At 42.0% G+C, this 353981-nt stretch carries 330 protein-coding genes, 10 tRNA genes, 5 pseudogenes and 1 riboswitch; of the genes and pseudogenes, 119 read left to right on the forward strand and 226 right to left on the reverse strand.

Annotated features, from left to right (window positions below; genetic code table 11):
* Positions 1-259 precede the first annotated feature (259 nt).
* From E0H94_RS04660 to E0H94_RS04670, 3 genes are read right to left on the reverse strand one after another with little or no spacing between them, the layout of a single operon-like run.
* Positions 260-1333 (reverse strand): DUF6670 family protein, encoded by a 1074-nt coding sequence (locus E0H94_RS04660; RefSeq protein WP_131325367.1) that lies wholly within the window; start codon positions 1331-1333, stop codon positions 260-262.
* 31 nt (positions 1334-1364) lie between these two features.
* Positions 1365-2189 (reverse strand): CDP-diacylglycerol--serine O-phosphatidyltransferase, encoded by an 825-nt coding sequence (gene pssA / locus E0H94_RS04665; RefSeq protein ID WP_116761867.1) that lies wholly within the window; start codon positions 2187-2189, stop codon positions 1365-1367.
* Positions 2190-2235: 46 nt separating this feature from the next.
* Positions 2236-3093 carry a 23S rRNA (adenine(2030)-N(6))-methyltransferase RlmJ gene (locus E0H94_RS04670; RefSeq protein ID WP_131325368.1) on the reverse strand — a complete coding sequence of 286 codons (858 nt, stop codon included), beginning with the start codon at positions 3091-3093 and terminating at the stop codon, positions 2236-2238.
* Between the two features lie 115 nt (positions 3094-3208).
* On the opposite strand from E0H94_RS04670, the gene E0H94_RS04675 reads away from it, so the two are divergent.
* Positions 3209-3811, forward strand: coding sequence for a 2OG-Fe(II) oxygenase (locus E0H94_RS04675; RefSeq protein WP_131325369.1), 603 nt, complete (start codon positions 3209-3211; stop codon positions 3809-3811).
* A 59-nt stretch (positions 3812-3870) separates the two neighbouring features.
* Positions 3871-4398 (forward strand): hypothetical protein, encoded by a 528-nt coding sequence (locus E0H94_RS04680; protein WP_131325370.1) that lies wholly within the window; start codon positions 3871-3873, stop codon positions 4396-4398.
* An 87-nt stretch (positions 4399-4485) separates the two neighbouring features.
* On the opposite strand, the gene E0H94_RS04685 is transcribed toward E0H94_RS04680, so the two are convergent.
* From E0H94_RS04685 to E0H94_RS04705, 5 genes are all read right to left on the reverse strand, one after another.
* Complete coding sequence (locus E0H94_RS04685; protein ID WP_131325371.1) at positions 4486-4737, reverse strand: DUF2789 family protein; 252 nt, start codon at positions 4735-4737, stop codon at positions 4486-4488.
* 145 nt (positions 4738-4882) lie between these two features.
* On the reverse strand, positions 4883-5140 hold the full coding sequence (locus E0H94_RS04690; RefSeq protein ID WP_131325372.1) for a DUF2789 family protein: 258 nt from the start codon (positions 5138-5140) through the stop codon (positions 4883-4885).
* A gap of 162 nt (positions 5141-5302) precedes the next feature.
* Entirely contained in the window at positions 5303-6289 is a 987-nt protein-coding gene (locus E0H94_RS04695) for a malate dehydrogenase (protein WP_131325373.1), read from the reverse strand.
* A gap of 170 nt (positions 6290-6459) precedes the next feature.
* Positions 6460-7125, reverse strand: a complete 666-nt coding sequence (locus tag E0H94_RS04700) for a ribonuclease I (RefSeq protein WP_205679286.1) — start codon at positions 7123-7125, stop codon at positions 6460-6462.
* Between the two features lie 37 nt (positions 7126-7162).
* Entirely contained in the window at positions 7163-9121 is a 1959-nt protein-coding gene (locus E0H94_RS04705) for a lytic transglycosylase domain-containing protein (protein WP_131325374.1), read from the reverse strand.
* 353 nt (positions 9122-9474) lie between these two features.
* Here E0H94_RS04705 and miaB point away from each other — a divergent pair, with 353 nt between their 5' ends.
* From miaB to E0H94_RS04725, 4 genes are all read left to right on the forward strand, one after another.
* Positions 9475-10932: a tRNA (N6-isopentenyl adenosine(37)-C2)-methylthiotransferase MiaB gene (miaB, locus tag E0H94_RS04710; RefSeq protein ID WP_131325375.1), complete on the forward strand. Its 1458-nt coding sequence runs from the start codon at positions 9475-9477 to the stop codon at positions 10930-10932.
* A 39-nt stretch (positions 10933-10971) separates the two neighbouring features.
* Positions 10972-12048 (forward strand): PhoH family protein, encoded by a 1077-nt coding sequence (locus tag E0H94_RS04715; protein WP_131325376.1) that lies wholly within the window; start codon positions 10972-10974, stop codon positions 12046-12048.
* 18 nt (positions 12049-12066) lie between these two features.
* On the forward strand, positions 12067-12549 hold the full coding sequence (gene ybeY / locus E0H94_RS04720) for an rRNA maturation RNase YbeY (RefSeq protein WP_131325377.1): 483 nt from the start codon (positions 12067-12069) through the stop codon (positions 12547-12549).
* Positions 12550-12627: 78 nt separating this feature from the next.
* The gene (locus E0H94_RS04725; protein WP_131325378.1) at positions 12628-12933 is read left to right on the forward strand and encodes an antibiotic biosynthesis monooxygenase family protein; all 306 of its coding nucleotides are present in this window, start codon (positions 12628-12630) and stop codon (positions 12931-12933) included.
* Here E0H94_RS04725 and E0H94_RS04730 read toward each other — a convergent pair.
* On the reverse strand, positions 12930-13811 hold the full coding sequence (locus E0H94_RS04730) for an energy transducer TonB (RefSeq protein WP_131325379.1): 882 nt from the start codon (positions 13809-13811) through the stop codon (positions 12930-12932). The two genes, E0H94_RS04725 and E0H94_RS04730, sit on opposite strands and share 4 nt — an antisense overlap.
* A gap of 230 nt (positions 13812-14041) precedes the next feature.
* On the opposite strand from E0H94_RS04730, the gene E0H94_RS04735 reads away from it, so the two are divergent.
* Positions 14042-14725, forward strand: coding sequence for a hypothetical protein (locus tag E0H94_RS04735; RefSeq protein ID WP_131325380.1), 684 nt, complete (start codon positions 14042-14044; stop codon positions 14723-14725).
* Between the two features lie 123 nt (positions 14726-14848).
* On the opposite strand, the gene E0H94_RS18880 is transcribed toward E0H94_RS04735, so the two are convergent.
* Positions 14849-14983 (reverse strand): hypothetical protein, encoded by a 135-nt coding sequence (locus E0H94_RS18880; RefSeq protein WP_264757546.1) that lies wholly within the window; start codon positions 14981-14983, stop codon positions 14849-14851.
* Here E0H94_RS18880 and E0H94_RS04740 point away from each other — a divergent pair.
* From E0H94_RS04740 to E0H94_RS04760, 4 genes and pseudogenes are all read left to right on the forward strand, one after another.
* A complete protein-coding gene (locus E0H94_RS04740) occupies positions 14922-15605 on the forward strand; it encodes a DUF3108 domain-containing protein (RefSeq protein ID WP_227548558.1) in 684 nt (227 codons plus the stop codon). The genes E0H94_RS18880 and E0H94_RS04740 overlap by 62 nt on opposite strands.
* An 89-nt stretch (positions 15606-15694) precedes the next feature.
* Positions 15695-16270 (forward strand): xanthine phosphoribosyltransferase, encoded by a 576-nt coding sequence (locus E0H94_RS04745; protein WP_131325382.1) that lies wholly within the window; start codon positions 15695-15697, stop codon positions 16268-16270.
* Positions 16271-16476: 206 nt separating this feature from the next.
* Positions 16477-16748, forward strand: a pseudogene (locus E0H94_RS19000) (GGDEF domain-containing protein); the annotation flags it as partial.
* A gap of 313 nt (positions 16749-17061) precedes the next feature.
* A complete protein-coding gene (locus E0H94_RS04760; protein ID WP_131325384.1) occupies positions 17062-17430 on the forward strand; it encodes a hypothetical protein in 369 nt (122 codons plus the stop codon).
* Between the two features lie 62 nt (positions 17431-17492).
* Here E0H94_RS04760 and wrbA read toward each other — a convergent pair whose 3' ends face one another.
* Entirely contained in the window at positions 17493-18095 is a 603-nt protein-coding gene (gene wrbA, locus E0H94_RS04765) for an NAD(P)H:quinone oxidoreductase (protein ID WP_131325385.1), read from the reverse strand.
* Between the two features lie 111 nt (positions 18096-18206).
* Here wrbA and E0H94_RS04770 point away from each other — a divergent pair, with 111 nt between their 5' ends.
* The 4 genes from E0H94_RS04770 to E0H94_RS04785 all read left to right on the forward strand — a co-directional run bounded on the left by E0H94_RS04770 (position 18207) and on the right by E0H94_RS04785 (position 22503).
* Positions 18207-19457, forward strand: coding sequence for a YihY family inner membrane protein (locus E0H94_RS04770; protein ID WP_131325386.1), 1251 nt, complete (start codon positions 18207-18209; stop codon positions 19455-19457).
* 272 nt (positions 19458-19729) lie between these two features.
* Positions 19730-20893, forward strand: a complete 1164-nt coding sequence (locus E0H94_RS04775; protein ID WP_131325387.1) for a TIGR00341 family protein — start codon at positions 19730-19732, stop codon at positions 20891-20893.
* Positions 20890-21939: a linear amide C-N hydrolase gene (locus tag E0H94_RS04780; protein ID WP_131325388.1), complete on the forward strand. Its 1050-nt coding sequence runs from the start codon at positions 20890-20892 to the stop codon at positions 21937-21939. Before E0H94_RS04775 ends, E0H94_RS04780 begins: the two co-directional genes overlap by 4 nt.
* Positions 21940-22017: 78 nt before the next feature.
* Positions 22018-22503 carry a hypothetical protein gene (locus E0H94_RS04785; protein WP_131325389.1) on the forward strand — a complete coding sequence of 162 codons (486 nt, stop codon included), beginning with the start codon at positions 22018-22020 and terminating at the stop codon, positions 22501-22503.
* Positions 22504-22566: 63 nt separating this feature from the next.
* Here the strand turns inward: E0H94_RS04785 and E0H94_RS04790 are convergent, their stop codons facing one another.
* A complete protein-coding gene (locus tag E0H94_RS04790) occupies positions 22567-23502 on the reverse strand; it encodes a DMT family transporter (RefSeq protein ID WP_131325390.1) in 936 nt (311 codons plus the stop codon).
* 117 nt (positions 23503-23619) lie between these two features.
* Between E0H94_RS04790 and E0H94_RS04795 the strand changes: the two genes are divergently transcribed.
* Positions 23620-24426: an AraC family transcriptional regulator gene (locus E0H94_RS04795; RefSeq protein WP_131325391.1), complete on the forward strand. Its 807-nt coding sequence runs from the start codon at positions 23620-23622 to the stop codon at positions 24424-24426.
* Between the two features lie 40 nt (positions 24427-24466).
* Here the strand turns inward: E0H94_RS04795 and E0H94_RS04800 are convergent, their stop codons facing one another.
* The 6 genes from E0H94_RS04800 to E0H94_RS04825 form a co-directional block, all read right to left on the reverse strand.
* Positions 24467-25111, reverse strand: coding sequence for a fumarylacetoacetate hydrolase family protein (locus E0H94_RS04800; RefSeq protein ID WP_131325392.1), 645 nt, complete (start codon positions 25109-25111; stop codon positions 24467-24469).
* Between the two features lie 34 nt (positions 25112-25145).
* Positions 25146-25649: a YcxB family protein gene (locus E0H94_RS04805; RefSeq protein WP_131325393.1), complete on the reverse strand. Its 504-nt coding sequence runs from the start codon at positions 25647-25649 to the stop codon at positions 25146-25148.
* Positions 25650-25858: 209 nt separating this feature from the next.
* A tRNA-Arg gene (locus E0H94_RS04810) sits at positions 25859-25935 on the reverse strand.
* Positions 25936-26453: 518 nt separating this feature from the next.
* Positions 26454-26530, reverse strand: a tRNA-Arg gene (locus tag E0H94_RS04815).
* Positions 26531-26578: 48 nt separating this feature from the next.
* A tRNA-Arg gene (locus tag E0H94_RS04820) sits at positions 26579-26655 on the reverse strand.
* A gap of 14 nt (positions 26656-26669) precedes the next feature.
* A tRNA-Ser gene (locus tag E0H94_RS04825) sits at positions 26670-26759 on the reverse strand.
* Between the two features lie 265 nt (positions 26760-27024).
* On the opposite strand from E0H94_RS04825, the gene rnr reads away from it, so the two are divergent.
* From rnr to E0H94_RS04850, 5 genes are all read left to right on the forward strand, one after another.
* A complete protein-coding gene (gene rnr, locus E0H94_RS04830) occupies positions 27025-29463 on the forward strand; it encodes a ribonuclease R (protein ID WP_171462043.1) in 2439 nt (812 codons plus the stop codon).
* Positions 29464-29516: 53 nt separating this feature from the next.
* Entirely contained in the window at positions 29517-30383 is an 867-nt protein-coding gene (locus E0H94_RS04835; RefSeq protein ID WP_131325394.1) for a VanW family protein, read from the forward strand.
* 79 nt (positions 30384-30462) lie between these two features.
* The gene (locus E0H94_RS04840) at positions 30463-32502 is read left to right on the forward strand and encodes a M3 family metallopeptidase (protein WP_131325395.1); all 2040 of its coding nucleotides are present in this window, start codon (positions 30463-30465) and stop codon (positions 32500-32502) included.
* Between the two features lie 38 nt (positions 32503-32540).
* Complete coding sequence (locus E0H94_RS04845; RefSeq protein ID WP_131325396.1) at positions 32541-32747, forward strand: YheV family putative metal-binding protein; 207 nt, start codon at positions 32541-32543, stop codon at positions 32745-32747.
* A gap of 16 nt (positions 32748-32763) precedes the next feature.
* Positions 32764-33207 (forward strand): hypothetical protein, encoded by a 444-nt coding sequence (locus tag E0H94_RS04850; RefSeq protein ID WP_131325397.1) that lies wholly within the window; start codon positions 32764-32766, stop codon positions 33205-33207.
* A gap of 470 nt (positions 33208-33677) precedes the next feature.
* Here the strand turns inward: E0H94_RS04850 and E0H94_RS04855 are convergent, their stop codons facing one another.
* From E0H94_RS04855 to E0H94_RS04875, 5 genes are all read right to left on the reverse strand, one after another.
* Positions 33678-35873 (reverse strand): TRAP transporter large permease subunit, encoded by a 2196-nt coding sequence (locus E0H94_RS04855; protein WP_131325398.1) that lies wholly within the window; start codon positions 35871-35873, stop codon positions 33678-33680.
* Positions 35874-36037: 164 nt separating this feature from the next.
* Positions 36038-36619: a rhombosortase gene (gene rrtA / locus E0H94_RS04860; protein ID WP_131325399.1), complete on the reverse strand. Its 582-nt coding sequence runs from the start codon at positions 36617-36619 to the stop codon at positions 36038-36040.
* 56 nt (positions 36620-36675) lie between these two features.
* Complete coding sequence (locus E0H94_RS04865) at positions 36676-37740, reverse strand: hypothetical protein (protein ID WP_131325400.1); 1065 nt, start codon at positions 37738-37740, stop codon at positions 36676-36678.
* Between the two features lie 517 nt (positions 37741-38257).
* A complete protein-coding gene (locus E0H94_RS04870; protein WP_131325401.1) occupies positions 38258-38641 on the reverse strand; it encodes a hypothetical protein in 384 nt (127 codons plus the stop codon).
* Entirely contained in the window at positions 38634-38891 is a 258-nt protein-coding gene (locus tag E0H94_RS04875) for a succinate dehydrogenase assembly factor 2 (protein WP_131325402.1), read from the reverse strand. Before E0H94_RS04875 ends, E0H94_RS04870 begins: the two co-directional genes overlap by 8 nt.
* Positions 38892-39077: 186 nt before the next feature.
* Here E0H94_RS04875 and E0H94_RS04880 point away from each other — a divergent pair, with 186 nt between their 5' ends.
* A complete protein-coding gene (locus E0H94_RS04880) occupies positions 39078-40250 on the forward strand; it encodes an acyl-CoA dehydrogenase family protein (RefSeq protein WP_131325629.1) in 1173 nt (390 codons plus the stop codon).
* 55 nt (positions 40251-40305) lie between these two features.
* On the opposite strand, the gene E0H94_RS04885 is transcribed toward E0H94_RS04880, so the two are convergent.
* The 30 genes and pseudogenes from E0H94_RS04885 to E0H94_RS05030 form a co-directional block, all read right to left on the reverse strand.
* Positions 40306-41799 (reverse strand): flavin-containing monooxygenase, encoded by a 1494-nt coding sequence (locus E0H94_RS04885; RefSeq protein ID WP_131325403.1) that lies wholly within the window; start codon positions 41797-41799, stop codon positions 40306-40308.
* Positions 41800-41993: 194 nt separating this feature from the next.
* The gene (gene rplQ, locus E0H94_RS04890) at positions 41994-42359 is read right to left on the reverse strand and encodes a 50S ribosomal protein L17 (RefSeq protein WP_116761942.1); all 366 of its coding nucleotides are present in this window, start codon (positions 42357-42359) and stop codon (positions 41994-41996) included.
* Between the two features lie 18 nt (positions 42360-42377).
* Complete coding sequence (locus tag E0H94_RS04895; RefSeq protein WP_116761944.1) at positions 42378-43385, reverse strand: DNA-directed RNA polymerase subunit alpha; 1008 nt, start codon at positions 43383-43385, stop codon at positions 42378-42380.
* A 17-nt stretch (positions 43386-43402) separates the two neighbouring features.
* Positions 43403-44026, reverse strand: a complete 624-nt coding sequence (gene rpsD, locus E0H94_RS04900; protein WP_016168587.1) for a 30S ribosomal protein S4 — start codon at positions 44024-44026, stop codon at positions 43403-43405.
* 12 nt (positions 44027-44038) lie between these two features.
* The gene (gene rpsK, locus E0H94_RS04905) at positions 44039-44425 is read right to left on the reverse strand and encodes a 30S ribosomal protein S11 (RefSeq protein WP_004281491.1); all 387 of its coding nucleotides are present in this window, start codon (positions 44423-44425) and stop codon (positions 44039-44041) included.
* Positions 44426-44444: 19 nt separating this feature from the next.
* Positions 44445-44801, reverse strand: a complete 357-nt coding sequence (gene rpsM, locus E0H94_RS04910) for a 30S ribosomal protein S13 (protein WP_016168588.1) — start codon at positions 44799-44801, stop codon at positions 44445-44447.
* Between the two features lie 107 nt (positions 44802-44908).
* Positions 44909-45025: a 50S ribosomal protein L36 gene (rpmJ, locus tag E0H94_RS04915; protein ID WP_000867907.1), complete on the reverse strand. Its 117-nt coding sequence runs from the start codon at positions 45023-45025 to the stop codon at positions 44909-44911.
* Between the two features lie 20 nt (positions 45026-45045).
* Positions 45046-46365 carry a preprotein translocase subunit SecY gene (secY, locus tag E0H94_RS04920; protein WP_171458285.1) on the reverse strand — a complete coding sequence of 440 codons (1320 nt, stop codon included), beginning with the start codon at positions 46363-46365 and terminating at the stop codon, positions 45046-45048.
* A gap of 45 nt (positions 46366-46410) precedes the next feature.
* Positions 46411-46851 (reverse strand): 50S ribosomal protein L15, encoded by a 441-nt coding sequence (rplO, locus tag E0H94_RS04925; protein WP_016168590.1) that lies wholly within the window; start codon positions 46849-46851, stop codon positions 46411-46413.
* Between the two features lie 3 nt (positions 46852-46854).
* On the reverse strand, positions 46855-47031 hold the full coding sequence (gene rpmD / locus E0H94_RS04930; RefSeq protein ID WP_000849088.1) for a 50S ribosomal protein L30: 177 nt from the start codon (positions 47029-47031) through the stop codon (positions 46855-46857).
* Positions 47032-47037: 6 nt separating this feature from the next.
* Entirely contained in the window at positions 47038-47535 is a 498-nt protein-coding gene (gene rpsE, locus E0H94_RS04935; protein WP_004657688.1) for a 30S ribosomal protein S5, read from the reverse strand.
* A 2-nt stretch (positions 47536-47537) separates the two neighbouring features.
* Positions 47538-47888: a 50S ribosomal protein L18 gene (gene rplR, locus E0H94_RS04940; protein ID WP_131325404.1), complete on the reverse strand. Its 351-nt coding sequence runs from the start codon at positions 47886-47888 to the stop codon at positions 47538-47540.
* 14 nt (positions 47889-47902) lie between these two features.
* A complete protein-coding gene (rplF, locus tag E0H94_RS04945; protein WP_131264509.1) occupies positions 47903-48436 on the reverse strand; it encodes a 50S ribosomal protein L6 in 534 nt (177 codons plus the stop codon).
* Positions 48437-48449: 13 nt separating this feature from the next.
* Positions 48450-48845 carry a 30S ribosomal protein S8 gene (gene rpsH / locus E0H94_RS04950; protein WP_116761950.1) on the reverse strand — a complete coding sequence of 132 codons (396 nt, stop codon included), beginning with the start codon at positions 48843-48845 and terminating at the stop codon, positions 48450-48452.
* Positions 48846-48858: 13 nt separating this feature from the next.
* The gene (gene rpsN / locus E0H94_RS04955; RefSeq protein WP_004754234.1) at positions 48859-49164 is read right to left on the reverse strand and encodes a 30S ribosomal protein S14; all 306 of its coding nucleotides are present in this window, start codon (positions 49162-49164) and stop codon (positions 48859-48861) included.
* Between the two features lie 9 nt (positions 49165-49173).
* A complete protein-coding gene (rplE, locus tag E0H94_RS04960; protein WP_116761952.1) occupies positions 49174-49710 on the reverse strand; it encodes a 50S ribosomal protein L5 in 537 nt (178 codons plus the stop codon).
* 15 nt (positions 49711-49725) lie between these two features.
* A complete protein-coding gene (rplX, locus tag E0H94_RS04965) occupies positions 49726-50043 on the reverse strand; it encodes a 50S ribosomal protein L24 (RefSeq protein ID WP_116761954.1) in 318 nt (105 codons plus the stop codon).
* Positions 50044-50052: 9 nt separating this feature from the next.
* Complete coding sequence (gene rplN / locus E0H94_RS04970; RefSeq protein ID WP_001982634.1) at positions 50053-50421, reverse strand: 50S ribosomal protein L14; 369 nt, start codon at positions 50419-50421, stop codon at positions 50053-50055.
* An 89-nt stretch (positions 50422-50510) separates the two neighbouring features.
* Entirely contained in the window at positions 50511-50768 is a 258-nt protein-coding gene (gene rpsQ, locus E0H94_RS04975; protein WP_016168596.1) for a 30S ribosomal protein S17, read from the reverse strand.
* Complete coding sequence (gene rpmC / locus E0H94_RS04980; protein WP_004650482.1) at positions 50765-50962, reverse strand: 50S ribosomal protein L29; 198 nt, start codon at positions 50960-50962, stop codon at positions 50765-50767. Before rpmC ends, rpsQ begins: the two co-directional genes overlap by 4 nt.
* Positions 50962-51375 carry a 50S ribosomal protein L16 gene (gene rplP / locus E0H94_RS04985; RefSeq protein ID WP_016168597.1) on the reverse strand — a complete coding sequence of 138 codons (414 nt, stop codon included), beginning with the start codon at positions 51373-51375 and terminating at the stop codon, positions 50962-50964. Before rplP ends, rpmC begins: the two co-directional genes overlap by 1 nt.
* Positions 51315-52134: pseudogene (rpsC, locus tag E0H94_RS04990) on the reverse strand (30S ribosomal protein S3). Before rpsC ends, rplP begins: the two are co-directional and overlap by 61 nt.
* Position 52135: 1 nt before the next feature.
* Entirely contained in the window at positions 52136-52465 is a 330-nt protein-coding gene (gene rplV / locus E0H94_RS04995) for a 50S ribosomal protein L22 (RefSeq protein ID WP_004691320.1), read from the reverse strand.
* A 9-nt stretch (positions 52466-52474) separates the two neighbouring features.
* Positions 52475-52750, reverse strand: a complete 276-nt coding sequence (gene rpsS, locus E0H94_RS05000) for a 30S ribosomal protein S19 (protein ID WP_004281508.1) — start codon at positions 52748-52750, stop codon at positions 52475-52477.
* A 13-nt stretch (positions 52751-52763) separates the two neighbouring features.
* Positions 52764-53588: a 50S ribosomal protein L2 gene (gene rplB / locus E0H94_RS05005; protein WP_116761960.1), complete on the reverse strand. Its 825-nt coding sequence runs from the start codon at positions 53586-53588 to the stop codon at positions 52764-52766.
* Between the two features lie 11 nt (positions 53589-53599).
* Positions 53600-53920 carry a 50S ribosomal protein L23 gene (gene rplW, locus E0H94_RS05010; RefSeq protein ID WP_131325405.1) on the reverse strand — a complete coding sequence of 107 codons (321 nt, stop codon included), beginning with the start codon at positions 53918-53920 and terminating at the stop codon, positions 53600-53602.
* Entirely contained in the window at positions 53917-54519 is a 603-nt protein-coding gene (gene rplD / locus E0H94_RS05015) for a 50S ribosomal protein L4 (RefSeq protein WP_016168601.1), read from the reverse strand. The genes rplW and rplD overlap by 4 nt, the downstream gene beginning before the upstream one ends.
* An 11-nt stretch (positions 54520-54530) precedes the next feature.
* Positions 54531-55169 carry a 50S ribosomal protein L3 gene (gene rplC, locus E0H94_RS05020; RefSeq protein ID WP_116761964.1) on the reverse strand — a complete coding sequence of 213 codons (639 nt, stop codon included), beginning with the start codon at positions 55167-55169 and terminating at the stop codon, positions 54531-54533.
* Between the two features lie 60 nt (positions 55170-55229).
* Positions 55230-55541, reverse strand: coding sequence for a 30S ribosomal protein S10 (rpsJ, locus tag E0H94_RS05025; RefSeq protein ID WP_000070912.1), 312 nt, complete (start codon positions 55539-55541; stop codon positions 55230-55232).
* 262 nt (positions 55542-55803) lie between these two features.
* Positions 55804-56538 (reverse strand): type 1 glutamine amidotransferase, encoded by a 735-nt coding sequence (locus E0H94_RS05030; protein ID WP_131325406.1) that lies wholly within the window; start codon positions 56536-56538, stop codon positions 55804-55806.
* Between the two features lie 158 nt (positions 56539-56696).
* On the opposite strand from E0H94_RS05030, the gene E0H94_RS05035 reads away from it, so the two are divergent.
* From E0H94_RS05035 to E0H94_RS05065, 7 genes are all read left to right on the forward strand, one after another.
* Positions 56697-57884 (forward strand): PLP-dependent transferase, encoded by a 1188-nt coding sequence (locus E0H94_RS05035; protein WP_227548549.1) that lies wholly within the window; start codon positions 56697-56699, stop codon positions 57882-57884.
* A gap of 19 nt (positions 57885-57903) precedes the next feature.
* The gene (locus E0H94_RS05040; protein WP_131325408.1) at positions 57904-59487 is read left to right on the forward strand and encodes a helicase HerA-like domain-containing protein; all 1584 of its coding nucleotides are present in this window, start codon (positions 57904-57906) and stop codon (positions 59485-59487) included.
* Positions 59488-59701: 214 nt separating this feature from the next.
* Positions 59702-60910, forward strand: coding sequence for an NO-inducible flavohemoprotein (gene hmpA, locus E0H94_RS05045; protein WP_131325409.1), 1209 nt, complete (start codon positions 59702-59704; stop codon positions 60908-60910).
* Positions 60911-60994: 84 nt separating this feature from the next.
* Positions 60995-61441, forward strand: a complete 447-nt coding sequence (locus E0H94_RS05050) for an RrF2 family transcriptional regulator (protein WP_131325410.1) — start codon at positions 60995-60997, stop codon at positions 61439-61441.
* Positions 61442-61528: 87 nt separating this feature from the next.
* The gene (yihA, locus tag E0H94_RS05055) at positions 61529-62392 is read left to right on the forward strand and encodes a ribosome biogenesis GTP-binding protein YihA/YsxC (RefSeq protein ID WP_131325411.1); all 864 of its coding nucleotides are present in this window, start codon (positions 61529-61531) and stop codon (positions 62390-62392) included.
* Positions 62393-62514: 122 nt separating this feature from the next.
* Positions 62515-63459 (forward strand): metal-dependent hydrolase, encoded by a 945-nt coding sequence (locus E0H94_RS05060; protein ID WP_131325412.1) that lies wholly within the window; start codon positions 62515-62517, stop codon positions 63457-63459.
* Positions 63460-63554: 95 nt separating this feature from the next.
* Positions 63555-63974 carry a VOC family protein gene (locus E0H94_RS05065; RefSeq protein ID WP_131325413.1) on the forward strand — a complete coding sequence of 140 codons (420 nt, stop codon included), beginning with the start codon at positions 63555-63557 and terminating at the stop codon, positions 63972-63974.
* Here the strand turns inward: E0H94_RS05065 and E0H94_RS05070 are convergent.
* Both E0H94_RS05070 and E0H94_RS05075 read right to left on the reverse strand, forming a co-directional pair.
* The gene (locus tag E0H94_RS05070; protein ID WP_131325414.1) at positions 63971-65215 is read right to left on the reverse strand and encodes a dicarboxylate/amino acid:cation symporter; all 1245 of its coding nucleotides are present in this window, start codon (positions 65213-65215) and stop codon (positions 63971-63973) included. The genes E0H94_RS05065 and E0H94_RS05070 overlap by 4 nt on opposite strands.
* Before the next feature lie 168 nt (positions 65216-65383).
* Positions 65384-66256, reverse strand: coding sequence for an acyl-CoA thioesterase (locus E0H94_RS05075; protein WP_131325415.1), 873 nt, complete (start codon positions 66254-66256; stop codon positions 65384-65386).
* A gap of 290 nt (positions 66257-66546) precedes the next feature.
* Between E0H94_RS05075 and plsB the strand changes: the two genes are divergently transcribed.
* Both plsB and E0H94_RS05085 read left to right on the forward strand, forming a co-directional pair.
* Complete coding sequence (gene plsB, locus E0H94_RS05080) at positions 66547-69129, forward strand: glycerol-3-phosphate 1-O-acyltransferase PlsB (protein WP_131325416.1); 2583 nt, start codon at positions 66547-66549, stop codon at positions 69127-69129.
* A gap of 227 nt (positions 69130-69356) precedes the next feature.
* Positions 69357-70076, forward strand: a complete 720-nt coding sequence (locus E0H94_RS05085) for a hypothetical protein (protein WP_131325417.1) — start codon at positions 69357-69359, stop codon at positions 70074-70076.
* A 188-nt stretch (positions 70077-70264) separates the two neighbouring features.
* Here E0H94_RS05085 and E0H94_RS05090 read toward each other — a convergent pair whose 3' ends face one another.
* Positions 70265-71074 (reverse strand): NAD(P)H-binding protein, encoded by an 810-nt coding sequence (locus tag E0H94_RS05090; protein WP_131325418.1) that lies wholly within the window; start codon positions 71072-71074, stop codon positions 70265-70267.
* Positions 71075-71107: 33 nt separating this feature from the next.
* Here E0H94_RS05090 and recG point away from each other — a divergent pair, with 33 nt between their 5' ends.
* Both recG and E0H94_RS05100 read left to right on the forward strand, forming a co-directional pair.
* The gene (gene recG, locus E0H94_RS05095) at positions 71108-73153 is read left to right on the forward strand and encodes an ATP-dependent DNA helicase RecG (protein ID WP_131325419.1); all 2046 of its coding nucleotides are present in this window, start codon (positions 71108-71110) and stop codon (positions 73151-73153) included.
* Entirely contained in the window at positions 73140-73778 is a 639-nt protein-coding gene (locus E0H94_RS05100; protein WP_131325420.1) for a ComF family protein, read from the forward strand. Before recG ends, E0H94_RS05100 begins: the two co-directional genes overlap by 14 nt.
* Before the next feature lie 37 nt (positions 73779-73815).
* Here the strand turns inward: E0H94_RS05100 and E0H94_RS05105 are convergent, their stop codons facing one another.
* Positions 73816-74217 carry an NUDIX hydrolase gene (locus E0H94_RS05105; protein ID WP_131325421.1) on the reverse strand — a complete coding sequence of 134 codons (402 nt, stop codon included), beginning with the start codon at positions 74215-74217 and terminating at the stop codon, positions 73816-73818.
* A complete protein-coding gene (locus E0H94_RS05110; RefSeq protein ID WP_131325422.1) occupies positions 74217-74816 on the reverse strand; it encodes a TIGR00730 family Rossman fold protein in 600 nt (199 codons plus the stop codon). Before E0H94_RS05110 ends, E0H94_RS05105 begins: the two co-directional genes overlap by 1 nt.
* A 154-nt stretch (positions 74817-74970) precedes the next feature.
* On the opposite strand from E0H94_RS05110, the gene E0H94_RS05115 reads away from it, so the two are divergent.
* Positions 74971-75984: a magnesium and cobalt transport protein CorA gene (locus E0H94_RS05115; RefSeq protein ID WP_131325423.1), complete on the forward strand. Its 1014-nt coding sequence runs from the start codon at positions 74971-74973 to the stop codon at positions 75982-75984.
* 102 nt (positions 75985-76086) lie between these two features.
* Here the strand turns inward: E0H94_RS05115 and E0H94_RS05120 are convergent, their stop codons facing one another.
* The 8 genes from E0H94_RS05120 to dxs all read right to left on the reverse strand — a co-directional run bounded on the left by E0H94_RS05120 (position 76087) and on the right by dxs (position 84908).
* Positions 76087-76371, reverse strand: a complete 285-nt coding sequence (locus E0H94_RS05120) for a lipid asymmetry maintenance protein MlaB (RefSeq protein ID WP_131325424.1) — start codon at positions 76369-76371, stop codon at positions 76087-76089.
* A gap of 12 nt (positions 76372-76383) precedes the next feature.
* A complete protein-coding gene (locus E0H94_RS05125; RefSeq protein WP_131325425.1) occupies positions 76384-77016 on the reverse strand; it encodes a phospholipid-binding protein MlaC in 633 nt (210 codons plus the stop codon).
* Positions 77017-77035: 19 nt separating this feature from the next.
* Positions 77036-77704, reverse strand: coding sequence for an outer membrane lipid asymmetry maintenance protein MlaD (locus E0H94_RS05130; protein WP_131325426.1), 669 nt, complete (start codon positions 77702-77704; stop codon positions 77036-77038).
* Positions 77704-78483, reverse strand: coding sequence for a lipid asymmetry maintenance ABC transporter permease subunit MlaE (gene mlaE, locus E0H94_RS05135; protein WP_131325427.1), 780 nt, complete (start codon positions 78481-78483; stop codon positions 77704-77706). The genes E0H94_RS05130 and mlaE overlap by 1 nt, the downstream gene beginning before the upstream one ends.
* On the reverse strand, positions 78480-79298 hold the full coding sequence (locus E0H94_RS05140; protein ID WP_131264531.1) for an ABC transporter ATP-binding protein: 819 nt from the start codon (positions 79296-79298) through the stop codon (positions 78480-78482). The genes mlaE and E0H94_RS05140 overlap by 4 nt, the downstream gene beginning before the upstream one ends.
* A gap of 404 nt (positions 79299-79702) precedes the next feature.
* Positions 79703-81616 (reverse strand): DEAD/DEAH box helicase, encoded by a 1914-nt coding sequence (locus E0H94_RS05145; RefSeq protein ID WP_131325428.1) that lies wholly within the window; start codon positions 81614-81616, stop codon positions 79703-79705.
* 437 nt (positions 81617-82053) lie between these two features.
* The gene (locus E0H94_RS05150) at positions 82054-82884 is read right to left on the reverse strand and encodes an inositol monophosphatase family protein (RefSeq protein WP_116761081.1); all 831 of its coding nucleotides are present in this window, start codon (positions 82882-82884) and stop codon (positions 82054-82056) included.
* Between the two features lie 116 nt (positions 82885-83000).
* Complete coding sequence (gene dxs, locus E0H94_RS05155) at positions 83001-84908, reverse strand: 1-deoxy-D-xylulose-5-phosphate synthase (protein ID WP_131325429.1); 1908 nt, start codon at positions 84906-84908, stop codon at positions 83001-83003.
* A 302-nt stretch (positions 84909-85210) separates the two neighbouring features.
* Here dxs and ribA point away from each other — a divergent pair, with 302 nt between their 5' ends.
* On the forward strand, positions 85211-85813 hold the full coding sequence (gene ribA, locus E0H94_RS05160; RefSeq protein WP_131325430.1) for a GTP cyclohydrolase II: 603 nt from the start codon (positions 85211-85213) through the stop codon (positions 85811-85813).
* Between the two features lie 54 nt (positions 85814-85867).
* Here the strand turns inward: ribA and hemN are convergent, their stop codons facing one another.
* The gene (gene hemN / locus E0H94_RS05165) at positions 85868-87238 is read right to left on the reverse strand and encodes an oxygen-independent coproporphyrinogen III oxidase (protein ID WP_131325431.1); all 1371 of its coding nucleotides are present in this window, start codon (positions 87236-87238) and stop codon (positions 85868-85870) included.
* A gap of 233 nt (positions 87239-87471) precedes the next feature.
* Between hemN and hemF the strand changes: the two genes are divergently transcribed.
* The 3 genes from hemF to aroE all read left to right on the forward strand — a co-directional run bounded on the left by hemF (position 87472) and on the right by aroE (position 89792).
* The gene (hemF, locus tag E0H94_RS05170) at positions 87472-88413 is read left to right on the forward strand and encodes an oxygen-dependent coproporphyrinogen oxidase (RefSeq protein WP_131325432.1); all 942 of its coding nucleotides are present in this window, start codon (positions 87472-87474) and stop codon (positions 88411-88413) included.
* Between the two features lie 284 nt (positions 88414-88697).
* Positions 88698-88904, forward strand: coding sequence for a hypothetical protein (locus E0H94_RS05175; protein WP_016168637.1), 207 nt, complete (start codon positions 88698-88700; stop codon positions 88902-88904).
* Between the two features lie 96 nt (positions 88905-89000).
* Positions 89001-89792 (forward strand): shikimate dehydrogenase, encoded by a 792-nt coding sequence (gene aroE, locus E0H94_RS05180; RefSeq protein WP_131325433.1) that lies wholly within the window; start codon positions 89001-89003, stop codon positions 89790-89792.
* Between the two features lie 68 nt (positions 89793-89860).
* Here aroE and E0H94_RS05185 read toward each other — a convergent pair whose 3' ends face one another.
* Positions 89861-92245, reverse strand: a complete 2385-nt coding sequence (locus E0H94_RS05185; RefSeq protein WP_131325434.1) for a hypothetical protein — start codon at positions 92243-92245, stop codon at positions 89861-89863.
* Between the two features lie 241 nt (positions 92246-92486).
* Between E0H94_RS05185 and E0H94_RS05190 the strand changes: the two genes are divergently transcribed.
* Positions 92487-94310, forward strand: coding sequence for an acyl-CoA dehydrogenase C-terminal domain-containing protein (locus E0H94_RS05190; RefSeq protein ID WP_131325435.1), 1824 nt, complete (start codon positions 92487-92489; stop codon positions 94308-94310).
* 41 nt (positions 94311-94351) lie between these two features.
* Here the strand turns inward: E0H94_RS05190 and E0H94_RS05195 are convergent, their stop codons facing one another.
* Together E0H94_RS05195 and hemW are read right to left on the reverse strand one after the other, a co-directional pair.
* Positions 94352-95287 carry an acyltransferase family protein gene (locus E0H94_RS05195; protein ID WP_131325436.1) on the reverse strand — a complete coding sequence of 312 codons (936 nt, stop codon included), beginning with the start codon at positions 95285-95287 and terminating at the stop codon, positions 94352-94354.
* A gap of 38 nt (positions 95288-95325) precedes the next feature.
* On the reverse strand, positions 95326-96480 hold the full coding sequence (gene hemW / locus E0H94_RS05200; protein WP_131325437.1) for a radical SAM family heme chaperone HemW: 1155 nt from the start codon (positions 96478-96480) through the stop codon (positions 95326-95328).
* A 124-nt stretch (positions 96481-96604) separates the two neighbouring features.
* Here hemW and E0H94_RS05205 point away from each other — a divergent pair, with 124 nt between their 5' ends.
* The 4 genes from E0H94_RS05205 (at position 96605) to E0H94_RS05220 (ending at position 100426) form a co-directional block, all read left to right on the forward strand.
* Positions 96605-97066: a DMT family transporter gene (locus tag E0H94_RS05205; protein ID WP_131325438.1), complete on the forward strand. Its 462-nt coding sequence runs from the start codon at positions 96605-96607 to the stop codon at positions 97064-97066.
* A 92-nt stretch (positions 97067-97158) separates the two neighbouring features.
* Entirely contained in the window at positions 97159-98457 is a 1299-nt protein-coding gene (locus E0H94_RS05210; protein ID WP_165495588.1) for an MATE family efflux transporter, read from the forward strand.
* A gap of 312 nt (positions 98458-98769) precedes the next feature.
* Entirely contained in the window at positions 98770-100074 is a 1305-nt protein-coding gene (locus tag E0H94_RS05215; protein WP_131325440.1) for an ABC1 kinase family protein, read from the forward strand.
* Between the two features lie 97 nt (positions 100075-100171).
* Positions 100172-100426, forward strand: a complete 255-nt coding sequence (locus E0H94_RS05220; RefSeq protein ID WP_131325441.1) for a type B 50S ribosomal protein L31 — start codon at positions 100172-100174, stop codon at positions 100424-100426.
* A 91-nt stretch (positions 100427-100517) separates the two neighbouring features.
* On the opposite strand, the gene crcB is transcribed toward E0H94_RS05220, so the two are convergent.
* Positions 100518-100901, reverse strand: a complete 384-nt coding sequence (gene crcB / locus E0H94_RS05225) for a fluoride efflux transporter CrcB (protein WP_131325442.1) — start codon at positions 100899-100901, stop codon at positions 100518-100520.
* Between the two features lie 162 nt (positions 100902-101063).
* Here crcB and E0H94_RS05230 point away from each other — a divergent pair, with 162 nt between their 5' ends.
* Positions 101064-101396 (forward strand): HopJ type III effector protein, encoded by a 333-nt coding sequence (locus tag E0H94_RS05230; RefSeq protein ID WP_131325443.1) that lies wholly within the window; start codon positions 101064-101066, stop codon positions 101394-101396.
* Positions 101397-101483: 87 nt separating this feature from the next.
* Here the strand turns inward: E0H94_RS05230 and E0H94_RS05235 are convergent, their stop codons facing one another.
* Positions 101484-102005: a hypothetical protein gene (locus E0H94_RS05235; RefSeq protein ID WP_227548559.1), complete on the reverse strand. Its 522-nt coding sequence runs from the start codon at positions 102003-102005 to the stop codon at positions 101484-101486.
* A 190-nt stretch (positions 102006-102195) separates the two neighbouring features.
* On the opposite strand from E0H94_RS05235, the gene E0H94_RS05240 reads away from it, so the two are divergent.
* Complete coding sequence (locus tag E0H94_RS05240) at positions 102196-102828, forward strand: class I SAM-dependent methyltransferase (protein WP_131325630.1); 633 nt, start codon at positions 102196-102198, stop codon at positions 102826-102828.
* A gap of 33 nt (positions 102829-102861) precedes the next feature.
* Here the strand turns inward: E0H94_RS05240 and E0H94_RS05245 are convergent, their stop codons facing one another.
* A complete protein-coding gene (locus E0H94_RS05245; RefSeq protein WP_131325445.1) occupies positions 102862-103332 on the reverse strand; it encodes a Holliday junction resolvase-like protein in 471 nt (156 codons plus the stop codon).
* 111 nt (positions 103333-103443) lie between these two features.
* On the opposite strand from E0H94_RS05245, the gene E0H94_RS05250 reads away from it, so the two are divergent.
* The 5 genes from E0H94_RS05250 to E0H94_RS05270 all read left to right on the forward strand — a co-directional run bounded on the left by E0H94_RS05250 (position 103444) and on the right by E0H94_RS05270 (position 108874).
* Entirely contained in the window at positions 103444-104088 is a 645-nt protein-coding gene (locus E0H94_RS05250; RefSeq protein ID WP_131325446.1) for a ParA family protein, read from the forward strand.
* A gap of 117 nt (positions 104089-104205) precedes the next feature.
* Positions 104206-105336 carry an AI-2E family transporter gene (locus E0H94_RS05255; RefSeq protein ID WP_131325447.1) on the forward strand — a complete coding sequence of 377 codons (1131 nt, stop codon included), beginning with the start codon at positions 104206-104208 and terminating at the stop codon, positions 105334-105336.
* 145 nt (positions 105337-105481) lie between these two features.
* Positions 105482-106027, forward strand: coding sequence for a superoxide dismutase family protein (gene sodC, locus E0H94_RS05260; protein WP_131325448.1), 546 nt, complete (start codon positions 105482-105484; stop codon positions 106025-106027).
* A 251-nt stretch (positions 106028-106278) separates the two neighbouring features.
* A complete protein-coding gene (yccS, locus tag E0H94_RS05265; RefSeq protein WP_131325449.1) occupies positions 106279-108429 on the forward strand; it encodes a YccS family putative transporter in 2151 nt (716 codons plus the stop codon).
* A 160-nt stretch (positions 108430-108589) separates the two neighbouring features.
* Positions 108590-108874, forward strand: a complete 285-nt coding sequence (locus E0H94_RS05270; RefSeq protein ID WP_131324020.1) for a DUF3817 domain-containing protein — start codon at positions 108590-108592, stop codon at positions 108872-108874.
* Between the two features lie 77 nt (positions 108875-108951).
* Here the strand turns inward: E0H94_RS05270 and E0H94_RS05275 are convergent, their stop codons facing one another.
* Both E0H94_RS05275 and E0H94_RS05280 read right to left on the reverse strand, forming a co-directional pair.
* Positions 108952-110181: an MFS transporter gene (locus E0H94_RS05275; RefSeq protein ID WP_131325450.1), complete on the reverse strand. Its 1230-nt coding sequence runs from the start codon at positions 110179-110181 to the stop codon at positions 108952-108954.
* 278 nt (positions 110182-110459) lie between these two features.
* Positions 110460-111797 carry an MFS transporter gene (locus E0H94_RS05280; protein ID WP_131325451.1) on the reverse strand — a complete coding sequence of 446 codons (1338 nt, stop codon included), beginning with the start codon at positions 111795-111797 and terminating at the stop codon, positions 110460-110462.
* A gap of 431 nt (positions 111798-112228) precedes the next feature.
* On the opposite strand from E0H94_RS05280, the gene E0H94_RS05285 reads away from it, so the two are divergent.
* Entirely contained in the window at positions 112229-112801 is a 573-nt protein-coding gene (locus tag E0H94_RS05285) for a LuxR C-terminal-related transcriptional regulator (RefSeq protein WP_264757543.1), read from the forward strand.
* A 91-nt stretch (positions 112802-112892) separates the two neighbouring features.
* Here the strand turns inward: E0H94_RS05285 and E0H94_RS05290 are convergent, their stop codons facing one another.
* Together E0H94_RS05290 and E0H94_RS05295 are read right to left on the reverse strand one after the other, a co-directional pair.
* Positions 112893-113264: a hypothetical protein gene (locus tag E0H94_RS05290; RefSeq protein WP_131325452.1), complete on the reverse strand. Its 372-nt coding sequence runs from the start codon at positions 113262-113264 to the stop codon at positions 112893-112895.
* A gap of 178 nt (positions 113265-113442) precedes the next feature.
* Positions 113443-114852, reverse strand: a complete 1410-nt coding sequence (locus E0H94_RS05295) for an FAD-binding oxidoreductase (RefSeq protein WP_131325453.1) — start codon at positions 114850-114852, stop codon at positions 113443-113445.
* Between the two features lie 355 nt (positions 114853-115207).
* Here E0H94_RS05295 and serA point away from each other — a divergent pair, with 355 nt between their 5' ends.
* From serA to E0H94_RS18630, 6 genes are all read left to right on the forward strand, one after another.
* The gene (gene serA / locus E0H94_RS05300; protein WP_131325454.1) at positions 115208-116440 is read left to right on the forward strand and encodes a phosphoglycerate dehydrogenase; all 1233 of its coding nucleotides are present in this window, start codon (positions 115208-115210) and stop codon (positions 116438-116440) included.
* Positions 116441-116720: 280 nt separating this feature from the next.
* Positions 116721-117626 carry an EamA family transporter gene (locus tag E0H94_RS05305; protein ID WP_131325455.1) on the forward strand — a complete coding sequence of 302 codons (906 nt, stop codon included), beginning with the start codon at positions 116721-116723 and terminating at the stop codon, positions 117624-117626.
* A gap of 83 nt (positions 117627-117709) precedes the next feature.
* On the forward strand, positions 117710-118597 hold the full coding sequence (locus tag E0H94_RS05310; protein WP_131325632.1) for an EamA family transporter: 888 nt from the start codon (positions 117710-117712) through the stop codon (positions 118595-118597).
* Between the two features lie 181 nt (positions 118598-118778).
* Positions 118779-118910 carry a hypothetical protein gene (locus E0H94_RS18885; RefSeq protein ID WP_264757544.1) on the forward strand — a complete coding sequence of 44 codons (132 nt, stop codon included), beginning with the start codon at positions 118779-118781 and terminating at the stop codon, positions 118908-118910.
* A 43-nt stretch (positions 118911-118953) separates the two neighbouring features.
* Positions 118954-119499, forward strand: a complete 546-nt coding sequence (locus E0H94_RS18625; protein WP_227548550.1) for a hypothetical protein — start codon at positions 118954-118956, stop codon at positions 119497-119499.
* 54 nt (positions 119500-119553) lie between these two features.
* A complete protein-coding gene (locus E0H94_RS18630) occupies positions 119554-119877 on the forward strand; it encodes a hypothetical protein (RefSeq protein ID WP_227548551.1) in 324 nt (107 codons plus the stop codon).
* A gap of 79 nt (positions 119878-119956) precedes the next feature.
* Here E0H94_RS18630 and E0H94_RS05320 read toward each other — a convergent pair whose 3' ends face one another.
* Both E0H94_RS05320 and truB read right to left on the reverse strand, forming a co-directional pair.
* Positions 119957-120727: a sulfite exporter TauE/SafE family protein gene (locus E0H94_RS05320; protein WP_131325456.1), complete on the reverse strand. Its 771-nt coding sequence runs from the start codon at positions 120725-120727 to the stop codon at positions 119957-119959.
* A 13-nt stretch (positions 120728-120740) separates the two neighbouring features.
* Complete coding sequence (truB, locus tag E0H94_RS05325; RefSeq protein WP_131325457.1) at positions 120741-121646, reverse strand: tRNA pseudouridine(55) synthase TruB; 906 nt, start codon at positions 121644-121646, stop codon at positions 120741-120743.
* 153 nt (positions 121647-121799) lie between these two features.
* Between truB and E0H94_RS05330 the strand changes: the two genes are divergently transcribed.
* Together E0H94_RS05330 and E0H94_RS05335 are read left to right on the forward strand one after the other, a co-directional pair.
* Positions 121800-122834 (forward strand): lipase secretion chaperone, encoded by a 1035-nt coding sequence (locus tag E0H94_RS05330; RefSeq protein ID WP_131325458.1) that lies wholly within the window; start codon positions 121800-121802, stop codon positions 122832-122834.
* A gap of 35 nt (positions 122835-122869) precedes the next feature.
* Entirely contained in the window at positions 122870-123853 is a 984-nt protein-coding gene (locus E0H94_RS05335; RefSeq protein ID WP_171462046.1) for an esterase/lipase family protein, read from the forward strand.
* Positions 123854-123913: 60 nt separating this feature from the next.
* Here E0H94_RS05335 and rplS read toward each other — a convergent pair whose 3' ends face one another.
* The 12 genes from rplS to ispH form a co-directional block, all read right to left on the reverse strand.
* Entirely contained in the window at positions 123914-124288 is a 375-nt protein-coding gene (gene rplS / locus E0H94_RS05340; protein ID WP_131264583.1) for a 50S ribosomal protein L19, read from the reverse strand.
* Between the two features lie 188 nt (positions 124289-124476).
* Positions 124477-125211, reverse strand: coding sequence for a tRNA (guanosine(37)-N1)-methyltransferase TrmD (trmD, locus tag E0H94_RS05345; protein ID WP_131325459.1), 735 nt, complete (start codon positions 125209-125211; stop codon positions 124477-124479).
* A 43-nt stretch (positions 125212-125254) separates the two neighbouring features.
* Positions 125255-125803 carry a ribosome maturation factor RimM gene (gene rimM / locus E0H94_RS05350; RefSeq protein WP_116761012.1) on the reverse strand — a complete coding sequence of 183 codons (549 nt, stop codon included), beginning with the start codon at positions 125801-125803 and terminating at the stop codon, positions 125255-125257.
* Positions 125804-125821: 18 nt separating this feature from the next.
* The gene (gene rpsP, locus E0H94_RS05355; protein WP_005013161.1) at positions 125822-126079 is read right to left on the reverse strand and encodes a 30S ribosomal protein S16; all 258 of its coding nucleotides are present in this window, start codon (positions 126077-126079) and stop codon (positions 125822-125824) included.
* A gap of 146 nt (positions 126080-126225) precedes the next feature.
* Positions 126226-126696 carry a type IV pilin protein gene (locus tag E0H94_RS05360; RefSeq protein WP_131325460.1) on the reverse strand — a complete coding sequence of 157 codons (471 nt, stop codon included), beginning with the start codon at positions 126694-126696 and terminating at the stop codon, positions 126226-126228.
* A complete protein-coding gene (locus tag E0H94_RS05365; RefSeq protein ID WP_131325461.1) occupies positions 126690-127127 on the reverse strand; it encodes a type IV pilin protein in 438 nt (145 codons plus the stop codon). Before E0H94_RS05365 ends, E0H94_RS05360 begins: the two co-directional genes overlap by 7 nt.
* A 10-nt stretch (positions 127128-127137) precedes the next feature.
* Complete coding sequence (locus E0H94_RS05370) at positions 127138-130614, reverse strand: hypothetical protein (RefSeq protein ID WP_131325462.1); 3477 nt, start codon at positions 130612-130614, stop codon at positions 127138-127140.
* A gap of 17 nt (positions 130615-130631) precedes the next feature.
* On the reverse strand, positions 130632-131408 hold the full coding sequence (locus E0H94_RS05375; protein ID WP_131325463.1) for a PilX N-terminal domain-containing pilus assembly protein: 777 nt from the start codon (positions 131406-131408) through the stop codon (positions 130632-130634).
* On the reverse strand, positions 131408-132382 hold the full coding sequence (locus tag E0H94_RS05380) for a PilW family protein (RefSeq protein ID WP_131325464.1): 975 nt from the start codon (positions 132380-132382) through the stop codon (positions 131408-131410). The genes E0H94_RS05375 and E0H94_RS05380 overlap by 1 nt, the downstream gene beginning before the upstream one ends.
* Before the next feature lies 1 nt (position 132383).
* Positions 132384-132890 carry a type IV pilus modification protein PilV gene (gene pilV / locus E0H94_RS05385; RefSeq protein ID WP_131325465.1) on the reverse strand — a complete coding sequence of 169 codons (507 nt, stop codon included), beginning with the start codon at positions 132888-132890 and terminating at the stop codon, positions 132384-132386.
* Positions 132887-133327 carry a GspH/FimT family pseudopilin gene (locus E0H94_RS05390; RefSeq protein WP_131325466.1) on the reverse strand — a complete coding sequence of 147 codons (441 nt, stop codon included), beginning with the start codon at positions 133325-133327 and terminating at the stop codon, positions 132887-132889. The genes pilV and E0H94_RS05390 overlap by 4 nt, the downstream gene beginning before the upstream one ends.
* A gap of 165 nt (positions 133328-133492) precedes the next feature.
* Positions 133493-134443 carry a 4-hydroxy-3-methylbut-2-enyl diphosphate reductase gene (gene ispH, locus E0H94_RS05395; RefSeq protein WP_131325467.1) on the reverse strand — a complete coding sequence of 317 codons (951 nt, stop codon included), beginning with the start codon at positions 134441-134443 and terminating at the stop codon, positions 133493-133495.
* Positions 134444-134578: 135 nt separating this feature from the next.
* Between ispH and gmk the strand changes: the two genes are divergently transcribed.
* From gmk to bfr, 6 genes are all read left to right on the forward strand, one after another.
* Complete coding sequence (gene gmk, locus E0H94_RS05400) at positions 134579-135202, forward strand: guanylate kinase (protein WP_131325468.1); 624 nt, start codon at positions 134579-134581, stop codon at positions 135200-135202.
* A 77-nt stretch (positions 135203-135279) separates the two neighbouring features.
* Entirely contained in the window at positions 135280-135561 is a 282-nt protein-coding gene (rpoZ, locus tag E0H94_RS05405; protein WP_004978050.1) for a DNA-directed RNA polymerase subunit omega, read from the forward strand.
* 223 nt (positions 135562-135784) lie between these two features.
* Entirely contained in the window at positions 135785-137890 is a 2106-nt protein-coding gene (locus tag E0H94_RS05410; RefSeq protein ID WP_131325469.1) for a RelA/SpoT family protein, read from the forward strand.
* A 74-nt stretch (positions 137891-137964) separates the two neighbouring features.
* Complete coding sequence (locus E0H94_RS05415; protein ID WP_044739681.1) at positions 137965-138348, forward strand: RidA family protein; 384 nt, start codon at positions 137965-137967, stop codon at positions 138346-138348.
* Positions 138349-138567: 219 nt separating this feature from the next.
* On the forward strand, positions 138568-138762 hold the full coding sequence (locus tag E0H94_RS05420) for a bacterioferritin-associated ferredoxin (RefSeq protein WP_016168690.1): 195 nt from the start codon (positions 138568-138570) through the stop codon (positions 138760-138762).
* A gap of 239 nt (positions 138763-139001) precedes the next feature.
* A complete protein-coding gene (gene bfr, locus E0H94_RS05425; protein WP_131325470.1) occupies positions 139002-139466 on the forward strand; it encodes a heteropolymeric bacterioferritin subunit Bfr in 465 nt (154 codons plus the stop codon).
* 42 nt (positions 139467-139508) lie between these two features.
* On the opposite strand, the gene E0H94_RS05430 is transcribed toward bfr, so the two are convergent.
* A complete protein-coding gene (locus tag E0H94_RS05430) occupies positions 139509-141137 on the reverse strand; it encodes a PglL family O-oligosaccharyltransferase (protein WP_131325471.1) in 1629 nt (542 codons plus the stop codon).
* 346 nt (positions 141138-141483) lie between these two features.
* On the opposite strand from E0H94_RS05430, the gene E0H94_RS05435 reads away from it, so the two are divergent.
* Positions 141484-142614, forward strand: coding sequence for a glycosyltransferase family 4 protein (locus E0H94_RS05435; RefSeq protein ID WP_131325472.1), 1131 nt, complete (start codon positions 141484-141486; stop codon positions 142612-142614).
* On the opposite strand, the gene E0H94_RS05440 is transcribed toward E0H94_RS05435, so the two are convergent.
* The 23 genes and pseudogenes from E0H94_RS05440 to E0H94_RS05550 form a co-directional block, all read right to left on the reverse strand.
* Positions 142604-143671, reverse strand: coding sequence for a glycosyltransferase family 4 protein (locus E0H94_RS05440; protein ID WP_227548552.1), 1068 nt, complete (start codon positions 143669-143671; stop codon positions 142604-142606). The genes E0H94_RS05435 and E0H94_RS05440 overlap by 11 nt on opposite strands.
* Before the next feature lie 33 nt (positions 143672-143704).
* Positions 143705-144796, reverse strand: coding sequence for a UDP-galactopyranose mutase (gene glf / locus E0H94_RS05445; RefSeq protein WP_131325474.1), 1092 nt, complete (start codon positions 144794-144796; stop codon positions 143705-143707).
* Between the two features lie 12 nt (positions 144797-144808).
* Positions 144809-145714, reverse strand: coding sequence for a glycosyltransferase (locus tag E0H94_RS05450; protein ID WP_131325475.1), 906 nt, complete (start codon positions 145712-145714; stop codon positions 144809-144811).
* Positions 145715-145722: 8 nt separating this feature from the next.
* Positions 145723-146697: a glycosyltransferase family 2 protein gene (locus E0H94_RS05455; protein WP_131325476.1), complete on the reverse strand. Its 975-nt coding sequence runs from the start codon at positions 146695-146697 to the stop codon at positions 145723-145725.
* Positions 146698-146700: 3 nt separating this feature from the next.
* Complete coding sequence (locus tag E0H94_RS05460; RefSeq protein ID WP_131325477.1) at positions 146701-147816, reverse strand: glycosyltransferase; 1116 nt, start codon at positions 147814-147816, stop codon at positions 146701-146703.
* Between the two features lie 13 nt (positions 147817-147829).
* A complete protein-coding gene (locus tag E0H94_RS05465; protein ID WP_131325478.1) occupies positions 147830-149536 on the reverse strand; it encodes an ABC transporter ATP-binding protein in 1707 nt (568 codons plus the stop codon).
* 5 nt (positions 149537-149541) lie between these two features.
* Positions 149542-150393 (reverse strand): glycosyltransferase family 2 protein, encoded by an 852-nt coding sequence (locus tag E0H94_RS05470; protein WP_131325479.1) that lies wholly within the window; start codon positions 150391-150393, stop codon positions 149542-149544.
* A gap of 13 nt (positions 150394-150406) precedes the next feature.
* A complete protein-coding gene (locus E0H94_RS05475; RefSeq protein WP_131325480.1) occupies positions 150407-152335 on the reverse strand; it encodes a hypothetical protein in 1929 nt (642 codons plus the stop codon).
* Positions 152336-152452: 117 nt separating this feature from the next.
* The gene (locus E0H94_RS05480) at positions 152453-152893 is read right to left on the reverse strand and encodes a pilin (protein ID WP_131325481.1); all 441 of its coding nucleotides are present in this window, start codon (positions 152891-152893) and stop codon (positions 152453-152455) included.
* Between the two features lie 263 nt (positions 152894-153156).
* Positions 153157-153717 carry a TPM domain-containing protein gene (locus tag E0H94_RS05485; RefSeq protein ID WP_131325482.1) on the reverse strand — a complete coding sequence of 187 codons (561 nt, stop codon included), beginning with the start codon at positions 153715-153717 and terminating at the stop codon, positions 153157-153159.
* Positions 153711-154763 (reverse strand): TPM domain-containing protein, encoded by a 1053-nt coding sequence (locus E0H94_RS05490; RefSeq protein ID WP_131325483.1) that lies wholly within the window; start codon positions 154761-154763, stop codon positions 153711-153713. Before E0H94_RS05490 ends, E0H94_RS05485 begins: the two co-directional genes overlap by 7 nt.
* A 26-nt stretch (positions 154764-154789) precedes the next feature.
* Positions 154790-155380, reverse strand: a complete 591-nt coding sequence (locus tag E0H94_RS05495; protein ID WP_044739688.1) for a LemA family protein — start codon at positions 155378-155380, stop codon at positions 154790-154792.
* Between the two features lie 143 nt (positions 155381-155523).
* Positions 155524-156345, reverse strand: a pseudogene (locus E0H94_RS05500) (metal-dependent hydrolase).
* A 247-nt stretch (positions 156346-156592) separates the two neighbouring features.
* Positions 156593-158014, reverse strand: coding sequence for an FAD-dependent oxidoreductase (locus E0H94_RS05505; protein ID WP_131325484.1), 1422 nt, complete (start codon positions 158012-158014; stop codon positions 156593-156595).
* Between the two features lie 69 nt (positions 158015-158083).
* Positions 158084-162559, reverse strand: coding sequence for a glutamate synthase large subunit (gene gltB, locus E0H94_RS05510; RefSeq protein ID WP_171462047.1), 4476 nt, complete (start codon positions 162557-162559; stop codon positions 158084-158086).
* Positions 162560-163005: 446 nt separating this feature from the next.
* Positions 163006-163866, reverse strand: a complete 861-nt coding sequence (locus E0H94_RS05515; RefSeq protein ID WP_131325486.1) for a hypothetical protein — start codon at positions 163864-163866, stop codon at positions 163006-163008.
* Positions 163867-163876: 10 nt separating this feature from the next.
* Positions 163877-164959, reverse strand: coding sequence for a 3-dehydroquinate synthase (gene aroB, locus E0H94_RS05520; protein ID WP_131325487.1), 1083 nt, complete (start codon positions 164957-164959; stop codon positions 163877-163879).
* 20 nt (positions 164960-164979) lie between these two features.
* Positions 164980-165522: a shikimate kinase AroK gene (gene aroK / locus E0H94_RS05525; RefSeq protein WP_131325488.1), complete on the reverse strand. Its 543-nt coding sequence runs from the start codon at positions 165520-165522 to the stop codon at positions 164980-164982.
* Between the two features lie 37 nt (positions 165523-165559).
* Positions 165560-167680, reverse strand: a complete 2121-nt coding sequence (pilQ, locus tag E0H94_RS05530; RefSeq protein ID WP_165495589.1) for a type IV pilus secretin PilQ family protein — start codon at positions 167678-167680, stop codon at positions 165560-165562.
* Positions 167681-167739: 59 nt separating this feature from the next.
* Complete coding sequence (locus E0H94_RS05535; RefSeq protein ID WP_131325490.1) at positions 167740-168267, reverse strand: pilus assembly protein PilP; 528 nt, start codon at positions 168265-168267, stop codon at positions 167740-167742.
* Positions 168264-169010, reverse strand: coding sequence for a type 4a pilus biogenesis protein PilO (locus E0H94_RS05540; RefSeq protein ID WP_131325491.1), 747 nt, complete (start codon positions 169008-169010; stop codon positions 168264-168266). Before E0H94_RS05540 ends, E0H94_RS05535 begins: the two co-directional genes overlap by 4 nt.
* Entirely contained in the window at positions 169007-169684 is a 678-nt protein-coding gene (locus E0H94_RS05545; protein ID WP_131325492.1) for a PilN domain-containing protein, read from the reverse strand. Before E0H94_RS05545 ends, E0H94_RS05540 begins: the two co-directional genes overlap by 4 nt.
* Positions 169684-170742, reverse strand: coding sequence for a pilus assembly protein PilM (locus E0H94_RS05550; protein ID WP_131325493.1), 1059 nt, complete (start codon positions 170740-170742; stop codon positions 169684-169686). The genes E0H94_RS05545 and E0H94_RS05550 overlap by 1 nt, the downstream gene beginning before the upstream one ends.
* Positions 170743-170907: 165 nt before the next feature.
* Here E0H94_RS05550 and ponA point away from each other — a divergent pair, with 165 nt between their 5' ends.
* Positions 170908-173433 (forward strand): penicillin-binding protein PBP1a, encoded by a 2526-nt coding sequence (gene ponA, locus E0H94_RS05555; protein WP_131325494.1) that lies wholly within the window; start codon positions 170908-170910, stop codon positions 173431-173433.
* A gap of 56 nt (positions 173434-173489) precedes the next feature.
* Here the strand turns inward: ponA and E0H94_RS05560 are convergent, their stop codons facing one another.
* The 8 genes from E0H94_RS05560 to E0H94_RS05595 form a co-directional block, all read right to left on the reverse strand.
* Complete coding sequence (locus E0H94_RS05560; RefSeq protein WP_131325495.1) at positions 173490-174293, reverse strand: putative RNA methyltransferase; 804 nt, start codon at positions 174291-174293, stop codon at positions 173490-173492.
* 71 nt (positions 174294-174364) lie between these two features.
* Entirely contained in the window at positions 174365-175483 is a 1119-nt protein-coding gene (gene mraY, locus E0H94_RS05565) for a phospho-N-acetylmuramoyl-pentapeptide-transferase (RefSeq protein WP_131325496.1), read from the reverse strand.
* A 1-nt stretch (position 175484) separates the two neighbouring features.
* Complete coding sequence (locus E0H94_RS05570; protein ID WP_131325497.1) at positions 175485-176894, reverse strand: UDP-N-acetylmuramoyl-tripeptide--D-alanyl-D-alanine ligase; 1410 nt, start codon at positions 176892-176894, stop codon at positions 175485-175487.
* A 9-nt stretch (positions 176895-176903) separates the two neighbouring features.
* Positions 176904-178400: a UDP-N-acetylmuramoyl-L-alanyl-D-glutamate--2,6-diaminopimelate ligase gene (locus tag E0H94_RS05575; RefSeq protein ID WP_131325498.1), complete on the reverse strand. Its 1497-nt coding sequence runs from the start codon at positions 178398-178400 to the stop codon at positions 176904-176906.
* Between the two features lie 10 nt (positions 178401-178410).
* Positions 178411-180234 (reverse strand): penicillin-binding protein PBP3, encoded by a 1824-nt coding sequence (gene ftsI, locus E0H94_RS05580; RefSeq protein WP_131325499.1) that lies wholly within the window; start codon positions 180232-180234, stop codon positions 178411-178413.
* Positions 180235-180246: 12 nt separating this feature from the next.
* Positions 180247-180510, reverse strand: a complete 264-nt coding sequence (locus tag E0H94_RS05585; RefSeq protein ID WP_413773005.1) for a cell division protein FtsL — start codon at positions 180508-180510, stop codon at positions 180247-180249.
* 79 nt (positions 180511-180589) lie between these two features.
* Complete coding sequence (rsmH, locus tag E0H94_RS05590) at positions 180590-181501, reverse strand: 16S rRNA (cytosine(1402)-N(4))-methyltransferase RsmH (RefSeq protein WP_131325501.1); 912 nt, start codon at positions 181499-181501, stop codon at positions 180590-180592.
* A gap of 174 nt (positions 181502-181675) precedes the next feature.
* Positions 181676-182677, reverse strand: a complete 1002-nt coding sequence (locus tag E0H94_RS05595; RefSeq protein WP_131325502.1) for a sulfate ABC transporter substrate-binding protein — start codon at positions 182675-182677, stop codon at positions 181676-181678.
* Between the two features lie 401 nt (positions 182678-183078).
* Here E0H94_RS05595 and E0H94_RS05600 point away from each other — a divergent pair, with 401 nt between their 5' ends.
* The 5 genes from E0H94_RS05600 (at position 183079) to E0H94_RS05620 (ending at position 185719) form a co-directional block, all read left to right on the forward strand.
* Entirely contained in the window at positions 183079-183375 is a 297-nt protein-coding gene (locus E0H94_RS05600; protein ID WP_131325503.1) for a hypothetical protein, read from the forward strand.
* 126 nt (positions 183376-183501) lie between these two features.
* Positions 183502-185010: a glutamate--tRNA ligase gene (gltX, locus tag E0H94_RS05605; RefSeq protein WP_131325504.1), complete on the forward strand. Its 1509-nt coding sequence runs from the start codon at positions 183502-183504 to the stop codon at positions 185008-185010.
* Between the two features lie 57 nt (positions 185011-185067).
* Positions 185068-185143, forward strand: a tRNA-Ala gene (locus E0H94_RS05610).
* A 30-nt stretch (positions 185144-185173) separates the two neighbouring features.
* Positions 185174-185249: transfer RNA gene (locus tag E0H94_RS05615), tRNA-Glu, on the forward strand.
* Between the two features lie 128 nt (positions 185250-185377).
* Positions 185378-185719, forward strand: a complete 342-nt coding sequence (locus E0H94_RS05620) for a hypothetical protein (RefSeq protein ID WP_131325505.1) — start codon at positions 185378-185380, stop codon at positions 185717-185719.
* Positions 185720-185741: 22 nt separating this feature from the next.
* Here E0H94_RS05620 and E0H94_RS05625 read toward each other — a convergent pair whose 3' ends face one another.
* Positions 185742-186719 carry a cation diffusion facilitator family transporter gene (locus tag E0H94_RS05625; RefSeq protein ID WP_131325506.1) on the reverse strand — a complete coding sequence of 326 codons (978 nt, stop codon included), beginning with the start codon at positions 186717-186719 and terminating at the stop codon, positions 185742-185744.
* 166 nt (positions 186720-186885) lie between these two features.
* On the opposite strand from E0H94_RS05625, the gene E0H94_RS05630 reads away from it, so the two are divergent.
* The gene (locus tag E0H94_RS05630; protein ID WP_131325507.1) at positions 186886-187689 is read left to right on the forward strand and encodes a DUF4198 domain-containing protein; all 804 of its coding nucleotides are present in this window, start codon (positions 186886-186888) and stop codon (positions 187687-187689) included.
* Between the two features lie 45 nt (positions 187690-187734).
* Here the strand turns inward: E0H94_RS05630 and E0H94_RS05635 are convergent, their stop codons facing one another.
* Genes E0H94_RS05635 through E0H94_RS05650 form a run of 4 tightly spaced genes read right to left on the reverse strand, consistent with a single transcriptional unit; the run spans position 187735 to position 194009 of the window.
* Positions 187735-190917, reverse strand: coding sequence for an efflux RND transporter permease subunit (locus E0H94_RS05635; RefSeq protein WP_131325508.1), 3183 nt, complete (start codon positions 190915-190917; stop codon positions 187735-187737).
* Positions 190907-192154 carry an efflux RND transporter periplasmic adaptor subunit gene (locus E0H94_RS05640; RefSeq protein ID WP_131325509.1) on the reverse strand — a complete coding sequence of 416 codons (1248 nt, stop codon included), beginning with the start codon at positions 192152-192154 and terminating at the stop codon, positions 190907-190909. Before E0H94_RS05640 ends, E0H94_RS05635 begins: the two co-directional genes overlap by 11 nt.
* Position 192155: 1 nt before the next feature.
* On the reverse strand, positions 192156-193526 hold the full coding sequence (locus tag E0H94_RS05645; protein WP_131325510.1) for a TolC family protein: 1371 nt from the start codon (positions 193524-193526) through the stop codon (positions 192156-192158).
* Between the two features lie 54 nt (positions 193527-193580).
* A complete protein-coding gene (locus E0H94_RS05650; protein ID WP_413773004.1) occupies positions 193581-194009 on the reverse strand; it encodes a cation efflux protein, CzcI-like in 429 nt (142 codons plus the stop codon).
* A gap of 179 nt (positions 194010-194188) precedes the next feature.
* Here E0H94_RS05650 and E0H94_RS05655 point away from each other — a divergent pair, with 179 nt between their 5' ends.
* Entirely contained in the window at positions 194189-194617 is a 429-nt protein-coding gene (locus E0H94_RS05655) for a tetratricopeptide repeat protein (RefSeq protein ID WP_227548554.1), read from the forward strand.
* A gap of 52 nt (positions 194618-194669) precedes the next feature.
* Here E0H94_RS05655 and ettA read toward each other — a convergent pair whose 3' ends face one another.
* The gene (ettA, locus tag E0H94_RS05660) at positions 194670-196331 is read right to left on the reverse strand and encodes an energy-dependent translational throttle protein EttA (RefSeq protein ID WP_086209193.1); all 1662 of its coding nucleotides are present in this window, start codon (positions 196329-196331) and stop codon (positions 194670-194672) included.
* Between the two features lie 293 nt (positions 196332-196624).
* On the opposite strand from ettA, the gene E0H94_RS05665 reads away from it, so the two are divergent.
* The gene (locus E0H94_RS05665; protein WP_131325512.1) at positions 196625-197902 is read left to right on the forward strand and encodes an O-acetylhomoserine aminocarboxypropyltransferase/cysteine synthase family protein; all 1278 of its coding nucleotides are present in this window, start codon (positions 196625-196627) and stop codon (positions 197900-197902) included.
* A 284-nt stretch (positions 197903-198186) separates the two neighbouring features.
* Positions 198187-199074 (forward strand): SDR family NAD(P)-dependent oxidoreductase, encoded by an 888-nt coding sequence (locus tag E0H94_RS05670; protein WP_116759037.1) that lies wholly within the window; start codon positions 198187-198189, stop codon positions 199072-199074.
* A 118-nt stretch (positions 199075-199192) separates the two neighbouring features.
* On the opposite strand, the gene E0H94_RS05675 is transcribed toward E0H94_RS05670, so the two are convergent.
* Together E0H94_RS05675 and E0H94_RS05680 are read right to left on the reverse strand one after the other, a co-directional pair.
* Positions 199193-201382: a SulP family inorganic anion transporter gene (locus E0H94_RS05675; RefSeq protein WP_131325513.1), complete on the reverse strand. Its 2190-nt coding sequence runs from the start codon at positions 201380-201382 to the stop codon at positions 199193-199195.
* A 280-nt stretch (positions 201383-201662) separates the two neighbouring features.
* Positions 201663-204029: a Tex family protein gene (locus E0H94_RS05680; RefSeq protein ID WP_131325514.1), complete on the reverse strand. Its 2367-nt coding sequence runs from the start codon at positions 204027-204029 to the stop codon at positions 201663-201665.
* A 336-nt stretch (positions 204030-204365) separates the two neighbouring features.
* Between E0H94_RS05680 and ompR the strand changes: the two genes are divergently transcribed.
* From ompR to E0H94_RS05695, 3 genes are all read left to right on the forward strand, one after another.
* Entirely contained in the window at positions 204366-205130 is a 765-nt protein-coding gene (gene ompR / locus E0H94_RS05685; RefSeq protein ID WP_116759040.1) for a two-component system response regulator OmpR, read from the forward strand.
* A 298-nt stretch (positions 205131-205428) separates the two neighbouring features.
* A complete protein-coding gene (locus tag E0H94_RS05690) occupies positions 205429-206889 on the forward strand; it encodes an ATP-binding protein (protein WP_131325515.1) in 1461 nt (486 codons plus the stop codon).
* A 432-nt stretch (positions 206890-207321) separates the two neighbouring features.
* The gene (locus E0H94_RS05695) at positions 207322-208839 is read left to right on the forward strand and encodes an acetyl-CoA hydrolase/transferase family protein (protein WP_131325516.1); all 1518 of its coding nucleotides are present in this window, start codon (positions 207322-207324) and stop codon (positions 208837-208839) included.
* Positions 208840-208912: 73 nt separating this feature from the next.
* Here E0H94_RS05695 and E0H94_RS05700 read toward each other — a convergent pair whose 3' ends face one another.
* The 5 genes from E0H94_RS05700 to E0H94_RS05720 form a co-directional block, all read right to left on the reverse strand.
* Complete coding sequence (locus E0H94_RS05700; protein ID WP_131325517.1) at positions 208913-209428, reverse strand: hypothetical protein; 516 nt, start codon at positions 209426-209428, stop codon at positions 208913-208915.
* 85 nt (positions 209429-209513) lie between these two features.
* Positions 209514-210266, reverse strand: coding sequence for a class I SAM-dependent methyltransferase (locus E0H94_RS05705; protein WP_131325518.1), 753 nt, complete (start codon positions 210264-210266; stop codon positions 209514-209516).
* A gap of 112 nt (positions 210267-210378) precedes the next feature.
* Positions 210379-210454: transfer RNA gene (locus E0H94_RS05710), tRNA-Phe, on the reverse strand.
* A 138-nt stretch (positions 210455-210592) separates the two neighbouring features.
* Positions 210593-210668 (reverse strand) — tRNA-Phe (locus tag E0H94_RS05715).
* Between the two features lie 219 nt (positions 210669-210887).
* Positions 210888-211271 carry a GNAT family N-acetyltransferase gene (locus E0H94_RS05720; protein ID WP_116759045.1) on the reverse strand — a complete coding sequence of 128 codons (384 nt, stop codon included), beginning with the start codon at positions 211269-211271 and terminating at the stop codon, positions 210888-210890.
* 96 nt (positions 211272-211367) lie between these two features.
* On the opposite strand from E0H94_RS05720, the gene hisB reads away from it, so the two are divergent.
* From hisB to hisA, 5 genes are all read left to right on the forward strand, one after another.
* Positions 211368-211961, forward strand: coding sequence for an imidazoleglycerol-phosphate dehydratase HisB (gene hisB / locus E0H94_RS05725; RefSeq protein ID WP_131325519.1), 594 nt, complete (start codon positions 211368-211370; stop codon positions 211959-211961).
* A complete protein-coding gene (gene hisH / locus E0H94_RS05730; protein WP_131325520.1) occupies positions 211961-212578 on the forward strand; it encodes an imidazole glycerol phosphate synthase subunit HisH in 618 nt (205 codons plus the stop codon). The genes hisB and hisH overlap by 1 nt, the downstream gene beginning before the upstream one ends.
* Positions 212579-212735: 157 nt before the next feature.
* Positions 212736-213254, forward strand: coding sequence for a DUF805 domain-containing protein (locus E0H94_RS05735; protein ID WP_131325521.1), 519 nt, complete (start codon positions 212736-212738; stop codon positions 213252-213254).
* 105 nt (positions 213255-213359) lie between these two features.
* A complete protein-coding gene (locus E0H94_RS05740) occupies positions 213360-213995 on the forward strand; it encodes a 3'-5' exonuclease (RefSeq protein WP_131325522.1) in 636 nt (211 codons plus the stop codon).
* Positions 213996-214080: 85 nt separating this feature from the next.
* A complete protein-coding gene (hisA, locus tag E0H94_RS05745) occupies positions 214081-214812 on the forward strand; it encodes a 1-(5-phosphoribosyl)-5-[(5-phosphoribosylamino)methylideneamino]imidazole-4-carboxamide isomerase (RefSeq protein ID WP_131325523.1) in 732 nt (243 codons plus the stop codon).
* Positions 214813-214888: 76 nt separating this feature from the next.
* On the opposite strand, the gene E0H94_RS05750 is transcribed toward hisA, so the two are convergent.
* Positions 214889-215437 carry a helix-turn-helix domain-containing protein gene (locus E0H94_RS05750; RefSeq protein WP_131325524.1) on the reverse strand — a complete coding sequence of 183 codons (549 nt, stop codon included), beginning with the start codon at positions 215435-215437 and terminating at the stop codon, positions 214889-214891.
* Between the two features lie 97 nt (positions 215438-215534).
* Between E0H94_RS05750 and E0H94_RS05755 the strand changes: the two genes are divergently transcribed.
* Positions 215535-216434, forward strand: coding sequence for a DMT family transporter (locus E0H94_RS05755; protein ID WP_131325635.1), 900 nt, complete (start codon positions 215535-215537; stop codon positions 216432-216434).
* A gap of 60 nt (positions 216435-216494) precedes the next feature.
* Here the strand turns inward: E0H94_RS05755 and E0H94_RS05760 are convergent, their stop codons facing one another.
* Both E0H94_RS05760 and E0H94_RS05765 read right to left on the reverse strand, forming a co-directional pair.
* Positions 216495-217907 (reverse strand): NAD(P)/FAD-dependent oxidoreductase, encoded by a 1413-nt coding sequence (locus E0H94_RS05760; RefSeq protein WP_131325525.1) that lies wholly within the window; start codon positions 217905-217907, stop codon positions 216495-216497.
* A 39-nt stretch (positions 217908-217946) separates the two neighbouring features.
* Positions 217947-219278, reverse strand: coding sequence for an APC family permease (locus E0H94_RS05765; protein WP_131325526.1), 1332 nt, complete (start codon positions 219276-219278; stop codon positions 217947-217949).
* A gap of 97 nt (positions 219279-219375) precedes the next feature.
* Between E0H94_RS05765 and E0H94_RS05770 the strand changes: the two genes are divergently transcribed.
* Complete coding sequence (locus E0H94_RS05770) at positions 219376-219735, forward strand: helix-turn-helix domain-containing protein (RefSeq protein ID WP_131325527.1); 360 nt, start codon at positions 219376-219378, stop codon at positions 219733-219735.
* A 415-nt stretch (positions 219736-220150) separates the two neighbouring features.
* Here the strand turns inward: E0H94_RS05770 and E0H94_RS05775 are convergent, their stop codons facing one another.
* Genes E0H94_RS05775 through E0H94_RS05785 form a run of 3 tightly spaced genes read right to left on the reverse strand, consistent with a single transcriptional unit; the run spans position 220151 to position 222149 of the window.
* A complete protein-coding gene (locus E0H94_RS05775; protein WP_131325528.1) occupies positions 220151-220537 on the reverse strand; it encodes a DUF4870 family protein in 387 nt (128 codons plus the stop codon).
* Between the two features lie 32 nt (positions 220538-220569).
* Positions 220570-221184, reverse strand: coding sequence for a DUF1294 domain-containing protein (locus E0H94_RS05780; RefSeq protein ID WP_131325529.1), 615 nt, complete (start codon positions 221182-221184; stop codon positions 220570-220572).
* Positions 221185-221198: 14 nt separating this feature from the next.
* Positions 221199-222149 carry a homoserine kinase gene (locus E0H94_RS05785; protein WP_131325530.1) on the reverse strand — a complete coding sequence of 317 codons (951 nt, stop codon included), beginning with the start codon at positions 222147-222149 and terminating at the stop codon, positions 221199-221201.
* A gap of 113 nt (positions 222150-222262) precedes the next feature.
* On the opposite strand from E0H94_RS05785, the gene hisF reads away from it, so the two are divergent.
* Complete coding sequence (gene hisF / locus E0H94_RS05790; RefSeq protein WP_131325531.1) at positions 222263-223021, forward strand: imidazole glycerol phosphate synthase subunit HisF; 759 nt, start codon at positions 222263-222265, stop codon at positions 223019-223021.
* Positions 223022-223246: 225 nt separating this feature from the next.
* Here hisF and E0H94_RS05795 read toward each other — a convergent pair whose 3' ends face one another.
* Positions 223247-223915: a sterol desaturase family protein gene (locus E0H94_RS05795; RefSeq protein ID WP_131325532.1), complete on the reverse strand. Its 669-nt coding sequence runs from the start codon at positions 223913-223915 to the stop codon at positions 223247-223249.
* Positions 223916-224018: 103 nt separating this feature from the next.
* Between E0H94_RS05795 and E0H94_RS05800 the strand changes: the two genes are divergently transcribed.
* Complete coding sequence (locus E0H94_RS05800) at positions 224019-225026, forward strand: AraC family transcriptional regulator (protein WP_131325636.1); 1008 nt, start codon at positions 224019-224021, stop codon at positions 225024-225026.
* 166 nt (positions 225027-225192) lie between these two features.
* Positions 225193-225731: pseudogene (locus tag E0H94_RS05805) on the forward strand (aquaporin).
* Between the two features lie 52 nt (positions 225732-225783).
* Here E0H94_RS05805 and E0H94_RS05810 read toward each other — a convergent pair.
* The gene (locus tag E0H94_RS05810; protein ID WP_131325533.1) at positions 225784-226029 is read right to left on the reverse strand and encodes a hypothetical protein; all 246 of its coding nucleotides are present in this window, start codon (positions 226027-226029) and stop codon (positions 225784-225786) included.
* A 41-nt stretch (positions 226030-226070) separates the two neighbouring features.
* Positions 226071-227147 carry a DNA/RNA non-specific endonuclease gene (locus tag E0H94_RS05815; protein WP_131325534.1) on the reverse strand — a complete coding sequence of 359 codons (1077 nt, stop codon included), beginning with the start codon at positions 227145-227147 and terminating at the stop codon, positions 226071-226073.
* Positions 227148-227358: 211 nt separating this feature from the next.
* Here E0H94_RS05815 and E0H94_RS05820 point away from each other — a divergent pair, with 211 nt between their 5' ends.
* Positions 227359-227862, forward strand: coding sequence for a hypothetical protein (locus E0H94_RS05820; RefSeq protein WP_131325535.1), 504 nt, complete (start codon positions 227359-227361; stop codon positions 227860-227862).
* 101 nt (positions 227863-227963) lie between these two features.
* Here E0H94_RS05820 and E0H94_RS05825 read toward each other — a convergent pair whose 3' ends face one another.
* On the reverse strand, positions 227964-229841 hold the full coding sequence (locus E0H94_RS05825) for a potassium transporter Kup (RefSeq protein WP_131325536.1): 1878 nt from the start codon (positions 229839-229841) through the stop codon (positions 227964-227966).
* 121 nt (positions 229842-229962) lie between these two features.
* Between E0H94_RS05825 and E0H94_RS05830 the strand changes: the two genes are divergently transcribed.
* Together E0H94_RS05830 and E0H94_RS05835 are read left to right on the forward strand one after the other, a co-directional pair.
* Positions 229963-230053: transfer RNA gene (locus E0H94_RS05830), tRNA-Ser, on the forward strand.
* Positions 230054-230233: 180 nt separating this feature from the next.
* On the forward strand, positions 230234-231430 hold the full coding sequence (locus E0H94_RS05835) for a tyrosine-type recombinase/integrase (protein WP_120368112.1): 1197 nt from the start codon (positions 230234-230236) through the stop codon (positions 231428-231430).
* Positions 231431-231457: 27 nt separating this feature from the next.
* Here the strand turns inward: E0H94_RS05835 and E0H94_RS05840 are convergent.
* From E0H94_RS05840 to E0H94_RS05945, 22 genes and pseudogenes are all read right to left on the reverse strand, one after another.
* Positions 231458-231782 (reverse strand): annotated as a pseudogene (locus E0H94_RS05840) (Fic family protein); the annotation flags it as partial.
* A gap of 82 nt (positions 231783-231864) precedes the next feature.
* A complete protein-coding gene (locus E0H94_RS05845; RefSeq protein WP_131325537.1) occupies positions 231865-232371 on the reverse strand; it encodes a DUF4411 family protein in 507 nt (168 codons plus the stop codon).
* Positions 232364-233470 (reverse strand): ImmA/IrrE family metallo-endopeptidase, encoded by a 1107-nt coding sequence (locus E0H94_RS05850; protein WP_131325538.1) that lies wholly within the window; start codon positions 233468-233470, stop codon positions 232364-232366. The genes E0H94_RS05845 and E0H94_RS05850 overlap by 8 nt, the downstream gene beginning before the upstream one ends.
* A 125-nt stretch (positions 233471-233595) precedes the next feature.
* On the reverse strand, positions 233596-236643 hold the full coding sequence (locus E0H94_RS05855) for a type I restriction endonuclease subunit R (protein ID WP_131325539.1): 3048 nt from the start codon (positions 236641-236643) through the stop codon (positions 233596-233598).
* Positions 236644-236678: 35 nt separating this feature from the next.
* Entirely contained in the window at positions 236679-238007 is a 1329-nt protein-coding gene (locus tag E0H94_RS05860) for a restriction endonuclease subunit S (protein ID WP_131325540.1), read from the reverse strand.
* Positions 238004-240241, reverse strand: a complete 2238-nt coding sequence (locus E0H94_RS05865; RefSeq protein WP_131325541.1) for a type I restriction-modification system subunit M — start codon at positions 240239-240241, stop codon at positions 238004-238006. The genes E0H94_RS05860 and E0H94_RS05865 overlap by 4 nt, the downstream gene beginning before the upstream one ends.
* A gap of 28 nt (positions 240242-240269) precedes the next feature.
* Entirely contained in the window at positions 240270-240863 is a 594-nt protein-coding gene (locus E0H94_RS05870; RefSeq protein ID WP_131325542.1) for a restriction endonuclease subunit S, read from the reverse strand.
* A gap of 237 nt (positions 240864-241100) precedes the next feature.
* Entirely contained in the window at positions 241101-243044 is a 1944-nt protein-coding gene (locus E0H94_RS05875; RefSeq protein ID WP_131325543.1) for a DUF262 domain-containing protein, read from the reverse strand.
* Positions 243045-243175: 131 nt separating this feature from the next.
* Entirely contained in the window at positions 243176-244093 is a 918-nt protein-coding gene (locus E0H94_RS05880; protein ID WP_131325544.1) for a GIY-YIG nuclease family protein, read from the reverse strand.
* A gap of 102 nt (positions 244094-244195) precedes the next feature.
* Positions 244196-245215, reverse strand: coding sequence for an HNH endonuclease (locus E0H94_RS05885; protein WP_131325545.1), 1020 nt, complete (start codon positions 245213-245215; stop codon positions 244196-244198).
* Positions 245216-245218: 3 nt separating this feature from the next.
* A complete protein-coding gene (locus E0H94_RS05890) occupies positions 245219-245809 on the reverse strand; it encodes a class I SAM-dependent methyltransferase (RefSeq protein ID WP_131325546.1) in 591 nt (196 codons plus the stop codon).
* Between the two features lie 377 nt (positions 245810-246186).
* On the reverse strand, positions 246187-246417 hold the full coding sequence (locus tag E0H94_RS05895) for a helix-turn-helix transcriptional regulator (protein WP_120368166.1): 231 nt from the start codon (positions 246415-246417) through the stop codon (positions 246187-246189).
* A 96-nt stretch (positions 246418-246513) separates the two neighbouring features.
* Positions 246514-247446 (reverse strand): hydrolase or metal-binding protein, encoded by a 933-nt coding sequence (locus E0H94_RS05900; protein WP_131325547.1) that lies wholly within the window; start codon positions 247444-247446, stop codon positions 246514-246516.
* A gap of 141 nt (positions 247447-247587) precedes the next feature.
* On the reverse strand, positions 247588-248631 hold the full coding sequence (locus tag E0H94_RS05905; protein ID WP_131325548.1) for a YqaJ viral recombinase family protein: 1044 nt from the start codon (positions 248629-248631) through the stop codon (positions 247588-247590).
* A gap of 143 nt (positions 248632-248774) precedes the next feature.
* Positions 248775-249821 carry a DUF932 domain-containing protein gene (locus E0H94_RS05910; protein ID WP_131325549.1) on the reverse strand — a complete coding sequence of 349 codons (1047 nt, stop codon included), beginning with the start codon at positions 249819-249821 and terminating at the stop codon, positions 248775-248777.
* 119 nt (positions 249822-249940) lie between these two features.
* Positions 249941-250240 (reverse strand): hypothetical protein, encoded by a 300-nt coding sequence (locus tag E0H94_RS05915; protein ID WP_131325550.1) that lies wholly within the window; start codon positions 250238-250240, stop codon positions 249941-249943.
* Between the two features lie 119 nt (positions 250241-250359).
* Positions 250360-250740: a hypothetical protein gene (locus E0H94_RS05920; protein WP_131325551.1), complete on the reverse strand. Its 381-nt coding sequence runs from the start codon at positions 250738-250740 to the stop codon at positions 250360-250362.
* Positions 250741-250751: 11 nt separating this feature from the next.
* Entirely contained in the window at positions 250752-251330 is a 579-nt protein-coding gene (locus E0H94_RS05925; protein WP_131325552.1) for a hypothetical protein, read from the reverse strand.
* An 18-nt stretch (positions 251331-251348) separates the two neighbouring features.
* Positions 251349-251609 carry a hypothetical protein gene (locus E0H94_RS05930; RefSeq protein ID WP_131325553.1) on the reverse strand — a complete coding sequence of 87 codons (261 nt, stop codon included), beginning with the start codon at positions 251607-251609 and terminating at the stop codon, positions 251349-251351.
* 597 nt (positions 251610-252206) lie between these two features.
* On the reverse strand, positions 252207-253178 hold the full coding sequence (locus E0H94_RS05935) for a hypothetical protein (protein WP_131325554.1): 972 nt from the start codon (positions 253176-253178) through the stop codon (positions 252207-252209).
* Positions 253179-253220: 42 nt separating this feature from the next.
* Positions 253221-254222: an inovirus-type Gp2 protein gene (locus E0H94_RS05940; protein ID WP_131325555.1), complete on the reverse strand. Its 1002-nt coding sequence runs from the start codon at positions 254220-254222 to the stop codon at positions 253221-253223.
* A 462-nt stretch (positions 254223-254684) separates the two neighbouring features.
* Entirely contained in the window at positions 254685-256487 is a 1803-nt protein-coding gene (locus E0H94_RS05945; RefSeq protein WP_131325556.1) for a hypothetical protein, read from the reverse strand.
* A 177-nt stretch (positions 256488-256664) separates the two neighbouring features.
* On the opposite strand from E0H94_RS05945, the gene E0H94_RS05950 reads away from it, so the two are divergent.
* Entirely contained in the window at positions 256665-257633 is a 969-nt protein-coding gene (locus E0H94_RS05950) for a hypothetical protein (RefSeq protein ID WP_131325557.1), read from the forward strand.
* Between the two features lie 382 nt (positions 257634-258015).
* On the opposite strand, the gene E0H94_RS05955 is transcribed toward E0H94_RS05950, so the two are convergent.
* The 6 genes from E0H94_RS05955 to E0H94_RS05980 all read right to left on the reverse strand — a co-directional run bounded on the left by E0H94_RS05955 (position 258016) and on the right by E0H94_RS05980 (position 265396).
* Positions 258016-259080 (reverse strand): enoyl-CoA hydratase/isomerase family protein, encoded by a 1065-nt coding sequence (locus tag E0H94_RS05955; protein ID WP_165495590.1) that lies wholly within the window; start codon positions 259078-259080, stop codon positions 258016-258018.
* Between the two features lie 7 nt (positions 259081-259087).
* On the reverse strand, positions 259088-259891 hold the full coding sequence (locus E0H94_RS05960) for an enoyl-CoA hydratase (protein ID WP_131325559.1): 804 nt from the start codon (positions 259889-259891) through the stop codon (positions 259088-259090).
* Between the two features lie 93 nt (positions 259892-259984).
* The gene (locus tag E0H94_RS05965; RefSeq protein WP_131325637.1) at positions 259985-261109 is read right to left on the reverse strand and encodes an acyl-CoA dehydrogenase family protein; all 1125 of its coding nucleotides are present in this window, start codon (positions 261107-261109) and stop codon (positions 259985-259987) included.
* Positions 261110-261229: 120 nt separating this feature from the next.
* Complete coding sequence (locus E0H94_RS05970) at positions 261230-262891, reverse strand: AMP-binding protein (RefSeq protein ID WP_131325560.1); 1662 nt, start codon at positions 262889-262891, stop codon at positions 261230-261232.
* Positions 262892-262976: 85 nt separating this feature from the next.
* Entirely contained in the window at positions 262977-263867 is an 891-nt protein-coding gene (gene mmsB, locus E0H94_RS05975; protein ID WP_131325561.1) for a 3-hydroxyisobutyrate dehydrogenase, read from the reverse strand.
* 11 nt (positions 263868-263878) lie between these two features.
* Entirely contained in the window at positions 263879-265396 is a 1518-nt protein-coding gene (locus tag E0H94_RS05980; RefSeq protein WP_131325562.1) for a CoA-acylating methylmalonate-semialdehyde dehydrogenase, read from the reverse strand.
* Between the two features lie 169 nt (positions 265397-265565).
* On the opposite strand from E0H94_RS05980, the gene E0H94_RS05985 reads away from it, so the two are divergent.
* Positions 265566-266447 carry a LysR family transcriptional regulator gene (locus E0H94_RS05985; protein ID WP_131325563.1) on the forward strand — a complete coding sequence of 294 codons (882 nt, stop codon included), beginning with the start codon at positions 265566-265568 and terminating at the stop codon, positions 266445-266447.
* 23 nt (positions 266448-266470) lie between these two features.
* On the opposite strand, the gene E0H94_RS05990 is transcribed toward E0H94_RS05985, so the two are convergent.
* A complete protein-coding gene (locus tag E0H94_RS05990; RefSeq protein ID WP_131325564.1) occupies positions 266471-266935 on the reverse strand; it encodes a surface-adhesin E family protein in 465 nt (154 codons plus the stop codon).
* A gap of 157 nt (positions 266936-267092) precedes the next feature.
* Positions 267093-268013 (reverse strand): LysR family transcriptional regulator, encoded by a 921-nt coding sequence (locus E0H94_RS05995; protein WP_131325638.1) that lies wholly within the window; start codon positions 268011-268013, stop codon positions 267093-267095.
* 121 nt (positions 268014-268134) lie between these two features.
* Between E0H94_RS05995 and E0H94_RS06000 the strand changes: the two genes are divergently transcribed.
* The 3 genes from E0H94_RS06000 (at position 268135) to E0H94_RS06010 (ending at position 269941) form a co-directional block, all read left to right on the forward strand.
* Positions 268135-269379 (forward strand): MFS transporter, encoded by a 1245-nt coding sequence (locus tag E0H94_RS06000; RefSeq protein ID WP_131325565.1) that lies wholly within the window; start codon positions 268135-268137, stop codon positions 269377-269379.
* A 33-nt stretch (positions 269380-269412) separates the two neighbouring features.
* Positions 269413-269739 (forward strand): gamma-glutamylcyclotransferase, encoded by a 327-nt coding sequence (locus tag E0H94_RS06005; RefSeq protein ID WP_131325566.1) that lies wholly within the window; start codon positions 269413-269415, stop codon positions 269737-269739.
* Between the two features lie 126 nt (positions 269740-269865).
* Positions 269866-269941 (forward strand) — tRNA-Thr (locus E0H94_RS06010).
* 56 nt (positions 269942-269997) lie between these two features.
* On the opposite strand, the gene E0H94_RS06015 is transcribed toward E0H94_RS06010, so the two are convergent.
* The 3 genes from E0H94_RS06015 to E0H94_RS06025 all read right to left on the reverse strand — a co-directional run bounded on the left by E0H94_RS06015 (position 269998) and on the right by E0H94_RS06025 (position 273466).
* Complete coding sequence (locus E0H94_RS06015) at positions 269998-270837, reverse strand: SAM-dependent methyltransferase (protein ID WP_131325567.1); 840 nt, start codon at positions 270835-270837, stop codon at positions 269998-270000.
* A gap of 4 nt (positions 270838-270841) precedes the next feature.
* Positions 270842-272140, reverse strand: coding sequence for an FAD-dependent oxidoreductase (locus E0H94_RS06020; RefSeq protein ID WP_131325568.1), 1299 nt, complete (start codon positions 272138-272140; stop codon positions 270842-270844).
* 438 nt (positions 272141-272578) lie between these two features.
* Positions 272579-273466, reverse strand: a complete 888-nt coding sequence (locus E0H94_RS06025; RefSeq protein ID WP_131325569.1) for a pirin family protein — start codon at positions 273464-273466, stop codon at positions 272579-272581.
* Positions 273467-273773: 307 nt separating this feature from the next.
* On the opposite strand from E0H94_RS06025, the gene ycaC reads away from it, so the two are divergent.
* Positions 273774-274400 carry an isochorismate family cysteine hydrolase YcaC gene (gene ycaC, locus E0H94_RS06030; RefSeq protein WP_131325570.1) on the forward strand — a complete coding sequence of 209 codons (627 nt, stop codon included), beginning with the start codon at positions 273774-273776 and terminating at the stop codon, positions 274398-274400.
* Positions 274401-274483: 83 nt separating this feature from the next.
* On the forward strand, positions 274484-275440 hold the full coding sequence (locus E0H94_RS06035; RefSeq protein WP_131325571.1) for a LysR substrate-binding domain-containing protein: 957 nt from the start codon (positions 274484-274486) through the stop codon (positions 275438-275440).
* Between the two features lie 92 nt (positions 275441-275532).
* On the opposite strand, the gene ahpC is transcribed toward E0H94_RS06035, so the two are convergent.
* From ahpC to gabT, 3 genes are all read right to left on the reverse strand, one after another.
* Positions 275533-276096 carry an alkyl hydroperoxide reductase subunit C gene (gene ahpC / locus E0H94_RS06040; protein WP_131325572.1) on the reverse strand — a complete coding sequence of 188 codons (564 nt, stop codon included), beginning with the start codon at positions 276094-276096 and terminating at the stop codon, positions 275533-275535.
* A gap of 218 nt (positions 276097-276314) precedes the next feature.
* On the reverse strand, positions 276315-277772 hold the full coding sequence (locus E0H94_RS06045; RefSeq protein WP_131325573.1) for an NAD-dependent succinate-semialdehyde dehydrogenase: 1458 nt from the start codon (positions 277770-277772) through the stop codon (positions 276315-276317).
* Positions 277769-279067, reverse strand: coding sequence for a 4-aminobutyrate--2-oxoglutarate transaminase (gene gabT, locus E0H94_RS06050; RefSeq protein WP_131325574.1), 1299 nt, complete (start codon positions 279065-279067; stop codon positions 277769-277771). The genes E0H94_RS06045 and gabT overlap by 4 nt, the downstream gene beginning before the upstream one ends.
* A gap of 156 nt (positions 279068-279223) precedes the next feature.
* Between gabT and E0H94_RS06055 the strand changes: the two genes are divergently transcribed.
* On the forward strand, positions 279224-280723 hold the full coding sequence (locus tag E0H94_RS06055) for a PLP-dependent aminotransferase family protein (protein ID WP_205679289.1): 1500 nt from the start codon (positions 279224-279226) through the stop codon (positions 280721-280723).
* Between the two features lie 66 nt (positions 280724-280789).
* Here E0H94_RS06055 and E0H94_RS06060 read toward each other — a convergent pair whose 3' ends face one another.
* From E0H94_RS06060 to E0H94_RS06090, 7 genes are all read right to left on the reverse strand, one after another.
* Positions 280790-282229 (reverse strand): amino acid permease, encoded by a 1440-nt coding sequence (locus E0H94_RS06060; RefSeq protein WP_131325576.1) that lies wholly within the window; start codon positions 282227-282229, stop codon positions 280790-280792.
* A gap of 659 nt (positions 282230-282888) precedes the next feature.
* On the reverse strand, positions 282889-284082 hold the full coding sequence (locus tag E0H94_RS06065; RefSeq protein WP_131325577.1) for an ABC transporter permease: 1194 nt from the start codon (positions 284080-284082) through the stop codon (positions 282889-282891).
* A 38-nt stretch (positions 284083-284120) separates the two neighbouring features.
* Positions 284121-285074 carry an efflux RND transporter periplasmic adaptor subunit gene (locus E0H94_RS06070; protein ID WP_131325578.1) on the reverse strand — a complete coding sequence of 318 codons (954 nt, stop codon included), beginning with the start codon at positions 285072-285074 and terminating at the stop codon, positions 284121-284123.
* The gene (locus tag E0H94_RS06075) at positions 285071-285886 is read right to left on the reverse strand and encodes an ABC transporter ATP-binding protein (protein ID WP_264757545.1); all 816 of its coding nucleotides are present in this window, start codon (positions 285884-285886) and stop codon (positions 285071-285073) included. The genes E0H94_RS06070 and E0H94_RS06075 overlap by 4 nt, the downstream gene beginning before the upstream one ends.
* A gap of 666 nt (positions 285887-286552) precedes the next feature.
* Positions 286553-287134, reverse strand: coding sequence for a single-stranded DNA-binding protein (ssb, locus tag E0H94_RS06080; RefSeq protein WP_131325579.1), 582 nt, complete (start codon positions 287132-287134; stop codon positions 286553-286555).
* A gap of 51 nt (positions 287135-287185) precedes the next feature.
* On the reverse strand, positions 287186-288550 hold the full coding sequence (locus E0H94_RS06085) for an MFS transporter (protein ID WP_131325580.1): 1365 nt from the start codon (positions 288548-288550) through the stop codon (positions 287186-287188).
* Positions 288551-288706: 156 nt separating this feature from the next.
* On the reverse strand, positions 288707-289786 hold the full coding sequence (locus E0H94_RS06090) for a DUF475 domain-containing protein (protein WP_131325581.1): 1080 nt from the start codon (positions 289784-289786) through the stop codon (positions 288707-288709).
* 210 nt (positions 289787-289996) lie between these two features.
* Between E0H94_RS06090 and tenA the strand changes: the two genes are divergently transcribed.
* The 3 genes from tenA (at position 289997) to E0H94_RS06105 (ending at position 292011) form a co-directional block, all read left to right on the forward strand.
* Positions 289997-290671, forward strand: a complete 675-nt coding sequence (gene tenA / locus E0H94_RS06095; RefSeq protein ID WP_131325582.1) for a thiaminase II — start codon at positions 289997-289999, stop codon at positions 290669-290671.
* A gap of 68 nt (positions 290672-290739) precedes the next feature.
* The gene (locus tag E0H94_RS06100; RefSeq protein ID WP_131325640.1) at positions 290740-291111 is read left to right on the forward strand and encodes a MerR family transcriptional regulator; all 372 of its coding nucleotides are present in this window, start codon (positions 290740-290742) and stop codon (positions 291109-291111) included.
* Positions 291112-291204: 93 nt separating this feature from the next.
* Complete coding sequence (locus tag E0H94_RS06105; RefSeq protein ID WP_131325583.1) at positions 291205-292011, forward strand: SDR family NAD(P)-dependent oxidoreductase; 807 nt, start codon at positions 291205-291207, stop codon at positions 292009-292011.
* Positions 292012-292054: 43 nt separating this feature from the next.
* Here the strand turns inward: E0H94_RS06105 and E0H94_RS06110 are convergent, their stop codons facing one another.
* Positions 292055-292396, reverse strand: a complete 342-nt coding sequence (locus tag E0H94_RS06110) for a GlpM family protein (RefSeq protein ID WP_131325584.1) — start codon at positions 292394-292396, stop codon at positions 292055-292057.
* 265 nt (positions 292397-292661) lie between these two features.
* On the opposite strand from E0H94_RS06110, the gene E0H94_RS06115 reads away from it, so the two are divergent.
* A complete protein-coding gene (locus E0H94_RS06115; protein ID WP_131325585.1) occupies positions 292662-293036 on the forward strand; it encodes a hypothetical protein in 375 nt (124 codons plus the stop codon).
* Between the two features lie 55 nt (positions 293037-293091).
* Here E0H94_RS06115 and E0H94_RS06120 read toward each other — a convergent pair whose 3' ends face one another.
* The 3 genes from E0H94_RS06120 to E0H94_RS06130 form a co-directional block, all read right to left on the reverse strand.
* Positions 293092-293445, reverse strand: a complete 354-nt coding sequence (locus E0H94_RS06120; RefSeq protein ID WP_131325586.1) for a DUF1304 domain-containing protein — start codon at positions 293443-293445, stop codon at positions 293092-293094.
* A 69-nt stretch (positions 293446-293514) separates the two neighbouring features.
* Positions 293515-294492: a zinc-binding dehydrogenase gene (locus tag E0H94_RS06125; protein ID WP_131325587.1), complete on the reverse strand. Its 978-nt coding sequence runs from the start codon at positions 294490-294492 to the stop codon at positions 293515-293517.
* A 3-nt stretch (positions 294493-294495) separates the two neighbouring features.
* Positions 294496-295098 carry a TetR/AcrR family transcriptional regulator gene (locus E0H94_RS06130; RefSeq protein ID WP_131325588.1) on the reverse strand — a complete coding sequence of 201 codons (603 nt, stop codon included), beginning with the start codon at positions 295096-295098 and terminating at the stop codon, positions 294496-294498.
* A gap of 245 nt (positions 295099-295343) precedes the next feature.
* Here E0H94_RS06130 and uvrA point away from each other — a divergent pair, with 245 nt between their 5' ends.
* The gene (gene uvrA / locus E0H94_RS06135; RefSeq protein ID WP_131325589.1) at positions 295344-298175 is read left to right on the forward strand and encodes an excinuclease ABC subunit UvrA; all 2832 of its coding nucleotides are present in this window, start codon (positions 295344-295346) and stop codon (positions 298173-298175) included.
* 342 nt (positions 298176-298517) lie between these two features.
* Here uvrA and E0H94_RS06140 read toward each other — a convergent pair whose 3' ends face one another.
* Complete coding sequence (locus E0H94_RS06140) at positions 298518-299078, reverse strand: macro domain-containing protein (RefSeq protein ID WP_131325590.1); 561 nt, start codon at positions 299076-299078, stop codon at positions 298518-298520.
* A gap of 45 nt (positions 299079-299123) precedes the next feature.
* On the opposite strand from E0H94_RS06140, the gene E0H94_RS06145 reads away from it, so the two are divergent.
* Both E0H94_RS06145 and E0H94_RS06150 read left to right on the forward strand, forming a co-directional pair.
* Complete coding sequence (locus E0H94_RS06145; RefSeq protein WP_227548555.1) at positions 299124-299450, forward strand: hypothetical protein; 327 nt, start codon at positions 299124-299126, stop codon at positions 299448-299450.
* A 321-nt stretch (positions 299451-299771) separates the two neighbouring features.
* On the forward strand, positions 299772-300587 hold the full coding sequence (locus tag E0H94_RS06150) for a toxin-antitoxin system YwqK family antitoxin (RefSeq protein ID WP_131325591.1): 816 nt from the start codon (positions 299772-299774) through the stop codon (positions 300585-300587).
* A gap of 34 nt (positions 300588-300621) precedes the next feature.
* Here E0H94_RS06150 and E0H94_RS06155 read toward each other — a convergent pair whose 3' ends face one another.
* Both E0H94_RS06155 and blaOXA read right to left on the reverse strand, forming a co-directional pair.
* Positions 300622-302325, reverse strand: a complete 1704-nt coding sequence (locus tag E0H94_RS06155) for a GGDEF domain-containing protein (protein ID WP_131325592.1) — start codon at positions 302323-302325, stop codon at positions 300622-300624.
* 201 nt (positions 302326-302526) lie between these two features.
* Entirely contained in the window at positions 302527-303360 is an 834-nt protein-coding gene (blaOXA, locus tag E0H94_RS06160) for an OXA-1036 family carbapenem-hydrolyzing class D beta-lactamase (RefSeq protein ID WP_131325641.1), read from the reverse strand.
* Between the two features lie 1073 nt (positions 303361-304433).
* On the opposite strand from blaOXA, the gene omp33-36 reads away from it, so the two are divergent.
* Positions 304434-305318, forward strand: a complete 885-nt coding sequence (omp33-36, locus tag E0H94_RS06165) for a porin Omp33-36 (protein WP_131325593.1) — start codon at positions 304434-304436, stop codon at positions 305316-305318.
* A 51-nt stretch (positions 305319-305369) separates the two neighbouring features.
* Here omp33-36 and E0H94_RS06170 read toward each other — a convergent pair whose 3' ends face one another.
* The 4 genes from E0H94_RS06170 to E0H94_RS06185 form a co-directional block, all read right to left on the reverse strand.
* On the reverse strand, positions 305370-307343 hold the full coding sequence (locus E0H94_RS06170) for a BCCT family transporter (RefSeq protein WP_131325594.1): 1974 nt from the start codon (positions 307341-307343) through the stop codon (positions 305370-305372).
* 168 nt (positions 307344-307511) lie between these two features.
* Positions 307512-308195 carry an ion channel gene (locus E0H94_RS06175; protein WP_131325595.1) on the reverse strand — a complete coding sequence of 228 codons (684 nt, stop codon included), beginning with the start codon at positions 308193-308195 and terminating at the stop codon, positions 307512-307514.
* A gap of 199 nt (positions 308196-308394) precedes the next feature.
* Positions 308395-310110 (reverse strand): cation acetate symporter, encoded by a 1716-nt coding sequence (locus E0H94_RS06180; protein ID WP_131325596.1) that lies wholly within the window; start codon positions 310108-310110, stop codon positions 308395-308397.
* Positions 310110-310442, reverse strand: a complete 333-nt coding sequence (locus E0H94_RS06185) for a DUF485 domain-containing protein (protein WP_116759102.1) — start codon at positions 310440-310442, stop codon at positions 310110-310112. Before E0H94_RS06185 ends, E0H94_RS06180 begins: the two co-directional genes overlap by 1 nt.
* A 184-nt stretch (positions 310443-310626) precedes the next feature.
* Here E0H94_RS06185 and E0H94_RS06190 point away from each other — a divergent pair, with 184 nt between their 5' ends.
* Both E0H94_RS06190 and E0H94_RS06195 read left to right on the forward strand, forming a co-directional pair.
* Entirely contained in the window at positions 310627-314118 is a 3492-nt protein-coding gene (locus E0H94_RS06190; protein ID WP_131325597.1) for a PAS domain-containing hybrid sensor histidine kinase/response regulator, read from the forward strand.
* 435 nt (positions 314119-314553) lie between these two features.
* Positions 314554-315321, forward strand: coding sequence for a hypothetical protein (locus E0H94_RS06195; protein ID WP_131325598.1), 768 nt, complete (start codon positions 314554-314556; stop codon positions 315319-315321).
* A gap of 66 nt (positions 315322-315387) precedes the next feature.
* On the opposite strand, the gene E0H94_RS06200 is transcribed toward E0H94_RS06195, so the two are convergent.
* Entirely contained in the window at positions 315388-316038 is a 651-nt protein-coding gene (locus E0H94_RS06200; RefSeq protein WP_131325599.1) for a response regulator, read from the reverse strand.
* Between the two features lie 369 nt (positions 316039-316407).
* Here E0H94_RS06200 and msuE point away from each other — a divergent pair, with 369 nt between their 5' ends.
* Both msuE and sfnG read left to right on the forward strand, forming a co-directional pair.
* Positions 316408-317142, forward strand: a complete 735-nt coding sequence (gene msuE, locus E0H94_RS06205) for an FMN reductase (protein ID WP_131325600.1) — start codon at positions 316408-316410, stop codon at positions 317140-317142.
* A 26-nt stretch (positions 317143-317168) separates the two neighbouring features.
* On the forward strand, positions 317169-318266 hold the full coding sequence (sfnG, locus tag E0H94_RS06210; RefSeq protein ID WP_131325601.1) for a dimethylsulfone monooxygenase SfnG: 1098 nt from the start codon (positions 317169-317171) through the stop codon (positions 318264-318266).
* Between the two features lie 162 nt (positions 318267-318428).
* Here the strand turns inward: sfnG and E0H94_RS06215 are convergent, their stop codons facing one another.
* Together E0H94_RS06215 and acs are read right to left on the reverse strand one after the other, a co-directional pair.
* A complete protein-coding gene (locus tag E0H94_RS06215) occupies positions 318429-318764 on the reverse strand; it encodes a hypothetical protein (RefSeq protein ID WP_131325602.1) in 336 nt (111 codons plus the stop codon).
* Between the two features lie 212 nt (positions 318765-318976).
* Entirely contained in the window at positions 318977-320926 is a 1950-nt protein-coding gene (gene acs / locus E0H94_RS06220; RefSeq protein ID WP_131325603.1) for an acetate--CoA ligase, read from the reverse strand.
* Positions 320927-321216: 290 nt separating this feature from the next.
* Here acs and E0H94_RS06225 point away from each other — a divergent pair, with 290 nt between their 5' ends.
* Both E0H94_RS06225 and E0H94_RS06230 read left to right on the forward strand, forming a co-directional pair.
* A complete protein-coding gene (locus E0H94_RS06225; protein ID WP_131325604.1) occupies positions 321217-321798 on the forward strand; it encodes a DUF805 domain-containing protein in 582 nt (193 codons plus the stop codon).
* Between the two features lie 156 nt (positions 321799-321954).
* Positions 321955-322890, forward strand: a complete 936-nt coding sequence (locus E0H94_RS06230; RefSeq protein ID WP_413773006.1) for a mechanosensitive ion channel family protein — start codon at positions 321955-321957, stop codon at positions 322888-322890.
* Here E0H94_RS06230 and E0H94_RS06235 read toward each other — a convergent pair.
* The 5 genes from E0H94_RS06235 to prfB all read right to left on the reverse strand — a co-directional run bounded on the left by E0H94_RS06235 (position 322870) and on the right by prfB (position 327822).
* On the reverse strand, positions 322870-323577 hold the full coding sequence (locus E0H94_RS06235; protein WP_131325606.1) for a 16S rRNA (uracil(1498)-N(3))-methyltransferase: 708 nt from the start codon (positions 323575-323577) through the stop codon (positions 322870-322872). The genes E0H94_RS06230 and E0H94_RS06235 overlap by 21 nt on opposite strands.
* 222 nt (positions 323578-323799) lie before the next feature.
* The gene (locus E0H94_RS06240; protein ID WP_131325607.1) at positions 323800-325080 is read right to left on the reverse strand and encodes a 3-deoxy-D-manno-octulosonic acid transferase; all 1281 of its coding nucleotides are present in this window, start codon (positions 325078-325080) and stop codon (positions 323800-323802) included.
* Positions 325081-325179: 99 nt separating this feature from the next.
* Positions 325180-326259 (reverse strand): alkene reductase, encoded by a 1080-nt coding sequence (locus E0H94_RS06245; protein WP_131325608.1) that lies wholly within the window; start codon positions 326257-326259, stop codon positions 325180-325182.
* A 26-nt stretch (positions 326260-326285) separates the two neighbouring features.
* Positions 326286-326585 (reverse strand): ArsR/SmtB family transcription factor, encoded by a 300-nt coding sequence (locus E0H94_RS06250; RefSeq protein ID WP_016168823.1) that lies wholly within the window; start codon positions 326583-326585, stop codon positions 326286-326288.
* A gap of 141 nt (positions 326586-326726) precedes the next feature.
* A protein-coding gene (gene prfB / locus E0H94_RS06255) for a peptide chain release factor 2 (RefSeq protein WP_131325609.1) occupies positions 326727-327822 on the reverse strand; the annotation gives its coding sequence in 2 pieces (ribosomal slippage) (positions 326727-327749 and positions 327751-327822; 1095 coding nt in all).
* A gap of 182 nt (positions 327823-328004) precedes the next feature.
* Between prfB and E0H94_RS18635 the strand changes: the two genes are divergently transcribed.
* The 3 genes from E0H94_RS18635 (at position 328005) to E0H94_RS06265 (ending at position 329918) form a co-directional block, all read left to right on the forward strand.
* Positions 328005-328196: a hypothetical protein gene (locus E0H94_RS18635; protein WP_227548556.1), complete on the forward strand. Its 192-nt coding sequence runs from the start codon at positions 328005-328007 to the stop codon at positions 328194-328196.
* Positions 328197-328205: 9 nt separating this feature from the next.
* Positions 328206-328520, forward strand: coding sequence for a hypothetical protein (locus E0H94_RS18640; RefSeq protein WP_227548557.1), 315 nt, complete (start codon positions 328206-328208; stop codon positions 328518-328520).
* A gap of 621 nt (positions 328521-329141) precedes the next feature.
* Complete coding sequence (locus E0H94_RS06265; RefSeq protein ID WP_131325610.1) at positions 329142-329918, forward strand: putative porin; 777 nt, start codon at positions 329142-329144, stop codon at positions 329916-329918.
* A 56-nt stretch (positions 329919-329974) separates the two neighbouring features.
* Here the strand turns inward: E0H94_RS06265 and recJ are convergent, their stop codons facing one another.
* From recJ to E0H94_RS06315, 10 genes are all read right to left on the reverse strand, one after another.
* On the reverse strand, positions 329975-331675 hold the full coding sequence (recJ, locus tag E0H94_RS06270; protein ID WP_131325611.1) for a single-stranded-DNA-specific exonuclease RecJ: 1701 nt from the start codon (positions 331673-331675) through the stop codon (positions 329975-329977).
* Positions 331676-332332, reverse strand: coding sequence for a pyridoxamine 5'-phosphate oxidase (pdxH, locus tag E0H94_RS06275; RefSeq protein WP_131325612.1), 657 nt, complete (start codon positions 332330-332332; stop codon positions 331676-331678).
* An 11-nt stretch (positions 332333-332343) separates the two neighbouring features.
* Complete coding sequence (glmM, locus tag E0H94_RS06280; protein ID WP_131325613.1) at positions 332344-333675, reverse strand: phosphoglucosamine mutase; 1332 nt, start codon at positions 333673-333675, stop codon at positions 332344-332346.
* A 123-nt stretch (positions 333676-333798) separates the two neighbouring features.
* Entirely contained in the window at positions 333799-335265 is a 1467-nt protein-coding gene (guaB, locus tag E0H94_RS06285; RefSeq protein WP_131325614.1) for an IMP dehydrogenase, read from the reverse strand.
* Positions 335266-335447: 182 nt separating this feature from the next.
* Complete coding sequence (locus tag E0H94_RS06290; RefSeq protein ID WP_131325615.1) at positions 335448-336245, reverse strand: MBL fold metallo-hydrolase; 798 nt, start codon at positions 336243-336245, stop codon at positions 335448-335450.
* A 179-nt stretch (positions 336246-336424) separates the two neighbouring features.
* The gene (locus E0H94_RS06295; RefSeq protein WP_131264201.1) at positions 336425-337000 is read right to left on the reverse strand and encodes a TMEM165/GDT1 family protein; all 576 of its coding nucleotides are present in this window, start codon (positions 336998-337000) and stop codon (positions 336425-336427) included.
* Positions 337001-337085: 85 nt separating this feature from the next.
* Positions 337086-337227, reverse strand: a riboswitch (yybP-ykoY riboswitch).
* A gap of 78 nt (positions 337228-337305) precedes the next feature.
* Positions 337306-337599, reverse strand: coding sequence for a hypothetical protein (locus tag E0H94_RS06300; protein WP_131325642.1), 294 nt, complete (start codon positions 337597-337599; stop codon positions 337306-337308).
* 159 nt (positions 337600-337758) lie between these two features.
* Positions 337759-339726: a 2-oxo acid dehydrogenase subunit E2 gene (locus tag E0H94_RS06305; RefSeq protein WP_131325616.1), complete on the reverse strand. Its 1968-nt coding sequence runs from the start codon at positions 339724-339726 to the stop codon at positions 337759-337761.
* Between the two features lie 2 nt (positions 339727-339728).
* Entirely contained in the window at positions 339729-342443 is a 2715-nt protein-coding gene (gene aceE, locus E0H94_RS06310; protein ID WP_131325617.1) for a pyruvate dehydrogenase (acetyl-transferring), homodimeric type, read from the reverse strand.
* Positions 342444-342772: 329 nt separating this feature from the next.
* The gene (locus tag E0H94_RS06315; RefSeq protein ID WP_131325618.1) at positions 342773-343462 is read right to left on the reverse strand and encodes a M23 family metallopeptidase; all 690 of its coding nucleotides are present in this window, start codon (positions 343460-343462) and stop codon (positions 342773-342775) included.
* Positions 343463-343570: 108 nt separating this feature from the next.
* Here E0H94_RS06315 and E0H94_RS06320 point away from each other — a divergent pair, with 108 nt between their 5' ends.
* Positions 343571-344011: a DUF721 domain-containing protein gene (locus E0H94_RS06320; protein ID WP_116759130.1), complete on the forward strand. Its 441-nt coding sequence runs from the start codon at positions 343571-343573 to the stop codon at positions 344009-344011.
* A gap of 96 nt (positions 344012-344107) precedes the next feature.
* On the opposite strand, the gene lpxC is transcribed toward E0H94_RS06320, so the two are convergent.
* The 8 genes from lpxC to gshB all read right to left on the reverse strand — a co-directional run bounded on the left by lpxC (position 344108) and on the right by gshB (position 353459).
* Positions 344108-345010, reverse strand: a complete 903-nt coding sequence (gene lpxC / locus E0H94_RS06325; protein ID WP_131324187.1) for a UDP-3-O-acyl-N-acetylglucosamine deacetylase — start codon at positions 345008-345010, stop codon at positions 344108-344110.
* Positions 345011-345134: 124 nt separating this feature from the next.
* Complete coding sequence (gene ftsZ, locus E0H94_RS06330) at positions 345135-346319, reverse strand: cell division protein FtsZ (protein ID WP_131325619.1); 1185 nt, start codon at positions 346317-346319, stop codon at positions 345135-345137.
* A gap of 161 nt (positions 346320-346480) precedes the next feature.
* Positions 346481-347743 carry a cell division protein FtsA gene (gene ftsA / locus E0H94_RS06335; protein ID WP_131325620.1) on the reverse strand — a complete coding sequence of 421 codons (1263 nt, stop codon included), beginning with the start codon at positions 347741-347743 and terminating at the stop codon, positions 346481-346483.
* Between the two features lie 64 nt (positions 347744-347807).
* A complete protein-coding gene (locus tag E0H94_RS06340; protein ID WP_131325621.1) occupies positions 347808-348662 on the reverse strand; it encodes a cell division protein FtsQ/DivIB in 855 nt (284 codons plus the stop codon).
* Between the two features lie 3 nt (positions 348663-348665).
* The gene (locus E0H94_RS06345) at positions 348666-349595 is read right to left on the reverse strand and encodes a D-alanine--D-alanine ligase (RefSeq protein WP_131264209.1); all 930 of its coding nucleotides are present in this window, start codon (positions 349593-349595) and stop codon (positions 348666-348668) included.
* Positions 349596-349646: 51 nt separating this feature from the next.
* Positions 349647-351095, reverse strand: coding sequence for a UDP-N-acetylmuramate--L-alanine ligase (gene murC, locus E0H94_RS06350; protein ID WP_131325622.1), 1449 nt, complete (start codon positions 351093-351095; stop codon positions 349647-349649).
* Between the two features lie 12 nt (positions 351096-351107).
* On the reverse strand, positions 351108-352205 hold the full coding sequence (murG, locus tag E0H94_RS06355; protein WP_131325623.1) for an undecaprenyldiphospho-muramoylpentapeptide beta-N-acetylglucosaminyltransferase: 1098 nt from the start codon (positions 352203-352205) through the stop codon (positions 351108-351110).
* 306 nt (positions 352206-352511) lie between these two features.
* Positions 352512-353459 carry a glutathione synthase gene (gene gshB, locus E0H94_RS06360; RefSeq protein WP_131325624.1) on the reverse strand — a complete coding sequence of 316 codons (948 nt, stop codon included), beginning with the start codon at positions 353457-353459 and terminating at the stop codon, positions 352512-352514.
* A gap of 122 nt (positions 353460-353581) precedes the next feature.
* Here gshB and E0H94_RS06365 point away from each other — a divergent pair, with 122 nt between their 5' ends.
* Entirely contained in the window at positions 353582-353794 is a 213-nt protein-coding gene (locus E0H94_RS06365) for a DUF3565 domain-containing protein (RefSeq protein ID WP_131325625.1), read from the forward strand.
* The last annotated feature ends 187 nt before the right edge of the window (positions 353795-353981 follow it).

Here is a 353981-nt window from a genome sequence, read left to right on the forward strand (position 1 = left end):
TCATCATCAAGCTAGGTCGGCTATGTTACTCTAATTTCAATCAAAGTCAACAGGTTTTGTTAATTATTTTTAAACCCCTTCAAGACTTCCAGATTCTACCGCTTGGGCTAAATCCTTGTTTCTCAACAAGTTTTAATCAACATCACCGCCGATGGATGTGCATTCTACAGCATTCCCAAACCGTTGCAATACCCTTTTTAATTTTTATGCGAAAATAGCGTTCGTACGGTTAATTAATATTCAAAATCTACTTTTTTCATCATTTTTTGAGCATAAAAGGTACAGTATTGATTAAATCATCCAGTATTTTTTCATCTTGATTTTTTTCTTGCCACTTTAATGCTCGACAATCCACATATTCACAATAGCCTGCTTCGCCATATTCTTCTCGGGCATTGATTTTAATTTGATATTTAAAACTCCCTACATAACCCGCAGCCAATCCAAATTTAAAATCTCCTCGGCTTTGCGCTTGTATTTGAATGACATCGCCAGTTTTATTTTGATAGTTCCATTCAAACTCTCTTGGTAAATACATCGCCTGTCCATTTGGAGTTACTACTTTGGGATAAACTCGATGTACTTTGAACTGTACTTGTTCATCAAAAAGTTCTGTGCGTTCAACATTGGCATATTTAAGATAAATACGAGATTGTACAATTCGATTAAAGTGATCTCGTGTTTGCGCCATCAACACTTGATCACCATTATTGAGTTGAATAATTTGATAAGTAAAAAATGCTAAAGGTAGGTAAGGAAACTGAACTGCACGCGCAAACTCAAATACGCCATGCTGTGCAATCGGAAAAATTTGTTCTTTATAAGCAATACGCCCCTTAAAAAAACACCGTGTAGACCAATGCTCTCCGAGTCCCAGACGCATTTTATTAAAGTAGCTGACTTGTGTCGTGGTCTGAACAGAAAGCTGACAACTTAATTCATCATCATCACGTTGGATTTGAAAGTTAGGGAAATTTCCTAAAATTTGCTCATGATTTGAAAACTGCCACAAGCTTTTGGAAAAATGACAATCTCGTTGCATGGTATAGCTGTGCAATTGCCCCACCATGTGTGGACTGCTACTACACAAAATAGTTGCCGTATCTATTGCAGTGCTATGAATTGCGCTCTCATTGCGTAACATCGGCGCATGTGCAGCTCCCATTAATCCAATAAAATTAAAGTAATGCAGGGGTGCTGGAAGATTTGGCAGAATAATGCCGAAATAGACAAATTTATATTGACGTGTAGGGGTATGAAAATTTAAGTGTGACTTTTTCGGAGCCAGATTCAATTGTTTGGAACGATCTAAAAAATCTTGAAACAATTGCATAACCTAGCTCCTCATCACAACTATCCCATGTTTAGCTCACCGTCTGTTTGCGAGCAAGAAAGGTAGTGACAAAACCAGAAAGCGCATAAATGATTGAAATCACCAATATGCCTACAGGAATATTGTAAGTCATCGCAGCGAGGATAAAGACAGCAATAGGTAACACTGCGAATGGAACGCGCTTACGGTCTACCGTTTTAAATGAATAATACTTGATATTAGAAATCATCAGTAGCCCAACTGCCACAATAATAGCGGCATTGACAATCTGAATACCTAACTCATTTAAATCAAAGATGTTTGGAAAATCACGACCGACCCACACCATTGAAATAATCATGATGGCAGCTAATGGACTGGCTACCCCAATGAAGTAACGTTTATCAACTACTCCAATTTGCACATTAAAACGCGCAAGACGAAATGCAGCACATGCTGTGTAAATAAAACAACAAGCTAAACCAATACGCCCCAAGTCATGCAGACTCCAGCTATACATAAGGATGGCAGGCGCAACACCGAAAGCCAACAAGTCGGAAAGTGAGTCAAATTGCTCTCCGAAAGCACTTTGTGCACCAATGGCACGTGCAACACGACCATCTAAGCCATCAAACAAAGCTGCGATAAAAATGGCATAAATAGCTTGAGTAAACTCACCATTCATACTGGCAATAATGGAGTAAAAACCTGACAGTAATGCTGCTGTGGTAATTAAATTCGGCCACAGATAGATACCACGACGTTTGATCTTTTGCCCTTCTTGAGTATGCTCCTCTTCAACAACTTCGAAGGTAATTCCATCGTAGTCATGGTCTGGAGCATGTAACTCACCTTCAGGTTTAGAGCTATTTGTCATTATTTTATATCCTAATCTGCAACCTAATTTATTCTATATATGGCAATTATTCGCCAACTAACCAACGTACTGCGGCATGACCACCATTTTCTTGCATGCGCAAATGTGGGAATAGCCATTGTAATGCTTCATCGGCATCTTCAGAGAACTTCCAAGGTGGATTAATCACCAATAAACCACAACCATTTAAGCCCACTGGGGTATCATCTGGCCAAACGCAGACTTCACAAACCAATTGACGACGAATACCCGTTTTAAACATTTTTTTCTCAAAACGTTCAATCATGGCGCGATCTTTAATTGGGTACCAGACCGCAAATACTCCTGTCGGCCATTTTTTATAAGCAGCGACGAGAAGTTCAACCAATTGCGGAAAATCTTTACGTTCCAGTTCATAAGGTGGATCGATCATGACCAAGCCACGCTTTTCTTTCGGTGGAATTACACCCAGTAGACCTTCATAAGCATCACGCTCATGCAAGCCTGCACGTTTGTCATGAATGTTATGACGTAATTGCTGAAAGACATCACGCTGCATTTCAAAAATGGTCGCTTTATCGATATCACGCATACCTTCTAGCGCAAACCACGGCGAACCAGGATATGCCCCTTTACCAAAATTACTACGCATTTTTTCAACAATTTTTAAATATTGCTGAACCCCTTCAGGCGCAGTACGTTTTACTGAATCATCCAGTTTAACTAAACGATGAATACCATTTAAAAATTCGCCTGATTTTTGTGCTTCTGAGGTCGATAAGTCATATTTACCCGCACCACCATGCGTATCAACATAGCGATATGGTTTATCTTTTGCATTGAGTCGCGTCAAAAGCTGTAGCAATAAAACATGCTTCATGACATCGGCAAAGTTGCCTGCATGGAAATGGTGGCGGTAATTCATTTCTATTTAATTCCTAAAATCAATGGTTATTTTAGCATGAAAAATAGTTTCATTCCGACGGATATGTTGTTCTAGAATAAAGCAGTTCTGTTTTCTTGTTTTGAGTTGTGCTTCTATGCTTGTTTCCAAGCTTCCTGCATCGTGGAATATCGATCAAGTTCTCAATGATCTTGACCAACATGGTTTTGCACTGATTGATCACGCCTATCCTGCTGAATATGTCACTGATTTAGTCAATGAATGTGCCTCACATTTAAATCAATTTCGTGAAGCAGCCATTCAAAATGGTGTGGTTAGTCAAATTCGTAGTGATCATATTTTATGGATTCATCCAGAACTACCAGTCGCACAACAACATGTCGAAACCCTATCGCTCTTGTCCGAACAACTGAATCAGGCGTTTTATTTAGGGATTCGTGAAGTTGAAGCTCATTTTGCTTGTTACTCTGCGGGTGAATTTTATGCGCTACATCGTGATAATCCGCAACAGAAAAATGATCGCGTTATTTCAACGGTTTATTATTTGCATGAGCAATGGCAAGACGATTGGGGCGGTCAGCTTCGGCTTCAGGATAAAAATGGTGAGTGGCATATTATTCAGCCTCAACCGAATCGGATTGCCCTGTTTCGGAGTGATCTGCTACATGAAGTGATTGAGGCCAAACAACAACGCCTTTCAATTACCGCTTGGTTAAGAAGTGGCAATAGCATCTGGTAAACCTTTAAATCTTTCCGAATGACCTTATATAGTAGGCTTAACTAGAGAGGACTGCACGAATGCTAAAAGATGCAAAGCAAATTATTGCGAGAATTGGTGAAACTGACCAAATGTATTTGGAAGGTAATAGACCCGATTTAGCACTTGAACGTGCAGACTTACGTTTGGCATTGGTGACGTTGAGTCGTGTGCGTCAGGAGCAGCTCCACTTTTTACAGGAAGCCATTGTGCTGCTTGAACAAGGTCGCATCGAATTTGAAGAAATACCGCTACGTACCTATTTAGACTTGTCCTTACTTTTGGCCAAGGCCTACATGCTGTATTTTGAAATTACCAAAGAACAGCGTTTTGCTTTAATTACCCAGCAGATTCTAAAACCCTTAACTGTGCATGAGCATGGCGATGTCTATTTCTTCCTCGCCTACGCCAGCGCATGTAAAAATGATACTGCACTGAGTCGCCATTGGTTAAAGAAATATAGTCAAACCTCTGAATTTGATGCTTTCTTATTACAGCAGCACTCTGCTTTTGCCCCTTATCGTGAAACGCTATGGTTTATACAACTCACACAGCCAAAACCACACTAAACATCGAAAATTTGCATTAAAAAAAGCGTCCTGAGAGACGCTTTTTTTAAGATATAAATTGGGCCAACACAGCAACAGCTCAGGATGTTAAGCCGTTTGTAATTTATAAGCATCCATATGTAGTTGCTGGTTGAGTTCATCAATCCAGATTGCCCAATCATCATCTTGTACCAAATGACTAATCAGAAAATCACGTTGTGAACGATTCCAAAATGGCGCCTCATGCAATGATAAATATGCAGGCAGCTGATGTGTACGCACATACAGCTCTATAGCGGCCAGACTGTTTGCCAGACCTAATTGTGAAAACAGTAGCTCTAAGGATGGATTATTTTTCATCGTTTCCCGCCCCTTATCAGTTTATCTATAATTTATTATTTAATTAACTTATAAGAATTATTCAGGCAAAAAAAGGGGCTATCGCAATTTTGTTGTAGCTTTTTGTGAACTACAGAAAAAGTGCGACAGCCCGTATGTAATTTTATTAATCCGAGATATTCATGGCTCCAGCATCTTCATGCAATTGCTCATTTAAAGTATCAATCACGATTGCCCATTCATCATCTTTGTCCCAGTGGCTATGCAGAAATTCACGCTGCGCATCTGTCCAAAAGCTTGCTTGATGCAGTTCGACATCTGCCGCCAGTTGATGCTGACGTATAAATTGATCCATTGCACTTTCACTGGAATCTAAACCCAACTGGTCGAAAAGCAGTATTAGGGTTGGCTGTACATCAAACATATTACACCCCTATCTCGTTGTTCTCTTTTTAAGGTAACCGAATAGTACGATAAAATCATTCTGTATATTTTTTCAGCATGTTATTTTTTGTTGATTCTATTCAGCCATAAAAAAAGCACCCTCTAAGAGGATGCTTTTTTAACTTAATCAGTAAAGATTAAATTAGTTCACCATGTCAGCAATTGCTGCACGTTCTTCTTCTAGCTCATTAAGCGTGAAGTTGATACGCTCACGGCTGAATTCATCGATTTCAAGACCTTGAACGATTTTGTATTCGCCATTTTCAGTCGTTACAGGGAAACCGAACATAACGCCTTCTGGGATACCATAAGAACCATCAGAAGGAATACCCATCGTTACCCATTTGCCGTTTGTGCCAAGAGCCCAATCGCGCATATGGTCGATTGCAGCGTTTGCAGCAGAAGCAGCAGAAGACAAACCACGCGCTTCGATGATCGCAGCACCACGTTTACCAACAGTTGGAAGGAACACATCTTTGTTCCAAGCAGCATCGTTGATTTTGTCTTTTAAGCTTTCGCCATTTACTGTAGCAAAACGGTAGTCGGCATACATTGTTGGAGAGTGGTTACCCCAAACAGTCATGTCTTCGATGTCAGAAACTGCAACACCCGCTTTTTGAGCAAGTTGAGTTAACGCACGGTTGTGGTCAAGACGTAACATTGCTGTGAAGTTTTTCGCTGGAAGATCTGGAGCAGATTTCATTGCGATGTAAGCATTCGTGTTCGCAGGGTTCCCTACAACAAGTACTTTCACGTCACGGCTAGCAACTTCGTTTAATGCTTGACCTTGACCAATGAAAATTTCGCCGTTCACTTTTAACAAGTCAGCACGTTCCATACCAGGACCACGTGGACGTGAACCAACCAATAACGCGTAGTCAGCATCTTTGAATGCAACTTTCGGATCATCAGTACCGATCATGCCAGCCAATAATGGGAAAGCACAGTCATCTAATTCCATCATTACGCCTTTAAGCGCAGCTTGAGCTTTCTCAAATGGAACTTCTAACAATTGCAAAATAACAGGTTGGTCTTTACCAAGCATTTCACCGCTAGCAATACGGAATAATAAGCTGTAACCGATTTGACCAGCTGCACCAGTAACGGCAACGCGAACAGGTTGCTTCATGTAATTATCTCCAATTGAGGATCGTTAATATGATTAAACGGGGCTGTCCGTTTTCATCGAATTATCATAAACGGCAAAGATTGTACTCCAATCCTCAAGGATATGCATAAAAAAGAGCGTGAATTCAACAAAAGTCTGATAGGAAATATAAATCAACCGTCACAAAAAACTTAGTATGACCCTTTAATCGTGATCTGATTTGGGCAATTTCCAACCACGGCGCTAGAGCACTGTTTATACTGCCCATTGGTTTTATAACAGACATTCACTTTGGTCAAAAAGTTTTCACCGCGATAACTCTGACACCCCAACTGAATTCCAGTAGTGGGCAAGGTCGGGTTCAAACGCAAAAAATGTAATTTGATTTGACTTTGTGGCAAAGTTCGCGTTTCTGGGCTTGATAATTCTGCAGGGATTTTCAAACGTTCTGCATAATTAATAATGGTGCGAAAATACTGACTCGCCCCCATCGGCACACAGCCACCAATCGATTGCCAAAGTTGAACACGTGCATTTTCGTCTGGCATGACTCTAGCCACAACTTTGGCTTGCAGAGGGGACAATATTGCAGAAGATGAGATCTCGCAGTCTCGCTGTGTTGTTTCAGGTAATAATCCAACAATATTCAGCGAATATCCTTCCAAACATTTGCGTCGTTTACTGCGTTGGCTATCCATCATACACGTCGCAGGTGTCATTTGGATTTCCATGACATAACCATGTAACGCAACAGAAGAAGCGGCGTGGGTAAGCTGAGTACAAACAGCCAGACCTAAGCCACCAATTGCTAGGTAAGTCGCTTTAATCTGTTTATTTTCAACTACATCAAACCACATGAATGCTCGACCTTCTCATGCTGCTTATACAATAAATTTATGGCGTACCACGATAAGGAATAACCTGCATACGATTCCCAATAGACTGCGCCCCCTGTCCCAACAAGACCCCATAATGCGTGGCATTGGTCATGACTTGTTTGACATAGTCTCGGGTTTCATTCAACGGGATGGTTTCCGTATATTGATCTGCGGCAAGGGGGCGATCATCTGGTTGCCAACGACGTGCCCGATTTGGCCCAGCATTATAGCCCGCAGTCGCCAACACAGGATTACTGCTTAATTGGCTATTAATCATCGACAGATAAAATGTTCCATAACGAATATTGGTATTCATATCCGATAACGCGGCAGGATTATAAGTTTCACCCATTTGCTTGGCAACTAATCGTGCTGTATCTGGCATGATCTGCATTAAACCACCAGCACCAACATGTGAACGAGCATTCGAAACAAAACGACTTTCCTGACGCATTAAGCCATATGCCCATGCAGGGTCAATTCCAGCATTCTGGCTATGACTGACCACATAGCTTTGATGTGGCATCGCATAACGATACGCATAGTTATTTTTATTTTCTGTACGGTCTGCTGCATAAATGGCGCGGTCATACCACCCCATATCGGTTGCACGTTTAGCAGCCGCCAGCAACAAACCATCATCATGTTTTAAATAGGCTTGTCGTACTGCCCAGTTCCATTCACGATTCACATAATTGTCTGGCGCATTGACATTGCGTAGTGCAAAAGCACGGTTAAAATGAATATCTTGACTCAAACGCTGCAAGTCACTGTTGGTCGGCTGAACATTACTTGGAATCGTACTGTATCGCTGCCCTACATGGTCTTTGGCTAATAAATTATGATACTGGTCGCCTTGAGCCAATTTACGGAAAATTTCCTGTGCGCTGCGTTTTGCACTGGCATCATTGCGTTGCTCATAAGCACGGGCCAACCAATATTGCCAACGATCTTCTTGTTTTTGATTGACACTCATGGCATCAATGGCACGAATTAAACTTTCCCAAGCACTAAAACGAATGGCTTGGCGTGCATAGATTTCGGCTTCTTCGGGGCTAAATGGTAAGCCATAACTGGCATCCAAATTATTAAACACTTCGCGCTTGAAGTTATTCTTCATAACCGTTGTAGCACCCACATACCCCACTGCACGGTATAAGGCTTTTTGTACCGCTTCCGGTGTTCCTTGAGCAGCACGTTGCACAGAGGACATCGCGACATCCAGATCGCTATCTGCCATACGTCCCATCGCAAAGATTAAATAAGCTTGCTCTTCTGCGCTCGCTTTAGGTGCAGACCAAACATAGTTTAATGGATCGGCTTGAATCTGATTTAATTGAGCTAGGCTTAAATTCAATCCCAACGACTGTGCTGTTGCTACAGCCTGCCCCGATTGACCCGCACGCAACAATCCCCATAAACGTTGTTGCCTATCTTGCTGGGTCATTAAAGGACTCGACAGCATTTGTCGTGCTAAACCTGTACAAGACTCTGGTTGTGAGTTGGTCGTCAACCAAACATCTTTATATTCTGCAAAAACTAAACTATCCCCTGTTTTTGCACGCACTTGGGCAACTGCACAACTTTCGGCCTGATCGGGATTGGTCACATAAGCTAAAACAGGCTGCGCACTATTAAAATCAGCTTGCTTGACCTTTTCTTCGACATAATCTGCCGCTAATTTTTCCGCCATCGCTGATTGAGGATAACGACGAGCAAAATTAATAATATTGTTGGCTGGTTGAAAGCCTAAATTGGCATTTAAAGCCCAATATTCTGGGTAGTAGCCCAAAGCATCATTTTGCATGGACATTTGGTATTGTTGTAATAACGCAGTATTGCCAGAATTGGCTGCCTGCAACGCATCATTAAATTGTTCATCTGCTGCATAGGCATGCCCTAATATGCCGATTGAAGCCACACTCCATGCAAGTACGTGATAATAATTTTTTTTATCTAACCACCGATTTAACATATGTGCGCCTTCATCCTTTATTTTAACCTATTCGACTCAATCTCAATATAAACACTTTGTTCATGCAGCTAGTTTAGAATATTCTCCAACTACTCTGTTGTTGTGTTATGTAACCTTCTGATAAGGCAATATTAATTTTCAAACATTTTTGCTTCATAAATCAATATTTTTGCTTCGATATTTAAAGCTGACCGTTTTTCTGTAAATCCTGCTAAAATATGCGCCTTCCTTATATTGCTCTCGTGTTTAATCGTGTTTCTGTGCTCGCCAATGTCGAAGAATTTTTTATCGACAATACCTAACGCAGATACAGTTGTTACACGTTTCTCCGTTTTATCCTGTTAGGAGCCTACATGACGGTTCAAACCTTCATCCCGAATGGTGCCAACGCTGCCTCAGAAAACACTGTTACCCAGCCACAGCACACCCCAGCCACCGATGGATCAGTTAAAAAACTGTATATCGAAACGCAAGGGTGTCAGATGAATGAGTATGACAGTCACCGTATGGCAGACTTACTTGGCGACTCACACGGCTATGTACTGACTCAAGACCCGAAAGAAGCGGATATTCTATTGATGAATACCTGCTCTATTCGTGAAAAAGCACAAGAAAAAGTGTTCTCTGAGCTAGGTCGTTGGCGCAAGCTGAAAGACAAAAATCCCGATCTGATTATTGGGGTTGGTGGTTGTGTAGCCTCACAAGAAGGCGACAACATTCAAAAACGTGCCAATTATGTCGATATGATTTTTGGCCCACAAACCTTGCACCGTTTGCCGCAAATGCTCGATCAGCATTTCGATCAAATCGAAAAACCCAAGAAAGAAAAAATCAAACTGGTAGATATTTCTTTCCCTGACATTGAAAAATTCGACTTTTTACCTGAACCGCGTGTGGAAGGTTACAAGGCTTTTGTTTCAATTATGGAAGGTTGTTCAAAATATTGTTCATTCTGTGTGGTGCCCTACACCCGTGGTGAAGAAGTTTCACGTCCACTGGATGATGTTTTAGCAGAAATTGCCACCTTAGCCGAAAAAGGCGTACGTGAGATTTCTTTGTTAGGTCAAAACGTCAATGGTTACCGCGGTGAAACATTCGAAGGCAATATCTGTACTTTTGCAGACTTGTTACGTCTGGTTGCAGAAATTCCGGGGATTGGGCGTTTGCGTTATACCACCTCACATCCGCTTGAATTTAATGATGACTTGATTCAATGCTACCGTGACCTCCCGCAAATGGTGTCGCATCTACATTTGCCTGTACAAAGTGGCTCAAACGATGTACTGCAAGCCATGAAGCGTAACCACACCATTGATGTGTATATCGACAAAATTGCCAAATTACGCAAAGTGCGTCCGGATATGCATTTATCCAGTGACTTTATCATTGGCTTCCCGGGTGAAACCGATGCTCACTTTGAAGAAACCTATCAATTTATCAAAGATATGGACTTCGACCACTCTTACAGTTTTGTTTATTCAAAACGCCCGGGTACACCTGCGTCTGACCTTGAAGACACCACCCCTGAAGACGTGAAAAAAGAACGGTTAGCCAAAGTTCAAAAGTGGATTAAACAATCCAGCATTAAAAAGACGGATGACATGCTCGGCAGCATACAACGGGTATTAATTGAGAAAGTTTCGGATAAAGATCCTAACTTACTGATTGGTACAGCAGACAACACCCGTTACGTGAGCTTTATCGGCGATGCAGCATGGGTTGGACGTTTCGCTGAGATCGAAATTACCGAGATTAAAACTTTGAATTTTGTTTATGGTGAACTCTTGAATCTTGAGCCTGACGTGGCGTAATGTAAGGGTATAGATTCAAGCTACCATAAAGGAACTCTCTTGACTGCAGCGATTCGACGTACAGTAACTTTTCCTGGTATTTCAATGGAGCGTTTAAAGAGCATGCTCGGTGCTTATAACGGTCACTTGAAACAAATTGAACAACGTTTAGATGTCCAAATTTCCCATCGAGGTGATTATTTCTACATCGATGGGGAGATTGATGCAGTCGAAAGAGCCGAGATACTCTTGCAACGTCTGCATGAAGAAGCTGAAACCTCTCAACAAATTACTGCCGACGTCATCCACATGATGATTCAAGGCAGCCAAACTGACCGTGAAATTCAAGAAGACTTTTCTGATAATGACCACACAGGTTTGGAAGATGTTTATCTACAAACCCGTAAAGGTCGGATTAACCCACGCGGTGCAAACCAACGACGCTATGTCCAGCGTATTCTGCAAAGCGATATTTCATTTGGTATTGGCCCTGCAGGTACAGGTAAGACTTATCTTGCCGTTGCAGCCGCCGTCGACATGTTAGAACGCAATGAAATCCAACGAATTTTATTGGTGCGTCCTGCGGTTGAAGCAGGTGAAAAACTCGGTTTCCTACCGGGTGACTTAAGCCAGAAAATCGATCCATACCTCCGCCCTTTATACGATGCATTGTATGAAATGCTCGGTTTTGAAAAAGTGGCGAAACTGATTGAACGTCAAGTGATTGAAGTCGCACCACTGGCCTACATGCGTGGTCGTACCTTAAATCATTCTTTTGTCATTCTGGACGAAGCACAAAATACTACGCCTGAACAAATGAAAATGTTTCTGACTCGTTTGGGCTTTGGTTCACGTGCGGTGATTACGGGGGATGTCACGCAGGTCGACTTACCGCGTGGTCAACAATCAGGTCTCTCACATGCACTACGTGTCATTGAAAATGTAAAAGAAATTCACATCACCCGCTTCCATTCACGTGATGTGGTTCGTCATCAACTGGTTCAAAAAATCGTAGAAGCCTACGAAGGTTGGGACAGTGAACAACAACGCCTGAGTGCCGAAGCACGTGCAGAACGTAAAGCGCGTCAAGAAGCCTTAATTGCTGAAAATGATGCTGCTGCGGATGCACAAGATTAACCGCTTTAAGGATTCATTTTGAAACTTAGTCTTTCTCTACAACAGTCGTTTCAGTCCCCAGCGTTGGTACTGAAACGCGCTTATCTCAAAAAAATCGTGGAAACCAGCTTACGCCATATCGATACACAAAGTGACTGTGAAATCGGTATTGCCTGTGTCGACAATGATGAAAGTCATAAATTGAATTTGGAATATCGCGGTAAAGATAAACCAACCAATGTCTTGTCTTTTCCAAGCGACCTGCCTGATGAAATGGCACAAGTTCTTGATTCATTTCCGCTTGGAGATTTAGTCATTTGTATTCCTGTTGTGCTTTTAGAAGCACAGGAGCAAAACAAGACACCGCTTGCCCATTTTACGCACATGCTGGTACATGGCACTTTGCACTTAATGGGCTACGACCATGAAACCTCCGAAGCCGATGCTGAGGAAATGGAAGCTCTGGAAATTGAAATCTTGGCGAAACTGGGTTTTGACAATCCCTATTTAGAACAAGCGTAGATCCTAAAATGCGAGCTTCGGCTCGCTTTTTTATGTCAACAATAATGACAAATATCAATTAGCGAAGACAGGACAAATATGAAATACGTGGTCATTTTTAAAGCCAAAATTAAAGCCTTAGATGAACAATATTCTCAAACCGCGCAGTTATTACGTGAAAAAGCACTGAGTCAGTTTAATTGTCAAAAGTTTGAAGCCATTTCCGAGCAAGACTTTGAAATTGCATTGTCTTACTGGGACAGCTTGGCAGACATTCGGGCATGGCATCACGATGCCGAACATCAAGTGGCACAGCAATTAGGCAAAGAACAATGGTATCAATCCTTTAGTGTAGAAATTTGTAAAATTGAACACCACTACTTCAACTCAGCCCATTCAATTTAATGCACTTCAAACTCAGCTTCCGCAGGGTCAAAACGCCAAGTCCGCACAATACGTAACTCAGAGATATCTTTCATATTACGATCAAATCCAGTAAATGGCGCTGCTTTACGTACCGATGCTTTGGCTGCTTCATCGAGTAAGTCGTGCCCAGAACTTTCAATTAAACGAATGGCTCGAATCCCGCCATTGCGGTTCAGAATCACCATCAAGCGAACTTCACCCGCTAAACGCTGTTGTTTTGCTTGATCTGGATAATAACGGTTGCCGTAAAATTCCACTTTCTGTCTAAATTTTTCTAAATATGCCGCTGTAATATCTTGCTTAGCTTGAATACCATCGACCGTTTTAATTTTCTGTTGGCGGCTGAAATTTTGTTGGCGCTGTAAATATTGTGCTTCCAGACTTGCCACCATGGCAGCTTTGGCTTGGAACTGACTATTTAATTCATCCATCGCCTTTTTCCGACGCGTTTGTTCAGCCTGCTTTTGCCAACTGAGCGTGGTCATCAAAACTTTTTCTTCAAAATTTAGTTCACGCTTTTGTTGGGTTTTTTGCAGGGTTTCCATCTGTTTTTCACCCGCACTTTGTTCCAGCATGGGTGCTGGCATGTCACTCGACATCCGATGCGCTTCGCGGAATGTTCCTGAACCTTTCTGATCTGCTTGTGCCAGAAAATCAGCTTGTTCAACCTTCTGCTCACTCGGTCGTAACGTGACCGCAATTTCCTTCACTGCCGAATCCTGTTGCGTGGGTGCAGCAAATTCAATAGCTAAAACAGCAAGATGTAAAGCCAGCGCAAAACCCACCGCAGTTGTAAAAATCGGATCTTTCCACCACGCGCGCAACAAAGGCGTATAATTTATTTTATTCAGGATCATAACTAACCGACAAACTGCCTTCCCCACACTGCATATACAGTAAAATTTTGACTTGGTTACTATTATGTTGATAAAAACCTGACGTTCATCAATACAACAGAATTACTGCCTTAAAATACTGAAAATGGTGCAATTAATTTTGCTAAACTGCAAGATTGAATTTTTGTATTTTAAATACAATTCGGCAAAATTAATCAAAAGCCAGTAGATTCACTTGCTAGGATGCCTGTATGCAAACGCTACTTTCCAATATTTCTAAACGGCTACATCAAGTGTACCAAAAAGCGGAAGGCTTTATTGAAGATGAACGTGAATTTCCACTCTCACAAGTCTTTTTAAATGCGACTTTCCAACGCTTTGTCACTGACAATGTAAAAATGCTGAAAGATTTGCATGCCGACCTACATGATGACTGGTTACGTTTATATGCCACTTTAGAATTTAAAGGAATTTATACCACCCTTTCTGTCGATCTAAAGCTGGTTCAAATGGAAATGAATAAAGATATTCAACTGATTGTGTTCGAGCAAATTAGTGATACGCAGGTGATCGAAGCTAAATTCCAAAATGTGTTCCATAAACTTGGTTTTAACGCTGCCCTGTTTTTCTATCAAAAAATTCTGAATAAAGATCCTTTAGGCATGATTTTAGAAAAATTGAATGTGATTAAGGTAAAAGATGATTTATTACATCTAGATTTGAATCGTTGGCTCGGTAAAAAACGCTCGATTCTGGATACCCTCAATAAGGTACATGTCAATCATGCAGTTTTGCGCGAAGCTGAATTGGTGGTTCTAGGTAATGTCAATTTAGCCGCCTTATTTGGCAGAATGACTGAAGATGAAATTGAAGATTGGGCACATGAGGGAATTCCTGAAAACCACGTCACCCCCATTAAACAAAAGCGCGCATAAGCACAGATTTCATCGCTAACTTGGCGTGAAATCCCAAGGAAAAAGGCTACAGGAAAGATACATTTTGCACAAAAAAGCAGATTTTATCTTCATAATGCGTAGGCATAATAAACGGGTGTAATTTTATACTGCACTTATTTTAAACTTCACAGGAACACTTTCACTAATGGCTAAAAATGTTTTGAAAACAATAGCAATGACGACAGGCATTGCCTCTACATTGTTATTTACTGGCTTTTCCAGCCAAGCATTCGCCATGAGTCCCTTCCAAGCAAGTTATCAATTTAACTACAATGGCAAGAACATGGGCTCGGCAACTCGTACCTTAAGCAAATCAGGAAATACCTGGACCTATGTTTTTGCAGCCAAAGCTGGGGCAATTGCCTCTGCATCTGAAACCAGCCGCTTCAGTTTGAATGCTGGAAAAATTAGTTCCAATAGCTTCAGCCGAACCAGCAAAATTTTGGTGCATAACAACACCATGACGATCAACTTTAATCCAAATAGCAAAACCATTAACACCAAAAAAGATGATAAAGCACGTTCATTTGCTTGGAAGGCTGGCGTACTGGATGAGCTGAATGCCGAATTGCAAATTCGTGAAGACTTGAAAGGTGTCGGCATGAAATCGACCTACCTGATTGCAGATGCAAAAGAAGTCGAAGCCCGCCAATTCATAAAACAAGGTTCTGAAAAAATTAAAACCTCTTATGGCACTTTCGATACCGTTAAAGTGGTGATGAAACATGATAAACCTGGTCGTGATACCATTTTCTGGTTAGCTCCGAAATTGGATTATCTACCAGTGAAAGTGACCCATCAGGATGGAAAATCATCTTACGGTCTACTGTTAACTGGATATAAAGGCCCCACTAATTAGACCATTTAGTCAATTTTACTTGCATTTTTTCGGGTGCTTTTTAAAATACGCTTTTGCTTGAAAAAGCACCTGCCCCTGAGGATTCTCCCGTGCATGCACTAGAACAGAAAATCTTAGCAGAAGGTATCGTTCTCTCTGATCAAGTTCTGAAAGTCGATTCTTTCTTAAACCACCAAATTGACCCAGTTATGATGCAACAAATTGGTCAAGAGTTTGCGCGTCTATTTAAAGATGCGGGGATCACCAAAATCATCACGATCGAAGCATCAGGTATTGCGCCTGCTGTTATGGCTGGTTTAGAGCTCGGCGTGCCTGTCATTTTTGCACGTAAATATCAGTCTTTAACTTTAAAAGATGACTTATACCGTTCAAAAGTCTTCTCGTTTACCAAGCAAATTGAAAGTACCATTGCAATTTCAAACAAACACATCCGTGCTACAGATAAAGTATTGGTGATTGATGACTTTTTAGCCAATGGTCAAGCCGCTTTAGGTCTTGCTGATTTGATTCACCAAGCTCAAGCTGAAGTTGTGGGAATTGGGATTGTGATTGAAAAATCATTCCAGCCTGGTCGCGCGTTGTTATTGGAAAAAGGTTACCGTGTGGAATCTTTGGCACGGGTAAAATCTTTAGCCAATGGTACAGTTGAATTTGAACGTGACTAAGTTCAAATCCTGTATTTAAAGAGCGCTTAAGCGCTCTTTTTTATTTTGTCAGATCAAATCAGTAAATACGAAAGTGATTTGCCCTGAACAGTTTGATCTTTTTTTAGAAAAACTCAGAAAACATGCTGCTGTTTTTTAATACCCAACTCTCTTTTAATATTGGTATCCTCGATGTTGATCACTTTAAAACTTGAAATGATTTTTATGGTCATCACGCTGGTGATGATGTGCTCCAGCAGATGAGTAAATGCATTCAAACCGATTTAAGTGAGTATGATTTTCTTGACGAATTGGGGGAGAAGAATTTGTCATTATCTTACCAACCCATTCTGCCAAAGATGCCATCAAGCGCTTTAAACAAATACCTGCTGCGATTGAAGATCTGAAAATTCCGTATCTAGAAGAGGTGATCTGTTTTACCGTCAGTATTGGGGTCACTGAAGCACACGCTACAGACTTGAATGTGGGAACGGTATGAACTAGCCAAGCAAGCAGGACGCAATTGGGCTTCTTTAGACTGGCCTATTTGTAAATAGATAAACTTAAATACAAAACAGAATCCCCTTATATTTGCTTCAAATTTTCTTCATCATTAATCCTAGAAGAACACTGTACTTACAACTCAATTAAACACATAACCGTTCTTTTTCGCTAGAATTCACATTAGATTTACGGACTTAGTAAATTCATACAAGTCACAGCAGCACATGGTGGTTCTGCTAAAACATGAATCTTGACGAAAATTGCTGTATCTCGTGATGGAGTTTACGGCACGCAAAGGCAAATCATCTATGGAAAATACGATTCTCTGTCCTAAATGTGGTTCCAGTGACGTTGAAAAACGCGACCATGACCAACACCTGAAAAAAGCCAGTGGGATTTTACTGGGTTCTGCAGGCGTTGCAGCAGGAACTGTGGGTGGCGCTGCCACTGGAGCATCAACAGGTGCCGCTATTGGAGCTGTAGCTGGACCACTGGGCGTTATTGTGGGCGGTACAATAGGCACTTTTATTGGTGGAATTAGTGTTGGAATTACAGGGGGCTTTCTAGGTAACTATTTTGGCAAGAAAGCAGGTGTTGTGATTGATCAGAATATTTTTCTCGATTACAAATGTTCAAAATGTAATTATCGCTTTAAGCAAAAAATTGAGAAATCATAAGCCCGTATTGGCTTAGGTTCAAAAACAAAAGGTCACCGTCATCTTGACGCTGACCTTTCACGTTAAACCAGCGGAGTCTGCAACTTTTGTACGATGGTAGCTAAACGACGCCCTTGTTCCGTACAGAGCACTTTTTCATCTTGACTCAACTGCTGATCATGGCGTGGACCACTCACATGACTTGCACCATAAGGTGTCCCACCTGTTTTGGTATTCGACAATGCAGCTTGCGCATTGGTTAATCCCATCACCATCATGCCATGATGAAATAATGGAGGAAGCATCGTTAACAAGGTACTTTCCTGTCCACCATGCATTGAACCTGACGCGGTAAAAACACAGGCTGGCTTATTATGCAAAGCACCGTTTAACCACAGACTGGTGGTCTGATCCCAGAAATATTTCATTTCTGATGCCATATTGCCAAAACGTGTAGGTGAACCTAAAGCTAAACCCGAACAATACTGTAAATCTTCTAAAGTACAATAAATATCCCCTTCAGCAGGAATACTTGCAGCCGCTTCCGTCACCACTGTAGCCAAATTGGGCACAGTACGAATCTTGACAGCCATCCCTGTCGACTCGATGCCATTGGCAATTAAATGCGCCATTTCTTTGGTAGAGCCATATTTGCTGTAATATAAAACAAGGACATAAGATTGCATGGCATTTATGATCTAAGCTAAAAATGAAAACTATACGGTATTTTTCCGACTTTTTGGTTAAGCTTGTGCTTGAAAATTATATAAAATGATCAAAATTGAGACTAGAAACGCATGATAGAAAAGTATTTAGTAAGACTGCCTTTTTATAGCAAAACTTGGTTTCAGTTTGTTTTATTTGTCCTTCGACGTTTTGAAGCAGACCGATGCCGCGAACAAGCAGGTTCTTTAACCTATACCACACTGTTTGCGGTGGTTCCGATGTTAACCGTATTTTTAGTGATTATTTCTTCAATTAAAGCCCTAGAGCCTGCTCGACAACAGCTACAGCAGTTGATTTATAGTAATTTTTTACCAAAAACCACCATTGCTTTTGACAAAGTCCTGACCGCATTTACCGACAAATCCAGCAACTTGACGGTCATCGGGATTTTGTTTCTGTTCATTACCACCGTTATGATGCTGACCAGTATTGAAAACGTGTTTAATCGTATTTGGCGTGTTCGGGAAAAACGGGGTGGCATGATTGGCTTCATGCGTTATTGGACCATTATTTCTTTAGGCCCGATCATATTAGGCAGTGCCTTTGTATTATCTTCTACTGTAGCCTCCATGAATCTGCTAAGTAGCCATTTGGCAGGCTATGAAGTCGATGGTGCTTTCCTGCTCTGGCTCATCTCCTTTACGCTTTCGATTCTAGGTTTTTTTATTTTATATTGGACCATTCCCAATCGAAGTGTCCCAATTAAAGCCGCCCTCTTTGCAGGCATATTCAGCGCCAGTATTTTTGAATTATTAAAAAACTTATTCGGTTACATCATGTCTAATTTCACCAGTTATGAAATTATCTATGGTGCATTTGCCGCGCTCCCTATTTTTCTATTATGGATTTTTCTGTCTTGGAATATTGTGCTGCTTGGTGTCGAAATTAGTTATGCACTGACCGCTTTTTATACAGGAAAAGAACAACGGCGCCATCCTGTGATTATGCTGCTGGATATCCTGCAACTTTTCCATATCAAGCAACAAAGTGGTGAAAGCATGTCCGACAAAGAAGCGCTGGATGTTTTAGGTCGAGAAGAAATTGGCCACTGGCCAAGCTATGTTTTATTACTAGAGCAGCAAAATTTAGTGAAGCGTACCGATAACAATGAATATGTGTTAGTCCGTAATTTAACGCAGGTCGATTTTTGGAGTTTTTATAAATCACTTCCCTACCCACTACCACGTCGTCCTGATGTTAAAAATATTCATCTCGATGATCATGAGTGGATGCAGCGGATTGGTCCCATGTTTGAAGAAGCGGATGATTATCTGGCCGCCAAACTCTCTCTCCCCTTGGCGAGCATTTTTGAGCAGCGTTAAACCCCATTAAGCAAAAGAGATGAAATCGCACTTCATCTCTTCCTCAACCCAACATTCACACCCATATTCTCATTTTATCAATCTATTTTTAAATCACATTAGACCCATTACTGGTGATGTAATTTTCCAAATTACAAACTATAAATCGTTCAAAAAATAAGCTAATATAAATTTCGATCCAAATAATAAAATGATCTAAAAACAAAATATAGAAGAAGAACCACTCATCACAAGCAAGACTTTTATTTGTGTAATTCAGTTGAGAATTCACTATGACGGACCCAAAAAAAGAAACACCGACCATTATTATTAATGATGCTGAGCCTGAGAAAGAGCGCTTTGAAACACTAAAAGAAAAATTACGCTATCAACAGGCACTACGAGAAAGCTCTAAAAAAATTGACCATAAGCAAGTCCGTCTAAATATTCAGGTCGATGCTCTTCCCAGCAAAACCTTTTTTATTATGAATGCACTAGCAGCAGTAATTGCTGCCTACGGGCTACTTAGTGATTCTACGGCAGTGGTCATTGGCGCCATGTTGGTTGCTATGATGTTGGGACCGATTGCAGGTATTTCTTTAGCTTTAATTGATAGTCGTTGGATACTATTTCACACCGCTTTTCAAACTTTGACACTGGGTATTTTGATGATTTACGGGATTGGTTTCCTTATTGGAATTCTCCATCCTAATATTGCCATTACCAACGAAATCATGGCGCGGACGCATCCGAATTCACTTGATTTAATGATTGCACTGGCAGGTGGTGCCGCAGGTGCTTTTGCCTCAGTCTCACCACGACTTTCAGTTGCGGTGGTTGGGGTTGCTGTTGCCACTGCATTAGTTCCACCATTAGTCGCCAGTGGTATTTTATTATCCAGAGCTGAGTTTGCTCTTTCTGCCAATGCCTTCTTGCTAACCTTTACCAATATCGTCGCAATTCAAATCAGTTCAGCAATGGTGCTCTGGATCGCGGGTTTTAGACGCGGCTCTAATGAAGAAGTTTCCAGTAAATATCTAGAGTTTGCAAAGCGCAATTGGGTCAGTTTAATTATTCTACTTATATTGGCTGTATATTTGACCCTTAATTTACTCCATACCGTTCAGAATGAATTATATAAATCTCACGTCAGCGACCTATTGAGTCAAAAGCTCAATAACGAAACCAATATTATTGACACTGTGGAGTTCGAAATACATCCAAACTTTACCTTAGCCAGAGTGTTTATACGCGGGGTTACTCCGCCTTCAACCCATCAAATTGACGAATTAAACCGAACACTCAGAGCCGATCACAATGGTCACCCGACCTATGTACAAATCCGTTTTATTCCTATTCAAATTATTCAAACTCAACCAACAAAGATCGTGCCTTTGAACACAACAGAATCCGAAAAATCTATCATTCAAATGTTAAAACAACAGGATCCCTCATGACAAAAAAATTACTCCTTATTGCAACTTTAACCAGTGGGCTTTTGATTCATTCATCGCTTCAAGCCTGTACCCGCGTCGTTTTCCATGGTGATCATCAAAACATCATGACGGCTCGCTCTATGGACTGGAAAGTCGATGTTGGCACCAATCTCTGGATCATGCCGCAAAACATCGCCCGTAATGGTTTGGCTGGACCTCAATCGATTCATTGGACGGCTAAATATGGCAGTGTGGTTGCGACAGGTTATGACATTTCCACCACCGATGGCATCAATGAAAAAGGCCTTACAGCCAACCTACTTTGGCTGGTCGAGTCCGAATACCCAGAAGTAAAAAACAATAAAAAGCCCACTTTAAGTATTTCACTGTGGGCACAATATGTTTTAGATAATTACGCAACTGTTAATGAAGCCATTCGGGCACTGGAGAAAGAGCCTTTTGTTGTAGTCACGGATAATGTGCCTGGGGAAAAACGCCTTGCGACCTTACACCTTTCGCTTTCAGATGCATCGGGAGATAGTGCGATTGTGGAATACATTGATGGTCAACAAGTGACTCATCACCATGCCAAATATCAGGTCATGACCAATTCCCCCACTTTTGATGAACAATTGGCACTGAATCAATATTGGAAAAACATTGGAGGAACAACTTTCTTACCTGGTACCAATCGTGCCTCGGATCGTTTTGCCCGTGCCTCATTTTATGTCAATGCCATTCCTAAAAATGCCAACAGTAAACAAAGCCTTGCCAGTGTATTTAGTGTGATTCGAAATGCATCCGTTCCCTTTGGTCTCAATACAGAAGAAGAACCAAATATCTCATCAACACGCTGGCGGACGGTTGTTGACCATAAGAATTTGTTATACTTTTTTGAATCAGCGGTTTCACCCAATACGTTCTGGGTAGATTTAAAGCAAATCAATTTTAAAACTACACCTTTCCAGAAACTGGACTTAGGCGCAGATCAAGCCAATGTCTATGCTGGGGATGCCACACCATACTTTAAGACCACGAAAGCATTTCAGTTTTTAGGAAAAGAATAAACACTGCACGGCGCATCGCGTTCATTTATGAAAAGGGGGGCGTCGTCAGTTTTCTATCGATATCAATAAAGGTTAAACATGAATATTTTAAAAACCAGTCTATTCGGAATAGTAACGACTATGGGGCTTGTAGGCTGTGCCACTTCAAGTACACAACCTCAAAATATCGCTTCAACAGGGTTATTAATCTGCGCACAAAATGAACTTTGCCCTGCGGTGAAAGTCACGTGGAACGAACAAAATCGTAGCAATTTAAAAATTACGGCATATTTGCCAAGTGCCAAAGATGATTATGATATTCAGCAATTTGTGTTCTTAATTGATCAAAAACCCTATAGTTATGCCCCTACGACAACAACCACGCATGAATACATCAATCGTATGGTTCCGCATCGCTCATCTAACTATATTGTGGTGCCTAGTTCCTTCTTAAGCACGTTTAAAAATGCCAAAGATATTGAATTAAAACTGGTGACAAACAAAGGCAATATTACCCGTCCAGTATATCGCAGTGGACAACAATCTTCTGCTTATCGTGCTTTTATCAACTTATACCAACCTTAATTTTTTGATCTAATTAAAAGCCTGTCTTGATGACAGGCTTTTTTCTAAATATTTTAAGTGGAATTAATCCGATTTTAAGGCTTTTGCCAAACTTCGTGATTGTACCCAGCCTTGTAGACTCACCACCATAATCCCCAACATTACCAATACCGTACCGACAATAAAGTTCAGTTCAATTTTTTCATTAAGCAAGACAACCCCAAATAACACTCCAAACAATGGGGTTAAAAAGGAGAATACTCCCAAACGAGAAGCCAGATACTCTTTTAATAACCAAAACCAAATCAGATAACTGGCAAAAGATACAACAATAGTATGGAACAGCAGACTACCTATCGTAAACGGCGTCCAATCAATACTGGCCTGCCCCATGGCAAATGCGAGAGGAAATAACAGTAGAAATGCAACCAACAGTTGATAAAACAAGGTCTGCGTTGCAGGCGCTTCCGCTAGCTTGGTTAAACGCACCGCAATCGTGGTTGCCGCCCATAAAATCCCCGCCAGTAATGCCAAGGCATCTCCCAACAAAACAGTGCTCGAAGCCACTGCCGAACCCGTTGGATGAAATAGAAAAGTAATACTAATCCCGAAAAATGCAAGCGCGATCCCAGACCACTGCAACATACTCAGCCGCTCAGATGGAAGCTTCCAGTGTAGACCCAATACCACAAAAATTGGCGCGGTATACAACAGTACCACCGTATGTGATGCCGAGGTAAAACGTAATGCTTGTGCCACCAAAAAGAATTCCGAGGCAAACAGAACCCCCACCAAAATACCTGCTGCCAAATAATCTCGACGCCACAAAGAAACGCCATCTGCAAGTTTAATCATGGGGTAAACCATGAGTGCGGAAAGACCAGAGCGTAATGCAATTTGCATCACAGCAGAAATATCTGGCGCAGCCATTTTTAAAATTACTTGCTGCAAACCCCAAATAATACACAGCACAAACATAATGCCCGATGCTTTAGTGTCTAATGCCCGACGCTCACTCACGATCTACTCCAGCTCAATTCATGAATCACCACTATAGACCTGTCACTTTTAAAAGATATACTTCAAAACAGACAACCCATACTATTATTCAGGCAAAATGAGCAGCGGGAGAAATAGATGCATACACGTCAACAACATGACTATCATCCAATGCCGACCAACGATGATATTCCTGCCCCTCTGTGGTTTCGCATTTCCGATGCCCCCGCAGAGTCTTGCTATCCCACACATGAACATGCTTGGGGAGAATTTATTTACGCCCTCAACGGTGTACTGGAAGTTAAAGTTGAACAGCATCATTTCCTGACACCACCCCCTTATGGCATTTGGTTACCTCCGCATTTAAAACATGCAGGGATTAACCGCACCGAAGTCACCCATTCCACTTTATACGTACATGAAAGCTTATGTGCAGCCCTGCCAAAACAGGCAGGCATTTTGCTCACTTCTGCTTTGGTCCCTGCATTATTACATCATTTGCGCTATCATCCCCTTCCTGATCATGCCCCTGAACACTTGCGTTTGTTGCATGTGCTATTGGATCAACTGGAGCATGCCGAATGGGTGGGCAGTTATTTACCCTCGAGTCAACATCCTGCTCTACAGAGTTTATTGGATTATTTACAACAGCATCCAGCCGATCAAAGCACGTTGGCACAACTGGCACAGCGGATTAATATGACCGAGCGCACACTGGCACGTTATAGTCAGCAAGAACTGGGCATGTCCTTAAATGAATGGCGACAACGGCTGAAAGTGATTAAAGCCATGTCCATGTTGAATGAAAACAGAACGGTGGAAAGTATTGCGCTTGATTTAGGCTATGCAAATGCCTCTGCTTTTATTAACTTATTCAAACGTTGGATGCGTTGCACGCCTGATCAATTTCGCAAGAACTATGCTGCGGAAAAACAATCCAAATAAAAAGGACTGTAAATACAGTCCTTTTTAAGTTCAACTTGACTTAGGCATGCACAAAAGTAGTCCAGACATAGTCTTGTTGCTGACCTTGCAAGGTCATTTTCAGTTGATCACCCGCTTGTAATGCTGCAACGCCTGCAGGTGTCCCGGTCATGATCACATCGCCCACTTCTAGGGTAAAGACTTGACTCATATCTGCCAATAAAGTGCCAATATCAAAAATTAAATGCGATGTATTGCCTTGTTGACGAAGTTCGTCATTCACATGCAAGGTGTAATGTACATCGTTCCAATCTTTAACGACGTCAGCAACATCGACCCAATCTGCCACCATACATGAACCATCAAAAGCTTTGGCACGTTCCCACGGCTGACCTTTCTGTTTCAAATCATCCTGCAAATCACGTAAGGTTAAATCTAAGCCCAAAGTCACGGCACCCAATGCTTGCAAGGCTTTCAATGGATCGGTTTCGGCTTTCAATTCACGATCAATTCTGAGTGTCAGCTCACATTCATAATGACAACTGCCCCACGCCGAGTTCCACGAAATTCCATCTGCCAGTGCTTTTAAGCTACTCGGCGGCTTAATAAACAATACAGGACGGTCGGGGATAGCATTTCCCAACTCTCTCGCATGGTCTGCATAGCTACGACCGACACAAACAATTTTAGATGGACGTGTACTCATGATCTTCCCTTCGACTTTTGTGACAATAAATCTTTTATTTAGAATGTTTGAATGTATTTTCAAATATGCTTTGATCTTCAGCTGTTGCAAAGGCACGTTTTGGCACAATCACCACAGTACGATTTTTTAATTCAAGCATGTAGGTCAGCTTACCAGATGCAAAATTCTGTACTTCATGATAGTGCACAATTTTTTTACGCCCATTGGCATAAATATCGGCATGTTCCTGATACAAATCGATGCCTTGCTCGCTTTTCCCAAATTGATATTTTACAAACTGACGTTTAAACATCATCGGCAAGAACCAATAGCGTAAAACCAGTTGTAAAACCAAGAAAAATACGCCCAGTGCAACGTAATAGCGTCCCACCCCAGTAAAACCTAAATAAATGCCCCAACCAATGATGGCAAGACTAATTAAAGGGGTAATAAAACGTGTGAACAGCTTTTTACCAAAGGTGGCTAAAGCAAAGCCATCCTGAGATTCTTCAAGGTTTAAATAATAACGTAAAGATAAGGCAGGCTTGCTGTCTGACATAAATCCATCATCAATCTGAAAACGAGACTACAGCATAGTACACCAAATTTCAGCTTTTCTTTATGCTTTTCAGTGTGACTTCGCAGCAATGGATTTTTAAAATTGTCACGAAATAGACATGCTTTTGCGTTATTTTAGACGCAAAAAAACCGCAAAAAATGCGGTTTTTTTTATGCGATAGAACAGATAAATGATCTATGCTATCAAGTTGGTGCGCTCAGAGAGATTCGAACTCCCGACCCCTTAGTTCGTAGCCAAGTGCTCTATCCAGCTGAGCTATGAGCGCGACGTCTTGATGGAGCGCATTATATATGTTTTTTTCATTTTGATAAGTGCTTTTTCACAAAACTGCAACCAAATGCTTATATAATGGGCAATTTAGACATAACCGTACATTTTTACACCAAAATAATGAATCATCTAACCAATGAACCACTTTCATTTGCAACATCTAATGTACAGAAACTGCATGCAAGCGCTGTTGGCAATCCGAACAGAGCCAAATATATTCCTGACTATCTCTAATTTTAAATAAGCCAGCCTCACCAATCCGTTCATCAAATCAGGTGTCACAGGCTTTTTGCCCCACCCAATAGGCATTTTCTCGCCACAGGTATTGATAACAACCATCACTGAATATCATGCGACCCTCCTATTCTTGTTCCGCACTCACTATAAAAAGCAGAGTGCAACAGGAAAAGAGTAAACCGCAAGTACCACGACAAGTTTAGTCGTGTAAATCAAGGAGACATGATAAATTTTAGGCACAAAAAAACCGCAACATGTGCGGTTAATTGTTCAAGTTGGTGCGCTCAGAGAGATTCGAACTCCCGACCCCTTAGTTCGTAGCCAAGTGCTCTATCCAGCTGAGCTATGAGCGCATTACTTGTGTGCCAATTCAGGCGATACGTTACATACAGTTTACTTATTGGTGCGCTCAGAGAGATTCGAACTCCCGACCCCTTAGTTCGTAGCCAAGTGCTCTATCCAGCTGAGCTATGAGCGCGACATAAGTAAAGTTGGCGGTGAGAGAGGGATTCGAACCCTCGGTACAGTTACCCGTACGCATCCTTAGCAGGGATGTGGTTTCAGCCACTCACCCATCTCACCGTAACGTGCCGCCATAATACAAACTTCATGCTAGCACTGCAAGCAATGACGCTCAATTTTTTGTTTTTTTTTGCTCATTTAAATACTTTTTAAGCAATTTATTCAAACTTGAACGGAATTTATACGGTATCTCAGGTTTTAGCATCCAAAACTCAGCCGCCTGACTTGAATTGCGCCGTGAAAAACACATTATTGCAATCATTTACGTGCAGTCTGAGGCAGCATGTCTTATGCTAATCCTATCTTCTGACACAAAACCAAATCCATGATGAAAAATTGGGTCGATCCTGAAGCCAAAGCGGAAGCTGAACGCTACGAAAATCCTATTCCGAGCCGTACGCTCATTTTAGAAACCATAGAACAATTAAACTCGCCACAATCGCATGCTGATTTAGTAGAACATTTCCAAATTGCCGATCAAAAGAGCATTGATGCGCTAAGTCACCGCCTCATTGCGATGGTGCGTGATGGTCAACTCATGAAAGATGGTTTTAAATTTCAACGTATGGCCGATCAACCGAGCTATGAAGCTACGGTCTATATCAACAGTAAAGGCTTTGGTACAGCCAGTATTGCAGGTCATGATGATTTATTTCTACCTGAACGTGAACTCCGCCAAGTCTTTAATGGCGATCGAGTTAAAGTGCAACAAACTTCGGTTGATCGCAAAGGTAAAGCTTGGGGCTTTATTTCTGAAGTTGTACAACGCCGCGTTAAGCAAATCATCGGAAAAGTTTCGCAACATGAAGGTGAATACTTTATTCAACCTGCCAATCCGAATGCACACCAACCCATTACACTAGAAAAAGAGTTGATTGAGCACGCAAAACTCAAACTGGGTGATTCAGTCCGTATTGCGATTGACGACTACCCAACTCGTGAAGAATTCGCGACGGGACACGTGATCCAGTCTATGGCTGACAAAGCAGATACCGAAATCATTATTCCGCAAACCATTCTAGAGTTTGGTTTACCTTATGAATTTCCGGAAGACGTCCTGAAAGAAGCCGAAAGCTTTAAAGAACCCAATACCAAAGACCGTGAAGGTCGTATTGATTTACGTGACCTGCCTTTAGTCACGATTGATGGTGAGGATGCCCGCGACTTTGATGATGCCGTTTATGCCGAAAAACGTTCTGGCGGAGGCTATCGTGTAGTAGTGGCGATTGCCGATGTCAGTCACTATGTGCGTATTGGTAAACCGTTGGATGATGAAGCGCAAGAGCGTGGCACGTCAGTTTATTTTCCGCATTTTGTGCTGCCAATGTTGCCTGAAGCGCTTTCAAATGGGCTATGTTCTTTAAATCCGCATGTAGACCGTTTATGTATGGTCTGTGATTTAAAACTTTCCCGTGCGGGTCGCGTGACAGACTTTGAATTTTACCCTTCAGTCATGCATTCCAAAGCACGCCTGACTTATACACAAGTGGCCCAATATTTCGATGGCGATAGCGCTGCGGTGCCTGAAGACCGTGACGTACGTAAATCACTCAATACCCTGTTCCAACTGTATCAGGTTCTGAAAGATTTACGTGGCAAACGCCATGCTATGGAATTTGAAACTGTCGAAACGTATATGACTTTCGATGACTTGGGTGGAATTAATGAAATTCTGCCACGTACGCGTAACGATGCGCACAAGCTCATTGAAGAATGTATGTTATTGGCGAACGTGGCTGCGGCAGAGTTTGCACTCGAACATGATATTCCAATGCTATACCGTGTGCATGAACCACCTGAGTTCTCTCGCATTCAAAAAGTCCGTGATTTTGTCAAATTATTGGGTTTAAAATTCCCTGACCAACCCACCCAAGCTGATTATCAGGCGGTGATTGAAGCGACCAAAGACCGTATTGATGCACCAAGTATTCATGCAGTGTTATTACGCTCTATGATGCAAGCCTATTACGGCGCGAAAAATGCGGGACATTATGGTCTGGCTTATGAAGCCTATACCCACTTCACTTCGCCAATTCGCCGCTACCCAGATTTACTGTTACATCGTGCCATTAAAGCCAAATTAGCCGGAAAACCATTCCCTCTTTCAGGCGCGGCACTGGATGATGCGGGTGAACATTTCTCGCAGACTGAACGTCGTGCAGATGAAGCGTCTCGCTCTGTGACCATGTGGTTAAAATGTCATTATATGCAACAGCACTTGGGCGATGAATTTGTCGGGGTGATTTCTGCGGTAGCCGAGTTTGGTTTATTCGTCACCCTAAAAGACTTATATGTGGATGGTATGGTACATGTCAGTCAATTGGGCGATGACTTCTTTGTCTTTGATCAAGTTAGCCAAAGTCTGGTGGGACAAAACCGTGGACAAACGTTTGGTTTAGGCGATGAAGTTAAAATTAAAGTGGCTGGCGTCAATCTAGAAGAGCGCAAAATTGATTTTGCGCTGATTCAACAATTGACTCATGCAGGACGTGCGATTCGTAGCCGTGCCCCACGTATTGCCAAAACAGCAACAGTTCAGCTAAAAGAAGAAACCTTTAATCCTCGCACAGCAAAAGCTCCCGCTGAAGCCCGTGAGTCTGGCGATCAATCTGTTGTGAAGAAGAAAGCCAAGTCTAAGCCAAGTTCTTATGCTAAAAAAGTCGATAAGAAAGCATCAACGAAAGCAGATGTAAAAGCTAAAGACAAAGCCAAAAAGAAAAAGGCCAAAAAGAAAAAAGCCAACGCAAAAGTGCGTAGCGAATAACTTTAGATCGGTGTTAAGTCTCTGGGCTTAACACCTTTTTTATCAAAAACAATATGAAATTCATTCGACGTTTTATCAATAAACCGATTAGTCAGTATCATCCACTATTTTACTTCTTATCGACCCGTACCCGACGGGCGTTACGCTATTGGCAATGGAAAACTGATGGCCTAGATTATGCCCAGCAGAAGTGCTCAACCCCTTTGCCTTATCGCGTTAAAAAACATCAATCGGTTTTAATCCGAAAATTAGGTGACAGTGAGCAGCACTGGCAACACAACAAAGTCATCAATCTAAAAATTGCCAGCCCCTGTATTTCAGGTATTCTGATTGCGCCCAAACAAACCTTTTCTTTCTGCCAATTGGTCGGGCAACCTACGCAAACCAAAGGCTATGTTGAAGGGATGGAACTGAGTTTTGGTCAAGCACGCGGTGGGATTGGCGGTGGAATTTGCCAAATTGCCAATCTGATTCATTGGTTGGTTCTGCATAGCCCACTACAGGTGGTACAACGCGCACAGCACTCCTTTGATCCCTTCCCCAATCAAGGACGAGTTCTCCCTTTTGGCAGTGGTGCCGCGATCTTTTATAACTATATAGATTATCAATTTTATAATCCGACGCCACATACCTTTCAAATTCGCTTGTGGTTTAGTGACAAATGTCTGGAAGGAGAACTACGCTGTTCGGCAGATTTGGGTTATGTCTATCATGTGTTTGAACAACAGCATGCTTTCTTAAAAATTGGTCAAGACTATTATCGACAGAATGAAATCTGGCGCCATCGTAAAGAGAAATATAAAAGTGGTGAAATTCTGGAAAGAGAATGTATGACCCGTAACTTTGCCAAAGTCTTGTATATTCCTCAGCGTATAGATCAATCCTTTAGCTCTTGGGCTGAATTTAGGTCTGAACAGTAAACTCAATCAATTAAAACTTGATTTCCCGCGCAAGAGCCCCTACATCTAGATGAAGTTTAAAATGAAATGGCGAATGCACATGCACTTAGATCAAGCAACACTACCTGTTCCTCAGTTTGATCAAATTCAACTTAGCGACTTAAAACAACAAATTGAACAAGCCATTCAACACGGTCAGCAATTTTTAGCTGAACTCACTGCGGTACCTGAACAACATGCAGCACAATTGCAAGTTTTAAGTCAAGTCGATGAACTTGAAAACAATATGAGTGAATCATGGGGCGTTTTATCCCACTTAAATGCAGTGATGAACAATGCCGAAACCCGTGATGTCTATCAGTCTTTGCTGCCTGCACTGAGTGAATATTATACGGCGCTTGGACAACACAAAGTACTGTACCAAACCTATCAACAGGTCCAAGATTCAGCAGAATTTCAGCAATTACCTGCGGCACAGCAAAGTGCCATCAAACTGGCATTACGTGATTTCAAACTTTCTGGCGTAGCCTTAGAAGGCGAAGCGAAAAAGCGTTATGCTGAAATCTCAGCGCGTTTATCGCAATTGTCTTCGGACTTCTCCAACCATGTGTTGGATGCCTCTCAGGCTTATTTCAAGCCTTTAAGCGAAGACCAACTCAAAGGTCTACCTGCCAGCAGCATTGAACTGTTAAAACAATATGGTCAACAACGTGAACTTGAACAAGCGGTTGCCACTTTAGATATTCCTGTTTATTTGGCAATTATGACCTATGCAGAAGATCGTACTGTGCGCGAAGAATTGTATCGTGCTTATACCACTCGCGCTTCCGATCAGGCAGAACAAGCTGAATTTGATAATACGGCGGTGATGGAAGAAATCTTGAGTCTACGTCAGGAAATGGCGCAGTTGCTCGGTTTTAACAACTATGCAGAATTGTCCCTCGCCAGCAAAATGGCACCTGATGTCGACACCGTCGCCAACTTTTTAATCGAGCTGGCAGAGCATGCACGTCAACCTGCTGAACAAGAAATTGCCGAGCTGAAAGCGATTGCACAACAAGATGCTATTGAAACCCTAGAACCTTGGGATACTGGCTTCTATTCAGAAAAACTTAAAGTTCAGCAATTCAATCTGTCTCAGGAAGATTTAAAACCATATTTCCCAGCACCGAAAATCATACAAGGCTTATTCAGCATTGTTGAACGCTTATATGGCATTCAAGTTGTGCAACGTGAAGCCCCTGTTTGGCATCCAGATGCACAATATTTTGAACTGGAAGATCAAGGTCAAGTGGTTGGTGGATTCTATTTCGATCTCTATGCGCGGAGTGGCAAACGCGGTGGCGCATGGATGAGTGGCTTCCGCTCACGCATGCAAACTGCACAGGGTTTACAAAAACCAATCTGCTATATGGTATGTAACTTTACTCCACCCGTTGCAGGACAAGCGGCTTTATTGACTCATGATGAAGTCACCACCCTATTTCATGAATTTGGGCACGGCTTGCATCACATGCTGACCGAAGTCGATCATATTTCTGTGGCAGGGACACATGGCGTGGCTTGGGATGCGGTAGAATTGCCAAGTCAATTTATGGAATTCTGGACATGGGACAAAGAAAGTTTAGATTTACTCAGCGAGCATATTGAAAGCAAAGCGGTTCTCCCTGAATCCTTACTCAAAGCATTACTCGATGCCCGTTTCTTCCAGTCCGGTATGCAAACCCTACGTCAAATTGAGTTTGCCTTATTTGATCTGAATATTCATCGAACTGCACCTGCCCTTGATGCAACAGGTATTCAAACGACCTTAGATCAAATTCGTCAGAACTATGCCGTTGCCCCAACAGCATCTTATAACCGTTTCCAACATAGTTTTAGTCACATTTTCGCGGGAGGTTACGCTGCGGGTTATTATTCCTATAAATGGGCGGAAGTTTTAGCCAGTGATGCCTTTGATCGTTTCGAACAAGAAGGGATTTTCAACACTCAGACTGGCAAAGAGTTTCGACAGTTTATTCTAGCAGTTGGCGGAAAAGATACTGCACTTGATGCATTTATCAATTTCCGTGGACGCGAACCCAAAATAGATGCTTTATTACGCCATCAGGGTTGGACGAACGCAGCTAAAACCGCTTAAACTACGTCATTATTGTTCACAGGGTGTTGTTAACTGACATGAAAAGACAGTTTATCGCAGGCGCAAAATGTCCTAAATGCGGAGCTTTAGATCGTGTGGTTAAAATCATCACTGTGGATGACGAGTGGATTGAATGTATAGAGTGTGAATATACAGAGAAACGCCCGACCCATGTCGAGCCAGCCGAACCTGAATATCCAGATGAAGTTGGGGTTATTCAATTCAAACCTCGTCAGCCTGAATAACAACAAGGTTTAAGTCATGACGTTAGATCAAAGACAAAATTCAAAACTTTTAATGGGGATTATTGCTGGACTGGTTGCAGTGGTGGCTATTTTTTTGGCTTACCAATGGATGTCGAGCACTCAACCAAAGCATGAAGTCGAGCAGCAAGTGGTTCATGCACCTGCAAAACCCGTGGTGAAAGCGACTGTACCTATGGTGGAAAATTCGGCTTCTACGGCGGTTGCAAATACGACTGCTGAAGCACCGATTCAATTGGTCGATGAAGCCATTTTAAAACAAGATGTGCCGAAAAATGCCAGCTTGGCCAAAGAAGAAATTGCCAAACTGGATGACATTCAGACACAACTGGATGAACAAGAGAAAACACTGAAAGCACAACACGCTGATGCAGATGACTTAATTGCCTTGAAAGAAGAACAGGTGAAATTACTCGAAGCCCAACTTGCCAAAGCTCAATAAAATAATTTGATCGAATTCGGCTAGAATGGCTCTGTTTCCCTCTATGCCGAATTTTCTAGCTGATCTGCTCGTGTTGCAGACTCAATCAACAGATCATGTATTCGTGAATATCGATTAAAGCTTTGATGAATTACATTCTTCTGATCCTGCCAAAATTTCTCTCCCTTTGATCAGCAATTATTAATGTAATCGTGTTCTGAGCATGATTAATCCAATAACATAAATTCAATCGATATCAATAGATAGTCGCACCTAAAGGCTCATCGAACTAAATCCATCCGTATCTTCTGCTCGAATAGAATCCAGAATCAATTGTTACTGCATTCTCTCTAAGCACCCTGTTCTCATCAGATTTTTTAAATTTGTAGCAGCTTCATGGTTTTCACTGTTAAGGTGGAACATCATAGCTATTTCCGAAATCCTAAAAGCCATCAAGCACCCGAAGGTGCTTGATGTATGACAGTATGTGATTAATGATACCAACCAAATAATTTTAAAATATAAGGGGCAAAAGTCACCAACATTAACGAGGGAAATAACACCATAATTGGCAATAACCAACGTTCATAACGATAATAAAATTGGGTGTATTTTTCTTTGGCTTCAGCATCCGCTGCTCGCACTTCATCATCCCCTACCGACATTCGGGTCAATAAGTGATTCAGTGCAACAGGCGGCGTGACATAGCCCAATTCAAAAGCAACCAGTACAATCATCCAGAAATGAATTGGGTGAATACCATTTTCATAAGCCACAGGAGCAACCGTCGCTGCAACCAAAATCACTGCACCAAATGGATCGGTCGTCATCCCTATAATTGCAAGCAGTAATGCAATAAAGGCCAGCGAAATATAGATGTTGCCTAAATGCGTTGGTAATAGGGTCACCACTTCTGAGCGTTCAATCAGTCCGCCAACACTCGCAGATAAGGCCATTAAAATAATTAATGCCCCAATATGTCCCACTGTCTCAGCCGAAGCAAACCAAATCGAACTCCCAAAACTGCGCCGATTTGCCGCATGTCCACCATGATCACGTAAAAATTGAGAATTTTTTTCGTGCTCTAATGCCAATCTAGTATGTGCATCTTTAGGCTCTGGACTAAACTGATCGGCCCACCAGCGATCAAACATAATATAAGCAATCAGTATGATAGGCAGTACAACGGGCGCTGTAAATTCGTCCATTTGCGTATCTAAACCATACTTATAAAAAGCAATCACAAGAATAGTAATCACGACGTATGGAATCACTGGAATGCAAGCACGTAGCATTCCCGGAACGGCAACTTTCGGTGAGTTCACTCGGAAACGGGTTTCTGCCAACCACAGTGAAATTCCCAAGAATACAAAAGCAGTTAACCAAAAAACATACAGACCATGATCGAATAACTCATCCGAGGTAACATGACGGCTATCAAGCATCGAAATCAGAATAATCAATAAACATGGTCGTATCACCACACCAAGTGAACCCGACATTGCCGAAACAGCTAAGGCAAACTGACGGCGAGAACCTGCATTCCAAACTTCTTTATAAATGATGGCACCCGCAGCAACCACGAAAATTCCCGATGCACCGGTATACGCTGTCGGAATCGCAGCAGCAATTAAAATCAACCACGTTAAGGTTTCTGGTGCTAAATTCCACGGGCGTAATATGCCTAAAAATAGATCCATGACACGCGTTTGAGTCAGCAACATCCCCGCCCAGATGAAAAGGGCTAAATTTAAGAAAATTCCTGAAAATTCAACCAAAATACCGAGATAAATCCCTTGCCCCATTGGATAGTCCATGAAGAAGGTAAATGCAATGCCTGTAATAATCGCCATGTATGCATATAAAGGGACACTAAGCAGCGCTAGACCGACATTTCCACCTGATTGTTTTGGTGCTGGAGGCATAAAGAGCTGAAATAAGCTCAAAATTGTCTGGATCACAAATAATCCGATCCAAATCCAATAGCCCGCTAAGGTTTCAAAGGTACTGCTCACGCCAGAATTAATCACCGAATGATACTGACTCACAACGGAATAACTCAGTAAGCCATTCCCCATAATCATAAATAAGGCATACACACGGTAATCATTTTTTGAAGTTGGTGCGCGTAAGCCAATATGATGATATTTCACAGTGGCTGAAATTGCGGCGAAGAACACCATCACCAATAAGATGAGTACACGATTCTCAGAGCCAAATTTAAAAATACCGAAAAAGCCTGTTTCTATGGTTCTATAGGTGCTTAAACTTGGATGATCATCTAGGTATTTTATCGATTTATCATAAAACTGATATTTTTCTTCACATTGCCGCACACCTGCCAATACGGAAGCACGTACATCTGACTCAGAGGCTGTACCAAAAATATCAGCAAACTCGTCAGCTGAACTGGCTTGCATTTGAGTACGAACTAAAGCATCAACATCTAGGTGACGGTTACAATCGGGTTTAACAGGTTCCGCTCGAAGAAATGAGTACTGCATACCCACGGTTTCATTCCCATACAACCGCTCCCCTACACGTAAGAGCTGTCCATGAATCATTTCACCTGTGCCAATAATCAGCGTCAAAATTAACAACAGCAAGATTACAAACGTTGAAATCCATTCTGTCCAAATATTCTTGATTAGGTCTAGCCCAGACCTTTTCTGTCCTGCATCCTTCATATGTGTTCCTATTTTTTATTTTACTCAGCACCAATGATGGTGTAGATATCCTTCAAGGACAGAACATCTCCATATTCTGTTCCAATCTTTATTGTTCAGTTTCACTCTGCATGTATTTTGGACTGAATAAAATGACTGTTTTTGTTTTCTTTCTGCCTAAAATGTCAACTTTTAGAAGTAACTATCCGATAATGAAAAAGAAAATATAATAAACCAAAGACCATTCCCCAGAATGCGCCCAACAAATGTGCTTCAACCAATACAGGGCTGCCAATCAGTTCCGCTGTTCCCGTATTACCAACCGTGTTTTCCCAAATCAATTTCAGCACAATCAGCCCCAGTACTAAGGCAGCAAATTTACGTTCATATGTATAACTTAAGTGGATCAATGCCACTGCGACATAAGCACCGTGCAATACACCTGACAGTCCAGCATAAGCCTCAATGTCAGGAAAAATGTAATAGAAACTTAAGCTGATACAGACTGAAAGCACGACCAATAAGGCTGCCAAATGCCAGATTCTGACGTGGGGGAAAATAAAGGGGAAACAAGCAAAGGCAAGCATATTCAGCAAATAATGTATCCATCCGACATGCACCCAGTGCCCTGTCCAAAGACGCCAGAATTGTTCCAACAAATCTGGGCGCCAATAGATAAAATAGTCTGCAAAAATCTGTAAACAGGCAGATATTGAGGCAACTCCTGCAATAAAGACCACCTTTCGAGCAAAATATGGGTCATTCATCAGCCTCTCCCTCGATTCCTATAGCAATTCTTGTATTGATACTTCAACGCTATGGGCTATTCTTTTGCCATACTTGCGGCACCCTCTGTGGCATTGAATAAATCATCCAAGCCAGAGCTATCCTCCTGCTCATCCCAAAATTTCTGCATACCATCATCGGCTGTGCGTTTGCCTATGTGTTCCGTCCAGTAACGGTCTGAAATACCCTGCACCATAATGGCGGCTATACTATCAATCAACTTGAACTGAGGATTAACAGGCTTTTCATCTGAACGTGCCGCAGCAAACTGTTTTAAAGCATCACGAATTTTGGCATCATCGCCACTGGCTTGTGCCGCTACTGCATATAAGGCATGAGATAAGCGTACGCCTTTTTGCTCACCAATTTGCATGGATTGTTTAAGGGTTTGGTATGGATCTGGTTTACCATCTCCTACACCTGGCAGTAAAGTCCAAATGGCCGCACGCGTTGCCTCAGGTGCACCCCAGAACTTCTCATTGTTCAAGCACACCATACCGCGCTCTACAATTGCTGCAATATCTTTCGGTACATTCACCGAACCACCTGCATTAATGTCATTGGTCATGGCTTGTACGCCACTGAGCAAACCCAGCAAATACACGGTCTGATCAATATCACTTTTCATTTTTGGGCAACTCTCACCCAGTTCTTGCTGATACTTGGCTTGCCAACGCTTCTCTAAAAGTTGATAACCTGCATATTGCCGCTGTGCCGCTACAGCCGACCAACGCTTTTGCTCAATACGCGCATCTTGAGCTTCTGTCACCTGCCCTGCTTTAGATGCACGCAAATAACGGAGTTCAGCATCGAGGGCTCTGTTCTCAGCACATGTGCCCGCAGCCGAATAGAGTAAAATTGCAATACGCGTCGGATCTGCCCCCATATCTTGGGTCGACATAATTACAGGTGTTAATGCATTCCCTGAATTACATACCATATCCGCATCACTCATGGCTAAAATGGGCGGGACAATGTGCTTTTCACTAAAGCCTAAAGCGACATTCGCACCAGATTTCACTACATGCGAACATCCTGTAAATATGGTTGTTGTAATCATTAAAATCGCCATACCTTGGCTAATTTTCTGGACTTGCGACATCTTCCTGTCCTCTATATTTTTTGTTTGTGTCCTTCGCAGTAAACATAGCAGAAGCCATTTTTGAAGAAAAGAGTATTTACTCTAATTCAAAGGATTACTTTGCCATGAAAAATAAAGAGAAAAATTGACTCTAGCGGCAATATTATTAAATTTTGGGCAAAAAAAAGTAGCATTGCGACGGTTCAGCACATGCTACCTATTAAATGAACGCCCAAAGGGCTTTATGTTTATGCAAATCGATTCTTCAGCACAGTTCCTAAACATCCTATAACAATTGCCAAGACCATCGCGACCATTAGAAACGACCAGGTTGGAAAAATCATAGCGATCTCCTCGGTTGCTGTTGGGTGGTTTTAATGTACAAAGAAAATACAGATGAATCTGTAAAAATTGTCTAACAATTCATACTTTATGCCAATAAATTAATTTTTTGTCTGACAAAGTATTAATGAGTTAATATTAAATAGTTGTTTTATATATTTTAATTAAATTGATAAAATTATTAGCTGTCTAACAATCAGAACACTTTTGCCAACAATTTCAGTTTTTTCCAGTCTTTGAGTGTTAACTGGTCACACCAAATGACATAGCTACAAGATAAGTGTTGTTGGAAATAAAGCACAATATAAAAATGATGATCGACCACTCTTGTAAGTCGCATGTGCTGTACAACTTGATCGGTTGGCTGAATAGACCATTCATCTATCGAAAATGCTTCAAAATAATGCAGTGTAGCGCGCTTGAATTGCATCCAAAATGAAAATAGCAGCATAATCAAAATAAGCACTGCCAACCACACAGGCAATAAAACCGAAACTAAACATTGAATAAGAAACAATAGACCGATCTGAAACACAATCGCCACGCGACTGCGTTTCAAATAATATGCGGTGTTAGCCATGAACGTAATGCTTTAATTTAAGAATAAATGTCTTAATTTCAGCACGTGGCGGTTCGCCAACTTCCATAAACCAATCGAGTAAATCAGGGTCTTCTTGTTCAACTAATTCCGCAAATAACGCTTTTTCTTCAGGAGCTGCCGCTAAATAATAATTTCGCACATACGGGTCAAAATACACATCTATTTCTTTTAAACCACGACGTGCACGATAAATCACTTTGCGTTCTTCAAGCGTCATTTCTTCGCTCATTGTATTCCCCTAGACCAAACAGAAGTGCCTTAGTTTAACCGAATCATTGGCGAAGTTTCGAGACATTTCCCATGAATGACCAAATCTACCAATTTTTTTATGGAATTGAGCATTGCTCACATTGCTCAAGTCACCACAGATCTTTTAAGTTCAACCTCACAATGATAATTAATGGACATCATAATCATGCAATCTGGAGCCATTCGCCCACTGCCCCACATGTTACCAAGGCAACTGTTCAATGCAGAACATGAAGCGTTCCGTGACATGGTACGCAAATTTTATACACAAGAGGTTGTACCGAATACCGAAAAATATGAACAGCAACAACATGTTGATCGAGATTTATGGAATAAAGCTGGTCAGTTGGGCCTACTCTGTGCCACCATGCCCGAAGCGTATGGAGGTTCGGGTGTTGACCGCCTATACAGCATGATCCTGATTGAAGAGCAAGCCTACGCGATGGACTCCGCAACAGGATTCTCTCTGCATTCCGACATTGTCGCCAATTATATTTTTAACTTCGGGAATGACGCACAAAAACAGCACTGGCTGCCGAAAATGGCAACAGGTGAAGTCGTTACCGCTATTGCAATGACTGAACCTAGCACGGGTTCAGACTTACAAGCCATCAAGACGACTGCTGTACTGGATGGCGACGAATATGTTATTAATGGCTCCAAAATTTTTATCACCAATGGTTACTTGTGTGATATGGCCATTGTGGTCTGTAAAACAGGACACAGTGACAAAGGTTCTGCCAATCTCTCACTGATTATGGTCGAAGCCAATCGTGTTGGTTTTAGTAAAGGCAAGCCGCTGAATAAAATCGGCATGAAAGGTCAAGACACCTGCGAGTTGTTCTTTGATGATGTGCGTGTACCCAAGCACAACCTTCTCGGTGTAGAAGGTATGGGCTTTATGATGCTAATGAAAGAATTGGCATGGGAACGTATGCTAGTGGCAATTCTTTGTCAGGCAGGTGCCGAAGCAGCATTTGCACATACCGTTCAATACACGAAAGGTCGTCAAGCTTTTGGTAAAAGCATTTCTAATTTTCAAAATACTCGCTTTAAATTGGCTGAACTCCGTACTGAAATCGATTTTTGTCGTGCCTATCTTGATCGCTGTATGCAACTACAACTTGAAGAGCAATTAGCTATTGATGCCGCAGCAGCGGCCAAATATAAAATTTCAGAGATGTTTTCCAAAGTGGTCGATGAATGCTTACAACTGCATGGTGGTTACGGCTACATGCTGGAGTATCCAATTGCCCGTGCGTATATTGATAACCGTGCCAATCGCATTTATGCAGGCACCAATGAAATTATGAAAGAACTGATTTCACGTACCTTATAAATTCAAAGAATCATAAAAAAAGGAGCTTAATGCTCCTTTTTCATTCTTCAGTCAGTTAAGAAACCAGTTTAGGCTTGCGTTGGTCATGTGATAGTGCTTTTTGGAACTTTAACACGGCATCTTCAAAGGTGGCATTTTTCAATTCCTTACGATCAGCCAAATAATTATTGGTGACTTTCCATGGTGCGTGCTTCCCCTGTTTCGGCATCACATTGGCAGCGCGGGCAATATAACCCGACGTCAAACTTCCCATGACCGTAGTATCTTCAAGCAATTCAGTCTGATCACCTTGCGGAATCACCTGCACATAACCTTTTTGATCCATATAGTTAATCAAACGGCAAATATAGTCGGCGGCAATATCCACTTTTAATGTCCATGACGCATTAATATAACCAATAATCATCGCCATATTCGGTACATCACTCACCATCACACCTTGATACAGCATATGCTTTGAGGTATCGATAGGCTGACCATCTAAAGTTGCCTTTAAGCCCCCTAAAATTTGAATGTCGAGGCCCGTCGCTGAAACAATAATATCCGCTTCGAGATGTTTACCGGACTTTAACAAGACACCTGTTTCTGTGAATCGTTCAATTAAATCAGTTTCTATACTGGCTTGACCAGAGCGTAAAATTTTAAACAGATCACCATCAGGCACCACACATAAACGCTGATCCCAAGGATTATAACTTGGGGTAAAGTGTTTCATATCCACTTTACCTTTCAATTGAAACTCAATTGATTTTAATAGGAATTTACGCAATAGTTTCGGTTGCTTTTGTGCCAATGCATAGATACCACGTTGCATCCCGATATTACGTGCACGGGTCAGTTTATACGCAAGCTCTTCAGGCAACACTTTACGCATTTTGTCATACACAAAATCGATCGATGGCACCGAAGCAATATACGTCGGTGAACGTTGCAACATGGTCACATGTGCTGCCCCACCTTTTGCCATAGCGGGCACTAAAGTAATTGCGGTAGCTCCACTACCAATGATAAGCACCTTTTTCCCACGATAATCTAAATTTTCTGGCCACTGTTGTGGATGAATAAACTCGCCTTTAAACTCTGGTTGATTCGGAAATTTTGGTTGATAACCGTGATCATAATTATAATAGCCCGTACAGCCGAGAATAAAGTTTGCCACCCAAGTCTGTTTCTTTTGCTTATGATCTTCAATTTCAACCACCCATTTTTGAATAGTCGAATCATAATTGGCAGAAATAACGTTATGCTTAAAATGAATTTTCGAGGCTAGTTGATATTCTTCTACAACTTCTGCCAGATAGCCTTTGATTGCAGCCCCGTCAGCCAATACACTAGATTGTTGCCAAGGCTTGAAATTATAACCAAAGGTGGACATATCTGAATCAGAACGGATCCCAGGATATTTAAACAAATCCCATGTACCACCAATACTCTCTCGACGTTCGATAATTTCATAAGAACGATTTGGATTATTCTTGGATAAATGTGCGGCTAAACCAATCCCTGAAATACCTGCTCCAATAATCAATATATCAATTTGCTTTTCCATGTTGTTTTTATAACCTGACTGATAATTCTATTTTATTAAAGCATAAATTTGACAATGATCAATGTCAAGTTGAGTGAATTCAGATGAAAATCATGTCATTTCAGGACAACAATGAATATTGTCGAACAGTAGACCATAAAAAAGGTCGGTTAAAAACCGACCTTTTTTAAGAACAACTGAGTTATCCTGCGAAATTAGTTAACTTCGCGATCTACTAGTTCAACGTAAGCCATCGGCGCAGCATCACCTGCACGGAAGCCCGCTTTAAGAACACGTAGATAACCGCCGTTACGCTCTTTGTAACGAGGGCCAAGAATGGTAAATAATTTACCAACAGTTGCTGCTGAACGAGTACGAGCAAACGCTAAACGACGGTTTGCAACAGTATCGTTTTTAGCTAAAGTGATTAAAGGCTCAGCTACACGACGTAACTCTTTTGCTTTAGGCACAGTTGTTTTGATCAACTCGTGCTCAAACAAAGAGTTAGCCATGTTTTGAAACATCGCTTTACGATGACTGCTTGTACGGCCTAATTTCACACCACTATTACGATGACGCATGGTGATAGTCCTACTTAATTAACGGCTACGATAGGCGAAACGATCGTCCATACGGAGACTAGCTGGTGGCCAGTTCTCTAAACGCATGCCGAGCTGTAAGCCCTTAGAAGCCAGAACATCTTTGATCTCAGTAAGCGATTTCTTACCAAGGTTAGGAGTTTTAAGTAACTCAACCTCAGTGCGCTGTACAAGATCACCAATGTAGTAAATATTTTCTGCTTTTAAACAATTCGCAGAACGAACAGTAAGCTCTAGATCATCTACTGGACGAAGCAAAATTGGATCAACTTCTTCACGAGGTTCTTGAGCAACAGGAGCTTGATCTTTTTGAAGGTCAACAAAAATTGCAATTTGTTGTTGCAAAATTGTCGCCGCTTTGCGGATTGCTTCTTCAGGATCAACTGTACCGTTGGTTTCAAGATCAATGATCAGTTTATCAAGGTCAGTACGTTGTTCTACACGCGCATTTTCTACGATGTAAGACACACGTTTGATTGGGCTATAAGATGCATCTAACTGTAAACGACCCACTGGACGAGTTTCGCCTTCTGGGAAACGTGAGTCAGAAGTCTCATAACCACGACCTTGAGCAACTTTCAGGCGCATTTTCAATGAGCCTGAAGCACTTAAAGTACCGATCAAATGTTCAGGGTTAACCACTTCAACATTATGAGGTAAACGAAGGTCAGCGGCAGTAACATCACCAGGACCTTGTTTCTCTAATGTCAAATAAGCTTCATTTTGATCGAACAGCTTAATAGACAATCCTTTCAGGTTCAGCAAGAGCTCGACGATGTCCTGCTGCAAGCCTTCCAAAGTACTGTACTCGTGCTCAACACCTTCAATTTCAACTTCAACCACAGCAGCGCCAGGTAAAGAAGAAAGAAGGATGCGACGTAAAGCATTGCCCAGAGTATGACCAAAGCCACGCTCTAAGGGTTCTAGAATAACTTTTGCCGAGGTCCCGCTAACCGCTTCGACCTTGATCGCTTGCGGAGTTAGAAACTCATTTGCAGTACGCGTCATTATTGCTACCTCAAGGATTATTTAGAATACAATTCTACAATCAAGCTTTCGTTGATTTCAGCAGGTAAATCAGAACGATCTGGTGCAGCTTTAAATGTACCTTCCAACTTAGAATGATCAATTTCCATCCAAGAAGGAATACCACGTTGAGCAGCTAATTCAACTGCATTTTTGATACGCAATTGTTGCTTAGCACCTTCGTGAACTGCAATCACGTCACCAGCTTTAACTTGGATAGACGCAATGTTAACACGACGACCATTTAAAGTGATAGAACGGTGAGATACAAGCTGACGAGCTTCTGCACGTGTAGAACCAAAACCCATGCGATAAACAACGTTATCTAGGCGGCTTTCAAGCAATTTCAACAAGTTTTCACCAGTTGCGCCTTTAACACGAGCAGCTTCTTTATAGTAGTTACTAAATTGACGCTCTAAAACACCGTACATACGACGTACTTTTTGTTTTTCACGTAATTGTAGTGAATACTCAGATTGTTTTGCACGGCTTTGACCATGTTGGCCAGGAGCTTTAGCATGTTTTTTAGTCTTAACGTCAAATGGTTTAACGCCAGATTTTAATTGCAGGTCTGTCCCTTCGCGGCGAGAGAGTTTGCATTTTGGACCAATATAACGAGCCATGAATGTTTCTCCTTACACGCGACGTTTTTTAGGTGGACGGCAACCGTTGTGCGGGATTGGCGTCACATCGGTAATGCTGTTAATTTTATAACCCACTGCACCTAAAGCACGAACCGCAGATTCACGACCAGGACCAGGACCTTTTACAAGGACGTCCAAGTTTTTCAAACCGTAATCTAAAGCAGCTTTACCAGCAACTTCAGCAGCTACCTGAGCAGCAAACGGAGTTGATTTACGTGATCCACGGAAGCCTTGTCCACCTGAAGTAGCCCAAGCCAATGCATTACCTTGACGATCAGTGATCGTTACAATGGTGTTATTAAAAGAAGCGTGAATGTGTGCAACACCTTCAGAGACGGTACGAGTGACCTTCTTGCGTGCGCGAGTATCTTTAGCCATCTTTTAGCTTCCAGAAATCTTATTTCTTAATAGGTTTGCGCGGACCTTTACGGGTACGTGCGTTAGTTTTGGTGCGTTGTCCGCGGACAGGCAAGCTGCGACGATGACGAAGACCGCGGTAGCAGCCTAAATCCATTAAACGTTTAATGTTCATGGAAATTTCGCGACGTAAATCACCTTCGGTCGGAACCTTAGTAACTTCTGCACGAATCGCATCAAGCTGAGCATCATCTAATTCACGAATCTTAGTCGTTGGAGCGATACCTACAGCAGCTAAGATGTTCTTAGCAGTGTGGCGACCAATACCAAAGATATAGGTGAGAGAGATAACAGCATGCTTGTTATCCGGAATGTTTACACCGGCAATACGAGCCATTCAATTTTCTCCAAAAAGGCAGTAGAGATAATCAACCGCCCCACAAAAATCTTGAGGGGCGGATAATAACCTAATTAGCCTACTGAAATCAACAGGTCTTGATCAGATTAACCTTGACGCTGCTTATGACGAGGTTCTGCGCTGCAAATTACGCGAATTACCCCATTACGACGGATAACTTTACAGCTACCACAAATTTTCTTTACAGAAGCTTGTACTTTCATGATGAAACCTCTAAGTGCGCTTATCCCTTCGGATGAGCAGTCGTTTTTCTCATTAACGTTTGATTATCATATTGATGAGATGTGAGATGTGCTTGCAATTGCGCCATGAAATCCATAACAACAACTACAACGATCAGCAAAGATGTACCACCCAGATAGAATGGAATACCAAAAGAACTTTGCAAAATCATTGGCATTAAACACACGATCGCAATATAAATCGCACCAATAAACGTCAAACGATTGAGAATATGATCTAAATAACGAGCAGTTTGCTCACCTGGGCGAATACCAGGCACATAAGCTCCGCTGCGTTTTAAGTTTTCCGATACTTCTTTCGGGCTAAATACCAGCGCCGTATAAAAATAACAGAAAAAGATAATTAACGCACCAAAGAGCACCAAATACAACGGCTGTCCAGGCGACAATAAAAGGGCCAAATCTTGAAGACTACGCTTGATTATCCCTGCACTCGGATCTGAGCTTCCCACCCACTGCCCCAAACTCGCTGGGAACAATAGTAAAGAGCTTGCAAAGATCGCTGGAATTACACCGGCCATATTAATTTTTAATGGCAAATGTGTCTGCTGTGCAGTAAATACACGACGGCCTTGTTGTTTTTGAGCGTAGTTTACTGGAATACGACGCTGCGCTTTCTCAATAAACACAATTGCTGCCAAAACACCTAGAGACAATAAGCCAAAAATAACCAAGCCAATCAGACTTGTTTGACCATTATCTACCGATGAAATTGATTGCATAATTAAATTAGGCAATCCAGCAACAATACCCGCGAAAATGATCATGGAAATACCATTGCCCACTCCACGTTCGGTAATTTGCTCACCCAACCACATTAAGAACATAGTACCTGCAACCAATGAAGTTACAGCAGGAACATAAAAAGCTAAACCAGCTGACAAGGTAATCCCTTGACTGATCAAACCTGCACACATTCCAGTTGCTTGCACCAAAGCTAAAAGCAACGTACCTTGACGTGTATATTGGTTAATTTTGCGCTTCCCTTGCTCTCCCTCTTTTTTCAAAGCTTCGAGTGATGGAATTACAGTCGACATTAACTGCACAATAATTGATGCAGAAATATACGGCATAATCCCCAAGGCAAGAATTGACATTCTTTCTAAAGCACCACCTGAAAACATATTAAACAAACCAAGGATTGTACCCTGGTTTGCATTAAAGAGATTTTCAAGTGCAGCATTATTAATGCCCGGTACTGGAATATGCGCTCCTAGTCGAAAAACCAACAATGCACCGAAGAGAAACATCATTCGGCGAATAATTTCACGATATTTCACGTAAAACGGTTGCCCTTTCATCATGTGAACATGACCTGAAGAACTAGGAGACATAGACACTCGCGATTACTCCTCGACTTTGCCGCCAGCAGCTTCAACAGCAGCTTTAGCGCCTTTAGTCAATGCAACACCTTGCACAGTGAATGCACGAGTAATTTCACCAGAAAGTACGATACGAGCACGCAACATATCTTTACGTACAACGTTTGCAGCTTTTAAAGTTTCTAGGCTAACAATGTCGCCTTCAACTTTAGCAAGCTCTGATAAACGTACTTCAGCAGTTTTTAAAGCGATTTGGCTAGTGAAACCGAATTTAGGTAAACGACGATATAACGCAGTTTGACCGCCTTCAAAGCCTGGACGAGTACCACCACTTTTACGTGAGTTTTGACCTTTGATACCACGACCACCAGTCTTACCAACACCAGAGCCAATACCACGACCTAGACGAAGATTATCACGCTTCGCACCTTCTGCAGGTGCAAGTTCATTTAAACGCAGAGTCATGGCTTATTCCTCTACACTAACCATATAGTAGACTTTGTTGATCATACCGCGGTTAGAAGGCGTATCTTGCACTTCTACAGTATGACCAATACGACGCAGACCTAAACCTTGTAAACAAAGCTTGTGATTTTTCAAGCGATGAGAAGAAGATTTAGTCTGGGTAACTTTAATCGTTTTCATGATTGATTACCCTTGAATTTGTTCTACAGAAAGACCACGTTTAGCAGCTACTTTCTCTGGAGAAGTCATATCACGCAAACCTTTGAAAGTTGCGTTTACAACGTTCGCAGCGTTTGTAGAACCGTAACATTTAGCAAGTACGTTGTGTACACCTGCAGCTTCAAGAACGGCACGCATAGCGCCACCAGCAATTACGCCAGTACCTTCAGAAGCAGGTTGCATGTACACACGGCTTGCACCATGACGAGCATTCACAGGGTGTTGTAAAGTAGTACCAGCAAGGTCTACAGTAATCATGTTACGACGTGCAGCTTCAAGTGCTTTAGAAATAGCAGCTGGAACTTCACGCGCTTTACCACGACCAAAACCTACACGACCATTACCATCGCCCACAACAGTTAATGCTGTGAAAGAGAAGATACGACCACCCTTAACAACTTTGGCTACACGATCAACGGCAACCAGCTTTTCAACAAGACCTTCGTTTTGTTCAACTTTAGCCATGATTAGAACTCCAAGCCGTTTTCACGAGCAGCATCAGCCAAGGCTTTGATACGACCATGATATTTAAAACCAGAACGGTCAAATGCAACTTTAGTAATACCAGCTGCTTTAGCACGTTCTGCGATTAAAGCACCTACTTTAGTCGCTGCTTCAATATTACCAGTTGAACCAGCACGTAAAGTAGCATCTAAAGTTGAAGCTTGCGCTAAAACTGTGCCACCATCTGCTGAGATAACTTGAGCATAGATGTGACGCGGAGTGCGGTTTACACACAAACGAGTCGCACCCAATGCACGAATGTGCAAGCGTGTGCTTTTCGCACGACGCAAACGGGATTGTTTCTTTTCGTTCATAAGAACCTCGCGCCTTATTTCTTCTTAGCTTCTTTACGAAGTACAACTTCATCAGAATAACGAACACCTTTACCTTTATAAGGCTCTGGCGGACGGTAACCACGGATATCTGCAGCAACTTGACCTAAACGTGCTTTATCAGCAGATTTAAGGATAATTTCAGTTGCTGTAGGAGTTTCAGCAGTTACACCTTCAGGAAGCGTATAGTCGATCGGGTGAGAGAAACCAAGGTTAAGGTTAACAATATTACCCTTAACCGCAGCTTTGTAACCAACACCGATAAGTTGCAACTTACGTTCGAAGCCTTCGCTAACACCTTTTACAAGGTTGTTAAGAACAGCGCGAGCAGTACCAGCTTGCATCCAAGCGTCTTTCGACTCAGCTTTTGGAGCTACAGCTACAATACCGTCTTCCTGTTTAAGCTCGACCAGCGCATGCAGGTTGAAAGACAATGTACCTTTACTGCCTTTCACTTCGACCTGCCGGCCGTTCTGAGTAACTGTAACACCGTTAGGCACAGTTACTGGGGCTTTAGCCACACGAGACATGAGGAATCACCTATTAAGAAACAAAAGCAACAACTTCACCACCAACGCCTGCAGCACGTGCAGCGCGATCAGTCATGATGCCTTTGCTTGTAGAAACAATTGCAATACCTAAACCTTGCTTAACGCTCGGAAGTGCATCTTTACCGCGATACTGACGTAGACCAGGACGGCTTACGCGTTTCACAGTTTCGATAACTGGTTTGCCTTCGAAATATTTTAAAGTGATGGTCAACGTAGCTTTGCCTTCAACTTCAGCAACTTCTACATTTGAAACATAACCTTCTTGTTGAAGTACGTTTGCAATTGCAACCTTCAACTTAGAATTAGGCATAGAAACAGATTGTTTCTTTGCCATTTGTGCGTTACGAACACGAGTTAACATGTCGGCAACGGTATCTTGCATACTCATTTCTAGTCGCTCCTTACCAGCTTGCCTTAACAACGCCCGGTACATCACCTTGCATTACTGTGTCACGTAATTTGTTACGGCTTAAACCGAACTTACGGAAGTAACCATGAGGACGACCAGTTAAACCACAACGGTTACGAAGACGTACTGGAGATGCATTACGTGGTAATGCTTGTAACTTCATCATCGCTTCGAAACGCTCTTCATCGCTTGCATTTACATTTGCAATCGTAGCTTTTAATTCAGCACGTTTTGCAGCAAATTTAGCAACTGTCTTTTCGCGTTTCAATTCGCGATTAATCATACCTTTCTTAGCCATATCGACCTCTTATTTGAACGGGAAGCCGAATGCACGCATAAGCGCACGGCCTTCGTCATCGGTGCGAGCAGTCGTAGTAACGGTAATATCCATACCACGAATACGATCAATCTTATCAAAATCGATCTCAGGGAACATGATTTGTTCTTTAAGACCCATAGAGTAATTACCACGACCATCAAATGATTTCGCAGAGAAACCACGGAAGTCACGGATACGAGGGATCGCAATCGAGATCAAACGGTCTAAGAATTCGTACATACGTTCGCCGCGTAAAGTAACTTTACAACCGATCGGCCAACCATCACGGATTTTGAAACCAGCGATTGATTTGCGAGCTAACGTAAGCACTGGTTTTTGACCAGCAATTGCTTGCATATCAGCAAGAGCACCATCAAGGAGTTTTTTGTCAGCAGCAGCTGCACCAACACCCATGTTGATCGTGATTTTAGTAATGCGAGGGATATCCATCACATTTTTAACGCCTAAAGTCTCTTGTAATTGAGCTTTAAGTTCGTCATTGTAACGCGTTTTAAGTCTGGCCATTGCCTTCTCAACCTATTACTTCGCTACCGCCACTGATTCACCATTTGATTTGTAAACGCGAGTTTTCACGCCTTCAGTCACTTGGTAACCAACACGGTCAGCCTTTTGGGTTGTAGCATTAAAAATTGCCACATTAGAAATATGAAGCGAAGCTTCTTGTGTAACGATAGCGCCTTCAGCACCTGTTGCACGGTTCGGCTTTTGATGCTTCTTAACCAAGTTAAGGCCTTCAACCATAACACGGTCATTAGAAACAGACAGAACAGTACCCTGTTTGCCTTTTTCTTTACCTGCGATCACAATTACTTGATCGCCTTTTTTAATCTTAGCCATGAGTGCCTCTTATAGAACTTCAGGAGCCAATGAAATGATTTTCATGAACTGTTCAGTACGAAGTTCACGAGTCACTGGTCCGAAAATACGAGTTGCAATCGGCGCTTTGTTGTTGTTCAAAATAACAGCTGCGTTATCATCGAAACGAATAACTGAACCATCTGGACGACGGATGCCGAATTTTGTACGTACAACCACAGCATTCATCACGTCACCTTTTTTAACACGTGCGCGAGGAATAGCTTCTTTTACAGTAACTTTAATAATATCGCCAACTGAAGCATAACGACGATGTGAACCACCAAGTACTTTAATACATTGTACGCGGCGAGCACCACTGTTGTCTGCTACGTCGAGCATAGTTTCGGTTTGAATCATTGCCCTACTCCAAAACCGTGCATCACCGGTCGCAATTTCGAAAGGCTCAAAGAGTACTCGAAATTGACCGATGATGCAAGAACGTTTAATTACTCAGCAGCAGCTTCAACAACTTCAACTAAAGTCCAAGACTTAGTTTTAGAAATTGGGCGGCTTTCTTTGATTGTCACAACATCGCCTAATTTAGCAGTGTTGTTCTCATCATGAGCATGTAATTTAGTTGAACGGCGGATTGATTTGCCATACAACGGGTGTTGAACACGACGTTCGATAAGCACAACAATAGACTTGTCCATTTTGTCGCTTACGACTTTGCCGGTTAACGTGCGGACTGTTTTTTCACTCATTGTCCGTTCCCCTGTTTTTCGGTAAGGAGGGTCTTAATACGAGCAATAGTCTTACGAGTAAGTGCAACTTCGTGCGATTTACCCAATTGACCAGTTGCCTTAGCCATACGAAGACGGAATTGGTTAAGCTGTTGCTCATCAAGCAAAGCTGTCAACTCTTCTACCGATTTTTCACGTAGATCTTTAGTTTTCATTACATTACCGTCCGAGTCACGATAGTGGTTTTAAACGGAAGCTTAGCAGCAGCAAGCGTAAATGCTTCACGCGCCAATTCTTCGTTCACACCTTCCATTTCGTACAGGATCTTACCTGGTTTGATTTCACAAACCCAGTACTCCACATTACCTTTACCGTTACCCATACGAACTTCTAATGGCTTTTCAGTAATTGGTTTGTCTGGGAATACACGAATAAAGATCTTACCACCACGCTTAACACGACGGCTAATGGTACGACGCGCAGCTTCAATTTGACGTGAAGTCATACGACCACGTTCAGTTGCTTTAAGCGCGATTGAACCAAATGATACTGTACTACCACGGTGCGCTAGACCAGTGTTACGGCCTTTTTGCACTTTACGGAATTTGGTACGTTTAGGTAGCAACATGGATTATTCTCCCTTGTCAGCAGCACGGTCATTACGACGTCCACGACGTTGCTCTTGACCTTCACCACGACCACGACCGCGTTTAGCTGGACGCTCTTCAGCTGGAGCTGGGTTCATGACTTGTTTCATGCCACCCAAGATCTCACCACGGAAGATCCACACTTTAACACCAATCGTACCGTAAGTCGTTTCAGCACGCATAGTTGAGTAGTCGATGTCCGCACGAAGCGTATGCAAAGGCACACGACCTTCACGATACCATTCTGTACGAGCAATCTCTGCACCACCTAAACGGCCAGAAACTTCAACTTTGATACCTTTAGCACCAGCACGCATCGTGTTTTGAACCGCACGCTTCATAGCACGACGGAACATAACACGCTTTTCTAATTGTGAAGCAATTGCTTCAGCAACTAAACGAGCGTCTAAATCTGGGCGATCGATTTCGTTGATGCTTACTTGCGCTGGAATACCCATAATTTGAGTAAGTTCACGCTGTAATTTCTCAATGTCTTCGCCTTTTTTACCGATCACGATACCAGGACGTGCAGTGCTAATAGTTACTTTAGCAGCGCCCGTAGGACGTTCGATAAGAATATTGCTGATCATTGCATTCTTAAGTTTTTTAGTTAAAAACTCACGAACTTGAAGATCTTTAAGCAAATATTCAGCGTATTGTTTCGGACTCGCATACCAGTTGGCGTTATGACGTTTTACAACACCAAGGCGGATACCGATTGGATGAACCTTCTGACCCATATCAAACCCCTACCTTAACGGTAATGTGACAAGTACGCTTAGTAATACGATCTGCACGGCCTTTAGCACGTGGCATAATACGTTTAAGGCTAGTGCCTTCATCAACGTAAATCGTAGTTACCTTAAGGTCGTCTACATCTAAACTGTTATTGTGTTCAGCGTTTGCAATTGCAGATTCCAATGCTTTTTTAACCAAAACCGCAGCTTTCTTGTTGCTGAAGTTAAGAATATTAAGCGCGTGAGCAACAGATTTGCCACGGATTAGGTCTGCAACCAAACGAGTTTTTTGTGCCGAGATAGCGGCACCGCGTAATTTAGCAGTAACTTCCATCATAGCACCTTAACGTTTAGATTTCTTGTCAACACCGTGACCGCGATAGGTACGAGTTGGCGCGAATTCACCAAGTTTGTGACCAACCATGTGTTCAGATACGATCACTGGAACATGGTTACGGCCATTATGTACAGAGATTGTTAAACCAACAAAATCCGGGAGGATCATCGAACGACGTGACCAAGTCTTGATCGGCTTACGATTGTTAGCAGCAATAGCAGCTTCAACCTTAGCGAACAAGTGCGCATCGACGAATGGACCTTTTTTCAATGAACGAGGCATTAGTCAGATTCCTTTACTTGACGCGACGATCGCGAATAATCATCTTAGTCGTACGCTTGTTGGTACGTGTCTTGTACCCTTTAGCTTTTTGACCCCATGGGCTTACAGGTTGAATACCTTTATTACGCCCTTCACCACCACCGTGTGGGTGATCAACTGGGTTCATCGCCATACCACGAACGGTAGGACGAACGCCACGCCAGCGTGCTGCACCTGCTTTACCAAGTGAGCGAAGGTTGCTTTCTTGGTTAGAAACTTCACCAAGAACTGCACGGCACTCAACGTGAATTTTACGCATTTCACCAGAACGTAAACGAACGATGGCGTAAGAACCGTCACGACCCAACAATTGAACTGAAGTACCAGCAGAACGAGCTAATTGCGCGCCTTTACCGATTTTAAGTTCGATGTTGTGAAGAGTAGAACCGATCGGCATGTTGCGAAGCGGTAAGCAGTTACCTGGGCGAATTGGAGCATCGTTACCAGATTGAACTTTATCGCCAGCGCGAAGGCCTTTAGGCGCGATGATGTAGCGACGCTCACCATCAGCATACAATACAAGTGCAATGTGTGCTGTACGGTTAGGATCGTATTCAATACGCTCTACAGTCGCAGGAATGCCATCTTTGTTACGTTTAAAGTCAACAAGACGGTAGTGCTGCTTGTGACCGCCACCAACGTGACGAGTCGTGATGTGACCGTTGTTGTTACGACCACCAGTACGTTTTTTAGCTTCAACCAACGGAGCATAAGGCGCGCCTTTGTGAAGATGGTCGTGAACGACTTTCTCTACAAAGCGACGTCCAGGAGACGTTGGCTTACATTTTTGAATTGGCATAATTCTCGTCCTTATTCCGCTGCGCTTTCAGCGGTATCGCCCAAGTCAGCCATTTCAACATCTTGGCCAGCTTTCAGGGTGACGTATGCTTTTTTAACATCAGAACGACGTCCTAATGTTTTACCAAAGCGTTTAGACTTACCTTTAGTGATCGTTGTGTTAACTTTAACAACCTGAACACCAAAGAGTTGTTCAACTGCTTTTTTGATTTCAAGTTTATTTGCATCAAGTGCAACTTTAAAAACTTGAACACCAGCAGTCTCACCTAAAACTTGTGCTTTTTCTGAGAATACAGGTCCTTGTAGGACTTGATAGATACGTTCGTTGTTCATCCGAGTTCTACCTCAATTTTCTTAGCAGCAGCAACAGACATAACAACTTTATCGAACGCAATCAAGCTAACAGGATCGATTGCAGTAGCATCAACCACATCAACGTGTGGAATGTTGCGCGCTGCTAGATATAGATTCTCATCTACAGCATCAGTAACGATCAATGCGCGAGTAGCATTCAAGTCGTTAAGTTTCGCAAGCAATTCTTTAGTTTTTGGAGCTGCAACAGCAATCTCTTCAACCAATACAAGACGATCTTGGCGAACAAGTTCAGCTAAGATACATTGCATTGCACCGCGATACATTTTGCGGTTAACTTTTTGAGACCAATCTTGTGGACGAGCAGCAAAAGTTTTACCACCACCAACCCAGATTGGGCTACGAATAGAACCGGCACGAGCGCGACCAGTACCTTTTTGACGGAATGGCTTTTTACCACCGCCAGATACATCAGCACGTGATTTCTGAGCTTTCGAACCTTGACGACCACCAGCTAAGTAAGCTGTAACAACTTGGTGTACAAGTGCTTCGTTAAATTCACGACCGAAAGCAACTTCAGATAATTCAACAGCAGAGCCGGAAACAGTTTTTAAATTCACGTTATTTCCCCTCAGGCCTTGATCGTAGGACGAACGGTAACGTCGCCACCAGTAGCACCAGGAATCGCGCCTTTAACAACTAGAACTGAACGTTCTGTGTCGATAGCAACGATCTCAAGACCCTGTGTAGTTACGCGTTCAGCACCTAAATGGCCAGCCATTTTTTTGCCTTTGAATACGCGACCAGGAGTCTGGTTTTGACCAGTAGAACCTAAAACACGGTGAGAAAGTGAGTTACCGTGAGTAGCATCTTGGGTACGGAAGTTCCAACGCTTAACACCACCTTGGAAACCTTTACCTTTAGACGTACCAGTAACGTCAACGATTTGACCAACTGTGAACAAATCAACAGTTAGAACACCACCAACTTCACGACCTTCAAGATCAGCTTCTGTAGCGCGGAATTCTTGAACTAGACGACCAGCAGCAACACCCGCTTTCGCAAAGTGACCTTTCTGAGCGTTAGTTACGCGAGATTCGCGACGTTCACCAGTAGTGATTTGAATCGCTTGATAACCATCAGTTTCAAGCGTTTTGATTTGAGTGATGCGGTTAGGATCAACCTCAATCACTGTTACAGGCACAGAAACACCAGCATCTGTAAAGATACGGGTCATACCGCACTTGCGACCGACTAAACCAATAGCCATGTGCATAACCTCTAAAAAAGCGGCCTAATTAACTTCAAAAGCGTTAATTAACCGAAAGTCTTAACCCAAAGCGATCTGAACATCAACACCAGCAGCAAGATCTAACTTCATCAATGCATCAACAGTTTTATCCGTAGGTTGAACGATGTCGATCAAACGTTTGTAAGTGCGGATCTCATATTGGTCACGCGCATCTTTGTTAACGTGTGGTGATGTTAAAACGTTAAAACGTTCGATGCGAGTTGGCATCGGGATTGGACCACAAACTTGTGCGCCAGTACGTTTTGCTGTTTCTACGATCTCTTGAGCAGATTGATCAATTAAACGATGATCAAAAGACTTCAAACGGATACGAATTCTCTGGTTAGACATACCAGTTAACTCCAAGCCAAATATATAAAGAATCACCCTTGACGCATCTCACCTATTGGTAAGTGTCAAAGGCAGTGAAAATCACTAAGGTCATGATCGATGCCACGACTGTCACGATGTTAACTACTTTATTCGCAGTTAACCCCCTTCCTTTGAAGGGTGAGTCATTATATCGATTGTTTAACGCTTAAGCAAATCCATTTTGCCTTTTTTGGTCTTTTTTTCAAATTTACATGATTTTCAATTGTTTATTATTTAACCGCTATGCTGTTTTTTGCAAGACATACTCAATGGCTTGATTGAGCAACTGATTTCCCTGAATAAAATGTGCTTTCGAAGAGTGCTTTAACTCACTTTCTGTTTGCACACACGCTCCCGAAAAATGAGCCAATTCATCATCATTTTCTAAAAATAAACTCAGGGTTTCTGGCGTGATTTCGGGATGAAACTGAAAGCCCAATACATTCTTTCCAATCTGATACATTTGGTTGCGACAAGCATCATTTTCTGCCAAATGAATCGCGCCTTTCGGAATTTCAAAGGTCTCACTGTGCCACTGCATGACATTAAAATGCTCAGGTAACTCAAAGCACTCCTGTGGCACATGTTGGACCTTGCGTATCGTAGTCCAACCTAGCTCTTGCATCTTATTTTTACTGACTGCTGCACCTAAAGCATTAGCGATCAATTGTCCACCCAAGCACAATCCAATCGCTGGCTTACCCAATGCCAAATAACGTCTAAGCCAGCGCTTTTCTATTTTTAACCATGGATAATTTACTTCATCATTTACACTCATGCTCCCTCCCATGATGATAAGAAGGTCTACTTCTTCAACTTGGGGCAATGCCTCAATTTCCAGAGGTAAATCCACAGGTAAGGCAAAAAATTCTGTGGCTGTAATTTGTGCCTGATGTGCTTTTAAAAACTCATAACAACTACCGAACCCTTCACCAGCAATATGCTGAAAATAATGTACTTTTAAATGCGACTTCATGCGCGGCAACCTATTGTTGTAGCTTTGCTTAGATTTAGCAAAATTGAAGCCAACTTTTGATTTGGTTGCTTGTTTTTACAGTTCTTCCCAATTCGGTAGCGAAAATTGACATATTCTCTTAATCTAGGTTCCATCCTACGCTTTACATGAGTCACATCTTGAACAAGAAACCTCAAACTGCGCTAATTCATGCACCAAGAAAAGCACCACAGTATATTTCCAGCGTTCAACCTCCCCTGTTTCGTGCATCCACCATTATCTTTGAGAATACCGATGCACTATTTAATCGCCACTGGACTGACCCGTATGACTACAGCTATGGTACACATGGCACACCAACGACATTTACCCTAGCAGACCAGATCGCCCAAATTGAAGGTGGGGAATATTGCTTATTGGCACCTAGTGGACTTTCTGCGATTAATTTAGTCAATTCCGCTTTACTCGCGCAAGGTGATGAGGTCTGGGTACCCGATAATGTCTATGGTCCGAATATGGAGCATCTGCGCAATCTGGAAAAACGCTACGGCATTCAAGTGCAGGTTTATAATCCTATAGATGTTACGAGTTTTACCCCATCCCACCATGCCAAACTCCTTTGGCTCGAAGCCGCAGGATCCGTCACCTTAGAATTCCCTGATTTAGTCGGCTTAGTTCAAAAAGCACAAGCTCAACAGATTTTGACAGTGTTGGATAATACCTGGGGGGCAGGTCTCGCCTTTAATGCTTTTGATTTTTCCGATGAACACTTAGCCGTAGATATCAGTGTACATGCACTGACCAAATATCCGAGTGGTGGTGGTGATATTTTGATGGGCTCTGTGGTAACACGTAATCAGCAACTACATCATCAATTATTCCGTATGCATGCCATACAAGGTATTGCCGTTTCTGGCGATGATACCGCCCAGATTCAGCGTAGCTTGGCTCACATGTCTATACGTTACGAACAACAAGCGAAATCAGCCTTAAAACTACTCGCATGGTTAAAGCAACAACCGCAATTTAGTCAGGTCTTACACCCAAGTGATCCTGATGCTGCTGGGCATGCACACTGGAAACAAGTCTGCCTCACAGGCAAAAGTGCAGGCTTAGTGAGTGTGATTTTTAAACCAGAATATGACTTAAAAGCAGTGCGTGAATTTTGTGATCATCTGAATTTATTTAAGCTCGGATTTAGCTGGGGTGGCCCAATCAGCTTGGTCATGCTGTATGAAATCAACCACATGCGTTCACTTAAAACTACACATTTACAACAAGGTTTATTGGTCCGCTTTTGTATAGGACTAGAAGATGCTGAAGATTTAGTCCAAGATATTCAAAACGCATTAAAACAGCTCGAATAAATTCTAAAATAGGTGAAAAATGAGTACACCAATTATCATTGCAAAAAAAACCACGGATACAACACAAAATATTGTTTTACATTCTCAATTTGCCAATCGACACGGTTTAATTGCGGGTGCAACAGGGACGGGTAAAACTGTAACTCTGAAGGTATTGGCCGAAAGTTTTTCACGTATTGGTGTGCCCGTTTTTCTTGCCGATGCCAAGGGCGATGTTTCCAGTCTAGCCCAAGCCGGTAGTAGCAATTCAAAATTTGATGAACGCATTAAAAACCTAGGAATTGATTCCATTCCCTTTGCTGCCTCGCCTATGGTTTTCTGGGATTTATTTGGCGAGCAAGGACATCCGATTCGCAGCACGGTTTCCGAAATTGGACCACTTTTACTGGCGCAAATGCTGAACCTAAACGACACTCAGGAAGGGGTTTTATCCGCTGTTTTTCGTATTGCAGATGATCAGGGGCTACTGCTGATTGACTTTAAAGATTTAAAAGCCATGCTCGTTTATGTCAGTGAACATGCAGCAGAATTTAAAGCTGAATACGGCAATCTCTCCCCTGCCAGCCTAGGTGCCATTCAACGTAACTTACTGGCACTGGCCGATCAGGGAGGAGATCAGTTTTTTGGTGAACCTAGTTTGAATATTCTTGATTTTATTCAAACTGATGCCGATGGTCGAGGCTATATCAATTTGCTTGCAGCAGATAAATTAATGAATACTCCGAAGCTGTATGCCACTTTTCTGCTCTGGATGCTCTCTGAATTATTCGAGCAGTTGCCTGAAGTTGGCGATATGGATAAACCCAAGCTTGTGTTCTTCTTTGACGAAGCCCATTTACTTTTTGACAATGCCAGTGCTGCACTACAAGAAAAAATTGAACAAGTGGTGCGCTTAATTCGGTCCAAAGGAGTCGGGATTTATTTTGTGACCCAGAACCCGTTGGATTTACCTGAAACTGTATTAGGACAACTGGGCAATCGGGTACAACATGCATTACGTGCCTTTACGCCTAAAGACCAAAAAGCAGTTAAAACTGCAGCCACAACTTTTCGTGCCAATCCTGAATTTGATGTCGAGCAAGCCATTACCGAACTGGGCGTTGGTGAAGCCCTCATCAGTTGCCTCGATGAACAAGGCATCCCACAAATTGTCGAGCGTGGCTGGATCATGCCTCCCTACTCTGCTTTTAGCCCAATTTCACCGGAAATCCGCAAAGCATTAATGACCCAAAGTATTGTGGCAGGCATATATGAACAAAGTGTAGACCGAGACAGTGCTTACGAACGTTTACAGCAAAAAGTGGCTGAACGCCAACAGCAAGCTCAAGCAGATATCCTTGCGAAAGAACAAGCCAAACAACAAGAAATCCTTGCCAAACAACAGGTGAAAGAAGCTGAAGTACTGACCAAACAGCAAGCGCGTGAGGAAGAGCGCCTTGCAAAAGAACAGCAAAAAGAAGCCGATCGTGCTGCCAAACAGCGAGAAAAGTTAATTCAAGACACGGTCGGAACTTTTGCCAAAAGTGCTGCCCGCAGTTTAGGTGGCTCTACAGGACAAAAAATTGTGCGTGGCTTACTCGGCTCGTTATTTGGTGGGAAATAGCGTTCCAATGATTTTTTAACGCTATCGACAGATCAAGATACCAATACCAACCTTAGATTTTCCATCATTTCCATGGCCTTTTTTTCGCCACAAACCTTTAGACTATTTATTCCATAAAAATAATAGGGTTTTGTGTTAAAAAGAGGTTGCAATTAAAATATTAAATATGTATTTTAAATACATCTTATAAATAACAGCCAAGTGAGATCACATCATGACTCCGCAGCAAATTGAACTTGTAAAAGCCACTGTCCCTGTTCTTCGTGAAAATGGCGTTGCATTAACCGGCTATTTTTATAACCGCATGTTAGGGAATAACCCTGAATTAAAAGAAACCTTTAATATGGGACACCAACGTAGCGGTGCTCAAGCACAAGCACTTGCGGGTGCCGTATTGGCTTATGCAGAAAATATTGAAGATCCTTCTGTTCTTTTGCCTGTGGTTGAATTAATCGCACACAAACATGTCAGCCTGAATATTCAAGCCCCTGACTACAATATTGTGGGCGAAAACTTGCTCCACTCCATCAGTGAAGTCCTTAACATCTCAATGGAAGATCCATTAATTGATGCGTGGGCAGCAGCTTATGGTCAGTTGGCAGATCTATTTATTAGCACTGAAAAAGCCATTTATAATCTGCATCAACAAACACAAGGCAGTTGGTTAGGCTGGCGTAATTTTAAAATTGCCAAGAAAGTGGTAGAAAGTGAAGAAATCACCTCTTTCTATCTCGCGCCTGTCGACGGCGGTGCATTACCAAAATACGAAGCAGGTCAATATATTTCAGTTCGCGTATTTGTCGAAGAGTTAGGTTTAAAACAACCTCGCCAATACACGTTATCGACCAGCCCACAAGCTGACTATTTACGTATTTCGGTAAAACGTGAAGATGAGAAAGGTGATTTAGCAGGCGGTTGGGTATCAAGCACACTGCATGGTTTGGCTGAAGGTGCTGAAATTGAAGTCTCTGCACCAACAGGTAACTTCTATCTGATTGATAGCAGCAAACGCAATGTCTTTATCAGTGGTGGTGTTGGCTTAACCCCAATGATTGCCATGCTTAATCAATTGGTTACACTGGATATGCCACAACCTGTCAGCTTTATTCATGCTTGTCGCAGCAGCCAAGTCCATGCCATGAAACAACATATTCATGAGCAGAAATCAAAATTCCCTCGCCTAACGACGTTTACTGCCTACGAATTTCCACATGAAGGCGATGTATTAGGTGATGATTATGATGTGGCTGGACGCTTAGACTTAGGTACAGTGGATTCAGCATTGTTACCAACAAATGCCGATTACTACCTATGTGGTCCAATGCCATTTATGGCAGAACAGCATAAAGCCCTCGTCGCTCGCGGTATTAAACCTGAACAAATTCATAGTGAAGCATTTGGTACAGGTGGGGTTCGCATCTAAACCTGCTACCGCATGCGTACCGTATGAGGCTAGTCTATGTTAGACTGGCCTTATCTATTCATCTCAAAAAAGATGAGCACAATCATGCAACTAAACAAATTTACCGATTATGCCCTGCGCATACTCATGTATATTTCACGACCACGAGAAAATGCTTATACCATTGCTGAAATTGCAGCAGACCTTCAGGTATCACAAAACCATTTGGTTAAAATTGTGCACTTTATGGGCAAGCAAAACTGGTTGATCACCACCCGTGGTAAAGGCGGCGGTATACGGCTAAATCCCGATGCGGTACACCTTAAAGTCGGTGAAGCAGTCAGAACCCTGCAAGGTGAAAATCAGATCGTAGAATGCAACAATCCTCCGTGTGTACTTAGAAGTCATTGCGGTCTAAAAAGTATTTTAGACCAAGCACTCGATCAGTTTTATCAGCATTTAAACCAATACACCTTAGGTGAAGTGCTTGCGCGCTCAAATGCTAAAAAGACCAAGACCATTACAAATGGCATTGAACTACTCAACCTATAACATTTTCAGGTGACAAGAGGAAAATTCGCGTGCGTGGGCGACTTCCTTTATACTAGGCACTTGAAAATAAGTGAATGAAGTTGAGTTATGCACCACAGCAGAGGAAAATCAAAAAACAGTAAAACCGCGCAGGCGCCTAAGCAAAAGATCAGCTATGAGAAAAAGCTTGATCCTGTGATTACTGAATATGCTGTACGCGCACTCAACTGGCTACGTAAAGCCGCATTTTTAATGAGTGCACCCAAGCTCGATATCTGTGTAGAAGATACTGGTTACGAAATTGCATTTGCTGGACGTTCCAATGCGGGTAAATCCAGTGCAATTAATGCATTAACCAATCAAAAGCAGTTGGCACGCGCCTCGAAAAAACCAGGGCGTACCCAAATGATCAACTTCTTTAGTTTGGGTAATCCAGATCAACGACTGGTCGATTTACCAGGCTATGGATATGCAGCCGTTCCTGAAGCCATGAAAATTGTGTGGCAGAAAGAGCTTGAAAATTATCTGATTCATCGTCAAAGCCTACAAGGCTTGGTATTGTTGATGGATATCCGTCACCCTTTACAACATTTTGATGTGATGATGCTGGAATGGGCTTACTCACGTAAACTGTTTGTGCATGTGTTGTTGACCAAGTCAGATAAAATGAACCGTGGTCCTGCCAATCAAGCCTTATTAGACGTCAAACAACAATTGAAGAAAATGAAACTCGATTTCTCGATTCAATTGTTCTCTTCATTAAACAAACAAGGTTTAGAAGAACTTGCTAGTGTTATGGGGGGTCGCCTGAATTTCACCCTTGAACAATCTGCTGAGTTTGACCTAGCGCTTATTCCTGAAGCGGAAGCAGATGATTTAGCCGAAGACAGCATTGAAGATGATGAGAGCGAAGCTTTTGATGCTGAGGAAATTGCAGCAGATACCCCTGAGCAAGCACCGAAACAAGATTAAGTGTGACTCAACCCGATCAATTCTTCATGAATTGACATTGAAATGTCCCGCATTGCTAAACACATTGCGGGATATTTTTTTCATACTGCCCTCAATGCGTCAAAAAAGCTTGAGACCGTAGAATGAAACTCTTACAACGCCTGAAAAAAACAAAAATTGGCTCTTCAATTCAATATCGCATTCAACCGCGCAAAGTGAAATTTGAATGGCAAAACACCCCTGTAGATTGGGTTCCTCAACAGCCCTTTGTGAGTTATTTTATTAATGAAATTAATATGATTTTACCAGCAGGCGAGTTCTGGTTTTGCCGTTTATATAATAAAGTCCTACCGCAAATTCAAGATGAAAAACTCAAACACGATGTGCAAGCCTTTATTCGTCAAGAAGCCATGCATGCACAAGCACACAACTCTGCCAACAAAGAATATTTACGCGAACGCCAAATCGACATTCAACGTAATCTAGATGTCATGGACTTCCTGTTTGGCAAATTATTGGCGGACCAACCTTTAGGTTTGAATGTTCCAAAACCACTAGAACATCAATGGGACTTGTTCCGTTTAGGGATTGTTGCCACTGTTGAGCATATGACCTGTGTCTTGGGTAAATATGCACTCTATAACACTGAGTGGCAAAAGCGTGGCGCAGATCCTGCCATGCTCGACTTGGTAAAATGGCATGGGGCTGAAGAAATTGAACACCGCACCGTCGCATTCGATTTGTACCGACATTTGGGTGGCGGCTATCTGGCGCGTTATTACCTCAGTGTTGTGGTGATTGCTGCGGTACTCGGATTGTGGGTTGATGGTACGGCACATATCATGCAGCAAGACCCACGCTTTAAATCGATCCGCCCTGCAATCTACAAACCTTGGGTTTGGCGTGAATGGTACGCAATTTCACAACGCGACAATCGCCTGTTACCCAACCCACTCTGGTTAATCTCGCAACAATTGGGCTATTTAATGCCGTGGTACGACCCTGTACATGAAGCCAAAACTGAAGATGCGATTGCTTACCTAAATCAATCGCCTGCGGCCTTGCGTGCCATGCTCAAAGTTGCCTAAAACCCGAAAATATCCAAACACTACAAAAAGCAGGCTGAATAGACCTGCTTTTTCGCTCATTCTAAAACATCATATTTAGATGTTGAGCACTCGCCATGCACGCCTATCTCAGTGTACTGACCCTTGCGGTTCATGATCTCCAAGCAGCGTTAGAATTTTACTGCCAAGGATTGGGTTTTAAAAGTGAGGAAATTATCGGTCAAGAATTTGAAAATGGCGCCGTGGCCTTTATTGAATTACAGTCTGGCTTAAAGCTGGCACTTTGGCCGCAACAGAGTTTAAGTCAAGATTCGGGCTTGGCTTTAACACCGTTCTGTCCGACTGGATTTTCGCTAGGACACAATGTCGGTTCAGCAACCGAAGTCGATGCCATCATGGCACTCGCTAAAAAAGCTGGCGCAACCATCACCAAAACTGCACAAGCCACCTTTTACGGCGGCTATGCAGGCTATTTTCAAGATCCAGATGGACATCTTTGGGAAATTGTCTGGAATCCTTGTTGGAAACAAAGCTAGCTGTTTGGTTCCGTGACAGCTTCACGAGTATGACGATCAACCACCACACTAATCATCATATCGCCTTGCACGTTCACCACTGTTCGCACCGTATCCAGCAAGCGGTCGATTGGCAATAAAATCGCAATCGCCTCTGCAGGCAAACCGACTGATTGCAAGACCATAATCATGGTGACCATTCCTGCACTTGGAATACCGGGCGCTCCCAAAGATGCAATCATTGCGGTTAAACAGACAATGATTTGTTGTGCCAGACTTAAGTCTAAACCAATTAAATTGGCCACAAATAAAGCAGCAGCAGCTTCATATAAAGCTGTGCCATCCATGTTTAATTGCGTACCTAATGGAATCACAAAACCCACTGTGGCAGGACTGACCTTCAGATTTTCTTGTGCACATTTCATGGATAGCGGCATGGTGGCTGAACTGGAACTGGTGGCAAATGCAGTAATCAACGCGGCTCGCGTACCTTTAAAGAACGTCACAGGATCCATCTTGCCAAAAATCCATAACAACAACGGCAACACCACCGCACCATGAAAAATGGTGGTTCCTGTCACCACCACGGCAAATTCAGCTAAACGGCTGAGTACCGAAAGATCTTCTGTGGCAATCAGCTTGGCGAGTAATGCAAAAATCCCCAATGGCGCCAGTTTCATGACCCAACGAATCATCAGCATCATGATTTCAAAGAATTGTGCTGAAAGCTGACGCACCGCTTTAAAACGCTCACCGCCATGTACCAATGCCACACCAATAAACAGTGCAAACACCACCACCGCCAAGACATTCCCTTCCGCAAAAGCTTTAAATGGATTAATCAAGGTATTCTGGATGAAATTGGTAAAGAACGAAGAAGGCGTTAAGGTATCTGGACTTTGGTATTGGTCAATCGCATTTTGAAATAAGGCAATGTCCACCCCCTTCCCGACGTCAAATAAATGTGCACACCCAATCCCTAAAATTAAGGCTAAAGTGGTGGTCGTGACACAGCATGCGACCGTGATTTTCCATACTTTCCCAAGTTGCCCACCTGCTTGTAAGTTGGACACTCCAACCACAATTGAGCTAAAAATGAGTGGAATTAACAGCATTTTCAGTAGACCAATGAAAATACTACTGATAATGCCTAAGCCATATAAACTGGTGCTAAAGAAGCTACTCTGTGGGAACACACTGAGCAGAAAACCAAAAGTAATCCCCAGAATAGCAGCAATCAAGATTTGGGTATTTAAGCTCATATCTACTGTAATTTTATCTTTTGAAGTCGCACCACTATGGCATACCTTATACGTGAAAATCGAATTTTTCTTGTTCAAAAATAGATGATCAAACCCACTCAAAGCTTGGGATAATAGTGCAAAATAAAAAAGCCTCATCACGATGAGGCTTTTTCTAGTGTTTAAATCTTATTGGGTTTCAATTTCTCTGAGCCGAATCAAGCCTTCTTGGGTGGTACTACAAACCAACTCGCCATTTTGCCACATCCGTCCAAAATTCAGTCCACGCGAATTCGCACTCACAGTTGCCTCCATGTCATACAACATCCAGTCATCCACACGGAATGGCTTATGGAAATACATGGCATGGTCGATACTGGCACACTGCAAACTCGGAGATAACCAACTCAAACCATGCGGACGTAATGCCGTGGTCATTAAAGTAAAGTCTGAATAAAATGCAGCAATGGCTTGATGCAGTGAAACCTCATCAATTTCTGGCGCAATTGGGTTATGCGTACGAATGTAGTGTGCATAAGAAGGTGCAGCAGGTTGCGGTTGATACGGATTTGCTGGGTCGATCGGACGAATCTCCACATGACGGTCACGCATAAAACTGGCACGAACATTTTCAGGTACAAATTCAACCATCATTTGTTTCAATTCAGCTTCCGATTTCACTTGCAGCGGTGCTGGATAATCAGGCTCCTGAATCTGATAATTCAAGCCTTCTTCTGGGTCTGCAAAAGAAACCATCGCGGTAAAAATGGTGCGTCCATGCTGAATGGCACGTACTTGACGACTGACAAAACTTTTTCCATCTCTTAAACGGTCAACTTCATAAATAATGGGTGCATTCACATCCCCCCCGAAGAGAAAATAAGCATGTAAGGAATGAGCGGGGCGATCTGCCGTGTAAGATGCAGCACGTAAAGCCTGCCCCAAAACCTGCCCACCAAAAACACGCTTACCTACCAAATTACGACTTTGACCGCGAAAAATATTCTCTTCGATTTTTTCAAGGCTAAGCAGTTCAACCAATTCTTGAGTTAAGGCATTCATAGCAGACCCGTTTTAAATTTTAGACACACCCGTGTTGGTGTTGATTAGAAAGACCATAGAGCGCTCGCTCTAAAACTATATTACCTAAATGTTGACCGTTCCCCTAGAGATTAATTGACTGTACTGTCACTGTAATTTTCAAATTTAATTGCTAAAAATATGTGGTTTAAGGCTAGAATCTTGGCATAAGCAGTGAATTTATCAGAAAATGACCTCTGGTTTTTGATTACAATTACACAGAATAATTCCCCCTTCACATTTTGGGGCTTCGTACCGTATTAGGAGTATTTATGTCCAAGCGTGGCTTTGGTCAAATGTATCGCCAGCTTTCCAGCAAGCTGCTTGACCTTGTGGTAACCCCTCATATTTTGGGTGAAGTACCCAGCAACCCGACCACTCCAACAACCAGCGAAGACCCAAATGTTGCCAGCACGCCCAGCAAAAAAGTGGTGTGTTACGTCTTACAAAATTATTCGCGTAGTAATGCCTTGGTGGTCGATGGTGAAACCCGTCGTTTAAAACTACCTGCCGCATTAGACTCACTATTGATCGGTGAACATAAAGAAAAAGCCTCAATCTTATTCTTGCAACATCATGATGAGCAGAACTTACTGAGTCCACCACCCAATACGTTCCCCCCTCGTCTATTACGCTTCATTGACTTACTCGAAAAGCATCCAGACTTAGACATTGAACTGGTACCTGTAACGGTGCTGTGGGGTCGTTCACCAGATAAAGAAGACTCTTGGTTTAAACTGTTATTTACCGATACATGGGCAACACCAAGCCGTGTGAAACAAATGGTGAATATTGGCTTGCATGGACGTGAATCTTATCTGGAATTCCACGAAGCTCAGTCTTTACGTGACCTGATTCAGTATGCCAAAACCACCCATCCAAATTTATCGCCTGCCACGTATATTATTAGCAGCTTAAATAACTATATGGATGCGCAGCGTGAAGTGGTGCTGGGTCCTGATTTGTCAGACCGTCGTAACGTCATGCACAGCCTGATTAAGGCAAAAGATGTACAAGATGCCATTCGTCGTGAAAGTATTCGCAGCAAAATCAGCATGTTAGAAGCAGAACGTCGTGCCGTTAGCTATTTAAATGAAATTGTCTCGGACTATTCATCTTCTGCGGTACGTTTTGCCGATATGGCGCTGACGCGTTTATGGACGCAGCTCTATGATGGCGTTGAAGTGCATAACTTCAGCACCGTGCGTGAACTGGCGAAAGAATACGAAATTATTTATACCCCATGTCACCGTAGTCATATCGACTACCTGTTATTGTCTTATGTCATTTATAAACGTGGTTTGATGGTGCCGTACATTGCGGCGGGCGATAACCTGAATATGCCATTTGTGGGTCAATTATTGCGTGGAGGCGGTGCGTTCTTTATTCGCCGGACTTTCCGTGGTAATGGCTTATACACTACCGTTTTTAAAGAATATTTATACAGCATTCTGTCACGTAACACGCCTTTGGAATACTTCATTGAAGGGGGGCGTTCACGTACCGGTCGTCTATTGCCCGCAAAAACAGGCATGCTCTCCATGACTGTACATAGCCATCTTCGTGGACGTGCTAAACCGATTGTGTTTGTTCCCACCTATATAGGCTATGAACGCCTGATGGAAGGTTCAACCTATGTCGGTGAAATGCAAGGCAAACCGAAAGAAGCAGAATCAGTCCTTGGGATTGTGAAAACCCTGCGCAAAATTGAACGCATCTTCGGTAAAGTACATGTGAACTTTGGTGAACCTGTATTCCTGGATGACAAACTTAAAGCCTTTGGCGCGGATCAAATTCGCATTGAGAAAAATGACGATCCAATTCCAAATGAAGTTTCTGATGCGGTGAACAGTGCTGCACACACCATTTTGGAAAACATCAACCGTGCTGTGGTGATTAACCCTGTATCTTTGTTGTCTTTAATTTTATTGGCGACACCAAAACATACACTGGATGAAGAACTGTGCATTAAACAGTTAGATGCTTATCGCAATTTGCTGACTGCACTACCTTATGATGAGCGCACGCAAGTCACACCTCTTTCAGGCAAAGAAATTATTGCTTACGGTTTAAAACTCAAACTGATTAAGCGCGTGAAGCATGTTCTTGGCGATATTATCGCGATTGAAGACAATCAAGCCGTGTTACTCACCTACTTCCGTAATAACATTGTGCATGCTTTTGTCTTACCATCTTTGATTGCGGCCTTGGTTGAACATAACGGTACCATCAAGCGTCACGACTTATGTAACGTGATTCGTACCCTATATCCATTCTTGAAAGCGGAGTTGTTCCTGAAATGGGATGATGAAAGCTTAAAAGTGCAGATCGCTGCTTATGCAGATGCTTTAATCAGTGCAAAACTGATCACTGAAGATGCAGATGGGCACTTGATTTCTCCTGCACCAAATACTGAAGAACATAATCAGTTGTTAGTCCTTGCAGGTCCTGTGATGCAGAGCCTAGAGCGCTATTACATGACCTTAGCCCTGATTACACAGCGTGGTTCTGGCAACATCTCGACGCGTCAAGTGGAAGAATTGAGCCATTTGGTGGGTCAGCGCTTATCTGTACTGTATGAGTTCAATTCGCCAGAGTTCTTTGATAAAGCCCTATTCCAAGGTTTTATTCGTGTACTGACTCAGCAGGGTTATATCAGTACCAATGCCGAAGGTTCGATTGTGTTTGACAGCAACTTTAGTAATATTGCTGCCAATGCCAATTTGGTACTGGATGATGTGACTTTACAAATGTTGCAACACATTACCACCTTTAGCGATGAAGAGTTGAAACAGGTGTTAGATGCGGTTGCGGCTCAGCAAGCGAAACGTCGTTTGAAGCGTAAGAAGAAGTAGTTTTGAAAAGCATAGGTATCTACAATTGGTGGATACCTATGCTGTATGTATAACAATAAAGTTTTGTCAATTTCGTATAATCACCATTATGTTAAATGATTATATTTTATACGATTGAACCATTTAAAGAATCAAAGTTTAATTAGGAAAGAGTATCTTCATTTTTTAAGTAAAATTAAGGCTAAGATAATTCTTTATTTATGTTTTTCTCGTAATATTTTAAGAATATGAAAATTATTGATTTACAACGCATCCTATACCCTATGTCAACATGTTTAAAAACTGTGAGAGATGATTATTTCTATTTTGGGTATTCATTTGATTTAGCTATTTCTATTAAAAAAATATCAGATGAAAAATGGGAACTTAATACATATGAAAGAAGCGTGCTTACGAACCAAGAAGTCTATTCAAATGAATATATTAGTTGTCTAAAGTTTTTATATCACATTAACGTTGTTTCAACGGATGATCCTAATATTATGAAACTTATAGATTATTCTGAAAATTGGGAGTTATTTGAAAAAAATAATGGTTTCTATTTTTGTATACAAAGTTCAAAACCTTATCTTTATAGAACGTTTTCAATAATTTTAAATTCTGAAGAACTTGAAAAATATAGATTACAAGGTCGGAAGTTTCTATCTTTATTGCAATTTGAAATTGATGCCAGTATCCCAACCAAAACATCATCAAACTATCACAATAGGAAAGTTAACGATGACCTAGAAAAAGAATTATATTATGCATCTTCAGATGAGTATGATTTAAGAGTTAATTATGAAGACAATTCTAATTTAATCGGCAATTATGAAGCGTCTAAAAATCATTCTCCAGAGTTATGGCAGGAGCCACACAAAAATGGAGCTAAAATAATTATAACTATTTTAGGCTTAATTCTTCTTTTTTATATAATATTTTTTGGTTCTTTCGCATTAAGAAATTAAAATTTCCTAAAATTAACATAATGCACGTTATGCGAAATTTTTTTAATTTACCTTTAAAAACAATAATTTGAATAAAAACATTCTAGCAATCAACTTGCTAGAATGCTTTTTATATTATTTTTCATGTTCCCCGACTATTTTCTAGTCACTGTTTCACATCTTTCACTCGACAAAGTACAAAATATTATTCACTCACTCTTTGCTAACAATGCCGAATAATCCTCAAAACAATTTGGATGCTGTAATTCAAAATCCATCTGCTGCATATTAGAAGCATAAATTCGCTTACCTGATATCACTTCGCTTTCCAAAACTAAAACTGGCAGCGCCAACTGCTGCTGAAACCACTGAATAATTTCATGCAAAGGAATAGGCTGATTATTCGTAACAATATAGGAACTTTCAGGATGTTCCACGTGAATCAAATGCGCCAGAAAACGGGCTAAATCTTCAATATGAATACGATTGCTATAATGAATATTCGGATACGTCGAAGTCTGCTGTGCCATCCTCACCATACGTGCCACAGAAGCTCCGTAAATGCCTGTCGGTCGAATAATGATGCTTTGCTCAGGATACGCAGCCTGCCACAATAACTCCATCTGCCGAAGAATCTCACCTTGTGCATCGATTGGCTTAGGCACACTAGCATCATCAATTCGCTCCCCTGCCTGTTCGCCATACACTCGCGTCGAAGACACTATGATGACTTTTTTTACAGGATGAACTTGTAAGGCCTTCTGCATTGCAGGAATGGCATCAACAAAAGTCGCTTGATAGCCTTCAGGCGTGCTCGATGCCGGAGATAACAATACATAGACGATATCGACAGGGGCAATCTGACTCAAATCAAGTTGATGAATATCTTGAATGAAATGCGTGGCAAAATCCTGCGGTTTGGCAGTACGACTAATTGTGGTAATTTGGTGGCCTTGTTGAAATAATTGTTTAGCAACCCGTTGAGATGTTTTACCATAACCTATAAATAAAATATGCATTTAGCACCTAATGAGCACTTTAGTTGAGGGGACATGGCCGCAGTCCAACAATTGCAAGGGGTTGGAAGTGCCTCTGCTGCATTACTTGAAAAACTGAATATTTTCACCACGGATGATTTACTGTTTCATCTGCCGCGGGATTATGAAGATCGTAGCACGATCATCCCCATGAACCAATTGGAGGTTGGGCGTAGCTATTTACTCGAAGGTACGGTGAAATCAGTGGACTTTCCGCCAGGAAAGCGTAAATCCATGGCCATTTTACTGGATGATGAACTCGGTAAAGTCACGCTACGCTTTTATCACCTGTATAAAGCCCTAACCGATCGCGGCAAAGTGGGCAACCGTTTACGGGTTTTTGGGGAAGTCCGTGTTGGTGCGCGTGGTTTGGAAATGTATCATCCTGAAATTCAGTTAATTACTGAACATACGCCATTGCCGCACACCCAGCTCACAGCCATTTATCCAGCGACCGATGGATTGACCCAAACCAAGCTACGTGAATACGTCAAACATGCCTTAAAACAGCACAGTGATGATTTACCAGAGTTACTGCCACAGAAATTCACCAATGGCTATGCCTTGAAACAAGCCTTGCATTACATCCATGAACCGCCACTGGATGCCAACATGTTGCAGTTGAGTCAAGGTTCACACCCTGCGCAGCAACGTCTAATTTTTGAGGAATTGGTGGCTCATCAAGTCAGCCTGCTGACCCGCCGCGCCTACATCCAACAGATTGCAGCCCCCTCGTTTACTAATAGTAAAACCTTTGCCAAACAATTACTGGCTGCCTTGCCCTTTAAAATGACCGCAGCACAGAAGCGCGTGTCTAAAGAAATCTCCGATGATTTAAAGCAACACAAGCCAATGTTACGTCTGGTACAAGGCGATGTTGGTGCAGGTAAAACGCTCGTGGCAGCACTTGCTGCTTGTCATGCCTTAGAAGAAGGTTGGCAAGTTGCCCTCATGGCACCGACTGAAATTCTCGCAGAACAGCATTATTTGAATTTTAAATGCTGGTTTGAACCTTTAGGCTTAAATGTGGCATGGCTATCAGGCAAGCAAAAAGGTAAAGCCCGTGCCTTGGCAGAGCAACAAATCCAACAAGGCTCGGCTCAACTGGTGATTGGTACGCATGCCTTGTTCCAAGACAGTGTTGCCTTTCATAAATTGGGCTTGGTGATTATTGATGAGCAACATCGCTTTGGGGTCGATCAGCGTTTGGCACTTCGCAATAAAGGCGCACAGCAAACCACGCCACATCAATTGGTCATGACAGCAACGCCTATCCCACGCACACTTGCCATGTCTGCCTATGGGGACTTAGACACCTCTGTCATTGATGAACTGCCCCCTGGTCGAACCCCGATTCAAACGGTGACCATTCCTTTAGACCGACGTGAAGAAGTCTTGCAACGGATTGCCAGTAATTGTACCGAAGGCAAACAGGCTTATTGGGTCTGTACACTGGTGGAACAATCGGAAACTTTAGATGCACAAGCTGCGGAAGCCACCTATGCCGAAATTAAACACCGTTTCCCAACACTAAATATCGGATTGGTACATGGCAAAATGAAAGCTGATGAAAAGCAAACGGTCATGCAACAATTCAAGGACAATGAACTACAACTGCTGATTGCGACCACGGTGATTGAGGTCGGCGTGGATGTACCGAATGCCTCCATCATGGTGATTGAAAATGCTGAGCGACTGGGCTTATCTCAACTGCATCAATTACGTGGTCGTGTCGGACGTGGTGCCAAAGCCAGTTTCTGTGCCTTGTTGTATAAAAATCCACTGTCACAAAATGGACAAGAGCGCTTACGCATCATGCGTGAAACCAATGATGGCTTTATCATTGCAGAGAAAGATTTAGAGATTCGTGGCCCTGGGGAATTACTCGGCACCAAACAAACGGGAGATATGGGCTTTCGCGTTGCCAAATTAGAACGCGATGATCACTTGCTCAATCAGGCACATTATGTCGCACAGCAAATCCTGAAAGACTATCCGATACAAGCAGATGCTTTACTCAAACGCTGGCTGCCAGAAGCCCCTCGCTATGCCTATGTTTAAACCATTTTTATCTAGGGCTCAGCACTGGCTGCATTCTGCACTCCCATGTCAATTTTGTGGACTTGAGCGCGGTCGTCATGCGAGCCTCTGTCAAGATTGCTGGAACCATTTACCGTGGCTCAAGCAAAGTGTGCAACGTCAAGAAATCGAGGTTCAAGTCGCTTGCCATTATGCTTATCCCCTTGATCGGGTGATTCAGCAATTTAAATATGAACAACAATTACATTTCCAAATCTTGCTGACTGGACTGCTGAAACAGCTCGAATACCGACAAATTCAGGCGATTGTCCCTATGCCGATTTCGACTCAGCGCTTAGCCGAACGGGGTTATAACCAAAGTGTCATTCTGGCACAACGTTTAGGACAACACTTAAACATTCCAGTCTGGCAACCGATTCAACGACAGCATCAACATGCACAAAAAGGCTTAAGCCGTTTAGAACGACTGGGTCAAATCGAACAGCAATTTAAAATTGCCCCTACAAATCGACAGCGTTTTCGTCGCGTGTTAATGCTGGATGATGTAGTGACGACAGGTAGCTCGCTCAAAACCTTAGAACGAGCACTTACCGAATTGGGCTGTCGAAAAATTGAAGCGGTCTGTATTGCAGCAGCTCAAGCCTGACTTTCATCAAATTTTAAACGACTGCTCAGATCAACTGCTATGCTTGGGTTTTGAATTGCTCACGCACCCACGGCAACACAATTTCTCGAGTCAATGGGGCCAATGGTGTCGTTTGGTCATCCCAATCAATCCATTTCAGTTCTGCAATTTCAGCCGCAATTTGTGGTGCAGTGTCTAGTTCGACATGGAATACATGGCTTATCAATAAATGATCGGGTTCATTGGCCGCAGCGGTTTCAAAGCGACCAACAAACTGGCTAATTTTCGCCTGACAACCAATTTCCTCGGCAATTTCCCGTAGAATACAGTGTTCAGGTGTTTCATCTTGTTCTAACTTGCCACCCACCTGCATAAAAAAACGAGTGTTGTGCTTACGCACCAATAACAACTGCTGTTGTGTATTTAACACAATACCCGCAGCGACAGTAATTTGTTTCATTAGCCGTGTTTCACCAAGTCTTGCTGCTCGGTCATGCCCCATTTTGGTGTAGGCGCAACATACATTTCAAACTGCTGTAAGATGACTTCTAGTGAAGCATCTGCAATTAAACTTTCACTAAAGCGAGAATGGGTAAAGCCTTTCTGCATGGTTAGATGGATGAATTTAAGCAAGTCATCATAAAAGCCTTCAACATTTAAAAATGCACACGGTTTTAAGTGAATCCCCAATTGCGCCCAAGTCCATTGCTCAAAAATTTCTTCCAAAGTTCCCGCACCCCCTGGCAATGCAATAAAGGCATCGGAAAGTTCGGACATTTTGGTTTTACGTTCATGCATATTTTTCACCACATGCAGTTCCGTTAAATCAGGATGCGCCAACTCACGATCTACCAAGGCATGCGGAATAACCCCAATCACTCGCCCACCCGCTTGTAAGGCACTATCTGCAATCACACCCATCAAACCCGAGCGCCCACCACCATAGACCAGTGTTTTACCCTGCTGAGCCAAAGTTTGCCCCACATGACGCGCTGTTTCTAAAAAAATGGTGTCTGTACCAACCGCTGAACCACAAAAAACTGCAATAGAATGTGTCATTATTTCACCATGTTATGATCTTGTCATACCGCGAACGTAAAGTAGATGGAGATTTTTTCATAAATTAGCAATCCAAGCAGTGTTTTTCATGAAATCCTTGTCTAAAATACACCCATCGATTTAACCCATACTGCGTAAGGGAGAAAAGACCTCCATGCTTGAAGCCTTTTACGCCACAGAGCGCGGTAGTTTAGAAGATGCCACCATTAATGGCGGTTTTGACTTACACCCAGAATTGGTCTGGGTCGATCTCATTGCACCTTCACAAGAAGAACAGCAATGGGTTTTAGATGCGTATGATCAAAACCTACCTACATTAAAGTCATTAGAAGACATCTCTTCATCTGCCCGATTCTACCGTGATGATGATGGTATTTTGCATATCAGCACGTATTTTTTAACGAAAAATAAAAATTATCAGGTGGATGGTGAGGCAGATGATAATTCCAGTATTTTAGCCACAGTACAAACCGTTGCTTTTATTTTACATAAAGAGCGTTTGTTTACTCTACGTGGTGAAAAGCTGGTGGCTTTCCGTGCCTTTCGTGCACGTGCTCGTCGCAATGATTACGAAATTGACTATAAAGACCCGACTTGGGTACTGTTAGGTTTACTCGAAGCCAAACTGGATGAGCTTGCGGATATCTTGGAAGATATCCACAAGGACTTGGAAAAATACTCCACAGAGGTACTGAATAACCGTCATCGTGAACAAATTCTCGACCTTGATGACATGATTACCCGACTGGCACAGTTAGAAGATATGTTGGGTAAGGCGCAGCTCTGTCTGATTGACTTACGTCGTGTCCTGACCTTTTTATCCCGTCCGCGTGCCTTAGGCAGTCATATCTATGATGCAGACATTCGAGAGTTGAGTGAAGATGTTCGCTCACTGGTCGAACATGATGCCTTCTTGTTCCAGAAAGTGCGCTTCTTACTAGATACCACGTCAGGATTCATTAACACCGAGCAGAATGACACCATTCGTCGCTTCTCGATTTTACCCAGTATGCTTGCACCCCCAATGTTGGTTGCCAGTATCTACGGTATGAATACAGATGTTTTACCTTTTGCCCACGGCACCACCAGTTTTGTTGCTGTCAGCTTAATCATTGTCGGCTTCTTTATCGGCCCACTGATTTACTTCCGCTGGAAAAAATGGATCTGAATATTATTTTTTGCATGGTGTAATCAGCGATGTACAACAGAATACTGTATTTTTGAGCATAAGATTCAGCATAAAAAAAGCACCGCAATTGCGGTGCTTTTTTTAGATAATCTGCAGATCATCTTGCAGATGACAAGCCTGAATAATCTTCATCATTTTCTCAGGCACAGCCTTAAACTGTAAGCCTTGTGCTTGTGGCGTTTGTCGTAACCAACGCACCAACACCGCTAATGCCAAGGTACTCCCCTGTTGTAACTGTGACAAATTCACCACCACAGGCAACGGTTGTTTCTGAATCAATGCCAAACCCTGCTGATAATATTGTTCAGCATTGTCATAGTCGATTTTTCCAGCGACCTGTAATTCCTGATTGACGAGACTAATCACCTTTCACCTATCTTATTTTTTCTTTACAGCTGCATCAGCATCTGGTTCAAAGTTAGCAATCGCTTTATCCAGATTACCGCCATTACGTTTAACTGTCGCTGCGAACTGGTTGCGGAATTGTAGACCTAAATCAATACCCGATACGTTGATGTTACGAATCTTCCATTGGCTACCTTTATCCGCCAACTGGAACGACACAGGAATCTTTTCACCATTGTTATTAAAGTCAATGGTCACAACAGGGTTAGCGCTACCACTCGCTTTATAAGGGCGAACAGTGTAGGTTTGGTTACTGAATTTCGCAAATGCAGTGCCATAATTTTCAATCAGTGTTTCACGAAAGTTCTTTTCAAACTGTGCACGTTGTGCTGCGGTACTGTACTGATTGGTTGCATATGTCCCCATCACAATACGGGTAAAAGCTTGTGAATCCACATATGGATCTAAGTTTTGACGCACAATAGCTTTTACTGCCGTTGGGTTGTTCTGCAATTTGGCATGATCAGCTTTTAAGCGGCCAATTAAACCATCTGCCACACGCTTAATAAATGTTGGAGGGGCTTCAGCTGGCGCAGCAAATGCAGTACCTGCAATCATGGTTGATAAAATGCTTGCTGTTAGTGTTTGTTTCAACAACATATTCACTTCTAAATTCCTCTCTCAATTACTCAACAAATGCCGGTTCAGCATCTGTTTTCTCAGTTGGTGCCTCAGCTTCTGCTGATGGGGTCGATGACTTACCAGCACCTGCTGTAATAAATTTACTAATTAAATCTTCAAGATCCATCGTACCTTGAGTATTGGCAATCGATGCACCGCGCTTAACATAATTTAAGCCACCACCTGGAACAACTTTCAAATACTTCTCACCCAACAAACCATTGGTTGCTACCATTATGTAAGCATCTTCATCAATACTGGTGATGGATTTCATGTTCGCAATAAGTTGCTGTTCCATTTCTTTTTGTTTCGCTGGTGTCGCTTCCGTATATGCTGTGCTATAGCGCAACTCATCTAACGCATTGGTTTCAACCGTTTTCAACTGTTCTTCGTTAAAAGACGTTAACTTGCCATCCAACTCAAACTGCACGGTTGCCAAACGCGTAACGGGATCTAAGGTAATATCCGTCACACGACCAATGGTCACACCGCTCATGGTGACTTTAGCGCGAGGCTTTAAGCCGTTCACATTATCAAATTGTGCCGTCATGCTATAGGCATCACGTAAGTTGGTGCCGACTAAGCCACTCACTTTCATTGCCAAGAAAAACAATGCAACACCGAAGACAATGACAAATAATCCTACGGCCAGCTCACTTGTACGTGATTTCATTAAACCCCTCCGAACATGACCGCAGTCAACACAAAATCAAAACCTAATACACAAAGCGATGAATACACCACAGTACGCGTTGTGGATGTCGCAATACCTTCCGATGTTGGTACACAGGTATAACCTTGATAAACCGCAATCCAAGTACACAAAATGGCAAAAACAATACTCTTAATAATCGTGCCATTAAAGATATCTTTATGGAATTGCACATTACTTTGCATGCCACTCCAGAAAGAACCTTCATCTACGCCCAGAAAATCTACGCCGACCATTTTACCGCCAATAATACCAATCGCAGCAAACACCACACTCAACATCGGCAAGCTGAAAATCCCAGCCCATAAGCGTGGTGAAACAATACGTTTTAAGGGATCAACCCCGATCATTTCCATACTGGACAACTGCTCTGTGGCTTTCATTAACCCAATTTCTGCAGTCAGTGCAGAACCTGCACGCCCAGCAAACAATAATGCCGCAACGACAGGGGCCAATTCACGCAACAGGGTTAACGACACCATGGTGCCCAACATGGCTTCTGAACCAATGTTGACCAAAATGGAATAGCCTTGGAGACCTAAAACCAAACCAATGAACAAACCCGACACCGAAATAATCAGTAAGGACATCACCCCGACACGGTACATTTGGTAAACAAACAGTTTGACCCCTAACCATGTCGGCATTGAGCATAGAATTTGCAACAACATGATGGTTGCAACACCGACACCCTGAACACTTTGAATAACGCGTCTACCTAATGAGGCAATAGCATTCATGCACGAACCTCGCCTGCCAAATACGCTTGATGACTAAACTGATACTCTACAGGACCTTCAGCAGCCCCCGTAAGAAACTGACGTACAAATGGCGATGCATTGGCTTTCAACTCTGCTGGCGTGCCTTCACCTTGCACCTTCCCTTCTGCAACTACATAAATATAATCTGCAATAGAGAGGGTCTCTGATACATCATGCGACACAATAATTGTGGTCAGCTCTAATGCCTCACGCAGAGAACGAATTAATCGAGTGAGCACCCCTTTAACAATCGGGTCCTGACCGGCAAAAGGCTCATCATACATAATCAATTCTGGATCTAATGCAATGGCGCGTGCCAATGCTACACGTCGGTTCATCCCACCCGAAAGCTCAGAAGGCATGAGCTGCTCTGTTCCACGCAAGCCTACCGCTTCCAACTTTAGTGCGACCAATTCTGCAATCAAATGCTCAGGTAATTGGGTATGTGCACGTAAAGGAAATGCAACGTTTTCATAAACGCTCATATCGGTAAATAAAGCACCGCTTTGAAACAACATACCCATACGTGCGCGTGCCGCAAACAACTCATGTCGCGACATCTGCCCAATATCTTTACCGTCAAGTAGCACTTGCCCATGATCTGGGGTCAATTGTCCCCCAATTAAACGTAACAGGGTCGTTTTACCTGTTCCAGATGGCCCCATAATGGCGGTAATCTGACCACGTCGAATCTTCAGACTGACTTGTTCATAAATGATTCGTTCCCCTCGCTTAAAACTCAGATCTTTGACTTCAATCAAAGCTGAATTTTCAAGGGGTGCTTGATTATTCATAGCGGAGAAAGTTCCTGCAATTTTCCAGCACGCATACTATAAAGGATTGAACTATAAAATGTTACCTAGTTGCGTCGGGTAAACTGTGTGCAATTTGTTTTTTTAATTCTGTCATTTTAATTACATGAAACGACGCATACAGCATAAAAATTAGAACGCTGTGTTATATAAATTGAGCGTAAAAGAAATAGATCAGATTGCTCATAAAAAGAATAAAACTCAGATAAGGCATAACGACCTCTTTTAACGAGTACCCTAACATAGGTTGTTGTTCTATTTTGTTGCCCATATTTGTCATATTTCAACATAAATTTGACTTAGTATACATTTTTTAAACAGTAAACAAAATCTTTAAACATAAAAAAACCAGCGCATTGGCGCTGGTTTTTTTTAAAAGGTATGACTTAGTCGTTGAACTTACGACGTGGGCGGTCAAAACCACCTTCAGTACGTGGACGATCTGAATTAAATTCACGCTTAGGACGGTCTTCGCCACCAAAAGTACGCTTAGGACGATCTTCACCACCGAAAGTACGCTTAGGACGGTCATCACCAAACGAACGTTGTGGACGGTCGCCAAAACCACCTTCACGACGTGGCGCTGGACGATCACCAAAATCACGTTTTGGACGGTCACCAAAAGAACCTTCACGACGTGGTTTGTAGTCTACACGGTTACCGCGGTTGTCATCATTCGATTCAAAACGTGGCTTATCGTTGAAGCCGCCTTCGCGACGTGGACGGTCAGAGTTGAATTCACGCTTTGGACGATCATCAAAAGAACGTTGCGGACGATCACCGAAACCGCCTTCACGACGTGGTGCTGGACGATCACCAAAATCACGCTTTGGACGGTCATCAAAAGAACGTTGTGGACGATCACCGAAACCGCCTTCACGACGTGGACGATCATTATTAAACTCACGACGTGGACGATCTTCACCACCAAATGATGGACGATCACCACGAGGTTTGTCATCGTAACTACGACGTGGACGATCATCACCACCTTCGCGACGTTTAAAGTTGCTTTCGCCTTCGAAACGACGACCGCCACCGAAACCACCACGGCCGCCTTCACGACCACCACGGCCACGACCACCGCCATCACGGCCACGACCGCCACCATCACGACCACCGCGTGCAGGAGGTGGAGATGGCTCAAGACCTTCGATTTCAGATACTTCTAAACGAGCATCTAAATAATCTTCTAAAGCACGGATTTTACCGCGTTCACGGTAAGTTGCTAAAGTAATCGCTTTACCAGTACGGCCCGCACGACCTGTACGACCAATACGGTGTACATAGTCTTCGTTCTTCATTGGAAGACCGAAGTTGATTACGTGTGAAATTGTTGGTACGTCAAGACCACGTGCTGCAACGTCAGTTGCAACTAAGATTTTTGCACGACCTTCACGAATGCTACGTAAACGACGGTTACGCACGGTTTGTGGCATTGCACCATGAAGTGCAACCACTGAGTGACCTGCTTCAGCCAATTCTTCAGCAAGCATGTCCGTGTCTTCTTGAGTAGAAGCAAACACTACAGCTTGATCAAGATCTTCTTCACTCAACCAGTGAGTTAAAAGTTTTTTCTTGTGCTCGAAGCCATCAGTCCAGTGTAAAGTCTGAGTGATGTCTGTATTGGTAGAATGACCTGTTTCAATTGCAATACGCTCAGGATCATTCATCATGCGTTCAGCAAGTGTGATGATACGTGGTGCAAATGTTGCAGAGAACATTAAGGTTTGTTTACGGTTTGCCGCAAGATCGCTAATTGCTTCTAAGTCTTCAGAGAAACCTAGGTCAAGCATACGGTCAGCTTCGTCGACAATTAAGGCATCAACTTTGTCTAATTTAATTTGACGACGGTTCACAAGGTCAAGTAAACGACCTGGTGTTGCAACAACAACTTGCGCGCCTTTTAACTGTTGGATTTGCTTACCAAACGGCATACCACCCATGATCGCTGCAATACGTGCACCTTTCATGTGACGTACAAATGCAATTGCGTCTTGGCTTACTTGTTGCGCCAACTCACGTGTTGGGCAAAGAACTAAAATATTCGGTTGGGTAATTGCTTTCATGCGTTCTTTGAACGGAACGAAAGTCTCTTGATCTGCAAGTGCATTTAACGTTGGAAGTAAGAACGCCGCAGTTTTACCTGAACCTGTTTGGCTTGATACAAGAAGGTCTTTACCTTCTAAAGCTGCAGGAATCGATTGTTCCTGTACAGGCGTAGGAGAAGTAAAACCTAGGCTTTGTAAAGCTTGTTGTAACGATTCATGTAAAGAAAATTCAGCAAAAGTTTTGCTCATAGAGTTTTTCACCCGAAAATTGGGTGCTCCATTAAAATAAAGTCAGATGGACATCGGCAAAAAGCGGCACAGCAATAATCGCTGAAAATATAGAATCAGCGGCGATCCGAGAACGACGATGCGTATAACGCACATTTGATTACAGCCGCAACCTGAAGGAATCGCTTAAGCGATTGGGTGGGGCGCGAAATAATGTCCTCTCTTTGGACCGGACGCGCATACACAATGATAGAAGAGAATGTTCAGGTAATGAACGAAATTTAGTGCGTGGCGAGATTATAGCAGCATATTTTTAAAAGTCACCTATTTTAATCGACTTTTACCATTTTTTTACAAAATATTATTCAAAGATGCAATTAAGCCTTGGAATTCTATATCAAAAAAGCCCTCAATTTTGAGAGCTTTTTTTATCATCACTTGATCAGGTCATCATTCGACTACTTTGCAGCTTCGCCCCATGCTGGCACTACAGCCTGCATTAATGGCTTCAACATTTTCATTGAACATGCAAGTACTTGACCATTTTCCATAGAGTCGCTACCACCACGTGCATCAACCACAGTACCGCCCGCTTCTTTCACAATCAACTCGCCTGCTGCGATATCCCAAGGCTTTAGACCGAGTTCGAAATAAGCATCGAAACGACCCGCTGCTACATACGCCAAATCTAATGCTGCTGAACCTGTACGACGGTATTGCGCGCCAGCTTCAGTTACATTTAACAATGAAGCAAAATGATTTTTTGCATAAGAAATCACTTCACCATTACGTTTTGCGCGGTAAGCGTGTCCTACAGACATGAATGTATTTTCAAGGCTGTCTTTCACATTTACACGAATACGACGTTGGTTCATCATGGCACCACGACCACGACTGGCAGAGAACAATTCATCTTTCACAGGGTCATAAATTACGCCGTGTTGAGTAATGCCTTTATGTTGAACTGCAATAGAGATACAGAAGTGAGGAACACCGTTAATGAAGTTTAGAGTGCCATCAAGTGGGTCAATGATCCAACACCAATCTGCGTCGTGACCTTTGCCTTCTTGAAGGCCAAACTCTTCACCAAGGAAACTGTGGTTTTTATAGCTTTTACGTAGCGTATCGATGGTCAATTGTTCCAAATAACGGTCTACACGCGTTACTGGTCCATCAATTCCTTTTTCTTCGACTTGTAGATCAAGTTTATGACGATTTTGATGCGCTTTTAAAAGCTCTTGACCGACTGTTTGAGCCGCACGCGCAGCCATCACCACCATAGGTTCCATTGAACACCCACTACAAATTTGAAGATATTGATTAAAGAATAATGCATAAAAGCCCCTATATCTTAACAAATATAAGCGCTTTTAGGGAAAAAATGTTTTGAAAATTTAGCTTTTGATTAGCTTATATTTTGTACAAGCTTTAACCATACGGATTCTATTGATTTAACAATGCCTTGTGCATCCAAACCTGCTTGCTGCAACATTTGATTGTGTGTTGCCTGATGCATAAAGTTGTCAGCCAAACCTAAATTCAGCATAGGTTTAACAATCTGTGCTTGTGCCAAATATTCGTTGACTGCACTACCCGCACCTGCCATTACCGCATGTTCTTCCACTGTGACAAACAATTGAGTTTGATCCGCCAGACTGGACAACATCTGTTCATCTAAAGGTTTCACAAAGCGCATATTGACCACACGTACACCAACATCCAGTTGCTGTGCCAGACTATGTGCCGCTTCTACAGATGCAGCAACTCGACTACCAAAGGCCAAAATACTGATTTGTTCATCGGCAGTTTCGTTCAATTGCAAGATGATTTCAGCACGACCAATTTCAAGCTCAGTCATGTGCTGTTGTATTTCGACCCCTAAGCCATTCCCTCGTGGATAACGTACTGCTGCGGGTCCTGGATATAAATACGCGGTATGCAACATTTGACGGCATTCATTTTCATCTTTTGGTGCCATAATCACCATGTTTGGTACAGTGCGCATAAAGGCGTAGTCATAGGCACCTGCGTGGGTTGGACCATCTTCACCAACCAACCCTGCACGATCAATTCCGAATGTCACATCCAAATTTTGCAGAGCCACGTCATGAATCAACTGATCATAACCGCGCTGCAAGAAGGTGGAATAGATAGCGACCACAGGTTTTAAACCTTCGCACGCCATGCCCGCAGCTAAAGTCACCGCATGCTGTTCCGCAATCGCCACGTCAAAGAAACGTTCTGGATATTGCTGCGCAAACTTGACCATGCCTGAACCTTCGCACATGGCAGGTGTAATTGCCAGTAAACGCGAATCTTGTGCCGCTTGGTCACATAACCACTGACCAAATACATCTGAATATTTGGGCGCGGTTTGCGGCGTTACCTTGGCATTTATTTTGCTAATAGCATGGTATTTAATTTGTTCTGCTTCGGCAGCGGCAAAGCCCTTGCCTTTTTTGGTATAGACATGAATTAAACGTGGGCCACTGCGCTTTTTCAAAGCTTCAAATACGTGAGCCAATTCTTTGACATTATGACCATCAAAGGGTCCAAAATAATCAAAGCCAATCGCTTTAAATAGATTATCAGCGGCTTCCGTTGCGGATTGGTGCAACCGCGAATTGTACGACCATTTTGGATGCGGCTGAACATAGGCTTCACCCTGTTCTGAAATATGTACCGACTGACCACTTTCCCAAATTGCAGCCAAATGCTTGGCAAAACCACCGGTACTACACGAAATCGACATATCATTGTCGTTGAGCACCACCATCAAGTCGGCATTGTGAGCAACTGCATCATTCATGGCTTCAAAGGCCATGCCCGCAGTCATTGCACCATCACCCACAATCGCGACCACATCACAAGGATTTTGTTGGTAACGACGTGCCAAGGCCATCCCCAGCCCCGCAGAAATTGCGGTAGAAGAATGCCCGACCCCAAAGGTATCAAAAACCGATTCGTCACGTGCAGGAAATGCTGCTAGACCATCTTTAGCACGAATGGTGGTTAACAACTCACGACGACCTGTTAAAGCTTTATGTGGATAGGCTTGATGACCCACATCCCAAATTAGGCGATCATCTGGCGTGTTAAAACAATAATGCAGAGCAACTGTTAGCTCAATGACACCCAAGTTTGCGCCAAAATGTCCGCCGCTTTGCCCAGCTGCATACAAAATAAATTGACGTAACTCATCCGCCACTTGTGGTAGTTGATCACGCGCGAGCAAACGCAGTTGTTGTGGATGATCGATCGTATCCAGCAACGGTGTTACAGGGCGTTGAGTTGGTATTTCTGTATACAACATATGTGGCAAAGCCTTCTAAAGCCTGGCAAATCCTAAGCTAGGTAAATGGGTTACTCGATCATCGTGGGATGATATCACCTTCAATCAGCCACATTTCTGGCGATGCGTACTTGAGTACAAAACTCAATTGGCGTTTTTTGGTGCCTAGATTATCCTGAATAATATAGCTATTTATCAACTATTATCGTTCGCTTTCTACAAAAAAGAAAATCTTGCACACATTTTCAACGTGACTATTCTACTAATGTCCAAGCATTACGCTATACTTTAGTCAATTTATAAACTATTTAACGGGTTAAACAGTGCCTATAGAATTTGTCGCAACGTCTCGCCTTCCCACTGCTTTTGGTGAATTTAAAATTACGGTCTTCCAAGACCCGAAAACGGGTGAAGAACATGTGGCGCTCTCTAAAGGACTCGATACACCGCCAACGGGTCCAGTATTGGTTCGCATTCACTCAGAATGTTTGACTGGCGATGCGTTTGCCTCATTAAAATGTGACTGTGGCCCGCAATTACAAGCCACGCAAAAACTGATTAATGAAGTGGGACAAGGCGTCATTCTCTACTTGCGTCAGGAAGGTCGTGGCATTGGTCTTACCAATAAAATTCGCGCCTATGCCCTGCAAGATCAAGGACATGACACCGTCGATGCCAACCTTATGCTGAATTTACCTGCCGATGCACGTCGCTATGATATGTGTAGCATTATGTTGGATCATCTCAATATCAAAGAAGTTCACTTAGTGACCAATAATCCATTAAAGATTAAAGCATTAACCGATCTTGGCATTAATGTAATTGATCGTGTACCGTTAACGGTGGGTTTAAATCCATTCAATGAGGATTATTTAAAAACCAAGCATGAACGCATGGCACATATGTATAAAAAGGATGACTTTTAAGTCATCCTGCCCTGATTTGTTCGTACACTTTTCAATCAACCACACTAAAATCAGCTAGATGGTCATGGAGAAAATCCGGTTATTCGGCATTTTCCGACTTAAACGCAAATCGAATGCCATACAAATATTTCGCACAAAAGGTTTGCCTTGCTCAGTAATTTGAATGTGATCTGCTTCAATCGTTAACAAGCCATCTTTTTGCATTTCTTCCAGTTGCTGTAATACCTGTGGTAATTCTGGAAATGTCTGAGCTTTGTCCTGCCATGACGTCGTAAAGCTACACATTAAATTCAGAATATGTTGCCGAATGACCAAGTCTTCATCGCTTAAAATATGCCCACGATAGACAGGGATTTCATTTTGTTCTAGACGCGCATAATAATCTTCCAAAGTCTTTTCATTTTGCGCAAAGCTGTACCAACTATCACTGATGGACGAAAGCCCTAAACCAATCATGACCTGAGTTTTCGATGAGGTATACCCCATAAAATTACGGTGCAAATTTGCGTGCTGAAAGGCTTGATACATTTTGTCGTGTGACAAAGCAAAATGGTCCATGCCAATCTCATAATAACCCTGTGCCAGCAGTTTTTTCTTGCCCTCTTCATAGAGCTGACGTTTTAATTCATCTTTCGGGACATCCTGATCTTTAAAACCACGTTGCCCATTGCCCTTAATCCAAGGCACATGCGCATAACTATAAAATGCCAAGCGATCTGGACGTAATAGATTGGTTTGATCAATGGTATGTAATACATCGGCTAAATCTTGGAAAGGCAAGCCAAACACCAAATCATGCGAGATTGAGGTATAACCAATGTCCCGCGCCCAATCCGTCACTTGTTGGACATGAGTAAAGGGTTGAAGGCGATGAATGGCTTTTTGTACTTTTTCATTATAATCCTGTACCCCGTAGCTGACACGGCGAAAGCCCAAATCATACAAAGCTTGTAAATGTTCACGCGTGGTATTGTTCGGGTGCCCTTCAAAACTAAATTCATATTCTTCGGCAACTTCAGCTTTCGCCAAAATGCCTTGGATAAGTTGAGTTAAATGTTCGGCCGAAAAGAAAGTCGGAGTGCCACCGCCCAAATGAATTTCTTTGATGATGGGTTTTTCGACCAACAACTGACAGTACAGGTCCCATTCTGTTAACACCGCTTGGATGTAAGGCTGTTCCATCTCATGTTTTTTGGTGACACGTTTATGGCATCCACAAAAGGTACATAGACTTTCACAAAACGGCAGATGGATATACAAACTAATGCCTTCGCGAGCATTAGACTCATCAAATGCCCGTTTTAAACTTTGCTTCCACTGCGCCAAACTAAAATCTTGCTCTTCCCAATACGGCACAGTTGGATAACTGGTATAGCGTGGACCTGCAACATTGTACTTTTGAATAAGTGAATTGGCTTGAGTCATGGATGCCCCATCAGAATCGTTGCCTGATACAACAGGCTTGAGTCTCCTATTGTGCGGAGCTTAAATTCAGAATTCAACCCAGCCTTTTAGTCGGGATAATTTCTATGAGATCAGACAGATACTCCCCTTTAAACACACCACCCCACTCACCCAAATAAGAAAAAATCCTTAATTTTTTTATGATTTTATGTTACACGTTAAGGCAACTTTTATTATTTTTTTAGAGGGTTGAGATGCAGCATCCGACGTCCACAGATATTCAACGTGTTCGTGATTTTCTTCTCGATTTACAAGCCCGTATTTGCGCCAGTCTAGAACAACAAGAACGTGCTGGTGGTGGAACCGCTGAATTTATCATTGATGATTGGCAACGCCCTGAAGGCGGCGGCGGACGTTCACGCGTATTACAAAATGGTACGGTAATTGAGAAAGGTGGTGTGATGTTCTCGCACATCAATATTTCCAAACTACCTGCGTCTGCCACTGAACGCCATCCCACAATTGCAGGTGCAAAAGCCCAAGCCATGGGCGTGTCTTTAGTGATTCATCCTAAAAACCCCAATGTGCCGACTTCACATGCCAATGTCCGTTTATTCGTAGCGGAGCCTGAAGGACAAGACCCAATCTGGTGGTTTGGAGGTGGTTTTGACCTCACCCCATTTTATCCTAACCATGAAGATGTACTGTCTTGGCATCAAACGGCGTATGACTTATGTGCTCCATTTGGCGATGGCGTCTATGCCGAGCATAAGCAATGGTGTGATGACTATTTCTATTTAAAGCATCGTGATGAACAACGTGGTGTCGGTGGATTATTCTTTGATGATTTAAATCAATGGGACTTTGAAACCTGTTTTAACTACATTCAAGCCGTAGGCAATGGCTACCTTGAAGCCATCTTGCCCATTTTCCAAAAAAATCAAGATAAACCCTATACTGAAGCACAACGTGAATTCCAGCTTTACCGTCGTGGTCGTTATGTAGAATACAATCTGGTTTATGACCGTGGCACATTATTTGGGCTACAAACAGGCGGACGAATTGAATCGATTTTGGTCAGTTTGCCTAATTTAGCGGGTTGGTCATATCGCCCTGAATGGGAGGCAGACTCTGCCGAGAAAAAACTCACGGATTATTATTTAAAACCTCAAGATTGGCTCAATCTACTCAAATAGACACACGCACTTACAATTTTGAAACCTTAAGTACGCCCTTTTTAACCAGATCAGGGCGACTTATAGGTTAGATTTGTATAATTCCCTACAAACTCCCCGTAGAATGTCTTCTACAAAAATGTCTATTCTTTGCATTTATCAAAAATACTGTCACCGCTTTAAAACAGCATTTACGCTCTTTACGGTTTAAAAATACGTAAACTAAAAGAAGGTATTTTTAATATATTCATTTTAATGACATGAAAATCTCGTATCGTTCTGTGCTGTCATCTGAGGTCTCTAACATGTTCACAAAAAGAGTTAGTTCAACCATCATGGTTTTTTCTTGCTTTGCTATTGTCTTCCTGAGTTCAATCAGTACGACTATTTTTTCCGAAAGTGCATTCAATGATAACGCGTCGATCAGTATTGCCGTACTTGCAGCGATTGGCTTAGCCTTGACCACAGCCAAACTGATCTTTGATACGATTCACAATATTTGTAATCCATAAACACTTGATTTTCACCCCAGAAAAAATAGGTTAGCGCTTTAGCCGGAGTGCAATTTGCCGTATATTGAACGGCATTTCTCACATGGATTTTGTGCGATGAGCAAACAATTCGCTGTCATCGGCAACCCGATTGAACAGTCTCGTTCCCCTGAACTTCATCATGCCTTTGCAGCAAAAACGGGCATTGATCTCCACTACAGCAAACGCTTAGCCCCTCTAGATGGCTTTGAAGCCAGTGTGCAAGATTTTTTCGCTCAAGGGGGCTGTGGTATGAATGTCACTGTTCCATTTAAAGAGCAAGCCTTTGCGCAATGTCAGGTACTGACCGAACGCGCAAAAATTGCTAAAGCCGTCAATACGCTATGGATGCAAGATGGCATACTCTATGGCGACAATACCGATGGTCAAGGTCTGGTCGATGCCATACACGCCTTGGGTTGGTCACTCGCGCAAAGTCGCATCTTAATTTTAGGGGCGGGTGGAGCAACACGTGGCGTGATCTACCCCTTGGTACAAGCAGGTGCGAAAAAAATCGTGATCGCCAACCGTACCCTATCTCGGGCGGAACAATTGGTGACAGATTTACAGCAGCATGTGCCGCAAGCTGAACTCAGTGCGACAGCGCTCACCGCATTAACAGGAGAGTTTGATTTGGTGATTAATGCTACTTCTGCCAGTTTGAGTGGTGAAGCCTTAATCCTTCCAGAACAACTGATCTTTCAGCATGCCTATGAAATGGCGTACGGCAAACCTTCCAGTTTTCTTGATCAAGCCAAAGCACGCGGTATTCCAAGTTCTGAAGGTTTTGGCATGTTAGTCGGACAAGCCATTGAAGCTTTTTCAATTTGGAATGGGGTAAAGCCTGAGTTAAAAGATTTCCTTAAATGACTCAATAACCAATCCAAAACAAATAAAAAAGCCAACCGACTGGGGTTGGCTTTTTTTGATCTATCGCTTTATTTCAGGTGAGTCACCACAGCCACATAGGCTTTTTCATACAGATCATAATCCATAAAACCATCGTGGTCTTTGCTTAACTTGGCAATCGATTGCTCAGAAAGTTTATTCTTACGATCATCGGCAAAGGCTTGACCCAACACGGCTGCCGCACTTTTTAAGGTTGTGGTTTGCTCAGCATTCAGCTCATAGTCATCCTTAAATAACTCAATATAATAATCTGCAAAGACAGCTTGCGGCGTTTTATACTGCTGAATTCGCTTGTTCCATGCCTGATATTCTTTCGCACCTTCCGAAGCGTCCTGAACAATACGCGCAGCACGATAGCCCAACTCATCAAATTGGTCTGGCTCAAGCAATTTATGCTTGTCTTTGAGTGCATTTAAGCGTGTTAACGCTTTACCTTTCGGTTCTTCTAAACGGTCATTGAAACGGTAAGCGTAGACTTCTGCAATTTCATTTAATTCACTATTGCTATAGTGCTTCACCACTTCAGGACGGTTTGCAGACAGCATCAAAACGAATACGGATTGATAGGTTTTAATATAAGAACCCGTGTTCGCAAAGGTTTTTTCTGCCAAGTCCGACAACTGCTGATCAAAGCTCAAACGATCTGTCTGCTGCCCATCCACAGCACTTTCAGACATGCCTAACGATTTGGTAAAGCCTGTCACTACATTTTCTAGCATTGAGCCTTTGGTGACTTCCTCAACCGATTTGGCATCGCGTAACGCTTTTTTATCAATCGGGGTGGCATGTCCATAATTCGAAACCTGCATATCGACATGAATACCGAAATTACCAATCGTTTCATCAGCAAATTGTAATTGATACGCTAAATCTACCGCGCGACCTTGATCATCCAGCGCAACATCAATCGTGACTGGCATAGCCTGTCCACTCTCTGCTAAAGCAGCCTGAATTTCAGGCTGATGCTTGATCCATAGTGCTTTAAACGCTTGCACATCGGTCAATTTCTCGCTGACATACGGTTCAAAAATATGTTGTATCTCTTGCATCGCCAGCAAGTTTTTCTCAAGCGTAGAAGCAGAAGCCGTTGATTTCGTATTGTCTTGCACTGGTTGTAACAACTTGATGCCGTACATATCCTGACAGTAAGTCACATCACCTATTGCGAGATGTTTTTTACTGCCCAACAGTGCGTCACACGCCTGCTCCGATAAAAGTTGACTTGATGATGCTGTAGCAACCGCACCCGTAGCAACATCTTCCGCAGCAGCCTCTTCAACGGCGTCTCCCTGTGCTTCGGCAACATCTTCCGTATTCTCAGCGGTGTCGGCTGCATCTTGCTCTGGATATAACAACTCATCCAAACGATTGTTGATTAAGGTTGCAACACGCTCTGAAGATAAAGAAGCTTGTGTACTCACCGATGAACTACTTGCTGCAACCGCCGCTTCTGCCGCTTTTGCAGCCTCTTCTGCTGCTGTTGAAGCATCCTCACTGACAGCATCAGTTTCAACCAACCCCAAGACCTGCTGATTAAAGTACGGTTTATTGATTTGCTCAAAAGTATTCATTTGCAGGATTAAACTGCCCAAATCACCTTGGTAGCGAATTTTGTTGCGGATGCCCTGTTGTTTTTCTGATGCTGAGACATGCACACGCTGTAACTGTTTAGTATCTGCCAGTACATAAGGCAAAGCATTCATCTGTTTCAGGTAATCGACCAGTTTAGGTACGTTGACACGATCAAATTCTTGCTTGTATTTTGAAAAATCTAGATACGCATAAGATGCCTGACTGTCCTTATTGACCAAGTACGGCATGAAAGCGAAATAATTGGCATAGAACTTATAATTTTGAAAATCCACTACCATTGGGAGCTTGGCTTCAACCAGTAGCGTTGGTTTTTGATATTTGGCCACCAGATTTAACGAGGCCATTTTGTCTCGATAATGTACCGAACCATCATAGCTAATTTTTAAATCATTAATAAAATTCATCAGACCAGCCGCAACACGCGCGGACGATGAATCCGAACCTTTACCGTAAGCATACGGGTTTTGTTCCGTAACAATTGCCTCATACAAGGCCTGCTTTTCCTGTTTACTCAACGACAACTTTTGCTGTTTTAAGTACTGATCTAACTGCTTTTGAATGGCCGGGTTTAAATTCTGCGTTGAGTTCGAAGCTGATTGAGTGCTGGCAACTTTGCCTTTACTGGTATCGAACTGGAAACCCATGTTACCGCGATAATCGTAACTCGGATATTCATACATCGCATTGACGCCAGTGACCGCTTGTTGTTCCAAAGAGGTATTGGCCAAAGAAGATGCATTCGAATTGGATTTTATGACATGCTGAGAGCAACCGACCATGCTCAAACTTAAAAGACAGCAACTTAAATATTTTAAACGCATAGGTTTTTTTAAACCCCTTATTTATTTATACTTTAAGACATCAAGAAAATTGATTAAATGATCAAAAGACCGCAGATACTGTAGCAAAAAAATACAATATTTTGATAACAATTTTTACCTTAATTAGCCTTTCTGACATTTTTATTGGGCTACACTATCAATGTATTTTTTATAACTAATGTGAATAATCAAATTATCGATTCAGATAATCCAAAACTATTTTTAAATTAGGATTAATATCATGCCAGCATATAAAGCTCCTTTACATGACATTCGCTTTTTAATGAATGAAGTGTTTGACTACCCAGCACATTACAAAACTTTATCCAACGGCGAACTTGCTGATGCTGACACTGTAGACATGATTCTAGAAGGTGCAGCGGATTTCTGTGAAAACGTACTCTCTCCAATTAATCAATCTGGCGATGAAGAAGGCTGTCATTTTGACAATGGTGAAGTAAAAACCCCAAAAGGTTTTAAAGAAGCCTATGACCAATTTGTCCAAGGGGGTTGGCAAGGTTTGTCTTTCCCTGAAGAATTTGGCGGTCAGAATCTACCACAATCATTAAACCTGATTAAATCGGAAATGATGGGGACAGCAAACTGGTCATTCCAAATGTACCCAGGCTTAAGTGTTGGCTGTATGAACACCATTTTACAGTTTGGTACAGATGAACAAAAAAATCTGTATATGCCAAACTTAGTGGCAGGGACATGGTCAGGCACCATGTGTTTAACCGAGCCACAATGTGGTACAGATTTGGGGCAAGTAAAGACTAAGGCAGAACCAAATGCCGATGGCACTTATAGCATTTCAGGCACCAAAATCTTCATCTCTGCGGGCGAACAAGATTTAACGGAAAACATCATTCATATCGTGCTTGCGCGTCTTCCAGATGCGCCTGCTGGGACCAAAGGAATTTCTCTGTTCATTGTGCCTAAATTCTTGGTGAATGAGGACAGCAGCCTAGGTGAACGCAATCCTGTAAGCTGTGGTTCAATTGAACATAAAATGGGGATTCGCGCCTCTGCAACCTCAGTGTTGAACTTTGACAATGCTGTGGGTTATTTGATTGGTGAGCCAAACAAAGGCTTGCATGCCATGTTTACCTTTATGAATACTGCACGTATTGGTACAGCGATTCAAGGGATTGCACATGCGGAACTGTCTTTCCAAGGCGCACTACCATATGCCAAAGAACGCATGTCGATGCGTGCCCTTTCAGGCAAGAAAGATCCTGAAAAAGTCGCTGATGCCATCATTCACCATGCCGATGTCCGTCGCATGTTGTTGACTCAAAAAGCCATTGCTGAAGGCGGTCGTGCCATGATTTATCACGCTGCACAAATTGCCGATAAAATGGCGGATGCCTTGACTCTGGGTGATACAGCCGCTTTTGAAGCAGCAGATGATCATTTAGGATTTTATACCCCAATTTTAAAAGGTTTTCTGACCGAACTCGGCTTAGAAGCAGCCAACCATGGTATGCAAGTTTATGGTGGTCACGGTTATATTAAAGAATGGGGCATGGAGCAAATTGCACGTGATGCACGTATTGCAACTTTGTATGAAGGTACCACAGGTGTTCAAGCACTCGATTTAATTGGTCGTAAAGTTTTACTGACCTCAAAAGGTAAAGTGATTCGTGACTATACGGCTGAAATTTTGAAATTCTGTGGTCAACATGCACGCAACAAATACATGCGCCGTTTTGCGTGGGACTTAACCAAGCTTTGTGCACAGTGGAATACCTTGACTGTCCGCATTATGCTTGCAGCACGTAAAGACCGTGACATCGTATCAAGTGCTTCAGTAGACTTCCTCATGTTCTCGGGCTATGTGATGATGGCGTACTTCTGGGCACAACAAGCGGCTGTGGCTTCTGCCAAACTTGCAGCGGGTGAAGGTCAAGAAACCCCTGAATTCTATAAAGCCAAAATCAAAGTTGCTGACTTCTACTTTGAACGTTTGTTACCTCGCACACAAGGTCATGCTGAAGCGATGGTCAACCCTTCACGCACCATGACCTCGTTAGCTGCGGAACATTTTAGTTTTGATTACTAAGTCATGAATTTAATAAAAAAGACCGCTAAGACGGTCTTTTTTTATAACAAGTATTTTAGTTTTTTATTCATTTTCAGCAATATTAATCCAGCAAAGATTGAACATGCCAATACAGCCAAACTAAATAAGGTTTGTTGATTTAAAAAATAGCCTTTTAAATGGTAAATAAAAAAAGGATGAATTAAAAAAATGGCTGTCGATAAACTTGCCAACTCTTTATTTGTCCCCAGTATGTTTTTATTGAAAAAATATAGAAAAATAATTGGTGCGGCAATAAATAAGGAAAACATCTGATCCAGGCTTTCCTTCCGACTAATGAAAAAATAATTCGAGAGTGATTCTACGATCACTAAAAAAACTACAACAATGACATGCCAAAGCTTGATCGTTATTTTATTTTTAATTTTATCCTGACATTTATTCAGTAGAAAACCTAAAGTCAAAAAAGGGAAACTCACCAATAAAAAATTACGATGTACCGTGTATGTATTTAATTCAGTATCTATTTGACCCTGAAATAAATGTAAATTACCAACTTGCTGAAGCATAACCCCAAACAAAAATAAAACAGCACTCCCAATAAAAAGCTTTTCCGCATTTATTGCTCTACAGAAATATAAAATAGAGCCACCCAACAACACGCCCTGAATATACCAAAGCACATAATAACCATTATACAAAACAGAACGATTATAGGAAAAGCTTTGGGTCCACCATAGGGGTAAATAAAAAATCATCCAAACGGCATACAAAATAAAAATACGTTTCAGCCATGTTTTATATCTTTGGAGACTATTAATATAAACAAAATAATAGCCGGTAATGACTAAAAAAATAGGGACTGCTAGCCTAAATATTCCCTGCACGAAAACATGGCTTAAGAGTGTCGATAGATCATAAAAAATACGGGTATGTAAAAAAACCACAGCAATTGCTAAAATGACTTTCAAAATATCAATCGATAAATTTCTTTCCATTTTCTACTCATACACGTACATAAAGTTAAATTTTAAAATCAAAGAAACTCTTCCAAGACCGAATTTAAGAATACATGCCCCTGCTCGGTACATGCCAAACGGTTTATATCATCCGACATCAATTTTCGACTGCGCAGTGAATCTAAAGTTTCAGCTAAACTGTTTAGATTCAAACCTGTACGCTGCGCATAATTTTCAGCAGCAACCCCATCATTTAAACGCAACGCATTCATCATAAACTCAAACGGCAATTCATCTGCTTCAATCCGCTTAAACTGCACATGCTCCGCAGGGACTTTGGCTAAATAATCTTTCGGTAACCGAGTTTTTTGAAAACGGTATACCCCATCTGGCTGGGTAACTTTGGCATGGGCGCCTGCCCCAATCGCCAAGTAATCACCAAACTGCCAATAATTCAAATTATGTGCCGAGGGTAATTCCTTACGCCATGCCGAAACTTCATAGTTAATAAAGCCTTGTGCTTTTAAATAGGCTTCACCTTGAACTTGAATCTCTTCCAGTACGTCATCTACAGGTAAAATCGGTTGGGTTCTAAAAAAAACGGTATTCGGTTCAATGGTCAATTGATACCATGAAATATGCGTTGCACCATTTTCCACCGCCAGCTTTAAATCCAGTAAAGCCTGTTCTAAGGTTTGCTCTGGCAAACCATGCATTAAATCCACATTAATTCGCTGAAAGCCTGCATCACGCGCCAAACCAATCGCTGAAATCGCATCGGCATTGCTGTGAATTCGTCCCAACTTGGTTAAATGCTCGGTGTTAAAACTTTGTACCCCAATCGAGAGGCGATTAATGCCTGCCGTCAAATAATCAGCAAAAGGATCATGCTCGACCGTACCTGGATTGGCTTCTAAAGTTATTTCACAATCGGCCTCAAAAGGCAGCAAGGCTTTTAACTGGCTAAATAGCCATTGATAACCTTGCGCAGAAATCAGCGAGGGCGTTCCACCGCCAATAAACACGCTATGAATGGCTCGACCTTGAGCGAATTCAACTTGAGTCTTAAAGTCCTCAACCAAAGCCTGTAAATACTGTTGCTCCAAATCCAAAGACAGTTTGCCATCGGGTACTGCATGCGAGTTAAAATCGCAATACGGGCACTTACGCACACACCACGGCATGTGAATATATAAAGACAAGGGAATATTTGCAGGATGTAAATCAGCCAAGGAAAAGACTCTAAAGCACAGCGGTAATCTTGCATATTTTAACATGACTGCATCAAGACACTTATGAAATCTGTGTGTATTTGGATTAGACTGATAAAAAGACAAGAAGAATGAATGGTTTAAAATGATGAAAATATCGAGCCAGTTGCTGTTTTTCTTACCGCTTGCATTCGGTATTGGGATTGCCATGACCTTTCAAACCGCAATTAACAGCCAATTAAGAGAACATTTGCATTCACCACTTCAAGCGGCGTTGTTGTCATTTACTGTAGGAACAATGGTCTTAGCCCTGTTGGTACTGTTTCAACCCGTGCCTAAACCCAATTTACAAGATTTTTCCAGTATTCCTGGATACCTATGGCTGGGTGGATGCTTAGGGGTTTATGCCATCAGTATAAGCATCTATACTGCCCCTAAATTAGGTTTTCTCACGTTCTCAGGGTTGGTTATTTTTGGTCAAATCCTGACGTCAATGATTTTTGACCATTTGGGTCTACTTGGTACCGACAAAACGCCTGTGAATTGGCAGCGTTTACTTGGTGGCGTCGTAATTTTTATTGGTGTGCTTCTCACTTTACAACGCTAAATTTATTCTGACCAAGCACATAATGAAGATGAGTAATTTTTGTGTCGAATGTCATATCTACCCGCTATGAATTAAAACAACTTTTCCATTTGATGTTGCCTATTTTGATCACACAATTTGCCCAAGCTGGTTTGGGTCTGATTGATACCATTATGGCAGGACATTTATCTGCCACAGATTTGGCCGCCATTGCGGTCGGTGTGGGATTATGGATTCCTATCATGCTGCTATTTAGTGGCATTATGATTGCGACCACGCCACTGGTGGCAGAAGCCAAAGGTGCTCGTACACCTGAAAAAATTGCCACCATTGCCCGACAGTCCTTATGGGTCGCTTTTATTTTAGGAATGCTTGCAGGACTGATTTTACAGGTCATGCCCTTTTTACTACCGCTGTTTGGTGTACCTGAAAGCCTGCAACCCAAAGCCAGCCTGTTTTTACATGCGATTGGTTTTGGTATGCCTGCCGTGACCATGTATGCGGCGCTGCGGGGTTATTCCGAGGCTTTAGGTTATCCACGACCTGTAACCGCCATTAGCCTTTTGGCTTTGGTCGTGCTGATTCCGTTGAACTTTGTGTTTATGTATGGCTTAGGACCTGTGCCCGAATTGGGCAGTGCAGGCTGTGGTTTTGCAACAGCCATTTTACAGTGGCTCATGTTCCTGACCCTTGCGACGTATATTTTTAAAAGTAGTGCATATAAGTCGACACCAGTCTTTGCCCTATGGGAAAAGATAGACCCTTACTGGGTCAAACGTATTTTAAAATTGGGTTTACCGATTGGCTTAGCGATTTTCTTTGAAGTCAGTATTTTCAGTACCGCAGCCATTATTCTCAGTCCACTGGGCGATACCATTGTCGCCGCCCATCAAATTGCGATCTCGATTACCTCACAATTGTTTATGATTCCAATGTCCTTAGCCATTGCACTCACCATCCGCGTAGGAACCTATTATGGTGAGAAGAACTGGGCAGCCATGCGCAAAGTCCAATATCTCGGACTGGCAACAGGAACTGTTTTGGCGCTGATGACCATGTTGCTGCTCTGGGTGTTTCGCGCTGAAATTATTGCGATTTATACGTCGGACTACGATGTGGCACAAATTGCGATGTATTTGGTTTTGTTCGCAATTGCCTACCAACTTATGGATGCGTGGCAAGTCAGTGCCGCGGGGTGTTTACGTGGTATGCAAGACACCAAAGGTCCAATGTGGATTACCATGATTGCCTATTGGGTGGTGGCTTTCCCCGTGGGGATTTATTTGGCACGCTTTACCACCATGCAAGCAGCAGGCGTATGGGTCGGCTTGATTGTCGGTTTAAGTATTGCTTGTGTGCTGTTGCTCAGCCGTTTATATCTCAATAACCACCGTCTCAAACAGTCGGCTTAATCAATGCCTGTATTCCCTTGTAGCTCGAATGCAAGGGAATACACGCGCCTATTTTAGGCCTATCAATCTGTTGCTCCAATCAAAGTCGATACAGCTTTTCAATGTCCTATTGGTCTTTTTTCATCCCGTATTGCTGCCAAATGATCCAATATATTTGAGCCTTAAATACACCACAACAACCATAAAAGTTGAAGGTTTGAAGCAAAAATCCAAATATATTCACGCATTTTTAACAATTTAAAATAGGCAAACTTAGTTTTAACGCCTATGATCAAAAACACTCAAGATTAAGATCTTTCCGAGGTACACTGCATGGCCAAAACGACTCGCACACCTGGTCGTCGCTTTATGAAACTTGCCAGTATGACCGCAAGTATTGCCACCAAAACCGTGTCCAATTCGATTAGAAACTTTAATGCCGATGAAGAACAAAAAAATGCGGCACGTAGCCAGTTGTTTCAGGATATAGGTATTCAAATTGCAAACACACTCGGTGAGATGAAAGGCGCCGTGATGAAAGTCGGTCAAATTGCCTCACAATATAAAGATATTTTCCCGCCTGAAGTGTCACGAGCGATTGCCAAACTGCAACGCCAAGCCCCAGCCATGCATTTCGCCGAAATCAAAAAACAACTCGAAAAAGAACTGGGCAAACCTTTAGATCAAATCTTTAAACACTTTGATGAACAGCCTTTTGCGGCTGCTTCGATTGGTCAAGTGCATAAAGCCATCTTACCGCATGGTGAACAAGTGGTGGTAAAGGTGCAATATCCGGGGGTAGATGAAGCCTGTGAAAGTGACTTGAAACAAGTTCGACTGGCATTACGTCTTATGGGGGTTTTGAAGGTCGATCGCAAATTGCAGGATCGTTTATTTCAGGAAATTCAAACCAGCTTAGACAACGAGTTGAATTACCAGATTGAAGCGCAGAACTTAGAAGTCGCACGGACATTCCACGAGAAGCTCGACAGTAAAATTATTATTCCAAAAGTCTATCCTGACTATTCTTCTCGGCATGTCCTGACCTTAAGCCTAGAAGTTGGTGACAGTATTGAAACGGCCAGCACATGGTCACAACAGACCCGCAATGAATTAGGTCGACGTTTACTGCGGGCGATTGGGCAGGAAATTTTCTATCTGAAACGCTTTCACTGTGACCCGCATCCGGGCAACTTCGCCTTCCGTGAAGATGGCTGCGTGATTATTTATGATTACGGCGGTGTAAAAGTGCTGTCTAATGAAGTCGTGCATCATTTCAAACAATTAATCCAAGCCTCACGTCGACAGGATATTGCCGAAATTGAACAGCAACTGAATGCCTTACACGCCATTGCTGAACAAGGAAAATTCCCTGAACCACTGTATCAAGCGTGGTTAGAAGTATTGATGCGCCCGCTGACCACACATTATGATTTTGCAGAAAATTCAGCGCATCATGATGGCATGGAACTGGTGAAATCATCCCTGAAATATTGGGATGTATTTAAACCTTCTCCCGACACCTTAATGGTCAATCGCACCGTATCAGGACATTATTGGAATCTGATTCATTTAAAAGTAAATGACAATTTAAATGACGTCTTTGAAGAGCTTGTCCCTTCCCTACATAGCAAATAAAACGCCAAAAAAGACCAATAGCAATATCGGTCTTTTTATTTGGATTATTTATGTTATATTATAACATATCAATTAAGATTCAATAAGGAGTTCAACCATGCGTCCAAATATTCATCCCGAATATCGTGAAGTGCTGTTCCATGATACCAATGCCAATGCATATTTTATTATTGGCAGTACCATGCATACAGCGCAGCAAAAAGAATATCAGGGACAAGTATATCCTTATGTCAGCTTAGATATTTCTAGCGCCTCACATCCGTTTTATACAGGTGAAGTCCGTCAAGCCAGTAATGAAGGTCGCGTTGCCAGCTTCAATAAACGTTTTGCACGTTTTCAACGGAACCATTAAAAATTAATCTTGATTTAAGTTTGACGTTCTAGACTACAACTATTGAGAAGTCTAAGCCCCCTATCCTCCACTTAGACTTCTTTTTTTATGCTTAAGTTTTAAGCTGCAATAAATAGGAAAAAATAACATAGCCCACAGCCAGAAGAATCACCCCAATAATGACACTCGAAACGGCATAGCCAATTGCCCACAGGGCTTGTCCTTCACGCAATAAATTAAAGGTTTCTAAGCCGAAACTAGAAAATGTGGTAAAGCCTCCTAAGATGCCCACCATTAAAAATAAACGTGCATTATTCTGTAAAGCTGGATATTGCTGACTAAAGGCAAAAAATACACCTGCCAAAAAACAACCCAGCAAGTTAATGCACCACGTTGCCCACGGAAAGGTCGAACTGGACTTAATGAAATAGCTGCCCAAACCATAACGAAAAACAGCACCGATTGCACCACCCAGTGCCACTAATAGCCAATTCATGCCTACATGATCTACATTAAATAAACCCTGTTATCCTCCTCTCATCGCGTATTGTCAACGCTGCCCCTGATAAAATGAGAACGGAACCAACATAAAAAACATCCGAATTTAAGCAAAATTTGCTATAGTCAGAAGCTATTTTCTACTGTATTTGAGAACATTATGGCTCAGGACTTACTGGCACAATTACAATCAGGTGAAGCTAAATTTGCAGATGTATTGGCTTATATTGAAGCGCGTTATAGCCATAGCCCAACGGCGTTCAAAAATGGACAACACCGCAATGCTGCAACTGAAAACCAAGGCAGTGCCAAAGTCTTTTCTTTTGCCAAGCTCAATGATTTAGATCCTGAGCAAACCTTGTCTTTATTTGCAGAACACTATGCTGCGGTATTGGCAACGCCTGAAGCAGCAGATCATCAGAACATTCGCCAATTTATGCAAAATGGCTGGACAGGCATTGAGTTTGAAGGGCAAGCATTAACTGCAAAATAATTGCGCATTCAGCAGCAAAAGCACTGTTCAAATTTGTCCTTCACTTCACCATGAAATAAAGGTTGAACAGTGCCCCAGTCGATTCAATTATGCTTTGACTTTTTCAATCCAAACAATGGATTTCACGCGAAACAACTCACATGCGCCATCGCCCGTATCCGTCGGTGTTAAAGATGAGCGCCAGACCAAGTCTTTGTCTTTAATCTCGACCAAATCGCCCTGCAAGCGCACCAAATCGCCCCGTTTAACTTTCTGAATTTGCTGTGCAACCTTAGGATTGGCAGGAATAATATGCATATTCGACACCATTTGCATGGCTTGTGCTGTCGACACAGGGACTTTATCCATTTTCCAATTCAAGTAGCGGTCATACTGATTAACTGAAATATGGCGGGCAATTTCAGGTTCTGCAAACAATCCCCAACTGACCGCATAATCAATCGGTGAAAACTTGGCTTGTTCATCATCGCTATAGGTTTTAGACCCCAAAATTCGGAAATCCCCCTTAAACGGCTGCAACACGGAAATCGATTGATCTTTAGCAATCGGTGCCAACCCCTTGGCAATATTATATTCAATCGAAGATGCCATTGAGCCTGTACTTAACATACTCAAACCCAATAATGACAGTGCAATGAGTCGAATGTTCATGGCTACCTCTTGCAATACCTTTAAACCTGTTCTAGTGTCAATCTTACGCCTGAACCCCAGCTTAAAATTTGCAGAATTGGTAACAATATAGAAGAGTTTGGTCACAACCACCCAATTCAACCGCCATTTAAATTGGACAGATACCGCCATGCTTTATCAGTTTTATCAACAACAGATTTTCCCTCACTTGCTTAATCAGGTCATGCAAACGGCCAGTTTAATGGAGAAACGGCGCGAGCTTTTGCTGCCCGTTGCAGGCGAAGTGCTCGAAATTGGCTTTGGGACAGGCATCAATCTACCGTTTTATCAAAATGTAGATTTACTCTACGCCCTCGAGCCGAATCAAGATATTTTTAAATTGGCATCAAGCCGAATTTTTGCAAGTAATCTCGAAGTACAGCATTTACAAGCCCGTGCGGAACATATTCCCTTAGCCGATCACTCCATCGACCATGTGGTCAGTACTTGGACTTTGTGTAGCGTAAAACGATTGGATCACGTCTTGCAAGAAATTCAACGCGTACTCAAACCGACGGGAACTTTGCATTTGGTCGAGCATGTGCTCAATACCGAAAATAAAAAAATTCGCCAACTGCAACATCTGATTACGCCTATTCAGAAACGTTTGGCAGATGGTTGTCGCTTAAATCGTAATATTGAACTGGCATTGCTCAAAGCTGGTTTTCAGCTCGATCAATATGATTATTTTTATGCTGAAGGCATTCCAAAAATTGGGCAACAAATGTTATTGGCACGTGCGCAAAAAGCTTCGTCTGCTTAAATGCTCTTCGTACCGGATTTAAGACTGTCGAGTTTAGCTATCTTCAAAATCAATCCGAATGGTCTCAAAACGAATTCGACCTTGCTGAATGGCTTGTGCAATCGCTTGCTGACCTTTAGTAAGCCGCGCGCCTCCACTTTTAATATCGATGAGTACAATCTCGACATCATCAACTTTGCCTTGTCCATCGCGCAAATCGGTATAACCATCAAAGACCACATAATCTACAGGATCGCCTAAAAACTTAGCATCACTGGGTAAGTATTGAAATTCGGGCAAAATCGGGGCGAATTGTTCCGCCATTTTGCCTTTTAACACCGCACGACTGGTATTCACACTGCGTTTTTGTGCATTGATTAATGCTTGCTGATGCTCCAGTTGTAACTCCGCAATGTAGCGCTCATATTCAGCTTTAATTTTACCGTTACGGGTTTGACTTAAAATTAATGTGGTCAGTACAACCCCAATACATGCCCCTATCAGCATAGCCATCCAAATCGACATGCATTCTTCCTAACTTCAAATAAATTTTGACTTACAACTTTTGTCCTGTGCCCTAGTCTTCGCACAAAAGAATGATATGCTAGGACTGAACAAAATTAAATCTTTAGGGTCATGAAAACAATTTTAATTGCCAATCAGAAAGGGGGTTGTGGGAAAACTATCACAGCGATTAGTCTTGCCGCAGCATTAGCTCAAAAAGGCTATAAAGTCGCTCTGGCCGATGCGGACAATCAGAAATCGGCGCGTCAGTGGCTGAAACAACGCCCTGAAACTGCGGCTAACATTCAAAGTCTGGATTGGCGTCAGGACAAGTCCGTGGGTGAAAGTCCAAAAAACATTGAGTATCTGGTCATTGATGCACCTGGGGCATTATCAGACAGTCAAGCCGAACAATTAATCAGTGAAGCCCACGCCATTATCACACCATTACAGCCTTCATTTTTCGACATTGACAGTACCCGTCGCTTCTTAAAACATTTGCAAGAGATTAAGCGGATTCGTAAAGGAAAAGTGCAGATTTTGCTGTTGGCCAACCGCGTCAAAGCCAATACTTCGGGTTCAAAAGAAATTCAAGAGTTCTTCAGCAAAATTGAACAACAACCTGTGGCATGGATTTCAGAACGTACCGCTTATGGGCAACTGGCCATGCAAGGTTTAAGCGTATTTGATAAATCTCAGAAAAACTATTTAACCCTGCAAAGTCAATGGCAGCCTGTATTGAACGCGATTATTGATGATCCAAGCGAATGGTTTTGATTTTTGAGTGATAACACAACCGCGTCGAGATTATGTGAAACTTGCCGGGCACTCATTTTCGAGTGTGCTGTTTTCGGTTAAGATGAGTTTGACCCTTAATATTGATCAGTGAAGATAGTGCAACAATACGCGCCTACAATACAGAAAGTCTTGTTATTTGGATTGTTTTTTATCCTGATGTTTTTGGGCTTTCATGTGCTCAAATACTTTATTGTGCCTGTACTGTGGGCCACGATTATTGCCTATATGACTTGGCCTCTGTACCAGTCCATTTACCGTTCCTGTGGTCAACGCTCTACCCTCAGCGCAACACTGATGATCTTATTCATTATTTTGGTGATTGGTATTCCACTCACCTTTGCCATTTTTATTTTGCAGCATGAAGGACGTAATCTCTATTACGAGCTACAAAAACAAGTTTTTTCTGGGCATTTTAATGTGCCTCAATTTATCCGTGACTTACCTGTGATTGGTAAAGAAGTTACACGGACTCTCAAAGAATTAAATCAAGACCCAAACAGCATTATTCAGAATATTTCCAATTGGATTCAAGGTCATCTGAATTATGGCAAATTTTTATTGAATGAAATTAGTAAAAATATTATTAAACTGTGTTTCGCCATCATGTCGCTGTTTTTCTTTTACCGTGATGGACAAACCATTTTAAATCAAGTCAGTAAAGCGCTGGAAATGGTCATTGGTCCGCGCGTACACCATTATATTGATACCATCTCTGAAACCACACGTGCTGTGGTCTATGGCGTGGGTTTAACTGCTGTTGCACAGTCATTTTTAGCAGGTCTGAGCTATTTGGTTGCAGGTGTGCCGAATCCAATGGTACTGACCATTATTACCTTCTTACTGGCACTCATTCCCTTCGGTCCTCCTTTGGCCTATACCTCTGTTGCCCTCTGGCTGTTTGCTCAGGGACAAACCATTGAAGCCATTGGTGTTATGGCTTGGGGTGTCTGTATTGTGAGTACTGCGGACAATGTCATTCGTCCTTTGGTCATTTCTGGCGCAACCCAAATTCCATTCTTACTGATTATGTTTGGGGTGTTGGGGGGTATTGCCAGTTTCGGTTTGGTTGGACTCTTTATTGGCCCGGTAATTTTAGCAGTACTACTCGCCATTTGGCGTGAATGGCTGCATGAAACCCATGAAGAAGTAGCACTCATGATGCCTAAAGCAAGTCTCGCTTATGATCTGGATAATGACTTTGATCCCCCCAAAGACCCTCCTCAATAAGATCTCGTCTTAAAGCCAGTGGTATGCCAACTGGCTTTTTTCTTGATGAAACTTATACATTCCCAAACGCAATCAATACTTTATTCACGCTCAATTTCTGATTAAATAGTGATCATTCACATCCATCACAGAATAAGGAACATCGATGCGAACTTCTTACTTCAATACTGGGATACTTACACTTTGTACTGCTCTGCTGATTGCAGGTTGTAGCACAACACCAACTCCATCCACGTCCAATGTGCGGACTGTTCAATTAAATAGTGTTTCTGCCCAAGGTATTGGTGCTTCGGTCGGAACCGTGACCTTACAAGACAGCCCAGTCGGCTTAATCATTCAAACGCAATTAACTAACCTACCTGCTGGCCCACACGGTTTTCATATTCACGAAAAAGGTTCATGTGAACCTGCTGAAAAAGACGGAAAAATGGTGGCCGCTTTAGCCGCGGGCGGACATTACAATCCAACTCAAGTCGCCCACGGAACCCCGATGACGGGTCATATGGGTGATTTACCGGTGTTACATGTGAATTCTGCGGGACAATCTCAACTCAAACTGATTGCACCACGCTTAAAACTGGCAGATGTTCAAGGCCATGCCCTGATGATTCATGCGGGTAGTGATAATTATGCCGATCAACCTAAACCTTTAGGCGGTGGTGGAGAACGCATTGCCTGTGGCGTCATTTAAGTCCAACTGTGGATAAGTTCAGGGTTATACACAATGCTGTACAAAGCCTAAATGCATTGTTGATAAACCATAACTTATCCACAATTCTGCCCTACACATGCCTTATTCAATGAAAATTCTCCCTTTAACTGCTGCATCTTCATACAGAACCGCCGCTTAAAGCAAAACTAAAAAATCAATCAAGAATTGACAGCCAGACTAAAAAAGGTCAGGCTCATTGAAAACGATAACACTCTATAAAGAACAACATTGTGAATCCTTTACGTCAGTTCCTGCGTGCTTTTTTCTCCAATTCAATTTGGGTCTATTGCCTACAAATCTTGATTGTGTTGACAGGAACAACACTGGGTTTGTTCTATGCAGGCCATCAACTGCTCATCGTTCCGGTAACACTCGGTGCAATTGCTGCCGCACTGACCGATTTTGATGATCGACTCAGTATTCGCCTACGTAATCTGCTCTATGTCTGTATTTTATTTTTTAGTGTCAGCAGCATTCTCGAATTTCTCGCCTCGTATAAATTGCTGTTTATTTTGTATTTGTCTTTGTCCAGTGCCTTCCTAATTTTGATGGGTGCACTGGGACAACGCTATGCCGCCATTTCCTTTGGCACCATTTTACTGTCGATTTACACCATGTTCGGACTGGGTGAATATCAAGCATGGTATCAACAACCCAGTTATTTTGTTTTGGGGGCAATCTGGTATGGACTCAGTTCCATGTTGTTTTATTTGCTTAAACCCACTCAGGCCGTCCAAGATAATTTAGCGCAAAGCTTTCAACAACTCTCCACATTACTTCAGGCGAAAGCGCGGCTGTTTGACCCCGATAATATTGATAATGTTGAAACCCTACTGTTTGATGTTTCGCAACAAAATGCGCAAGTGGTGCAACGCTTAAATCATTGCAAGGCTTCACTACTCACGCGATTAAAAGCCTCACGGGCCAATCAAAAAACGATTTATTGGCTCAACCTATATTTTCTGGCGCAAGACATTCACGAGCAAGCCACCTCAAATTATTTGCACTATGAAAATCTTCATCGCAACTTTAGCCGCACCGATTTGATTTTTCGGATTCAAAAGAATATTCGTTTGCAAGCCAATTCCTGCCAACAGTTGGCAGCATGTATTTTGCAGCAACAGGCTTTTGAAATGGACTCGACACATGCCTCGGCTTTGCAATACCTAGAAGATTCCATGCACCATTGGATTTTAGATCATCCACATAATATTGAAGTCAAAAACTTGAGTTTGGTGTTACGAAATTTACGTAATGTCCAAGAACAATTTTCCAACTTAGCCATTGAACAAGACCATTACCAACAACATTATTCTGCACATCAAGACAATTTAAATCTGCTGGATGATGACATTCATGGCATACCAGACTTGTGGCTTAAACTCCGTCAACATTTGACCCCACAATCTGCCCTGTTTCGTCATGCAGTGCGGATTGCCTTTGTCTTTGCGGTAGGCTATGCCATTTCTTTATTACCATTTGCCAAACATGGTTACTGGATTTTACTCACCAGTTTATTCGTCTGCCAAATCAGTTATTTCGCTACCAAAAGTCGTTTAAAGCTGAGAACCCTCGGAACAATTTTGGGTGTGATTTTAGGTATACCACTACTGTATTTTGTGCCCAGTATAGAAGGACAACTGATCCTGACCATTTTATCTGGGGTGGCATTTTTCTATTTACGCTCACAAAAATATGCGATTGCTACACTCATGGCAACCTTAATGGTGCTGCTGATTTTCAACCTCAAAGGTGCGGGTTATGACATTATTCTACCGCGCATTATAGATACCCTACTCGGCTGTTTCATTGCATGGTTTGCCGTCAACACCATTTGGCCAGATTGGAATTTCCGTAATATTTCGAAAAATATTCTGAACAGCAGTAATGCGACCTTGGATTATTTCACGGCCATTGTGGAGCAATATCAGCAGGGTAAAAACAACAGTATGGCTTACCGTAAAGCGCGTCGCTTAGCACATGACGCGCAAATTGAACTGTCTAGCATGATTTCCAGTCTAAGTGCTGAACCACAACCAAACCCTGAACTGATTCAACATGCCTTCCGTTATCTGGTCTATAGCCATAGCCAACTCAGTTATATTGCTGCTTTGGGTAGTCATCGTGAGCAGGTTCAAGACCCGAAAATTTTGGAACTGTTGCAATGGTGTTTACAGACCTTACAAGATAACTTAATCCTGCAACACGAATTGGATCAACAACACATCCAAAACAAACTGGATGAAATTCAGCAGATCAGCAACGAAGCAGAGCTATCTGAACATTGGCAATTGGTACTCAAGCAAATGAGCCTGTTACTCGAAACCTTGCCTGAATTATTAAGGCTGAAACAACGCTTATTGACTTTAGAGATTAAATGAATAGAAATTATGCACATTACCCCAAACCTTGCGTGCCTATTGATAATGACCAACCCCTCATGCCATACAAAGTTTTATCGATTGCACCCACTTTTTATGTATAAAGATTCACCCGTTTCCGCTAGAATCGAGATTCATTCTCAATTTTATTGTTTTGAATATGACTATTAAAACCTTACGTATTGTTGGTTTTCTGGAAGGCTTATCTTTCCTACTTCTCCTGTTTATTGCCATGCCTTTAAAATATATTTGGGGCAATCCGATCTTAGTGAAATTCGTCGGTATGGGACACGGCATCCTGTTTATTCTATTTTTGGCCGTGCTGTTTGCAGTCTGTGAAAAACAGAAATGGTCAATTAAAATGTTTATTCTCGGTTTTATCGCCTCAATTTTGCCCTTCGGTCCCTTTGTTTTTGATCACAAATTAAAGAAATTTGAATCTTAAACAATGCCATTTTTACAGCATCTAAATGAATCAAACAGGCAGATATTTGCCTGTTTGAACAAAACTGCTAAGCCAAATTAGAACTCGCCTTTGGCTTTACGTTCCAATAAAATTTGCTGCAACATGCGTCGTGGGAAACTAAACCACAATGCAATTAAAGTGAAACACGCCAAGCCATAGGCCAGTAAATGGTACTGTTCATACAGAATACGCACCCCTTCAATAATAAAAAAGAAACTGAACATCAATAGCATCGACACCGCCGCAGCCACAGTGCCTTTCGACACCTCAGAAGACATTAAAGCAAAACGATACAGTACTGAAAAACTAATGCCCTCGCCAAAGCTAATTAAAGTCATACCGACAATTAAGCAAATGAGAAAATAATCACGCCAAACAATACCCGCCAGAATCAGCAACGTGCCCAACAGCATAATCGGTAAACCCATCATCACCGTTTTGCCCAAAGCCAACCGATCAATGATTTTAATCAACACCAAATTGCCTGCAATCAACCCGCCCAATACAGGGAATTGTGCCAGACCGTATTGCAAACTGCTCAGTCCCAGCTCTTCTATCAACATGACTGGCGAAAGTGCAATCCACAACATTAACGGCATACTCACCATCGGCAATGCCAAAGTTAAACCAAGAAACCGTGGATTTTGATAAACTCGTTTAAAGTCTGAAAAAATATAGCGTAACGGTTGTTTCACCACGATTTTTTGAGTGGTAGGCATTTTTGCTTTTAAACCAAACCAACTGAGAAAGGCCAATAGTGCAATCCCAATAAAGCCCCAATGCCATGACACATGGTCAATCAGGAATGCCCCTAACACTGGGCCGAGCAAAGGTGCAAGTAAGGAAATATTGGCCATCAATGCCATGACTTTAATGGCATCACGCTCTTCAAAAGTTTCCTGAATGGCTGCATAACCCACGGCTGAAATCACGGTTAATCCTATGCCTTGTAAAAATCGCAGGGCTAAAAATTGCTCAATATTGTGAGTGAGTAAAATCAGTAAACAACAGAAGCTAAAAAACAGTACGCCTGTTAACAGTACTTTTTTACGTCCTAGTCGATCTGATAATGGACCCAACAGCCATGCAACACAGGCCCCACCCAACAGATAAAAAGACATGGATGATGGTGCCCAACTGCTGCTGACACCAAATTCTTTGGTGATGGCTAGCATGGCAGGTTGCACTAAATCATTTCCGATATAGACGGAAAATTCGAACAGCACCAAGGCTAAAGGAAACATCAGCGTAGTGCGGTTCAACGTGGTCGTTTGAACTTTTTGCATTATTTTCTACAGATCATGATGGTCTGGTCGAGGTCTTACGCTATTTTTCGGGAGATAAACGTCAGCCCAATGACCAGCACTGAGAGATTTATTTAAATTACGTTTTTTTGAATGCGCTAAGGTTTAGCGGCTTAATACACCGTATTCACAAGGTGTCTAAGACAGTTTAATCAATTTCAGTTGTGAGATTTTTATCACTCAAGCTAGTACACCCACTAGGTCAAGTGGGTGTAGTGTAGCAGTTTATGCGTTGGGAATTGTAATTTTTGTTGTTATCACTAAGCAGAGATTTCTGTCTTCACTTTTATAGTATTTTTTTCTGGGCTTGCAAAATCGGGCTTCATAAAGAATGAACAGCCAATCGCAAAGACTGCCATACCCGCAATATAGCCAATAATTAAATGTGGGCTACCATCACCAATACTTAACAGCTTGGTTGCAATCAGCGGAGCTAAACCACCACCTAATACACCCGCAAATTGCACCGAAATTGAAATACCGCTATAACGAATCTCAGCAGGGAATTGGCGTGCAAACAATTGAGCTTGTGGTGCATACATAATCGGAAACACTACACCAATTGCCAATACAATTGCAGTCCAAACCAGCACGGGATCTTTGGTATCCAGCAGAGTAAAAAATGGATAGCAATATAATCCTAACAACACCAACCCAAACATAAACATGTTCCGTTGCCCGACTTTATCTGAAAGATGCCCACACAAAGGTGTCATCACCATAATTAAGCCAGCACCACAAATTGTGGCGAATAGAATATCCTGACGTGGAATGCCTAATTTAGTCGTGGTATATGCCAAGGTAAATGTGGAAGCAATATAAAACCAAGCATTCTCCGCTGCACGTGCAAAAATGATGGTCAGCAACTCACGAGGATGATTCTTAAAAACTTGCATTGCAGGCACTTTTATCTCTTGAGCCTGCTCTTTCACTTTTTCAAAATCTGGTGATTCAGGTACTTTGATCCGAATATACCAACCCACACCAAGCAGCAAAATACTGGCTAAAAAAGGTAACCGCCATCCCCAACTAAACAGAGTCGCTTCAGGAAGTAAAGACACAGCACCTAAAGCAAGTGAAGCCAAGAGTAAGCCTCCTCCTGCACTGGCCTGCGGTAAACTTCCCCAAAACCCTTTACCACCTTCAGGAGCATGCTCAACAGCCATCAGTACTGCACCACCCCATTCTCCACCCATTGCCATACCTTGAATAAACCGCAGTACCACTAAACAGAAAGTTGCCCAGTAACCAATGCTTTCATACGTAGGCAATAGGCCAATTAATACAGTGGGAATCCCCATCATAATCAGCGTTGTTAACAGCATGGCTTTACGACCAATCTTGTCACCAAAGTGACCAAACACAATCCCGCCTAAAGGTCGTCCGATAAATCCTACCGCATAGGTGGCGAAGGCTGCCAATACCCCTGTCAGAGGGTCTAAATTGGGGAAAAATAGTTTATTAAAAATCAGTGCGGCGGCGGCACCATAAATGAAAAAATCGTACCATTCTATGGTCGTTCCCACCATGCTGGAGACTCCAGCCAAACGGTGCGAAGACTTTTTATGTGGAAGACCCGATCCTTGTATCTGCTCCATATTTACCTCTTGTATTCTTTAATATTATCTTCTTTTTTCACTTTAAAAACCGATCCTGTTTTTTCTAAATAAAGTGATGACTGCTACATTGTTATACGCAATTGAATGCCGTGGATTTTCCCAATTTTTAAATGAAATATTATAAAAGTGAACTAAAATTCACTAATTAATTAATGTGGATCAATCCCGAAACAGAGTCAATCAACTTGATTACTTAAGTAGTTTTTATTAATTAATTTTTTATTTAAATACAGATGATTAATAAAATAATGTCTAATTTTTGTTTTATAAACCATGTCTAGTTATCACAGTGTTTTAATAAAAAATTTCAGCGCTAAAAGCATCCAAAAGGGTAAAAAGGTCATTTTTTACAATTGCCAATTCGGCGTAATTTACTATATTGCTTAATATACTAAGTATGGATACTTATTATGATGACTTATAATAAATTAGCTTTTGATTTTAGCCCTGCACCGATTGTGGTGCTTAGCAATCGGCACATGGTCGAAATGAATAGCGCTTTCTCACAGATGTTTGGCTATGAACGTGAAGAGCTAATGCATCACTCGATTATTAAAATTTTTCCCAGTATCGAAGACTATGAGAAAGTCGGAAATGATGCTTTGCAAAGTCTATTGCAAAAGAATAGCCTGTATTATTCCGATCAACGTTTTATGCAGCATAAAAGTGGAGAAATTTTCTGGACACATACTCATGGTCGTACACTCACACCAGAAGACCCTTTTAAATTAATGGTGTGGCATTTTGAACGTATTGAACAACATCCCCTTGTAAATAAGCAAAAGTTAACGAAACGCGAGTCCGAAATTACTCAACTGATTGTCAATGGATTAACTTGTAAAGAAATTGCACGGAAGCTATCACTCTCACATCGAACTATAGAAGCTCATAAAGCCAACCTAATGAAAAAACTCGATGTCCATTCTAAACATGAACTCAGCTCCAAAATTATTATTCAAAATAGTCTGATGCATCATAAGTAATTATTGTTATTTATTTTTCAGTGAAGCCTAAATACAAAAGGCGTAAATCAATACGCCTTTTTATATCTGGTGAAATCCATATTAAGCCAAATTACAAACACTTCGCAGTTTGGAAATTCTTGGTATTTTTACCGCGCATACATTGATACGACTTTTCAGTTTCGATCAATTTCCAGTCATTATCCATATGTTTAAAACTATAAATCGTCCGAATCGAACGGACTGAATCATCCATTAAACCTGTTTCCGTCACTTTCACTTGTGCAGCCGTTGGTGCTTCTACACTGTTAAAAAATTGACGAATTTCCACAGTAGATAATTCTTTGACCAAATCTGGACGCTCTTTTAATACTTTTGCCAACGGCGTATCTGAACTACTGACTTTATTGACTAAATTTTTTGTTGTAGCGCAGCCTGCCAATAATCCTATGCATAAGGCTGAAACCGAAACTAAACGTAACATGACAAAATCCCCATAGATATCATTACATACCCGTTATGATGCAATGCTTAGGCACATAACTCTATGGCAACAATGTAGCGTTTGTTTTTCTTGATTGAGATTTTTATCTATTTCATTAATCCATAAAAAACACCGCAATGTTGCCATTGCGGTGTTTAGCATTTCATTCGATATAAACTTATAAATCGAATAATTTACCAGGGTTCATAATACCGTTTGGATCGAAAACTTTTTTCAAGGCTTTCATATATTCAATTTCTTCAGCACTGCGTGAATATTCCAGATATGGCTTTTTGGTCATCCCCACACCATGCTCGGCAGAGATAGAACCGTCATATTTTTTCACAGTATCGAATACGTATTTATTCACCACCTGACATTTGGCAAAGAATTCATCTTTGCTTAAATCGGCAGGTTTAAGAATGTTTAAGTGCAAGTTACCGTCGCCAATATGACCAAACCAGCAGATTTCAAAGTCTGGATAATTGTCTGCCACAATGCTGTCAATTTCTTGAATAAACGCAGGTACATGCGTAATCAACACTGAAATGTCATTTTTGTATGGGATAAATGGCGCGATCGATTCAGAAATATCTTCACGTAAACGCCATAAGCTTTCGACTTGCTCAAGGCTTTGGCTCAACACGCCATCCAGCACCCAACCTTGTTCCATGCAATGCTCAAAAATTTCCATCGCCTTGTCCATAATCGGTTCAAACGGCGCTTCAAATTCAAGTAATACGTAGAATGGGCATTCTGTTTCAAATGGGCGTTGTACATGACCATGATCCAGTACTTTCTGCATTGCCAATTCACCAAAGAATTCAAATGCAGTTAAGTCAATTTTGGCTTGGAAAGCATGTAGTACAGGCATCACCGCATTAAAATCAGGTACACCCAACACCATGACTTGAAGGTCTTGCGGTTGACGCTCTAATTTAATTTCAGCTTCAGTGACTAAACCTAAAGTACCTTCACCACCAATAAATAAATGCTGTAGCGCATAACCCGTAGCATTTTTAATCATGCCTTTGTTTAAACGCAGAATGTCACCTTTACCTGTCACCACAGTTAAGCCCAACACCCAGTTACGAGTCATGCCGTACTTAATCACTTTAATGCCGCCCGCATTGGTGCCAATATTGCCACCAATTTGTGAAGAACCCGCAGAAGCAAAATCTACTGGGTAGTACATGCCTTGTTCTTGAGCATAACGCTGTAATTGTTCAGTGACCACACCCGCTTGTACGCGCACCATACGGTCGGCAGGGAAAAATTCCAGAATCTGGTTCATTTTGTCCATGCTGACTACAATTTCACCATTGGCTGCCACGGCACCCGCAGATAAACCGGTACGACCACCCGATGGGGTTACTGCAACATTGTATTGGTTCGCAAGCTTAACAATGGCTTGAACTTGTTCAGTCGTTGCAGGGAAAACGATCACAGATGGGTTCGGATCAAAGTGTTTGGTATAATCCCGACCCCAATTTTGCAGGCTATCGGTATCCGTTTTAATACGGTTTTCGCCAACAATTTCGGTCAATTGGGTCAACAACTCTGGGGTTAAAGCGACTGGAGCATTCATCGTTTTCAGACCTTGCAATGAAGTAAACAAGTGGTGTCGAATCTAATGCATTATTCAGCTGAAACTGCGTAACAAAGGAACAATAACTAGACTGCACGTGAAGTAACGGACAGTTCATCTGCACCGTAATTTTTCACGGAGCATTATTATAAGCCATTTTTTGATAAAACCCGCAGAAAATCGCGTTTTAACAAGGTTACCTTGTAAATTACAGGCTTATTTAGACCGATTACGACAGGTTGTGACGCATATTTCACCAAAATACCTGATCGTCAGGTCATAAAGGAAATGTATATCGACCTAAGTCCTATGTTATGATACCGCGACCAAATTTGGCCTTTGTAGCGGAGCCGTAATGAGCCAACATCTTTCCCTGCCTAAAGATAAAATTCGTTTCTTGTTGTTAGAAGGCGTTCACCAAAACGCAGTCGACACTTTAAATGCTGCTGGATACACCAACATCGATTATCGTAAAACTGCGCTTGACGGTGAAGCGTTGAAAGAAGCGATCAAAGATGCACACTTCATTGGTATTCGTTCCCGTACTCAATTGACTGAAGAAGTTTTTGAAGCAGCAAACAAATTAATTGCTGTGGGCTGTTTCTGTATCGGGACCAACCAAGTGAACTTAAATGCTGCGATGGTTCGTGGTATTCCAGTCTTTAACGCACCCTATTCAAATACACGTTCAGTGGCTGAACTTGTACTTGCGGAAGCTATTCTTCTTCTTCGCCGTGTACCTGAAAAATCAACAGATACACATGCGGGCGGTTGGAACAAATCTGCTGTAGGTTCGTTTGAAACACGCGGTAAAACTTTAGGTATCGTGGGTTATGGTTCAATCGGTTCTCAACTTTCTGTTTTAGCTGAAAGCATGGGGATGAAAGTCATCTATTTTGACGCAGTCACTAAATTACCTTTAGGTAACGCACGTCAAGTTGGTAGCATGGCTGAACTTCTTGCTAATGCTGATGTGGTTTCTTTACACGTTCCAGATGTTCCGTCTACACGTAACTTCTTCGGTAAAGACCAATTTGCACAAATGAAAGAAGGTTCAATCTTCATCAATGCTGCGCGTGGTACATGTGTCATCATCGAAGACTTAGCAGATGCCTTAAAATCAGGTCATGTAGCGGGTGCTGCGATTGACGTGTTCCCGAAAGAACCAAAAGCCAATGGTGAAGAATTTGTTTCTCCACTACGTAACATTCCAAACGTGATCTTAACCCCGCACGTGGGCGGTTCAACTATGGAAGCACAAGCAAACATTGGTTTAGAAGTCGCTGAGAAATTCGTTTCTTACTCAGACAAGGGGATGACCCTCTCTGCTGTAAACTTCCCAGAAATTGCGTTGCCATTAACTGAAGGTAAACACCGTCTACTTCACATTCACAAGAATGTGCCTGGCGTACTTTCAAAAATCAACAACTTGTTTGCTGAACACGGCATCAACATCTCTGGTCAGTCTTTAATGACCAAAGGTGATGTCGGCTATTTAGTCATGGATGTTGATGCAACTGCATCTCAAGAAGCACTTGATACATTACAAGACGTTGAAGGTACAATCCGCGTTCGCGTATTGTTCTAAGTTATTCGATGTGAAAAACCACAGACTTGTGTCTGTGGTTTTTTATTGATCTATCCTCCGCTTAATTGGATCAATAAAAAGCATTTCACAGCTCAAAACCGATCTATTGCCTATGGGGAATAGATCGGTTTTGTTTCAATGCAGCCTCTCGTTTTAATCTGCATCTATGACACAGCATTGATTTAGTTCATCCGCTACAAGCTATTTTACCTGCGCAGTGTTATGATTGAAAAAAATACACAAATTGACCAACCGATATAAAATATAACGCACTAGACCCATGCTGAACTTAAAAAAACCCTCTTATTTACAAGCGGTGTTCCTGCTCTTTATTGCCATGCTCTGTGTGCAAAGTAGTGGTTCATTGGCCAAAATTCTATTTCAGCAATTTCCTGTTTTAACGGTTTCTGCCATGCGTATGCTGCTCGGCGCGCTGATTCTGGCGATTATTTTTCAAATCTGGAAAATTAATTTTAAAAGTGTCCGTTGGTCTTCTATTTTAAGTTACGGCATTGCACTGGCAGGCATGAACGGACTGTTTTACTTATCGATTGAACGGCTCCCTTTGGGTATTGCCGTCTCGTTTGAGTTTATTGGTCCCTTAAGCGTTGCCTTGTACTATGCACGGCAAAAATACGATTTACTTTGGGTCAGCATGGCAATTTTAGGCTTAGTCTTGCTGTTTCCTTTTGACCAAGCCACACAATCGCTCGATTTAATAGGCATTGCCTTCGCGATTGGCGCAGGGGCATGTTGGGCGGTTTATATTATTGCGGGGCAACGTCCTTCAGGTATTTCAGGCAATCATACCGTGTGTTTGGGCATGTTTGTCGGCATGCTGTGCTTACTCCCCGTTGCCTTATTTTCAGGCATGACCAGTAATGTTTTCCAGCCCCCCAATTTATTCTATTTTATCGGTTTAGCCATTCTGGCAAGTGCTTTACCCTTTACCTTAGAAATGATTGCCTTACGTAATTTGACTGCTTTGAGCTTTGGGACCTTAATGAGTCTAGAACCTGCCATTGCAGCATTATCAGGCTTCGTCTTTCTAAATGAACAATTACTCTGGACACAGTGGCTGGCGCTCAGCACCATTATTATAGCTTCAATTGGTTGTACCTATACCACACAACAAGCCAAACGTCGTACCGAAGCCAACTTAAAATCATCGGGTAAATCAATGTGATTAGCTAAACTATTCATCATAACCATGTTCTGATTTCACCTAATCTTCTTTTTGCTTTTTTTGTCATGGAGACCACAACTGATATGCCAAACAGTCAACTGAGTGCCGTATTTTTCATGGTACTCTCCATGCTGTCCTATCAAGTCAGTGCCTCATTTGCCAAACAGCTCATGCAAGCATTAGACCCGTTTACCGTAGTGACCTTACGGCTTAGCTTTGCATCTATTTTGGTGGTGTTGATGTTCCGTTCATGGAAAATCATCCAGCGCCTCCCCCATTTAAAATGGCGTGATTTACTGTTTTACAGTGCCGCTGTCTGCGTCATGAATGTTTTGTTCTATGCCTCTTTAGGCAAGTTACCGCAAGGCATTGCCGTTGGATTAGAGTTTTTAGGACCACTGACCTTAGCGCTGCTCTCGATTAAACACAAAAGTGATTATATTTGGGTCGGACTCGCGATTGCAGGAATTGCCCTGATGGTGCCTTGGCAAGATGCACACGCCCACAATTTTTCTTATATTGGTGCAGCATGTGCATTAGGTGCAGGTATTTGTTGGGCATTTTATATTTATTTTGGTCAAAGAGTTGCACGCCAAAATATGGGAATGCACGCACTGAGTATCGCCATTGTACTGTCAACGCTAATTTTATTGCCGATTAATAGCATTCGTAATCCTGACGCAATGCTGCAATTTCAATATTGGCCACAAGCTTTAATGATTGCCCTCTTGGCCACTGCCATTCCTTATACCCTTGATTTAATGGCACTCAAACGTCTGAGTAAACTCAGCTATGGCACACTGTCTAGCTTATCTCCCGCTTTAGCAGCAATTGCTGGTATGCTGCTGTTAAAAGAACATATCACCCTCTGGCAAACCTTGGCCCTGATATGCATTATGACCGCCTCGGTCGGTGTCACCTATCGTGCCAGTCGCACTGCGCCTGAATCTGACGAAGCATCATCCTCTTAAATCCGAATTTAATGCCTAAAGAACAGTGGCTACATTTGAATTTCAGCAACTGTTCTTGAAACGACAGAATTTCATCTCGTCAAAGGTTCTCAACTAAAATACGCCTACTGGAATGCCCTTGAATTCAATTCGCTGAAAAACTCATATCATCCAAAGGATCGAAAGGAACATAAGAATAACAATGCAATCACATATTCGCCTCAATATGATGGTTAAAAACGAATCTGCGGTGATTTTACGATGTTTAAAATCGGTCAAACCGTGGATTCATTCTTGGATAATTGTCGATACGGGTTCAACCGATGGCACGTAAAAACTGATTCAAGACTTTATGCAGGATTTACCAGACCAGCTGTTTGAGCGCCCTTGGCACAATTTTGGTTTTAATCGTACCGAAGCTTTACAATTGGCACAGGATTCTTCCTTTCCCCCATGCCGACTATTTAATCTTTATTGATGCCGATGAAAGCTTATTGGTACAACCCGAATTTCAATGCGGTACATTATCGGATACAGCGTATTATTTTGAATGTATCTATGATCATTTACGTTATCAACCCAATGCCCTGATTTCGACCAAATTGCCTTGGGTGTGGAAAGGCGTATTACGTGAATATCTTGATTCTACTTCGCCTCATCAATGGACGTCTCTTGAAGGTCCACGCATTTTTATACAACACGACAGTGCCCGCGAACATGATCCGCAAACCTATCTCAAAGATATTGAAGTTTTAAGGCAGGGTATTCTGGATGAAGCAGATAATCTACGCTATCAATGTTATCTCGTACAGAGTTATCAAGATGAACACATGCCACAACAGGCACTAGAGGCGTATCAACGACCTGCCAATCTAGGAGGTTGGGAAGAAGAACGTTGGATGGCGCAGTTTAGAGCAGTGTAGTTTAGAGCAGCACAATTAACCGAATGATTCAACAAACCCATCGAACAAATTGATATGGCGTACTCACAGGCTTGGGGCAGCCGTCCACAACGCGCAGAGCCATTATATGAACTGGCGCGCTATTATCGTGAACAAAAGCAATTTGAAACCGCGTGCCAATTTGCCTTACAAGATTGCCAGATCAAACATCCGAGGATATTTTATTTGTTGATGACAGTGTCTACTCATGGAGTAGCGCTGGATGAATTAAGTGTTGCAGCATCCTATTGCCCACACTATAAAGAGAACAACAAAAAAGCCATCCTCAAATTATTGATGAAACAAAAAATACCCTACCTCCGAAGAAGCACGACTCATGACCAATCTACGCGTCTATAAATGAAAAAACCTTGCCGAAGCAAGGGTCACTTAGAAATTGGATTTAAACAGCTGATGCAAAATTGCATCAGCTGAACCTTCAAGCTGTGAAGAAAATTTGGTAACTTAATCGGACAATTAAAATAGACACTAACACTAAAAAGATAATACGAATAAAACCACTACCATATTTTAAAGCGAGTTTAACCCCAACCAAAGAACCTGCAATATTGGCAACGGCCATGATTAAACCAATGCCAAATAACACATGACCTGCGGGCACAAAAAAACTCAGTGCAGCAAAATTGGTCATGAAATTGGCAATTTTGGAGAGCGCCGAAGCATGAATAAAATCGACTTTTAAGTAGCGAATAAAATAGAAAATAAAGAAACTGCCCGTTCCTGGTCCAAAAATTCCATCATAAAAGCCAATCAAAACACTGCCGACCGCTGCAAGTACCAGTATTTTAGTGGTGATTTCCTGTTGAAAATGTACCTGACCAAATTGTTTCTTCATGAATGTGTAAATTGCGATAATAATCAACATACACAGCACAAAGGGTTTCAGTACTTGGGTGGGAATCATGGAAACACAGGCGGCTCCCAAATAGGAACTAATAAAAGCACCTACCCCTATCACCAACAGCAATTTCCACGATAATGATACGCGACGCATAAATGAAAATGCCGCAGATGCCGTACCAAAAATAGAAGAGAGTTTATTGGTGCCAAAAACTGTGGCAGGGGCCAACTGTGGCATTGCCCCCATAATGGCAGGGATTTGAATTAAGCCACCCCCGCCTACTGCGGCATCAATTGCGCCCGCACAAAAAGCAAAGAAGACCAAACTCAGAATAAGATCAAGTTCCATAGTATTGAGCCTCCTAAAAATTCAAAACACGTTTAGGAATTAAACGCTTCCGATCATTAATTTCGGCCAAGCCTAAGCACTTTTCACCATCAAAAACCAGCACTTGGGCTTCCGCAGCATGCTCAATATTACTTTCCATGCCGCGACTAAAATATTCTGCCCGACCTTCAGGAACTTGAATTTGAGTAAAATGCTGAACAGGTGCATACACAGGCAATAACAGTGCTTCACGCTCTTGTTCGGTTAAGCCTTCTAAATAATCAATCGTGTAACTTGGAATCAGCTCAAAATGACCCGTCTGAATACGGTGCAAATACGTCAAATGCCCTTGCGTCCCTAAAGCCTTGGCAATATCTTCCCCCAACACACGAATATAGGTGCCTTTGGAACAGGTCACATCCAAGGTAATGCTGTTTTCAGTAAAGGAAAGTAGCTGAATCGCCTCAATGGTAATAGGACGTGCTTCACGTTCCACTTCAATCCCTTTACGCGCCAATTCGTATAGCGGACGACCCTGCTTTTTGAGTGCCGAATACATCGGTGGAATTTGCTGAATTTCTCCAACAAACTGATTCAATACCTGCTGAATTTTAGCTTCAGTCAGTTCTGGCACCACTTGTTCAAGTAATATCGAACCTTCCACATCACCCGTAGTTGTGCTGTGTCCAAGCTTTATCGTGGTTTGATAACGCTTGGTCGAATCTAATAAGAAATGAGAAAACTTCGTGGCTTCACCAAAGCAAATCGGTAATAGACCTGATGCCAGCGGATCTAAAGCACCTGTATGCCCTGCTTTCTCTGCCCTCAATAACCAGCGTACTTTTTGTAATGCCGCATTTGAACTAATACCCAAGGGTTTATTTAACAAAAATACCCCATGAACCGCGCGGCGCTGGATTTTTGCAGCAGATGATTTCATAACTCAGAACACGTATTTCAACTGCCGCAATACTAACAACCGCTCATCTAGTTTTACAACTTTTCTGTTGTTTATTTGCATTCGCATTGCACAATGAAACAAGTTCAGATGATGAACTCAATAAAAATTAAAAATCGATATTAGGCATAGGATATGCAAAAAAAGAAATTATGGCTGATACTTGCCGTTGTACTGGTTATTCTACTTGGCTTTTTAGTGTGGCTTGCGCCAAGCGCAACCACAGGCTCCAATACAGTCCCCAATCCACTCGTAGATGCGCAGCAGAATTCAATTTCCGCACTTACAGGAAATACAGCATCGCATGGCACCACACAGCCTTTTGTCAGTACAAGCCAACAAGACACTGAAGTCAATTGTCAGCTCAGTTTAAATCAAAGTCAGCATTTAATCGTGGATGAACAAACACGGAATTGCTTTGAATATTTCATTACCCAATATGGGGAAAAACAGATTGATCAAATTAAGCAAGACTTCACGCGCTACATGCAAAAAGGCTACAAAGAACCCGCATTAGGCCAAATTATTGATTTATGGAATCGCTATATTGATTACCGTATTCAGTTAGGCAACTTAAAAGAACCCAACTTAGATAAACAAGACCCTGAGTACTATCGAAAAGTTTTTGCACTGATGAAAAACTTACGCACACAATTTTTTTCCCCTACTGAAATTGAGGGATTATTTGGTGCAGAAAATACCTACCATGAATATACCTTAGACCGTATGTCGATCATGGCAGACCCATCTCTAAATGAAATTCAAAAAGCCCAAAAACTAAAAGGACTATTTGCTCAGTTGCCTGAAGACTGGCGTGAAAACCTTGAACAATTGTCTAAATTGGAAGATCTACGCAAACTGACTGGCGATATTAAAGCCCGTGGCGGTTCTGCTGAAGAGCTTCGCCAAATGCGCATGAATTTAGTCGGTGCAGAAGCAACCGCTAGACTGGAACAATTGGATCAAGATCGAGGTCAATGGAAATCACGTGTGAATCAATATTTAACGCAACGTGAGCAGATACTGAATAGCCAGATGAGTGAATCTGCACAACAGCAAGCGATTGCTCAATTACGCCAACAACAATTTAAAAATCCACAAGAACAACTTCGACTTGAAACCTTTGAAACCACCCATGACTCAGGAGGAAAACTTCCCTTCGCAGAATAATTCTGCACAACCAAACCTTTTTTCAGGATGAAAATATGTATAAAACGAAAAAAATAGCACATAGCATTTCACTGCTGGGTTTAGCCGCATGCATCGGATTCGCCACCAGTTCGGTCACAGCGGGCGTGCTGAGCGTAAACACCTCCGCTCAAAGTACCTATGCCAAAACCAAATACCCGTTATTATTTACCCATGGGATGTTTGGTTTTAGTCGTGTTGGCACTGCTGAATTCGGCTTGGATTATTGGTATCAAATACTGCCCGATCTGGCACGTAATGGTGCAACCACTTTTGCTGCGCAAATCTCACCTTTAGAATCGACCGAAGTCCGTGGTGAACAACTGCTACAGCAAGTCGAAGAAGTGATGGCCATTACCGGTAAATCCAAAGTGAATTTAATTGGACATAGCCATGGGGGACCGACGATTCGCTATGTCGAGGCAGTTGAACCTCAATATGTCGCTTCCCTCACTGGGGTGGGTGCGACATTTAGAGGTTCCAAAGTCGCAGATGATTTACTGTCAAGCCAAACAGGTTCACAGCTCTTGAGCATCGCTACAGATTATATTATTGGACCAATCATTACCTTTGCAGAAGGAAACCCTGCACTGAAAAGTGATCTTAACGCCTCTCTAAGCTCGATCAGCGAAAAAGGTTCTCAAGTCTTCAATCAAAAATACCCAACCACGGCCTTAGCATCGGACTGTAGTAAAAGCGGAGCCAGCTCCAATAATGGGATCTACTATTATTCTTGGACAGGAACCTCTCAAGTGACCAACGTCATTGATGTTGCAGACAGTGCCATTTCGCTACTGGCTCCAATCTCCTATCTCAGCACTGACAATGATGGATTGGTTACGCGTTGCAGCACCCATTTCGGAAAAGTCATTCGTGATAATTACAGTTGGAATCACTTAGATGAGGTCAATCAAGTTTTGGGATTAAGAGGTCTCTTCAGCCCAGATCCCGTCGATGTTTATCGTCAACATGCCAACCGCTTAAAACTTCAAGGTCTTTAATCATCAAACATAAAAAATGCGCCATTTGGCGCATTTTTTAACTCGTGTAAAAACTTAAAATTAAGCTTTAACTTTACGAGCTGGTAATTTTTCACGAATACGTGCAGCTTTACCAGACAATTCACGTAGGTAGTAAAGTTTAGCACGACGAACGTCACCACGACGTTTCACTTCGATTTTAGCAACAACTGGAGAGTGAGTTTGGAAAACACGCTCAACACCAACACCGCTAGAAATTTTACGTACTGTGAACGCAGAGTTCAAACCACGGTTTTTCTTCGCGATTACAACACCTTCAAATGCTTGAAGACGCTCACGATCACCTTCTTTTACTTTTACCTGAACGATAACAGTATCACCTGGTGCAAAAGCAGGGATGTCTTGTTTAAGCTGTGCATTTTCAACAGCTTGTACTAAAGGATGCTTACCGCTCATGGGGTATCTCCAATATGTGTGGGTCAGAAGAGGTCTGAGATCCACTGGGTATAGAGGCTAAAATCGCATAGACCCGATTGACTTTCCCTTTATGCTTGACCGCTTCAAGACATAAAGAGCCTAATAAACAACACTTCAACACAACCGTTCAAGCATTGGATTCGGAAAATAACCTGAAGTTATCTGCCTTATAAATCTTTGAGCCATTTTTTTTGCTGCTTGGTCAACTCTACCTTTTCCACCAACTCAGGTCGGCGTGCAAGAGTACGCTGATAACGCTGCAAAAATCGCCATTTTTCAATGTTGGCATGATGTCCCGACTTTAATATATCGGGCACATCCAAACCTTCAAAATGGTCTGGCTTGGTATATTGTGGGCAATCTAAAAGACCGTCCACAAAAGAATCTTGCACAGCCGATTGTTCATCAGACATGGTATTCGGCAAACGTCGAATAATACTGTCCAACAACACCATCGCAGGAAGCTCTCCACCTGATAAAACGTAATCCCCTATGGACCATTCCTGATCAACATATTTTTGGATCAAACGCTCATCAACCCCTTCATAGCGCCCACATAGCACAATCAATCCATCATAATCGACAAACTGTTGCACTGCAGATTCATTTAAGGTTTTGCCTTGCGGTGACATATACACCACAGGGACATGAACTGCACCCGCTTGCTCTGCAAGTTGTTTGGCACGTTGAATGGCTTTTGCCAGAGGCTCCGCCATCATCACCATACCTGGACCACCACCAAAGGGACGTTCATCCACTCGTTTGTAGTTGCCCTCAGCAAATTCACGTGGATTAATACAATGGACTTGTACAATGTCACGCTTTGCTGCGCGCCCGCTAATACCGTAGGCTGTAATCGCTTCAAACATTTCAGGAAAAAGCGTAATGACTGCAAAAAACACCGCAGACTCCTCTATTTTCCTGCTGTGTGAATCCTAAACAGGATTAATAATCTACGCCCCAATTTACGTAGATACGACCAGCTTCGAGATCAACGCGTTGTATCACATCTTTATGCCATGGAATCATACGCTCTTCACTATCGATGCTTTCAGCAGTTGCGCGAACCACCATGACATCATTAGCACCTGTTTCGAACAATTCATGGATTTGACCGAGATTCACTTCTTGCTCTTCATCATTCAGACCTAACACAGTTAAGCCTTTTAAATCCGACCAATAATACTCGTCCACGCCTGCTTGAGGCAGTTGAGATTTTGAGATCCAGACATTTGCACCGACCAGATTGTCTGCTGCTGTGCGATCACTCACACCTTTCAGCCAAACAACCAAACCTTTGCCATGTGGTTTCCAACGTTTTACATCGACAATTTGCCAACCTGCTTTGGTCTCAATGTACCAAGGCAGGTAGTCAAATATGTTGCTCATAGGTTCTGTATTGGAATAGACCCAGAGCCACCCATTTAATCCATATGCTGAACGTAGCTGTCCAATCTGAATACGATCTTCGGGAACATTCTGTGTTGGTGTCATGGGCAATCTACTACCGTATTAAACAGCAGCTGCAGCTTTCTTAGCTTGAGCAGCTAAAGAAGCAACGCGATCAGAAGGTTGAGCACCTTGAGAAACCCAATGAGCAAAACGGTCAGCATCTAAACGAAGTTTTTCTGCTTTACCTTGAGCTGTCGGGTTGAAGAAACCAATACGTTCGATGAAACGACCGTCACGTGCATTACGACTATCAGTCACAATGATTTGATAGAACGGACGTTTTTTAGCACCACCGCGTGCAAGACGAATAACTACCATGATACAACCTTATAGTTTTTACGGATTATCCCTGTACCGACCATCGATACACTTCAAACCCCTTTCATAGAGGGCAATATTCTACGCTAAATTCTACAAGAGGGAAAGATCAAAAAATGATTTATCCACAGTTTTGAATTTGGGAATTAGCGTCCATCCCAATTTGTTGTTGCTGACGGTACACAAGCGGTGCCACTATTGATGTCTGTTCCCTTGGTCCAGCAACGCTCACCACGATAATTAAGTACCAAATGTCCATCCCCTTGCTGTGCCGAGCCAGTAATTGGCGTTGCTGTTAAGCTCCAAGCCTGAGTCGTCAATGCTGCAGGCGTTCCACTTACAGGACTTAAACTCACGGTATATAGTGCTGTGCCTTGTGTCGGGTATGATGTTGCAATACCCACATCATTTGCTGTTGCACCAGTCACCTTAAAATTCGCAATTTTATAGCGCTGGATTTTAGTGGCAATATCCAACAAAGCCCCTTGCATATCTACCCGTTTTGTACGGCGGACATACTCTTTATAAGAGGGATAAGCAATTGACGCTAGGATTGCAATCACCGCAACAACAATCATTAACTCAATAAGAGTAAAGCCTTTTTGCTGCATTACCATGCCTCCCCTCCTGTACCACACCCTGTGTATGTAATATTGGCTGCTGTTAAATTTCTGCAACGTATTCCTGTACTTGTAATTAAATAATTATAATTTTTAGCATCCGTGGTAGTCGCTTTAAGCACCCATGTATGACCTGAAGCACCTGTTGCATTCAACAACTTAGTTGTGTCAGCACCATCTTTCAAATCAAAACTATAAGTTCTGGGTGTACTTAGTGTTTGAGCCGATAGATCAAAGCCCTTATAACTAAAATTACGTGCTTTGTGACGTTCAAGCAGTGTAGCAATACGTTTAAGCTCTTGTTGTGCTTTCGAAGTCTCCGCTCTACGGATATAAGCTTGATAGGATGGAATTGCGATTGCTACGAATATCGCAACAATCACAACAACCACCATTAGCTCAATTAAGGTGAAACCATTTTTATTCATCGTTCACCTCTTATTTTTCATACCAACGTTGTGCGATCAATTTAATAGTTGTTGCATATTGATCATTTAAATTATTACCAATAATCGCACCACCGACTAATCGGGTAGTACCATCACCACCACTAGCAATCGCATGGTTTTGAATCCCTGGTCCGTGTTCATCGCTGTAATTATTCTCAGTTCGATCTGGATAATCAGCCGCAGAACATTGACCAAATGGCATACAGAATAACTGTACTTTACTTACCCCTTGTACACCACCACCACACGCTCCAGTTAGGCCTAGGCGGCTTGAATCATAACTACTCACATATAGATCGTAATCAATTACTGTAGGTGAATAGAAAATTTTCTCATTCTGAATTTTAGTTCCACCTTGGAGTTTATAGTACCAACCTGCCGAACTCGCGTATGGAGCAACTAATGTAGACATCGCTGCTGCCGACTGTTGGAATCGATTACTTAACGTTAATTCATTAATTGCCAACATGGTATTGCTATTACCCACAGAGGTATCTTGGGTATATAAAGTGCTTGTAGTATATAAATCTGAACGGGCTACATCTTTGTCATAAATTGTATATAAAGCATCATAGCTACGCCCAGAATCATAACCTGCTAATGGATGACTCAAATTTCCGCTGCCTATTGAAATTGCAGCAAACAACTGGCCACCTGTAGTATCTTTAAAAATTGAAAATGAAGGTGCTGCATAAAAACGAGGGCTGAGATAACCAGAAGATGAATTATGCATATTCATAATTCGGGTTGCACGTGTTGCAAATGCGCCTATTGCAGAAGCTTTATTATTTAAGTCAATTCGAAAAACTTGTCCACCCAAATCACCAAAATACAAATGATCAACCAATCCATCATTATCACGATCTGCTGTTTTGATTTCACTCGCAACACTGTATTTTAAATTTGCATCTTTTAATGCAATCACTCCACTGGTTGTTGTTGCAGCACTGGTTGCTGAGGCATTATTACTTGCCCACCAAAGCAAATCACCATTAAGAGCATCAAACATATAAACCCCAGCACCAATACCATTGGTCTGATTATAGGTATCACTCTCATACCCCCCAGTATTTGCTGTGCCTGTTGTACCGCCTGCATCGTAACCACCACCGACAAACATGACGAGTTTTCGACTACCATTCCAATTGACCCATGCCATTTTAGGTTTGGACCAACTCTCCCCCATATAACTTAATGGTGAACCTGATGATGCTGCATCTGGGTTGATATGAAACTTAATGGCTGGACTCGTCATATCTTTTAAATCAAGTGCATAATAACTCCGCCCCCCCATACGTAAGCCGCCATAAACCAACTGTTTACCTTGGAGGGTGGTCGTACCTGTCGTAACCTTACCTGTACCTACAGTTAAAGTTCCATCTGATTTAGGTACATACTCAGTATACGCAGTCCATGGAGCATCAATACCGTAGAATAAATTTGCCGCTCCACCCGTAGTAGATTCTGGTGTTAAAAATGCCTTACTTTGTTTTTCCACCATTTCATGTGGTACAAAAGCAAATACTTCTCGTCCACCGTCATTATTACTGGTCACACCATCTTTCGTGGTTTCCGAATAATCAGGAGCTTTTACAACATGTAAAACACCCTGCGTGCTACCAAATAAAATATAATCCTCACGATTGGTTGATTCAATTTTTTCCGTTGTTGCGTTATAGGTCATTTTACCTTCATTGGATAACAATAAAGGAGATGAATGCATAACGGCACCAATCTGACGCAGACTCAGCAACTGCATAATATCGGATCGTTTTGGATCGCTAGCAGCATAATTTAAATCAATTCGAGTAAGCGTAGTCCCCTCACTCACTGCTCCACCAGTTGCAACGACTCGATTCGTTAAAAGCTTACGATCAACGACCGCTGCGCCAGCAACAATTGATGTTAACGGTAGTTGCGACTTAACCCCACCCATACGCGCATAAAGCTCACTCCCACGCACTGTTTCATCGCTCGTTGCAATGGTAGTATCTGCACTTACAGGCGGTGCCCAAAAATCATGTGTACCGTTGACTAAGCGTCCTAAATCATCAATAACATCATTATTACCCTTACCAATCAGGCGACCAAGCGTATCTACATGGTATTTTTTAAGATTACCCGCCCAAAGCTGATTACCATCATTAGGATTCGATGTCGGTGTGGGTTTAAATTGGGAATAATAGGCATCATTTTGTACTAAAGCAGGATTTAGTGGATCCTGAGGAATCGTAGGTGCACCCGTTGTAATGTAAGGAATATCAGCCTTAGCAACATCTGCGATAAACTTTTTAATCGTTGCTGTTAAAGCATTCGTATCGTTAACTGTGTAATATCCACCGTCACCTTTAATCCCAGAAATGGCTGCATCTCTTTTATTATTTTTTACATCAGCCCCACTTCCATTCACATCAGTTGGAATTTGATCCGTAACTTGTTTAATCAATTGCTCTGTTGTCAATTTCGAATCATAAGCAGGTAATGGTGGTGTAAAGGTAAAACTTGAGCCAAAACTAACCACAACGGATTTTACAGGCATCGCAATTTTAGCTTTACTGGCCGCCAATAAGTCCGCAGCTCGAGCAACACATTTCCAAGCACGCCCATCATCCAAACTGCCCGTTGTTGGACAGTCTGTAGATGTAATTTGAAAACCTGATTGCAGCACACTATTTAAATTGGTTTGAGCAACATCCATTTCCTCATGCAACGGGAGTCCTGCAGTGAGTGAAAAAATCCCATATCCTGAACATTGATCTGCAGTCAAAGCACCACCAGACTCATTGGTAAGCAATGTTCTAGCTGCAACACTATAGCCTTTTGCCACAGGGACTTTCTTTGCATTATCAATATCAGTAATTGGCGGCGTAATTTGATGAATTTTTTGATTTAATATGTTTCGATTAGCTGCGGTTAAAGGCAATGGATATTGTACTGTTGTTGTCCCGAATAATGGGTACATGGCTATACCAATGGAAACTCTATCTCCTAATTCAATGTCATTAACAACCTGGTACAAACTACGACGCGCCAGAGTAAATCGGTCATAACATTTATAAGTTGAACCAACAAGATCACATGATCTCTCAATCGCTGCTTTATTTAGATTACTTGCGTTAGATGGTACTGGAGATGGAGTTGTACAATAATATTCATTATCTGTATAAGTTATACCATTGTAAGTACGTGAAACTGATTCTGCATTATATTTTTGATTACCACTAGGACATGTAATTCCATTTCCATAATCTTCTGTAATAGAAGTCGATCCACCACTAAAACCTCCTGGTGTCCCAGCCATTAAAGATGAATTGTCTAAATTCAGCATAATACGAGCTTTACCATCTGCTGCTGATGGAGCTTTATAAATTTCAATGTCACTGGCATAGTTATTCGCAGTTACACACAGCATTAACGTGCTTAAGACCGAGAGCTTAAACGTCATTATTTTTGCAATATTTTTCATTATTCAATCCCCCAATATCAAGTACGATTAAATGCTTGCGTTAAGTTGTATTCAGTGACTTGTGTGTTTACTGGCACACCTAAACCTTGCAAACATTCAGCAACACTTTTTTTCATTCCTGTAGCAGGCGTTACACCACTTGGTACAACAACCTGATTCATATGGGTAGAGAAGCAGGCATTAATATCTTCATCCGATGCAGTACTCAGCGCTGGAACAATAGATGTAGCTGTGACCAAAATTTTTTCAGATTTATCAATTTTTGCAGAATCAACATCTGTTCCATATTGCATATGTTGAAAAGCTTGGTCTAAACCAACCGATTGACTATCAGTACTCGTATTCACTTTAACCGCCACCTGAGTCATTACTGCTCTACGACCACTGGTAAAAAAGTTATTTGTATTATCAATTTTACAGTAACCATCTAATCCCAATTCACTATTTGATGGTGCTGTTCCAGAAACCCATTGCATGAAACTTGCATTACTGTAGTTATAAAAACTAGTTGCTGCTCCTCGATAGCAAAAGACAAGCTCTTTGCCTTTATTCGCATCACTTTTAATCTGGCCAAACAATCCATCATAGGCTGTATTTCGGATCAACAATGCAGGATTCTCCACATTAAAAATGGCTGAATCGGAGTTTTGCACCAACAATTGCTGTGCTTGACTATTGGTTGCAATATTTAAAGCTGTCAAACTACTCCTGATGGCCAATGTCCCAATCACGGTAATAATGACCAATAAAATTAGAACAACGATTAATGTCGCACCTTTTTGTTTTGTTTTCATTATTCTCGCTCCCCAAGTGCATTGCGTAATGCAATCGTTTGTGAAACCACTTGACGAATATATTTAGGATCGGTCGAAGCCTTTAATTTTACAGTTTGATCTAAAACCTGAAACGTTTGATCGGCTTTGATCGTATTATCACCACCCATTGATTGTGTAGATCGGGCAAGAGCACCTAACTGAATCGACAAAATTCTTGGACGCGGTGCAGTTAATGCCATATATGATGCAATCGAAAGATAACGATGTGTGCCATCTGCATATTGCACGCCTAATAACACTCTAAAATGATCAACCCGTTTCATAATAATTTCACCAGAGCCACCATAGCCCTGAATAGAATCTGGTGTACTGAGAGAGTAATGACCCGCATCACAAGCCAAAGCTAATGGAGAACCTTCATTACTTGCCTTATTATTATCTGCTCTTAAAAAGTAGCGCTGCACCACCATTTGTAAGCCTATGGTTGCCTTATTAAAACGAAGTTCGTTACCTTCGCAATCAAAACCACCAACAAGATCATCATCCGCTGTACTTGAAGTACCCTTATCATCTAAAGTGTATTGCGGCAAATATTGGATCACTAACTGATCACTGGTAACTGCACTACCACCACTATCCGTAACATTACTGGTTAAATTATCTTTTGAAATTAAGCTTGCATCCAGTGCAGCCGTAGTGAGGTGCACATTACTATTCAGCTCAGTACTTGAGGAGGATAAAACAATCCCACCATAAGGGGTCTGATCATTAATTGTTGCACTTTTGACATTTAAATTGGTTAAGCGAATGTCTTTAGTAATGTAATTCAATCCAAAATTTGCATTATCTTGTAGCTCTCCCACACCCTTTTGCATGGCTACACTTTTTTGCCCTGTTAAAAACAATAAAATTGCAGCAGCAACCACAATCAAACCCAGCGCCAAAGAAATCATTAATTCAATTAAAGTGAAACCTATTTGTTTATTCTTCATTTTAATAGGTCTCCATAATTACACAGGTCGAAGCACCGTTATAAGATGTACCATTCGTACAATCGCCTGTTCCCGTGCCATTAGTTGCACTCGTATCTCCCCAAGCAACATACAAACAATTTCTGCCATCGGAGTTACCAGCACAAGACAACATATTTACAGTCATTCCAATAGCTGATGCCTTTTCTGTCACCTGAGCCACATCAAAATCTGCCAGATCAGTTGCACTACATGCAGCCGTCATACAATTCGTTGTAAACCCCGCTTGATTGGCTGCAGTAGCGGTCTGTGTTTTATAAGTCGCCAAACCATCACGATTTGCACGAATTCGCTCTGCCATATCTCTTGCAACATTCATTGCTTGAACACGATTGATTGCTTCCGATGTTGCCTCTACCGCCCGATATTGCAATGCAATGAAGCCTAGGACTCCAATCGCCAAGACGAGTAAAGCCACCAAAATCTCAATTAAGCCTACACCTTTTTGACTTGATATCATTGTTTTCATGAGCACGTTCCTTCCACAATCTGCTGAATAGTACCCATCCTAGAAATACTCACAGTTCGTGATAACTCACCAGACGCTTTTTCACAGATCGTAAACGATGTATCCATTGTTGCATTCTTAATTAAACCTGAAGCTAAAAATGTGATACTTGTTGGTGAACCCGTTTTCAAAACTGCTTTTCCTTCTGGCATCCAATTTAATTGCGTCAAAGAATCGGCAACGGCCGAAGTATTTAGTTGCACCGTAACTTCCCTACGCTCTAATGCTGCTTTTGACCTCGCTTGGACCATTACATCAGCTAACTCTTGCGTACTTTTTTTTAAGTTTTGTTTTAATAAAATATTGCTAAAAGAAGGCACTGCCATCGTGGCAATAATCGCCAAAACTACAATGGTCACTATGAGTTCTATTAAGGTGAACCCTCGATTTGTTCGCATACGCCCTCCCCAAAGCAATTTCTATTTACCCTATTTAAAATCATATTTCTTTTTCTTACAAAATGGACACAAAAAGGATAAATGGCATAAAAAAACAGATGATTGTCAAAAAGCCAATCATCTGTCAAATATTTAATAAAAATAAAATGTTAAGCGATTATCACTTTAAGCCTGAGTTACAGGAATACGTAACTCTTTTGGCAAACTGAAAGTAATATTTTCTTCACGACCCGCTAATTCTTCAGGGACTTTTGCGCCCCAATCTTGCAAACGCTGAATGACTTGTTTAATCAGAATTTCAGGCGCAGATGCACCAGCAGTCACACCAATCTTAGTATTCGTATCAAACCAGTCTTGCTGTAATTGTTCTGCATTATCGACCAAATACGCTGCTTTACCCATACGCTCCGCCAGTTCGCGTAAACGGTTCGAATTGGATGAGTTTGGAGATCCAACGACCAAGACCACATCGCACTGCTCAGCCAAATCACGCACGGCATCTTGGCGGTTTTGAGTGGCATAACAAATATCATCTTTACGAGGTCCCTGAATCTTCGGGAATTTTTTGCGCAGCGCATCAATTACTTTAGCAGTGTCATCAATCGACAATGTCGTTTGTGTTACAAAAGCCACTTTATCAGGATGACGAACATTTAACTGAGCCACGTCTTCTTCATCTTCAACCAGATAAATATCGCCACCATTTTTCTTGTCATATTGTCCCATCGTGCCTTCCACTTCAGGATGACCTTCATGACCAATCAAAATGGCTTCTACCCCTTCACGGGCATATTTAGTGACTTCAATATGTACCTTAGTGACCAATGGACAAGTCGCATCAAAAACTTTTAAACCACGACGCTCTGCTTCTTGTTGTACCGCTTTAGATACGCCATGTGCACTAAAAATCACAATATTGTCATCAGGTACTTCATCTAATTCATCGACAAAAATCGCACCACGCTGACGTAAATCATCCACCACAAACTTATTATGTACCACTTCATGGCGTACATAAATTGGGGGCTGAAAACACTCAAGTGCACGATTTACAATCGCAATGGCTCGATCGACCCCTGCACAAAAACCACGCGGATTAGCCAATACAATTTCCATAAGATCCTCATTGCTCACTTAAATGCACGTCATGCGAAACTAAATTTATGCAAACTAAAATTCGACTAGCTATTTAGTTTGCAACACATCTACTCTAAAATAGAGAAGATATTTTATCATATCAGGAAAAATATCATGTCGGGTCTCTTGTTTGTCGTTTCTGCTGCGTCAGGAACTGGCAAAACATCTCTCGTAAAAGCCCTACTTGAGCGTGTAAGTAATTTACATGTTTCTGTATCTCATACCACTCGTGGGCAGCGTCCTGGTGAACTTGATGGCGTGCATTACCATTTCACTCAAAAAGAAAACTTTCTTAAGTTAGTGGATCAAGGTGGATTTATTGAGTATGCAGAAGTCTTTGGCAATTATTACGGCACTGCGCAAGCGACTGTAAAAGAGCAACTCGCCAAAGGACATGATGTTTTACTGGAAATTGACTGGCAAGGTGCAGAACAAGTTCGCAAATTGTTCCCAGAATCAATACAGATTTTCATTTTACCGCCAAGTCAGTTTGATTTACGTCAACGTCTATCCAATCGCGGTACAGACAGTGTGGAAGTGATTGAACATCGTTTAAGTTGTGCCGTTGAAGACATGCAACAATTTGTTAATTTTGACTATGTCATTATTAATGATGACTTTAATAAAGCCCTGCATGATCTTGAATCTGTAATTACAGCAAACCGTTTGGTTCTGACTCAGCAATCCAGTCGCCATCAAGACTTAATTCAAAAGTTAATCACTCCTGTTGAATCATGATTAAAACTTGAGTCTAAACTGAAAGCATTTTATACTGCACAGTCTATTTCAGCATTAGCATTTAAACGAGAACACTTATGGCACGCGTAACCGTTGAAGATTGTTTAGACCATGTAGACAACCGCTTTGAGCTTGTACTAGTGGCAAGCAAACGTGCGCGTCAACTCGCACGTCAAGGTATTGAACCAACTGTAGAATGGGACAACGATAAACCAACAGTTGTTGCTCTTCGTGAAATCGCAATTGGTCACGTTTCAAAAGATATTTTGAAACAACGTGAGCAAGACTATCAAACTTCAAGCCTTGATCTTGCACTTTCTGCAAACAATTTGAATTTAGATGGTTTCTCTTTCCAATAAGAAAGAAAAACCACATAAAAGCCTAGTTTTTAACTGGGCTTTTTTATGCTTGGAACTTTAATATTTCTTCAAGAACAGTTATAACATTAACTGAAATTACGCTATTTTTTTTAACTACCAATTTGCGATTTTTGCATAAAAAATTTGACAAGTTTCGCACTTTGCTTTTTATTAAAAATTGAACCCATTAATCGATTCCTCATGGTATAGGTACAGGTGTTATATGCCAGGCGCAGAAGTCAGCCAAGCCAAACAACAACTCAAAGTGATTGTCGACGCTTATCTCAATGAAAGCGAAGTCGAACGAGTGCTTGCGGCCTGCGATTATGCCGATATTGCGCATGATGGAATTACGCGAAAAAGTGGTGAGCCATACATCCTGCACCCAATTGCAGTCAGTTGTATTTTGGCACATATGCGCTTAGACGCGGAAACCCTGATGGCGGCATTGCTGCATGATGTGATTGAGGACACCGATTTTAGCAAAGAAGATATTAAAGAAAAATTTGGTCTTACTGTGGCAGAACTGGTCGATGGTGTCACTAAACTGAGCCATTCCAGCGATAAAGAATATAACAAAGCCGCTTCATTCCGAAAAATTTTACAAGCTACCCTACAAGATCCACGTGTCATTATTATTAAATTGGCTGACCGCTATCATAATATGACCACGCTAGAGTCTTTACGCCCAGATAAACGTGCACGCATTGCTCAAGAAACCTTTGATGTCTTTGTACCAATGGCACGTTTAGTGGGCATGAATGAAATGGCCGATAATCTTGAACATTTGTGCTATCAAAATCTTGATTTAGACATGTTCAATAATGTTCAAGAAGCCTTGCTTGAAACCAAGCCCAAACGCTGTGAATATCAGGCTTTATGGGAAAAAAATCTGACCGCTCTCTTACAACAAAATCAAATCAGTGGGCGAATTAAAAAGAAAAACAACAACATTGAGCTACTCCGTCACTTCGTCAAGAACGATATTGATTTACAAGAACTGACCCATAGTCATGCCTTTGAAATTATTCTGCAAAGCATCGCGGATTGTGACAATCTGGCTGAAATTTTAAAAGAACATTTCCAAGTTCTATCTTATCAAGACCATATTCGACGACCATTGCCTGGTGGCAACCAGTCGCTCATGTTACGCCTGAAAGGTGAAAAAACCACGCTCTCCCTGACTTTGCAAACCGAACTGATGCGTAAGGCTGCACGTTATGGCGTTGTATTGGGTGAAAATGCCCCTCAAGCTTGTCGTTCTGCCATTCAAGCCTCTATGCAGAACTTAAATGTTTTAATTGATAGCAGTTGCGCAAAAACCACGTTTAATGATTTGCTTGACTATCTACATCAAGAAAAAATTTGGGTGTATACCCCACATGGACAATTGCATGAATTACCGCAAGGTGCAACTGCGGTCGATTTTGCCTATTCAGCGAGCCTTTTTTTAGGCAACCATGCGGTAGGAGCGAAGATTAATGGCGAAACCAAGCCCTTATCGACCCCACTTGTGAGTGGACAAGTGATTGAAATTATTACCGATGTACTCGCCACGCCAAATCCTGATTGGCTTAGCTTCATTAATACCCAAAAAGCCCGACGTGCCATTCAAAATATCCTACGAGATCAAGATGTAGAAGAGCAACAATTGGTGGGTGAACAAGCGCTCAATCGTGCCTTAAAACTGTTCCATCGTTCAACAGATGACCTGACTGAAGATGATTGGCTGGATCTTCTAGAATGGCGTCATCTAGATTCCAAAAATCGTTTATTCCAACAAATTGCTGTGGGTGACTTGTTACCACAACTGGTTGCCAATCATTTATTTGCTCAAGATCAATCCATTGAAGATCATAACTCTGACCGCCTTATTCAAGGTACGGAGGGTGTGGATGTCAAATATGCACATTGCTGTAATCCTGTGCTAGGCGACCCAATTCAAGGACATCTTTCTCGTCGCGGATTAATCGTACATCGTGCACGCTGTCACAACCTTCTGCATGAGCAACATTTACATCCTGAAAATATTATGCCGCTGCAATGGTCTTCCGAAGACCTCGACGATGTTAGCTTTACCGCCTATCTTTGCATCGATATGGAGATGGACGATGAACAGATTTCAGATTTAATCTACCAATGCCGTAAAGCCAAAACAGGGGTAGAAATGGTGCGCAATTACGACCATAAAACCTATGTGAATATTGTGGTTAATAACCGTAAACAAATTGCCCAGATCATTCGTGACCTACGCATGCACTATGGCTTTCCGCGCATTACCCGTCTAGCCATACCAATGAATATGACTGAAGCTTCTATAGCAAGTTAATCATTTAAATCGATAGGGCTTCTGTATCTGAGTACAATCCTTTAAGATGTATTCAGATATAAAAGGAGAAATCGATGTCCCGCCAAGTTATTCATACTGAAAATGCCCCTGCTGCCATTGGTACTTATTCACAAGCAATTCTCGTTGGTGAAACACTTTATCTTTCAGGGCAAATCGGTTTAGATCCGTACAGTATGGAATTGGTAGAAGGCATTGAAGCGCAAATTCGCCGCGTTTTTGATAACTTAAAAGCCGTGTGTGAAGCTGCTGGTGGTTCACTTGCCGACATCGCCAAACTCAATATCTTTTTAACCGATTTATCTAATTTCCAACTGGTCAACCAAATTATGGGTGAATATTTTGCTCAACCTTACCCAGCACGTGCTGCGTTAGGTGTGGCAAGTCTACCGAAAGGAGCGTTGGTCGAGATGGATGGTATTGTGATTATTCCACAATAATTTATAAAACCCATTCAATCACCACCTTCAATCTTTAACTCTCAATCATATAAAGCTCTTGCGCAAAATCCGAGCAGAACTCGGATTTCCGCTCAGGTGGTATTTTTTTATTCAAATTCCCAATGATAATAATTCTCTTTTTAAATGAATGTTATTGACAAACGATAACAATTATCAATAATATTACTTATCGTATTTAAATTCATCTGGCTCGCAGTCATGTACGTATGTTTGTGTCGTGGTATTACCGATCAAGATATTAAAGATGCCGTTGCTAACGGTGCAGAAAGCTATCGCGAAATCCGTGATTTGCTTGATCTTGGCACATGCTGTGGTCGTTGTGCACCTGAAGCACGTGCCATCATTAGTGATGAAATTGCAGAAATTGCTGGACGTATTGCTGTCGCAGCCTAAGAATAACAATACTTATAAATGTAATGGTCTTGATTGATCATTCCTCCTCCCCCGCTTTTGACTCTAAGCGGGTTTCATTTTTCTAGCTTAATATCCAATTGTTTTTGATTACGATTTTCATTTGCCGTTCAATAAAGCACTCGCCTTTCAGCATTTTCTTGTTTAAGATTTACAGAATAACAGGCTGTTATGGTCTAACTTAGAATTTTAAACCAGCATTGATTGATGGAGTTTATGCTATGAAAGGCAATCGCGATGTGATTAACCAGTTAAATCAGGTGCTCTATCATCATTTAACTGCTATTAACCAATATTTTTTACATTCAAGAATGTTTAATGACTGGGGTATTGAACAACTCGGCTCTGCTGAATACAAAGAATCAATCCGTCAAATGAAGCATGCCGATAAAATCATTGAACGGATTCTATTTTTGGAAGGCTTACCAAATTTACAACACCTCGGTAAACTTTATATCGGTCAGCACACCGTTGAAGTTTTAAATTGTGATATCCGCAAAGTAAAAGAGAACATTGAAAGTATTAAAACTGCAGTCACTTTAGCTGAGCAAACCTTAGACTATGTAACACGTGATTTAGTTCAAGAAATTCTAGAAAAAGAAGAAGAATACTGGGATTGGCTCACCACTCAACTAGATTTAGTCGAAAGTGTCGGCATTGAAAACTATATTCAAAGCCAACTCTAATCAATAAAAAAGCCAGCATTTCGCTGGCTTTTTTTAGGTCTTTTATTGAGCCGGTTCTAATAAAGATTCATAGCTTACATCGACATGTTTCAATTCTTTCAATAACCATAATTGGTGACGTGCTCCCTGTTCATCCCCATTAAAAGCAAGAACACGTGCATATTTCAACAAATCATATTTGGTTGGATAACACTGCACCATTTCATGAATTTGCTGTAATTCAGCTTTACTCAATATCGTGTTCGGGTTCAGTCGAATCCATGCAATTCTGCGACTCAGTTCATCCAAAACATAAATTCGGTCATGGTTGGTAATTTTTTCAGGGGTATGTTCATAACGCATCGACTGATTCAGTTTAGGCACTGCCACCATATAATCACGATGAATTAACACCAAAAGCAAGCCACCAACCACAAATACCATTTGCGTATATTTAGGCGCTAAATTCCAAACTTTAAGTTGAGTTTCCTGCGACAGCACCAAACCCACAATAAAACCGAATGGTAATAAGAAGTAGGCATAATTCTGTGGATATTCCAATAAGGCATGCACCAATACTGCCACAATCATCAGAATACCAATAACAGACTCTGTGGAATTCACTCGACTAATTAAGCGATATGCCAGATAAATTAAATACCCCAGAAATGGTACGCCTATCAGTAAGCCATTCCACACCAAGAAATCCAACACAAAATTATGTGAGCTTCGCACCCATTCAGGAATTCGATAATATTCACTTACTGCAACCTGAGCGACACTGGTCTGATTCCAGCCATAGCCAAACCATGGTCGGTCTGAAATAGCATAGAGCATTTGTTGCCAGATACCCAAACGCAAATGCCCTGAGCTTGCACGTTCAATTGCTGTTGGCGAGTCCGCAATTGCCAAATGTGAAGCCTGTGCCAACCAATGGTCAACGATTGGCATAACTAAAATGAGTCCGATAAATAAGCCAACCCAAGTCAGCATTGCATACCATTTGAGGCGCAAATACCCTCTATATTGTTGATAGAAGAAATAAGCGACAAATAAGATACAGACAACCCATGACGTTCTAGACTGACTTAAGACCAATGCTATTAATATCGTTAATGAGCATAGACTGAGAATCCAAGCCTTAAGCTTACTTTTCTCAAATAAATACAGACTCGCCATTAACGAAAGAATAAGGAAAGTTGCCATATTATTCGGCTGGGCAAAATTCGCATAAGGACGATTACTGCGTAAATTTGCAATACCAGGAATGTGGTTTTCAATGGTGAGCCACTGACAGATTGCCATCACGCCCGAGAGTGTACCGACCACCAACAATACATAACTCAAATTCGTAAAAGTTTGCTCTCGGTCTTTTTGCGTCAAAGATAAGTTATAACCCAACACTATGCTTAACCAGAAAGCAAAAACAAAGAGACCTGAAATCAGTGCAATACTAAAGAAAAATTCCAGCCCAAACAGCCATTGCAGCAGAGGAATGAAAGCCATCCCCACCAAGGGGAGTGTCATCACTGGTAATTTTATTTTTTGCTGAAGAAAAATGGCGGTGAGTGCAAACAAGGATAGAAAAGCAAACAATTCACCTGTATAGGTTACCCACGGGCGATAGTGAACTGGCAAAAGCCAAGCCAGTGCAATCAGCACACTGGCAAGTAAAGAAAGAATGAATTTCATGGGGTGCTACAGTTGCAGAACTGTGCATAGTGTAATTCAAAATGTTGGTTTTTCCGATCTTTCGTATTTGAAATATCATAATTTGGGAAAGATCTATATTGAATATTATCCTTAAAAATTCATCATACAACAACACTACTTTATAAAGAGAAACATTTTTCCAATCTTCTTATATATTCTAAATTCTCAATAAAGCCTCAAAAATAACAACTAACCAAAGTAATGCAAAGGTATCTAATAGATAAAAGGATACAACTTAAAATAATAATGCATCTACGCCCCTAACCAATTTTTTTTACTATTTTTTTCATTATGATGGAGTAATTAACTTTTTTCAGGACAGAGAATGAAGAAAAATATTGTTATTGTTACCCGCAACCTTCCGCCTCTAGTCGGTGGGATGGAACGATTAAATTGGCATATTGCAGATGAACTATCTCAAAATAATCAGATCACAATAATCAGCCATTCAGCAGCAGAACCTCTCGCACCGACCAACACTACATTTTATTTAGCACCACTCAATCCTCTCCCACTTTTTCTGGTTATAAGTTTTTTACGTACTTTATGGTGCTGTCTTACCCAACCAGTTGATACACTTTTTGCAGGGAGTGGGCTCACGGCACCAATTGTTGTAATACTTGCCAAAATTTTCCGGAAAAAAAGTATTGTTTATATACATGGATTAGATATCGGTACCAACAATAAACTCTACAAGTTATGCTGGATTCCATTTATACGTCAGGCCGATCAGGTAATTACCAACAGTAGCCCAACACATCAACTTTGCATTCAAAAAAATATTTCAAAAGAAAAAATTAGCATTATTCACCCTGGTGTCTCTTATCCTCCAAAACCTAAAAATGAAAAGATCATTCAAAATCTTAGAGAAAAATATAACTTAAACGATAAAAAAGTTCTGATTTCGGTAGGCCGACTGACCGAACGTAAAGGCATGAACGAGTTTATAGAGCAATGCCTATCAAAAGTAGTAACAGCTCGACCGAATACTGTTTTAATTATTATTGGTGACACGCCAAACCAATCACTCAATAAGAATCTGCAATCTAAAGAGATGATTTTAACGACCGCAAAAAAACATAATCTAATGAACAATATTATATTTACTGGCAACATTCAGGATGATGACATCCTTGCTAGTTTTTACTATTTGGCAGATCTGCATGTTTTTCCAGTCAAACATATTCCTCATGACCCTGAAGGTTTTGGTATGGTTGCCATAGAAGCCGCAGCACATGGCACACCGACTGTTGCTTTTGCGACAGGTGGCATTGTTGATGCTGTAAAACAAGATTATTCGGGATTATTGATTGCACCAAATAGCTACGATCTATTGACCCATACCATTCTAGATGCACTCAGAACTCAAATTATATCAGCAGACAATTGCCAGCAATATGCTGCTCAATTTAGTTGGCAATCCTTAAACAAAAAACTAGAGCAGACTATGAAATAAGATAACCGTTCATCGTCTGAATATTTTCAGACCAGTCTGGGATATGAACATCGAGTTTTTGATAGTGCTGTAACTGCTGCATGACACGATCAGCAAATTGCATGAAATTTCCTGATGAATAAAGTAATTCTTGATGCTTACCAACCAACTCAACCATATCTCCAATAGCAGTTGAAACAATGGTGAGTTCTGTTGCCAACATTTCATAGGCTTTTTGTGGAAAACAATACTGTCCAAAAGCATCGTCAGGAATACATAACACCCCAATATCAAGAGATTGAAACAATGTGACGACTTGCTGATGCTGCAATAAACCCAAATAAATCACGCGCTCATCTTGGGGAATTGGTGTTTGTGCCTCGATAGGACCAGCCAAAACCAGATGTACCCGTGGATCTCGCTGCTTAATGATGTCCCATGCTCGAAATAAATCCGTAATTCCCTTCATCTTGGTTAAACCACCTGCTGTACCAATGAGAGGAACATCAAGCGGTAAATTTAACTGTTGGCGTGCCTGCTGTTGATCTCCAACCTTAAATAAGGCTTTATCAATCACACTTGGTAATGCCAAAACATGCTTAACTATTGGATGCTCAGTACGGATTTTTTTTGCCAGACTATGACTCGTAGTCATCACCAAAGATGCCTGATCTAGCGCCTTATGGAACAAGTTTCTAAATAGAGGAATTTTAGCCTGCCCATAAGATTCAAAATTATCGTATAAATCAGCCGCAAATGGTTTATCCAGTTTTTTTGCCAACCACGCTCCCCAAATAATATGAGGAATATCTGAAGCTGCAATAATAATATCGGGCTGAAAATCAGCTATTTTCTTCAACAAATACAAAGGATAAAATAAAAGACCTACTTTCTTCATACCCAAATAACTTTTTGAAGACCATATCAACTTTTTGTGAGCTGTTGTTTCATCCCAAACGCCTTCAGCATGAGACTGATAACTTAAACAGAAACCAGCGACCTCATGCCCGAGTAAACTCAATTGATGAGGCATTTCATATAAACGCGCATATTTGTCTAAAATGACATCTTTAGACATATATTGTCGTTTACACAAAAATGCGATTTTCAATTATTTTTGCTCCAGAATTTTGCTCACAGCATTCAATGCTGCACCAACCACCTGATCCATATTGTAATAACGATACTCAGCCAGACGCCCAACAAACGTTACGTTTTCCTCTGCATTTGCCAACATTTGATACTGCTTAAACAACTGCTCATTTTCAGTGCGAGGAATTGGATAGTACGGATCACCTTCATCTGTTGGATACTCTCTCACAATTGACGTAGATGAAGCCTGCTGACCGGTTAAATGCTTAAACTCAGTGATTCGAGTAAAATCATGATCATTTGGATAATTCACAGTACCCACACTTTGATACTGTTCAATATTTAAGTGTTCATGTTCAAAACGTAACGAGCGATAAGGCAAATGCCCAAATTGATAATCATAAAATGCATCTATTGGGCCTGTATAAATTAAGTGATCGTACTCAATACCTTGCGCAATAAGATCTTTATACTCCGTACTCAATTTGACCGTAATATTTGGATGATTCAGCATATTTTCAAACATGGCTGTATAACCCTGTAACGGCATCGCCTGATATGTGTCAGTGAAATAACGGTCATCGGTATTGGTACGTGTTGGTATACGTGCGGCTACGCCTGCCTTTAACTGCGATGGATCTAGCCCCCACTGTTTTTTGGTGTAGTTGAGAAAGAATTTTTCATATAAATCACGTCCAACCGAGTTGAGTACTACATCTTCACTGGTCTGAACAGGGTCACGCGGTTCGCGAACTTTCTCAAAATACTCAGCGGCTTGTTGTTCAGTTAAATCTAAATCATAAAGCTGATTTAAGGTATCTCGGTTAATAGGAAATGGATACTCTTTTCCATTGACTACCCCACGCACCCGATGTTCATAAGGACGCCACTCAGTAAACTGTGATAAGTAATTAAAAATACGTTCACTATTGGTATGAAAAATATGTGGACCATATTGATGAATCAGAATGTCATGAGAATCTTTGACATCGTAAGCATTGCCCCCAATATGATCTCGACGATCAACAACCAAAACCTGATGCCCTGCTTCTGCCAATTCACGTGCTGATACGGCACCTGCAAAACCCGCCCCAACGATTAAAAATTTCATACAACCTTACCTTTATAAATCCCATTGATCATGACGTTTTCCTGTATTACAAAATACAGCATCATAAAAACCAGCAAAAAAAGCCTTTACTTGTTTTAGAGAGTTTTTTTCATTCAGCAAAGCTGCAAACAATCGAATAAATGATGCTGGAATCGTTTGTGTATAATATTTAAATCCATAATATTTTTTGGCGATTAAGAGTCGATTCCGTGTATCGTAATAACGCTTCCACGCTACCAAATTCAGACATGTAATTTTCTTCCCTAAAAAATTAAATTCATAACGATCTGATTTTGGATGTTCAATTTGGCTTTGCCCGCAAATAAAAATTTTGTGACCCACATGTTGTGCACGCATACAATATTCAACATCATCCGCTGCAATAAAATATGAAGCATCTGGCAAACCAATGTTTTGATAAATTTCTTTACTGGTTAAGAAACCTAGAAACGGCAAAGATTGCACTTCGGCTAGCTCAGAAACCTGTTTTTTTAGATGGACGGTCTTATTTTCAGCTAATAATGTAGTTGCCCATGCAGTATCTTCTCCATTTACAGCCAGCGAACCATAAATATGCTCAGGTGTTGCGTGTCGCATAATTTCTTCTAAAGCGGTAGGATGAGGAACAGCATCATCATCCATCATCCATACATAGTCTGCACCTTGCTCAAATGCATACTGCATACCAGCAGAAAAACCACCTGCCCCACCCGTATTTTCTTTCAAAGCAATTAACTGAGTTTTTGGCTGCTCTAGCCAACCATTTTGTTTTAATATTTCAATTGTTCCATCTGTTGAAGCATTGTCAACAATCAAGGTTTTTGATGGCTGCTGTGTTTGTGCTGATAATGCTTGTAGACATTGCAACAATAATTGCTTTCTATTGAATGTAACAACAACGACCATAAAATTTTGCATAATTTATCTCAAATCTTCCGAATATAAGAGCTACAACCTAGCTTATATTTCAACCGCCTAAGTTGATGATTCACCCATCGTTTAGGCAACATTAACCATTCTATAATAAGTGGATGAATCCAATTAGGTAGTTTCTGAAAAAATGGATCACTTGGTCGTGAATTTGAATCGAGTGTTCGTGCATATAGCCCAATTTTTGTCCAATAAATTGGTGCTTGATAAAATGCTAAATGTAAATTTCGCCATAATCCAATTGCTAAAAATTGCTTATTTTTTTCCTCTAACTGATAATATTCATAATATTTTAAAATATTCTCAGTATTTTTCTTAAAAGCTGGATAATAAATATAGGGCGTCGACAACCGTTCATTAGAATGTTGAAACCAAACTCCAACCACTTGATCCTTATATATCCATTTACATTTTTTATTTAATAAAACAGAAAAAAACCATTCAAAATCTTCTCCATTATTATTAAATTCATTCCAAATTAAATCTTCTATAGATATTTTTTTATATAAATTATTTAATGTTGTTCCTATTACTTCTCCAGAAAGAATTGCTTCTGCACCACTATTATATTTATGTAAATAACTTACAGGATATTTACCTCCTAAATCATCTAGGCAAAAAATCATATAAGTACTTAAGTCGGCATCTGAATTATATAGCTCAGTATATTGTTGATAAGCTATTTCAGATATTAAATAATCATCATCATCCAAGAAGCGAATTAAATCTCCTTGTGCAATAGAAAGTCCATAATTCCTTGCCTTAGAAACATTCCCTTCCTCTAATTTATAATATTTGACCAAAGGATGTTGGAAGGATGAACTCTCGTCAAAATCCATGCCAGACTTTCCATTCAAAATCACAAGGATTTCTGTTTGGACTTTTGCATCATCAATCAGTGCACTTTTGATTGCCCGTTGTAAAAGTTCAGGACGACAACCTGCACTTGGAATAATTATAGTAACCAACATATACTAATTTATCCCTGTAATTCTTTTAAATTGTTCAAAACAATTTTTCATAGATAATCTTTCTTTATCTTTTTCTGTAATTTCATACGGGTACATATATATTTTTTCAATAGTATTAACTAATAATTTATAATTATTTTTCTCTACTAACCCCTGATTTAACTGACCTGAAGATAATTGATATTCAATTCCAGAAGATGAATTATAAGATACAACAGGAACATCTAATTTTATCGATTCGGATATCACCAATGGAAACCCTTCACTTTCTGAGGTTAAAATAAGAATTTTACTTTTTTTAATATAATATTCTGGATTTTTTTTCCAACCTAAAAATATTATTTTATTCTCTGCATTTTTATCCTTAACAAAATTCACAAGCTCCTCTTTTAATATACCATCACCGACTATTGCCATTTTCCCTTTTAAATTACTGTCTAAAAAAGCTTGTATTGCAATTTTAGGCCTCTTCTCAGAAGAGAATCTACCAACAAAAATCATATCATACTCTTTGTCAATATCTTCATTTTCAATATTTAAAAATCTTCTTTCCGAAACACCATTTGGAATAAATTCCACAATATAAGGGTTACTAAATTCCTTATAAAAATCAACCAACCCTTCATTAACAACTATTATATTTCTATTATTAAATAGTTTATAAAAAACTTTTTTCTCTATTTTCGATCGTCTATATTCATTCAAATATGAAAAAATATTTTTAGAGCCCACTCTTTTGAATACATTGAAATTTGTTAGATCACCATGAACCCATAACCAAGTATTTTTTTTGAAAAAACAATCTGCCAACCAATACCCAAAAGCATAGCTAATAACAGTTAGAACTGGATCTAATTCACATTCTAAATCAAAGATTAATTTTCTATCTTTATCAGATATATCTTTACCTTTATTTCTAAACAAACTGTTATTAAATTTTATATTCAGATTAACTATATTCAACCCTTCCGGTATTTCCATACCTTGCTCTTTACCATCTAGCAAAAGCATCGTCACAGAATATCCATTATTAATAAACTCCTCTGCCAACTCTAAATTAATTCTTTCAGCACCACCACCATTTAAATGATCACAAACAAATATAATATTTTGAGGCATAAATATTCCTGAATCATAATTTTAAAATATATTTACATTGTTCTATTGCACTCTCTCGATGTGCAATAATAACCATCGTTTTTTCCCCACTCAATCCTTGAATTGCCTCATTGACCGCTTGCTCTGTTTCTGTGTCTAAAGCACTGGTTGCTTCATCCATAAACAACACTTGTGGATCTCTATATAAAGCCCGAGCAATCCCGATACGTTGACGCTGTCCACCAGAAAGCATAACTCCTCGCTCACCCACAAAAGTATCATAACCATCTTTTAAATTATTTACGATAAACTCATGGATTTGTGCTGCCTTTGCAGCTTTTATAATAGCATTCATGTCAATATTATCTTTTGGAACACCAAATGCAATATTTTGAGTGATGGTATCATCTGCTAAGTAAATAAATTGTGGAATATAACCAACCAAGCTCTGCCACGAATGCACATTGGTTTTATTAATAACAATACCATCTACCAATAACTCGCCCTGCTGTGGTTCTAAAAGCCCAAGCAAGATATCCATCAGTGTACTTTTACCCGAGCCACTTTTTCCAATAATTCCAAGACTACTCTTACAAGGAATAACGAGGCTAAAATTCTCCAATACGTTTTTATGTGGGTCTGTTGGGTAAGCATAACTTACATTTCGCAGCTCAATGCTATGTTTAAAGCTAAGTTGTGGGTAATTCTGCTTTTGATCTACTAGAGTAGGCAAATACAAATCATCTAATATTTTATTGGCCGAATCCAAAGAAAAACGCATACTTGAGATTGCACGATAAATGTTTTGTGCTGCGGGTAACATGCGATATGCAGCAAAACCAAATAAGCCCAATGATGGCAATATTGTAGAAATATTTTGATTATTTAATACTAAGCCTATTGCTAAGCCAATAATTGCACAATACCCCATTGCTTCAACTAGCAATAAGGGAACGTTCCCCACGGTTTGATTGGCTGCTAAATGTCTTGCAAAAATTCGAGATTGCTCTTGGAAATGTTTTAAATACCCTTGATCTGCATGGTTAATTTTAACATCTTTGATACCACCCAAGACTTCATTGCAGGCTTTATAGCGTTCACTATTAGCATAATGAAACTCTTGACCAATTCGACCTAAAAATTTTCTTACACCCAAGTAGATTAAAACATATACCATTAAAAACAAGATAAATGCAGTGATTGCCATATATGGATTATGCATAAATATCAACATAATCATAGCAAAAATAACCAGGCCATAAGATATTATGATCATGATAGGCTGAATAATATTATCAACCAGCTGATCAATCTGTGAAAGAATGTTTTTTGTTAGTTCCGAACTATTTTTCTGAATAAAAAATTCATAATCTTGCTTTAAATATATCGAAAGTAATCGAGTCGATAAATAATGGCGCTGTAAACTTACAAAGCGACTTGTTCCATAAGAGTGAATCACTTTAAAAATAGCTGACAGAATAATCAGCACCATTGAAACCAAGCCTAATTTAATAATAAAATTAGTATAAGATGTAGCATTTAAAAATTCATAAAAATAATAAAATTTTTGATCATTTTGAATAATACTAGGGCTAGAAAGAACGGCTAAAAATGGCATAATCGAAATCACACCAAGTGTTTCTAAAAATGCCATTAAAATAGTTAAAATAAGAACAATAACAAATTTTCTTTTTTCTAATTGAGTTAAGGTTTTCCACAAACGATAAATAATATCCAGCATCTTAATTATTCGCTATCTTTATACATAAGGCTAGTAATTTGTTCTGAAATAAGCCCCATCAGAAAAATCATAATACTTCCCGTATATAATAAAGCACTCATATTGGTAAAACGATTATACTCATACAATGTATAACCATACCAACCAGTTGCTATCATAAATAATAAAATAGCAATAGGTAGAAACATTTTTAGAGGTGAGTACAATGTTGCTATCTTAAAAATAATGAGTACAAAACGAGTACCATCTCGCAATAAGCGAATATGGCTTTTGCCTATACGCTTTGCAGCATGAATTGGAATATAAGTAACCGAATACCCAGCTCTAAAAAATGCCATGGTGCTCGTTGTTGGATAAGAAAAACCATTAGGTAATAGATATAAAAACTCACGAAACTTTTCAGCTCTCACGGCCCGAAAACCCGAGGTTAAATCCTCGACCTGATGTTCTGTCATATAAGTTGCAAGCTTATTATAAAAAGCATTGGCAAAACCACGGCCAAGACTGGCTTGCGACCCTTTTTGACGAGCACCAACAACTAAATCATAACCTTGTTCTAATTTTTTTATAAATTGAGAAATATCGGCAGGGTCATGCTGACCATCAGCATCCATAAATATAATGATTTCACCTTGAGCATGACGAGCACCTGTTTTAATCGCAGCACCATTCCCTTTCGAATATGGATGTGAGATCACTTTTACTCCTGCCTGTTCTGCAACTTGTTTTGTTTGGTCGGTAGAGCCATCATTGACTACAATAATTTCAGCATCAGGAACAATCTTTACAATATCCCCAATAGTTAATCCTATTGCTGCAGCTTCATTTTTTGCAGGAAGAACGATACTTAATTTCATTTTCTATTGACTCTTAATTTATCTGTTCCGCTTGCAAATCATTTTGCATATCGTGCCTTGTCTGTAGAATGATTTTTTCATAATATTGCTGTGAACGTTTTAATGTTTCTTTCGGCTGTTTACGATATAACATTTCCACCTGACTTAACATTTTTAATGCTTGCTGTAAATAACCCGCATTCCCCAACTTAATAACCATCTGCAATCCATCATCTATATCTGCCAATAACACGAATGATTGACTAAAATACTGATAAGCTACGTCTGGTTTATGCTGCTGAAGTAAAATTTGTCCTTGCAGAAAAATAGCATAACCTTGAAAATCTTTTATATTTACATAAGATGGATTCTCAAGCATTACAGACAAAATATTAATTAAATCATCACCATATTGCTGAATTATTTGTGGTTTATTCAATGCATGTCCTGTTAAATCACGAATTGCAATAGCTGCTTGAATATCAGCCCGATGGATGCGTATCAGCTGTTGAGTACGAATAAAATCTTGTTTTTTAACAGCCCCTTCTTCTATTTTTTGCAACAACAATTGCAATGCGAGCAACCCACTTTCTGGTCGTTTTTCCAAAGCTTGTTCTACAACCTGATTTGCTTCTTTAAAATGTCCATTTTGGGTAAGCACAGTTGCAATAACGATTTGTGCACGTGGAGAGTTAGGGCTATTTTGAGCCCAATACAACATCAGTTTTTGACTGTCCGACCAAAGAATAGTGCGTTGCCATGTCATAGTTGCCAGAAATATGAGAATCAATAAGCTAATGAATATAACTATGCTTGGTTTTATATGTTCAGATAACGTGTACAACCCTACTGCTAAAGGTAAGAATAAGAAAATAGCCGCAATATAATTACGATGCTCAAAGTACAACTCCAAACCAATCACAGTCGATTCCATAAGATGTGCGGCAAAGAAAAATAAAATTGCCAATGCAAAAAATGGGTATTTTTTTCTTAATAATAGACTCGAAATAAACAAACTTGATAGAAATAGAATTGAATATAATGTACTGATTGGAGAGAACCAATATTTTGAAACTAAAAATCCATCCTGAAAAAACCCATAACCTTCAATTCTTGGAATATACAATTGTGCTAAGTAGTCAACAACAATACGACCTTCCGTTAGTAAACGTTCTTTTTGATTAAAATTGCGATTTGACCAAGGATCGTCTGAAAAATCAATATAATGCAGCAACATGAATGTAATAGCTAAAGATGGTAACCATAAACAGACTGTTCGCCATTGCCATTTTGGTAGATTATTTTTATTCGGGTTACAAAATTCTATTACTAAAATTAGTAAAGGCAGTAGTGCACCATTTTCTTTACTATAGGTCGCAAGCAAAGTACCCAATCCTATCGAAAATGTCATCAGTGTATAGCCAAGATACTGCTTACTACTAAGTAATGTGCGCCCCTTAAAATAACCCACGATAGCCAACAAACTAAATAATAAAGGTAATTGAGCCATACGCTGTATGACATACAATGTGGTAGACATCATTAAGGGATGTAACATCCAAAAACTTGCACTTAATAAGGCAATCCATGCGATTTTTTGTTCTTTTACTTCACCATAAGCACGTAAAATTAGACTCGTCACCCAATACAACAGTAGACCACACAATAAATGGATAACTAAATTAACAACTTTGAAAGGAAAAGCATTTCCGGCAAACCAAGCATCCGCTTGGGGCACAAACGTAAGTAATGAAATTGGACGACCTGTTGGCCCCGCATTGCCATTACTAACAAATTTATATGCATTCTCCCAATCATGCATATCGCCATATTTACTCATTTCTCCTAAATTAGGAAAATCATCGAATAAAAACCCACCTTTTAAACCCGTGTAATATACTAAAACTACTAATAGTGTAATAAAGAACAAGATAATAATAGGCAAAACACGATTATTTAACATTCAGGATCCATTACAAGGCTTATCTGTACAAATTTATTCATGCATGTTTTTCATAGTCCACTGATCAATAAAAAAGCGACCCGAAGATCGCTTTTTTGATTCAATTAACCGTGTGTGTTAGTTAAGAGAAAGTGCTTTAGGTACATATTTCGCATCGATTGTACCGCCATTTTGTTTAATTGTACCGTTAGAAAGTACATTCATGATCAATGTTTTAGTATTAAGATTACCAGCAACTGAAGTTCCTGCAGAACCAGAACCATAAGTTGCAGTCACTGTACAACCTGTCGTTGCACTTGGTGCGCCAGTTGTAATTACGACTTGAGAGTACTTACCTGTGACCGTGTTATTTGCTGTGTTAACTGTATCAGCACAATTATTACTTTGCAGATTGTCTGCAATGGTAACTTTTAGACCATCAGTCAATGATACACCTTCTGATGCTTGTGAACGAGCGATATAGTCATTGTAAGCAGGAATCGCAATTGCCGCTAAAATACCAATAATGGCCACAACGATCATTAATTCAATAAGAGTGAAACCCTTTTGAGCGTTCATAACATTCTCCACAAATGTTTTGTTTAGTTTTTTTTAAGCTTTGTAAAGCAAGAAGCGCTTTTGTATGCTTTGTTTATAATGAGCACGGAATGTGCCAAGATTTATTATAATTAAATCCAACAAAAAAACAGCACCTTAGCCCTGTTTTTTTCAAATAAATTTCACTCATTACTTTTTCAGATTAGACATAATTGATACATAAGTGACAATAATTGTTAGTTTTAAACTAATCACCTATTTTGTCTGTGTTCTAGTTCTCACTCTTAATCTAGAACAATTGGCTCATTGGATAATTCATTCACTTGCTCAATTTCCTTTTCAGCATAAAATTTTTGTAGTAATTTGCCGATGCTAGAAATCGCGTGTATGACTGCCTCATGATACTGATGTTGACCAAATTGTTGCACCAAGTTCTGACAAATTGAATTCCATACTTCTTGCTCAGTCGCTTGCTGTAATCCTCGATCAAAGACTAACTCCACCTTTCGCTCGCATAAGTTTAAGTACAACAATATTCCACTGTTGTGTTCAGTATCCCAAACACCCAGTTCTGCAAATAACTGCTCTGCGCGTTTTCGTGTGTTTTGCCGATAGGCTTGCAAACATGGCAAATGCCCTTCGATTACCACTTGAATCTCACCGACATGCCCTTGTTCTGCATGCTGTACAGCAACTGAGATTTTCTGCAAATCGACAGATTTAAAATAGCGTCGCGTATTTGAAAAATAGAAACAATGCTTCAACCAACGCTGAAAACTAGGTTGAACGTGTTCTTGTAACTTCATTGTTGTGACTATTTGAGTTGAATCTGTTTTTGTTACCATGAGCCTGAAGCACCTCCTCCACCAAAACCACCGCCACCACCTCGATAGCCGCCGCCACCTCCACCAAAACCTCCTCCGCCTGAACCTCGTCCAGAACCTGAAGCCAGTATTTGCAAGATCAATTGCGCCAATGAGGTTACGAGCAGCAAGAAAATACCTGCGCCCACCAATAGACTGGTCAATACACCTACGCCACTGACCAAGCCTGCAACTACACCCGCCACACCCGCAGTCGCAGCACTAAGACGTTTACCCATCATCATCGATGCAAAGGCCCCAACCACAATAATAATTAAGGCATAGGTCCAAAATTGTGATCGTGCGTGTTGTTCATGTAATGCCTGAGCTTGTTGCTGTTGTAATTCTTGCGCTGCTTGCTGGGCAATTTCAGGATCTAAACTCAATATGCGCTCAATCTCACTGAGTCCAGATTGAATGCCTTGAGCATATTCAGCTTGTTTAAAATATGGCGTGATCTCGTTACGAATAATGCGCCCAGCCACGATATCAGGCAGCACGCCTTCTAAACCGTAACCCGTTAAGATCTGAATTTTACGGTCATTAATCGCAATGACCATGAGCAAGCCATTATCGCGCTTTGCTGTTCCTAACTGCCATTGTTCAGCGACTCGCATGGCATAATCAAAAATGGCTTCCTGCCCTGTAGTCGGCACAATGACCACCCCAATTTGCGCTTTACCTTGCTCATACAATTTTAAAATGTGTTGGCTCAAAACCTGTTTATCTGAGTCAGACAAGACATTGGCTTGATCAATGACAGGCGTATTTAGGCTTGGCAATTGGCGCATTTGCCCATCAGCCAAATCATTTGCAACCTGTACTGAGGATGCTGCGTGTTGTTCAGAATCTAAAGGTTGAGCGCTTTTTCTTGCCTGCTGAATAACCTGACCAATCACCACAGCATCTTCTGCATGATTGACCGTGGAAGATGCTTCAGCCCAGCAGATTGAACAGCAAATTAAAGACAGCAAAGCACTTAACAGGAACCGTACAGCCTGCTGGATGGGGTACTTTAAGCGATACATTCACTTATTCCAGTTAAGTTAAATGTTTAATCAAAAGAGACTTTGGGTGCAGTTTGTGCGCTTTGTTCCGCACTAAAGTTTGGCTTGGTGTGCATGCCAATGACTTTTGCGGTCATCACCTGCGGGAATTGACGGACATAGGCATTATAATCTTGCACCGTAGTGATATAGCGATTACGCGCCACCGCAATTCGATTTTCAGTACCTTCTAGCTGAACTTGTAAATCACGGAATTGCTCATTGGCTTTTAAATCTGGGTAATTTTCAGAAACTGCTATTAAACGCGATAATGCACCCGTCAACTGACCTTGTGCTTCTTGATACTTTTGAAAAAGTGCAGGATCTTCTAGCACTTCTTTATCCACTTTTAAACCCGCAACATTGGCTCTGGCTTGAGTGACTTCTGTCAGGACTTGCTCTTCGTGTTTGGCATAACCTTTTACCACATTGACTAAATTCGGCACCAAGTCCGCACGACGTTGATACTGGTTTTGTACTTCTGACCAAGAGGCAGTCACAGCTTCATCTTTGACTTGCAAGGTATTATAGCCACAGCCTGTTAGCATCAAGCTACCACTCAGCAACACAACTAGCGTACTCTTTTTAATCCACAGCATCGTTCAATCCTCATCTTTTTTTTGGCATGTCATTTCTTATTGAATGCAAATATTGTAGACCAAATTGTTTTTCGTTGTGTTTGATTTATTTAATCACCTATCGACATAAAAAAGTCGAGAAAATCCCCAACTTTGGTCTTTGATTATAATGCAGATACCACTTCCACAAATTCTTGCATCTGATAATCCTCCGCCAAGCGTTGTTTCCAGTAATTCACAATTTGACTGTAGTCATGTGCCGCAGGATGAAACTCCTTTTGGTAATAGCTTAAATATTCAGGTGCCAACTGAATCAACATTTTCAGCAATAAATAACTGCCAAAAAGATTCCCTCTCACTTTCAATACACTGTTTTTACGATCTTGCCAAAACAAACGACTGGCGGAATAAAACGTTAAGCTGGCAAAACCTGTAGTGACACTGCGCATTATCATGCGACGGATTGCATCATCGCCATAGACATGCTGATAAACATCAAACGCCACAGCTCGATGTTCAATTTCTTCTATGGCATGCCATACCCATAATTTTTGCACATCTTCCTCCAAAGTACTAAGCACTTCAGGATGACGTAAAATATAACCACCCAATAGCGCGGTAAAATGCTCAAAGGCACAGGTAATGGCTAACTGGATTTTGGGATGTCAGTTTTTGACATGATGGTCTTTGCGTGCCAACCAATCTTAAAAACGATCTAAATTATAGTCTTCACGTCGCCATGCCTGATTAAATTCAGTATGGGCTTTGGAATGCATCGCCTCCTGTCCAATAAAAGCCGTAATTTGCGCTTGCAACTGTGCATCAGTTACCTGATCCCTTACATTACGCACGCTATGTACAAAAAATTGTTCACCAATTGGAAAGGTAGAGGACAATGCAGTCAGGAAATGTGGCATCACTGGCGAGTTGGCAAAATAATGACGGCGAATGGCTTGGGGATTAAACTGCAATTTACGAACAGTAATTTCGTGCGCTTTAGGACGATTTAAGTATGATTTTTCTGTCGCCTATTTTAGCATGATGACTTCTCAATATAAGCAAAGTACAGATGCTCAGTCTCTAAATATCATGTTCATCACAAAATGGCAAAAATGCTTAGTCGATTAGCCAAAAGATTCAACCCGACTATTGGCAAAAAAAATAAAGATAAAAAAACCCACCGTAGTGAGTTTTTTATCAGGGTTTAGAACCGTTTAACGATGTAAATCCATCTTACACGTCAAGATAGTCCAAAATACCTTCTGCAGCTTGACGGCCTTCCCAGATTGCGGTTACAACCAAGTCAGATCCACGTACCATGTCGCCACCAGCAAAGATTTTTGGATTTGAAGTTTGGAACTTATATTCCTGTTTCTCTACTGCAACCACACGACCCGAGCCATCTAAACCAATATTGGCACCCGCGAACCAGTCTGCTGGACTCGGACGGAAACCAAAGGCAAGTAATACTGCATCTGCTGGTAAAATTTCTTCAGAACCCGGTACTGGCTCAGGGCTACGACGACCGCGACTATCAGGTTGACCCATTTGTGTGGTGACGAATTTAACACCTGTCACTTTGCCATTTTCACCAACAACCTCAATTGGCTGACGATTAAAGAGGAACTTCACTCCTTCTTCATAGGCATTTTTTACTTCACGTGCAGAACCCGGCATGTTGCTTTCGTCACGACGATACGCGCAGGTTACGTCATGTGCGCCTTGGCGTAATGAAGTACGGTTACAGTCCATTGCTGTATCACCACCACCGAGTACAATGACCTTCTTACCATCAACATTGATGTATTCGCTTGGATCTTTTTCCCAGCCTTGGCAACGGTTCACATTGGCAATCAGGAAATCTAGAGCATCGTAAACGCCATCGAGATCTTCACCTGGGAAGCCACCTTTCATATAGGTATAAGTTCCCATGCCCATGAACACTGCATCATAGTCTGCAAGCAATTGTTCAATGGTCACATCAGTGCCAATTTCAGTATTTAAACGGAATTCAACCCCCATCCCCGTGAAAATTTCACGACGACGTTTCATCACGTCTTTTTCCATTTTAAATTCTGGAATACCAAAGGTTAATAAGCCACCAATTTCAGGACGCTTATCAAATACTACTGGCTTAACCCCACTGCGTACCAAAATATCAGCACAACCTAAACCCGCAGGCCCCGCACCAATAATCGCAACTTTTTTGTTGGTCCATTTCACATGAGACATGTCTGGACGCCAGCCCAGTGCGAATGCCGTATCATTAATATACTTTTCTGCATTACCAATGGTCACAGCACCAAAGCCGTCGTTTAAGGTACATGCCCCTTCACATAAACGGTCTTGTGGACAAACGCGTCCACACACTTCTGGCAAAGTATTGGTTTGATGGCAAAGTTCTGCTGCTTGGAAAATACGACCTTCAGCAATCAGTTTTAACCAGTTTGGAATGTAGTTATGCACTGGACATTTCCATTCACAATACGGGTTACCACAACCTAAACAACGGTGGGTCTGATTCGCAGCCACTTCCGCAGTAAACGGTTTATAAATTTCCACAAACTCTGCTTTGCGGACAGTAATATCTTTTTTCTCTGGATCTTGGCGCGCAACATCCAGAAATTGAAAGTCATTATTTAGGCGCTCTGCCATGTCTCTCTCCGTGGGTAGGTGCAGTCATGGTTATTTGCTGCACCTGCCTATATATCTGCAGTAGTGGAATTATTGAGGATCAGCTTTGGTCGTTTTCAAAAGCGTAAGCAAATTAGCAGCTTTTGGTTTTACAAGCCAGAATTTACGGCTGTAAAAATCGAACTCGTTGCGGATCTTATAGGCCCAAGCACTACCCGTTTCAGCAATATGCTCATCGAGAATACGCAGTAAGAACTCTTTATGTTCTTCCATTGATTCAGTTGAGATACGGTTCAACTCAATTAACTCATGGTTGTAGTAGTCGACAAAGTCATTGTCCAAGTCAAGCACGTAGGCAAAACCACCGGTCATACCCGCACCGAAGTTGTGACCGACTTTACCCAATACAGTGACCACACCACCGGTCATATATTCACAGCAATGGTCGCCCGCACCTTCAATTACCGCGAAGGCACCTGAGTTACGCACTGCAAAACGCTCGCCTGCTGTACCCGCTGCAAACACCTTACCGCCAGTTGCACCATATAAACAAGTGTTACCAATAATCGCAGTTTCTTGCGTTTGGAACGGTGAACCTTTTGGTGGGAAAATCGATACACGACCACCCGCCATGCCTTTACCGACATAGTCGTTCGCATCACCTTCAAGCTTGATATGCAAACCGCCTGCGTTCCACACCCCTAAAGACTGACCAGCAGTACCTTTCAGGTTCATCACAACAGGATGCGCTTCCATATCTAAATTGCCGTAACGACGTGCAATTTCACCAGAGATACGCGCACCAATTGAACGGTCACAGTTACCAACCGTGAAGCTATATTCACCGCCAGTACCAGCTTCAATTGCTGGCAACATTTCTGCCACCATTTGCTCCGCCAATAAGCCTTTGTCGAAAGGTGCATTACCTTGAACTTGGCAATATTGTGCCTTACCGTTAGCTGCAGGATGTGATTCAAGCAATGCGCTTAAATCGAGGTGAGCATGTTTTTCAGTTTCACCTGGTAAAACTTCAAGCAAGTCAGTACGGCCAATCAAGTCTTTCAAGCTCGCCACACCTAAGGCAGCCAACCATTCACGTGTTTCTTCTGCAATAAAGTGGAAGAAATTGATCAACATTTCAGGTTCACCAATATAGTGTTCCTGACGAAGATGATCTTGCTGCGTTGCAACACCAGTCGCACAGTTGTTCAAGTGGCAGATACGGAGGAATTTACAACCTAAAGCGATCATTGGCGTAGAACCAAAACCAAAGCTTTCTGCACCTAAAATTGCGGCTTTAACCACGTCAAGACCTGTTTTTAAACCACCATCAGTCTGCACACGTACTTTGCCACGCAAGTCATTCACACGAAGTGCTTGATGCGCCTCACTTAAACCTAATTCCCATGGTGAACCCGCATGGTGAATTGATGAAAGTGGCGAAGCGGCTGTACCACCGTCATAACCCGAAATGGTAATGAAATCGGCATAGGCTTTCGCAACACCTGCGGCAATTGTACCTACACCTGGCTCAGACACCAGTTTCACAGAAACCATCGCTTTTGGATTGACTTGTTTCAAGTCAAAGATCAATTGCGACAAGTCTTCAATCGAATAAATATCGTGGTGTGGAGGTGGTGAAATCAGGGTCACACCTGGCACTGAGTAACGTAAACGTGCAATTAAGCCATTCACTTTACCACCTGGCAACTGACCACCTTCACCTGGTTTTGCACCTTGCGCCACTTTAATCTGCAACACTTCAGCAGACGTTAAGTACGCTGGTGTTACACCAAAACGACCAGATGCAATCTGTTTGATTTTTGAGTTACGAATCGTGCCGTAACGTGCAGGATCTTCACCACCTTCACCAGAGTTCGAACGACCACCAATGGTATTCATGGCAATCGCAATCGCTTCATGCGCTTCAGGAGACAATGCACCCAAAGACATACCCGCAGAGTCAAAACGCGGCAAAATTGCCTCAACTGACTCAACTTGCTCTAAAGCAATCGAGTTATCTGTTTTTAACTTGAATAAATCACGAATGGTTGCAATTGGACGATGATTCACCAACTCAGCATATTCTTTAAAGTCAGCATAGTTACCTGAACGTACCGCTTTGTGCAAAGCATTAATCACGTCAGGGTTAAATGCATGGTATTCCTTGTCGAATACAAATTTTAGCAAGCCACCTTGGTCGATTGGCTTACGTGATTTCCACGCAGTATCTGCCAATTTTTTCTGATCATTTTCAAGGTCAACAAAGGTTGCACCTTTAATACGGCTTGGTACACCTGTAAAGCACTTGCTCACGACTTCTTCAGACAGACCTACTGCTTCAAAGAGTTGACCGCCACGATAAGAAGCAACCGTTGAAATCCCCATTTTTGATAGGACTTTCAGTAAACCTTTATCAATACCTTTACGGAAATTCGCTTGTGCATGAATTGGGTCACCCAATAGTTCACCTTTGGCAACCAAATCATTGATCACATCATAAGCCAAGTATGGGTAAATCGCAGTTGCACCAAAACCTAAAATCACTGCAAATTGATGTGGATCACGTGCAAAACCAGTTTCCACAATGATATTGGCATCGGTACGTAAACCGACATTAATCAAGTGGTGATGTACCGCACCTGTCGCCATCATTGCGTTGGCAGGTAAATAGCCCTCGCGAATTTTCTTGTCGGAAAGTAATAATAAAGTTTTGCCATCACGAATCGCTTGTGCGGATTCTTCACAGATACGCGCGATTGCTGCTTCTAAACCTTCATTATCAGCGTAGTTCAAATCGATATCTGCAATTTCATAACCCGTACGACCTAAAGTACGGATTTGATGCATTTTTGAGTTTGACAGTACAGGACTTGAGACAATTAAACGATCTGCATGTTCTGGACCTTGTTCAAATACATTTTGCTCACGACCAAAGCATGTTTCCAATGACATCACAATCGATTCACGCAATGGATCAATTGGCGGATTCGTTACTTGCGCAAACTGTTGACGGAAGTAATCCGATACATGACGTACTTGACGTGACAATACCGCCATAGGTGTATCATCACCCATTGAGCCGACTGCCTCCTGACCGCTTTCCGCAATCGGACGTAACAACTGATCACGTTCTTCAAAGGTGACCATGAACATTTTCTGTGCTGCTTTTAGGGCATCGCCTTTTAAGCCTTGATCACATAAATATTCTTCAAGTTCTGGGCTACCCTGAACACGAATTGAGTTTTCACGTAACCATTCACGATATGGACGCATTTTTTTCAAGTGGTTGCTAACATCTTTGGTGTCAAGCAATTTACCTGTAAAGGTATCTACCACAAGAATTTGACCAGGACCGACACGACCTTTTGAAATTACATCTTCAGGTTGATAATCCCAAACACCAATTTCAGAGGCTAAAGTAATATAGCCATTTTTCGTAATGACCCAACGCGCTGGGCGTAAACCATTACGGTCCAGCATACAGATTGCATGACGACCATCCTGAATCACGAGACCTGCAGGTCCATCCCATGCTTCCATGTGCTTCGAGTTAAACTCATAGAATGCACGTAAGTCCGCATCTAAAGTTTCAACGTTCTGCCAAGCTGGTGGAACCAACATACGGAGTGCACGGAACAGATCCATACCACCACCGACAAGAATTTCAAGCATGTTATCCAAGCTTGAAGAGTCTGAACCTGTACGGTTTACGATCGGCTTAAGCTCAGTTAACCCTGGTAATAACGGATTTTCAAACTTCGGAGTACGCGCCATTGCCCAGTTACGGTTTGCCGTAATGGTGTTGATCTCACCATTGTGTGCAAGGTAACGGAATGGTTGTGCCAAAGGCCAACGCGGTAAAGTGTTGGTCGAGAAACGCTGGTGGAACACCACGATATGTGAAGCTAAACGCTCATCAGCAAGATCTGTATAGAAGTCTGCAATCGCAGCAGGCATCATTAAGCCTTTATAGCTGATGACTGTTGAACACAATGCTGTTACATAGAATGATGGATCATTGCTAAGTTGCTGCTCTGCACGACGACGTGCCAAGAATAACTTACGGTTAAATTCAACCTCAGTTACCCCCATAGGGCAGTTCACAATAATTTGTTCAAAGGCTGGCAAAGATTGCATCGCAATTTCACCCAATGCCGCGTTATTGGTTGGCACCACACGCCAAGCCAGAACACGTAGACCTTCTTCTTCAATTTCTTTACTTAGAATTTGTTTTGAATGTGCAGCAATTGCTGGATCCAAGTTAAGAAAAATCGTACCCACTGCAAAAATTTCACTGAGGGTAATATCGCTCAGTTTTTTCGCTTCTTCACGGAAGAACTGTTTCGGCATCGCCAACAATAAACCACACCCATCTCCGGTCTTACCATCGGCGGCAATACCACCACGGTGGGTCATACAGCTCAAGCTATGAATAGCGGTCTTGACCAGATCATGACTTTCATTCCCTTGCATATGTGCAATAAGGCCGAAACCACAGTTATCTTTAAACTCATCCGGTTGGTATAAACCTTGAGCGGGAGCTACAGTATTAGGCGATGGCATGTGCATAGCGTACCCTTCTTTCTACTTGGCCCTGAATCGGGCGCTGACTATCTAACTTCTTTGCGACTTAGTCTAACTTTCTCACACTAAGATCAATTTAATGCAATGATCTTGCACTCTCATGTCAAAGATAGACTGAATTTATCTTTTGTACATGACCGAAATGCAAGAAACTATTGCGACTTTTGCGCACTCTTTTAAAGCAAGCAATCTTGATGTTTTCGCACACTCTTTGAATCTTTTCGCGCCAAAATAGTGACATCAACTCAAATCATGCACCATTTAAGCAAAAAATATGCCAACTTAGTGTTATTAGATTAAATTCTTTTAAATACAGAAATATCAAGTGTTCGACCTGAATCAAAGCATTTGAAGACTTATCCTAGTTGCACCATTTTTGCGCATTTAATCATTGGTATAGCACAATGTGCTCTATTTTAGAACGATTAATTAAATGGATCTGCAATTTCTTGGCGCACAGGTGAATTTGAATTGGTTGGCGAAGGGGATGATTTTGTGCCAGTCTCAGCATGCGATTGAGATTTCTGCACATCAATCACATTGCCTTCAGCATCTCTACGGGTTACTGTTGTATTGCCCTCATCTGAGCTATTCACTGTTGTATCCACAGTTTTAGGTTTATTTAAATTCAGCATAGCCGCGTCTGTTTTCGGTAAAGCTGCAGGATTTAATTTAACTTCATATACTGGCGTGGAACCCTGCAACTCTTCCATCCCCATATCATTCACTTGCGCCTGATAATCTTCCAAGGCTCTCACTGTTGGATGGACGGATGCTGGTAATTTTAAATCAAGCTGCTCTCGTGCTTGGTTTACCTCTCTCTCATTCGAATATAAGCCATAAAATAAAACATATCGCTCTTGTTGCTGATCTCCAGTTAAACGGAGATAAAAATAATTTTGTCGATTGCTCTGTTTATTCAAGAAACTTTTAATAATGTCTTCTTCAGTGACACTAAAGAGTTCTAGCGATGACTTATTTTTCTGCTCCTCAATAAACTTACTTCCTCGGAATTCATTCGTATGATTTCCCGTCGCAACAACTCTGGTGGTCAGCGTAATGGGGCGAACTTCTTCTTGTAAAGTGCCTAAATTGGTTGTCGCCGTGACACGTGCGGGTTGAATTTGCAGTTCTGCATCAGACTCCACCGCTTTATTCACTTCGACCAGCTCTTCACTACTGTCTGAGCCTGCCCAAAATATCAATGCTACGAAAAGACACAGCACTCCGCTCACAAGCCAAATATAACGTTGTGTATTTTGCCAATATTTGTGGAGTGCTGTCATGATTTCACCTTTATATTGTTTGATTGGCAATAATCGCCTGCTGCATCAGTTCAACATCAAACTCTTTCGTAATGATTGCTTGCCCTAACTGTTTTAGCAGTACCAATCTCAATTGACCATTTAATACTTTCTTATCATGCGCCATATAGCCCAAGAAATCTTGCAATGGAATCGCGGGACATACTATCGGCAAACCAGCGCGCTGTATGATTTTTTTTGTACGTTCCAAGTCTGCTACCGAAATCCACCCCATGCGTTGTGATAAATCTGCAGCCATCACCATTCCTGTCGCAACAGCTTCTCCATGTAACCATACGCCATAGCCTAAATAAGACTCTATTGCATGACCAAAAGTATGGCCTAAATTCAACAGTGCACGTTCACCTTGTTCTTTTTCATCATTTGCCACAATTCGTGCTTTATGTGCGCAAGAACGATAGACTGCTTCAGCCAATAAATCAGGATCACGTGCGACTAAGCCATCCATATTTGTTTCAAGCCAGACTAAAAAATCTTCATCTCCGAGCAAGGCATACTTAATCACTTCGGCTAAACCAGCAGACAGTTCACGATCAGGCAAGCTTTTTAATTGTGCCATATCTGCCATTACCACTTGGGGCTGCTGGAAGGCTCCAATCATATTTTTACCCAAAGGATGATTGATCCCTGTCTTACCACCTACACTAGAATCGACTTGGGACAAAAGCGTGGTTGGCACTTGAATAAAATACACACCACGCTGAAAACAAGCGGATGCAAAACCTGCCATGTCGCCAATCACACCACCACCCAATGCCAATACCGTACAATCACGATTAAAGCCAGCTTCAAGCAGAGCATCAAAAATCAGATTCAGATGTTGAATATCTTTATATTTTTCACCATCAGGCAAAACACAGGTAGAAACTTTTTTCCCTAAAGCCTCAATAGCTTCAACATAATGCTCTAAATACAAAGGCTGAATAGTAGTATTGGTCACAATCATGACTTGCTGCCCGAAAATATACGGTGCCAGTAAATCTTGAGGATTTAAATCACTGCCAATAAAGATAGGGTAACGGCGTTCACCGAGTTCTACATGTAAAGTTTGCATGGGTTCAACTACTTTCGTATTCAATCAATAGGTTGTGTGGTAATCATCGTTAAGATTTTATGCGCAAGATCTCGTGCAGCACCTTGATTGGTCTCAATAATATAATGAGCCACATCCCGATATAAGGGATCCCGAATCGCAAGTAAATCACGTAATTTTTGCTCAGGGTTCTCAACCTGAAGGAGAGGACGATTTTTATCGCGATAAGTACGCTGAAGCTGAATTTCAACAGGAGTATAGAGATAAACAACAATACCACGTTGCTTTAAAAAATCACGATTGGGGGCTTGAGTCACTGCACCACCACCAGTCGCCAAGACCAAATCTGGTCGGGCAGTCAACTCATCAATCACTATAGTTTCACGAGTACGAAATCCCGTTTCACCTTCTTTTTCAAAAATCCACGGAATGGTCGCACCAGTTTTTCGTTCAATTTCATGATCACTGTCTAGAAATTCACGACCCAACAATTCTGCCAAATGCCGTCCGACTGTTGTTTTTCCTGCCCCCATTGGCCCTACCAAATAGATATTTGGTAGGGAACTAAACTCTTTGCTTGGCAAGGAGTCACCTATTAATTTTGTTTAAATTGAAAATATATTAATGATTTCTTGAAACACTGTCATTAACAATTCGTGGTGTCACAAAAATCAATAGCTCTTGCTTAGCATCCGACTTGGCATCTTTTCTAAACAATCTTCCAATGTAAGGAAGATCCCCCAAGAATGGTACCTTGGTTTGTGTATTTGTAGTCGTTTGCTCAAATACCCCACCTAAAATCACCGTCTCACCATTATTGACCAAGACATTGGTCGTAATAGTGTTTTTATTCAAGATCAACTCACCATTCGGTGCTTCATCCGCAACTGAGTCTTTCGAAATATCAAGCTGCATTTGTACTTTACCGTCTGGGGTAATACTTGGCGTAACCTCCAAACTGAGCAGAGCTTCTTTGAATGAGGTCGTTGCTGTTGAGCCAGAAGCCGAGTTGGTTGTGGTTTGATAAGGTACTTCTTGACCTGTCGCCACCTTGGCTTTTTGCTTATCTCCAGTCAGCACTTTTGGTGTTGAAATGACTTCACCATAACCATCAGCTTGTAAAGCTGAAAGCTCTAAATCTAGCATAAAGTCAGATAAGCTAATTAAGCTAAAAGCTATACTGCTCGCACCCTCAGCCGTAACACCTAAATCGACATTTAGGTTATCAGGACGTTGAATGGTATATTTCCCTTCATCATCTGGATCTCGCAAGTCCCATAAAGTTTGATCACTACCCCCTACCAAGAGATCATTCGCAGTATTTACCCCTTGAGATAAAATCCCCCACTTCACCCCCATTTCCTTAGTAAATGAAGTAGATGCACGCACAATTCTTGCTTCGACCATGACTTGTTTGACTTGCACATCAATCAAATCAATCATCTTGCGTACTTTATCAATATTCTGTGAAGTATCATTGATAATTAGAGTATTGGTTCGTAAATCTGCAACAGCACTTCCTCGCGGACTTAAGAGGCTTTCCAAAGCCAAAGAATCCGAATTAGCAGTACGATTAGCTACCGCACCTTTACCATCACGAGAATCTTCCATCAACTTCAATACATCCGCAGCTTTCGCATAACTCAGCTGTATATATTCAGTCTGTATCGGTGCTAACTTAATACTCTGTGCAATCGCCTTAGCTTCATCGTCTTCCGCTTTAATCAACTCAGCAACAGGTGCAATCCAAATCACATTACCATTACGACGCTTGTCTAAATTTTTTGTTTTTAAAATAATATCAAGTGCTTGATCCCATGGTACATCTTTTAGGCGCAAGGTAATATTGCCTTGTACCGTATCGGCAGCCACCATGTTAATGCCAGTAAAATCTGCCAACAATTGCAATACGCGGCGCACTTCAATATCTTGGAAATCCAGTGAAATTTTCTTGCCCGTATAGCTATTTGCTGCACGTGGCTTCATTGGATTCTTGTCCACAGGACGCTTTAAGCTGATCGTCAACTTATTCTCAGCTTGATAAGCCATGTATTCATAGCTGCCCGAAGACTGAATAGTAATCACACCACTATTGCCATCATTATAAGCATCTACGGTCGCCACAGGCGTTGCAAAATCATTGACATTGAGGCGGCGAGTCAAATGTGCTGGGATTTTACTTCCCAACATCCGCACCACAATTTTACTCCCTTGTTGCTGTACATCTGCTGGCGTATTGCTACCGAGCAAATCAATAACAACCTGACCTTCACCCTCTGAACCGCGTTGAAAGCCAATATTAGAAACCCCTTGCGATGGAGCTTTAACTGATGTTGCCACAGGGGTCGCAAAACTATTATCGGTTGAATTGATTTTTAGAATAAAAGTATTGCCTTCAACACGAGTAGTAAAAGCACCCGCATCTGCAAGATTAACGGTCAATCGTGAACGCTGTGCATCAGAAGACACATCTACAGAATTTGCTTCTTTCGTCGCAACTTGAATACTATTTTGTTTGAGTGCTTGTTGTGCTTTATCAAAATCTAAAATAAGTCTTGATGGCTGTTCAAGTTGGTAAGCTTGAGGTTGTGGTGGTATTCCGTTGAACATCACACGAATTTCAGTCCCTTGTCCAGGTACTTGCATAGGTACGACATTGGTGATGCTGACTTGCGCACTAGCAGCTTGCATGACAGCCATAGCAACTGCACCCATAGAGAATTGACGGAAAATATGATTCATTGTATTACCATCCCCAAATATAAAATCTTGAATACTGTTTTTCATTTTTATTCCTTTAATTAAGGCGCGGGTCCAATTAAGACGAGGCTACGCGGACGCTCTACATACCCCTCTCGACCATCGGGAATAATCTCTACAAGATCAATCTGTGTAGGGGTAATTTTCACAATTCGCCCTTGATTCATCCCCATATAATTACCGACTTGTACACGCTCAATCTCACCATCGGGTGTCTGAATTAACCCCAAAATTTGCCCAGACTGATTACGCAGACTTCCCTTCATATTCAAGGACTCTAAAGCATAACTTTCTAATGGCTGTGATTGGCGCGAGAAATTCGGATAAACCCGCTTACCCGCCATAATTTTTAATTCTGCCGCTAAAGAACTTGGCATAAACGGACTTTTCAATTGATGCGCTGCATAATTGAATGTCGGTACAGGTGGAAATACTGGTGCAGGCTCAATCGGCAAAGGTTGCTGATTGCGAATATTCACCATTTCCATATTCACTGCGTCAATACGTGAATCACACCCCACCAAAACCAACCCAAACATCAAAGTAAATGCTATTTTCTCAAATTTCATTTCTTCGCTCCTTCTGGAGTAACTTGAGCAGGAGGAGTTGTGGCATTCGTACCTACTGCCGCATTTTGATTTTCTGTAGCGCCTATATAGCGATAGGTACGCGCCTTCGCGATATAAGTCACTTGCGGAATTTCAGATTTTTTATCTGTACTCATAGACGAACTGATATCAAAATCATGCAAGGTCACAATTCGAGGTAATGCTGCAATACCACTCACAAACGAACCAAAGGCATGATAATCACCTGTTGCTTCAATACTAATCGGCTGCTCAACAAAAAATTCTTGTTTGACTTCAGGCTCTAAACGAATATTTTTAAATTTCAGTCCAGAGTTGACACCTGTCACGTTAATATCTTCAACCAGACCAGGAATTTCAGTTTCCTTCGGCAATTGCTCCAATTGTTGATTAAAGTTCGCTTCCATCTCCTGCAACTGTGCTTGATATTGTTGCAGATTACGTAACTTTGAATCTTTCTCTCTAAATTCATTCAGCAAATTTTGCTCTTGCGCATGTGCGCCAGAAATCGCATCTAACTGCGGCTTGATCACAACAAAATAGCCAACAACACAAATTAAAAAGACAATAAAAATCCAACAGGTAATTTTGACCGATAATGGCCAACTGCCATAATTGTTAGGATCCAACGTGTTAAATTGTTGAAAAAATTTATCCACTGTCATTTTTTTCTTAGGTTTAACAGCAGCCTCTTGATTTAGATCATCAAACTCATCACGACTCATTGTGCTGCCCCCGCTGTTGAACTAGCTGCTGCATTTGCATCATTTGCCACTACCGCCATAGAGCCTGCAGCCTCATTCGCTGCATTCGTCGGCATAGCGATCTCATCCAGATCTGCAGTCACCACAAAGCTGCCATAACTATCCTCAACACGAGGAACAATCGAACTTGGCGCTTTATTCTTGTTTTCTTCTACTGCCAAGAAGGAATTCATAAAGGCATTACGATACCAAGGTGAAGCCTCTAAATTACGTAAGAATTCAGCCACAGCATTTGGACTTTCTGCTTTACCTTCAATGGTAAATTTATCGCCAACACGACTGAACTTGGTAATATATAAATTCGCAGGCACTACACGCGCCATTTCATCAATTAAACGCACGGCAATTGGTCGTTGACTTTGTAGCCCTTGAATCAACTTCATCCGTTCTACAATCGCATTACGCTGCTCCTGTAAACCTTCTAAAGATTTTAGCTGTACATCCAAGTTCTGATTGGTGCTGATAATGAGTTGATTCGCTTGCTCTTGATCTTCAAGCTTGTAGTTGTAATAGAACCATGCCGCTACAACCAATAACACCCCAATTAAAGCCGCCCCAATACAAATAATAATAAATTCTTTTTTCCGTTTCTCTCTTAGCTCATCACGCCAAGGGAGCAGGTTAATTTTTGCCATTAATCAAAACTCCTCAATGCTAGACCACACGCCACCAAGAGAGAGGAAGCATCATTTTCAATTTTTTTAATATCTATTTTTGGCGAAAAGCCCATTTGTAAAAATGGATTCGCAATCGTGACACGATATCCCAGTTTTTGTTGTAATAACTTAGCCAAACCTGGAATATTGGCATTTCCGCCCGCCAATAAAATATGATCAATTTCATTAAACTGCGAAGATGAGAAGAAGAACTGCAAAGAACGTGCAGCCTGTTGCACCACCGCTTCAAGAAATGGCTCTAAAACTTCTACGTCATAATCATCGGGTAAAGTACGGCTTTTCTTGGCACGTCCCGCTTCATCAAATGACAATCCATAACGATTCTGGATTTCTTGGGTCAGTTGCTTTCCACCAAAAACCTGTTCACGGGTATAGATAATTTTGTCATTTTGCATGACCGATAACGTGGTCATGGTATGCCCAATATCTAAAATACCGACGGTATTTACCCCCATCGGCATGGTATCAGAGAATACTTTATAGACGTTTTCTATTGCGAAACTTTCTACATCCGCAATTTTAGGCGTAATTCCAGCCAGTTCCAGCACTTCCGAACGCGCTTCCACGTTTTCGAGACGTGTTGCCACCAAAAGCACATTTACCCGATTGGGATTAGCTAAACGATCAGACAAAACTTCAAAATCAAGGCTGACTTCATCTAATGGGAACGGAATATATTGTTCAGCATCCATACGGATTTGAACTTCACGTTCATCATCCGTCATATCCGCATCCATCTCGATAATTTTACTAATCACCATAGACGTTGGAATGGCAATTGCTGCTGCATGCGATTGAACATTTGCTAAATTTAAAGCACGCTCCAAAGCCTCCCCAATAGCTTCAGGATTCAAAATGTTCTTTTCAACAATGCTGCCTTCTGGTAATGGGACCAAAGCATAGCTTTCTACCCAATAGCGACCGTTTTTCACAGACAGCTCTAACAACTTAACAGAAGTGGAACTAATATCTACTCCTATTAACCCCTTATTTGGCTTACGATATAACCTGAGCACAATACTATTCCTATTATTTTTTTATCCCCAATAGAAGTAACTAACCAATTGGCTGCGGTCTATAATTTTATACGGATACAATAACTCATTAACAATCCGTATCTGTAAACGGCTATACTGACCACCAATTAGTTTGCCATTAGCTCCTATTAAAACTTACTTGTTATGAAAAAGCTATCTTGTTCAGGCCGTGTTCATCCATTTTTTTTGATCATAATTATAGTTTTGGTCGCAATTCCTATGGGATTTTATGGCATGTATCTCTATATTGCCCCCTCTTTGCCTAAAATGAGCATCCTAAAAAAAGCCCCCTTATTAAAACCATTACAAGTTTATAGTGCGGATCAGCAACTTATTGCAGAATATGGTGGCAAACTTTCTGTTCCTGTGGAATATGATCAAATTCCAAGAACCTTTATTCATGCTTTTTTAGCCGCAGAAGATTCAGCTTTTTTTGAACACAGTGGGATTAGCTTTAAAGGTTTGGGGCGTGCGGTGAGTGAGAGCATTACAGGCTCAAATGTGCAAACTGGTGGCTCGACCATTACCATGCAAGTGGCAAAGAACTATTACCTCAGTCCTGAACGTACACTCAAACGCAAACTGACCGAAGTTTTTCTTGCACGTAAAATTGAACAAAACTTAACTAAAGAAGAAATTCTAACCCTGTATGTAAACAAGATTTTTCTGGGTAAAAATGCCTATGGCATTGCTGCTGCCGCCAAAATTTACTACAACAAAAATTTAGAAGATTTGAGCATTGCCCAAATGGCAATGATTGCAGGTCTTCCTAAAGCCCCTTCAAAATACAACCCCGTTGCCAATCCTGAACGTGCATTAGAACGTCGCAACTGGATTCTGGGGCGTATGCTGCAATTGGGTTATATCAATCAAGAACAATATCAAAATGCCATTGCTGAACCCATCAATCTAGATATGCCTGAACGTGGTGTAAGCAATCAATTTCCCTATGTCGGCGAAATGGTCCGCGCCGAATTGGTGAGTAAATTTGGGGAACAGGCCATTGATTCTGGTTATAAGGTCTATACCACCATTAATAGCCAACGCCAATTTTTTGCTGAACAATCCGTACAAGAAGGTTTAGAGGCCTATGATCGACGCCATGGTTGGCGCGGTGCCGAAGCACATGATAAAGATTTAAAACAATTTACAGCTTATGCCAACACCTACCCTGCAAAAGTCAGCAAAGTGAATGACAACTCCTTTGAAGCCTTCATGCAAGATGGTTCCAGTGTGACTGTACCTTGGTCAGGGATGTCTTGGGCACGTCCCTATCGTAACGCCAACAGCGTAGGCCCTGCACCCAGTCGTGCTTCTCAAATTGTAAAAGTCAAAGATATTGTTCGTTTAAGACCAAATGCAGACAAAACCTCATGGTCATTGGTACAAATCCCGAAAGCCCAAGGACAGCTGATTGCACTGAATCCCAATAATGGTGCGATTGAAGCTGTTGTTGGGGGATATAATTTTTATCAATCCAAATTTAACCGAGCTTTACAAGGCTGGCGTCAACCTGGTTCGACCATTAAACCGTTTGTTTATGCCTTGGCATTAGAACGCGGCATGACACCTTTTACCATGGTCAACGATAGTCCCATTACCATTGGCAAATGGTCACCCCGAAATTCAGATGGGCGCTATCTGGGCATGATTCCTTTACGCCGTGCTTTATATTTATCACGAAATACCGTCTCGGTCCGTTTACTCCAAGCGGTCGGTATTGAGCGTACTCGCCAATTGTTTATGGATTTTGGTTTACAAGAAGATCAGATTCCAAATAATTACACTATTGCTTTAGGCACACCCCAAGTATTGCCCATTCAAATGGCAACAGGTTATGCCACATTTGCGAACGGCGGTTACCGCATTCAACCGCATTTTATTGACCGTATTGAAGATGCCTATGGCAAAGTCATTTATCAAGCCAATCCTGAATATGCCTGCATTGAGTGTATCAATGAAACTGCAAAAGAACCCTCTGAAACAACAACTGTCACACCTGATGATGAAGTCATTGAAGTCACCAATCAAAGTGTCGAACCGAAGATAACAGAACCTCATGCCGCCAATGCAGAATACCGTCAAGCACAACGAATTTTAAAATCCAGCTCTGCCTTTGATATGGCGAACATCCTCAAAGATGTTATCCAACATGGTACAGGGCGCGCTGCACTTAAAATTGGCCGCGATGATTTAGGTGGTAAAACAGGAACCACCAATGATGCCAAAGATGCATGGTTTGCAGGCTTTAATGGCAAATTGGTCACGGTGGCATGGGTCGGCTTTGACCAACCAACCACCCTAGGTCGACGTGAATACGGGGGTGTTGCTGCATTACCAATTTGGACCAACTTTATGGACAATGCTTTAAAAGGCACACCATCAGCTTGGGTACATTTTGACAAAGATGCTAAGGCGCCTACATTACATAACGATACCCAATTTATTGAAGGCGAAACCAAAAAAGATTACCGCTCTTCACCACCATTGGCTCAGCCGTTATATCGCCCTAAACCAGCCGCTCCTGCACGTGCGCCTGAGCGTGACTTTGATGATTTGCCGGATGAAGAAAACTTGGTTCCAAGTGATCAAACTCCGCCGGCAATGCAACCGAATACTCCAAGTAAGAAATCAGATGCCATTGAACATTTGATTGATCAATTTCAATAGCAGATCTTAGTCACCCAATAAAAAGCCCTCATTATTTAAGAGGGCTTTTTATATATTTATTTCTTTTGAAATAAATAAAGCTGGAATTGCGCAGTCACCTTAAATTCAGCTAAAGCTTCTAGGGCATTTCTGCGCTCTACTTTCGCTTTATAAGCATAAGGGGTCATTGCTATCAGATTTTTGAGCTGTTGCTGTGACAGCATTAAATCCGCACTCACCACTTGCGAATCAACCAAGTCAAAGTCCTGTGCCAACTGCTGTACAAACTTATTTGGCTCATGCGGTTTCACCTCTTCAAATAAGGTCTCACGAATGGCAAATAAGTGTTCAGGTGCTGGTGTCACCACCAATAAATACCCTTTATCCTTCAGCACACGTAATATTTCTTGTTGAGGAATTGGACTAAATAAACTGCTGCACAGGTCAATGGATTGATCTAATACAGGCAAAGTCGCTCCCGTACCCACCACCCATGTCACATCTGAATTCAGTTTAGCCGCAACTTGCACTGCATTTTTCGCAATATCCACACCGACACATTGCAACACCTCTGCCTGCATCGCATCAGTGTAATAGCCTTCACCGCAACCAATATCCAAAAGATTTTCAATGCGCAGTTGACGCAGTTTTTCAACCACGGCTTGCTGTAAAGGTGCATAAAATCCTGCACTTAAAAATGCGCGACGAGCTTGTACCGACTCGGGTGTATCGCCTGGGGTTTTACTGTGCTTGTGTTGCACCACATGTAAATTCACATAACCCTGTTTAGCCACATCGTAACTATGACGATTCTCACATTGCCACGTTTTATCCACCAAATTTAATTTCTCACGACATACAGGGCACATGAGTAGATTCATTATTTTCTCCAAAAATTGCCCATAAAAATAAAAAGGCCGGCATATGCCGACCTGATTTTCACGGATTTTGCTTAACGCAATTTTAAGGTCATGAGACCCAAAACCACCAGCATAATTGTGATAATCCAGAAACGAATCACCACTTGGGTTTCACGCCAGCCTTTCTTTTCATAATGATGATGCAAAGGTGCCATCAAGAAAACGCGTTTATTTCGCATTCGTAACGAACCAATTTGCAGGAACACTGAAATCGCTTCCACCACAAAGACACCGCCCATAATCGCAAATACGATTTCTTGACGTACCATGACCGCAATCGTACCTAGCATCGCTCCAAGTGATAAAGCACCAACATCGCCCATAAAGACTTGGGCAGGATGCGCGTTATACCAGAGGAAAGCCAAGCCTGCACCAATCATTGCAGCACAAATCACGACCAATTCAGACGAATATTTCACATAAGGAATATGCAGATAACTGGCAAAACGTACATCACCCGCCAAGTAAGCAAATACACCTAAACCCGCTGCAACCAAGACAATCGGCATAATTGCCAAACCATCTAAACCATCGGTCAGGTTGACTGCGTTGGAAGCCCCGTTAATCACCAAATAGGTAAAAAGAATAAATCCAATCCCTAAAGGAATAATCGACAATGGAATGCTGAGATTTTTAAAGAATGGAATCAGCAAATCCAGCATATTTGCCGTATGAATTGGATTCTCTTGTTGCTTGGCAATCACATACAACGCAATCCCAGCACCTAAAGATGCGACCGAAGTCCAGAAAAATTTCTTTCGTGCTGGCAAACCCGCATTGTCTTTATACCGGATTTTAATCCAGTCATCCGCCCAACCTACAGCACCGAAAATGACCATGACAGCCAAAACAATCCACACATAAGGATTCGATAAATCTGCCCAAAGTAAGGTCGAAATCCCAATCGAAAGCAGAATCAGTACCCCACCCATAGTCGGTGTACCCATTTTTTTAGCATGGCTTTCAGGTGCAAAAGTACTGACTGCCTGACCATATTTTAGGGCTTGTAATTTACGAATCATTACTGGACCAAGCACCAATCCAATGGATAGTGCGGTCAAAACACTCAGGAGTGAGCGCAATGTTAAATAGCGTACGACTTGGAATGAGCTGTGATAGCCCGCAAGCTGTTCAAATAACCATAACAGCATTTTAGAGTTTCTCCATCAAGTCAGTCATCAAGGTTTCCATATGGGTATAACGAGAACCTTTAAACAGGAAACTCATCGACTGGGGTTGATGTGTTTCGACTAAACTAATTAAAAAAGGTAAGGCTTGTTCTTGACTCAAGAAGGCCTGTAATTTCTTACCATATTGGGTACTGCGCGCCCCTTCTTGCGTAGCTGGTGAGAACTCACCCACAGCGACGACAAAATTAATGCCTTTGATCGAGACCAAATCACGCCCCAACATATAGTGTTGTTGCGCAGCGCTTTGACCCAATTCACCAATATCCCCAATCACCATCACCCGCACACCTTCTTGTTGCGCAAGCACTTCGCCCGCTGCACGCATTGAAGTTGGATTGGCATTGTAAGTATCATCAATGAATAGATAAGGTGCTTTCTGAATAAAATTCAGGCGACCTTTAGCACCTTGCGCTTGCTCTAAACCCAATACAATATCATCCAAAGCAATACAAATGGCTAAGGCAAAAGCCACCGCAGCAGTTGCATTCTGAACATTATGTTCACCAGCAAACGGTAAATTCACAACTCGTTCACCCTGCGGTGTATGCAAGTTGAAACGCGCTGATTGTGGTTTTAGCTGTATATCAGAGGCATACACATCACCCCCTTGGCCAAAACTCAATACCTGCTCAGTTTGTACGATTTGGCGAATTGGATCGGTAAAATCGTCAGCTGCGGGCACAATGGCAGTACCTGTCGGTGCAATATGGGCATAAATTTCTGATTTGGCACGGCAAATGCCTTCTCGTCCACCAAACTCACCCAAGTGTGCCGTACCAATATTTAGAATACCTGCTACATGCGGTTGAACCAATTGTGAAGTGTAATCAATTTCGCCTTGGTGGCTTGCACCCAACTCCATAACAGCGTAACGATGCTCTGCACGTAACTCCAACAACATCATCGGTACACCCAAATCATTGTTCAAATTACCGCGTGTAATTAAAGTTGGCGCAAGACGCGACAAGATACTACCGAGCATTTCTTTGGTGGTGGTTTTACCACTACTACCGGTCAAGGCAATCACTTTTAAGTCTTGCTGCTGCGCACGTCGATAAGCTCCCAAATGCCCTAAAGCCAAACGCGTATCAGGCACGACCAACTGACAAATATCAGCATCTACAGGATGACTGACAATTGCCACCTCGCAGCCCTGCTGCACAACTTTCACAACAAAATCATGTGCATCAAAACGCTCACCTTTCAGGGCTAAAAATGCATCACCATGTTCCGCATGACGGGAATCAGTCAAAATTCGTTTAATTTCACCACTTGGCTGCCGATCATGTAGCCAATAACCTTGGGTTGCTTCTAGTAATTCTGCTGCAGTCCACGGTTCTAAAGGAACCGTACTGGTGGTTGAAGTATGCATCTTAATTTCCTATTGCGCGGGATATGCTGAATTTGTGGCAAGATGTTGTGCATCAATCGCCGCCTGTACTTCAACCACATCATCAAACCAGTGACGAACACCCTCAATTTCTTGATAGTTCTCGTGCCCTTTGCCCGCAATCACGACAATATCACCTGCTTGTGCAGTTTTTACCGCAAATTTAATCGCTTCACGGCGGTCATGAATCTCGTGTACCACATGGCCAGTGAAATCAATGCCTGCCTTCATATCGGCAAAAATCTGTTCAGGATTTTCCGTCCGCGGGTTATCTGAGGTTAACAGCACCACATCGGCACCATTTAAAGCGGCTTGAGTCATCAGTGGGCGTTTCCCCCGATCACGATCACCACCACAGCCAAATACCGCCCATAAATTCTGTTCAACATGGCGCTTTAAGGTGGTTAAGACTTGCACCAAGGCATCTGGTGTATGCGCGTAATCCACCACAAACAAGCGTGTATCGTCACGAATCACCTGCATGCGTCCTGGTGCACCTTGCAACTGAGGTACTGTTGCAACCAACTCTACCAAATCAAAACCAGCCTGCTGTGCCACGATTAAACTCGCCACCAGATTCTCAATATTAAAATGTCCAAGCAACGGACTTTGTACCTCAAGCTGGCCTTGTGCTGTTACTAAGCTAAAGTTTGCGCCAGATAAGCTGTACTGAATATTCTTAACTTGATAATCCGCAGCTTGGGTCATGGAATAAGTCAATATTTTGGGCTGTGCTGGATTCTCACGTGCTGCCGCCAACATGATGGAGGCATATTCATCATCAAGATTAATCACCGCAACCTTCAAAGACTCAAATTTAAACAACAGTGATTTAGCTGCTGCATAAGCTTCGAGCGTCCCGTGATAATCCAAATGATCACGACTTAAATTACTATAAGCCGCAATTTCAATAGCACAGCCCGTTAAACGCCCCTGTTCTAGACCATGCGAGCTTGCTTCAATCGAAGCAAATTTTGCCCCTTGTTGCGCATAACCATGCAAAGCATTTTGCAACTGCAAGGCATCCAAGGTGGTGTGTGAAGAGCTTTCCAGATGTGGAAGTATGCCATTACCTGTGGTGCCCATCACTGCACAAGGTTGTCCTTGCAACATCAGCAACTCTGCAACCAAGCGTGAAATTGTGGTTTTACCATTGGTTCCTGTCACCGCCAAAATCTGTACGGCTTGCATTGGAGATACGGCTTGCAAATATTGTTTTTGCCATGTACCCATTAAATGACGAATTTCAGGCACCACTAAACTCGGAGAAACACCTAGCTCAGTTTCACTAATAATAGCCAGAGCACCTTTATCCAAAGCTGCCTGTGCAAATTGCACGGTTTTTTCAGGTTGGCTCAAACTGTTTAGGGCAATAAAGATTTGTCCCGCTTGCACATAGCGACTATCCAAACAAAAACCTTGGAAAGGTTGACTCATCCATCCAGTGATTTGATCATCAGGATGCAGTTCTTGAAATGTAATTGACATTCAGCACCTATTACTGGATTTGAGGGGTGTCTAAAGGCTTATCTAAAGGCACATTCATTAAACGGAGTGACTCTTGCATCACTCGAGCAAAGACAGGCGCGGCAACTAAGCCACCATAATATTGACCTTGTGGATTTTCCACGACCACAAAAATCGCCAAACGTGGATCACTCACAGGTGCAACCCCTGAAAATAGTGCACGATATTCTTTTTCCGAATAACCTTTACGGTCAGCACGTAATTTATGCGCAGTTCCTGTTTTACCTGCCACACGATAACCTGGAATATTGGCTTGACGTGCTGTACCGCCCGGTAGCGTCACTGCTTCCATCATCAACAACACTTGATCGGCAATTTTCGGATCAATCATTTGCTGGCCTTTAGGCGGTTCTTCTAGCTTATACAGACTCAGAGGAACTTTTATCCCATGATTCGCCAACATGGCATAAGCATCGACCATTTGCAGTACAGTTGCGTTAATCCCATAACCATAAGCCATGGTCGCAACCTCAGACACGTTCCACTTACTTGGCGGCAGCACCATACCCGAACTTTCACCGGGAAATTTAACTGCCGAACGCTGCCCAAAACCCACACGTTTTAAAAAGGTTGGTAAAGTTGCATAAGGTAAAGATAAAGCAATTTTCGCCACACCCACGTTAGACGATTTCTGAATAATCCCTGCTAACGTCAGTTGCCCGTAGTTATGCGTATCACGAATGGTATGGTTGCCGACACGCATAGATCCTGGTGAGGTATTCACCACAGTGGTTGGCATGTATTTACCTGTTTCCAATGCCATAGCAACCGTTAAAGGTTTCATGGTCGAACCTGGTTCAAACATGTCCGTTGCGCCACGGTTACGCATGGCATCTTTATTGGCCAAACCATTTTTATCATTTGGGTTATACGACGGCCAACTGGTCATCGCCAAGATTTCACCCGTTTTCACATCTACCGCAATGGCCGATGCTGAGCGTGCATTGTTCGCCACACCTGCCGCAGTAAGTTCACGGTATAAAATATATTGCAGGCGCGAATCGATACTCAGGGTAATGTTTTCCCCAGACTCAACCTCTTTCACCACTTCTGGGTCTTTTACACGGTTACCTTTCTTGTCACGCACCACTTGCTGTTCACCATCAACACCGGCAAGACGCTTGTTGAGCTGCATTTCCAAACCTTCAATCCCGACCCCTTCACTATTGGTCAAACCGATAATTTGTGCATTGGGCTGTGGCTGCGGGTAATAACGCTTATAGTTTTTCTCGGTATACACCGCTTGAAAGTCGCGCTTTTCAATTAATTCTGCCTGTTGTGGCGGAATTTCTTTTTGCAACACTAAATAACGTGAACGAGGGCGCTCGTTCATTTTTTTCTTAAGTTCTGCTCGATCCATGCCTACCGCATCGGCTAATTCATCCAGATTGAGGTTCTTTTCTGGCAATTGGCGCTTTAGTTTTCGATTATGCGGATCTTTCGCCAATTCAGCGGTAATGTCATCAAATAATTTTTTATTATCAAAATAGTCACGTGGATCAATCACCACTTTCATGACAGGCGTACTGATCGCCAAAGGTACGCCATGGCGATCATAAATCACCCCACGCATGGCTTTTAGTTTTTCAGTACGTAAAATATTGGCATTGGCTTTATTTTGTAAAAAGTCATGGTTAATCACTTGCACATAAAATGCACGACCAACCAATGCCAAAAAGCATAATAACACCACGGCCCACATCAGATAAAAACGCCACATTTCTACGCTAATGGCATTTTTACCCGTAATCGACTGTTGCTTCTTACGTGGTTGCTTGGTCTGCTTGTCTACCATATACAGCTAGCCTTATTTATTGTCATCTGAAGTCATAGGTAAAGAAATTACAACCGTTTGCGCGGCAGGCGGAGAATACATACGTAACTGAGTCACTGCACGAGTCCCGATTTGCGCAGTTGCACCAAAGGTTTGTTGCTCAATCAGCAACCGTCCCCACTCGGCATTCAAGTCATCACGATCACGCAGAAATGAACTCAGCTCACGATAATCATGTCGATATTCAAACACCTGAAAGACCACCATAATTGCGCTGATGAAAACCAAAATTAACATACAGGCATACGTGATATATTTTTTCGTCCGCAATTTTTCTGCTTTCTTTTCAACTGCTTCAGTTTTCATAGTTCGCCTTTTAAACTAAGCGTTCCGCAACACGAAGCCAAGCACTGCGTGAACGTGGATTGGCCTTAACTTCTTCTTCACTCGCACGCACACGTGCAATTTTTTTCAAACGACGGGTATCTTGCTGTTGTTGTGGTAGTCCCCATCCTGTGTCTTCCGCCAAAGTCGATTCTTTTTGAATAAATTGCTTAATCAGTCGATCTTCCAATGAATGGAAACTAATTACGGCCAAACGACCTTCAGGTTTTAACACCTCAACCGCTTGAGGCAAGAAAGCTTCAATATCTTCTAATTCTTTATTAATCGCAATACGTATTGCCTGAAATGTACGCGTTGCAGCATGTTTATTTTTTTCCCACTTTGGATGCGCAACTTTCACAATTTCTGCCAACTGACGTGTAGTGTCAATCTGCCCTGCCGCTTTAATTGCTTTGGCAATGCGGCGACTATAACGTTCTTCTCCGTACTTGAAAATCACATTGGCCAAAGCTTCTTCTTCAATCTGCATCAACCACTCTGCTGCGGTCGGACCTTGCGAATTATCCATACGCATGTCCAAGGGACCATCCTGCATAAAGCTAAAACCCCGTTCCGCCTGATCTAACTGCGGTGAAGAAACGCCTAAATCTGCCATTACACCATCGACTTGGCCTAAATCTAATGCAGCAAGCGCTTGCTGTAGATCTGCAAAACTGGCATGAATAATGTGAAAACGAGAATCTTCAGCGGCTAACGCAGCAGCAACTGCAAGGGCTTGTGGATCTTTATCGAAAGCATAAACTTTAGAATTTTCATCGAGTTTTGAAAGCAATAATCGGGTATGTCCCCCTCGACCAAAAGTGCCATCGACATAAATCCCTGTATTCCGACCTGCCAACAAGGCATCCACAGTTTCATGAAGTAATACAGAAATATGAGACATAACAGTGCAATCAAAGTACCAAAAATTTAACTGCACATTATTACCTTGTTTTAGGAAAGCTCCAAACGTCTTTTTGTAGGGAAATATTATTTTCTATAGAGAAAACCGTTTCTATTGTACAACCTAAGCAAAAAAGCCTCCTTTGGAGACTTTTTTGTACTATTTTAAGCCAGTTTAATTGGCTTGATTATAAATCTGATCAAAAATCGCACCATTTACAAAGTGCGTTTGTTGCGCTTTTGCCCAACCACCAAATACATCTCCAATCGTAAAGAGTTTAATCTTTGGAAATTGGGCAGCGTATTTGGCTGCGGCTTGTGCATTGCGTGGGCGGAAATAATATTTTGCTGCTAAATCTTGTCCCTTCGGTGAATACAAATAATTTAAATACCCTTTGGCCAAGTTGCGATTGCCATCTTTATCAACGGTTCGATCAACAATCGCGACTGAAGGTTCTGCCAAGATAGAAACCGAAGGATAAACAATTTCAAACTCGCCTTTGCCCAAACCTTTGGTTGCCAACAAAGCTTCGTTTTCCCAAGACAACAACACATCCCCTATGCCACGTTCAGCAAAGGTGGTTAAAGAGCCTCGCGCCCCCGAATCCAGCACTTTGACATTGTGATACAGATTTTTGACCAACTCTTTCGCTTTGGCGTCATTGCCCCCGGGTTGTTTTAGAGCATAACCCCATGCCGCCAGATAAATCCAACGTGGTGCCCCACCTGTTTTTGGATTAGGGGTAATAATTTCAACGCCCGGCTTTACCAAGTCATTCCAGTCTTTAATGTGTTTTGGATTGCCCTTGCGCACCAAAAAAACCACGGTTGAAGTATAAGGTGCCGAATTATTTGGAAATTCTTTTTGCCAATTTTTATCGATATAACCAGCTTTGACAATTTCATCAATATCATTGGCCAAAGCTAAAGTCACCACATCGGCTTCTAAACCTGTTGCTACAGCGCGTGCTTGCTTACCAGACCCCCCATGAGACTGTTTGAATTCAATCTCTTGACCCGTGCGCTGCTTCCAGTACTGACCAAATTCTTTATTGTATTCTTGATAAAATTCACGGGTCGGATCATAAGACACATTCAAGAAGCTTTTTGCTGCCAAGACTTGCCCCGAAACCCCAGCTAAAATTGCAATTCCCAATGCAAAGAAAGATTTATTCATTGTCGGACTCTAATGACTGTTTTTTGCACTATATTTTTAATCAATAGTTTGCACAATCATGTTGGCTATAATCATTTATTCATAGTTTTTCTAATTTTAAGATATATAAAATATTGCAATATAAGCCTCAAATTATGCTGCATCATGTCATGAAATAGTCTAAAATTTGTCACAATATTACAATCTTCATGATGTCTTCATATTTATTTGCTACAACAATAATAGATCGTTATTACTGTAATCATTAAGCGTAAAATCATTTAGATTTTCTTATCTTTTTGTAAAAAGTGTGATGTAAGTCTACTTTTTTGTTTCTATAGATGTTTAAATTGTAGCTATAGTATGTAGAACAGTATTTTAAAAAAAGTTCTCAACGTGTTGAGTTAAAGGGGGAATTCGCGATGAACGTACACTTTTTTCAAGCCATCTTTCTGAGTGTGGGTTTGGGTTTAATGGCTCAATCGGGTCACACTGCTGCAATTAAAGCCACCCTGAACAAAAGTGCAGCACCAGAAAAAGTCTCTTTGATTGAAAAAGCACTCAATCAGCAAAAGCAAGGTGACAATTATTTGCAGGCAGATAACAATTTAAAAGTGCTGACCGCAATTAAAGTTGCACCGACCCAAAGTTTCTTTGCAACGCAAAATGAGCGCTTCTCACGTTTCTTACAAGCGATTTTCCCGCAAAATAATTCTTGATTCAAACGCCCAATTTTTTCCCCTTAAAAATTGGTCATAAGCCCAGTCACAAATGTTGAATTAAGCATTAAGTGATTGGGCTTTTTCGTTATAATAGCCTCAGTTTATTTTCTGAAAAATATTGTTATGACTATTCGTACCCGTATTGCTCCCTCACCTACAGGGTTTCCTCATGTAGGAACTGCCTACATCGCGTTATTTAACATGTGTTTTGCAAAAAAACATGGCGGCGAATTTATCTTACGTATTGAAGATACCGACCAACTTCGCTCGACACCTGAATCTGAAAAAATGATTTTAGATTCTTTACGCTGGTTAGGTTTGAATTGGTCTGAGGGACCAGACGTGGGCGGACCTCACGCACCTTATCGCCAATCGGAGCGTATGCATATCTACAAACAATATGCTTTAGATTTGGTTGAAAAAGGCCATGCATTCTACTGCTTCGCAACGGCTGAAGAACTAGATCAAATGCGTGAAGAACAACAAGCACGTGGCGAAACACAAAAATATGATGGCCGTGGCTTAAAACTCACCCAAGAAGAAGTGCAACGCCGCCTTGCAGCGGGTGAACCACACGTAATTCGGATGAAAGTACCTGAAGACGGCGTGTGTAAAGTTAATGACTTGTTACGTGGTGAGGTTGAAATTCCTTGGGCGCAAGTCGACATGCAAGTGTTATTAAAAACCGACGGTTTACCAACTTATCACTTGGCAAACGTGGTTGATGATCACTTAATGGAAATCACCCATGTGCTTCGTGGTGAAGAATGGTTGCCATCTGCACCAAAACACCAGTTACTTTACCAATATTTTGGCTGGGAAATGCCAACTCTGTGCCACATGCCATTGTTGCGTAATCCAGACAAATCAAAACTGTCTAAACGTAAAAACCCGACCTCGATCAACTACTACCGTGACATTGGTGTATTGCCTGAAGCGCTCTTGAACTACTTGGGTCGTATGGGCTGGTCAATGCCTGACGAACGTGAAGTCTTTACCTTAAATGACATGGTTGAACACTTTGATGTGAAACGTGTGTCTTTAGGTGGTCCAATTTTTGATGTGGAAAAACTTAATTGGCTGAATGGTCAATGGATTAAATCCCTCACTCCTGGTCAGTTACTCGATCGTCTGTTGAGCTGGAAAAGTGACCGCAATACCTTAGAAGATATTGCAGCTGCAATTCAGCCACGTATTCACTTGTTGTCTGAAGCAGTGAATTGGGCCGGTTTCTATTTCAACCACATGCCACAAATTAGCAAAGAACAGTTTGAAAGCAAGAAGTTGACTGAAGAACAAGTGCGTCAAAGCTTGCAATTTGCCATTTGGCGTTTAGAAAGCCAGTTTGCGTGGAACAATGACACGGTGAGTCAAATCCTGATGGATTTAGCCAACCAGATGAACATTAAGCTGCGTGATTTCATGCCAGCCTTCTTTATTGCGATTGCAGGTTCGACTTCTTCGACCCCAGTCATGCAATCGATGGTGACTTTAGGTCCAGACTTAACCTTCGCTCGTTTACGCCATGCACTGGAAATTGTGGGTGCACCGAGCAAAAAAGAAGCGAAAGTATGGGAAAAATTAAATGAAAGTCTGAAATTGCCGAAAAATGATGCAATTGAACAAGCCTAATTAAATTAGCTGTTGACGTGTGAGCAGAATATCCCTAATATTGCGCTCACACAGACTGGGGTCATAGCTCAGTTGGTAGAGCGCTACAATGGCATTGTAGAGGTCAGCGGTTCGATCCCGCTTGACTCCACCAAAAAATCGTTTTACCTGTGTTGCCTCATAAGTCCCTATCGTCTAGAGGCCTAGGACATCGCCCTTTCACGGCGGTAACCGGGGTTCGAATCCCCGTAGGGACGCCAAATTCAAAAAAGCCACTGTTCAACAGTGGCTTTTTTATTGCCTCAACAAAACATAAATTTGCCTGAATTATTTTAGCTCTGTACAACATTCCGCTAGAATAAACTCAGATAAAAATGATGGAGCTGAAATGCAATACCGTTGCCCAAAATGCCAAAGTCCGAAGATTATGCCTGTTGCTCAAGCCAATGCGCCTGCAGCACGCCCAGTTGTGCCAAAAAGTTTGGTGTTCCTTGTGCCTTCCATTTTTGTTTTGTTGCTTTTGGTGTTAATTAGCATCGCCATGTGGTTATTTGGTGATGGTGCAGGCTCAACCCTGCAAATTGCAACGGTTGTGGTGTTTGTGATCTGTGCTGTTGCAAGTTTCTTGTTCTACCGCGATTTACCCGATTTCAAAATTTCAATGCAATCATTTATGCAATCCCAAAAAAAATGGAAATGCCGTGAATGCGAACACGAGTGGGAAATCTAATTCAATCCAACTTCACATCAGCTTAATGCTGATGTGAATGGTCATGAGTGTCTTGCTCTGAATGAACATGCGCTGGTGCTTCATGTTGATGAACCCCTCGCTGACTATGTGCATGCGCCATACATTCATCATCTTCAATCTGTAAAGTCATTTCCGCGATACCATATTGCTGATGTAGCATCGCGGAAGCTGTCTGATACAACTGTTTTTGATCGGCATGTGGTGCATATAGATGCACAGTGAGATGAATGTTTTTAGAGCTGATGGCCCAAACCTTGAGTTGATGGATACTTTCCACTTTAGGCAATTGTAGTAAATCTTGACGCAATTGCTCTATATCAATTTCTTCTGGTACCCCTTCCAATAAAATATTAATACTCTGTTTCAGTAAAATCCACGTCCGTGGCAACACCCAAAAGCCAATCAAGACAGCAATCAGCGTATCCACCCAATACCACTGGGTAAAATAAATCACAATGGCCCCAATAATCACTCCGACTGAACCTAAGGCATCACTTAAAACCTCTAAATAAGCGCCTTTCACATTCAGACTTTCTTGTGCACTGGAAAACAAGATGCGCATGGAAATTAAATTAATGATCAAGCCAATGACGGCCACAACCAACATACCCATACTTTGAATTTCTGGAGGATGACTAAAACGCTGATAGGCTTCGTATAAAATATAGATGGCAACTAAGAACAACATTAGCGCATTAAATAACGCCGCTAAAATTTCGAAACGCTGATAGCCAAAGGTCCGTTTATTATCCGCAGGTAATTTGCCAATTTTAATGGCGACCAAAGCAATCGCGAGTGCTGCTGCATCGGTAAACATATGTGCCGCATCCGAAAGCAATGCCAAACTCTGCGTAATAAAACCCGCGATGACTTCAATAATTAAAAAAATACTGGTCAGCATTAAAGCGAAACTTAACTTCTTCGCATTTTTTTCAGTCACGGTTGCATGTGTATGCTCATGCCCATGCGATCCACTCATATTGTTGCCTCTATTCATTCTTATTTCAGTCAACTTGGTCAAATTCGACCTACACGTTATATTTTACTTTGCAAAATATATGAAAATAATTATCATTTGCATATCTAATTGATTGGCTAAGTCTTCACTTATCTTCTCGCATCATTTTTGAAATTGGAATTCTGTTATGAAAAAAATTGTTATTCTTTCTGGGGTACTGCTGAGCAGCTATGGCTTTGCACATGAACCTTATGTCGCGCCACTGGCCTTTACCACGGATAACACCCAAATTCCTGTTATTGCAGCTTATGCAGAGCAAGCCTTACAAGCAGAATATGCACTCAAAGATCCACAATTTACCATTGTTCAACCCAACCAAAAGCAAGCCACCTTACAGCCCACAACGACTTTAAAATCTGCCACCACCTTTGATTTACCCCTACCCGAAAAAGGCACCTATACGGTTTTTGCCAAGACCAGTTACCCAATCCAATATGTTCAGCATAATAAACAATGGAAAATTTTAGCCGATGCGACAGCAGAGCAAGTCCCGCCTTTAAGTGAGCGTGATTATGTGATTGCCAGCGACTTTAAGGGCAAATTGCCCAAAAAAGTAGACACCGTTCGTGAATGGACCTTGCAGACTTATATCAGCAAACAATCGACTTCTGCGATTGCTGCGAGTTCAGCACCGATTCAGGTCAATTTTTCTACCCATCCGAATGCACTGATCGCGCAGCAAGCGGTTCAGCTCCACATTCATAAAGCCAATAAACCTTTAGCTCAGGCTGAGTTAGTGGTTCGTGCTCAAGGTGCAACTGAAGCTCAAGCACTCCGCATTCCTGTACACAATAATGGCAGTGCCAATCTTACTTTTCCACATGCTGGAAATTACTTGATCGAAGTGTCTGAAAAACTCGATAACAAAGCGACTCCGAAAAATCAGTACGCCACCATTATCAGTGTCCATGTTGCTCAAGCAAATTCTTAAGACTCAACAATGCCTTGATTCAAAGCGAATCAAGGCATATTTCATTTAACTTGCTTTAGCTTCATGCATCCAACGATACAAAATTGGCAAAAGTACCAAGGTCAGCATCGTCGAAGATAAAATCCCGCCAATCACCACGGTCGCAAGCGGTCGTTGCACTTCCGCCCCTGTTCCTGTCGCCAAAGCCATGGGAATGAACCCCAATGAGGCAACACAAGCCGTCATCAACACAGGGCGTAAACGCAAAATTGCACCTTGCCATGTGGCAGGGTAAATATCTAAATGCTGTCTTAGCTCTTTGATAAAGGTCAGCATGACCAGACCATTCAAGACCGCAACACCTGATAAAGCAATAAAACCTACCCCTGCTGACATTGAAAGTGGAATATCACGTAACCATAAAGCAATCAAACCACCACACAGCGCAAATGGCACTCCAGTAAACACCAGCAAGCTCTCTTTGATGTCATGAAACACGGCCATGAGTAGAATAAAAATTGCAATTAAGGCCAGCGGAACCACCCAGAGCATACGGTTTTTAGCGGAGATTAAATTTTCGAACTGACCACCATAATCTAACCAATAGCCTGCGGGTAAAGGCTGCTCTGCCAGCGTCGTTTGCAGTTCCTGTACAAATGAACCCAAATCACGCCCTTCGACATTAGCAGTCACCACCATACGGCGTTTGCCATCTTCACGGCTCACTTGGTTGATCCCTAAAATGGTTTCAACTTTGGCCACGTCTTGTAGTTGAATGAGTCCGCCATTGGCGGTTTGTAGCGGCAATACAGCTAAATGTTCAGGCGTTCGCTGTTGCTCATCTAAACGAATGACAAAATCAAAGCGTCGATCACCTTGTAAAATTTGTCCAATATGTTGACCACCCACGCTGGTCGCCACCAAATCTTGAATCGCTTTGACCGACAAACCATATTGCGCCGCTAAGGCTGGGTTCACCTCTACATTCAACAAAGGAAGACCACTGGTTTGCTCAATATTGACCGCCGTTGCGCCTGAAATGCGCTGAATTTTTTGCGCAATCTGCGTCGCCTGCTGATTCAGCACCTGCATATCATCGCCAAAAATCTTGACTCCGACATCACTGCGTACACCTGAAATCAGCTCATTAAAGCGCAGTTCAATCGGTTGAGAAAACTCACTGTTATTGCCCGGTAAAGTCGCCAGAAAAGCGATCATACGTTGCCGTAGCTCATCGAGGCTTTGTTTGGATTCTGGCCATTGCTCACGTGGCTTTAACAATACAATCGCATCGGAAATATTGGGGGGCATCACATCTGTTGCGACCTCTGCGGTTCCCGTACGCGCAAAAATTGCCTTAATTTCAGGAAATTGTTTTAACAGTAACTTTTCAGTATTTTCCTGCATGCGCAAGGACTGTTCTAAGCCCGTACTCGGCGAACGCATTTGTTGTACCGCAAAATCCCCTTCGCTCAATTGCGGTGCAAACTCACTCCCCACCTGTGTGGCAAGTACACCTGTAAAAAATAAAATACACAGCGCTAGCGTCAGTACCAAGGCTTTGAAGTCATAGGCCCAGTTCAATAATCGCGTGTACTGCTGCTTCAGCCAGAGCATCCAGCGACTTTCGGTTTCTTTGACCTCCCCCGTGACCCATAAGGCCACCGCGGCAGGGACAAAACTGATCGAGAGAAGAATGGCGCCTATCAGGGCCAACACGACCGTCATTGCCATGGGGTGAAACAATTTGGCTTCTACTCCTGACAAGGCAAAAATCGGGAAATACACCACCAAAATAATCAATTGACCAAAGATTAATGGTCGACGTGCCTGCTTCGCTGCTAAAAACACTTCCTGAAATCGTTCAGAACGGGTGAGTAAGCGTCGATGTCGATGCTGGGCTTCTGCTAATCTGCGAATACAGTTTTCCACAATCACCACAGCCCCATCCACGATGATGCCGAAATCCAGTGCGCCCAAACTCATTAAATTGGCACTGATGTTCTGTTGCGCCATCCCCGCTAAAGTAAACAACATCGAAAGTGGAATCACACAGGCGGTGATCAGTGCGGCACGGAAATTCCCCAGAAATAAAAACAGAATCACGATAACCAGAATTGCACCTTCGACCAGATTTTTCTGTACGGTGCGTATCGCACGATCGACCAGACTGGTACGGTCATATACGGTTTCAATAACCACACCTTTGGGTAAAGACTGTTGTACCTGTTTCAATTTGGCATCCACAGCTTGCGCGACAGTACGACTGTTCTCACCCATCATCATCATCGCGATACCCAATACCGTTTCTTCTCCGTTATAGGTTGCGGCCCCTGTCCGTAAATCATAACCTATGGAAACTGTGGCAACATCAGCCACCCGAATCGGAAAACCATTTTTGTTGCTGATACTGACATTTTGAATCGCTTTGATATCAGTGAGTGTACCTGGTACCCGTACCGTCAATTGCTGACCATTCTGTTCAATAAAGCCTGCACCACGGTTTTCATTATTTTCAGTAAGCGCAGTTTGTAACTCACTGAGTGGAATTTGCAATTGCTGTAAGCGTTGTAAATCTGGCGTGACCACATAGGTTTTGTTATACCCACCAATCGAGTTGACCTCCGCAACACCTGCGACACGTTGCAATTGTGGACGAACAATCCAGTCCTGAATTTCACGCAAATCCATAGCACTATACACTGTACCGTCTGCCTTACGTGCATTCGGTTCTGCCTTAATTACCCATTGATAAATTTCACCCAACCCCGTAGAAATGGGCGACATAGTCGGAATAATGGCTTCAGGAAGTTCCGCCTGTGCTTCTTGTAGACGCTGATTGATCAACTGCCTTGCCCAATAAATATCGGTACCATCCTGAAAAATAATGGTGACCTGAGACAGACCATAACGTGAAATGGAACGGGTTTGCTGTAACTCAGGCAAACCTGCCATGGCATTTTCTATGGAATAGGTAATTCGTTGTTCGACCTCCAAGGCTGTAAAGCCTGTGGCTTGGGTATTAATTTGCACCTGCGTATTGGTAATATCGGGCACAGCATCAATTGGCAATTGTTGATAGCTGTAAATCCCGACTCCAATCCACGTCAGCACAAAGAGCATGACCCAAATGGCATTGCGAATAGAAAACTGGATGATGCGGTCAAACCATCCTCCTGGCGGAGGTAAACCGTCTGAAGTAAGCTGTGCCGTTTCAACCTCGGGTGGAAGCGGTGGTTTAGTGTGCATGGCTCGCCTCTCCTTTCTCTAATTCAGATTTGAGTAAGAAGCTGCCTTGTGCTGCGTATTGTTGTCCCTTATTTAAACCAGATTGCACCTCTATCCATTGACCATCGCTAGAGCGAGCGCCTAAAGTCACGGCTTGAGGCATAAATTCAATTTTTTGCCCATGCTGACTAGCCACAAATACCGCATCTTTCCCTTCCACTTGCTGTAGCGCACTGGTCAAAATACGTAAACCCTGTTGCGCTTGCTGCTGTTGTAACTGTACATTGACCATTAAATTCGGACGTAATTCTGACGCACTGGACAAAACTTTTGCACGGACTTGTAGACGTCCCGTTTGTACATCGGCCTGACTATTTAAGCTTTGAATTTGTGCCTTAAATAAATTTCCTGTTTGTAAGGATTTAAATTCAAGCGTTTGATTTGGCACAATTGCGGCAAATTCACTGCTCGGTGCAATAAATTCCAGCCACAATTGATCCAACTGATCAATCACAAACAATTGATCAGCCAGTTGTACATTCTCACCCACCACCAGATCTTTCTGACTGATCACACCTGCGATGGGTGCCTTTAATACATAACGCCCTTGGCTGCTCGTTTGAGCACCAAAAGCAGATAAGCGTGAGCGTGTTGCTCTGACCTGAATCTGCGCTTGCTGATAGGCGTGATAGGCACGTTGATAATCCTGCTGGGCAGAAATACCTTCTGCCCATAACTTTTTCTCGCGCTCATAGTCTTGCCGTGCCAATTCCAAATTGGCTTGCGCAGTTTGTAAATTGGCTTGTTGATCAACCAGATCTGGCACCAATAAACTGGCGAGTGCTTGTCCTTTCGCGACCTGCTGCCCCAATTCGACATAGACAGCTTCCACATGCCCAGCAAATGCAGGAGCCACATGCGCTTGGCGATCAGTATTCACCACCAATTTGGCAGGATAAGCAGCCGATTTCAGCACAGAACCCAACTCTGCAACAGCCAGTTGAATACCTTGTTCAGTGACCTGTTTAGCCGTTAAAGCAATTGCGGTTTCATGTTCCTCCGATTCTTCATGCCCTTCTTCATCTGCATGTTCTTCTGCCTCAGCGTGTCCGTGCTCATCCTCCTTCGTAGATGACTTTTGCGTCAAGAACAACACCGCTATAGACACCGCCGCCGTAACCACGACCGCCAATATCATTAACAGTTTTTGGGAGATTTTCCCCTGTTGATTTAATCTCTTATTGCTCAAATTCAACATGTTAGTTTCCCCCACCAATCGCCGATAATGCCTGTGTGTCTTGCCCCAGGCTTTGATTTAATTGTGCAATCGCATCTTTGTTCATGACCTGATTCGGATCAATGCCTAAACTGAGGCTTTCTGCTGCAAGGACGCACTGCCAAGCATCTTTCAACAATTGCACTTTACGCATACGAACTTCTTGCAACTGCAAAGTGGCTTGCTGTACATCCAAAAGTGCAAATTTACCGACCTTAAAGCCTTGCAGCGTCTTTTGTTGAACGGTTTGCGCTAAAGGCAGTTGCGTCTGTTGCAATGCACGAAACTGCACTTCTAGACCTTGCAATTCCGTCAGTAAACTCCCCACCTGCAAGGCATTTTGCTTGAGATAAAATTCCTGTTGCTGCTCTAGCTGAGTTTGCTGCGCCTGCACGATTTCCTTGCCATATTGCTGACGGTCAAACAGATTCAACGGAATGGAAATACCGACCACTAACGTATTGTCCGTATTCGTTTCTACCGATCGACTGCGATTCACCCCGACATTCACAGTAGGACTGGGACGTGCTTGAGCTTTCAATTGCTCAATTTTGGCGTGTGAATCCAGCAACAATAATTGCCGATTTTTTTCCATTAAATTAGCAGCTAAATGCTGTTGGACTTGCTGGGCTGTCGTTACAGGCCATATGTGCTGGGGACTAAGTGCAACAGCCACCGACTGATCCCGCTCTCCCCAAGCACTCGACAAATACTGTTTTGCCAACTGAACTTGTAAATCAGCCTGTCGGAACAAACGCAAACTTTCGGCATGAGTCAAGCGAGCACGATCGACATCGACCTGTGCCACACTGCCGGCCTGATAACGCTTTTGAATGGCATCCAGATTTTCTTCACTGACCCGTAATTGCTCTTGTACCACCTGACGTTCCAATTCATAAATCGCCAGTTGTGACCACAAATATTTGACTGCCAGTTCCAATTCGGCTTGATAGATCTGCTGTTTCAGTCCAATGTGCTGTTGGGCAATTTGCGCGCGTTTTTGCTTGGCCTTGCGTTCACCAAAAACATCCAGACGCTGGGAAATGCCCAGTGCAAATTCCCGTTCCTGATCTGAATTAAAGCCCGTTTGCTGTATGGACAACTCTGGATTTACCCACAGCTTTGCCTGTTTGATATTTGCAGTGGCAATTTGCTGTTGCGTTTTCCATACGCCTTGGGTCTGTTGATACTGTGCTGAACGTTGTATAGCTTGTGACAACGTGATTGATGGTATCTGCTCACCCGCCCAGACTGGCAAGCTGTAAAGCGCCACACTCAACGCTAGTCCCATTGCACATACAGATATACGTGAACGGTCGAAATTTGAAACTTTCGAAGTTTTAAAAGACATCATACTGCCCCACTAAAATGAAAAATTAGTGGTGGGCCATATTTTCGGCTACCCCACCTATAGCGGGGTCAAAACAGGAGGCGGATTGGTGAGGAATAAATGGGGCGACTGATACAGGTTTTGCCAGTTAAACTGAACCTGAACCAATTGAGGAATAAAAACAGGAGATAAAGCCGACTGCTGAGCTTCCGTCAGCATGACATGTGCAAAAGAAGGCAAATGATCGCTATGATCGTCTTGTGCAAAGGCCGCCAAATCAAAGGAAGATATGTGTTGCGTCGTACTTTTCTTTACCATTCCATGCGCTTTTGACTCGCAACTGGCAGTAACATGATGTCCAAAATGCGACATCGTACTCACGCGCTTGGGTTCTTCATGCACACAAAATGCCGCTGCCACGTTCCAAAGACTTTGAAACATGAACAAACTCAGCAATATGGTGACAAAAAGACGAGAACGTTTCACTGCATAAAATACGGTCAACACAATTTGCGAACACTATAACAGCTTCAAGCATGTAATAAAATTACACGCCAAAATTGACTGGAAGCTTTAACAGAACATACCAATAAAACCATTTTGTTACAATAATTTAATACATCTTTACGCCAGAACGTTTAAATTAAATATTGACCATTGCAGTTGTCAGCGACAAGGAGGAGATGATGAATATGCAATACTTCAATACAGTACGGACACTATTATTTCACACTCCCTATAACGACTCGGCGGCCCCCGTATTTGACTTTTCCGCCGAACATGAATACCAACGTGGACTGCATTTCGAGCAATTGGCTTTAAGCGAACATTATTATATGTTCATGCACAAAAATATATTGCAATCTATGCACAAGTTAAACCACCCCGTCATTTCAAGCCATACCCGTAATGCAATATGGTATTTTCTGCGCTCCGCCTTACGCGGTTACCCTGAAGCAGAATTTAAAATGGGCATTGGTTACTTAAATGGACAGTTGGGTTTAGATCGCAATTATGCCAAAGCCGAACGATGGCTAAAAAAAGCCGCTCAGGATGGTCATCCAGATGCTAAACGCTGCCTATATCATGCCTACAGCGAACTGGCTTTTTCTTAAATCATTCCCATAAAAAAACCAGCCCGAAGGCTGGTTTTTTTATGCAGTGAGATTAACCACCGATTTTTTTGTATTTGGTACGCTTTTGTACCGCATCTTCGCCTAAACGTGCTAAGCGGTATGCTTCATACTCAGCATAGTTGCCTTCGTAGAATTCAGGTTGTTCATTTTCAAATGACAAAATGTGCGTTGCAATACGGTCAAGGAACCAACGGTCATGCGATACCACCATCACTGTGCCTGGGAAGACCAAAATGGCATCTTCAAGCGCACGTAAAGTTTCGATATCCAAGTCGTTCGATGGCTCATCCAGTAAGATCACGTTTGCGCCCATTTGCAGGATTTTCGCCAGTTGTAAACGGTTACGCTCACCACCTGACAATTCGCCTACACGTTTTTGCTGATCTTGGCCTTTAAAGTTAAAGCGACCGATATAAGCACGTGATGCAATTTCGTATTCGCCAATTCTTAAGATATCTAAACCGCCAGAAACTTCTTCCCAAACAGTTTTGTTGTTATCTAAAGTGTCACGAATCTGACCGACATACGCCACTTTAACCGACTCACCTAAAGTCACCGTACCTGTGTCTGGCTGTTGTTCACCCGTCATCATACGGAACAGTGTGGTTTTACCCGCACCGTTTGGACCCACAATACCCACAATTGCTGTAGGCGGCACGGTAAAGCTGAGGTTTTCGTATAGTACGCGACCATCAAATGATTTGCTGATGCCTTCCACTTCCACCACTTTATTACCTAGGCGTGGACCAGGTGGAATATAGATTTCAGACGTTTCGTTACGCTGTTGGAATTCGCGTGAGTTAAGCTCTTCAAAACGCTCCATACGCGCTTTGTTTTTCTTTTGCTGACCTTTCGCATTTGAACGAACCCATTCAAGTTCTTTCTTTAATGCTTTCGCAAAAGATTCTTCTTGTTTCTGTTCTTGCTCTAGACGCGCATTCTTTTGCTCTAACCAAGCAGAATAGTTGCCTTGATACGGAATACCCATACCGCGGTCAAGCTCAAGAATCCATTCCGCCACGTTATCCAAGAAATAACGGTCATGCGTAATCGCCACAATGGTGCCGGCAAAGTCTTTCAAGAAACGCTCTAACCAAGACACAGACTCTGCATCCAAATGGTTCGTCGGTTCGTCTAAAAGCAACATGTCTGGCTTAGATAAAAGCAAACGACACAGCGCAACACGACGACGCTCACCACCTGACAGTAAAGTCACGTCAGCATCCCAAGCTGGAAGATTCAACGCAGCTGCGGCTTGATCCATTTGGTTGCTGAGGTTATGCGCATCCCATGAATGGATAATCGCTTCTAATTTTTCTTGCTCTTTAGCGAGCTTATCGAAGTCTGCATCTTCAGCTGCATATTCAGCAAACACTTCATCCAAACGTGCCAAGGCATCTAATGGTTCGCGTAAACCATCTTCTACGTTGCCACGCACGTCTTTATTTGGATCGAGCGGTGGTTCTTGCTCTAGATAACCAATTTTGATACCCGGTTGCGCACGCGCTTCACCAGAGAAATCTTTGTCTACGCCCGCCATAATACGAAGCAAGGTCGATTTACCTGCACCGTTTAAACCAAGTACACCAATTTTTGCACCCGGGAAAAATGACAAAGAGATGTCTTTTAAGATTTCGCGCTTAGGCGGAACCATTTTAGACACTCGGTTCATCGTATAAATATATTGGGCCACGTAGGACTCCTCAATAGAAAAACCAAAAAATCGCCAGAAGCGAAAAATATTTGCGGGCATTATACGATGAATACGTTGAAAAAATAAGGCATCAAACTGATCTTCAATGCAATGTTACAACTTTCATCTCGGTTGTTTTTTAAACATACTCTTTATCACCCTCTTCTGCAGACAACGTGCTCCTCACAGCTCATCTTTATGAATTTTTTAGATAAATATTCATTATTTTCACACTTTCACTCATATTCATTAATGGTAGACTGTGCAAAATTTAACTCACGCAGATGAAGTTCATGACCTATAAAGACGAAACTTTAGCCATTCATGCAGGTTACAGCCCTGAAGCCACCACCAAAGCAGTGGCTGTACCGATTTATCAAACCACTTCTTATGCCTTTGATAATACGCAACATGGCGCTGATTTATTTGACCTTAAAGTCCAAGGCAATATTTATACCCGAATTATGAACCCGACCACTGCGGTGCTAGAACAACGTTTAGCCGCACTCGAAGGGGGCATTGGTGCGTTGGCCTTAGCATCTGGCATGGCAGCCATTACTTACGCCATTCAAACCATTACCGAAGCAGGCGACAACATTGCTTCGGTGTCGACCTTGTACGGTGGCACTTATAACCTGTTTGCGCATACTTTGCCAAAACAAGGCATTGAAGTCCGTTTCTTTGATTATCAAAATCCAGAAGCCTTACGCGGTTTAATTGATGAAAAAACCAAGTTGGTCTTTGTTGAATCCATTGGCAATCCACTGGGTAATATCATTGACCTAGAAGCCATTGCCAAAATCGCACATGAATATGGCGTGCCTGTGGTGGTTGATAATACCGTCGCAACTCCTGCGCTGCTGAAACCCTTTGAATATGGGGCAGATATCGTGGTGCATTCCTTGACCAAATATATTGGCGGGCATGGTAACTCGATTGGTGGCGCGATTGTCGACAGTGGCAAATTCCCTTGGGGCAAATATCCTGAGCGCTTTAAAGTGCTGAATACACCCGACCCAAGCTATCACGGCGTGAACTATGTCGAAGCTTTAGGTGAGGCAGCTTATATCGCACGCGCACGTGTGGTGCCATTACGTAATACTGGTGCTGCGATTAGCCCTTTAAGTGTGTTCTTGATTTTACAAGGCTTAGAAACGCTAAACCTACGTATGGAGCGCCATACTGACAATGCGCAAAAAGTGGCAGAATATTTGCAAGCCCATCCGAAAGTACAATGGGTCAACTATGCCGGACTGAAAGATCACCCTCAGCATGGCTTGGCACAAAAATATGTCAAAGGCAAACCCTCTGCCATTTTATCCTTTGGGGTACAAGATGGTCGTGAAGGCGGGACGCGCTTTATTGATGCCCTACAACTCTTCACTCGCTTGGTCAATATTGGCGATGCTAAAAGTTTGGCTTGCCATCCAGCCACCACCACCCATCGTCAATTGAATGAAGCTGAACTAAAGTCTGCTGGAGTGAGTATTGATATGGTTCGCCTTTCTGTCGGGATTGAACATATTGATGATCTGCTTGTAGATTTGGAACAGGCTTTAGCAACCGTCTAAAGAAAAAATCAAGACCTCTTTTGAGGTCTTGATTTTTGAGCCTTTTCTCTTGGAATTTAAGTCAAATCGTGTTAAAAATAAGGAAATAAAATATCATAAATAGAGCAAATACTCTAAATTTATTTATAAATTCAATGACTTATTTATAGCTTTTTTCAGTATATCCGTTATCATTATGCGTGTGAGTTTTAGTCAACTCATAGAATAATGTGAACCAAGTTCTCCAATAAAATAAAGACAATTTAGAATTTAAGTGAACTAAATTCTAATCAGGGAAACACAGCGTGAAAGCAAAATTAGAGAAACTCTTTCAGGACCGTATCCACGGCAAAACCGTACTCATTACTGGCGCATCTAGTGGCATTGGCCTAACTACAGCACATCGTCTTGCTAATGCGGGTGCACATGTCCTCCTCGTCTCGCGTACCAAAGAAACTTTAGATGAGGTCAAAGCAGAAATTGAAGCCAAAGGTGGCAAGGCCTCTGTATTTCCATGTGACCTTAACGATATGGAAGCCATTGATGCGGTCTCTAAAGACATCTTAGCGTCTGTAGAACATATTGATATTTTAATTAACAATGCTGGTCGTTCAATTCGTCGTGCCGTACATGAATCACTTGATCGCTTTCACGATTTTGAACGCACCATGCAACTGAATTATTTTGGGGCCGTACGTTTAGTCCTGAACCTCTTGCCACACATGATGGATCGTAAAGGCGGTCAAATCATTAATATCAGCTCAATCGGTGTTTTAGCCAATGCGACTCGCTTCTCTGCTTATGTCGCCTCTAAAGCAGCCCTCGATGCATTTAGCCGCTGTCTATCTGCAGAAGCACATGCGCATAAAATTGCCATTACCTCAATTTATATGCCGCTGGTGCGCACGCCAATGATCGCGCCAACCAAAATGTATAAATACGTCCCTACGCTGTCTCCTGAACAAGCAGCCGACTTAATTGCTTATGCGATTGTGAAGCGTCCAAAGAAAATTGCCACCAATCTTGGTCGTTTAGCATCCATTACTTATGCCATTGCTCCAGACATTAACAATATGTTGATGTCGATTGGCTATAACCTATTTCCAAGTTCTTCTGCATCAATCGGAAAACAAGAACGCCTCAATTGGGTACAAAAGGCGTATGTCCGTCTGTTCCCAGGTGAACATTGGTAAGATCCAAATATTCAAAAAGCCTGTCCAATGACAGGCTTTTTTATATCTTTATTTTGATTTCAGTCTCAACATATTTCTACATAACACCCAGTATTTCACTACCAGATATGATCAACCTTTAGGTTTCCAGAAAATTGACTCGACCTGTTTTCACATCATAAATCGCACCTACAATTGCAATTTGTCCTTGCTGAAACATCTCTGCCAACACGGTACTATGTTGCTGAATATATTGCATGTTATACAACACATTCATCGCTGTAACTTGATCCAAGAAAGCTTTACTGAGCTCATGCGGCTGCATAATCTGATACACGCTGTTGACCGATTGCATTAATGGCCCCAACACATATTGAATATGCGGCATCTCCTTCACCTCCGCAATCTGTTTCTGTTGTAAGCGTAATTGACATGCACTACTGACTGCACCACAGTCGGTATGTCCAAGGACCACAATCACTTTAGAACCTTTAGCCTGACAGGCAAACTCGAGCGAGCCTAATACCTTTTGTCCTGCAATATTGCCTGCAATCCGTAAACTAAACAGATCTCCAATCCCGACATCAAATAACATTTCTGTTGGCGCACGTGAATCCATACAGCCCAATACTGCTGCAATCGGGTGCTGACCTTGATCAGCCGTGACACGGATCTGACGGTAGATATCCCGTTGCAAGCGGTCATTTTGAACGAAACGCTCATTACCTGCTTTAAGTAAATCAATCACTTGTGCTGGACTCAATTGACGCTGTAATTCGGCAGTGCTGATATCAATATCTAGAGTTGCATCATCCAGTTCTTGATAATGTTGTTTAAAGCCAATCAATTTCACATCAACTTGACGCTTCAGTGCTGTTTCAGCTTGATAATCCTGAATGACCTGATAGATATCTGCATCAATCGATTCCGACTGTGTGGCGTCAATAATTAACTGTTCACCGGCATGAATATGCTCCAGTGCTGAAATGAGGGCTGAACGATTCAAAAAAGTGACTTGTGACGGTAGCTCAATACGAGTCACGACACCATGTAAATGATGCTCTTTATAAATTCTGACACCTTTATAAAAGTTTCCGTACAGAATAAAAGCCGCACTACAGAATAACCCAACCAGAATACCCATCAACAAATCAGTCAGCAAAATCGCTATTAGGGTAATAATAAATGGCACAAACTGTTTCCAACCCTTTTGATACAACTGCTGGAACAACTTAGGATGCGTGAGTTTAAAGCCCGTCGCCAATAAAATGGCAGCCAATGCCGATAAGGGAATCATATTCATCAATGGCACAAAACATAGCATGGCCAACAACAGCAATAGCCCATGAATCACACTGGAATACTTACTCCGCGCTCCTGAATTCGCATTGACCGAACTACGGACAATCACCGAAGTCAATGGCATTCCACCAATAGTACCCGAGACCACATTGCCAATGCCCTGCGCCCACAATTCACGATTTGGAGGTGATGAGCGTTTATATGGGTCTAATTTGTCCGCCGCTTCCAGATTCAGCAACGTTTCCAAAGAAGCGACCACGGCTAAAGTCAGTGCTCCTGTATAAATTAAGGGTTCGGTTAAATAACGCCAATCAGGTCCCGTCAATACCTGCTCAGGTGCCAACCAAATGTTGGGTAATTGAATTAAATTTGAGGTATTGACCGCCCAAGGAGACCCAATGGTAATGAATAGATAATTTACTCCTGCTGCCAGAGTTACAGCGACCAATGCTGAGGGAATATTGTATTTTCTGAGAGGGCTACAATCCCACATTAAAATCAGCAATAAGCTGAATAAGCCAATCAGTGCAGCACCAGCATCAACTGTGGCAAACACGGTGTGAATTTGACCTCCCCAGAGCTGTTCCCATGAGAAATTGGAAAAACCCAACAGATAAGGCAATTGGCTGAGAATTAGAATAATTCCAATAGCCGCCAATAACCCCAAAATAACATTGTTGGGGATAAAGTTGGCAAAGAAACCAAGCCTAAGTAAACCAAAGCCAATTTGCAGTAGACCTGCAAAAATAATACACAATAAAAAAGCGGCATAATTGCCGCCTAATTGATCCAATTGCACCAGAATCACTGCCGTTAGCCCTGCTGCTGGACCCGCAACGCTAATGTGTGAGCCACTCAAAAGCCCAACAACTATACCGCCAATAATTCCCGAGATAATCCCTGAAATAATTGGCGCACCAGATGCAAGCGCAATACCTAAACACAGCGGTAATGCCACCAAAAACACCACTAAACCTGACAAAGCATCCCTGATATGGAATCGGTTTTTTGTTTCTAAAGTCAACATAGTTAAACCGTTTATAATGATTAAATAGCAAAAAGTTTACGTCTGTATATTAATATCCAGACGCTCTCAATCTTGTCGGACAATCTGCTGGGTGAAAAGTGAAGTTCTGCTGTGCTGTTGTGAAGGTTTAACAGCTTTTAATATTATTTTTGTTGATCTTCAGATTCGGCTCATCTTGAGATTAAAAATGCGACTACATATCAGTTCAAAATATATCTCGATATATTTTAAGCATAAAAAAACCTCCCGATTGGGAGGTTTTTTTTAGTTGAACTAAGGCTTATTTCGAGCCTTTAATCCCTGCTTGTAATAACAATGCACCTAAACCACCAATTTTGTTGTCTTGTGGTTTATTGGCTTGCGGCTTTTGACCACCTTGACGTTGTGGACGGTCACCTTGAGGGCGTGTCTGCTGTGGACGTTTCGCTTGTGGCTTACGTTCAGCACGCTGTTCCTGATTTTGCTCACGACGTGGTTGACGCGGTGCTTTAGCTGGCGCTTCAGAACCTTCTGGACGCATTGACAAGTTCACGCGATTACGCTCGGCATCGACTTGTAATACACGCACCTGAACAATTTGACCTGGTTTCACGACTTTGTGTGGATCAGAAACAAACTCATTGGCCAATTCAGAAATATGTACCAAACCATCTTGATGTACACCGACATCAACAAAGGCACCGAAGTTGGTCACATTGGTCACGACGCCTTCAAGTTGCATCCCTTCAGTGAGTTGAGCAACTTCCGTAATGTCTTCACGGAATTTTGCCGTACGAAATTCTGGACGTGGATCACGGCCTGGTTTTTCTAATTCACTTAAAACGTCTTGAATGGTGGGTAAACCAAACTGCTCATCAGCAAAATCTTCCGCCTTCATTTGACGAATAATTTCACTGTTGCCAATTAAGTCTTTCACAGTGGTCGCTTTCGCCGTCACCATTTTCTCGACTAGACCATAACTTTCAGGGTGCACCGCAGATGCATCTAGAGGTTCACTACCATTTTGGATACGCAAGAAACCTGCCGCTTGTTCAAAGGTACGATCGCCTAAACGAGGTACTTTCTTCAAGGCTTGACGGTTGTCAAAACGACCATTTTCTTTACGGAATTCTACGATTTGCTGTGCAATGGCTTTATTCAAACCTGCGATATAACCCAAAATTGCCGCAGAAGCGGTGTTTACATCAACACCAACGGCGTTCACACAGTCTTCAACCACAGCATCTAGAGTTTTGGCTAAACCTGTTTGGTTCACGTCATGTTGGTATTGGCCAACACCAATCGATTTTGGATCAATTTTGACTAATTCAGCCAATGGGTCTTGTAAGCGACGCGCAATTGAAACCGCACCACGAATCGACACATCTAACTCTGGCAACTCAGCCGAAGCCAACTCCGATGCTGAATAAACCGATGCCCCTGCTTCACTCACCGTCACACGCGTAACTTTTAGCTCAGGGTGTTGCGCCATCATTTCAGCAACGACAGCTTCTGTTTCACGGCTGGCTGTACCATTACCAATTGCGATTAAATCGACATTGAACTCTTGGCACAAACGCGCTAATTCAGCGATTGAACCCGCTTTATCTTCTTTCGGTGCAAATGGGTAAATCGTGCTATGTGCAACCACATCACCAGATTCATTCACCACAGCCAATTTCACCCCTGTACGAATACCAGGATCTACCCCGAGGGTACAACGGCTGCCTGCTGGTGCAGAGAGCAATAAGTGACGTAGGTTTTCAGCAAAGACTTGCATGGCTTCAGCTTCGGCATTCAAACGCTTTTCAGTCAATAATGAATGTTCGATGCTTGGACGAACTTTACCCAACCAGAACAGTTTCGCGGTTTGCTTTAAAAAGTCTTGACGTGCTTGTGGCTGAACTTGATCTAAGTTGTATTCAACTTCAGTACGCGCCAATGGTGCATTATCGTCACCATCTATCTTTAAGCCCAAAACATTTTCTTGGCGACCACGTAACATCGCCAATAAACGATGTGAAGGGACTTTGTTTAGGTTTTCAGAGAAATCAAAATAATCGCGGAATTTTTTACCGACTTCTTTTTTCTCTTCACTTGCCACTAAGCTTTTCAGTACGGCTGTTTTAGCAAAAGTGGTTTTTAACTCTGTAGTTAAAGCAATATTTTGTGCCCAGTCATCAATCAGAATGTGCTGGATCGCGTCAAGTTGGCTTTCCACATCTGGGTATTCTTCATGACTAAAACCAGCCAAGGCTTCACTTGGTTCAACAGCCTCTTGAAAGATTTTTTCTGCAATTGGACCCAAGCCCGCTTCTTTCGCTTTAAACGATTTACTGGTGCGCTTTGGACGATATGGCGCGTAAATTTCTTCTAAAGCATTTTTGGTTTCAGCAGCTTTTACACGTGCCAATAAATCATCTGACAATTTATTTTGTTCTTTCAATGATTCAATGACTTTTTCGCGACGCTCGTATAAATCTCTTAAATAAGCTAAACGTGTATCAAGCTGACGTAATTGAATGTCGTCTAAACCTTGCGTCACTTCTTTACGGTAACGTGCGATAAATGGAACGCTTGCGCCTTCATCGATTAGTTTAATCGCAGCTTCAACCTGATTTGAACGTACGGCAAGCTCTGTTGCCAACTGCTGAACTAAGTCAGTCATCGTGTTTGATCCCACAAGGATAAGTTCTAAAAGCCATGATTATAAAGACCAAGACCATAAAATCCACAACTGTTTTATTAAATTTCATTCTGATTGAATTTGCCAATTTTCGATTTTTTCACCATTCACACACTTTTTTTGCATATTCAGGCAAAGAACTGCAGTAAATCAGGCGTTAATCCGCTATTTTAGATGTATATATTTGGTATCTATGTCTTGATTTTATCTGCGATATTTGTTGCTTTAGAACATAGCAAATCGATATAAATGAATCGTATACTCCTAATGATCCTCGACCCCGTATACGATGACAATAAAGAATAAGGAGCACACATCATGAGTTTAGTTGTACCTGCAGAACATGGCGATGTTGTACATGCAGAAACTGATCGCGTTGAACGCATTCTCGTCGTAGATGATGATGTGCGTTTACGGACACTGTTACAGCGCTTTTTGGAAGACAAAGGCTTCGTGGTGAAAACAGCGCACGATGCCACCCAAATGGATCGCTTACTCCAACGCGAACTATTTTCTCTCATCGTGCTCGATTTTATGCTTCCTGTGGAAGATGGTTTAAGTATTTGTCGTCGTTTGCGCCACTCAAATATTGATACGCCGATTATTATGCTGACCGCTCGTGGTAGCGACTCAGACCGTATTGCGGGTTTAGAGGCGGGCGCCGATGATTATTTACCTAAACCATTTAATCCGAATGAATTGTTAGCCCGTATTCGTGCCGTATTACGTCGTCAAGTCCGTGAAGTACCTGGCGCACCTAGTCAGCAAATGGAAGTGGTGAGTTTTGGTCCGTGGTCTTTAGACCTCTCCACACGTACCCTCACTCGTGAAGGTCAAGTGGTTACTCTCACAACAGGTGAATTTGCTGTACTGAAGGCCCTCGTGCAACATCCACGTGAACCTCTCACTCGTGACAAATTAATGAATTTAGCACGTGGACGTGAATGGGGTGCCATGGAACGTTCAATTGACGTACAAGTCTCACGTTTACGTCGTCTAATTGAAGAAAACCCAGCCCGTGCCCGTTATATCCAAACGGTTTGGGGAGTCGGTTATGTTTTTGTTCCAGATGGCGCTGAATAAAATTAAAGAATAAGACTCCACTCGATCAGTACACTGCTTAACAGTGACATGGTGGCATCTTTCCTTTAGGCTCAAATTTAAAGATTAAGCTGCGGTTCGCCTTACTTTTGTTTCGGCAAAAGTAAGCAAAACCATTGTCTTCTGCAAAACTCGGCATTTTTCTGCATCTAAAACCTATACTCGCAGAAACTTTAGCAATCTAAAGACCTCCTGCCTCGAACAATTGCAGATGACGTCTTCGCGTATCGCATCCCTGTCGCAATTCAACTATGTCATACACATAGAAACAGGAAATAACGTGAAATTAGATCCGATCGACCCGCAAGAATTTACCGATTTTGTGAGCTACTCAGAAAAGAAGCGCACTTCTTCGGAACGTTTTTTCGATAAAATTAAGCCACGTTCGGCCGCTATGCGCACCACGATCCTGGTGTTGTTTATCGTGTTCTTTAGCTTATTCATGTCGTTATGGTTCTTCTGGAAAACCCTTTATTTACCTGAAATTCAACAGCATGCAAGATTTCTTGCCGTTGAATTGGAAATGATCAACAACCCACGCTTAAAAATTTACCACGATGATGTTCAACTCGACATTGACCAATGGCTCAAACAACGCGTTGGGGTTGAATATGTTACCGATCCTAATGAATATCCAAGTGTCAAAGACAAGCTAATAGCCGATTTCTTTACCAATCGGATTGAACATCAGCTCGCCAAAGAGTTGAGAATTAAAGACGTCACCGTTTATTTCCAGTTTAAGCCCAGCCCCAGAATTTGGGTGCAAACCCCAGAAATGAATGGACACTGGGTTCGTGAACCGCTGAAAACCTATGCCAACTATAGCCCTGAATTAATTCTTGGTTGGTTACTGGGTATACCGCTCATATCTGCTGTCATTATTTTGACCTTGGTTCGTCAGTTGAACCGCCCATTGCGTCGTTTGCAAAATGCCGCCAACAGCTACAGTAAAACAGGCACTGCACCCTACTTAGAAACCAATCATGGACCGCAAGAAATTCGCGAGGTGAATCAAGCATTTAATCATATGATTTACACGCTAGATCAGACTGAACGAGACCGTCGTATTATGTTGGCAGGTATTTCACATGACTTACGTACGCCGCTCACACGTATTCGCCTCAGTGCAGAAATGATGCCTGATGATGACTTTTTGAAAGAAGGTCTGATTTATGATGTGGAAGATATGGATGCTATTTTGAATCAGTTTATTTCCTTTATGCGCGATGGCTCAGATGAAGTCCTACAAGCCACGGATATCAATAATTTATTGCAGGAATTGGTGATTCAATTTAAACCCCTCGATGTCCGTTTTAGCCCACAAGAACTGCCCTTAATTCAAGCGCGTAGTCTGTCCCTGAAACGCTTAATTGGTAATTTAATTAATAACTCCAAACGGTATGGCGCCGAGCCTGTCGAGTTATCCGCACGCGTGGAAGGCGAACATATTTTAATTAGTGTGGCCGATCATGGTGAAGGCATTCCAGAAGATCAAATTGAAGACCTGATGCAACCATTCGTGCGTGGCAATGCCGCACGCACAGTGCAAGGCAGTGGCTTAGGACTGGCCATTGTGAAACGCATTGTAGACATTCATCAAGGTAAACTCCTGATTCACAATCGTGAGCAAGGTGGACTCGAAGCCATTATCTTACTGCCGTTACCGAAAGAAGAACCTGAAGAGCCGGTCATCATCAATCCCATTGAAAAATTAAAACAGAGTATTAGCGAACACTTCTAATTTCTTCGCTTATCCTACAATGGTGAAAGCCGTATTTCTAAACTATGGACTTTCACCTTTTAGTAATTGATGTCTTTACCCATCCCCTTCTGATCAATCCTGCAACAGCAATTGAGTGACATTTCTAGCTTATTTAAAATGATTTACTCCACTTTTTAATCTAAATTTTTCTGTATCGTGATGTTGTGATCTTCAAAACATGCCATTTGTAACAAATTTTGCGCCAATTTTGATCAATAACCGTACAGTCAGTATTAAAAACAACCGAATAGTTATGAAATATCCTTCATAAAATCAATTGATTAAAAATTATCAAAATTTGTTATACCCGCATTTTTCTAAAAAATTAGACCTTAGCCTAACAGGTATGCAAAATGCGTTTTCTGATGGGTACAATCCCTATCAGTTTCAAAATTCCAACGAGAGTAAACCATGTCATTAGATCGCATTCGTTTAGCTTCACTACACGACAAAGTCATTAGCGCAGAACAAGCTGCGGAATTCATCCAAGACGGCATGACTGTCGGTATGAGTGGCTTTACCCGTGCTGGCGAAGCAAAAGCTGTTCCATTGGCTTTAGTAAAACGTGCTCACACCAACCCATTAAAAATCACGTTAATTACGGGTGCGAGTCTAGGGAATGACCTTGACAAACAATTGACTGAAGCAGGTGTTTTAGCTCGTCGTCTACCATTCCAAGTCGACAACACATTACGTAAAGCCATCAACAATGGCGAAGTGATGTTCATTGACCAACACTTGTCTGAAACTGTTGAGCAAATGCGTAACCTTCAGTTGAAAAAGCCAGATGTAGCGATCATCGAAGCAGTTGCAATCACTGAAGATGGTGGCATTATTCCAACAACTTCTGTGGGTAACTCTGCAAGCTTTGCAATTTTTGCTGAAAAAGTGATTGTTGAAATTAACACCAATTTAAGCCCAGCATTTGAAGGCTTACACGACATTTATATTCCAACGTATCGTCCTACACGCCAACCAATTCCATTGACTCAAGTGGACGAGCGTATCGGTACAACTGCGATCAACATCGACCCATCTAAAATCGTTGGTATTGTCATCAACAATGATTTGCACGACTCTCCGTCAACGGTGACTGCCCCAGACGATGAGACACAATCAATCGCGAACCACTTAATCGCATTCTTCGAAAAAGAAGTGGCTGAAGAACGTTTACCGAAGAACTTAGGCCCACTTCAAGCAGGTATCGGTTCAATCGCAAACGCAGTATTGACTGGTTTGAAAGATTCAAACTTCGAAGACTTGATCATGTATTCAGAAGTTCTTCAAGACTGTACTTTCGAATTGATCGATGCAGGTAAAATGATTTTTGCATCAGGTTCTTCAATTACCCTTTCTGCAAAATATGGCGAGAAAGTATTTAACAACCTTGAAGCATATAAAGACAAATTGGTGCTTCGTCCACAAGAAATTTCGAACCATCCAGAACTTGTACGTCGTTTAGGTATTATCGGCATCAACACTGCACTTGAGTTTGATATTTACGGTAACGTGAACTCAACGCATGTTTGCGGTACGAAAATGATGAACGGTATCGGTGGTTCAGGCGACTTCGCACGTAATGCACACTTGGCAATCTTCGTGACCAAATCAATTGCAAAAGGTGGCGACATTTCTTCAATTGTTCCATTTGCATCACACGTTGACCATGCAGAGCACGACGTCGACATCCTTGTGACTGAACAAGGTCTGGCAGATCTTCGTGGTTTAGCGCCGCGTGAGCGTGCTCGTGCGATTATCGACAACTGTGCGCACCCACTTTACCGTGATGCACTAAACGACTACTTTGATCGTTCATGTGCAAAAGGTGGCCATACTCCTCACTTACTTCGTGAAGCGTTGTCTTGGCACTCTAACTTCGAAGAAACAGGTCACATGCTTGCTCCTCAAGCACAAGCAAAGTCTGCTTAATTTGAATTAGCATAAAAAACGCCCCATCGGGGCGTTTTTTTTTGGCTGAGTTTAGAATTTAAACCATGACAACTTAATGTGACGTCAATAAAAACATTTTCATTAACCCATCAACATTCATCTGTTGCTCAATTGTCCCAATTGAAACCACGCCCAAATTCAGCTGAATTTGAGGGGCTTGCTGTAAGTACTGAATAGGACTATTCGGGTTCACCACGGGATCAATCATTCGATATAGCCCCAGTCTCGGGTCATCCGACTGTAATCCATCCGCAATTGAATAGACTTGCAACAAAATCGGTAAAGGCAAATCAAAAGTTGGAATACGTTCAGGGGGTAAAATTTCTTGTGAAACACGAGCCGTGTCGATCAATGTCCACTGCTGTGGTGCCGCTTCAAGTTTTATCAAATAATGATCGAAGATTTGCTGTCTCACGCCATCAGGTTGAGATTGAATATCCCCAGTTTGAAGACGTAAATCTTGCTCTGTCAGCACGGAAAGATCAGATGGGGCATTGGCGGCGTAGCCATGGCTCATCAACAATGCACCCAAAGCCAGTGCATTAAATAATTTGGGGAAGAAATACATGGCAGAATGTCCATTTAGATTTCTACCCTTTTTATTTTAAAACTCAGCAAATGATTAAACAGTTGTTTCAACGTAAAACGACCATTTACGCAACTTCACTCACAAATTGACGCCCTACCCGTAACAAGACAGGAAAACTCAGCTTCACACGAGGATTTCCCTTTGCTACTAGGTACTGACGTATATTCTGCAATGGGTCTTGCTGGTGCTGTCGCTGATAGTGCTGTACGCCTGACCATGTTGCTAAATACTGCAACAATTGCGCACTGCTCCATGTATAGCATAAGGCTAAAGCAGGAACAGCCAACTCCTGAAAAGGGAAAGGAATGGTTTGATAATGCTCATCAATATAACGCCGCTCTGGGTCCCAATAACCTTGTAGGGTTTTGAAATAGAGCTGCTGTAAGACATGCTGCAACTCGACATCTTGCAATTGAATCAGCCCATAGCCAATCACAGCAAGCACACCTTTGGGTTTCAGTACACGCTTTGCCTCAGCATAGAAGGTCGTAAAATCGAACCAGTGAATGGCTTGCGCCACACAAACCAAATCTACCGACGCAGTCGCACAAGAGCTATGCTCCGCCGCTGCTTGTAAATAACGCACATTCGCAAATACAGGGGCCTGCTGGAGTTGCTGCTCGCTCAAGTCTGTCGCGAGCACCTGCGCAAAATGAGGCGCAAGTAACTGGGTAAATTGCCCTGAACCTGCACCACAATCCCAAGCCAATTCTCGCTCGGGCACATAAGTCAAAATAGCATCAAGAATTTCTGTTGAATATTGAGGACGTGCCTGCTGATACAATGCACTATTTGCAGAAAATAAATCCTTGACCATGCCCCCTCACTCCCTGCTATTTTTATTTGAAATTTAGTCATGATTGTACAGAACACCACTTTTCTTTGCGCATAAAAAAACCCTCAAACAATGTTTGAGGGTTTTTTGAATATGGTGGCGAGACCCAGGATCGAACTGGGGACACACGGATTTTCAATCCGTTGCTCTACCTACTGAGCTATCACGCCGATGCCGTGTATTAAGCCCGATCTCAGAGGATTAGTCAATCCCAATCCATAACTTTTTGATCAACCGGATATTTTTCAGCCAAAAAAAATCCCTGATGGGATCAGGGATTGAAAACACAAATTCGGTTTTAAAATATATGGTGGCGAGACCCAGGATCGAACTGGGGACACACGGATTTTCAATCCGTTGCTCTACCTACTGAGCTATCACGCCGATGGGGCGTATTAAAGCGCTTTAAGAAAAAAACGTCAAGTACTTTTTTATGTATTTTGTATCAAATGATGACTTTTTCAGCAAACTCTAAATTCCAACCCAAAACTACGCGCATTCTTATCCGTAATTTAAGCTTGAAGCTAAAAAGGCAGCACCCGTGCTGCCTTCTATTCAATATCGACATGAGCAATGCCATTCCTGCTGCATGATCCATTCTGTTTAGCCAGGTAATTTATTTAAATGAGCCAAACAGCGGTGAATGGCTCCACAGCCCGGTTCAAATATTTTCACCCCTTTGGCTTCTTCCATTCGGCATACTTCTGCCACCAAGCGTTCTGCAACGCCACGACCACGATTCGCAGGATGCACCACAATATACTCCAGCGTCTTACTTTCACCCTGCCCTGTACACCAAATCGCACCAATCACTTTAGTATTAAATTCTGCGGTGTAAACTAGGGTATACTGAGCTAAGTTTTGTTCAAGTTGTTCAATGGCATCTTGCCCATCACCAAATTCTGGGCTGGTGTCATACAGTCGCTCAAGCTGGCTGCGCATTTCTTCATTTTCTAGTGAAGTATAAGCATGTACGGTAATAGGCATTGATAAACCCTCCTGAGCAATCTAATATGCGGTGATTTCGTCACGGCGAAAAACATTTTACATCAATCATTTTTGACGTTTTTGAGGAACGTGTCTATGACAGAACGTATCAGTGAAGTGGTAAGAAATACCAACGAAACCAAAATTCGAGTACGCTTAAATCTCGATGGTACAGGTCAAGGCACTTTAAACACTGGAGTTCCTTTTTTAGACCATATGATTGATCAAATCAAGCGGCATGGACTATTTGATATTGATATTCATTGTGATGGCGACTTAGAAATTGATGATCACCACACGGTAGAAGACTGTGGTATCACGCTTGGACAAGCATTTGCCAAAGCATTGGGCGATAAAAAAGGCTTGCGTCGTTATGGACATTTTTATGCGCCACTGGATGAATCTTTAAGCCGTGCGGTGGTTGACCTTTCTGGTCGTCCGGGTTTGTTTATGGATATTCCATTTACCCGCGCCATGATTGGTCGTTTTGATGTCGATTTATTTTCTGAATTCTTCCAAGGTTTCGTCAATCATGCCCTTGTAACGGTGCACATTGACAACCTCAAAGGCAAAAATAGCCACCATCAAATTGAAAGTGTGTTCAAAGCCTTTGCACGTGCATTACGTATGGCATGTGAAATTGATCCTCGTGCAGCCAATACGATTGCATCAACCAAAGGAAGTTTGTAATGACCCGTATTGCACTTCTTGATTATGGCATGGGCAATTTGCACTCGGCTGCAAAAGCACTGGAACATGTCGGGGCGACTGTTGATGTCACCAATGATCCAAAACTGATTGCCCAAGCAGACAAAATTGTATTCCCTGGCGTGGGAGCGATGCGTGACTGTATGCAAGGCATGCATGAAGCAGGGATTGATGAGGTGGTACGCAAAGCCGCATTTAACAAACCTGTTTTAGCCATTTGCGTAGGGATGCAGGCACTGATGCAGCACTCTGAAGAAAATGACGGTACGGATGCGCTGGGTATTTTTGCAGGTGCCGTCAAACACTTCCCAAACATGGATGGCTTAAAAGTGCCACACATGGGCTGGAATCAAGTGCATCAGGCCGATCCAAGCCACCCAATGTGGAACAACATTGAACAAGATGCGCGTTTCTACTTCGTACATAGTTTCTATGTCGAACCGAAAGACAGCAATATTGTGGCTGCGACCTGTGATTATGGCATCCAATTCTGCTCGGCCATTCATCAAGAAAATCTATTCGCGACACAGTTCCATCCAGAAAAAAGTCACACGGCTGGACTCCAATTACTGAAAAACTTTGTGGAATGGGATATCTAAACCCGTTGCATTGTAAAAGCCCGCAACCAGCGGGCTTTTTTGTTCTGGATGACTTATTCTTTATCAATATCATCTCATTATCATTTAGATCATTACTCAATATATTTATTTAGACTTTTCAAACCTTACACTTACTAAAAATCATAGGAATATAACAATGAATCCTGCTGTGAATGATTCTGCACTGAGCACGACTGGACGTTTTGGACGCTTATCTTATTTTGGCTGGAATGGATTACTGCTGATCGCAGTCATGATCCTCGTTCTGCTCTGTATTCTCTTACTTCCTGGCTTCTCTCCAGCAGCAGGGCAAAGCATGTCATTTTTCACCCTTCTAATTTTCGGAATGATATATATTGGCATGCTGTATTTTACTTTTGTCTTTACCATTCGTCGTCTGCATGATCGTAATCATAGCGGTTGGTTATCTTTAGTGATGCTGGTGCCAATTGCCAATATCATCATGATGTTGTATTTATCTCTCGCTAAAGGTGATGTACATGAAAATCAATTTGGTCAACCAAGACCTACTCACACTTGGGAAAAGCTTCTAGGTTGGATTTATATCCTCATTTTTCCGATTGGTTTTTTTCTAGCAATTGCAATCCCTGCATATCAAGATTATGTACAGCGCGCACAACAGCAGCAAATTGAAATGCAACAACAGGCTGAATAAAGTCATATAGCCCGAATACAATTTGAAACCTGCATCTTGCAGGTTTTATTTTGCCTTTAAAATAAAAAAACGCTAGTCTGCTTAAAAAGATAGCTTTGAATTCAAATGAATCATCTTCACACCACCTCTGTCCTCCCAAGTAAACAACAAATTCAACAATTGCCTGTTTTTCAAAATTTGGCGCCCGAGCAAATTCAACTGATTTCCAAGCTAGAACACTGCCATACCCTGCAAGACGAACTGTTTTCCACCCCTTTATTTGGCTTTGATTCCGAATCTAAACCGACCTTTCGTAAGGGTGAAGTCGCAACTGGCCCACATGTGATTCAATTAGCAACCGTTGATCAGGCGTATGTTTTCCAAATTAGCCCTGCCATTTTGGACTTTTTAACCCCAATTTTTGAAAATTCTGAACAATTGAAGGTTGGCTTTGGTCTAAAAAATGATGCGCATCTGTTTCGTAAAAAAGGCATTCATTTCAATCAGGTGCTTGATCTGTCTAAAGCTTTTCACGCCTTTGGCATCACCACTCCTGTAGGCGTTAAAAATGCCATGGCATTGCTGTTTCAAGTGAATTTTCCCAAAAGTAAAAGTGTCAGTACCTCCAATTGGAGCAAATTCCCTTTAAGCCCTGCACAAATTCAATACGCGGCCGCAGATGCCTATGCACCTGTGCTAATTTATCAAGAATTACAACGTTTAGGCATTACTTTGCCTGCTGCACAGCATAGAACGAAATAAAAGCAACATCTTGCTTAGATATTTGCCAATACTTTGCTAAGATTGCGGCGAATAAATTCTACAAGATCGGGTAAGGAGCGAAAGCATGCTGATCATCCCTGCAATTGACCTGAAAGATGGCAAATGTGTCCGTTTAAAACAAGGCCGTATGGAAGACGATACCGTATTTTCTGATGACCCTGTGGCAACTGCACAGCATTGGGTTAATGAAGGCGCACGTCGCTTACATTTGGTCGATTTAAACGGTGCTTTCGCAGGTACTCCGATTCATAAACCTGTAGTTGAAGCGATTGCCAAAGCACAACCTGAGCTGCCAATTCAAATTGGTGGCGGTATCCGTTCACTGGAAACCATTGAGCATTATTTAGATGCTGGCGTGTCTTTTGTGATTATTGGCACCAAAGCGGTGAAAGAACCTGAGTTTGTTGAAGAAGCCTGTAAGAAATTTGCCGGTCGCATTATTGTCGGTATTGACGCCATAAATGGCATGGTCGCAACTGATGGTTGGGCAAATGTCACTGACGTTAAAGCCACTGATCTGGCAAAACGTTTTGCAGATGCAGGTGTATCGAGCATTGTGTATACCGATATTGCCCGTGATGGCATGATGCAAGGTGTAAACGTAGAACAAACGGTTCATTTGGCACAATACTCAGGCTTGCCTGTGATTGCCTCTGGTGGTGTAACCAATTTAGATGACGTACGCAACTTAAAAGGTCAGCCAGGTATTCTGGGCGCCATTACAGGTCGTGCCATTTACGAAGGTTCATTGAACTTACGTGAAGCACAGCTGTTATTGGATGAGCAAGCGCTTTAATTCCAAGCACTAAAAAAGAGGTCACAAGACCTCTTTTTTTTGTCACTGAACATCTGATTCAGTCCATGTGCTTATTTTAGTAAATCGCATTACGAATAAATTTAAGCGGAACTGAAGCATGATTGATGTAACGGTAATCAATGGTACTGGCATACACGATTGATTCTCCTGCATGTAATACTTTCACCTCACCTGCCAAATCTAGGGTGAGTTCTCCTTCAATCACATACAACATCTCACGATAGCCTTCTGGGTCGGGTTCAGCACAATATTGTTCATTGGGCGCCAAAGTCCACGTCCAAAGTTCCACCTTCTTGCTGGCAGATACGGAAGCCAGAAGTATTGCTTCACTTTGGGCTTGCGTTCCTTGCCATGCCAATGCATTCACAACGGCTTGGCCGTGTTGTTCTGGCGCAGCAATCATCTGGGCAAAATCCACCTCAAGTACATCGGCAATTAAGCTGAGTTTCGCCAGACTAATATTGTCTTGTCCAGTTTCTACCCCTGCCACCATACGCCGACTTAAACCCGCTAAATCTGCCAATTGCTGTTGACTTAAGCCTTTTAGATTACGGTAATGGCGAACATTTTGACTCACATATTGTAAAACCGCAGGATGCTTCATATAGGCATTTCAAGAAAAATTTGAGCAATATATTGCACAAAAAATAAAAGCATGGCAAGCTATGTGCAATATACTGCACATGACTCCAATGATCGCTATGTTCAATGCACGTTTTGGCTCCAATGCTCCTGTGATTGCCCTGATACTCATTACTTTTATTTGGGGCGGTACCTTTTTGACGGTGAAATATGCACTCAATTTCAGTTCCCCAATGTTTTTTGTGGGCTGTCGTTTTGCCTGTGCGGCAATGATTATTGGCTTATTCTCTTTCAAACAACTCAAACATATTACCGCACAAGACTTATTCGCAGGTTGTATTATCGGCTGTATGCTCACCATCGGTTATGGTACGCAAACTGTCGGTTTACAGACCATTAGCAGCAGTGAATCGGCATTTTTAACCGCATTGTATGTGCCCTTAGTCCCTGTATTATTGTGGTTAATTTTCCGTAAAGCCCCACATTTTATGATTTGGATTGGCGCGCTTTGTGCGTTTATAGGCTTGGTTTTATTGACGGGTAATGGTTTCCATGCAATCACTTTAAATTTTGGTCAGGTAGTAACTTTACTCGGCGCAATTGGAATCGCATTAGAAATTATTCTGATTGGTTATTTTGCCCCAAAAGTAAATTTAGGTCGGGTGACAGTTATTCAACTGGCGGTGGCGTCTTTACTGGCGTTTGCCTCAATGCCACTGGTGGGTGAACATACCATTCCTAGCTTTTCATGGCCTCTGCTCAGTATCGCGATAGGTTTGGGTCTCGCCAGTGCCTTGATTCAATATGTTATGAATTGGGCACAACGTTCGGTAGCCCCTTCACAAGCGGCCATTATCTATGCAGGCGAACCCGTTTGGGCAGCACTTTTTGGACGCCTTGCAGGTGAACGCTTGGCACCATTGGCTTTATTGGGTGGTGTATTGGTGGTTTTTGGTATCCTCATCAGTGAATGGAAACCCAAACGCTTGAAATCCAAAACAGAAATTGAACAACTCTAATGACATAAAAAAATGAAGTCGACTGCTAACTTCAATCGACTTCATCATCACGTGATCTATTTAGAACGACACCATTTTCCCTGGATTCATCATGGCGCCAATGCCATACATACTCTTGGCAATCGGAATGACAATCGGTGCCAATGCACGCCCCATTGGAATATTCATGTGTTGGATTTTGGTCAGCATTTCAAAATCATCGGACAGCCCCAAGAAATCATCGGCAATGGCTTTCCCAATCCGTACCGTTTGCGCCACGCCATGCCCACTCCAACCCTGTACCGCATAAATTGGATATTGATTGCCAAATTTACGACTGTCCGTAGCGCCATTCACGGTTAAATCGGTGGTTCCACTCCAAACAAAATCAAGTTCGACCTGCTTAAGTTGCGGAAATACATGTTGAATACGCCCTAACAAATAATCATGTGTTTGTGCTGCATCCCAACATGAGCCTGTCCCTTCTCCCCCAAACAATAAGCGGTTTTTTGATACACCGCGGTAATAGTCAATCTGAAACTGCGTGTCATAGACAGGGAGATCCGTCGGGAGCAATGCTTTTAAATCAAGCTCGAGTGGCGCTGTAGTACACACATAGGTATAAAACGGAATAGTGGTTTGTTTGTGTTCTTCTAGCAACTTAAACGAAGCATGATGTACGGCCATCACCACACTTTTACGCGCTTTAATGACCCCATTGGCCGTAGTGACATAAATACCATCGCCACGTTCTTGTATGGATTGCACTTCAGTTTGCTCATAAATTTTGCCACCATTTTGACAAAAGCCATACGCCAAACCACGGGTCAAGGCTAAAGGATGAATGTGTCCACCGAGGTGATCCAACAACCCGCCAAAATAATGTTCAGAAGCGACGTGTTCACGCAACTCATCCTGATTTAAGAGCGACGTATGAGTTTCTTGCAAATACTCACGTGCTTGCATCCCTGCGCGCAAAGCATCTAAATGCCCAGGGTGTACCGCAGCCGTAATATGACCGCGTTTGCGTTGCAATTCCAACTCATATTTTTCACTGATGCCGTCAATTAAGGCCATAGCTTCAGTGGACGTGAAATGCCATAACCTTTTCGCATCTTCAAAACTGAAATGCTCTACCATGGTTTCGGCTTCCCAACGTGCCAAGCCGGGAGTCAGTTGTCCCCCATTACGCCCAGATGCAGCACTGCCGATACGGTTTTTTTCGACCAGTACGGTGTCTACACCTTGTTCAGCCAAATGCAAAGCGGTGGATGTTCCCAATAATCCCCCACCAATAACTAAAACATCACAGACCATATCGGCATTTAAAGATGCAAATTGATGCCATGTTTTTAATGAACTTTCATAGTAATTTGCAGGATGACTAAACTCGTCCCGCTTCGGATTAAGCCAATTCCACTCTTTGCCACTGTGTAAAGCATGACTGGCCCTATACTCCACGTCATTTTCAAATATTGGTTTATTTATCTTCATGTCGTTCACACTCTCATTTACTTTATTTTCATGTCAGGTCTAATAAGCATTTTCGATCACAATATTTTGTCTTTTCAGTCTTTTATAAATAAATAAGCCAATACCAACAGCCAACCAAGAACAGCCAAAGATCAAGGCATTACGCTCTAAATTTACCCAGAGTCCAATCATGACTGTTACTGATAAAAGCGGCAGAATCAGGTTAAAAAATTTGTTTTTCAACCCTTGTGTTTGTTTGTCGCGCAAATAGAATTTGACGAAGACCGAGAAATTCACTGCGGTAAAAGCAATCAAGGCACCAAAACTAATCATGCTCACCACCGTCGCCAACTCAAGAAAAATGGCAGACAGTGAAATTAGTCCAATGGTCAATACGGCATACAGCGGAGTGCCTAATTTTGCATGCAGTTGCCCAAACGTTGCTTTGGGAAAAATGCCATCTTTAGCCATAATATGAATTAAACGTGAAGCGCTGGCATGCGTTGCCAAACCTGAAGCAAAGGTATTCATAATTTGGGCGCACAAGAAAACCGCTTGGAATAAAGCACCTCCCACATACAGCACAATTTCAGGCAAGGCTTCATCTGGCTTGTTAAAGCGCACATTGCTTGGGAAATACAATTGAATGAACCATGAAGCCGTGAAGAAAATGACACCCCCCAGCAATGTGGTGAGCAACACCGCACGTGGAATATTCTTTTTCGGATCTTTGGTTTCATGGGCCAATGTGGTCACGGCGTCGAAACCCAAAAATGAAAAACACAGAATAGATGCGCCCGCAATCAAAGGTAGAACCGTGGTATCTCCGTTAAATAAAGGGGCTAAGGTCAATACATGCGCATAACCTTGTTCTGAACCCACGCCCTGAATAACCAAATAAATAAACACCACCATGAGCAATAGCGGCATAAATACAAAAAGCAGACTTAAATTTGCCAAGAAATTAATGCGGAAGCAGTTAATCAGCGTCACGATACCAGTGAACAAAGCAACCCAAACCCAATACGGCACACTGGGAATCACAGCTTCTAAATAAATGCCTGCCAATAAAGCATTCACCAAAGGCAGCAAAAGATAATCCAGCAATGAACACCAACCCACAAAGAAACCTGCTTTTGCTCCGCAGGACTGCGCCGTGTAATTATAAGCTGAACCCGAATCTTCACTGATTCGACTGAAACGTGCGTAACTAAACGCCGTTAAGAGCATCGCAAATAGCGCCAAAACATAAGCGAGTGGCACTCGACCTTCGGTCACCCCCGAAACGATACCAAAAGTATCGAATACCACCATGGGGGTCATATACGCCACACCAATAATAATGACTTGCCACAAGGACAACGATCTTAAAGAAACCTCTGTTCTTTTCATTTAAACTCCATTTACATATTTTATTTAACTTAATTATTTTTTTGCAACAACTATGCCATATAATATAAAAAATCTTATTTTAAAATGAGACAAGTTAATGCCTAGATACTCTGTTGAACTACGTAAAGCTGCAATTCAAGCCTACAAGATAACCGACTACAAAGTAGCGGTATGCAAACAATTTAACATTTCCCGTGTCACCCTCGATGCTTGGATCAAGCTTGAAGAAGAAACCGGAGATCTTGTCCCCAAGCCGAGTGAAAAGCGTGGTGCACCAAATCATATCAAGGACTGGAATAGCTTCCAAGTCTTTGTTAAAAAAACAAAATTTCAGAATATTAGTGATCTAGTTCCGCTTTTTGAACAGGAGTTTGGCTATACGGTTTCGTATGCCGTTTTGGTCCGTGCAATCCATGTTTTGGGCTTACGTCGACGTCGTGGTCGCTTCTATTGTTAATCAAGTTTTAGGCTATTTTTAAATAAATTAAGCTTACATATTTAATTAAATAAATGTACATATATGTAAAGTTAATTTATTAAAAACGTAAATTATAATTATTAAAAATGTAATTTTAAAAATATAAAAAAGTAAATTATAATTATTAAAAATGTAACTTTATAAATATAAAAAAGTAAATTTAAAATATTAAAGATGTAAATGATTTACCAGAAATTTCAAAACTTTAAAACGATCATGTAAAGTCTACACGCTGAAAAAGCCCAGCTTGGGGCACAATACTGCCAAGCAGTGGTGCACTGGGTCTCAGAATCGGGCAAAAAAAGAGTGGCAAATGCCACTCTTTTCCATTTGAGATTCCATCTCATTTTGAACTACAGCCAAGGCCTTACTTCCATGCTTTTATCTCAATTTTTTAAATGGGCTGATTATCATTTAAAGTGATAATGCCGCGAATAGCACGATAGACAATCCAAATCCATGCCAGTGCGATTACGCCAATACAAAAGATGCTACTGCCCAAAGCAACACCCGCAAACAGGTCAGGATTATTCCCCGTAAAGAACAAGAAAAAGAATGGCACAAATGCAATCACGTTCCAGAATAAATACCACCAGAAGCTGCGAATTTGCCATAAAAAGTGACTTTCAAAGATTGAGCCGCGGACATCATTCAGTTTGACATAGTTAATAATCAAGGCGATGAGTGCCAACAAGCCGCCAGTAAAAATCGCAATGATATAAAGGACGTATAACACCAGCGTTAAGCTACGATTAGGATCTTGATCTATGGGTTTATTCATTTTTCTCCCCCTTATTGTTGAAACACGCTCCTTTAGATCGGCAAACTATTAAAAGGAGAGATCAGCCATAAAATAAGTAATAAATTTAAGGCTATAGTACAGAAATACACCTTTCTAAAAGGTTGTTTTTGTGTTTTATGTCGCAGCTTTTGCTGGGCTAACCATGCTGCTGGCCATCCGCCCAAAAAAGCCAAAATATGTAGCGTCTGTTCAGGTACACGACGCCCACCCAATTGCGCGGCTTCTTTATCTTGTGCATAGAACCAATAACTGGCTGCATTCATTAAACAAATCAATAACAACACCAAACCACTCAGTAGTCCCGCAATCACCAGAACGGCCAAAACCACAAAGTAAGCCATACATGCCAGTTGCATCACGGAATGCTTTTGTGGCGGAGTCGGCTTGGCTTTAGGTTTCACACCTGTTTGTGAGGCTTTTAAATAAGTGACCTGTTGTGCCCGAAAGCGCCCCTGACCATCTAATAAGACAATATATTCCAAGGCGCAGCCAACGATTGGACGCGGACCAGGTCGTGCAAAATCCTTAATATGTAAGAACACACGCTGTTTATTGGGATCATTCGGTTGAATAAAGCCGTAGCCTTTATCATCCAACCATTCTACCAAGCGTCCCTGATCTCGCATGTGATCTTCCTTGTTTAACCATTTACAAATTTTAAGCGTTCAATCAGCATATTACGCATTTCTAAAGGATTTTTCTGCAAAATGTCGTCACCCGTGCGTCCTTCAGCGGCATTTTTTTGTGCCACTTGCAAACGCATCATCCAGAAACGACCTGCTGCCATCGCCAAATAAAGCTCCAAACAGGCTTTCTCATCTTCAGTAAGAGGACGAACCGTTTGATAGGCGGTGAGGAAGGCCAAGGCTTTTTCTTCATCTAAATGCACCTCTGGATATTCAGTACAGAAGTCATTCAGGGTAATGGCGATGTCAAACAACAACTCATCTTTGTTCAACTCATAAAAATCGAGAATACCCTTGAGTTGCTCCCCTTCAAATAAGGTGTTGTCACGGAACAAGTCCGAATGAATAAAACCTTTTGGTCGATCTGGATAAATCACGGTCATGGCATCATACAAACCGAGCAATTCATTCAACAGCACGGTATCTGCTGCATTTAGCGTGGGTTTAATTTCACGTGACACCTGACGCCAGTATTGATGGTTACGGTATTGGGTACGTTCAAGTGGAAAATCCTGCAAAGCCACATGCATTTTCGCTTGCGCTACCGCAATCGCTTCCACCTGTGCTAAAGAGGCTGGCATGGGATGTTTACCCATTAAACGCGGGGCAATTTGGGCAGGCTTTTGTTTGATAAAGTGAATCGCTTGCCCAGAATGTTTTAACGGCACAGGCACCGCTAGACCTTGCTGTCCTAAATGTTCCAATACAGGCACAATTTCACCCGCACCATGTTCATCCATTTCTTCAAATACGGTTAATACATATTGGCTTTGGTCTTCACAGACCAGAAAATAGTTTGTATTTTGAATACCTCCTTGAATGGGAATCAGGTCAATCACCTCTAATCCATAAGGTGCTGTGAAGTCCTGAACTTCCTTTAAAGTCAAAGTGGTATAAACCGACATAGAAAACCTGCGAAAAATCTTACATAAGTTTGATAGAATACAGTTTCAATCTACCAAGGTGTAGCGCTTGTGTAGGTGAGTTTCATAATCGGCTGTAATTATTGGAAAAAATTATGCTCGCTAAACGTATTATTCCTTGCCTCGACGTTGATAACGGTCGTGTGGTGAAAGGTGTGCAATTCCTTGATATTCGCGATGCAGGTGACCCAGTTGAAGTTGCCCGTCGCTATAACGAACAAGGTGCCGATGAAATTACCTTCCTTGATATTACTGCTACACATCATGGACGCGACACCACTTACCGTACGGTAGAACGTATGGCAGAAAGCGTGTTTGTTCCGCTTACAGTCGGTGGTGGTGTCCGTAAAGTCGAAGATATTCGCTTATTATTAAATGCGGGTGCAGATAAAGTCAGTATTAATTCCGCAGCCATTTATAACCCTGAGTTTGTCCAAGAAGCATCACAACGCTTTGGGGCACAATGTATTGTGGTTGCGATTGATGCGAAAAAAACCGCAGAAAACAAATGGGAAATTTTCACCCACGGCGGTCGTAAAGAAACCGGGATTGATGCGATTGAATGGGCAGTGAAAATGGCCAGCTACGGTGCCGGTGAGCTTTTAATCACCTCAATGGATGCCGATGGGACCAAAGCAGGTTATGACCTTGGGCTGATGCGTGCCATTAATGACCGTGTGACCATTCCGACCATCGCTTCTGGTGGTGTAGGAACATTGCAACATTTGGCGGACGGTATTTTAAAAGGCGGTGCCGATGCAGTACTGGCGGCATCTATTTTCCACTTTGGGCAGCATACCATTCCTGAAGCGAAACAATATTTGGCAGCACAAGGCATTGAAATGCGCCTTTAAGCAGGTATTTCATGATCTAAAAGAGCGCCTAGAGCGCTCTTTTTTATATGCCTATCCTCCAAAAAGGAGTCTTCACGACTCCCGATACACCAAGACATTTCAGCGCACTTGGTTAGGCTAGATGGCTCAACACTTAAACCAAGTTACAGACATTCGTTGATCTGTAAATCCAGAAACCAATCAAAAGATTTTAAACATCATCAAGCAGGATGATTGCTGCCAAAATTATTGACCTATTGCCACTGATGTTTGCGGCGGCACAGCTTCATTTGCCTCAGTTTTTAGCGCTAACCCAGTCACCACATTATTTTTCTCTACCCATTTGGCAGGAAAATAACGTTGCATCACTTGATTCAATCGCTTGGCGAACACTTGTGGCAATGCAATACCCAATGGATTCTGCTCTTGCAAATTCGCAGCCGAAATCACTCGTGTGCCCAATAAATAATCAAACCATGGCTTGGTCACACACCAGTTGGCATCCTGATTGGCATTCATATGATGATCATAATGCCACGGTATTTTCTTCATGGCCCATTCAGGTTCCAGATGCGCTCGACGATGAATATAAAAATAATTACAGGCACTATACACCGCTGCGGCTGCCATCCCTTTTGAAATAGGATAAAACAAGGCACTACTGACCCCTGCGGCAACCAGTAATGACATCACTTCATTTTTGGTGCGCCAATGTGGCAAGCCCTCTACATAGCTATCATCATGAAATTGCTGTTTGCGTACCTCTCGATGATGCTCCCAATGCGATTTCATGCTTAAAGACACAGGGCTATAACGAGGCTGACCTGCACGATGGGTACCATGCAGCAGATATTTATGCGCGACCCATTCAAAACCATTTGCAACGACCAATCCTGCTAAAAATCCTTTCCACATAATTTATTTCTCCATTCATAACTTGAATATAGAAAACTGAATGTGATAAATATTGACCATCCACACGCTTAATATTGACAAATCACGACAACAAAAACAGATGATGCTTACCCTGAATGATTATACAGGCTCCGTCTATGGTGGACTGGGACACCTGTTGTATGCCTATAGCCAAGCCCAAGGTCTTGTGATTCAGCCGCAATTGCTGAAAGTGCAAAACCTCGAACGCTTTGATTATCGTATTTGGCATGAGTTGTTGAATGAATTACAGCAACAAGTGCCTCGTCCCGCCCTCGGTTTAGAAATTTCCACCTATGTACAAACGAAACATTTGGGCATTCTGGCTTATCTCGCCCTCGCCTGTGACACTTTGGGCGAAGCCCTCAGCCGTTATCATGATTTTCATCGTCTGATTTATGATGGTAGTCCACTACAGATTGATCTATCTACTGATTACCTTGCCATTCGCTGGGGTGAATTACCAGAGCATCTGACCACGCAACTCACCGACGAAATTGCGATTGCCTTGATGGTACAGTTCTTAAATCAAAATATGACTGCGCAGCCTATTCAACTGCATGAAGTGCATTTCCGTCATACCTCACCTAAAAATAGTCGACTATATGAACAGTTTTTTCATTGTAAAGTGCGCTTTTCACAACCTGTCACGCAAGTCTTGCTCCCAGTTGCCGAATTAAATAAACCCTTGCAACAAGGCGACCACACCTTACAACAATTATTGATGCAGCAAGCACAGGCGCTGTTAAAGCAATTGCCACATTCAACCCAACTGGATCAACGGCTCCAGCAAGCCATCTTGACGGGTCTACAGAAAAACCGATACCAAATTGATGTGATTGCTCAACAGTTGAATATTTCAGTGCGGCAGCTACAACGTTATTTACAAGCACAAGGCAGTAATTATCAACAACGTACCCAGCAAGTTCGGCAAATGTTAGCAGAGCAATACTTACAAGACCCACATCTGAGCTTACAAGAGATTGCCTTGCTGTTAAGTTACTCCGAGCAAAGTGCTTTTCAACGTGCGTTTAAACTTTGGACTGGGAACACCCCTCAACAGTTCCGTAAACAATATCTTCAAACAATATAAGTATTTATAAAAATAAGCACATTTTTTTAATCACCTCTACATTGAGTCATTTTATATTTTTCGTTAAAGATAGACTGTTGTGCTTTAGAACAAAAATTAATCATCACGAATAACACTGGAGATCAAGATGCATAAATATATTGCCGAACTACTCGGCACATTTTAGTTGGTCTTCGGTGGTTGTGGCAGTACCATCTTTGCTACAGCTTTTCCTGAACTTGGCATTGGTTTTTTCGGGCGTTGCGCTCGCCTTGGGTTTAACCGTCTTAACGGGTGCTTATGCCTTTATCTCTGACGGACATTTTAAACCAGCAGTAAGTATGGGCTTATGGGGTCTGGACAACGCTTCGCTGGCAAAGACCTGTTGCCTGATCTGGCCACTCAAGTGAATAGCTTACTTTCAGTACTGCTTATTGAAGTGCTACTGACGGCGTTTTTCTTCATCGAGATTATGGGGGCTACGGATAAACGAGCACCCGCAGGTTTCGCATCAATTTCAATTGGTCTCGCGCTAACACCCATCCACTTAATCAGTATTCCTGTTACCAATACCTCGGTGAATCCCGCCCACAGCACAAGGGGCGCTTGTTCGCAGAGACTGAAGCATTACGACAATTGTGGTTATTCTGGCTTGCTCCAATTCTAGGTGCGGTCATCGGCAGTTCAATTTATACATTTGTTGCGCAAAGTAAAACCGCACCCTAAAAATAAAGCCAGTTGATCTTAGGATCAACGGGCTTTATTCCGGTTTGAGTATTTATAAAAATGGGTTTTCAACGTCCTGAATCGCAGCATCAATGATTTGTTCTGGTAAGTCTGGTTCTGCTTCCAACTTTGCCACAATCGCATTTAAATAAGCTTGCAAAGCTTTTGCTGCGGCTAAACCTGCCTGATCTTTGCCTATTTGCAAATTGCCATAAATATTGACCCGATCTAATTGATTTTCTAGGGTTAAATCATGAATTGCATGTGATTCTGTGCCATTTTCGAAAGGTTTAAACATAATCACCTCGCAGCCAATACTTCAAATGGATAGGTCTTTTTCTACTTCACCAATTGCAAGATATACTGCAATAACGCTTCAATCAACTGTTTCACAATCGCATCTTGCGTGTCTGCATCCAGACTCGGGGTCGAATTTGAAGTGGCTTTACTGCCGCCAGCACTAAAGCTCTTTTGGGCTGCGCTAATCTTTTCCGCAGAAATATCTTCTGCACACTGGCTTTCTGCGTCCCAATGCGAATACGGAATGTCTTGTTTGGCTTTCACCGCAGTCGCGGTCAGCGGTAACTGATAGGTATTCCGCTTTTGCTCTTCGGTCAGTTGCGGGAATAAATTGACCCCAATTTGTTCTTCCAAATAACAGACGCTGACAATTTTCACTTCTTGCGAATTATTGTTTGGCGCGTAATACACCCCAATTGCTCCTGTTTTTGGAATATACACCGCCTTATACACGGCGGTTGGTACCATAACGCCTTGTCCAATCACTTTTAATTTTTTGCTGGTAAAGGTTGGACCCGACACCACATACACAGTGGTCTGGTGTTTGGTCACAATGGCACGTGTCGCTTCTTCCAGTTTACGCCACACTTCCTGATTGTTTTTAGGTGCTTGCGGTACCATATTCGCCAAAGAGAAACTGTCAAACTGCGAGGTTTTATTCGGCATATCGGCATTCGGTGCCATATGCCCTCGGTCATAGCCAGAGCCACGATAATCCGACAAAGTCGCACGATATTGCATTGGAATGCGTTCTTCTTCGTGAAAACTATCTTCACGTGGAATTTTTTGACTTAAACGCTGTGGTGTTAAGGCCTCTGCCACCCAAAGTGGTGTTTTAGACACGCCTGAATACATGACATTAAAGCCGTTAAAGCATAAGGCATAGCTCTGCTTTTGGAGGCTTTCTTTGTTTAAATAAGGGGGAACCTCTCGATAAAACTGATCGAGACAGGCCGAGTTTGATGCACTCGGTAAAGATAAAAACTGGCTAATTCGCTCTTGTCCAAAGGCAATGGCAAAACTCCCTACGGCAACCACTCCCAACACCACTTTTGAACTGTGCTGATTAAAAAACCAAGGAAAGGATTGCTTTGAACTACGTTTCTTACTGGCCATTGCTTTATCAAACGACTGATTTTACAGGAGCTTAACAAAGCCCTTCTGTAGAAGTATATGTTCCAATGTTTGATCGTTTAACAATTCAGCAAAATCGTGACAAGCAAGTGACGGTTGTAACAAATTGTCTGATTTCATCAGGTGTTTAAGTAGCTTATCGATGCAATTGGGTAGATTCAATTGTCAGCCGGATTTTGTATGTGCCAAGGTAATGGCACAACAAACGATCACCATAAAACACGGAGCCATGATGTCTTCACATAATTTAATTTCAGCAACAGTTTTAGCCTCTGGATTATTACTCGGTTTCAGCAGCGTCAACGCATTTGCAGAACCCGCAGTACAGGCAGGTGAAACGCTAGAAAGTTTGTCACAAGCCAAAGTGAGCACCACGATTAATGGACAACCAGGATCCATTCAAGACTTAATACAATCTGGACAAGTACGCTTGCTCAATACCGAAAATAATCCTACAGCATCGAATATGAGCGCAACTCCGAATAATACAATCGAGGATGCATCCGCAGTCGTACCCAATCAGGTCATTCCCCCAGCACCACAATTAAGCTCTTCTGCGAGTCAGCCAATCAATAGTCCAGATACAGACGTCACAAATAATCATCTGCCAGAATCTGAGCAAAATCTTGAAGCACAACCTCTGCAAAACCCTTCGGAACAGATGCCAGCTGAAGCTCCATCTGAAGTCGCACAATAACTAATGTGACGCTAAAAATATTTCAATCCGCATAAAAAAACCAAGGACGATGCCTTGGTCTTTTTATTTTTAGCGCTTATGTTTAAGCAAGAGGGAAATCATCAGATTTCAATTTGACTACCCAACTCCACCACACGATTCGGTGGAATTTGGTAAAAGTCACTGACAGGACTGGTATTGCGCTGCATCGAAATAAACAGCTTTTCACGCCACGGCGCCAAGCCATCGCCCACAGTACTAATAATCCGTTCACGCGACACAAAGAAGCTGATTTGCATTAAATTATATTCGAGTTCTATCGCTTGATAGACCGCTTCCAATGCCATTGGAATATTCATTTCATCTTTAAAGCCATAGAATAATTCAACGCGATAAAAATGCTGATTCATGGTTTCCACGTGGAATCGATCTTGATCGGTAACATAAGGTACATCCTGAATTTTTACCGTCAGAATGATGTTCTTTTGATGTAAGACCTTATTGTGCTTCATGTTGTGTAACATGGCATGTGGCACAACTGTTGGAGTCCCTGTCAGGAACACCGCTTCTCCTTCGACCCAATTCGCCTGCTCACCAATACTCTGCACAAATAAGTCCAATGGAAGTGTATCTTGTTGCAGCTTGGAAAAAGTGAGTTCACGACCATCTTTCCACGTCATTAACAACATAAATGCAATTCCGCCAATCAATAATGGCACCCAACCACCTGACAGAACTTTCAGCGAAGTGGCACTCACCAAGACCAAATCCAGCAATAGAAATGGTGTAATCAATAATGCTAGTTTTGGCTTACTCCATTTCCATGTGTAACGTATGAAAACTGCAATCAATAAAGTATCGCAGAGCATGGTCATGGTCACGGCCAAACCGTAAGCATGCGATAAACGCGAACTGGTTTGGAAAATTAGAATTAAAACAATAATCGCTGCGAGCAAAATCCAATTCAGCAAAGGTACATAAATTTGCCCTTGTTCTGAATCTGAGGTGTGCTTAATGCTTAAACGTGGCAAATAACCCAATTGAATGGCTTGGCGTGCCAAGGAGAACACCCCTGAAATCACGGCTTGAGAGGCAATAACCGCTGCCATGGTCGCCAAGAAAATCATTGGATACAACGCCCATTCTGGCACCAATAAATAAAATGGGTTTTCAATGGCATTCGGATCACGCAGTAATAATGCACCTTGCCCTGCATAGTTGAGTAATAAACACGGCAAAACCACGATAAACCATGCTAAACGAATAGGAACAGGCCCGAAATGCCCCATATCCGCATATAACGCCTCCCCCCCCGTTACGGTTAACACGACCGCACCCATGATAAAGAATGCCATCATCGGGTTGGTAATAATAAACTGAATGGCCCAATGCGGACTCAGCATTCCCAAAACCAAAGGGGTTTGAATAATGCTGGAGATGCCTAATAGTCCAAGGGCAAAAAACCATAATAAGGTGAGTGGACCAAAGAATTTCCCAACAAAAGCTGTGCCATATTTTTGCATCACAAACAAAGCGGTCACGACACTAATCGCAATCGGCACAATATAAGGATCCAGCGCATCAGTCGCGATGGACAACCCCTCTACTGCTGACAACACTGAAATGGCAGGGGTAATAATCCCATCACCAAAAAACAGCGAGGCCCCAATAAAGCCAATGGCAATCAACAATAATTTTTTGCGATCACTAAAATTGGTATTGCGCAGGTTCAGGGCAAGTAGCGCCATAATGCCACCCTCACCATTGTTGTCTGCACGCATGACAATTGCGACATATTTGATGGTAATGACCAAGGTCATTGTCCAAAAGATAATCGACAAAATACCCAAGACATTCTCAGGGTTAATCCCTAATCCATGTGCAGCATGGAAAGATTCTTTTAATGCGTAGAGTGGACTGGTTCCGATATCCCCAAACACAACCCCTAATGCTGCCATGGTAATCGCAGGCAATGCGGCTTTTTTTGCAGAACTTTGCATAAGCTTGTCTTCAATTATCGACACTATTTTTGCGAATCATATCATTGAGCTAAAACTTTTGCTCGAATTCAATTGTTTCACCTTGTCGATGGCTATATTTTTCGATATCATCCTCCGCCATGGTGAAGTGTCCGAGTGGCTGAAGGAGCACGCCTGGAAAGTGTGTAAACGTTTATAGCGTTTCGAGGGTTCGAATCCCTCTTTCACCGCCAAATTCAATTCTTATGGAATCTCATAAGGTCTAAAAAAGCTTAAATCTAAAGGGTTTAAGCTTTTTTTACGTCTCATACAATCTACTTGATCTATTGCAAGCTTGATGTAGTTGGGGGTATAACTGGGGGTATAATATTTTACCCCTAAAATTATACCCCCAATTCTGCGGAATTATTGCCATGCTTACAGATGCTCAAGTCAGAAAAATAAAACCTTTAGAAAAGAAGACTAAATACTCTGATGAAAAAGGCATGTATCTAGAGGTCACTCCTTCTGGAGGAATGCATTGGCGAATGAAGTTTCGTTTGAATGGAAAAGAGAATATCTTCAGTATTGGTACATACCCTGAAACTACGCTAGCACAGGCTCGCCGTGCTAGAGATGAAGCACGATTGAAGCTTAAAGATGGGATTAATCCCAATGAAGAGAAAAAGCAGAAGAAGCAACAAGCTGATGAAAGCATTCTTTTCAAAGCGCTTGCTATGGAGTGGATGGAAGATCGTAAGGCTGTTATTAAAGAAGGGACTTACTTACGTGACTTATCTGTATTTGAAAAAGACCTTTTCCCTGCGTTAGGTAATATGCCTATTGATCAGATTAAAGGCAAAGATGTCCTTGCTTGTGCTAAGCAAATTGAAGCACGCGGTGCTCAAGAGATGGCTAAACGCTCTATTCCTTTAGCTGGGCGTATTTTCCGCTTTGCAATTCGTAAAGGGCTAATCGAGAATGATCCAACCCCTCACCTTCAAGAAGCTCTCAAGCCTCGTAAAGTGAAGCACATGGCTCGCTTAGATATTTCTGAATTCCCGCCTTTCTTAGAAAGAATGGATCGTTATCACGGCAATATCCTTGTTAAGACAGCTTTACAGTTTATGACCTTAACTTTTGTGAGAACTGCTGAACTCATTAACATGGAATGGAATGAGATTGATTTCGAGAATCATTTATGGAGAATTCCTGCATATAAAATGAAAATGGCTTTACCCCATATTGTCCCATTATCAAGACAAGCTATCGAGCTCATTCAAGCTCTACAGCCACTCACAGGTAACAAACAATTTGTTTTTTATAATCATAGTACTGCGAAACCGCTAAGCAACAATGCTCTTTTAAGTGCCATTCGCACTATGGGCTATACAGGTAAAATGACTGGGCATGGTTTTCGGGGACTTGCTTCTACTACCCTACATGAGCAAGGCTATATGCATGATGCGATTGAAATACAGTTAGCTCATACTGTTGGGAACGCAGTCTCTCAGGCGTATAACCATGCACAGCATTTAGAATATCGAACAAAGATGATGCAGGAATGGGCTGATTTTATTGATGGATTGAGGGAAAAAACTATTCCTTTTCCTAAGATTAGGAAAGCTTAAGTTTCAAAGCCACTCGGCTTAAAAGTTTTATCTTTTCAATCTATAACTTTTACTTCGGACTTTTAGGCTTGCTTGGCATGATACGCTCAATCAAACCTTCTTCTATTGCGGGATTCAGATAATTCTTTTGTAATGTTGCCTTATGGTTTAATCCAACCAACTGCATCAATTCAGCCAAGCTATATGCATCTTGCCCCCATTCCGAAATTAAAATGCTGGGCTTGCTCGCTAGCTTGAGCGGTATCGTTTGAACTGAATATCGCATCTAAATCATCTGCAAGATAAATTCTATGAGAGGTGCTAAATCAATCTGATCAGTATATGCTTGTGAAGCTTCGTAATAGGCGTTTCTGATTTTAATAGGGTAGTTTTTTAACTCTTCTTTAAAATATTAAAACTTTACATTAGTAACCTTATTGTTGAATAGAGTTCTATCAAATCTTCAGACCAATCTCTTGAAAAAAAGTGTTCATATTGATACACCGAATACCAAGATCATTAGCAATATCAGGAACTTTCGGGCTCTGCGAAGGTTGATTTTTATTTAAACTGATATTTTTCGTTTCACTTGTTACAATCACTAAATTATCTTTTTTTGCAATTGCGATCAACCATCCATCTGCTATTTTTTCATGTGTCCAACTTTTGTCATTTGTTAACGCTTTCTCACTATAACAGTCATGAGTTGCAATATGTTGGATAACTTCACTCCATAAATCAGCATAATCTTTGTATTTACAAGAAGCTCCTGTAAAGTTTTCTTCAAGCCATTTTTTAAAACTTTCATCTTGATAATGTTCATTAACAACAATATCTGGAAGTACTACTTGTGAATTGATGATTACTTTAATTTTCTCCCAAAAACTTGGAAAAAAATCAAATTGATAATATCTTTCATAAAAGTTGATATAAATATTAGTGTCCAATAAATACTTAGTCATTGCCACCTCTATTCATCAAAATTTTATATCCTTTGAAACCAACACCTACAATATTAAATGCATCTGTATATGAAATACGATCATGATTTACTGCATTCATAACATATTTGAAAAATTTATTATCAACTCGAAATCTAATGTTATTTGTATAACTTCCACCATTAGAATCACTTGGTAATAAACGTTCAAGATTTTTCTTTAGATATCTAGTCCGATTCTGGTATTCGTCATGTGTTATCTTATTTAAGTCTAATAGTCTTCTAACAATTACAAATTCACTGACTTTAAATTTTCTAGCTAAAAAATTACTATCGGTTGAATTAAGCTGTAAGAAAATCTCTTGAGGAACTAAGATTTCTGCTGTTACTTTATTTATAAATGCTTCAGTTCGATCAAATTGGTAATCGCCAGTATCTACAATGTTAAATATTTCTTCAGTACCTACAAAAATATGCACTAACTCATGTACTAATGTAAAGAGTTGACCATTCTTAGTATCTTTTTGATTAATAAAAATTATAGGTGCTTTATGGTCAAGTAATACAAACCCTCGAAATTCTTTCACACTTAGAGGACGATGTGTATTGTCTTTCACTTTACCATTAAAAAAAACAAATACGCCTATACCATTAATCTTATCACGTAGATAATTTAATGGATTATCCGCTTGATTCTGGAAAAACAAAGGAATTTCCAGCTTATTACGTATTTTTTTAGCTACCTCTAGAAAATTGGAATCAATAGAAAATTGACCCACAAAATCTAAATTGTCAGTAATTTCATTCTTCAAAAATTCCTGCTTGACTTCCATTTCTGCAATGGTATCTCTTAACTCTTCACTTGCTTCATCGATTGAATCAGACTCAAGTGTCCTAAAGTCCAATCGTTTGATGTCAATATCAATAGTTTTATTTAGTAATAAGAGACCTGTTGGAACATTTATTTTTTTTGCTATTTCAGATAACTGATTAAAAGTTGGCTGTTTTTCTCCACTTAAAATTTGATCTAAATTATTAATTTTGGTTCTTAAAACACTCAAAGAAATTTGGGCATTTTGAACATAATAATTCAATGTGTTAGTGTCGATACGCATTGACATTACATCCCCTCCTCTACGCCCATTTGACCTTTTCTTATGCTAACATAAATTAACTGTGCAATACTGTCTATAAACACTCACAACAATACGGCACAAGTTGACGTGAATTTTAAATAGAATTATTTTCAAACCTTCTTTTTCGTCCGTGTATAAATATGCTTTGCCAATCGCTTAGCAACTTTTTTACGCAACTCATCTGTACTCATAACCTTATTACAGACTTCCTCATTTCCTGCAAGTCGAACAAGAAACAGATCAATCAACTTTCCAGATAAGTACTCTGTAAAACTGTCTAAAGAATTTGCGTTCACTGCTTGTACAATTTCTTCATTTTCGATAGCTGCTTGCTCAACCTGATCAAAGAACAATTGATCAGCTACTGTAAAGTCTGTACCGAACGCCTCATTCAACTCATCAATCAGATGCGATACATTATCAGTAGATTCTGCCTGCCCTGTTCCCACATCCGTTGAACCTTTCAAGGCATTCGCTTCACCATGCCCTAAATCGATACTATTTTCACTTAACTTCTGTAGGCGATAAAATTGAAGTTCAACAATTTTCGATAAATCAACTTCATTTTCTTTAGAGCCTTTAGGCAACTTTTGTAGTAAAGCTTTTAAATACGCATATCGTTGCTCATGCTCTGAATCTGTAAAGTCCATGATTTGCGAGACAAAGAGATATAAATTTAAATAGCTTTGTAATTGGCTTTTAAATAGTTTTTGTTGCTCTTGTTGATGTACAAGATCATCAGGATGAATTTTCTTATATTTATCAACAGCACGGTCAATAATACTATTCAACTGTTTATGTTCATGCCCTGTTAGCTTGCTTCTATCCTTAAACCAAATATTGGCAAACTCATTTAAATCAACTTCAAAGTAAAACTTCCATTGATCCAATGTATGACCAAGCTCATTCAACTTTTGCTCATTTGGAATATCACCAAGTTTAGTCAACTCGTAAAATGGTTTAAATGCTTTATAAATGTCTTCATGGGTATTCACAAAGTCCAATACAAAAGTATCTTCTTTACCATAAGTACAACGGTTCAGACGAGATAAGGTTTGTACTGCTTGAATTCCCGATAGTTTCTTATCTACAAACATGGTGTGTAGTAAAGGCTGATCAAAGCCTGTTTGATATTTTTCAGCAACCAATAACACTTGATAATCATCTGTGTCAAATTGATCAGGTAATTCAGTTTCTTTAAAACCATTCATTTTAGGTTCTGTATATTCAGTACCATCAACCTCTAGTTTCCCTGAAAAAGCGACTAAAGACTTAATCCCTGTATATTTTTTTTCTTTAATATACTCATCAAAAGCAAGCTTGTAGCGTACTGCTTGTTCACGAGAATTCGTTACAACCATTGCTTTGGCACGACCACCAATTCGGTGCATCGTCACTGTTCTAAAATGCTCGACAATGATTTCTACTTTCTGAGCGATCACGCTTGGATGCATTGAAACAAAACGAGCCATCAAAGCTTTGGTTTTATTCTTTGCAAGTTCTGGATCATTGTCAGCAATTTTGATTAATTTATAGTACTGCCCATAGGTCGTGTAGTTTGCCAATACATCTAAAATAAAGCCCTCCTGAATTGCCTGTTTCATACTGTAATGATGAAACGGGGCTTCGCCGTTATCACCCGCTTCATCAAAGCAAGCAAGCGTTTTCCATTTTGGTGTAGCAGTAAAGGCAAAAAAACTTAAGTTAGGCTGGCGACTACGTTTTGACGCTTCTGCAAATAAATGCTTTTTCACATCATCTGTGAGTTCACTTTCATCCTCATCGCCATCATCTAAAAACTCTTGGGCGATTGCTGCTTCAATCCCATCTTTATTTAGAATCTGCTTCAGTTGCTGTGCTGTCTCCCCACCTTGCGAGCTATGAGCTTCATCTACAATCACTGCAAAACGCTTCCCTTCTGTACTCAAATCAACAGTAATTCCTTTTTTCGCTTGGGTGCGAATCGACTGCATGATGTATGGAAATTTTTGGATAGTGGTAATAATGATAGGTACATTTGAAGCCAAGGCATTGGTGAGCTGTAGGGTGTTTTCATCAATTTTTTGCACGACACCATCTTTATGCTCAAACTGTGCAATGGTTTCTTGTAACTGTCGATCAAGTACAATACGGTCAGTAATCACAATAATAGAATTAAAAATTTTCTGATCATCTGCATTGTGCATCGATGCCAATTGATGTGCGAGCCAAGCAATGGTATTTGACTTACCTGAACCTGCTGAATGCTGAATTAAGTAGTTATGACCTGAACCATTGGCTTTACTGTGTTTTGTGAGTTTACGCACAGCATCTAATTGATGGTAACGTGGGAAAATCATGGTTTCTTTTTCGATATATCGAAAACCAGTTTCAGTTCTAATTTTTTTGGTTTCTACACTCAAATGCATATAGCGCGCAAAGATTTCCATAAAACTATGACGAGCTAAAGTTTCAGTCCACAGATAATGCGTGCGTACATCACCTTCTACAGGTGGATTACCTTTACCATTTAGATAACCTTTGTTGAAAGGTAGAAAAAAGGTGTTTTCTCCATCCAACTTCGTGGTCATATAGACATCGCAGGTATCTACTGCAAAATGAACCAAGGTACGTTTTTTAAAATCAAATAAACGTCCTTTTGCATTACGCTCTTTTTTAAATTGAATTTTGGCATCTTCAACATTCCAACCCGATGCTGAAAACTCATTTTTAAGTTCAAGCGTGATTAATGGAATACCATTGAGTGAAAGCACCATATCAGGAATTTCATTAAATTCTGTATGAAGCTGACGTGTACATTTAAGGACATTGGCATCGTATTGTTCTTGGGTAGTTTTATTGATGCTGGTATTGGGTGCAAAGTATGCCATTTTGATTTTTTTACCAAAGCATTTAAAGCCTTGACGTAAAACTGATAGAGCACCTTCGGTATCTAATGCATGTGCTAAATCATTGACAATACGAGTTGCTGTTTCATCTTTACACGAGTTATGGATTTTCTCCCAAACTTTTGGTTGCGTCGCTTGAATAAAGGCAACGACATCTTTAGGAAATAGAGCAATTCTTGGGTCATAATCTTTCGGGTTGCCTTTTACATAACCGCCAGCCGTTGTTAAGCTTTGTTCGATGGCTTGTTCAAAATAATATTCGCTATGCATGGCATTTCCCCAAAAAAATATGACCCAATGATTTTTTAGTTTAGTTTAAGATTTCGAACATCGATCTTCCCTGTCACCACTTGCGTGATTAAGGTTGAGCGATATTCATTTAAAAGATGAACGAGTTTTTTGCCTTTACCAATAGCGCTATTAAACTTTTCATCTTCATTTTTTAAATATTCAATTAATTGCTTTTGCTCTTCCAAGGGAGGAATAGCCAAAGTTAAATCATTATACTTTTCAGCACTTACATTCTGAATCGTAGCTTGGATATTAATGGAACTAATCCAATCCCAATATTGTTTAGATTGAAGAAAATAATTAACAAATTCAGGATTATAATTTTCTTGATCTAACCTAGCACGAATTAGATAACCCGCATAACAGGCAATACCTATTGATTCAGCTTTGTAAAGATAACTTTTACCAACTGTTGCCCCACTTCTTGCTAGTAAAATATCTAAGTCATCCAATAGATATTCCTCTGCTTTTTCGAACTCTAGAGATTTAAATGTTTCATCCTTCAAATTTCCAGAATCATCAATATCAGTGATTCGTATATATCGTGGATTTTCTTTATCCTCGGATTCAGCTGATTCATTTGCACCATATTTCAGCTTTTCCGATAAAAGAAATTTTAACCTTTTAATTTTCCATTGTTGTGGAATATTACCTAAAATCTCTATACCACTTTCTTTCATCTCCACATCAGGATTTAAGCCCTTAGTCACCGCATGAGAAATTAAAGCGACTCGTTGTTCAGCTAACTTTTCCAGTAAGGTTGCTTGCTTCGTAATCAGAGAATCAACTTGGGCAAGACGTTTATCTAAAAAATCTGCAATAGCTTCTTGTTCATCAGATGGTGGCAAAGCAATTTTGATATTTCCGACAGTATCTGTATTTAAATTTAATTGTGTACCAAGTTTTCCTAGACCTAAATAAGGTTGTCCTGATGCAAAAATATAATATAAAAAATTAATGGACTCCTTCCAATCAGGAAAATAAACAAATCCATCGTGGATACAAGCTTTAACCTTAGTGATAATGGGTTTTCCTACACTACCTGCAATACTTAAAAATATTGAATCAGGTTGCATTTTCACACTCAAAGAATTTCCTAATTCAGACAATCGCTGAGTAGTTTCTAAGAGATACTTATCACTAGCTGTTACATCTGCTATTCGAACCCAAGCATATTCACCTTCATCATCAAAATACTCTGGATTATCAATTGGCCTAGGAGAAGCTCCGCGTTTAACTAAAGTCAAACGCTTAATAGACAAGCATTTCCAATGGCTAGGGATTTCCCCTAACCATTGCACGCCACTATCCTTATAACTTTCGTAACGTGGTAACTGACTCATGCAGACAAACCTCCTAACATCTGCATAATCTCACGCTCAAGCTGAACAATCTCAGACTTAATTTCCTCTAAAGGACGTGGTGGCTCATAAACATAAAAATGACGGTTGATTGGAATTTCATAACCCACTTTGGTTTTACTATAATCAATCCACGCATCAGCCACATGCGGTAAAACTTCAGCTTTTAAATAGGCTTCACAGTGCGTTGTAACCAATGGCAATAACTCAGACAAGTCAGGCTCTTTGTCATAATTTACAGGCAAAGGCAAAGTCAAATTGTCAGGGAATGAAACAAGTTCCGTATCCCGCAACTGAGTATCAGGCTCAATATTACCTTTACTGTCTTTGCAGACATCCGCAGTTTGATCACGCTCAGACAACGCTTCCAAAATCGCTTTTTTCACAGGTGCACCAAGCTTAAAAGTTAATCCTTTTAGAATTGGATCAAGTACTTTTAAAAATTCATCACGATTTTTCCAAACCTGATCAGAGATTTTTGCTGTAAGTGCCTTCTTAATCGCTTCCTGTTGTAAACGACCTGCTTGCTCCTCTTTCGAAATTTCAGCAGTATCTTTGACTTTCTTACTCTTGGCTAAGCTTGCAAATGCGGACTGTTCATCCAACAAAGCAATACGTTCAGCAGAAATTGTAAAGTTCAAACGCAATGGGCGTTCTACAGTCAGCTTCAAGTAACCAAAATCTTGATTATTAAAAATCTTTGAACACACCTTCGCTTCACCAGCTTTGGTTTGGATCAATGCACTCGTGTCTTGATCTTTAAATTTCGAATAAAACTTAGTCAGTTCAGCAATATGATCTTTAGACAATTCATGGCGCTTATTACCTAAACTTTTAGCCATTTTCTGATAATGCGAAGTACCATCAATGAGCTGTACTTTACCTTTACGCTGTTCAGATTTTTTGTTCGAAATAATCCAGATATAAGTATAAATACCTGTGTTATAGAACATCTGATCAGGCAAAGCGATAATCGCTTCAAGCCAATCATTTTCGATAATCCAACGACGAATATTACTTTCACCACTGCCTGCATCACCTGTAAATAAGGGCGAACCATTAAATACCACAGCAATACGTGAACCTTCACCACCATTTTCAGGCGAAGCTTTCATTTTAGAAATCATGTGTTGAGCGAACAATAATGATCCGTCATTGATACGTGGCAAGCCTGCACCAAAGCGACCTGAAAAGCCTTGCTTCTCTTCCTCATCAATAAATTCTTTTTGGTTTTTCCATTCCACACCAAAAGGAGGATTTGAGAACATATAGTGAAAGTCTTTATCTGCATGACCATCACGCGGAACATAACCATCTTTTTCCTTGGCATTTTTCACACCAAGCGTATCACCATACACAATGTTTTCAGCAGGTTCATCTTTTATCAACAAGTCAGAACAACAGATGGCGTATGACTCAGGGTTATACTCTTGTCCATACATATCAAGGCTAATCTTGTCATTGTATTTCTTAAGAAATTTTTCTGATTCAGACAACATCCCGCCCGTACCCGCCGTAGGATCATAAATACTACGGTGCACACCTGCTTTAACAAGCTCATCCTGATCTTCTTCAAAGATTAAATTCACCATCAGCTCAATCACTTCACGAGGCGTAAAGTGATCCCCTGCTTCCTCATTTGCCTGTTCATTAAACTTACGTACTAACTCTTCAAATAGGTAGCCCATTTGTAGATTACTCACGCTACTAGGCGCAAGGCTTAAACCTGACTCTACCAAACCATTACGGAACTCTTGGAAGACTTTATATAGGCGGTTTGCATCATCAAGTTTTTCAATTTCTTTAGCAAATTCAAACTTGGCAAAAATATCCTTTGCTTTAGGTGAAAAACCATCAATATACTTTGTTAAATTTGCCGTAAATTGATCTGGATCATCCAACAGTTTTTGTAGATTAAAACCACTGATGTTATAAAGATTTTGTTTACGATTTTTATCCGCAATTTGGCTCAACTGCTTTTGTAAAAAGACATTTGGGTTTTTGTCTTGCAAATTCGCCACAGCTTTTTCATAGCATGCTTTCATTTCATCTGCATACGGTGCAAGAATTGCATCAAAACGGCCTAATACAATTAATGGCAACATCACACGACGATACTGCGGTGGACGATAAGGGCCACGAATAATGTTGGCGATACTCCAGACTAATCCTACAATTTTGCCATGTTGTGAGTGTTGATTTACTTCATTTGTCATTTTCATTTCTCCAATTCAAAAATTCGGTTTATTGCGCCACTTTGGCTTGCACTAAAATTTGTTCGCTCTTCGCTTGATTGTATTCGGCTCTTAAAGCTGTCAATTGTTTGAATATTAAAGCTTCATTGTGTGCTTCTTCGGCAAGTCGAAGAATCTCTTCTTGTTGAAACATAGAAGGAATAACTATTTCCGCTTCTTTTAAGGTCGAAATACTGAGCATCATCAGCAATGATCCTCGACTATTCATTTCAAAATAAGATCGCATTGCTTGTGAATGATTAAAGTACCAAGCTAAAAATTCGGGTTTTATGTTATCAACATTCAAATTCACGACGATAAATTGATTACTTACAACAACTTGATCTGATTCATTACCTTTGAATACATAGGCTTTTGGCTCTCCACGAGCGACCACAATAATCGAGTTATATTTCAAATATTGAGGTCTTGAGTCGTAAGCCCATTCAAGTTCTGACCATTGATTTTCTGAAATAACTACTTGATCTTTGGATAAATCTTTAATTTGAATTGCTTTTACATCAAAAGTCACTGCTGGTTTCTCAAGGGGGCGTTGTGTAAACCCTGTATAAATCTCAGCAATATTTTTTAATTTAGTCTCCATAGTCCTTCCTTTAATAAACTTGGAGTACTTTGTTATTTTTCAGATATAATCTGTTTAACAAAGTCTCCTGTGATAGTGGATTTTGTTTTGAAAAGTTATCTGATCGCCAAATCCTAACTTTTCAAATCACGCAGTAGAACTCGTACTGAGTTTTTACTGCGTGAGATTAATGTACGATAGAATTGAAACTTATGCAATAAAATTTTCACTTTTTAACGTACTGCAAAGTATAACGCTTTAATTTTCTAATTCTTCTTGATATTTTTTATAACCTATATACCCTTTTAAAGACCATCTTTTCATTGCAAATTTAATATAACGCTCTTCTTGCTCATCAATAATTTCATTATAAAAATCAGAGTAATAATTAATAGTTTTCTTAACATCACACATAGCTTTAACAGTTTTCCGAACACTTTTTCCTGCTAGTCGTACATGATATAAATCTGTTGGGACTTCCCGTTCAAACCCTTCAAGATATCGATCTGCTTTGATCCATACATCATCATCGTTACCTTGAATATTTAATCGGAGTTCAAGTAAAACGAAATTTCCAAGTCTTCTTTTTTGATAATAGTCGATTTCTCTACAATTCTGACCATCAAAATTTCGGTTTTGTTTTGCCCATAAGTGCTCTATAGACAAGTAATCATTTGTTTTTCCAGATGATCTACTCTTTAAAATCTTATCTATATTAATAGTCTTATTAGGTTGTAAAGAAGACTCATAGTTCATTAAGAAGTAGCGAATCCCTCGCCACCCATAAAAATCAAATGGACTTTTATTATCTAAACGAAAAGATTCTTCAAACCATCCATCGTGTGCATGACGTTGTGTGAAATCTACAAGTAAATACTCAAGTACTTGATCATCATTTATTAGAGTAATATTGCCAATTGCTCTATTATCTTCCGAATTGTAATAATTTAATAAGTTTCCATAGTAATATTTACTTGCAAACTGATACAAATCACCTTGTCCTGTGTCTTTCCTGAATGTCATACCGTTAGCAATGTAGACTCGAAAATTTAATTTTTCCAATAATTGAAGATGACGTTCAAGAATCTCTCCTTTTCCTTTATTTTTTAGTACCAGTGCTAGGAATAAAGGCATGATTGAAGCATGGACATTTTGGGCTCTAATGTTTTCAATAAGTGGTTTTATGGTCTTGTCTAAACCGACATAATTAGGAGCATAAAGGTGTTCATACCACTTTGCAGCTAATTTTAAAAACTGAATAAATTCTTGTAGTTTGGTTATTGTTTGATTTTTCTTTTCACTGGACTGCAAACATTGATCTATTTTTATTCTGTCCTTAAGAACATCATACCCATACTGACTATCAGTTTTATTCATTTTAAAAAATACAACTAAACAATATCTTAAAAATGAACTTTCTTCAGCTGGTGATGTTTTCTTGGCTTTATTCAATGATTGTAAAATATCAGACCAGTGTTCTGTAATTTCATCTCTTAATGACAAGGCTGAGAGCTTAATAGAACAATAGATTAAATAATTTTTTACTTTCTCTAATTCGCTGAGCTGCTTGCCTCTGTTATTAATAACTTCAAACATGATACCTGTTTCAGCGTCTTCTACAGGCGAATAAACTAAAAAACCTAATCTATCTTCTAAAATATTTAAAATCTGCTCAGTAGCAACTCCTGAAGAAGTCTGTTGAGATAACCATTTGGTAATCAAATTATGAGCATTTAACAAGCGCTCATGTGACTCTAATGTAATTGGACAATTTTCTAAATTAGCATCAGCCAATACTACTTTTTCAAAAAATTTCCGAGTATCCATATTTAGCTTTAATACAAATTGGTCATTTCCTATAGTGCCTCGTATTAGATATTTGGCGGTAATGCTTTCTTTTTCCACTTTATTAGCAAATAGAGAAATACATTTAAAAAAAATAACCAACGTAGTTAATCGCTGTTGACCATCTACAATATGATATTGATTAGACTGATTTTTAATCCGTGATAAAACAAGTGTACCTGTATAGTGCCTTACGGCTGAAGTATCTAAAAGAAGATGATCAATATCTTTCAATAATTCATCAATCTGCTTTTCATCCCAAGCATATCCTCTTTGATAATCAGGGATCTGAAAAAAATTATTTGTAAAAATCTCTGATAAAGTTAAGAGCTGGGTAACGAAGTGATTTTCTGACATTTGAAAAAGCTGGATAAAATAAGAACAATTATATTGGTTTAAGATCACTAAAAGGAAAAAATCTAATAATGTATCAATTATTTAGACATGACTTTCCAATCTAAAAGTAAAAAGATCTCTTTTCATACCAACTAACGAGAATTAATTTGAATTTCCTCCCAATCCTTATAACTAATTTGAGGTTGACCTAAAAGCTTCCAAGTAGATGGTCCTGATGTTGGACGGCCAAATAACATTGCAGCAGGTGTCGAAGTACTTGTAAAAGATACATCTTGGGTAAACTCAATTTTATCATCGATCACTCGGATCATATCTTTATCTATCAAAGATTGACGTTGATTTATTATGAAATTATGTTGAGAAGAAGTCTGCTGTTCCTTACCAATAGAACCTTGTCTCACATAAAAAACTCCATCTTTTATATAAGCTTTTCCATCTACTTTTTTATCACGGCTTAAAACAAAAAATTCTGCCTCTATTCTTTCATTTATAGTATTAGCCAATTGAGTATTTAACTGACTTGAAATTTTTACCACTGGCGTAAGTAAGTCGACTCCTAATGCAGGTAAAATAAAACTTAAATTATCTAAGAAAGTATCCATATCTGAAATATCAGCATCTGATAACTTTCCAGCATAATTTTTTATTTCTTGTTTATTTTCAATTTTATATAGTGTTTTTTCTTTAATAAATTTATAAACCTGATATTCTAAATACGCACAATGAGTTTTAGTTAGTGTCGTATCCTTACATTGAACTAATATGACTGTATCCCAAAAATCTTTATTGTAGTCATGATGTTGCATTCTCTGAATTCCATTGACGGTTTCTCCAACATAAACATTGTATTTACCTTCAAGCTCTTGAGACTTACTGATAAGAAAATAAATTCCAGAACCATGTGCATCTTCTTTCTCAAGCAGTTGTTTTAAACTTGCTCTCGGTGCTGCATATACATAGCCTGTCCAATTCATTAGCTCGGCTCTAACAATACCATTATGTTGCCCATCCACATAGAACAGACGAATTTGACGACCACGTTTTTTCATTTTTTACCTTTAAAATCATGACAGATACAAAAACATTGAACACAAAAAATCTCTTATTTATCCAATATCAATGAATAAGATTATTGCTGATATACGGCTCTTTCAAATTAAATTCCACAATAAATATCCATTTTCTTTTGCCTGACCATATGCCCAATCCGCTACCCGATGTGAACGCTGCATATCGGTTAAAAAACCTAGTTGAGAAATCTCTTGACCGATCAGTCGATCATGTAAATGATTACGTTCTAACCATTGATTCAAAAACTCTTCTGAAGCCAAATAGTTACTTTTTTGTGAATTACATTTGTCATCTGCCAGCACAAAATTATGTCCAGTATCTGCTGGGTAAAGTGACCAGGGAATAAAGTGATCTACTGCGTATTTATTATTTTTAAGGCTTTTCCCACAGTAGAAACACTGACATTTTTGCAAGTCAATCAGAAAACTTGCAACTTGTCCCAATTGGCTACGGTTGGGAGCAAACATAAATTCATCCAAATCAGGCAGACCATCTAAGACAACAAGGTTCTGTTTATTCAGTCGAATAAAATCAATCCAACGTTTCTGGCACAGTTCTTCAATAATTTCACTGAATTGCCTTAAGCAGTACATCGCTTTTGGCAATAATTGCAGAGCTTCCTTAGAGTCACTCAAGTGGTAGAGAAATTCGAAAGTTTGCCCATTTAGATTTTGCAAATACATAACTGGCATTTGCTTCACCGTACTTGCAACTGATTTCCTGAGTTTTAACCAAAAAACTGAATCTCTTCTTGCAACGGCGATTGTTTTGTATTGCTGCTGCGCTTTCTGAATTTCATTGATAATCTTTGCTTGCTTACCTGTACTTTGTTGAATGGTAAAAGGTTCATATTGGCTGAACTGAAATGGCAGTGACTGTTTCCAATAAAGATCAATAAACTTTTCAGCAATATCCAAATAGTCTAGACGGAGTGTTGCACCCGTATCTTGTCCCTGTTCAATTGCAAGTCGAGTAATGCTCATTAGCAAAGCAAACTTATAGGTTGAAGTAAAAGTCCCTGACTGCAAAATTTGCTGGATATGCTTAAGGAATTTTAATTGTTCCTGAGGTGCTGGAACGGCTTCATCACTTACAAACATTATTTACGCCTTTTGCTTTTTGAAAAGAATGTTCAGCCACTCTTCTGTTCGATCAGAGCGTTTATCTAAGGTAATCCACTGCTGTAAAATTAGTACCTGATCAAAGTCTTTTAACAGATCATCTACCTGCTTTTCATTTAAGTCAGTAAAGCTACGCCCATCTTTTTCACGATCTTGATTGCCATATTTAAAAGACATATAGCACACACCATTTGGCTTTAGTGCCGTTAAAATCCTGTCCAATACATCTGATAACTTCTCCCTCTCACAATGCAACAAAGAAGCACATGCCCAAATACCCCCATATTTTTCCTGTGCAGATAATTCATAAAAACTATCTAACCGCACTGGTAGTCCTGTAAGCTGACGTGCTTTTGCAACCAACTCTTCTGAATAATCAATGGCTTCTACCTGATGACCCAAATTTTTAAAAGCCAGCGTATCTCGACCCGAGCCACAACCCAGGTCAAGAATAGAAGCATGTTCAGGTAGGTATCTTAAAAATGATTGGTACAAACTGGTCATGTCCACTTGATAAGTAGTATCAAAGAACTGATCAGCATTTTGATTGTAGTAATATATATTTTTATTCATAATCTTCTAATAAACAGACTTGGTGTTCACTTTAAGTGAGTAATATAAGCATAGAATGGTAGCTACACACTGAGCTTGCAACAAATTTAATTAAAAATTAAAATAAGACAAATAGTTAAAGGCTAAAAAAGATGGCTTTTTGTCCCTTATGTAATGATGAACTCGATAATGAATACCTCAACTCTGTCATGGATGAACTTTCTCGGCATAAAGACTCACCTTTTTATTCTATAATTAAGCAATGTCTTCATTGTAAACATGATTTACTTTTTAAAAAAATTGCACTCAGTTATTACCTAGTTACTAATAACAAAGAAATTCTTATTGGTGGTGCATAAAAAATTGGGTCAGAAATAAGGGAGCTAAAGCTCCCATTTTTATTCACGACTTTGTATTTTTTCTTCAATCCATTGATGAACTTCCAAAGCCACCCAACCAATACGTGATTCACTTAAGCGTATTGGTTTTGGAAAGCTTGGATCATAGTACTTTGAATCAACATTAATCATTTCGTAGATCTTTGCCCGACTAATACTTGTGAATTGAATGACTTCTTTAATATTGATAATTTGATTCATCTGAAAAGTCTGACCTGTGAACGCATTCATGATGTTTACTCCTGATCATTGATGCGAGCGCGTATTCGCTCAGATCATAGGGCAGTCCAATAAAATTTTACGGAGTCCCATGTTATCTAGATTTATCTAATTCACCGACCTCACACTCCCCTGTAAATCTTGCTGAATATCCTGCACAAACCCCTTACTCTGAGTGAATTTGGTCTTCGTCTTGGCTTTTGATTCAAGTGGAGAATGCTCAGACTCAGCATTCTCATCCACATAAAACTCTTCCACGAAATCTAGTCCCTCCTCAGCATTCACCTCAAACCGTGCATTGCCATACCCCTGCCGTGCCATTTGATCTAAAGCAGCCTGATTAAAACCACATAACTTAGTTTTTTGGTCAATCTCTTTCGCAGTTTGAATCGCTTCTTGTACATGAACACCTTCACGTAAAGTCAAATCCACGTAGTACACAGGCGTGCGATAGCTTTGAGTTGTGGACTTTCCTCTAAGCGTGAGTTGTAGCGGTAAACACGAAAGCAAGCCATTAGATGCTGCATGGTAATAACTGAGTCTCGCAGCCAAAGTACGGATACTATTAAAGCCTGTGGTTCTAAAGATGAATGTCCCAAGTTCATCCGATTCATCTAAATTGACATGCAAACGCCCATAAGGTTTACAGTTACCTCCTTGTGCCAATGGACACAAATCAGGGGATGGGCATGGATGTTGTTCTACCCCTTGATTAGTCAGTCGTTGGCAGGTTTCTCCATTCCCAACACATACAGGCCTACCCGTTTGACGGTCAAATAAACTGTATTCCGCCCGTAGATTCAGTTCAGGATCATTGAATATCATGCGGACTGGAATACTTCTGAGTTTTTGATTCGGTGCTTTCGCTCGAAGTTGTTCATCCAATGGATGTTTCACCCAACCACTATCCTTGTTTTGGATTTGGCTGGTAATGGTGAATTGGTCATCCTTTTCAGGGATGCGTTTCCCGTTCTTTTCGACAACCTTGCCGATACTGATCCGCCCAAGAATTGGCGGTGTAATAGCTAAACCTTTAATCATGGTATTTTCCTCTTCTACTTAAATGTGTAGATATGCTTGGTTAAAAATGAAATCGGCATAAAAAATCCCATGCTCTCAGGCATGGGACATTTAGATTAGTTTGGTATTTTGCTAGCGAAGTACACTTAGGCTAAATCTGTTTCAATCAGCATCGGTATAGATGTTGAATCGCCGTGTGCCCTGCTTGCTTTGTGAAAATTGATTAAGATACTCAGGGTGTAACTTGAGTAAAGCCTTGCTATCTAAGCTGATTGAATCCTTAGACTTTTTCCATGTCACTGAGCCTACTTTAAAGGTGGCACGTTCAGCCCCCTGCATCTTGGCTTGAAGTTGATGCTTCAGTAGATCGAACTGCTCCTGATGTTTTTCAATTTGGTTACGGGTCTGAATGAGTTGCTCAAACTGTTGATTGGCTTGCTCATCCTCAGATAGATCCGTGGTGCTGAGCGGTACATGTTCAGGATAGAGTAGCTGTAAGGCTTTGGCTGCGGATTCACTGGCATCGGCTTCAGGTGGGATATCCTTTTCAACACACTCCCAGAAGTAACGCTCCGCATTGATGATGTGTTGAATCACCGATTCTGAACGTGTGACTTTAAAAATTCTTGTTTCATGTCCACAAATTAAGACACAGATATGTGCTGCCTTTTTGCCTGTGACTGCCAGTTGGTGTTGCACCTGACACAACACGTATAACGGCACACCATCTCGCCACAACTTGGCCCCATATTCTCCAGCAGTTTTACACTCCAGTATTTGTACATCAGCATCCCCAACCACCGAATAATCCAAGTTGGCCAACATAAAATGCTTGTCTGGATCAGGATGTTGTAATACGGCATTGACTCGACGCACTTTATAGTTGGTATACATGCTGTAGTATTCAGCAACCAAAGGTTCCAGTTGCTTGCCCCAGTACAAGGGTGCATGGCCTTCACTTTCATCTTCAATGTTTTGTTGAATCCGTCCTGTCTTGATCATCCATAGTTCAAGCATCGATATATAAGGATTGAGGCCACAAGCTGCGGCACAGTCACTACTACCAATACCTTGACGACGAACTTCCAGCCATTCCGCCTGACTTAGGTTTTTGGTCTCTACAAAGCGTTTTGGATGGCTGAGTTTAGGGCGATGCGCATGGATATTTGCTCGAGTAGGATGATGTTGAATTAAAGCTGAGTTCATAAAGCTGTCCTCTGATTATTAAATTTTAGGCATAAAAAAAGCCACATCTGGAGATGTGGCAAAGAGGTATTTGGATTCAAAGAGATTTACAGGATCATGTTGATCTGATGTGATTATCTTAAATTCTGAATCTGAATCTAAACTTAAACAATCAAGCGTAATGCTTGTTCCAGTCCACGTTGTTTTAAACCTGCTCCAGCACCGAACCATGCTGAATCTAAGCGATGATCCTGACTCATCGCTCGACGTTCATGATCACAAAATTCCGTAATGGAACACAGTAAGCCATAAGCCGTGTCTTTGGCTGAACTGAGTTCTGCCCCACGACCATGGCCATTAAACATGGTCATGACTTTAGACATGGCACGTCCATTCGGTTCAGACTTATTGTCAGCTTTATTGGATTGGCTTCCTTGCGCTGGCACATTGCGATAAAACTGAATAATACTGTCATCTTGCTCGGTTGGACTGAGGCTGGTGTTATTAAACACCGCATCAAAATAAGCTGCAGCTTCAGTCTGTGTAACTTTACGTTGACTGAGCTGTTTCATTTCATACATGTGTTCGTTCCATGCCCGCACTGAAATCCCCAATTGCTGTTTGATCTTCTGCGCATCAAACTTAGTACTGTGTGGCACTTTAACTACGCCTGCACTTGCATTCTGACCTTTTAAGGCAATGGCTAAAGTGTTGTTACACACCACGCGAATCGAGGTAAATTGCGCCGTGGTCGCTAAGGTGCCATCACATCCAGTGGCTAAGAGAATATAGCCATTGCTGACATCTTTACCCTTTAAAGCAGAAGTTTGCCCAGTTTTGGCTAAAGCCCAGAATTTCTTGCCACCTTTCAGTACTCCTGCGGTTTCCAGTTCAAAGCCAGATTGTTCAGTCAAGTCTCGATAGAATTCTAGAATCTCTCGGGGTTGGACTTCCTGATAACGCTGACTGACTACCGATAAAGGTGCATGTGTGTCGGAACGGTATAAAACCCGCTGTTCATCATGCGGTAGGATCAAGCTTTGTCCTTTGTGATTTTCAGCCATGTAACTCACATTCGAGCTTTCAATCTGCCAGTCCATGCCCGCCTGCTTGGCCCAGACCTCAATCGGTTGATTGGGTGTCAGTTGATTACCCAAACCATGCCAAGGGGTTTGACCGACATAAGCCATGTTTTCGATTTGATGTGCCATTGTGAATATTCCTAAAATAAAAGTGAAAGATGTAAAGATTTAAAGATGCAGAAATGTGCTGTAAGGGTTTAAACAATCCATCTATTTAAAGATGTAACTGTGTAAAGTCTGAGATGCGATTACGGCATCCATGCAAACTGTTGTTGGCAATCCAAGCAGACATACTGCTCGGCATTGCTGTAGTACTTCTCAAAGCAGTATTGGCTGACGACGACTAGGACGCCACCGATGACCACCCCGACCGTGGCGCCAATAAAAGGTGAAACGCCTGCTTTTTTTGCGACCTGCATACCAAACATCGCCATCTGTGTAGGTGAAATACAGCGTTGTAACTGTTCAAAATAGTTAAAGTTGGCGTTGCCTGAATCGGTCTGTCTGACATGGGTAGACTGACAGTAGGGGCATTGAATAAAGGACATTGATATTCCTTGTGAAATGAATTCAGTGCGAAGCGCTGAATTAAGGGCATAAAAAAACCGTGCCCATTGAGGACACGGTTTGATTGAGTTTTTGCTTTGTCGTGGAGAGTTGAAGGCTGCTATTGAAAGCTATAGCTTGCAGTGCCTTTTTCCGTCTCCACATCAACACGCACTACGTTGTCATAGCCACAGCCGGTTAATTTCAGTCTTAAACGCAGACCCATTTTAAAATGCTGGGGATATTCCAACGATCTGCGATAGCCTTCATAACTGCATTCACCGTTGTTGATCAGCACATTGGTGACATCAATCGGATCTGCACTGTTAGAACGGATCGTCAATACCGTAGCGGATTGATTTTGGGCATACCAGTTACTGGTATCTTTGACATCCAGTTCTACCGTAAATGTATTTGGATCAAGGCCAGAACTACAGCCACTCAGCAACATTCCTGTCGTTGCAGTCACTGCCAACAGAAAGAGTTTAAAAAATTGCTTCATAAAATTCATCCTCAGCAGTAGTTATAGCTCACGCCATAATCGCCCGTATTTAAATCAATGCTGACCAGATGAATTTCACAGTCTGTGCCATTATCAAATTCATAAACGTAGTAACGATTACCCGCCTGCTCCGATTCCAGTGCTCCGTGTTCCTGTAAGCTGAAGTCTTTCACTGATTTGCCTGTATCTTTTGCGGCTTTGGCAAAGACATAGCGTTGATACTTGTCTATGTTGTCCTGCTCAAACTGAGGCAGTTCGTCATAAGGCAGCATCGACAGCAAGGTATCGACAGACTTTAGGTTTTTATCAAATTCAAAACTCAGCAGCTCAGGTTCATGGTCTGCTGGACTCAGACTCTTGCTTCCCGTGGTCAATTCTTTGACATCAATCCCATCCACTTCCGCTGCGGGAATCTCGGTTGATGCGGCAGAAGCGGCGGATTCTAAAGGCTGTGCAGAGCTGGCCTCAGAAGTACTGGCTTGAACCGTTTTTTCAGTTACATGTTTGGGGCTGAAGAAATAGAAGCCTGCAATGCTGATCAGGGTCAGGGCTAAGATTGCCGCCAAGCCCAATATGGTTTTTTGGTTCATCTCAAATGCTCCCCGTCTTTAGTTGGGTACAGTAACTTGACCATTCTGCGCATTAAAGTGAACGAAGCGCGGACAACCACCCTGAAAGTTCACCGTGAAATTACGCCAACCACGATTGCCCGGATTGGTTTTATACATGCACTGATACACTCCACCACCCAAATTGCGGGCCTTAACAAAATAGGCTTCGCTGGCTTGCGCAAACCAGCCTGCTTGTGCGAATGATGCGCCTGCAAGTAGTGATGAAATAAGGGCAGTTTTTAGGAAGGTTTTAAACATAATCATTTTCTCTTTTTATAGGCATCACCTGTCTTGATTAGACGCAGTGCTCCCCATGCATGAATGTTGGAATGAATATCTATGTTTTTTTGAAGTGTTATAGACGATAAAGCACACAGATCTATGACCCTCAAAACAGCATGAGAGATTCATCTTCATATCGGTAATATGTACTTGAAAAAGTTTTATTCTTAGAAAGTCATCGACACAGCTATGCATTGACTGCACAGCATCAGGTCTAATCACCCAACGGTACAAACATGAAAAAAGAGAAATATAAAAGACGGTCTTGATGTAAGCGCATGGCGTACTCCTTTGTTTTAAAAGAATCCTGCCAAATCACTGTCAATTGATGGTGGCAGAACGAAGGAGGGTTGACAGACTGGTAACAAAGAAACCAGCACGCGCAAGCGCGTCCCCCCTCCGCCCTACCGCAAAGAAAGGGGGACGAACGGGTCCACAACATGCAAAATGAGATTTCGCATATTGTCTTTGTTAATGGGTCTGTCAAAACCCGCTGACGATGTAGGTCAGCAGGCTAAGGATAATCTGCACGTTATAGAGCGTCAAGCAAGTACAGGAATGTAATATGAATTTTTAACGTCTTACAGGTGCACCACGAAACCATCTAAATCCTTGAGGATAAATACAGATTCTATTGGCTAAACCTTCGATACTGGTTTCTCGATCAGGCATCTCGTCTAGGGCACTTAAAGGATCTAAAGCTTGATCCTGAGCACTCCTCTGGATAATCAGTTGATACTCATCTTCATGTTGATACTGCTGAAAATCTAACAGTGGACAAAACGAAATCCCCCTATTTTGAGTTACTCTTTTCCAGCAAATATCTATTTCTCGACTATACGCTGAAGGTTCAGCACACAATAAGGGATCAAGGGTCAGAAAGAATTTCACAACATAGCGTTGATCAACCCGAACAATCTGATAAAACGTAAATACGACTTGGGCGTTATACCAAGAGAGTTGTTTGAGCTGCTTTTGAAAGTGATATAGCAACTTACTCCACGCAGAGATATCAACCCATTGATTGTGCAATCCTTCTAGACTCAGTTCAAATTTCAAATCAACGGCATTGGGATATATTTCACTCACCGTACAATAAGATTCACGAATTTTGTCGATCTGCTTCACGTAATGCTGATTATGCTGCTGAAGTTGTTCTAAAAAGCTTGCACTTTTAAATAGCTTATTCAGTCGCTTCAAAATTTTATCAATATGTACCGACGCTTGCTCATTATAAAGAGAAGCTGTAGTAGTATCCTCCATTGTAAAATAGGGAACACCTGCTTCCAGTAATACACTGCTATAAGCGCGATAAAAAGCATCCACCCAAAATGAAAACTTGTGCTGCCCTCCACAAGCCACCATCAGGATACGCCAATCATCAAAGTAGCTCATCAGTGCTTGTTTTAACTCCTGATTTAAAGCATTTTGATAATCGTTGAACTCCATACCTTCTGGAACCCGCTCAAACTTGAGTCGTTTGTAATGCTCAATCATGTTTTGTTCTAAGCGTACAGCTACAAACTCTAATGCTAAATTACTCATGTGTTGTCCTATGAATGAATTGATTTCATAGAACTGGCACATTCATAATTTTTTAAACCAAACCTCCTCTTCCAGCTTTGCTAAAGCAGTCTGCGCATCCCATTCTTTGATTCTTCTATTTTCTTCTGTATCAGGTATAGGGCGACCATGATGCTGATAATCCCCTTTATAAAAGGTTCTACGTCCTCGTGGTTTAACCAATAACGTCTGCCTGTATTTTTCAGGATCACTGAGATATGCAATGGTTTTTAAAGCATTATTGCCTTGATCAGGCTCTGTACGACGAATCACCCCAATCCCCAAAGTACCTTGATCGTAATAATTCTTTTTGTTTTCTGTCGTATTGTTATTCCATCCATAGCCTTTCCCAAGCGTGATCTCCTGCCATTTTTCAATCACCCATTTAGCAATATTATAATCGTTGCGATATTTGGACTCATTAATAACGAATGCTAGATGCACATGAAAGCCTTTGGTTATTCCATGCTCCAGCGCAATCGCATAAGTCAAAAGTGCGTCAAAATATCCATTTTTATCCGTAATCAAATCACGTAGTTTTCCGACATGCTGGTAGAAGTCATGTATGGTAATTTCGATCAGACAATCTCTGGAATAGTATAAATCTACCCTGATCATCAATACTTCATGATAGGCTTTAATTGCACCTTCGAACTCCTCAAGTAACGCCACTCGATTCAATTCTTTCCGTCTTGTAAAGCTTTTGATCTCCTCTCGTATTAGCCCTCGATGCGCATGCAGGATTCGTCTTAATGCCTTAATTTCGCCTATAGACAACCCTGATAGATATTCAGCAAAGCTAAGCATGCCACGCTGGCTATTGATGTATTCAGTGACTGCAATAAACGCCCTAATCGATGCTGCGAACTCAATACCTTCCTGTTTAAACACCTGAAATGCACACCATAAGCGTTCTAGGTTGAAAATGAACGCTTCATTCGGCATATCAAAATTAAGACATACATCCACAAAGGTATGAATGGCATACATCACCCCTGCCTGATGATCTAAATCGGATTGCAACACGTTGAACTTCCTTAACTATGATTAACGTCATAGTTAAGCAATCGACTTATTTTTTTAAATGAAGTCCTTATCTAGAGTAAGGACCAGTCATCCACTATCCGCATATATCGAATAGTGCTCTCATCCTGCATGGACTATTGATCCATAGCATCATCCATATTGGGGTATCTACTCAGATCTGAATGACATGTCTAACTATTCTTGTTATCCGTATGAGTAATTGTAATCGTATTGATATATCTAGTATTTATAGTTCTATACGCTATAGTCATTAATCTATTATTAGTATTAATCTCTATATTAATAGTATATAAAACCGTCTTAGCGCAAAAGCAATAATGATAGCCCAGCCGATTAACACGATTTCCAAACCTTCGGGTAAGCTAGGCCTTTTATATATTTTGGCGTTACGATAGTTAGGTCAGAAAAATGATTTTTCAATCATAAACCTAGCGCAAAAAACTATTCAAATAATGACAAACAATGATGATGCAGTAGTCCGTAATCTTTAAGTTCTACCAGTGTTGGTGAAATTTCTGTTATTTGCTGTGTAGGAAAATCAAAGCGAGTTCCATCCTGAAGGGGTTCTTGAAACGCCAATTCACTTAAGAAATACCTGTTAGCTTTTGCATGCTGATCAGGGACAAAGCAACAGCTGTATGTATTTTGTATAAATGACCGAGGTAGAATCTTAAAAGGCATCACTATTTCAGTTGCATTTACCAATGCCCTTTCCAAACTACTTTTAGTAGCACCGAGCTTTTGGTCAATATCAGAATGTTTCCGCATACATTGCTGAAAAAAATAAATTTGGTTATATGCAATCAGATCCATAAGGGCCATTAAAAACTGATGAATTCTGGACTGCTCAGCCTTTAACTTGAAGGTGATCATTGATTCAATTTTATCAGACTCATTTTTTAGCGTCATATCCTCTTTGATTGTTTTGATTTGAGTCGCTTGCAATGAATACGGATAGAGAAAGTCTGTGCACCCTAAATGCTCAAAGCTTTCATCATCGATTACTACTGGGTTAGCTTCTTTCAGCATTTTAAAAAGCGATTTATTCTGACTGTATATCTGGCAGCACCACTGCTCAAGCAAGCTTTGAAAAAGACCTAAGCGGTTGTTCATCCCGCTGAGTTTAGTATGCTGGGTAGATGATAAATGACCCAAAACCGCCTCATCCTTCAAAATATTTTCATGCGGCTTTAAATAAAACGTCGCTGATAATGGGTTCTCTGGATGTAACCGCTTTAGCTCGACATAATGATCATACAACTTCATTATTTCCTGCTGTTGTAACACAACATAATTTGCATAACCTACAGCATCACGAGACCGAAGAATAAATGGTTTCATCCAGCACAAAGGATCATGTAACAAATAATAGTTTTTACAATTCATCACCTTCAAGCCAACATCTGAATCTTCACTTTTAGTGTTTGACAACAAATCGCTCTTTGGATTCAGCATAGTAAAAATAGAGGCCATTTTCTGAACTTCAAAAACATGCGGCTGGGGGTACTTCAAAATATAAAATTTGCCGTAGATCGCAGCATCCCCCCAAAATTCATGCGAAAGGTTTAAAGCGTAAACTGGAGACTCTGTTTGAATAAAACTATTTCGAATTGCTCCATTTGCCTGACTTCGAATAAATCCGAATTCTTTAAGCTGTTGTATAGCCCGATAAATAGATTGTTTGTTTAAACCCGTTGCCCGCTCGATTTCAGCAATTCCACACCCTATAACAATTCCAAACGAGTCTGCACCGTAAAGCAACCGTAATAAAACAAGATAACTTCGATAATCAAGACGACAATTCAACTCTAAATTTGGGGGTAAATTACTAATGCTTATGCAATCACTTTTTATAAACAAAATCTTAATAAGCTGAAGTAAAGAAATTTGCCTCTTCTGTCTTTTACGGTTTTGTTCTAGCCAGTCAGGAGACTCTATTATCGCTTCAATATAAGCAAGCCTGAGTTGTAAGTGACGGACACGAGCCCGCTTTCCACTCTCAGGAAAGCTAATCATTAATATCTCTCGTTGCTCCAATTCATCCAACACACCCCCTAATTTTTTAACCTGTATGCCGATTACTTTTGACAATTCAGCTAGCGGCAATGATGTACTTTCAACTCCAAAATTTCTTACAAACTTCAGTAGTGCCCAAAATGTATAAGGTGAAAGCTGACCATTTACTTTTTGATAAAAAACCAGAAATAGGGTTAAAAGATATTGCTCTGAAATTTTCTCCGACACAGATGCTATCCCTAAAATTTTAACTATATTTTCGTGATAACCACTATACATTAATTAAGATAAGCACAAAATGATAATTAAAAATATAATAATCAACATTTAATATTTAGTTAACATTTACTTAATGTTTATTTATTGATATATAAATATTTAAACAACTTTTATTTAAATTGAAAGATGACACGACCATATTTAACTTTAGAAGAATGGTTATCTACTGATACAGAACTCAAAAAAAAGTTCTTAGATCAAGAAATCAAATTAAGACCAAACCAGATACAAAAGATCAAAACCTCTGATAGTAAAGATCGTTATCTTTCTATAAATCACTCGCAAACTAAATCAAATGACAATCAAAACCCCTCCTCTTTACCTAACCAATTAAATTCAGCTTCCATAGATCAACTATTCCCAAATACTGCAAAATTTGAGACTGAGCACTTTTCACTTGGAACTAGCCCTGAGCATTTTGAAATCTTAAAAAAAAGATTCCGTTCATTTAAGTATAACTACACAAACAAGGAAGCTAATCGCATCTCCAAACAAATCACATTGGATCAAAAGACGTTAAAAGAGCTAGAGAGAATTACAGACAAGTACAAATTAAAAAGCCTACAAAACTGCTTAGACTTCTTAATTGATGCACATAATTTCAAATTAACTGAAAAAGATAAAATAATATCAAGACTCAAAAAAGAGCAAAATTCAAATCATGATTCTAATTTAAGGCAAGAACTGAGATTAAAGGATGAAAAAATTATAGAGCTTGAAAAAGAGCTCGTGCGCCAAAAAAATACCATCCACGAAAACATGAGCAAATCTACGAAAGAGTTTGAGGAATATCTCATTCAGATAGCTGTAAACAAAACCCTTGAGTTGGACAAAATTAAAGCTTTTTTAGGTGATATTACCGAAGAGGATCAACGAACCATAAATGAAACTCTTGGACCCGAGGTACTTAGCCAAATTGAAACCCAATTGAGAAACGAACATGCAAAACAAAAACAATTTTTAACAATGAAAAATCAACAAAATACCAATATTGCTTTAGGGTTTGATCAGCATAGTCAATATAGTAATACCGTACAAAATGACGATGAGGTTGAAGGCATTTCTAATAATGAGCGATCTAATGTTAAAAATTAAATGGAATGAATAAACTTTTAGATCTGTATAAAAATCAAACAAAATAGATTCATATTAGAAGGTAAGTACCTTATTTTGTATAATTATTTTTAAACTCACCCACCCAACTATACAAGCTTTACTACCTTGATTCATCTGGGGGTATAATTGGGGGTAAAATTAAAAATACGCTATACATGTATTTATCTATTTCAATAACTTAAATTAACAATGTGAATCCCTCTTTCCCAAATTCTATAATCATGTAGCCACATGATGTCTCAAAAGGTTTAAATTCAAAGGGTTTAAGCCTTTTTTGTTGTCTAAAAAATTAAAAAAACTTACCTTATAAAAAATCCCCCAATACATTGGAGGATTTTCTGAACTTATTTTGAAAGCAAATTTACACTTGCACACTCGCCTGACGCTGCTGTCGTGAAGGTGGTAAAAGCTCTTCGAACATTTGCATCAATTTAGGGTTCTCAGTTTGCCATTTCGGCTGCTTGTCTTTATCAATCAGCAAGGCACGTACCCCTTCAATCATATCGCCTTGCTCAAACCAGATATCTTGTAAATCCCGTTCCAACTGCATGCACTGTTCTAAAGATAACCCCCGCCCGACATGCTGTAGCTTTAAACTGATTTGCTTGGCCAACAAAGAACGTTGCTGCAAATTTGCTAAGATTTTTTCAGCCCAATCCATATAGTCACTCTCTAACGTATGGGCTAGACTATCTTCAATTTGAGCCAATTCAGTATGTGAAAAATGCTGCCGAATCGCCTCTTCATACTGTTTTAATTCACTAGGTGCAGGCTCTTTTAAATAACGTGCAATGGTCTGTTCAATCGACTGTTGGGTTAATTGCGTGGCATGCGCCAATTCTATTTGTAACTGCGCTAAGTGGTCACTCGGCACCAAATAGTCAATTAAATCTAAATGTAAGGCATCACTACTGCTGATCTGTTCACCCGTCACCGCCATATACACGCCCACATCGTCTAAACGCGACAGGAAATGGGTTGCGCCGACATCGGGGAAAAAGCCAATCGCGGTTTCTGGCATGGCAAAACGAGATTTCTCACTACTGACAATAATCTGGCAGGCTTGTGCCAAACCAAAACCACCGCCCAAGACATAGCCATCTAAAAACACCACGACAGGTTTCGCATATTGGCGCAGGCTCTTCAACATATGATATTCATCGGCAAAATAGCGCTGATAATTGGCGGTTCCATTTTGATAACTGTCATAGAGGAAGCGAATATCCCCGCCTGCACAAAAGGCTTTGGGACTATTCGAATTAATCAAAACAGCTTGAACTTGATCGTCCTCGCGCCACTGCTCTAACTGCTGACTAATGCCATGAATCATGCTTAAGGACAGTGCATTCAGATGACTCGCGCGATCTAGCGTAATCACGCCTAAATGCCCTTGCACGCTAATCTGTAAATTATTTTCCATGCGCAGACTCCTTTTATTGATTCTTAAATTGTGCCGGACGCTTTTCCACAAAGGCTTTCATGCCTTCTTTCTGGTCAGATGTTGCAAAGATGGAATGGAAAGTACGACGTTCAAAGCGTAATCCCTCACTCAAACTCACTTCAAAGGCGCGATTAATACTTTCTTTAATCATCATGGTGGCAGTGAGGGATCGCTGTGCAATTTTTTCCGCAGCCTCTAGGGTATAGGCCAATAATTCTTCTTTCGGTAGGACGCGTGCCACTAAGCCACTTTGTTCGGCCTCAGCTGCGCCCATTTGCCGTGCGGTTAAACACATCTCCATAGCTTTGGCTTTACCCAAGGCCAAGGTTAAACGCTGCGTTCCGCCAATACCGGGAATAACACCGAGCGTCACCTCAGGCAAACCAAATTTAGCATTCTCCGCACAATAGATAAAATCACACATCAAGGCCAACTCACAACCTCCCCCCAGTGCATAACCACTTACCGCAGCGATCAAAGGTTTACGACGCTGTGCGATGCGATCTGCCAAATGGAAAAAATCATCAAAATAGATATTTGGGAAATTTAGTTCTGCCATTTCTTTAATATCAGCACCAGCGGCAAAAGCTTTTTCAGAACCCGCCAACACCATACAGCCAATCTCAGCATCGCGTTCAAACTGGTCTAAGGCTTGGTTAATTTCAGCAATCAGTTGACTGTTTAAGGCATTCAACGCTTGAGGACGGTTCAGGGTAATCACCCCGACGCCCTTGCGCTTTTCAACTAAAATCGTGTCCCACTGTAAATCTTCGATGAATGTTTTTTCCCACTGCATGTTGCGATCCTTCTTCTATAGACCAATGCACACATCCCTTTAAAATCTCACGATCCGTGACATGTGCAAGGGTCAGTTTTTTCGATATTGGGTTTATAAACTACGGGCAATCACCAAGCGTTGAATATCGCTGGTACCTTCGTAAATCTGACAAATCCGAGCATCACGATAAATTCGCTCTATCGGGAAATCTTTCAGATAGCCATAACCGCCAAAGATTTGTAAGGCATTTGAACAGACCCGCTCGGTCATTTCAGAGGCAAACAACTTGGCCATCGACGCTTCGGTTAAACACGGCTGACCCGCTTCTTTTAAACGCGCTGCCTGATGCATCAACTGACGTGCCGCGGCAATTTCTGTCGCCATACTGGCCAGTCGGAATGAGACTGCTTGCTGTTCAAAGATGGGTTTACCGAAAGCTACACGCTCTTTGGCATAACGGGTGGCTTCCTCCAAAGCAGCACGCGCCAATCCGACGGCTTGAGCAGCAATCCCAATACGCCCACCTTCCAAATTAGACAAGGCAATTTTTAAGCCTTCGCCTTCTTTGCCCAACAACATACTTTTGTGCACGCGCACATCGGTCAAAGCAATTTGGCAAGTGTCAGAGGCATGTAAACCCAACTTTTCTTCGACCCGAATCACTTCATAACCCTGCGTATTACGCGGGACTAAAAAGGCACTCATACCTTTTTTCCCAGCGCTCGGATCAGTCACGGCAAACACGATAATCACGCCTGCATTGTGCCCTGAAGTAATAAATTGCTTGGCACCATTGATGATGTAATGGTCGCCATCTTTCACGGCACGGGTTTTAATGGCTGCGGCATCGGAACCAGTGTGTGGTTCAGTCAGTGCAAAAGCCCCGATCATTTCCCCTTTGGCTAAAGGCACCAGAAATTGTTGCTTTTGTTCTTCAGTACCAAATTTCAAAATCGGCACGCAACCCACCGAATTATGCACACTCATAATGGCGGATGTTGCACCATCCGCAGCGGCAATTTCTTCTAGCGCCAGTACATAGGCCAAGTTGCCTGTTGCCGAACCGCCCCATTCTTCAGGCACCAACATGCCCATAAAACCCAATTGCCCCATTTGCTGTAAAGCTTGCGCAGGGAAAGCCCCCTGTCGATCCCACTCACTGGCATAGGGTTTAATTTGTTCTTGGGCAAAACTCTTTGCCATGTCCTGAATCAAAAGTTGTTCTTCAAAAAACATACCTTGTCGATCCCACTCACTGGCCGTCGGTTTTATCTGGTCGTGATCAAAACTTTTTACCATATCCTGCATGTGAGCTTGTCCTTCAGTAAATTGCATAATTTCTTTCCTTACAATATCTTAGCTTGCAGCAGTTGTGGCGGTTTGTTGCTTGGCAATTTCCTGATTGCGCAGTAAAAAGCGCTGAATTTTTCCACTGGGGGTTTTGGGAAGTTCAGTCACAAACTCAATCAACCGCGGATAAGCATGAGCAGATAAGCGCTTCTTCACAAATTGGCTCAGTTCATTTTCAAGCTCAGCACTGGCCGCACTTTCACCGGATAAAATCACAAAAGCTTTAATCACTTCGGTGCGCTCAGGGTCAGGCACACCAATCACGGCAGCTTCAATCACTGCATCATGTTCCAACAAGGCACTTTCCACATCGAATGGGCCCACACGATAGCCCGACGTGGTAATCACATCATCACTGCGTCCGACAAAACTCATGCTGCCATCGGCATGTATTTCAGCGGTATCACCCGTTAAATAATAATGTCCAATAAAGGGTGATTTACGACTTTCTTGATAACCACCAAACCACATCATCGGAGATTGGCTAATATCCACCGCTAAAATTCCTGGGCTATCGGCACCTAACTCCTGACCCTGTTCATCTAGTGCCACGATACGATAACCGGGACTGGCAAAACCTGCCGAGCCTGCTCGAACCTGATGTTGCAGTGCATGATGATTACACACCACCATCCCGACTTCGGTTTGGCCATAATGGTCAAAGATCGGGGCATCTAATACTTGCTTGAACCAGCGAAACACTTCAGGATTCAATGGCTCACCTGCACTGCTGACCACACGGAATTTGCCATACAATTGCGCCATTTGCTTCGGATCCGCCGCCATCATCATGCGGTAGGCCGTGGGTGCCCCCGCTAAGTTATTCACGCCATAGTCATTTACAATCTGGCATAGACTGTCGGCAGTAAACGCGCCTTCATAAAAAATGGTCGGATGACCCAATAAGAGCGGACCAGTAATGCCGTAATACAATCCATACGCCCAACCCGGATCGGCAATATTCCAAAACGAATCTTCAGCTCTTAAACCAATCGCATCTTGCATATAGCCACCAAATGCAATCAGCGCTTTCAGCGGCACTTGTAAGGGTTTGGCAGGGCCTGTCGTGCCTGATGTGAACATCAACAAGAATGGATCTTGGATGTTCATCATCTCCAATTCGCACTGATCAGATTGGCGATTGACCTCTGCCCAGAAACTATAATCGCCTTGATACAGCCCTGTGCCTTTAGCTCCCGTGACTGTCACAATTGCAGGACAATCCTCTACGTCGTGCAATTTGTCACGATTGCCCACATCGGTCACCACCAGTTTGCTTTGTGCCAGCTGTAAGCGGTGCTCAATGGCTTTCGGGCCAAACGCAGTAAATAAAGGTTGATAGACCGCACCAATCCGCCATGTCGCTAAAATAGTAATAATCAGCTCTGGTGTGCGTGGCAATAAACCAGAAACGCGGTCACCTTTAGACACGCCTTGTGACTTTAAAAAGTTGGCAAATTGGCTGGCGCGTTGTTGTAACTCTCGAAAGGTATATTGCTCTTTACGACCATCTTTAGCTTGCCAAAACAAAGCAATCCGCCCCGGAAAAGCATGTCGATCACAACACTCATAACACGCATTCAGCGCATCGACTGAACCTGATAGAAACCGTTGCGCAGCCTGTTGTAAATCAAAACTTTGCTGCGCTTGTTGATAATTTGAAGTCATCCTTTCACCTCAGTCACATTTTTTGTTATTCACGACAAGGGTTTTTTATCGGGTGCATTCATTGCACCCTTTTCATTTTTTAAAATCAATTTTCTCGGGGTAAGTATTGCTGGATAATGCTGGAAAAATCTAAATGCGCATTGCCTTGTAAACACAATTGTTGATAGAGCTGCTGGGCCAAACCACCGAGTAATACAGGTTGCTTGACTTGGCCTGCAGCTTCAATGGCCAAACCTAAATCTTTGAGCATGAGTTGCGAGGCAAACCCGTCGGTATAACCACGACCTGCGGGTGCATTCGGGCTAATATCGGGCCAAGGATTACAAATTTCCGAACTCCAGCAACGGCCACTTGAGCTATTGATCACGCCTGCCAATGCATGCGTATCAATGCCCAATCGGCTACCCAAAGCCATGCCTTCTGCCACGGCCGCCATAGAAATGCCGAGAATCATGTTATTGCAAATCTTCGCAATTTGCCCTGCACCGACCGCACCACAGTGCACGGTGTTTTTGCCCATAAAGCTTAAAATCGGCTGCACGCGCTCATAAGTCGCATCATCAGCGCCGACCATAAAGGTCAAGGTGCCTGCTTTAGCACCAATGGTGCCACCAGAAACAGGCGCATCGCAGACTTGAACCTGATGCTTCAAGCCTTCAGCAGCAACATCTTTAATGGTTTGTGGGTCAATGGTACTCGAGTCAATACAGAGACTACCTGCACGCATTACCGCCAGAATTCCCGTTTCACCCAAATACACCTCGTGCACATGCTTGGCTGCGGGCAGCATGCTGATCACCACATCTGCCTGCTCAGCGGCCGTTTGCGGGCTGTCACAAATAATCCCGCCACTTTCAGCAAACGGTTGTAAGGCTTTTTCACTCAAGTCATAACCTAACACCGTTTGCCCTGCTTTGAGCAGGTTCTGTGCCATCGAACCGCCCATATTCCCTAAACCAATGAAAGCTATCTTCATCTCGCTACTCCTTAGCGTAAACTGATGGTGGTATTGACTTCCCCTGCGTCTTGACTGTCTTCAAACCAACGACTGGTAATGGTTTTGGTTTGCGTATAGAACTGTACTGCTTGTTTACCATAAGGGCCTAAGTCACCGAGCTTTGAGCCACGCGAACCTGTAAAGCTAAAGAATGGCACAGGGACTGGAATTGGAATATTGATGCCCACTTGACCAATATCAATACGGTTTTGGAAAGTCCGTGCCACTGCCCCACTTTGGGTAAATAAGCCCACACCATTCCCAAATGGATTGGCATTGACCAGTTCAATCGCTTCATCCAACGTCTCCACACAAAGAATGGTCAGTACAGGGCCAAAAATTTCTTCTTTATAAATACGCATATCCGTGGTGACATTGCTAAACACCGTTGCCCCGACAAAGTTGCCATTTTCATAGCCTTGGACTTGAATATCGCGACCATCCAGTAGTAATTCAGCACCTTGTTCTACCCCACTGTTAATCAAATCAATCACACGGGCTTTGGCACGCGGTGAAATCACAGGACCAATGTCCGTATTCGGCTCATGCCCCGCATTCACGCTTAAGGTTTTGGCTTTTGCAACCAATTCATTGATCCAGTGTTTACTGTCACCGACCATGACTGCCACTGAAAGCGCCATGCAACGTTGCCCTGCCGCACCAAAGGCTGCACCGACCATGGCATTTAGGGTTTGTTCTTTATTGGCATCAGGCATCACCACCACATGGTTTTTCGCACCCATCATCGATTGCACGCGCTTGCCATGTTGACCCGCCAAGTTATAGACATGTGTGCCGACAGCAGTCGAACCCACAAAGGAAATGGCTTTGATGTCTTGATGGGTACACAGCGCATCGACTACATCTTTGCCGCCATGCACCACATTCAGTACGCCTGCGGGAATACCGGCTTCGATTGCCAACTCGACCAACATCATGGTGGAGAGCGGATCTTGTTCAGATGGCTTCAAAACAAAGGTATTGCCGCAGACGATTGCCATGGGGAACATCCACAAAGGAATCATCGCAGGGAAGTTAAATGGAGTAATGCCTGCACAGACACCTAGAGGTTGTTGCAAGGTATAAGTATCCACCCCGCGTGCCACCCCTTCGGTATATTCGCCCATTTGCAGCGTGCCAATCGAACAGGCATGTTCCACCACTTCTAAACCACGCTGAATATCACCTTCCGCATCCGCCAAGGTTTTGCCCTGTTCTGCAGTGAGTACCTGTGCAATTTTCTTGGCATTGTCGCGAATCAGTTGCTGTAGTTTCAGCATAATGCGCATACGCGCTTGAATCGGGGTTTCTCGCCAGCTGGCAAATGCCGCTTTTGCCGAAGCAATTGCGGCCTGTACTTCTTCAGGCGTTGCAAAAGGCACTAAACCAATGACTTCTTGCGTTGCTGGATTAACAATGTCTTGCCATTGCTGGGTTTTAGACTCGACAAACTCACCATTAATCAATAATTTAGCTGTCGATAATTGGATTTTAGAAACCGTATTCATAACCTCTCCATAGGCATTCATTTTTATTGTGTTGCTGCTGAACCCTACGACTTAAACCGTATGTTCAATTTGTGATTTTCAAATCAGACTAGCAAAGAAAACTTTGACCACCAATGCCGATTGGTGCACGATAGTTGTGCAATTTTGCACAGGATGTGGAAAATAAAAAATGAAAGTAGATTGGGATCATCTGCAATTTTTTTTGGTCTTGGCACGTGCCAAAACTCTGACCAATGCAGCACGGATTATTGGGGTTGAACACAGCACTGTGGCACGACGGATACAGTCTTTAGAAGTCGCTTTAGGTATACCCTTATTTAAACGTGAAGCCACAGGATATGAACTCACCGTTGATGGCATGGCACTGGTGCCGCGCGTAGAGCAAATGGAACAGGCTTTTTTGCAAATTCAAACACCGCAACAGCCGCTTGAAGGTCGTGTGCGAATTGGTGCACCGGAGGGTTTTGGCACAGCGTTTTTGACCCGTTTATTGGCCGAACTGTCGCAGCAATTTCCACTACTCACGATCGACCTGATCCCCGTCCCCAAGATGATCAAACTGTCACATCGTGAAGCGGATATTGTGATTTCAATTGACCGACCTAAATCGGGTCCCTACATCATTACCCGACTGACCGATTATTGTTTAAAAATTTATGGCAGCAAGCGCTATCTGACACAGCATCCGCCTATACAGCGCATGGAAGATTTAGCAACCCATCGTTTTGTCAATTATATTGAGGATCTGATTTATAGTTCGGAGCTGTATTGCTTGGAACGCCTGCCGATTCCTCTGACCGCCAATTTTCGCAGCAGCAGTATTTTGGCCCAGCAAATTGCGGTCAATGCAGGGGCTGGATTGGCCCTTTTGCCGAATTTTTTGGCCCATGATCAGCCCGACTTAGAACAAGTTCTGCCCGAGCAGGTACGCTTCACGCATACCTTTTGGATGCTGACCTTTGTCGACCTACAACATGAGCCACGGATTAAATTGGTCTGGGATTACCTGCGCAAACAGGCTGACCTCAAGCAATCCATTCTTATGGATTGAGACTGGCGAAGCTGATTGCTTGATCAGTATTCTCCCATCGCGATACGGCGGGTGAGCTGTTCCAAACGATCGACTTTCTGACTTTGTGGCAAAACACGGCAGACCATTTCTGCCGTGTAATCCAGTGCAGTATTGGGAATAATTGCTCGGGTCTGACTGGCGGTATAATTTTGGCTACTGATCAAGGAACCATTTTTTTTAAAGTTCGCCGATGAGCGAATCCTATACTGTTCGCTGTCACAACCCACGCGGTACAAGGCCAAGGAATAATCACCCAGTTCCAAACCATCTTTTTCTTTATCCGTTTTAATCAGATATTTCACCCAGTACTCAACTTCGTTACTTTTTACATCCGTCACTTTCACTCGATTAAAATCAATATACATATATTGTGAACGGTCATAATTGGCATTGACGTAAGTCCACTCCGCACATGCAGATACGCCCCAAAATAAGCTTAGAAAACTGACCAACACACGATTTAACACAATACTATCCCCCAGATAGGCGCAGGGATTATAGCAACTTCAACCGATAAAGCACACAAGAAAAAATAACTAACACACTGAAATAATTAGATTTATACCAATTAAATTCAACATTTTTAGCACAGATTAAGCGGCATTTGCGTGACTGGTTGGCACTCTAGATCGACTCTGCGGAATATTTAGCATCCTGATGGCAGATCATTTGCAAGATGCTGGCGAAATTAATCGCCAATTGAGTGGCTAAATGCTGTTTATAAATTACCGCCAATCCGACCGTAGGGGCCGGTTCGGCAAAAGGCCGATACACCACACCCTGAATTTGTAATTGCTGTGAAGATTCGGGCACCATCGATACCCCCAAATTCGCCGCCACCAAAGATAAAATTGAGACAATCTGTGGGGCGCTCTGACCCATTTTGGGTTCAAAGCCTGCTTGCTGACAAGCATCAGTCACCGCATCATATAAGCCTGCACTGACGCTACGGGGGGACAAAATCATTTCGTGCTCACGTAAGCATGTCACCTGTAAAGGTTGCTCATCCTGCGCTAAATCACGGCGTACAGAAACCGCCGCAATTAATGCTTCATGCAACAGCTGTTGCATGGCTAAACTGCTATGAATTTGGCGAGGTGGGCGAATAATAGCAACATCCAGGCGGTCTTCCAGCACATAGTCAATTAATTTCAGGGAATTGGCTTCTTCCAGTTTTAACCCAACTTTGGGATACTGCTGCTGATAACGCCGAATACTCTCAGGAATTAAAGGGTTCAACATGGAGGTACCTGTAAAACCCAAACGCAACTGTCCCACCTCGCCATTAGAAACATAGCGTGCCAACTGAATGGCATCGTCCAATTGATGTTGCAGAGGTTCCACCGCAGTAAGAAAAGCTTGCCCAACTTCGGTCAACACGACTCCTTGAGAGGTTCGCAGGAACAGCTCGGCACCAATACTCTCTTCCAGATCACGGATTTGCATACTCAAGGGCGGCTGACTCATGCACAAGCGTTGTGCTGCGCGGGTAAAGTTTTTTTCTTCTGCCACGGTTAAGAAATAGCGAATATGACGCAGCTCAATATTCATATATAAAACATATATTGCTATAGACTTAAATATATTAGAAAGATAACCATTGCACTGCTAGGCTTATTCTGTAAATGATCATGCAAGCCAAACACTTTGGCTGTTGGAAATTCAGATGCTTAGCCCTGCTTCTTCAAGTCCAGAACTTGCCCCCGCCTCCCCTTTATCCGAATCATGGATTGAATCTGGTACGAGCACATATTATCGTGCAGGGCTGGCCCTGTTTTTGGTGGGATTTGCCAGTTTCTCGCTGATTTATTGTGTTCAACCTTTACTGCCTGCGTTTACCCAAACCTTTGCGGTCAGTCCTGCCAATAGTGCACTGGCATTGTCCCTGACCACTGCTTTCTTAGCCATTTCGATTGTACTCTCCAGTGCTTTTTCACAAGCTTTAGGTCGGCGTAATGTCATTTTCATGTCCATGGCTTGTGCGGCTGGACTGAATATCTTGGCGATGTTTATTCCCCACTGGTACACCTTTCTTGCCACACGGGCTTTGGAAGGCTTTGTACTCGGCGGGGTTCCTGCCGTGACCATGGCATGGATTGCAGAAGAAATGGACCCCAAAGCTTTGGCACAAACCATGGGGCTGTATATTGCGGGAACGGCTTTTGGTGGCATGATGGGACGGGTCGGCATGGGCATGCTGATTGAATGGGTCAACTGGCAAACGGCATTGGGCTTACTGGGTTTATTGTGTTTGCTCTGCGCCTGTGGTTTCTTATATCTACTGCCACCTTCTCGTCATTTTGTCATAAAAAAAGGGCTAAATTTAAATTTCCATGTGCAAGCATGGTGCGCTCATCTCCGCAATCGTTCATTACTGCGTCTCTATGCGTTGGGCTTTGTGTTGACCAGTATCTTTGTAACCCTATTTAACTACATTACTTTCCGTCTCGATGCAGCGCCGTATTCTTTGAGTCAAACTCAAATCAGTCTAATTTTTCTCTCGTATAGTTTGGGCATGCTGTCTTCATCATTGGCCGCTCGTCTGGCACAACGCTATGGCCGACAAAGTATGATAATTCTGGGCTTTGTGGTTATGGGATTAGGCATTGCCTGCACCTTGGCGCAGAATCTCTGGATCATCATTATCGGTGTGGCATTCATTACCACGGGTTTCTTTATTGCCCACGCCCTCTGTAGTGGTTTAGTCGGTGCTACAGCCCAGGACAACAAAGGACATGCGACTTCGTTATATTTACTGTTTTACTATCTCGGTTCGAGCATCATCGGTTCAGCAGGAGGATGGTTTTGGTTACATGCAGGATGGTTAGGCGTTGTGCTCTTGGCGCTGCTCTTGGTACTTGCAGGTATTGGACTCAACCTCATTAAAGTTTCCCCTCTGCACCGTACTTAACTTTCCAAATCGATCAAGGAACATCTTTTTATCATGTTGAGCTTATTTGTTTATGGCACGCTTGGACCAAGCCGCCCCAATGCGCATATTTTAGAAAATATGGGTGGGACATGGGCAACAGCCTATGTCCATGGTGAATTACATGCCAAAGGTTGGGGCGCAGACTTAGGCTTTCCGGGTCTTATACTCAATGAAAATGCTTCTGCTGTACAAGGCTTTGTGTTTTTCTCGGAAAATTTAGCCCGACATTGGGCAATTCTCGATGAATTTGAAGGTGAAGGTTATGTCCGTAGCCCAGTACAAGCCACCTTAATCGAGACAGGTGAATGTATTAACACTTGGATTTACCGTCTAAAATAGCTTTCTTTTTATACAAAAATAGCCAATCAATCGAAACTTGTATTCAACGCATAACGCTGAGCATTCAATCGTTCATTTTTTGGCTTGCATTCAAAACAACTTAATGTAAAATGCACAGCACAAGATGCCGGCATAGCTCAGTTGGTAGAGCAACTGACTTGTAATCAGTAGGTCCACAGTTCGAATCCGTGTGCCGGCACCATTCACTTAAGCTCACTATTTATTAGTGGGCTTTTGTTGTTTTTAGACCTGCATTTTTTATTTCTTCTGTGCGGTCACTTGCACATACCGCACTACACCCTGCTCAAATAAATGCCGACACAATTTTGCCGTCAACTGAATCTTCATCAAATCAAAAGCTGTATATGGCGCGACTGCATGTGGCATTTCTGTCTGCTGCTGAACATATCGGGCAAAGCCACCCAATACAGCTTCAGAACAATCCTCAATTTGAATCTGTTCAAAACCCGCTTGCGCCAACTGTTGCTGTACAGCAATTTCATCAAGCAAGTCTTTTAAATTCACATCGGCAGCTTTAAGCAACAAGGCCAACTGCATTTTTTCCACGGCATTTAAATTCAAAAACTTTGGGCTTAAAATTAAGCAATGAAATCCCAAATGCCCTTTTGAATTTAAAACGGGCGCAACTGAATTTAAAAATGAATTCAAAGCACTGTGATAAGCCGCATCGAGACACAGCACCACATCAAAAGCTTGCTGAAAGGAAATTTGTTTTAAATTTAAAAAAGATTGGCAATGAATGGCTTGCAGCTTGGGTATTGCTGTTTGAATTTGTTGTACACATTTGGGTTGTAATTCAACCGCTTCAATATGTTGTACCTGATACTGTTGTTGCCAATGCAACAGGCTTGCCCCCTGTCCACAGCCCAAATCTAAAAGATGATCAGACGCGGTTAATTGCACACTGTGGGCCAAATGATCGGCAAGGGCACGGCAAGCTTCGGGATAGGTCTGATGTATTTCAGACCAATACCCCAAATTGCTCCAAGCCAGTTCGCTGCTGTCCCCTAATAATTTTGCATTGATGGCATATTTATGTTGGGAAACCTCTGTGCGAAGCTGTTGGAGCCATTTCATGAACTTAGTAGCCGAGTTGCGGAGCAACCTCTACTTTAGGCTTTAAGCCGACGAACGGCAATGGTGCACCAAAAATCTCAGCAATATTCATGGCAGAGGTCACTGCCGATTCCAAGATTGGTAAGCCATCACATGACCAAGAACCGCAGTAGAATACTTTGCGATTAGGTTGCTTATGACGTTCTTGCAACTGTTTATTCAAGGCCACGGTTTCCGAGTTCACCACCGCACGGGTTAACGTTACACTGGAAATGATCTTTTTCGGATCAATTTCAGTCACAGGACGCCAAGTTTGGAACACAGGATTTTTACCCACGAGGCTTGGCTCAACTGCGTTTAACCAGACCGTGAATTGCTGACGGGTAAATTTGCGGTCCATCATATAACTCAACACTGCCCAGTCTTTACGCTTCGGTGGCATGACAGACGTGTCGGTATGAATGACCAATTGACCTTGTTCAAACTTAAATTGTTTCAATAAATCAATATCGTCTTTAAATTGCGCTTGATCAAGGAAGGTATCAATTTTATTGGTCGGGGTTGCAATCACCACACGGTCAAATTGATAACTTTCGCCAGCGGAATTTTCTACCAGCACTTTATCGCCTTGCTCTTTCACATGGTTAATCGCTGAACCACTGTGGATTTCAATGCCTTGAATGAGCTTATCCACCAAGGCTGGCGTACCGCCCTGCATACGTAACAAGGCATCACCATCGGTGAGTTGACGTAAGAAGGTCAACAACGGTTTTGCAGGCCAGTCACCAATGGTTTTCGGGTTACAAGTACAAATGGTGTATAACACTGGCATTACCGCACCATGCCAGAAGACTTCTTCAATATCATTCTGATTAATGAATTCAGCCAAGGTAATCTCTTGATTCTCAGATTTAAAAAATTGAGAAATCGCGGTTTTTAACTGCAACATACCTTTGACCAAGCGCCAACCATATTGTTTGATGCCTTTACGGTTATTGATAATTGGGAAATTACCAATACGGGTACGTGTGGTGGTGAGCCATGTTTCGGTTTTATCTTCAAATAACCAGCTACATGCCATATAGGTTCGTACTGGGTAAGTTTGAATACCTAAATACGTTGCTAAACTTAAGGTGTTTTTCCACAAGTGTGGATTCATGACACGCAAAGGTGCATCAATCAGACCGCCTTCAAATTCAGTACTGTGACTATCCATTCCACGGCCTGGTAAGGCTTCAAAAATTGTAATGTTATGTCCAGCATCTTTAAGAATTCTCGCCGTAGCCAGCCCAGCCATGCCACTACCAATAACTGCTATATCCAAAGTTATTATCCGTCAGTTACACATTAAGGAAATTATGTACCACAGGGCCACAAAACAGACTATTAAAAAATGCCAGAATCCATGCTTTTAAAATTCGTTAACAATTTAATTTTAGCCCGCCAAATCGATGACTTAGTGCATGCTCACTTTTCACACAAAGTTATTTTCCAAAGCATATATTTTTTATTTTCTTTTTAAAATTAGTTCGTTATATATATTCATCTTTCACTTTCAATTTTACAAGCAAGCCAAAGGTGAGTATCATACACCGCATAAAAACAACAACTCCATCACACTAACCCCAATATGACACTATGCAAATCTAATTGATACCATCTGTGTCATCCACAACAAAGCTTAAAGCGCAAAAAGCCCCGAATCACCTCGAGGCTCCTTCTTTTTTTCTACAATGTACAGGATTTAGATTGGCTAAATGGCTTAGCGATGATGTTCCTGAACTGGAATCTCACCAAATTTCCCTTGATTGAAATCTTCAAAAGCCTGAATGATTTCCTGTTTGGTATTCATCACAAACGGTCCATAACCCTGAATTGGCTCATTCAACGGTTTGCCAGTCAAAATTAAGAATTTCGCATCAGCAGTAAGCGCTTCCAACTGAATCTGTGGTTCAGCATCATGGGCAAATAACACAATCGAGTTATCCAACACTTTTTGATGGCCGTTCAGCAGCATCTCGCCTTGTAGCACCACCACCAAGGTATTGTGATCGACTGGCACAAATACCTCTTGGCGATGCTCCGCTTTCAGCATGCCATCCCAGACATTGACTGGACTAAAGGTCGAAGCCGCGCCTTGCTGCTCTGCATAAGCACCCGCAATCACACGTAAATACCCAGCTTCATCTTCAAAGTGAATCACAGGAATCTCTTGGGCTTGAATGGCCTGATATTGTGGTGCCGTCATTTTATCGGCTGCGGGTAAATTCACCCACAACTGTACCATTTCAAACAGACCACCTTGCGCAGCAAACTCCGTCGAGTGAAATTCTTCATGCACCAAACCTGAACCTGCAGTCATCCACTGCACATCACCGGTTTGGATGGTGCCACCACCGCCACTAGAATCTTTATGTGTCACGGCACCTTGGTAGGCAATGGTCACCGTTTCAAAACCACGGTGCGGATGTGAACCTACACCATGCTGTTCTTTAGTGGCTGTAAATGGATATGGCGCGGCATAATCCAACAACAAAAATGGGCTAATCGCTTGTCCTAGACGGTCATAAGAAAATAGATTTCTAACAGGGAAACCATCCCCCACCCAATGCATATTTTGGTTACGATACACGCCAGTAATTTTTTTCATTTCAAAACTCCTATCTCTAGGATTTAACATGCTGCCATGTTAAGCATTTTAAAGTGCAGGACATAGTGAGCTTATGCGATACACCATCCTATTTTTACAACAATCATCCCAAAATATTGAATTGATATATTTTTATTTACGGGTTGAGTGCAACAACAAAACTATCTCAGAAATAAGACAATCTTTCCCAAGATCATCCTTTAAGCTCAATCGAGTCTCTGATTAATATAACAACAACGCAACCATGCTCTGAGGATCACAATGCGCATGGCTGACTTCGCTGTCTGTCCACTCAAGGAATAAGAAAATGGGTAAACCGTATACTCGCTTAGATAAAAATAATGCTGCCGTGTTGCTGGTCGATCATCAAACTGGACTGTTGTCCTTGGTGCGTGACATCGATCTCGATAAATTCAAAAATAATGTACTGGCTTTGGCCGATGCCGCCCAATATTTTAATTTGCCCACGATTCTAACCACCAGTTTTGAAAATGGGCCAAACGGTCCTCTGGTTCCAGAGTTAAAAGCAATGTTCCCCGATGCACCGTATATTGCCCGCCCGGGACAAATTAATGCTTGGGACAACGAAGACTTTGTCAAAGCCATTAAAGCCACAGGTAAAAAGCAACTGATTATTGCAGGTGTCGTAACCGAGGTCTGTGTGGCTTTTCCAGCGCTATCCGCACTGGAAGAAGATTTTGAAGTGTTTGTCATTACCGATGCTTCAGGTACGTTCAATGCCTTGACCCGCGATGCCGCATGGGAACGCATGTCACAAGCTGGTGCGCAACTCATGACTTGGTTTGGTATGGCGTGTGAACTGCATCGTGACTGGCGAAATGATATTGAAGGCTTGGGCACGCTCTTCTCTAACCATATTCCAGATTACCGTAATCTCATAAATAGCTATAATCAAAATACAGGGCAAAAATAAGGCAAAACACAATGCATTGCAGCATGACATCCATGCTGTAATGCGCTTTAAACTTCACATCACATGACAAACAGAGGTGGCAAATGCGTTCATTTGATGACTACTATTATTTTTATTTAGTGGTCAAGCATGGTGGATTCAGTGCAGCCAGCGAAGCCAGTCAAATTACCAAATCGAAACTCAGTCGACGGATTCTTGAGTTAGAGCACCAATTTAACATCACCCTCATTCAGCGTTCGACTCGACATTTTAAAGTGACCGCGTTGGGACAAGCGTTTTATGAAGAATGCTGCAAAGTGATTGCACAAGTCGAATGTGCTGAAAATGTCCTGCTTCAACAGAAAAATGAACCACAAGGTTTGGTCAAAATCAGTTGTCCCTCCGTGATGTTGCAATACCAAGTCCGCCATCTACTCAGCCAATTTCTGAAAGATTACCCACGAGTTGAAGTGGAACTCGAATTAACCAGCCGTCGAGTCGATGTTTTACATGATGATATTGATCTTGCGCTACGGACCAACTTTGCCGCCAACGAGGATGCCAACATTGTTGTACGTGATGTGATGCAAACCACACATTGCTTGGTCGCCAGCCCCTCTCTATTAAAAGATCATGACATTCAGCTAATTACCGAACTTGGTGATTATCCAAGCGTTGTACTGGGGACACAAAAGAGTCAGTATGCTTGGCATTTACATCATCGGGGTCGTAATGAAAGCATTGAAATACCCTTACAGCCACGCCTGAAATGTAATGACTTGGCAGGGGTTTATTTTGCCGCACTGGATGGTTTAGGCATTGCAGATCTGCCCTATTTAACCGTTGAGCAAGACCTTGCTTCAGGCAAACTGATTCATATTTTACCTGAGTGGTGTTCTAACCTTGGCACGGTGCAATTGGTTTATGCTTCTCGTAAAGGACAACGTCTGGTTGTAGAAAAATTAATTCAGGTGCTGATGACAGGTTTGCGCGCATTGGCACAGGAGCAACCTGGCTATCTGTCCCCGATTGATCATCCCATCGCTCTCAATAGACCTTAAGCGGCAAGCTCAATTTGACTTGAATCATCTTAGAATTTAAAAAAAACCCAGAACCGAAGTTCTGGATTTTTTAAATTCAAACTGCTTTCGGTTTAGATTTTACCAATCAGGTCAATCGATGGTGCCAAAGTCGCATCACCTTCTTTCCATTTTGCAGGGCACACTTCACCCGGATGTGCATGCACATACTGGGCTGCTTTAACCTTACGCAACAACTCCTGTGCATCACGACCCACCCCACCCGCATTAATTTCAATAATTTGGATTTTCCCTTCAGGGTCAATTACAAATGTGCCACGATCTGCCAAACCGTCTGCTTCAATCAGCACTTCAAAGTTTTTCGCCAAGACCCAAGTCGGATCGCCAATCATAGAATATTGAATTTTCTTAATTTCTTCCGAACTGTCATGCCATGCTTTATGCGTGAAATGGGTATCGGTCGATACGGAATAAAGCTCCACACCCATCTTTTGAAATTCAGCATAATGATCGGCTAAATCGCCTAATTCGGTTGGACACACAAAAGTAAAATCGGCAGGATAGAAAAACACAACCGACCATTTGCCATAAAAATTCTGTTCAGACACTTGAACAAATTCACCATTTTTATAAGCCGTTGCGTTGAAGGGTTTGACTTCAGTATTGATTAAACTCATGTGCTTTTCCTCAGTATTGGTTACAGTATTTGCTTAACGTGAAACCAAGGATAAGAAATTTTCTCATATAGGTAAAACAGTAGTTTTTTATTATTTTAATCGGTTTTATAGATTTAAAATTTAGATGTTCTTCCTCTTTTTAATGATTTTATCCGATGCAAATAAAAATGCTGGTGACCGCCGAAGCCATCACCAGCATTTTTAACCCACAGCAAAAATTATGCTGAAGTGTCGGTCACATCGATACACATGTACTTCATTTCTAAGTACTCTTCGATGCCCCACTCTGAACCTTCACGGCCTAAACCTGACTGTTTCACACCACCAAACGGAGCAACTTCATTCGAAATCGCGCCTGTGTTTACACCCACCATGCCATATTCTAACGCTTCGCCCACACGCCATTGACGTGCAGCACTTTGGGTAAAGATATAGCTGGCTAAGCCAAACTCAGTGTCATTTGCCAGTGCAATCGCTTCAGCTTCAGTTTCAAAGCGGAATAAAGGTGCCAATGGACCAAAGGTTTCTTCTTTCGCAACGCGCATGTCTTGCGTTACATCACGCAGAACCGTTGGTTCAAAGAAGGTTTTACCTAAGGCATGTAATTGACCACCGATCAGTACTTTCGCACCTTTCGCTTGAGCATCATCAATATGCGACTGCACTTTAGCCACGGCTTTTGCATCAATCAATGGACCTTGAGTCGAGCCTTCGACACGACCATCACCCACTTTTAATTTCGCAACTTCAGCTACTAGGCGCTCGCAAAGGGCATCATAAATGCCTGCTTGCACATAGATACGGTTGGCACACACACAAGTTTGACCACTGTTACGGAATTTGCTCATCATCACGCCTTGAACGGCTTGATCAAGATTTGCATCATCAAATATGATCACAGGCGCATTACCACCCAACTCTAAAGAGAGTTTTTTGATGGTTGGTGCACATTGCTGCATCAAAATACGACCCACTGGCGTCGAACCTGTGAAGCTCAGTTTGCGCACCACATCGCTGTTACACAATGTTTGACCCACTTCAACCGCATCACCCGTAATGTTCAACAAAAGGTCTTGTGGCAAACCGGCTTGCAAGGCCAACACTTCTAATGCATAAGCCGATAACGGGGTTTGTTCCGCCGGTTTCACCAACATTGAACAACCCGCTGCAAGTGCAGGTGCTGCTTTACGGGTAATCATCGCTGCGGGGAAGTTCCACGGCGTAATGGCCGCAGTCACACCAATCGCTTGCTTGATCACCACCAAACGCTGATGTGCTTGCGTTGGGGGAAGAATCGCACCATCAATACGACGCGCTTGTTCTGCAAACCAACGAATAAACGAGGCTGCATAGGCAATTTCACCACGTGCTTCAAGCAAAGGTTTACCTTGTTCCGCCGTTAACAACTGCGCCAAGTTTTCCTTATGCTCGAGCATCAATTCATACCACGCCCACAAGATGTCGGCACGATGTAAAGCAGTTTGCTTTTTCCAAAGTGCTTGTGCTTGTTCAGAACGAGTAATGGCTGCTTCGACGCCCGCTTGGTCATAGGTTTTTACCCATGCCAGACTTTCACCCGTCGCTGCATCTTGAACTTCAATAAAGCCGCTTGAAGCAGGCGCTTCAAGGGCAATATCAGGATGTGCTAATAAATATTGCAATCCTTGTTGAATCATGCTGATTGCTCCGCAGTTTGCGCCCCAACAGTTGCTGGCAATGCTAAAGAATCAAAACCTTGTTTTAAAATGTCTAAAGCTTGACGGAATTGTTCTGTTGGAATGGTCAGTGGATATAAGAAACGAATCACGTTGCCATTTTTACCACAAGTTAACAACAACAAACCTTTCTGCATTGCAAAAGTTTGTACAGCTTTGGCGATCTCTGCATTTTCTACTTCAACAGCAACCATAGAACCTAATGCACGAATATCATTCACGATGGTCGTTTCAGCTTGAATTTGCTTCAACGCAGTGACTAATTCTGCACCTAAAACATTGGCACGTTCACACAGCTTTTCTTCTTCAATGGCATCAATCACTGCATGTGCTGCTGCAACTGCAATTGGGTTACCTGCGTAAGTACCACCTAAACCGCCTGGGTTTGGTGCATCCATAACGTCGATACGACCCACTACACCTGAAATTGGGAAACCACCACCAAGGCTTTTCGCCATAGTGATCAGGTCAGCTTTAGTTTCGTAATGATCCATTGCGAACAATTTACCTGTACGCGCAAAACCAGTTTGAACTTCATCAGCAATCAACAAAATACCGTGTTGATCACAAATCGCACGTAAACGCTTTAAGAATTCAGCAGGAACAACGTTAAAACCGCCTTCACCTTGTACTGGCTCAAGCACGATAGCTGCTACGTCATGTGCAGATACATCTTCACTGAAAATATTTTCAACACTTTCAATGGCTGCATCAACAGAAATACCTTTAGACGCCACTGGATAACGCGCATGGAATACGCCACCCGGCATTACACCAAAATCGCGTTTGTACGGTGCAGTTTTACCTGTCATTGCCATAGTCATGAATGAACGACCGTGGAACCCGTTACCAAAAGTAATAATGCCGTGACGGCCTGTATAAGAACGTGCGATTTTTACCGCATTTTCAACCGCTTCTGCACCTGTCGTGAAGAATGCAGTTTTTGCTTGACCCGCAATTGGTGCGCGCTCATTGATACGCTCAGCCAAAGATACATAGCTTTCGTATGGTGTTACTTGGTAAGCCGTGTGGGTGAATTTGGTTAACTGTTCAGTCACAGCCGCAATCACTTTTGGATGACGGTGACCTGTATTCAATACCGCAATACCGCCAGCAAAGTCGATGTATTCGTTGCCATCTTTATCCCAAATTGTGGCATTTTCTGCTTTTTCTGCATACCACTGACACATCACGCCTACGCCGCGTGGGGTTGCTTGCTGTTTACGCGCATTGAGTGCAGAATGATTAGCATCCATTATTGTTTCCTCATTTTTTCATCGTCAATTACAGCTTTGGTCTATGCATCCGTTCGCCTAATTTCAGGATGCTTTACAATGACTGCCTATGACTGTAATTTCGCGCTTCTTGGGTCAACTGACCAGAGCCACTTTTTAACTGTAGGAGAGAGCCAATTGCGCAGTTTGTTAGGTGATCATTTATTACAACGTCTCCAGCAAGATACAGAGGGTAAGCTGCATCAGCGCCTATTCCGTTGCTTGAGAGGTGCGATTACCGACGGTGTCATTCAGCCTAAAACGCGCTTACCTGCATCTCGTGATTTGGCCAATGAAGTCAAGGTGTCGCGCAATACCGTGTTGTCTGCTTATGAGCAACTGCAAGCCGAAGGCTATTTGGAAGCGCGTACGGGTCACGGCACTTGGGTTGCGGAACATTTACCCGAAGTATTTTTAAATACCATTCATGGCAAGAAAGTTGAAGGAATTGCCAAAGCCAAAAAAAATGCATCTTTATCACAACGTGGCACACAAGTGATGGGACATGCCGCAGCATCTCCACATCAATGGGGGGCTTTTGTCCCTGGTGCACCGGATGTGACTGAATTTCCGCATCATATTTTTAGTCGAATTCAAGCACGTTTAAACCGTGAACCCAATATTGAACAATTAATTTACAGCAATGCTGGCGGCTGCATAGAACTACGTAGCGCACTGGCCGATTACTTACGTGTCGCCCGTTCAGTTCAATGCGATACCGACCAAATTATTATTACCGAAGGGATTCATCAAGCCATTGATCTGGTCTCTCGTGCCCTATGTGATATTGGCGATCAAGTTTGGATTGAAGATCCGGCCTATTGGGGAATGCGCAACACTTTGCGTATTAATGGCCTAGACATTCATCCCATGCCTGTAGATGCTGACGGAATTATTCCAGAACAAAATCCAGAAAAACCACCCAAACTGATTTTTGTGACGCCGTCACATCAATACCCATTAGGCTCGCATCTGAGCCTAGAACGACGCAAGCAGCTCTTGAGTATTGCCAAACAAAATAATAGCTGGATTGTGGAAGATGACTATGACAGTGAATTCCGCTTCTCGGGACACCCTTACCCATCGCTGCAAGGTTTGGAGTCCGATGCTCCCGTCATTTACATGGGGACATTCAGTAAAACCATTTATCCTGCACTACGTATTGGCTACTTGGTGGTACCTCGTTCACTCTTTTCACCGTTAAGGATTTTGGCAGCAGAATTGTATCGCGGTGGGCATTTGCTTGAACAAAAAGCCTTAGCGGTGTTTATTCGTGAAGGACATTATGAAGCACATATTCGACGCATGCGCCTGCTATATGGTAAGCGTCGTGCTTATCTGGTCGACTTAATTCATCGCTACTTAGGTCCCGAATTTGTACACGAATACAGTCATGATTCAGGGCTACATTTGGTCATGAGACTGCCTGAACAGTGCGATGATGTTGCCATTGCTTCCACAGCCTTAGAACGTGGCATTAAAGTTCGTCCATTGTCGCAATACTATATGCACTCACATGCACGCGCACAGCGTGGCCTGCTAATGGGTTTTGCCTGTGTGAATGAGCGCGATATGGTGATGTCCTTTGGCGTGTTATTGCAATGTCTGCGTGAAGCGGGTGTGCCCACTGTGAATTGATTTATACATTGTATAAAAAAGAGTCTCCTCGTGGAGACTCTTTTTTTCAATACAGATAGATGGAGATTAAACCAGCTTTTCTTGTTTGTTGTGCGCTAAATGCGATGCTCTACGCTCTTTGCCCCAACCTAGTTTTTCCGACAATACGCCAAAGAACACAATCGTACCAAACAACACGGTGGTGTAGATCACTTCTTTGAAATAGGTGCCTTCAATCAACATGGTCAGAATTGCCCCAATAATCGCGATGATCACACCATAAGTCACATAAGGGAACATCCACATTTTAAAGTCGATTTGAACCCCTTCTGCTTCAAGCTTTTTACGCATACGCAATTGCGAATAGGCAATCGCCAAGTACACATATAATGTCGCTGCACCCGTGGTTAACATGAAAACATCATAAACATCCATACTCTTGCTTGCTGTTAAAATCACCGCAATTACAGAGAAGAAACAAGACACAATCACGCCGACAGCCGGACTACCATGACGGTTCACGGTACCAAAACTCTTCGGTGCATCACCACGTTTTCCTAAAGAGAACAACATACGTGAACAGGTATACAATGCCGAGTTAAAGCAGCTACAAACCGAAGTCAGTACGACAAAGTTGACAATATGACGTGCGCCAGGAATGCCTAGTGCAGTCAGGGTCACACTATAGGTACCCCAAGTCGAATCTTTCAAAAGTTCATTGTTGTGCGGAATCAAACACACTGCCACAAACATTGAACCCACATAGAACAAAATAATACGCCAAACGACTGAGTTAGAAGCCTTACGAATTTCTTTAGAAGGATTCGCCGATTCTGCTGCGGCTACGGTTACAATCTCAGCCCCAATATAGGCAAACATTACCCCCAGTAAGGCGGTAATGACCGAGGATGCCCCATTTGGCATAAAGCCTTGTGAAGTCAAATTACTGATACCCGATGCAGCAGGATTACCCCACGGCCACAAGTGCATAATCGCTAAACTACCCAGCACAAGGAAAATCACAATCGCGATGACTTTGATCAGGGCAAACCAAAATTCGAATTCACCGTAATTCTTCACATTTTGTAAATTGACCGCAACCAAAGCAACAATCACGACCACCATATAGGCCCAGATGGGGATAAATGGAAACCAGTTATTTAAAATTTTACCTGCAACATAAGCTTCCCAGCCCATGAGCATGGCGAGCGTACACCAATATAACCAACCAATCGAAAAACCTGCCCAACGCCCAATGGCACGGTCAGCATAAGTTGAAAAAGAACCACTATCAGGGTTTAAAACGGCCATTTCACCAAGCATACGCATGATGAACCAAACCAATAAGCCACCTAAAGCATAAGTGAGAAAAACCACAGGTCCAGTGTTATAAATAATACTGCCTGAACCGACAAATAAAGAACCACCAATGACACCCGCAATAGAAATCATGGTCAAATGGCGAGATTTAAGCCCGTTATGTAAGCCTTGAGAGCCGTTGGCTCCTGACGTTTGATGTCCAGCCATACAATTTTCCTTAACATGATAGAAATATAGCTGTCCCAAAGTCGGTTTACCCTAGGTCATCAATATTCCTAATTTTTGTTGAATCTGCCCAATGCCTAAAAACAAAGGATGGAGTGGGCAAATCTGACGTTTCCGTATGCATACTTCTATATAAGCTTAATTTGTCGTTTTGGCACTCAAGAAACGAGAGCCATTTTTCTTAAGAAGCAAAGAGCCAATTGTTGTTTTTATGCACCAATTTTGTGCGTTTATGTTATTATTCAACATTAATGACTGTTAAATTCAGCTCATATTTAATATAAAAATAGATATATATCAAATCATTATAATTAACAAAACATTAAAATACATGCCAGTTAGAGTACTCAATATTCTAAAAGGCGTCGGTTATTGATTATCTATAACTTTAGTCTGGTTTTACATTATTTAGTCAAACTAAATAAAAAAACCTTCCTAGCCAAGCCAAGAAGGTTTTAAGTGTTTGGAGGCAACGGGATTGCCATATTTGCCTTCATTGGCACGGTTAACCATACAATTTCAACTCAAAAGCTTAAGAGAAAACACATACAATATTCATTCTAAGATATCTATTTATAATAAATTTAAGCGTATATCCGCCTATAAATACAGTTTTATTGGCCCAATTCAATTACCACCACTCAACGTCCCGAAAATACGAGGCTTGGTTCCAGCTTCAGTACAGGACGCACGCTTAACGCAGCAGCCACTACGCTAACCAACACAACAGTCACGGCACCCAGTAAAGGCGTGAACCACATCATCCGAAACGGATATCCAGCCATGATTGCCAGCTGTCCGATAATGGCACAAAGCCCAAGCCCGAGACCCGTTCCAAGCAGCCCGCATAGACCAGCCTGAGCGAACACCATCGTCAACAGGAGTCTTGGTGTGGCACCCATCGCACTGAGTACAGCATAATTACGTAGGTTTTCATTGGTGAACATGTAGAGCATAACGCCTGTTACGCCAAAGCCGACTGACATGGCCAAGGTCAGCATTGCTGCAATGTCACCCACATCTTCAGAATTCACCAGAAACCAATGAACGGTATCTGATTTAAACGCTGCAGACGTACGCGCACGCAGACCCGTTGCCGACTCAATGCGAATCGCCAAGTCTTCGGGAACCACCTTCGGTGCAGCAGTGACCAGCACAAAAGTGAGCTGACGTCGTTCTGGTGGCAAAATTCGAGTCGCATTCGAAAAAGTCGTATAGAGCAGTGGACGCGGTGGGAATCGGGGAAGTCCTTGCGATTGACCGAGAATCCGCACGCTGTGATCATTGACGAGTAATTCATCCCCTGTTGTTAGTTCACGGGTGGGCGCATCGAGATCCAATTTGCTAGGTGGCAATTGATCTGAAATTTGAAATGAAGTCTCCAACTTACCAGTAGTTCCTCCCGCATCGACCACCACGGCATCAGGTACTCTGAGTAAGCTAGGCATCACATTATCTTGGATAGGTGGCATGCCGATCAAGGTTGCGTCATCGACACCAATCACCTGAAAGGGCTGGTAACGTCCGTCTGGGAAACGGACATCTGCCGTAGCCAGCATGAGCGGTACCGCTGACTGCACCCCCGCTACACTGCGGACTCTTGCCAGTGCTTGTAGCGACATATTGGTTGTTTGCTCGGCTGAGTTTACTGCAGGATCCATCACCCATACATCTACGGTGCCGTTCTCGGTAATGGGTGCGTAACCGCGCGTCATAATTCCTGCGAAGTACGATGCAGCGAAGGTCACCAAGAATGATGTAAAGGTAATCCCAAAGATTAAACCCACGTATTTGGCACGATCACCGAGCAGCATTTTTAGGGCTATACGTAACATTTTGCTCCTCCTTCAATGCATGCTGACTGACAGAATCATCACGATATCTTCATGGAAGATGGCGTTGACGTGGATTGAGGATGCGTGCCGTTCGAAGATTTACTCGCTTTTGTCTCAATGAACACATCAACTTGCTGCCCGACGTAGATCGGCAAAGCGGTGTGATCAAAACTATAAATCACCTGCAAGGCACGGGTATCGACCCGCTCGGCGCTATCACCCGTCAGCGAGGTTTTGGGCAACACATACGGATCAACTCGTTCAAATTGCAGCGTGGTGTGTAGCGCTGGATTGCCACGCACAAATGCCACAGCACGTGCGCCTGGCTGAATCCGCCATGCATCATTTTCATCGATGTCAGCACGTACGAATAGCCGAGCATCGTTCCCGAGCAACATCGAAGAATCGCCGGGAGCACCATCCTGCACGAATGCACCGATACGCATCTTGTTTTGTAATATCCGACCACGGACTAAGGCGCGTACAGTATGCCGTTCAATATCCATCTGAATTTGCTTGACCTGCGCTTGGGCTGATGCCAGTGCTGCTTCGGCAAGTTTGACTGCAAAGCGCCGATTGTTTAACTCCTCGACGCTAATCGCCCGTTTATCCGATAAGCTGTTCGCGAGTTCGAATTGGCTCTTGGCTTGTGCGAGATGTGCGGCAATTTCTGTGACTTTTGCCACCGCTGGTATAAGTTGTGCTTGCTGTTCGCGATCGTCGATCTTGAACAACTTATCACCAACCTTTACTTGGCTGCCTTCGTTTACGTAGAGCTTGACCACAATACCGGATACGGGCGTACCGACCACAATATTTCCAGTGCTTGCCTCGACAATACCTGCTCCAGCAACGTAGCTCGCGAAAGGTGATTTTGGCGACAATACGGCTGGTTGGTATATAGCTGGTTGCCTGTTACCAATCAGTACCATCGTGACGGCAAGGAGCAGACCAACCAGTGCGAGTATCGGGAGCAGATATTTACGCATCATTGCACTTGTGCCTCCTTAGCGCCAACAGTCACTTCGGCAATCTTCCCATCATCCATGTGCGCGATACGGTCGGCGAACTGATAAATCCGAGTGTCATGTGTTACGACCAGCAATGCACGGTCTGGCGCTTGTGCGACATTTCGCAGAATCTCCATCATGGCATGTCCAGTGGCATGATCCAGATTACTCGTCGGTTCGTCGCAAATAATGATTTTAGGATTATGTACAAGCGCACGTGCGATTGCCACGCGCTGCTGTTGCCCACCACTGAGTTGGCTAGGGAGTGCATCTGCGCGTTCCGAAAGCCCAACCTGATCGAGAGCAGCCCGAGCACGTTGAAGGGCCAACTTGCGTTCTTCGCCGCTGATTAAGAGCGGTACGGCAACGTTTTCAGCGGCGGTCAATGTGGGGAGCAAGTTAAAGGCCTGAAAAACAAAACCAATGGTCGTTCCGCGAAAATGCGCTCGCTCGGCTGTATTCATGTTTTCTAGGTCTTTGCCAAGTACCGTACATTTGCCTGCATCGCGTTTCAAAATACCGCCGATAATTGAAATCAGGGTTGTTTTGCCGCAGCCTGAAGGACCCGCCAAGATGAGTAACTCACCTTGATAGACCTCAAGATTGATACCACGTAATGCGGTCACTTTTGCATCGCCGATACCATAGTCCTTCGTGACACCAGAACACTTGACGGCAATATCCTGACTCGGCTTCATTGGTTTTTGTCCCTCTGTCTTGTCACAGAAAGCAAGGTTTGATCCGACCAATCCTTGCGTTGCCCAGACCAACAACTTCGTTGAAATGCTTAGCATCGCGTGTGCGGAAAACGGCGTACTCGGCCAACTACGCCCTCACGGCTTTCATATCGATGTCCGCTGCGTTATAGGTCAGTATCATGGCGGATCAAGCTATTCATTTTTGATTAAATTTTATTCTAATAGATAACATATACTATGGAATCCCCACAGATCAATCGAATTTTTAGCGGCCTAAAATTGAATTGCCAGACGGGACTTCTACGATAAAATCAATCATGCGCTGTCTCTGACAAGGTTGGCATTCATACCATGCTGTAATGCTAGCGAAGTGATGGCGGTATGAGGATTCTGGTAGGCCGGAATGATTAAGATCTTGAGCAAAAGTCTGTGTATCTTTGCTCTATTCAAAGCCGCATTTTCTAAAGTTGTTATCTCAAAATTATGATCAAATTATTTATGAAATAAATTCAAATTTATATACAAGTCAACTGAACTTAAATGTCGTTCAATTTCACAACAACTCTCAAAATTTAATATAGGCCTATCACAACAAAATCAATGATATCTGCACTTTGAACTTAATATTTTCTATAGATAAAAAAATAGCTTCTCTGTTTTACAAAACAAAAGAAGCCATTTTTTTAGTTAAGTAATTGAGTTTAAATAAATTTAAAACAGATAAATCTCAAAAAAACCTAACAAATTACTTAAATTTATGATCTAAAACGGTAAATCATCATCCAAATCTGCTGGTGTTGGCGCAGAAGGTGCTGCTTTAGGTGCGTTGCTATACCCCCCTTGGGTATTGCCACCTGCTGGATTGTTATTAAAGCCGCCAGTGTTGCCATAACCTTGGTTGTTATTGTTGTTATAACCTGTGTTATTGCCATAACCACTGTTTTGGTTATTATTGAAACGTGGTTGGTTAAACCCTGCGTTATCACTCGGTACACCTTCACCTTGCTGACGGTTTGAATCGAGCATTTGCATTTGTTCACCACGAATCTCTGTGGTGTAACGCTCTTGGCCATTTTGGTCTGTCCATTGACGCGTACGCAATGAACCTTCAATATAAACCTTCGAACCTTTACGTAAATATTGCTGAGCAATTTCACCTAAACGATTGTGCAACACAATTCGGTGCCATTCAGTTTGTTCTTTACGTTCACCTGTGCTTTTGTCAGTCCAAGAATCGCTGGTTGCGATTGAAAACTGAGTCAGCGAACCCCCATTCGGAAAAGTTTTCGTCTCTGGATCTCGGCCTAATGTGCCCACTAAAATAACTTTATTTACACCGCGCATCTGATGTTTACTTCCTATCTATTTCTATTATTTACTTTATAAGAGTTATGCTTAAATGGCTACCTCTTTCCCCAACAAGTGCGTTAAATGTTGTCGCGCAGCTTCATCAATCCGCTGCTTGTCCACTTTCACATACGCCACTTGCTGGTCTGACATCACCACGACTTCTTCAATACCACGAATCGCTAAAAGTTGAGAAGTCCACTCATCTGTTTGTTTATTCTCGGGTAAGCGCAACACCAACGATGAAAGATAACGTGGTTGAGCCAATCCAAAACTGATGAGTAGCCAAATTATAGCAATTGCCGTGAGGATACTCCAACCCAATGCGGTGTTATTCAGCATCAATAATTGACCGCCCAACGTACCGCCAAAAAATGCCCCTAAAAACTGACTGCTGGCATTTACGCCCATCGCGGTGGCTTTGGACTGAATCGGTGCAGCTTTAGACAGCCACGATGGCAATAATGCTTCCATGACGTTAAAGGCAATGAAAAATAAACCCAACCCTATCAATAAGATATATTTGGACTCATAACCAAAAATGAGGGTAATTAAACCTAAAATGATGCCTGCAATTGCAGTGAGGAAAATACTGCGCATTTTGCGATATTTTTCCGCCACAATAATACTAGGAAAAGCAAAAAACAGGCTAATGACCAGTAAGGGCAAATAAATTAAACCATGCTTGGCTAATGGAATTTTTGCAAATTCAATTAATTGAGATGGCACATAGATAAACATTGCGGTAAGCAATAAATGCAGGGTAAACACGGACACATGCAGGCGATTCAGATCTGACATTTTCAGCACTTGCTTTAACTGTGCCACATAACCTTGCTGGAAATTTTTATGATGTCGGGTCACTTTCGGTACCAGCAACAGCATGGCAATGGCCGCCAAACCCATAATGGTTGTGACCCAGAACAAGCCCGAAATGCCCACCAGACTGGTCAGCCATGGTCCCAAACTAAATGCCACCACAAACGACAAACCAATACTCATTCCCATGGCCGCCATGGCTTTGGTACGCTGTTCTTCACGAGTGACATCGGCCAGTAAGGCCATGACCACCGCAGAAACCGCACCCGCGCCCGCAATGGCACGACCAATAATCACGCCATAAATGCTGTCCGACATCGCTGCGACTGCACCACCAATTGCAAACAACAACAAGCCCAGCACCACCAAAGGTTTACGGCTAAAACGATCAGCAATCAAGCTAAAAGGAATTTGTAAAATTGCTTGGCTTAATCCATAGACGCCTACCGCTAAACCAATCAACGCAGGTGTCGCATGTTGATACGACTGACCAGCCACGGAAAAGACTGGGATAATCATGAACAAACCCAACATGCGCAATGCAAAAATACTGCTTAAAGCAAAGGTCGAGCGGCGTTCTAAGGAATTCATCATATCAATAGACTTAAATGCATTGAATTTGGAGGTTATGCTACAGCATTCAGATACGAATGCGTGGCGGTTCTGGAATTATCTCAAGAAAAAAGGGCGCAATTCAATGCACCCTGAATTCTACTGTGTAGACATTTCGTTCACATGAAGGACTGAGCCTTATTGCTCTTGACGCTTGCTATATTGAATGGAGGCAATCACGGCCCAAACAATAAAGGCGACACCAATTAAACCCGTGACCACTTCTGGAATATGTACGCCTGTACCACTGGCCAACATAATGAATGCCAAGGCACCAATCGCATAATGTGCACCATGTTCAAGGAAAATGTAGGCATCGAGTGTGCCTTTTTCGACCAGATAAATGGTCATTGAACGCACGAACATGGCACCAATTGCCAGACCCAGCATAATGATGACCACATCCGAAGTAATGGCAAATGCACCAATCACGCCATCAAAACTGAATGAGGCATCCAGTACTTCCAGATAAATAAAGCCACCTAAACCAGCTTTAATCACGCCTGTAGATGCACCACTGGCATCATGTGCCACAGCATTACCATCTTCATCAATTTCAGGTTCACCACCCAACAAATGACTGAGCACTTGCACACCGATATACACCACGATGCCCCAAATACCTGCCATCGTCACCAACAAACGTTCAGCATCTGCAACATTGGCTGCCATGATCAATAACGCAATCAGTGAAATAAAGACGGACATTGCAGGAACGTTGGCTAAATTGGCTAAACGGCGCTCTAACCATCTGAACCAATGGGTGTCTTTACCTTCATCGAAGAAGAAATTCAAGAACACCAGCAATAAGAACGCACCACCAAAGGCGGCAATTTCAGCATGATGGGCCATCAATTTTTCTGAATATTGCTGTGGCTCATTCAATGCCATGTTCACCACTTCCAGCATACCCATATCGGCAGTTACTGCCACAATCACAATAGGGAACACCAGACGCATACCAAATACAGCAATCACAATACCGAGAGTTAAGAAGATCATTTTCCAAAAATGATCCCATCCGCGAAGTACTGAAGCATTCACGACCGCATTATCAAACGACAAAGAAACTTCCATCACAGCCAAAATGGCGGTAATGGTCAACGCAGTAAACATGGTCTTCAAGCCTGCTTCAGGACCATGCGTAAAGCCCCAATAAGCAGAAATTGCAAGACACACAATCGTAAATAAGATAGAGAAACCAAAATGTTTCATCATAACGAAGTGACCTTTGGATAATAAAAGTGCTATAGCATGACTACAGCATAAAAATTCATGCGCGATATTATGACGCTTTTACACGCCAAACCAAAATTGTTCTGCGATTTTTTCTGCCACGAGCCAAGCACTGCAAAAATGGGTCGTCTATTGAGCAGGCTTGCGTTAGTCTAGTCGCCATAATTTGTAAAGCCAGACAAGGAAACCCGCATGCTTTTTTCTGAACAATTGTGGCAGCGTAATCTCGACCTCTACCAAGAAACTTTAGCGCTCCCCTTCAATCAAGAGCTTGCGCGAGGCACACTCAGCCGTGAAGCCTTTTCTCATTATGTCATTCAAGATGCACATTATTTATTGGCTTATGGCCGTGCATTAGCGGTATGTGCGGCAAAAGCCTATGAAGCCGATGATGTAATGCAGTTTTCGGACGCCGCCAAAATTGCGATTGTGGTTGAACGTAGTCTGCATGCCAGCTTTATGCAAGAATTCGATGTCTCTAAACAACAGTTTGAAACCACGCCGCTGACCTTGGCTTGCCATCATTACACGTCATTTTTAAGCGCGACTGCATGGGCGGAAAGTTATCCTGTGGTGCTGGCGGCCTTGTTACCTTGCTTCTGGATTTATGCCGAAGTCGGTCAAGACATTGTGCAGCAATCTGTACCGAATAATCCGTACCAAGCTTGGATCGATACCTATGCAGGTGAAGAATTCCATACCGCCGTGCGCAATGTCATCGCCACCGTAAATAAAGTCGCTGCACGTTGCGATGCTGACACTTTAGAAAAAATGCATGCGGCATATCGTATGGGAGCAACACTGGAATGGTTATTCTGGGATAGTGCTTATCATCAAAAACAATGGTTGGGTTTAGACCACCTATAATTGAACCATATACTGAACTGATCATGAGTCATTGGCTCATGATCATCTTTAAAATGATTGAGAAAAATATGTATATTGGAGAATTGGCGGCTTTAACTGGCACCACCCCGAAAGCTATTCGGCATTATGAAAAACTCGGTTTATTGCCCGTTGCAAAGAGAAAAGGAAATTATCGTATTTATGCAGCGATTGATGTCCAATCGGTTAAGATGATTCGTCTTGCCCAAGCGGTTGGATTTAGTCTTGCCGAACTTTATGACCTTTCTGTTTTAAAATATCAACAGAACCGATTTCCTGTAGACGTCGCGAAAGCTTTAATCGCCAACAAGCATCAGCAACTTTTAGAACACCAACAAGCCTTAAACCAGTTACAAGAAAACTTAAAGCAACTGGAAGATGAAATTACCCAAACCTATCTGACCGACAACAGCGCTGTATAGCAGCGTCAATCAAAAAATCTGCAAATTAAAGCTTGACTCTGTCCTTAGGGGAAAGGTTTATGGTCATAACTCCTTTTATTACGGCTTTATAAAATGAGTTCTCATCTTTCTACATTTAAAAATTCAACAGCATTCATTACAGGCGCATCTTCAGGAATCGGCAAAGCTTATGCGCAAAAGCTTGCCTCTCTAGGTATCCACTTAATTTTGACCGCACGCTCTGAGCAAAAACTGAATGCGTTAGCCAATGAACTTCAAAAAAAATATAACATTCAGGTGGAAATCATTGGTTTAGATTTGGCTCAACCCCATGCAGCGCAAAAGCTGTTTGATGAGGTGCAAGCACGAAAATTGTCGGTCGATATTTTAATTAACAACGCTGGATTTGGAAAATGGAGTCAATTTCTAGATCAATCTGCCGCGACCTACAACGAAATGATGCTGCTCAACATGAATAGTGTCACGTCCTTATGCTATTTATTTTTGCCACAAATGCTGGCGAGCAAAAAAGGCATCATGATCAATATCGCATCGACAGCGGCTTTCCAGCCCTTGCCTTATATTGCGGTCTATGGAGCCAGCAAATCTTACGTGCTTCACTTTACTGAAGCACTCGCAGGAGAATATGCGTCTTCAGGGATTCAATTCTTGGCAGTTTGTCCGGGCAATACCGAAACCAATTTTACACAGGTGGCCAATGCCGATACTCGCGGCATGAAAAGCTCTTCAGTCGATGACGTCGTTTCAGCCACCTTAGTGGCCTTGGATCAAAACAAAACCTCAATTATTGTCGGGTGTAGTAACTATCTCACCGCTCAATTGCCGCGTATTTTGTCTCGCAAGAAAATGCTTCATATGGCTGAACGTATTCTCAGAGACCGCGTTCTGAAAGCATCATAAGTACATCCTGCTTGAAAAGATTAAGACACTTGGCTTAATCTTTTCAGTGCTGAAATATTTGCCACGCATAAATTAAACCTGCCGCAGCCACGACCCAACTGAGTGTCGCTATGCCCAAACATGACCACATCGACATGCGCGTCGCCAACACATAAACGGCAGCTAAATAAATGGCATAAGGAATCAGAGACCATAAGCCAAATAATGCGGTTTTTTGTAAGGCTTCCGCCCCTTTTTGCTGATACACAATTACATGTGCAATCAGGGCAAAAGTGGGAAACAGCGGAACCAAACCCGCAATATAAAAAGCCTTACTTTTGGATAAAATTGAAATCAGCAGCACGACTGCTGCACCCAACATACATTTTAAAAATAATGCCCACATACTTCGGTTCTATCCAATACGTTCACGATCTAGCCCACTCCCGTATTCTGCGCTTTAAAAGGCAGCTTTGCATGTGAATTTAGTGGAAATATCTAGGATAAAATATCGAATCTGCGCCAGTTTTGCTCATCAAGCTACGTTCGGCTAAACATGGTGACATTCTGTGCAAAGGTATGCACCATCTCAAAAATCTCTAGACATTTCCAAGCAATTAAATGATAATGATTGTCATTAACATTATGTGACTTTTCTGCGAGGTTTGCTCATGCAACAAGCGACTTTAGGTACTGAAGCCATTCGAGCATTTTTCACCTTGCAATGTTGTTGGTTAAATAACGAAGAAATTTACTTAGAACAAGGCTGCTTGCATTGTGGTTCAGCCGCAACCTATCTGATTTATTTTACCAATACGCATATTCAAAAACGCTTACTGGACTTTATTGCACAATACAGCTGTGTCTATAAGCAAGGTGTAGATTTACTTTATGTCGAAAATTTTGAACAGCACTACAATGACTTTCTACAAATTTTAGAAAAAGAAATAAATGTTTATGCACGCCAACATCAGGATCTTCCAAGGCAATATGCCTTCGAATCCGTTGAGTCTATTTTTGAACGTCCACTTGCCTGGGCTTGCTAAACAATCCCAAGCAAAGGCGTTATGCACAGGGTGCTCACACCTCTCTGGAGGTTTTTTAAAGTAAATTGACTGCCAATAACGCCAATAGCGCAGGCACCGCCTGAATATAAATAATTTTTTTACTGGCGGTCAAACCCCCATAAATCCCTGCCACCAATACACAGCCTAAAAAGAAATTGGCCAAAGCGAAGGCATAACTTTCAGGTGCGCATAACGACCAGAATAAACCTGCTGCCAAAAAGCCATTATATAGTCCCTGATTTTGTGCCATGACCTTGGTCAATTGGGCTTTTTCAGCGGTGTTGCCAAAGGCTTTCAAGCCGTAGGGTTTATCCCATAAAAACATTTCTAGCACTAAAATATAAACGTGCAAAACTGCAATCAGTCCCACTAAAATTTGTCCGAGCATTTTTATTTTCCTTGTTGTTTTATCTGCGATGACGAAAGTGAGCCTTTCGGCCCACTTCAACCTTCAAAATTAAGGTTTAAACAATACTTTACCTTGGCGTGCTGCTTGGGTTGCTTTTTCTGCTGCTTGTGACACCTGATCAAACGTATAAATTCCTTCGACAGGTAGGGTCAGTTTCTGCTGTGCCGCGAGGGTTAATAATTCAACCACCAAGGCTTTTTTACGTTCCGCCGGCATGTGCTGATTCACGACACTCGCCCAAAATCCTTTGATTGTGGCTTGTTTAAAGATTAAATCGCCCGACTCAATCTGCATGGTTTCACCCGTCATGCTACCGAAGGAGACCAATAAGGAATTTTCACCCAATAAGCTCAACAACTCACCGCTGGCTTTACCTCCAATCGAATCGACACCGACCATCAACGCTTGATCACCCTGAATGGCTTTGACTTGGGCTTTCCAATCGGCCTGATCGGTTGCCACCACATTTTGAATGCCTAAAGCAGTCATTTCGGCAACCGCTTCTTGACGACGTACCAAGTTAATCACATGAATATCACGTGCTTGTGCCACCATCGCCACGGTTTTACCGACAGCCCCATTGGCCGTGTTTTGAATCATCCACTGACCTGATTGCAAATTGGCAAAATCCAACAGCATTAAAGAACTGAGGGGCATGGCAATGAGCTGTGCTGCCAGTTCATCTGGAATGCTATCAGGTAAAGGAATGAGGGCTGCTGCTGGCGCCAGACAGTATTCTGCCCAACTGCCATGAATGCCCGCTACCGAAACACGCTGTCCCAATTCAAAGCCTGTTACGCCTTCACCCAATGCATCGATTACTCCGACCGCTTCGCTGCCCCCAATGGCAGGCAATTCAGGCTTGTAGCCATAGCTACCGCGTACCGTCCAGACATCATGGTTATGAATGGGGGATAAAATCACTTTTAAACGGACCTGCCCTGCTTTTGGCTCAGGTTGAGGCATGTCTGCTTGTTCTAATACATCAACTGGTTCGCCAAAACGACGATGAATAATACTGCGCATGGGTTAATCCTTGTTGGGTTGTAAGAGGTTGTGTGTGGTTTCAAACGCCAAATGCAAAGGGGCTTTGTCTTGCGCCAATTTGGCCAGCAAGGCTGCACCCAACCACAGTTGATACATCACTTGTGCCATTTTAAAAGGTTGGATATGTGCAGGAATAGACCCTTCCTGCTGCCCTTCCTCAAGCAAAGTCGCAACGCGTTCAGTTAATTTATTTACCCCAAAATTCAGGATTTGACGCATATCTTCAGACAAGTCAGACACTTCTGCTGCCAATTTCACAATCAGACAGTTTTCCGCCCAACCACCCCGAATCGGGTCTTCAATCCATGCCTGCCATAACGCCATTAATCGCGCATAGGCACTACCATCGGTCAGTTGCCACAACTGCTCCATCTGATTTTTATAATCGCTGATGTACTGCTCTAACAGCGCACAGCCAAAGGCTTCTTTTGAGGCAAAATAATGGTAGAACGAACCTTTCGGCACGTCACAGGCTTTTAAGATTTCTTGCAGCCCGACCCCGACAAAACCTTTCTGTAACACCAGTGGAAAACTGGTCTCCAGAATGTGTTGGCGGGTGGCTTCACTTTTGATTGATCGTTTCATGATCTGACTATATTTTAATATTAGACCAGTCGTCTAGTAAATTTATGTAACTTGGACGGTTAAATTTCTACAGGAGTAGCCACTACGGCAAATGAATGTTAATAATAGCGGCTTAAAATACGCGAGATTGTTCAAGGCGGATTTATCCGTCATGATTTGTCGTTTAAAAATTCAGATCACTGACTTGAACAATTTTAAAGCGCTATCATATAAGTTTCTATTTGCACAATAATTGAGATGTTTTCATGAGCCAAAGTCATATCCGTATTCGAGGTGCACGTACCCACAATTTAAAAAATGTGAGCCTCGATATTCCCCGCGACAAGTTTGTGGTGATTACGGGACTTTCAGGTTCAGGTAAATCCTCTCTCGCTTTCGATACCTTGTATGCCGAAGGTCAGCGCCGCTATGTAGAGTCGTTGTCTGCCTATGCGCGTCAGTTTTTATCGCAAATGGAAAAACCTGAGGTCGATTCGATTGAAGGTTTAAGCCCCGCCATTGCCATTGAGCAAAAATCTACTAGCCACAACCCGCGTTCGACTGTAGGTACCATTACTGAAATTTACGACTATTTACGTCTGCTCTATGCGCGGGTCGGCACGCCTTTTTGCCCTGAACATGACCTACCAATGGTGGCTCAAACCATTTCAGAAATGGTCGATGCTGTCAAAACCCTCGAAGAAGGTACTGCCTTAATGTTGCTTGCGCCTGTAGTACGTGAGCGCAAAGGTGAATATAGCAACCTATTTGAACAACTACAAAGTCAAGGTTTTGTCCGTGCCCGTGTCGATGGTGAAATTATTGATATTGATTCGCCGCCTGAACTGGATAAAAAGAAAAAGCACACCATTGAAGTGGTAGTTGACCGCTTTAAAGTCCGTGATGACTTGGGCAACCGTATTGCAGAAAGTTTTGAAACCGCCCTGCGTTTAGGTGGTGATATCGCAGTGCTGTCATGGATGAAAGGTGAACATCCTGACCGTGTTTTTTCAGCCAAACACTCTTGTCCTAAATGTGACCGTGCCGTAGCAGAACTGGAACCCCGCCTATTTTCCTTTAACAATCCCTTTGGTGCCTGCCCGGTCTGTGATGGCTTAGGTACGCGTAGTCATTTCAGTGCCGATAAATTGATTCCAAATTCAGAACTGTCGATTAGTCAGGGCGCCATTCGTGGTTGGGACAGACAACGTCCCTATTACTACAGCATGATTCAAAAAGTTGCGGATCATTTTGAATTGTCACTCGATACCCCGTGGAACGAACTGGATAAAGACACTCAGAAGAAATTTTTATACGGCACAGGCAAAGAAAAAGTCGATTTGAGTTATATCGATGAGCGTGGGCGTAAACACAATCGCGTACAACCGTTTGAAGGGATTTTGCCGCATCTTGAGCGTCGTTACCGTGAAACCGAGAGCAACTATGTGCGCGATGATTTGGCACAGTATTTATCCAATGCGGCTTGCGATGCCTGTGGCGGTTCACGTTTAAACGAAATTTCGCGCAATGTACGGGTCAAAGACAAAACCATTGCCCAGATTACCCAAATGTCGATTGGTGATGCTGAGACCTATTACCAAAGCCTGAATTTAACGGGTGCCAAAGGTGAAATTGCCGACAAGATTTTTAAAGAAATTCGTGAGCGTCTACACTTCCTCGTGTCTGTCGGGTTGAACTATCTGAGCCTGTCGCGTTCGGCGGAAACTCTGTCGGGCGGTGAAGCACAGCGTATTCGTCTGGCTTCGCAAATTGGTGCAGGTTTGATGGGTGTAATGTACGTGCTGGATGAACCTTCAATTGGTTTACATCAACGTGATAATGACCGTCTACTGGAAACCTTAGTGCGCTTGCGTGACCTCGGCAACACGGTATTGGTGGTCGAACATGATGAAGATGCCATTCGCGCTGCCGATCATATTATTGATATTGGCCCAGGCGCAGGCGTGCATGGTGGGGCGATTATTGCCGAAGGTACGGCAGATGAATTGGCACGTCATGAAGATTCGCTCACAGGGCAATATCTATCTGGAAAACTCAGAATTGCTGTGCCTACACAGCGCACGCAACCGCCACGTCCTGACGAACAGATTAAGCTCATGGGGGCTGCGGGACATAACCTCAAAAATGTCGATCTCACCATTCCATTGGGTGTGATGACCTGTGTCACAGGCGTGTCGGGTTCAGGTAAATCGACGCTGATTAACCGTACTTTATTGCCATTGGCTGCAACCCAACTCAATGGTGCAACGACTTTAACTGCTGAAAAGTTTGACTCGATTGATGGCCTACAATTCCTCGATAAAGTCGTGGATATTGACCAAAGCCCGATTGGACGTACCCCACGTTCCAACCCTGCCACCTATACAGGTTTATTTACTCCAATTCGTGAGTTGTTTGCGCAAACACCAGAGGCCAAAGCCCGCGGTTATGCGGCAGGTCGTTTCTCCTTTAACGTGAAAGGCGGACGCTGCGAGGCGTGTGAAGGCGACGGCATGATTAAAGTTGCGATGCACTTCTTGCCTGATATGTACGTGCCCTGTGATAACTGTCATGGCAAACGCTATAACCGTGAAACTTTGGAAGTCGGCTATAAAGGCAAAAACATTTCCGATGTATTGGACATGACCGTTGAAGATGCTATGCATTTCTTCGATGCCATTCCAGTCATTCACCGCCGTTTAGAAACCTTGAACCAAGTTGGTTTGGGTTATATCCGTTTGGGACAGTCAGCAACTACACTGTCTGGCGGTGAAGCTCAACGGGTAAAACTGGCACGTGAGTTGGCAAAACGCGATACAGGTAAAACCTTGTATGTACTGGATGAACCGACTACAGGTCTGCACTTCCATGACATTGCCAAGTTGCTCGACATCCTGCATGAGCTACGCAACAAAGGGAACACCATTGTGGTGATTGAGCATAATTTGGATGTGGTGAAAACCGCAGACTGGATTATTGACTTAGGTCCTGAAGGCGGTGCAGGTGGTGGTCAGATTATTGCCGAAGGTACACCAGAACAGGTCGTGAAATCTAAGGTTTCCCATACTGCGAAGTTCTTGAAGCCGTTGTTGAAGTGATTTTACAATCTCCCCCAACCCCTCTTTTTTAAGAGGGGAAATTCCCTCCTTTCCCAAAAGAGGGTTAGGGAGGATTCATAAATATAAAAAATGAAATTTTGAAAAATTCAAACCATCCGATTATTAGAATTTCTGCGATATTTTATCTAGAGATAGAGAATTACATAGGTCTGTGTTATGACTCATGTATATAGAGAAATACTAAAATGCATTAGACTTCTTTTATGAGTTATTTTTATTTCTCCTTATGGTTAAAAATAAAGAGAATCTAAAAAATTATAAAAAATAAAGAACCATATAAATTTTAACTGTAAAATGAAAAATTATATAAAAACACTCCTATTACCCAATTTCAATATTGATATTAAAATCATCAATCATTGAAAGTATTTCTTTATAAATTAAGTAATTCTCTATATCACGACATATAAAAAATACTTCTTCAATATTTTGGTATTTTGGCAATGAAGAAAGTACTGTACCTATTGCGATTTCAGCAGCCAATCTTCGAGGGAAATTATATACACCAGTACTGATATTAGGAAAAGAGACTGTCTTAATGCCCACTTCATTAGCTCTGATTAAAGCATTACTATAAGCATCGCAAAGTAATTGTGCCTCATTATTTTTACCATCTAACCACCTTGGTCCAACAGCATGAATCAAATATTCAGCTGGCAGATCTCCTGCCATTGTTATTTCAGCTTGACCTGTTGGGCAACCACCTTTTTCTTGATTAATTCTAATACATTCTGCTTTCATCAAAGGTCCAGCTTTTTTATGAATTATATAATCAAGTCCTCCTCCACCGAGCAGTGACTTATTAGCTGAATTAACGATAGCATCTACTGAAAAATTTGTTATATCATCATGAAGAAGATTAACTTTTTTATAATTTCCCATCGAATAAAACTCTTTAAAATATCATTAAGCACATTAGGAATTAAGATGACCGAAAAAATATTTATTGAACAACATGTTGAAAAAACATGTGATTTAATAATTCAACATATTAAAAATATTATAACATTTCAAGCAAACATTAATAAACCTTTAGGAGGACATTCAAGATTTATGGAAAGATTACTCCACCCTGAAGATTTTCTGGTATTTAGGGGTACATCAAAAGAACTCTATGAAAATAAAAATTCGATCCGTAGAAAAGAACATATTGTTCCTATGTCATATTTGTTAGATCAATTATGGTATCTAATTCTAGAAAATAAATATTCTGATAAAGAATTATCATCTATTCTAAAAAAAATCTTGGAGTAGCTTACATAACTTATGAAGAGTCATTAAGGCTTGATACAAAGAAATCTGGATTAAAAATAAAAATGCCACATGGATGGCGTTTAGGTATTGATGACCCTTTAGACCGCCTTAAAGCCGTTGATATCATTCTCTTAGATGATCAAAAAAATGAAATCCAAACTTTGTTAAATCTATAATTAAAATTCAATACAAACTATCCTAGTACAACTAATATCTTTAATAAGCTCGGAATGACTATCAACTTAACGTAAAATCCGACTCGGCTTTTATCAAAACAGAAGCCCTATGACTTTTCAATAACTCAATTACATTATCAAAATCATGAAAGCATTCCTTCTCAGTATGACTTTGGGACTTGTTTCCCTATACACCTTCGCCGATGGCTATATCAATGAAAATATGATTGTTTTCACCTCAGACTCCGACGGCAGTGATGATCCATGGCAAGACCATCCCAAATGCACACCCAGTATTCAAGCAGGCGGTTCTTCAAAATCATGGCTGGTGCAATATTTCTACGCCAACCAAAGCCCCTTAACCTCTGGATTTATCACCACATACAAGCCTTCGAGCAAAGCCAGCGAATGCGAATATCTGGTACATTTTCCAGATCAGGTGCAAGGTTCAGGGACATTCGAAAGTTATTATCCGAATGGCAAAATGCGCAGCCACATTGAATACGAAGATGGCAGTTATCATGGCAAACTCACCCTCTGGCATGCCAACGGTTTAAAAGAGCAAGAGTCAACGATGAACCACGGCATTCCTGATGGGGAATATCGCATTTGGCACCCGAATGGACAATTAGCCCTGTCCATGAAATACAAAGATGAGCTACAAAATGGCATGAAACAACGTTGGTATGCCGACGGCAAGCCATGGACCTATGTGCGTTTTGAACATGGCGTAATGCGTGGTGAACTCAAGCAATGGTTTCACAATGGCAAATTGGAACGCCGCGGAGAATACCGTAATGGTCTCAGACAAAACCGCTATGAAATTTGGTACGAAGATGGTACGCCCGAAGCTGTCTTAACTTACGATGCAGGAAGTATTATCCAAGCTCAGTGCTGGAACCAAGCTGGCAAACCTCGCGCTCGCAATAGTTGTCTTACCAGCTATCAAGATGAAGAATAATTCTGAATAAATACTTATTGATGCGGTGATAGGTCTAACCTTGCACCGCATTTTTCCCTTTCGCCTTCGCTTTAAATAAAGACTGATCGGCTTTATGAAATAACTCTAACCAACTGGCACCACCGATGGCATAGCCCGCACTGACAGAGACATGTAAATCGGGGGCTAGCTCCACCTGAATATTTGCCCTGCCCACATCACGCCGAATCTGATCGGCAATGTTCAGTGCTTCTATCTCGCTCATTTGCTCAAGCAAGACCAGAAATTCATCACCTCCGTAACGTACAATTAAATCTGTAGTACGGACATTGGCTTTTAAAATATTGGCCACCATCTGAATGACTTTATCGCCAATCATATGTCCATATTGATCATTCACTTGCTTAAAATCATCAATATCAATCACAATCAAACACAATTTTTCGAGTTTTTTAGGCTGATTTTCTAAATGCCGAATATAACTCTCTAAAGCCAAACGATTCGCTACGCCAGTTAAAGCATCAGAATTGGCAATATTTTTTAATTGAAACTCCAAAGCATCTCGCTGCTGCAACATACTTTCTAATTTACGTATCGCCATAAACAATGAATCTACACCTGAACCATGCTGTAATGCTTCTGTTGTCTCAATTTTTGAGCCTTGAGATAAATTCAAAATTGTTTCTCGTGCCTGAATTAACGGTTCAAAAACCTTACGACGTGCATAGATCATGGTAAATAAAGCAGCAAACAAAGAAATAGTGGTCACAAAAAGGGTGAGATAAAATTGGCGTTTCGCCTGTAATTTCTCTCGTTCTGCCACTTGCAAACTATAATCTAAAATATAAGTTTGCAAATTCACAACGGAACTGAATTTGTCGACGATTTTTTGGGTTAACTCGGTACCCGATAATTCATAAGGTCGCCCTGAAATGCTGTCTTGTATCAAATGTTGTACCGTACTTATGCCCTGCTCAAGAAAATCTGTTCTTACTTTTTCATGTAATTGCATAAATTCAGCAGTTTTATCTTGTTCAGGCAAAATGGTATTCACCAAATCCCATAAATAATATGCTTGATGTTGAGTTTGTAAGGAATGTGCCAAATTGCTATCAGGCATTTTCTGTTTAAAGGTCACAGGGGCAATCACATTCGAAGCCACTCGCCCTGCTTGATCACGTAAATCAGCTAAAATTAAAATCAAGGTATAATAATTTGAGGTATGCTCATCTAGGCTTTGCGAGTGAATTACCATATTTTTCAATACATTATGACTTGCATCCCATGCCGCAAACATCTGTAATATGGCAGCATCCAATTGTTCCATATTGCGTTCTGAACGGGGTAAAGTGGTATAAGCATCTACAGCATCGCGCCCTTGTTGTAGCTGCGGTTGTAATTGCGTCACAATTTCAGCCGCTTCAGTATTAAACCCTGCCTCATTCAAGCGTAAAATGGTGCTTTGAATATGCTGATCAACACCTCGTCGATATTCGGCTAATTCTTGTTGGTTGTGTGCATATTCTTCAACTGTACTCGACATGACTTTATTGCTGGGTGCACGTTCACGTGAAATTTTATTGGATAATTCGGCAACTGCTCGCAGACTCTGAATTTCTGTTAAAGACAGCTGCGCCTGTTGGTAATTTTGGTGGCTTTTTAAAATAAGGGGGACGGAAATAAACAGTAACGACAGGACAATGACCAACATTGCACCCAATAATCGTTTACTTATATTTTCTGCCCGTAATGTTGCCATGAATATTATTAAATTTCGCTACGTTGCTTCTTTATAGTTAAACCATAACATTGATAAAAGATGCAACGCTGAAAAACGATATTTTAATTTGTTATTTTTGCTTTGCTTTAAGACATTTAAATTTAGCATAACGGATTGAATACCCAAAGGCAGCTTTAAACTGCGTTCATCTCGCTGCCCTGAATCCTATATTTTGTACCCTTATAAATAAGGAAAAACACCCAGTTTATCTAGAGCATCTAGTGTGAGTTGTTTACGCATGGGCAATTGCTGCTCATTCTGCATCTGCATATTTAAGGCAAAGGCCAAAATTTTGCCGTGGGGTTGTTCCACCCATCCCACATACCAACCCACCTGCGGCTGTACATCGGCTCCCCATCCTGACTTAGCATACAATTTGGCAGTACCACGACGCTCCACATACAGCATTTTTTTGACCTCTTGTTGCACCTGTACATCAAAAGGTAAAGCCTTGTTTGCGAGTCGGTAGACAAACTCAACTTGTTGTTGTGGTGTAATTTTTAAGGGTCCATCTAACCAAAAACGGTCGACCTGTGAACCGATCTGAGCATTTCCATAACCAACACGACGAAGCTCCTTTTGCATCAGCGGCAGACCAATACGTCGTGCTAAGGTTTGATAGACAGGAACTGCCGAGACTTGCATTGCCTGTGCCAACGTCATGTCCTGTTCCCAACTTTTCAATGCACGTGCTTTGCCATCCCATGCAAATACTTCAGTGGTCGTGGTTTTATGCTGCTGTAAACCAATTAAAGCATTTAACATTTTAAAAGTTGAAGCTGGAATATATGCCGTTTCCGCACGTTGCAAATCATTGCCAAAACGCTGCCATTGTTCCCCATCATAAGTCACAAAGACCACTCTGCTATCTACCGCTTGAAACATATGATTCAACTCAACCAATCGTGGTTGTTGCATCATCGACTGTTGCTGAATTTGATCCTTAACGGGTTGTTGACTGCATGCACTTAACAGCATCCAAGTTAAAACCGAACAAGATAGACCTTTTAGCATCCACATTCTGACTTGCTCCATCACTTTTAGACCTATCATAGCCAGATTTTGACCCGATGGAATAAACCCCATTGAATTTGTTTACTTTTGATCCATAATGGTGCATAATGCACAACATTAGGGCATTTTTAATTTCATCCTCAGCAGATATTTTTAAATTTCCCTGTTTTTTGGCAAAAAATCCCAGTTTATTTATTTAAACTGGGATTTTTTTTATTATGTAATTAAATCTCAATATTAATCCCAACTTAATTTACAGTATAAAAGCATCATATTGGTGCAATAAATCAGTTTTGATGCTTCCCTCATCTAGCTATTTAAGACAGATCCACCATAGCTAAAATGTATTGAGACCAGTGCATTGACGCCCTATAACCCAATCGATTGCAAACATGCACCACCTTAGCTTCTTTAGTTCTATGTTGTTATTTTTGAATTACAATTCATGTTTTTAAAAGCAAAAAAAAGCCCAACCTTGGGGAAAGTTGGGCGATAAACTAAAAACTTTTTGTGGAGAATCAGGTAGATATCACACTATTTGCATGAAACATGATCTGATTACTCAATTATTATGTCTCTCTTTTCCTCAGATGTAAAGCCGATTAAATTGCTTTGTTTTATATAAAAACACATTTAATACAAATAATGAGAAATAGATCACATTAATGACAAAAAATAGCTTATTAAAAATACAATTGTTACATTTTTCGCAATATTTAATTAAATTTTGAACAATTATTCAGAATGAATCACAAATCATTGCTGCAATTTAATGAAATTTATCATTGTTTTTGACAATTATTTTTAAATAATTAATTCTTTTTTACAATTAAAAAGCCATCGTGTTTTGCCGCATTCTTGTGCCAAAAAATGAGAAAAGAATGAACTTATTCAATTGTAATCTCTGTCTTTTTTAAAAGGTTGACACAAATTTTTCCATTTGTCTACTTTTTGCACACCACTTATTCCAAGTAAATGCACGCTGCAATCTGTAACACGCGCTTAATTGACTAAATAAATTGTTACAATACAATGCCACTTGTTTAATCCATTCTAACAAACTGGTAACACTCATGAAAAAACTCGGTTTAGCCACTGCTTTATTATTAGCCATGACCGGTGCTCAAGCATACCAATTCGAAGTACAAGGTCAGTCTGAGTATATTGATGCATCTGCAGCAAACGACAAAGACTTTACTGGCGGTGTGCAAGGTACTTACTACTTTAAAGATGTAGACTCTTCTAAAGGTCCTTTAGCTGAAGCAGCTTTCTTAAACCAAGCTTCAAACGTTTCTTTGGCGTATAACTATGCTGAATTAGGTTCGAACGGCTTTGATGTTACTGCACATAACTATGGCGCTAAAGCTGAAGTTTATGTACCAACTAAATTTGTACCTGCATATGCAAGTGCGTCTTACAGCCACACAATTTTAGATGCGAAAAATAACCAAACTGCTGCTCTTGAAGACAACGGTGACCGTTATGCATTAGAACTTGGTGCTTTAGCGGCGCCGAATTTCTTGGTTGCTGTAGGTTATACCAACGTTGCTGACCAATTTGCTTTAGATGCATTCAATGTAATGGGCAAAGGTGTAGTAAATGCTGTAGGTGAAACTGCAACGATTGGTGAAGACCAAGATGCAATCACTGCACGTACTAAATACGTAGGTAACATTGACGGTACAAACATGTCAATCGGTTTTGAATCAGGCCTTGTTTACGGTGATTCAACTGCATACCAATTGAAAACTGACCTTTATTTAAATCCTAAATTAAGTGTTGGCGCTTCTTATGCTGAATCTAGCTACGAAGGTACACCTGACTCGGCTTGGGGTGCAAACGTAAACTACTTCATCACTCCAGCAGTTGCTGTAGGTGCAAGCTATGTCAATGCGAATGCAAAAGATGTTGATCTTGACACGCAAACTGTTGGCTTAAATGCTAAATTCCGTTTCTAATTGATTAGATACTGAATCAAAAAAGGACGCTAGATGCGTCCTTTTTTATGCTTATACGTTCGGGCTACGTACCAAACTCAAGAAGTGTAAATGACGTTCATACTGATCGATAATATCTTGCAGTAAATCTTCCAAGGTCCAGTCCATCACATCATAATTTTGTCCACCTTCACGCAAGAAAACTTCGGCTTGATAAAACCGCTGGTCTTGCTCTCGTGCATCTGCCATAAAACTCGGCGGCTGAGTTTCACGCGAAACGACCTGATAAATAAAATTGATCTCATTGTGATGATCGACGCGCAATTGCAATCCCTGTTCAATCGGTCGAATGGCCACTTCAAGCTGACGGCGCTGAAATTCCTTTTGTACTTGCAGAAAAGCGTATTGCACATTTTGTTGAATAAATTGTTCCACTTCTTGTTGGGTATGCGGATAATGCATGATCAACCCCAAACGCTGCTGCCAACTGCGTGGATTTTGAATGGCTCGTGGGGTAATCCGTGCTTCTTGCAGCGCTTGCATTTTAGTCAAATCCAAATGGAGTGCTTGGATTAAACCCCAACACATCAACAACATAATTAAGGTAAACGGTAAAGCACTCATAATGGTAGCGGACTGTAATGCTGCCAAGCCGCCTGCCACCAAGAGAATAATCGAGAGCAATGCAATTAAAACCGTCCAAAATAATCGCTGCCATAAAGGTGAGTTTTCACTTTCTGCAGTTAAGTAATCAATCACGAGTGAGCCTGAATCGGCAGAAGTGACAAAGAACAGTACCACCAATACCGTCGCAATCAGACTCGAAATTTGTGCAAATGGAAGATGCGTCAGAAACTCAAATAGTGCCACGGATGAATCGTGCTGCACCGCTGCAATCAAGGAGCTTTGCCCCTCGTGAAGAATACTGAACAGCGCCGCATTGCCCATAAAGCCCATCCAGATTAAAGTAAAACCTGTCGGAATAAACAACACACCAACAATGAACTCTCGAATACTACGTCCACGGGAGACTCGAGCAATAAACATCCCGACAAATGGTGACCATGAAATCCACCACGCCCAATACATAATGGTCCAACCACCTATCCAGCCATTGGGTTGATAGGCATACAAGTTGAAAGTCATCGTGAACAAATTGGAGATATATTGCCCTGCATTTTGAATGCTGGTTTGTAGGATATAAATTGAGGAACTCGCGAAAAAAACGAATAAAAGTAAAACCAGAGCAAGAATCAGATTCAACTCAGACAGGCGTTTAATCCCTTTATCCAGCCCAAAACCGACCGATAATGCCGCTAAAAAGCTGACAAAAATAATCAGACCCACTTGAATAGCCACACTTTGCTGAATACCGAATAAATAATTCAAGCCAGAATTAATTTGCGTGACCCCAAAACCGAGTGTGGTGGCTACCCCGAAAATGGTGCCCAAAGTGGCAAAAGTATCAACCGCGTCTCCTACAGGACCATATATCTTTTTGCCAACCAATGGATACAATGCTGAACGGACTTTTAGCGGTAAATTATGTCGAAAGGAAAAGTAAGCCAGTGATAATCCCACCAGTGCATAAATAGCCCATGCATGTAAGCCCCAATGGAAAAAAGTAATCCGCATTGCTTGCTGTGCCGAGGCTAAGGTTTCCCCTTCTCCCGTCGGTGGATTGACATAATGCATGACGGGTTCAGCCACGCCAAAAAACATCAGTCCAATGCCCATACCGGCAGTAAATAGCATCGCAAACCAAGAGCTTTTACTGTATTCGGGGCTACTATGATCGGGTCCCAGTTTAATTTTACCCATGTCCGACATAGCGATAAAAATAAGTAAAATAAGAAAGAACGCAACTGCTAAGACATAAAACCAGCTAAAAGAATCAATAATCCATTGATTTAAATGCTTGGTTAAGCGTTCAAAACCGCTTGGATCGAATAAAATTAAAGCCAAAAAGAGCACGATAATCGCAACAGTACTTAAAAATACATTCCGTTTGACATTGGCAAATGGAGACGTCTTGATGGAAGGCATAATTTCCCCCAGAAGATTTTTATAGATGTAAAAAAGATGAAACCAATCAGGTTAATTTCGCGGATCTTATTAAGAAGTGAATATGTTAAATTTTAACAATTCTTGATAATGATAATAAATTCTGTCTGTTGAGGCAGTTCAATTCCTGTAACGATTTACCGCGTTGCATTAGTCATTATTTTGCCGAGGATCATGCCGAATATATTGTAGCGCAATGAGTCTGGACACAATTAAGGCCAGATACATGACGCCGCAAAACATTTGTAACATTGCCAAAATACGCGCGGCTGGCGTCATGGGCATAATATCGGATAGCCCTGTCGCCGACTGTAAACTAAAGCTTAAAAATAACAGGTTCAACCAAGATTGCAGACCCGCAGTTGGACTTTGGAAACTATTGGGCGTCAGGAGTTGGCAAATATTGTATAAGAATGCAAACCCCCAAGCGATCAGGGTAAACACAGCACCTGCTGCAAACATTTCATCTTTGGTTAAATAACGGTCTGCAAACATATAACGGACCAAACCATAGGCTGCCAAAAAATAAGCCAAACTTTCAAAACTGTGTGCAATCACCTGTATCGTGATGGTGTCAAAGCCCAATAAAATCAGAAAGGAAAAAATAAAAGCCCCTCCAACAAAGCTTAAGCCCAGAAAAGTATAAACCGGCGTTTGTCGAATCACTTTGGCAATAATCAGTAAAGCCAATACCCCTAGACACCACATAAATGCCCGATATGACAACCCACGGTGTCCCATTATCGACAGCCACAACATACAGAATTGAACCAACAACAACCATGCCGATGGCAATAAACGAAATCCTTTCCAGAAGTCGATCATCACTTGCATATCTGCCTGCCTTATTCAATTGATGGAAACACTTCAAACATTTGTTTGTACTTATTTTTGAGGAATATTTTCTTTTCTTATTCTGTTGTAGCGTATTTAGTGGGCTGGGTCTAGCAGGTATTCGGTATTCATTATTTGGCAACTTTGAGCAAGCAATAAAAAAGCCCCTAACGGAGCTTTTTTATTGTTTGATTCAGAATTAGTGATCAGAAGCGCCTGAAATACCAACACCTGTCATCGAACGTACATACTGTGCATCAAATGCTTTACGTTCTGCTTGCGCACGTGCAGAGTTATCTGTCACAGAGAACAACCAGCAGCAGAAGAACGCCAATGGCATAGCAAAGATTGCAGGACCATTGAATGGGTTAATTGGAGTATCAGAAATACCCAAAGTGTCTACCCAAACTGCTTTCGCTAAGATAATCAGTACCACCGCAGTGATAAGACCCACCAAACCGCCAATCACTGCACCACGTGTAGTTAAGCCTTTCCAGAACATTGATAATACAAGCACTGGGAAGTTCGCACATGCCGCTACAGAGAATGCTAAACCTACCATGAAGGCAACGTTTTGTTTTTCGAACAAAATACCCAAAATCATTGCAAAAATAGCCAAACCTAAAGTTGCAATTTTAGACATGCGAAGTTCAGATTCAGGTGTAGTTTGACCTTTCTTGAATACGTTTGCATACAAGTCATGCGAGATTGCTGAAGCACCAGACAACGTTAGACCTGCAACAACTGCAAGAATAGTTGCGAATGCCACTGCTGAAATGAAGCCCATGAACAAGTCACCGCCGAGTGCATCAGACAAGTGAACCGCAGCCATGTTGTTACCACCAACAAGCTCAAGCTTGCCAGTCATCGCCATTTTCGCAACATCAAGGAACTGTGGGTTGTTCGATACATAAAGGATCGCACCAAAGCCGATGATGAAGGTTAAAAGGTAGAAGTAACCAATGAAACCAGTTGCAACAACCACTGATTTACGTGCTTCTTTTGCGTCTTTAACGGTAAAGAAACGCATTAAGATGTGAGGTAGACCTGCTGTACCGAACATCAATGCAAGACCTAAAGAAATCGCATCAATTGGGTTCGCTGCCAGTTTACCAGGGCCCATGATATTGCCTGCTTCAGATACAGTAATTTCATGTACTTTTGCAAAGACATCAATCGATTGAGAGAACATCTCAGCGAAGCTGAAGCCCACGCCTTTCATGACCATGAATGCCATAAACGAAGCGCCAGATAAAAGCATCACTGCTTTAATAATCTGTACCCAAGTCGTTGCCAACATTCCACCGAAGATTACGTAAGCCATCATCAGAAGACCAACAATCACCACGGCAATGTTGTAGTTCAAACCAAATAGAAGTTTGATCAGCTGACCCGCACCCACCATCTGAGCAATCAGATAGAACGCCACCACAACCAATGAACTGATTGCTGCAAGCGTACGTACTGGTTTTTCCGCCAAACGGAATGAGACCACGTCAGATAAGTTGAACTTACCTAAGTTACGTAGACGTTCAGCCACCAAGAACAATACAACTGGCCAACCCACCATGAAACCCAATGAATACAGCAAGCCGTCAAAACCTGAGCTGAAAACCATTGCGGAAATACCCAAGAATGACGCTGCGGACATATAGTCACCCGCAATTGCTAAGCCATTTTGGAAACCTGAAATTCCACCACCTGCTGTATAGAAATCTGTAGTACTGGTGGTTTGTTTTGCCGCCCATTTGGTAATAAATAAGGTAAAACCGACAAAAATGGCAAACATGATAATCGCATGCCAGTTGGTTGCTTGCTGTTCAGCTGCACCTAAGTCTGGACTTGCTAGTGCGACACCTGAAGCCATTAGGGTTGTTGCAGCAACTGTAAGTGCTTTCAATGAATTCCATTTCATTAGTGCTGTCCTTTCTCATGCGCAATTGCTTCAACTTCGCGGATTGCTTCTTCATTTAATGCATCGAGTTTGTTATTCGCAATATACGAATACACACCACATAAAACAAAAGACAATACAATAATGCTTAGACCCAATGGCATACCAATCGTGGTGACACCACCACTAAAGGAAGTCATTAAAAACTCTTTGTTATAGCCGACCAACAGCATGAAACCAACATACACAACTAACATAATGATCGTCAGTGTCCAGCTGAGTTTACTTTTACGACTGACCATTTCCTTAAATTTGGGATTTTGTAGAATCTGGTTTACGTGAACCTCATCCATAATATTGCTCCTGTGAAGCGTCCAGCCATAGACGCATTTTTAATTTGAATTATTTCGTATACAAACTTAACAATGTTGTAGGGTTCTTGTAATTTAGACTTTGGTCTTTAAATTTTAATCAAATCAAACTGCCATGAACTTGAATAGGCTATGATAAGCCCGTAACTCGGGACAATTCGGCACTATGAACAGTTGGCTTATTATTGGCGTTCTCGCCCTTTACATCGTATTACTTTTTATTTGCGCCTTCTATGGCGAAAAACATGCAACTCGTCTAAGCACGCGCGGACGGATGCTGTTATTCAGCCTAACTTTAGGGGTGTATTGTTCTTCATGGACATTTTACGGTGCAACAGGAGCCGCAGTTCGGGAAGGCATTATCTTTCTGCCGATTTATTTAGGTCCCTTACTGTTCGTTGCTTTAGGTTATGACATTTGGCGCAGACTCGGTCGTGTCCGCCAACACCATGCTATTTCTTCAATAGCCGATTTTATGGCAGCACGCTATGGTAAAAGTGGTCCTTTGGCGTCACTGGTTACCATTTTAGCTGTAATTGCCATTATTCCTTATCTTGCACTGCAACTGCGCGCGATTGCGTTGAGTGCAACCGTTATCTTGCAACAAAACGCGGGATTGGAAAGCACCACCAACAGTGTGCTTTTTCTGACGGGGATTCTGGCTATTTTGGCGATGATTTTCGGGACAAGGCAGATCGCCAACACCGAACAGCATGGTGGATTAATGCTGGCTGTGGCGTTTGAATCTTTTGTCAAATTATTCGCCTTGCTGTGCGTGGCCATTTTCTTTGTTTTCGCCGAGCCTGAAAATCTCGGGAAAATTTCACATGATGTGGCCAAAACCTTCAAAGATGTCCAACTCTTTGGTGTTCCTGAAACCTTCTGGATTCAAACCCTCTTAGCCGCTTTAGCCATCATCTGTTTACCCCGTCAATTTCATGTGGCTGTGGTCGAATTGCGTGATGAAAAACATATTCGTGGCGCACGACGCTGGTTTGCCATTTATCTGATTCTAACCACACTGGCCATTATTCCAATTGCCAGTTGGGCGTTACATGCTGCACCTGAATATTTAGCGATTCCCGATGTTGCAGTACTCTCACTGCCGATTAGTTATCAACAGGATTGGCTCACCATCTTGGCTTTTTTGGGTGGATTTTCTGCCTCGACAGGCATGTTATTGGTGTCTTCAGTCGCGTTGTCGATTATGCTCAGTAATGACTTAATCATGCCTGCCCTATGGCGCTTCAATTTTCTTTCGCGACATGATAAACGCATGCCTTTGGTGCTAAAGTTTACCCGTCGTGTCTGTATCTTAGCGGTCATGCTACTGGGCTTTTTATTCTTTCATTTCTTCAACGATATTGATCAGCTCTCCGTATTTGGCTTATTGGCTTTTAGTGCAGTAGCACAATTCGCCCCTGCCCTGATTGGCGGCCTGTACTGGCGTGGCGGGAGTAAACAAGGTGTTTACGCGGGATTAAGTGTTGGTTTTATGATGTGGGCTTACACTCTGCTGCTCCCCACCATATTACGCAGCTTCCCCGAAGATTACACCGCCTTCACCATGCAGTTTTTACTCCATGGTCCATTCGGCCTGAACTGGTTACGCCCAGAAGCCCTACTGGGTTTTGAATCTTTTGCTCCATTAACCCACGGCGTAATTTGGGCTTTGGGGCTCAACATTCTGCTGTATATTTGGATTTCTCGTATTTTCAGACCAAGTATTGCAGAACAGATTCAAGCTGAAAGCTTCTTCTATTATGAAACCAAGCCTTTGCCTGCACAAAATACGTCCTCTGAAATCAACTATTTACATCATGATGTCGCACGCTTAAAAGTTGCAGACTTAATTACCTTAGCCAAACGCATTACTGGAGAGGGACCGACAACCCGAGCTTTTGAACAATTCTGTCAGCAAAATAATGTGGTTTTTAATGCCAACAGCAGTGCCAATGGCATGTGGTGGCGCTTTACGGAACAGTATTTGGCGGGCACCATTGGCGCGGCATCTGCACGTACCTTATTAACGACCGCGATGGTCAATAACGGCTTAGCGTTGGGGCAAGTGGCCAATATTTTAGACCAAGCCTCTCAATGGCAACGCTTTAATCAAAACCTGATTATGACCATGATCGATCACATGACCCAAGGCGTGAGTGTGGTTGATGAAAACATGTGCTTGGTGGCATGGAATAATCAATATCTTAAATTATTCGATTATCCTAAAGATCTGGCCTATGTCGGTTGCCCGATTGCCGATTTGATTCGTTATAACGCAGAGCGTGGTGAATGTGGACCGGGTTCAGTTGAAGAACATGTGCGTAAGCGTATTCACTGGATGAAAGTCGGCAGTGCGCATGAGTTTGAACGGATTCGTAAAGATGGTCGTGTCATTCAAATGCGTGGCAATCCAATTGAAGGTGGGGGGTTTGTGACCACCTTTGCGGACATTACCGCATTCCGAGAAAATGAAGCGATGTTAGAGGCACGGGTGCAAGATCGAACCCAACAGCTTGCCGATGCTTTGACAGAACAGCAAGTGGCACGTGAACAGGCAGATAAAGCCAATATGTCGAAAAGCCGCTTTATTGCCGCAGCCAGTCATGACCTATTACAACCCATGCATGCTGCACGTTTGTTTAGTACAGCTTTAGAACAAAGTGTTCAATCCGAAGAAGACCGTAAAACCTTACAACAACTGGATCGTGCGTTGTATGGTGCGGAAAGTATGTTATCAGCATTATTGGATATTGCTCGCTTAGAAGGCGGTACGATTCAACCGAAACGTCAAGCATATCCGTTACATGACTTGTTGAGCGACTTAGAATTACAGTTTAAATCGATTGCAGCACAACGCGGTATTCAACTGCATGTGCATGATGCTCAGTTCTGGATTGATACCGATCCACAATGGATTCGCCGTATTATTCAGAACTTTGTCAGCAATGCCTTACGCTATACCGCCAAAGGACGGGTCATTGTGGGTGTTCTGCGCGCTTCAGAACGTCCACAGCATATTCGAATTGGGGTTTGGGATACTGGACCAGGGATTGCTGAAGAACAGCGAATCAAGCTGTTTCAAGAGTTTGAGCGTTGCGGACACACCTCCCCTTGGGGTGAACAGGGGCTAGGACTAGGTTTGGCAATCGTACAACGCATGACGGGACTGTTAGATTATCCAGTACATGTCTATTCCGAACTTGGGAAAGGCTCTTGCTTCATGATTGAAGTACCCGTAGTCGCAGCACCGAAAATCACTGCCACACCTGTGCAGGCTATTCCATTGAAAACCAAAGCCTATCGGATTTTATGCTTGGATAATGATGAAACCATTTTAGAAGGGATGAGTACTTTACTGACCAAATGGGGCTATCAAGTCTTTAAAGCCACAGAACCTGAGCAAGCCCTTGCCTTGATTCAACAAGAAAACATTCAGGTGTGGTTGGTCGACCAACATTTAAATAATGAAAAAATAGGACTGGATTTTATTTTGCAAAATCGTCAAGAAAAAGTACCCGTCGCACTTATTACGGCAGACTCTGATCCTGAATTGCCACAGACTTTAAAAGAACTGAATATTGTCTTGTTAAGGAAACCGTTAAAGCCTGCATCGCTCAGATCATGGTTATCTGGACTAAAAATTTCCAGTGACTAGGCTCCGATCGTACAAATCTACGGTGTATTCAGCGTGTTCTGAATGCACTGTTTTGCTTTAAAATGCCAAATATGACCTCAGCAACGGCAAAAGTTTTTAGTCCGCTCTATTTGCAACGGCTATATATAAAATTAAATGATTGAAAATAAAAGAATTACAAAAAATCAGGGAGTCATTCTCGTCTTTTGTTTTTTTGACTATGGCAGATTCATTCAGGTTACATTAATGTACAGTTGTACACTTAGTTACAAAATTTCAAGCCCTTTATTTTATTGATATTTATTACTCATTTTTCACCATATACGACTTTAGTCTTATACTTTTTCCAAAGCAGAAATTCCATAAATAAGGACATTCCCGAGCAAAAAAATTCACAAGACAAATGGCTCGATTGTCAATGCTCGCCCACATTGCACAAGCTTTCAGGAGACCTCCATGAACATCTCTGACATGGTTCCACATAATTTACATCAAGCCCAACAGTTCCATCGCCTTTATGGTGTGAATGCCCTATTGCCTGATATTGATTGGAACCAAATATTTGAACAAAGTAAAATTACCCCCACTCATGTTGAAGCGCTGAATACCCTCTATCAAAGTGCTGTCCCGCTTGCACTGAAAGTTTTTGACGAACTCAATTTTGATGTATTTACCCCTGCCGAATATAAACCACAAGGGCTAGGCCTGTTTGAAAAACTCACGCTACAAGAGGAAAAACTGTTACAGGTGCTCCAAGCCGAAACACGCAGTTTAAGCCCTTCAATTCGTCACCAAATTTGGAGCATGTTACTTCGTGGTGGTGCTGTACTGGTATTCAAAGCATGGTTGGGTAAAGTGAAAACCAATTTAGACCAGTTGGACACCAGCCAATTTGATGAACTGTCTGACCTACTCTTTATTAAAACACCACCGATTGAATTGGCAAATTGGTTGATGGTCGATATAAATGCCCCATACGATCACATCTTCCTCATGTATGACAATCAAATCTATCTCGACCGCTTTAACAGTTTAGAAACCGCTGCATTGTTTGTAGATTTAGGGGTCTATGACGCTGCATTCTTGAGTCTAAGAGACGATCGCGTCGCAGAATATTTAAAATCGAAAGGTTATATTAGCCAAGATCAAATTGATGAATTGGAATGTGCACTCAATCCACTTTATTGTGACAACACCATGTACAAACAAGACTGTTTGGCTTAATACCGTTTTATATAGACAAAAAAATAAAGACCTCTAAGAGGTCTTTATTTTTTGTGCTTCACAGCCTTACATTTTCTTGTCATCAATATTCAAAGCATTAATGGCCAGTACCGCCTGAGTACGATTTTGCACCCCTAATTTGCGGAAAATGGCCGTCACGTGCGCTTTAATCGTGGCTTCTGATACATCCAGTTCATAGGCAATCTGCTTATTGAGCAAACCTTCCGCAACCATCATTAACACACGGAACTGTTGTGGGGTCAGCGATTGAATGCGCTCTGCCAACTCAGTTTCATCTGCTGCACGCGGATCAAAAGTCATATTGCTTGGTAAATTGGGTGGTAACCAAATTTCACCTTCTAAAACTTGGCGAATCGCTTCACCAATATGGCTTGGATGCGCTGACTTCGGAATATAGCCCATGGCACCATGCGCAATGGCACGCTGAATAATAGACACTTCTTCATGCGCAGAAACCACAATGATCGGCAGTGAAGGATGTTGTGCACGGACATGAACCAAGGCAGAAAAACCTGATGCACCAGGTAAATTCAGGTCCAACAAAACCAAATCGGGTTCAGGACCTTTTTCTAAACGTTCATAAAACTCATTTACTGCGGCTGTCTCATTAATTTGGGCTTGCGGTAAGCTATAGCGAACGGCTTGAATCAAAGCATGACGAAACAACGGATGATCATCAACGATTAAAATATTCATAAGCAGCGTAAGAGATCTAGTGCACAGTAATTCTTATTCTAACCATACATGTGCCCTTAAGGATATGCAAATATTAACTATTTTTTAAATAACTACAAAAAATAGGGAAATCGTCGGTATGTGGTTTTTCAAAAAAGTCGAAAAACAAATCTGAATTTACTATAAATCTAATTCTCAAATTAAAAATCCTTATTCATTTGCAATATAAAGTGATAATTCAACCAATTAATTCAAATTGTTGCGACAAACATCAGCACTTTTAGATATATCTTAAAATCAGATAATGAATCTGTTTTTCCTTATTTTACAGCCGCTTTGCTCCTGTTGATAAATAGCAAATATTCCAAAACTACTTGTAGGCTATTTGCTATGTCATTTTCTCATCAACCCAAACCTCTGAATATTGTCGCGGTGTCGGGTGGTTTAAATACACCGTCTAAAACCGAAGCTTTAGTTCAAGAAATTTTGAATGAATTGAGTGCTGCCACTCCAATCAATGTTCATTTTATTAAATTCAGCGAAATTGGGCATTTATTGGGAGGGGCCATTTATCGCCATCAATTACCACAACGTATTCAAGATGATTTGGCCGCGGTAGAAGCAGCCGATGCCTTAATTGTAGGCACACCGGTTTATCGCGCTTCATTTACTGGACTTTTCAAACATTTCTTTGACTTTGTCGAACAAACCGCATTGGTTGATGTCCCTGTATTACTGGCTGCATCTGGGGGAAGTGACCGTCATGCCTTGGTGCTGGAACATCAACTGCGTCCACTATTTAGCTTTTTCCAAGCACAAACACTCCCTATTGGCGTGTATGCCACAGACCGTGATTTCACCCCACAATATACCATTCACAGTGAACTGCTACGTGACCGTATTACTCTGGCTGTTGCACGTGCCTTACCTATTTTGGAATGGGCGCCAGCCAAAGGGCAACGTGCCGATGTCATCAAAGAAAAATCACAACATGCCAATCAAACGTTGGGCATTAACACGCAAATTGAGCAAGCTGAAGTTTTACCTTCTGCCGCAGTGCCAAGTTTAGATGCTGCTGAATCTCGGCTTCATGCGAAAAAACCGCTACAAAACCATGTTGCATAAAAATTAAACCTTCCGAGGGTCTCCGCATGACACAACATAATGACGTTCTTTTTGCCTATTGGGTACCCAATGTCAGTGGTGGCTTGGTGGTCAGCGATATTGAACAGCGTACTGATTGGAGCTATGACTACAATGTCCGTTTAGCACAAACGGCTGAGCAAAATGGCTTTACTTATGCATTGACCCAAATTCGTTTTACCGCAGGTTATGGGGCAGAAAATCAACACGAGTCGGTCAGTTTTAGTCAGGGTCTATTGGCAAAAACAGAAAAACTCAAAGTTATTGCGGCGATTTTGCCCGGCCCTTGGAAACCCGCTTTGGCGGCAAAACAATTGGCCACGATTGATCACTTATCGCAAGGACGTATTGCAATTAATGTGGTCAGTGGTTGGTTTAAAGGCGAATTTGATGCCATTGGTGAGGAATGGCCTGAACATGATCAGCGTTATGCTCGTTCAGAAGAATTCATTCGAAGCCTCAAAGGCATCTGGACGCAGGATCATTTTAATTTTCAAGGTAGGTATTACCAATTTAATGACTACACCCTAAAACCGAAACCCGTGCAGCAACCCCATATTGAAATTTTTCAAGGTGGCAGTTCTCGGGCTGCACGAGACATGGCTGCTCGCGTTTCAGACTGGTATTTCACCAATGGCAATAGTGCTGAAGAACTAAAAAAACAAATTGATGATATTCGCGAGAAAGCCAAACTGAATGATCATCAGGTCAAAATTGGGGTGAATGCCTTCATTATTGCCCGCGATACAGAACAAGAAGCTCAAGCGGTATTACAGGAAATTATTGCCAAGGCCAATATTCCTGCTGTGCATGCCTTTGGCGATGCCACACGTGAAGCAGGTGCAGCAAGTATAGAAGGCGAAGGCAACTGGGCAAAATCGACATTTGAAGACTTGGTGCAATACAACGATGGTTTTAAAACCAATCTGATTGGTACACCTGAACAAATTGCTCAACGCATTATTGAATTAAAACAAGTAGGGGTAGATCTAATTTTATCTGGCTTCTTACATTTTATTGAAGAAGTCGAATACTTTGGCGCAAAGGTGTTGCCCTTGGTCCGTGAACTTGAAGCACAACAGCGTGTACAAGCAAAGTCTGCTTAATTGTTGAATTACAATTTAAGCAGACTCATTTCATGAACCCACAACAACAATAACATGGCAACGCCAAATTTCCCCTAAGACTCGGCTTAGGGGATTTTTTTTTTGGGTAAAATAGATTTAAATCATCTAAGTAACCATTAGTATCAGTTTGAATACACGGTCTTAAAACACTCTAGAACTTTGCATATAATCTGCGGTCACCTGATTTAAACTGTCCAAAATATGGTCTTTTTGACCTGTCTGAATTGCACCGTCCAATTGCAACATATAATTCAATAACTGCTGTTTGGCCGCTTGGGCAAACTCAGAGGTAACAGCTTGATCTTCGTAGAGTAAAACGTAATTTTTAGCAAAGCCATAAATTAAAAATAAAGCCGTTTGTTCAGATGAATCTATAGCCAGCGGAATATTTTGCTCACAGAGCTGTTTGAGTTGTTTGAAGGCATCTGTGCCAGAAGAGAGCGTTTGGAATTGCGTCAAAATAGATTGAAAAATCATTTGAAAAGATCCTCACAAAAAGAAAATCTACAGATTTCAATCTGACTCGTCAACTTAAAAAATTTATATTTACATCATTTTTTCAAGATCTTAAAAATGATTAAATTTAACCAAATGTTAAATTATTTTTTATCATGATTGGCAAGAAGCAACGTATTACACGACTTCTTGCCTTAGATGTCTTATAAATTTAGAACCCCATCCAAACTGACTTAAGAGGGTGCTTTCGCGTAAACATTGGCGATCAGAACCTCCACCACTTGTGGGTCAGCCAAGGTTGAAGTATCCCCTAAACTATCCAATTCATTCGCGGCAATTTTCCTTAAAATTCGACGCATGATTTTACCCGAACGGGTTTTGGGTAAAGCAGGTGCCCAATATAACGCATCGGGTGTGGCAACAGGACCGAGCACTTTGCGCACCCACGCCACCAACTCGGCTCTCAGTTCTTCAGATTCAGGGACATCGGCTTGCAAGGTCACAAAAGTACAAATACCCTGCCCTTTAATCTCATGCGGCATACCCACCACGGCAGCTTCGGCAACCGCTTCATGTGCCACCAAGGCACTTTCAATTTCAGCCGTACCTAAACGATGCCCTGCAACATTTAAAACATCATCGACACGGCCGGTAATCCAGTAATAACCATCTTTATCGCGTCTTGCGCCATCGCCAGTGAAATAGCTACCCGGATAAGTCGAAAAATAGGCTTCAATAAAGCGGGCGGGATCGCCCCAAATGGTTCGCATTTGTCCTGGCCAAGAATCTTTAATAATCAGATTGCCTTCGGCTTCACCTTCCAGTTCTTTGCCCTCCGCATCAACCAAAGCAGGTTGAATTCCAAACATGGGACGTGTTGCCGAACCTGGTTTTAAATCGGTTGCACCAGGTAATGGGGAAATTAAAATACCGCCCGTTTCGGTTTGCCACCACGTATCTACAATTGGGCAGCGGCTTTCGCCCACAACGGTGTAATACCAATTCCATGCTTCAGGATTAATCGGTTCTCCCACCGAACCCAATAAACGTAAACTGCTCCGATCACTCTCTCGCACAAAAGCATCGCCCTCACGCATCATGGAACGAATAGCCGTGGGTGCAGTATATAAAATAGTGACATTGTGTTTATCGACGATATTCCCCGTGCGTGCCCAACTCGGATATTGCGGTACACCTTCAAACATGACCGTGGTTGCACCATTCGAAAGTGGGCCATAAATGACATAAGAATGCCCTGTAATCCAGCCCACATCTGCGGTACACCAAAAAATATCGTCTTGTTTTAAATCGAAGACTTCACGGAACGTGCTGTTCACATAGGTCAAGTAGCCTCCTGTGGTATGCAGCACCCCTTTCGGCTTACCTGTCGAACCCGAGGTATATAAAATAAATAACGGGTCTTCCGCTTTCATAGGTTCAGGCGGACAAATGTCATTTACCGACATAATTTCCATGTGATACCACAAATCACGCGGGGCGTTCATCTGAATTGGGTTGCCGGTACGGTGTACCACTATTACATTTTGCACCGACTCTGTACCCGCCAGACTTAAAGCAGCATCGACATTCTCTTTCAGAAAAATAGGTTTGCCACCTCGCATGCCAGAGTCAGCCGTAATCACGACTTTCGCCTGACTATCCTCTATTCGACTGGCCAAAGAATCGGGAGAAAAACCACCAAAGACCACACAATGTACAGCACCAATACGTGCACAAGCCAACATTGAAATTGCTGCTTCAGAGACCATAGGCATATACAGCACCACCCGATCACCTTTTTTTACCCCATTTTTCTTTAAAACATTGGCAAAACGGCATACTTCATCGTGCAATTCCAGATAAGAAATTATTTTATGCCGTGAAGGATGATCTCCTTCCCAAATAATGGCAGGTTTATACGGATGTTCTTTTAAATGTCGGTCTAAGCAGTTGGCGCAGACATTCAATTCACCATCGGCAAACCATTCAATTTTAAAGTTCTCTTGATCAAAATTGGTATTTTTGACTTGGGTGAATGGGGTGATCCACTCCAGTTTGTGAGCCTGCTCTGCCCAAAAATCTTCAGGATGTTCTATCGATTGCTGATAACGTTCAAAATATTCGGCTTCATTGGTACGTGCAGTTTTTTTAAATTCTTCTGGAACAGGATAGACTTCTTTCATATTCATACTTCCTTGATCTTTTTCATCTCATCACGAGATGCATGCCACGTTATATATTTTTTATTGCTGCATCTGGGCAGTATTACGGCTCTTTTTTAGACACTGCAATCATGCTTTGCTCGTATATTATTTATACAGATTAAATTCACAAGATGAAATCTGATCTCTAGAAAAACTTTCGATGAATCAGTGTCTGGCACTTAAAATCATCTTATAATTTTCCTGAAATACCACGTATCTGCTTTTGCAAAACGCAACATTTCATTACCGAATCTACACTGGGAAAGCCTATGAGCACTCCGCAAACATCCCCTTTTTTCTCACGTAATGTCTCACCTCAAAATGAAAATCCCTTGTCTATGCAAGGGCGCTTTGGTCGACTGAGCCTGATTGCGTGGAGTGGTTTTCTCAATCTGATCACCTTTTTTGCCACATTGGCATTAAGCCTGTTCCTCGGAATTTTTAACTTCAGCAGCTATTCTTTAGAAAGCAATCTCTTAGAAACCTTTTTAAGTGTCGCTGGACTCGGTTTTTGGGTCATTTTTATCCTGTATTTTTATTTCAGTTTGGTGATTATGATCCGTCGCCTTCATGACCTGAATAAATCAGGCTGGATGTTATTGTTGTTCTTGATTCCCCTCATTAATTTTTTTATGGCACTTTATGTATTATTGGCTTCAGGTACAGCAGGTTTAAATCAATACGGTACCCCACGTACGACACCGGTTTGGGAAAAAATTCTAGCGTGGCTGATGATCATTTTATTTATGTTAAGTTTTATGGCTTCTGGAAGTTTCATTTCTTATATGATGGGAGCTGGTGAACTGGACACCCCGCAAGAAGTGATTCAAAAAGGCACTGAATATTTTTAACAGCTGCCCACCTCGCTAAAGCTGTATAACTTCAGTTGCATTCAGTTATCTTTCTGGCACTTTTCAGGCAAAATAGCGACAAATTTAAATTGTTTCGGATCTCCTGTGGCAGAACAACAACACAACCTGAGCGACGTTGCTCAGGGAACCTCTCAAATGATACAAGAAGCAGGTGCGAAAACGGCTGAAACCGTGATTGCACATACTGCGAAATATAATGATGCCTACACCACCATTGATAAAATCATGGCCAGTTTCTGGGAGCGCGTCCCTTATTTTTGTATCGCACTGGTTGTTGTGATTATTTTCTGGTTGCTCTCTAAAGTCTTTAAATTCTTTGTCCGTAAAACTTTAGAAAACCGCTCGTATACCCGTCAAAATCTGGTGCTGGTATTGAATCGCGTCGGAACCAGTATCATTATTTTCTTTGGTTTCCTGATTGCCATGGTCATTGCCATTCCAGGTTTCACACCTGGACAACTCATGAGTGCCTTGGGGATTGGTTCGGTAGCCATTGGTTTTGCTTTCAAAGATATTTTTCAGAATATGCTGTCAGGTATTCTGATTTTACTCAGTGAACCGTTCCGTATAGGTGATGATATTATTGTCAATAATATGGAAGGGACCGTTGAAGATATTCAGATTCGCGCGACCTTCTTACGCTCAAATGACGGACGCCGTATTGTGATTCCAAATGCAACTGTCTATACCAGTCCTGTTACGGTAAATACCGCCTACCAACGTCGTCGTTGCGAGTTTATGGTCGGTATTGGTTATGAAGATGATGAACAAAAAGCCAAAAACATTATTACCGCCATTTTAGATAAGAATCGCACTGTCCTCAGTCAGCCCGGATTTACAGTGAATGTGACTGCATTGGCTGATTTTTCGGTGAATCTGACCGTGCGTTGGTGGATTGATACCACAGAAACCAATATTGCAGCATCAATCAGTGAAATTCAGGCCGAAGTCAAACGTGCCTTTAATGAACACAATATTAATATTCCTTACCCAGTACAAGAGGTGAAAGTCCACCGTGACCAGAACCTGCCTTACATGAATCCAGAAACTTCAGGTAAACAAACGCCCTAAAATATAAGAAATTGCGGTTTCCGTTCTTAAAATTCGGTTGCCTAAGCTCACCGCTTGGCAGCCGTTTTGTTCAAGTAGCTCAATCTCATAAGGAATAAAGCCGCCTTCTGGACCAATCAGCAAAGTACAGGCATGTGTCATCGCATTTGGCATATTTATATCCGCATATGGGTGCGCCACATAAGCGGGTTTTTCGGGCGTAATCCACGTGGGTAATACATCTTCCACAAAAGGTTTAAAGCGTTTATAAATTTCAATTTTCGGGGCAACCGTATCGCCTGCTTGCTCAAGCCCCAAAGTCACGTATTGATCAATCTGCTGTAAAAAAGGGGTTTGCCAATAGCTTTTATCGACTCGGTAACTGTGTAGCAATACAATTTTTTCCACCCCTATCGTCACGCTATCCATAATTAAACGTCGCAACACTTTCGGACGCGGCATTGCCACAATTAACGTCACGGGCAATTTAGCAGGTACAGACTCTTCATGTAAGGGTTTTAAGCGTACAGCTGTTTCAGAGACTTCCATCACTTCTGTAAGATAACGCTTTCCATTTTGTATCCCAACTTTTAAAGTATCACCGACTTTAAGCTCTAAATGGCGATGCAAATGTTCAAGCTGGCGCTTAGCACTAATGGACCAGACTTCAGATTCAGTTTGGCGCGGGTCTAAGAGAACGATATTCATAATTTAAGAAAGCCACTTTAAACTTTGAGAACCCGTGATATTTAACAGCTCGCTCATTCATAGCCGCAAATCACAATATAAATTTAAAGCCATTGTGTAGGCATCACCCAACTTTTGAAAGAGCAAAAGTTGGCAAAACTCTTTGTTAGGCTAATGGTATGTCCCTATACCACAGCCTAACGGTGGCATCCATGCCACCTCCACTTTTCAAATTGCAAGAACTTATAAATAACCATCAATTGCTTGAATATGCTTTTTCAAAGAGCCTTTATTCAACTGCATAATCTGTTGTGCCGCTTGATTCAATTGTTGGGCTTGCTCAGTATCTGCCAATAACTGCATCAGGACGACAGCAGCTTGTTCAGCATTCTCAACCACTTTCACTGCATCGGCCTGTACAAATTCATCAACGATGGTTTGGAAATTAAAATAGTTTTTCCCCAATACCGTCGGGATATCTAAGGCAATCGGCTCTAAAATATTATGCCCACCACCGGGTTCATTCAGCGAACCGCCGACAAAACAGGCATCCGATAAGGCATACCACAACCACAGTTCACCCATTGAGTCAGCTAAGTAGACTTGGCTATCCGCCGCTATTGCTTGCCCTAAACTTCGACGCGTGGTGTTTAAATTTAAACTTTGTGCAACTGCAAAGACCTCATCGAAGCGTTCAGGGTGACGTGGTACCACAATACAGAACAGTTCAGGCTGCGCATCTAAATATGGCTTTAAAGCACTTAACAATTTTTGTTCTTCGGGTGCATGGGTACTGGCAAGGACCACAATCTTACGCCCAGCAAGTGACCATTCTTGTTTTAACTGAGCCGCCTGTTTGACAAATGATTCAGGCGCATGAATATCAAACTTAATACTGCCCACCACCTGTGTAACCGACTGAGCTGCACCTAACTGGATAAAGCGCTCAGCCGTTGCTCTGTCTTGTGCCAAGAGCTGGTCTAGCCCGTGTAACATCGCTTGCGTTAAACCCGACACTTTGGCATAACCCTGTGCAGATTTTTCCGAGAGACGTGCATTCACCAATATCGATGGCACTTTAAATGCTCGTGCCTGATCCAGTAAGTTTGGCCATAATTCGGTTTCAACTAAAATTAAAATCTTCGGTTGATATTTTTGAAAAAAAGCCTGTACTAAACCCTTTTGATCGGCAGGTAAATACACCGCTTGAAACAAAGCATCATAAGGTACTTTATCAAATAGCGACTTGGCACGTGCCTGACCCGTTTTGGTGGTATTGGTCACCAATACGGAATGACCTTGTTTTAAATAATGTTCAATTAAAGGCTGTGCCGCATTGGTTTCACCCACAGAAACTGCATGAAACCAAATTGCCTTGAGGTTTTTAGGCATTTGAAATGGGCCAAAACGTTCGACACATTCCTGATGGTAAGCGCCTTCATCTTGCGCCCGTTTTTTGATTCGCCATTGATATAGCGGTTTAAGCATTGCGAGTGCTGCGTTATACCAAAAAGGAGTAGCCAAATATGTGCTCCAAAAAAACGATTGCAAATAAAACAGCGCAATTTATCACATGGAAGAAATTGCGCTGTTATCTTGTCGTGAATTTAGCGGAAAAGCAATTTAAACCGCCGCAGTTTCCGTTTCAGCTAAAGTTGGATAATCAATATATCCTGCTGCCACATCCGTCCCAATCATGTTTTCCAATTTGAGTTCATTCAACGGTGCATCAGCAACCAAACGCTCATACAAGTCGGGATTGGCAATATAATCTTTACCCCAAGACACGGCATCAGCCTGCCCTGTTGCTAACAGATCAATCGCATCTTCACGGCTTAAACGCATATTAGCAATCAACGGTACGCCACCTGAACGTTGTTTCAAGTACGTGCTAATACTGTCATCTGCCAAATATTCACGCGTGAAGAAGAATGCTATCTGACGCTGACCCAATTGCTCTAGCGCATAACCAAAGGTTTCACGTGGATCATCATCGCCCATGTCATGCTCATCGCCACGTGGAGCTAAATGCACCCCAACACGACCTGCACCCCAAACTTCAATCAGTACATCAACCACTTCAAGCAACAGACGTGCGCGGTTTTCTACGCTGCCACCATATTGGTCTTCACGTACATTGGTTGAGCTTTGCAAGAACTGGTCAATTAGATAGCCATTGGCTGCATGCAGTTCCACACCATCAAAACCTGCTGCTTTGGCATGAATCGCAGCTTGTTTATATTGCTCAACAATGCTCTGAATTTCAGCAATTTCTAAAGCACGTGGCACCACATATTCACGTTTTGGACGCAATAAGCTCACATAGCCTTTTTGTTGTACATTACTTGCCGAAACAGGGGTTTCACCATTGAGTAAATCCGGATGCGATACGCGACCCACATGCCACAACTGCGCCACAATTAAGCCATCTTTGGCATGTACCGCCTGAGTGACCTGTTTCCAGCCTTCAACTTGCGCTTCATAAAACAGCCCCGGTGTATTCAAGTAACCATTGGCTTCTTCTGAAATCACGGTTGCTTCAGAAATAATCAACCCTGCACTTGCACGCTGCGCATAATATTCCGCCATCATGGCAGTTGGTACGCGGTCTGCGGTGGCACGACTCCGCGTTAAAGGAGCCATAATGACGCGGTTTTTTAAGTGTAGCTCACCCAAAGTTAAAGGAGTATTCAGTTCAGCCATAGTCGCCTCGATCGCCACTTTTTCAATTAAAGTGAACGTTGCAAATGTTCAATATATTGCTGAATCAAGGCTTCGTTGCGGGAAAAATAAGACCATTGCCCGTATTTTTCGACTTGAATTAAACCTGCTTGCTGGAGCACCGATAGGTGATTGGACATGGTCGATTGCGAGACTTTACCTAAACGTTCAATGTGCCCCGCACATACGCCTCGTCTAAAGTCACCACATTCGTCACTCGACAAAAACTGTTCAGGATGTTTTAACCATTCCAAAATTTGTCGACGGGTCGGATTCGCCAATGCTTTAAAAATTAAATCAATATCCATAGTTCAGACAGGTTCAATCATGTGCAAGCTTGATTCAGCTTTTCTTTAATATATCGTATTTTTTCGATTTTTATATCGAATATTTTAGATATATTGTAAAAAACTGCATCAAACTTGGCTAAGTTATTGATGATACTTGACTTATAAGCCTTGCTTTAAGCTGGCTTCGATAAACTTATCTAAGTCACCATCCAATACTGCACCCGTATTCGAGTTTTCAATACCAGTACGTAAATCTTTAATGCGTGAGTCATCCAAAACGTATGAGCGAATCTGACTGCCCCAACCAATATCTGATTTCGAGTCTTCAAGTGCTTGCGCAGCTTCATTACGTTTGCTCATTTCCAGTTCATACAACTTGGCACGTAACTGTTTCCAAGCATGGTCACGGTTGGCATGTTGTGAACGCTGGTTCTGACACGCTACCACAATGCCTGTTGGCGCGTGGGTTAAACGTACCGCAGAGTCAGTTTTGTTAATGTGCTGACCACCCGCACCCGAAGCACGGTAGGTATCGGTACGTACATCAGCAGGATTGATGTCAATTTCAATGTTGTCATCCACTTCTGGCGAGACAAACACCGCAGAGAACGAGGTATGACGACGGTTACCCGAGTCAAATGGTGATTTACGCACTAAGCGATGTACACCCGATTCGGTACGCAACCAACCATAAGCATACTCACCTTCCACACGAATCGTTGCGGACTTAATCCCAGCCACGTCACCACCCGACTCTTCCATCAATTCAGCTTTGAAGCCATGACGTTCAATCCAGCGCATATACATACGCAACAGCATGGACGCCCAATCTTGTGCCTCTGTACCGCCTGAACCTGCCTGAATTTCCACATAGCATGGATTCGGGTCCATCGGGTTACTGAACATCCGGCGGAATTCAAGTTTTGCCAGTTCTTCTTCAGCAGAAGATAATTCAGCTTGCACATCGGCCAACAGACTTTCATCATCGGCTTCTACCGCCAAGTCCAGCATTGCCTGTGCGTCTTCAAGTTGTGTCGTCAAACCATCCAACACATTTAAAACGTTTTCAAGTTCGCCTTTTTCTTTGGCCATCGCCTGCGCACGGCTTTGGTCATTCCAAATAGCAGGATCTTCTAATTCACGCAGAACTTCTTCTAAACGTTCTTTCTTTAGATCGTAGTCAAAGATACCCCCGTAATGTTTGACCACGGTCGTTTAAATCTTTTAATTGGTTTAAATACGGATTAATTTCCACGGGAGCTACTCTCAAATCAATAATTAGCTTAAATAGCCCTCAATTATAGCACAGAGCATTTAGAGATTTTTAGCCATCCCCTGCAATTAGGAATTGACGACACTGATGGATTTATCAACCGTAGCCCACTTTAAAAAGACATAATACTTTTATAATGACAACCACTTTAAGTGGTTTATTGAATGAAACCAGTTCTTGCCAGCTTAGCTGTGGCACTCATGGCATCCTCAAGTTTTGCCTATAATGCTGAAACTGATACAGGCTTTAGCCATTTTGACCGCGATGACAATATCCCTGATGCTGAAGGACAATTTGACCTTACAGGAACTGTCTACTTTAACCCTGTTAGAGCAAAAAATGCACCACTCAACTAAGCAGCATTCTTGGGTCACAAGAGCAATGTCTCTTTAAGCTATAGCTATAATTACTGGGACAGTAAAACGCTATCCGATGGTTTAGGGAATCCTGTTTCTCAGGAAAGTAAGGCCCAGCATATTGGCGCTGGCATAGAATATTTTGTCGAGCAATTTTATTTGAATGGTCAAGTGGGTTTTGGGCAAGCAAAAGATGAAACTAAAATTCAATCGGTGCTCGATCGTGTTAAATATAAAGACGATTATGATGCTACGACCTACCGCGCCTTAGTCGGTTATATGCCAATTTCCAACTTACTCCTTGCTACAGGGGTTGATGGCTAACAAGGAGATGAGGACAATGACGATAACCGTTTTGCATTAGCAGCCAAATACGTTGCTCCTGTTGGTCAAGGGCAGTTTATAAATCTTGAAGCCGATGCTGCTTGGGGAGATATCGACAATATTAACTTAGCGGCCGATTATGACATTGATCCTGCTTTTAGCTGTGGACTGGCGTATCACATTGAAGATGATGGTGATGAGGACACCGATTTCTTCTCGGTGCGCTCGAAATATTTCCTCAATCCAAACTTTGCTGTCGGTTTTGGTGATGATGTGCAAGGCTTTAATTTAAATGCCACACTACGTTTCTAAAATTTTCTCTCGTTTTAAGCTCTCAAGACAACACGCCGAAGGGCGTGTTTTTTAGTATTTTCCGCTTACAATTTCATCGATTATTTCACCATTTTCTATGCTATTCATAGAAAATACACAATTTTAATAAATCACTACAATTATTAAATTTAATATATATCATATACTTAAAAAAAGGTAATTACATAATATTACGCTCGAAACAATTCGGTAACCTTCGTGCTGTTGACGCAATTCAGTTTTGCCCTAGACTAAAAGTGTAACAAAAAATTAATTCATTTTTTAGCCAAATTTCAGAGGGGTCTTTCCATGAAAAAATTAGCAATTGCCTCAGCGTTGTTCTCTGTCGTTGCCATGACGGGAACAGCTCATGCATACCAAGCCGAAGTAGGTGCTTCTGCTGGACTAATCGATCCTGATAATGGCAGCTCAAGCGGTTCTTTTGGTGTAGATGGCACATATTACTTCAACCCAGTTCAAACTCGTAATGCACCTTTAGCCGAAGCTGCGTTCCTAGACCGCGCCAGCAATGTGAATGCACACTATGCCTATAACGAAATTGGTGATGACGAAGTCAACAACTATGGCGTGGGTGCTGAATACTTTGTTCCAAACTCAGATTTCTACTTGAGCGGTAATATCGGTCGTCAAGATATAAACTTTAACAACGGTGCTGACTTTGACACGACCCTTTACAGTGCTGAAGTCGGTTATTTACCAGCACCAGGCTTCTTGGTGGCTGCTGGTCTTAAAGGATATGACAATGACCAGGATGACGGTGTAGACCCAACAGTCCGTGCAAAATACGTGACTCAACTCAGCAATGGTAAAGACATCAACCTTGAAGCAGGTGCTTCTTTTGGTGACTTAGACGAATACAACCTAGCTGCAGACTACTTCATTGATAAAAGCTTCAGTGTGGGTACAGACTACTACAGCAATGACCTTAATGATGTAAATGAATTCGGTGTAAATGCACGTAAATTCTTTACCCCACAAGTAAGCCTTGAAGGCCGTGTCGGTTTTGGTGAAGTCGGCAACAATGACTACAACAAATTTGGTGTAGCAGCGAAATACCGCTTCTAATTGCCAAAGCAATCATTCTCATCAAAAAAAACCGCTGAATTCAGCGGTTTTTTTAATTATTGCAAATGCAACACTCGCAATTGCAAATTCACTTGCCCATTAAAACTATTCTGTTCTAATTCATATACCAAATGCACCGAAGATTGCATGGGATCAAAGCTAAATTTATCCGCCGCATTAAATGCAATCGCATCCACCACTTGCCCATTCTCCAAAGCCAAACGTAATTTCAGGTGAATTTCCTTTAACCAACGATAATCCAACACCTGAAACTGCCCTTCAAAAATCGGGGATGGAAATTTTTGCCCCCAAGGGGTCAAATGTTGCAGCAGATGAACCGTATCTAAATTCAATGCCTCGGTTGGTAATACGCCATCTGTCCATAAAGTGGCTTGAAACAGTGCCTCATCCATACTTTGGATCAGTTGAACAAAATGCTGTTTAAATTCATCGAAATGCTGTTTCTTGATGGTTAAGCCTGCGGCGGCTGCATGCCCACCAAAATGGCTGACCAAATGTGGACACTGCTCTGCCACGGTTTCTATGGCATCACGAATATGAATGCCTTCAATCGATCGGGCTGAGCCTTTAATATGCTCACCATCTTCATCGGCAGCAAATACAATCGCGGGACGGTGGAACTGTTCTTTTAAGCGCCCCGCCACAATCCCAATCACCCCTTGATGCCAATGCGGTTCGAACAGAATCAACGCGGCAGGCGTTTCACTCAGCTCAAGTTTGAATTGTGTCAAAGCAGTTAAAGCATCCTGTTTCATTTGGGTTTCGACCTGACGTCGTTCCACATTCAGTTGATTCAATTGCTGAGCCAAAGGATATGCAGTGCTGTAATCCTCTGCCAACAAACATTCAATGCCAATGTCCATGGTTTCCATGCGTCCCGCAGCATTAATCCGTGGCCCCAAGACAAAGCCTAAATCCTGTGCTTTGAGTTGTGCAACATCGCGCCCCGCCAGTTCCAATAAAACCGAAATCCCGATGCGACACTGTTGTTGCTGGATCCGTTTAATGCCTGCATCTACTAAAATACGGTTGTTATAGTCCAATGCAGCAACATCCGCATAAGTCCCCAAAGCCACCAAATCCAGATACTGCGCCATTTTGGCACTGGATTTACCTTGCTGGGCACGGCCACTACTTAAATTCGCCAACAGATAAAACGCAACCCCGACCCCTGCCAAGGCTTTGCTTGGAAATTCACAGCCCAATTGATTGGGATTCACCACCGCCTCAGCAGCAGGGATTTCTTTGGTCGTGAGATGATGATCAGTAATCACCACCTGCATACCGTGCGCCTGTGCTTGTGCCACACCCGCATGGCTAGAAATCCCGTTGTCCACCGTGACCAGAACATCAGGCTGAAACTTGGCAAAAGCCAAATCCGCAATCGCAGGAGTTAAACCATAACCATATTTAAAACGGTCGGGCACCAGATAATTCACTTGTGCGCCCATTTCTCGCAATGCCAACATCATTAAGGCTGTGCTGGTGGCACCATCTGCATCATAATCGCCCACAATGACTATTCTCTGATGCTGATCAATTGCTTGATCAAGCAATTCAATTGCCTGAGGCAATCCTTTTAAATTCGGGGCTAAGAGATGTTTCAGCTTTAATTCAAGTTCTTGTTCCGATTGCACCCCACGACGCGCCAAAATTTGTGCAATAAAAGGCGACACGCCCTGAATATTTTCAGGGCGTGTTAAATAAGGTCGTTGTTTAATTTGTATCTGTGTCATTTAAGGCATCAGTCGTTGTAATTTCCATATACCATCGATTCTTTCATAACTCAGACGGTCATGTAAACGATTTGGTCGTCCTTGCCAAAACTCATAATAATCTGGCTGCAAACGATAGCCACCCCAAAAAGTAGGCTTATCTAATTCAGGCTGCTCTACAACCTGATCCTGCAAATTCTGGAAACGTTGCTGAAGCTCATCACGACTGGCAATCACACCACTTTGCGGGGTACTGATGTGTGCAGCAATCTGGCTGTCCCGAGGGCGCTTACGATAATAGGCTGTTGCTTCATCTTCCGTAATTTTTTCGACTCGACCACTGACACGAATTTGGCGCTCTAATTCTGGCCAGTAAAACAACAGCTCAGCATAAGGATTCTCAACCAAGTCTAAGCCTTTTTGGCTGTCATAGTTGGTATAAAAGTCATAACCTGCTTCTGTTGCGCCGCGTAATAACACCGTCCGCACATGTGGACGACCTTGGCGATTTGCTGTCGCCAAATACATCGCATAAGGTTCGTGTAAACGCGCCTCTAGGGCAATATTAAACCAATTGAGAAATTGCTCATGCGGATGCTGTTCAACCTCCGACTCAAGCAACTCCCCTTTTTGATAACTCAACCGCAATTCACTTAAATCTTTAATTAAATCGCTCATTATATTGTTCCTTAAGCGGCTTGGGTACGAACCACATCAGCAAGATGATTTGCCAAAGCAGTGACTTCTTCCAGTTGATCACCTTCTACCATGACCCGAATCACAGGTTCTGTACCTGATTTACGAATCAATAGACGGCCACGTCCTGCGAGCTGCGCTTCCGCTTTTTCAAATTCAGCCACCATTGCCGAGTTTGCATAGGGGTCGATCATCTGCTCTAAACGCACATTGACCAACACTTGCGGGAACAGCTTAAAGTCTGCAACCAGTTCATGCAGTGCCTTTTTCTGCTCAACCATCACTGTCAGGACTTGTAATGCCGCAATAATCGCATCCCCTGTCGTGCTCTTATCTAGGGTTAAAATATGCCCTGATGGCTCACCCCCTGTGACCCAATGATTTTCTTCAAGGGCTTGGAGTACATAACGGTCACCGACTTTGGCACGGACAAATGGCACTTGAGCCTGTTTTAACGCCAATTCCAGCGCCATATTGCTCATGACCGTACCCACAATACCTGCTGGTTTTTTACTGGCTTGTGTTGCCAGAATATATAGAATATGGTCACCTGTGATCTGTTCGCCATGACGATCTACCATAATCACACGATCCGCATCACCATCGAAGGCAATTCCCACATCTGCTTTGTGTTCAATAACAGCTTTCTGCAAATTTTCAGGATGAGTTGAACCACAGTCTTTATTAATATTAAGACCATTAGGCTCATTATAGAGTGCAATTACTTTGGCACCGAGCTCTATGAACACGGCAGGTCCCACGTTATACGCCGCACCATTGGCACAGTCCACCACAATTTTTAAATTCGACAAATCATAATGATACGGGAACGTTGATTTACAAAATTCGATATAACGCCCATTGGCATCTTTCACACGGACACTTTTACCCAAGTTAGCAGTGTCTTCGATCAACAAGTCATTCTCTAATTCTTGGTTAATCGCATCTTGCAATGCATCTGGGAGTTTTTTGCCCTCACCCGAAAAGAATTTAATGCCGTTATCAAAATAAGGATTATGCGACGCAGAAATCACGATCCCTAAGCTCGCGTGTAAGGCACGAGTCAAATGAGCAATGGCAGGGGTCGGCAATGGACCCAATAAATGCACATAAACGCCCGCAGCGTTCAAACCTGCCTGTAAAGCCGCTTCTAAAATATAACCCGATAATCGGGTATCTTTACCTAATACGACGATTGGCTTTTCTTTCTGCGAATTTTTTTTTAAGACTTTTCCTGCTGCAAATCCTAGTTTTAATGCAAACTCAGGCGTAATTGGTAATTCTCCAAATTTCCCACGAATACCATCTGTGCCAAAATAACTCATGTTTTACTCACTTCTTATAGCTAGGTGCTGTTATCCACCTTTTGTCATAGTGAAATACTTTACACCAAAACAAAAAAGACCGTCATAGTGTTGACGGTCTCTTTGGGTCTAAATTACTAAAAATCAACCAACGCGATAGTTGGGTGCTTCTTTGGTAATAGTGACATCATGCACGTGAGACTCCGACATACCTGCTGCCGTAATCTTCACAAATTTTGCATTTTGGCGTAGATCTTCAATGGTTGAAGAACCTGTGTAACCCATAGAAGAACGTAAGCCGCCCATCATCTGATGTACAATATTGCCCATTGGTCCTTTGTACGGTACACGACCTTCAATTCCTTCTGGAACCAACTTTTCAGCGCCCGCTTTAGAGTCTTGGAAATAACGGTCAGCCGAACCTGTCGCGCCCGCCATTGCACCCAATGAACCCATACCACGGTATGCTTTGTAGTAACGACCTTGGAAGAATTCTACTTCACCTGGTGCTTCTTCAGTCCCTGCAAGCAGTGAACCCACCATAATCGTACTTGCACCCGCGCCAATCGCTTTCGCCATATCGCCAGAGAAGCGAATACCACCGTCAGCAATTAAAGGAATTTGGTCTTTTAATGCATTGGCAACGCTATCAATCGCAGAGATTTGCGGCATACCAATACCCGCAACAATACGTGTGGTACAGATTGAACCAGGACCGATACCCACTTTTACCGCATCTGCACCCGCATCAAGGAGTGCTAATGCAGCATCACCTGTTGCAATGTTACCGCCAATTACTTGGACTTGTGGGTAGTTTTGTTTAACCCAACGTACACGTTCGATAACACCCGCAGAGTGACCATGTGCGGTATCTACCACAATCACGTCTACACCCGCCTCAACCAATGCTTCTACGCGGCTTGGTGTTTCCACACCGGTACCAACTGCAGCGCCTACGCGTAAACGACCAAGGTCATCTTTACAGCTATTTGGATAAAGTTCTGCTTTACGGAAATCAGTGACCGTAATGAGACCTTTCAATTCGTTGTTCTCGCCAACCACCAATACTTTTTCAATACGGTGTCTCTGTAATAACGCTTGAATCTGTTCTTTAGATTCACCTTCGCGTACAGTCACTAAACGGTCTTGACCCGTCATAATGCTGCTTACAGGTTGCTCAAGATTGGTTTCAAAACGTGTATCACGTCCTGTCACTATACCAACCACTTTCCCATCTTTCACTACAGGCACACCACTGATGTTGTTGGCTTGCGTAATCGCAATCAACTCACGCACCGTAGTTTCTGGTGTTACTGTAATTGGATCTTTGACCATACCTGCTTCAAATTTTTTCACACGGCGTACTTCTGCCGCTTGGGCAGCAATATCCATGTTTTTATGCAAAATACCAATACCACCATTTTGTGACATCGCAATTGCCATACGTGATTCAGTCACGGTATCCATTGCTGCTGAAACGAGAGGGATATTTAAGTTAATGCCACGAGTCAGGCGTGTCTTTAGAGAGACATCTTTTGGGAGGACAGTAGAATAGGCAGGGAGTAATAAGACATCATCGAAGGTTAACGCTTCTTGAACGATGGTCAACATAACAGTCTCACTGGTAATTTCCGTGCGCTATTATAAACAAATTTAGCTTTAAATTTCATTTTTTATTAAAAAAATATCATTTAAAAAATATAAGCACACGGAAAAGCATGTTCAGCCCCAGTTTCACGGCTAGAGACTGACTTTAATCTATAAGCCAATCTCATTTTCAATGGAGTAAGAAGTTAGGTTGGGCAGGTAAAAACACTTTCATCCATTAAGTCAATGCCACATTCCAAGGTTTCAATCCAATCCAAGAACTGGTTGATCATCTCTTTGCCGATAAATGGCGTACCATGTTGTGGCACAATCATTTCAATATCCATGCTACGCACCATCTTCACCCATAAACGAATGACTTTATTGGAACACATATAGCGTTGATGAAACCCTTTCATTTTCGGAATATGTGAAGAAAAATTTTCCAAGGGCTTATTGGCATCATCCACCATAGAGGCACCCATATCGCCTGAAAATAAAATTTTTGCAATTGGATCGTAAAATTGAAAATTCCCGACTGAATGTAGAAAATGGGCAGGAACAACTACAATACTTGATTCACCCAAAGGAATGATTCCACCATGGTCTGGCAATTCGATCAAGCGTTCCAACCATCCACCTTTCATGCGGTCACTCATAAAAGCAGAGTTTAAATGAGGTAAAAAGCGTGCCCAAAGTTTTGAAGCAACAACTTTGGCATCGCTATACACCAGCCAACGTGGCATTGAGGTAATAATGTCAGGATCTTGGTGTGAAGCCATCACATAATCCAGATTAGTTAGACGGGTGTATTTATTCAGCTCCATTGTTAAAGGGACATAGGTCAAATCACCCCCTGGATCTAATACCGCAGCGCGCTCATGATCTAAAATCAGAAACTGGTTTGCCTGTACGCCTTCACCTTTAACCAAACTGGTAAAACTGATGCACTTATGTGTACCATTATCAAATAACACTTGTGATGTGGTGCGATCAAAAGCCATAGCAAAACCCCAATAATTCTATTCTATTAAGTACAATTTTTAATTCCCTATAACATAAATGGAAATAGTTGAACTTACAATAAATATACAGAGTTAGTTTTCACTTTTTGGCACTTATTTGTCTGATTTATCTGATAAAAAACCCAACTATTTTGCTGGGTTTTCTAAAAAATGCTCGCTTACCAGAAATAATGCTGCACCAAAGTAGAGACACCAATAATTAAGAAGATGACTGCGCCAATTTTATGAATTAATGAAATTGGTAACTTGTCTGCCAATTTATTCCCGACAAATACTGCAGGTGCGTTTGCCAACATCATCCCCACAGTGGTGCCTGCCATCACCCAAAAGATACTGTCATAACGTGCAGCCAAGGCCACAGTTGCAATTTGGGTTTTATCACCAATTTCTGCCAAAAAGAACAAGACAAAGGTTGCACCGAATACACCAAATCTCTGCCATTTATTGATGCTATCGGTCTCATCGTCCAACTCATCTGGAATTAACATCCAAGCCGCCATACCAATAAAGCCGAGTGACAACACCCAGATCAATACTTCAGGACTTAAAACAGTGGTAATCCACTGACCCAATACCGCAGATAAGCCATGGTTAATGAGCGTTGCAGCTAAAATTGCAATCAGAATAGGAACAGGTTTACGGAAACGTGCAGCCAATAATAAGGCAAGAAGTTGGGTTTTATCACCCATTTCAGCGAGTGCGACAATTGCTGTCGAAATTAGGAACTCATGCATAACATCTTTTCTCTGGCTAGCAAAATTTGCCTATGACTTACCCCTCCTGCTAGCCAAAATCAAATCGATTGATGCAGAGTGGTAAATCAAAGGTCTTGCCAACAAAAAAAGCTGCTTGATGAGCTTATTTGGTTCTTTGCTATGATGACCATGTTCTGTGGAACAATTATGTTGATCATCACCTTTTTACATAGCGTAAAAAGCGGCTACTCCCCAATGAATCGAGTTGATTATATAAAATTTACTCAATTTTTCCAATCTTTCATTTTGTTTTTATCATCACACCAGATTGATTCTTCTTTGGGTTAAAACTGGAATTCTAACCGTTGATATAACCAAATGGCGATTCGACACACCCCCAATAACATCGCTAAACAGACATTAAAACCGAGCCAACCGAAACTTCCCCAGCCGCTAGCACCACCGATATGCTGCGCTTGATATTCCATCGAGAACACGATAGTTGCGGTAAAAATCTCAACACCCATGACTAAATAGGTAATCCATTGCCATGGAAAATGCAACACACTCAACCAAAGCCCCATTAACACCAAGACCAGCAACAATAGCGGTAGCATAAACTTTAAAAATGTAACCATTTGCATGCGACTCCCTGCATTCACTTCTATTTTTCCCCTCATTTTAACCAAATCAAACCAGTTTTCTAAACTTCACAACAGATTTTTACGATTTTTCCAATTCCATCACAATAAAAAACCCCGCCGAGGCGAGGTTTAAAACACTGATTAAAACACTGACTAGATCAGTAAACTACGGATATCTGCCAACAGCTTAGTTAACTTATTGGTGAAACGCGCTGCATCTGCCCCATTAATCACACGGTGATCGTAGGACAATGACAGTGGAAGCATGAGTTTCGGATCAAAACCTTGCCCGTTCCATACTGGCTGCATAGTGGCTGGCGAAATACCGAGAATCGCCACTTGTGGCCAGTTCACTAACGGTGTGAATGCTGTACCACCAATCGCACCAAGGCTTGAAATGGTGAAATTCGCACCTTGTAAGTCTTTCGGTGAAAGTTTCTTATCTCGTGCTTTTTGACCCAATACACCCAATTCAACCGCAATTTGCTTAATGGTTTTTTGGTCTGGATTACGTAACACTGGAACGGTTAAGCCATCTGGGGTCGCTACAGCAATACCCATATGGATTTCATTACGCAATAATACAGACTTGCCATCATCAGCCAAATGACCTGCAAAATCGCGCTCTTCTTTGAGCAAGTGCGCCACAGCTTTGATGATGAATGCCATAATGGTCAAGCTAATGCCATCTTTCTTAAAGTTACCTTTAAGGTCGTTGCGCCAAGCTTCTAGTTCAGTAATATCAGCCAAATCAAACTGCGTAACTTGAGGAATAAAGTTGTTCAATGACAATTGCGGAATTGACACTTGCTGCAAACGCGTCAGTACTTTTTCTTCCACACCACCAAAAGCAGTGAAGTCTGGAAGCTTCGGCAAACCTGAAACCGCTGGTGCAGCCGCAGCGACTGGTGACGCTTGCGGTGCTGTCAAACGTGCTTTCACATAAGCAAACACATCTTCTTTCATTAAGCGACCATGTGGACCAGAGTTTTGTACCTGTGCCAGTACAACACCTAATTCACGCGCCAATTTACGTACCGCAGGGCCTGCATACACTTTTGCATTTTCTACACTTTGCTCTTTGGTCAGCTTATCTACCCCAGTTGTTTGCACTGGTGCAACTTCAACTTTGGCAGCAGACACAACAGAAGTCGTAGACGTTTGTGGTTGCACTTGTGGTGCTGCAACAGGAGCTTGTACAGCTGGCGCTGCCGATTCGCCTTCAATCGTCACCAAAGGCATACCTTGCGCGACACTTTGTCCAAGAGAAACATGAATGGCTTTAATTACACCCGCAGTCGTGCTTGGTACTTCTACAGTCGCTTTATCAGACTCAACGACAATAATGCTTTGATCGTTCTCGACACGATCACCTACACTCACCAAAATTTCAGCGACAGCGGCCTTGTCGACACCTAAGTCGGGTACTGTAATTTCTACAGCACCTGTTGCGACAGGCGCTGCGGTAACAACGGCTGCCTGTTGTACAGATTCAACTGCTGGTGCTGACGATGCAACGCTTGCTGGTACTGTTGCTGTTGGAGCAGCACCTGCTACTTTCACTTTTAACAGCACTACGCCTTCTTTAACTGTATCGCCTGCTTGAATTTCAACACTTTCAACCGTGCCGGCAACCGTACTCGGTACTTCAACCGTGGCTTTGTCTGATTCAACCACTACGATACTTTGATCAACTTCAATTGTATCGCCAGCTTTGACCAGGATTTCACCCACAACTGCTTTTTCAACGCCAATGTCTGGTACTTGCACATCAACTACAGCACTTGTCACTGATTGACTCGCAACAACAGGAGCTACAACTTCTGGCGTTGCAACTACTGGAGCAGGTTCAACTACTTTTTCTTCCGCTTTTGCTGTAACAGAAGGCGCAGCAGCATCGGATTCAAGCTCAATCAGTACAGCACCTTCTGAAACTTCATCGCCCAATGCAACGCTGATGCTTTTGACCACACCTGCCGAAGTGCTAGGCACTTCAACAGAGGCTTTGTCGGACTCAAGTAAGACCAGACTGTCATCAACAGCAATCTGGTCGCCGACTTTTACTAAAATTTCTGCAACCGTGGCTTTATCTACGCCAATATCAGGTGTTGTGATTTGCATACTTAGTTCTCCTCACCTGATTGTTCTTTGTAGTCTGCAACTGCATGAACTTCAGGGTGCGCCTGAGGAGCCCATGCCACTGGACGGTCTGTATCTAACTCAAATGAAGAAATCGCATCTTTGACTAAGCGTGCATCGACTTCACCTTCATCTGCTAATTTTTTCAAGGTCGCAACCACAATATGCGCAGCATCTACACCGAAATAGCTACGTAAGTTGGCACGCGTATCTGAACGGCCGTAACCATCTGTACCCAAAGCAACGAACGGACGGTTGTCAGGCAAGTAAGCACGAACCTGTTCGCTATACGCTCGCATATGATCGGTCGCAGACACCACGATACCATCAGTTGGACGAAGCAACTGAGAAACCCATGCTTCTTTCGCTTGTTCAGCCAAAGGATGTAAGCGATTGTATTCTTCACATGCCATACCATCACGCGCCAATTCGTTAAAGCTGGTCACGCTCCACACGTTTGAGTGAATTTGGTATTCGTCACGTAAAATTTTCGCAGCTTTAATCACTTCACGCAGAATCACGCCTGAACCCATGAGCTGAACCGTAGCTTTTTCATCTTCTTGCAACAAGTACATGCCGCGTTTGATGCCTTCCTCAGCGCCTACTGGCATTTCAGGATGCTCGTAGTTTTCGTTCATCACGGTTAAGTAATAGAACACACGTTCTTGGTTGACATACATACGTTGTAAACCGTCATGCACAATCACTGCCAATTCATAACCGAAACATGGGTCATAAGACACACAGTTTGGAATCGTATTCGCAAGGATATGTGAGTGACCATCTTGGTGTTGTAAACCTTCACCGTTCAATGTGGTACGGCCTGCGGTTGCACCCAATAAGAAACCTTGTGCTTGTGCGTCGCCTGCTGCCCATGCAATGTCGCCAATACGTTGGAAACCAAACATTGAGTAGTACATGTACATTGGAATCATTGGCAAGTTATTGGTTGAATAACTGGTTGCCAACGCTGCCCATGCGCTCATCGCACCTGCTTCGTTGATCCCTTCTTGTAGCATGTGACCGTCTTTTGCTTCACGGTAATGCATCAATTGTTCTTGGTCTTCAGGCGTGTATTTCTGACCATGTGCGGCATAAATACCCAACTGACGGAACATACCCTCTAAACCAAAAGTACGCGCTTCATCTGGAACGATTGGTACTACGCGGTCTTTAATGGCTTTTTCTTTAAGTAAAGAAGCAATTAAACGAACCATCACCATGGTAGTAGATTGTTCTTTGCCCGCAGAACCTTTTAATACTGCATCAAATACCGACAATTCAGGAATGGCTAATTGCTCACTCTCTTTACGACGTGCAGGTAAATAGCCACCTAATGCTTCACGACGCGCCTTCATATACTTCATTTCTGGAGAGTTTTCACTTGGGCGGTAGAATGGAAGCTCTTCTAACTTATCATCTGTAAATGGCAGGTTAAAACGGTCACGTACATATTTCAAAGAGTCGATCTGCATTTTTTTGATTTGGTGAGTTTTGTTCACCGCTTCAATTTCTTCAGATAAACCGTACCCTTTAACAGTTTTCGCAAGAATCACTGTTGGTTGACCTTTGGCTTTCATTGCTTCTGCATAGGCTGCAAAAACTTTGTACGGGTCATGACCACCACGGTTAAGATTATCGATGTCTTCATCGCTTAAATCTTTTACAAGTTCTGCAGCTTCTGGGTACTTGCCAAAGAATTTCTCACGTGTATATGCACCACCTTTCACTTGATAGCGTTGGTATTCACCATCAACCGTTTCTTCCATGACCGCTTTTAAAGCGCCTGTGCTGTCTTTTGCAAGTAGTGGATCCCAATGACGGCCCCATACCACTTTAATGACACGCCAGCCCGCGCCACGGAATAAAGATTCTAATTCTTGAATGATTTTACCGTTACCACGTACCGGACCATCTAGGCGCTGTAAGTTACAGTTCACCACCCAAATCAGGTTGTCCAGTTTTTCACGACCAGCAAGTGAAATTGCACCAGTACTTTCTGGCTCATCCATCTCACCATCGCCAAGATAAGCCCAGACTTTACGATCTTCTTCTTTAATCAAGCCACGGTTCATCAAATATTTCTGAATGTGTGCTTGATAAATTGACATGATTGGACCAAGACCCATTGATACCGTTGGGAATTGCCAATAGTCTGGCATTAAATATGGATGTGGATAGCTTGGTAAACCGTTACCGCCCACTTCACGACGGAAATTACTTAACTGATCTTCAGTTAAACGACCTTCCAAGAAAGAACGTGCATAAATACCAGGAGCACAGTGACCTTGATAATAGATCATGTCACCGCCAAAGTTATTGCTATTGGCACGGAAGAAATGGTTAAAGCCTACATCATATAAAGTTGCAGAAGAGGCAAAACTTGCCAAGTGACCACCTAGGTCATCACCTGTTTTATTCGCACGTAATACCATAGCCAAGGCATTCCAACGGATCAGCGCACGAATACGGCGCTCCATATCCTGATCACCTGGCATAGCTGGGGTTTCTTCAACAGAAACCGTATTTAAATAAGGAGTATTTAAGCGCTGAATAGGAACATGTTTCGCGATTGCACGTTGATATAATTTTTCTAATAAAAATGCAGCACGTTCTGTTCCCATGTGTTTTAAAACCGAATCAAAAGCATCTTGCCATTCTTGGGTTTCTTGCGCATCTGTATCGCCATAAAACGCCATAATCCACCTATTCCTTGAGCTTAATCTATTATGTATATGTACCATACTTTGGTATTAGAAGTTATCGCTACAGCTGAATACGGAAAGGTACCACTATTTATAAAATAAATAATTGCTGACGATTTAACACTCAAATTAACAAAAAATCGCCAATAATGTTGTTTTTTTATACAAACAAAGTTCTTTTGCCTGATAGTATGAAAAAAAGATATAGGGAACATCCCTATTTTGGTGCAAATATCGGAAACAAAAAAGGCAGCCCATGGGAAAGAGGTGAAACCCAATAAACTGCCTTTCGAAGAATGCTTAGCTTAAATAGTCTGGTGCGATTACGGCAACATAGCTAAATAAGTCGATGGATTTTTACGCTGACCATCTTTCACAACTTCATAATGTAAATGCGGGCCAGTACAACGACCTGTACAACCAACATTCGCAATATGTTCACCCGCATCTACGCGGTCACCAACACGTGCAATTAAACGTGAAGCATGTGCATAACGGGTGATGTAACCATCGCCATGGTTAATTTCAACATATTGACCATAACCCGAACCCCAACCCGACTTGGTCACAACACCAGAACCCGTTGCATAAATTGGTGTGCCACTTGGCGCTGACAAATCTAAACCTGAATGATGTTCAGCACGCCCACCCATGGTACGACCACCAAAATTTGAGCTGATGCGCTTCATGTCTGGCAATGGATGAGTCACTAACCATGAATAAGGACTATTTGAAGATGCAGAATACGAAGTTTTAGTGCCGTATTTTTTAGCAATTGATTCGTTGTTTAGTTCAACAGTTTTTTCACGCAATTTGACTGACATTTGCGTACTTGCAGGAATATCAATGTCTTCAGGTTCAGCATATGAACCTTGCGCTAAAGTTTGAGTCAGTTGTTCAATACGATCTGGTGAAGCAGTGGTATTAGAATTTAATTGAACTAAATCAGCGAAAGCGACCGATGCGGTCGATGCGGCTAAAGAAAACGCCAATAAAATACGTCTTGTGTGCATAAAAAACCTCTTTAAACTGTTCTTACAAAAGTTCCTTGCGTGATCTCTTCCTTGATATCTACTGAAAGGAGCGCATAAGCTTAAGACACAAATATGAAGGTAATATGTATGTCTGAACCAGAAAATCTCTTTCAACAAACAAGAAAACGCATAAAAACAGGAAACTTATCGTTTCTCTCAACGCAAGTTGCTGCATGGCAGAAACTTAGCAAACTCATTCAACCGTTATTGCCTCAACCAGAGCAATGGCAGGTTGCTTGTTATCAATATGGTGTTTTGACCGTAACGGGTGAAAATCAAGCGATGGTGAGTCAACTTGGTTACTTACAAAAGCAATATATTGTTCAATTGGCTCAACTAGAAGAACTCAAAGATTTACAAAAAATACAGGTTCGTTTAAGAGTCTCCTCAACAACCACACCTGCTCCTGAACCATCTTCACGATCTCTTAGCCCAGAAACCCAAGATTTATTAAAAGGGGCTGCTGACTTTGTGAGCGACCCTAAGCTTAGCCAAGCGATGCTACGTTTGGCAAGCAATAAAAAGTAAGCTAGAGTTGGGGCTGGAAAATGCGTCGATCAAAAAAGTGACCTAATTCTCATTTTTATTTGTTATATTATAACGTAACCCATATAAGACAAGGACTTATGTCACACTTACATAAGGGATTGGACATTGATCTATGTCATCAAATGTTACAATTTCATAGCTGGTTGGATCACTTTGAACATTGCGTAACAATTGGTTATTCAGGGCATGACCTGACTTATATCCATCAAATTTCGCAATAATTTGATGTCCTAATAAATATAAATCGCCTACGGCATCTAATATTTTGTGACGAACAAATTCATCCGAGAAACGCAAACCTTCCTCATTGACCACGCCAGTATCATCGACACCAATGGCATTGTCTAAACTTGCCCCTAAAGCCAAATTGTTGGCTTTTAAGTAATCCAAGTCCTTCATAAAGCCAAATGTACGCGCCCCACTGACTTCGTAGACAAAAGTTTCAGTTGAAAAATCAATGGTGGCAGACTGATATTCTTTTTTAAATGCGGGATGGTCAAAATCAATGGTGAAATTCAGCTGAAAACCTGAATGCGGCGTAAAAATTGCACGCTTATCATCAATTAATGCTTCTACAGGCTTTAAGATTCGGATAAATTTTTTGGGTGCATTTTGCTCAACCAACCCACCTTGCATTAACAGGTAGATAAATGGACCCGCACTGCCATCCATAATTGGCACTTCTGAAGCAGAGACCTCGATAATTAAATTATCAATACCCAAACCTGCAATCGCACTCATCACGTGCTCAATAGTGCCTACTTTGGCATCTTCTTGAACCAAGTTAGAGCACATAAAGGCTTCTTGAATCAGCATCGCATCGGCTTGAATATCCACAGGTGGATCTAAATCAATACGACGGAACACAATACCCCCATCCACATGGTGCGGCACAAAGTTCATTAACACCTTTTGCCCACTATGAAGACCAATACCGCTCGCTTTCACGACACGTTGCAGGGTACGCTGTTTCAACATGCTTTTTCTATCATCTGCCCATAAATCCGCTATACGTTAGCATATTTAGCCATTGATAAAAAACAAAAAGGTAGCGATAACGCTACCTTTTATAGTGTTTTAAAAGCAAGTTATTGAAAAATAATTACTTACGTTGCTGATTTTTCAAATAATCTTGAATACTCATTGGTGTTGGACGTGACGCACCAGCAGATGAAGCAGCACTCATTGCAGAAGCATCCGCCTGCTGACGCTGAATTGCAGGAACATCATCTTCTTCAACCACAGCATGGGTAGTTGCAGAACGTGAAACCTGCGTAGTTGCACGCTTCACAGGTTCAATCGCATCTGCCGAATTGCGAGTTAAACCGGTTGCAATCACAGTCACGCTAATTTCATCACGCGCATCAGGATCAAATACCGTGCCGTAGAAAACTTGACCTTCATCCAAGTCCACAATTTGGTTCACAACATCAGTGATTTCTTCAATTTCACCAAAGGTGACATCATCACCACCCGTCACGTTAATCAAAATGCCCTTAGCATTCATAATGGTCACGTTATCTAATAACGGACTACGAATCGCCTGTTCTGCAGCTTGACGCGCACGATGTTCACCACGACCTGAGCCTGCACCCATCATGGCATAACCACGGGTACTCATTGCGGTTTTCAAGTCAGCAAAGTCAAGGTTAATGTGACCAGGGCGAACCACTAAATCGAAGATACTGCGCACTGCGTTGAGCAATACGTCATCCGCCTTTTTATAGGCATCCTTCATAGAGATATCGCGGAATACTTTTAACAGGCGCTGGTTTGGAATAATAATAAGTGAGTCTACGTGCGCTTCTAAAGCCTCAATGCCTTTTTCAGCAGACTGTTGACGACGCTTACCTTCAAAATTAAACGGCGTAGTCACTACCCCCACCGTTAAAATACCCATTTCTTTGGCAATTTCTGCAACGACTGGAGCAGCACCTGTACCAGTTCCGCCCCCCATACCTGCAGTGACGAACACCATATCGGTGCCTTCTAAATGCTGGCGGATCAACTCACGGCTTTCTTCGGCCGCTGTTTGACCCACTTGAGGATTTGCACCTGCACCCAAACCACGGGTACTCTGTTCACCTAGCTGGATTTTAAATTGTGCATTCATGCGGTCCAAAGCTTGTTTGTCCGTATTGGCACAAACAAATTTTACACCCTGAATATCCGATTCCAACATGTGTTGAACAGCATTACCGCCTGCACCACCTACACCAAATACAGTGAAACGGGCTTGACCGTTGCTATCGTTCTGATCATCTTCTAAAAATTCAAATGAGGCCATGACCTTTAAATTTCCTAATTCGTAATTGGCAGTCACTTAAGCCCGTATACTGCCTTGATCTGCATAAATAAAATTGATTTTAGAATGCTGTTCAATGTTTAGCTTGTCAAGTATTGACCGCTTAACGTACAACTTCCAAACAATATTCCTTAAAAATACCACTAAAAAATAGACTTCAACTTATCATTTAGTCCTGACCATGCTCGTCCAGCACGTTTCCAGAACGAAAGTGTTTCAGGATCTACGGTTTCTACCAAGGTCTCTTGCGGATCTCCTTGACTGAACATCAACAAACCTGCCGCCGTTGCGTATTGGGAACGACGTAGTGATGCCAAATAAGGTTCATCAGCATAAACTTGTACAGGTGGATTGCCCAAATGCGCTGAAATACCCAACATGCGGCGCACTAGGCTGACCATCCCTTCAATCTGACAAGCATCACCCGTCAAGACCACGCCATGGTATAAGCCATGAATGGCACCGCTACGCTCAAGTGCGTCTCGAACTTGGGTCAGAATTTCTTCATAGCGCGCAATCATAATGTCAGATAATTCAATTCGGCTAATGGTTTGCGGACCATCAATGCCTTGAATTTGAATCATATGATCGGGTTTTACCACTTTTAAGTCGACACAACCATAGAGCAACTTGATTCGTTCTGCTTCTTCAGTTGTGGTCTGTAAAACGGCAGCAATATCGCGTGTCACATGTTCACCGCCACGCTGCAAGGTTTCCGCCATCGCCAGACGCCCATCTAAATAGACCGCAAGATTGGTGGTTCCAGCACCCATATCGAGCAAACAAACCCCATATTCTTTTTCGTCTTTCAGCAAACTGGCTTCTGCGGTTGCCAAGCAGGACACCACCATTTTTTCTACGGTGATGTTCGCGCCTTTCATGGCACGATCCAGATTTTGCATGGTACTGATGGGTAACATCATCAACTGATAATGTCCTTTCATACTGTGCGCAGACATCCGAATCGGATTCTGTACCCATTCCGGGGAATCATCCAATTCAAAACCTAGCGGGACTGCACTCACCAAATAATGGTCTGAAGTGACATGGCTGGCTTTAGCCAACTCTAATGCTCTGACCACTTCATTGGTGCTAATACTATGTTCAGCATTTTCAATTGGGGTACGCCCCGAAGCATAAAAACTTTTTAATTCTGCACTTGGAATAGAAACCCAAGCCGAATGCACACGGCACTCAGCCATATCTTCCGCTTCCTGAACGGCATTTTTTATCGCCGTGATGACTTTATCCAAGCTCACGATTTTGCCTTTGTTCATACCGCGGTTACGTGCAGTCGCCATCCCAATGACTTGAATCTTGTCTGGGGCGTGCACCTTACCAATCAAAACTGAAACTTTATGTGTCCCAATGTCAATCGCAACAACTGAGGGAACAGCTTCACTCATTATTTACTACCATTACATGTTTGTTTAATTTCTGGCTTTACGCCTCTATTTATAAAGCCAACTATTATGGCTTTGCACTTATCCCATCCGCAATGCTTGTGTCATTAATCGTTACAACAAAGTGACCATTTACAATTTTGGGTGGGGCTGTGCTTTTCCATTGAATCGCTAGGCCGTTCCTATAGCGTAAATCGATTGCCGAGATTTGTGACCACACAGGTTTCAAATCACTTTGTGCTAGATGACTTAAGCGTTGTAGCTTACTCATGGTTTGATCCTGATCAACAATAACACGTAATCCAGAATCAAACTGCATAAACCAAGTCATACGCTCCGTTAAATATAATTCTTTTAGCCGAAGGTTGACTGGAAGGAATAACTGATTAATTTCATTATAACGACGCATCATGGTTTTGGATTGGCTGATCGGCCCATGAAGCAACGGCAATTGTTGATAATTTTTGGGTGTCACTTCAGCAAAAATATCGCCGCTATCGCTCAGTAAGCGCCCAGTTCCCCAACGGGCAATCGCATGACGAGGCATAACTCGGACGCGAATCGCATTCGGCCATGCTCGAGAAACCACGACACGATCTACCCATGACAGCTCTAAAGCACGGTCACGGATTTGTTCTAAATCAGAAGTAAAATAATTATTTTGTAAAGTTGGTGCCACGTGTAACATCACTTGACGATGCTCAGCATCGGAACGTGTTCCGACCACATCCAGATCCGCGACACGTGCATCGGTCATGACTTTGTATAAGCCAAATATTCCAGCAGCCAAGACCACAAAAGCAATGACCAACAGCAACCAACCACCCACGTTAGTCAGCTGTTCTTTTCGCGTGGGTGGTTTGTCGTGAATCGAGGTAATTGCAGCGCGTTTGCGCCGCATCGATGCTGGAAGTTGAGCCATAACTTAGTGTGCTGCACCTGTAAGTGTTTGTTCTAAAATTGCAACACATAACGCATCAAAACTATAGCCTACCGCATTGGCTGCTTTGGGCACCAATGAATGACTGGTCATGCCTGGTACTGTATTGACTTCAAGTAACCAGAAGTTGCCTTGTTCATCCTGCATGGCATCAATACGCCCCCAACCACTTGCCCCAACCGCTTGGAATGCGCGTAAACATAATGCTTGTAGACGTTGTTCTTCTGCTTCCGTTAAACCGCACGGAATACCATATTGCACATCATTACGTTGATATTTCGCTTCATAATCATAAAAAGCCACATCCGCAGGAGGTTGCAAACGAATCACAGGTAAAGGTTGACCATTTAAAAAGGAAATGGTGAATTCACGCCCTGTAATCCATTTTTCCGCCATCACCACTGCATCGTGTTGTGTTGCTTTCACAATTGCAGCAGCCAAATCTTCAGCCTTTTCAACCTTACTCATGCCTACACTAGAGCCTTCATGTACAGGCTTAATAATGAGCGGTAAGCCTAAGCTTTCAACCACTTCGGCTAAATCACTGTCTTTATCAATAATGCGGTACGGTGCAGTTGGTAAATCTGACCCTTGCCAGATTTGTTTGGTTTTAACTTTGTCCATACCAATGGCAGAACCTTGGACACCAGTTCCTGTATAAGGAATGTTTAACCACTCCAATACACCTTGGATCTGGCCGTCTTCACCACCACGACCATGCAACACAATAAAGGCACGATCATAATTGACCAATTCTGTCACGCTACGATTCTGCGGATCAAATGCCTCGGCATTTACCCCAGAACGAATCAATGCTTCAAGTACAGCCTGACCACTATCGAGAGAAACCTCACGCTCAGCTGATTTACCACCAAGCAACACGGCAACTTTGCCGAACTTTGAAGCATTTGACACGTTTTTATCCTTAAACTGTTATAACTTTTTAATTGAAACCGAAAACGGCAATTAATCTATATATAATTGATGCTGCGCCAGCTCAACTGAGATAGCTCCCACATTACCTGCGCCTTGTGTTAATAACAAGTCATTCGCTTGTAACACTTTACGCATGACATTCGGCAAGTTCCCTTCTACTGGATCGACCAAGATAGGCTCAACTTCACCACGCAAACGAATACTACGCGCCAATGCACGACTGTCCGCACCCACAATTGGTTTTTCCCCCGCAGGATAAACTTCTAATAACAGCAATTGATCGACTTGTGACAACACATCAACAAAATCATCAAAACAATCACGGGTACGACTAAAACGGTGCGGCTGGAACAACATGACCAGACGACGGTCTGGATGGCTGGCACGAGCTGCTTTAATGGTGGCTTCTACTTCTTTCGGGTGATGTCCATAGTCATCCACCAATTTTACGTTGCCTTCGCCCAACTCAAACTCACCCTGAACTTGGAAACGACGGCCCACACCACTGAAACCTTCTAGTGCACGCGCAATCGCAGCATCGGATACCCCTTCATCGGTGGCAATACCAATCGCAGCCAGAGCATTTAAAATGTTATGCAAGCCAGGCAGGTTAATGGTCAGACGCAAAGGCTCACGATCTTTACGCAATACGGTAAAGTGTGACTGCATGCCTTCTTGTGCAATGTCTACCGCACGAATGTCATTGTCTTCATTAAATCCGTAAGTCACCAATGGACGACCAATTCGCGGCATAATTTCACGGATGTTGGCATCATCCCCACACACCACGGCCAAACCATAAAATGGCATTTTTTGTAAAAACTTGACAAAAGTATCTTTCAACACATCAAAGCTGCCACCATAGGTGTCCATATGATCAGCATCAATGTTGGTCACAATGGTGGCCATTGGCTGTAAATATAGGAAAGATGCATCTGACTCGTCTGCTTCAGCCACAATAAAACGACTTGCACCTAGCGCTGCATTCACGCCAGTACGATTTAACAAGCCACCAATCACATAAGTTGGATCGAGGTTTTCTTCAGCCAACATACACGTCACAAGACTGGTGGTTGTGGTTTTACCGTGTGTTCCCGCAACGGCAATCCCATGACGGTAACGCATCAATTCACCCAACATTTCTGCACGGCGAACCACAGGTGTGCGATGTTCAATTGCCGCCTTAATTTCAGGGTTTTCTGGATCAATGGCTGTTGAAACCACCAAAACATTGGCGCCTTGGATATTTTCTGCTGCATGCCCGATATAAACTTTAATACCATTTTCTTCGAGCTGTACTGTGGTTTTCGATGCCTTGATATCTGAACCAGACACTTTATAGCCTTGGTTTTTCAATACTTCAGCAATGCCGCACATCCCAGCACCACCAATACCCACGAAATGGATGTGCTTAATACGACGCATTTCTGGGATTTTAATTAATTTCTTTGCTTGATCAGCAGGTGTAGATGGAGACATAGCTTACTCTAATCACAATTCTTGAATTAACTCAACGACATGTTGAGTTGCATCGGGTTGAGCCTGTTGACGCGCTTTGACTGCCATTTCGGACAATAGTGAACGGTTCATTAACGGCACTAACAATTCTTTTAAACTTTCAGGGGTCATATTGGCTTGCGGACAAATTTTCGCAGCCCCAATATTCGCTAAGAACTTGGCATTGGCAGTTTGGTGGTCATCCACAGCACTTGGCAACGGTACAAATATAGCCGCAACACCGGCTGTGGCAATTTCAGTCACCGTTAACGCACCCGCACGGCAGATAATGAGGTCTGCATCTGAATAGGCTTGAGCCATATCTTCAATAAACGGGTGTACTTCGACCTCCAAATTCGCAGGTGCATTGGCATATTGCGCCTGTGTCGCCTCAGCATGGTTTTGCCCACATTGATGGTAGACACAAAGTGGCACATTTAATTGCTTTAAGGCTTCAGGTACACATTCGTTCAGTGCTTTCGCCCCCAAAGAACCACCGACAATTAAAATACGAAGTGGTTGATGGGCTTTTTCACGCTCTTGATAACGCCAAGATGGATTTAAAATTTCGGTAATTTCTTTACGTACAGGATTACCCGTGGTGACTATTTTAGCTTGCTCTGCAAAGGTTTGCGGAAAAGCCTGACACACTGTGGTCGCGACACGTGACAATTGGGTATTGGTAAACCCTGCTATGGCATTTTGTTCATGAATAAGCACAGGAATACCTAAAACCCGTGCAGCCAAGCCACCCGGCCCCGCCACATAACCACCAAAACCAGCGACAGCATCAATATTTAGCTGTTTCATATAGCGCATGGCGCTTAGGGTTGCTTTTAAAATTTTAAAAGGTGCCAATAATTTGCGTACCATACCATTGCCACGGACGCCTTGAATATCAATTTGGTAAATTGGAATATTTTGATTTTTTAATAAGCGATTTTCCATGCCTGTAGGTGTTGCCAACCAAGACACTTGTGTTCCTTGTTGTTGCAATTGTTTTGCAACGGCAAGTGCTGGAAAAACATGTCCACCAGTACCAGCGGCCATCATCATTACGCGTTTGGGCTTTGTTTGCTGTACATCAGTCACGGTTTAATTCTTCAATTCAAAAAAATAGGCAAAAATTCATTTAAGTTAACAATTGTAATCACAAACGTAGGGGCGCGAAAGTTTATTTACTTTGTTTCCCCCAGCATTTCATTGTTTTTTTCTTCAGTTTTGTAAGTTTAAACAAGTTTTATTATTAATCTAGTATAAAAAACCGCTATCTTTGTTAAAAACCGCAAACAACTTGTATTTTCGGAAAGATTTTCACTTAGATTCTGAGCCTAAAGGACGCTACACAATCCTCAACCACACGCATGTGATTGAGGTACTGAGTATATTCAAATTTACTTAAAGGGTTGGGCGACCTGCCTCTAACACAGCAAATAAATCATCCGCAATTTGAGTACCAAATCGGTTATCAATTTCACGAATACAGGTTGGGCTAGTCACATTGATTTCGGTCACGTAATTACCAATCACATCTAGACCAACAAAGATCAGTCCTTTTTCACGCAAGAATGGACCCACTTTTTCCGCAATGCTACGGTCATTTTCGGTCAATGGACGGGCTTCACCCAAACCACCCGCAGCCAAGTTACCACGAACTTCACCATTTTGCGGAATTCGCGCCAAGCAATATGGTACAGGCTCGCCATTGATCATTAAAATACGCTTATCCCCTTCGACAATTTCAGGAATATAACGCTGTGCCATAATCGGCTGAGTACCATGGTTGGTTAAAATTTCAATGGTTGAGCCAATATTTACCCCGTCCTGATAGAGGCGGAAAATCCCCATGCCGCCCATACCATCAAGCGGTTTGACAATCACATCGCCTTGTTCTTTAATAAATTCACGAATCAAACTTTGCTGTGAAGTGACCAATGTCGGCACTTGCAGTTCTGGAAACTGGGTCGCAAACAGTTTTTCATTACAGTCACGCAGGCTTTGTGGTTTGTTAATAATCCACGCCCCTTCGCGCTCTGCCTGTTCTAAAATGTAGGTGGTATAGACAAAGTTCATATCAAATGGCGGGTCTTTACGCATCAACACCACGTCATACGCCGCGATGGATTCTTTCTTCTTTTCACCCAATTCATAGTAATGGTCGTAATCTTCAAACACCTTTAACGGCGCAATTAAACCAAAAGCTTTACCCTGCTCGATATATAAATCCTGTTGTAATGCATAACCCAGTTCATGCCCGCGACGGCTTGCCGCCCACAACATGGCCATAGTTGAGTCTTTTTTCAAATTGACACTTTCAATGGGGTCCATCACAACAAGTACGCGCATAATCAAAACTCTTGTTTAAAGATATAATCAGCTAGGAGTATAACGGAGATTATTCGGTTCTATTTCTGAATTTCTATTTTCGCTTATGGATATTTTTGTATAACTTCATTCAGGTTTCCGCTATGCAACAAGCCATTATTGGTTTCCATTTAGATGATGAACAGCATTGGGTAGCAGATTTAGCCTGCGGACATACTCAACATGTCCGCCACACTCCGCCTTGGCAAAATCGCCCATGGGTGATGACTGAGCAAGGGCGGAAAGACAAGTTGGGCATGACGCTGGAATGTAAAAAGTGTGATGAGAAAGATTTCATAGAAGAGATTTTATGTTAAGTAAAAAGACACCTGAGAAGGTGTCTACAAAATTAGTGGTTATTCAGTATTTATTTTTGCATCTAAAAAATTTCTTAAATAAATTGGAAGATTTGGAGGCGTTAAATTTCCTATAAGAAAATTTGTTTCTTTTCCAGTCATTAATGATTGAAATAGCTAAAACAATAGCTAGTAAAATCAGAACAGT

The organism is Acinetobacter sp. ANC 4173, from assembly GCF_004331255.1.
Lineage (GTDB): Bacteria > Pseudomonadota > Gammaproteobacteria > Pseudomonadales > Moraxellaceae > Acinetobacter.

Excerpts from the sequence above, each read along its gene's own strand:
- gltB (WP_171462047.1), bottom strand. The coding sequence starts at position 162,559 with ATGCCATCGCCTAATACTGTAGCTCCCGCTCAAGGTTTATACCAACCG.
- E0H94_RS05680 (WP_131325514.1), bottom strand. The coding sequence starts at position 204,029 with ATGACTGACTTAGTTCAGCAGTTGGCAACAGAGCTTGCCGTACGTTCA.
- E0H94_RS05030 (WP_131325406.1), bottom strand. The coding sequence starts at position 56,538 with ATGAAGTCGCATTTAAAAGTACATTATTTTCAGCATATTGCTGGTGAA.
- E0H94_RS06075 (WP_264757545.1), bottom strand. The coding sequence starts at position 285,886 with ATGCTAAGCATTTCAACGAAGTTGTTGGTCTGGGCAACGCAAGGATTG.
- E0H94_RS06300 (WP_131325642.1), bottom strand. The coding sequence starts at position 337,599 with ATGGTTACATTTTTAAAGTTTATGCTACCGCTATTGTTGCTGGTCTTG.
- E0H94_RS05390 (WP_131325466.1), bottom strand. The coding sequence starts at position 133,327 with ATGCGAACAAATCGAGGGTTCACCTTAATAGAACTCATAGTGACCATT.
- rpmJ (WP_000867907.1), bottom strand. The coding sequence starts at position 45,025 with ATGAAAGTACAAGCTTCTGTAAAGAAAATTTGTGGTAGCTGTAAAGTT.
- rplS (WP_131264583.1), bottom strand. The coding sequence starts at position 124,288 with ATGAGCGGTAAGCATCCTTTAGTACAAGCTGTTGAAAATGCACAGCTT.
- mmsB (WP_131325561.1), bottom strand. The coding sequence starts at position 263,867 with ATGAAGATAGCTTTCATTGGTTTAGGGAATATGGGCGGTTCGATGGCA.
- E0H94_RS05880 (WP_131325544.1), bottom strand. The coding sequence starts at position 244,093 with ATGAAAAAACGTGGTCGTCAAATTCGTCTGTTCTATGTGGATGGGCAA.
- acs (WP_131325603.1), bottom strand. The coding sequence starts at position 320,926 with ATGAAAGAAGTCTATCCTGTTCCAGAAGAATTTAAAAAAACTGCACGT.
- E0H94_RS05665 (WP_131325512.1), top strand. The coding sequence starts at position 196,625 with ATGACCTATAAAGACGAAACTTTAGCCATTCATGCAGGTTACAGCCCT.
- E0H94_RS05645 (WP_131325510.1), bottom strand. The coding sequence starts at position 193,526 with ATGATGTCTTTTAAAACTTCGAAAGTTTCAAATTTCGACCGTTCACGT.
- E0H94_RS06265 (WP_131325610.1), top strand. The coding sequence starts at position 329,142 with ATGAAAAAATTAGCAATTGCCTCAGCGTTGTTCTCTGTCGTTGCCATG.
- E0H94_RS05370 (WP_131325462.1), bottom strand. The coding sequence starts at position 130,614 with ATGAAAAATATTGCAAAAATAATGACGTTTAAGCTCTCGGTCTTAAGC.
- E0H94_RS04850 (WP_131325397.1), top strand. The coding sequence starts at position 32,764 with ATGACGTTAGATCAAAGACAAAATTCAAAACTTTTAATGGGGATTATT.
- rplN (WP_001982634.1), bottom strand. The coding sequence starts at position 50,421 with ATGATTCAAACCGAAACTATGCTCGACGTAGCAGACAACAGTGGTGCT.
- E0H94_RS05755 (WP_131325635.1), top strand. The coding sequence starts at position 215,535 with ATGTTCAATGCACGTTTTGGCTCCAATGCTCCTGTGATTGCCCTGATA.
- rpsN (WP_004754234.1), bottom strand. The coding sequence starts at position 49,164 with ATGGCTAAGAAAGGTATGATTAATCGCGAATTGAAACGCGAAAAGACA.
- E0H94_RS05140 (WP_131264531.1), bottom strand. The coding sequence starts at position 79,298 with ATGAATAATCAAGCACCCCTTGAAAATTCAGCTTTGATTGAAGTCAAA.
- E0H94_RS05305 (WP_131325455.1), top strand. The coding sequence starts at position 116,721 with ATGCTGAACTTAAAAAAACCCTCTTATTTACAAGCGGTGTTCCTGCTC.
- E0H94_RS05835 (WP_120368112.1), top strand. The coding sequence starts at position 230,234 with ATGCTTACAGATGCTCAAGTCAGAAAAATAAAACCTTTAGAAAAGAAG.
- mlaE (WP_131325427.1), bottom strand. The coding sequence starts at position 78,483 with ATGAATGCTATTGCCTCATTAGGTAGACGCGTTATTCAAAGTGTTCAG.
- bfr (WP_131325470.1), top strand. The coding sequence starts at position 139,002 with ATGAAAGGCAATCGCGATGTGATTAACCAGTTAAATCAGGTGCTCTAT.
- sodC (WP_131325448.1), top strand. The coding sequence starts at position 105,482 with ATGCGAACTTCTTACTTCAATACTGGGATACTTACACTTTGTACTGCT.
- E0H94_RS05075 (WP_131325415.1), bottom strand. The coding sequence starts at position 66,256 with ATGAATGCCTTAACTCAAGAATTGGTTGAACTGCTTAGCCTTGAAAAA.
- E0H94_RS05310 (WP_131325632.1), top strand. The coding sequence starts at position 117,710 with ATGCCAAACAGTCAACTGAGTGCCGTATTTTTCATGGTACTCTCCATG.
- E0H94_RS05210 (WP_165495588.1), top strand. The coding sequence starts at position 97,159 with ATGTTGCCTATTTTGATCACACAATTTGCCCAAGCTGGTTTGGGTCTG.
- E0H94_RS05470 (WP_131325479.1), bottom strand. The coding sequence starts at position 150,393 with ATGAAATTAAGTATCGTTCTTCCTGCAAAAAATGAAGCTGCAGCAATA.
- hemF (WP_131325432.1), top strand. The coding sequence starts at position 87,472 with ATGCAGCATCCGACGTCCACAGATATTCAACGTGTTCGTGATTTTCTT.
- E0H94_RS05700 (WP_131325517.1), bottom strand. The coding sequence starts at position 209,428 with ATGTATTTCTTCCCCAAATTATTTAATGCACTGGCTTTGGGTGCATTG.
- rplW (WP_131325405.1), bottom strand. The coding sequence starts at position 53,920 with ATGAACAACGAACGTATCTATCAAGTCCTACAAGGACCTGTATTCTCA.
- E0H94_RS18635 (WP_227548556.1), top strand. The coding sequence starts at position 328,005 with ATGAAACCAGTTCTTGCCAGCTTAGCTGTGGCACTCATGGCATCCTCA.
- rpsS (WP_004281508.1), bottom strand. The coding sequence starts at position 52,750 with ATGCCTCGTTCATTGAAAAAAGGTCCATTCGTCGATGCGCACTTGTTC.
- E0H94_RS06315 (WP_131325618.1), bottom strand. The coding sequence starts at position 343,462 with ATGCACACAAGACGTATTTTATTGGCGTTTTCTTTAGCCGCATCGACC.
- E0H94_RS05185 (WP_131325434.1), bottom strand. The coding sequence starts at position 92,245 with ATGCGTTTAAAATATTTAAGTTGCTGTCTTTTAAGTTTGAGCATGGTC.
- recJ (WP_131325611.1), bottom strand. The coding sequence starts at position 331,675 with ATGACACAGATACAAATTAAACAACGACCTTATTTAACACGCCCTGAA.
- pssA (WP_116761867.1), bottom strand. The coding sequence starts at position 2,189 with ATGACAAATAGCTCTAAACCTGAAGGTGAGTTACATGCTCCAGACCAT.
- E0H94_RS04695 (WP_131325373.1), bottom strand. The coding sequence starts at position 6,289 with ATGAAGCAACCTGTTCGCGTTGCCGTTACTGGTGCAGCTGGTCAAATC.
- E0H94_RS06215 (WP_131325602.1), bottom strand. The coding sequence starts at position 318,764 with ATGATTTTTCAATCTATTTTGACGCAATTCCAAACGCTCTCTTCTGGC.
- E0H94_RS05960 (WP_131325559.1), bottom strand. The coding sequence starts at position 259,891 with ATGCAGTGGGAAAAAACATTCATCGAAGATTTACAGTGGGACACGATT.
- murC (WP_131325622.1), bottom strand. The coding sequence starts at position 351,095 with ATGTCTCCATCTACACCTGCTGATCAAGCAAAGAAATTAATTAAAATC.
- E0H94_RS06070 (WP_131325578.1), bottom strand. The coding sequence starts at position 285,074 with ATGATGCGTAAATATCTGCTCCCGATACTCGCACTGGTTGGTCTGCTC.
- E0H94_RS04760 (WP_131325384.1), top strand. The coding sequence starts at position 17,062 with ATGGAAAATACGATTCTCTGTCCTAAATGTGGTTCCAGTGACGTTGAA.
- hisB (WP_131325519.1), top strand. The coding sequence starts at position 211,368 with ATGACAGAACGTATCAGTGAAGTGGTAAGAAATACCAACGAAACCAAA.
- uvrA (WP_131325589.1), top strand. The coding sequence starts at position 295,344 with ATGAGCCAAAGTCATATCCGTATTCGAGGTGCACGTACCCACAATTTA.
- E0H94_RS06295 (WP_131264201.1), bottom strand. The coding sequence starts at position 337,000 with ATGCATGAGTTCCTAATTTCGACAGCAATTGTCGCACTCGCTGAAATG.
- E0H94_RS06100 (WP_131325640.1), top strand. The coding sequence starts at position 290,740 with ATGTATATTGGAGAATTGGCGGCTTTAACTGGCACCACCCCGAAAGCT.
- aroE (WP_131325433.1), top strand. The coding sequence starts at position 89,001 with ATGAGCAAACAATTCGCTGTCATCGGCAACCCGATTGAACAGTCTCGT.
- rpsE (WP_004657688.1), bottom strand. The coding sequence starts at position 47,535 with ATGGCTAAAGTTGAACAAAACGAAGGTCTTGTTGAAAAGCTGGTTGCC.
- E0H94_RS04885 (WP_131325403.1), bottom strand. The coding sequence starts at position 41,799 with ATGGAAAAGCAAATTGATATATTGATTATTGGAGCAGGTATTTCAGGG.
- E0H94_RS05965 (WP_131325637.1), bottom strand. The coding sequence starts at position 261,109 with ATGTTTTTTGAAGAACAACTTTTGATTCAGGACATGGCAAAGAGTTTT.
- E0H94_RS05845 (WP_131325537.1), bottom strand. The coding sequence starts at position 232,371 with ATGACTAAGTATTTATTGGACACTAATATTTATATCAACTTTTATGAA.
- ompR (WP_116759040.1), top strand. The coding sequence starts at position 204,366 with ATGAGTTTAGTTGTACCTGCAGAACATGGCGATGTTGTACATGCAGAA.
- rpsJ (WP_000070912.1), bottom strand. The coding sequence starts at position 55,541 with ATGTCTAACCAGAGAATTCGTATCCGTTTGAAGTCTTTTGATCATCGT.
- E0H94_RS06180 (WP_131325596.1), bottom strand. The coding sequence starts at position 310,110 with ATGAAATGGAATTCATTGAAAGCACTTACAGTTGCTGCAACAACCCTA.
- E0H94_RS05490 (WP_131325483.1), bottom strand. The coding sequence starts at position 154,763 with ATGTATCGCTTAAAGTACCCCATCCAGCAGGCTGTACGGTTCCTGTTA.
- E0H94_RS05865 (WP_131325541.1), bottom strand. The coding sequence starts at position 240,241 with ATGACAAATGAAGTAAATCAACACTCACAACATGGCAAAATTGTAGGA.
- hemN (WP_131325431.1), bottom strand. The coding sequence starts at position 87,238 with ATGACTCAAGCCAATTCACTTATTCAAAAGTACAATGTTGCAGGTCCA.
- rplV (WP_004691320.1), bottom strand. The coding sequence starts at position 52,465 with ATGGAAGTTACTGCTAAATTACGCGGTGCCGCTATCTCGGCACAAAAA.
- E0H94_RS06015 (WP_131325567.1), bottom strand. The coding sequence starts at position 270,837 with ATGAAATGGCTCCAACAGCTTCGCACAGAGGTTTCCCAACATAAATAT.
- E0H94_RS05110 (WP_131325422.1), bottom strand. The coding sequence starts at position 74,816 with ATGACACATTCTATTGCAGTTTTTTGTGGTTCAGCGGTTGGTACAGAC.
- E0H94_RS05435 (WP_131325472.1), top strand. The coding sequence starts at position 141,484 with ATGAAGAAAAATATTGTTATTGTTACCCGCAACCTTCCGCCTCTAGTC.
- E0H94_RS05885 (WP_131325545.1), bottom strand. The coding sequence starts at position 245,215 with ATGTTTGTAAGTGATGAAGCCGTTCCAGCACCTCAGGAACAATTAAAA.
- pdxH (WP_131325612.1), bottom strand. The coding sequence starts at position 332,332 with ATGAGCGATTTAATTAAAGATTTAAGTGAATTGCGGTTGAGTTATCAA.
- rplB (WP_116761960.1), bottom strand. The coding sequence starts at position 53,588 with ATGCCAATTCAAAAATGTAAGCCAACGTCTCCTGGACGTCGCTTTGTA.
- E0H94_RS05250 (WP_131325446.1), top strand. The coding sequence starts at position 103,444 with ATGAAAACAATTTTAATTGCCAATCAGAAAGGGGGTTGTGGGAAAACT.
- E0H94_RS05365 (WP_131325461.1), bottom strand. The coding sequence starts at position 127,127 with ATGAATAAAAATGGTTTCACCTTAATTGAGCTAATGGTGGTTGTTGTG.
- hisF (WP_131325531.1), top strand. The coding sequence starts at position 222,263 with ATGCTCGCTAAACGTATTATTCCTTGCCTCGACGTTGATAACGGTCGT.
- rplX (WP_116761954.1), bottom strand. The coding sequence starts at position 50,043 with ATGGCTAAGATTAAAAAAGGCGATCAAGTAATTGTGATCGCAGGTAAA.
- E0H94_RS05785 (WP_131325530.1), bottom strand. The coding sequence starts at position 222,149 with ATGTCGGTTTATACCACTTTGACTTTAAAGGAAGTTCAGGACTTCACA.
- lpxC (WP_131324187.1), bottom strand. The coding sequence starts at position 345,010 with ATGTTGAAACAGCGTACCCTGCAACGTGTCGTGAAAGCGAGCGGTATT.
- pilQ (WP_165495589.1), bottom strand. The coding sequence starts at position 167,680 with ATGAATCATATTTTCCGTCAATTCTCTATGGGTGCAGTTGCTATGGCT.
- E0H94_RS05910 (WP_131325549.1), bottom strand. The coding sequence starts at position 249,821 with ATGGCACATCAAATCGAAAACATGGCTTATGTCGGTCAAACCCCTTGG.
- E0H94_RS05985 (WP_131325563.1), top strand. The coding sequence starts at position 265,566 with ATGAAAGTAGATTGGGATCATCTGCAATTTTTTTTGGTCTTGGCACGT.
- E0H94_RS05115 (WP_131325423.1), top strand. The coding sequence starts at position 74,971 with ATGCTTGAAGCCTTTTACGCCACAGAGCGCGGTAGTTTAGAAGATGCC.
- E0H94_RS04785 (WP_131325389.1), top strand. The coding sequence starts at position 22,018 with ATGAATATTTTAAAAACCAGTCTATTCGGAATAGTAACGACTATGGGG.
- E0H94_RS05495 (WP_044739688.1), bottom strand. The coding sequence starts at position 155,380 with ATGCTGTGGATTAAAAAGAGTACGCTAGTTGTGTTGCTGAGTGGTAGC.
- E0H94_RS04730 (WP_131325379.1), bottom strand. The coding sequence starts at position 13,811 with ATGATCCTGAATAAAATAAATTATACGCCTTTGTTGCGCGCGTGGTGG.
- E0H94_RS06365 (WP_131325625.1), top strand. The coding sequence starts at position 353,582 with ATGCAACAAGCCATTATTGGTTTCCATTTAGATGATGAACAGCATTGG.
- E0H94_RS04775 (WP_131325387.1), top strand. The coding sequence starts at position 19,730 with ATGACGGACCCAAAAAAAGAAACACCGACCATTATTATTAATGATGCT.
- ahpC (WP_131325572.1), bottom strand. The coding sequence starts at position 276,096 with ATGAGTTTAATCAATACTGAAGTCAAACCCTTCAACGCAACGGCTTAT.
- pilV (WP_131325465.1), bottom strand. The coding sequence starts at position 132,890 with ATGAAAACAATGATATCAAGTCAAAAAGGTGTAGGCTTAATTGAGATT.
- E0H94_RS06305 (WP_131325616.1), bottom strand. The coding sequence starts at position 339,726 with ATGCAAATCACAACACCTGATATTGGCGTAGATAAAGCCACGGTTGCA.
- E0H94_RS18880 (WP_264757546.1), bottom strand. The coding sequence starts at position 14,983 with ATGGCGAATGCTTGGCTGGAAAAGCCAGTAAATAACAATGTAGAGGCA.
- E0H94_RS05630 (WP_131325507.1), top strand. The coding sequence starts at position 186,886 with ATGAAAAAAATTGTTATTCTTTCTGGGGTACTGCTGAGCAGCTATGGC.
- E0H94_RS05770 (WP_131325527.1), top strand. The coding sequence starts at position 219,376 with ATGCCTAGATACTCTGTTGAACTACGTAAAGCTGCAATTCAAGCCTAC.
- E0H94_RS06290 (WP_131325615.1), bottom strand. The coding sequence starts at position 336,245 with ATGGCTTTTGATCGCACCACATCACAAGTGTTATTTGATAATGGTACA.
- E0H94_RS05040 (WP_131325408.1), top strand. The coding sequence starts at position 57,904 with ATGAGTACACCAATTATCATTGCAAAAAAAACCACGGATACAACACAA.
- E0H94_RS05280 (WP_131325451.1), bottom strand. The coding sequence starts at position 111,797 with ATGGAGCAGATACAAGGATCGGGTCTTCCACATAAAAAGTCTTCGCAC.
- rpsM (WP_016168588.1), bottom strand. The coding sequence starts at position 44,801 with ATGGCTCGTATTGCCGGTGTAAACATTCCGGATAACAAGCATGCTGTT.
- E0H94_RS04865 (WP_131325400.1), bottom strand. The coding sequence starts at position 37,740 with ATGTCGCAAGTCCAGAAAATTAGCCAAGGTATGGCGATTTTAATGATT.
- E0H94_RS05815 (WP_131325534.1), bottom strand. The coding sequence starts at position 227,147 with ATGGCCAGTAAGAAACGTAGTTCAAAGCAATCCTTTCCTTGGTTTTTT.
- rpsQ (WP_016168596.1), bottom strand. The coding sequence starts at position 50,768 with ATGAGTGAAAAAACAGTCCGCACGTTAACCGGCAAAGTCGTAAGCGAC.
- E0H94_RS05875 (WP_131325543.1), bottom strand. The coding sequence starts at position 243,044 with ATGTCAGAAAATCACTTCGTTACCCAGCTCTTAACTTTATCAGAGATT.
- E0H94_RS18885 (WP_264757544.1), top strand. The coding sequence starts at position 118,779 with ATGCAATCACATATTCGCCTCAATATGATGGTTAAAAACGAATCTGCG.
- tenA (WP_131325582.1), top strand. The coding sequence starts at position 289,997 with ATGCTTTTTTCTGAACAATTGTGGCAGCGTAATCTCGACCTCTACCAA.
- E0H94_RS05620 (WP_131325505.1), top strand. The coding sequence starts at position 185,378 with ATGCAATACCGTTGCCCAAAATGCCAAAGTCCGAAGATTATGCCTGTT.
- E0H94_RS05245 (WP_131325445.1), bottom strand. The coding sequence starts at position 103,332 with ATGTCGATTTGGATGGCTATGCTGATAGGGGCATGTATTGGGGTTGTA.
- E0H94_RS05890 (WP_131325546.1), bottom strand. The coding sequence starts at position 245,809 with ATGAATAAAAATATATATTACTACAATCAAAATGCTGATCAGTTCTTT.
- E0H94_RS06090 (WP_131325581.1), bottom strand. The coding sequence starts at position 289,786 with ATGATGAAACATTTTGGTTTCTCTATCTTATTTACGATTGTGTGTCTT.
- serA (WP_131325454.1), top strand. The coding sequence starts at position 115,208 with ATGAGCCAACATCTTTCCCTGCCTAAAGATAAAATTCGTTTCTTGTTG.
- ycaC (WP_131325570.1), top strand. The coding sequence starts at position 273,774 with ATGGGTAAACCGTATACTCGCTTAGATAAAAATAATGCTGCCGTGTTG.
- E0H94_RS04740 (WP_227548558.1), top strand. The coding sequence starts at position 14,922 with ATGACGACAGGCATTGCCTCTACATTGTTATTTACTGGCTTTTCCAGC.
- ssb (WP_131325579.1), bottom strand. The coding sequence starts at position 287,134 with ATGCGCGGTGTAAATAAAGTTATTTTAGTGGGCACATTAGGCCGAGAT.
- omp33-36 (WP_131325593.1), top strand. The coding sequence starts at position 304,434 with ATGAAAAAACTCGGTTTAGCCACTGCTTTATTATTAGCCATGACCGGT.
- E0H94_RS05380 (WP_131325464.1), bottom strand. The coding sequence starts at position 132,382 with ATGAAGAATAAACAAATAGGTTTCACTTTAATTGAATTAATGATTTCT.
- E0H94_RS05970 (WP_131325560.1), bottom strand. The coding sequence starts at position 262,891 with ATGACTTCAAATTATCAACAAGCGCAGCAAAGTTTTGATTTACAACAG.
- E0H94_RS05175 (WP_016168637.1), top strand. The coding sequence starts at position 88,698 with ATGTTCACAAAAAGAGTTAGTTCAACCATCATGGTTTTTTCTTGCTTT.
- aroB (WP_131325487.1), bottom strand. The coding sequence starts at position 164,959 with ATGCAAACTTTACATGTAGAACTCGGTGAACGCCGTTACCCTATCTTT.
- E0H94_RS04680 (WP_131325370.1), top strand. The coding sequence starts at position 3,871 with ATGCTAAAAGATGCAAAGCAAATTATTGCGAGAATTGGTGAAACTGAC.
- E0H94_RS05100 (WP_131325420.1), top strand. The coding sequence starts at position 73,140 with ATGCCTATGTTTAAACCATTTTTATCTAGGGCTCAGCACTGGCTGCAT.
- E0H94_RS05290 (WP_131325452.1), bottom strand. The coding sequence starts at position 113,264 with ATGTTACGTTTAGTTTCGGTTTCAGCCTTATGCATAGGATTATTGGCA.
- E0H94_RS06000 (WP_131325565.1), top strand. The coding sequence starts at position 268,135 with ATGCTTAGCCCTGCTTCTTCAAGTCCAGAACTTGCCCCCGCCTCCCCT.
- ftsA (WP_131325620.1), bottom strand. The coding sequence starts at position 347,743 with ATGAGTGAAGCTGTTCCCTCAGTTGTTGCGATTGACATTGGGACACAT.
- E0H94_RS05560 (WP_131325495.1), bottom strand. The coding sequence starts at position 174,293 with ATGAATCTACTCATGTGCCCTGTATGTCGTGAGAAATTAAATTTGGTG.
- E0H94_RS05505 (WP_131325484.1), bottom strand. The coding sequence starts at position 158,014 with ATGGCAGAGCGCCTAAATAATGACTTTCAATTTCTGGATGTTGCGCGC.
- sfnG (WP_131325601.1), top strand. The coding sequence starts at position 317,169 with ATGACACAACATAATGACGTTCTTTTTGCCTATTGGGTACCCAATGTC.
- E0H94_RS05575 (WP_131325498.1), bottom strand. The coding sequence starts at position 178,400 with ATGTCAATTACATTTCAAGAACTGCATCCTGATGATCAAATCACTGGA.
- E0H94_RS05360 (WP_131325460.1), bottom strand. The coding sequence starts at position 126,696 with ATGGTAATGCAGCAAAAAGGCTTTACTCTTATTGAGTTAATGATTGTT.
- E0H94_RS05085 (WP_131325417.1), top strand. The coding sequence starts at position 69,357 with ATGAAAATTATTGATTTACAACGCATCCTATACCCTATGTCAACATGT.
- E0H94_RS05585 (WP_413773005.1), bottom strand. The coding sequence starts at position 180,510 with ATGTTAATTTTGGTTTTCATCAGCGCAATTATGGTGGTCTTTCAGGTG.
- E0H94_RS05270 (WP_131324020.1), top strand. The coding sequence starts at position 108,590 with ATGACTATTAAAACCTTACGTATTGTTGGTTTTCTGGAAGGCTTATCT.
- blaOXA (WP_131325641.1), bottom strand. The coding sequence starts at position 303,360 with ATGCTAAAAGGTCTATCTTGTTCGGTTTTAACTTGGATGCTGTTAAGT.
- E0H94_RS04675 (WP_131325369.1), top strand. The coding sequence starts at position 3,209 with ATGCTTGTTTCCAAGCTTCCTGCATCGTGGAATATCGATCAAGTTCTC.
- E0H94_RS05935 (WP_131325554.1), bottom strand. The coding sequence starts at position 253,178 with ATGAGTAATTTAGCATTAGAGTTTGTAGCTGTACGCTTAGAACAAAAC.
- E0H94_RS05415 (WP_044739681.1), top strand. The coding sequence starts at position 137,965 with ATGTCCCGCCAAGTTATTCATACTGAAAATGCCCCTGCTGCCATTGGT.
- rpsH (WP_116761950.1), bottom strand. The coding sequence starts at position 48,845 with ATGAGTATGCAAGATACCGTTGCCGACATGTTAACTCGTGTTCGTAAC.
- hisH (WP_131325520.1), top strand. The coding sequence starts at position 211,961 with ATGACCCGTATTGCACTTCTTGATTATGGCATGGGCAATTTGCACTCG.
- E0H94_RS06155 (WP_131325592.1), bottom strand. The coding sequence starts at position 302,325 with ATGGCAACATTACGGGCAGAAAATATAAGTAAACGATTATTGGGTGCA.
- E0H94_RS05105 (WP_131325421.1), bottom strand. The coding sequence starts at position 74,217 with ATGAAACAAATTACTGTCGCTGCGGGTATTGTGTTAAATACACAACAG.
- E0H94_RS05795 (WP_131325532.1), bottom strand. The coding sequence starts at position 223,915 with ATGTGGAAAGGATTTTTAGCAGGATTGGTCGTTGCAAATGGTTTTGAA.
- E0H94_RS04840 (WP_131325395.1), top strand. The coding sequence starts at position 30,463 with ATGCACTTAGATCAAGCAACACTACCTGTTCCTCAGTTTGATCAAATT.
- rpoZ (WP_004978050.1), top strand. The coding sequence starts at position 135,280 with ATGGCACGCGTAACCGTTGAAGATTGTTTAGACCATGTAGACAACCGC.
- E0H94_RS05220 (WP_131325441.1), top strand. The coding sequence starts at position 100,172 with ATGCGTCCAAATATTCATCCCGAATATCGTGAAGTGCTGTTCCATGAT.
- E0H94_RS05855 (WP_131325539.1), bottom strand. The coding sequence starts at position 236,643 with ATGCATAGCGAATATTATTTTGAACAAGCCATCGAACAAAGCTTAACA.
- E0H94_RS05775 (WP_131325528.1), bottom strand. The coding sequence starts at position 220,537 with ATGAATAAACCCATAGATCAAGATCCTAATCGTAGCTTAACGCTGGTG.
- E0H94_RS04805 (WP_131325393.1), bottom strand. The coding sequence starts at position 25,649 with ATGTCAGACAGCAAGCCTGCCTTATCTTTACGTTATTATTTAAACCTT.
- E0H94_RS05915 (WP_131325550.1), bottom strand. The coding sequence starts at position 250,240 with ATGTCCTTTATTCAATGCCCCTACTGTCAGTCTACCCATGTCAGACAG.
- E0H94_RS06175 (WP_131325595.1), bottom strand. The coding sequence starts at position 308,195 with ATGCAAGTGATGATCGACTTCTGGAAAGGATTTCGTTTATTGCCATCG.
- E0H94_RS05330 (WP_131325458.1), top strand. The coding sequence starts at position 121,800 with ATGCAAAAAAAGAAATTATGGCTGATACTTGCCGTTGTACTGGTTATT.
- truB (WP_131325457.1), bottom strand. The coding sequence starts at position 121,646 with ATGAAATCATCTGCTGCAAAAATCCAGCGCCGCGCGGTTCATGGGGTA.
- glf (WP_131325474.1), bottom strand. The coding sequence starts at position 144,796 with ATGAAATTTTTAATCGTTGGGGCGGGTTTTGCAGGTGCCGTATCAGCA.
- E0H94_RS05475 (WP_131325480.1), bottom strand. The coding sequence starts at position 152,335 with ATGTTAAATAATCGTGTTTTGCCTATTATTATCTTGTTCTTTATTACA.
- ftsI (WP_131325499.1), bottom strand. The coding sequence starts at position 180,234 with ATGGTAGACAAGCAGACCAAGCAACCACGTAAGAAGCAACAGTCGATT.
- E0H94_RS05195 (WP_131325436.1), bottom strand. The coding sequence starts at position 95,287 with ATGGAAAGAAATTTATCGATTGATATTTTGAAAGTCATTTTAGCAATT.
- E0H94_RS05895 (WP_120368166.1), bottom strand. The coding sequence starts at position 246,417 with ATGAATGCGTTCACAGGTCAGACTTTTCAGATGAATCAAATTATCAAT.
- E0H94_RS05750 (WP_131325524.1), bottom strand. The coding sequence starts at position 215,437 with ATGAAGCATCCTGCGGTTTTACAATATGTGAGTCAAAATGTTCGCCAT.
- recG (WP_131325419.1), top strand. The coding sequence starts at position 71,108 with ATGGCCGCAGTCCAACAATTGCAAGGGGTTGGAAGTGCCTCTGCTGCA.
- E0H94_RS04845 (WP_131325396.1), top strand. The coding sequence starts at position 32,541 with ATGAAAAGACAGTTTATCGCAGGCGCAAAATGTCCTAAATGCGGAGCT.
- E0H94_RS06120 (WP_131325586.1), bottom strand. The coding sequence starts at position 293,445 with ATGCTCGGACAAATTTTAGTGGGACTGATTGCAGTTTTGCACGTTTAT.
- E0H94_RS04685 (WP_131325371.1), bottom strand. The coding sequence starts at position 4,737 with ATGAAAAATAATCCATCCTTAGAGCTACTGTTTTCACAATTAGGTCTG.
- E0H94_RS05925 (WP_131325552.1), bottom strand. The coding sequence starts at position 251,330 with ATGAACCAAAAAACCATATTGGGCTTGGCGGCAATCTTAGCCCTGACC.
- E0H94_RS05480 (WP_131325481.1), bottom strand. The coding sequence starts at position 152,893 with ATGAACGCTCAAAAGGGTTTCACTCTTATTGAATTAATGATCGTTGTG.
- E0H94_RS05635 (WP_131325508.1), bottom strand. The coding sequence starts at position 190,917 with ATGCACACTAAACCACCGCTTCCACCCGAGGTTGAAACGGCACAGCTT.
- E0H94_RS05860 (WP_131325540.1), bottom strand. The coding sequence starts at position 238,007 with ATGAGTCAGTTACCACGTTACGAAAGTTATAAGGATAGTGGCGTGCAA.
- E0H94_RS05735 (WP_131325521.1), top strand. The coding sequence starts at position 212,736 with ATGAATCCTGCTGTGAATGATTCTGCACTGAGCACGACTGGACGTTTT.
- E0H94_RS04690 (WP_131325372.1), bottom strand. The coding sequence starts at position 5,140 with ATGTTTGATGTACAGCCAACCCTAATACTGCTTTTCGACCAGTTGGGT.
- E0H94_RS05920 (WP_131325551.1), bottom strand. The coding sequence starts at position 250,740 with ATGAAGCAATTTTTTAAACTCTTTCTGTTGGCAGTGACTGCAACGACA.
- E0H94_RS05540 (WP_131325491.1), bottom strand. The coding sequence starts at position 169,010 with ATGAGTCGTGATGAGTTTGATGATCTAAATCAAGAGGCTGCTGTTAAA.
- E0H94_RS04795 (WP_131325391.1), top strand. The coding sequence starts at position 23,620 with ATGCATACACGTCAACAACATGACTATCATCCAATGCCGACCAACGAT.
- E0H94_RS05905 (WP_131325548.1), bottom strand. The coding sequence starts at position 248,631 with ATGAACTCAGCTTTAATTCAACATCATCCTACTCGAGCAAATATCCAT.
- E0H94_RS04670 (WP_131325368.1), bottom strand. The coding sequence starts at position 3,093 with ATGAATTACCGCCACCATTTCCATGCAGGCAACTTTGCCGATGTCATG.
- E0H94_RS06150 (WP_131325591.1), top strand. The coding sequence starts at position 299,772 with ATGAAAGCATTCCTTCTCAGTATGACTTTGGGACTTGTTTCCCTATAC.
- E0H94_RS06060 (WP_131325576.1), bottom strand. The coding sequence starts at position 282,229 with ATGGCTGGACATCAAACGTCAGGAGCCAACGGCTCTCAAGGCTTACAT.
- E0H94_RS05820 (WP_131325535.1), top strand. The coding sequence starts at position 227,359 with ATGGCACAACAAACGATCACCATAAAACACGGAGCCATGATGTCTTCA.
- E0H94_RS05570 (WP_131325497.1), bottom strand. The coding sequence starts at position 176,894 with ATGCATACTTCAACCACCAGTACGGTTCCTTTAGAACCGTGGACTGCA.
- E0H94_RS05050 (WP_131325410.1), top strand. The coding sequence starts at position 60,995 with ATGCAACTAAACAAATTTACCGATTATGCCCTGCGCATACTCATGTAT.
- E0H94_RS05810 (WP_131325533.1), bottom strand. The coding sequence starts at position 226,029 with ATGTTTAAACCTTTCGAAAATGGCACAGAATCACATGCAATTCATGAT.
- gshB (WP_131325624.1), bottom strand. The coding sequence starts at position 353,459 with ATGCGCGTACTTGTTGTGATGGACCCCATTGAAAGTGTCAATTTGAAA.
- E0H94_RS06340 (WP_131325621.1), bottom strand. The coding sequence starts at position 348,662 with ATGGCTCAACTTCCAGCATCGATGCGGCGCAAACGCGCTGCAATTACC.
- E0H94_RS05420 (WP_016168690.1), top strand. The coding sequence starts at position 138,568 with ATGTACGTATGTTTGTGTCGTGGTATTACCGATCAAGATATTAAAGAT.
- E0H94_RS06245 (WP_131325608.1), bottom strand. The coding sequence starts at position 326,259 with ATGGCTGAACTGAATACTCCTTTAACTTTGGGTGAGCTACACTTAAAA.
- E0H94_RS05625 (WP_131325506.1), bottom strand. The coding sequence starts at position 186,719 with ATGAGTGGATCGCATGGGCATGAGCATACACATGCAACCGTGACTGAA.
- rpsK (WP_004281491.1), bottom strand. The coding sequence starts at position 44,425 with ATGGCTAAAGATACTCGCGCACGCAAGAAGGTCACTCGTACCGTCTCT.
- E0H94_RS05285 (WP_264757543.1), top strand. The coding sequence starts at position 112,229 with ATGATGACTTATAATAAATTAGCTTTTGATTTTAGCCCTGCACCGATT.
- yihA (WP_131325411.1), top strand. The coding sequence starts at position 61,529 with ATGCACCACAGCAGAGGAAAATCAAAAAACAGTAAAACCGCGCAGGCG.
- E0H94_RS04835 (WP_131325394.1), top strand. The coding sequence starts at position 29,517 with ATGAAATTCATTCGACGTTTTATCAATAAACCGATTAGTCAGTATCAT.
- ponA (WP_131325494.1), top strand. The coding sequence starts at position 170,908 with ATGAAAAAGCTATCTTGTTCAGGCCGTGTTCATCCATTTTTTTTGATC.
- E0H94_RS05320 (WP_131325456.1), bottom strand. The coding sequence starts at position 120,727 with ATGGAACTTGATCTTATTCTGAGTTTGGTCTTCTTTGCTTTTTGTGCG.
- E0H94_RS05190 (WP_131325435.1), top strand. The coding sequence starts at position 92,487 with ATGCCAGCATATAAAGCTCCTTTACATGACATTCGCTTTTTAATGAAT.
- E0H94_RS05870 (WP_131325542.1), bottom strand. The coding sequence starts at position 240,863 with ATGGAGACTAAATTAAAAAATATTGCTGAGATTTATACAGGGTTTACA.
- E0H94_RS06085 (WP_131325580.1), bottom strand. The coding sequence starts at position 288,550 with ATGATGAATTCCTTAGAACGCCGCTCGACCTTTGCTTTAAGCAGTATT.
- rpmC (WP_004650482.1), bottom strand. The coding sequence starts at position 50,962 with ATGAAAACTAAAGATCTACGTGAAAAATCGGTAGAAGAGTTGACAGCT.
- miaB (WP_131325375.1), top strand. The coding sequence starts at position 9,475 with ATGACGGTTCAAACCTTCATCCCGAATGGTGCCAACGCTGCCTCAGAA.
- E0H94_RS06045 (WP_131325573.1), bottom strand. The coding sequence starts at position 277,772 with ATGATTCAACAAGGATTGCAATATTTATTAGCACATCCTGATATTGCC.
- E0H94_RS06200 (WP_131325599.1), bottom strand. The coding sequence starts at position 316,038 with ATGAATATTTTAATCGTTGATGATCATCCGTTGTTTCGTCATGCTTTG.
- E0H94_RS06125 (WP_131325587.1), bottom strand. The coding sequence starts at position 294,492 with ATGCGCAGTATTATTCATCGTCGTTTTGGCGAACCAGTTGATGTATTA.
- E0H94_RS05295 (WP_131325453.1), bottom strand. The coding sequence starts at position 114,852 with ATGAATGCTCCAGTCGCTTTAACCCCAGAGTTGTTGACCCAATTGACC.
- E0H94_RS06230 (WP_413773006.1), top strand. The coding sequence starts at position 321,955 with ATGATACAAGAAGCAGGTGCGAAAACGGCTGAAACCGTGATTGCACAT.
- E0H94_RS05760 (WP_131325525.1), bottom strand. The coding sequence starts at position 217,907 with ATGAAGATAAATAAACCAATATTTGAAAATGACGTGGAGTATAGGGCC.
- glmM (WP_131325613.1), bottom strand. The coding sequence starts at position 333,675 with ATGAGTTATTTTGGCACAGATGGTATTCGTGGGAAATTTGGAGAATTA.
- rplE (WP_116761952.1), bottom strand. The coding sequence starts at position 49,710 with ATGGCCAGACTTAAAACGCGTTACAATGACGAACTTAAAGCTCAATTA.
- E0H94_RS05640 (WP_131325509.1), bottom strand. The coding sequence starts at position 192,154 with ATGTTGAATTTGAGCAATAAGAGATTAAATCAACAGGGGAAAATCTCC.
- rplQ (WP_116761942.1), bottom strand. The coding sequence starts at position 42,359 with ATGCGTCATCGTAATAGTGGTGTGAAATTAGGCCGTACAAGCAGTCAT.
- E0H94_RS05230 (WP_131325443.1), top strand. The coding sequence starts at position 101,064 with ATGGCTCAGGACTTACTGGCACAATTACAATCAGGTGAAGCTAAATTT.
- E0H94_RS06225 (WP_131325604.1), top strand. The coding sequence starts at position 321,217 with ATGAGCACTCCGCAAACATCCCCTTTTTTCTCACGTAATGTCTCACCT.
- E0H94_RS05150 (WP_116761081.1), bottom strand. The coding sequence starts at position 82,884 with ATGGAACCTATGGTGGTGATGGCTGCGCGTGCGGCTCAAACAGTCGGT.
- E0H94_RS06110 (WP_131325584.1), bottom strand. The coding sequence starts at position 292,396 with ATGTGGGCATTATTTTTAAAATGTATGTTGGGTGCAGCAGTCGTGCTG.
- E0H94_RS06105 (WP_131325583.1), top strand. The coding sequence starts at position 291,205 with ATGAGTTCTCATCTTTCTACATTTAAAAATTCAACAGCATTCATTACA.
- E0H94_RS05450 (WP_131325475.1), bottom strand. The coding sequence starts at position 145,714 with ATGCAAAATTTTATGGTCGTTGTTGTTACATTCAATAGAAAGCAATTA.
- E0H94_RS05825 (WP_131325536.1), bottom strand. The coding sequence starts at position 229,841 with ATGCAAAGTTCTGCAAAAAAAGCCGCATTGCCTGCGATTACCATGGCA.
- E0H94_RS05705 (WP_131325518.1), bottom strand. The coding sequence starts at position 210,266 with ATGGTCAAGGATTTATTTTCTGCAAATAGTGCATTGTATCAGCAGGCA.
- wrbA (WP_131325385.1), bottom strand. The coding sequence starts at position 18,095 with ATGCAATCTTATGTCCTTGTTTTATATTACAGCAAATATGGCTCTACC.
- E0H94_RS05375 (WP_131325463.1), bottom strand. The coding sequence starts at position 131,408 with ATGAAAACAAAACAAAAAGGTGCGACATTAATCGTTGTTCTAATTTTA.
- E0H94_RS06195 (WP_131325598.1), top strand. The coding sequence starts at position 314,554 with ATGAACATCTCTGACATGGTTCCACATAATTTACATCAAGCCCAACAG.
- E0H94_RS05460 (WP_131325477.1), bottom strand. The coding sequence starts at position 147,816 with ATGCCTCAAAATATTATATTTGTTTGTGATCATTTAAATGGTGGTGGT.
- crcB (WP_131325442.1), bottom strand. The coding sequence starts at position 100,901 with ATGAATTGGCTATTAGTGGCACTGGGTGGTGCAATCGGTGCTGTTTTT.
- E0H94_RS06025 (WP_131325569.1), bottom strand. The coding sequence starts at position 273,466 with ATGAAAAAAATTACTGGCGTGTATCGTAACCAAAATATGCATTGGGTG.
- E0H94_RS06065 (WP_131325577.1), bottom strand. The coding sequence starts at position 284,082 with ATGTTACGTATAGCCCTAAAAATGCTGCTCGGTGATCGTGCCAAATAC.
- E0H94_RS18630 (WP_227548551.1), top strand. The coding sequence starts at position 119,554 with ATGGCGTACTCACAGGCTTGGGGCAGCCGTCCACAACGCGCAGAGCCA.
- E0H94_RS05850 (WP_131325538.1), bottom strand. The coding sequence starts at position 233,470 with ATGTCAATGCGTATCGACACTAACACATTGAATTATTATGTTCAAAAT.
- mraY (WP_131325496.1), bottom strand. The coding sequence starts at position 175,483 with ATGCTGTTATGGTTATTTGAACAGCTTGCGGGCTATCACAGCTCATTC.
- E0H94_RS06145 (WP_227548555.1), top strand. The coding sequence starts at position 299,124 with ATGACCGAAAAAATATTTATTGAACAACATGTTGAAAAAACATGTGAT.
- E0H94_RS05655 (WP_227548554.1), top strand. The coding sequence starts at position 194,189 with ATGAATATGCAATACTTCAATACAGTACGGACACTATTATTTCACACT.
- E0H94_RS05205 (WP_131325438.1), top strand. The coding sequence starts at position 96,605 with ATGATGAAAATATCGAGCCAGTTGCTGTTTTTCTTACCGCTTGCATTC.
- rpsD (WP_016168587.1), bottom strand. The coding sequence starts at position 44,026 with ATGGCTCGTTATATTGGTCCAAAATGCAAACTCTCTCGCCGCGAAGGG.
- E0H94_RS05930 (WP_131325553.1), bottom strand. The coding sequence starts at position 251,609 with ATGTTTAAAACCTTCCTAAAAACTGCCCTTATTTCATCACTACTTGCA.
- rplP (WP_016168597.1), bottom strand. The coding sequence starts at position 51,375 with ATGTTGCTACCTAAACGTACCAAATTCCGTAAAGTGCAAAAAGGCCGT.
- E0H94_RS05595 (WP_131325502.1), bottom strand. The coding sequence starts at position 182,677 with ATGAATAAATCTTTCTTTGCATTGGGAATTGCAATTTTAGCTGGGGTT.
- E0H94_RS04770 (WP_131325386.1), top strand. The coding sequence starts at position 18,207 with ATGATAGAAAAGTATTTAGTAAGACTGCCTTTTTATAGCAAAACTTGG.
- E0H94_RS04880 (WP_131325629.1), top strand. The coding sequence starts at position 39,078 with ATGCAATCTGGAGCCATTCGCCCACTGCCCCACATGTTACCAAGGCAA.
- E0H94_RS05675 (WP_131325513.1), bottom strand. The coding sequence starts at position 201,382 with ATGTTGACTTTAGAAACAAAAAACCGATTCCATATCAGGGATGCTTTG.
- E0H94_RS05060 (WP_131325412.1), top strand. The coding sequence starts at position 62,515 with ATGAAACTCTTACAACGCCTGAAAAAAACAAAAATTGGCTCTTCAATT.
- hisA (WP_131325523.1), top strand. The coding sequence starts at position 214,081 with ATGCTGATCATCCCTGCAATTGACCTGAAAGATGGCAAATGTGTCCGT.
- aceE (WP_131325617.1), bottom strand. The coding sequence starts at position 342,443 with ATGGCGTTTTATGGCGATACAGATGCGCAAGAAACCCAAGAATGGCAA.
- E0H94_RS06115 (WP_131325585.1), top strand. The coding sequence starts at position 292,662 with ATGCAACAAGCGACTTTAGGTACTGAAGCCATTCGAGCATTTTTCACC.
- E0H94_RS04780 (WP_131325388.1), top strand. The coding sequence starts at position 20,890 with ATGACAAAAAAATTACTCCTTATTGCAACTTTAACCAGTGGGCTTTTG.
- E0H94_RS05335 (WP_171462046.1), top strand. The coding sequence starts at position 122,870 with ATGTATAAAACGAAAAAAATAGCACATAGCATTTCACTGCTGGGTTTA.
- E0H94_RS06190 (WP_131325597.1), top strand. The coding sequence starts at position 310,627 with ATGAACAGTTGGCTTATTATTGGCGTTCTCGCCCTTTACATCGTATTA.
- E0H94_RS04895 (WP_116761944.1), bottom strand. The coding sequence starts at position 43,385 with ATGACGCGTACTGCAAATGAGTTTCTAACTCCGCAAGCGATCAAGGTC.
- E0H94_RS05950 (WP_131325557.1), top strand. The coding sequence starts at position 256,665 with ATGACACGACCATATTTAACTTTAGAAGAATGGTTATCTACTGATACA.
- E0H94_RS05465 (WP_131325478.1), bottom strand. The coding sequence starts at position 149,536 with ATGCTGGATATTATTTATCGTTTGTGGAAAACCTTAACTCAATTAGAA.
- rpmD (WP_000849088.1), bottom strand. The coding sequence starts at position 47,031 with ATGAAAACGATTAAAGTTACCCAGACTAAATCTTCTTCTCATCGCTTG.
- E0H94_RS04855 (WP_131325398.1), bottom strand. The coding sequence starts at position 35,873 with ATGAAGGATGCAGGACAGAAAAGGTCTGGGCTAGACCTAATCAAGAAT.
- E0H94_RS05800 (WP_131325636.1), top strand. The coding sequence starts at position 224,019 with ATGCTTACCCTGAATGATTATACAGGCTCCGTCTATGGTGGACTGGGA.
- E0H94_RS05430 (WP_131325471.1), bottom strand. The coding sequence starts at position 141,137 with ATGAAATTCATTCTTTCTTTACTTGCCAGTGTGCTGATTGCACTGGCT.
- E0H94_RS06130 (WP_131325588.1), bottom strand. The coding sequence starts at position 295,098 with ATGAAACGATCAATCAAAAGTGAAGCCACCCGCCAACACATTCTGGAG.
- E0H94_RS05980 (WP_131325562.1), bottom strand. The coding sequence starts at position 265,396 with ATGAATACGGTTTCTAAAATCCAATTATCGACAGCTAAATTATTGATT.
- E0H94_RS05720 (WP_116759045.1), bottom strand. The coding sequence starts at position 211,271 with ATGCCTATTACCGTACATGCTTATACTTCACTAGAAAATGAAGAAATG.
- E0H94_RS05765 (WP_131325526.1), bottom strand. The coding sequence starts at position 219,278 with ATGAAAAGAACAGAGGTTTCTTTAAGATCGTTGTCCTTGTGGCAAGTC.
- E0H94_RS05215 (WP_131325440.1), top strand. The coding sequence starts at position 98,770 with ATGGCCAAAACGACTCGCACACCTGGTCGTCGCTTTATGAAACTTGCC.
- E0H94_RS05535 (WP_131325490.1), bottom strand. The coding sequence starts at position 168,267 with ATGAAATTTGAGAAAATAGCATTTACTTTGATGTTTGGGTTGGTTTTG.
- rimM (WP_116761012.1), bottom strand. The coding sequence starts at position 125,803 with ATGACACCAACACAGAATGTTCCCGAAGATCGTATTCAGATTGGACAG.
- hmpA (WP_131325409.1), top strand. The coding sequence starts at position 59,702 with ATGACTCCGCAGCAAATTGAACTTGTAAAAGCCACTGTCCCTGTTCTT.
- E0H94_RS05740 (WP_131325522.1), top strand. The coding sequence starts at position 213,360 with ATGAATCATCTTCACACCACCTCTGTCCTCCCAAGTAAACAACAAATT.
- E0H94_RS06005 (WP_131325566.1), top strand. The coding sequence starts at position 269,413 with ATGTTGAGCTTATTTGTTTATGGCACGCTTGGACCAAGCCGCCCCAAT.
- E0H94_RS05145 (WP_131325428.1), bottom strand. The coding sequence starts at position 81,616 with ATGAGCAAAACTTTTGCTGAATTTTCTTTACATGAATCGTTACAACAA.
- E0H94_RS05695 (WP_131325516.1), top strand. The coding sequence starts at position 207,322 with ATGTCATTAGATCGCATTCGTTTAGCTTCACTACACGACAAAGTCATT.
- E0H94_RS05070 (WP_131325414.1), bottom strand. The coding sequence starts at position 65,215 with ATGAGCTTAAATACCCAAATCTTGATTGCTGCTATTCTGGGGATTACT.
- E0H94_RS06250 (WP_016168823.1), bottom strand. The coding sequence starts at position 326,585 with ATGGATATTGATTTAATTTTTAAAGCATTGGCGAATCCGACCCGTCGA.
- guaB (WP_131325614.1), bottom strand. The coding sequence starts at position 335,265 with ATGTTGACCATCGTTCAAGAAGCGTTAACCTTCGATGATGTCTTATTA.
- E0H94_RS06185 (WP_116759102.1), bottom strand. The coding sequence starts at position 310,442 with ATGGATGAGGTTCACGTAAACCAGATTCTACAAAATCCCAAATTTAAG.
- E0H94_RS05410 (WP_131325469.1), top strand. The coding sequence starts at position 135,785 with ATGCCAGGCGCAGAAGTCAGCCAAGCCAAACAACAACTCAAAGTGATT.
- E0H94_RS05440 (WP_227548552.1), bottom strand. The coding sequence starts at position 143,671 with ATGTCTAAAGATGTCATTTTAGACAAATATGCGCGTTTATATGAAATG.
- gmk (WP_131325468.1), top strand. The coding sequence starts at position 134,579 with ATGTCGGGTCTCTTGTTTGTCGTTTCTGCTGCGTCAGGAACTGGCAAA.
- ftsZ (WP_131325619.1), bottom strand. The coding sequence starts at position 346,319 with ATGGCCTCATTTGAATTTTTAGAAGATGATCAGAACGATAGCAACGGT.
- E0H94_RS04870 (WP_131325401.1), bottom strand. The coding sequence starts at position 38,641 with ATGGCTAACACCGCATATTATTTGAAACGCAGTCGCGTGGCGATTGTG.
- rsmH (WP_131325501.1), bottom strand. The coding sequence starts at position 181,501 with ATGTCTCATATTTCTGTATTACTTCATGAAACTGTGGATGCCTTGTTG.
- E0H94_RS06235 (WP_131325606.1), bottom strand. The coding sequence starts at position 323,577 with ATGAATATCGTTCTCTTAGACCCGCGCCAAACTGAATCTGAAGTCTGG.
- E0H94_RS05090 (WP_131325418.1), bottom strand. The coding sequence starts at position 71,074 with ATGCATATTTTATTTATAGGTTATGGTAAAACATCTCAACGGGTTGCT.
- rplR (WP_131325404.1), bottom strand. The coding sequence starts at position 47,888 with ATGAACGAAAAGAAACAATCCCGTTTGCGTCGTGCGAAAAGCACACGC.
- msuE (WP_131325600.1), top strand. The coding sequence starts at position 316,408 with ATGTCATTTTCTCATCAACCCAAACCTCTGAATATTGTCGCGGTGTCG.
- E0H94_RS04800 (WP_131325392.1), bottom strand. The coding sequence starts at position 25,111 with ATGAGTACACGTCCATCTAAAATTGTTTGTGTCGGTCGTAGCTATGCA.
- E0H94_RS05455 (WP_131325476.1), bottom strand. The coding sequence starts at position 146,697 with ATGTTGGTTACTATAATTATTCCAAGTGCAGGTTGTCGTCCTGAACTT.
- E0H94_RS05235 (WP_227548559.1), bottom strand. The coding sequence starts at position 102,005 with ATGTTAAGTACAGGCTCAATGGCATCTTCGATTGAATATAATATTGCC.
- E0H94_RS05780 (WP_131325529.1), bottom strand. The coding sequence starts at position 221,184 with ATGCGAGATCAGGGACGCTTGGTAGAATGGTTGGATGATAAAGGCTAC.
- rnr (WP_171462043.1), top strand. The coding sequence starts at position 27,025 with ATGATGAAAAATTGGGTCGATCCTGAAGCCAAAGCGGAAGCTGAACGC.
- E0H94_RS05515 (WP_131325486.1), bottom strand. The coding sequence starts at position 163,866 with ATGACAGCACTCCACAAATATTGGCAAAATACACAACGTTATATTTGG.
- rrtA (WP_131325399.1), bottom strand. The coding sequence starts at position 36,619 with ATGAATGACCCATATTTTGCTCGAAAGGTGGTCTTTATTGCAGGAGTT.
- E0H94_RS04660 (WP_131325367.1), bottom strand. The coding sequence starts at position 1,333 with ATGCAATTGTTTCAAGATTTTTTAGATCGTTCCAAACAATTGAATCTG.
- rplF (WP_131264509.1), bottom strand. The coding sequence starts at position 48,436 with ATGTCTCGTGTGGCTAAAGCCCCAGTAACTGTGCCTAACGGTGTTACA.
- E0H94_RS05130 (WP_131325426.1), bottom strand. The coding sequence starts at position 77,704 with ATGAAATCACGTACAAGTGAGCTGGCCGTAGGATTATTTGTCATTGTC.
- E0H94_RS04735 (WP_131325380.1), top strand. The coding sequence starts at position 14,042 with ATGCAAACGCTACTTTCCAATATTTCTAAACGGCTACATCAAGTGTAC.
- E0H94_RS06170 (WP_131325594.1), bottom strand. The coding sequence starts at position 307,343 with ATGCCTTCCATCAAGACGTCTCCATTTGCCAATGTCAAACGGAATGTA.
- E0H94_RS04875 (WP_131325402.1), bottom strand. The coding sequence starts at position 38,891 with ATGAGCGAAGAAATGACGCTTGAAGAACGCAAAGTGATTTATCGTGCA.
- rplC (WP_116761964.1), bottom strand. The coding sequence starts at position 55,169 with ATGGCTATTGGTTTAGTCGGTCGCAAGTGCGGTATGACCCGTATCTTT.
- E0H94_RS05275 (WP_131325450.1), bottom strand. The coding sequence starts at position 110,181 with ATGCAAAAAGTTCAAACGACCACGTTGAACCGCACTACGCTGATGTTT.
- E0H94_RS05900 (WP_131325547.1), bottom strand. The coding sequence starts at position 247,446 with ATGATTAAAGGTTTAGCTATTACACCGCCAATTCTTGGGCGGATCAGT.
- E0H94_RS05240 (WP_131325630.1), top strand. The coding sequence starts at position 102,196 with ATGCTTTATCAGTTTTATCAACAACAGATTTTCCCTCACTTGCTTAAT.
- gabT (WP_131325574.1), bottom strand. The coding sequence starts at position 279,067 with ATGGATGCTAATCATTCTGCACTCAATGCGCGTAAACAGCAAGCAACC.
- E0H94_RS05600 (WP_131325503.1), top strand. The coding sequence starts at position 183,079 with ATGAACGTACACTTTTTTCAAGCCATCTTTCTGAGTGTGGGTTTGGGT.
- E0H94_RS06320 (WP_116759130.1), top strand. The coding sequence starts at position 343,571 with ATGTCTGAACCAGAAAATCTCTTTCAACAAACAAGAAAACGCATAAAA.
- plsB (WP_131325416.1), top strand. The coding sequence starts at position 66,547 with ATGTCCAAGCGTGGCTTTGGTCAAATGTATCGCCAGCTTTCCAGCAAG.
- E0H94_RS05065 (WP_131325413.1), top strand. The coding sequence starts at position 63,555 with ATGCACGCCTATCTCAGTGTACTGACCCTTGCGGTTCATGATCTCCAA.
- E0H94_RS05545 (WP_131325492.1), bottom strand. The coding sequence starts at position 169,684 with ATGGCAAAAATTAACCTGCTCCCTTGGCGTGATGAGCTAAGAGAGAAA.
- rplO (WP_016168590.1), bottom strand. The coding sequence starts at position 46,851 with ATGACTCTGCGTTTAAATGAACTTGCACCTGCAGAAGGTGCGAAGCGT.
- E0H94_RS04700 (WP_205679286.1), bottom strand. The coding sequence starts at position 7,125 with ATGTGGTTTGATGTAGTTGAAAATAAACAGATTAAAGCGACTTACCTA.
- E0H94_RS06140 (WP_131325590.1), bottom strand. The coding sequence starts at position 299,078 with ATGGGAAATTATAAAAAAGTTAATCTTCTTCATGATGATATAACAAAT.
- E0H94_RS05485 (WP_131325482.1), bottom strand. The coding sequence starts at position 153,717 with ATGGTAACAAAAACAGATTCAACTCAAATAGTCACAACAATGAAGTTA.
- gltX (WP_131325504.1), top strand. The coding sequence starts at position 183,502 with ATGACTATTCGTACCCGTATTGCTCCCTCACCTACAGGGTTTCCTCAT.
- dxs (WP_131325429.1), bottom strand. The coding sequence starts at position 84,908 with ATGTTGTATACAGAAATACCAACTCAACGCCCTGTAACACCGTTGCTG.
- E0H94_RS06035 (WP_131325571.1), top strand. The coding sequence starts at position 274,484 with ATGCGTTCATTTGATGACTACTATTATTTTTATTTAGTGGTCAAGCAT.
- secY (WP_171458285.1), bottom strand. The coding sequence starts at position 46,365 with ATGAAAGGGCAACCGTTTTACGTGAAATATCGTGAAATTATTCGCCGA.
- rpsP (WP_005013161.1), bottom strand. The coding sequence starts at position 126,079 with ATGGTAGTTATTCGTCTTGCACGCGGTGGTGCTAAAAAACGTCCGTTC.
- ispH (WP_131325467.1), bottom strand. The coding sequence starts at position 134,443 with ATGGAAATTGTATTGGCTAATCCGCGTGGTTTTTGTGCAGGGGTCGAT.
- E0H94_RS04725 (WP_131325378.1), top strand. The coding sequence starts at position 12,628 with ATGAAATACGTGGTCATTTTTAAAGCCAAAATTAAAGCCTTAGATGAA.
- E0H94_RS04705 (WP_131325374.1), bottom strand. The coding sequence starts at position 9,121 with ATGTTAAATCGGTGGTTAGATAAAAAAAATTATTATCACGTACTTGCA.